Genomic DNA, 451,173 nt, shown 5'->3' with positions numbered 1-451,173 from the left:
GCCTGGAGAGCCGCGGACTGAAGACCTGGCACGACACATGACAGGACTGTCATCCTTGGTGACTCACGAAGGGACCGGCATGAACTGGAAAGACCTACCGCTGGACGCGGTTCCGAGAGGCGACGAGGTGGAGACGCTGCAGTTCGCGCTCGACCGGGTGCGGAAGCAGTTCGCGTGGAAGACAGGTGGGCTGACCGCCGAGCAGCTGCGGCAGACACATCCGCCGTCGACGATGACGCTGGCGGGTCTGGTCAAGCACATGTCGTTCGTCGAGGACGGGTTCACGGCGCGGGCCGCCGGCCGTCCGCTGGCCGCGCCGTGGGCCACCCGCAGCTGGGTCGAGAACGACCGCTGGGGTTGGGAGTCCGCCGTCGACGACGACCCGGAGGAGTTGTATCGCCTTTGGTATGCCGCTGCCGCGCGCTCGCGTGCAGTCTGGCAGGAGCTGAGCGCGGACGGAGGTTTGGATGCGGTCGTCGAGGATCCGGATCCGGCCTGGACAACGAACCGTCGGCGGGTCGCGTTCGACCTGCTGGAGGAGTACCTGAAGCACACCGGTCACGCCGACGTACTGCGCGAAGCCGTGGACGGGGTACGGGGGAACGACCCTGAATGAGCTGACAGAGGCGTTGCGGAAGTCGTACGGCGTGCACGCGGCCGAGCTGCACCGGATCCACGCAGGTACGAACACCGTCAACTATCGGGTCGTCGACGACACCGGCCGCTCCTGGTTCGCGAAGCTCTACAAGGGCAACCTCGACAGCGAGCGTGAAGCCATCGAGCTGACCGCGTACGCCGGCCGCGCGGTGCCGGTGCCCGCGGTACGGCGGACTCTGGACGGCGAGCTGATCGCCGTGCCGCTGCCGATGTCCTTGTGGGAGTTCGTCGAGGGCGAGACAGCCGAGGGTGGGATCACCGGCGCGCGCTGGCCCGCGGTCGGAACAGCCCTGGGCAGACTGCACCGCCACCTGTCCGAGCACCCGGCCGCCAAGCCGGCCCTCCGCCCGGCGGCCGAACTCCGCGATGTCGTGCGCGCCCGCCGGAACTTCGACGAACTCATCGCACGGTTCCAGGCGCGTGCCGAGCTCAGCCCGTTCGAGGCGTGGGCCTGCGAGGCGGCACGGGAACGCCGGGCGTTGCTGGAGCGGGCCGGCGCGATCCTTGCCGGCCTGCCCGCGCTGACCACGCAGGTCCTGCACGGTGACCTCGCCTCACCCAACCTGATGCTGCGGGGAGACGACGTCGCCGCGGTGATCGACTTCCAGCCGCCGCGACCGGGCTTCGTCGCCTGGGAGATCGCCCGGATCGGCTGCGACCCGCGGACGGTGATCCTCGGAGACCAGTGGATCGACGGACTCGCCGTCCTGCTGGACGCCTACCGCGCCGAGCACCCCGCCGCGCGCCCGGACGACCTCCTCTCCGCGGTCGCCGCCGGCTGCGCACACACCCTGGGCTCCACCTTCCCGCTGGCCGAACCCGCACCGATCCCCGCATCCCTCGAGCTGTACGCCCGCGCCCGCCACCAGGCCGCCCTCACGATGCTCGATCGCCTGCCCGAGGCGCGGGATCGACTCAGCGTCGGCGGATGAAAGCCATGTACTGGACATCCGTTCTGGTGATGTTGACGAGTTCCCAGCCGCGCTGCTCCTCGACCTCCACGATCGTCAGCAGCTCGTCGAGCGACTCGTCGCCAAGTCCGCGGCTGGCCACGACGACGTACCGGAGTGGGTGGTTGATCAGGCTGATCTCACCGGACAGGATCTTCGGCGCCTGAAATATCCGCGGCGCACGCATCTGTGACATGCCGTCACACTAGCGATCCGCGGTCCACCTCAGACCGGGATCGACACGTTGAACAGGCGCTCCGCGTTGTGCAGGGACTCCGTGACGATCTGCTGGCCGTTGGCAACCACCTCCTGCTGGTAGGCCGCGAGGTCCTCGCCCGACGTCAGCGCCTGTGTCAGGCGGGCCGCGTCCCACAGCGCGGTGTTCGCGCCGGCGCCTGCCGCCGGAGTCATCGGGTGCACGGCGTCGCCGAGCATCGTCACCCGCGACGACCTCCAGGTCGGCACCGTGACGCAGGTCCGGAGCGTGATCGGGAAGGCCGCCTCCGGCTCCCCCGCCGCGACCAGCGCGCGGACCGCCGGGTGCCAGTCGGCCACCGACCGCGTCACGATCGCCCAGAGGTCAGCGGGACGCATCCCGAACAGTTCCTCGTCCGACGCGCCGAGCACCGCGTTCGTCCCGGTCAGCACCGCCATCAAATAGTCGCCGTACTCCGCCGGCGGCTCCCGGAACATCACCGGCCCGAACGCCGTACCGAGCCCGGCCCCGTCGCTCGCGAAACAGAACCCGCGCAGGAACGCCGCCGGCGCCGCCTCCCGCACCGCCTCCGTCAACGGCACCTTGCCGTAGATGCACCGCACCCCGATGTCGGTCACGTCGAGCTCCGGCACGAGTTGCCTGCGGACGGCCGACCCCACGCCGTCCGCGCCTACGAGGACGTCGGCCGCCGTGGAGGTCCCGTCCGCGAAGGAGATCTCGACGCCGTCGGCGGTCTCGGCGTACGCCGTGAACTGCTTGCCGAACCGCAGTACGTCGTCGAGTCCGGTCATCAGCGCCCGGCGGAACGCGTACCGATCCACCGACGTGACGGCGTCCGGCCCGGAGACCGGGAACTCCTGGCGGAACTGCTCGTTCAGCTGGGCGTCGAATCCCGCCACCAGGTCGCCCGGACGGGTGGCGGTCGCGATCACGCGCCGCCGTACGGCGTCCGGCAGCATCGCGGCCAGCGCCTCCTCGCCCACCGGGCTGATGTGGATCCGGTACCCCTGCTTGCGGTACCGCGGCGACGGATCGCGTTCGCACACCGTGACCTCCACGCCCGCCTTCCGCAGTCCCTGCGCGAGTGCCAGTCCGCCGATCCCGGCACCCATGATCGCGACCTTCATCCCGACTCCAATCATCCGTCAATCAAACTCTGTCATCCGTCTGGTTGATTAAGTTAGCACGCCGGATGGCAGTCCGCTAGGATGACTTTCGTGCGCAGATCACCCGGACCCGAGGAGCGGCAGCGCGACCCCGAGCGCAGCAAGCAGCAGTTGCTGGACGCGGCCGTGGTCGAGTTCGGCGCGCACGGGTTCAGCGGCGCACGGGTCGGCGAGATCGCGGCCCGGGCCGGTGTGAACAAGCAGCTGATCTCGTACTACTTCGGCGGCAAGGAGGGCCTGTACCGCGCGGTCGCGGACCGCTGGCGCGCCTCCGAGCCGACCGTCGTCGAAGGTGCGGAATCGTTCGGCGAGGTGGTCGGCGCGTACGCCCGGACGTCGATCAAGAAGCCGGACCTGCTCCGGCTGCTGGTCCGTGAGGCCGTCGACCGCGACACCGGCGCGCTCGACCCGGAAGGGCAGCGTGCCCGGTTCCAGGCGATGATCGACGACTTCCGCCGGCGCCAGTCCGACGGTGAACTCGCCGCCGACCTGGACGCCTCCTACACCGGTCTGGCGTTGTTCGGCCTGGCCTGCGCGCCGGTCGTCTTCCCGCAGATCGCCCGTGCGCTCGGCCTCGACCCGGAGGCCGCCGACTTCACCGACCGCTACGCCGCCGAGGTCGCCCGGCTCGTCTCACACCTGAAAGACTAGATCGCGCGGTTGCGGAGTTCGGCGCGGTAGGCCTCGAGGGCGATGAGTTCGCCGAACATGCGGTTGTACTCGTCGGCGCGGTCGATCGGGTTGGTACGTTGGAGTTTCGACTTCAGGTCGGCGATGCGACGCGCGCAGGTCAGCTCCTGGAGCCGCGCGAGCAGCGCGTGCGCGTACTGCTCGTCGGGGTCCCGCCCGAGGCGCAGCGGGTCGACCGCCAGCGCGCCGACCACGGCGGCGGCCGGATCGTTGCCGATGGCATCGCGGACCGCCACCACCCAGGCCTCGCCGGGTGCGGCGACTGCCGGTCCGCCGACCTTCGCCATCGCGGCCCGGACCGCGGCCAGCCACGGATGCGTGAAGTCGTGGTCGTCGAGCTCGTCGAACGCGGACCCGACCAGCGCCGGGAACTGCATCGCGACCTTCAGTACGTCCCACTCGATCACGAACCGCTGGTCCCGCGGCGACGGGATGTCGGCCCGCTGCGCCGGCCGGGCCTCAGCGGCGGCGGCCGCCTGCTGCTGCTGATGATGCTGATGCTGTTGTTGCTGCTGCGGCGCCGCACCCCGCGACGCCGCACGGTAGACCTCGGACCGGACCTGGTCGACCTCCATGCCCAGCTGCCCGGCCAGCTCGCGGGTGAACGCGTCCACCTTCGACCGGTCGCGGATGCTGATCACCAGCTTGGCCGCCTCCCGGAGCGCGTCGATCCTGGTGTCCGCCCGGTCCAGGTCGTACTTCGTCAGCACGTTCCCCAGCACGAACCGGTACAGCGGGACGCGCCGCCCGATCAGCTCGCGGACCGCGGCGTCGCCCTTCTGCAGGCGCAGGTCGCACGGGTCCAGCCCGTCCGGCTCGACCGCGACGTACGTCTGCGCGGCGAACGCCTGGTCGCCCGCGAACGCCTTCAGCGCCGCCCGCTGACCCGCCTCGTCGCCGTCGAAGGTGAAGATCACCTCGCCGCGGAACTGGTCGTTGTCGAGCAGCAGCTGCCGCAGCACCCGCGCGTGGTCGTCGCCGAACGCCGTACCGCAGGTCGCGACCGCTGTCTGGACGCCGGCCAGGTGACACGCCATCACGTCGGTGTAGCCCTCGACCACGACGGCCTGCCGGCCCTTCGCGATCTCCCGCCGGGCGAGGTCCACGCCGTACAGCACCTTGGACTTCTTGTAGATCGGCGTCTCGGGCGTGTTCAGGTACTTCGCCTCGATCCGGTCGTCGTCGAACAACCGGCGGGCGCCGAACCCGATCACGTCCGACGAGGCATCCCGGATCGGCCACATCAGCCGGCCGCGGAATCGGTCGTACAGCCCGCGCTGCCCGTCGGCGGCCAGACCGGAGGCGACCAGCTCGGCATTCGTGAAGCCTCGACCGCGGAGGTGGCTCACCAGCGCCTCGCCGCCGCGCGGCGAGAACCCGACCCCGAACTGCACCGCGGCGTCCTTGTCGAAGCCGCGTTTGTCCAGGAACTGCCGCCCGAGCGACGCCTCGGCGGCCCCGAACAGCTGGTCGACGTAGAACTCGGCGGCCACCTTGTGCGCCTCGACGAGCCGCGGCCGCTGGTTGCCCGGGCCGCGCGGCACCGGCGCACCGGAGTCCTCGTACCGGAGCTGGATGCCGACCTTCGAGGCCAGCGTCTCGACCGCCTCCGAGAAGGTGATCTGGTCGACCTTCTGGATGAAGTCGATCACGTCGCCGCCCTCTTGGCAGCCGAAACAGTAGAAGAAGCCGCGGGCCGGGGTGACGTTGAACGACGGCGACTTCTCGTCGTGGAACGGGCAGAGCCCCTTCAGGTTGCCGCCGCCGGCGTTCTTCAAGGTCACGTACGAACCCACGACGTCGTCGATCCGGGCCCGCTCGCGCACGAGCGCGATGTCCTCTTCCTTGATCCGGCCTGCCACCCCGCGAGTCTACGATCATCGGCAACCGACGACGAACCTGGGGAAAGACTGTATGCGTCGCACACTCGGTCTGCTCGCGCTCGCCGCGGCAGCCATCGCCATGACCACGGCGGCTCTGACCGCCGGACCTGTCAGCGCCGACCAGCCGGCAGCACAGGCTGTCACCAGGCCGGCTCAGCCCGCACCGTTCGTCGAGCTGGTCGCCCCCGGAGGCGTCGGACGCTTGTATACGGCTGATCCGCGGGAGCTGGCGTCGGCCACGGCGGCTGGTTACCAGCGGCAGCCGGGTACGACGGGGTTCATCGGGCGGGAGGCCAAGGCCGGGTGGACGGCGTTGTACCGGCTCAAGCCCTCAGCGTCGGCCACGCGCTGGTTGTTCACGAGTAGTACGCAGGAGCGGGACGCGCTGGTGGCCCAGCACTGGGTGTTGGAAGGGACAGCCGGCTATGTGGCGAGTCAACCGGGCACGGGCTTGGTGGAGCTGCGGCGGTTCACCAACGGGAAGGAATGGCGGCTGGCGGTCGCGTCCAGGACGGACGAGCTGCTGAAGGCGGGATACACGCTCGACGGGCCGGTCGGGTACGTGTACCAGAACTGGGTACGCGCCGGGGCCGTGTACTTCGGCATGTTCAACACCAACGGCCACCAGACGATCATCTCCCGGACCAAGGAGATCTACGGGCGGGACAACGACTGGTGGGGCGGCGTCCGGGACTTCCACGACGGCACCCACTACGCGACCGACAACTGGCCCGGCGAGGACTGGTCGTACCTGAAGCCCTCGATCGGGTACTACGACGACTCGTTGCCGGAGACCCTCGAGAAGCACATCACCCAGGCGACCTCGGCCGGGCTGAGCTTCTTCAACTTCTACTGGTACTGGGACAACACGAAGCAGCAGCAGACCGTCACCGGCGCCGCGCTCGACGCGTTCCTGAAGGCGCGCAACAAGGACAGCATCGACTTCACCGTCGGCGTCTGCGCGCACCCGTACGCGCCGTTGAACATCCCGACCGCGCAGTACGACGCCGTTGCCGCGAACCTGATGCGCTACCTGCAGCAGGACAACACGCTGCGGACCAACGACGGCCGGAAGATCCTGAACGTCTGCGACGCCCGCGGACTCGGCGACGGCAGCAACGCGCAGGTGAAGCAGTTCGTCGACACGGTCCGGGCGAAGGCCCGCAGCCAGCTCGGCGAGGACATCTACGTGATGATCAACCAGGCTGGTTTCGACCCGAAGCAGGTCGGCAACGCCGGTGCGGACGCGCCGTACTGTACGACCGACGGGCCGGCGGTCGAGAGCCGTTCGTACACGACGTATCTGCAGGGCCAGCGCGCGTTCTACAACCAGGCTCCCGGCGCGTACGGGCGGTGCGTGCTGTCGGACTTCGACGAGCGGCCGCGGTACCCGATCGAGCAGACCGATGTGAAGGCGATCCGCTGGATGCCGGACCAGTCCCTGGACGGTTACCGTACGGCGGTCCGGAACGCCGTGGCCGACATGGCGACGTCGACCCGTCCTTCGACGGTCGACAACTATCTGTTCCTGTACGCGTGGAACGAGTGGCACGAGGGCGGCATCGTCGAGCCGAACCAGCGCGACGGCTGCGCGTACCTCGACATCTTGCATACCGAGCTGTCACTGCAAGGACCGGGCTGCGTCGCGAACCCGAGCTAGGGTCTGACGCATGCCCCGAACTCTGCGCCCAGGTCAGCGGTCCGAGCTGTACGTCGTCGACGTCGCCCGTAACGAGCACCGACTGGTGTTCAGTTCGGACGAGGTGCTGTTCGAGGCGCCGAACTGGCTCGCCGACGGCACCATGATTGTCAATGGCAACGGACTGCTGTACCGGGTGGGTGACGGGCTCGAGGAGATCGAGCTCGGCGGCGTGCCGGCGATCAACAACGACCACGTGGTCGGCCCGGACGGGCGGACGGTCTACGTATCGGCTGAGGACGGGCACATCTACGCCGTACCGATCGAGGGCGGCGCGGGCCGCCGGGTGACCAACGACCGCGGGGCAGGGTTCCACCACTACCTGCACGGCGTGTCCCCGGACGGTACGACGCTCGCGTACATCGGGCTGGAACAGGTCGGCGAGCGGCGGATCACCAACGTGTGGACGATCCCGGCCGCGGGCGGCGCCGACGTCCAGGTGACCGACGACGAGTTCGCCGACGACGGGTCGGAGTACGGGCCGGACGGCGAGTGGATCTACTTCAACTCCGAGCGGGCGGGGCAGGCGCAGCTGTTCCGGATCAAGGACGGCACGGCCGAGCAACTGACAGCCGACGAGCGGGTCAACTGGTTCCCGCACCCGGCGCCGGACGGATCGGCGATCGCCTACGTGAGCTTCCCGTCCGGGACCGAGGGGCATCCGGCCGACATCGACGACGTCCGGCTGCGGCTGCTCACCCGCGACGGCGAGATCCGCGAACTGACGAGCCTGTTCGGCGGCCAGGGCACGATGAACGTGCCGAGCTGGTCACCGGACAGCTCGTCGTTCGCCTACGTCACGTATCCGCTCTAGACGTCCGTCAGCTCGATCGAGGTGTCCGCGAGGCGGGCCTCGTCGACCTCCTTGCCGGAGCGGATCAGTGCGCTGACCGCGTCGATCGTGTCCCAGGTGTTGACGTGCATGCCGGCCAGCACGTGGTTGTCGTCGTCCAGCCAGAACGCCAGGTAGGCGCCCGACTTCGGGTCACCGCGCAGCACCACGTGGTACGACGTACCGCGCGGCAGCTCGCCCGCGTACTCCATGCCGAGGTCGAACTGGTCGGTGAAGAAGTACGGGATCGCGTCGTGCGACACGTCCTCGCCGAGCATCGACTTCGCGGCCGCGGCACCGGTGTCCTTCGCGTTCTGCCAGTGCTCGACACGGATCGAGCGGCCGAGCAGCGGATGGTCCCAGCGGACCACGTCACCGGCGGCGTACACGTCCGCGACCTTCGTCTGCAGGTCCGGGCCGGTGACGATGCCGGAGCCGTTCTCCGGCGTCGCGACCTCGATGCCGGCCGCCTCGGCGAGCTCGGTGTTCGGCCGGACGCCGACGCCGACGATGACCAGGTCCGCCGGGATCACCTCGCCGCCCTCCACCTTCACGCCGGTCACCTTGCCGGTGCCCTCGAACCCTTCGACGCCGGTCCCGAACCGGAACTGCACGCCGTGCGCGCGGTGCAGGTCGGCGAACAGGCCGCCGACCTCTTCCCCGAGGACGCCGGCGAGCGCGGTCGCCTGCGGCTCGACGACCGTCACCTCGCAGCCCCGCTCACGCGCTGCCGACGCCGCCTCGAGGCCGATCCACCCGGCGCCGACGACGACTACCCGCGGCTTCGCGGCGTACGCCTCGGTCAGCGCCTGCGACTCCTCAGCAGTCCGCAGGTAGTGGACCCCCGGCAGGTCGGCGCCCGGTACGTCGAGCTCGCGGACGCGGCTGCCGGTCGCGATCAGGAGCTTCGTGTACGGGACCTGCGAGCCGTCGTCGAGCGTCACCGTGTGCGCGGCCGGGTCGATCGCGGTCACCGTCGTACCGAGCCGGAGCTCGATCGTGTGGTCGTCGTACCACTGCTGGTCGTGCAACTGCGCGGCATCGGTGCCGGCCTTGCCGAGCAGGACGTCCTTGGACAACGGAGGTCGCTCGTACGGCAAGGACTTCTCGCTGCCGATCAGCACGATCCGCCCGCTCCAGCCGTCCTCCCGAAGGGTCTCGGCCGCGGTCGCACCCGCGAGACTCGCACCGACGATCACGATCTGCTCTGCGTCTGCCATGACCCGACTTTAGTGCGTGCCGAACCCTTGCCGCAGGCAGTCCCGATGACTACGTTGTCGCAGGACATAATACGTCCTATGTCCTCCTGAGGAGAGTCATGCGCGTACTCAGACCGGGCCGCCTCGCGGCCGCCGCCCTCCTGGTGTTCGTCACCCTCACCTCGCCGGCCCGCGCGTCCGGTCCGGCCGCGCCCGCCGCGCCGTTCGTGGACGACAGCGTGCTGTTCCAGCAGAAGACCGAGGGGTACGCCTGCTTCCGGATCCCGGCCGTCGTGCACGCCGCCAACGGCGACGTCCTCGCGTTCGCCGAGGGCCGGGTCGCAGACTGCGGCGACGACGGCGACATCGACATCGTGCTGCGCCGTTCCACCGACGGCGGCAAGACCTGGGGACCGCTACAGGTGGTCTCCGACGGCAACGGGAGTACCCACGGCAATCCCGTGCCGATTGTTGACAATCGGACAGGCCGGGTCGTCCTGGTGACGACCCACAACGGCCCGGAGCCCTGCACGAACGGCTGCGACCGCGACCCGTACGTACAGACCAGCGACGACAACGGCGCCACCTGGACCACGCCGCGCGAACTGACCGACGCGAAGCTGCCCAGCTGGAACTTCTGGTACGCGACCGGCCCGATGCACGGCATCCAGCTCCAGCACGGTCCGCACGCCGGCCGGCTGATCGTCGGCGCGAACTTCGAGTCGTACGACGGTGCCGGGCCGCACGTCTACGGCACGCATCTGCTGTACTCCGACGACTCGGGCGAGACGTGGCACATCGGCGCGACGACGTCCCGGGACGACGGGACGGTGATCGCCCAGGAGGTCACCGTGGTCGAACGGAACGACGGCCAGATCTACGCGCTCGCCCGGGAACGCGGGACGGATCCGGGCAACCGCGCGTACGCGACGAGCAGCGACGGCGGGGAGACGTTCGACAAGCCGTTCCGGACGATCCCGCAGTTGGTGATGCCGGACGTGCAGGGGTCGCTGCTGCGGTTCGACGCGCACCGGATCCTGTTCTCGGCGCCCGCGCATCCGGCCGCACGAGAGGTGATGACGGTGCGGTCCTCGTACGACGAGGCGCACTCGTTCGGGACCTGGGAGCAGGGCAAGGTGTTCTGGTGGGGACCGTCGGCGTACTCCGACATGGTCCGACTGGACGGGGACGAGGCGGGGCTGTTGTACGAGGCGGGTGTCGCGAACCCGTACGAGTCGATCCGCTGGGCACGGTTCAACGAGGCATACCTGTCGGTGCCGAACGGGACGCCGCCGGGTATTCCCGGACCGCCGGCGCCGGGGCCGCTGACGCCTGACGTCGGGCCGGCACACAACCCGGCGTACGTGCGCGGCGGCGCGACCCTAGCCGAGGGCAAGTTCGGCAGCGGGATCGCGCTGGACGGCGTGGACGACTACGTCGAGGTGCCATTCGACCGGTCGATCGACCTCGGGGCGGACGACTTCACGCTGATGACGTGGATCAAGTACGGCTCGACGACCGGGTCGCACGCGATCTTCTGGGCCTACCGGACGGGCTCCGGGAGTACGCCGCAGGTGTGGTTGCGGGCAGAGCCAGAGAGCAAACGGATCCGGGCACTGCTGTCGGTCGACCGGTTCAACGTGACGCTGCAGTCGGCATCGGCGTACAACGACAACCAATGGCACCACGTCGTACTCGAACGCGCCGCCGGGAAGCTCCGCCTGGTGGTGGACGGCGTCGAGGCCGGCTCCACGGCGGCACCGGCGGGCTCTGTCACGGCCGGGAAGGAGTTCGGCGTCCAGGGCATCCACGTCGGCCAACGGGTCGACGGCGCCAACCGCTTCCAAGGCTCACTCGACGAGGTCCGCGTCTACCGCCGGGCCCTCTCCGACGCGGAGCTCACCCAGATCCGCCTGTACAACAAGCCCAACTACAACCGCCTGGGCCTGGATCTCCCCTTCACCACCATCCACTGACCCCACGCCGGCCCCCAAACACGACCCGGCACCTCGCCGGGCACACGACGGAGCGGGGTCAGCGGACGAGTTGCTGGTGCCAGGCTTGGGCTGACGGATCCGTCAGGGAGGCGACCTGGTCGACGATGACGCGGAGGCGGCTGCTGTCGTCGGTCGCCTCCGCGAAGTCGGACCGGAACGGGATGTCCAGGTGCCGGGGGGCCGTTTTCCAGAGCGCTTCCACCAGTTCGGTGAGGAGTTCGCGTTGGGTGGCTCGGCGGGCCTGGCGTTCCGGGGACTTGAGGACGTGATACATGCCGACTCCCTTGAGCAGACCGATCTCGGTCCGGATCCCGGGTGGCACCACCAGGTCCGCCTCGTACCGGATCAACCGCGACCCGCCGAACACCGCATGCGTCGCCTGCTCGGCGGCCGTCGCGAACCGCCCGATCAGCTCGCTGGTCAGATCCTTCAGCCCGCCGAGCGCCCGCCGGCTGTCGTCGAACGTCGTGGCCGGCCAGTATCGCAGCGCCTTCAGCCGCGCCCACCCCTCGTCCAGCTCCGCGTCGCTTGCCTCCGGCAAGTACATCTGCCGGACCGTCTCCCAATACGGCTCCCGCACCGTGTCCACCGCGGCCAGGTCGATGCGATGGGCAACGATGCCGTCCTCGACGTCGTGCACCGAGTACGCCACGTCGTCGGCGAAGTCCATCACCTGCGCCTCGAGGCAGCGCCGCTCCCCCACCCCCGGCCGCAACCACGTGAACACGGCGAGATCGTCGTCGTACACCCCGAACTTCCGCTCCCCCGGCCGCCGCGGCCACGGGTACTTCGTCGCGGCGTCGAGGGTCGCGCGGCTCAGGTTCAGCCCGACGCTGCGGCCGTCCGAGTCGAACGTCTTGGACTCCAACCGGGTCAGCAGCCGCAGGGTCTGCGCGTTCCCCTCGAACCCCCCGATGTCCGCCGCGACCTGGTCCAGAGCCCGCTCCCCGTTGTGCCCGAACGGCGGATGCCCCAGATCATGCGCGAGGCACGCCGCGTCCACGATGTCCGGATCGCAACCGAGCGTCGCCGCCAACTCGCGCCCGATCTGCGCAACCTCGAGGCTGTGCGTCAACCGGTTCCGCACGAAGTCGTCGCTGCCGGCCAGCACGACCTGCGTCTTCGCCGCCAGCCGCCGCAACGCCGCACTGTGCAGCACCCGCGCCCGATCACGCGCGAACGCGGTCCGCCCCGGCCGCTTCACCGGCTCGGTAACCCACCGCTCCGCGTCGTGCTCGTCGTACCCCTCATGCTGCTTCCTCATCACCGCCAGACTAACGGCGGCCACCGACATTCCGGTGAACGGAGAGTGCCGTCGAGAACCACTCGAACACCGGCGCGAGCGTCGGCGGCGGCTCGGCCCCGCCGACCACCGCCAGCAGGTGCCAGTACCGCTCGAGCAGCGGATCGCCCGCGACCTCCAGCCGCCGGATCAGCCGCTGCCGGTACTCCGGCGTGTCGGCCTCGCCGAACGTCACGCAGTACTGTGCCACCAGCCCGTCCAGGATCGGCCGCGCGGCGGCTCCGGCCGGGTCGATGCCGTCGGCAAGCGCACGCCCGACCGTGTCCCGGACGTACACCGTCAGGTCGTGGTGCAGACCGGTCCGGTCACCCCGGGCGCGGTCCTCGGCCTGATGCTCGGCCGCCCGCCGAACCCCGGCCTTGAACGCCGGGTCGCCGACCAGCTCGGCGACCTCGATCCACGCTTCGAGCTGCTCGGCCACCGGCTCATTGGGCAGCTCCGGCACCGCCGACCGGAGCAGCTGGACGAGCTCGGGATTGGCATCCAGGTCGCCGAACGCCTCGTCGACGAACCCGTCGATCAGCCGCGCCCGCTCCTGGCCGGAGAGCCTCGCGAGCCGGTGCAGGAGCCGCATCTCCGCGGGCCGGGAACCACGACGCGCGGCCAGCCGCAGTACCGCGCGCTGCACGCCGAGCGCCCGGATCTGCACGTCCAGCGCCGCGGCGTGCGCGGCGGCGACCTCGGGAACGGTCCGCTCCTCGGCCAGTACCTGCCGGACGGTCGGCAGGTCGACGCCGAGCGCCCGGAGCGTCTGCAGCAGTTCGAGCCGCGCCACGGCGTCGGCGTCGTACTGGCGATGCCCCGCCGTACTCCGCTCCGTCGGCGGCAGCAGGCCGCGGTCGGAGTAGAAGCGGATCGTGCGGACCGGGAGTCCGCAACGGTCGGACAGTTGGCCGATCGAGAGGAGCGTCATGGCGAACACTCTGACGGCTCCATCAGGTGGAGACGCAATACCGGATCCAGATCACGCCGTCCCGGAAGACCTCGGTGCCGGCGTGCTGGAGGTGCAGGCGGTGGGGGTCGTACCAGGGTTCGCCGCCGATCCGGATCGGGTGGACGAGCAGGGCCAGCTCGTCCAGCAGCTCTTCGTCCAGACAGGCGCTGACCAGTGCCGGCGAATCCACGCGCACCGTCCGGACGCCCCGTCGGCCGAGGACTGTGAGGATTTCGAGGAGGTCGACCTCCTCGTAACCCGTCACGAGCTCGCGGGTGGTCGCATCCGGCGGGCGCGCGGGAGTGAGGTCGGCGTACAGGGCCAGTACGTCGGACCAGTAGCCGAGCTCGCGCAACGCGTCCCAGGTGTGGACGCGGGCGCGGTCGTCCACCACCGCCAGCACCGGCCCGTCCGCACGCGAACCACGGCGCGGGGCCGCCCGCACTTCGTTCTCCTGGGCAACGATCGTGTCCGCGTCGATCAGCGTCACGTCCTCCTGCCACAGCGTCGCCAGCGCATAGAACCGCGCGAGGTCGACGTCGAATCCCGACGTCACCCCGTCCAGCGAAATCGCCAGCTGAGCCACCACATGAGGCCGCATGTCGCCCAACCTAGGGACCGCCACCGACAAAATCGATTGCAGAGACTCCTTTGCAGAGACTACTCTGCAGCCATGCGACGCATCGACGCCCGGAGCCTGCGGGGACTCGCACATCCGCTCCGGATGCGGATCCTGGAGGCGATCGAGCTCGACGGGCCGGCCACCTCGAGCACGCTCGCGACCCGGCTCGGCGAGAACACCGGCACGATCAGCTGGCACCTTCGGCTGCTCGCCGAGCACGGGTACCTCGAGGAGGACACCGACCGCGGCACCAAACGCGAGCGCTGGTGGCGGCTCCCGCCCGGGCCGACCGTCCTCGACCCGTCCGAGTTCCTCGACGACCCGGAGACCCGGCGCGCCCTGGACGTGTACCTGCGAGACTTGGTCGAGCGGTACTACAACCGCGTGCGCACATACGTCGACGAGGACTGGCCCGCGGAGTGGCAGCACGCGGCCGGCCTCTCCGACTGGCGGCACCTGCGACTGACGCCGGAGCAACTGCACAACCTCAACGAGGAGATCGGCGCGGTCATCGACCGGTACGCCTCGAGCGACGCTCCCGACGCCGAGCGAGTCATCGTCCAGCTGCAGTCGTTCCCGCGGCGCACATGAGCCTGCTGCGCACGCACCGCGACTTCCGGCTGTTCTGGATCGGCGAGACCGTCAACCGGTTCGGCAGCGCGACGTCGTCGGTCGCGCTGCCGCTGGTCGCGATTTCGATGCTCGACGCAACGACCTTCGAGGTCGGCCTGTTGACCGCCGCGGCCTGGGCCCCGTGGCTGCTGATCGGGCTGCCGACCGGTGCCTGGATCGACCGGGTACGACGACGTCCGGCAATGCTCGCGTCCTCGGCCGCGTCGGCCGTCCTGTTCGCGGCGATCCCGGTCGCGGCGGCCGGCCGACTGCTGAGCGTCCAGCTGCTCGTCGCGGTCGCCCTCGTCGCGGGAGCATCCACGGTCGTCTTCCAGACCGCGTACACCGCCTATCTCCCGACGTTGCTCGACCCCGCGGATCACGCCGAGGGCAACGCGAAGCTCCACGGCAGTGCCTCCGCCGCACAGATCGCGGGCCTCGGCTGCGGCGGCTTGCTCGTCCAGTTCGTTGGCGCCGCCAACACTCTGCTGATCGATGCGGCGAGCTTCGTGGTCGCGCTGGCGTGTCTGACCGCGATCCGCTTCCGCGAACGCCGTACGACGGACCCTTCGCGGGCGGGCGCTGTCCGCGAGGGTGTCCGGCTGGTCGCGAACGACGTGTGGCTGCGGACGTTGACGGTCTTCGGCGCGGTCTCGAACCTCGCGCTGATGGGGTACCAGGCGATCGTCGTCATCTTCCTCGTCCGCGAGGCCGGGCTGCAGCCGGGGACTGTCGGCATCCTGGTCGCGGCCGCCTCCAGCGGCGGCATTCTCGGTGCGCTCGCCGGCCGGCGCCTGATGCGCTTCGGCACGGCGCGGGCGTTGCTGCTGTGCGAGCTCGGACTGCCGACGCTCGCGCTGCTGATCCCGTTGGGCCCGTGGTGCTACCTGATCGGCGCGTTCGGGGTGAGTCTCGGTGTCGTCGGCGGGAACGTCGTCAAGGCGACCTTCCTACAATCCTATTGTCCACAAAGCCTGTTCGGCCGGCTCACCGCAACGACGGCGTTCGTCAACTACGGCACGATCCCGCTCGGCGCGCTGCTCGGCGGGACACTCGGCCAGACGCTCGGCCTGACCCCGGCGCTCTGGATCACCACGGCCGGCGTCCCCTTGGCCGGCCTGGTGCTCCTCGCCTCCCCCATCCGCCGGACGCGCGACCTTCCGGCCCACAGCCTCACCTACCAGGGCACAGGCGTTCCGGGCACGACGGCTGCCGCGAGCCGGTCCTGCACCGAGCGGCGGGCGCGGTCGTAGCCGGTCTCGTCGTTGTGCAGGATCGACGCAAGGTTCGCAGCCTCGTAGTACGCGTTCAGGTCGAAGGCGAGCTGGGCCGGGTCCGCGGCGAGCTCCCCGCGGTCGACGGCCTCGGTGATCGCGGTCTCGATCAGGTCCATCCATTCGCGGTGCACCTCGGCGAGGTACTCGTGGACGGCGCCGTCGCGGGCGGAGAACTCGTGCGAGACCTTCTGGAAGAAGCAGCCGCCCGGGAACACCCGGCTCCGCGAGTAGTCCAGCCAGTGCTTGCTCAGCGCCCACACGCGACCGAGGCCGGGCGCGATCTCGTACGCCGGCACCACCACGTTGTCGGCGTAGATCCGGCGGGCGGCGCGGACTGTGGCGAGCTGTAGCTCCTCCTTGGACCCGAAGTGCGCGAACAGTCCGCTCTTGCTGATTCCGAGTTCGGTCGCGAGCCGCCCGATCGACAGCCCTTCGAGTCCGTCGACCGACGCGATGTCGACGGCACGCCGCAGGACGGCGCGGCGGGTCTGATCACCGCGCGCCAGCCGTCCGTCGACCTTCTCCACGAGCCCGATCCTAAGTCCATTGACTGCTACGCTCTGACGAACTAATAATACGACCGTTCGTATAGTTTAGTGGAGGGGACGTCATGCGGAAGCTGGTCAGTGTCGGATTGCAGACAATCGGATCGTTGTCACCGCGCCTCGGCGGCCGGATCGCCTTCAAGCTGTGGCGGCGTCCGCTCGCCCGCGGGCGGGTCCGTGTCGACGAGCAGATTGTCCACAATGCGGCGACCGTCGACATCCTCCACCTCGACGAGCCCGCCGCACCCGAAGCCGGGACGCAGGTCGGAGCCGGGGCGCGGGTCGGCGCGGGGGTTCGGACGTATGTGTGGGGCGACGGCGCGCGGCCGGTGCTGCTGGTGCACGGGTGGCGGTCGCGGGCGTCGCGGTACGTCGGGTTCGTGACGCGGCTGCTCGAGCTCGGGTACAGCCCGGTCTCGTACGACGCCCCGGCGCACGGCGACTCCGACGGCGAGGTGACGTCGATCCTCGGCCACCAGCGGATCATCCGCGCCCTGGAGGAACGGCACGGCCCGTTCGAGGGCGTGATCGCGCACTCCCTCGGCGTACCGTTCGCGCTGTACGCCGTCCGCGAGGGCGTCGCCGCGAAGCGGCTGGTGATGATCAGCGGCGTCGCGGACTTCGGCTACCTCGCCGACGCGTTCTGCGCGGAGCTCGGCCTCGGCCCGAAGGTCAACCGCGAACTGCGCCGCTCCATCGAACGCGGGTACTTCGACGGCGACAGCGACATCTGGACCCGCTTCTCGGTCACGAGCGGCAAGGCCGAGCTACTGGTCATCCACAACGACGAGGACGACGTCGTCGACCCGCGGCAGGCCCAGCTGCTACTGCGGAACTACGGCCCGCACGCACACTTCCTGCCGACGACCGGCCTCGGCCACCGCAAGATCCTCTCGGACCCCGCGGTGATCGCCGAAGCCGTCGCCTTCCTGCAGGACGCGGAACAGGACTCAGATGTCGCGGAAGGTCTCGATCTGAGCGCCTAGCGAGTTCAGCCGGGTCGCCAGGTCCTCGTACCCGCGGTTGATCACGTAGATGCTGCGCAACACCGACGTACCCTTCGCGGCCAGCATCGCGATCAGCGCGACCACGGCCGGGCGGAGCGCCGGCGGGCACATCATCTCCGCGCCGGAGAAGTGCGTCGGCCCCTCGACCATCACCCGGTGCGGGTCGAGCAGCTTGACCCGGCCGCCGAGCTTGTTCAGGTCGGCCAGGTAGATCGCCCGGTTCTCGTACACCCAGTCGTGGATCAGCGTCTGCCCGGTCGCGGTCGCCGCGATCACCGCGAAGAACGGCAGGTTGTCGATGTTCAGCCCCGGGAACGGCATCGGGTGGATCTTGTCGATCGGCGCGTGCAGCTTCGACGGCCGGGTGGTCAGGTCCACCAGCCGGGTCCGGCCGTTCTCGGCCAGGTACTCCGTACTGCGGTCGTAGTCGAGCCCCATCTCCTCGAGCAGCGCGAGCTCGATCTCGAGGAACTCGACCGGCGCCCGGCGGATGGTGATCTCGGACTTGGTGACGATCGCCGCGGTGAGCAGGCTCATCGCCTCGATCGGGTCCTCGGACGGCGCGTAGTCCACGTCGACGTCGATGTCCGCCTTGCCGTGCACGGTGAGCGTCGTGGTACCGATGCCGTCGATCTTCACGCCGAGCAGGTCGAGGTAGAAGCACAGGTCCTGGACCATGTAGTTCGGGCTGGCGTTCCGGATCACCGTGACGCCGTCGAACCGGGCGGCGGCCATGATCGCGTTCTCGGTCACGGTGTCGCCGCGCTCGGTCAGCACGATCGGCTTGCCCGGCGCGATCGCCCGGTTCACCAGCGCGTGGTACTGCCCGCCGGTCGCCTTCACCTCGAGGCCGAACGGGCGGAGCGCGGTCATGTGCGGCTCGACGGTCCGGGTCCCGAGGTCGCAGCCGCCGGCGTACGGCAGCTCGAACGCGTCCTCGCGGTGCAGCAGCGGCCCGAGGAACATGATGATCGACCGGGTACGGCGGGCCGCGTCGGCGTCCATCGACTGCAGGTCGAGGTGTGCCGGTGGCACGATCTCCAGGTCACCGGCGTCGTTCAGCCAGGTGGTCTTCACGCCGATCGAGTTCAGCACCTCGAGCAGCCGGTTCACCTCTTCGATGCGGGCGACCTTGCGGAGCGTCGTCCGGCCCTTGTTCAGCAGGCTGGCGCAGAGCAGCGCGACACCGGCGTTCTTGCTCGACTTGACGTCGATCGAGCCGGACAACCGGCGGCCGCCGACCACTCGGAGGTGGACCGGGCCGCCGCCGAGAGAGACAATTTCGGAGTCGAGCGCCTCGCCGATCCGGGCGAGCATCTCGAGGGTGAGGTTCTGATGACCCTTCTCGATCCTGTTCACGGCACTCTGGCTGGTGTTCAGCACTTCCGCGAGTTGCGTCTGCGTCCAGCCGCGGTGCTTGCGCGCGTCCCGGATGAGGTTTCCGATGCGGCTCAGGTAGTCGTCGGTCATACCCCGGACCATATCTCACATGTGAGATACGGCTTCTTCGACCCGCCGGTACGAGCGTAGCGAACGTCACGCCGCCGCCGTTCAGGACCCGTGTCACCTGGTGAAACGCCGGCAGCCTACAGTTACCCCCAACTCCCGCCGCACCCCGGAGAGGACCAGCAGATGCCCGACGACACCTCCGCCGCGGTGGTCAACGAGTTCGAGGCGGAGTCCTGGCCGCTGGAAGCAGCCGCGGACAGCCTGCACCAGGTGATCGAGGGGTTCCACAACGGCGACACCCGCCCGCTGGTGATCGGCGACGGCGACCAGCCGGTGCTCGTCGTGCTGGCGATCGCCGACCTGGCCGACTTCCGGGCCCGGATCGCGGAGCTGCTCGGCAACCCGGTCGACGCCGGCTGGCTGCGGTACTACCTGCGCTCGAACTTCGACATGAGCTCCGAGCGCCTCGTCGAGCTGCTCGGCGTGGACACCGACCACGGGCTGTCCTCGCTGGCCAGCCAGGTGAACGTCGAGCAGGCCGCGACGCTGATGCAGGACCACGTACGCCGCACCGAGGCCGGCGGGAACCCGTTGATGCTGATCGGCGACGGGACGATGGCGACCGCGGCGCTGCTGTCGTTCGAGGCGTTCCAGGTGCTGCTCGCGCTGGAGGGCGGCGGGAAGCACGACGACGACTCCTGTGCGCACGACGACGAGGAGAAGCCGACCACTCCGCTCGAAGTACTGGCGGAGCGGATCGGGCCGGTGTCCACGCAGATCGTCGCCCAGCTGAACGCGGGCCGCGAGCCCGGCCTGCCCCGGTACGAACTGCACTTCGAGGACGACCTCGTCGAGCACCTGCGCGACCTGGAGGCCCGGGCCCAGAAGGCCCCGGGCGGCGGCGCGTACGACGAGCTGAACGACCTGCTGCACCAGTTCGACCAGATGCGCAGCGGGCTGGTCCAGGCGGAGGCGGACGAGGAGCCGGACGAAGCGCCGTACCTCGAGGCGTCCGATCTGAAGGCGGCGCTGCCGGACATCCGGGACGCGTTCCGCGACGGCACCGACGACCCGTACCTGATCGGCCTGGACGGCCGGCCCCTCGCCGGGCTGATCTCGTTCGACCTGTACGAGGAGCTGCAGAAGGTCTCCGTCGAGCTGGAAGGCACCGACGAGGCGCCGGTCCTCCCCCTCCCCGAGCCCCGCTGGGAGAACGGCCCACGGCTGCTCCCGTTCGACATCGCGCTCGAGATGTGTGAGGCGGTCTGCGAGGACATCACCAACGGCGAGGGCTCGATGCTGTTCATCGCCGACGAGGACGACGAACCCGAACTCGTCCTCGCTCCCCTCGTCTGGCTCTGGGCGTACGTGGACCACCTGAACCTCGAAGGCGCCGACGCCTGAGGCTTCGAACCGTCTCGAAGCGACTCCACCGGGTGCCATCCTGGAGTGGTGAATCGGTCCATACCGCTCCTGATCGGCGCCTGCCTGCTGCTGGCCGGATGCTCGTCCGGTGGGTCCGGGCACGTTGCTGTCACGGTTGATCGGGCGGACGCGCTCGCCGATCAGGCGGTGCATCTCAAGGTGACCGGAGTGCCCGCCGGCAAGCCTGTCCAGATCGGGGCCGAAGCCGTGGATCGCAAGGGGAAGAAGTGGCACGGCGAGGCGACGTTCACCGCCGACGGCCGCGGGACGGTCGACCTCGACCACGCGAAGCCGTCGGGTGGGAGTTATCAGGCCGTCGACGGGATGGGGCTGTTCTGGTCGTTGGATCCGGAGGACGGGGATCCGGACGTGCAGGTGTTCGTGCCTCCGCTCGAGAACGGGCGGCCGGTCGAACATCTCGACGTCTTCGTCACCCGCAAGGGCAAGCGGGTCGCGGCGACGACGCTGACGCGGCGGTGGATGGCGGACGGGGTGACGACCAAGGCGCTCACGATGGCGCGGGACAAGCTCACCGGCTTGTACATCGCCCCGAAACCGGACGCCGGCAAGCATCCCGCCGTACTGCTGCTCGGTGGCTCCGAAGGCGGTGTGCCGGCGACGTTGAGCGCGGTCCAGCTGGCGTCGCACGGGTATCCCGTGCTGGCGTTGGCGTACTTCCATGCGCCGGGGGTGCCGGACGAGTTGCGCAACATCCCGATCGAGTACCTCGCCTCCGGGGCCCGGTGGCTCGCGCGGCAGCCCGGGGTCGATCCGGGGCGGGTCGTCGTGATCGGTACGTCGTACGGCACCGAGGCCGCGCTGCTCGTCGCGGACCACTTCCCGGAGCTGATCCACGGCACGGTACTTTTCGCGCCGGGCGCGACGGCCACGAGCTCGTATCCGCGGCCGGACGGGTACGCGTGGACGTACCAGGGCAAGCCGGTCGAGTTCGTCCCGATCCCGGTCGACGGGGTGAACGGTCCCGTGCTCGCGGTGGCCGGGTCCGACGACCTGCTGTGGGAGTCGCGACTGAGCGCGCAGCGGATCATGCGGGAGCTCGACGACGCGCACCTGCGGGACCCGCACGAGGCCGTGGTCGTCCAGGGCGCCGGGCACGTCGTCGGCGGCGCGCCGTACCTGCCGCTCGGCACCGCGGAGATCCACCCGCTCACCGGCGAACGCATGGAACTCGGCGGCACCCGCGCCGCCGACGAGTCCGCACTACTCCAGGGCTGGACGAAGACGCTCGCGCTGCTTGCGGGGCTTTAGCTGAACGGGAAGAGGGACTGCCATTCGGCGAGGGTGGCGAGCTCGTAGACGCCGGCCGGGGTGTACGGGTCCTTCGCGAGGATGTCGCGGAGCTCGGCCTCGTCGGCGACGTCGTACACGAGCAGCGCGCCGGTGCCGTCCGTGAACGGCCCGGCGGCGACCAGCTTGCCCGCTTCGCGGAGGGACGCGAGGTAGTCGCGGTGCGCCGGGCGGACCTCCAGCCGGCGGTCGGTCTCGGACACGTCGAAGCGCAGCTGCACGACAAATTGGGCCATGGTCAGAAGCCTACAACGCCCTTGTACGCAAGAAGATTTGGTGCGGGTAAGGGAGTCGCGAGCCGCCACAGCGGCCGGTTCAGGTCAGACCCGAAAGTCGACGAGCGAACTCCCTTCCCGCCCGGATATTCTGACCAGCCCGTGCACCGCTAGGCAAGGGGTTGGTGAGGACAAATTCCTACAATTAGTTGGTTCAGGTAACGCTTCGTGACCGAACCGCCGGCGGCGTCGATGAGGGCGCCGATGCAGTCGTACAGACCGTCACGCCGCTCGGTTGTCAAGGCCCGATGACCCGAGTACGACGACAGAAGTTCGAGATATCCGGCGGTCGTGTAGGTCGCGTCCCAGACGTAGCCGCGGGATTCCACAGACTCGAAGAGACCGCTGTCCGCCAGTCCCGCGGGATCTTCCGGTACGTCGTCCGCGGCGGTCAGCGGCTCGGCCGCCGGGTCGTCGGTGAACTCGGCGTAGCAGGTCTGCACGTCGGTGAAGAACTGCTCCGAACCGCCGGCGACGTGGTGGGTGGAGACGACCGCGAGCGCGCCGCCCGGCCGTAGCAGGCCGGCACATCGCGCGACCCGGGTGGCCGGGTCGAGCCAATGGAAGGCGGTGGCGGACAGGACGAGGTCGTACTCCCCCGTCGGCAACTCCCACGTGTCGAAGTCCGCGACGATCACCTCGATCGCCGGGTACTTCCGCCGCAGGACGTCCGCGAGCGCTGGACTGAGTTCGACGGCGGTGATGTTCCAGCCGCGGGCGACCATGGCGGCGGTCGCCTGGCCGGTACCGGGGCCGATCTCCAGGACACGCGGGTGCGGGCCGACCGCCCGCGCGAGGTCGTCGAAGAGCTCGCGCGGGTAGGCCGGACGGACGCGGTCGTACAGCTCCGCGTCCTCGCCGAAGGTCTGCCGGAGAGTCTGTCTGCTCACCCGTCCAATGCTGCCCGGCCGGCCTCCAACCGGGCCACCGGAATACGGAACGGCGAGCACGACACATAGTCGAGGCCCACCTCGTGGAAGAAGTGGATGCTGTCCGGGTCACCGCCGTGTTCGCCGCAGACGCCGACCTTGAGGTCCGGCTTGGTCGCCCGGCCACGCTCGACGCCGGTGCGGACCAGCGCGCCGACGCCTTCGCGGTCGATGGACTCGAACGGCGACACCGCGAAGATCCCCTTCTCCAGGTACCGCGAGAAGAACGCGCCCTCGACGTCGTCCCGGCTGAAGCCCCAGGTGGTCTGCGTCAGGTCGTTCGTACCGAACGAGAAGAAGTCCGCCGCCTCCGCGATCTGGTCCGCGATCACCGCGGCCCGCGGCAGCTCGATCATCGTCCCGATCGGCACCTGTACGCCGACCTCCGCCAGTACCCGCTCGACCTCGTCGCGCACCAGGTGCAGCTCCTGGACGGCGCCGACCAGCGGGATCATGATCTCCGGCCGCGGGTCCTTACCCTGCTTCCGGAGCTCGACCGCCGCCGAGGCGATCGCCCGTACCTGCATCGCGAACAGCCCCGGGATCACCAGCCCGAGCCGTACGCCGCGCAGCCCGAGCATCGGGTTCTGTTCGTGCAGCCGCTCGACCGCCGCGAGCAGCTTCTCGTCGTGGTCCGAGGCCGAACCCCGCTCGCGCGCGACCGCGACCTTCACCGCGAGCTCCTCCATCGACGGCAGGAACTCGTGCAGCGGCGGGTCGATCAGCCGGATCGTCACCGGCAGCCCGTCCATCGCGTCCAGCAGCTCCAGGAAGTCCCCACGCTGCAGCGGTTCCAGCTCCGCCAGCGCCGCCTCGCGATCCGCGTCGTTGTCCGCGAGGATCAGCCGCTCGACGGCTTCCCGCCGCTCGCCGAGGAACATGTGCTCGGTCCGGCAGAGCCCGATCCCCTCGGCGCCGAACCGCCGGGCGCGCGCCGCGTCCTCGGCGGTGTCGGCGTTCGTCCGGGTGCCGAGCCGCCGGACCTCGTCCGCGTGCGTGATCAGCCGGTGTACGGACGCGACCAGGTCGTCGCCCGCGTCCGGCGCCAGCGTGCCCTCGAAGTACCGCACGACCGGCGACGGTACGACCGGTACCTCGCCGCGGAACACCTCGCCCGTGGTGCCGTCGATCGAGATCAGCTCACCGGCCTCGATCACGGTGCCGTTCACCTTGATGGTGCCCTGGGCGACATTCACGTCGAGTTCCTCCGCACCGCAGACGCAGGTCTTCCCCATGCCGCGGGCGACCACGGCCGCGTGCGAGGTCTTGCCGCCGCGGCTGGTCAGGATGCCTTGCGCCGCGATCATCCCGTGCAGGTCGTCCGGGTTCGTCTCGCGGCGGACCAGGATCACCTTCTCGCCGCGGTCGGCCGCCTCGACCGCCGCGGCCGAGGTGAAGACGACCTTGCCGACCGCCGCACCGGGCGACGCCGCGATGCCGGTGCTGATCAGCTGCTTGTCCGCGTCCGCGTCGAACCGCGGGAACATCAACTGCGCGAGCTGCGCGCCCTTGACCCGCCGCAACGCCTCGTCGGTGTCGATCACGCCCTCGTCGACCAGGCTGGTCGCGATCCGGAACGCCGCCGCCGCGGTCCGCTTGCCGACCCGGGTCTGCAGCATCCACAGCTTTCCGCGCTCGACCGTGAACTCGATGTCACACAGGTCGCGGTAGTGCCCCTCGAGAGTGGCCATGATCTTCATCAGCGCGTCGTACGACGTCTTGTCGATCTGCTCGAGATCGGCGAGCGGGACCGTGTTGCGGATGCCCGCGACGACGTCCTCGCCCTGCGCGTTCTGCAGGTAGTCGCCGTACACGCCCTGCTGGCCGGTCGCGGGGTCGCGGGTGAACGCGACGCCGGTGCCGGAGTCCATGCCGAGGTTGCCGAAGACCATCGAGCAGATGTTGACGGCGGTCCCGAGGCTCCCGTCGATGCGCTCCTGACGGCGGTACAGAACCGCGCGCTCGGCGTTCCACGAACCGAACACGGCCTCGATCGCGAGGTCCATCTGGGTACGCGGGTCCTGCGGGAACTCCCGTCCGGTCTGCTCGTGGACGGCTCGCTTGAACGTCTCGACGAGTGCCTTCAGGTCGGCGGCGTCCAGGTCGAGGTCGGTGCGCGCGCCCTTCGCCTTCTTGGCCGCGTCGAGCGCGTCCTCGAAGACCTCACCGTCGATGTCGAGCACTGTCTTGCCGAACATCTGGATCAGCCGCCGGTACGCGTCCCAGGCGAACCGCGGGTTGCCGGACTGATGCGCCAGCCCGTTCACCGAGTCGTCGTTCAGGCCGACGTTCAGCACGGTTTCCATCATTCCGGGCATCGAGGCAGCCGCGCCCGAACGGACTGAGACCAGCAGCGGGTCGTCGGCCTGGCCGAGCTTCTTTCCCATCTTCCGCTCGAGCAGGTGCACGTGGTGGTCGATCTCGTCGGCGAGCTCGGCCGGCACCGCGCCGGTCTCCAGGTACGCGCGGCAGGCGTCGGTGGTGATGGTGAATCCGGGTGGTACCGGCAGGCCGAGATTGGTCATCTCGGCCAGGTTCGCCCCCTTGCCGCCGAGCAGCTCCTTCATGTCCTTGTTGCCTTCGGCGAAGTCGTAGACGAGTTTCGGCACGGTCACTCCCTGGGTTGCAGGTGGGTGTTTTCAGGCGCGGCTAAGTAGGCCGCTGGCCCGTCGGCAACGGCGGCGGGGGCGTGCTTTCAGAGTAAGCCCGAAAACCAGTCCAGTTGAAACACTGGTCTCACGATGCCGACGTGACCCTTCCCACAACATGCAGGCCGGAAAACCCTTACAGCGTTGACAACGCGAGACAATCGAACACCTCTCCAACGATTCCCAGCCAATCAGCATCCGGACGCCGACGGACCGGTCGAAAGGACCGCGTCATCGCGCCGAAGGTCCCTTCCGCGGCGCCCCGGACAGCAGAACGGGACCTCCGACATCTGACCGATGTCCGAGGTCCCGCTGGGTGCTGCGAGGTGCTGCGAGGTGCTACAGCTTGCGCCGGGTGCGGAGGTAGTCGCCGACCACCGCGGCGCCGAGGCCGTCGGCGTCCGGTGCGAGGACCCGGCCGCCGCTGCGGCGGGCGAGCAGGTCGACGAACGCGTTCAGCCGCGGGTCGTCGCCCAGGCGGAAGACGGTCAGCGAGGCGCCGAGCTTGGCGAGCCGGTCGACCTCGAAGATCGTCTTGCGGAGCGTGGCCGGCTCCGGCGGGTACGAGAACTCGGCCGTCCCGTCCGGTTCCAGGTGCGCGGTCGGCTCGCCGTCGGTGACCATCAGTACGACGGGTTGCGCGTCCGGGTGCCGGCGCAGATGCCGGCCGGCGAGCAGCAGCGCGTGGTGCGCGTTGGTGCCCTGCTCCCAGGTGCCTTCCATCCCGATCAGCTGCGGCAGTTCGACGACCCCGGCGTACCGCCCGAACGTGATCAGCTGCAGTGCGTCGTTGCGGTATCGCGTCGAGATCAGCTGATGCAGCGCGAGCGCCGTCCGCTTCATCGGCAGCCAGCGGCCCTCCTGCACCATCGACCAGGACGTGTCGACCAGCAACGCGACGGCGGCCCGCGCCCGGTGCTCGGTTTCGGCGATCTCCACGTCCGCGACGTCGAGCTTGACGGAGCCCGACCGTGACGAGGTCCGCAGTACCGCGTTCCGCACGGTCCGCGGCACGTCCCACGGCTGGGTGTCCCCGAACTGCCACGGCCGGGTCGATCCGCTCAGCTCACCAGCCGCACCGGCGTTGGCGGCGTCACGTTCACCCGATCCGCGCGCGGTCCGCAGTACGTCGGCCAACGCCGTCTGACCGAGCTGCCGGAGCGCCTTCGGCGACAACTGCAGCGAACCGTCGGGCGCCCGCTCGATCAGCCCCTGGTCGCGCAGTTGCCGCTCCAGCTCGGACAGCCGGCGGGCGTCGACCGTCGCCTCGTCACCCAGCTGCCGGGTCAGCGCCTCGAGGTCGATGTCCTCCAGCCGCGCCCCCGGGTACGACTGCGCGAGTTGCTCGGCCAGCGCGTCCAGCTCGGCCAGGTCGGACATCGCCTGCGCACCCTCGGCGAGGCCGAGCGGATCGTCACCGCTCATCCGCTCCGAGGAGTACCAGTCCTCCCCCGGCCGCAGCGCCTGCAACTGGGCGTCGAGCTGGGACAGCTGCTGGGACAGCTGCGCGTTGCCGAACGCCTGCTGCGACAGCTCCATCAACTCGGCGCGTTGCTCGGGCGTCATCGAGTTCAGCATCCGCTGCGCCGCGGCCGCCCGTTGCGCCAGCGCGTCGATCAGCTCCTCGACGTTCTGCGGGTTCTCGGGGAAGAACTCGCCGTGCTCGGCCATGAACTCGTCGAACATCTGCGGTACGTCGGGACGCCCCTGGGCGTGCGCGGCGAGCAGCGCGTTCAGGTCCGTGAGCATCTCGTTGATCCGCTCGACGTCCTCCGGCGTGGTCTGCTGCAGCGCCTCCTTCATGCCCTCGAACCGCGACCCGAGCAGCTCGCGCCCGAGCAGTTCGCGGATCTCCTCGTACTTCTGCCGGGCCTCCGGCGACTCCCACTGGTAGTTGGCCAGCTCCCGTACGGCGGCCGCCGTACCGGACGGCAGCGCGTCGAGCTCGGCCTCCTTGAAGCGGGCGTCGTCGGACGGGTTCGGGAACAGCTCGCGCCGCTCCGCCTCGAGGGCCTCGTTCAACAGCCGCTGGACGTCCTGCAAGGTGCCGTCGAGGTTGTGCCGCCGCTGGATCTCGCGACGGCGCTCCCACAACCGGCGGGTCAGGTCGTCCAGACCCTGGGTGTTCCGGGTGCCGCGCCGGAGCATCTCCTCCAGCGCGGACCGCGGCGACGACCCGTTCATCACGTCCCGGCCGATCTCGTCCAGCGCGTCCCGCAGATCCACCGGCGCCTGCAGCGGATCCGGCCCGTCGTGCCACGGCCCGTAGGACCAGCCTTCGGGTATCGAGCTCACGTCAGGCCCCGTAGACCGTCGTGTCGTCGTCGGCGTCCTTGGCGACCCGTTTGGACAGGTAGAGCATCTCCAGGGCGAGTTCGACGGCGGCCGCGATCCGGCCCGGCGAGTCGTCGGCGTGCACGCCCGCCCGGGCGGCGACGTCGTGCAGCACCGGCAGCTCGGGCAGCGCGGACAGCACCTCCCGGCCGGGCACCCGCTCACCCGTCGTCACAAGGTTGCCATCGGCAACCGCGTGCGCGAGCGGCGACAGGTCCAGCCCGGCGAACCGCTCCCGGGCGGTGTCGGCCACCGACCGGCGCAGCAGGTACTCCAGCAGCTCGATCTCACGCCCTTCCTCGCCGGGCTCGAACTCGAGCTTGCCCCGCAGTACGGCGGGCACCGCCTCCAGGTCGACCGGTCGCGCGACGGCCGGCTCCTCGCCGGTGATCGCGGACCGGCGCAGCGCCGCGGCGGCGATGGTCTCGGCCGCGGCGACCGCGAACCGCGCGGAAACCCCGGACCGCTGGTCGATCGACGTCGACTCGCGCAGGTGCCGGACGAACCGGGCCAGCACCTCCAGCAGCGGCTCGCCGACCTCCGCGGTGAACTCGGCCTCCTGCCGGATCACGTCCACCTCGGCGTCGATGTCGAGCGGGTAGTGGGTCCGGACCTCGGCGCCGAAGCGGTCCTTCAGCGGCGTGATGATCCGGCCGCGGTTGGTGTAGTCCTCGGGGTTGGCCGTTGCCACCAGCAACACGTCGAGCGGCAGCCGGAGCGTGTACCCGCGGACCTGGATGTCACGCTCCTCCATCACGTTCAGCAACGCGACCTGGATCCGCTCGGCGAGGTCCGGCAGCTCGTTGATCGCGACGATGCCGCGGTGCGAGCGCGGGACGAGCCCGAAGTGGATGGTCTCCGGGTCGCCGAGACTGCGGCCCTCGGCGACCTTCACCGGGTCCACGTCGCCGATCAGGTCGCCGACGCTCGTGTCGGGCGTCGCCAGCTTCTCGGCGTACCTCAGATCGCGGTGCAGCCACGCGACCGGCAGGTCGTCGCCGAGTTCGGCGGCGCGCCGCCGCGAGGCGGGGGTAATCGGGTCGAGCGGGTGCTCGGGGAGCTCCGCGCCCTCGATGACGGGGGTCCACTCGTCGAGCAGGCCGACGAGCGTGCGGAGCAGCCGGGTCTTGCCCTGGCCGCGCTCACCGAGCAGTACGACGTCGTGGCCGGCCAGCAGGGCGCGTTCGAGTTGCGGAATCACCGTCCGGGTGAATCCGACGATGCCGGGCCACGGATCACGTCCGGCCCGGAGCTCTTTCAGCAGGTTGTCACGGATCTCGGCCTTGATCGACCGGGGAAGATGTCCGGCGGCCCGGAGGTCACCGGCTTTACGAGGGAGTTCAGCAGGTGCACTAGTCACTTTGACGACGTTAGCTCGCCGATCCCAAATCGCGCGCGGATTATCTCGAACCCGCACAATCGGCCCACCAGAGGAGCAGTGCCCGTTCCGCCCGCTCCGAACGTCCTCTGCCGACCCGCCGGAGGACGCCGCGATCCGGGACGTTGATCCCTGCGACGGCCCTCGGCCGCGGAGCAGGATCGGTGGTAGAGGAGCCGGGGTACGACGGCTGCCGCCCGGCTCGGGAATCGGTACGGGGAGGTAGCGATGAACCAGCAAGACTTGCCGCAGGGTGTCCCGATCGACGCGGACACGGTCCCGGACGCGACGGCCTTCGACCTGGACGAGGACGGGGTGGTCGACGCAGTCGCCGTCGACACCGACGCGGACACGGTCCCGGACACGGCTCTGTTCGATCTGGACGAGGACGGCGTGGTCGACGCGGTCGCCGTCGACGCCGGACCGGATCCGAGCAGCGGTTTCGATCTGGACGAGGACGCCGGCACGGACATCGTCGTACCGGACGACAACCAGGACGCGCTCGAGGACGACTCGATGTTCACTCCGCCGGACGACGTCACCGAGGACGACGTGGACCAGGCTGCCGGCGATCTGGAGCACACCCAGCTGATGAACCAGTACATGAACTCGACGGGCGTGATCGACACCTACTGAGAGGGGGCACACGATGAACACCGAGACGGTTGCGGCCGGACGCGCACCGACGATGGGCGAGATCGCCCGCGCGGCGCAGGCGAAGGAGGCGGCCCGGCACACCATCTATCTCGTCGGCGATGAGCGGGTCGGGATACTGCCGCGCGACCAGGCCGAACTGATGGTCACGGTGGCCGAGCGCCTGGACGCACGCCGCGACCTCATGACTCAGCAGTCGGACAAGCTCGGCGCGCTGCTGAAATTCGCCGGACGGCTGCGGGACGCGATGGCGACCGCGGCGTCGTCGGCAGTCCGGCTCGACGTCGAGCCGGCCGAGCAGGCCATCGCGACGTTCCTGCTGACGCAGGCCCGGGTGCGAGCCGCGACCTCCGCGACCTCGCGGGTCCGGCACGTGTGCAAGACCTGCGGCAACGTGGTGCTGAGCAATCCGGAGTACGAGAAGAAGGTGCAGCACGAGCGCAGGCTGCGGGCGGGCGCGCAGAGCGTCGGTATGGCGTTGGGTACTGCCGGCATCTCGACGATCTTCATGGCGAACACGCTGCTCGCGTTCCGGAAGGGCCCGGGCTGGCACTGCCCGCGGTGCTCCGGGCTGGAGTCCGACGACGGGATCACGGTGTTCTGCCCGCGCTGCAAGGCACAGAACGACAGCGAGGTACTCAAGACCTGCCGCAAGTGCCACTACAGCTTCGTCGCCGGGGTCGACGTCAGCGACGTCTGGCGGCCGGCTGCTGAGGTGGAGGTGCCGCCGCCGGCCGGCGAACGGCTCGGTGTCGAACTGCACCTCGACGACGAACCGACGATGCTCGCGTTCCTACCCGGCGGCGGGCGGATGCTCACCGCGAGCCACGCACGGTCCGTGCAGCTGTGGCGGATCGCCGATGCGGGTGCGGAACCGGTGTGGAACGCCTCGGTCGGCGGTCTGGTGAAGGTGAGCAGGCCGATCGTCGCGCTCAGTCCCGATGGGCAGTGGGTGGCGATCGCCAAACCCCAGACCCCACGGGTCCGCCTGCTGCGCGCAACGGACGGTGTCCAGGTCGGCGAGATGGTGTGGGCGCTCGCCGATGGTTCCACCCCGACCGACCTGGTCTTCCGGCCGGACAGCAAGGCGCTGGTCATCGCCAACTCCTACGTCGAGGTCTGGGACCTGACCGGGCGTCGCTGGATGCGGATGAAGCTCGGCGGGATGGCCTCACCGTCACGGGTCGCCTACAGTCCGGACGGCACGTTCATCGCCGCCGCGGGCGGGACCTGGTCGAACAGCCGGCTGATGATCTGGAACGCCGCCACCGGAGCCCTGCTCGCCACGGTCCCGCTGCACGCGTCCATCGAGGATCTGGCCTGGACGCCGCGACCGGAAGCGCTGGCCGTGGCCGCCGGCAACACGGCACGGCTCGTCGGAATTCCGGCGGGCAACCAGTTCGGCGAGTTCGCTCTCGATGCGCAGGTCACCGGTGTGGCGGTCAGTCCTGACGGGCATTACCTCGCCGCGGCGTCCCGGGACCATTCGGCCCGGGTGTTCGACCTGCGATCGTGGTCCGAGGTCGCCCGGATCAGCAGGCCGTCCGAGGTGACCGCGGTGGCCTTCGCGCCCGACGGCCGGCTCGCTGTCGGCGACGACACGAACGTGGTCCAGTTCTGGTCCCCGCCGGCGGAGGTCGCCGCTATCGGATCCGAGGTGTCACACGGCCAGAGGTGAACACTGCGGTCGACGTGAAGGTCAGGGGGACCCACGAGTGTTCCGGGGAGTAGCGGGTCACGAAGTGGTTCCCGTCCGCGGGGGCGGTCGGGAGCAGGTCGTACTCGTGCTCGGTCTCCTCCGCGAACGCCAGTCGGTCCCCCGTCGCGCTCTCGATCAGTACCAGCCGGTCGTCCCGCCGTACGACGTCCAACCGGACGCTCGCGCGCTCGTAGCGCCCGACGTGCCGGTCGTCGACGGCTAGCTCGATGGGCTGCGGCGGCTCGGGGTGACCGACGCCGGCGTAGTGCCGGAAGACCTCGGTCGCGAGCGGTTCGAACAGCCGGGTGCCGTTGCCGGAGTTGGTCAGCAGGCACATGATCAGCCGCGCTTCCGGGTCGATCCGCAGGAACGCGAGCTGCGAGATCGTCGACCCGTCATGACCGAACAGCCGACGACCGTCCCAGTCGTAGATCCGCCAGGTCAGGCCGAGGTCGACGAATCCGCCGATGCCGGCCGCGAACGGTACCTGCGGCTCCTGCATCGCGGCGTACCGTTCGTCGCTCAAATGCATCCTGGCGAACTCCAACAGGTCGCTAGCGCTCGCGGTGATCGTCCCGGCGGGGCCGATGCTGCGCGGTAGCTGCCACGTCGTCACCCGCGCGCCCTCCGCGGCGGTGTGACCGACCGCGGCGCTGTGCAGGATCGCCTCTTCCGGGAGAGTGACGGTGTGGTGCAGGCCCAGCGGTTCGATCAGGCGAGCCTTGACCGACTCGTCCCAGGTGCGGTCGTCGAGTACTTCGATCAGGCGGCCGAGGAGGACGAAGCCCGCGTTGCAGTACGAGTACGCCGTACCGGGTTTGAAGAGCTGGTCGACGCCCGCGAGCAGTTCGACGTACCGCTGGAGGCAGTCGTCGCCGCGGCCGGTGTCGGTGAACAGGTCGCCGTCGATCCCGCTGGTGTGGGTGAGCAGCCGGCGGACCGTGATCCGCGCGTCGACCGGTGCCTCTGGCAACAGTTTGACGATCGGGTCGTCGAGGTCGAGACGGTGCTCGGCGGCCAGCTGGACGATCATCGACGCGGTCCATGCCTTGCTGATGGAGCCGATCTGGAACAGCGAGTCGGCGGTGGTGCGCACGCCGGTCGTGGCGTTCAGGACGCCGTACGGCGCGATCGTCGTCTCGCCGTCGTGCCAGATCCCGAGCACCGCCCCGGTGACGTCCGCCGCCACCGCCAACTCGTCCAACCGCCCAGCCCAGTCAGCCATGCGGACAAACCTACTTCTTGAAGCCCTCCAGCGCGGCACGGATATCGGCCCACGCGGCCTGCTCCGCCAGCCCCTGGTCGAGCAGGATCTTGGTGGCGATGCCCGCCTGGTCGCGGAAGAACGCGAGCAGGAGATGCTCGGTGCCGACGTAGTTGTGCCCGAGCGTCAGCGCCTCGCTGACCGCTCCCTGCAGGACGTGCGCGGCCCGTCGGGTGTACGGGGGGTTCTCGCGGTCGAGATCGGTCGCCTTCTCGGTCGGCTCGCCGGCCGGGCTCTCGGCGTCGACCGCCGCGCGGACGGAGTCCTCCGTGATGCCGTGCTTCACCAGCACCTTGGCGGCAATCGCACCGGGCTCCTTGTACATCCCGAGGAGCAGATGCTCGGTGCCGACGAAGGCGTTGTTCCGCTCGCGAGCGATGTCGGCCGCGGCCTGTACGACCGTTCGCGCACGCTGGGTGTAACGCTCGAACGCCGGGCGGGCGGTCCAGGAGTCGGCGAAGCGCTTGTGGACAGCCTGTTTGGTCACGCCCAGGACGGCGCTGATCTCCACCCAGGACTTGCCGGCGCCGCGGGCGCGGTCCACGAAGAAGCCGAGCGCCTGGTCGCCGGTGGTGGTCAGTTCGTTGATCGTCGCCGCCGCGGCGGCGAGCTGCTCGAGCTCGTCGTCGCTGCCGGCGTCGGCCTTGATCGTGTTGATGAGCTGCTGCAGATCAGGTCCGGGAGTCATAGCGTCAACCCTAGGTTGACAACTTCTCCGGGTCAACCCTGGGTTGACGATGGGTGGGACATCTCCTGTCGTTAGGTACCGTCTCCCCGTGCAAGGCATTCCGGATGTGATCGGGGACGGGTTGCGGGTGTTGTTCTGCGGGATCAACCCGGGGCTGATGTCGGCCGCGACCGGGCATCACTTCGCGCGCCCGGGCAACCGGTTCTGGCCGACGCTGCATCTGAGCGGGTTCACGCCACGGCAGCTGAAACCGGCCGAGCAGCACGAGTTGCTGAGCTATCGACTCGGCATCACGAACGTGGTCGACCGCCCGTCCGCCAAAGCCGCCGAGTTGTCCCGCGCGGAGTTCCTCGCCGGCGGGGAGAACCTGGTGAAGAAGGTGCTCGACGTACGGCCCGAGTGGCTGGCCGTGCTCGGTGTCACGGCGTACCGGGACGCCTTCGGCGACCGTACGGCGGCGGTGGGCAAGCAGGACCGGACCATCGGCGCGACCCGCGTCTGGGTGCTGCCGAATCCGAGCGGCCTGAATGCCCACTACACGCTGCCCAAGCTCACCGAGGCGTTCGCGGAGCTGGCGCAGGTCAGTTGAGCGCCTTGCGCAGCGTCGAGATCGCCAGCTCGATCGCGGCGTTCGCGGCGTAGGTGTCGCGGAGCGCGTCCAGCATCACGAAGTCGTGGATGATCGCCGCGAACCGCACGGCGGTCGTCGGTACGCCGGCCTCCAGCAGCTTGACGGCGTACGCCTCGCCCTCGTCCCGCAGTACGTCGGCCTGACCGGTGATGACCAGCGCCGGCGGAAGGCCGTGCAACTGCTCGGTTGTCGCGCGGAGCGGCGAGGCGGTGATCTGGTTCCGCTCGTCCTCGTCGGTGGTGTATTGGTCCCAGAACCACTTCATCCCGTCGAGCTGCAGGAAGTAGCCCTCCCCGAACTCCCGGTACGACGCGGTGTCGAACGACGCGTCCGTGACCGGGTAGAACAGCACCTGCTGGACGAACTTCACGTCGCCGCGCTCCTTCGCGAGCAGCGTGACCGCGGCCGTCATGTTCCCGCCGACCGAGTCGCCGGCGATCGCCAGCCGCTCCGCGTCCAGTCCGTGCTCCTTGCCTGAGGCAATGATCCAGCGGGCGACCGCGTAGCTCTGCTCGAGCGCGTGCGGATACCGCACCTCGGGCGACAGGTCGTACTCCGGGAACACCACCGCGGCACCGGCGCCGACGGCCAGCTCGCGGACCAGACGGTCGTGGGTGTGCGCGTTGCCGAACACCCACCCGGCGCCGTGGATGTAGAGGATCACCGGCAGGACGCCGGTCGCCCCCTGCGGCTTGACGATCCGCGCCTTCGTGCCGTCGGCCGCGGTCACCCACTCCTCGTCGACCGGAAGCTTCGGGTAGTCGGTGGTCTGCACCTCGTCGACGGCCTTGCGACCCTCCTCCGGGGACAGCTGGAACAGGAACGGCGGCTTCGCGGTGGCGTCGGCGAAAGCCTGGGCGGCGGGCTCGAGCACAGTCATTGTTCTTCCTCCCATAAGCGCTGAGAACGATCGTTCTCTGCTGGCGTTTGCTACTGTAGGAGAACGATGGTTCTCCGCGCAAGGTGGTGCGGGTCACCCGGGAGGTTGCACAGATGGTGCTGGACACGGCGACGGCGCAACGACAGGTGCTGGACGCGGCGGACGCGCTGTTCTACGAGCGCGGCGTACAGGCGGTCGGGATGGACGCGATCCGGTCCGCGTCAGGGGTGTCGCTGAAGCGGCTGTACCAGCTCTTCCCGTCCAAGGAGACGCTGATCGAGGCATATCTGGACCGCCGCGACGCGCTCTGGAAGTCGATGCTCGCCGAGCATGTCGAGGCGGCGACCGATCCGCGGTCGCGGCTGCTGGCGGTGTTCGACTTCCTGTACGAGTGGTTCCAGCAGCGGGACTACCGGGGCTGCGCGTTCATCAACTCGTTCGGCGAGCTCGGCACCGTCTCGCCGCGGGTCGCCGAGCTGGCGCTCGAGCACAAGGAAGGCTTCCGCCGCGCACTGGGCGACCTGGCCGCCGCGGCCGGCGCCCGCGATCCCGAGCAGCTCGCCGACCACCTCATCCTGCTCAGCGAGGGCGCCATCACCCGCTCCGCGATCTCCGGCACCGCCGATCCGGCCGTCCGCGCCCGGGAGGCCGCGACGATGATCCTGGACGCGTCGCTCGCGAGCTGACACCACTCGTTCGGCAGGATGGGTCCATGCGTCTGCCGGACTTGCTGCGATCGATCGACGGGCTCTCGTACGGCGGGCGCGTACGGTTTCTGGCGGACCACGCGCCGCAGCTGGCCGGGCTGCTGGGTGAGCTCGGTCGCGGGAGTTCGTTCGAGCGCGTCCTCGGGCTGCAGATCGCCGAGGTCACGCGCGACGCGGCGTACGTCTCCCGGATGCTGCGGGACCGCGAGCCGGCTGTCCAGGCGCGGGCGCTCGCCGCGGTGGGTCGCGGCGTACCGGTGACGGACGACGACCTGCGGATCCTGTACGACGACGCACCGGCGGCGCTCCGGTCCAAGCTGGTGGCGCTGGTACGGCGGCAGCGGCGGGAGCATCTCGCCGTACGGCTGATCGACGAGCACCGCGCGCGCTGGGGTGATGTCGCGGCAACCGGTCTGCTCGACGCCGTGGACGACGAGACCGTGGCGCGGCTGCTGCCGGAGCTGGCGTACTGCGTGACGCCGGGCAACTGGCGGCGGCTCGCGAAGCATCACCGGGAGCAGGTGCTCGCGTTCGCGCGGGCGACGCTGCCGGCCGGTGAGGACCGCGCCGAGTGGTGGCAGGGCGTGGGACACGCCGTCGCCGCGGCGCTCGACGTCGAGTTGCTGGAGGAAGCGCTGCCGGCCCACGACCTGCCGGCGGCGGTCATCGACGTGATCGGGCCGCTCGCCGATCGGGATCCGGCCGGTGTCCTGGCCTTGCTGCTCGCGCCCGACCGGCGGAGCGTCGTACACAAGGCGTTGACGCCGGCCCTCCGACGCCGGTTGTACCGGTACTCCGACGATGAGCTGGTCGAGCTCGGTCGCGTCCTCTGGCCGGAGCTGACCGACGTACTGCGGGAGCTGGCTCCGGGCCGGCGCGGGCGGGTGTTCGAGGCGGTGACGAAGGACGTCGACCTCGGTCAGGCTGAGCTGCCCTCGGAACTGCTGCGGGTGCTGCCGCATGCCGTGCGGGTGGAGCAGGCAAGGCGGATGCTGGCGCTGCCTGCGATCGCGGAGGACGGCGCACGACGGCGGCGGGTGACCGCTCACCTGCCGTACGACGACGCCCGGGCGTCGCTGTCGGACGAGCTCCGGGATCCCGACGCGGGAGTGCGTTCGTCGGTGTATCAGGCGGTTCTCCGGTCAGCGACGCGGCCGGAGCAGGTCGTGGCGGCGGTGACGTGGGCTGCGGATCGGGTACGGAACGACCAGGATCTGGTGCGGCTCGCCGTACTGCACACCGTCGCCGACGTCTCACCGACGTTGCTGACCGCGGCGTTGACCGTGCCGTTCGAGACCTTGCTCGAGGATGCGCTGAACGCGCGCGACACTTCGTGGGCGACCCGGCGCGCGCTCGGGCGGATCGCCGAGCGCGCCGTCGTACATGGTGCCCTGGGCAACGAGTCGGCCCTGCTGGACTGGGGCCTGCGGGCGCATGCGCGGTTGGCGGAGAACCTCGGTGAGATCGCACTCCATCGGATTGTTGACAATCTGCCGCGCGGGCGCGAGGCCGCGGTGTACGACGTACTGCGGCCGGCGATCGAGGCGTCCGCCCGGCGGCTGGAGTTCGGCCTGGCGTTCGCGGTGGCCGAGGCGTTCGGCCGGCGGGCGTGGCGGCTGGACCACCTGCAGGACGTACTCGAGCAGGCGGTGTGGTCGAACCAGGAGCACACGGTCGAGCGGGCGTGCCGGTACTGGCTGGATGCGCCGTCGACCCGGTCGGAGCGAGTCGAGCGGATCATCCGCCGGGACGTGCGGCTCGCGCGCTGGCATCCGGTGTGGTGGCTGGTGACCGAGGTACGGACCGATCTGCTCGACCCGGTGTTCGAGGCGGCGGACAGCATCCGGCGGTTCGATCGGAACAGCCTGTCGTGGGAGGTGCCGGACTACGCGCTGCGGCTGTGGCTACCGCGACAGCAGGCCCGGTACGCGTCGTTGCTGGCCGGCGTGGCGCGTGATCCCGGGATGCCCCAGTGGTACCGAGCCGCGGCCGTGAAGACACTCGGTCGGGTGCCCTCGGCCGGGCGGCCTGCCTTGGACGAGTTCCTGGCGAGTGAAGACGTGCTGTTGCAGGAGGCCGCGCTGGGCGCGTTGGCGTGGACCGGGCGCCCGGAGCTGGCGATGCCTTTGCTTCTGTCCCGGGCAGGGGACGATCGGGCGCGTGTCGCCATGTACGCGGCGAGTCGGGCGGCGCGCTACGTTCCGCCGAGTTTGTTGCCGGGGTTGTTGCAGCCGGTGCTGTCTCGCGAGGGCGTGAAGGTGACGGCGCGCAAGCAGGCGGTGCGGCTGCTGGGTGAGCTGCGCGCGCCGGGCGCGGGCGCGGTGCTGACGGAGACGTGGGCCGGGGCGCATCGGGACGTGCGCGCGGCGATCGCCCGGACTGTGTCGCAGTACTTGTTGTACGACCCCGCGGCGTGGGCCGTTCTCGAGCAGGCGGTGCATGATTCGCCGGCGACCGCGGTGGTGCTGGGCGCGCGTTCGGCCTACGACGTACCGCTCGCGTACCGGTCGCGGTACGCCGATCTGCTGATCGCGGTGACGACCCGTTCGGAACCGGAGGTGGTCGGTCCGACGCTGCTCGCGCTGCGTGGGTGGGCGCGCTACAGCCCTGCTGCCGCGGGGGTTTGTGCCGACTTCGTCACGGATCTGTCGCTGCGTAGTCGCGTGTGGTCGGACGCGATCACTGCGCTGGTGTCGATTGTGGCGTCCGATCCGTCCGACGGTGTGCCTGAGCTTGTCGAAACGGTCCGTTTGCTGGTTCGGCTCGAGGAGGATCCGGCGCTGCCGGACGCCGCCGCGGATCGGGACCACCCGGCTCGGCAGCGGTTGGCCCGGTTGGTGGGTCAGCTCACCGGGCAACTGGCGCATCGCTCGGCTGCCGCTCGCAGTCACCTCTCGCAGGTCGCTGCCGAGCTCACCGCGCCCGACTACCTCACGTCGCGCTTACAGTTGCTTCTCCTGGCCGCGCCCACACCGGCTGACGCCGTACGCACACTCCGCGAGGTTGTCGGGGCCGTCCCGGCTGCCACTGGGGACGACGTACTGGCGGCCGCTGCTGCGGCGGAGCTCCTCCGCGCCCGTCTGCGGGCAACCGAATCCAACTGGTCGCCGGCTGAGCTGCTCCCGCCGGCCGAATCGCTCAGCCAGGCAACCGATCCAGCGTCCGGCCTTCTGGCGCACGCCCTCCTGTCCACCGCCGGCCCACGAGCCGGCTGGCCGCCCGCCTGGCGCCGGCTACTGGTTGCCCTCCGCAACAACCCGTCAGCGTTCGTCCGCCGCGCCGCCCTCGAGCTGGTCACCGCGGCGGAGTAGCTCACTCCTTCTCGGCGGCCTCCCGGGCGCGTTTGCGGCGTTTGCCTTCGTGCATGGCCGCGACCCGGGCGACCGGGATCGCGCGGCCCTCGACCAGCACGTCCTCGGGAATCTCCTGCGGCGCCGGCAGGGCGTCGGCCCACGGATCGCGGTCCCCGAGCAGCTCGGGCGCCGTACGGACGGTGAAGTCCCGCGGCGACACGTTCTCCAGCTCGTCCCAGCTCACCGGGAACGACACCGTCGTCCCCGGCCGGACCCGCGGGCTGTACGCCGCCACGACCGTCGCGCCGCCCGAACGCGTGGAGTCGACGAACACCTTCCCGTGCCGGTCCTCCTTGATGTACGCCGTGGTCGCGACGTCCGGATCCAGCTTCTCCGCGCGCGCCGCGATCGCCCGGGTCGCGGCCGCCGCGTCCTCGATCGTCAGATTGTCGGCAATCGGAACGATGACATGGACGCCCTTCGCGCCGCTCGTCTTCACCGCGCCCGACAACCCGGAGTCGGTCAGCGCCTGCCGGACGAGCAGCGCCGCCTGGACCGCCATCGTGAACGTCTCGCCCTCCGGCGGGTCGAGGTCCAGCACCAGGTGCGTCACCCGGTCCCAGCGGCCGACGCGCATCAGCGTCGGGTGGTACTCGACCGCGCGCTGGTTGGCGAACCACAGCAACGTCCGCCGGTCGTCGCACAGCGCGTACGACACCTCCCGCTTGGACGCCTCCGCCCACACCTGGACGGTCTTGACCCAGTCAGGCGTGTACTTCGAAACGTTCTTCTGCATGAACTGCGGTTGCCCCGGGCGGATCCGCACCACCGAGAGCGGCCGCTCCCGTAGCTCGGGCAGGATCCGCCCGTGCACCGCGTCCAGGTAGTCGACCAGGTCCCGCTTGGTCGCCTCGGCCCCGTCGAACAGCGGCTGATCCAGATTGGTCAGCTCGACCCCGTCCCGCACCTCGTCCGGCTTACGCGCCATCCCCTGAGCTTAGAGGGAAACCAGGGGTCAGGAGCTTCAGCATGGCGTCGAGGACCAGTTTGTCCTCTCCGGGTCGGAGCGTCTGGGGGTTCAGTGCGATCGCGTCATCGGGCAGGCCGAACGTGCCGACCGAGATGCGTGGGTCGCCGTCGAACAGCTCCTGCACCACCTCGTCACGGTTCCTGGTCAATCGGAGTACGGCGCGACTGTGCGGCTGGCCGGCTTCGCTCGGATACCCACGCTCGACGACCACGCCCGGGATGTCCTGCAAGCCAACAATCCAGTTGTCGACAATCCGCTCGTAGCTCGCCAGCAGCGCCCCCTCGTCCTGCTGCAGCGTCCACTCGACCGCGGCGAGCAGGCCCATCAGCTCCTCCTTTCCCACCTTCATCCCGCGTCCGATCTCGTGCAGCGGTGAGCTGTGCCCGCGGAGCCGGTCGATCAGCCACCGCTTCCCGAGCACCAGCCCACTGGCCTGCGGTCCACGCAGTCCCTTGCCGCCGCTGACGATCACGGCATCCGCACCGGCGTCCCGCGTGAACCGCCACAGGCTCGCAACCGGTGGGATCTGCGCCGCCGCATCCACCAGCACAGGTACGCCGGCCGCACGAGCAACCCGGACAACATCCTCGATCGGCAGCGCACCCGCGGCGTAATGCGCACCGGCGAACCACAACACACAGGCGGGCTTCGACCCGGATTCGTACGCCGCCCCACCCGCCGCACCACCCGCCGTCCCACCCGCGACCCCACCCGCCGGACCGGCCCCAGGATCGCCCGGAGCGCCGAGCGCGGGTTCGCCGGAGAGCGCTGTGCGGAGTTCGTGCTCCGAGGGGCCGATCTCGACGATGCGGGTGCCGAGGAAGCGGGCCGAGTAGTCGTAGCCGTTGCGTTGGCCGGCGAACATGACCACCGTGGCATCAGCAGGGAAGGCCTGCGACTCGGTGGTGATGCAGGCGGCGACCGCCAGCGTGATTGCGGCGGCTGCCCCGGAGGTCACGTAGGCGGCCTCGTTGTGCGTCAGCTCGGCCAGCCGCTCCCCCACACGCCTGTTCAAGTCCGGCAGGTCGACGAACTGTGCCGCCGCCTCCACCATTGCCTGCACGACCGGTGGCGGCATCAGCGAACCGCCCAGCACGGTGACCGTCGCGTTGGCGTTGATGACCGGCCGCGCCCCGAGCGGATTCATACGACGAACTTCGACATCGCCGGGACCCCGGACCGCTGCGCCAACCACGCATCGAGGAAGTCGTTGTCCGTACCGTCGAGATGCGTGACCTTGTAGACCTCCGGATCCGGCAACGCGGTAAGCAACGAACGACACCAGTCCTCGTCCTCGACGGACACCAACGTACGCCCGCTCACGCCCGGAGCATGCCGCGCCGGATCGTAGTACGAGAGGGTTGTCGACAATCCGCTTGTCGACGCTCCACCGCGCACGTGATCGTTCAGTTCCTCCAACGGATACAGACACGACGTCAACCGCGCCTCCATCGCCCGGTAGAACAGCAGGTCCGTCACCCGCACCGAGCTGAACCCGGGCCGCCGTGCCGCCGTCAGCACAGCGAGGTCGTCCCCGCTCACCGCGACCCGGGCCGGATCCACCTCCGACAGCCCCATCAGGAACTCAGCCGCGCGGAGGCAGTCCGCCGCGATACCGCGGTAGACGTACGTCGACGGGTCGTCGATGCCCATGGTCAGCAGTCCTGGGTACGCCGCCGCGAAACCTTCGTCCGCCAGGCGCTGGCCGCGATGCATCAGGCTGAGGACGACGTACCGGCCACGGTCGTTCGGATGCGGGATGTTGTTGACGCTCCCGTACCGCGGGGTGATCAGCAGCCCCGGGAACGGCCCGTCGCCGGCCGGAATGCTCAGGTTGCCGTACACGCGGTACGGCCCGGTGCTGGTGATCCGCAGCGAGTAGAACGTCGCCTCGTCGGTCGTACGCGCCGGCACCACGTCCAGCACCGGTCGGCCTGGGATCGCCGCGAGCTCTTCGTCGACCTGGGCCCAGTAGGCGTCGAATGTCATCAGGTCACCGTCCCGGGGTGAGGTGTTCGGCAAGGAAGTCCTCCACGATCCGCATCACGTCCGGCAGGCCGGCGTGGTGCGCGCAGTGCGGGTACAGGTGCAAGGTCTTCTCGCACGTCAGCGCCCGATGCAGTGCGAACCCGGTCTCCGGCGGGCAGACGTCGTCCTCCATCCCGAGGTACAGCAACGTCGGCGCCTGCACCTTCGGGGCGAAGTTCAGGCCGTCGTAGTAGGCGACCGTCTCGCGGACGCGGTCCACGTCCTTCGGGTGGATGCGCAGGTACTCGTTGATCTCCTCGTAGGGGTAGGACCGGGTCAGCGTGGGCGCGGTCATGATCCCGCACAGGTACGGCGCCCCGGCCGCGACGCAGCTGATCACGTCGGGCATCAGCGCGGCCGTGGAGATCCCGAGCCCGCCGCCCTGGCTGGAACCCTGGAGACCGATCCGCTGATTGTCGACCTCAGGACGATCCAGCAGCACCTCTACCGCGCGGACCACATCCAGGTAGAAGCCGCGGTACCCGTAGGTGTTCGGGTCGACGATGTTGTGCGTCAGCAGGCCCGGGTAGCCGGGGTTGAACACCTCGTTCGAGCGGAGCTTGCCGCGCGGGGCGATCGCCAGCGTGGCGTAGCCGAGTTCGGCCCATTCCTTCGGGACGGTCGGCTCCGAGATGTACCCGGGGATCGTGACCAGCCCCGGCAGCGGGCCGGGCCGGTCGCGCGGTACGGCGTACCAGCCGGCGATCCGGAGTCCGCCGTAACTGGTGAAGCGCAGATCGTAGACAATCACACGATCTGTGCAGAGCGCCGGCATCTCGGTGAGTACCGGGTCGAGCGGGTACGACGCACAGTCCGCGAGGCCGGCGGCCCAGAAGGCGTCGAAGTCTTCCGGGAGGTCGACCTCGACGGTCGCGTTCTCGGGGTCTCTCAAGGGCGTTCCTTTCACTCGGGAGCGTGGAGGGCCGTGCCGTCGGCCGCGTCGAAGAGGTGCAGCCGGTCCGGGTTGAGGCCGACGTACACGGTGCTGTCGTGGCCGAGCCGGAACGGCGTGGGGACGCGGGCCTTCAGCAGCTCGCCCTGGATGTTGACGGTGACGAGAACGTCGGGACCGAGCGGTTCGGAGACGAAGACCTTCGCGGGGTGATGGCCCTCGACCCGCGTGGTCGACACGGTGAGGTCTTCCGGGCGGATACCCAGCACGACCGCTCGTTCGGCTGCCTCCAGGCGTTGGGTGAGCGGTTGGGTCAGGGCCGCCGAGCGGAAGGCGCGGGTGCCGTCCGCGTCGGACAGTTCGCCGGTGAGGAAGTTCATCGGCGGTGAACCCATGAACGACGCGACGAAGCGGTTCGCGGGGCGTTCGTAGATCTCTTCCGGAGTGGCGCACTGCTGGATGACGCCGTCCCGCATGACCGCGATCCGGTCCGACATCGTCATCGCCTCGACCTGGTCGTGGGTGACGTAGATGAAGGTCCGCGCGACGTCGACGTGCAGGCGCTTGATCTCGGCGCGCATCAGCACCCGGAGCTGGGCGTCCAGGTTCGACAGCGGCTCGTCCAGCAGGTACGCCCCGGCGTCGCGGACGATCGCCCGGCCGAGGGCGACCCGCTGGCGCTGGCCGCCGGACAGCTCACGGGGTTTGCGGTCGAGCAGGTCCTCGATGTCGAGCGTGCGCGCCGCCCGCTGCACCGCCTCGGTGATCTTTGCCTTGGGCACCCGCATCATCTTCAGCGCGAACCCGATGTTCTGCGCGACCGTCCGGTGCGGATAGAGCGCGTAGCTCTGGAACACCATCGACACGTCGCGCTTGTTCGCCGGCAGCCAGCTGACCGGCTTGCCGTCGAAGAAGATGTTGCCCTCGGTCGCCCGCTCCAGCCCGCAGATCATCCGCAGGGTTGTCGACTTTCCACAACCCGACGGCCCGACCAGCGTCAGGAACTCCTGGTCCTCGACGGTCAGGTTCAGATTGTCGACAACCAGTTTGTTGGCAAACCGCTTGCTGACACCGTCCAAACGTACTTCGGCCATCTCGCCTCAGCCCTTCACGGATCCGGCGGCCATGCCCTGCACCAGCTTGCGCTGGAAGAGCAGAGCCAGCACCAGGGGGGGAACGACCGCGAGCACTCCGGCCGCGGCCATCACGGTGAACTGGGTGTTGAAGTCGGTGGCGAAGTTCGCCGCCACCACAGGGATCGTCTTCGCCGCCTTCGTACTGGTCAGGAACAGCGCGAACATGAACTCGTTCCACGCGGTCATGAACGCGAACACCGCGGCGGCGACCAGCCCGGGCGCCGCCACCGGCAGGAACACCGTCCACATCGTCCGGAACCAGCCGCATCGGTCGACCCGGGCCGCCTCCTCGAGCTCACGCGGCACCGACCGGAAGAAATCCTTGAGGATCCAGATCGTGATCGGCAGCGCGAACGTCGTGTAGGACAGGATCAGCGCCAGGTACGTGTCGAGCAGCCCGAACGACCGCATCAGCAGATAGAACGGGATGATGATCGCGATCCCCGGCACCATCCGCGTGAGCAGATAGAGCACCAGCAGCACCTGACTCCCGCGGAACTTCAGCCGCGAGAACGAGTACGCCGCGAACGTCGCCAGCGCGAGGTTCAGTACGGCGGTGGAGGTCGCCACGACCAGGCTGTTCCGCAACGAGTACGGCGTTTCCGACACCGCCCGCCCACCGACCAGCTCCTGCGCCGCGTCCGGCCGGACGAAGCCCAGATAGTTCGCCAGCGTCGGATGCACCGGGATCCAGTGCGGTGGCACCGAGATCGCGTCCACCTCGTGCATGAAACTCATCGCCACGATCCAGTAGAACGGCAGCACGAGATACAACCCGAACCCGACCGCCAGGACGTAGAGCACGATCTTCTTCCACGGAATCCGGTACCGGACCGGGACCTTCACGACGGTCGTCATACGTCGAAGTTGCCTTTCCGGTAGAGGAGGCCGATGTAGGCGACGGAGATCAGCAGGGTGATCGCGGTGATCACCCAGGCGTAGGCGCTGCCGAGGCCGAAGTCGGTGAAGGTGAGGACGGTCTGGACGTCCAGCAGGGCGATCGTCGTGGTCGCGTCGCCGGGGCCGCCGCCGGTCAGGACGTAGATCGTGTCGAAGGCGCGGAACGCGTTCATCGTCTCGAGGATCAGCACGATCAGCAGCGGATGCAGGAGCCACGGCACGGTGACCTGCGTGAAGCGCCGCCAGGCGCCGGCGCGGTCGACCGTCGCCGCGTCGTACAGCTCTGAGGGGATTGTCGACAATCCGGCGAGCAGGATGATCACCGAGAACGGCAGCGTGTTCCAGACCTGGGCCAGCGCGGTGAACAGGAACGCGCCGGTCCCGGAGGTCAGCCAGGCGTGGTAGTCGTCGATCAGGCCGAGTTGCTGCAGCAGACCGTTCAGCGCGCCGGTCTTCGCGTCGAAGATCGTCCGCCACATCAGGCCGTTCACCACGCCGGGCATTGCCCAGGGCAACAATGCGAGACTGAGCAACAGCCCGCGGCCGTGGAACCGTTCGTTCAGCACCAGCGCCAGGATCAGCGCGAGTACGACGGTCAACCCGAGCACGACCACCACGAACAGCGCCGAGACCTTCAACGCGGACAGGAACGCGTGGTCGGAGAGCAGCGACCGGTAGTTGTCGAAACCGATGAATCGCTTGGCCCGTGGGCGTTTCAGGTTGTTCTTCTGCAGGCTGACGTAGAACGAGTACGCGATCGGGTACGCGACCAGTAGGGCGATCACCGCGATGGCCGGGGCGTTCAGGGCCCACGCCTTGGCGGTGTCGCCGAGCGGGCGGCGTTCGGCAAACGCGACCATGCTCAGGAGTACTTCTTCTTGAGCGTGCCGGCAGTCTGAGCGAGCGAGTCGACGGCCGCCGACGGCTGCGTCTGGTTGCTCAGGACGCCCTGGACGACCTTGTGCATCTCGGTCTCGAACTCCGTGTACCACGGCACGCCCAGCACGTTCCGCGGCTTCGCGATCTCGGCCAGGTGCGCGTAGATCTTCGGATCCGCGAACTTGCGCAACGCCGCGACGATCGTAGGATCGTCGACCATCTTCTTGTAGGCAAAGCCGAGCCCGCGCTGCAGGAACCAGAACTTCGCGGTGTACGGCTGCTTCTGGTCGTCGTACCCGCCGAGGTACGTGAGCAGCTTGAACGCGTTGTCCTTGACCTCGGTGTCCTTGGCCAGGCCGTACATCCGGGTGTTGCTGACCGTCGCGTGTTCCTTGCCGTCCAGGCTCGGCACGAGTGCCATCCGGATCTTCCCGGCGGCCTTGGACTTCGCCGGGTCGTTGTAGTCGCGGCTCGCGTACCGCGCGCCGATCGTGTACGCGTACCGGTTGGCCTTCATCGCGTTGTCGACGGGCACCGGCAGCAACTGCAGCGACGCCGGGTCGATCACCTTGGACTTGGTCGCGGCCTGCTGCAGCCAGCTGAACACATCCTTCGTGACTGTGTCGGAGGTGTTCATGATCGGATTCTGCTGATCGTCGAACATGTTCCCGCCGCTGCCGAAGACCAGCGCCCACACCCACGACCACCAGGTGTCGGACAACTGCGCCGGCAGCCCGATCGGGTACTGCAGCAGGCCGGCGTTCTTGATCTTCAGCGCCTGCGCCTCGAGTTCCTCGAGGCTCGCCGGCGGCTTCGAGATCCCCGCCTTGGCGAGGATCCCGGCGTTGTACGTCAGGCAGTTGGCGTCGGTGTAGTACGGGAGGCCGTACCGCTTCCCGTCGTACGTCATCGCCTGGGCGTTGCCGGGGTAGATGGCGTCGTAGATCTCGTCGACACCGGCCATGCCGTCGAGCGGCTGCAGGTAGTCGCCGTCGACCCAGGCCGCGAGCGAGTCGTCGTACACGTAGAGCGCGTCCGGACCGCCGCCGCCGGTGAACTCGGCGACGACCTTCTGGACGTACTGCGCGCTCGTGATCGGGGTGTAGTCGACCTTGATGTTGCTGGTCTTGGTGAACCGGTCGAGGTTCTGCTGGACGAGGGCGGCCTCGTAGTCCCAGCCCTCGAACTTCACGCTGCCGTCCCCGGAACCTCCTCCGGAGGACGACTTGCCGGAACAGGCGGACAGAACAGCGGGCGGGACCAGTCCGAGACCGGTCAGCTTGAGGATGTGGCGGCGGGTGAGCTCCATGGTTGTGCCTCCAACGCTCGGGCGATGCGCAGTCGGTACAGACGCGTCGGGCGTCCTTTGGGGTGGTGCTGGGCAGTGCCCTCGACGCTCACCAGGCCGCCTGCGTCGAGGGTCCGGATCAGGCGGCGCCCGCTCTGGTCCGTGATTCCGAGATGACCGGCAAGCTCTCCAGGCGAGAGCGTGCGGCCTTGCAGTTCCTGGTCCAGCGCGGCCAGCCGGGAGACGGTTGCCGCGCTCAGACCGACGTACTTCGCGAGCTGTTCGATGTCGTCGCCGTGCGAACGGTACGAGTACCGCAGCGCCTCGCCGGCCGGTCCCATCGGGCCGATCACGACACCGCTGTCCTCGAACAGGTACGCGCACGGCTCCGCGGCGAGCTCGGCACGGGCCGCCGCCTGCTCGGCGAGCAGCACGCAGTTCCGGGCCGAGACGCCGACCCCGAACCCGGCCGAGAGCCGCGCACCGAGCGCCGCGGCGGCCTCGGCGAGCGCCGGTACGGCGACCCAGTTGCGGGTGATCCGCTCGAACAACGCCTTGTGGGCGAAGACGACGACACCGCGGCGCCCGCGGTTCTCGATCCAGGCGCCGGCGAACTCGGGGGTGTTGTGCAGGTGGTTCATCAGCCCGATCCGGGCCCGTTCCTCGTCCGGCGCGTCCGAGATCAGGAACACCCCGGCGGCGAACCGTTGCGCACTGGCCCGCTCCGACTCGATCCGCAGCGCGAGCTCGTGCAGCTCGGTCCGGATCGTGGCCGGCACCGGCATCCCGCTCATGATCGAGATCTGCCCGGCCAGTTGCTCGCGGACGGCCGCGCGCACGCTGATCACGTAGCTGCGCTCCCCGAACCGCGCGAACGCGTCCCGGTGGAACGCCGCGATCTCGTCGACGGTCTGGGTCGGTGCGTAGGGCAAGCAGTCGATCTGGTCCTGGTCGAGGTCCAGCGCGGTGGCCACCGCTTCGACCGCGTCGGCCGGGAACGTGTCGATGCTGACCGGCGTACGGCCCCAGCCGCGTTCTTGCGCACGGTACAGCGCGAGCGTCAGGTCGAGCGCCGACGACCGGATCACGCCGACCGGAAGCCCCGGCGGGAGGAGCTCCTGACTCGCCGTGTACGGCACCGGGCCGGCCAGGAAGCCGTCGAGGTGCGTCGTCGTACTCAGGAACTCGGCGACCCGGTCGCGGATCTCGTCCTCGTGGTCGTAGCTGACCCATTTCAGGTCCACACCGCGCAGGGTGCGCGCGGCGTCGTGGAACAGCTCGTGATGCGTCACGTGGGTGACGACGCCGATCACGATGTCCACGGGGACTCCCCTTTACGAACCATGTTCGGAAGTGACTCGTAAATGCATTGCCGTCAAAGGTCCCCCGGAATCCCCTGGCAGGTCAAGGGATCAGCGGAAAGTAGAAGGTTCTTGACATCTCCCGCCGAACGCCGTTGAGTGCGAGCGTGTATCTCGAACGGGCGCCGATTCCGGGGCTGTCCGGAGCCGTCCGGACGGTCTGGATCCAGCGCACCGGCGCGACCGACCACGTGCACCGGCACCTGCCCAGTGGCGGCGTCGAGATCCACTTCCCGATCGGCGGACGGCCGCACCTGCTCGGCCCGTTGACCGGGCCGGCGATCGAGATCATCCCGGCGCGGACCACGTTGGTCGGCGTCCGCTTCCGTCCCGGGACCGCGCCGCCGCTGCCGGCCGTTCTCAACGACCTGGTGGACCAGCGGCTCGGGCTGGCCGATGTCTGGGGCCCGACGGTGGAACGGCTCGTGGACGCGATCGCCCGTGCGACGACCCCCGAGCGGGCGCTGATGTATCTGCAGGCGCACCTGCTGAACGAGTTCCGGATCGCGGGCCGGCCCGATCCGCTGGTGCGGAACGCCGTACAGGCACTGATGCCTTGGCAGCCGATCGCCATCGACTCACTCGCCACGCAGCTGTCGCTGTCCACCAGCCAGCTCCGCCGGCGGTGCCTGCACGCGGTGGGCACGACTCCCAAGGTCCTCCAGCGGACGCTGCGCTTCCAGGGGTTCCTCGCGCTCGCGCAGGCCGGTGCGGCACCCTCCGGCCGGCGCGGCACCGACGGTACGGCGGGACTCGCCATCGACGCCGGTTACGCCGACCAGGCGCACCTCAGCCGGGAATGCCTGCGGCTGACGGGGCTGACCCCGACCCAGCTGCTCGGCGAGAACCTCGACCGCTGCGCCTGCGAGCACGACCACTCGGGGTCGTACCTGCCGTTCCTCGCGACCCGGCTCCGGGCCTGAGCATGCACGTTTTGTTCAAGAACCGGAGGGTACGCCGCTCCTAGTCTCGACCACATGCCGAAGACGATCGAGCGAAAGCCCCGGGTGGTGCGCGGGACGACGGTGGCGGAGGTCGTCGCCGCCGTCGGACAGGCCCGCGCGACCGGCGAGCACCTCGTGCCACGGGGCGGCGGCCACTGCTTCGCCGGGCGGTCCTCGGCCGGCGAGGTCGTCCTGGACCTGACAGGCCTCGACGCTGTCTCCGTCGCCGCAGACGGGACAGCGACCGTCGGCGCCGGTGCCCGGCTCGCCCAGGTGTACGACCAACTGCACGCGAACGGCCGGGCGCTCCCGGCCGGTTGCGGCCCCACCGTAGGTATCGCCGGCCTGACCCTCGGCGGCGGTATCGGGCTGATCGGGCGCAAGTACGGTCTCACCTGCGACCGCCTGCTCGGCGCGCAACTCGTGCTCGCCGACGGCAGTGTCGTCGAGACCGACGAGAACCGCGAACCCGAGCTGTTCTGGGCGCTGCGCGGTGCCGGCGGCGGACAGTTCGGCGTGGTCACGGAGCTGCGGTTCGCCACCGTGCCGGCCCCGGTCGTGACCCGCGTCGCCGCGGACTGGGTCGTCCGCGCGCCGGAGGAGCTGGTCGCCGCCTGGCAGGCCTGGGCGCCCGGCACCCCCGACGACCTGACGGTCAACCTCGCGCTGATCTCCCAACCAGGCCAGGCGATCCGGGCCGTGCTGGCCGGGGCCGGCCTGCTCGCTGAGGACCCGACCCGGGAGTTGCTGCAGGAGCTCAGCGACCTGAGCGGTACGCCGGTGCCGTTCCAGCTCCGCGGCGGACTGTCGCTGCGGGACCTCAAGCGCAGCTTCGCCGATCCGCCGGACGCGCCGCATCACACGACGCTCCGGATCAGGTCGGAGTTCTTCGGACACGCACTGACCGACGGTGTCCTCGACGCGCTACTGACCCGGCTCCGCGCCGGCGGCGGACCGCGGCACCTGTCCTTCACCGCGATGGGCGGCGCGTACAACCGGATCGCCCCCGACGCCACGGCGTTTGCCCACCGCAACGAACGCTTCCTGCTCGAGCACGTCGCCCGGCGCGCGGATCCCTGGATCGACGCGTCCTGGACGACGGCGCACGCGGACGGCAGCGGCCACGTCTACCCGAACTTCCCGGACCCGGCGCTGGCCGACGGGCCCACGGCGTACCACGCAGAGAACCTGGCACGGCTGCGCACTGTCAAGAACACCTACGATCCCGGGCACTTCTTCCACTTCCCTCAAGGACTGTGACCTATGACGATTCTGATCACCGGCGGGCTGGGCATGATCGGCGCCCACACCGCCCGCGCGCTCACCGACCTCGGCCACCAGGTCGTCGTCACCTCGCACCGCACCGCCGACGTACCGTCGTTCCTGGAAGGACGGGTCACGGTGGAGTCCCTCGACGTCACCGACCGGGACGCATTCCTTGCCCTGGGCAAGCGCCACGCCGTCAGCGACATCGTGCACCTCGCCGGCACCATCCCCGGCGAGGACCCGGTCGGGTACTTCCGCACCGACACCACCGGCCTGCTGAACGCGCTCGACGCGGCCCGCGCCTGGGGTGTCCGCCGGTTCGCGGTCGCGAGCAGTATCGGCGTGTACATCGGCCGGACCGAGAACCCGTGGCACGAGGAGCTCGCGCTACCGGAAGCCGATCTCCCGCACCTGATCATCGCGTTCAAGAAGGCGGTCGAACCGCTCACCACCCACGCCCTGCGCGGTACCGGCGTACAGCCGGTCATCCTCCGGATCGGGTCGACGTGGGGACCGCTGATGGATCCGGAGTCGGTGTTCAACTTCATCCCGCCGTACGTCAGCGCCATCCAGCGCGGCGAACAGCCGGCCCCGTTGCCCGCCGACGAAGGCGGCGACTCGTGCTACGCACCGGACATGGGACGCGCGATCGCCCTGCTGACAACGGCGGAAACGCTGAATCACACCACCTACAACGTCTCCAGCGGCCGCCCCTCGATGTACCGCGACTTCGCCGAAGCCCTGAAGGTCGAGACCGTGCCCGGCGGGCAGGTGACCCCGCACCTCGACATCAGCCGGCTCACCGCGGAGACCGGATTCACCCCGGAGTACGACGCCGCCGAAGCCGTCGCCCACTACGTCGCCTGGCGTTCCAGCAACCCTCGTTGAACGGAGAAGATCATGCTCGAACCGCGAGTACGCAGTGTCCTCGACGCCGCGTCGTACGCCCATCTCGCGACCGTCCTGCCGGACGGCTCGCCGCACAGCACGCCGGTGTACGCCGGCACCCGCGGGGACCAGATCGTCTTCTTCACCGGACCTTCGATGCGCAAGGCACGGAACCTGCGGCGGGATCCCCGGCTGGCGTTGTCGATCGTCCCGGCCGACAATCCGTTCGAGCCCGTCGTCGTCCGCGGGCGGGTGGTCGAGTGGATCGAGGGTGACGAGGCGTGGGAGATCATCGACCGGCTGGTGGCGAAGTACATCGACATCAAGTACCCCCGTGATCACGAGCGCGTCGTCCTGGTCGTCGAGCCCGACCACCAGAAGGTCGGAATGAGCTGACCTTCCACAACTGGTTGGATGTGGGGGTGGCGGCCGGGTTGGTGGTGTTGTGCGGGACCTCGTTCTCGGGGAAGAGCACGGTGGCGCGCGAGTTGGCACGGCGGTTGCCGGCGCGGGTCGTGAGTCTGGACGAGATCAACGAGCGGCGCGGGTTGTGGGGCGGGGACGGCATCCCGGTCGAGGAGTGGGGCCGGACGCATCGGATCGCCCAGGCCGAGGTGCTGGAGTTGCTGGGCTCCGGTGTGGCGGTGGTCGTCGACGACACCAGCTCGCCGCGGTTCCTGCGGGACGGGTGGCGGGCGCTGGCGGCTGAGGCCGGGGTTGAGTTCAGGTTGGTGTACGTCGAGGCCGACGAGGCGACGGTCCGCGCCCGCCGGGAGTCGAACCGCCTCTCGCCGTCCCGACGAGATGTCACCGACGCCGTCCTCGACCAGCACCTGGCCGCCTTCGAACCACCTGACCCGGACGAGGGCGCACTGTCTGTCGACCAACTGTGGAATGTCCTGCGGTAGCCAAGTGCCGGAGGACACCACGCCCACGAGACCGGCAGCCGCCGCGTTCAGCCGCCGGAGACGCCGATTTCGGCGTCGGCCAGGTCGGCGGTCAGGCCGTCCGTGTCGTTGAGCCAGCCTTCGGGGAGGATGATGTGGTCGCGGGGGCTGCCCTGACGGCCTCGCGGGGCGCCCAGTTCGGCGACCGGGAACGGAACGCTCGGGTCCAGCTGTGACAGCAGGACGTCCAGGTTGGCGAGGGTGTCGACCATGCCGAGGGCGGCGCGAAGTTCGCCGCCGGCGGGGAAGCCCTTCAGGTACCACGAGACGTGTTTGCGGAAGTCGCGCAGCCCGCGCTGCTCCCCCATCAGCTCCGCGAGCAGCTCGCCGTGCCGCCGCATCACCGCCGCGACCTCACCGAGCGTCGGCAACTCGAGCACCTCGTCCCCGGCGAACGCCGCCGCCAGGTCGCGGAACAACCACGGCCGTCCCAGGCACCCGCGCCCGACGATCACCCCGGCGCATCCGGTCTCGGCGACCATCCGCAGCGCGTCGCCGGCTTCCCAGATGTCGCCGTTCCCGAGCACCGGGATCGACACGTGCGAGACCAGCGAAGCGATCGCCGACCAGTCCGCCTGGCCGGAGTACGCCTGCGCGGCGGTCCGCCCGTGCAGCCCGATCGCCGCGGCACCCGACTCCTCGGCGATCCGTCCCGCGTCCAGGTAGGTCTGGTGCGAAGCGTCGATCCCGATCCGGGTCTTCATCGTCACGGGTACGCCGTACGGCGTCGCCGCGTGGACCGCCGACCGCAGGATCGCGCCGAGCAGGTTCCGCTTCCACGGCAGAGCGGCACCGCCGCCCTTGCGGGTCACCTTCGGCACCGGGCACCCGAAGTTCAGGTCGACGTGCGCGACCCCGTACGAATCACAAAGGATCTGCACCGCGCGCCCGACATACACAGGATCCACGCCGTACAACTGCACCGACCGCACAGTCTCGCTCTCGGCGAAGGTCAGCATGTCGAGCGACTTCTGGTCCCCCTCGACGATGCCCCGCGAGGTGATCATCTCGCACACGTACAGCCCGGCGCCCTGCTCCGCGCACAGTTGCCGGTACGCCGCGTTCGTGATGCCGGCCATCGGCGCCAGCACCACCGGCGTCTCGATCGTCAGGTTGCCCAGCTTCAGCACTTCAAGCCTTCTTCACGACGACGTCGCCGTTGCCGGTGATCGACGCCTTGTACGGCAGGACCGCGTTCGCGGTGGTGGTCACGTCACACCCGATCGGCAGCCCGTCGTGGACGACGATGCCGATGTCCTCCATGGCGCAGGCCACCTTCGAGGCGCCGGGCGCGACCCGCAGGACCGCGTCGACCACCTTCGGGCGGACGATCGCGATCTCTTCGGAGGTGAACTTGTACGACGCGCTGTACTGCTTCGCGTCGACGGTGAGCTTGCCGGTGAACGGCTTGCCGGCGTAGGTGACCGTGCAGTCGAGGTTGTGCTGCCCGGCGGTCTCGACCTTGTCGATGCCGGGGCACTTCACGGTCGTCGTGGCGGCCCGGCCGGCCGCGATCTGCGTCTTCTTGGCGATCGCGAACGTGATCCGCTCGGCCAGCGGCGCGTCGTCGGCGGGCGCGCCGGTCACCTTCGGCGTCGGCCACGGCGTACTGGGCGTCGGCAACGGGGTGAGCACGGGCGTCGACGCGGTCGGGATCGGCGTACCGGACGACCGCCCCGTCGAAGGCCCGGTCGAAGGAGCCGTCGACGGGGAGTTGCCCGCGGTCGGCTTGCTGTCCGAGCAGGACGCCAGCACGAACACGGCCACCACTGCCAGGCCGAGCCCCCGGGTGACCTTCATGCTCAGCAGCCCACCAGGTGCTGGGCGAGGTACCCGGTGACCTCGGTGAGCGCGACCCGCTCCTGCTTCATCGAATCGCGTTCCCGGATCGTCACCGCCTGGTCCTCGAGGGTGTCGAAGTCGACGGTGATGCAGTACGGCGTACCGATCTCGTCCTGGCGGCGGTACCGGCGGCCGATCGCGCCGGCGTCGTCGAAGTCGACGTTCCAGTTCTTCCGCAGCTCGGCGGCCAGGTCGCGGGCCTTCGGGGACAGGTCGGCGTTCCGGGACAGCGGCAGTACGGCGGCCTTGACCGGCGCGAGCCGGGGGTCGAAGCGCAGCACGGTCCGCTTGTCGACGCCGCCCTTCGCGTTCGGCGCCTCGTCCTCGGTGTACGCGTCGAGCAGGAACGCGAGCACGTTGCGGGTCAGCCCGGCCGCGGGCTCGATCACGTACGGCGTCCAGCGCTCGCCCTTCTCCTGGTCGAAGTACGACAGGTCGGCGCCGGAGTGCTTGGAGTGCGTGGTCAGGTCGAAGTCGGTGCGGTTCGCGATGCCCTCGAGCTCGTCGAACTCCTTGCCGCCGAAGTTGAACCGGTACTCGATGTCGACCGTGCGCTTCGAGTAGTGGCTCAGCTTCTCCTTCGGGTGCTCGTAGAAGCGCATGTTGTCCGGGTTCAGCCCGAGCCCGGTGTACCAGTCCCAGCGGGCCTTCAGCCAGTACTCGTGCCAGTCCTCGTCGGAGCCGGGCTCGACGAAGAACTCCATCTCCATCTGCTCGAACTCGCGGGTCCGGAAGATGAAGTTGCCGGGGGTGATCTCGTTCCGGAAGCTCTTGCCGACCTGGGCGATGCCGAACGGCGGCTTCTTCCGGGCGGTGCCCATCACGTTCGCGAAGTTGACGAAGATGCCCTGCGCGGTCTCCGGGCGCAGGTAGTGCAGGCCCTCGGAGGACTCGACCGGGCCGAGGTACGTCTTCAGCAGGCCGTTGAACATCCGCGGCTCGGTGAAGGTGCCCTTGTTGCCGCAGTTCGGGCAGGCGATCTCGGCGAGCTGGACGGTGTCGGCGTCCTTGTTCTTCCGGCGCGCGTAGTCCTCGCGGAGGTGGTCGTCGCGGAACCGCTTGTGGCAGGACTGGCACTCGGTCAGCGGGTCGACGAACTCGGACAGGTGCCCGGACGCCTCCCAGACCTGGGTCGGCAGGATCACCGAGGAATCCAGCCCGACGATGTCGTCGCGGCCGGTGACCATCGTCCGCCACCACTGGCCGCGGACGTTGTTCTTCAGCTCGACGCCGAGCGGCCCGTAGTCCCAGGCCGACTTGGTACCGCCGTAGATCTCGCCGCAGGGGTACACGAAGCCTCTCCGCTTGCTGAGGCTGACGACGGCATCGACGGTTTCCACGGGCACTTTTGGACTCCAGAACGGGTACAGACAAATCTATGGAAGGCTCCAGGCTATCGGTCCCCGGCGCCCGCGATCGAATCCGCGCTAGATCGGCAGATCTTCGTACGCCGTCGGCTCGTCGATCGCCTGCGACAGCAGCGGTACGGCGGTGAGCTTCACGTCGTACGGCGACAACGCCCGGCGGTAGCTCCCGACGTTCTCGAACTCCAGGGTCAGCGCCAGCAGCTCCGGATCGTCCACGTTCCGCCCGGTCCGGGCCGCGACGAACCCCTTCTGCTGCGCGAGCACGTCGACGGCGGCCTGTAACCGCTCTCCGAACCCGGCCTGCTCGGACTCCCCCACCCGGAACCTGATCACCACGAACACCCAGGTCACCTTACGGTAAGCGACCAGGGCTTCCGCAGCGGCGGCGGCCGCCGCACAGTGACGGTATGCCCGAGCGTGTGGTCGGCCGGACCCGGGAGCTGAGCACCCTGACCGGCCTGCTGGACGAGGTCGAGCGCGGCCGCGGCCAGGGCGCGCTCCTGATCGGCGACGCCGGGATCGGGAAGTCGACCGTCGCCGCGGCACTCGCGGATGTCGCGCGCGATCGCGGGTACGCCGTCGCGTGGGGCCGCTGCCCGGAGACCGAGACGCTGCCGTACTGGCCGTGGCGGCAGGCGTTCCGGGCGCTGGGGCTGTCGGTCGAGCCGGCCGACGCCACCTTGGCCCGGACCAGCATGTACGCCGCGGTGGCGGACCGGCTCGGCGCGGTGACCGCCGGGCAACCGGCCGTGATCATCCTCGAGGACGTCCATCTCGCCGACGGGTCGACGCTCGCGCTCCTCCGCTTCGTGGTCGGCCTGCTCCCCGAGCTGCGGTGTCTCCTGCTCGTCACCAGCCGCGACAACGCGGTCGACGTACCGGAACAGGTCGCCGAGGCGCTCCGGGCGTTGCCGCCGTCCTTTGTACGGCTGCCGCTGACCGGGTTGGACCGCGACGCGACAGGTGAGCTCGTCGCACAGGTCGTGGGGAGTGCGGACGCCGCGTACGCCGACGCCGTGCACGCCAGGACCGGCGGCAACCCGTTCTTCGTCCAGGAGCTCGCCCGCTGGCAGGCGGCCCGCGGTACGACGTCCACCGAGACGCCCATCGGCGTACGCCAGGTGCTCGATCGGCGCCTCGCCCGTCTCGACCAGCACACGTACGACGTACTCGCCGCCGCGGCCGTACTGGGTGAGGACGTGGGGCTCGACCTGCTCGCCGCGGTCGTGGACACGGGCCGCGCGGACCTGCTTGCCGTACTGGCTGCCGCCGTTGCGGCGCGGTTGGCCGAGGTGGACGGGAGCCGCGTGCGGTTCGCGCATTCGCTGGTGCGTGAAGTGGTGTACGCGGGGCTCGGCGTGCATCAGCGGTCGGCGCTGCACTTGCGGGCGGCTGATTCGCTGGCTGATCAGAACGACGCGGGGCAGGTAGCGGCGCACTGCCGGGCGGCGGGTGCGGTCGAGCGGTCGCGAGAGTTCGCCTTGGTGGCGGCGCGGGCTGCGCAGCGGCAGTCCGGGTACGAGCAGGCGGTTCGGTTCTACCGGTGGGCGGACCTGGACGATCCTGTCGTCCGGCTGGAACTGGGTGCCGCGCAGGTGCTGGCGGGTGAGCTGGCAGCCGGGCGGGACACGCTGCGGGCGGTGGCGCGGACGACGGAAGATCCCGAGCTGGTCGCGCGAGCTGTGCTGGCGATGGGCGGCGGGGTGGGCGGGTTCGAGGTGGACCTCGGCGACGAGGAGCAGACCGCCTTGCTGGAACGGGTCGTACCGCTGCTGCCGGACGGCGCGTCGAAGGCCGCGGCCGTGGCGCGTCTCGCCCTTGCGCGGATCCCGACGGATCGCGGGGACGGCCCGCGGCAGCTCGCCGACGAGGCCGTACGACTGGCCCGGGCGGCTGGTGATGCCCGGGCGGAGGTCGCCGCGCTGGCGGTGTGGTGCGACGTGTTCTCCGGGCCGGACCATGTCGCGGAGCGGATCGCCGCGGCCGAACGGATGCTGGCGATCGCGACCGGTGACCTGGCATTGGTGCTGCTCGCCCGGAGGCTGCTGGTGGTTGCCCTGCTGGAACAGGGGCGGTTCGCGGAGGCCGACGTACAGATCGCGGCCTTCGCGCGCGCCGTACTGCCGTTGCGGCTTCCGCTGTACAGCTGGCTGGTGCCGATCTGGTACGGCATGCGGGCATTGATGTCCGGCCGGCTGGAGCTCGCCGCGAGTTGTATCGCCCAAGCCACGCAGCTCGCCGACGACGCGGACAGCCCGAACGCGCGGCTGATGGTGTTCGCGTTGCGCGCGGCACACGCCGACCTCACCGGCGTGGTCGAGGAACTGCGTGCGTACGTCGAAACGGTGATGGGTCCTTTTGTCGGCAATCCGCTGGTTGACGGTCCGTCGGCGTACTACTTCGCCCGGGCCGGGTCGACCGAGGTGGCCCGGAGCATCGTGCGGCGCCGGGCGCGCGACGGGCTGGACGCGATCCCGCGGGACGCCGAGTGGCTGGAGTCGCTGGCGTTCCTCGGGGAGGCGGCCCGGGTGCTGGGCGAGCCGGAGGCGGCGCGCCTCGTGTACGACGCGCTCACGCCGTACGCCGAGCTGTGGGTGATCGACGGGATCGGTGGCGCCTGCCTGGGCAGCGTGTCGTTGTTCCTCGGCCGACTGGCCGCGCACCTGGGCAGACCGGAGGCGCGGCGGCTGTTGGAGAACGCGCTGGAGGTGCATCGGACAGCCGGGGCGGAAACGCTCGCGGCCGAGACCGAGAAGGCGCTTGCCGAGCTCGGTGTGCCGACTGTTCGGGCGGTCGGTGACGCGGGTGAGCTGCGGTGCCTGGGGGCGAGTTGGGAGGCGACGTGGCGCGGTGTCACCGCACATGTGCCTGATTCCAAAGGGATTCGCGACCTGGCCGAACTGCTGGTTCGGCCGCGGACTCCGGTGAGTGTTCTCGACCTGTCCGGTCCTGGGCGGGTGCAAGGCGCCGATCTGGGTCCGGTGCTCGACCAGCAGGCGCGGACCGCGTACCGCCGACGGTTGCTCGAGTTGGAGGAGGAACTGACAGAAGTGACCGATCCGGCGCGGGCGGAGCGACTCCGGGACGAGCGGGAGTTCCTGGCGCACGAGCTTGCCAGTGCGCTCGGGCTCGGCGGGCGGGCGCGGTCCGCGGGCGATCCGGTCGAGCGCAGCAGGAAGGCCGTCTCGATGCGGATCGGCGTTGCCGTGAAGGCGATCGAGCGCGTGCATCCGGCGCTGGGCCGGCATCTGCGGGCGTCGATCCGGACCGGTCGCCAGTGCGTGTACGAGCCGGCCGACGACGTCACCTGGCATTGCCAGTCGGCAGCTGGCGCCTCAGGGGTGACAGCAACCTAGGGAGGGCGACATGACCACCACAACCGACCAGCGGGCCGCGGAAGCCGCCGAGGCCTTGATGGGACGCATCTTCGGCGCGGCACTCGGCGCCGCCGAACTGTTCACGATCTACCTCGGCGACGTCCACGGGATCTACCGGGCGATCGACGAGGGCGGACCTGCGACCGCGGCCGAGCTGGCCGAGCGGACCGGGCTCGACCACCGGTACCTGGTCGAATGGCTGCAGTCGCAGGCGATCAGCGGATTGTTGACAATCGACGGTACGGACGTGTGGACCGACCGGTTCAGCCTGGCCCCGGGAGTCCGCGAGGCGCTGCTCGAGCCGACGAACCCGGTGTACGCGGGCGGCCTGGCCGCGGTCGTGCCGGCCGTGGGCCGGGCGTTCCCGCAACTGGTCGAGGCCTTCCGGACCGGCGCCGGCGTGCCGTACGCGGCGTACGGCGACGAGGCCGTCCGGGCGCAGGAGATGCTGAACCGGCCCGCGTACGTGAACTCGCTCGCGGCCGAGTGGATCCCGAACGTCCCCGGGCTGCACGACCTGCTGACCAGGGGCGCGCGGGTCGCGGACCTGGGCACCGGGGCGGGCTGGTCGGCGATCGAGCTGGCGAAGGCGTACCCGGCGGTGCGGGTGGACGGGTACGACAACGACGAGGACTCGATCAGCCGGGCCCGGAGGAACGCTGCCGAACAAGGGGTTTCCGGCCGGGTCTCCTTCGAGGTCCGCGACATCGCCGACGTCGCCGCGAACGGCACGCCGTACGACCTGGTGACGTTCTTCGAGTGTGTGCACGACTTCGCGCATCCCGTCGAGGCGCTGACCGCCGCCCGCACCGCGCTGGCCCCGGGCGGTTCGGTCATCGTGATGGACGAGCATGCGGACGAGGTACTCGCCGCACCGGGTGACGAGGTGCAGCGGTTCCTGGCCGCGGCCAGCACGATCTGGTGTACGCCGCAGGGCCTCGTCGACGAGGACTCCGACGTCGTCGGCGCGATCATGCGCCCGGACCGGCTCCGGCACCTGGCGCAGCACGCCGGCTTCGGTCAGGTCGACGTACTGCCGATCGAGCACCCGTTCTGGCGGTTCTACCGGCTGACCCCCTGATCGGACCTGGAACAATAGGGACATGAGCACCCCGAGCAGCCCGTTGCGGCAGCGGATCACGAAGGCCAGTTATCCGTACGTCGCCAAGCTGCACGCCGCGCCCAAGCTGACCCTGCCCGGCATCACGCTGGTGCTGGCGCTGGCCGGGGTGTTCGCGCCGGTCGTCGTCGGGGTGCCGGCGCTCGTGCTGCTCGCGATGCTGCTCGGCTGGCTCGCGTTCCTGTCCTGGCCGGCCGTGACCGGTGGCGCGAAGTTCCTGCGGATCTTCTCGATCCTGATCATCCTGCTGTTCGCGGTGTCCCGGATCGCCAACGGTTAAGAGAGTTCCCAGACACCCTCTAAGGCCGTCCGAGGCTGTCGTAGGCAGCCTCGACGGCGGCCTCGCGCAACTCCGACACCGGCTCGTGGTCGAGCATCACCGCACAGTCGGACAGGCCGCCGAGCGCGACCATGCAACGGACCACGTCGGACAGCGACGGCTCGGTGCCGACCAGCAGTTCGGCGACCGTGCGGCGCCAGCCGATGAACCGGTCGGTGAGCTTCAGTTCGTGCAGGACGGACAGGTCCCGGATCGCGAGCTGGATCGTCTCGCGGTGCCGGTAGGACAGGTCGAAGTACGACCCGAGCAGCTCCCGCGGCGGCACCGGCGCGGCCGCCCGCTGTGCGGCGGCGTACGCCTCGAAGTCGGCGATCATCGGTTCGACCAGGCTGTTCAGCAGCTCCTCGCGGGACGCGAAGTGGTAGTAGAGCGCCGGTTTGGTGACGCCGAGCCGGTCGGCGATGTCGCGCAGGCTGGTCTGCTGCACCCCCTGTACGGCGAACAGCTCGAGCGCGGCCTGCTGGATCCGCGCCCGGGTGTCGCCGGTCCGTTGTCTCGGCATACCCGCAGATTAGCTGACCTTCCGTTAAGTTAGTCTATTTACCTTCCGATAAGTAAGGAGGGCCCGATGAAGATTCTGATCTCGGGGGCGAGCGTGGCCGGGCCCGTGCTCGCGTACTGGCTGCACCGCTACGGTTTCGAGCCGACCGTCGTCGAACGCACCCCGGCCGCCCGGCACGGGCTCGGCGGGCACGCCGTCGACCTGTACAGCGCGGCGGCAGAGGTCACCAGCCGGATGGGCTGCTGGGACACGATCGAGGCCGCCCGCAGCCGGCTCGACTCGATGACCGTCGAACGGTTCGGCAGGCGCCCGGTCGAGGTCGACCTGAGCCGGATGTACGCCGGGATCTCCAGCCGGCACGTGGAGATCCTGCGCGGCGAGCTTACCAAGATCCTGTACGACGCCAGTCGCGGCAGCGCGGAGTACCTGTTCGGCGACTCGATCGCGACCCTCGACGACGACGGCGAAGGCGTCGACGTCACGTTCGACTCCGGCCTCGAGCGCCGGTTCGACCTGGTGATCGGGGCGGACGGCCTGCACTCGAACGTGCGGCGGCTCGCGTTCGGTCCCGAGACCGAGGTGCTGCGCCCGCTCGGCGGCTACCTCGCGGTGTTCTCGATGCCGGACGTGTTCGGGCTAGGCAACCACATGCTCGCGCACTTCTCGGTCGGCAACCTCGTCGGCATGTACGGCGTACGCCAGACCGGCCAGGTCCGCGCGGCGTTCCTGTTCCGCGGCGAGCTGACGTACGACCACCGCGACAAAGAGCAGCAGAAAGCCCTGCTGGTGAAGCGGTTCGGCGACTACGGCTGGAAAGTGCCACAACTCCTGGAGCAGCTGCCCCAGGCACAGGACTTCTACTTCGACTCGATCGCTCAGGTCAGCTTGGACACCTGGCACCGCGGTCGGATCGGCCTGGTCGGCGACGCCGGGTACTCCCCTGGCCCTGCGGTCGGCGGCGGTACCAGCCTGGCCGTCGTGGCGGCGTACGTCCTGGCCGGTGAACTGGCCAAGGCCGGCGCCGCAGGGCTGCGCAACTACGAGGACGTGATCCGGCCACTGGTCGACAACAGCAGGAAGCTCAGCCCGAAGACCATGGGCACGATCATCCCCGGCAGCGCGCTAGCAGTGCGGCTGATGCCAGGAGCAGCAGCCACGCTGGCCAAGCTGCCGACGTCGCTGCAACGCCTCGTCTGGTCGCAGAACGAAGTAGGCAAGGTCTTCAGCTCGACAGCACTGCCCGACTACTCAGACCTCCTGAAGCCCGAGAGCGGTCAGCCGGTTCCGTAGCCACGAAAGTTCCTTGCCGAGCCGTTTCGCCAACGCCTGTTGGGTTCTGGGCTCCCGCGACCACACGTACACCTCTGATTCCAAGTGGTGGGTCAACGGATGCCCACCACCCACCAGACGCGCCAAGCAGTCGTCCAGTACGCCGGTAGTCGCGCTGAGCGGAGGTGGTGGCGCAGTATGAGCTGCCAGGTGCGCATGCATCCGCCAGGCCGCATGCCCAGACAGCTGCGACGCCTGCGCCACGTCGTCCACTCCTGGGCCACCCCACTCACGCACCTGCCGCAAGTACTTCGGTCTGCCGAGCTGGCCGAGCACGTACCGCCCGGACGCGTCAGACGGGTCAACCAGCGTGGGAGCGACCGACAGCTGTGCCTTCACCACGTCGACGCCCGCACGCCACAAGAGCTCGAAAGACTCGGCAGGGTCCTCGAACTGCACCGCCAGATGACACACGTCGAGTCCCAGCCCGATCCGCGACGTACCGCCGTACGGGCGCGAATAGCGGTCCAGCCACGCCGCAGTCTGCCCGATCATCTCCAGAACGCAGCCAGGCTCGGTCTCGACGGCAACACGGATCTGTCGACCGGTCCTGGCCTCCGTACGCGCCAGATGCTGCTCGACACGGTCGAACGCCTCCCGCGCGGCCCGATTACGCGCCCGCGACCACGGCGCCCGCCACGCGAGCGGCACGGTCGAGATCGAGCCGTACGACGCATCGTCAGGCAGCAGCTCCGCGAGTACGTCGACCAGGTCGAGCGTGTACCGGAGACGTTCGGACTCGGTCCAGTCCGGGCAGTACAGACCGGTGCCGGCGGACTTGTCTGTGTGCGGGATGCCGTTCACGGTCACGACTTCCAGGTGGTTGCGGTGCAGCGCGCGGCGGAGCTTGCTCAGCGACGCCGGCGAGTTCGCCAGCCGATCGGCCAGCCGGTGCGGGAACCACAGACCGACACCCAGCACCGGTACGTCGAGCGCGGACCGTACCAGCCCGGAGCACCCGTCCAGCCGCGCGACGAGCTCGTCCAGGTCGGCGGCCGGATGCACCGACGTGCAGTACCCCAGATGAACGGTCGAACCGTCCCGATGACGGAATCTCATCAGCACCCCCGTACAGCCACGGAAAGTAAGCACCTTCAGACATTCCGTGACCTACTAGCAGCGTACGAGCTGCCGCGCGACTAGGTCGCGGGATCCGGCGTGGCGACCAGGTCGCGGGAGCGGTCCGCGACTGCCATCGCGGCCAGGGCCGTGGTGAGCGGGACCGCCGCGATGATGCCGAGGCTGCCGACCAGGCCGCGGACGACCTCCATCGCGACCGCCTCGGTGGAGATCACCGACAGCATCGGCAGATCCTGGATCGCGAACACGAGCAGCACCGGCATCGCGGCACCGGCGTACGCGAGGACCAGAGTGTTGACCACCGAGGCCACGTGCGTCCGGCCGATCCGCAGGCCCGCGGACAACAGCTCCCGGCGGCTCGCCGCAGGGTTGGCGGCGGACAGCTCCCAGACCGCGGCCGCCTGGGTGACCGTGACGTCGTCGAGCACCCCGAGCGCACCGATCACCATCCCTGCCACCAGCAGCCCGGTGATGTCGAGGTCCGGCGCGAACGCCTTCGCCGACGACGCCCCCTCCGCGGCCAGACCGCTGAGCTGCGAGAACTTGGTGAAGAACCACCCGAGCAGCACGGTCAGGCCGAGCGCGGCGATCGTACCGGCCAGCGCGATCGCCGACTCGGCGTTGATCCCGTGCGTCAGGAACACCGCGATCGTCATGATCACCGCGCCGCCGACCACCGCGACCAGCAGCGGACTCGAGCCGCGCAGGATGGCCGGCAGGATGAACTTCGTCAGCATCACCGCCGTCACCGCGAGCGCGACCAGCGCCGCGAAGCCGCGCCACCGGGACAGCGCGACGACAGCGATCGCGAAGATCACCGCGAGGATCAGCAGCGGCTTGGTGCGGTCGTGGTCGACGTACTGGTACTTCTGGTCCAGCGGCGCGCCGTCCTGTACCCCGAGCATGATCACCTGGCCGGTCTCGACCGCGATCGCCGTACCGCCCGCGGTCGGCACCTGGACCGGGACGGCCTTGCCCTTGTCCGGGCCGTTGCTCAGCTCGACCGTCGCGAGGTTGCACTTGTCCTGCGGGTTCGGGCACGCCTTCAGCGCGGTCACCTCACCGCGCGCCGTGCTCGTCTGGTACCCCTGGACCTTCACGCCGCCACCCGGCCAGAGCACGATCAGCAGCACTATGGCGGCGACGATCAACGGGATCAGGACGGCCGCGACCACGATCCGCACCCGGCGGGCGACCACCGCGTCCGAGTTCACCACCCAGGTATCGAGGACGTGGTCCCCGTGGCCGTGTCCGTGCCCGTGAGAAAGGCGGCGGTTGCCCTTGCGGTCGGCACGCCGTCGCCCGACGTTGCGGCTGGCCATCGGCTACTCCCTGTTTTGACAATCAGTTCCAGCTACAATGAAAATGATTGTCATGAGATCTGGTCTTCGAGCAATTATCGCCGGTGCCGCGACGCTGGCCGTCCTCGCCCTCGCGGGGTGCGGCGCGCCCGCCGACGGTACTGCCGACGGCAAGCTCAGCGTGGTCACGTCGTTCTACCCGCTCGAGTTCATCGCCCGGACGATCGGCGGCGACGCGGTGCACGTGACCACTCTCACCGCCCCCGGCGTCGAGCCGCACGACCTCGAGCTGACACCGAAGCAGGTCGCCTCGATCGCCGAGGCCAAGCTCGTCGTCTACGAGAAGAACCTGCAGCCCGCCGTCGACGAAGCCGTCGACCAGAACGCCAAGGACGCCGGCTTCGACGTCGCCCCGGCCGCCCAGCTGGAGGACACCGGCGCGGACTTCGAGGAACACACCGACGCGGCGCCGGTCGCGCACAAGGACAACGCCCTCGACCCGCACTTCTGGCTCGACCCGGTGCGGTACGCGAACGTCGTGAAGGCGGTCGAGGAGAAGCTCGCGACCGTCGACAGCGCGAACGCCGCCGGGTACCACGAGCGGGCGAAGGCGCTGCTCGCGCAGGTCGGCGCGCTGGACACCGAGTACCGGACCGGACTGGCGCACTGCGAGCTGACGACGTTCGTGACCAGCCACGAGGCGTTCGCGTACCTCGCGAAGCGATACGGTCTGACGATGATCGGGATCGCCGGGTTCACGCCGGACGCGGAGCCGACGCCGAGCCGGATCAAGGAGGTCCAGGACATCGTGAAGGCCCAGCACGTGACCACGATCTTCTACGAGGAGCTCGTCAGCCCGAAGGTGGCCGAGACGATCGCGAACGACGTCGGCGTCAAGACCGCCGTACTGAGCCCGATCGAGGGCCTGTCCGACGCGAACTCCAAGGACACCTACCTGACCCTCATGCGGCGCAACCTGCAGGAGCTCGAGAAAGCGAACGGCTGCTCGTGACTGCTGACAACGCGGTGAGCGTCGACGATCTCTCGGTGGACCTCGGCGGCCGGCTGATCCTCCGGGGTATCGACCTGCGGATCAGGCAGGGTGAGGTGCTGGCCGTGCTCGGCACCAACGGCTCCGGGAAGTCCACACTGATCAAGACCGTCGTCGGCCTGTTGCCGGCGGCCCGCGGCGAGGTCCGGCTGTTCGGTACGCCGGTCCCCCGGTTCCGCGCCTGGCGCCGGGTCGGGTACGTGCCGCAGCGGATCACCGCGGCCGGTGGCGTCCCGGCGACGGTGCACGAGGTGGTGTCCTCCGGGCTGCTCTCGAAGCGCCGGATGTTCACACCGCTCGGTGCCGCCGGCAAGCAGGCGATCGAGGACGCGCTGCGGGTCGTCGACATGTGGGACCGGCGCAAGGACGCGGTCGCCGAGCTGTCCGGCGGCCAGCAGCAGCGGGTGCTGATCGCCCGGGCGCTGGTGTCCGATCCGGACCTGCTGGTCCTCGACGAGCCGACGGCCGGCGTGGACCTGGCCAGCCAGCAGATCTTCGCCGACGCGATCCGCGAGCGGGTCGAGCGCGGGACGACGGTGGTGATGGTCAGCCACGACCTCGGCCCGATGGACGCGCTGATCGACCGCTCGGTGGTGATGCGCCGCGGCCGGATCGTGTACGACGGCCCGCCGCACGCCTCCCAGACGCACGCCCACGTCCACCACTCGCACACCACCGACGACGAACCCGGATGGCTCCCGTCATGACGCTTTTCGAGCTCGAGTTCATGCAACGGGCGCTGATCGCGGGGCTGCTGACCGGGCTGTCCGCGCCGGCCATCGGAACGTATCTGGTGCAGCGGCGGCTGTCGCTGATGGGCGACGGGATCGGGCACATTGCGATCACCGGTGTGGCCCTCGGTCTGCTGACCGGGAGCGCGCCGGTGCTGACCGCGGTGATCGTGTCGATCGCCGGCGCGACCGCGATCGAACTGGTCCGCGCCCGCGGCAAGGCCACCGGCGACGTGGCACTGGCACTCCTGTTCTACGGCGGTATCGCGGGAGGCGTGCTGCTGATCGGCCTGGCCGGTCAGGGCGCCGCAACGCTGAACACGTACCTGTTCGGCTCACTCACCACGGTCTCCCAGAGCGACCTGTACGTCGTTGTCGGCCTGGCGATCGCCGTCCTGGTTGTAGCGATCGGCCTGGGCCCGCAGTTGTTCGCGGTGTGCCAGGACGAGGAGTTCGCCCGTACGACGGGACTCCGGGTGCAGGTGCTCAACCTGGTGATCGCCGTGATGGCCGCGGTCACCGTGACGGTGGCCATGCGCACCGTGGGGCTCCTGCTCGTCAGCGCGCTCATGGTGGTCCCCGTAGCGACAGCGCAGCAGATCACGCGCTCGTTCCGCAGTACGTTCGTGACCGCGTGCATCATCGGTGTGCTGGCGTGCCTGGCCGGCATCGTCACGTCGTACAACGCGAACGTCGCACCTGGCGCGACCATCGTCGTACTGGCGCTGGCCGGGTTCGTGGTGGCGGCCGTGGTCGGGACTTTGCTCCGGCGGCGGAGCGGCAGGGCCCGGCCGCTGGCGGACGAGGAGCCCGAGGTCGGCCTACCGTCTCCGGAGCCGCACGTGGTGAGCGCCGGACACCCGCACGCGCACAACCCGGAGTGCGGTCACAAGAAGGTCGAGCACGGGGACCACGTCGACTACGTCCACGACGGTCACCTGCACGCGGCACACGGCGATCACTGGGACGAACACTGATTTGCCGACTTCTGAGAGAATTGCCGAGGCAGTGTGATGACAGGAGGAACGGTGGCTATCGGAACACGCTCGACCCGTCAGCGCGCGGCGGTCGCGCACGCGCTCGACCAGATCGACGAATTCCGCACCGCCCAGGAGATCCATCTGGAGCTCCGGTCGGCCGGTGAGGCCGTCGGGCTGACCACCGTGTACCGCACCCTGCAGGCGCTCGCGGACTCCCGCGAGGTCGACGTCCTGCGCACCGCCGACGGCGAGACGGCGTACCGGCGCTGTTCGAAGGGCCATCACCACCACCTGGTCTGCCGCAGCTGCGGCCGCACCGTCGAGGTCGAGGGCCCGGCCGTCGAACGCTGGGCCGACAAGGTCGCCGCCGAACACGGCTACACCGACATCAGCCACACCCTGGAGATCTTCGGCACCTGCGCCGACTGCCAGAAGTAGAGTCCCGAGACCCCCTCTAGGTGACGCAGGTCACCTTTGCCTTTGAGCGCACTCAAAGGCGTAGCGTCTCTGCCATGACCACGATCGAGCTGCTCACCCCGCCGGTACGCCGGGCGGCCATCGCCGCGCACGCGCCCGAGCTGGATCCGATCGATCCGGACCTGCTGTGCCTGCTGGACCTTCCGGACGATCTGCCTGAGCAGCTGAGCATCGCCGAGGCGGCCGAGCTCACCGGTCTCACCGCGCACACCCTGCGGTACTACGAACGCATCGGCCTGCTCGAGGTAGGCCGGGACGCGGCCGGCTACCGCAGCTACGACCGCCGCGCGATGACCAGGATCGTGTTCATCAGCAGGCTGCGCGTGTCCGGGATGCCGATCGGCACGATCAGCCACTACCTCGACCTGGTCCTGCAGGGCGAGGAGACCGCACCTCAGCGGCTCGCCCTGATGCAGGAGCACCGGGCGCGGATCCACCAGCAGCTGCGGGACCTGCAGCTCGCACTCGCGGTGACCGACTACAAGATCGCCGTGTACGGCGGCACCGCCGAACCGTAACCAACCGATCAGCTCAGCCGACCGTCACGCACGCTCGGCCGGCGGAGCTATGTCTTCGATGAGGAGAATCTTCATGAAACTGGGCACTCAGGGCGCCGAGGTCAGCCGGCTCGGACTCGGCTGTATGGGAATGAGCTTCGCGTACGGCGCCGCCGACGACAACGAGTCGGTCGCCACCCTGCACCGCGCGCTCGACCTCGGCATCACGTTCCTCGACACCGCCGACATGTACGGCTTCGGCGCCAACGAGGAACTGGTCGGCCAGGCGATCGCGGACCGCCGCGACGAGGTGTTCCTGGCGACCAAGTTCGGCATCACCGGCGACGCCCGGAACCCGGCGGCGCGCGGCATCAACGGCTCGCCGGAGTACGTCCGGTCGGCCATCGACGCGTCCCTGCGGCGGCTCGGCGTCGACCACGTGGACCTGTACTACCAGCACCGGATGGACCCCGACGTACCGGTCGAGGAGACCGTCGGCGCGATGGCGGAGCTGGTCGCGGCCGGGAAGGTGCGGTACCTCGGGCTGTCCGAGGCGTCCGCGGAGACGATCCGCCGGGCGTACGCCGTGCACCCGATCACCGCGGTCCAGTCCGAATGGTCGCTGTTCAGCCGGGACATCGAGGACTCGGTGCTGCCGGTCTGCCGCGAGCTCGGCATCGGGATCGTGCCGTACTCGCCGCTCGGCCGCGGCATGCTCACCGGCGCGCTGCCCACGGAGCTCGCGGCCGACGACTTCCGCCGTACCCTGCCGCGGTTCTCCGGCGACAACCTGGACGCCAACCTGGCGCTGGTCGAGCAGATCCGGGCGGTCGCGGCCCGGCACGACGCGACGCCGGGCCAGATCGCGCTCGCCTGGGTGCTTGCGCAGGGCAACGACGTGGTGCCGATCCCGGGCACGAAACGGCGCAAGTACCTCGAGGAGAACTGGGCCGCCGTCGACGTCGAGCTGCCCGCGTCCGACGTCGAGGCGCTGTCGAAGCTGACCCCGGCCGGTACGCGATACGCCGACATGGCCTGGGTCGCCGGGCAGACCGCACCGCGGAGCTGATAAACTGTACGCAGTAAGCCTTCCTACCGGATTCTTCCGGCGGAAGGCTTTTCTGCGTTCTGGATCCCTTTTCGATTCCTTGTGAGGAGACCTGTGTCCGATCTGCTGATACGTCGTGTCGACGCGTCCGACCGTCCGTTGATGGAGCGGCTGTGGCTGGTGTTCCGCCACGACATGTCCGAGTTCCACGGACGGCTCCCGCGCCCGGACGGCACCTACCGCACCGAGTGGCTGGAGAACGTCCTCACCGGCCATCCCGAGTGGGCCGGGTACCTGATCTCGCTCGGCGATGCGCCGATCGGCTTCTGCTTCATGCGTGCGCTGCAGCAGCCGGTGCACGTCCTGAACGCGTTCTTCATGGTCCGTTCGGTCCGTCGGCACGGGTACGGGCTGCAGGCGGTGCAGCAAGTACTCGCCCGCCACCCGGGTCCGTGTGACGTCGCGTTCCAGGACAACAACGAGAAAGCTGTCCGGTTCTGGCAGCGGGTCGCGACCGAGATCTCGGGGGACGCGTGGACCCAGGAGGCGCGCCCGATCGCGAACAAGCCGGACGCCAAGCCTGATCAGTGGATCTCATTCAAGGTCTAGCGGCAGCCCGAAGTACTCGAAGAGCTCCTGGTCGAAGAAGACCACGTTGTGCGTGATGCCGGCCTTGGCGACGGTGAACACCTGCAGGCTGTGCGCGTGGAACCGCCCGTCGTCCCCGCGCACGTAAGCGCCGACGGCCGGTTGGTCGTTGGCGACCGTCGGCAGCATTCGCCAGGCCGGGCCGCGCATCGCGTACACGCGAGCCATGAACTCGCCGTACGCCTCGGGCCCGACGTACCACAGCGGGGCCGGCGGCATCTCGAGCACGACCCGGTCGGTGAGCAGCCGGGTCAGGCCGCTGACGTCGGCGGCCTCGAACGCTCGGACGTAGTCCTCGACGATCGCCCTGATCTCCTGGTCGTCGGGCTCGTCGACGTCGTCCTCGGTGATACCGATCTCGGCGAGCTTGGCCCGCGCCCGCTGCAGCGCGCTGTTCACGCTCGCGGACGTCGTCTCGAGGGCGTCGGCGATGTCCGCGACCGGCCAGTCGAGGACGTCACGCAGTACCAGGACCGCCCGTTGCCGGGCCGGGAGGTACTGCATGGCGGCGATCAGGGCGAGTCGCAGACTCCCCTGCGCGACCATCGCCGCGGCCGGATCGGTCGGGAACGGCTGCAACCACGCCACGTCCGTCGACAACTCGATCGGCGCGTGCGCGTCCTCGGTCACGCTCACCAGCCCCGACGGCAGCGCGCGCCGGCCCTTGCCCTTGAGAGCGGTCAGGCAGGCGTTCGTGGCGATCCGGTAGAGCCAGGTCCGCATCGACGCCCGCTGCTCGTCGTACGTGCCGGCGGCCCGCCATGCCCGGAGCAGGGTCTCCTGCACCAGGTCTTCCGCGTCATGGGTTGATCCGAGCATGCGGTAGCAGTGCAACAGCAGCTCGTGCCGGTGCGGCTCGGTCATCCGGTCGAAATCGTCACGGTCCATCGTCGTCAGCCTCCCACAGGTCGCTCGTACTTACCGCGCGACCTCGCGAAAATCATCGGTCCGCCACCGATGAATCCGGCGCGCCCGCCAGGTATATCCCCACGACCCGTGCAGACAAGGGAGAACCTGATGACCGCTGTAATCGACCGTCCCGCGGAAACCCGGCGTGGGCTGATGCTCGCCGTACTGCTGCTCGGCCAGTTCATGGCACTGCTCGACACGTCGATCGTGAACGTCGCGATGCCGGCCGTCGGCGCGGGCTTCCACGCCTCCGGCGCCTGGCTGCAACTGGTCGTCGGCGGCTACCTGGTGGCGTACGCGATGACGCTGATCACCGGCGCCCGGCTGGGGGACCTGTACGGCCGCCGCCGGATGTACCTGACCGGCGCGATCCTGTTCACGCTCGCCTCGCTCGGCTGCGGCCTGGCGCCGGCGATCCTCCCGCTGGTGCTGTTCCGGTTCGTCCAGGGGGTCGCCGCGGCGATCATGGTGCCGCAGATCATGAGCCTGATCCAGGCCCACTTCGCCGGACCGGCCCGCGCGAAGGCGTTGTCGGCGTACGGCGTGACGCTGTCCGCCGGCCAGGTCGCCGGGCTGATCGCCGGCGGTCTGCTGGTCGGTGCGAACCTCTTCGGCTCCGGGTGGCGACCGGTGTTCCTGGTCAACGTCCCGGTCGGCCTCTGCCTGGCGATCCTGGTTCCGCGCTCGATACCGGAGGACCGCCCGTCGTCCGCGCGGCGCCTCGATCTCACCGGGCTGGCCTTGTCCACGGGCGCCGTACTGCTGATGGTGCTGCCGGCGGTGGTCGGTCACGAGATCGGCTGGCCGCTGTGGACGCTCGGCTGCATCGCCGCCGGCGTCGTACTCGCGGTGGTCTTCGTCCGGTTCGAGCGCCGTACGGCGGACCCGTTGCTCAACCTCGAGGTGCTGCGAGCCCGTGGGTTGCCGGCCGGGCTGCTGACGATGGTGTGCGCGGTGCTGGCGCTCGGCGGGTTCCTGTTCGCGTTCACCCTGCATCTGCAGACCGAGCTCGGCGAATCGGCGATGCGGGCCGGTCTGACCTGGTTGCCGTTCGCGATCACCTTCGGGTTGGTCGGGTACTTCTGGCGGATCGTCCCTGCCCGGTTGCACCACCTCGTCGTACCGACCGGCCTGGTGCTGTGCGCTGTCGGGTACGCGGGGGTCGGGTCGTTCCGCTGGCCCGCGATGGTGCTGGCGGGAGCGGGGATGGGGTTGTCCGCGAGCCCGCTCGTCACCCAGTCGCTGGTGAACGTCCCGCTGCCCCGCGCCGCCGACGCGAGCGGCATCCTCACCACGACGATGCAGCTCGGCCAGGTCGCCGGCGTCACGATCTTCGGCACGGTGTACCTGTCGACCGAGTCGTTCCCGACGACGAGCCGGGCGGTCGCCCTGGCGGCGGCGATCGGCATCGTCGCCGCCGGGTTCCTCGCTAGAACAGTACGACCGACCGCAGTACGTCGCCGTGGTGCATCTTCGTGAACGCGTCCTCGACGTCCTCCAGCGCGATCGTCTCCGACACGAACCGGTCCAGCGGCAGCCGGCCCTGCAGGTGCAGGTCGACCAGCATCGGGAAGTCGCGGCTCGGCAGGCAGTCGCCGTACCAGCTCGACTTCAGCGAGCCGCCGCGGCCGAAGAAGTCCAGCAACGGCATCTCGAGGCGCATCTCGGGCGTTGGTACGCCGACCAGGACGACCGTGCCGGCCAGGTCGCGGGCGTAGAACGCCTGCTTCCAGGTCTCGGGGCGGCCGACCGCGTCGATCACCACGTCCGCGCCGAACCCGCCGGTCAGCTCCTGCACCGCCTCGACGACCCCGTCGTGGTCGAGGCCCTGGGAGTTGATCGTGTGGGTGGCGCCGAGCTCCTTCGCGGTGCCGAGCTTGCGTTCGTCGAGATCGAGCGCGATCACCTTCGCCGCCCCGGCGAGGCGCGCGCCGACCACGGCCGCCGTACCGACGCCGCCCGCACCGATCACCGCGACCGTGTCGCCGCGGCCCACGTTGCCGGTGTTGAGCGCGGCGCCGAGACCGGCCATCACGCCGCAGCCGAGCAGGCCCGCCACCTCGGGCTTGGCGGCCGGGTCCACCTTCGTGCACTGCCCGGCCGCGACCAGGGTCTTCTCCGCGAACGCCCCGATGCCGAGCGCCGGGCTCAGCTCGGTGCCGTCCTTGAGCGTCATCTTCTGCTGGGCGTTGTGCGTGTTGAAGCAGTACCAGGGCCGGCCGCGCAGGCAGGCGCGGCAGTTCCCGCAGACCGCCCGCCAGTTCAGCACGACGAAGTCGCCCGGCTGTACGTCGGTCACCCCGTCGCCGACCGCCTCCACGATCCCGGCCGCCTCGTGCCCCAGGAGAAAGGGAAAATCGTCGTTGATCCCGCCCTCCCGGTAGTGCAGGTCCGTGTGACAGACCCCGCAGGCCTGCACCTTCACGACCGCCTCACCGGGTCCCGGATCCGGGACCGTGATCTCCTCGATCGACACCGGCGCACCCTTACCCGCCGCCACCACACCACGCACCGTCTGAGCCATCCCCCGACGCTAACCGCCGTACCACCCCCGACGCCATCCCCTCCGCGTGTCCACCGGACGGGGGACACGGGGTACGTCGGGTGGTGCTCCCGGGGGACGGGTCCGCGGGGCGAGGGTTGGGGTATGGAGAACGACAACGCAGTGCGGGTGCGCGGCCTCGTGAAGAGGTATCCGGACAAGGTGGCGGTCGACGGTGTCGACCTGGACATCCACCGGGGCGAGGTGTTCGCGCTGCTCGGCCCGAACGGCGCCGGCAAGACGACGACCGTGGAGATTCTGGAGGGGTATCGCCACGCCGACGAGGGACAGGTCGACGTACTCGGATCGGACCCGGCGCACGCCGACCGGGTCTGGCGGTCCCGGATCGGGATCGTCGCGCAGACCACCCGGGACGAGGCGGTGCTGTCGGTCGCCGAGATGGTCACCCACTTCGCCGGCTACTACCCGAACCCGCGCGACCCCGAACAGGTGATCGCCGCGGTCGGCCTGCAGGAGAAGCGCAAGGCCCGGATCCGCAGCCTGTCCGGCGGCCAGCGCCGTCGGCTGGACGTCGCGCTCGGCGTGATCGGCAACCCCGAGCTGCTGTTCCTGGACGAGCCGACCACCGGGTTCGACCCGGAGGCGCGCCGGCAGTTCTGGACGCTGATCGAGGAGCTCCGCACCGAGGGCACCACGATCCTGCTCACCACCCACTACCTGGACGAGGCCGAACACCTGGCCGACCGGGTCGGCGTGATCGCCGACGGCCGGATGATCGAGGTCGCGACACCCGACACCCTCGGCGGCCGCGGCGCCCGTACCGCACGCGTCTCCTGGCTCTCCGCCGACGGCGTCCGCGAAGTACGGACCGACCAGCCGACCGCCGAGGTCGCCCGGCTGATGACCGAGTACGGCGGCGCCGAGGTGCCGGAGCTCGAGGTACGGCGTCCGAGCCTGGAAGACATCTACCTGGAACTGATCGGGTCGGTCGCCACCGCCCCGGCACTGGAAGGAGCTCTTCGGTGAGCACCGTACTGCCGTCCCCGCTGAAGGTCGGACTCTCGCGAACGGGAATCGAGGTCAAGGAGTTCTTCCGCGAACGCGAGCAGCTGATCTTCACGTTCTTCTTCCCGATCATCTTCCTGGGCATCTTCTCCGCGGTGTTCAGCGGCACCGACTTCTCCGGCGGTGTCACCGCGGCGACCTACTTCACCCCGGGGATGATTGCCTCCGGCATCTTCCTGACCAGCTTCCAGTCGCTGGCCATCGCGATCGCGATCGAACGCGACCAGGACGTCCTGAAGCGGCTCCGCGGTACGCCGATGTCGCCGCAGTCGTACTTCATCGGCAAGATCGGCATGGTCCTGGTCACCTCGGTCCTGCAGTTCGCGCTGCTGCTCGCGATCGCCGGACTGGCGCTCGGCGTCGACATCCCGACCGCGCCGGCCAAGTGGCTGGACTTCCTGTGGATCTTCGTCCTCGGTACGGCGTCCGGTTCGGTGCTCGGGATCGCGTTCTCGGTCGTACCGAAGTCCGGCCGGGCCGCGTCCGCGGTCGTGACCCCGGTGGTCCTGCTGCTGCAGTTCATCTCCGGCGTGTACTTCGTCTACAGCAGCCTCCCCGCCTGGATGCGGACGGTCGCGGAGTTCTTCCCGCTGAAGTGGCTGGCGCAGGGCATGCGGTCCGTGTTCCTGCCGGACGGCTTCGAGGTGAACGAGCCGGGCGGGTCCTGGCAGCTCGGCACCGGCGCGATCGTGCTCACCGTCTGGCTGGCCGTCGGCCTCTTCCTCGCCCAGCGGCTGTTCCGCTGGACCCGGCGGGACGCGGGCTGATGAACGGGCTCCCCGCGCGGCGTGCTGCCGAGGAGCCCGGGCGACTCGGACCTCGTCCGTGGATCCTCGTGTGGAGGAAGATGGGGTCCGTGCAGAACTCACGCGGCGCCGGGCAGCCGGTCTGGACCCGGGCGCTGACCGGCTGGCACATCGTGTTCTGGGTGCTGCTCGGGATGACGCTGGCGTTGTCGTTCCTCGGTCACCTCGGCACGGTGCGGCAGTCGGTGTACGTCGGTACGGTCGTCGTGCTCGCGGCGGCCTACCAGTTCGTCGGGCTGCCCGCGATCCGGTCCCGCCGGCCGGTTCCGTCGTACACCTATCGGCTGCTGCTGATCGCCTGCCTGGCGGTGCTGATCGGGATCTACCCCCAGTCGGTGTTCCTGATGTTCATCGCGTCCGCGCAGATCTGGCTGCTCTGCGAGGACCTGCGCGAGGGCATCGGGCTGAGCGTGCTGCTGGTGCTCGGCGTCGGTACGGCGCAACTGTGGAACACGGGGTGGGGCTGGAGCGCGTTCTGGCAGATCCTGCCGTGGATGCTGGTCAGCCTGGTGGTCAGCCTGCTGTTCGGGATCTGGATCGAGAAGGTGATCACGCAGAGTCAGCAGCGTGCGGAGCTGATCGAGCAGCTCGAGTCGGCGCGCGACGAGCTCGCCGAGGCGCACCACAGCGCGGGGGTGATGGCCGAGCGGGAGCGGATGGCGCGGGAGATCCACGACACGCTCGCGCAGGGCATGACGTCGATCGTGATGCTGACCCAGGCCGCTGCTGCCGAGCTTTCCCAGGGTGGTGGGGCCGGTGTGCCGGCTCGGCTCGCCGCGATCGAGGACACCGCGCGGGAGAACCTGGCCGAGGCGCGGGCGTTGGTTGCCGCGTTCACCCCGGTCGCGTTGTCGGAGGCAACCTTGACCGAGGTACTGCGTCGCCAGGCGGAGCGGTTCGCGGCCGAGACCGGGGTCGACGTACAGGTCGCGCTGGACCTGCCGGACGACGAGGTCGCGGCGCTGCCCCAGGCGCAGCAGGTGGTGTTGCTGCGGTCGGCGCAGGAGGCGCTGGCCAACGTGCGCAAGCATGCGGCCGCGACGCAGGTACTGATCACGCTCGGGTTGTCCGACGGCGGCGTCTGGATCGAGATCCGGGACGACGGTTCCGGGTTCTCCCCCGGTGGCGATTCGGCCGGCTTCGGCCTGAACGCGATGCGCGGCCGGGTCGAGGAGTCGGGCGGCACCGTCCAGATCGAAAGCGCGCCAGGCCACGGCACGCGCGTACAGGTTCTGATCCCTGCAGTACAGGAGGACGTGTGATTCGGGTTCTGGTGGTCGACGACCACCCCGTGGTGCGGTCCGGGCTGTCCGGCATGCTGTCGGTGACCGAGGACATCACGGTGGTCGGGGAGGCCGGCGACGGCTCCGAGGCGCTCGCCCTCGTCGAGTCGGCCAAGCCCGACGTCGTACTGATGGACCTGCGGATGCCCCGGATGGACGGGGTCGCCGCGACCGGGGCGATCGTGTCCAGCCATCCGTCCACGCGGGTGCTGGTGCTGACGACGTACGACACCGACACCGACATCCTGCACGCGGTCGAGGCCGGCGCCGCCGGGTACCTGCTCAAGGACACCCCGCACGCCGAGCTCCTGAACGGCATCCGCGCCGCGGCCCGCGGCGAAACCGTCCTCGCCCCGCCGGTCGCCGCCCGCCTGATGTCCCGCCTCCGGACGCCGGCCGCCCCCGCGGCGGCGCAACCTTCACCGCGCGAACTCGAAGTACTCGCCGCCGTCGCCCGCGGCCTCAGCAACGCCGAGATCGGCCGCGAGCTCTTCATCGGGGAAGCGACGGTGAAGACCCACCTGCAACGCCTCTTCGCCAAACTCGACGTCGACGACCGCACCCGTGCCGTCACGGTCGCGATCGAACGCGGTCTGCTCCCCTCTCCAGGCCGCTGAGCCCGGCTCCGGGACGCTGAGCCCCGCGCCGGGGCTGAGACTTAGCGGTCGCGACCGGTGTCCTGCGGCTGATGTGCCGACCGTGTGTGCAACAGGTCCTGGATGCCGTTTCCGGACTCCGCAGCTCCCGCGCGCTCACCGGTCTGTGCGCCCGCGGGCGTCGGATTCGTCCCGGCCCGGACCGCATCCGCCAGCTCGGCCTCCTGGTAGGCGTCCTTCTCCAGACCTTCGATGTCCCGGGTCTTGGAGACGATGCCTTCGCGCACAGGGGCCAGGTCGGCACGGGCCTGTTCCACGTCCGCGGTCACCGACGTACTGACCCTGGTGACGGTCGACGACAAGTTGTGACGATCGACGTCCGCGACCTCCCGCTCGACCCGGCCGAACGCTTGTGCCGCGGCCTGCGCGTCGGCGAGCTGGCCCTCGGCCGTCTGCAGTCCACGGCAGGCCGCCGCCGTATGGGTCCGCATCGCGGTCACCCTCGTGCGCAGGTGCTTCGCCTTGTCGCCGAACTCCGGGAACGACTCGAGCTTGTCCACGTCACGGAGCGCTTCGTCGAGTCCGGCCGCGCTTGTCTCCAGGTCGTCACGGATCGCCTCCAGCTGCGCCTGCGCGGCGCCGATCCGCCGCGCGACGTATTGCCCCTGCTCCTGCGCGCCGCGGAACTCACGCAGTACGTCGCGCCTGGCGTCCAGCAGGTCCTCGGCGTCGCGGGGATCGCCGGTACGTCCGGCGAACCGGCGCTGCGCCTCGGCGTCGAACTCGGCGTCCTCCAGGCGTTCGACGGCCGACATCGCGCGGACGTCCTCGATCCGGCTCTCGAGCGCCTGGCCGAAGTTCTCCTCGCTCAGCGCGTCGGCCGCGTAGGCGAGAGTCACCCGCGCCCTGGTCATCGTCTGCCGGACCCGGTCGGTCAGGAGCGCGATGTCGTTCTCGTTCGCCATCAGCGCTCGTCCTCCGTTCCGTCCTGCCGCTCCGCCGCCAGGCGGTCGTCCTCGGCCAGACCGGCGCGCAGCTCCGCGGCCACTCTCCGGACCTGCTCCTGTGCGGCCCGTAGCTCCCGCTCGACGATCTGCTGCGGGGTCTCGTCCGTCGGCTGGTCCTGCACGCTGCATCACCCGTTCATGTCGTTGACATCTGCAACGAGACTAGACGCTGCCGGGTCGAGTTCCGTTCCACGCGCGGGTCAGCTGAGCGGACCCTCAGGGTGTGCGGCCACCTCGTTCGGGATCGCGCCGCCGTACCGCCGATCCCGCTGCGCGTAGAGCTCGATCGCCCGCCACAGGTCCCGCCGGTCGAAGTCCGGCCAGAGCGTGTCCAGGAACACCATCTCGGCGTACGCCAGCTGCCACACCAGGAAGTTGCTGGTCCGCTGCTCCCCCGACGACCGGACGAACAGGTCGACCTCGGGGATGTCCGGCGCATACAGGTGCCGGGCGACCGTTTGCTCGCTGATCCGGTCCGGCTTGAGCTTGCCCTCGGCAACCTCCCGCGCGATCGACCGCATCGCGTCCGCGATCTCCGCCCGGCCGCCGTAGTTCACACAGAACTGCAGCGTGATCGTGTCGTTGTGCTTGGTCCGCTCCTGCGCGTACTCGAGCTCGTCGATCACGCTCTTCCACAACCGCGGCCGGCGCCCCGACCACACCACCCGCACCCCCATCGCGTCCAGCTCGTCCCGGCGCCGGTGGATGACCTCCCGGTTGAACCCCATCAGGAACCGGACCTCCTCCGGGGAGCGCGCCCAGTTCTCGGTGGAGAAGGCGTACGCCGAGATGTACTTCACCCCGATCTCGATCCCGCCCTTGATCACGTCCAGCAGACTCGCCTCGCCCGCCTTGTGCCCCTCGGTCCGCGGCAACCCCCGCTGCTTGGCCCACCGCCCGTTCCCGTCCATCACGATCGCCACATGCCGCGGCACCAGTTCCCTGGGCACGGCCGGCACCCGAGCCCCCGAGGGATGCGGCTCCGGCGCCACCACCACCTTCTCCCCCCGCCGCTCCGCACCGAACGACTCCGACCCCCGACCCCGACGACGACCAATAGGCGACATACCCCGCAGTCTCCCATCCCCCTCTGCAGCAACCTGCAACCTGTGGACAACCCCACCCCCCGAACACCCTCCGTATGCAACCCTTAACCCACCACAACCCCCGCACCCCGCCCCACCCCAGAACGGAGCCCCACCCCATGCCCCGCCGACCGCTCCTGACAGCCGCCGCCACGCTCAGCACCCTCACCCTGCTGACCGCCTGCACCGGCTCCCCCGAAGCCGGCCGGCCCAACCCCACCCCCACAGCCACCACCCCCACACCGACTCCAACCCCGGCATCCCCATCAGCACCGACCTGGACGCCCGAGGAACTGGCCGCCATCACCGCTGCCAAAGCCCGGTATGCCATTACGACCGCTGCCATTGACCGGACGTTCATGAATCCGTCAGCACTGGATCGACCGACGCTCGAGAAGGCGGGTCTGAGCGGCGAATGGATCATTACGATCGTCGATCAGGCACGAACGCTGGTAAGCAACGGGTTGTATATGACCGGGAAGGTACAGATCGCAAAGACGTCGGTGGTGTCGGTCAAGCTGAAGCAGGCTCAGCCGGAGGTCATTCTCTTGAACTGTCTCGACAGCTCGAAGCAGGTCATGCGATTCAAGAGCAACGGCAAGGAGGTACCGTCTGGCCCCGGTGCCGGGAAACGTCGGCAAGTCAGCTCCGAACTGCGTTTCGCTCCGGGCCAAGGCAACCAGAAGTTGTGGTTTCTCATCTCCGACAAGGACAAGGGACCATGCTGAGCAGAGCCAGATTCAGTTGGCTCGTCGTCGTAAGCTCGCTCGTCGGCGTGCTTCTTTGCACGGGCACTGCAGTTGGGTATCCACCAGACACCCCGCCACCGGGCCCGAACTACAAGTGGATATGCGTCGGCAACTTTTGCCAATGGAAGCTCGTAGGCGGGAAGACCACCACTGCCACCCCAACCGTACCTGGGACGCCCGGGACGCACGGCAAGACAACCAGCGTTGAATGCCGGTTCCGCGGAGCGTTGGTGCCTTGTGTTGACGCGGAGCTCGGGAGTTGGTCCAACGGCCACCAGTGCTATATGAAACGCGAAGAACCTCAGCCTCCACCTGGTGATTACCGATGGCAGGGTCACACGGACGGAACTGTGTGGGCGTGTACTCGCGAACAGGGCTATGACCTGGGTAGACATATCGTCACTGAATGGGTTTGGCTGCCAGGCAGGCCGGACACTGTCGTGGTAGACCCGGTCACCGTGGCCTACGAGGCGATTGCGCAGATGCAACTCGCCGCGCCGTTGATCAAAACGGCTCCCGCCACGGGTCAGATCGGCTTGGTGAACATGCCTGTCTGGATGTGGGTGACCAAGAGCGAAAACACCTGGGGACCGATCGTTCGCACTGCGAGTGTGCCGGGCCTTTCCGTTACTGCCACTGCGCAGGTCAAGGCGATCAACTGGTCGATGGGTGATGGCAACACCGTGCGGTGTCAGGGGCCGGGAACGCCGTACAGCAAGGCGATGGGCACGAAGGCTTCGCCGACCTGCGGTCACCGGTATGTGAAGACGTCTCACAAGCTTCCGCATTGCAAGTACCCGGTGACTGCGGTTGCGCAGTGGGACATCACCTGGCAGAGCACGCTCGGGGACAACGGCCACATCTCCATGACCCAGCAGGCCACCACCCAGTTGCGCATCGGTGAAGCTGTTCCGGTGATTGTGGATCCGCATGGTGGCGATGTCACGGTGCCGGGTGCGGCCGGCTGCTGAGCGGGACGATCCGGCTAGGAAGGAATAGGTTCGGGATATGACGACTTGGCCTTCGGTTGACCAGATGCGGGCGGAACTGGCGGAGGTACTCGGGCGGTTCCGGGGTGGTCGGACGTGGGCGTTCAGCTTCGGGGACGGTGTGCCGGAGGCTGTTGTGCTCACGTACGACGAGTTCGAAGACCTCGGCGGTGAAGGCAAGTTCGCGGTGCCGGACCAGGTCATCGGAGTCGCTGAGGTTGCCCGGCGTCTGCACGAGTTCGTCGAATCGGCGCGGAACGGGGGCGGTGGCCCACTGGTCTGGGGCGAGGACGGTGAGCCGGAGGCAGTCCTGTTGTCGACCGCGCAGTACCGCGATCTGCGCGGCGACGATCACCCGCCGGCTGGGGTTGTCGACGACCCCACCGTGCGCGTGTATGCCACGGAGCCGCTCCCGACCAGTCGGCCGTTGGACCTGGACGAGTGGGCGGCTCGTATGGGGCCCGAGACTCAGGAACTGCTGGAGGAGCTGCGCCGTGAGGACGAACAGGGCTCGTGAGGGCCGGGCTTCAGTACCAGTTGGTTGCAGGGCCCGACTTCGATCTCGACTATCTCCGGATCGACCGGGCGGCGAGCAGCAATCCTTCAGGTCCAGAGGCTGCGCTCCGTCGCGCGGTACTGCGGACGATGCTCGACCTCGCCAACGGCAGGTCCGACGGGCATCATGCGCTGAGCTGCGAGCCAGGTAAAGGCGATCTGCGCGACTGCGTGACGGCGTACATCCGATCCGATCCGCAGCGGCCTGCGGACTATCGATTGGTGATGCGCGAGATCGGACCGGATGCACCGGGACAGTTCGCCCGACGGGAGCTGCTCGCGATCAAACCTCGGCGTGGGCCGAACAACATTTACGCGCACGTGTGCGCCCGTCTGGATCGCCATCCGAACGACCGGCAGCCAGGCCTTGATCGGTTCGACCGATGGCAGGACGTCAGCGGCGGCGCCGCGACGCGAGGGGCGGAGCTGGACGCGAAGCGAGCGATCGCTCACGCCTGGGCGGGGCAGCAACCGCTGCGAACTTCGCGGCCCTTCGTCATCGGAGCCTCGGCCGGCCCTCGGAACGAGCCGTCGCGAACACAGCACGGCGTCACGCCTGGCGAGGACCGCGGTGGCGGCGCGGTTGCTCCAACTGGGCATCCAAACGCTGACACCGCAGCCCGGACATCCGGCAAGGCCTCGCGAGCGAGGTTGGGGCGTCCCGGACCGACCGGGTGGCCTGGGCGGGGTTAGGAGGTGAGGTCGAGGTGGGGGAGGGAGCGGAGTTGGTTTTCTTGGTGGTAGGTGAAGAAGGCGGCTATCAGGCCGGTGGATTCTCGGCGGGTTCGGGGGTCGGCTTGGAGGGCGGTGGGCCAGTCGCCGGTGAGGAGGGCGGTGAGGTGGGTGACGGTGGCTTGGGCGGGCATGGCTGAGGCTGGGGGGCGGCAGGTGGTGCAGACCATGCCGCCGGAGGCGGGGTTGAAGGCTCGGTGGGGGCCTGGTTCGCCGCAGCGGGCGCAGTCGTCGAAGGAAGGGGCGTAGCCGGAGATCGACAGGGATCTCAGCAGGAAGGAGTCGAGGACCAGGGCCGGTTCGCGTTCGCCGGTGGAGAGGACGCGGAGGGCGCCGGCCAGCAGGAGGTGTTGCTGGAGGGCGGGTTCTTTCTCTTCGACCACCAGGCGGTCGGCGGTCTCGAGGAGTACGGTGCCGGCGGTGTAGCGGGCGTAGTCGCTGACGATGCCTTCGCCGTACGCCGCGATCGACTCGGCCTGGGTGACGACGTCGAGGGTGCGGCCGGTGGCGAGTTGCAGGTCGACGTAGCTGAACGGCTCCAGCCGGGCGCCGAAGCGTGACGACGTGCGGCGGACTCCCTTGGCGACCGCGCGGACCTTGCCGTTGGCGCGGGTCAGCAGTGTGGCGATCCGGTCCGCCTCACCCAGCTTCTGGGTGCGCAGCACGATCGCCTGATCCCGGTAGAGCGGCACCCCACCAGTGTCTCACCCGCGTCCGACATACTCCGCGAGGCCGATCGGCTCGTGCCCGGTGAGGTCCTTGACGGCAGTCGAGACGTTGCTCAGCTCGCCGCTGGCGATGGCGGCGTACGACGTCACCCAGCCGGCCACCTCCCAGGGCTGCGCGCCGTACGACTCCCGCGACCGATACGCCTCGTCCAGCGTCTCCGGCTCGTACCGGACCGGACGGCCCGATGCCTCGGTCAGTACGGCGGCCGCCTCGGCCAGCGTGAACGCCGACGGCCCGGTCAGGTCGTACGTCGCCCCCGAGTGCTCCGAGGAGACGAGCACCGAGGCAGCCGCCGCGGCGACATCGTCCCGAGCAACGGCGGCGACCCGCCCGTCCCCCGCCGGGCCGCGGATCACCCCGTCCGCGCCGACGAACCCGGGTATCAGGTCGAGGTAGAGGCTGTCCCGCAGGAACGTGAAGTCCACACCGGTAGAACGGATGTGCTCCTCCGTGTGCCAGTGGTCGCGCGCGAACGTGAAGGTCGCCCCGGGCGCCGCCCCGACGAACGAGGTGTACACGATCCGCCGTACCCCGGCCGCCACCGCCGCGTCGACCGTTGCCTTGTGCAACTCGACGCGGTCCGCCGACTCCGTGGCACTGAGCAGCATCAGTACGTCGACGCCGTCCAGCGCGGACAGCAGTTCCGGGTGCTCGCCGTACGCCGCCTGCGCGACCGACACGTCCGGCAGTTCGGGCGCCCGCGCCGGGTCGCGGACGATCAGCCGCAGCGGTACGCCGGTCAGCCGGGCGACGATCCGCGACCCGAGCTGGCCGGTCGCGCCGGTGATGCCGATCACTTGCCCACCAGGTCCATCCCGCCCGCGGCGTACCGTTGCCCGGCCACCGCGTCCGCCGGGAACGTCGCATCCAGCGCGGCCAGCTCGTCGGTGCTCAGCGAGACGTCGAGCGCGCCGAGGTTCTCGGTCAGGTACGAGCGCCGCTTGGTGCCGGGGATCGACGCCACGTCGTTGCCCTGTGCAAGCAACCACGCGAGCGCGAGCTGACTCGGCGTCACGCCCTTCGACGCGGCCAACGCTTGCACCTGCGCGACCAGGTCGAGGTTGCGCTGGAAGTTCTCGCCCTGGAACCGCGGCAACCCCCGCCGCATGTCGTCTTCCGGGAAGTCGGACGGCGACTTGATCTGCCCGGTCAGGAAACCGCGCCCGAGCGGGCTGAACGGCACGAAACCGATGCCCAACTCCCGCAGCGTCGGCAGTACGACGGTCTCCGGGTCGCGCGTCCACAGCGACCACTCGCTCTGGACGGCGCTGATCGGGTGCACGGCGTGGGCCGCGCTCACCGTCTCGCCGTTCACCTCGGACAGCCCGAGGTACCGCACCTTGCCGGCCTGGACCGCGGCGGCCATCGCGCCGACGGTCTCCTCGATCGGGACCTGCGGGTCGCGGCGGTGCAGGTACCACAGGTCGATGTGGTCGACGCCCAGCCGGCGCAGCGACGCGTCCAGGGCCTGCGCGGCGTACGCCGGGGAGCCGTCGACGACCGTCGGTACGTCGGAGGCGACGGCCGGGCGCTTGAACCCGAACTTGGTGGCGAGGACGACCTCGTCGCGGCGGCCGGCCAGCGCGCGGCCGACGAGTTCCTCGTTCGCGCCGTCGCCGTACACGTCCGCTGTGTCGAGGAACGTGCAGCCCGCGTCGATGGCGGCATGCAGCGTCGCGATCGACTCGGCGTCGTCCTGGCGGACCCCGTACGACTGGGACATCCCCATGCAGCCGAGGCCGAGGCTGGAAACGGTCAGGTCACCGAGCTGGGAAGAACGCATGTGCCGAACCTACCGCCGCGGCCGCCCGGCGGGCCAAAGGGGCATCAGGATTCCTGTCTGGACAACATTAATGTGACATTTTGCCGCCACCCGGCACAGGCGCCGAAACATTCCGTACATTCGGCGGGCGATACGGACGCTGGGGGTGGCGATGTTTCTTCGACGGGCGCTGCGGTACCGCTGGGCACAGGCCCTGGTACTGACCGGCGTCAGCCTGCTGATCGGCACCTGCGCGGTGTTCGGGCCGTGGTTCGCGCGGGCCGTCGAGCAGACCGTGATGACCGAGACGCTGGACGGCCAGCGACTGCCGGCGTCCTGGCTGATCGCCACCCGCGGTCCGGTCGCTACGCCTGATTGGAAGACCACTACGAACAGTGATGTCCAGATCACGCCGGAACAGCTCGACAAGCTCGTGCCCGCCGACCTCCGCTCGCACTTCACACCGCCCGTGCACGGCTACTACACCGACATCTCCTGGCGTGCGACGCCCGCGGACGACCCGACCACCATGCGGCTGCGGTGGCGGGACGGGTACTGCGCCCAGCTCACCGTCGTCGAGGGTGCCTGTCCGAAGGCCGCGAACGAGGTGATCGCGTCGGTGGCCGACAAGTCGCTCTGGGGCATCGAGGTCGGGCAGACCCTGGCCGCGGCGACCAGCGGCAGCTATCCCGCGCAGCCAGTGAAGGTGGTCGGCTTCTACCGCCCGAACGAGGCGCGCGGCGACTACTGGTTCGGCGACTACCCGACCGGGCACTCGCGGAAGCCTGCCGGGGACGAGCCCGGCTGGTCGAACGAGATGTTCACCGAGCGTACGACACTCACCGGCAACGGCAACTTCGCCACGAAGGCCACGTCGGATGTTCGCCCGCTCCCGGGCGTGAACCGGCTCGACGACCTGGACCGGCTGCAGGACGCGACCCGGACGGTCAACGGGAACGCCCAGGAGCAGCTCGGCGGCGTGGCCGAGGTGACCTCGTCGCTCTCCTCGCTGATCGACCGGATCCAGGCGGAACGCAAGCAGGCGACCACGATCATCCCGCTGGTGATGGTGCAGGTCGCGCTGTTCGCGGTCGTCGTACTGGCGCTTGCGTTGGCGGCGGTGGTCGACCAGCGCCGGCCGGAGATCGCGCTGTCGCGGTTGCGTGGTTCGTCGGCGCGCCGTACGCACCGGGTGCTGGCGATCGAGCTCGGGCTGCCGGTGCTGGCCGGTACGTTGCTCGGCGGCCTGCTGGGCTTCGGGATCCTGACGGTCGTCCGGCACACGTGGCTGCGCGGTGGTGCGCCGGCGGAGCTGCCGTGGACGGTGCTGGCCGCGCTCGGGGCGGCAGTCGTTGTCGCGGCGGCTGTGGTGGTGCTCCAGGTGCGCGGCGTCGTACGGCGTCCCATCTCGAGCCTGCTGCGCCGGGTCGCGCGCCGGCACGGGCGGGCGATCGGGGTCGCCGATCTGTGCATCATCGTGTTCGCCGTGGCCGGTCTGGTCGGCGCACTCACTGGGAACGGGCGTGGTCCGCTGCCGGTACTGACGCCGGCGCTGCTGGCGCTCGCGGCGGGGCTGGCTTTCGCGCATCTGTTGCTGCCTGCGGCCGGTCTGGTCAGCCGCGGCGCGCTTCGCCGTGGACGGCTGGGCCTGGCACTCGGTGCGTTGCAGGTCTCTCGCCGTCCGGCCGTGACCCGGATCGTGGCCGCGGTCGCGGTGGCGGCCGCGCTGCTCACGTTCGCCGGTCAGGCCGCGTCGGTCGGTTCGCGCAACCGCGACGCCCGCTCCGGGTACGAGACCGGGGCCGAGGGCGTACTGCGGATGAACGCACTGTACTTCGCCGAATTCCTGGGCGCGGTCGACAAGATCGACCCGGACCGGCACTGGCTGACGCCGGTGGTGATCTCCCGCCCCGGCTCCCCCGACGCGCTGCAGACCGAGATGATCGAGCCGGACAGCTTCCGGCGGATCGCGTTCCAGGGCGAGCAGCTCACCGATGCCGACGGATGGCGGACGTTGAAGGCGCCGGACGTCGCGCCGATCCAGATCCGCGGGACCCAGCTGACGGTCACGGCGTCGACCGGGCCGATCACGGCACGGCCGACGAAGACCGCCGGAGGCAATCCGATCGGCAGCGGCAAGCCGAAGTCGGTCGTACTGCGGGCGAACGTGGTCAGCCACCGCGACGGCGGGCGGTACCTGGTCTCGTTCCCGCCGTTGCAGCTGCCCGCGACGAAGCCGGTCGTGCTGCGGGCACCGGTGGAGTGTCAGGCCGGTTGCGACCTGCTGCGGCTCGGCGTCGGGCGGGAGACGGCCGACCAGGTCGGGCTGGAAGGCGATCTCACGATCAGCAGATTGTCGACAGCTGACAATCCGGCCATCAAGCTCGGGACACCGCAGGACTGGTCGACGGTCGGCGCGGTCGACGACGACCAGGGCTCGGTCGTCGCCAAGCCCGGTGGATTGTTGACAATCGGAATGAAGAGTTTCGGCAACGACCAGTTCATGCAGTACCGGACGGTGCCGGCCGCGGTACCCGCGCTGGTCACGCCGGAGTACCGCTTCGACAGCACCACCACGAGCCCGGGGATCGACGGTTCGCCGATGAGGCTGGACCGCATCGACCGGCTCCGCGGTCCGGTGAACCGGTACGGCACGCACACCGCGGTCGTCGACCTGGAGTCGGTTCGCCGGCTCGGGGGTGCCGTCGACGAAGGCGGGACCGACTTCGAGGTCTGGCTGAACAAGGCCGGGATGGCGAACGTCGACACGATCGCCGAGCAGTTCACGAAGGCAGGGCTGAACGCCGAGCTCGTCGACCGGCGGGACGACCGGATCGCGTCGTACGGACGGTCCGCGAGTGCGCTCGCGCTACAGCTGACGCCCGTCGTCGGCGTCGCCGCGTGGGTGCTGGCGATCGTCGTCCTGTTGTTGACCATCGTCACGTCCTGGCGGTCGCGGGCGCAGGACTACGCGAGCCTGCAGCTCACCGGCGTACCGGCGAATGCGACGGGGCGCGCGGCGCGATGGGAACAGACCGGGCCGGTGGCGCTCGCCGTGCTGCTCGGGACCGTCTGCGGGTTGATCGGTGCACGGGTCGCGCTGCCGTTGATCCCGCTGTTCGCGACCAGCGACAGTCCGGTTCCGCCCGACCTGCACATCAACTGGCCGGTCGCGATCGCACTCTGGGCGGCCGGTACGGCGGTCCTCGCCGCCGTGACACTGGTGCTCGGCACCGGCGTGAACAGACGCTCCAGCTACAGCCGGATCCGGGAGGAGCTGACGTGAGCGGGCTCGCCATCAGTACGACGGGACTCGTGCACATCTACCGGGCGCACGGGCATGACGTCGCGGCGTTGTCCGGGATCGGGATCAGCGTGCGGCCCGGCGAACTGGTCGGGCTGCTCGGGCCGTCGGGCGCGGGGAAGTCGACGCTCCTGCAACTGTGCGGCGGCCTGCTGACGCCGAGTGCCGGCCGGCTGCAGATCGGTGAGCACAACGTCGCCACGATGACCGAGGCCGAGCTGGACCGGATGCGTTCCGGCGACGTCGGCATCGTCCTGCAGGGCGCCGGCCGGAACCTGATCCCGTATCTGACGCCCGCGGAGAACATCCACTACGCACAACAGGCCGCGCCACCGGGCCGCGAACTGCCCGCAGCGCAAGAGGTTCTCGAACTTGTTGGTCTGGGCAACCACGCGGAGGACGAGCTGAGCAGGTTGACGCCCGGACAGGTCCAGCTGTGCGCGGTCGCGGTCGGCATTGCCACGATGCCCGGTCTGCTGCTCGCCGACGAGCCGACCAGCCAGCTCGACCACCGCGCCCGCGACGAGGTGCTCGCCGCCCTGCGCACGATCAACCGCGAGACCGGGATGACCGTACTGCTGGTCACCCACGACCCCGAGGTGGCCGCGACGCTCCCCCGGACGATCACGATCCGGGACGGCCGGATCGCCTCCGAGGGCCGCTCCGGTGAGGAGTACGCCGTGGTCGCGGTCGACGGGTCGTTGCCACTGCCGCCGCACGTCGCGGAACTCCTACCGGCCGGCACCCTCGTCCAGGTCACCACCGAGAACGGCGAGATCCGGCTCACCCCGGTGCGCCAGGAAGAGGACGACCGATGATCGAGGTCAGCCAGGTGACGGTGCGGTACGGGGCGTTGACCGCGGTGTCGGACGTGTCGTTCACGGTTCCGCCTGGGTTCGTGCTCGCGGTCAGCGGGCCGTCCGGGGCCGGGAAGACGTCGTTGCTCTGGGCAATCGCCGGCGCGGTGCCGGTGGCCAAGGGGCAGGTCGAGATCGACGGGCTGGTGATCGCGAACCGGCCGGCCGCGGCGAAGCACGGCGTCGTACTGATCCCGCAGGGGAACGGCTTGGCGCGCGTCCTGACCGCGCGCGAGAACCTGTCGATCCCGTTGCTCGCCGAGAACAAGCCGGGCCCCGACGTCGACCGCCGGATCCAGCAGGCGCTCGAGGGCGTCGGGCTGGCAGACAGCGGCGACCACCTGGTCGAGGAGCTGTCCGGCGGCGAGCAGCAGCGGGTCGCCGTCGCTCGCGGGATCGCCCAGCAGGGCCGGGTGATCCTCGCCGACGAGTCGACCAGCGAGCTCGACAGCAGCAACCGCGAGCGAGTCCTCGACCTGTTGCACGAGGAGGCCCGCCGCGGTGCAGCCGTCGTGATCGCCACCCACGACCCGAACGTCGCCGAGCGCGCCGACGGGCACGCGCTGATGGACGAGGGCCACCTCAGCTGGCTACGACGCCTGTAGCAGAACCAAACAGGTCCTAGAGGCCCAGCTGCACCGGGGTGTTGGGCGGACCGGCGGTCAGCAGCCGTGCAACCAGCGCGGGAAGGTCGCGTGGCCCGAAGCGGCCGTCGTAGGCGGCCAGTTCGTCCTGGGTCCACCAGCGTACGGCGTGAACGTTCTCGGCGCGCATCTCCTCCGCGCTGAGCGAACCGGCAGGCGTGAAGTGGTCGGTGCGGATCAGGAAGGTGTCGTTGAGAAGGCCGTCGTACCCGGTCGCGTGGTCGGCAACGAACTCCTCGTGCCAGATGTGCACAGGGTCGGCGAAGTCCACGAGGCCGACCTCCTCGACCAGTTCGCGGCGCAGGCCTTCGAGCACGGTCTCACCGGCCTCCAGCCCACCGCCCGGTGTCGCCCACAGTGGTCCGTCGTCGAATTCGAACCGGACCAGGAGCACCCGGTCGTCGGGATCCATGATCAGAGCTCGAGCGGCCGGCCGGAGCCTGGGCAGGTGCAGCTCCAGCTCGCGGTTCTGCTCCACGGCGCGGAACCCGAAGCGTGCGTTGACCTTGCGCATCGGCGCGTTCGTCAGTGCCGTCCAGGTGTGCAGATACCGTTGCGACGTCCGGTGTTTCGCCAGCTGCGAGAGGTTCGCGAGCTTCAGGAACGTGCCGAGGTTGTGGCCGCGGTGCTCCCGCAGTACCAGCGTGTCCTCCTGCTGGGCGTTGTCGCCGTCCGCCCGGGGCAGGACCAGGTAGGTGTATCCAGCCGGCTCCCCGGCGGTCGTGTGCGCCATCGTCACCAGGGCCAGGTAGTTCCGGGCCAGCCGCGCCTCGCTCGTCTCGAGCTTCTCGACCGTCCACGGCAGCACCTCGCGGGTCATCCCGCCGGTCGGCACGTCCCGGTCCATCGCGGTCCGCAGGTCGGCGTACTCCTGCCGGTGCTCCGGCGGGCACACTCCCGCCCACGACGTCAGCCGGTACCCGTCCAGCCGGCCCGCCTCGGATCGCAGGTCCTCCAGCAGCAGGTCGTCGTACGGCAGCGGTACGACGAGATGCTCCTCGACGTGCTCGACCTCGAACCCCAGCCGCGCAGCGAACAACGCTCCGGGCCACGGATCCGCGGGTACGGCGAGCTCGGTCTGGACGATCGTCCGCCCGAGCTGCGCGGAACGCGTGACGGCCCACTGCCACAGCGCCGTGCCGATCCCCCGCCGCCGGTGCTGCGGCGGTACGTCGATCTCGACCTCGACCGCGTCCAGGTTGTCGGCCAGCCGGTACTGGAACAGCATCGCGCCGAGCACCCGGTCGTCCTCGAACGCGCCGACCGCGCGCCGGGTCTTCAACGGGCCGGGGTTGCGCAACGAGTACCCGAGCGCCTCCCGGCCCTCCACCAGCGCCGCCTCGCGCCCGGCGACCGCGCCGGCCCGGAAGGCGTCGTACCACTCGTCGAACAGGGCCAGGTCGGCCGGGTCGATCTCGCGTATCACGATCACCCGGCCGACCCAATCAAACAATCAGGTCAGAACGCCAATCCTCAGACCGGCGCGACCTTGCCCTGGTACATGTACATGATCACGAAGTTGTCCGCGTACGGCGCGTTCTTCAGGATCGGGTCGTCGTCCGCCGGGAACTTCGCCACCCGCTTGCCCTCGAGCGCCGGGTTGTTACCGTAGCGCTCCCAGAGCGGGATGATCGGCAGCAGTTCGTTGAAGGCCAGCGCCGCGGCGGTGACGTTCTTCTTCTGCTCGTCGAGGTTCAGGCCCTGCGCGGACTTGTCCACCACGGACTTCAGGTCGATCGGACCGGTCGAGGTGGTCTGCTTGAGCGGGAAGTTCATGCCCTTGCCACCCTGGTTCGCGGCGACCACGTAGTTGAAGGTGTACAGGTCCTGGACGTACGCGAAGTACGGGTGCGGGTGGTTCGACGCGCCCCAGCTCTGGATCGCGAAGTCGAACTTGCCGGCCAGTACGTCGGGGTTCAGCTGGGTGAAGGTGATACCCCGCTTGGTGATGTTGAAGCCGAACTTGTTCAGCTGGTCGGCCGCGTTGGTGGCGGCCGGGTTCCAGTCCGCGAACTCGGTCGGGAACTTGATGTCGTACGCCGCAGGTTTGCCGTTCGGCAGCATCCACTTGCCGCCGGACTTCTTCCAGCCGGCCGCCTGCAGCAGGGACGTGGCCTTGGCCTCGTCCTTGTCGTAGGCCTGGAGCTTCTTCTGGTCCGCGTCCGAGACCCAGTCCGGCACCAGGATGTCGGAGAAGCCGGCCATGAACTTGCACGGCTTGCCCGAGTCGCCGAGCGCGACCGTGCCGTTCTCGGCCCGGTCCAGGACGTAAGCGATCGCCTGCCGGACCCGCGGGTCGGCGAGCTCCGGGTGGGTCGTGTAGTTGAACACCAACGCCGGACCGGAGTACACCGGCGGCCGCAGGATCCGGAAGCCGCTGCCCAGCAGAGTCTTCTCGGTCGCCACCGCGAAACCGTGGGTCGCGTAGTCGACGTCCTTGTTCAGCACGACCGGGGTGACGTCGGAGGTCTCACCGTTGTACAGCACGACCTTGTCGAAGCCGATCTTGTCGGCGAACAGGCCCTTGGGGTTCTTGACCAACGTCATCTGCGAGTTGGTCATGCTCTTGACGTCGAAGTTGAACGGCCCGGAGACAACCGGGTTCTGCGGACGGAACTTCTGGAAGTCGCCGTTCAGCTGCTTGCCCTCGCCGCTGTCCAGGCTGCCCTTGGCCTTACGGACCGTCTCCGCCTTGGTCGCCCACTCGCCGTAGACCGAGTCCGGCAGGATCGGTGCCCGGAGGATGAAGCGCTCGAGCACCGTGGAGGGCGTGCCGATGGCGAACACCACGGTGGTGTCGTCCTTCGCCGTGACGTCGGACAGGAAGTCCCACGGTGGCTGCCGCATCAGCCACTGCAGGTTGAACGTCGAGACGACGTCCTTCGCCGTCACCGGCTTGCCGTCGCTCCAGGTAAGCCCGGAGCGCAGCTTCAGCGTGTAGGTCTTCGTCGCCTCGTCCAGCGTGCCGGACTCGGCCATCATCCATTCCCACTTCTTGTCGGCCCAGTAGTACAAGCCGGAGCTGGGATAGATCAGGTCGTTGTACGGGCTCGTCGCCATCTGGATGCCGTCGAGAACACCCGCGGCCAGGTTGAAGTGGCCCTTCGGCGGCAGCTGGTACGGGTACGCGCCGTGAAACTCCTTGCTGGCGTTGCTACCGCCACCACTGGAGTTCGGCTTGCTCGGGGAGCACGCTTCCAGGGACCCGATGCCGGCCGCGCCGACACCGGCGATGCCGAACAGCTGGAGCACGTTGCGGCGGGAGATGGCATTTGTCCGGGCGCTCGCGCCCGTCCCGTTGGAGCCGGAATCGTTGGTGCCGGTGGGACTCATTCCTTGGTCCTTTCTGGACTGACCACACGCCCATGTGGGTCAGGTACTACTCATTGGTGGGACTAACTACCGCCCTCGCGTTTCTCCCGCCGTCGGGTGATGACCACCCCGACGACGACCACCAGGCCCAGCAGCAGGCCCAAACACAAGGTGAACAGAGTGACGACGAACTCCGGGGTGCCCGGCGTCAGGGTGAGCAGCAGGACCCCGCTGGCCAGCACCAGGAACGCTGCCCAGCCGAGCGCCGCCCGGCCGATCTGGGGACCCATCAGCTGCCCGGTTTCTCCGGGCCCTCATCTCGGACACCGTCGCGCGCGACCACGTGGCACGCGGCCGACTGCCCGGAGCGGATCTCGACCAGCTGGGGTACCTTCCCGTCGCACAGCCCGTCCTCGAACTGTGGGCAACGCGGATGGAACGAGCACCCGGACGGCAGGTTCGCCAGGCTCGGGATCTCCAGGCTGCGCAGGGACTCCCGGCCCTTGGTCTTGGTCAGGTCCGGGTCCGGTTCCGGGATCGCGTCGATCAGCGCGCGGGTGTACGGGTGCGTCGGCGCGTTGATGATCTTCGGCGTCGGCCCGAACTCGACGATCCGGCCGAGGTACATCACCGCGGTCTTGCCGCGCCAGCCGAAGTACTTCGCGATCGCCAGGTCGTGGGTGATGAACAGGAAGCCGACGCCGAGGTCGTCGCGCAGCCGGCCGAGCATCGCCAGCACGCTGATCCTGATCGACACGTCCAGCATCGAGGTGGACTCGTCGGCGATGATGAGCTTCGGATCCAGGGTCAGCGCCCGGGCGACCGCGACCCGCTGCCGCTGCCCGCCGGACAGCTGGTGCGGGAACTTCGGCAGGTAGTTCTCGGGCGGCGTCAGGTCGACCTGGGTGAGCAGCTCGGCGGCCTTGTCGGCGGCTTCCTTCTTGTTCTTCACGATGCCGTGCTTGAGCAGCGGCGCGGTGAGGGTCTGCTGGATCGTCCGCGTCGGGTTCAGCGACGCGTACGGGTCCTGGTGCACGTACTGCACGCTGCGCCGGAAGGTGGTGAAGTCACCGCGCTTCAGCGACCAGATGTCGGTGCCCTCGAACGCGACCTGACCGCTGCTCGGCCGGGCCAGACCGGCCGCCATCCGGGCCGCCGTGGTCTTGCCGGAACCGCTCTCGCCGACCAGGCAGAGCACCTCGCCGGGGTTGATCGACAGGTCGATGTCGTCGACCGCGCGGATCGGGCCGGCCTTGGTGTCGAACACCTGGCTGACCCCGCCGAGGGTGATCAGCGGTGCTGCTTCCTGCGGGGACTTCTCCAGTGCGCTCATGATGCGGTCCCCAGGTTCTCGCTCGGCACCTCACGCTCGAGGTGCACGTCCTTGGCGTGGATACAGGCCGCCTCGTGCGCGTCACCCGGCTCGTCGGTGATCGGGATCAGCGGCGGGTCGGCCTCGTTGCACTCCTCGGTCGCGTACTTGCAGCGCGGCGCGAAGGTACAGCCGGCCGGCAGCGACGCCAGGCTCGGCGGGCCGCCCGGGATCGACTCCATGTCGGGCAGATCGCCGACGATCGGCGGGACCGCCTTGATCAGGCCGAGCGTGTACGGGTGCCGCGGGCGGTAGAACATGTCCCGGACGCCACCGGTCTCGATGATGCGTCCGGCGTACATGGTGGCCACCCGGTCGGCGAGCTCGGCGGCCAGCGACAGGTCGTGCGAGATGAAGATCATCGAGAACCCGAGCCGCTCCCGGACCTCGTGCAGGACGTCGACGACGGACCGCTGGGTGAGGATGTCGAGCGCCGTGGTCGGCTCGTCCAGGATCAGTACCTCGGGCTCCAGCAGCAGGCTCATCGCGATCAGGACGCGCTGCCGCATACCGCCGGAGAGCTCGTGCGGGTAGCTGTCCATCACCCGCGACGGCTCCAGCCGGACCAGCCGGAGCAGTTCGCCCGCGCGGTCCTCGATCTCCTGCTTGGAGGCCTTGGTGTGCGCGCGCATCGTGTCGTGCATGTGCGCGCGGATCTTGAGTACCGGGTTGAACGCGTTCATCGCGCCCTGGAACACCATCGCCGCGTCCCGCCAGCGGAACTCCCGCAGGTCCCGGCCGTCCAGTCCGAGAACGTCGATCTCGGTCCCGTCGCCGCGGTTGAACTGGACCTTGCCGCTGGCGTGACCGAGCCGCGGCAGCAGCCGCAGCAGGCCGAGGCCGAACGTCGTCTTGCCGCAGCCGCTCTCCCCCACCAGCGCCAGGCTCTCGCCCGGGAACAGGTCGAGGTCGACGCCGCGGACCGCCTGCACGGTCGCACCGGCACCGGTCCGGTACTCGACCTTGAAGTCGCGGACCGACAACAGCGGCTTGCCCTCACCGCCGCGCTTCGCACGCGTACTCGAAGTAGTCATCGTGATCACCGGTCCCGGAGCCGCGGGTTGAGGATCTCTTCGAGGGATCGCGTCATCATCACCAATCCGACCAGCAGCAGGACGATCGCGATGATCGGGCTCAGGATCCAGGCCAGGCTCGCGTCGTTGAAGATCGCGCCGGCAATCCAGGCGCGGTTGAGCATGATGCCCCAGTTGGAGCCGGTCAGCGGGGCGAGACCGAGCAGGTACAGGCCGACCAGCTGGTAGATCGCGTTGGTCACGCCGATCATGAAGTTCATCAGGATGAAGCTGGCCATGTTCGGCAGGATCTCGACGAACACCACCCGGGCGGTGCCGAGGTCGAGCAGCCGGGCCGCCTCGACGAACTCGCGCTCCTTCAGCGAGAAAACCTGCGCCCGGACGGCCCGGGTCAGCACCGGCCAGGACAGGCCGCCGACCAGCAGCGCGAGCAGCAGCGGCGAGTCGAGCTTGAAGAACGCGCCGAGGACCGCGAGCAGCACGATCTGCGGGACCGTCAGGAAGACGTCGGCGAGCGTGACCACGACGGAGTCGACCCAGCCGCCGAGGTACGCCGCGAGCGAGCCGAGCACGATCGCCAGCGCGGTCGAGATCGCGGCGGCGAAGAAGCCGACGAAGATCACCGTCCGGCCGCCGCCGATCATCTGGATCAGGACGTCCTTGCCCTCGTTGTCGGTACCGAGCAGGTGCCCGGGCGAACCGGCCGGAAGCAGGATCTCCTTGACGTTCGGCGCCACGTCCGGGAGGAAGAACGGCACGATCGCGGTGATCAGCACCATCAGTGCGACGATCACGAACCCGATGAACCCGGCCGGGCTGCGGCGCAGCGACCGGAGGATGCCGGCGAACCGGGAGACACCCGGCGTACCGATCGCGGCGACGGGAATGGAAGCCTCGGTCATCTCGTCACCCCTTGCCCTTGCCCTGGACCCGGATCCGCGGATCCAGCTGGCTGTACAGCAGATCGGCCAGCAGGTTCGCGACCACGACCGAGATCGTCACGACCAGGAAGATGCCCTGCAGTACGGCGTAGTCGCGGCCGTTGACCGCGTTGTACAGGCTGAACCCGATGCCCTGGTAGCCGAAGATCCGCTCGACGAAGATCGAGCCGCCGACCACGAAGCCGAGCGACACCGCGAGCTGGCTGAACAGCGGCAGTACGGCGTTCCGCCCGACGTACCCGGACCGGATCCGGGAGTCCGACAGGCCGCGCGCCCGGGCCACGGTCACGTAGTCCTCGCCGAGGGTCTCCACGGTCGACGACTTCATCACCAGCGCCCAGGAGCCGACCGTGGTCAGCGCGTAGGCCAGGATCGGCAGCATCGCGTGGTAGAAGATGTCGTTCAGGAAGCTCAGGCTGAACGAGGGCGTGACGCCCGGCGTGTACGAGCCGCGGGCCTGGGTCAGGTCGAAGATCTGCAGCTTCACGCCGAGGAAGACCACGATCAGGATCGCCAGGATGTAGTTCGGGATCGCGTGCAGCACCGAGCCGATCGAGGTCAGCAGGTGGTCGATCCAGGTCTCCCGCCGGTACGCCATGATCATCCCGGCCACGATGCCGATGACGAAGCTGAACACCGTCGCCACCCCGACCGAGAACAGCGTCCACGGCAGGTAGGTCTTGATCACCGAGGCGACCGTCGTACCCGGCGACAGCAGCGAGTTGCCGAAGTCGCCGTGCAGCATGTTGATCATGTAGTGGAAGTACTGCGCGATCAACGGCTCGTTCGGGTCCAGCGAGAACAGGTTCTTCGCCTGTGCGGCCGCGGCCGCGTACGAGATACCCGTCTGCGCGATCTGCGTCTGGATATAGGTGTCGACCGGGTTACCGGGCAACAATCGGACCAGGAAGAACGTCCCGGTCGTCACGATGAAGACTGTCAGGACCGCTTTGAACAGTCTTCGCACCAGCCAGGCGTTGAAGAACCGCCGTACGGCCGAAGGTCTCGGTTCGACGGCGGGACCTTCGATCAGTTCCGCCGCGGACGTATCGACCGCACCGCTCACTGCTCACCTCCACGCGACTACCAGGGAAAGTCGGTGTCGCAGACCCTCTCAGCTAAGACTTAGTAACACTGTCTTGCAAGGATCTGCGCATAGTGACGCTAGTGTGCGCAGCTCTGGTCCCCGAGTCAACGACTTGAGGCAACAGTGAGACAACGTTGCGGTCCGTGACGAAACGGTACCGGGGAGTACAGCAAGTGCCCGCCTCCGACACGGAGGCGGGCACTCGAGTAGCTGGATCAGCGCGTGGCGCGGTTGACAGCCGAGACGACGGCCTTCAGCGAAGCAGTGAGAATGTTGGCGTCCCGGCCGACACCCCAGAACACCTCGTCGCCGACCTCGCACTCGACGTACGCCGCGGCCAGCGCGTCACCGCCGGCCGAGAGCGCGTGCTCGTGGTAGTCCAGCACCCGGACGTCGTACTTCAGCGGCTGCAGCGCGTCGACGAAGGCCGACACCGGGCCGTTGCCCTCGCCAACCAACTCGTGGGGCACACCATTGGCATAGACCTGAACCCGGAGCTGGTCGCCGTGGCCTTCGCCGGACGTCGAGTTCACGCTCAGCAGCGAGAGCTTGCCGGGCGCCAGGTACTCGGCCGCGAAGATGTCCCACATCACCTGCGGGCCGACCTCGCCGCCCTCGTTGTCGGTGTGCTGCTGGATCACCCGGCTGAACTCGATCTGCAGCCGGCGCGGCAGGTCGAGCCGGTGCTCCGACTTCATGATGTACGCGACGCCGCCCTTGCCGGACTGCGAGTTGACCCGGATCACGGCCTCGTACGACCGGCCGACGTCCTTCGGGTCGATCGGCAGGTACGGCGCCTCCCAGGTGATCTCGCCGACCGGCTTGCCCTCGGCCGCGGCCTGCTTGTCGAGCGCCTCCAGGCCCTTCTTGATCGCGTCCTGGTGGGACCCGGAGAAGGCGGTGTAGACCAGGTCGCCGGCGTACGGCTGGCGCTCCGGGACCCGCATCTGCGTGCAGTACTCGACCGTCCGGCGGATCTCGTCGATGTCGGAGAAGTCGATCTGCGGGTCGATGCCCTGGCTGAACAGGTTCATCCCCAGCGTCACCAGGTCGACGTTGCCGGTGCGCTCGCCGTGGCCGAACAGGCAGCCCTCGACCCGGTCCGCGCCGGCCATCAGCGCCAGCTCGGTCGCGGCCACCGCCGTACCGCGGTCGTTGTGCGGGTGCAGGCTGATCGCGCTGTACTCGCGGCGGGTCAGGTTCCGCCCGAACCACTCGATCTGGTCGGCGTACACGTTCGGGGTGCACATCTCGACGGTGGCCGGCAGGTTCAGGATGATCTCCCGGCCCTCGGCGGGCTGCCAGACGTCGCTGACCGCCTCGCACACCTCGAGCGCGAACTCCAGCTCGGTGCCGGTGAAGATCTCCGGGCTGTACTGGTACCCGAACTCGCAGTCGCCGAGGATCTCGTCGGCGTACTTCATCACGGTCTCGGTCCCGCGGACGGCGATCGTGCGGCACTCGGCCTTGTCGACGTTGAACACCACCCGGCGGAACAGCGGCGCGGTCGCGTTGTACAGGTGGATGGTCGCCTTCGGCGAGCCCTGCAGCGACTGGACGGTGCGCTCGATCAGCTCCTCGCGGGCCTGCGTCAGCACCGAGATCGTCACGTCGTCCGGAATGACGTCCTCTTCGATCAGGCTCCGGACGAAGTCGAAGTCGTACTGGCTGGCGCTCGGGAAACCGACCTCGATCTCCTTGTAGCCCATCTTCACCAGCAGGTCGAACATCCGCCGCTTGCGGGCCGGCGACATCGGCTCGACCAGCGCCTGGTTGCCGTCGCGGAGGTCGGTGGACAGCCAGCGCGGGGTCCGGTCGACGGACTTGGCCGGCCAGGTGCGGTCCGGCAACTCGATCGGCGGGAACGGGCGGTAGCGGTGGATCGGCATACCGGACGACTGCTGAACAGGCTTGGGCTGGTTCTTCGGTGCCACGGGATTCTCCTCGGAAGTACGGGTGTCGTGAGGGACGACCGGCGTACGTCAGGACTCCGCGGCGAGGGAACCGGCCTTGTCAGGCCTCGCCGCGGCAGCGAAGGAGGAGAAGCTGGTGCCGCATGATGTCTGCGAGTGTATGCACAACTCCCCCGGCACGTCGAACCGGGGGTCTCGATCGGCGAGACACGGAGAGTGACGGGACGCTTGCTGAGGATGTGCTGAGGAATCCGTCCGGTGCGCGGTTCCCGGTGCGAGGATGGGCGGATGAGGCCGCGAGTACTGGTCGTCGAGGACGCGGCGCCGATCCGGACCCCGGTCGGGATCGCGCTGACCGAGGCCGGGTACGACGTGCGGACCCGGGCCGACGGTGACGGCTTCGAGCGGGAGCTGGCGGAGTTCCGGCCGGACCTCGTACTGCTCGACGTGATGCTGCCCGGGCGGGACGGGTTCGAGCTGCTGACGATCGCCCGCGAGACGTCGAACGCGGGCGTGATCCTGCTGACCGCCCGCGACGGCGTCGACGACCGGCTGCACGGACTCCGGAACGGCGCCGACGACTACGTGGTCAAACCGTTCGTCCTCGCGGAGCTGATCGCCCGGGTCGAGGCGGTACTGCGGCGGATGGGGCGGCTGCGGACCGTCCTCGCGGTCGGTGATCTGGAGGTGGACGTCGAGGCGCGCGCCGTTCGCCGGGGCGGAGCCGAGATCGACCTGACCGCTACCGAGTTCAAGCTGCTCGTCTTCCTGGCCGGGCGGGCCGAGAAGGTGGTCGGGAAGACCCAGCTGCTGACCGCGGTGTGGGGGTACGACGACTACGCGGACAACCTGGTCGAGGTGTACGTGAGCGGTCTGCGGCGGAAGCTCGAGGCGCACGGGCCGCGGCTGCTGCATACGGTGCGCGGATCCGGGTACGTGTTGCGGCCGTGAACCTGTCGCTGCGGGCTCGCGTGACGCTGACCGCGATCGCAGTACTGCTGGTGGTGCTGCCGGTGACCGGGTTGACGGTGAAGGCGGTGTTCGACGCCCAGGCCGAGCGGAGCCTGGACTCGTTGCTGACCGGGCGGGCGCAGCTGGCACAGCAGCTCGCCCGGCAGAACGTTGTCCCAGGCAACTTGGTACGGCGGGTGGAGGCGAACGGGGTCCGGGTCACGCTGACACTGCGGAACGGCCGGCAGTTCGGGGCGCCGCCGGCCGATCCCGGCGGAACGGTTCGTCAGGTGCGGGCGACGTTGCAGGCGGGGCAGCAGACGAAGGGCGCCGAGTTGCTGCTGACCGCGGACACGGCGTTGCTCGCCGATGCGAGTGCGCGGCTGCGGACTGTTCTGTTGCTGTCCGGGCTGGCGGCGATTCTGATCACCGCGCTCGCGCTGGCGATCGGGATGCGGTTCGCGCTGGCGCCGCTGGATGCGATGACCGGGCTGGCGCGCTCGATCGCGGCCGGGCGTCGCGGCGGCCGCCTGCAGCCGGAACGCGCGGACACCGAGCTGGGCCGCACCGCAGCGGCCTTCGACGAGATGCTCGACGCTCTGGAAGGCGCCGAAGGTACCGCGCGGCGGTCGGAGGACCGGATGCGGGAGTTCGTCGCGGATGCGGCGCACGAGCTGCGGACGCCGGTCGCCGGACTGCAGACGGCCGCCGAGACGCTGATCCAGCTCGGGCCGGACGCGACCACCGGGCAGCGCGAGGAGCTCGAACTGCTGCTGGTCCGCGAGTCCCGCCGTGCCGGCACCCTGGTCGCCGACCTCCTCGAGCTCAGCCGGATCGACGCCGGCCTGCAACTGCACCTGTCCCAGGTGGACCTCCGGCACCTGGCCGAGGCCCAGGCCGCCCGCCTCCGGGTGGTCGCACCGGAGTTCGCGGTCGAGATCCGCGGCACCGCGACCGTCACCGCCGATCCGGAACGGCTGACCCAGGTCCTGGCGAACCTGCTCGACAACGCCCGCCAGGCAGGCGCTCACCGGGTGCGCATCACCGTCAGCCCGGCCGGCCTACTCGTCGAGGACGACGGTCCCGGCGTACCTCCGCCGGCCCGCGAACGCATCTTCGACCGGCTCGTCCACGGACCGCACAGCAAGGGCGCCGGCCTCGGCCTCGCGATCGCCCGCGGAGTGGCCCGCGCCCACGGCGGCGACCTCACGGTCACGGACCGCCCCGACGGCCACCCCGGCGCCGCCTTCCACCTCGACCTCCCCACCACCGCCGGCCTGCGCAGACCCGAGTAGACACCGTCTATCGCGGTAGTAGACACTGTCTACGTGATCGCGCTCGCGTTGCTGACAGGCTCCGCCGCGTGTCACGCCGCGTGGAACCTGCTGCTGAAACGGGGCGGGCTCGGCGGTCCGGCGTTCGTCTGGTTGTGCGGTTTGCTGACGCTGCCGGTGTCAGTTGTCCTGCTTGTCCGGAGCTCGTTGTCGACGGTTTGGTGGGCGGCGTTGGTCAGCATGGCGCTGCACACGACGTACGCCGTCACGCTGCAGAAGGCGTATGCGATCGGCGACTTCACCGCTGTGTATCCGATCAGCCGTGGTGCAGCTCCCACACTGGTGTCGATCGCGACGCTGGCATGGGGCCCTGAACCCGCCGCCGACTGGCCGGCGTCGGGGCTGCGAGTGCTTGCGGGAGCGGGGCTGACGTTCGCCGGCGTGCTGATGATGGATCGTCCGCACTCGCGACGCCCCGCGCGCAGCGTGGTGCTCGGGTTGGCCGTCGCGATCTGCACTACGGCGTACACGCTGTGGGACGGGTACGCCGTCGCCACGCTCCGCGTCGACCTTCCGGCGTACCTGGCGGTGGCCAACCTCGCGCAGGTGGTGCTGCTGTCGGCGGTTGTCCGCGACCACAGGCAGGCGTTGACGCAGTGGCGGCAGGCGTTGCCGATCGCGGTGCTGATGCCGGCGAGTTACGGGCTGGTGCTGGTGGCTTTGTCGTTCGCGTCCGTCGGAACGGTGGCGGTCGGCCGGACGCTGAACGTCGTACTCGGCGCAGCGCTCGGCACGATCGTCCTGCGGGAACGTCCGCGCGTTGCGGGGCTGATCGTCGTCGTGGCCGGCGTCCTTCTGGTGACTGGCTGAGAGGAGCAATACGTGAGGGATCTGGTATGTCTGCATGCGACGACTTCCGCGACCAGTACGGCGGGAACTCGACGGGCTCGGCCGGGTGACGCTCGTCGGCAACTCACTGGGAGCGTTCGTGGCCGGTTCGATGCCCTTGGCAACGGTTAGTGCGATCGAGGTCGGCCACCGCATTCACACCCACGCGCCGCGCCGCTGGTGCGACGAGGTGACACCGTTTCTTGCCTTCAAGGAAGGTTGAACTCCTAGGCTGTCGGCATGACGGAAACTCTTCTCGACCGGATCGGGACCCATGGGCTCGGTGTGCTGGTGACGATCAAGCGGGACGGGCGGCCCCAGCTGTCGAACATCACCTATGTGTTCGACGGCCACCGCGTGCGGATCTCGCTCACCGACGGGCGCGCCAAGACCAAGAACCTGCGTCGCGACCCGCGGGCCAGTCTGTACGTGAACGGGCCGCGCGGTCGCTCGTACCTCGTACTCGAGGGCAAGGCGGAACTCAGCCCGGTAGCAGCCGACCCGTACGACGAGGTCGTGGAGGATCTGGTCGACTACTACCGGACAGCGTCCGGCGAGCATCCCGACTGGGACGAGTACCGCGCGGTGATGGTCCGGGACCGGCGCCTGATGTTCTCGATGACCGTGGACCACGCGTACGGGATGCCGACGCCGGCCTGAGGATCGCTCAGCGCAGGTCGAAGCGATCCAGTTCCATCACCTTGACCCACGCCGCGACGAAGTCCTTGACGAACTTCTCCTGGGCGTCCGCGCTCGCGTAGACCTCGGACAGGGACCGCAGCTGCGAGTTCGACCCGAAGATCAGGTCGGCAGCGGTTGCGGTCCACTTCAGCTCGCCGCTCGCGGCGTCCCGGATCTCGAAGAGGTTCTCGTCCGACTCCGACGCCCGCCACTCCGTTCCCGGCGCCAGCAGGTTGACGAAGAAGTCCGTCGACAGCGTGTCCGTACGGTCGGTGAGGACGCCGTGCCGCGCGCGACCGGTGTTCGCACCGAGCACCCGCAGACCGCCAACGAGCACGGTCATCTCGGGAGCCGTCAGGGTCAGCATGTACGCGCGATCCAGGAGCAACGTCTCCGCGGACAGCTTCTCGCCTGCTCGCAGGTAGTTGCGGAACCCGTCGGCCCGCGGCTCGAGGAGGGCGAACGAGTCGACGTCGGTCTGGTCCGGCGAGGCATCGGTCCGGCCGGGGTGGAAGGGCACCGTGACGTCCTGGCCGGCGTTCTTCGCCGCCTGCTCGATCGCCGCACTGCCGCCGAGCACGATCAGGTCGGCCAGCGAGACCCGCTTCCCGCCGGACTGCGAGGCGTTGAAGTCCTGCTGGACCTGTTCCAGCGTCTGCAGCACCTTCGCCAGCTCGGCAGGCTCGTTGACCTCCCAGCTGCGCTGCGGCTCGAGCCGGATCCGCGCACCGTTCGCACCGCCGCGCTTGTCCGTGCCGCGGAAACTGGCCGCCGCGGCCCAGGCCGTGGACACCAGTTGCTGCAGCGACAGGCCAGACCCGAGCAGCTTCGCCTTCAGTGCCGCGACGTCGGCGTCGTCGATCAGCTCGTGGTCGACGGCCGGTACCGGGTCCTGCCACAGCTGCGGCTCCGGCACCCACGGACCGAGGAACCGCGAGACCGGTCCCATGTCCCGATGCAGGAGCTTGTACCACGCCTTCGCGAAGGCGAGCGCGAACTCGTCGGGGTTCTCGTAGAAGCGCCGCGAGATCGGGCCGTAGACCGGGTCCAGGCGCAGGGCGAGGTCGGTCGTCAGCATCGTCGGCCGGTGCTTGCGGGACGGATCGTGCGCGTCCGGCACCGTCTCCTCGGCGTCCTTCGCGACCCACTGTTTGGCGCCGGCCGGGCTGTCCGTCAGCTCCCACTCGTGACTGAACAGGTTCTGGAAGAAGCCGTTTCCCCACGTGGTCGGTGTGTTCGTCCAGGTCACCTCGATCCCGCTGGTGATCGCGTCGCCGGCCTTGCCGCTTCCGTACGTGCTCTTCCAGCCGAGGCCCTGGGCCTCGAGCGGCGCCGCCTCGGGCTCCGGGCCGACGCTGTCCGCGGGTCCGGCGCCGTGGGTCTTGCCGAAGGTGTGCCCGCCGGCGATCAGCGCGACGGTCTCCTCGTCGTTCATCGCCATCCGGCGGAACGTCTCGCGGATGTCGCGGGCCGCGGCCAGCGGGTCCGGGTTGCCGTTCGGGCCCTCCGGGTTCACGTAGATCAGGCCCATCTGGACGGCACCGAGCGGCCCGCCGAGCTCCCGGTCGCCGCTGTACCGCTCGTCCCCGAGCCAGGTGTCCTCCGGGCCCCAGTAGATCTCCTCCGGCTCCCAGACGTCCTCGCGGCCGAAACCGAAGCCGAAGGTACGGAATCCCATGTCCTCCAGCGCGACGTTGCCGGCCAGCACGAGCAGGTCGGCCCACGAGATCTTCCGGCCGTACTTCTGCTTGACCGGCCAGAGCAGCCGGCGGGCCTTGTCCAGGTTGGCGTTGTCCGGCCAGCTGTTCAGCGGGGCGAACCGCTGCGCGCCGTCGCCCGCGCCGCCGCGGCCGTCCTCGATCCGGTAGGTGCCGGCCGCGTGCCAGCTCATCCGGATGAACAGCGGCCCGTAGTGCCCGAAGTCCGCCGGCCACCAGTCCTGGGACGTGCGCATCACCTCGACGAGGTCACGCTTGAGCTCGTCGACGTCGAGCTTGCCGAACTCCGCGGCGTAGTCGAAGTCCTCCTCCATCGGGTTCGACTTCGCGGCGTGCGGGTGCAGGATCGTCAGGTCCAGCTGGTTCGGCCACCAGTCCCGGTTCGTCCTCGGCCGGTCGACCTGCGGGGTCGGCGAATCGATCGCCGGGTTCTCGCTCTCGCTCCCGTGCTGAGTAACTCCGGACGTGTCAGACATGGTCAACCTCTCCTTGTGCGCTGGGTTCACGATGTACGGGCGGCACAGTCGGGGCAGCGGCCCCAGTAGACGACCTCCGCCTCGTCGATGGCGAAGTCGTGGTCGTCGGAGGCGGTCAGGCACGGCGCGTGGCCGACCACGCAGTCGACGTCGACGATCACGCCGCAGACCCGGCAGACCAGGTGGTGATGGTTGTCGCCGACCCGCGCCTCGTAGCGGGCCACCGATCCGGCCGGCTGGATCCGCCGGACCAGCCCGGCGTCGCCGAGGGCGCGCAGTACGTCGTACACCGCCTGGTGGGACACGTCGGGAAGCTCTTCCCGGGCGGCCCGGATGATGCGGTCGGTGTCGGCATGCGGGTGCTCGTGCACGGCTCGCAGGACCGCCATCCGGGGACGGGTGACCCGGAGCGCGGCCGTCCGTAGCACCCCTTCGAGTTCGGACTCGATGGCCACCTTCGCGAGTCTTCTCCGGTGTCTGGAATCAGTCAAGAGTGCCGCGCGAGCGGCAGGCGAACAAATGGGTCGCGTGAACCGGCGTACCGGTGGACGCTGTGGTCGTGGAGATCATCAAGCTGTCGCCCGACGACGAAGCCGGCTGTGTGGACGCCGTCGCCGTGGACTCGGCCGGCTGGAAGCTGGACTGCCCGGAGGTCGTCCAGTACACCCCGCGGAGTTTCGCGAACATGCTGCGCTACGGCTGGGACCTCGAGCCCCCGGACGCGTACCTGGCCCGCGACGACGACGGAACGGCGGTCGGCCTGCTCGTCCTCCAGGTCCCGGAGTACGAGAACACCGACAAGACCTGGCTGGACGTGAAGGTGCACCCGGACCACCGCGGTCGCGGGATCGGCTCGGCCCTGTTCGAGTACGGCGAACAGCTGACCCGTGAGCTCGGCCGGACCGGCACCGGCTTCGGCGCGATCGACCTGCCGAAGGCGGAGGCGTTCGCGGCCCGGCACGGGCTGGAGCAGAAGTCCGTCGAGGTGAACCGCCGTCAGGACCTGACCGGCCTCGACTGGAACCTCGTCCAGCGGATGTACGACGAGTCCGCCGCGGCCGCGTCGCCGTACGAGCTCGTGAAGCTCACCGGTGCGTTGCCGGACGACATGCTCGACGGCATGGTCGCGGTGGTCGAGTCGATCAACGACGCCCCGAAGGACGACCTCGACCTGGAGGACGACGTCTTCACCCCGGAGCGGTTGCGTGCGTACGAAGAGGCGCAGCTCAAGAGCGACCGGACCGTCTACCGGGTGATCGCCCGCGCGAAGGACACCGGTGAGCTGGCCGGCCATACGGTCGTCGCGGTCGAGCGGGAACGCCCGCACCTCGGCGAGCAGCACGACACCGCGGTCTCTCGCGACCACCGGGGTCACCGCCTGGGCGCCCTGCTCAAGTCCGCGATGCTGCTGTGGCTGCGCGAGGAGGAGCCGGCGCTGACCCAGATCGACACCTGGAACGCCGAGTCCAACGACCACATGATCAGCATCAACGAAGCCCTGAACTACCGCATCGTCGCGCGCTTCCTGGACTACCAGAAGAACCTCTGAAACAGACCGGGGGCGCCGCATCGAGCGGCGCCCCCGGTTCTGCACTACTGCGGGATCACTCCCCGACCAGCTGGTTCCAGTGGCCGGTGATCGAGAAGATGCCGGTGCCCGGGACGGTGGCGCCGGGGACCCGGCCGTAGGACGTGACCGCGGTCTTCGAGCCGTTGAACCTGCTCATCGCGTACTGGTAGACGGAGTCGGTGTCGTTGTCGAAACCGGTCACCAGCGTGCCGCCCTTGTCGCCGCACTCCATGGCGGCCAGCGACTCGTACGCCGCGAAGCCGGCGCTCCGGACCAGCTTCAGGATCGGCTTGGTCGAGGCCGCGGCCGGGATGCGGACCGTCCAGAGCGCGCCTGCCTTGGTGGTCATCAGCAGCGTGTCGTACGTCGGGGTCTCGGAGATCACGGTCATCGCCTTGAAACCCTTGAAGCCCGGGAAGTGGCCGAGCGCCCGGAAGGTGGCGCCCGACGCCGCGTAGCGGTACAGGCTGCCGTTGGTGCTCAGCCCGTACAGGTACGAGCGGTTCGGTGCCGTGATCGCGTAGTTCGACGTCACGAGCTGGGTGAAGCTGGTCCAGCCGGAGCCGATCCGCGCGTACGTCGGGCGGGCGTTCTCGGTGTCGAAGTAGGTGACACCGCGGTACAGCGTGCCGTTCTGCACGAACAGGCTGTGGTAGTAGAAGTGCGTGTCGGTCTTCACGCCGTACCACGTCGTGTTGAGCCGGGTGCCGACGAAGCGGAACTCCGGGTAGAACTCACCGCGCGGCGGCCTGCCCGGCGTGACCAGGACGTCGTTGATCCCCGGCGTCGGGGTGTTGAAACCCACGTCCTGCTGGCATCCCCCGGAGGCGAGCTTGGCGTTCGGCGTGGTCTTCAGGTTGCCCTTGGCCGGGTTGGCGATCCCGGGCGTCGGGTCGGTCCGGACGGCGGCCGTGGCCGGGCCGGCAGCGGCCGTGGCGGCGAGCATGCCGACCCCGGCCAGGGCGAGCGCGAGGCGCTGCAGTTTCATACTGGGAGTCCCCCTCAGGACATGAAGGACCTCGATGAGCCTCGAGACCGTGCGCGAGCATAACGCGCGCGGAGGACAGAAAGCGCCGGGATTGCACCTTGTTGCAACAGTCCCACGCTAGACCGCCGAGACGATCGTCACCTTCATCTCGTTGGAGAGCGTGAAGCCGAGGGACGTGTAGAGCCGGATGGCCGTGGTGTTCGTGCCGCCGGTGTGCAGGAACGGGTGCCGGCCGGTCGCCGTGACCTCCGCGGCGACCGCCCGGATCAGGCGGGTGGCGAGCCCCTGGCCGCGAGCGGACGGGTGCGTGCAGACCGCGCTGATCTCGGCGTACCCGGGCAGGCTGAACCGGGTGCCGGCCATCGCGATCAGCTCGCCGTCGCGGCGGATCCCGAGGTACGTCCCGAGCTCGATCGTCCGGCTCCGGAACGGGCCCGGGTCGGTCAGCGCGACCAGCGCCAGCATGTCCGGTACGTCGTCCGCGCCGAGCAGCACCGCTTCCGGGTCCGCGGCGGGCAGCTCGTCCGGCGCGGTGAACTGGACCAGGTCGAACACCTTGTCGATCTTGATCCGGTCCGGCACGGCGAACTCGGGCCGCATCAGCGCGGCCGGTCCGCCGGCGCGGAGCAGCTCGGCCGCGTCGGTCCAGTCGGCCTCGGTGAGTACGTCGGGCAGGCCGAGGAACGGCGCGACCGCGGTCGGGTAACGGCGGGCGTTGCCCGACACCTCGGCGAAGGACGCGTGCGGCCCGGTCAGGGCGGCGTACACAGGGTTCCGCAGGATCATCAGAATCCCAGTTTGCGGAGGTTCTTCGCGTCTGTCTGCCAGTTTTTGGCGATCTTGACGTGCAGGTCGAGGTACACCGGCGTACCGAGCAGGGCCTCGATCTGCTGGCGGGCGGCCGCGCCGACCTCGCGCAGCCGGGCGCCCTTGTGGCCGATCACGATGCCCTTCTGGCTCTCCCGCTCAAGGAAGATGTTCGCGTAGATGTCGAGCAGCGGCTTGTCCTCCGGCCGGTCCTCGCGCAGGTTCATCTCGTCGATGGTGACCGCGATCGAGTGCGGCAGCTCGTCCCGGACGCCCTCGAGCGCGGCCTCGCGGATCAGCTCCGCGACCAGCGTCTCCTCGGGCTCGTCGGTGATGTCACCGTCCGGGTACAGCGGGAAGCCTTCGGGCAGTAGCTTGACCAGCTCGTCCGCGACCAGGTCCACCTGGAACCCGGACGTCGCCGACACCGGGATCACCGACGCCCACTCGATCCCGGCCGACTCCCCCAGCGTCGCGATCTCGGCGAGGTGCTCGACCATCCGGTCCGGCGAGACCAGGTCGGCCTTGGTGGCGAGCGCGATCTTCGGGGTCTTCGCGACCTTGGCGGCCTCGCTGACCAGGAACCGGTCGCCGGGGCCGATCTTGTCGCTGGCCGGCAGGCAGACCGCGATCACGTCGACCTCGGCCCAGGTGGTCTTCACCAGGTCGTTGAGCCGCTCGCCGAGCAGCGTGCGGGGCTTGTGCAGACCGGGCGTGTCGACCAGCACCAGCTGGGCGTCGGGCCGGTGCACGATGCCGCGGACCGCGTGCCGGGTGGTCTGCGGCTTCGACGAGGTGATCACGATCTTCTGGCCGACCAGCGCGTTCGTCAGCGTGGACTTGCCCGCGTTCGGGCGGCCGACGAAACACGCGAAGCCGGACTTGAAGTGCTCAGGTGTGGACGACATCGCGGACCTCTCCGGTGCCCAGGGCAAGTACGACGGGAATGTTGGCGCCGGCGAAGTGCCGTACGACGTTGACGTCGGCGGCGTCGGCCTCGGTGACCACCGCGGCCGCCTCCAGACCTTTCACCCCGGACGCGAGCGCCATCGCGACCGCCAGCTGCAGCGCGGTCAGCTCGACGGTGTCGAGGGCCACGGTGCAGGCGGCGTACGTCCGCCCGTCGGAGTCACGGACCGCGGCTCCTTCAGCGGCGTGGGTCCGGGCCCGGGCAGCGCGGGCGAGGGTGACGAGCTTGGCGTCCTCCGCCGAGAGGTCTGACAACAAGAGCTCCAAAACGTAACCGGCGGTCCGGGGACCGGCGGGTGGGTGGGTCAGGCGTGCTGATGGTTCTGGTCGTGCGGTGCGGGAGTCGGCTCCTCGCGCCGTACCAGAACCGTACCTACCTGGTTCCGGCGGCCGGACGGGCGCTCCGCGGTCAGCGACAGGCCTTCGATCGCGACCTCGGCGCCGGGGATCGGCACCTTGCCGAGCAGCTTCGCCATCAGCCCGCCGACGGTGTCCACGTCGTCGTCGTCCAGCGGTACGCCGAACAGCTCGCCGAGCTCGTCGATCGGCAGCCGCGCCGAGACCCGGTACGCGCCGTCGGACAGCTGCTGCACCGAGTCCGGGTCCTCGTCGTACTCGTCGGTGATCTCGCCGACGATCTCCTCCAGGATGTCCTCGATCGCGACCAGGCCCGCCGTACCGCCGTACTCGTCGACGACGATCGCCAGGTGCATCCGGGCCGCCTGCATCTCGCGGAGCAGCTCGTCGACCGGCTTGGAGTCCGGGACGTACATGCACGGCCGCATCACCGACTCGACCCGCTCGGTCGACTCGGCCTGGGCGTTGTCGTACACCCGGCGCATCACGTCCTTGAGGTAGACGACACCGACGATGTCGTCCAGGGACTCGCCGATCACCGGGATCCGGGAGAAGCCCGAGCGCAGCGCCAGCGAGGTGAGCTGGCGGAGCTTCTTGTGCTTCTCGATGAACACCATGTCGGTCCGCGGCACCATCACCTCGCGGACGATGGTGTCGCCGAGCTCGAACACCGAGTGGATCATCTGCCGCTCGCCGGACTCGATCACCGCGGACTTCTCCGCGTAGTCGACCAGGGCCCGCAGCTCGGCCTCGGTCGCGAACGGGCCTTCCGCGAACCCCTTGCCCGGTGTGAGCGCGTTGCCGATCATGATCAGCAGCTTCGGCAGCGGGCCGAGGATCCGGGTCAGCGTCATCACCGGGCCGGCGGACAGCATCGCGAACCGGTCCGAGTGCTGCCGGCCGAGGGTCCGCGGCGCGACCCCGATGATCACGTACGAGACCAGCACCATCACCACGGCGGTGATCAGGATGTGTTCCCAGGTGACCGACAGGACCTCGGACAGCGCCTGGGTGACCAGCACGATCGCGGTGATCTCGCAGATCAGCCGGAGCAGGAGCAGCGAGTTCAGGTACCGCGGGGCGTCGGACAGCAGGACGCGCAGCCGGACCGCGCGCAGGTTGCCCTGCTCGACCTGCTCGTTCGCACGCACCGCCGAGTACGACGACAGCGCCGCCTCCGCGCCGGCGAACAACCCGGCCAGCAGAACGAGCACCGCAGCCACAACCAGCAGGACCAGGTCGTGGGATGTCATGGGAGTATCACGCCTCTAGACGATTTCCAGGTGCGCGCCATGCTTCCAGCAGGCGGCCCTGGACGTCCCACATCTCGGCTTTCTCGGCGGGTTCCGCGTGGTCGTAGCCGAGCAGGTGCAGGATGCCGTGCACGGTGAGCAGCTCCAGCTCGGCCCACGTGCCGTGGCCGGCCTTCGCGCCTTGAGCGGCCGCCACCGTCGGGCAGAGCGCGATGTCGCCGAGATGCCCGAGCGGCAGGTCCTCGTCCGCATCGGCGTCGGACCCCGGCCGCAGCTCGTCCATCGGCCACGACATCACGTCGGTCGGACCCGGCAGGTCCAGGAACTCGACGTGATACCGCGCCATGGTGTCCTCGTCGACCAGCTTGATCGACAGCTCACACTCCGGGTGCAGCCGCAGCGACGACATCACGAACCTGCTGAGCCGCATCAGTCCGTGCGCGTCGATCTCCACGCCGGACTCGTTGTTGACCTCGACGTTCATCGGTGGGAATCAGCACTGCCTTCGTAGTTTTCGTACGCCGACACGATCCGGCCGACCAGCTTGTGCCGGACCACGTCATGCGATGTCAACCGGCAGAATGCCAGATCCTGCACGCCCTCGAGAATTCCCTGCACGACACGCAGGCCGGAATTCGTGCCGTTCGGCAGGTCGACCTGGGTGACGTCACCGGTGACGACCATCTTCGAGCCGAAGCCGAGCCGGGTGAGGAACATCTTCATCTGCTCCGGCGAGGTGTTCTGCGCCTCGTCCAGGATGATGTACGCGTCGTTCAGGGTCCGGCCGCGCATGTAGGCCAGCGGCGCGATCTCGATCGTGCCGGCGGTCATCAGCCGCGGGATGGACTCCGGGTCGAGCATGTCGTGGAGTGCGTCGTACAGCGGCCGCAGGTACGGGTCGATCTTCTCCGACAGCGTGCCGGGCAGGAAGCCGAGCCGCTCCCCGGCCTCGACGGCCGGCCGGGTCAGGATGATCCGGGTGACCTCCTTGGCCTGCAGCGCCTGGACCGCCTTGGCGACCGCCAGGTAGGTCTTGCCGGTACCGGCCGGGCCGATGCCGAACACGATCGTGTTCTTGTCGATCGCGTCCACGTACCGCTTCTGGTTCAGCGTCTTCGGCCGGATCGTGCGGCCGCGGCTGGACAGGATGTTCTGGGTCAGCACCTCGCGCGGGGACTCCGCGGTGGCCTGCTTGATCATCGCGATGCTGCGCTCGACGGAGTCGGCGGTCAGCCCGTGCCCGGTGCGCACGACCGCGACCAGCTCGTCGAAGAGCCGCTCGGCCAGCGCCAGCTCGGCAGGCTCACCGGTCATCGAGATCTCGTTGCCGCGGACCATGATGTCGGCGGCGAACTCCTTCTCGACGATGCGGAGGAACTCGTCCCGGGCTCCGAGCAGGGCCACCATGTCGATGCTGTTCGGCACGACGATCTTGTGGGACGCCTGCGTGGCGGTTGCCGCACCGTTCGGGTGGGCTTCCGGTTCGATACTGCGTGGCCTGGACAGGCTCTTCCTCCTGAGTACTGGTGATGGGAGCTTCCATGCTAGCCGTCCCGACCGACACCCTCACGTGTAATTCCCCGGGACACCCCGCCCGGCGGCCGCCCCGCGGCAGGTGCCGCCGCTTCCGCGGCCGGCCCGGGGGCCGGGTTCGGTGTCAGGACACCGGCCAGCCGGGCGATCTCGTCGGCCTCCGGGCCGGGCCGGAGGACGCCGTGCTCGAGGGCCAGCCGGCGGTTGCGTTCGGCGGTCCATTCGCGGTCCGGGTGCAGGCTGACGGTGACCCCGGCCGCCGACGGCCGCAGCGTCGGCCCCAGGTCGGCGCGTCGCGCCCGGTCGGCAACGTCCGGCGGCGAGCTCCGGTTGAGCTCGTAGCCGCGCAGCATCCGGTACGTCGCCTCGACCGCGGCGCGGGTGGACCCGGAGTTCACCGGCGGCCTGTCGAACTCGTCGGAGTGCGTGTTCCGCCCGTCGTCCACGCCGACCGCGTGCACCGGCGTGAACACGTGCAGCGACCGTACCGGCGCGTTCACGTCGCCGTCGTACACCGAGTCCTCGCGCCAGGCGTGCGCACCGGAATAGCTGTCCTGCAAGGCGTGTGCGGCCGCGCCGAGGTGCGTGAACTCGTCGGCGGCCGACCCGTGCGCGGAGGCGAGCTGCTCGTGGATGTACTCGGTGTTGCTCCGCAGGTTGTCCCAGCCCTTGCGGTACGGGTCCGCCATGAAGTGCTCGCGCTGCGCGTCCGGGTTGGCGTACGCCGAGTGCGTCGTCGGGCCGGGGCCGACGTACGGGAACGAGCGTCCGGTGCCGTTGAAGTTCTTGATCACGCCTGCGCCGACAGCCCTGTCCTGGTGCGCCTGGGCCTTGTCGAGGAGCTCGGCGTACTGCTCACGAGGCACGCCGCGGATCGTGCCGTCGGGCGCGGCCAGGTGCTGGTAGAGCCGGGCGACGGCGGCGTGCGTGATCTCGTGATGACCTGACCACTCACTGTCGCCGTGCTGCTTCATCTCCTCAGGTTCCCATCAGAACGGGGCATGCTGTTGTCAACCTGGGACGGAGTCTTGGCGTCGTCTTTTCGTGGCACAACCTGCCGTGGTGTACGAAGAGTGCGTGACACCTGAGTCGTCGTGGAGCGCGGACGAGGCGCTGACGGCTGTCTACACCGCGCACTACACGTCGCTCGTCCGGCTCGGCGCGCTGCTGCTACGCGACACCGGCACGGCCGAAGAGATCGTGCAGGACGCGTTCGTCGCGATGCACGGCCGCTGGAACCGGCTGCGCGATCCCGACAAGGCGCTCGCGTACCTGCGGACCGCCGTGGTGAACCGCTGCCGGTCCCGCCAGCGCCACCTCGTCGTGGTGGACAAGCACACCCCGAAGTCGCTCCCCGACGAACCGAGCGCCGAGCAGGCGGTCCTGCGGACCGAGCAGACCGATCGGGTCATCGAGGCGATGCGGACCCTGCCGGAGAAGCAACGCACCGTGATGGTGCTGCGGTACTACGGTGACCTGTCGGAGGCGGAGATCGCCGACACGATGGGCATCAGCCGGGGCTCCGTGAAGAGCCATGCCGCGCGCGCGACCAAGTCGCTGCGCCAGGTCCTGGAGCAGAACGTATGAACGACAACTCCCACGACCAGTTCGACGAGTTGATGCGGCGGGCCCTCCGCGAGGAGGCGGACCGGATCGAGCCGGCCGACGCCCTGCTGGAGATCCGCAGCCGCGCGCACGCCCAGCGCCCGTCCACCCGCCACCCCTGGTTCCTGACCGCCGGCGTCGCGGCGATCGGCACCGCGGCCGCGATCGGCGCGTTCACCGTCTTCACCGGCACCGACACCACCGCCCACGACGGCGACGCCGTCGCCGGCCAGCGCACCAGCACCACGTCCGCCCTGCCGGAGTCCCAGGCCCCGACGGTCCGCACCGCGTCCCCGGTGCCCAGCCAGGCCACGAGGACACGCGGCGTACCGGAGGCGTCGGTGCACGACATGCTGGTCCCGGTCTACTGGCTCGGCACCCAGGTCGGCGCGCAGAAGAAGGCGTCCGCCCGGCTGTACCGCACCTGGTCGAAGGTCAGCGGTCGCCCGGCGGAGCAGGCGGTCCGGATCATGACCACGAAGAACCCCGACGACCCGGACTACTACTCGGTCTGGCGCGGTGCGGCGGTGAACAGGGTGACCCGCGACAACGACGAAGTCACGGTCGACTTCAAACAGTTGCCGAAGGCCACGCTGGACGAGGACGTCGCGCGGGTCGCGGCGCAGCAGCTCGTCTACACGGTCCAGGGCGCGCTCAAGGACGACCAGACCCCGATCCGCGTCACGCAGAACGGTGCGGCCGTGCAGCAGCTCTTCGGACAGATCGACGCCAGCGAGCCGCTGGACCGGGCGCTGGCCTCCGACGTGCAGGCGCTGGTCTGGATCGACTCACCCAAGCAGGACCAGGCGCTGACGCCCAAGGTCACCGTGCAGGGCGTGGCGGCGGCGTTCGAGGCGACGGTCAACTACCAGGCGACGAACCTGAAGACCCGTGAGGTGCGGAAGAGCCACACCAGCACCAAGCAGGGTCAGACGTTCTCGCCGTACTCGTTCCAGCTGACGCTCAGCCCGGGGCCGTGGCAGATCAGCGTGTACCTCGTGTCCGCCGCCGACGGCACGGTCACGGACACCGACAGCAAGGCGATCCTGGTGAAGTAGGGGTCAGTCGCCCTCGCGGCCGATCGTCGCGGCGAGGAGGCCGGGGAACGCCGCGTCGAACTCGGAGCGACGCAGGCGGTTCAGGCGGCGGGCGCCCTCGTCGCGCTGCTCGATCAGGCCGGCGGAGCGCAGTACGGCGAAGTGGTGGCTGGCGGTCGCTTTCTTGACCGGGAGGTCGAACGTGCCGCAGGCGCGCGTCCACTCCTCGTGGGCGGCGAGGTCGCGAAGGATCGACCGGCGGACCGGGTCGGCGAGGGCGTCGAGCGCGGACTGCAGGGTCACCTCGGCGGGGTCGACGTGCGTGAGCGTCCTCGCTCTGGCGGACTCGACGGTCATGATGTTCGATCCTCGTCGTACAGTTGTGTTCGGTTCCTGTCTAACAGCTTAGCGAGGTACTGGCGATGATCGAACTGGTGGACTACGGCTTCGGGCCTGGTGCGCGCTCCCGGACGGACGAGGCGCGGACGCCGGGGCGGGCCGGCGCACTGGCGGCGCTGGAGACGTTCTACTACGCGCTGAACTCCAAGGACCTGGAGACGCTGGCCGCCGGCTGGGTGGACGATCCGCTGGTGCAGCTGAACAATCCCGTCGGCGGGATCCTGCGGGGGCGGGACGCCGTACGTGAGCTGTACGAGCGGGTGTTCGCGGGAGTCCTGGACGTCCAGGTGACGTTCGGCGACGCCGCGACGTACTGGCTCGGCGACTCGGTGATCTTCGCCGGCCGCGAAACCGGCACCTACCTGGGCAACCGCCCGCTACACATCCGAACCACCAGGGTCTTCACGTACGACGGTGTCTGGCGCCAACTCCACCACCACGGCAGCATCGACGACCCGGACCTGCTGGCGGCGTACCAGCGAGCCGTCCGCGGCTGACCTCCCCGGATCAGCGCCAGCGGGAGCGGGACAGGAGGGCGGAGGCTGCGGCGACTCCGGCCGTGGAGGTTCGCAGGACGGTGTCGCCGAGGCGGATCGGCTCGACGGCGAAGGACGTGAGCTCCGCCGGGGCCAACCCGCCCTCGGGGCCGATCACGATGACGATGTCGCCGTCATCGGGCGGGTCGAGGGTGGCGAGCGGGACGGTGGCTTCCTCGTGCAGTACGACGGGGAGCGCGGCGGCGGCGAGGCGCTTCGCGACGTCGGCCGTGGTGGCGAGCGGCGTGACCTCGGCGAACCACGTCCGGCGGGACTGCTTGCTCGCCTCGAACGCCCAGGCCTGCCACTTCGCGAGCATCTTCTCGACCCGCTCCGGGTTCGCCCGGAACTGGCTGCGTTCCGCGTTCCACGGGACGATCACGTCGACGCCGACCTCGGTCAGCATCTCCACGGCCAACTCGGCCCGCTCCCCCTTCGGCACCGCCTGGACCACGACCAGCCGCGGGTCCGCCTGCGCGACGGTCCCCCGTTCGTCGACGGCAACCGTCACGCCGACCTTGGACGCGTCCACCACAGGCCCTTCTGCCCACGCACCGCGCCCGTCCGTCAGCCGGATCCGCTCCCCCGGCCCGATCCGCCGTACGACGGCCGCATGCCGCCCCTCAGGTCCGTCCAGCACGACCTCGTCCCCACCGAGCTCAGCCCGAAAGAACACCGCGACGCCCACCGACCCACACCTCCCGCATGACCGTCCACCACGAGCCGGCCCAGGATCTCACGCCAACCATCCGAGGGTTGCCCCCTCAAGTGGAGGGTTGTCCGGTGAGGGACAGGCCCGGCGTCGGTAGGCGGCCAGTGGGGTCAGTGGTTGTCAGTGGGCGCCGAAGGCGTCGCGGAGGCGGCCGAAGACGCTCTTGTGGGTGGCTTGGACCTGGCCCTGGGGGCGTTCCTCGTCGCGGGCCACGGCGAGCTGGCGGAGCAGGTCGGCCTGGGCGTCGTCGAGCTTGGTGGGGGTCTCGACGATCACCTGGACGATCAGGTCGCCGCGCCCCGCGTGCCGCAGCCGCGGTACGCCGCGAGCGGTCAGCGTCTGCTGGGTCCCCGACTGGGTCCCCGGGCGGATCTCCAGCGGCGTGGTCTCGCCCTCCAGCGTGGGCAGGTCGATCGTCGTCCCGAGCGCGGCCGCCGTCATCGGCAGCGTGACCGTGCAGTGCAGGTCGTCGCCGTTCCGGGTGAAGATGTCGTGCGGCTCGACCTCGATCTCGACGTACAGGTCACCGGCCGGGCCGCCGCCGGGGCCGACCTCGCCCTGACCGGACAGCTGCACGCGCGTCCCGCTGTCGACCCCGCCGGGGATCTTCACGGTGACGGTACGCCGGGAGCGCACCCGCCCGTCGCCGGAGCACTCGACGCACGGGTTCGGGATCGTGGTGCCGTAGCCGCGGCAGTTCGGGCACGGGCGCATCGTCCGCACCTCGCCGAGGAACGACCGCTGCGTGTGCGTCACCTCGCCGCGTCCGTGGCAGATCTCGCAGGTGACCGGCTCCGACCCGGCCGCCGCGCCGGACCCGCTACAGGTCGGGCACAGTACGGCGGTGTCGACCTTGAGCTCCCGCGTCGTACCGAAGGCCGCCTCGGCGAGGTCGATCCGCAGCGGGATCAGCGCGTCCTGGCCGCGCCGGGTGCGCGGCCGCGGCCCGCGGGTGGCGCCGCCGGTCTGGCCGAAGAACGCGTCCATGATGTCGGTGAACGTGAACGCCTGCCCGAAGCCCGCGGCACCGCCCGGCCCGCCGGCCGCGGACGCGAACGGGTCGCCGCCGAGGTCGTGCATCTGCCGCTTCTGCGGGTCGCTGAGCACCTGGAAGGCGCGCCCGATCTCCTGGAACTTCTGGTGCGCGTCCTCGGAGTCGTTCACGTCCGGGTGGTACTGACGTGCCAGCTTGCGGTACGCCTTCTTGATCTCGTCCGGTGACGCGTCACGGCTGACACCTAGGACGGCGTAGTAATCGGTGCTCATACTCCAGACCAGGGGTTGTCTTATTTAGGATTCGGCCAGTATCTGGCTGACGTAGCGCGCGACGGCCCGTACGGCGCCCATCGTGCTCGGGTAGTCCATGTGGGTGGGTCCGACGATGCCGAGGGTGGCGAGCACCTCCGACTTCGAGCCGTACCCGGTCGCGACCACCGAGGTCGTGGCGAGTTCCTCGTACGGGTTCTCGTGCCCGATCCGGACGGTCAGCGTCTGCGGGTTGGTCGCCTCGCCGAGCAGCTTGAGCAGGATGACGTGCTCCTCGAGCGCCTCCAGCACCGGCTTCACGTTCCGCTCGAAGTCGTCGCCGTACCGGGTCAGGTTGGCGGCGCCGCCGACCGCGATCCGCTGCTCCCCGACCTCGTCGGTGAACGCCTCGAACAGCGTGGTGACGATCGACGAGACCAGGGCGCGGTCCGCCGGTGCGAACAGTTCGGGCACGCTCGCGAGCGCCGTCGCCGCGTCGGTCAGTCGCTGACCGGCGAGCGCGGTGTTCAGCCGGGACCGCAGGTCCGCGGTCAGTTGCTCGTCGACGTCCTGCGGGTGCTCGACGATCCGCTGCTCGACCCGGCCGTTGCTGGTGATCAGCACCAGCAGCAGCCGGCGCGGGCTCATCGTGACGACCTCGATGTGCCGCACGCTCGACCGGTTCAGCGACGGGTACTGCACGATGGCGACCTGGCGGGTGATCTGGGCGAGCAGCCGGACGGTACGCCGGACCACGTCGTCCAGGTCGACCGCGCCGGCCAGGAACGACGTGATCGCCTTCTTCTCCGCCGTCGACAGCGTCTTGACCGTGCTCAGCTTGTCGACGAACAGCCGGTACCCCGCGTCGGTCGGGATCCGGCCGGCGCTGGTGTGCGGCTGGGTGATGTACCCCTCCTCCTCCAGCGCCGCCATGTCGTTACGCACGGTGGCCGGGGAGACACCGAGGTTGTGGCGGTCGACCAGTGCCTTCGACCCGATCGGCTCGTGGGTGGCGACGTAGTCCTCGACGATGGCGCGGAGCACATCCAGCTTGCGGTCGTCCAGCACGCGCACACCACCCTCTCCGACTCCTGGCACTCAGTCCTTCGGAGTGCCAGTCTAGGCGGTCTCGGGCGAGGCTCCCAACGGAACGGGCGCGGGACGCGTCACGGTACTGGCCACATCGAGCGGCTGATCCTGTACGGCGGAGTCCACGAACGACTCCAGTACGTCGAGCACGTGGTACGCCAGCTCGCCGGTCGCGCGGTGCGGCTCGCCGGTGCGCAAGGCCCGGGCCATGTCCGCGACACCGACGCCGCGCCCGGCTCCGGCGTACCCGCCGGCGACCGGCACCTCGGTCCACTCGCGCCGCTCCGGGGTGACGATCTCGACGGTCCCGTCGAAACCGTTCGGGTCCGGCACGGACAGGCTGCCGTCGGTCCCGTGGACCTCGATCCGGGGCAGCCGCCCGGCCCAGACGTCGAACGACATCAGCACGGTGGTCAGTGCGCCCGACTCGTGCTCCAGTACGCCGGTGACGTGCGTCGGCACCTCCACGTCGAACACGGTCCCGGCGCGGGGCCCGGTGTGGATCTCCCGCTGCTGCTTCGCCCGGCCCGCGCGGGCGGTGACCCGGACGACCGGCCCGAGCAGCGTGACCAGGCTGGTCACGTAGTACGGCCCCATGTCGAGGACGGGGCCGCCGCCCGGCTGGTAGTAGAACTCGGGCGCCGGGTGCCACAGCTCGTGGCCGGGGGTCACCATGAACGCGGTCGCCGCATGCGGGATGCCGATGTCGCCGCGGTCGATCACCGCGCGCGCCGTCTGGGTGCCGGTGCCGAGGACGGTGTCCGGCGCACAGCCGATCCGCAGGTCGTTGGCGGCGGCGTACTTCAGCAGCGGCTCCGCTTCGGCACGGTCCATCGCCAGCGGCTTCTCGCCGTACACGTGCTTGCCCGCGGCCAGCGCGGCCTGGTGCACCGCGGCGTGGGCTGCCGGGATCGTGAGGTTGAGGACGATGTCGACGTCGTCGGCCGCGTACAGCTCCTCGGGTGACACCGCACGGATGCCCGGGTTCTGGTCCGCGATCGCCTGCGCGCGCGAGACGTCCAGGTCCGCGACGGCGACCACGTCGACGCCGGGGAGCTCGGCCAGGTGGTCCAGGTACGTGCCGGAGATGACGCCCGTACCGACGATGCCGACTCCGGTCACTTGCTCGCCCACAGCAGCCCCCGCTCGATGATCGTCTTGACCTCGGGCGTCTCCAGATCGTCCAGCTTGTGGCCGACCGTGCAGACGAAGACCTTGCCCTCACCCCAGGTGCGGGTCCAGATCGCCGGCATCACGGCGCCCTCGATCCACGGGTAGTCCGGGTGCGACTCGAACGTCGTGGTGGCGAGCACGGTGTTCGTCGGGTCGTAGTGGATGTAGTACTGCTCGGTGTGCACGTCGAAGTGCTTGATGCCTTCGACGATCGGGTGATCGGCAACGATGTCGACCCGGTAGTCGGTGTACCCGTGCGGGTGCGAGATGAACTGCCCGCCGGTGATGAAGCTGTAGTCGACGTTCTTCCGGAACGAGTCCGCGATCCCGCCGTGCCAGCCGGCGAACCCGGTACCGCGCCGGATCGCCGCCTCCAGGCCCTTGAAGTGCTCGGGCTCGATCTCGCTCATCGTCACGCACTGCAGCACCAGGTCGACGCCGTCGAGGTCCAGGTACGCCGCGGTGGTGTCGGAGACCGTCACCTCGAACCCGTTCGCCTCGAGGTGCGGGATGAACAGATCGGTCGCCTCGACCGGGGAGTGCCCTTCCCAGCCACCCCGGACCACAACCGCACGTCGTGTCGTCACACCGGCCACCCTTCGAAAGTTTCGGAGTTCCGTTCGGAACACTTGCGACCTTAAGTCGCCAGGAGAGGGCTTGCCAACCGTTACTCTCACCACATGGGCTGGAAGTTCTGGAAGCGGTCGAATCCGATGGATCCGCAGGAGCTGCTGGCGCGCGGCCACGCGCAGCCGAACAGCTTCCCGGAGCGGCCGCAGGACAGCCTGCCGGTGGGGTCGTTCGGGCTGACGGTCGAGGACGTGTTCTCGATCACCGGGCGCGGGACCGTGGTCACCGGGCAGGTGCGGACCGGGACCGTGTCGGTCGGCGACCAGGTCATGCTCAGCCGCGCCGGGCAGCCGCTGCTGCAGGTCGAGGTGACCGGGGTCGAGATGTTCCGCAAGATCGTGCAGACCGCGAAGGCCGGCGACAACGTCGGGCTGCTGCTCCGCGGGATCAAGCGGGACCAGGTGGCCAGGGGCGACGTACTCAGCAAGTAACGCGGGCAAGTAGTGTCGAGCGCATGAGTTGGCAGGAGCTCGGCGACCGCACCTGGGTCCGCCGGTACGACGAATGGGACCTGAACGTCGGCCTGATCGCCGGCGCGGACGGTGCGGTGGTGATCGACACCCGCGCCACCGCCGAGGAGGCCGAGCAGCTCCGCGAGCACATCCGCGAACTCACCGACCTCCCGGTGAAGTGGGTCGTGAACACCCACGCCCACTTCGACCACGTGAACGGCAACGGCGTCTTCGAGGGCGCCGAGGTCTTCCTGCACGAGAACGCCGCCGCCGAGCAGAACCTCGCCGGTACGACGTTCGCCGCCGCGAAGGTGATCGACCTCGGCGACCGCCGCGTCGAACTGCTGTGGGTCGGCAACGGGCACACGTCCGGCGACACCGTGGTCGCCGTACCGGACGTCGAGGTGTTCTTCGTCGGCGACCTGCTCGAGGAGTCGGCGCCGCCGTCGTACGGCGAGGACTCGTTCCCGCTGGAGTGGCCGGACACGATCCAGGCCGTGGTCGGGATGATGCCGCCGAACGTGCGGATCGTCCCGGGGCACGGCGCGGTCGTCGACCTGGAGTTCGCGCACGACCAGGCGATCGAGCTGGGCAAGGTGGCGAACCTGATCTCGTCGCTGCACCACGCCGGCACCTCGCTGGAGGACGCCCTCAAGAGCACCGAGGACTGGCCCTGGCCGGTCGGCGAGCTCCAGGACGCGATCCGCCGCGGGTACGCCGTACTCGGCACCCCGCAACGCCCGAGCCTCCCGTTGCTCGGCCCCGGATAACCCCTTTCCGTTGACATCGGACGGCCGGTCGCGCAACTTGTTCGGAACGGACTTCGCCCGACCGGATGGGGTGGTACCGCATGGCGACTATCCAACAGACAGTGCACCCGGACGGACGGGTCGAACTGACCGATCCGGTGGCGCTGGCCGGCAGCCGGTACGCGAACGCGGAGCTGGCGCCGACGCGGTTGCCCGAGCGGACCTGGACGACGTACAACTACGCGGCGCTGTGGATGGGGATGGCGCACAACATCCCCAGCTACCTGCTCGCGTCCGGGCTGGTCGCGCTCGGGATGAACTGGCTGCAGGCGTTCCTCACGATCACCCTCGGGAACCTGATCGTCCTGGTCCCGCTGCTGCTGAACAGCCACGCCGGCACCAAGTACGGCATCCCGTTCCCGGTCTTCGCGCGGGCGTTCTACGGCGTCCGCGGCGCGAACTTCCCGGCGTTGCTGCGGGCCTTCATCGCCTGCGGCTGGTTCGGGATCCAGACCTGGATCGGCGGCCAGGCGATCTTCGTGATCGTCGGCGAGCTGTTCGGCAAGGGCTGGACCGGCGCGTCCGCGGTCGGCGGCCACCCGTGGACGATGTGGCTGAGCTTCCTGTTCTTCTGGGCCCTGCAGATGGTGCTGATCTTCCGCGGTATCGAGGGCCTGCGCCGGTTCGAGAACTGGGCGGCGCCGCTGGTCACGATCGCGTTCGTCGCGCTGATGGTGGCGATCCTGGTGAAGGCCGGCGGCCTCGGCCCGATCCTGTCGCAGCCGTCCAAGCTCGGCTGGGGAGCTGACTTCTGGACGATCTTCGCGCCGTCGCTGATGGGCATGATCGCCTTCTGGGCCACGCTGTCGCTGAACATGCCGGACTTCACCCGGTTCGGGAAGGGCCAGCGGGCGCAGGTGTGGGGCCAGGTGATCGGGCTGCCGACCACGATGTCGTTCATCGCGCTGGTCTCGATCATCACCACCTCCGGCACCGTGGTGCTGTACGGCTCCGCGATCTGGGACCCGGTCGAGCTCACCCGCCGGTTCGAGAACCCGGTGGTCGTCACGATCGGCCTGATCATGGCGATCCTCGCGACGATGTCCTGCAACGTCGCGGCGAACGTCGTGAGTCCGTCGTACGACTTCGCGAACGCGTTGCCCCGCTGGCTGAACTTCCGGTCCGCGGGCCTGGTCACCGGCGTGATCGGGATCGTCATCCAGCCGTGGCGGCTGATCTCGGACCCGTCGATCTACATCTTCGTGTGGCTGTCGTTCTACGGCGGGCTGCTCGCGTCGGTGGCCGGCGTACTGATCGCCGGGTACTGGCTGATCGACCGCACGCACCTGCAACTCGCGGACCTCTACACACCGAACGGCCGCTACTGGTACTCGGCCGGCTGGAACTGGCGCGGCGTGGTCGCGACCCTGTTCGGCTCCGTGCTCGCGGTCGGCGGCGCCTACTCGAACCCGGGCGCGGGCCCGTTCCCGCAACACGGCCTGATCCCGTTCCTCAAGCCGCTGTACGACTACTCGTGGGCGGTCGGCCTGGCCGCCGGATTCCTGGCGTACTTCGTCCTCACCCTGACCGCACCAACCCGCCAGTCGACAGCCACACATGCGGCTCCGACTTATTAGCATGTGCGAGTGGCTGACAGGTATGGGAACGACGTACTCGCGGGTGACTGGCGCAAGCCCAAGAACGGGCGGACCGTCGAGGTCGAGATCGAGAAGGGCATGGTCGTCGAGGAGCCCAGCTCCGGGTTCGTCGGGGCGATCGTGCGCTGGGAGCACGGCGTCGTCGATCTCGAGGACCGGCACGGGAAGATCCGCACCTACCCGCTCGGGCCGGGGTTCTGGCTGGACGGCAAGCCGGTCAGCCTGAAGCCGCCGAAGAAGGCGGGCCCGGCGAAGAAGACCAGGACCGCGTCCGGTTCGGTCGCGGTCGACAACGTCCGGGCCAAGGTCGCGCGGGCCAGCCGGATCTACGTCGAGGGCCGGCACGACGCCGAGCTGGTCGAGAAGGTCTGGGGCGACGACCTGCGGATCGAGGGCGTCGTGGTCGAGTACCTCGAGGGCGTCGACGACCTGGTCGAGATCGTCAACCGGTTCCAGCCCGGTCCCGGCCGGCGGCTCGGCGTCCTCGTCGACCACCTGGTCGAGGGCTCGAAGGAGTCGAAGATCGCGGCCCAGGTCAGCAACCGCTACGTACTCGTCGTCGGGCACCCGTTCATCGACATCTGGGAGGCGGTCAAGCCGTCGTCGGTCGGGATCAAGGCCTGGCCGCGGATCCCGCACGGGCAGGACTGGAAGAAGGGCGTGCTGCAGTCGTTCGGCTGGCCGGCCACCGACCAGGCCGACGTCGCCGCGGCCTGGAAACACATCCTGTCCAAGGTGAACAGCTTCGCCGACCTCGACCCGGCACTGCTCGGCCGGGTCGAAGAGCTCATCGACTTCGTGACTCTGGACTGATCTCCGGCATCCGTTCCTCCAGCCACGCGCGGATCCGGCGGCGGGTACGGCGGACGTACCAGGTGATCGCGCCGAGGACGGCGCTGAGGGCGAGGATCGCACCGGCCAGGACGGCGGCGATCAGCCGGACCGGGCCGACCACACCGGCCAGCACCAGCAGCCCGATCCCCACCGCGGCTGTTGCCAGCGGCAACCACGGCTCGAAGACCGGCGGCCGTTGCGCGGGCGTCAGCTTGGCGCCGCGCACGGTCCGCTCCCACACCGCCTGCCGGGCCGGCTCGGTGAACCAGCGCACGGTCCGCAGCAGCCACGAGCCGGGCTGGTTCTTCCGCCCGGCGGTCGCCTTCACCCAGTCGCCGACCCGCGGCCCGAGTCCGCCGGACACGTCGACCATCCGGTCCGCGAGGCCCTTCGTGATCGCGCGGCCCTCGGGCGACGCGTTCAGCTCGTCCCGCATCGTCAGCAACGCACTCATCCCGGCGTCGACCGGGAAGTCCCTGGCCAGCCGCTCGATCCGCTCGGCGACCTTGTCCAGCTGCCAGCCCTCGGCCTGCAGCACCTGGTGCTGCGTCTCGCGGATCCAGTCCGCGTCCGCGCCGAGCATCGCGCCGAGGTGCGCGACGCAGTGCAGCCGGCCCATCAGCCAGTCCCACCGCCGCCAGTCGGCGGCACCGAACGCACCGAAGTGCCCGACCTGGCTGCCGTACAGGATCCGGTCGTTCAGCTCGTTCGCGATCGCCCCCTCCTGCAGGTCGTCGAGCACCGCGAGCGGGATGTCCGGCCCGAGCCGGAGGAACTGGAACGGCGCACTGCGCTGCTCCGGAGTCCGCGCCGACGTACACCGGGACACGATCTCGACGTCGAGCGCGATGTCCACCAACTCCTGGCCGACGCTCTCGACCAGGGCAGCGAACGCGTCGCCGAGGGTGCGCTGGATCTGCAACTGCTCGAAGATGTCGTTCAGCCCGACCGCGACCGCCTCGGCACCGCCGGCCGGCCGCAGGTCGAGCTGCGCGGCCGCCAGCTGTACGTCGAGTGCGTCGCGGACGGCCTGCACCTTCAGCAGACAGTCGCTGGCCGCGGTCAGCCGCTTCTCCAGGCCGGTCCGTTCCGCCCGCTCCGACCCGCTGATCCGCGTCCGCAACGAACGCAGGATCAACCTGACGATGCGTTCGGCCGCACCGGTCCCCCACAGCCACGCCGGCTTCCCGTCCGCGTCCTGGTGCAGCGCGGTCGTCGAGCCGTCCGGCCCGGGCACCCACGGGTGTTCGGTGCGCAGTACCTCGTCGATCTCGGACTCCGACAGCGCGGTCGCGGCGTCCAGTACGGTCGACTGGTCGTGGCTCGCGATCGTGACGGCCTCCCACACCCCGCCGGCCGCGCGGCCCCGCGAGTACGCCGGTTGCAGGGCCGTGGCCGCCGCCCGCAGCCGGGCCCGTTCGTCCGGTTGCTCCAGGCAACGGTCGAAGAGCCGCTGGGTGTCGGACCAGGACGCGTCCGCGTCCAGCAGCAGGCGTTCGAGCTGCTCGACGTCCGACCGGAAGTCCACCTCGCGCGGGAACTGCACCGCGGACAGCGCCGACACCCGCCAGCTCGGCTCCTTCGCCGCCGGCAGCGCCGTCGCCGCGTGCCCGATCCCCGCGGACGGTACGACGTACAGCACGTACCGGGTCGCCTTGCCGGTGACCGGACGCCGGGCGACGACGTCGAGCAGCGGACCGAACGGCGCGTTGTCGAGGACGCCGCCGTCGATCAGCCAGGCACCCGCCTCGGCCGGGCCGGGCCGCATCCGCGGCGGCTGCGCACCCAGCTCGGGCGTCTCCAGCACCGGGCCGAACGCGGCCGGGAACGACGCGGACGCCCGCGCCGCACGGGCCAGCAGTTCGGTGTCCTTCAGGCCGTTCTCGTCCGCGGAGACGAACTTTCGCTTCGCCCCGTCGTACGTCGGCGCGTCCTCGCTGGTGAAGCAGTACAGGTACCGATGATCCGGTACGACGAACTCCTGGCCGGCCGCGTCCTTCGCCGCGAACTGCTGCACGCCCAGGCCGGACGCGGTCACGAACAACGTCACCGGCTCCTCGGCCGCGCGCTCGCCCGCGTCGGCGACGTCCTTGAGCAGCCCCTCGACCTGCCGGAGGAAGTACTTGCCGTCCAGCACCGACGGCGACTTCACCCCCGCGGACGGCACCAGCTTGCCGACGTCGAGCGACCCGAGCCCGACCCACTTCTGCCGCAACCACGGCCCGTTCTCGCTGTCCGGGTCGAGGGTCGACCCGTTCGCGATCGCGGTCGCCAGCAGGGATCCGTTCAGCCCGCCGGCGCTCGTCCCGGCGATCACGTCCACGACGATCCGCCGCTGCTCGTCCCCGCGCCGGCACAACTCCCGCCACCGGTCCGCGATCACCGCGTCGTACCGCTGCGGCCCGGGCACGGCCGACCCGCCGGACGCCCGGCGGATCAGGTCCAGCTCATGCGTCACGCCCCCCATCCAGACCGCCAGGCTGACGCCCCCGTTCAGTACCAGGGCAATCCGGATCTCGTGGTCAGTCATCCGCCGCGCACCCTCCGGTCCTCACGCTGCCGAAGGTCTACCGTACCGATTGACGCGGTCAGGTGTGGAGGTGGTCGACGAAGGTGCGGGTGATCCGGGCCGGGTGCGTGATCGCGGTGCCGACGACGACGGCGTACGCGCCGGCGGTCAGGCAGGCCTGGGCGTCCTGCGGGTTGCGGATCCGGCCCTCGGCGATCACCGGAACGTTGACCCGGCCAACGAATTCGGCGAGCAGCTCGAGGTCCGGGCCGCGGCTGACCGGGCGGGCGCCGGTGTAGCCGGCGAGTGTGGTGCCGACGCAGTCAGCGCCGGCGTCGATGCTGTACAACGCGTCGTCGAGGCTCCCGCAGTCCGCCATCACCAGAGCGCCGCGGTCGTGGACGGCGGCGATGCTCGCGGCCAGCGGTTGCCCGTCGGGGCGCTCGCGGGCGGTGCCGTCGAGCGCGACGACGTCCGCTCCGGCGGTCACGCAGTCGACCGCGTCCGCGACCGTCGGCGTGATGAAGACGCCGTCGGAGCCGCGCTTCACCAGACCGATGAGGCAGACGTCGACCAGCGGCCGGATCGCCTTCAGGTCCTCGATGCCCTGCGCCCGGACGCCGTACGCACCACCCTGCACGACCGCCTGCGCGACGGCCGCCATGATGACCGGCGACCGCATCGGCTCGCCCGGGTACGCCTGGCAGGACACCACCAGCCGCCCCTTGATCGAGGCGAGTGCCCCCGTACGCGCGCTCATGCCGCCGTCCTCCTCATCACGTAGTGGGCTGCTCCGCGCAGCGCCGTCTCCGCACCACCGGCCGACACCTCGAGCCGGGTCTCGGCGACCGCCGGGATCAGGCCGTCCCGGTACGCCGTCCGCAGTGCCGGCTCCCACACCTCGCCCGCGCGGGCGACACTGCCCGCGACGACGACGAGTTGCGGATCGATCGCGTTCACCAGACCGGCTGCCGCCGCACCCAGCGCCGTACCCCCGGTGTGCAGTGCCGCCCGGGCGAGTTCGTCCGTACGACGGGCCAGGTCGCGCGTGGTCGCCACCGCGGGATCGCCGCCGTGCGCGTGGTACCAGGCGAGGATCCCGTAACCGCTGGCCACCGCTTCGAGGTGGCCGATCCGCCCGCAGGGACAGGGCATTCCGGCGGCCTCGGCGGCGACCACGTGGCCGAAATGCCCACCGGCGTGATGCGCGCCGAGGACCGGCTCGCCGTTCAGGATCAGGCTTCCACCGATCCCGGTCCCGGCGACCAGCGCCAGCAGGTTCGGCACGCCGTACTCGATCGACAGCCCGACGCCGAACGCGTTCCCGTCACCGATCACCCACACCGGCAGCCCGAGCCGCTGGGACACGAGCGGGCCGAGCGGCGTACCACCCCACCTACCGATGCTGCTGGTCGCGGTCAGCACCTTCCCGGCGGCAACATCAACGACTCCCGCCGCCGAGATTCCCACCGCACGATCCCCCGGCTCGCGCAACTCCTCCAACAACCCCACAACCACATCCACCACCCGCCCCGCCCCCGCAGAAGGAGCGGACGGAGGCGGCGTCTCCGGTGCCCCTGCTCCTGTGGGAGTTGGTGACTGCAGGATCTTTGTGACGAGCGCGCCCGTGGTGTCGGTCCGGGCGGCGGCGATCTTCGTCCCGCCGATGTCGGCGACCAGGATCCCAGCTGTCACTGTGCCGCCCGGGAGATCACGAGGTCGTAGTCGTAGCGGTCGCCGCGATAGATCGTCTCCGCGATCTCCACCGGTACGCCGGCCTCGGTGTAGCTGACCCGAGTGACCTGGAGCGCGGCGGCGCCGACCGCCTGGTCGAGGTGGTACGCCTGGTCGCGGTCGAGGTTCACCGCGTGGATCGACTGCGCGGCCCGCTCCACGGTGATCCCCGCCGCGCTCATCTGCGCGTACAGCGAGGCAGTCGGGTCGAACGCGGACCAGTCCGTCCCCATCGCCGGCAGGTGCACCGACTCCAGCGCCATCGGCGTACCGTCGGCCAGCCGCAGCCGTTCCAGGACGAGTACGTCGGCACCGGGCTCGATCCGCAGCCGCCGGGCGACGTCCTCTGTCGCCGGCTGCACCGCCGTACGAAGAACCGTCGTCGACGGCGTGAGACCGCGCTGCTGCATGTCCTCGGTGAAGCTGGTCAACCGCAGCGTCTTGGTGACCACGTCCGGATCGGCGACGAACGTACCGGACCCGTGCACCTGGTAGACCAGCCCGCGCCGTACCAGCTGCTCGATCGCCCGCCGGACGGTCATCCGGCTGACATCCAGCTGCTGCATCAGGTCGCGCTCCGACGGGAGATGGTCGTGCGGCTGCAGCTCCCCCGCCCGCCGTGCGATCTCGTCCGCGACCTGCTCGTACTTCAGGCGCTCTTGTGCTGTCCCCTTTGTTGGCATGGTCACCCCTTCACCGCGCCGGCCGCGAGGCCGCTGACCAGGTACCGCTGGGCGAAGACGGCGAACAGCACCGGCGGCAGGGTTGAGAGGATAGCCGTCGCCGAGATGTCGCCCCAGCGGATGCCGGTGCTGGTCACGAAGTTCGCGGCACCGAGGGTGATCGGGGTCGCGTTCGACGAGGACAGCACCAGCGCGAACAGGTAGTCGTTCCAGGAGAAGATGAACACCAGCACCGCGACCGCGACCAGCGACGGCGCCAGGATCGGCATCAGCACCGAGTACAGGATCCGGTAGGTGTTCGCGCCGTCCACCTTGGCGGCCTCCTCGACCTCGACCGGTACGTCGCGGAAGCCCGCCGACAGCAGGATGATCGCCAGCGGCAGGTTCAGGAAGGTGTTCGCGAGGATCAGCCCGGGCACGGTGTCGAGCAGGCCGAGGTTCGACATCAGCAGGAAGTACGGAACCGCGAAGAAGATCGCCGGCAGCAGCCGCAGTCCGCTGGACGCGTTCATGATGAAGCGGCCGCCGAACCCGAGCCGGATCGCCGAGTACGTGCTCGGGATCGCGATCGCCAGCACCAGCACGACCGCGCCGAGCGCGATCAGCGCCGAGTTCAGGAAGAACCGCGGGAAGTCGTACCCGGCGGCGCCGAGCGCGTTCGCGTAGTGCGCGCCGGTCGGCGTACCGACCGCGGTGGCACCACGTGAGATGTCGCCGTCGGACCGGAAGCTGACGAACAGCGCGTTGAACCACGGCACGTTGACGACGATCGCGATCAGGCCGACGGCGATCGTCGTACCCCACAACCGCCGCTTCCGGCCGGTCATCGGGCGTCCCCGTTCGGGTTCGCGATCCGCTTCACGAACAGCGGGACGAACGGCAGCAGGACCACCATCACGATCGCCGACGCGGCCGCCGCCAGCCCGAACCGACCGGACTCGAACGCGGTCTTGTAGATGTAGATGCTCATCGTGGTGGTCTTCGTCCCCGGCCCCCCGGCGGTCAGTACGTAGATCACGTCGAAGGTCCGGAGCGCGTCGATCAGCCGCAGGAAGATCGCCGCGAAGATGATCGGCTTCATGATCGGCACCACGATCGACCGGATCGTCCGCAGCCGCCCGGCCCCGTCGACCTGGGCGGCCTCCAGCACGTCGGTCGGGAACGACTGCAGGCCGGCGTACATCACCAGGAACGCGAACGGCGTCCACTGCAGGATGTCGAGCAGTACGAGCAGCGGGACCACCGTGTTCGGCGCGAACAGCGAGACGTCCAGGCCGACACCGCGCAGGGCCGCCGGGACCAGCCCGATGTCGCCGTTCAGCAGCAGCCGGAACATCACGCCGAGCAGCGCCGGCGCGACCATGATCGGGACCAGCAGCATCGTGAAGAAGACCTTCTTGCCGGGGAACTCGCGGTTCACCAGCAGCGCCAGGCCGAAGCCGAGCACGGTCTCGATCGCGGTCACCGCCAGCGCGAACAGCGCGGTGAACCTCGCGGCCGACCAGAACCCGGGATCGGTCAGCACGGTGCGGAAGTTCTCCACACCGGTGAACGCGGTCTCCGGGTTCTGCAGCGAGAGGCCGTAGAAGCCGGTCTGGATGCCCTGGTAGACCGGGTACGCCACGAAGATCAGCGCGAACACGATCAGCGGCGAACCCAGCACCCACTTCGGGAGTCGTGACGTGGTCCGCATGCTCACCCGAGAAGCTTCTGCAGCGCGGTGTTCGCGGTCTGTACGGCGGTACCGGCGTCCTGCTGGCCGACCCACGCACCGCTCAGCGTCTCGGCGAGCTTGCTGTACGCCTCGAAGGTGTTCGGGAACACCGGCACCGAGTAGCCGTACTTGTCGATCGACTCCGCGATCTGCCCGAACGCCGGGTTGATCGCGGTGTTCGCCTTCAGCACCGCGGGCATCGCGGGGATGCCGCCGGCCTTCGCGTACGCCGTCATCGCGTCCGGCGTGGCGAGGTAGTCGAGGAACTTCTTCGCGGCGTCCTTGTTGCCGGAGTACTTGTTCAGCGCCACCGCGAGGGCGTGCACGTGGGTCTTCTGGCCCGGCACCGGGGCGATCGCGATCTTGCCCGCGACCAGCGGCGACTTGCTCTTGTCGTTGAGCTCGGCGAAGCCGGCCGACCACTGCAGCGCGAACGCCGTCGTACCGGCCTTCAACGCGGCCTGGGTCTCCGGGAACTCGGCCTGCGAGCTGTCCTTCGAGGTCCAGCCGTTCTTGTAGATCGTGCTGTAGACGCCGACCGCCTTCTTGGCCGCGTCGGTGTCGAGGTTGGCCTTACCGTCCTTGGTGGTCCAGGAGCCGCCCTCGCCCCAGAGCACGTCGTCCCAGATCATCGTGTTGTAGAGCAGGTTCTTGGCCTGCAGGATCGTGCCGTACTGCGTCGGCGACGCCGGGTTGGCGGTCTTGCTGAACCACGCCGACATCGCGACGTAGTCCTGCCAGTCCCACTCGGCGGCGGGCTTCGGGTCGCGCTTCTCCCCGATCGCCTTCGCGGCCACCGCCTGGTACGCCGGCCACTGGCTCTTCGTCGCCAGCAACGCGTCGACGAGGTCCTTGCGGTACAGCAGGAAGTGGTTCGAGACGTCCAGCGGCAGCGCGTACTGCTTGTCCTGGTACTTCAGCCCGTCGACCGCGACCGGGAAGTAGTTGCTCGCGTCCACCGACGTCAGCGGGTCGAGCGAGTTCGCGTACTGACCGACGTTGTAGCTCGCCACGAAGTAGATGTCCTGCTGGCTCGACTTCGCGGCCATCAGCGTGGCTTCCTTCGAGAAGGTGTCCTGGCGGGACAGCAGGGTCATCTCGACCTTGATCTTGTCCGTGGCGCCCTGCCCGGCGTTGTAGGCCTCGACGACCTTGCCCATGGCGTCGCCCTCGGGCCCGGGCCACAGCACCATCTTCACGGTCCCGCTGCCGCTGCCCGCGGCACCGGCACTGCCGCCGGTCTTGGACCCGGTACTCGGCGCACAACCCGCCAGCGCGATGCCGGTGGCGAGGGCGAGGGCCAGCCCGGCTGCCTTCACGTTCATCCTTGGACTCCCAACTGGTACGGACCAATGATGGGAGAATAGGCAAGGTATGCGCTCATGTCCAGCGAAAGCGTCAGCAAGTGGTCAGGTCCACTTGCCGGGGAAGGTCGATCAGGAGGCGGCGAGGACCAGAGTGGTCGTGGCCGCGGTGCCGTTCCGGGAGTAGCCGATCTCGATCTTGTCGCCGGCCTTGCGGGTCAGGGTGGCGACCACGAGCTGCTCGCTGTTGGTGGCGGGCCGGCCGTCGATCGTGGTGATCACGTCCCCGGCGCGCAGCCCCGCCGCGGCGCCCGGGCCTTCGGCCGCCAGGACGAACAATCCCTGCTGGTGCTGGGACTGCGGCAGCGTCTGGACCTGCAGCCCGGTCATCGGATGCCCCGGGCGCCCGGTGCTGATCAGCTGGCCGGCGACCTCTTTCGCGATGTCGATCGGGATCGCGAAACCCAGCCCGACGCTGCCGCCGCCGGACACCCCGCTCGCGTTCGGCACGGTGGCGATCGCCGCGTTCACCCCGACCAGGTGGCCGGCGCAGTCGACGAGCGCCCCGCCGCTGTTGCCCGGGTTGATCGACGCGTCGGTCTGGATCGCGCCGATCAGGTGATGGGTGACGCCTTCGCCCGGCACTGGTACGTACCTGTCGAGCGCACTGACGATGCCGGTGGTGACCGTGCTGCTCAGCCCCAGCGGGGCGCCGAGCGCGACCACCGGCTGTCCCACCTGCAGCGCCGCGGACGACCCGAGCGCGATCACCGGGAAGCCCTTCGCGCCGTCGGCGGCCTTCAGGACGGCGAGGTCCGTGCTCGGGTCCCGCCCGACGATCGTCGCCGCGGACGTGTGCCCGTCGCTGTACCGGATCGTCACCGCCCCGCCCGCACCGGCCGCGACCGAGATGACGTGGTCGTTGGTGAGGATGTAGCCGCCGTCCCGGAACACCTGCCCGGACCCGGTACCGCTCTGGTTGCCGCGTTGCGCGGCGATCGTCACGACGGACGGCAGTACGTCGTGCGCGATCGGGATCGCGGCGCACATCGCCGTACTACTGTCCGCGGCGGCAGCAGGTGTGGTCCGGTCGCCGCGCGTCGCGAGGAAGACGATCGCGGTGATCAGCGCGCCCACGACCAGCCCGACGGCCACCGCCACCAGCAGTGGCGGCGTCGGGCGCCAGGGCGACGAACCGCTGTCAGCCTGGACCAATTGGGCTCCCCTCCTCATGGTCCGCCTTTCGACGCTACCACCGGGGAGAGCAACGGTCACGCGCTGTCGCGGATCACCAGCTCGGTGCTGTAGATCTCCGGCTCGGTGTGCTCGGCGCCGGCGATCTTCGCGAGCAGGATCTCGGCCAGCCGGGCGCCGAGCTGCTCCACCGGCTGCCGGACCGTGGTGAGTTTGGGCGTGGTCGTGGTGGCCAGTACGGAGTCGTCGAAGCCGACCACGGCGACGTCGGCCGGGACCCGGCGGCCGCTCTGCGACAGCACCCGGAGCGCGGCGGTCGCCATCAGGTCGGAGGCCACGAACAGCCCGTCCAGGTCGGGGTGGTCGTCCAGCAGCCGCAGCGTCGCCTGTTCGCCGCCGTCCGCGGTGAAGTCGCCGTACCCGATCATCGCGGGCAGTCCGGCCTCCTTCATCACTTCCCGGTAACCGGTCAGCCGGTCGATGCCCGCGGTCATGTCGAGCGGCCCGGCGACCGTCGCGACCTTCCGGCGCCCGATCGACAGCAGATGCTGTACGCCGGTCCGTGCGCCCGCCACATTGTCCACGTCCACACTCGCGACCGGTACGTCGACGCCGAGCGGCCGCGCGCTGAACACGATCGGCAACGGCAGCTGGGCCAGTTCCTGCAGCACGTTGTCGCGGCCGTGGTGGCTGATGATGATCGCGCCGTCGACGTGCCCGCCGCGCAGGTACCGCAGCAGGCGCTGGTCATCGGCTCCGGTCGGTTCTGCAGCCGGCTCGATCAGCAGCACCAGCTGGGACGGCGTCGGCGCCAGCATCCGGCTGACCCCGCTCAGCATGCCGGCGAAGAACGGATCCGAGAACACCCGGCTGTCCGGCTCCGGCACGACGATCGCGATCGAGTCCGTACGCCGGGTCACCAGCGCGCGGGCCGCCCGGTTCGGGACGTAGCCGAGCTGGCGGATCGCCTGCTCGACCGCGGCCACCGTGTCCGGCAGCACCTTCGGCGACCCGTTCACGACCCGCGAGACGGTCGCCCGGGACACCCCGGCGAGCGCCGCGACCTCTTCCAGTGTCGGAGAACCGGACTCGTTCATGGCCCTCCTCGGTACGTGATCGGCCTGCGTTCACACCGTAGTACCTCGCCGGTCGATCACGCGTCGGCCGTTGGCCACCGGAGCGGGGTGTGTCGGCAGAAAACTTCAGTCGCCCTCTCGGCTGCCCGCTCAGCTGCCGACCCGGACGTTCGCCGCCCGGTCCGCCGCGGCCAGGGCCTGCCGCCAGGCGGCGTCCGGTGCCTGCTTGCCGGCGTCGACCCGGGCCAGTGCGGCGGTGAAGATCTGGTTGATCTCGCCGTCCCGCGGGCCCTTGTGCTGCTTGAGGAACACGCTGCGCGCGCGGTCGACGAAGATCTGTCCGACCGGCGCGTTGTTGAAGTACGCGTTCACCTGCGACTTCACCTGCGGGTCGTCGTACGCGTCGACCGTGGACGGGAACGAGCCGATCTTCTTGAACACCTGCACCTGCTGCTCCGGCGCGGTCAGCCAGGCGGCGAGCTTGGCGGCCTCCTCCGGATGCGGCGACTGCACCGGGACGGTCAGGTACGACCCGCCCCAGTTGCCGCCGCCGCCCGGGAACACGTCGGCGACGTCCCACTTGCCCTTGCCGAAGCTCCCCGCGTTGTCCTGGATCACACCGAGCAGCCAGCCCGGGCAGGCCATCGTCGCGAACTTGTCGGTGCGGAACGCCGAGTTCCACGCATCGCTCCAGGCCGGCAGCCCTGCCGACAGCCCGTCCTTGCTGCCCGCGACGACCTGGTCCCAGGTGCGTTTCAGCAGCGGGTTCTCGTCGCCGAGGAAGCGGTCCTGGTTCGAGTAGTACGCCTGGATCAGCTGGTTGCGCATCGCCTCCCAGGTCAGGACGGCCGAGTCGTACCAGGCCGACCCCGGCATGCGCTGCTTGAACGTCCGGCCGACCGCGAAGTACGACGGCCAGTCCTGGAACAGCTTGGCCACCTTGGCCCGGTCCGTCGGCAGCCCCGCCTTCGCGAACAGGTCGCGGCGGTAGCAGATCGCCTCCGGACCGATGTCCGTGCCGTACCCGATGATCTTCCCGTCGGTGGTGGTCGCACCGTCGAGTTTCCAGCCCAGCCAGCGGTCCTTCAGGTCGTCCGCGCCGTACTTGCGCAGGTCGATGAACTGGTCGGCCTTGGCCAGGTACTTGTAGATCCAGCTGACCTCCATCGCCTCGATGTCGGCCAGCCCGGCACCGCGGGCCAGGTTCGCGTCCAGGTTCTTGACGTGGTCGTCGACGGTCTTCGCGCGCTGCTCGACGATCGTGATGTTCGGGTGCTGGGCCTCGTACTCGGCGTACAGGTCGGCGTAGCCGAACTCGTTGAACGTCGCGACGGTGAGCTCGATCTTCGGGCCGTCGGCGGCGTCGGGCGCACCGGATCCGCCGGCACAGGCGGTGGCGAGCAGCAGGACGGCACCGGCGAGCAGGCCGGCCACGGGGCGACAGCGGGCACTCGGCCGCATGGGGTTTGCTCCCTGGAACTGGACGGGGTTTGAGAGCGCTCTCGGATCACGAAAGTGAGCTGAGTCTCAAACCTCGGCACCAGATATGTCAAGTGCCGTTTCGTCACCGTCCGTCAACACTGAGTGATCAGCGGGCGCGAGGCGGTGCCACTGAGTCACGGACCACGACCACGGTGCCGAGCGTGGTCGCCTGCTGCTGGTGCGCGAACGGGTCCGCGCTGGGCTGCTGGCCGGCGATGCCCGCGCGGACGGCGGCCCGGCCGAGCTCTTCGAGCGGGACCCGGACGGTGGTGAGCGCGGGTTGCAGCTCGACCGCGACCGGTACGTCGTCGTACCCGACCACCGAGATGTCTCCCGGGATGCTCAGCCCGCGTTCGCGGAGCGCGGCGTACACGCCGGCCGCGACGATGTCGTTGGCCGCGAAGACCGCGGTGAAGTCGAGACCGTCGTCGAGGGCGCGGAGCGTCTGGTCGTGGCCCCACTGGCGGCCGAACGCGCCGGTCCGGACCAGTGCGGGATCGTGCTCGAGCCTGCGGGCGGCGTACGCCTGCCGGAAACCGCGGACTCGGGCCGTCGTCGTGGACAGCGTCGTCGGTCCGCCGAGGTACAGGATCCTGGTGTGCCCGGCGCTCAGCAGGTGGTCGGTGATCGCGGCCGCGCCACCGGCGTTGTCGTAGTCCACGGCGTACGCCGGTACGCCGGCCTTCAGGCCGGGCCGCCCGCAGAGCACCAGGCTCGAACCGCTCTTCGCCAGCTGCTCCGCGCGCTGTCCGATGGTGGCGAAGTACTCCTGGTCCTCGACCGCGCCGCCGACCAGGATCACCGCGTCCGCGCGCTGCTCGAGCAGCAGGTCGACGAACCGGAGCTCGGCGGAGTCGCCGCCCTGGGTCGAGCAGACCAGGCAGAGCCGGCCGGACGACAGCGCCTCGGACTGCACGCCGCGGGCGATGTATGCGAAGAACGGGTCGACGATCTCGCTGACCACGATCCCGACCACCCGGGTGGTGGACCCGGCCAGTGCCCTGGCGTGCGCGTTCGCGACGTACCCGAGCTCGCGCATCGCCCGCTCCACCGCGGTCCGGGTCCCGGCCGCGACCGGATAGTTGCCGTTGACAACACGGGAGACGGTCGCGGTGGACACCCCGGCCCGGGCGGCCACGTCCCGGATGGTCCGGGCCGCCTCGGGATCACGCCGGCGCGCCCGCGCCCGCGGCGGTTCCGCCGCCATCGTCCACCTCCTCGCCCAGCTGTACGCCGGTCCGCGTACCGTCCGCGAACCGCACGGTCACCTGGGTCCCGTGCACCGTCACGCCGATGCTCTCACCCAGCTGCCGCGCCCACACCGTGTCGCCGGACAGTACCACCGCCGCGACCAGCACCCGGGGACCTTTCCCGTCGTACTCCGCCTCCAGGTACGGCGTCGCCGAGTGCGGCCCGAACGCGTTCGAATCCAGCCCCCGTCGTACGCCGGCTCGCTGGTAGCCGTGCAGTCCGACGATGGCCGAACTCAACCGGTCCACGCGGGTCGCCTGCGCCCAGAGCTCGCCGGTGCGCTCGTCGGGCCGCTCGACCCCGGCCACCGCATAACCCCCATGCCGTACGACCCCCGCGGGCCCGTCCACCAACGCACACCGCACCTCGATCCGCCCCTGCACAACGGACATCACCTCGATACGCGCCTCCCCCGCCTCCCACCACGACGCCGCACTACTGCCGTCGACAGCCCGCCGCCGGATGAGCGTTCGTGGACCTTGGGCGCCGACGACAATCTGATTGTCAACAATCTCCTCGGTCAGCTCCGGCGCGGTGCGGCTCGAATAGGCGAGCCGGTTGTAGTGCGGATCGCCCTCGCCGCCGTGGTCGCTGCCGTGGTTGAGGAGGCGGACGATCCCGTCGTGCTTGGTCGCCTGGATCAGGAAGCCGGGCGCCGGCATCGCCCGCACCTGGTCACGGACGTCGAGCGGGACCGCCTCCTCCCGCGCCGTCCACACCTCGTGCTCAGGCGGAAGCAGCAACCCGAGGAAACCCTTCGAGGCCCAGTACGGCGAGGCAGGTCCGGAGTACGGCTGCGTCACCGGAAGGAAATGGTGATGCCAGCCGAGCGTCAGCAGCCCCCGCTCGTCGGGTACGCCGTGATCGACGAAGTGCCGCAGCGTCCCCGAACACAGCCGCCTCGTCTGCCCTGGCGTCAGCGGTGTCGCGTCGAGCAGCGCCCCCATCCAGTACGGTGCCGCAGTACCCATCCGGTAGCAGAGCGACCGCCCGAAATGCACGGGCGCACCGTCCGACCCGGTCAGGTGTACGGCGTCCTCGATGAAGCGGTGCAGCCGCTCGCGATACACCGCGAGCCGGCCGTCCGCCGACGGACCGGCCATCCGCGTCCACAGGCCTGGGTAGAGATGCATCGCCCACCCGATGTAATGGTCGAAGTTCTGCCCGGGCCCGTCGGAGTACCAGCCGTCGCCGACGTACCAGTCCTCGATCCGCTCCAGGCCCGCGTCGATGTCGTCCTGCGCGTACGACGCGCCGACCGACGCGAGGAACTGCTCGCCGACGACCTGGAACAACCGCCAGTTGTTGTCCCACGTCCGCGACCCGACGAACCCGCTCAGCCAGTCGACGACAACCTGCTGCTCCCGCCCGTCCAGCCGGTCCCACAGCCAGGCCCGCGACTCGTGCAACCCGACCGCGATCGCCGCCGCCTCCACCATCTGCTGCGAACACGGCGTCAACCGCGGCCACTCCCCGGCCGCCCCCGCGACGAGCCCGCGCGCGTACCGCTCCACCAACCGCTCGTCGCCCGGCCCCGCCGCGATCCGGAACGCCGCCAGCAGGAACGACCGCGCGAACCCCTCCAACCCGTCGCAGTCCGCCCCCGACCAACTCCCCCGCCCCGGCAACCGAACCTGCGCCCCACTCGCCGAGAACCAAGGCACCAACGAATCCAGCAGATGATCCGCCACCGCCAGCCACGTCTCCCGCGTGTACCCCGTCCGCGAAGACAACACCCGATCCGGCGCCGGCAACGCCAACCCACGGCCACGCGTCACAGCGCCCACCCCGCCCGCGCGCGGCCGCTCCGCCTGCCCGGCTGCCGACACGGACGGACATCCCTCGGCGTGGACGGTTCTCCGCTGCTGTCAAGGGGGGAGAACCGGCATCGCGCACGGATATCCCCTCGGGTCGCCGGGCGCCGGGCGGGAGCCGGGGTGGTGGGGGCGGGGGTCATGCGATCCGGCTCAGGTCGTCGCGGGTGATGCCGTGGGCGAGTGGGTGGCCGGCCGCGAGGCGTTCGAGTTCGGCGACCGCGGCGTCACCCAGGCGCGTCGATTCGTTGCCCATGGCACCGGCCAGGTGCGGGGTGACGAAGACGTTCGGCAACCGCAGCATCGGTGAGTCCGGCGGCAGGGGTTCGGGGTCGGTCACGTCGAGGATCGCGTCCAGACGCCCGGCGACGCACTCGCGCTCCAGCGCCGCGTGATCCACCACCGGCCCCCGCGCCGTGTTGATCAGCACCCCGCCGTCCGGCATCGCCGCCAGCAGCTCCCCCGTCACCAGCCCGCGCGTCTCAGGCAGCAACGGCGCATGCACGGTGACGATGTCGCTCGCCGCGAACAGCTCCGGCAGCTCGCACCACCGCGCTCCGAGCGCCGCCGCCTCCGCCCGGCTCAGGTACGGATCACTCACCAGTACGTCGACATCGAGGTACCGGAGCCGCTCGATCACCTGCCGGCCGATCCGCGACGCGCCGAGCACGCCGACCGTCGTACCGAGGGTGCCGAGGATCGGTGCCCCGGGCAACGGCCGCTTGGTACCCGACGTCCGGAACCAGTCCCGTTGCCGGAACGCCCGCTTCGCGGCCAGCACGATCGCCGCCACCGTGAACTCCGCCACCGGGATCGCGTTCGCCGCGGCCGCCGACGAGACCTCGACCCCGCGCTCGAACACGACCGGATCCACGAACGTCTTGACCGTCCCGGCGGCGTGCACGACCGCCCGCAGCTTCGGCGCCGCGTCCAGCACCTCGGCCGTGATCCGCGGACAACCCCACCCGGTCAGCAGCACGTCCGCCTCCGCCAACTCACCCGCCACCGAAGCAAACGACCCCTGCAACCGCGGAACGCTCCCCAGCACCCCGCCCGACTGCGCGCCCCCCGACCGCACCCCGCCCGGCAGCACGCCGTTCGGTTGGGCGGCGGCTGGGTGCATGCCGAGCAGGTCTGCGACGGACTCCAGCCGGTGGCGAGCGGCTGGGGTGAACACCTCCGACCAGGTCTCGGCGGGCATCGCGACGAGCGTACGCAACCGCGGCCGGTGGACCGGGTCGGTTTCAGGTTTCGGCACGGATCACTCCTAGTAAACGGTTACTGGAAACCGTAAGCAGTGAACCGAAGCCCGTCAAGGGAACTTCCCACAAGTGCTTGACAGCAAGGCAGTACAGGTTTCATGGTTGCTGACACATCCGACAGCAAACGCTTACTATCGGGAGGAACATGCATCGCGTCAGCCGTTCGTCGCGCCGGCCCGCGGCGGTCCGGCAGCCCGGCCCCGGCCTGTGGGCACGGCTGCGCCGGGACCGGGTGATGCTGCTGCTGGTGCTGCCCGGATTCCTGTTCTTCGTGGTGTTCCACTACGTGCCGCTGCTGGGCAACGTGATCGTCTTCCAGGACTACCAGCCGTACCTCGGGTTCAAGGAGAGCCCGTGGGTCGGCTTCGGGAACTTCGCGGTGTTCGCCGAGCCGTCCTTCTACCGCGCGCTGCTGAACACGCTGAAGTTCGCCGTACTCCAGCTGGTCCTGTTCTTCCCGGCGCCGATCGGGCTGGCTCTGCTGCTGAACAGCATCGTCAGCCCGAAGATCAAGCGGTTCGTGCAGAGCGTCGTGTACCTGCCGCACTTCATCGGCTGGGTGATCCTCATCTCGATCAGCCAGCAGCTGATCGGCGGCACCGGCCTGCTTCCGCAGTTGCTCGGCGACCTCGGGCTGCCGCGTGTCGACCTGATGACCAGCCCCGGGTTCTTCCCGTGGCTGGTGACGCTGCAGCTGATCTGGAAGGACGCCGGCTGGGGCACGATCATCTACCTCGCCGCGCTGCTGAACATCGACACCGAGCACTACGAGGCGGCCGCCATCGACGGCGCCGACCGGTGGCGGCGGCTGTGGCACGTGACGTTGCCGGGCATCGTGCCGGTGACCTTGCTGCTGCTGATCCTCAACCTGGGCAGCATTCTCTCGGTCGGCTTCGAGCAGATCCTGCTGCAGCGCGACGCGGTCGGCGCGGACGCAGCCGAGGTGCTCGACACGTACGTCTACTTCCACGGCGTGCTCGACGGCCAGTGGGGCCCGGCCGCCGCGGTCGGCCTGGTCAAGGGCGTCATCGGCCTGGCCCTGATCCTCGGCGCGAACAAGATCGCCCACCGCTTCGGACACGAAGGGATCTACAGCCGATGAAGACCTCCCAGCGTCCACCGTGGATGGAGGCGCCGAGCAGGGCCGGGCTGGCGGTCAAGGCCGTGGTGATCGCCGTCGTCTGCCTGCTGGTGCTGTACCCGTTCGTCAACATCGTCGCGACCAGCCTGGCCGGTGAGTCCGAGATCACCCGTCGCGGCGGGATCATCCCGCTGTTCCCGAGCGAACCGACGCTGGCGGCGTACAGGACGATCTTCGCCGGTGGCGTGGTGAGTCACGCGCTGCTGGTCAGCGCGGCGATCACGGTGATCGGTACGGCGCTGAACATGGTCGTCACGATCGCCCTCGCGTACGGGCTCAGCCGGCCGATCGTCGGCGGGCGGTTCATCCTCACCGCGGTCCTGTTCACGATGCTGTTCGGCGCCGGCATCATCCCGAACTTCCTGCTCGTGAAGGCGCTCGGCATGTACGACTCGTACACGTCGCTGATCGTCCCGGGGCTGGTCAGCGCCTTCAACTTCCTGGTGCTGCGCAACTTCTTCCAGAACATCCCGGCCGAGCTGCTGGACAGCGCCCGGATCGACGGCGCCGGCGACCTCGCGATCCTGATCCGGATCGTGCTGCCGCTGTCGAAGGCGGTGCTCGCCGTCGTCGCGCTGTTCTACGCGGTCGGCCACTGGAACGCGTTCTTCAACGCACTGCTCTACCTCAGCGACACCGGTAAGTGGCCGCTGCCGCTCGTACTGCGCCTCTACGTCCTGCAGGGGCAACCGGTCGGCGGCGGCACCGAGTCCCCCGGCGAGGCGGTCGCCTCGATCCAGGCCGTGCAGATGGCCGTCGTCGTGGTCGCGCTCGTCCCCATCCTCTGCGTCTACCCGTTCCTGCAGCGCTACTTCACCAAGGGCGTACTCACCGGCGCCATCAAGGGTTAGGAGAAATGACCGTGACCACCCCCTCCCTCAACCGCCGCAACTTCTTGCGGAGCGCGGTCGGTGTCGCCGTGATGAGCGCCACCGGCGTCCCGACGCTGGTTGCCTGCAGCAACGGCAGTACGACGGCCGGCACCGCCCGCGCGTCCACGGTCACGCTGCCGTCGTACGTGCCGTTCGCCGGCCCGAAGCCGGATCTGGCCGGCACCGCGGACGGCGTACCGCCGGGTTACCGGACGTACCCGAAGGAACTCGTCACCACGGTCAAGTCGCCGCCGTTGAGCGGCGGCAAGGTCAGCGTGATGACCGACATCTTCGACCCGCTGCCGCCGTCGAAGGACAAGAACACGGCCTGGCAGGCGGTCGAGAAGCAGCTCGGCGGGACGCTGGACCTGACCATCGTCCCGGACAGCGACTGGGCGACCAAGTTCCAGACGGTGCTGGCCGCGAACCAGCTGCCGGACTTGTTCCTGCTGTCGGACTCGACGCTTGTCAACAATCTACCGGCGTTCCTGTCGGCGAAGTGCACCGACCTGACGCCGTACCTGAGCGGCGACAAGGTGAAGGACTACCCGAACCTGGCGAACATCCCGCAGGTGATCTGGCAGGCCTGCGTCGTCCAGGACAAGATCTACGGGCTGCCGATCCCGCGCAGCATCACCGGCGGCGCCGGCTTCTACAACAAGCGCCTGCTGGACGCCGCCGGCATCGAGTACCCGGCGAGCGCCGAGGACTTCCTGGCCGCCTGCAAGGAGCTGACCAAGCCGCAGCAGGGCCAGTGGGCGATCGTGAACTCCAAGGGCAACACGTTCTTCACGTTCGTCCAGCAGATGTTCGGCGTCCCGTACGGCTGGAAGGAGGACGGCGGCAAGCTCGTGAAGAGCTTCGAGACCCCGGAGTACAAGGCCGCGCTCGAGTTCGCCGTCCAACTCGTGAAGGCCGGCGTGGTCGTCCCGGGCTCCGACGGCGCCGACGGCACCGCCCGGAAGAACTCGTTCAAGTCCGGCAAGGGCACCTTCGTGTACGACGGGTTCCCGGCGTACACGGACTACAGCAAGGCGATGAAGCGGCTCGATCCGAAGAACGACCCGCGCGCGTTCGTGCCGATGGCGCCGAAGGGCGGCAAGGCGAACACCTGGGCGGACAACGTGCTGTTCGCGTACACGCTGATGAAGAAGTCCGACGAGGCCCGCGCCAAGGAGCTGCTCGCTGTCGCGAACTTCTTCGCCGCCCCGTTCGGCAGTACCGAGAACCTGCTGCTCACGTACGGCGTCGAGGGCGTCGACTTCACCCGGGACGCCAACGGCAACCCGAAGCAGACCAGCAAGGGCGAGGCCGAGCTGACCGTGCCGTGGAAGTACATCGCGGCGCCCCCGCAGGTGCTGTTCAACGCCACCGACCCGACGTACGTCGACAACGCGCACGCGGACCTGACCAAGCTGCTCGGGATGGTCGTGAAGGACCCGACCACGTCGATGATCTCGCCGACCAACGACAAGGCCGGGGGCGACATCGGGCAGGCGTTCTCCGACGTCCGCAACGACGTGATCGCCGGCCGGAAGCCGATCAGCGCGTTCGACGCGGCGCTGGCGAAGTGGAAGAAGGACGGCGGGGACAAGATCCGCGGCGAGTACGAGACGGCGCTGAGCGGCGGTGCGAGCCCTCGATGAGCTGGCTGACCGAGGCCCGGTTCGGGCTGTTCGTGCACTGGGGCATCTACGCGGCCGCGGCGCGGCACGAGTGGGTGAAGTCGTACGAACAGCTCACCGACGCCGAGTACCAGGCGTACTTCGACCACTTCGACCCGGACCTCTACGACCCGGTGCAGTGGGCCGAGGACGCCTGGAACGCCGGGATGCGGTACCTGGTGATCACCACCAAGCACCACGACGGGTTCTGCCTGTGGGACTCGAAGCTGACCGACTACTCGGCGCCGCACACGCCGTACGGCGAGGACCTGCTGGCGCCGATGGTGTCGGCGTTCCGGGACCGCGGTTTCAGGATCGGGCTGTACCACTCGCTGCTCGACTGGCACCACCCGGAGTTCCCGGTGGACCTGCACCACCCGCAGCGCAAGGACGTCGACTTCATCGACCGGACGGCGGATCGCGACGTGTCGAAGTACGCCGACTACCTGCACGGCCAGGTCCGCGAGCTGCTCACGTCGTACGGGAAGATCGACGTGATGTGGTTCGACTTCTCGTACGCGGATCGCGGGTTCAACGCCAAGGGACCGGACGAGTGGCGGTCGGAGGAGCTGCTCGCGATGGTGCGGGAGCTGCAGCCGGGGATCCTGGTGAACAATCGGCTGGGGCTCGGCTCGGGTGACTTCACCACGCCGGAGCAGGTGCAGCCGCCGGGTAACGAAGTTGCTGCCGGCAACGGTACGCAGGTGCCGTGGGAGGCCTGCCAGACGCTGAACGGCAGCTGGGGGTATCACCGCGACAACCACGACTGGAAGTCGCCGGCGTTGCTGATCCGGATGCTGGTCGACTCGGTCTCGAAGGGCGGCAACATGCTGCTCAACGTCGGTCCCAACGGACGCGGCGCCTGGGAACCCCGGGCCCTCGAGGCGCTCGCCGGAGTCGGCTCGTGGATGAAGCTGCACGAGCGGTCGATCCGCGGGTGCGGTCCCAGTGCGTATGTGCCGCCCGCCGATTGCCGCTACACGCAGAACGGGCGGCGGTTGTACCTGCACGTGTTCGCATGGCCGATGGGACATCTGCATCTGCCGGGGCTGGGCGATCGGGTGGAGTACGCACAGTTCCTGCACGATGCGTCGGAGGTGAAGCGGATGACCGTGGATCCTTCCGCACCGGCTCATACCTATCTGACCGGCCTGCCGGACAACACGCTGACCTTGAAGCTGCCGAACCGCGCGCCGGAGGTCGACAGCTGCGTGATCGAGCTCTTCCTCCGCGACTGAGCTCACCCAGTACGACGAAGGCACCCACCTCGACCCGGTGGGTGCCTTCGTCCTTTGGCTGTGGATTGTCTACTGTCGGATTGTCGACGGATCGGTGGCGGGCGGGGTGAGGTGCAGCGCGGCGAGCTGGGCGACAGCCTCCGCGTCGACCGGCACTCCCCACGCCCGGAAGAAGTCGCTCAGGTCGTGGCCGGCGGTCCGGCTGCACAGTACGACGAGGTTGCGGAGGCGGAGCGCCTCGTCGGTGTAGTCGCTCGCGTACGGTCGCTCGACCCGGACCAGCTTGTGCAGGTTCGGCCAGAAGGCGTCGCCGAAGGCAAGCCGCAGCTGCTCGAACATGACGAGCTTCTCGTACGGGTCGAACGTCTTCCCGTAGTCGACACCCGGCGACCGCAGCTTGCCGGGCGCGCTCTGCCACGGGGTGAGCCCGGTCTTCGCGTCCGGCGCGTGCAGCCGCGGCTGCTGGCCGTACTTCGTCGCGAAGACCGCGTTCACCGCGAGCGAGTAGATGTTGACCGTGACCTCGGTCAGCGAGCTCGGCTTGTAGGTGATCTGCTGATGCTGGTGCCCGAGCTCGTGGTAGATGCCCCAGCCGCGCGTCCGGAGCCCTTCGACGGTCAGCATCCGGTCCTGGATCGGCGGCGGGAACGACATGTGCCCGTGCGTCGCGTACGCACCGACGCCGGTGATCGCCGACGGGTACCCGACGAAGTGGTACCGGTGCGCCAGGCGGGCGTGCACCGGCGCGGAGCCGTCGTACCCGCTGGTCGCGTCCTCGATCCGGATGACGTCCTCGTACGTCGCGAGCAGGTCCGTGTGGTTCTCGGCGCGGTACGTCAGCGCCGACGCCCGCTCGACGGTGATCATCGCGTGCGGGCCGACGAACTCGACGTACGGCGTGGTCCGCTCGTCGAGCTGGCGCTGGAAGTCGTCCTCGCCGGTGCAGCCGAGCACGAAGTACGGCATCGGCTGTGCCTGTTCGCCGATCGTGACCTTCGCGCTCCCGGAGTCGCCGATCAGTTTCAGGTAGACGACACCACCGCCGGCGTCGGTGACGGTGTTCCGGCCGGCCTGCAGCGGGTACTCGCGGGGTGACTTGAAGGCGGCGCGGGCGTCGGCGTCCGGTGCGCCGATCACGAGCGTCGGGACGAGGCCGTCGTGCACGACGATGTTGAGGGCGGTGCCGGCGGGCAGGTAGAAGCCGGTCGTGCGGAGTTCGCTGGCGCTGAGCGAGTCCTGGGTACGGTCGAGCTCGGTCGTCCGCGCGGACGGGAGGGCCGGGATCGTGATCGTGTTCCCGCCTGCTGCCGGCACGGCGGCTGCTGCGGGTAGGGCAGGTACGGCGGTCAACGCCAGACCGGCTCCGGTGAATTGAAGAACACGTCGCCTGGTGAACTGCGTGGGGCGGGCGTGCGGCATCATCGAACAACCTCCTGGTTGAACTTGCCAGCACCCGGCGACCCGGCCGGCCCTGGTGGCCGGCCCCGGTTGCTTGCGGAAACTAGTTGAAGGACACGGTGTGGGTGGCGCCGCGGGTACCGCCGACGGCGACGTCGATCACCAGCTCCTTGCCGGTGGCAACCACCGTCACGGCCGGATCCTTGGCGATCACTGCCCCCACCCGCCGCCCGACCGTCACCCGGACCACCTGCGCGGTGCGGCTGGGATCGGACACCGCGACAGTGGTCGTGGTCCCCTCCCGCCCGATCACCACCGAGGCCGGCCCATCACTCGCCACGCTTCCCGCGCCGTCCCCGGAGACGGATCCCGCGGTCCAGAAGTTGGCCAGGACCAGGTTCTCGCGGTGGGAGACGATCGCCTGAACTGCCGGATTGTTGACCAGAACGGTCATCCCCGGATCGGCCGACCGTTCGGCGGTCTGACTGGCGGTTGCATTGGGCAACAGAACGTACGCGTACGACCCGGCGACCGTCCCGTGCTCCAGCACGAGCTTCGCGTAGCGACGGGTGTGCGGCGTGGTCGACCCGCCGGTGTCGTTCCCGATGTTGATCTCCGACCAGGACCCGGTCCGGTCCTCCCGCTCGACCCGCAGCTGCCCGCCTGCCGGGAACACGTACCCGCCGACACCCTCCAGGTACGCCCACTTCGGATCGCCGTACGTCTGGTCGATTCCCGACTGCCCGTCGACGACCAACGCCGCCGTCCCGTTCTCGTGGAGATTCCGATTGTCGACAATCGTCTCGACCGGATAGCCGTCCGTCCCGACGATCCCGGCCCCCAGCGCGACGACGCAGTCCCGCAGACAGAACCACGACTTCCGGGCCCGCAGGCTCTTGTCGTAGTTGATCAGGTGCATTCCGACCGCACCCGCGACATCCTGGTACGACGCCCCGCCGACCCAGTCCGCGAACGCCGCAACGGTCCCGGTACCGCTGCCCGTCCCACCAGGCTGACGCGGTTTCGTGCTGACCGTCGTACCGGGCATCCGCTGCGCGTCGACCGTCGGCCAGTAGGCGTCGTAGTACTGCGACTGGTCGGCGTTGTACAGGTACGTCATCCCGTCGCCGACGTACCATCCGCGGAGGTTCTCGCCGTTGCCCCACTCGTAGCGGGCCATCCGCTTCGACGACATCGCGATCGCGAACGTCCAGCCCGGCCGGCGGTGCACGACGCGGTCCTGGTTGTAGAACTGGAAGTGCCGCGGTACCGCCGGCGCCGGCATCACCTCGGTGTCCGCGAGCAGCGCCTTCGCGCGGGAGATCTCCGGGATCGACGCACCGGGCAGGTAGTCGGCGAGCCGGTCGCGGGTGATCCAGCTCTTGGCGAGTGCCTTGTAGCGCGAGGCGTACGGCTCGGCGACACCGCTCGCGAGCAGCAGCACCGTCGAGGTGGTGCCGTGGCCGTTGCGGTGGTCCCCGGCGGCTTCGCGGGAGATCGCGCGGCCGGAGACGCAGTCCATCATCAGACCGTCAGCCATGAACGGCGCGAAGCTCGCGTCGACCGCGTCCAGCAGTACGGCGCGGTTCGGGTCGGTGATCTCCCAGCTGGAACCGCCGAGCAGCGCGATCAGGTTCGCCACGCCGCCGAGCGCGACGTTGCCGTACGTGCCGACGTACGCGAGGTTGCCGTGCTGGATGAACGATCCGTCGCGGTAGAACCCGTCACCGCTGGTCACGTACGTGAAGACGGAGTTCTTCCCGGACTCGGCGACGTCGCTGAGGGCGTCGCGGGCTGTCGACAATCTGCTGGTCGACTTTCCGACGATGCCGCGGAGCGCGACGATCAGCGACTTGTCGACCCGGTTCGCGCCGGTCTCCCGCAGCGACGGCGAGTTGGTCCGGCGGTTCGGGTCGGGGACGAAGTGGTCGACGGCCGTCAGGTACGCCGTGAGCTGGCCGGCCGAGAGCGCGTCGTACGCCAGAACGCAGGTGTCGAGGAGCGCGCGCGGTGCGCCGATCTCCCAGAACCACCAGTTCCCGGTCTCCTTCAGCGTCTCGTTGAACGAGTGCACGTTGAGGAAGTCCAGCGCCCCGCTCACCAGCTCACCGGTCTCCGGGCCGACGCCCGTACCAGGCGTGGCGCGGGCCAGCGCGATCGTCTTCAGCCGGGTGTAACTGATCGAGAAGTTGCCGCTCGACGGGCTGAGCGGCAGATCCGGCCACAGCGCTGTTCGTTCGTTGTCGACAATCAGCGTGTCGACAAACTGCTGCGCCTGCTGACCGAGCTTGGCGAGTGCGCTCGCGTACGCCGGATCGCCGGCGTCGATCGCCCCGCCGGTGTTCAACTCGGCCCACCGGGCCCGGAGAACGTCGAACTCGTCCTCCGCGAACGCCCGGGTGGGCAGCCCGAGAGCGCTCAGTGCAGCGGCGGCGAGCCCGGTCTGCAACAACAGTCGACGGCGGACGAAGGGCGGCATCGCGACTCCTCGACGAAGGATAGTAAACGCTTACTCAACAGCCTGCCGTGTGTCCGTAACAGTCGTCAACAGCTCACTGTGATCACTTTTGATCACTTCGCCGTCCGGCAGCCGCGTCCGTTGCCGACGGGTGGCGGAGCGGTCAGGGCAGCAGGTCTCGCACCACCGCGTCCGCCAGCAACCGCCCGCGATCGGTCAGCACGAGCCGCCCGTCCGCCACGACCGCGAGACCGTCCGCGACCACCTGGTCCGCCGCCGCCCGCCCGGCCGCGTCGAGCACGTCGAGCGGCAGACCGGCCGACAACCGCACCTCGAGCAGCACCCGCTCGACCCGCCGGGTCTCCGCGTCCAGCGTCTCGCGCGCGTACGCCGGACTCTCGCCGGCCGCGATCCGCTCGGCGTACGCGGTCGGATGCTTCACGTTCCACCACCGCACCCCGCCGGCGTGGCTGTGCGCCCCCGGGCCGATCCCCCACCACGTGTCCCCACGCCAGTACAGCTCGTTGTGCCGGCAGCGCGCCGCCGTACTGCGAGCCCAGTTGGACACCTCGTACCATCCCAGACCCGCCGCGGACAGCAACGAGTCGGCGAGCACGTACTTGTCCGCGAGGTCGTCGTCGTCCGGCATCGGCAGTTCGCCCCGCCGGATCCGCCGGGCGAGTTGCGTACCGTCCTCGACGATCAACGCATAGGCGCTCACGTGGTCGGGCTCCGCTGACAACGCCGACTCCAGCGACACCCGCCAGTCGTCCAACGACTCACCCGGCGTGCCGTAGATCAGGTCGAGGTTCACATGCTCGAAGCCCGCGGAGGTTGCCTCCTTCGCGGCTTCGAGCGCACGCCCGGGACTGTGCTGCCGGTCGAGGATCTTCAAGACGTGCGAGGACGAGCTCTGCATGCCGAAGCTGACCCGGTTGAAGCCCGCCTCGAGCAGCGCCTCGAGGTACGCCGGGTCGACGGACTCCGGGTTCGCCTCGGTCGTCACCTCCGCGTCCGGCGCGAGCCCGAACTCGTCCCGGACGGCCGCCAGCATCTTGCCGAGATCGGCCGCGGGCAACAGGGTCGGCGTACCGCCCCCGAAGAACACGGTGTCCACCGGCCGGTCAAGGTCCCGCAGCACCTGGCGCGCCAGCCGGACCTCCGCGACCGCGTTGCCGGCGTACGACGCCTGCGATCCGCCACCGCCCAACTCGCGAGCGGTGTAGGTGTTGAAGTCGCAGTACCCGCACCGCGACGCACAGAACGGCACGTGCAGGTAGAATCCGAACGGCCGCCCGGCGGCCTCCCGGACAGCAGCTTCCGGCAGCGCCCCGTCCCGGGGCGCAACCTCCCCCTCGGGCAATGTCGACGGCACCCACCCATCGTACGGGCGCCCACCGCGCGCGACGTCGCCCTCACCCGCCCCACGCCCCACGGCCCACGCCCCACGGCCCACGCCCCCGCCACTTTGTGCACCAGATCCGTACTCCGACGCCGATCCGGTACGGATCCCGTGCACAAAGTGGCGCCCGGGCGGCCGGGGCTGGGTTTCTTGACCGGATCTCCGTCGTTTCGTGGTTACTGGGAGTGCGGGAATGGCTACATTCGGGTCATGGAGACCGAGGCTCAGCCTGTCGGACGTGCCACCCGGAACGCGGTCGTGGTGGCGATCATGCTCGGAATGCTGCTGGCGGCGCTCGACCAGACGATCGTGGCGACCGCGCTGCCGACGATCGTCAGCGACCTCGGCGGCGCCAACCACCTGTCCTGGGTGGTGACGTCGTACCTGCTCGCCGAGACCATCATGACCGCGCTGATCGGGAAGTTCGGCGACCTGTACGGGCGCAAGCCGATGTTCCTGCTGAGCGTCGTGCTGTTCCTGGCCGGGTCCGCGCTCTGCGGGATGTCGCACTCGATGCTCTGGCTGGTCGGGTCCCGGGCGATCCAGGGCCTCGGGGCCGGCGGCCTGATGGTGACCGCGATGGCCGTGATCGCGGACGTCGTACCGCTCAGCGAGCGCGGCCGGTACCAGGGCGTGATGGGATCGGTGTTCGGGGTGTCGACGGTCGCCGGGCCGCTGCTCGGCGGGCTGTTCGTCGACCACCTGAGCTGGCGGTGGGCGTTCTACGTCAACCTGCCGCTCGGCGTCATCGTGCTGATCGTTGCCTCGATCACCCTTCCGTCGGTGAAGGCCGCGGTCGGGCCGACGATCGACTACCTCGGGATCCTGTTCATCGGGATCGCCGCGACCGGGCTGACGCTGGTCACCACCTGGGGCGGGAACGAGTACGCCTGGACGTCGCCGGTGATCATCGCGATGGCAGTCGGGTCGGTGGTCGCGCTCGGCCTGTTCGTGGTCGCGGAACGGCGGGCGCCCGAACCGCTGCTGCCGTTGCGGTTGTTCCGCTCCCCGGTGTTCACGGTGTGCTCGATCATGAGCTTCATCATCGGGTTCGCGATGCTGGGCGGGGTCACGTACCTCCCGACGTACCTGCAGTTCGTGCACGGCGCCTCGGCGACCGAGTCGGGGCTGCAGATGCTGCCGCTGGTGTGCGGGCTGCTGGTCGCGTCGGTGGTGGTCGGCCAGATCATCAGCAAGACCGGGCGGTACCGGCTGTTCCCGATCTTCGGCACGATCCTGATCGGCGTCGGGCTCTTCCTGCTCTCACTCCTCGACAACACCACGTCGTACGTCGAGACCGCGGGGTTCATGGTGGTCCTGGGGCTCGGCGTCGGCGCGTGCATGCCGGTGCCGACCGTCGTCGTACAGAGCACCGTCGACTACTCCGACCTCGGCGTCGCGACCTCCGGGGTGAGCTTCCTGCGGACGATGGGCAGTTCGTTCGGGGTCGCGGTGTTCGGGTCTATCTACGCGCACCAACTGCCGGAGAAGCTCGGCGTGGCCGTCCAGACCGCGAGGGTCGACCCGCGGCTGGCGGCGACCGTGGAGGGTGTCCGGGGGCTGCCCGACGCGGCGCGCTCGGTGATCACCGAGGCGTACGCCGACTCGCTGCACGTGGTGTTCCTCTGGGCGGTGCCGGTGGCCGGGCTGGGGTTCCTCACCGCGTTGCTGCTCAAGGAGGTCCCGCTCCGTGACACCGCGCGGATGGCCGCGTCCGACGTCGGCGAGAACTTCGCGGCGCCGGCCTCGTTCGACTCCGAACGCGAACTCCAGAAGCTCGCCGCGCTCGTCGTCCAGCACCACAAACGCAACCCGGCGCCCGAGGTCCTCGCGCAGTCCGGACTGCCGCTGAGCGCCGCGCAGACCTGGCTGATCATGCGCGTCTTCCGCGGCGGCGCGGAGTCCGGGTCCGCCACCCTCGCCGAGATGACCGGCGACCTGCGGATGCCGCCCGGCGTGCTCGAACCGCTCGCAACCCAACTGGTTGCCGACGGCTACTTGTCGGAGACGCTCGGCCACTACCGCTTCACCACCCTCGGCCTGGAGATGTTCCAGCGCTTCGTCGGCGCGTTCCGGGTCTGGATGCTCGACCACCTCGCCGACTGGGACCCGGAGAACTCCGACGCCTTCTCACAGGCCGTCGACCGCCTCGCCGAGCAGATGATCGACCAGGGCCAGTCCCTCACCACCGGCAAACACGCCCTCGCCACGACCTAACCGATCCGCGCAGGATGCGCAGAACGAGCCCGCCGGTTGGCCACGTGGAGCCATCACGCGCAGATAGCGGACGCAAGTTGCGCGAGATGAGCAGAAATCGCCTGAACTGCTGCGCGGAACGCTAGACAGCGCGCGGTTCGCGCAGTAGCGTGCTCGGCACAGTCTTCAGCCCGTTGCAGGTGATGGGGGTACGGCAGTCAGTTGCCGACCGGGCGCCGGGGCCGGGTGAACCCCGCCGCCGCGTGCCCGCCTGCCTCAAGGAAATCCCAGCGCGAAGGAGTACCCACATGAGGACGATGCGGTTCGCCCGTGTTATCGCCTCGGTCGCGGTCATCGGCCTGGCCGCCGGCGCTTGCTCCGGCCAAAGTGACGACGGGGCGGGCGGCGGGTCCGGCACCGAGTTCAGTTACCGGCTGCCGGACCGGTTCAAGGCCTGGCTCGACGACCTGAACTGGCTGCCGGAGCTGGAGAAACAGTCCGGCGTGAACGTGCAGACCATCGACGGCGGTCCCGAGGACGGCTACTTCCAGCAGCTCGACCTGGCGCTCAGCTCGGGCAAGGTACAGGACGCCGTGATCGCGAACATCTCGCAGACCGAGGTGTACGGCGAACAGGGCGCGTTCCAGGACCTCGCGCCACTGATCGAGAAGGACGCGCCGAACCTGAAGAAGTACATCGACGCGAACCCGAAGTACAAGCAGCTGATCACCGCCAAGGACGGCAAGATCTACGGGCTGCCGACCGAGTCGCCGCGGATCTCGCCGGTCACCTTCTACCGCTCCGACATGCTGAAGGCGGCCGGCATCACGAAGCCGCCGACCACCGTCGCCGAGCTCACCGACGCGCTGCGGACGCTGAAGAAGCACTTCGCGAGCACCAAGAACTACTTCCCCCTCACCGGCCGGGACGCTTTCCTGCGGTGGGCCTACGTGTACGACGCGGCCTTCCGCGCGGACGCCGACGGAACCGTGCACGGCATCGCCGACGACAAGCTCGGCAACACCGACCTGCTGTCCCCCGGCTTCAAGGACATGATCACCTGGTACCACCAGCTGTACACCGAGGGCCTGGTGGACCCCGAGTGGATCGCCGGTGCGAACACCGAGGACAGCTGGCAGACCAAGATGCTGACCGGTCGCGGCAGCGTCTCCGACGACTTCTTCACCCGGCCGAGCTGGTTCCTGGAGAACGGCGGCCCGAAGAACGACCCGAAGTACGCGATCGACGTGATGCCGGCGTTCAAGACCACGACCGGTGCCCAGGGCAAGGTTCCGGCGAACCCACGGTGGAACCTGAACCGGGTGTTCGCGATCAGCTCGGCGGCGAAGAACGCCGACGCGATCATGAAGTTCGTCGACAACCTGTACTCCGAGAAGGGCGAGACGACCATGCACTACGGCGTCGAAGGGACGTCGTACAAGGTGGTCGGCGGCAAGCCGCAGTACACGCTGGACTTCGCGGTCGAGGGCAACAAGCCGGCCGGCACCAAGGCGTGGAACTTCCTCCAGGACCGGCTCACCTTCCCGGCGCCGGTGGACAACCAGGCGTACTACCAGTGGATGGACAAGAAGACCAAGTCCTTCGCCGGCCAGTACTTCAACGCCTACCTGACCGACACGCCGGTGATCAAGTACGACGCCGACCAGCTGAAGAAACGCACCGATCTGCTGGCCGCGGTGGAGCCGTTCGTGCTCGCGGAGCTGACCAAGTTCGTCAACGGCAAGCGGCCGATGACCGAATGGGACCAGTTCGTCGCGGACGCGAAGCAGAAGGGCTACCAGCAGCTGAACGACATCGAGAACGCCGCCTGGTCCGCGACGAGCAAGTGAGTCGATGATGGCGACCACTGAACTGACCCGTCCGTCCACCCGGCCGGCCGCTGCCAAGCGGCCGGCCGGTGGCCGCGCCCGGCTGGCCAAGCTCGGCCGGTCCCTGCGCCGTGACAAGTTGCTGTACCTGATCCTGGTGCCGGGCCTGATCCACCTGGTGCTGTTCAAGTTCGCACCGGTCGGTGCGCTGGTGATCGCGTTCCAGCAGTACAGCCCGTTCCAGGGCATCAGCGGGAGCAAATGGGTCGGCTTCGACCAGTTCCACCGGTTCCTCACCGATCCCGGCGTACTGCGGCTGGTGAAGAACACCGTACTGCTTGCCTTCGGCACCTTGTTGTTCGCGTTCCCGATCCCGATCGTGTTCGCGCTGTTCCTGAACGAGGTCCGCACCAAGTGGCTGAAGAAGTCCGTGCAGACGCTCAGCTTCGTGCCGTACTTCATCTCGTCCGCGGTACTGGTGAGCATCCTCTACACGCTGCTGTCGCCGCAGGGCGGCCTGGTGAACAAGGTGATCGAGGCGTTCGGCGGGCACCCGATCTTCTTCTTCGCCGAACCAGGCTGGTTCCGGCCGCTGTACATCGGGATGAACGTCTGGCAGACCTTCGGGTACGGCACGATCATCTACATCGCGGCGATGGCCGGCATCAGCCCGGCGCTCTACGAGGCCGCCGAGATCGACGGCGCCGGCCGCTGGAAGCAGATGTTGCACGTCACCCTGCCGTCGATCCGGCCGATGATGATCGTGATGCTGATCCTGGCGATCGGGCAGGTACTCACGGTCGACCTGGACAAGATCCTGCTGATGTACAACCCGAGCGTGTACGAGACCGCGGACGTGGTGCAGACCTACGTCTACCGGCAGGCGTTCGCGTCCCGCGGGTTCCCCAACTACAGCTACGGTGCGGCGGTCGGCCTGATCCAGGGCGTGATCGCACTGGTGATGGTCGTGACGGCCAACCGGGCCGCCAAAAAGGTCAACGATTCGGGGCTGTTCTAGATGGCTGCCACTACCGGGCGATCCCGGTTCAGCGCGTTCGGCGTGGTCAACACCACGATCCTGGTGATCATCGCGCTGCTCTGCATCTATCCGTTCGTCTACATCATCTCGGTGTCGCTGTCCGACGGCCGGTTCGTTGCCGCGGGCCACGTCTTCGGCTGGCCGAAGGGCCTGAACTTCGAGACCTACCGGTACGTGCTCGGCACGCCGCGGCTCGGGATCCTGCGCGGGGTGCTCAACTCCGCCTGGTACACCGCCGCCGGTACCGCGTTCTCGGTCGTGATCACGTTCCTCACCGGTTACGCGCTGTCGAAGAAGCGGCTGGTCGGCGCCGGCGTGATCATGATGGGCTTCATCGTCACCTGGATCTTCGACGCGGGCATCGTGCCGGCGTACATCGTGAACCAGAAGCTCGGCTTCGTCGACAACTGGCTGGTGATGGTGATCCCGTGGGGGTTCAGCACGTTCCTGCTGATCGTCACGATCTCGTTCCTGCGCACGATCCCGGACGAGCTGGAGGAGTCGGCGTTCGTTGACGGCGCCAACGACCTGCAGATCATGTGGCGGATCTACCTGCCGCTGTCCCGGCCGGTGATCGCCACGATCGCGATCTTCTACGCGGTGCAGATCTGGAACTCGTTCCTGATCCCGCTGATCTACTTCCGGGACCGGTCGCTGGCGCCGATCCAGCTGGTGCTGTACAACCTGCTGATCGCCGGGGACGCGGACGCGGCGTCGTTCCAGCAGATCCAGTCGCACGGGCACGAGATCTACCCGGTGAACATCCAGGCCGCCACGATGGTGTTCGCGATCGTGCCGATCCTGTGCTTCTACCCGTGGGCCCAGCGCTACTTCAGCAAGGGCATCCTGACCGGCGCGGTCAAGGGGTGAGCCGATGACCAGGGTGAACTCGGGCATCGCAGTGGCCTGCGACTGGGTCGCCCGGCTGGCGTGGCTCAACCTGCTCTGGCTCGGTACCACGCTCGCGGGGGGCGTCGTCCTCGGCGCGTTCCCAGCGACAGCCGCGATGTACGCCGTACTGCGCCGCTGGCAGACCGATCCGGACAGCCGCGAGCAACGCACAGCCCGCCTGTTCTGGACCGAGGTGCGGGCGGACCTGCTCCGCGCGAACCTCCTCGGGTACGCCGTGGTGCTGGTCGGGCTGCTCCTCGTCGCCGACGGGCTGATCGCCCGCGGCCAAGGCGGCCCGGTCGGGCAGGTGTTGTTCGCACTCGCGGTCGCGGCCGGCGCGATGGTCGTCGTCACCGTCGTCCACCTGCCCTACTTCTATGTGCGGGACCGTGCTCCCGCCCGGGACACCGTGCGGACGGCGTGGTGGTACGCGTTGTCGCATCCGCTCAGTACGTTCGCGATCGTCGCGGTCGCCGTGGTCCTGTCGTTCGTGATGGGCCGTTACCCCGCGCTGGCCGTATTCTTCGGTGTCAGCGTGGTGGGTGGAGTGACGGTGTTCCTCGACGAGCGGGGGTTCAGGTCCGCGTGAGCAGACTGCCTGGGGAGGAGCGGCGGGCGGACATCGTCCGGCGGGCGCGGAGCGTCGGCATCGGAACCGTCGCCGAGCTGGCCGCGGCCTACCGGGTCGCGACCTCGACGATCCGGCGCGACCTCGCGGAACTGACCCGGGCAGGTGAACTGGCCCGCACGTACGGCGGGGCGATCCCGGTGCTGACGTCGCACGAGGCCTCGATGAAACAGCGCCTCGGGGAGGCGTTCGAGGCCAAGCGCGCGATCGCCCGCCGGGCCGCGGCCGACATCACGCCCGGCGAGACCGTCCTGCTCGACGCCGGGTCCACGGTCGGCGCGCTGGCGCACGAGTTGCGCGACAGCGAAGGCGTCACCGTGGTGACCACGAGCCTCGACGCGATGATGGTCCTCGCGGACTCCCCGCAGGTGCACGTCGAGTGCCTGGGCGGGACGTTGCGGCACCTGAGCCACGGGCTGGTCGGGCCGCTGACCGAGATCGCGCTCGAGCGGATGACGTTCGACCGGGTATTCCTGGGCGGCGACGGCGTCTCGGCCGTCGACGGAATCTGCGAGGCCGATCTACGGCAGACCCGGATGAAGGAAGTCATGGCCGCCCAGTCGGCGAAGACGTACGTACTGGCGCATGCCGCGAAGCTCGGGTACCGCCCGTTCCACGCCTGGGCCCCACTGCCGAACGGGTGGACCCTGATCACCGACGACGCGGCCGACCCCGCGGCCGTCGCGGAGTTCCGCCGCCACGGGGTCGACGTACAGATTGCGTCTCCCCTGTCCTGAGGGTTATGTCGCCGGGGTGACGGCGCGGGACAGCTCGGCGGCCTGGCGGAGGGCTTCGATCATGCTGTCCACGCTGACGGTTCCGGTGCCGGCGATGTCGAACGCCGTGCCGTGGTCGACCGACGTCCGGATCACCGGGAGGCCGACGGTGATGTTGACGCCGGCCTCGATGCCGAGCACCTTGACCGGGCCGTGGCCCTGGTCGTGGTACATCGCGACGATCAGGTCGTAGTCGCCGCGGCCTGCGAGGAAGAACGCGGTGTCGGCCGGCAGCGGGCCGCGGGCGTCGATCCCGTCCGCGCGGACCGCCTCGATCGCGGGCTCGATCTTCTCCGCCTCCTCGCCGTACCCGAACAGGCCGTTCTCGCCGGCGTGCGGGTTGATGGCGCAGACGCCGATCTTCGGGGCCGTGACGCCGGAGCTCAGCATCGCGGTGTGCCCGCGCCGGATGGTCCGCTCGACCAGGCCCGGCTCGATCTTCGCGACCGCGTCGATCAGGCCGATGTGGGTGGTCACGTGGATCACCTTCACCTTCGGCGTCGACAGCATCATCGAGACCTCCGGCGTACCGGTGAGCTCAGCGAGGAGTTCGGTGTGGCCCGGGTACAGCCGGCCGCCGGCGTGCAGGGCTTCCTTGTTCAGGGGCGCCGTACAGATCGCCGACACCTGGCCGCTCTGGGCAAGCTCGGCCGCGACCCGGACATAGTGGTACGCCGCGTCGCCCGCGACCGCGCTGACCGCACCCCACGGCAGGTCCGCGGGCAGCAGCGCGAGATCGACGACGTTGATCCGGCCCGGCGTGAACACCGCGTCCGCGACGTGCTCGACCGGGACCACGTCGGCGTCGACGCCGAGAATCGCGGCCGCCTGGCGGAGCCGGCCCGCGTCGCCGATCACGATCGGTCGGCACAGCTCGGCGACGTCGGCTGCGAGCAGTGCGCCGACGCAGACTTCCGGACCGACACCCGCGCCGTCGCCCATGGTGACGGCGATCCGGGGCAGTTCCTGAGGGGCTGACGTAGTCACGATGTAGTGGCCTTCCGGACGGAATGGGGGCGGAGTACGGCGTGAACAGCTGTGTGGATCGCGGTGTGGATGTCGGCGAACGACGAACGCTCACCGAAACTCCCGGGACGAGTGACCACCGGCCGCCCGTCCCCGGTGCGGGACAGCACCGCGCCGTGATGGATCTCGTCGACGACCTCGAGCTGCCGGATCCCGAGCGCGTCCAGCACGGTCCGCGCGGTGTGCCCACCGGTCAGCACCAGCGCCGCACGCCCGTTGCCATCGGCAAGCACTTCCCGGGCGACGGCTGCCAGGGCGCGCGCCACCGCCGCCGGTTCGTGTGAGTCGACGGGCGCCTTCAGCACAACAGTCCCCCCATCGGCCAACACCCTCACGAGCGGGCCAACCTCCGCCTCCCCCAGGAGCGCACCTGGAGTGCTCGGGGCACCCGACCCACCAGAGGTCGGCGGGGTGAAACCCGCCGGCGTCCACGGTGGGGTGACGGTGACCATTTCCAGGTGCGTTTGTTCTTGCAGGGCGTCGAGTTGGTGTTGGGCGATCGGCTCGGCGGTGCCGACGACGTAGAGGATGCCGGTGGCTTCCAGTGTCGCGGGAGTCGTGGGATGAGTGGTGAGACGACGGGCGAGAGCTGCGGCCAGGCCGCCGGCGCCTGCGTAGCGGATGCCGGGGAGGTGCCAGGTAGCGTCGACCAGACGGTCGAGGTCCTCGTCGGTGGACGCGTCGGCGACGGTGATCCCCTGGCCGGCCGGCGCGCCTGCCGGGCGGACAGGGAGGTCGCCGAGGACGTCGTACAGGTTCACGGGCTCGCGGTCCGGTATCAGGAGCCGGCCGTCGACGACCCGGCGGGCGGCGGTCGGCAAGGCCGGGGTCAGCACGATCGGATGCTCGGCCGGGTCGAGCGCGCGCAGATGCGCCACGTAGTTTCCGCGCAGCATCGAGTCGAGCTTGGTGAACAACGGCGCGCCTGTCGTCTCCAGAGCGGCTCGGGCGCGGCGCTCGGCATCGGTCGCGGACAGGTTCCGGGTGTCGAGGTCGATCACGGTCAGTCCGGGAGTCCCGCCCTGCAACTCGCCCTGCAACTCGCCCTGCAATGCGCAATGCAACTGCAGTGCGGTCCGGAGCGGACTGATCCGACGGAACAGCGCAGCTGTCTCGGCGGCCCCGGTCAGGTCGTCGGCGTGAACGACCAACGCGGTCATCGGGAGGACTCGCGCGGCACGACCACCAACTCGCGTCCGGCCCGGCGGAACTCGGCGACCACCTCGGCGTCCGCGTCGGCGTCGGTCACGATCGTGAACGGCCCGTCCAGCCGCGCCCACGAACGGAACGGGCGGTGGTTCAGCTTGGCCGCGTGCACCAGCACGTACACGGTGCTCGCGCGCCGCGCCATCAGCTCCTTCAGCCGGGTCTGCTCGAGCTCCGCCTCGCACAGCCCGCCGTCGCTCGTCACCCCGTCGGCACCGAGAAAGGCGGCGTCGAAGCTCATCCGGTCCAGCGCGGCCTCGGTCAGCGGTCCGACGAACGCATCGCTCATCGCCCGCAACCGGCCGCCGAGGCAGTGCGTGGTGATGTCGTCCCGCCCCTGCACATGTCCCAGGACCGGGATGCTGGCGGTCGTGACCGTCAGGTTCGCGTCCGTCGGCAGCTCGCGCGCGACCAGCGCGACGGTCGTCCCCGCGTCCAGCAGCACCGAACTCCCCGGCTCGATCTGCGCGGCCGCCCATCGGGCGATCGCACGCTTCGCGCCGTGCGCCTCGGTGTCACGCTGCGAGAGCGACAGCTCGGTCCAGCTCGGCACCGCGATGGCACCGCCGTACGTCCGCGCCAGCCGGCCGCTCTCGCTGAGCCGGGCGAGGTCGCGCCGGATCGTCGAGGCGGTCACGCCGAACCACTCGGCCAGCTGCTCGACGCTGGCCAGCCCGCTCTCGGTCGCCAGCCGGAGGATCTCCTCCCGCCGGTCCCGCGAACGCAGCGGCCTGCCGTCGGTCCTCGCCTCGGCCACGGTGACTCCTCTCCTCCGGTCAGGTCTCAGCTTAGCAAAGACTTGCGCGAAAGACGCTGATAGAGTTGCGCGAAGAGCGCGACTTTCCGCCGATTCGAGGAGCTGACGTGACCACTCCGACTGTCCGGGCCGACGGTGCCGTCCGGCCGAACGCCGCCGATCCCGACCTGTCCGAGGCCCTGATCCCGACCCCGTGCACCGAGAATCACGCCTCGTTCCTGGCCTGGTTGCCCGATGGTTCGCTGGGTTGCGCGTGGTTCGGCGGCTCCACCGAGGGCCGACCGGACATCTACATCTACTTCTCCCGGCTCCCGGCCGGCGCCGACAACTGGACCCCGCCGGTGCGCGTTTCGCGCGATGACACCCGCTCCGAGCAGAACCCGGTGCTCGCCGCGCTCCCGAACGGCGAACTCTGGGCGCTGTACACCTCCCAGGAGTACGGATCGCAGGACACCGCGATCGTCGTGCAGCAGCGGTCGACCGATCTCGGGGCGACCTGGAGCGAGCCGGAGACCCTGTTCGACACCGTCGGCACGTTCATCCGGCAGGGTGTCGTGCAACTGGATGACAAGCACTGGCTGCTGCCGGTCTTCCACTGCCATCAACTGCCCGGACGGCAGTGGCACGGTGACGCCGACACCAGCGCGGTCGCGATCACCGAGAACGGCGGGGCGTCCTGGTCCGAGGTCGAGGTCCCGGACAGCACCGGCGCGGTCCACCTGTGCATCGTTGCCCTGGACAACGGTGAGCTGGCCGGGTTCTTCCGGAGCCGGTGGGCGGACGCCGTGTATCGATCGGCATCCTCCGACGAGGGCCGGACGTGGACGGTGCCCACGGCGCTCGACGTACCGAACAACAATTCGTCGATCCAGGTCACGAACGCGGGCGACGGCGTACTGCTGATGGTCGCGAACCCGGTGTCGGCGCCCGCGGAATCGGCGGTCGGCGACGCGTCGCTGGAGCGTTCTGACAAGGACAAGGTGGTCGCGCCGGGCGAAGCGGCGCCGCTGGAGCGGCATGCGGTCTGGGGTCAGCCCCGGCTGCCGCTGAGCCTGTTCAGCTCGCGGGACGCCGGCCTGACCTGGACGCGGGTGCTCGACCTGGAGAACGAGAGCACGCTCGGCCCGGAGCGGGACCTGCCGCGCAAGCGCAGCGGTGCCGAGATGTCGTACCCGACCGTCGTGGTCGACGAGACCGGCGACGCGCACATCTCGTATTCCTACTACCGGGACGCGATCAAGTACGTTCGCGTGCCGCGGGCGAAGTTCGCATGAGCGCCGTGCTGCCGCCGATCGTCCTCGGCACGATGACCTTCGGTGACACTGTCGACGCACGGGCCGCGGCCGAGATGCTGGACGCCGCGCTCGAGCTCGGCGTGACCGCGATCGACACCGCCAACGGGTACGCCGGCGGCGCGAGCGAGACACTGCTCGGCGAGCTACTGCGGGATCGACGCGACCAGGTGGTGCTCGCCACCAAGGCCGGCATCCCGCATCCGGACGCGGACGGAGCGGCCCCGTTGTCGCGGGACGGCGTACGGCGGTGTCTCGAAGCGAGCCTGCGCCGGCTGCGGACCCCGAACGTCGACCTGTTCTACCTGCATCAGCCGGACCGGTCGACGCCGTTGGACGAGACCGTCGGCGTGATCGGCGAACTGCTTGCCGAGGGCAAGATCTCCGCGTGGGGCGTGTCGAACTACGCGGCCTGGCAGATCGTGGAGCTGCGCCGGATCGCCGACAGCGCAGGCGTCGCGCGGCCGGTCGTCGCGCAGCAGCTGTACAACCTGCTCGCGCGGCGGATCGAGGAGGAGTACGTCGAGTCCGCGCTCGCCAACGACCTGGCGACGGTGGTCTACAACCCGCTCGGCGGCGGGCTGCTGACCGGGCGGCACACGTTCGGGGAGCGGCCGGAGCACGGGCGGTTCGGCGACTCGCGGGTGGCCGCGATGTACACCGACCGCTACTGGAACGCGGACCTCTTCAAGGCGGTCGAAGAGCTCGGCGAGCTCGCCGCGACCGAGGGGATCACGCTCGCCGAGCTGTCGATGCGCTGGGTCGCCGGCCGGCCCGGCGTCGACTCGGTGCTGATCGGCGGATCCCGGACCGAGCACCTGCGCAACAACATCGCGGCGCTCCGCGCGGGACCGCTGCCGGACGCCGTACTCGACGCCTGCGACGCCGTCGGCACCCGGCTGCGCGGGCCGATGCCGGCGTACAACCGATGACCTGTGCCAACCGATGACTTGTGCCAACCGCTGAAGGAGAACCTGTGAACGCGAAGAACTTCGCCGATCGGCTGCGCGCCCGTGAGCAGCTCGTCGGGTACTGGGTGGTGCTGGACGCACCGATCGCGACCGAACGCATCGCGCGGATCGGGTACGACTACGTCGCGCTCGACGGTCAGCATGGCCTGCTCGGGTACCAGGGCCTGCTCAGCGGGCTGATGGCGGTGGACGCCGGCGCGTCGCTGGGCACCGGCGCGGTCGGGATGGTCCGCGTCGAGGCCAACCACCCGACGCCGATCGGCCGCGCGCTGGACGCCGGTGCCGCCGGCGTGATCGTGCCGCTGGTGGACTCCGCGGAGGACGCGGCCCGTGCCGTCGCGGCCGCGCGATACCCGGCCGCGGGGATCCGTTCGTACGGCCCGATGCGATCCGGTCTGCGGATCGGCCCGGTGCCCGGCGAGGCGGATGCGGCCACCGTCGTACTGGCGATGATCGAGACGCCGCAGGGGCTCGCGAACGTCACGGAGATCTGCGCGACCCCGGGGCTGGACGGCATCTACGTCGGTCCGTCCGACCTCTGCCTGGCCGTCGGCGGCCGGTTCCCGAACGATCCCGGGGTCGCCGAGGAGTTCGAGGACGCGCTCGCGCTGATCGCGAAGACCGCCCTCGCGGCCGGGGTCGCGGCCGGCATCCACACCCCCGACGGCGCCACTGCCCACCGACGCCTGTCCGAGGGCTACACCTTCGCCACGGTCGCCTCCGACCTGACCCACCTCGAAGCGATCGCCACCACCCACCTCGAGGCCGCCCGCTCGTCGTGACAGCTGCCCTCGGGGCGCGCGTATGCTCACCGGCATGTTGAGCGATGGGGTGCGGACTGTTCCCGCGGGTGGGGTCGGGCATTGGGTGCGAGTGGCGGGGGCCGGGAACGGCGGTACGCCACTTGTGCTGTTGCACGGCGGGCCGGGTGAGAGTTCGTACGGCGTGGAGCGGTCGGTCGGGGACGCGTTGGCGCAGTTCGTGCCGGTGGTGTTCTACGACCAGCGCGGGTGCGGGCGTACGGAGCGTCCGGCCGACACCTCGACGTACACGATGCAACGTCTGGTCGCGGACCTCGACGACTTGCGTACGGCGCTGGGCGTCGAGCGGATCGTCCCGTGGGGCGTGTCGTTCGGAGCGCTGCTGGCCGCGGAGTACGCCGTTGCCCACAGCAATCATGTGGACCGGCTGGTGCTGCACGCCCCGCCGATCGTCGATCCGCTCCACCCGGGGCTGTGGACGATGCGGCCGGGCGCCGTCGACCCGCTGCTGACGCGCGCCGAGCAGACCGCGTTGCGCACCCGGCTCGACACTGTCACGGAGCCGCTGGAGCGTACGGTCGCCGCGCTCGGCGCGATCGCCCAGAGCGAGAACGCGGCCGCCTTCTTCTACCACGACCCGTCCAACATCCCCGCCGACGACGAGAACGCGCCGCCGCCCAACATGGACGTGGCGATGGCGCTGGTCGGCAACGAGCGTCCCGAGCTCGTCGACGACCTGGCCGCGCTGGATCTCCCGACGCTGATCCTCGCCGGGCTCTGGGACCGCCAGGTCGGCTTCGACGTCCCACGCGACCTCGCGGCCCGCCTCCCGCAGGCCACCCTCGAGATCTTCCAGCACTCGGCCCACTCGATCGACGAGGAAGAGCCGGCCCGGTACGTCGAGTCGATCCGCAAGTTCCTCGCCCGGTGAACGCCTGGACGTCCCCCGAGTACCCGGGCCGCGGACTCGCCGTCGGACGCGATGCCGACGGCGTCCCGTTCTTCGCGTACTGGCTGACGGGCCGCTCCCCCGCGTCGCAGTCCCGCGAGCTCGTCGTCCACGACCGCGAACTGATCGTCCGCGACACCTCCGGCGGCCCGGTCGACGACCTGCGCCACTACACCGCGGCGACCCGTGGGCACGACTGGTTCCTCGTCGGCAACGGCACCCAGGTCGGCGAGCTGGCCGCGGCCCGCGCAGAACAGCCCGACCTCCAACTCGCCCTCCGGCAGCTGACCTACGAACCCGACCCACCGATCCGCACCCCACGCATCGTCGCGAGCGCCGTTCTCGCGGACGGCGGGCTGACCGACGTCGTGGTCGGCTCGGCCCGTGCGTACGACGGTGCGCCGGAACTGACCGAGCACCCGTCCGTGTACCTGGCGCGGATCGCTCCCGGGACCGCGGTCACGACGACGACCTACAACGGGACCGCGGCCGCGATCACCACCAGCGGACGGCCCGCGACGGTCGCCGTCCCGATGTCGTGGGCGTCCGTCACCGACGCCGTGTGGACGGGTCTCACGCCGTCGTTGCGGGTCGCGATGGTGACGGTCCGGCTGGACCGGGACACCTTCACCGACGTCCGCGCCGCGGCCCGGTGACCCCTACTCGTACATCTTGTCGAGGACGTCGGCGTACTCGGTCTCGACGTGTTTGCGCTTGAGTTTGAGGCTCGGCGTCATCTCACCGGACTCGACCGTGAGGTCGCGGTCGAGGATGGTGAACTTCTTGACGGTCTCCCAGCGGTTCAGGCCGGCGTTGAGTTCGTCGACGTACCCCTGGACCATGGCCCGGGCGGCGTCGGACGTGACGATCTCGGCGTACGGCCTGCCGCCGAGGCCGTTCGACTCCGCCCAGCCGGTGATCGCGTCCGGGTCCAGCGTGACCAGCGCGGAGACGAAGTTGCGCAGGTTGCCGTGCACGATGAACTGGCTCGCGTACGGGCAGATGGTCTTGAAGCGGCCCTCGATCACCTGCGGTGCCACGTACTTGCCGCCGGAGGTCTTGAACAGGTCCTTCTTGCGGTCGGTGATGTAGAGGAACTCGTCCTCGAAGTGCCCGATGTCGCCGGTGTGGAACCAGCCGTCGGCGTCCAGCACCTCGGCGGTCTGCTCGGGCTGGTTGTGGTACCCGCTCATCACGCCGTCGCCCTTGATCAGGATCTCGCCGTCCTCGGCGATCTTGAACGACGTCCCGGGGAACGCCGGGCCGACGCTGCCGAGCCGGTACTGCGTGGGCCGGTTCAGCGTGGATCCGGCCGACGTCTCGGACAGCCCGTACCCCTCGAGGATCAGCAGCCCGGCGGCGTGGAACCACTCCGCCAGCGACTTGTCGAGCGCCGCGGACCCGGACACGAAGAACCGGATCCGGCCACCGAACCGCGCGCGGATCTTCGACAACACGAGCCGGTCCGCGGCCGCGAACTGCGCGCCGAGCAGACCTGAAGGCTCGCGCCCCGCCTGTCGCACCGCGGACACGCGCGCGCCGACGCCGAACGCCCAGTCGAACAACTTCGCGCGCGCACCGCCCTCGGACTGGATCATCGTCCTGATCCGGGCGTGCGCCTTCTCGAAGATCCGCGGCGCCGCCGCCATGAACGTCGGCTGGACGATCGCCGCATTGTCGACAATCTTGTCGATCCGGCCGTCCACCGCGGTGGCGAAGCCGATCTGGCACTGGACCGCCAGCAGTACCTGGCCGAACACGTGCGACAACGGCAGCCAGAGGAACTGCAGGTCGTCCGGCGACAGCACCCGCATGCCCTCGACCGCGGCGCCCTCGTACGTCCACGCCGAGTGCGGCAGCCGCACACCCTTCGGGCGTCCCGTCGTACCCGAGGTGTAGATCAGTGTGCACAGGGTGTCGGGCTCAATGCCGGCAATCCGATCGTCGACAATCGACGGATGCTCGGCCAGGTAGTCGTCGCCGAGCATGTCCAGCTGGCCGAGACCGATCACCCAGTCACCGTCGCGCTCCTCCGGCATCCCGTCCAGCAGCACGACCTTGCGCAGTGACGGTGTCTCGGACCGGTGCTCGCGGAGCTTGTCGACCTGCCCGGCGTCCTCGGCGAACACCACCCGCAGGTCGGCGTCGGCGACGATGAAGGCCACGTCCGCGGAGATCGTCGACGGGTAGATCGTCGTCGTCGCGGCCGCGGCCAGTACGGCGGCCAGGTAGCACTCGATCCACTCGATCCGGGTGCTCGCGGCGATCCCGACCCGCTGCTCGGGTTCGACCCCGAGGGCGATCAGTCCCGCGGCCCGGCGCCGGGTCAGCGCCTCGGTCTCCCGCCAGCTCACCGACTTCCACTGCTCGCCGCGCGGGAACCGGAACGCCTCCCGCTCGGGGGTCGCGGCCACCCGGTCCAGGAACATCTGGGCCATGGTGTCCTTGCGGTTGCTGAGCAGTGCGAGCTGGCCGGGATCGGCGACAGGCGTCATGACTGGCCTCCAATGGGGGTCAAGTACACCGGACAGTAATAGCAATCCCGGGTGCTGGCCATGCCACTCGCTTGCCCACCTGAACCTTCTCCATTACTTTTCCGCAACATACGCACACGGTCGGTGGTGACCGCCTCACTATCCGTCCTGCCCGCGCAGGGTTCTCAGACGCCCTCTCCGGTCGTGCTGCGGACGCACGCCGCGGTGAACGGCGTTTATACCAAGGACTTCTACCGCTGCTCACGTTTCCGGGCGACCACGCGCTGGATCGTCCGGCCCGAGCTCGCGCTGGTGACCTGCTCGTCGAGGAGCAGGTCACACGCGCCGAGCGCTTCCCTCACCACCTGCTCGTCGACGGCGGCGTACAGCCGGCCGGCGTCGTCGCGGCTGTCGGTCGGCGAGACGCGCCAGGTCAGGTACAGCACGCCGCCGGGTTTGACGATGTCCGCGAGCCGCCGGACGGCCGGACCGACCGCGGCCGGCTCGAGGTGCATGATCACGGTCTCGCACAGGACGTTCGTGAAACTGTCGGCGGCGACGCCCTTCAGTTCGGGCAGCGCGGCGTCGTGGAACTCGACACCCGGGTGCCGGCGGACCGCCTCGGCGCGCAGGCCGGCGGACGGCTCGAGCCCGACGGCGTCGAACCCGTTCGCCGCCAGCCAGGCGGTGTCGCGGCCGGAGCCGCAGCCGACGTCCGCGGTGCGGCCGAGCTTGAAGTATCTGCGGACCAGGTCCTGCAGGTCGGTGCCGGCGGGTTGGGTCTCCCAGTCGTCCGCGTACCCGGCGGCACCGGAGTCGTAGGCGTGCAGCGTCTCAGTGTCCACCCGACCATCGTGCGCCGCGATTTCTCTCGATGTCAACCTTCTTGATGTCGAGAGATCAGCGGGCGGCGAGCAACTCCGCGATCTGGACCGCGTTCAGGGCGGCGCCCTTGCGGAGGTTGTCGTTCGAGACGAACAGGACCAGGCCGCGGTTGTCCCGGACCGACTGGTCCTGGCGGATCCGGCCGACGTACGACGGGTCCTGGCCAGCCGCGAGCAACGGTGTCGGGAGGTCGGTGACGGCGACGCCCGGGGCCTTGCCGAGCAGCTCTGTTGCCTGCTCCGGCGTGATCGGCTCCGCGAACTCGGCGTGGATGCTGAGCGAGTGCCCGGTGAAGACCGGCACCCGGACGCATGTGCCCGCGACCGGCAGATCCGGGAGGTGCAGGATCTTCCGGCTCTCGTTGCGGAGCTTCTGCTCCTCGTCGGTCTCACCGGTGCCGTCGGCAACGATCGACCCGGCGAGCGGGAGCACGTTGAACGCGATCGGCCCGGCGTACACCTTGGGCTCCGGCAGCGTGACGCCGTCGGCGCCGCGGGCGAGCTTGCCGCCGGCCACGGCCAGGTCCCGCGCCTGGTCCTCGAGCTCGCTGACGCCGGCCCCGCCGGAGCCGGAGACGGCCTGGTACGTCGAGACCACCAGGCGGGTGAGGCCGGCCGCGCGGTGCAGCGGGGCGAGGACCGGCATCGCGGCCATCGTCGTGCAGTTCGGGTTCGCGACGATCCCCTTCGGGATCGTGTCCAGGTCCTCCGGGTTCACCTCGGAGACCACGAGCGGTACGTCGGGGTCCATCCGCCAGCCGGAGGAGTTGTCCACGACGACCGCACCGGCCGCGGCTACCCGCGGGGCGAGCTCCTTGGAGGCCGTCTTCCCGTTCGAGAACAGGGCCAGCTCGAGCCCGGAGAAGTCCGCCGTCGCGGAGTCCTCGACGACGATCTCCCGGTCACCGAACGGCAGCTTCGTACCGGCGGACCGCGCCGAGGCGAAGAACCGCACCTCGTCGACCGGGAACTTGCGCTCGAGCAGCAACTCGCGCATGACCCCGCCGACCTGACCTGTCGCACCGAACACACCTACTCGCATACGGCCGAGAGTAATAGGTGCCCGCGGCGCCCGCCCGGATGTTTCAGCGGGCGGACGCCAGGCCCATCACAATCGCTCGTCGCGGGGGTGATCAGGCGTCGGCGACGAGGGTGCCGCCGTTGGCGACGTCGGTCTTCTCGATCTCCTGGAAGACGATGCGGACCGATTCGCGCTTCGCGCCGAGGATGGCGATCGCGGAGTCGGTGACGGCGGCGACGAACTCGCGGCGCTGGTCGAGGGTACGGCCGGAGAGCAGTTCGACGGTGATGTTCGGCATCAGGCGGATCTCCTGTAGGTGGTTTTCGGACAGTGTTTCAGGACCGGGCCGCCGCGCGCGCGGTGACCTCGGAGTCGGTGTCGAGCGAGTCGACGAGTTCGTCGACCTCCGCCCGCTGCTCCGGTGCGAGCAGGCCGAGGCCCACGTACACCACCAGAGAGGTTGCCAGCGGCAACGCGACGACCAGCGTCTGGTCGGTGGACCCCACGCCGTACTTGACGATCGCCCAGGCGATCAGCCCGACCGCCCAGGACGCCAGCGCGGCTCGCGACCCGCTCCGCCGGAACCACGGCAGCAGCCCGAGCATCAACGGGATCGCGATCGGCCCCATCGTGGCCGCGACCAGGTCGACGACGATCTTCAGCACCACGCCTTCGCCGTTGGTGGCGATCGCGATCAGCATGCTCACGGTGACGAACGTGAACGTCACGATCCGCGCCATCTTCAGCGTCGCGCGGTCGGTCAACTGCCGGACCCGCGGTACCAGCACCGGCGCCAGATCGCGGGTGATCACCGACGAGATCGCGTTCGCGTCGGACGCCACCATCGCCATCGTGTGCGAGAAGAACCCGGCCAGCACCAGCCCGATCAGCCCGCTCGGCAGCAGCAGTTGGGACAGCGCGACGTACGACTGCTCCGGCTTGCCCGGGTGCACGAGCAGCGGTGCCGCACACATCGGGATGAACAGGATCAACGGCCAGACCAGCCACAACCCGGACGAGAGCAACGCCGACCGCTTCGCCGCGGAGCCGGACGGCGCGGCCATGTAGCGCTGCGCCAGGTTCCACATGCCGCCGTTGTACTCGAACGTCTTGATGAACAGGAACGCGATCAAGAAGATCGGCGTGTACGGCCCGTTCAGCGCGTGCCCGTGGCCGGCCGGCAACTCGTCCCACATCTTCCACAGCGTCGGTACGCCGTCCAGGCGGTGCAGCACCCCGATGAACATCGCGACACCGGCCCCGAACTGGATCACGAACTGCCCGAAGTCGGTGAGTACGTCGGCCCACAGCCCGCCGAGCGTCGCGTACAGCATCGTCACCACACCGGTGAGCAGGATGCCCCACCGGATCGGCACGCCGGTGAAACCGTTCAGCAGTACGGCGATCGCGACCCACTTGGACGCGATGTCGACGACCTTGAGTGCGGCACCGGAGTACGCGAGCGCCTGCTGGGTCGGCAGGTTGTACCGCCGGGCGAGGTACTCCAGCGGCGACACGACCCCGTGTTTCGCGCGCAGCCGGTTCCAGCGGGCGGCGAACAGGAACGCGCCGATCCCGACGCCGACGCCGATCGACATCGCCCACCAGACGTAGACGGTGATGCCGTACGAGTACGCGACGGCCGCGAACGCGACGAACATCACCGCGCTGTAGCCGGACATGTGGTGCGAGATGCCGGACAGCCACCACGGGATCCGGCCTCCGGTCGTGAAGTAGTCGACGACGGTCTTGATCTTGGTGCGCGACCAGACTCCGATCAGCACCATCAGCACGAAGTAGCCGACCAGGACCGTCCAGTCCAGTGCGGTCATGGGGATCCTCCCAGGGGCGTTGGGCGAGTCCTTGAGAGGTTCCATTGAACAGAACCAGGTGTCAAGACGCGGAACTTGGAACATTTCCCGAGCCTGTTCCAGCGTTGACAGGCTGTTCTGCTGAGTAGAACCTTGTTCCGTGACTTTGCAGATCAGGCACGCCACCCATCCCGAGCAGCTGCCCGGCTTCGACACGGCCGCACTGCGCCGCCACTACCTGGTGGACGATCTCTTCGTCCCCGGCGCCGTCACCGCGGTGCTCACCCACCACGACCGGATCGTCCTCGCCGGCGCCCGGCCGACGGACGGCCCGCTGACCCTCGGCACCTACCCCGAGCTGCGCAGCGAGTACTTCCTCGAGCGCCGCGAGGCCGGCATCGTCAACGTCGGCGGCGCCGGCACGGTCACCGCCGACGGCACGAAGTACGAGCTCGGCACCGGCGCCTGCCTGTACGTCGGACGCGGCGTCCGCGAGATCGTGTTCGAGGGACCCGACGCGGCGTACTACGTGTTCTCGGCGCCGGCACACACGACGTACCCGGTCGCGCAGATCAACCCGGGTGAGGGGAACCGGATCGAGGCCGGCGACCAGCAGACCGCGAACCGGCGGACGATCGACCAGTTCATCCACGCGGACGGCGTGCGGAGCTGCCAGATCGTGCTCGGCGTGACCACGCTGCACGCGGGCAGCACCTGGAACACGATGCCCGCGCACACCCACGACCGGCGGACCGAGTGCTACCTGTACTTCGGGCTGCCCGAGACCGAGCGGATCGTCCACCTGCTCGGCGAACCGGACGAGACCCGGCACCTGCTGGTCGCGGACCGGCAGGCGATCATCTCCCCGAGCTGGTCGATCCACTCCGGCTGCGGCACGTCGTCGTACAGCTTCGTCTGGGCGATGGCCGGCGAGAACCAGGCGTTCGGCGACATGGACGGTGTCGACGTACGGGATCTGCGGTGACGTCCTTCGGTCTCGAAGGACGGACCGCGCTGGTCACCGGGGCGCGGCGCGGGATCGGGGCCGCGATCGCCGCCGGGTACGCCGCGGCCGGCGCCGAGCTGATCCTGCTGGCCCGGGACGCGGCGCTCGACGACACCCTCGAGGCGATCAAGCGGAACGGCGGCGGCGACGCGACCGTGGTCACCGCGGACTTCGCCGACCCGGCCGCGGTCGAACGGGCTGCCCTGCAGATTGTCGACAACAGGAAGGTCGACATTCTGGTCAACAACGCCGGCACGATCCGGCGGGCGCCGGCGGCCGAGACGACGACCGCGGACTGGCAGCACGTGATCGACGTGAACCTGAACTCGACCTGGGCGGTGACCCGGCCGATCGGGGCCGCGATGGCCGAACGGCGGTCCGGGAAGATCGTCACGATCGCGTCGCTGCTCAGCTTCCAGGGCGGGATCCGGGTCCCTGCCTACACGGCCGGCAAGCACGCGGTCGCGGGGCTGACCCGGGCGCTGGCCAACGAATGGGGCCCGGCCGGGGTCCAGGTGAACGCGATTGCGCCCGGGTACATCAGTACCGACAACACCGCCGAACTGCGGGCGGACCCGGACCGTGAGGCCGCGATCCGGGAGCGCATCCCGGCGGGCCGCTGGGGACGGCCCGAGGACGTCGTCGGCGCGGCGGTGTTCCTCGCGTCCGCCGCGGCGGATTACGTCAACGGGCACGTCCTCGCCGTCGACGGCGGCTGGCTGGCGAGATAGGGGTGGCAGGATGTCCGACATGAGTTCGCCCTCGGCCATCGACAAGACGCTGATGGTGCTGGACGCCGTACTGGAGCATTCGCGGTTCACCGACGTGGTGAACGCGACCGGTCTGGCCAAGTCGACCGTGCACCGGATCATGGCCTCCCTGGTCGAGCACGAGTTCGTCGCGCAGGCCGACGACGGGTCGTACCACCCCGGCCCGAAGGCGCTCCGGCTCGCCGGGCACGCGCTGACGAACGTCGACCTGGCGACCGTGGCGCGCCCGGTGCTCGCGGACCTGGTCGCGCAGACCCGCTGTACGGTGCACGTCGGACTGCTGAACGGCGACGAGGCCATCTACGTCGCGCGGCTCGACGGCCCGAAGCCGTACCGGATGCCGTCCCGGGTCGGCAAGGCGATCTGGCTGCACTGCACCGGCATCGGCAAGGCGCTGCTCGCCGAGAAGGACGACGAGGCGCTCGAGGTCCACATCACCCGGACCGGCCTGCCCGCCCGGACGCCGCTCACCCACACGACCGCTGCCGCGCTGAAGGCCGACCTCGCGCAGACCCGGGCCCGCGGGTACGCGCTCGACGACGAGGAGAACGAGCCCGGCATCCGCTGCGTCGCCGCGGTCATCCACGACCACACCGGCGCGGCGATCGCCGCGGTCAGCATCTCGACGCTCTCACTCGAGCAGTCGATCGCCCAGGTCGCCCTGATGGCCCCCGCCGCACTCGAGGCGGCCCGCAAGATCTCCGCCGCGCTCGGCTATCGCGAACCGACCAGCTGACGCGCCGCCGCCCACCGCACCACCGGGACGAAGAGCAGCCCCACAACCGCGAACCAGACGCCCAGGATGATCCAGCCCGGCACGCCGAGGCCGAGCGGGAGGAAGGCGAGCACCGTTGGCGCGACCATCGTGCTGATCGACATGCTGGTGTTCCAGACGCCTTGGTACTGCCCCTGGGCGTGACCGGGCGCGAGGTCGAAGCTGAGCAGGAACGACCCGGAGGACTGCAGCAGTTCGGCGATCACCTGCACGAAGGCGCCGACCGCGAGCAGGGCGACCGCGATGACGGCGTTGCCCCAGGTGGCGCCGGCCATCAGCACCATCGCTGCCAGCAGCAACAGGCCCGCGGTGCGCGTGGCACGGGCCGCGGCCGCCGGGTCGGCGATCCCGCGCGACGACCGCACCTGGAACAGCGAGACCACCACGGTGTTGATGATCAGCAGCACGGCCACCGTCCAGCGCGGCGCGTCCGTGTGGTCGACCACCCACAACGGGATCGCGACGTCGAGGACCGCGAAGTGGATGCTCATCCCCGCGTTCAGCGCGGCCACCGCGAGGTACGCCCGGTCCCGCAGTGCGATCCACACCGGCCCGCCGTCGTCGTGCGGCTGCGGCGCCACCCGGGGAATCGCCAGTACGACGAACGCCGCGACACTGCTCAGTACGGCGTCCAGCACGAACATCAGGCGGTACGCCGTACCCGTGTCGAAGTGCAGCGCGAACGCGCCGACGCCCGCGCCGATCGTGATGCCGATGTTCGTGACGGCCCGTAGATACGCACGGGCCGCGACCCGTCCGGCGCCGGTGGTAACCGCGGCGATCAGGGCCGCTCGCACCGCGCCCGCACCGCGGTCGATCATCGTCAGCACGATGCTCACGGCCAGGAACTGCCAGAAGTTCTGCACGAACAGGTAGACCAGCGAGAACGCGCAGACCAGCAGGCTCAGCACGACGAACAGCCCGCGCGGGCCGCGCCGGTCGGCGAGATGCCCGAGCGGTACGGCGGACAGCAGGCCGAACAGGCCCGCGATCGTCAGCCCGAGGCCGACCTGCGCGATGCTCAGCCCGACGATCCGGTTGAAGTACAGGACGCTGACCGTCATCAGCAGGCCGTTCCCGACCCGGCTGAGCAGGGTGGCGAGGGCGAGCGGGCGCAACGGTCCGGGCGCCGGCAGCACGCCCCGGGCGACAGGCGGCTCGGCCACCGGCGGGGCGCTCATCCGCGCGCCACGACGCGCTGCGCGTTCGCGCGCATCTCCTCCATCAGATCGACACCGGAGTCGAGCATGCGTTGCATCTTGACGGGATCCTCCAGGGCGAACATGAGTGCGACCGTGACCTCGTGGTCCGGCTTGCTGAGGATCTCGATCCGGTCGCCGGCGCCGATCGAGCCGGTCCGGAGGACCTTCAGGTACGCACCGGGGCGGCCTGCCTGGTGGAAGCGCTTGACCCAGTGCGGGAGCTGCATCCGGTGCTGGAACGTGATGCACGGGATCCGCGGCGCGCGCACCATCACCTCGACCTCGGGCCCGATCCGCCAGACCTCGCCGAGCAGCGCGCCGTTCACGTCGAGCCCCTCGGTCCGGAGGTTCTCGCCGAAGAGCCCGGTCGGAATGTCCCGGCCGAGTTGGTCCGCCCACCAGTTCGCGTCCTCGTCGGCGTACGTGTAGAGAGCGAGGTCCGGGCCGCCGTGGTTCTTGGTGTCGCAGACCCGGTCGCCGGCCAGCCCGAGCTCGCCGACGTGGACGCGGCCCGGCTGCGGCCGTTTGTCGATCGCGGTGAAGCCGGTCTCCTTCGGGCCTGGGATCAGCTTCTCCACCACGTTGACCGTCAGCACCCGCATACCCGCATCCTCTCCCGGCGGTCACAGGTGTTTCCACCCGTTTTAGCGGGGTTTGAGCGGCAGTACGGCGATGATCAGCAGCGTGGCGGCGGTGGCGGCTGCGCCGATCCAGGCGGCGGCGCCGTACCCGGACTCGTGCGGGAAGACGTGGGTGGTGTGCGCGGCGAGGATCAGCCCGCCGAGCGCACTGCCGGTGGAGAAGCCGACGCTCCGGACGACGGCGTTCACGCTCATCGCGCTGGCGGTCTCGGCCGGCGGCGTCACCGCGAGGATGACCGTCGGCATGGCGGCCGAGAACGCACCGACACCGAAGCCGAGGATGCCGATGGCAACGATCGGTTGGACAAGGTGTGAGCGGGTGACCGCGAAGAGTGCGAACGCGACGAGGACACACGCAGTACTTGCCGCTAGCAACAGCCGGGCGCCGAGGCGGTCGCGCCACTGCGGAACCAGGCGGCCGGCGACGAAGCCGAGGACCGAGAACGGGACCAGGACGAGACCTGCCTGGAAGGTGTTCAGGCCGAAGCCGTAGCCGGCGGCCGCAGGGGTCTGGACGTAGCGGGTGATCAGGCTGAAGAGCAGGTACATGCCGACACCGCCGGTGAGCATCACGACGTTCGCGGCGGCGACCGCCGGGTGGCGCAGCAGTTTGATGTCGACGAGCGGATGCTCGGTGCGCAGTTCCAGGAAGGTCCAGCCGACGAGCAGCAGGATCGCTGCCAGCAGTACGCCGATCGCGAGGGCGGGGTTGCCGGTCCAGAGGGTGGTCTCGCCGATCACCAGGAGGAGGGCTGGGAGGGCGATCGCGAGCAGGACGGCGCCGCGGACGTCCAGGCGGGCCGGCGGGCGGTCGGGAGCTCCCGGCAGGACGACGAGCGCCGCGCCGAAGGCGGCCGTAGTGATCAGGAGACCCAGGCCGTACGCCGTCCGTACGCCGCCGAGGTCGGTGAGCAGACCGCACAACGGGTAGCCGATGCCGATGCCCGCGGTCGTGGTGACCGACAGGAGCGCGATCGTCCGCGTGGCCCGGTGCTCATCGAGGTGGTCGCGGGCCACGGCCATCATCAGCACGACGAGGCCGAGCCCGGAGCCTTGGAGGGCCCTTCCGATCAGCAGGAACGCGAACGGCAGCGGCAGAACCGTCAGCACACTGCCGGCCACCTCCGCCCCGAGCATCCACAGCACGACGCTCCGCCGCCGGGGCCCGGCCCCCAGTCGCCCGAAAACCGGGGTCGCCACCGCCCCCGCCAGCAATGCGATCGTCAGCGTCCACTGGGAAGCCGCCGGCGAAACCCCGTAGGCCTCGGCCACCGCCGTGATCAACGGAGCTCCCAGGCTGCCGATCACCGCACCGACCAACCCCACGGAAACCAGGAACCCCACCAGCACCCCGGGTCTGGTCATTGGTTCGTCTCGGTGGTGATGTGGGTGAAGAGGCCCGGTTTGATGCGGGTTCTGGCCTGATGGGACCAGGGTTCGTCCACCTGCGGGAGGTCCAGGGCGGCGTTGGTGTTGAGGAGCATGCCGAAGGCGAGGAAGGCCTTCACTGTGACCGGGTCGAGTTGTGCCGTCTCGGCGACGGACTGCCAGAGGCGGGCGAAGCTCGTCCGGACCGCGTCGCGGACCTCGCCGTCGCCGGCGGCCGCGGCGGCGGTGCCCTGGAGCTGGAGGAGCAGCGTCGTACGGTCGGCGAGCATGTCGTTGTACTCCTGTCCCATCGCCGTCAGCGCCTCGATCCCGTGCGTCCCGCCGGCCGCCGCGACCATCGCGAGCCGCATCCGCTCGAACGCCGCGTCCACGCACGCCAGGAACAGCAGCTTCTTCGTCCCGAACATCCGGAACACGTACGCCTGGGTGATCCCCGCCCGGCGCGCGATCGTCTCGGTCGAGGCGCCGTACAGCCCGGCCGCCGCGAACTCCTCCGCCGCGATCGCCAGGACCTGCTCGCGCCGTTCCCGGCCGCTCATCCGTGCTGCCGCCATGAAGCCAAAGTTAGTAGGTAGTAACTACTAATTACAACAACTTGGCTGACGCCTCGTGATCGACGTGTCGCAGAGCGAGATTCTTTCCGGTCTAGATGACAATTTAGGCAATTCGCGCAACCAAATCGCCTCCCCGAAGCATCTGTCAGGTGTACTTCGGGGGAGGTCGATGGAGGGGACATGGGTAAGGTGCGCACCTTGGGGGAACTCGAGATCGCGGTGATCGTGCCGTGCTACAACGAAGCAGCAGCGGTGCGGAAGGTCGTCACCGAGCTGCGCGACTCGTTGCCGACGGCGCGGATCTACGTGTACGACAACAACTCGACGGACGGCACCGGCGCGATCGCCGCGGAAGCCGGCGCGATCGTCCGGCGGGTCACCCGCAAGGGCAAGGGCAACGTGGTACGCCGCGCGTTCGCGGACGTCGAGGCCGACGTGTACCTGCTGATCGACGGCGACGACACGTACGACGCGTCCCGGGCTGCCGAACTGGTCGAGGTGCTGCTGACCGGACCTTACGACCACGTGGTCGGCGTACGGCGGCATTCGAACGAGGCGGCGTACCGGCCCGGGCACACGCTCGGTAACCGGATGCTGACCGGGGCTGTCGGCACGCTGTTCGGCCGCGACATCACCGACATGCTGAGTGGATACCGCGCGTTCTCCCGGCGGTACGTCAAGTCGTTCCCGGCGTTGTCGCAGGAGTTCGAGATCGAGACCGAGTTGACGATCCACTCGCTGCACCTGCGGGTGCCGGTCGCCGAGGTCGAGGTCGGGTACAAGGAGCGGCCGGAAGGCGGCGAGAGCAAGCTCCGGACCTACCGCGACGGCCTGCGGATCCTGCGCTGGATCCTGCTCCTGGCCCGGCTCGAGCGGCCGACGCTCTTCCACGGCGTACTCGCCGCGATCTGCGGGCTGCTCGCGCTGGTGCTCGGTGTCCCCGTGGTCCTCGAGTACCTCGACAGCGGGCTGGTGCCGCGCCTGCCGACCGCTGTCCTGGCGTCGTCGATCGGGCTGATCGCGATCCTGCTGGTCGTGGTCGGCTACCTGCTCGACGCGATCGGCCGGAGCCGGCAGGAGGCCGCGCGGCTGAGCTACCTCAGGCACCCGGCGCCGACGCAGCTCCTCGAGTCGGTGGAACCGGTGGCGGCCGGGGTCGACGACTTCCGGACGGTGGGATGAACCGGGGCTTCGCCGCCCGGATCCGACGCCAGTGGCCGGTGCTCGCCGCCGCCGTCGGGGCCGGGCTGACGTTCGTGATCAGCGGCATCATCCGCGGCACCTACCCGTTCGGTGACGGCCCGCGGAGCACCAACGACCTGGGGCAGCAGTTCGTCCCGATGTACGCGCACTACCGCGACATGCTCACCGGCCAGGGCGTCGGGGATCTGCTCTTCAACTGGTCGAGCGGCTTCGGCGTGCCGTTCCTCGGCGACTTCATGGCGTACGTCGGCTCGACGCTGTCGTGGATCGTGCTGCTGTTCCCGCGCGACCACATCGACCTCGCGCTGTTCCTGGTCGACGTGTTCGCGATCGGGCTCGCGGCCGGCGCGATGACGGCGTACCTGCGCCGGCTGCGCCCCGGCCCCGCGTGGATCGCGGTCGTCGCGGGGATCTCGTACGGCGCGTGCGGCTGGGCGATCGACGACGCGGCGTACATGAGCGTCTGGCTGAACGGGCTGGTCGCGTTCCCGGTCATCTGCCTGCTCTGCGAGTGGATCCTCAGCCGGCGCTCGACGCTCTCGCTACTGGTCTCCCCGTTCGTGATCGCGTTGCTCTGGACGTCGCACTTCTACACGGTCTACATGGCAACGCTCGGTGCCGCGATCGTCGTGGTAGCACGGATCCTGGCGTACGACGCGAGCGTGTCCTGGCGCACCCGATTGACCGGTGCGCTGCGCTGCATCGTGGCTGTCGGCCTCGGTATCGGACTGGCCGCGCCGCTGCTGCTGCCGACGTACCGGATCGTGCAGGCCGCGCGGCCGAGTCCGGACGCCGCGTTCAGGCCGATCAGCGCGATGGATTTCCTCGCCCGGCTGCTTCCGGGCAGCGAGGGTGTCGGGGCGACGCCCGGGCTGGCGGTCGGCACGGTGCTGTTGCTGCTCGCGGTCAGCTTCCCGTTCAACCGGGCGGTTCCCGGCCGGGAGCGGATCGTGTGGACGGCGGCGGTCGCGCTGACCGTGCTCAGCATGCAGGTTGATTTCACCCACGACGTGTGGCACGGGTTCGACACCCCGAACGGCAGCAACTACCGGCAGGCCTTCATCGTCGCCGGCCTGCTGGTGATCGTCGGCTGGCTGTCCGCGGCCTCCGGCCTCCGTACGGTGCTGGCCGTGGCGGCGCCGGTCGGCGTCGTACTCGTGCTGTATCTGGTGATGTGGAACGTCCGGACCACCACGACGACCACGCGGATCGTCGTGCCGCTGCTGATCGTGATCGCCGTCGGCGCCTGGCTGGCCGGCCGCCGGCCGGACCGGCTGGGACGGGTCGCGGTGGCGCTCCTGGTCGGTGCGGTGGTCGCCGAGGTGTCGGTCTCGTCGGCGGCGATCGACGCGCAGCGGAGCAAGATCCTCAGCGCGAAGCCGCCGTGGGGCGACCTGCACACGGCGATCCGTGGCCTGGTGGAGTCCTCGGACGACTGGCCGACGCATCGCGCGGCGCCGGGCGCGGACCAGACGGTCAACGACCCGATGCTGATCGGCGGCCAGGGACCGCAGTACTACTCGAGCACGATCCCGGACCGGGTCTCGCAGCAACTGCTGGACCTGGGGTTCGGGTACAGCTCGTACGGGCGGGCCACGATCGACCCGCAGAACCCGGTGGTCGACGCGGCGTTCGCGATCCGCAACCGGGTGGTCGTCGGCGACGACGACGTCCCGAAGCTGGAGACGTACGACGCCGCGCCGCTGGTCACCGTACGACGTGCGAAGCCGTTCACGTCCGGCGATCCCGGGCCGTTCGGGGCCCAGGAGACCGCCCTGGGCGCGGACGTCTACACGATCCCGAAGGTGCTGGGCGAGAAGGACCCGGATGCGACGGTCTCGGACCGGAGGGGCGGGCTGACGATCACGCCGGCGCGCGGTGCCACGCTGCCGGTCGAGACGACGTTGCATGCGACCTGTACGCCGGGGTCGGAGATCTGGTTCGCGGCGCCGACGTACGTGGGCGAGGTACTCGTCGACGGGCGCGACTGGGTGACGAACCTGGCGCCGACCGCGAAGAGCCCGGGCATCTACTCCGGTGCGCCGATGCTCCGGGTCGGGACGGCCGGCGCCGACGGCAAGGTCGAGGTGACGCTCCGGCTGGCGGCGCGGACCAAGCTCCCGTCGTCGCCGATCGGCTGCCTGCACCCGGACCGGCTCACCGCGGCCGTGGCGAACCTCAACGCCAGCAAGGCGGCCGCTGTGAGCGTCGGCGGCCACAGCATCCGCGTACGGCTGCAGCCCGGCGAGGCCGCGGCGGTGGTGATCGGAGTGGTGCGGATCGACGGCTGGAGCTGCTCGGTCGACGGCAAGGCGGGCCGGACCCCGGGCACCCGCGGCGGTCTGCTCGCGGTCGCGGCGCCGGCCGGTGCGTCCGAGGTGTCGTGCGCGTACCGGCCCGTCGGTGCCCGGATGGGCCTGGCCGTCGGGGCGCTCGCATTGCTGGGGTTACTGGCGGTGGCCGGTCTGCTGCTACTACTGCGGCGGCGTCCTAGGGCATGACTCCTGATCCCACGTCGTAGCGAGGAGGTGCTCGGTGCGGTAGCTCGGCGCGCCGAGTGCCCCGCAGTAGGCGTGGGATCAGGAGACATGCCCTAAGACTGAATCGCCTTGACGATCGCGATGTTGCGGGTCAGCCAGTCCTGCGGCAGCGACTCGTCCGTGCCGGTGGACTCCAGTGTCCACAGGACGTTCAGCATCTGCCGGACGATGACCCAGTCGCGGGCGCGATCCTCGTCGAAACCGGCCGCGTCGACCGCGGTCCAGAACCGCTGGCGTACGGCGAACCGCAGGTCGTGGGCGGTCGCGACCTCGTCCCAGCGGTTCCAGATCAGCGGCGCGACCTCGAAGTGCGGGTCGCCGGACAGCGGCTTCGGGTCGATCACCAGCCACGGCTCACGGTCGGCGGCGAGCATGTTCTCGTAGTGCAGGTCCGTGTGGATCAGCCGTCCGTCGGTGGCCGGGTCCGCGACGAAGTCGGATGCCAGCGAGATCGCCTGCTCGACGTAGCGGTGCGGCACCGGGGCGGAGGCCGGCAGCCTCCGGAACCCTTCGACCCAGCGGGTCAGCTCCCCCGACAGCGTCCGGTACTGCGGGCCGGCCGGGACGTGCAGCCGCTTGTAGGTCTGCCCAACGATCTCGCAGGCGTCCAGCGCGTCGATCGCGGTCAGGTCGCGCGGGTGCAGCCGTTCCAGCAGCAGCGCGAACCGGCGCGGGTCCGCGCGCAGCAGCCGCACGGCGCCGTTGCCGGCCCAGTCCCGCAACGCGAGATGCTCGGTCTCCGCCTCCCAGTGCGGGAACTGGACCTTCAGTACGGCGCTCTTGCCCTCGGCAAGCACCGGTACGACGAGCGCACAGTTGCCGTACGCCGCCGTACCGTCGACCTGCAGATCCCACTCGTCGAGCAGCTCCCTGGTCAGCCGTGGGAGCCGATCGAGCCAGTCCACCCAGTCCTGCCCTCGGGAAGCGACAACGAGCAGGCCATCCGGGATCTGCACCTACTTCTTGCCCGCCTTCTCGGGGGAGTCGGAGGTGCGGAGGGCGGCGATGAAGGCCTCTTGCGGGACCTCGACCCGGCCGACCATCTTCATCCGCTTCTTGCCCTCCTTCTGCTTCTCGAGCAGCTTGCGCTTCCGGGTGATGTCACCGCCGTAGCACTTGGCGAGGACGTCCTTGCGGATCGCGCGGATCGTCTCGCGGGCGATCACCCGGGACCCGATCGCGGCCTGGATCGGCACCTCGAACTGCTGCCGCGGGATCAGCTCCTTGAGCTTGCCGGCCAGCGCCACGCCGTACCCGTAGGCACTGTCGCGGTGCACGATCGCGGAGAACGCGTCCACCGTCTCGCCGTGCAGCAGGATGTCGACCTTCACCAACTGCGCTGCCTGCTCGCCGGTCGGCTCGTAGTCGAGCGACGCGTAGCCCTTGGTCTTCGACTTCAGCTGGTCGAAGAAGTCGAACACGATCTCGGCCAGCGGCAGCGTGTAGCGCAGCTCGACCCGGTCCTCGGACAAGTAGTCCATCCCGTTCAGCGCGCCGCGCTTCTGCTGGCAGAGCTCCATGATCGCGCCGATGTAGTCGCTCGGGCTCAGGATGGTCGCCTTCACGACCGGCTCGTACACCTCGTCGACCTTGCCCTCGGGGAACTCGCTCGGGTTCGTGACGACGTGCTCGGTCCCGTCCTCCATCAGCACCCGGTAGACCACGTTCGGCGCGGTCGAGATCAAGTCCAGGTTGAACTCACGCTCGAGCCTCTCGCGGACGATCTCCATGTGCAGCAACCCGAGGAACCCGCAGCGGAAACCGAACCCGAGCGCACCGGAGGTCTCAGGCTCGTACTGCAGGGCGGCGTCGTTCAGCTGGAGCTTGTCGAGCGCGTCGCGGAGCGTCGGGTAGTCGTCGCCGTCGATCGGATAGAGACCGGCGTACACCATCGGCTGCGGGTGCTTGTAACCGCCGAGCGCCTCGGTGGCGCCGTTGACGTTCGACGTGACGGTGTCACCGACGCGGGACTGCCGGACGTCCTTCACACCGGTGATCAGGTAACCGACCTCACCCACGCCGATACTCTGCGTCTTGATCGGCTCCGGGGAGATCACCCCGACCTCGAGCATCTCGTGCACCGCGCCGGTGGACATCATCTTGATCCGGTCCCGGTGCGTCAGCTCGCCGTCGACGACCCGGACGTAGGTGACCACGCCGCGGTACGTGTCGTACACCGAGTCGAAGATCAGCGCCCGCGGCGGCGCGTCCTTGACGCCCTTCGGCGGGTCGATCTGCGCGACGATCTCGCTGAGCAGGTCCTCGACGCCCTCACCGGTCTTCGCCGACACCCTGAGCACGTCGGACGGGCTGCAGCCGATGATGTTGGCGAGCTCCTCGGAGTACTTCTCCGGCTGCGCACTCGGCAGGTCGATCTTGTTCAGCACCGGGATGATGTGCAGGTCCGCGTTCAGCGCGAGGTACAGGTTCGCGAGCGTCTGCGCCTCGATCCCCTGCGCCGCGTCGACCAGCAGCACGGCGCCTTCGCACGCCTCGAGCGACCGGGACACCTCGTAGGTGAAGTCGACGTGGCCGGGCGTGTCGATCATGTTCAGGATGTACGTCGTACCGTCCGGGGCCAGCAGGCCGCCCGGGGTGTCCGGGCCGGGCGTGAACGGCAGCCGGACCGCCTGCGACTTGATCGTGATGCCGCGCTCGCGCTCGATGTCCATCCGGTCGAGGTACTGCGCCCGCATCGAGCGGTCGTCGACCACGCCGGTGATCTGCAGCATCCGGTCGGCCAGCGTCGACTTGCCGTGGTCGATGTGGGCGATGATGCAGAAGTTCCGGATCAGCGACGGGTCGGTACGACCCGGCTGCGGCACTTTCGTGGGGCCAACGGGCACGGAGGGGGTCCAGTTCTGGTCTCGGGTGGTATATCCGGTCAATCATCCCATGCGGGTCCAGCAGATTCGAAAATCGCTGGCGGCGGCCGATAGCGTGCTCTGGTATGGCGCACGCTGCTGGGGTCCGGTTGCCCTATTTCGACCTTCCGTCCGCCGTGCGGGCGTGGGTGGAGCGAGAACTCGGGTCGGTCGTGGTGTCGGCCACGACCCAGCAGGGCGGCTTCTCCCCCGGCACCGCCGCGCGCCTGGTGACCGCCTCCGGCCGGCGGGCCTTCCTGAAAGCCGTCGGTACGTCGCTGAACCCGAAGACGCCGTCGCTCTTCCGACAGGAGATCACCGCGATGCAGGCCATCGGCCGGCTCCCGATGGTTCCGGAGCTGTACGAGGTGTACGACGACGGCGACTGGGTCGGCATGCTCTTCGAGGACATCGAGGGGCGGCTCCCGGCGCATCCGTGGGAGCAGTACGACGCGGACCGGGCACTGGACGCGCTGGCGGAGCTGACCGACGTACTGGACCCGTCGCCGTGGCCGGGCGCTCCCGTGATCGCCGTACGCAGCCATGACTTCCTGAGCCGCTGGGAGAACGTCCTGGCCGACAACCTCGCCGTACCGTCCTGGGTTCAGCCTGAGGCGTTGGCGGAACTGGCCCGCACCGGGGTTCAGGCGCTGGCCGAGGGCCAGGCGCTGGCGCATTACGACCTACGGGCCGACAACATCATCCTGACCGAGGACCGGGTGGTGTTCATCGACTGGGCACACCCGGGGCTGGCGCCGCGCTGGACGGACACGGTGATCCTGCAGGCAGAGATGCGCGGCTCGGTGAGTCTCCCGGAGCTCCCGGACGACGAGGCGATCACGGGGTTCATCGCAGCCATCGCGGGCGGCCTGTGGTGGGGTTCTGCGCAGCCTGCGCCGCAGGGGATCCCTACGATGCGGACATGGCAGCGGGAGCACGCTCTGGTGCATCTGGACTGGGTACGCGAGCGGATGCAGCGTTTCTGACCCACGCGCGTCTGTAGCGGTGTGACGAATCCAATGGTGAGCATCAGCCGCCCGGCACCTGTGGACGCACAGGGAGCCGTTTCGGCGCTCTACCAGCAGCACTGGGTCGGGCTGCTCCGGCTTGCGGTGCTGATGGTGGACGACCGGCAGGCGGCAGAGGACGTCGTACAGGAGGCTTTTGCCGAGCTGTACCGGCACTGGCCGCTGAGGGGGTCCGATGCAGCCCTGGCCTACCTCCGTACGGCGGTGGTCAACCGCAGCCGGTCCGTCCTGCGACGACGCAAGGTGGCGCGGCTGTACATCCCGCCGCATCAAGCACCGAACGCCTCCGCCGAGAGCCACGCAGTGCTGGGCGAGGAACGCTCACAGGTACAGCAGGCGCTCCAGGCGCTGCCACGACGTACCCGCGAGGTGCTCGTGCTCCGGTACTACCTCGATCTGCCGTTCGCGGAGATCGGCCAGACTCTCGGGATCAGCGAATCCTCTGCCCGTGCCACCTCGTCGCGCGGCATCGCCGTCCTGACCGAACGCCTGAAGGAACTGCGATGACCGACACCGAGACGCGCCTCCGCGACTACCTCCACAGCCAGGCCGCCGCCGTTCCCGAGACCGCCCAGGGCCCGGGTTTCGAGCCACCGGCGCACCGCCGGCACTGGCCCGTACTGGCAGCCGCCGCGGCGATCGCCGTGATCGCCGTACTCGCCGCCTCGTTGCTGACCCGCTCCGGCAGCACCGTCGAACCGGCCCGGCCACCGGGGCCGCCGGTCTCGGGAGCGGCCCCGCAGGTGCCGTACACGGCCGGCAAGACTCTGCACGATGGCAAGCAGGCGGTACGGATCCCGGCAGGGCTCGGCCAGTACTTCTTCGGCCGGGTCGCCGGCGGCGGCTGGCTCGGCAGCCTGACGCCGGGCGTGGGCAAGTTCCAGGTCGGCGTCCTGTCGCCGAACGGAGCCCTCCGGCCGATCGGCCCGACCAGGTCGGGCAGTCAGGTGCTGTCCCCGGATCGCAAGCAGGTCGCGCTCTACCACTACCTGTCCAACACGCGAGGTCAGGTACTCGTCTTCGACCTCGCGTCCGGCAAGCAGGTCGCGCAGTTGCCGGCAGCGCCTGGCCAGCCGGACATGCTGGGCTGGAACCAGAACGGGCTGTGGATGAACAAGGGCAAGGCAGGGCTGGTCGTCTGGCAGCCTGCGACCGGCAAGCAGCGCACGGTGTCCGTCCCCGGCTTCAGCGGCACCGCGGCCATCCCGCCGGCGACCGGCACCGTCGTCCTGTCCGCCAAGGTCGACGGGAAGCGGTGCCTGCGGGCAGGTGTGCTGCGCGACGACGGGTTCAAGGTCCTGCGTGAGTACTGCGACAACGGCCCGGAGCTGCTCTACCCGCTGCTGTCGCCGGACGGCCGGACCATGGTCAACAGCGCGGTGTCGGAGGCCATCGACATCGGCACCGGGCGGGTCACCAAGCTGAAGCTGCCGAGCAGGATGTGGGACGTGTTGCCACTGCCGGTCTTCGAGAACGGCCAGGACCTCATCACGCTCACCGACGGCGGCGCCGGAGCCGGCGGCGTGGTCAAGCAGCAGCTGTTCCGCTGCGACGTCACTTCTGGGGAGTGCAAGCTCCTGATGAAGGACGCCAGCGACGTGACGATCCAGATGCCGTGAAAAAGGGCGGCCCGGCTGTGCGCTGGGCCGCCCTTGTGGTTCTTCAGCTGTCTACGCGGACCACGGTGTTGCCGGAGCCGTCTGCGCCGTCGGAGAAGTGCAGCTGCCCCAGGTAACGGGTGCCTGCGGTCAGGCCGGTCCAGTTGGCCGTGACACTCGCCTCGGCCGCTACCTGCACCTGCTGGGTGGCAGGTGTGACAGTCAGATTGCCTGCGCCCTTCTGCAGCTCCCAGTGGTTGAGCTTGACCTGCTGCTCGCTCGCCCCGGCGTACAGGTCGACGTACACGTCCACCGGACCGCCGGCGGGCTGCGCCAGGTTCACCTCTTCCTCTGCGGAGCCACCGGTGCTGCTGCCGAGCAGGGTCGTCGTACCCGCCTTGTAGACGAACACGTCCAGGTCGGTGCCGGCCGGGTAGTCCGCGTCGAACGTGGAGAACCTGGCGTACGTCGTACCCACCGGGACGTCCGCGGTGAACTTCGCGACGTGGTCGTTCACCTTGGGGGCGGTGGTCGGGAACGACACACCGCCCGGGTTCTTCAGCGTTGCCTCGGCGACCGTGGCCGGGTTCAGCCCCAGGGCCGTCGTGTTGAGCGTGCCGGTGTACCCAGCGGTGACCGGGACGCCGACGGAGCCCGCCGTACCGGTGCCCTTGACCTGGACGGGCGCCTTCACCGTGAGCGGCTTGATCGCGAGCGTGCTGGCGACGGAGTGCTTCGCCGACTTCCAGACCAGCTTGCCGAACGAGTACTGCTCGAGCGGGGCGCCGTTGTTCTCGATCGTGACCTTGTACGTCGTGCTGCGGCCCGGGAGCGTGACGAGCAGCTTCGGCGACACCGTCACCTTCAGGCCCTTCGCGCCCTCGACCTGCGGGAAGTACACCTCGGGGAGCCTGCCGACGTTCGTGACCGTCCGGGTCACGGTCTGCTTGCCGGCCAGGTCACCGATCGCGATCGTCGGGTAGTTGAGGTCGCTCAGGTCGATCTTGCCGTTCGCGCACAGCTCGTGTGTGCTCGGCACCTGACCGGACCCGCAGACGAACTTCGTCCAGTCCGTGTACGTCGAGTCGTAGACCAGGCCCGGGTCCATGCCGTACTTCGGCCGCACCTCGCCGGCGCCGTACCCGAACGGGTTGGCCACCGACCCGGAGTCGTTCTTGATCGGCTTGCCGCTCGCGTCCTTGTCGGTCGCGGTCGTCATCATCGCGGACTTGATCGCCATCGGGGACCAGGTCGGGTGCGCGCTCTTGATGACCGCGGCGATCCCGGCGATGTGCGGCGTGGCCATCGACGTACCGCTCATGAACGCGTACTCGCCGCCGGCGGCGCTGAACGCGGTCGTCGCGGCCAGCACATTCGTGCCCGGCGCCATGATGTCCGGCTTCAGCAGGTCGCCGTTGCCGGCCGGGGACGGGCCGCGGCTCGAGGAGCTAGCGACCAGCGGGGCGTTCACGCGGACCGGCGTACCGGCGCCGATCTTCGCGGTCGGGTTCGCCGTGCCGCCGACGTACGCCTTGACCTCGGCCGTCTTGGTGTCGTCCAGGTGCACGGTCGGGACCGAGTGCAGGTCCGCGTCCAGCGTGCCCGGGGTGATGTTCAGCAGGATCATGCCGATCCCGCCGGCGTTCTTCACCTGCAGGCTCTTGTCCGTCCGGGCGTTCACGCCGCGGTCACAGACGACGATCTTGCCCTTCACCTTGGCCGGGTCGAGCGTGCCAGCCTGGCAGAGCGTGAGGTTCGCCGGGTCGGCACCGGCCAGGCCGGCGTCCTTGGCCAGCACCACCGGAGCCTCCGGCGTACCGGAACCGATACCCGCGCCGGTGTAGGACTTGCCGTTCCCGAGCGTCACCGTGGTCTGGATGTCGCGGTCATGGGTGCCGTTGGCAACGGACGTGACCCAGGGGTACGTCTTGCCGACGGTCGCGTCGCCCGGACCGGTGTTGCCGGCGCTGCTCGCGACGAACACGCCCGCCCTGGCGGCCCGCAGGAACGCGAGCCCGGTGGCGTTCACGTACGTCGACCCGCTGCCCGAGATCGAGTAGTTGATGACGTCCACGCCGTCGGAGACCGCAGCGTCGATCGCGGCCACGATGTCGGCGTCCGTACCGCTGCCGCCGCCGGACGCGTCGACCGCCCAGAGCGCCTTGTAGATCGCCAGCCGGGCGTGCGGCGCCATACCGGAACCCTTGCCGTAGTCGCGACCCATGACCGTCATGTCGACGCCGTAGTCGCCGGCCGCCGTACTCGCGGTGTGGGTCCCGTGGCCGCCGTAGTCGCGCGGCGACTTGAACTCCGCCGGAATCGGGCGGTTGCCGATGCCCTTGTCGAAGTACCGCGCGCCGATCACCTTGTTGTTGCAGGTGACGGGCGCTTCCTCGCCGGCCTGGCAGGTGCCCTTCCACTTCTTCGCGACGATCGCGTCGGACTGCGCGGTGGTCTTCATCGGCGCGAAGCTCGGGCGCTCCGGGACGTACCCGGAGTCGATCATGCCGATGATCACGCCGTCGCCGGCCTTGTCGATCCCGCCGGCCTGCTGCCAGGCGCCGCCCTTCCCGGACAGGCCGAGGAACCGCGGCGTGTCGACGGTGTCGGCGTGCTCGATCTCGCTCGGCTCGACGCTCTTCACACCCGACGACTTCGCCAGCTTCACGGCGTCGTCGTACGACATCTCCGCGGAGAATCCGGCGTACGTGTAGTTGTAGTCGTAGAGCTTCTTGACGCTGGGGACGTCGGCGAGCACCGCGGTGCGCTCGTTGGCGAGGTGCTTGACGTAGTCGAGGACGGGCGCCGCGGTCTTCAGCAGCTTCGCGCCGGGCAGCACCTTGGTGGCAGCGAGGCCGGCGATGTCGCCGTCGTACTCCGCGACGGGTGCGTCGTCGAGCTGGACGATGTAGGAGCCGGTCTCGGAACGCTTCACGTCCGGATCGGACGCGGTCGAGGTCGGGGTCGGCTGGCTGGCGTTCGCGGCGTTCACCACCACCGGTACGCCGGCCGCGGCGGCGATCAGTGCGGTCGCGGCGATCATCGCCGGTCGCTTGCGGGTCACGGAGTTCCTCCAGGGCTTGGCGGAGCGATGGTGGAGCTTTGGGGCTCGCGGGGCCCTGAGTATGCCGGTGGGCGCCGACAGTGTCACGCTCAGCAGAGCACGAGACTGCCCAGAGCAAGGGAAAACCCGATGCCTGATCTGACCGAATCCATCGCAGTGCAGTCGTCCGCTGACACACTGTATCGATTGGTCACCGATCTACCGCGGATGGGTGAATGGAGCCCCGAATGCACGCGGGTGGTCTGGCGGGGTGCCGGGCCGTCGGTGGGCGCGCGGTTCGTCGGGTACAACCGGGCCGGGTTCGTCCGGTGGTTCACCTTCGGGAAGGTGGTGACCGCGGATTCGGCCCGGCGGTTCACCTTCGACATCAGCTTCGGGCCGATCCCGATCTCGCGCTGGGACTACGTGTTCTCCGGCACCGCCGACGGCTGCACGGTGACCGAGTCCTGGACCGACCAGCGCCCGGCGGTCCTGAAGACGCTGTTCCGGCCCGTCTTCGGCGACCGGACTCCGCGCAACGCCGAAGGTATCCACACCACGCTGCGCCGACTGAAGTCCGCGGCCGAGGTCGGGTGAGTTCTCCAGGTGAGTTCTCCGGGTGAGTTTGGAGGTGGGGGTCGCTTGTTGGTAATCTGGCTCTTCGCGCGCCCACGGGTGGTTGTTCAGTCGTGCGCCGCACCATATTCCGTAATGACCGCACACACCTGATCGAGGCTCTGCTCCGTGGCGAACATCAAGTCCCAGATCAAGCGCAACCGCCAGAACGAGGCTGCGCGACTTCGCAACAAGTCCGTGAAGTCGACCCTCAAGACGGCTGTCCGGCGCTTCCACGAGGCCGTCGAGGCCGGCGAGGCCGAGAAGGCCAACGACACCGCCCGCAAGGCCGGTCGGCTGCTCGACAAGGCCGTCAGCAAGGGCGTGATCCACGCCAACCAGGCCGCCAACCGCAAGTCGGCGATCTTCAAGAAGGCCGCGTCTCTCTGACGCCGCGGTCGCGTCCCTGACGCGATCCCGAACGATCGGCCCGTCCCCGCGACCGGCCGATCGTTTTTGCGTACCCAAAAGCCCTCCCCAACGCAGCCACCAGGCCTCCCCGCTGAGCCGCCGGGCTTTCGCGTTGAGGTACGGCTCGGGTGCTGAGGTTGGTTAGCGGCGGCCGTGGGCTCGGGTGATGGTGAGGACCATCCGCTCGAGGGCGTAGCCGGCATCGCCGGAGGCGCCCTTCACGTCGGCGTCGGCCTGGGCGACGGCCTTGATCGCGGCGGCCAGCCCACCGGCCGTCCACCCCCGCGCCTGCTGCTTGAGCTGCTTCAGCTTCCACGGCGGTACGCCGACCTCGCGCGCCAGATCCGCGTCCCGCATCCCGCCGGACGCGCTCGCGTACTTCGCCAGCCCGCGCAACCCGCCTGCCATCGCACTCGTCACCAGCACCGGGGCGACCCCACAGTCCAGCGCCCAGCGCAACTGCTCCAGCGCGGGCTCCGTCCGCCCGGCGATCGCCGCGTCCGCGACCGCGAAGCTGGTCACCTCCGCACGGCCGCCGAAGTACTGCCCGATCAGCTCGGCCGTCACGGCCTGCCCGCCCGAGTCCGACACCAGCTGCGAACACGCCCCCGCCAGCGCCCGCAGATCGTGTCCCACCGCGTCGACCAGCGCCGACGCCGCCCCCTCGTCGACCGACCCGCCCAGCAACCGGATCTCCCCTGCGACGAACTGCGGCAACTCCCACGCCTTCGGCGCCGTCGCGACGACCTCGTTGACCGATGCCTTCCGCAACTTGTCGAGGACGCCCTTGCCCTTCTGCCCGCCCGAGTGCACGAGCACGACGAGTACATCGTCCGACGGCGACCCGGCGTACTCGATCAGGTGCGCAGCCATCTCGCTCGGCAGGTTCTCGAGCGCCCGCAGTACGAGCACCCGCTCGCTCGCGAACAACGACGGCCCGGTCAGCTCCGCGAACACCCCGACGTCCAGCGTCGACGCGTCGAGGTCGGTCACCTCGACCTCGGAGCTGGTCTTGGACACGGCCGCGATCGCCGACCGCACCGCCCGATCCGCCAGGAACGACTCGGCGCCGGTCACCAGCAGGACATCACCGAGCTTCGGCGCAGAACCTTTACGAGCAGCCACGGGGCCAGCATCCCACGAGGCCCGGACAATCGGGGTGCGCACCCGTACCGGACCCGCCAGGATGAGCTCCATGACCTCCACGACGGACAAGCCGGCTCCCGACCTCTGCGATGGCCTGATCGTCGTGGACATGCAGACCGCCTTCGTCTCCGGCCCCGACGCGGTACCGGGCGCCGTCCAACTGCTGGACCGGGTCCGCGACCTCCTTGTCCGCGCCCGGGAGGCCGGCGCGGTCGTCGTACACCTCCAGAACGACGGCCCGCCCGGTGCCGACGACGAACCCGGCACCTCCGGCTGGGAGCTGTATCTGCCGGTCGAGGCCGGCCCGCGCGAACACGTCATCCGCAAGCCGCGCGACGACGGCTTCCACGCCACACCGCTGGGCGAGGTCCTGGTATCGGCCGGTGTACGCTCGCTCGCCATCTGCGGCGTCATGTCCGAAATGTGCGTCCGCGCCACCGCGGAAACCGCCCTCGACCGCGGGTACCAGGTCGTCCTCCCCCACGACGCGCACGGCACGTACGACGTCCCCGCTGTTCCCGGCGTCTCGGCTCTCGTCCCCGCCCACATCGCCTCCCGAGTGGCTGCCTGGTCCCTGGGCGACCAGATCATCAACACCATCCCCGCCTCATCAGTCACCTTCTGCACCTTCTGACGAACGGGTTGCCAGCGAGAGGTGGCTGTCGGAGTTGGTGACGACCAGCGAACCGCTCACGTTGGTGGTGGCTGTTCGGATCGTGGTGTGGGACAGGAGGTCCAGCGTCCTCGGCGCCGGGTGGCCGTAGTCGTTGTCGCGTCCCGCCGAGATGACCGCGAGCCGGGCGTCCACCGCGGCGATGAACGCCGGATCCTGCTGCGCCGAACCATGGTGCGGAACCTTCAGCACGTCCGCGTGCAGATCGGCCCCGCTCGCCAGCACGGCCCGTTGCGACTCCGGCTCCAGATCACCGGTCAGCAGGATCCGCAGACCGCCCACCTCAACCATCATCGCGATGCTCGCGTTGTTCTCCGGAGAGCCTTCGTCCGATGACGTCGCCGACGACGTACCCGCTGGTGGAAGCGCGGGCACCTTCGCCGGCCACAACGTCGTCCAGCTCACCTGACCGACGACCCGCTGCTCGTGAAACGCCACCGTACGAATCCCGACGCGGTGCTGCGTCGCGAGCTCCGTCACCCGGTCGTACTCCGCCCGCGGCGAGAAGTACGGCGTCACCTCGATCTCGCCCACCTGCCGTCCGTTCAGCACCCCGGCCAGCCCGCCGACATGATCGGCATGGAAGTGGCTGAGCACCAGCACCGGGACCCGCCGTACGCCGAGATCCTTCAGGCATCGGTCCATCGCCGCAGGATCCGGCCCGGTGTCGACCACCACCGCCGTACCGTCACCCGCCTTGAGCACCAGTCCGTCTCCCTGCCCGACGTCACAGACGACGAAGAGCCAGTCCCGTGGCGGCCAACCGAACGTGCCGATCGGCCGCAGGACGACGACCGCCAGCAGCACTGTCGCGAGCACCATCGCGATCGGCCGCGCCAGGATGCGGTGCAGGCCGAACACCAGCGCCAGGCAGAGCGCCGTCAGTACCACGACGCCGAACACCGTTGCAGGCCAGGCGCTTTCGGCCCCGGGCAGATCGGCACCCTCGCGCGCGACGAGGATGATCCACCGCGCGGGCCACCCGGCAGCCCATCCGACGAGCTGCGCCGGCCACGTACCCAGCAACGCGACCCCCGCCGCGACGAACCCGAGGATCGTTGCCGGGCCAACTGTTGGACCAGCCAACAGATTGGTCATGACCGCGACCAGCGAGACCTGTCCGGACAACCACGCGACGATCGGCGTACAGGCGAGCTGTGCCGCCAGCGGGCACGAGATCGCATCGGCCAACCACCCGGGAAGCCAGCACGCCAACGCATCCCGCCACCCGGGTCCGAGCAGCACGATCCCCGCGGTCGCGAGCACCGACAACGCGAACCCGGCCGACCGCGAGAGCGACGTGTCGAGCAGCAGAAGCACGATCACCGCCACCGAAAGACTGCGCACCGCCCGGCGCTGCCCTCCCCCGCCGGTCATCGCGGCCAACGCGATCAGTCCCATCGCGGCTGCCCGGAGCACACTGGGCTGCGGGCGGGCGAGTACGACGAACACGACAACTGTCAGTACGCCGACGACGGTCAGACCGCGGGCCCGTACGCCGATCAGTCGCGCGAGCGGGAGCAGGAACGCGAGCAGAAGGGTCAGGTTCGTCCCGGAAACAGCGGACAGGTGCGTGAGGCCGGTCGTTCGGAAGTCCGCGTTCAACTCGGGCGACACCCCGGAGACGTCGCCCATCACCAATGCTGGTACGAGTCCGCGCACGTCCTCCGGCTCGTGTGCCACGGCTTGCCGGAGGCCTGCTCGCACGCGCTCGGCCGCACGCAACCACCACGGCGGAGCGTCGACGACGCGAGGCGGTGACCGGGTCGAGAGCATCGCGGCGACCTCTCCACCGCTGTCGGCCCGCTCGAGCCGCCCACTCGCGTCGACGTGCTGCCCGTACCTGACGTCCTTCCACTTCGCGGTCCCGATCAGCAGCACCGGCGTACGAACACGAACTGAGGTCGCGCGTTGCCCCGTCCAACTGCGAACCTCCTCGACGGTCACCTTCACCACGACGTACGGCGGGCGCCTGGAACCGGTGCTCTGCTTGAGTGTCGGATCCCCGTCGATCCGCACCCGCACACCAGCCGTCGCAGAACGCCCCGCGAGCTCATACACCGGCCCGGCCCGCAACGTCGCGACCTGCAACGCAGCCGCAATCGCCAGTCCCCCAACAACAACCAACGTCCCCACCACGACCCACGCGACTCCCACCCACGCGGCTCCCACCCGCCGTCCCTGCACCAGCAGCAGGCCAACGACTGCCGCCGACACCAGCGCCACGCAGCCGACGACTGCGCCAACCAACGGACCCGGCCCCACCAGAACCGCCGCCGCCAACCACCCGACCCCCGCCGGCAGCAGCAACCGCATGTCCACCGGCTCGGCCGCGCCAGCTTCATCCACGTCGGCTGGAGCCGCCGGGTCAGATGCGGACATGGGACTTGAGGGAGTCGTACTTCTTGGGGCCTACGCCGGGGACCTCCTGGAGTTGGTCGATGGTGGTGAAGGGGCCGTTCTGGGTTCGGTAGTCGAGGATGCGTTGGGCCAGGACGGGGCCCACGCCGGGGAGAGTGTCGAGTTGGTCGACGGTGGCGGTGTTGAGGTCGACGGTGCTGCCGGGGGCTGATGTCGGGGCGTTGGTTGTGGAGGTTGCGGGTGGGCTGGGCGGTGGGGGTTGGGTTGGCAGGCCTACGTTGATCTGCTCGCCGTCGGTTACCGGGCGGGCGAGGTTGAGGGTGGTGAGGTCCACACCGCGGAGGGGCCCGCCGGCGAGGGTGAGTACGTCGGCTACGCGGGAGCCGGGTGGGGCGTGGACGAGGCCGGGGCGGCGTACCTTTCCGGCTACGTACACGACCAGCTGCGGTCCGGACGAGGTTGCGGCCCCAGGTGACTGAGCAGGGTCGGTTGGGGTTTGTGCAGCACCGGGTTGGGTGGATGCCGCTCCGGGCTGGGTCGACCCGGCGCCCGGTTGGGTCCATCCGGCACCAGGTTGGTTCGGTCCTGCGCCCGGTTGGTTCGGCCCACCACCAGGTTGCGTGGTACCGCCGCCGGGTTGCGTGGCACCGCCAGGTTGCGTGGCACCGCCGGGTTGCGTGGGGCCCGTGCCCCAGCCACCGTCAGGCTGGGTCGGGCCGGTGCCGGGTTGAGCGACGGGGGTGCCGGTGGTTGTGGTGCTGGGGTGGGTTTCGGGGATGGGGCTGGGGCGGGAGTGGACGAAGCTCCAGGTGGCCCAGGTGAGGCCCAGGACCAGGACGGCCACCAGGATCAGGATGTGGCGTGGGGTGAGGGTCCAGCGGGCATTGCGTAGGCGATCAGGTATTTGGTCCGGGATCCATCCACCGCGCACCTCATCACACTCCTCAGGGTCTTCGGGTGGGACTTCGGGGATGTGAGGGTCGGCATGCGTGGGCGGCCGCGTCGCCAGCCGGGAGAGGGCTCGAGCGCGGGCGTCCGGGGACGGGGGTGGGGGTGGGGTACGGCGGAAGACCTTCACGCCAGAGAACGTACGAGTCCGGCACCCCCTCCGAAGGCCCGACTTGAAACCTGTGGAGGACCGCCGCCCGCGCGCCGCGCGGATGGAGGCTGTCGTTCCGGCAAGCCTCCGAGACCCCCGCCCGCAAGTCAGGTCGCCTTTACGGAACTTTCCGGCCACCAGGCGCCGAATTTCTTCCGAGAAGCCGCCACCCCAGCAGGCCGCCACGCTCCGGAGGATCCAGACGCATGCTCCACGGAGTCCTTCGAGCATCTTTGAGAAGCCACCAACCGTTTCGGTGGCCTTGGAATGACCGGTGGCTTCTCAAAGATGCACCCACGCACAGGACACAAGAGCCGCTGTTGCCTGTTGTCAGTCACCATTGCTTGTCGCCGCGGCTCCACTCGGCGACCAGCTAGGCGGACGGGTCAGAGGGGGCTGACTACGACTGCCAGGAGGCCGGGGCCGACGTGGGCGCCTATCACGGCGCCTACTTCTCGGAGGACTACTTCCTCGGCCTGCGGGAGGCGACCGGCGAGGTTGTCGGCGAGGGTTTGGGCCTTTTCCAGGTTGGAGAGGTGGTGGACCGCCAACTGGACGGGAGTGTCGCCGGCGCGTTGGACGGCGATGTCGGCGAGCCGGGCGATGGCCCGGCTGGAGGTGCGGACCTTTTCCAGCGGGACGATGCGGCCGCCGTTGATGGTGAGGAGGGGCTTCACTGCCAGCGCCGTACCGAGGAGGGCCTGGGCGGCCCCGATCCGGCCGCCGCGGCGGAGGTACTCGAGGGTGTCGACGTAGAAGTACGTCGAGATGGTCTTCATCCGGGCCCGGGCCGCGGCTTCGACGGCGGCGGCGTCTTCTCCGGCGGCGGCTGCGGCGGCCGCGGCGAGGACCGGGAAGCCGAGGCCCATGCCGAGCGACCGCGAGTCGACGACGCGGACCGGGACCGGGGAGTCCTTGGCGCCGATCATCGCGGCCTCGAAGGTGCCGGACATGTCGCCGGAGAGGTGGATCGACACGACCGCCTCGGCGCCGTCGGCCGCGCACGCCGCGTACGTGTCGGCGAACGTCTGCGGCGCCGGCCGGCTGGTCGACACCGGCGTGAACGTCTTCAGCGCCTCGGCGACCGCGTCCGCGGAGGTGGCGCCGTCGTCGTACGACGTCCCACCGATCACGACCTGCAGCGGTACGACGGTCAGCGGGTGCCGGAGCAGCTCGTGCGTGGACAGACCGGCCGTGGAGTCGGTGACGACCTGCACGCGGGCTGCCATGCAGCGAGGTTACCGGACAGTTAATGTCGGGGCGCAGTGCCAAACTCCACAAGATGAGGGAGACGGCAGCAGAAGTCACGGAGCTGCAGGCGCTCATGGACGCGGTCTGCGGCTCCAGCCGAGCTGGATCGCTGCGTACGGCGACGAGAGCGAACTGCTGGCGGCTGAACCGGCAGCGAGGTGAAGGCCACCCCTCCCGGGGCCTTCACCTCGCTCGGGAACTTGGCCGGGCCGCTGGCGTCCCCTGTGCGTCAACAGCCCGGCACGTCCGGCTGCCTCCCCCTGGCTGTCAGCTGAAGTTGGCGGGTCCCCGGCGAGCTACTCCCCGTATCCGGTTCCGTACGAACCGGCCTGACCGCGAGCTCACCGAGGTCCCGGGAGGTCCCAGCAGCCGACACGCCGGCGGGAGACCTGGCCCGCCGGACACTCGCGTCAGCCGGGTCCCGACACTCGTCCCCTGTGTCGTGTGCCGGACCCGTTGCTGGGACCCCGCCCCGGAAGCAGTGCCCTGACGGTGCACCGCGCCCGGTACAGGCAGGACAGATCCGCATTCCACAGCACTCCGGAGCTCTCGGCCGCCGGCCGGCGCCCCCACCAACCAGCACCCGGAGGCCCTCCGCGTCGCCTTCGCCGGTCCGGTCAGTGCCGCGGTGTGCCATGGCCTCTTCATGGTGCACCGCCTTTCGCTGCCGTTTCCGGGGTCGGACTCTGCGTCCTGGAACCTGCCCTACGGCTGTAATTCTTCGTCCGGCAGCCATGTCAGGACGAGGCAGAACAACCGGCAGTTACCCGGCAGCTTCAGCCGATCGGCGTCACGAAAGAGCGGCGAGTACGTCGTTCGCCAGCCGCTGCACGGCGGCCGCCGGATCGGGCTGCGGCCACCCGTCAGCGACCGACGCGCTCTGGCACGACTCCTGCAGCACGGCCCAGGCCGTCGGCAGCATCGGCGGATCCATGGTCTGCTGCCACGCCAGCAGGTGACCGCATACCGCGTCGCCCGCCTCGGAGCGCCCGAGCGCGTGCAGCACGGCCACTGCTTCCGGCAGTACTTCGAGCAGGTACACGACCCGCCCTTCGAGCAGGAGCCGGTTCAGCGCGTCCAGCACCGCCTGCCGCGCCTGCTCGATCTCCCCGGCGGCCCGTGCCAGCCGGGAGCGGTACAGCATGACCAGGTAGTCGAAGTACCCGCGATGCCCCCGGATGTCCGCCTCGGCCTCGTCGAGCAGTGCGCGTGCCTCGTCGTACCGGCTGTCCTGGTACTCGACCATCGCGAGGCAGCTGGCCACCTTGGTGCGCTCCGGGTCGTCCGGCGCCTGGCAGTCGCGGGCAAGCTCAGCCCAGTGCCGTGCGCCGGCCAAGTTCCCCAGCTCCAGGTCGACCCGGCTGAGCGCTATGTAGCCGATCTCGTCGGGGTAGACACCCGGATTGACCAGCGCGGCCTCCCACGCGAGCAGGAGCTCCTTGGCCTCCACCAGCCGACCCCAACGCAGCAGTGCGAGCCCGCAGGTCGCCTGGACCGTTGTGGAGCGCTGGATGTCGCCGTGCTTCCGGGCGTCGTCCACCAGGGCCGGGATCTCCGCGAGGCTCTGTGTGTCGAGTAGGTGCGACCCGGAGGACACCCATCCGCCACGGGCGACCAGGCCCATCTCGGTCTCGCCCGGGATCAGCGTGCGCGCCGCCTCGTAGTGCCGCCGTGCCCCATGGATGTCACCGGTCAGGCTGGACAGTCGGCCCGCGATGGCGAGCAAGCGGCCGCTGGTCTCCTTGTCCGAGACGTTCGAAGCGCAGAGCGTTGCCCACCGGATCCCGCTCTCGGCAACGCTCGCCTGGTACTGCCAGGCGATCCGGAACCCGAGCACGATCCGCGCAGCCGTGTCCCAGTCCCCCAGCTCGGCGGCCCGCGTGAGCGCCACTTCGAACAGTGCCGAGTTCGCGTGCGCCGCCCGGTATCGCCGGTCGCGGTCCGGCGACGACCACGCGCCCTCGAGCCCCGCGACGTACGTCGTACACCACTCGACGGCCCGGTTCCGGAACTCGGTGAGGTCGTCCCCCTGCGACGACAGCCCGGCGTACGCGTGCTCGCGGATCGTCTCGAGCAGCTTGTACCGCGCGCCGTACAGCCGCTCGAACTCCGGCACCGGTTGCAGCAGCGACTTCTCCACCAGCTCGGCCAGCAGCATCGGTACGTCGATCTCGTGGATCGGAGCACCCGTACACACGCCGGCCACGGCCTCGAGCGTGAAGGGCGACCCGAGCAGCGACGTCCGGTACAGCATCTGCCGCGCCGGGTCCGACAGTCCGTCCACGCTCCACGCGATGGTGTCCGCCAGCGTCCGCTGATGCGGGGCACCGAACCGTCGCGGACCTGACAGCAGCCGGAACCGGTCGTCGAGCGCGGCCAGGATCGTGTCCACCGACAACGACCCGGCCCGCGCGGCAGCCAGCTCCAACGCCAGGGGCAGGCCGTCCAGCCGGCGGCACAGCCGCGCCACGGTCGGGGCGTTCTCGGGCGTCAGCGTGAAGTCCGGGCGCACGCGGGCGACCCGGCGGCAGAACATCTCCACCGCCGGCGAGGCGGCGATCTCCTCGAAGTGCTCGTCGTTCGCCGGTACGCCGAGCACCTGGACGCGACGGACCACCTCGTCCGGCAGTCCGAGCGGGATGCGGGACGTGACCAGGACGCCGACGCCCGGGAAGCTGCGGACCATCCGGTTCGCGACGGTCGCGACGCCGTCCAGCACATGTTCGGCGTTGTCCTCGACGATCACCAGGTCACCGGGACGGCGGCCGGACAGTACGTCGTCGAGGTCCGACGTACCGGGGGCGGTGCCGAAGGCATCGAGAATGGCCGACGTGACGGCGGCGTCGCGCTGGACGGTCGTCAGGTCGACGACCACGACGGTGGTGTCGGCGCCGGAGAACCGGTCCGCCGCCGCCAGCGCGAGCTCGGTCTTGCCGACGCCGCCGGGACCGACGAGCGTGACCAGCCGGTTCTGCCGGAGCAGGCCCTGGAGCTCGAGCAGTTCTTCCTCACGCCCGACCAGCCCGTCCGGGATCGGCCGGGTACCGCGCCAGCGCAGGCCGGTAGGCGCCGGGTCGGCGACCGACACGACCGGGGCGGGCGCGGGCGGGCGGATGACAGGCCGCCCGGAGCCGTGGCCCGCGGCCTGCAGGAACTCGGCCACGTCCTGGAGCCCCAGCGCGGACGCCAGCAGCCGCACGGAGTCCTTGCGCGGGCGGGCGACCCGGCCCGCTTCCATCTCTCGGATCGAGCGCACACTCAGCCCGGCCCGGTCCGCGAGTTCCTCCTGGGAAAGGCCTGCCTGGACCCTCAAGTCGAGCAGCAGTTCGGCGAAGCCTCGCCGATCACCTGCCCGGCCATCCATGTCCGACACAGCCCGTCACCCCTCTGGAGGCCTCACGTACCTGACACAACATAGCGTGACGGGCGTCCGGTTCGCCGGACTACCCGGCGCGCGAGATGGGGTGCGGGTCACACGAAACGGACCCGAATCAACTGATTGCGCGATCAGAAATGCGCGTTTCAAGCAGTCGCGCGAACTGAGTGTGTTTCATTCTCGGCGGCGTACAGAGAAAGCACGTCGGCCCAGTCGTCGAGCCGGGCACTGGTGTCGGCGCGGCCGGAATCTGCATTCAGCAGGCTGCCGTCGCAAATCCCGCGGGTAGCGCGAACCAGGAGCTCGACGGTGACGTCGCGCAGGGAGTCCAGGGCAGCCATGCGGCAATTCAAGCGGAGCCGTGTTTCGCAAACGTAACGCCGCCACCAACATCACAATAAGTCACCAAAATACGGCGACGGTTATTACCGGGTAGTCCGCTAACCGGCCAGGAACGACAACCGGACCTGCCGGTCGGGATTGTCCCGATTGGTGTCGACCAGGCAGACCGACTGCCAGGTCCCGAGCGTCAGCCGGCCGGCGAGCACCGGAACGGTCGCGTACGGCGGGATCAGCGCCGGCAGCACGTGGTCGCGCCCGTGGCCGGGCGAGCCGTGCCGGTGCCGCCAGCCGAAGTCCCGCGGCAGCAGGTCCTCGAGGACTGCCAGCAGGTCGTCGTCGCTGCCGGCACCGGTCTCGAGGATGGCGACGCCCGCGGTGGCGTGCGGTACGAACACATGCAGCAGCCCGTCGCCGCGCCCCGAAACGAACTGCTCACAGCGGCCCGTGAGGTCGAGAACGACCTCCCGGGAACCGGTGTGAACCTGAAGAACGACGGAATCCATTACGCCGGGACGATGTTGACCAGCTTCGGCGCCCGCACGATCACCTTGCGGGTGCCGCGGCCGTCCAGCGCCTTCTGGATCGCCTCGGACCCCAGCGCCAGCTGCTCCAGGTCGGCGTCGGTGATGTCCGGCGCGACCTCCAGCCGGTCCTTCACCTTGCCGGCCACCTGGACCACGCAGGTCACGGTGTCCTCGACCAGCAGCGCCGGGTCGACCTTCGGCCAGCCGGCCTTGGCGACCGTCGGCTCGTGGCCCAGCTCCTCCCACATCTCCTCGGCCGTGTACGGCGCGACCAGGCTCAGCAGGATCGCCACGGCCTCGACGGCCTCGCGGACCGCCGGGTCGGCCGCGCCCGGTCCGGCGTCGATCGCCTTCCGGGTCGCGTTCACCAGCTCCATGATCCGGGCGACCATCACGTTGAACCGGTGCGAGTCGATCAGCTCGGCCGCGTCGGCCACGGTCCGGTGCGTCAGCTTGCGCAGCGCGACGTCGCCGGTCGAGGGATCCGAGCCCAGCGGCGCCTCGACCGCGCCGGCCAGCCGCCAGGCCCGTTGCAGGAACTTCAGCGAACCGCCCGGCGACATGTCGGCCCAGTCGATGTCGTCGGCCGGCGGACCCGCGAACACCATCGTCAGCCGGACCGCGTCCACGCCGTACTCGTCGATCATGTCGCCCAGGTTCACGCCGTTGCCCAGGGACTTGCTCATCGCCTTGCCCTGGTTGATGACCTGGCCCTGGTTCAGCAGCCGGGTGAACGGCTCCACCACGCTCAGCATGCCCATGTCGTACAGCGCCTTCACGAAGAAGCGCGCGTACATGAGATGCAGTACGGCGTGCTCCTTGCCGCCGACGTACTGGTACACGGACATCCACCGCTCGGCCGTGGCCTGGTCGAACGGCCCGTCGGTGTACTCCGGCGACAGGTAGCGCAGGAAGTACCAGGACGAGTCGACGAACGTGTCCATCGTGTCGGTGTCGCGCTCGGCCTTGCCGCCGCACTTCGGGCAGTCGACCTCGACCCAGTCACGGGCGGCCGCCAGCGGCGAGACGCCCTTCGGCTGCAGGTCGGCGCCGCGCAGGTCGGGCAGCTCCATCGGCAACTGGTCGTCCGGGACCGGGACCTCGCCGCAGGACGGGCAGTGGATGATCGGGATCGGGCAGCCCCAGTACCGCTGGCGGCTCAGCAGCCAGTCGCGCAGCCGGTAGTTGATCGTGCGCTCGCCCAGATCCTTGCTCTCCAGCCAGTCGATGATCCGGGACTTGGCCTCGGCGACCTCCAGCCCGTCCAGGCTGATCTCGTCGTTCGCGCTGTTGATCGCCGGCCCGTCGCCGGTGAACGCCTTGCCGTCGAAGTCCGCCGGGGGCTGCACGGTGCGCACGATCGGCAGGCCGAACTTCTCCGCGAACTCGTAGTCGCGGGTGTCCTGGGCCGGAACCGCCATGATCGCGCCGGTGCCGTAGTCGGCCAGCACGTAGTCGGCGGCCCAGATCGGGATCCGCTGCCCCGTGACCGGGTTGATCGCGTACGAGCCCAGGAAGACGCCGGTCTTCTCGCGCTCGGTGCTCTGCCGCTCGATCTCGGTGGTGGCCTTGACCTTGGTCAGGTACTCGTCGAACGCGGCCTGCTGGTCCGGCGTGACCAGTTCGGCGGCCAGCTTGGCGTCCGGGGCGACGACCATGAAGGTGGCGCCGAACAGCGTGTCCGGGCGGGTGGTGAACACCTTGATCGGCTCGTCACGACCCTCCACCTGGAAGTCCGCGAACGCGCCCTCGGAGCGGCCGATCCAGTTCCGCTGCATCAGCAGGATCTCTTCCGGCCACTGCAGCAGCTCCATGTCGTCCAGCAGCCGCTGGGCGTACTCAGTGGTCTTGAAGTACCACTGGGTCAGCTCGCGCTTCGTGACCTCCCAGCCGCAGCGCTCACAGCGCCCCTGGACGACCTGCTCGTTGGCCAGCACGGTCTGGTCGTTCGGGCACCAGTTGACGTACGACGCCTTCCGGTACGCCAGGCCGCGCTCGTAGAAGCGCAGGAACAGCCACTGCGTCCACCGGTAGTACTCCGGGTCCGACGTGTGCAGCCGGCGCGACCAGTCGAAGCTCAGCGCGTACCGCCGGATCGACTCCGCCTGGGTCTCGATGTTGGCGTACGTGTACGTCGCCGGGTGCTCGTTGCGCTTGATCGCGGCGTTCTCGGCCGGCAGCCCGAACGAGTCCCAGCCGATCGGGTTCAGGACGTCGTACCCCTGCTGGAACCAGTAGCGCGCCAGCACGTCGTGCAGCGCGAACACCTCGCCGTGGCCCATGTGCAGGTCGCCGGACGGGTACGAGAACATCGTGAGCGCGTAGCGACGCTCCGCCGAGCCGTCGTCCTTCGCCTTGAACGGGTCCAGCTTCTCCCACACCGGGCGCCACTTGGCCTGCATGGCGTTGAAGTCGTAGCCACCCCGGTCGATCGGGCCATCGATCGAGTTGTTGGCGTCCACCTGCTCGCTCACGGTCCTACTCCTGCTTCGTGTCTGTGTTGAGCCTAAATCTGCCAGAAATGAAAAATCCCCTCACACAGGAGGGGGTGCCGTACTGACCTGGTGCCAGTACGGCTAAGTAAGGAGCAGGCTCACTCGCATACGCTCAGGGTAGCACTAGAGGAACTCGGTCCCTCCGGTCCGCCGATGCTCCCCAGGTGTGCGGCCGTACTTGCGTTTGAACGCGGTGGAGAACGGCCGTACGTCGGAGTACCCGCAGGCTCGTGCTACGTCCGTGACGGACAGGCTGTGGTCCAGCAGCAACTGGGCGGCCAGCTCGAGGCGCAGCCTCCACAGCGTGGACATGATGGAGTCACCGGTCTGCTGGGTGAAGAGACGCTCCGCGTGGCGCTCGGAGAGGTGTGCTGCCGCTGCGACGTCCCTCACGGAGATCGGACGGGACAGGTTGTCCCTGAGGTGGCGCTGCATGGCTTCTACCACCAGGGGGCCTCTGTCGCGGCGCACTGGTTCGACGGCCAGGTCCTCATCCAGTGCGAATGCCCGCGCCGTCTCCATCACGAGCGTGGAGCCCAGAGCTGTCAGAGCAGCTCCGTAGCCGGACACCGGGTCGGCAGCCTCCCCCGCCAGGGCTGTGATGAGGGCTGGCAGGGCGCCTGTTCTGGTCGACATGACAGGACCGTCAGTACGCGTCAGCCCGGACCACCAGCCGCGCTCGTCGGAGCCAGGGCGGAACGTGAAGCCCCAGAACGCGATCCCCAGCGGCTCAGCGTGCGACGACTCGATCTCGTGGACGTCACCCGGACGTGCGAGAAACACCGAGCCCGGCTGCACGTCGTACTGCACAGAGCCGTTGTTGAAGCGGCCCTCGCCCGAGTACGCCAGGCAGACCTCGTGGAACGAGTGGCTGTGCCAGTAGTTGCGCCAGTACTCCGGCTGGTAGTGCCCCCAGCTCAGGAAGTCCGCGCGGAAGCCGTCGACCTCGCAGGACTCCAGGAGCCCTGCGAGGTCGACGAACCGGTCAGCACTGCCTACATCGGCGAGCGTCAAACGGCACTCCTGCCAGTGGGGTCGACTCCACGCAGCATCATGCCCTGACCGAGCGACCAGTCGTGGGTCTTCACCGTCGGCGGGTCCGACGGGTCGCGGTACTGGACCAGCCACGTCGTACGGGCCTCGTCGCTGGTGTTCACGCCGGACCCGTGCACGGTCAGGTACGTGAAGAACAGCACGTCGCCCGCCTCGGCCGGCTGCGGCGTCGCCTCGTCGAAAGCAGGCTCGAGAAGGTGGTACGAGCCCTCCGCCTCGTGCTCCCGCGGCCCGGACTTGTGGCTGCCCGGGATGACCCGCACGCAGCCCTTCTCGACCGGGGCGTCGTCGAAGTGGAAGATCGCCGCCCCGACCCGGTGGTACGTGTGCGGGAAGAACGGGTGGTCCTGGTGCAGCGGGAACGGCGAGCCGTTCTCCGGCGGCTTCACGAACAGCTTGGTGTGGTGCAGCTGCACGTTGTCCACACCCATCACCGCAGCGGCCACGTCGGTGAACCGCGGGTCCACCAGCAGCTTCGCGAACTCGGCGTCGTAGAACTGCGCGTCGTGCAGGTGCTGCAGCTTCGTCGGCGCCTCGGACATGTCCTTCGCGGCTCCCCAGGTGGGGTCGTCGCCACGGTTCAGCTGCGCCAGCAGGTCGTGGCTGCGCTTCCGGTAGTACGCCGCTTCTTCCTTGCTGAGCAGGCCTTTCACCAGTACGAAGCCGTCGGCGGCGTACTGCTGCGCGAGCGACGACAGCTCGGGCCGCTCGGATGTGATCGTCATCTCGGAGTACCTCCTGATCGGGTACTCCGAGCCTACGAACCACGGCGTCCGGGCGGGAGGACCCGACCGGACGCCGATGTTCGTCAAACGGACATGCTCACTGGTCGTCCGGGCTCTCGTCGGCCACCGCGATCGGCCGCAGCCGGGCCCAGAGCACGAACAGCGCGGCGAACACCAGCATCCCGATGCCACCCCACAGGTTGATGTTGATCCCGGCCGCCTTGTCCGTCTCGGCCTGGCTGCCGGTGAGTCCGAGGACCGTCAGCACCACGCCGTAGATGCCGACCAGCAGCGCGATCACGACCCGGATGTCGAACGCTCCGGCCTTCTTCTTCTCCGCCATCTCACTGCTCCTTGTCAGCCGAAGATGATGTTCAGGGCGATGGTCATCGCGAGCGAGATGCCCGCCAGCAGCACCGGCTTGCGGTACCAGCCGCCGTCGCCGGCGACCGCCACCTCCGTGCGCTGTTCCTTCGGGGTCAGCGAATACACCAGCCCGACCAGCTCGGTGTCGCGCTTCGGCGTCGTGACCAGGCTGACCAGCACACTGACGACGATGTCGACCGCGAAGGCCGCACCGGCGCCGACGAAGCTCGCGCCCTGGCCGGGCAGGTTGATGACGCCGTTCTCGGACAGGATGAAGACCAGGATCGCGGTCGCCGTACCGGTGACCAGGCCGATCCAGCCGGCCGCCGAGGTCATCCGCTTCCAGAACATACCGAGGATGAACGTCGCGAACAGCGGCGCATTGAAGAACGAGAACAGCTGCTGCAGGTAGTCCATCAGGTTGCTGTAGCCGGAGGCGATCGCCGCGGTGCCGATCGCGATCAGCGTGCCGGCCACGGTCACCCAGCGTCCGGTCCGCAGGTAGAAGTCGTCCGGGCGGTCCTTGATCACGTACCGCTCGATGATGTCGTACGACATGACCGTGTTGAACGAGCTCAGGTTGGCCGCCATGCCGGCCATGAACGACGCCAGCAGACCGGTGATCGCGAGGCCGAGCATGCCGTTCGGCAGCAGGTCGCGCATCAGCAGCAGGATCGCGTCGTTGTAGTCGACGTCACCGCTGCCGTTCGCCTTGAACTGCGCCAGCTCCGGCACGGTCACCGCCGCGATGATGCCGGGGATGATCACGATGAACGGGACGAACATCTTCGGGAACGAGCCGATGATCGGGGTCCGCCGGGCCGCCGACATGTTCTTCGACGCCATCGCCCGCTGCACCTCGACGAAGTTCGTCGTCCAGTACCCGAACGAGAGCACGAAACCGAGGCCGAACACGATCCCGATCACCGACAGGAAGCTGTTGCCGAACCCGCTCAGCGCGTTGCCCGGCCAGGCGGACATCTGCGACCCGCCGCCCGGCGACGCCGTCACCTTGTCGACCAGACCCTGCCAGCCGCCGACCTTGTGCAGGCCGACCAGGGTCAGCGGCAGCAGCGCGGCGACGATCACGAAGAACTGCAGCACCTCGTTGTAGATGGCCGCGGACAGTCCGCCGAGCGTGATGTAGCTGAGCACGATCGCGGCGGCGACGATCACCGACACCCAGATCGGCCAGCCGAGCAGGACGTTCACGATGGTGGCCAGCAGGAACAGGTTCACGCCCGCGATCAGTACCTGCGCCAGGGCGAAGCTGATCGCGTTCACCAGGTGCGCGGGCTTCCCGAACCGGCGGAGCATGAACTCCGGCACGCTGCGGACCTTCGAACCGTAGTAGAACGGCATCATCACGACGCCGAGGAACAGCATCGCCGGGACCGCGCCGATCCAGAAGTAGTGCACGGTCGGCATGCCGTACTGCGCGCCGTTGGCGGACATCCCCATGATCTCGATCGCGCCGAGGTTGGCCGAGATGAACGCCAGACCGGTGACCCAGGCGGGCAGCGAGCGGCCGGAGAGGAAGAAGTCCAGGCTGCTCGACACCGCGCGTCTGGCCAGGTACCCGATGCCGAGCACGAAGACGAAGTACAGGGCGATGATGACGTAGTCGATCGCCGTGGCGTCCAGTCTGAGGATGGATTGTTGCGGAAGCATCGGCCCTCCGGATCGTCGGCTGTGACGGATCGTGTTGTTACCGACCAGGAACGTTACTCCTACTTTCAACCACGCGTTGGCCGACCCGGCGCCGGACCGGTCTCCACCCGGATCTCCACCCCTGGTCGGTCCTCACCGAGGGCAGGCCCGGCCTACCGTCCGTGACATGAGCCTCGGAACGTTGCCCAACGCACTCATCGTGATCGCCGTCGTGGTCGCCGTCCTCGCCCGGCGCCTGTCGTGGTCCGAGCTGGAGAACTCCGACACCGACGTCTGGCGCGGGCCGCTGGTCCTGATCGGCGTCGGGGTTTACCAGCTGTACAACAAGCACGTGCCGCTGGGCGTCACCGGTGTGACGCTGCTGGTGGTCGGTGCCGCGCTCGCACTCGTCGCCGGTGTCGCGACCGGGCGGGTCGCCCAAGTCGAACGACGCGCCGGGAAGGTGTTCTACCGGCTCGGTGTGCCCGGACTCGGCATCATGGTGGCCTATCTGGTCGTCCGGCTCGGCCTGGCGGGCGTAGGGCACCTGGCCGGCGTACCGTCGGCCGGCGGCGGTGCACTGATGCTCTCGATGGGCGCGAACCTGCTGACGCAGTCGATGATCATCCAGAGCAAGGCCGGCCACACTGCTGAGGAGTACAGCAACCAGTGAAGCTGAAGGCGCTGCTGCCGCCCCGTCCGCACGGTGAGGCCGGATGGATCGGCCGCGTGCTCACAGCCGGCGTAGCGATCGCCGTACTGGTGACAGCACGTCCCGCGGACGCCTGGGTCTGGGCTGTCCTCGGTGTGACGTTCTGTGTCTTCCTGGTCGGTTCGATGCTGATGGCGAGCCGGCCGTACGTCGCGTTCGGGCTGCTGGCCGCCGTCGCGGTCTGCAATGCGGTGATCGCGGGGTATCCACAGTCGAACGCGTTGGTCCTGGTACTGGTGGCGATCACCGACATCGCCGTGATCGACTTCAAACGGCACGGCAACCGCCCGATCATCGCCGCCGGCCTCGGCGTCGCGGCCGCGTACGCGGTGTCGGCGTGGCTGTTCGACCAGTCGGACAGCTGGTACTTCACGCAGCTCCTGTGGGCGGCGGTGCTGACCGCGTTCGGGCTGAACCGGCGGCAGTACGAGTCGCAGGCGCGGCAGACCGAGCAACTGCTGGAGCAGACCCAGCTGGCGCAGAGCGAGCATGCCCGCGCCGCGGCACTCGAGGAACGCGGGCGGATCGCCCGCGACCTGCACGACGTACTGGCGCATTCGCTGGGCGCACTGAGCGTCCAGTTGGAGGTGGCCGAGGCGTTGCTGGCGGAGCGGTCCGACACGGAGGGGGCGCTCGAACGGGTACGTCGTTCGCGCAAGCTCGCGGTCCAGGGGCTGACCGAGGCGCGGAGCGCGGTGGCCGCGCTGCGGGCGGATGAGGTGCCGGAGCTGCCGGCTGCGTTGGCTGCGCTCGCGGAGCAGCACGAGAAGGACCACGGCACTGCCGTGCGACTGACGGTCAGCGGTCACAAGAGGCTCGAGTCCGGCGTCACGGTCGCCTTGCTCGGCGCGGTCCGCGAGGCGCTGACGAACGCGGCCAAACATGCACCCGGTCGGATTGTTGACATTCGGCTTGTCTACGACGACGGCGTACGCGTGTCGGTGCGGAACAAAGGGGTCACCTCCGGCGAGGGTTTCGGGCTGGCCGGGATGCGGGAGCGACTCGCGCTGGTGGGTGGGACACTGACCGCCGGTGCGGACGGGGACGACTGGTTGGTGGTGGCGGAGGTTGAGTGACGTGATCCGGGTCGTGGTGGCGGACGACCAGCAGGTGGTCCGGGAAGGCCTGGTCGCACTGCTCGGGCTGATCGACGGCGTCCAGGTCGCGGGGGCCGCCGCGAACGGCGTCGAGGCCGTCGATCTGGTTGCCCGGGGCAACGTGGACGTCGTGCTGATGGACCTGCGGATGCCGGTGCTGGACGGGATCCAGGCGACCGCGCGGATCACCGCCGACCACCCGGGCGTCGCCGTACTGGTGCTGACGACGTACGCCGACGACGCCTCGATCGCGAACGCGCTCCGGGCCGGCGCCCGCGGCTACCTGACCAAGGACGCCGGCCGCGCCGAGATCGGCGCCGCGCTGCGGTCGACCGCGGCCGGTCAGTCGACGTTCGACCCCGAGGTCTCCAAGCGGCTGATCGCCGGGCTCACGCCGACGGGTGATGCCGGCAACGACGGCCTCACCGCACGCGAGACCGAAGTGCTGAAGCTGATCGCCCGCGGCCTCAGCAACCCGGAGATCGCCGGCGAACTGTTCATCAGCGAGGCCACCGTGAAGACCCACATCAACAACACCTTCGCCAAGATCGGCGCCCGGCACCGCGCCGAGGCCGTCCGTTACGCGTACCGGAAAGGCATCGTCTCAGAGGCGTAGCTCGGCGACGACCGGGCGGTGGTCGCTGCCGGTCGGGCTCATCACCCAGGCCTTGGTCGGGGTGATGCCGCGGACCAGGATGTGGTCGATCCGCGCCATCGGGAACGCCGACGGCCAGGTGAACCCGAACCCGGTCCCGGCCGCGCCCTGCGCCGACCGCAGCCCGACGGTCAGCGGGGCGAGGCTCCGGTCGTTGACCGTCCCGTTGAAGTCGCCCATCACGATCACCGCGGACGACTTGTCCGCCGCGATCTGCTGCCCGAGCTCCTTGATCGTCTCGTTGCGCTGGTCGGACGTGAACCCGCTGGTCCCGACCCGGACCGAGGCCAGGTGCGCGACGTACACCGCGACCGTCCCCTTCGTGGTCCGGACCTCGGCGCGCAAGGCACGCGTCCACGCGAACCCGACGTCGACCGACTTCGTCTCGACCACCGGGTACTTCGACCACAGGGCGACCGTGTCCCGGGTCACCTCGTACGGATACGTCTTCGCGAACGACGCCTTGTAGATCTTCAGGTCCGCCGGGGTGAGCTCCTCCAGCGCGACCACGTCCGCGTCCGCGCCGAGCAGGTCCTTCGCGGTCTGCTTCGGATCCGGGTTCGCCGCGTCCACGTTGTGCGTCAGCACCCGGAGGTCGTACGCGCCGCCGTTCACCTTCCCCGGCAGCAACAGGTGGCCGAACATCAGCCCCCAGATCACCGCCGGCAGCAACAGCGCGACGCCGGCGGTCGCGGACCGGCGGACCAGCGCCGCGACGCCCAGCACGGGTACGGCGACGCCGACCCAGGGCAGGAACGTGTCCAGCAGGCTGCCGAGGTTGCCGACCGAGTTCGGCACGCTGCGGTGGAAGATCAGGACCAGGCCGGCGAGAATCGCCAGCACGGCGATCACCCAGCCGCGGCGCCACGTGCCACCGGTCTTCTTCCGCCGGCGCGCTGCTGTGCGCGTCGGCGGTCGCGTACGGGTGGCGACGGCGGTCTGGCGGTCCGGCATGCCTGCGATTGTTGCGGACAGCCGGGCCGGACCAAAGCCCGTGCCCCGTCAGGTACGGCGATTTCATCCGTACGGACGATCACCCGGCCACCGGAATGATGAGGATTCCGTGAGGGGTCTGGTGCCTTCGGGTGAGCTCACCCACAATGCCGGTATGCCGATCAGCGAGCCGTTCGTGGTCAGACGCCACGGCCTGGGTACGACGAAGACCGCGCTCGCGCTCGGCACCGCGGTGTTCGGCGTGCTGGTCCTGCTGACGCTCGGGATCGTCGTGGTGCAGACGATCCGCGGGGCCTCGGTCCGCGGGCCGCTCGAGGCGTTCTGGCTCGGCTGGGGCGGTACGCCGCTGATCTTCGCGGTCGGCCTGCCCGTACTGCTGCTGGTCGGCGCGATCACCGCCCTCGAGGAACGCCGCGAGCAGGACGCCGACGACGTACTGCTGACGGTCGACGACGCCGGGATCCGGCTCGGCGGCGATCAGCCCCGGACGATCCCGTGGGGCGAGATCCGTGGCGTGTGCCGGGTGGAACGCCACGAGGTCGACGACGCCGGCGAGGAAATCTGGGAGCCACGGCTGGTCGTGATGCTGCTCGACGAGGACGCCCTCCCCCGCAGCACCAGGGCCTGGGGCCCGTCCTGCCCGTGGCCCGGCACCCACGAGATCCTCGGACGCACGCTCCCGTACGACGAACTCGCCACCGCGGTCGCCCGCTGTGCGCCGAACGTCCCGGTCACGAACCGCGGCCGGGTGGAGGACTGATCGATGAAACCCTTCGCGGTCCAGGCAGGCGAGGGCGCGAAGCATCCGACCCTGACCACCGGCTGGGCTCTCGTCAAGGCCGATACCGCCGCGACGAACGGCGCGCTGACCGTGATGGAGCTCCTCATCCCCCGTCCGAAGGCCGGCAAATTGTCCCGGCCGGTCGACCCGGAGGAACTCGCGGCCCTCGGGCACGCCTGCTGGATCGAGCTCGCCGGACCGCCGCTGGAGGTTTCCGACCCGCTGCCGCGTTAGCGTCGCGGGTATGGCAGCTCCTGACATCAACAGCCCGGCGGAACAGGCTCGGTACGAGCGCGGCCTGGAGGTCCTGAACGGCATCGACGGTGGCGGCGCCCCCGCGGTCATGGACAGCCTCCGCGACATCGCGCCGGCGCTCGCGCACCACATCGTCGCGTTCGGCTTCGGTGACCTCTACTCCCGGCCGGCGCTCGAACCCAGGCAGCGTCAGCTCGTCACGCTCGGCATCCTCGCGTCCCTGGGCGGCTGCGAACCCGAACTGGAGGTCCACGTGCGCACTTCTCTCAACGTTGGCCTCACCCCCGAACAGATCGTCGAGACCTTCATCCACACGGCCGGCTACGCCGGCTTCCCACGCGCGATCAACGCGATCACCGTGGCGAAGAAGGTCTTCGCCGAACGAGACCTACTGCCGTTGTCCTGAGCAGCCACGGTGGTACGACCGGCAGCCGGCTGGAGCAGCAGGACAGCCGTCACTTCTTCTTCACTTCCTCGGCGAGCATCACGATGATGCCGCTAGGACCGCGGACGTACGTCAGCTTGTAGACGTCCTCATAGGTCGCCACCCCACGAAGCGGACGGCAACCGTGCCTCGCCGCTGTCTCGAGCGCCTTGTCCAGGTCGTCGACCGAGAAGGCGACGCGGTGCATGCCGATCTCGTTGGGACGCGTGGGCTTCGACTCGATCGCCTCCGGGTGGATGTACTCGAAGAGTTCGAGGCGACCGTGACCGTCGGGCGTCTGGAGCATCGCGATGTTGGCGTGGTTGCCATCGAGCCCGACGGCGGTGTCGGTCCACTCACCACTGACCGTGTCACGGCCGACGACCGTCAGACCGAGGTCCGTGAAGAAGGCGATCGCTCCTTCGAGGTCGCGAACGGCGATGCCGACGTTCTCAAGTTTGATGGCCATGCGTCGCATGGTATCGAGGCGAGGATCAGCCCTTGGGGCCCAGGAGTTTTTCCAGGTCGGAGAGCACGTTCATGGCGCCGATCGGGCCGAGGCCGAGGAACCAGACCTCGTCGTCGACGCGCTGCGCCTTGCCCGCCTTGACGGCCGGCAGTGACTTCCAGAGGTTGCCGTTGACAACCTTCGACTCGTCGGTGGTGTCCGGCTTGCCGTAGCTGGAGTAGAAGATCCGGTCGCCGTCGGCCTTGCCGATGTTCTCCTGGGAGACCTCGACGGCCAGATCCTGGACGTCCTGGAGCTTCGGGCGCGGCAGGCCGACGTCCTTCAGGATCACGCCGATGAACGACAGGTTCCCGTACAGCCGGATCTCCCCAGGACGGAACCGGACCAGCGAGATCGTCGGCGTACCCTCGACCTTCTTCTTCACGTCGTTCGCGCGGGCCTGGTAGCCGTTCAGGATCGACGTCGCCTTGGTCTCCTCGCCGACCGCGTCAGCGACCAGCAGGAAGTTCTCCTTCCACGGGAACCCGGGGCGGATGCTGAACACGGTCGGCGCGATCGCGCTGAGCTTGTCGTACAGGTCCTTGGCCCGCAGCTTGCTGCCGAGGATCAGGTCCGGCTTCAGCGCCGCGATCGCCTCCAGGTTCAGCTCGCTGATCCCACCGACCGTCTTGATCCCCTGCGCCTTGTCGGCGAGGTACGACGGTACGCCGTTCTGCCCGGCCGTCGTGGCCATCCCGACCGGGGTGATACCGAGCGCGAGCACGTCGTCGAGTTCGCCGCTGTCGAGCACGACGATCCGCTCCGGCTTCTTCGCGAGCTGCACCGGGCCCAGCGCGTCCTTCACGGTCCGCGGGAACACACCCGGCGCGGCGTCCGAGCCGAGTTTCGCGGTCTCCGCGTCGGCGGTCTTGAACAGCCGCCCGCCGGTCGCCACTTCCTTGTCACCGACGCCGGTGTCCGCACTCTTGGTGTCCCCGCCGCCACATCCGGCCAGCGCCAGTACGGCGGACGCGGCGACAATCCCGATCAGTTTCTTCACAGAGGTTGACCCTACAACAAGACTAGTTAGGGTCACCTAACCAGGTCCACCAGCTGACCGGCTGTCAGCTCGACGGTCCGTTCTCCGTCCGGCAGCGCGATGCGATAGGTGCCGGACGACGTCGCCCGTACGACGGCCTCGGTCAGCTGGCCGTTGCGCCAGGAGACGTCGAACACCAGGCCGCCGCGTGCCCGCAGGCCGCGGAACGAGCCGTCGGGCCACTCGGCCGGCAGTGCGGGTAGTACCCGGATCACGTCGGTGTGGCTCTGCAGCAGCAGCTCCGGTATGCACCCCGTCATCCCGAAGTTCGCGTCGATCTGGAAGATGTCGCCGTCCCGCGACATCAGGTTCCCCGACACCAGCCGGGTCAGGTAGTCCTGGATGACGGCGACCGCCTTCGACGGCTCGTGCAGCCGCGCCCACAACGCCACCAACCAGGCGGCGGTCCACCCGCCGTTCACAGCACCGTCGGTACGCCGCTCGAGCGAAGCACGTGCCGCCGCGGCCCACTCCGGCGTACGTTCCAGGTCGATCTCGGCACCCGGGTAGAGGCCGTACAGGTGTGACTGGTGGCGGTGGTGGACCTCGGAAGGCGTCCAGTCGGTCGGCCACTCGTGGAGCCGGCCGTCCGGGGTGATCCGGATCTCCGGCAACCTGTCTCGCGCGGCGGCGGCCCGCTCGGCCAGGTCCGAGCCCAGCCCGAGCGCCTCCTCCGCCTCGGCCAGGTTCGCGAACAGTTCGCGGGTCAGCCAGATGTCGTACGTCGACGTCAGGTCGACCGACGCCTTCGCGCCGGACGGCAGCACGAAGTGATGCTCCGGCGCGGTCGACGGGACGAACTGCAATACGCCGTCCCGGTCCTCGACGAGCATCGCCAGGACGAACTCGGCCGCGCCCGCGAGCACCGGATACGCCCGCTCGCGCAGGAACTCCAGATCGCCGGTGAACCGGTAGTGTTCCAGGAGATGCGCGGTCAGCCACACGCCGCAGGTCGCGCACATCGCCCAGACGGGGTCGTCCCCGCCTTCGCCGACGGGCCAGGTCGCCCGCCAGATGTCCGCGTTGTGGTGCGCGACCCAGCCGGGAGCGCCGTACAGGATCCGGGCCGTCGCGGTGCCCGACTCCGCGAGGCCCTCGAGCAGGTCGGTGAGCGGTTCGAAGCACTCGCTCAGCCCGGTGAGGTCGGCGAGCCAGTAGTTCATCTGGGTGTTGATGTTGTTGGTCCAGTCCGCGGCCCACATCGGGCGCAGGTCCTGGTTCCAGACGCCCTGCAGGTTGGCGGCCTGCGTCCCGGGGCGGGATGACGCCATCAGCAGGTACCGCCCGAGGTTGAACGCCAGCGCGACCAGATCCGGATCGCTGCCGCCGGCCGCGATCGATTGCAGACGTTCGTCAGTCGGATTGTCGACAATCGGCCCCAGCTCCAAGGACGACCGGTCGTACAGCGACACATGGTCCTCGACGTGCCGCACCCGAAGCTTGTCGACGGCGACCGAATCCGGCCCGGCCACCGCAGAAACCGCATCCAGCGCGGCCGGCGCAACCGAGTCCAGCGTGGCAACCGCCTCATCGAACGCCGCACGGGGATCGCGCCCCGGCGGCACGGACCACCCGGCGAACGTACTCGCCGCCGCCAGCACCACCGTCACCCGCGACGCCCCACGAACCTCGACGCCCGAGGCAGACGTCGTCACCGCCCCGTCGGCGAAGACCCGCAACGCGACGCCGAACCCGATCCCCCGCCCGTCCTCGTACCGCACCGGCTCCGGGGACTGCCGGTACTCGATCGTCAGCTCGGACGGCGCCCGGCCGACCACCCCATAGGTGCCATCAGCAACCAACTGACGCACCGGATGCTGACTCTCCAACCCGACCAGAAGGTCGACAACAGGATTGTCGGCAATCATCGTCCAGACCAGCACCTGGTCCGGCGTCGACACGTACGTCTCGCGCCGGAACCGCACGCCGTCGACCGTGTAGTCGACGGCGGCGATCCCGGTCCGCAGATCCAAACTCCTCCTATAGTCCGCACCCTCGCCACCAGGTCCGGCAGAGATCACCAGATCCGCCAGCGGCTGGTACGACTCCACCAACGGCCCTTGCAGGTCCCGGGTCCGCTCGGTCGCCGCCAGCTGATCACCTTCGTCCAGCAGCAAGCGCCGTACGTCGGCCAGCACCGCCGGCCCGTCCGGGACGGCCAACGTCCGCGGCCCGTCTCCGGACCACACGTCGTCGAGGTTCAGGGCGATCCGCTCGTCAGGAACCCCGCCGTACACCTTCGCACCGAGGTGCCCGTTGCCCAGCGGCAACGCCTCGAACCAGTCCGGCGCCGGGCTGCGGAACCACAGGAGGTCGGACACTACTTCGAACCGCTCTTGTACTTGTCGTAAGCCTGCTGGTTGATCTGCAGGTACCGCGGCATGCCAGTGCTGTCGAGCCCCTTCACGTACGCGTCCCAGTCGGTGTCGATGTTCTTCGACCCGGTGATGAAGGCCAACTGGTTCTGGTTCACGTAGTTGTTCAGGTTGGTCTGCAGCGTGGCGATCTCACCGCTCAGGCTCGGATCCGGCCACATGAACGACTGCGGGAACCACTGCGACTTGTCGACATGTCCCTCGTACTGCTTGGTCGCCTCCCACAGCCGCCGCTCCAGTCCGGCACCGGTGTAGATGTCCTTCGGCACGACCTGCGCGTTCCGGTAAGCGAGCGTGTTGTTGTACTGACCGAGCGCACCCCAGCTGATGTTCTTCGGAGCGTCCTGCTTCGGCTTGTACAGCGGCGTGGTGCTGGCGTCGAGCGCGACGTCACCGGGAGCGGGCTTGGTCCAGCCGACGCCCTCCGGACCCATGTTGGTGATCTCCTGGCCCTCGTCGGTGTAGATCCAGTCGAGCATCTTGATCGCCGCGACCTGGGCCTCCTTGCTGGCCTTGTTGGTCAGCATGAACGTGTACCCGGTCGAGGTCGGGTGGTTGTACCCGGTGTAGCTCTTGCCCTCCGGACCGGTCAGCGGCGGTACGGCGTCGTACTGCTTGTCCCGCCCGTCCTTCGAGTCCAGCTGGACGAAGATGCCCGGCCAGAGCACCGGCACCGAGCCCAGTACGACGGCCTTCGGGTTGTTGCCCTGCGCCTGCAGCGCCTGCGCGTTCTGGGTGAACGCGGCCTGGTCGATCAGCCCGTCCTTGTACAGGCCGTGGATGTACTTCAGGCCTTCCTTCCACGCGTCCGAGGTAACCGGCGTGACGACCTTGTCGCCGTTCAGCGTGAGCAGCGATCGGACGCCGTTGTTCGCCCCGACCGGGTCGTACGCGAACGCGTTCATCAGATACGCGATCAGGCTGCTGTCCTGGACGTCGGTGGTCATCGGGATCTCGTCGGCCTTGCCGTTGCCGTTCGGGTCCTTGGTCTTGAACGCCTCGAGCACCTTGCGCAGGTCGTCGGTGGTCTTCGGCACCTGCAGGCCGAGCTTCTTCAGCCAGCTGCTGTTGATCCACAGCTTGTCCGGATACGTGCAGTGGAAGCAGTCCGCCCACTGCGGCAGCGCGTAGATGTGACCGTCGGGCGCGGTCGCCATCTCCTTGTACTCCTTGTTGGAGTCCAGCACCTTCTGGATGTTCGGCGCGTTCTGCTTGATCAGGTCCTCGAGCGGCACCGCGACGCCCTGCTGGCCGAGCTTCAGCACCTCCGCCTGGGTGAACGCGTCGATCCACGGAATGAGGAAGAACAGATCCGGGTAGTCGCCGCTGGCCAGCGCGATCTGCCGCTTCTCCTTGGCCGGCCCGGCGTCGTACGTCGTGGTCTGCCAGCGGAACTGGATCTTGAACTTGTCGCTGATGATCTTGGTGACCGCGTTGGTCTGCAGGTTGGTGCTCTGGTCCGCCGGGGTGAAGGTGTCGATGATCACCTTGCCGTCGGACGTCGTCTCGTTCGCCGCACCCTTGGACGACTTGTCCGAGCTGCAGGCGGCCAGGGCGAGCGCGCCGGCGGCTGCCAGCGCGACGACCTTGCTCACGGATGAGCGCATTGCGGTGTTTCCCTTCTGGAGTGGGCTGCTTCAGCCCTTGACCGCGCCGACCATCACGCCCTTGGTGAAGTGGCGGGCGACGAACGGGTAGATGACCAGTACGGGCAGGCTCGAGATGACGATGAGCGCGTACTTGAGGACGTTGGCCAGTTGTTGCTGTTCGAGCTGCTGGGCCAGACTCGTCGTGGTGGTGGACCCGGTGAGGGTGTTCAGGATCAGCACGTTCCGGAGCACGATCTGCAACGGGTACAGACTGGGGTCCTTGAGATAGATGAGAGCGTCGAAGTAGCTGTTCCACTGGAAGATCGCGTACATCAGCGCGATCACCGCGATCACCGGCTTGGACAGCGGCAGCACGATCGACCAGAGGAACCGCAGGTCGCTCGCGCCGTCGATGGTCGCGGCCTCGTAGAGCTCGTCCGGGATCGTCGAGCGGAAGAACGTGCGCGCGATGATCACCTGCCAGACGCCGATCGCGCTCGGGATCACCATCGCCCAGCGGGTGTTCAGCATCCCGAGGTCCTGGACCACGAGGTACGTCGGGATCAGGCCGCCGGAGAACAGCATCGTGAAGATCAGCACGCTCATGATCACGTTCCGGCCGAAGAACGTCCGGCGCGACAACGGGTACGCGATCGCGATCGTCAGCGTGACGCTGATCAGGGTGCCGCTGATCGCGTAGATGAACGAGTTCAGGTAGCCCTTCATGATCAGCGGATCACTGAAGGCTTCCTTGTACGCCTTCAACGACGGCTCGATCGGCCAGAGCAGGACTTTGCCGGCGCTCACCGCCGACGGGCTGCTGAACGAGTTCGCGACGATGTAGATCAGCGGCACCGCGACCATGATCAGCGCCAGCCAGAGCATGATCTTCACGCCGGTCAGGAAGATCTTGTCGGTGCGGGTTTCCTCGATCGTGCTCATGACCAGAGTCCGTTTCCGGTGATGCGCTTGGCGGCGAAGTTCACGCCGAGCAGCAGGAAGAGGTTGATCACCGAGTTGAACAGCCCGATCGCGGTCGCCATGCTGAAGTCGGCGTTCAGCAGGCCGGTCTTGTAGACGTAGGTGGCGATGATCTCGGACTGTGCGGTGTTCAGCGGGTTCTGCAGCAGGAACGCCTTCTCGAACCCGATCGACATGATGTTGCCGACCCCGAGCACCAGGATGATCACCGCGGTCGGCATGATGCCCGGCAGGTCGACGTGCCGGATCCGCTGCAGCCGGCTCGCCCCGTCGATCCGCGCCGACTCGTGCAACGCCGGGTCGATCCCGGACAACGCGGCCAGGTAGATCACCGCGGAGTACCCGGTCGTCTGCCAGACGTCCGACCAGACGTAGATGTGCCGGAAGTAGTCGGGGTTACCGAGGAAGTCGATCTGCGGTACGCCGAACAGCCCGATCGCGTCGTTCACGAACCCGAGCCGCGGCGACAGCACCAGGATCGTCATCGAGACCACGACCACGGTGGAGATGAAGTACGGCGCGTACGTGACCAGCTGCACGGTCTTCTTGAACCGTCCGTTGCGGATCTCGTTCAGCGCGATCGCCAGGATGATCGGGATCGGGAAGCTGGCCAGCACAGTGTAGACCGACAGCAGGAACGTGTTCTTCACCAGGGTCCAGAACACCGGGTTCTGGAAGAACAGCTCGAAGTTCCGGAACCCGACCCACGGGCTGCCCCACGGGCCCTTGACCGGGCTGTAGTCCTTGAACGCGATCACCGCGTTCGCGATCGGGATGTACTTGAAGATCACGAAGTACGCGAGCGGTACGACGACCAGCAGGTAGAGCTGCCAGTGCCGCCGCAGACTCCGCCCGGCCTGGGTCCGGCGGCTGGTTCGCGGTGGTTTCCGGGCGGCTGTCTCCGCCGCCCGCGGTGCCGAACCAGCCGGCGCCGGTTTCACCTCGAAGGTTGCGCTCACTCCGCTTCCTTTCCCTCACGCGCTGGAGTGGAACCGATATCCGATAGGATCTCGGGTTTCGCTATCCCGGAGGATGACACAGAACCACCGGGGAGCGGAAGAGTTCCGGCTGCTGTCGATACCGGACGGTGACCGATGCGCCCAGATCCTTTGCGGACAAGGGTTCTTCGAAGTTGCCAATAGCAACTACAAACCCTTGGACGCGCCAATGATCCGATGGCCAGCCATCGGATCCGGGCGCACCTCAGCAGAGCCCGGAGTCGCTCTGAGCCACCGACTCCGAACCGTTTCAGAATTTGTTTCTTTGGTTAACTATATGGCAGTCAACCTGCCCGTGACGGCGTATGTCAAGACCCGGCCGCGGACAGGTGCCGGGTGATCATCGCCTCGTCGAACCGGCCGCCGCGCTGCCCGTCCCAGAGACCGGCCATCACCATCAGCACCTGCAGCACAACCTGCAACGGAGCGATCGCAGCCAGCTCCCGGTCGCTCAGCGGGTGCTCCGTGGCACGCTGGTACCCGTCGACGAGCGCGGGCGCCAGATCCACCCGCGCGATCACGAACTCCCAGGCCCGGCTGTCCGGATGCGCCAGATCGAAGTCGATCACCCCGGAGAACTCGCCGTCGTCCCCGAAGTGCACGTTCCAGCTCGCGAAGTCGCCGTGCACGATCGTCCGCGGCAGGTCGAGGAGCGCATGCTCGACGACGAGGGCCTTGGCCCGCTCCATCACCCGCACCGCCCGGTCCGCGAGGTCGGGTCGCTGCCCGCGCAGCAGCTGCACGCCGCGGTCCCAGCCCTGGAACTCCCCCATCGCGTCCAGATCCGCCGCCTGGAAGAACCCGGGCCGAGGCCCCGCGCTCGCCTCGAAGCCGGCGAGCTCCGCATGCAACCGAGCCAGCAACTCCCCTCGCTCGAGCTGCTGCTGCGTTGTCTCCTCTGTATGCGGCCGACCTGGCACGAAGCGGGTGACCGCCCACAGCCGTCCCTCGTGCCACACGGGCCCCGCCACCCGGGCCGGCACCGTCCACCCGCGCGTCGTCAGGTGGTCGAGCAGCCGGGTTTCGAACACGAGATCGGCCTCGGTCCGGAGCACGTGGTACCGCCGCAGGATGTGGTGCTCACCGGCCGCCGTCCACAGGTGCCAGTTGCCGTTCCCGGCCGACTCGTCGTCGCCGGGCCGGGTGGCCTCCAGCCGATCGAGCTCGAGTCCGAAGGCGTCCATGGGAGGGGTGCTCAGCATCCCCGCATCGTGGCAGCTCCGGAGAGTGACCGCCACGGAAAAACCTGACCCGACCATCACGGGGGAACGGCCGGGCCAGGCACTTTCGATGATACCCCTGATCACCGAACGGGGTCGGACAATTCGGAGGCGGACGCGCCGTGTGATCGCTTACTCTCTCCGCCATGCGTACCCATTCCTGAAAGCGCACCCCGTCGTGCGCCACGCAAGCGTTTGACCGGCGCCGGTAACTCCCGGTCGCGCTCAGCCCTGCCCGCACGCGCTTTCAGGAGAACTTCTCGTGCCTTCCTACCGCTCTGCCGACCCCACGCGGACCTACTACGTCTACAACGCCGCCTGGGCCTTCTTCTTCGCACTCGCGTTCACGCTCAGCGCCGTCTACTACGTCCGCGACGCCGGACTGAATCCGCTCCAGATGGTCCTCGTCGGGACCACCCTCGAGCTCGCCTGCTTCCTGTTCGAGATCCCGACCGGCCTGGTCGCCGACCTGTACAGCCGGCGGCTCTCGATCGTGATCGGCTTCGTGCTGATCGGGGCGGGGCTCCTGCTCCAGGCCCTGGTCCCGTCGTTCCTCGCGATCCTCGGCGCACAGGTGCTGTGGGGCGTCGGCTACACGTTCACATCGGGCGCCGACCAGGCGTGGATCACCGACGAGATCGGTGCCGAGCGCGCCGCCGGGGTGTTCGTCCGCGCGCAGCAGTTCTACCTCGGCGGCACGATCGCCGGTACGGTCGCGGCCGGCGCGCTCGGCCTGGTCCGCCTGCCGTTGCCGATGGTGATCGCCGGCGCCGGGATGATCCTGCTCGGCCTCGTCCTCTCCGCGGTCATGCCGGAGGACAACTTCCACCCCACCCCGAAGGAGGACCGCGAGACCTTCCGGCAGCTGGCCGACACGTTCAGGAGCGGCGTCGACGCGGCCCGGCGGCGTCCCGTCGTACGGACGCTGGTCGTGATCAGCCTGATCGCGGGCCTGGCCAGCGAGGCGTTCGACCGGCTGTGGTCGGTGAAGCTGCTGACCTTCCACTTCCCGGCCGTCCTCGGTACGTCGGACCCCGCGCTCTGGTTCACCGCGCTGGCGCTCGCCGGGACCCTGCTCTCGCTGACCGCCTCGCTGCTCCTCAACCGGTTCTCCCCGGAACGCCTGCAGGCCTCACACCCCACCGGCATCCTTGCCACGCTCGCCGCGCTGGACGTGCTCGGCATGTTCCTGTTCGCGCTGGCCGGTCACCTCTGGCTGGCGATCGCGGCACTCTGGCTGCGGCAGATCGCCGACACCGTCACCAGCCCGATCCATTCCGCCTGGCTGAACCGGCACGTCGACTCCGGTTCCCGGGCCACCGCCCTCTCGATGGTGTCGCAGGCGAACGCCATCGGTCAGGTGGCCGGCGGCCCGCCGCTCGGCGCCCTCGGCCGTACGTCGCTGCGCGGCGCACTGCTCGCGTCGGGGCTGATCTGGCTCCCGATCCCGGCGTTGTACCTCCGGCTCAAGGAGGTACGCAGTACGACGGAGGTCAGTCCTCGACCTTGACCCGGACCGCCTCACGGCGGTTGTCACGGGACGTCTTGAGCAGGCTGACCACCGTGGTCACGAACAGTGCGCCGACGATGAAGCCGAGCGACGTGAGGATGCCGATATGCGGCAGGTGGATCGCGCCGATGTCGTCGATGTGCGAGCCGTGCAGCGCCTCGATGATCAGCTTCACGCCGATGAACGCGAGGATCACCGACAGGCCCACGTTCAGGTACACGATCCGCTCCAGCAGCCCGCCGATCAGGAAGTACAGCTGCCGCAGTCCCATCAGCGCGAACGCGTTGGCGGTCAGCACGATGTAGGCGTCCTGGGTGAGGCCGAAGATCGCCGGGATCGAGTCCAGCGCGAAGATCACGTTCGCCATCCCGATCGCGGCGATCACGATCACCAGCGGCGTCAGCTGCCGCTTGCCGCCGGCCCGGGTGACCAGGTTGGACCCGTCGTAGTCATGGCCCAGCGGGAGGACCCGGCGCAGGCCACGCAGTACCGCGTTCTCCTGGAAGTCCGACTCGTCGTTCTCGCCCTCGAGCACCAGGCGGACCGCGGTGTAGACCAGGAACGCGCCGAAGATGTAGAACACCCAGCTCGCGGCCGAGATCGCCGCCGCGCCGGCCAGGATGAAGATCGCCCGGAGCGCCATCGAGACCACGATGCCGATGTACAGCACCTTGTCCTGCGCCAGCGCCGGTACGGCGAACCGGGCCATGATGATCACGAACACGAACAGGTTGTCGACGCTGAGGCTGTACTCCGTGATGTACCCGGCGACGAACTCGCTGCCCGACTGCCCGGGACTGAACAGGAACAACCCGGCCGCGAACAACCCGGCGAGAGCGACGTAGAACAGCACCCAGCGAGTGGCGTCCTTGATCGTCACGGTGTGGTTCCGGCGGGCGATCACGATCAGGTCGAACGCGACGATCGCGAGCAGCCCGGCGATCGTCAGCACCCAGACCAGCGGGGACATGTCGGAAACCATGACGAACCTCCGGACGTCGGCAGACTGCAGCGTGGTCCGGAGGTCTCTCCCACCCGGATGACCCTGGAACTCGATCATTCGGGCCGGCAGCACCGGTTCGGCCGTCCAGGCCTCCCGTGATGACGACGCTGCCGCTGAGGGATACTCCCCTCCTCAAGCGCGCCCAGTGTAGTCGGTCCGGACGCGTTCTCCGCAAAATGTATACCGCATACTGGCTTCAGAGCGAGCTCCGATCCAGAATGAGACACCAATGTCTCATTTGAGCTATGATTGTCTCATGGCTGTTGATCGGGAACGAGTACTGCGCGCCGCCGCGACCCTGCTGATGCGGAAGTCCACCGCGACCATGGACGAGGTCGCCCGGGCCGCCGGGATCAGCCGCGCCACGCTGAACCGGCAGTTCGCCGGCCGGGACGCGCTGGTGCGGGCGCTCGAGGAGCTCGGCATCGCCGAGTGCGAGGCGGCCGCGGCCCGGGCGGCGGTCGACGAAGGCCCGGTCGTCGACGCCGTACGCCGCCTGGTCCGCGAGCTCGAGCCCGCCGCCGGACTGCTCGCGTTCCTGTACTCCGAGAACCAGCTCTTCGAGGGGGACGAGCAGAACGCGGGCTGGGCCCGGCTGGACGCGCGAATGGTGGACCTGTTCCGGCGCGGCCAGGAGACCGGCGAGTTCCGGATCGACCTCAGCCCGGTCTGGCTGACCGAGGCGCTGTACGGGCTGCTGGTCTCGGCGGCCTGGGCCATCTGCGAGGGGCGGGTGGCCCCGAAGGACTTCACCACGAACATCGCCGAGCTGCTGCTCGGCGGCGCGCTACGGAGAGAACAGAAATGAAGCAGCAAGCAGACACCCGCGCCCGCTCGGCACGCTGGTTCGCGCTGGCCGTGCTGGTGCTCGCGGTCCTGCTCGTCGCGGTCGACGCCACCGTGCTCGGCCTGGCCACGCCGTTCCTGTCCGAGGACCTGAAGCCGTCCGGCACGCAGCTGCTGTGGATCGGTGACGCCTACTCGTTCGTGCTCGCCGGCCTGCTGGTGTCGATGGGCAGCCTCGGCGACCGGATCGGCCGCAAGCGCATCCTGCTGATCGGCGCGACCGCGTTCGGCGCGCTGTCGGTGCTGAACGCCTACGCGAACTCGGCCGAGCTGATGATCGTCGCGCGGGCCCTGCTCGGGGTGGCCGGCGCGACGCTGATGCCGGCGACGCTGGCGCTGATCCGCAACCTGTTCCACGATCCGCGGGAGCGCAGTCTCGCGATCGGCATCTGGGGCGCGGCCGCGTCCGCCGGGATGGCGATCGGCCCGATCGTCGGCGGCGTACTGCTGGAGAACTTCTGGTGGGGCTCGGTCTTCCTGATCAACCTGCCGGTGATGGCGGTCCTCGTGATCGTCGGTGCCCGGCTGCTGCCGGAGTCGCGGAACCCGGAGGCAGGTCCGTGGGATCTCGTCAGCGTGCTGTTGTCGATGATCGGCATGATCGGGGTCGTCTACGCGATCAAGGAGTTCGCGGCGCACGGCTTCGGGTGGACTCCGGTCGTCGCGGGCGTTGTCGGGCTGCTCGCGCTCTACGGTTTCGTACGGCGTCAGCGGCGGCTGCCGATCCCGCTGCTGGACCTGAGCCTGTTCCGCAGCCGCGGTTTCAGTAGTGCCGTGCTCGCGGATCTGCTGACGATCCTCGGGTTGTCCGGGCTGATCTTCTTCCTGTCGCAGTACCTGCAGCTCGTGCAGGAGCGGCGGCCGATCGAGGCAGGGCTGGCGGAGTTGCCGGCGGCGATCGGCTCGATCGTCGCCGGGTTGCTCGCGGGTCAGGTCGCGCGGCGGTTCTCCGTTCGCGCGGTCGTGGCCGGTGGTCTGGCGGCGATCGGGTTGGCGCTGGCGGCGCTCACGACGATCAGCCAGGACACCGGATACCCGCTGCTCGGGGCGGCGTTGCTCGTCGTCGGCGCGGGCGCCGGGTTCTCGTTCACGGTGACGGCCGACGTGATCCTGTCCGCCGTACCGAAGGAGCAGGCCGGTGCGGCGAGCGCGGTGTCGGAGACGGCGTACGAGCTGGGTACGGCGCTCGGGATCGCGCTGCTCGGGTCGATCGTCACCGGGGTCTACCGGAACTTCGAGGGACCCATGGGTACGCCGTCGGCGGCGCACGAGTCGTTGGGCGGTGCCGTCGAGGCAGCCGCTCAGCTTCCGTCGGCGGCCGCGGCCGAGTTGCTGGATGCGGCCAGGGAGGCGTTCGCGCACGGCGTTTCGATCGCCGCGGGTGTCGGCGCCGCCGTACTGCTCGCGACCGCGGTGGCGGCCTGGTTCCTGCTTCGCGGCCAGCAGCTCAGCACGCACGAACATTAGGCAAAAAGTTTCCGTTTCTACGCCGACCTCTGGGAGATTTCGCCGGATCGGAGTACAAAGAGTTCCAGTAGGTCTTACCGCCCCTAGACCTGGAGGTCTGTCATGGCCGGAATCACTGCCGAAGCATCATGGTTCTGTTGCGGGAACGCGTGGGGACCCTGCGGAACCGCCGGGCACGGCGCCTGCGGCACCTGCAACTCGGGAAACATGCAACACGCGTGGCCGAACACCTCGGACGCCTGCTACGCGATCACCCATCCGGACACCTGCGGGGTCGGGTTGTCCCGGCGTACCTGCGGTTTCAAACACGCCACGACCAGTCTGTGCACCGGAAAGCGGATCGTCACGTCGATCGCCGACTGCGGCCCGCAGACCGACCTGTTCTGTGGAGAGCGCACCTGCTGCGGCGGGAACTGCGCCGCGAACCGGATCATCGACTTCACGCCGGCCGCGTTCACCGCGCTCACCGGCAGCCTGAACAGCGGCTTGACGCCCGTGACCATCGACGTGGCCTGAGAGGAGACCGAGATGCCGAACACCATGGACCGCCGTACGCTGCTCGGCCGGGCCGCGCTCGGTGCGACCGGACTGATCGCCGCCACCGCGATGGGCTCACTCGCTCCGGAGACCGCGTTCGCGGCCGCCACCCAGTTCCCCGACCCCGGGCAGCCGGACCCGAACTTCGCCGAGGGCCTGATCACCGGCCGGAACCGGGATCTCCTGCAGGTCAAGGGATCCGACGGCCGGCTGCACCGGATCCAGCTGACCTCCGGGACCAGTGTCTGGAAGCTCCGCCCGGCCACGATCGACCAGGCGAAGATCGGCGACGGCCTGTATGCCCGCGGCGTGCTGCTGCAGAACGGAGTCCTCGCCGCCGAGTCGGTCTGGGTGAACATCGTCAACCTGACCGTCGCGATCACGTCGATCAGTCGCAGCGGCGTGCAGTTCGACCATCACGGGCAGAAGGTCGTCGGGCACGTGCAACCCGGTACGACGGCTGCCGTGTACAACAGCACGCCCGCCGTGACGGACCTGTCGATGCTCAAGGTCGGCCGGCACGCCCAGGTGATCGGCGCCTGGCGACCCGGCACCAACGAGATCGACATCGCCACCATCTACACGTCGAACTGACATGGAACACGTCGCGGCTGCTCAGCCGCTCCTGATCGCCTTGATCCTGACGTGGTCCGCCTACGGCAAACTGACCTCACCCGACCAGGCCACCCGCACGGCCCTTCCCCGCCTACTCTCCTTCGTTACCGCAGACGGCGAGGCGCGCGCGATCACGGCGTACCGGACCGTTGCCGTCCTCGAGATCCTGATCGCCCTTCTGCTCTTGGCTTCCTGGGCGATCGGGGCTGTGGCCGCCGTCGCACTGTCCGTCGGCTTCGTCGGCTTTCTGATCTACTCGAAGGTCGTCGTACCGGAGGCGTCCTGCGGCTGCGCCGGGAAGTCCGCGAGACCCGTCGGCAACCGGGCCATCGCTCGGGCCTTGTTGCTACTGGCAACTTCCGCGCCGGCGACCTTCGCAACTGCCAACTGGTGGTCGGCGGGCACGGGCCTGCTGGTGCTGGTGGTCGAGGCAGCAGCGTTCGCGGTCTTGTCCGCCGAGCTCGACCGGTACTGGCTGCTGCCGATCCGGCGCCTGCGGATCGGGCTCAGCCACCCGTACGCGGGTACCGCCTCCGACCACACCCCACTCGTCGCAACCCAGCGGCGCGTGCTGCTCAGCCCGGCGTACCGCGCGGTCGACGGGTTGCTGCGCTCCGACATCCACGACTACTGGGACGACGACGGCTGGCGGTTCGTAAGCTATGCCGCCCGGTACGACGGACGCCGCGCGACCGCGGTGTTCGCCGTACCGCACGAGGACTCCACGCCGGAGTCCGTCCGGGTCGCCCTTGTCGACGACGACGGCCTGACCGTGTACCGCCCGACCGTCCTCGCGACCGCCTAGGCCGGACCGCGGTCCGTCCTGTCGCCAACGTTTCCTCAGGGCAGCAGCAGCGTCTTGCCGACCGTCCGGCGAGCCTCGATGGCGGCATGCGCTGCTGTTGCCTCTGACAACGGGAAGGTTTGCCCGACGGTGGGAGCGATCCGGTGCTGCGCCAGGTGGTCGAGCGCTCGCCGGGTCAGCTCCTGCCACTCGCCCGGATCCGGCTGGAAGATGCCGACCAGCGTCACGTCGTCGCGAGCCTCGGCCGGCGCGGTGAAGTCGCCGCTCGCCGCGCCGTACCCGAGGAACCGGCCGCCGGCTCTGGTGATCCCGTAGGCAGCCCGGCCGATCGCACCGCCGGTGCCGTCGAAGACCACGTCCACCTCCAGCCCGTCCGCCCAGTCCGTCTGGGAGTAGTCCACCACCTCATGGGCACCGAGTTCCTTGGCACGCTGCAGCTTGGCCTCACCACGCGCGGCGGCGACCACCGTGGTACCAGTTGCTGAGAGCCACGGGATCAGCCAGCTACCGAGGCTACCCGCGGCGGCCGTCACCAACGCCCGCTCCCCGGGCACGGCCCCGCCCCGCTCGAGCTGCGCGAGTGCCGTCGACCCGTCGTGCAACGCCGCCAGCGCCACACCGAGCTCCACACCGTCCGGCACCGCGAACACTTCAGTCGCCGGTACGGCGGCCTGCTCGGCGTACCCGCCGCCGTTGTACGTCCCCACTCCGCCGGTGCCCGCGATCACCCGCTTGCCGACCCAGTCCGCGTCGACACCGGCTCCCACCGAACGCACGACGCCGGCAACACCTGCGCCGGGCACGAACGGCGGCTCGAGCGCGAAGTACTCCCGCCCCCAGCCCGACCGCAGTTGCGTGTCCAGGAACAACACCTCAGCCGCCTCGACCCCAACCACCACCTCCCCCACCCCGGCCTCCGGACGCGCCACCTCCACGACCTCCAGCACCTCAGGCCCCCCGAACCCCCGCACGCGAACAGCACGCATACCCAAACCTCCACACCTCGACAGGCCCCACACGCTAAAACCTGAACCAAACTCGAGGTCAAGCCCCGCCGCCTCGAGGGCGGCCGAAGTCGGTGTAGGTGGGGAGGCCGGTGGTCAGGGAGTGTTGGGCGACGGTCAGGCGGCGGGTCATCGAGGGGCGGAGGTGGGGGGTGGCTTCTTCGAGGGTCAGGAAGTGGTGGGCGCGGGCTTCGGTGGGGTCGAGGGTGAGGGTGGGGGCGTCGAGGACGCCGCCGTCGAAGACGAAGGCGAGCGCGTCGGACCACGGGCCGTGGGCGGGGACCCAGTCGACGACCAGTAGCCGGCCGATCTCCAGGTCGAGGCCGATCTCCTCCTTCACCTCGCGGCAGCACGCCTCGTACGGCGACTCGTCGTACTCGACGACGCCGCCGGGAATGTCGAGCGTGGGCTTGTACGTCGGCTCCAGGAACAGGATGCGGCCGGCCCGGTCCCGGATCAGCGCGCCGCCGGCGGCGGTCTTCCGCGGCAGGCGCGCGGCGATCCCGGGGTTGAACTCCTTCTCCGGCTCGCCCTCGGCCGCACGATCACTTTGTCGGTCCACTCGCCTAGTCTCACCCCAGAGGGAGGTACTGCGATGCTTCGAGGACGATCCGCGAAGGGGCACTGGTTCGGGACGGTGATCGACGCGCCGGACCCGCAGGCACTCGGCATGTTCTACCACCAGGTGCTCGGTTGGGAGATCCACCTCAACAAACCGGACGAGTTCGTACTGGCCGTCCCCGGGAACTCCGAGACCTATGTGTCGTTCCAGCCGCAGACATCGGCGCCGTGGGCGCGCCCGGTCTGGCCGGCGGCCGAGGGACAGCAGCAGATGATGATGCATCTGGACATCGAGGTCGGTGAACTGGAGACGGCCGTCGAGCACGCGCTGGAGCTCGGCGCGACGCTCGCCGACTCCCAGCCACAGCCGAACGTCCGGGTGCTGTTCGACCCGGCCGGTCATCCGTTCTGTCTCTACACCTGATCTCTCTACAGATCTTTACAGCTGGTCCAGGCGCCGGGTCATCCAGATCGAGTTGCCGCGTTCGGCGTCCTCGGTCACCCGGCCGCTGTGCTTGAAGCCGAGTTTCTCGAGGACCCGGAACGACGGCGCGTTCCACTCCCGGACGGTCGCCCACAGGCGTTGGCGGCCGGTCCGGGCGGCGGCTTCCAGCACGGCCCGGGCCGCCTCGGTGGCGTACCCGTGGCCGTGGGCGCGCTGCGCCAGTTCGTATGCGATCTCGGGCTCGTCGTACGTCGCCTGGCCGACGGTGAGTCCGCAGTACCCGAGGAACTCGCCGGTACTGCGGAGTTCGATCGGGAGCAGGCCGAGCCCGGGTTCCGCGGCCAGCGGGTTGTCCGTCAGCCAGCCGCGGACCTCCTCGACCGTCGGGTTGCCGTCGGCATCGATCCGGCGCACGGCACGGTGGTCGCGTTCGGCCCACAGCGCGCGGTAGTCCTCGGCGTCGGCCGGGCGCCACCGGCGCAGGGAGAGGCGTTCGGTGGTGAGCTCCGCGGGGAAGTCGTCGTACACGCGGTCAATCTAGTTGGGTGCGGAGGTAGTGGAGCTTGTCGGGGTTCAGGATCGCGCGGATCGTGGTGATCGCGCCGTCGTGGATCTCCGGGATCAGTACCCCGGTGAGCCGGCCGGACTCGTGGACGACGACGGCCGGTGCATTGTTGACAATCCTCACCCCCAGCTCGGCGCTGAGCGCGCGCGGACCGGCGGCGAGGCCGGCCAGGTAGTGCGCGGCGTTCGAGCGGCCGAAGATCGGTTCGCGCGCGGCGATCGTCTTGCCGCCGCCGTCGGCCCAGATCGCGGCATCCGCCGACAGCATCGTCTCGAGGGCCTTGACGTCGCCGTCGACGGTCGCCGCGATGAAGCGTTCGACCAACCGGACCCCGTCCGCGGGCCGGGCCTCGAACCGGCGGCGGGCGTCCCCGACGCGGGCGAGCGCGCGACGGTACAACTGCCGCGCGTGCGCCTCGTCCACACCGAGCACCTCCGCGCTGTCCCGGTGCGGGTAGCCGAACGCCTCCCGTAGTACGAAGACAGCGCGTTCCGGCGGGGTCAGCTTCTCCAGCAGTACGAGGAACCCGAGCGACACGGTGTCCTTCAGCTCCACCGCCTCCGACGGGTCATTGCCCGTGGCAACCGGTTCGGGAAGCCACGGGCCGACGTACCGCTCCCGGCGGGCCCGTGCGGAGGTCAGCCGGTTGACGCACAGGTTGGTGACGACGGTGGTCAGCCAGGCGGCCGGTGTCCGCACCTCGGCCCGGCCGGACCAGCGTAGGTACGCGTCCTGCACCACGTCCTCGGCCTCACCCGCCTCACCGAGCATCCGGTACGCGATCCCGAACAGCCGGGGCCGCTGCTGCTCGAACTCCGCGACGTCGTCCACGACCTCGATTGTCATTCATCCTCCGGGAACGAGACGATCCGCTGCCGCTCCCCCGCACGCGCCGCGAGTTCCTGCCGCCACGTCGGATTGTCAACAAAATGATTGTCGAACCGGTCCGCGGTCGCGAGCACCTCGGCCGGCGACGCCTCGCCGCGCCGGATCCGGTCGCCGAGCCGGAAGTACTCGAAGCGGCTGTTCCCGGGCGCCTTCACGATCAGTACGTCGGCACCGGTCTCCGGCGGCGTACCCCAGGCGTGGTGCATCAGTGGCGGCACCAGCAGGTAGTCGCCCTTGGACACGGTCAGTACCTCGTCGCCGGCCAGGATCCGGAGCGCGCCGTCGAGTAGGTAGAACATCTCCGGCGACTCCTTGTGGAAGTGCGGCGGCGGACCGTCCACGCCGGCGCCGAGCGTGGTCCGGACGACGTTCATGATCCCGTCGGTGTGCTCCGCGTCGGCGATCAGCCAGGTATTGTTCGGCGCCGCACCGAGCCGCTCGGCGTCGGCGCCGCGGGTCAGCACTGCCTTCATGTCTGCCTCCTCGTTGTCCTGCCCCTCTGACCGGGCAGCCCCCGCGATTCGTGACGTGACCGCGGTCACGTTCCGATCGATCAGAATTCGAGAAGCGCCGGGGGTGTGGTGGCTCCTAGTGTTCTGAGCAACGACGAACCGAAAGGCACTCCGATGGCAACCACGAAGAAGAAGTCGTACAGCGGGTTCAGCAAGGCCGAGCAGGACGCGATGAAAGAGCACGCGAAGGACCTGAAGAGCACTCAGGACCCGGCCGTGGCGCAGGCCGAGAAGATCGCCGGGATGGCGGACGCGGACCGGGTGATCGCCGAGCGGCTGAACGAGCTGATCCTCGAGGCAGCCCCGGAGCTGAGCCCGAAGCTCTGGTACGGCATGCCCGGCTGGGCGCTGAACGGCAAGCTGATCTGCTTCTTCCAGGACGCCGCGAAGTTCAAGTACCGGTACGCGACGCTAGGCTTCAGCGACAAGGCGCAGCTGGACGACGGCGACATGTGGCCGACGTCGTACGCGCTGACACAGCTGACGCCGGCGCTCGAGAAGCAGATCGTTGCCCTGGTCAAGAAGGCGATCGGCTGATCGTGGTGGATCAGGCGGCGGAGGCGTTCGGCGTACTCGTCGGCGGCGGTGTCGCGCGGCGCGAGCTCGACCGCGGCGGCGGCCGCATGCTGCGCTGGGTCGAGGCCGGGAGCGGTACGCCGGTGCTGCTCGAGGCCGGGGCGACGTCGCCGGCGCTGTCGTTCGCCGCGGTGTTCCGGGAACTGGCGGCCGGCCATCGGGTGATCGCGTACGACCGGGCCGGGTACGGCGTGAGCGATCCCGCTCCGCTGAGCGTAGGGCTCCAGGTCGATGATCTCGTCGCACTGCTCGAGGAGGTAGGGCCGGCGGTGCTGGTCGGCCACAGCTGGGGCGGGCTGCTGGCACAGATGGCGACGTGGGAGCGGCCGGACCTGATCCGCGGCCTGGTCCTGCTGGACCCGTCGCACGAGTCCTACTGGGACGGCTTCGACCTGATCCCACGCGCCGACCGAACCAGGCCCCCGGCATCCGACCCGCGCTACCAAGAAACCGTCGACGGAGCCCGTGAACTCGCTCAGGACATCGCCCGAAGCGTGCCCGACGACCAGGTGGACCTGATAGCGGCCTGTCAGTCCTACCTGCAGAGCGACGAGCAGCTGTTCACGTGTCTCGACGAGTTCCCGATGATTCTCGACAGCGTCGGCGAGCTGCGGGAGCGGCGGGAGCGGGGCGTGTGGACGGGGCTTCCCGTCGTACTGCTGACGGCTACGAAGGGGCGGCCGCCCGAGTGGACGCCGCGCGTGATCGCGGCGCAGGAGCAGCTGGCCACCGAGTCCAACGGGCGGCACCAGGTGGTCCCGGAATCGGGCCACTACCTGCAGATCGACGTACCGGAACTGGTGATCGCCTGTATACGGGAGGTAGGCACCTGAGGCGTGGCAAAATCTGCCGGGTGTGGATCGGGATGCTGGGGCCGTTCGAGGTACGAGGCGACGACGAGAAGGCCGTCGACGTACCCGGGGCCCGCTTGCGGGGCCTGCTGATCGCGCTGGCCCTCGACGCCGGGCGGGTGGTTCCGAAGGCGACGCTGGTCGACTGGATCTGGGGTGAGCAGCCGCCCGCGGACGCGGCGAACGCCCTGCAGCGCCTCGTCTCCCGGCTGCGCAAGCTGCTCCCCGTCGAAGGTCACACGGACGGCTACCGGCTGCAGATCGATCCGGACAGCGTCGACGCCCTCCGGTTCGAGCGGCTGCTGACCCGGGCCCGGACCGACCAGGATCCGCAGGGCGTCCGGCTGCTCCGCGAGGCGCTCGGGTTGTGGCGCGGGCCGGCGATGCAGGACATCGGGTTGACCGAGAGCGGCGCGTTCGACGCCGCCGTCACCCGCCTCGACGGGCTGCGGCTCGCCGCGATGGAGGACCGGTACGACGCCGAGATCACGCTCGGCCACGGCGCCGAGCTCGTCACCGAGCTGACCGACCTGGTCGCCGCGCACCCGGTCCGCGAACGCCTGGTCGCCGCCCTGATGCGCGCGCTGGTCGCCTCCGGCCGCGACACCGAGGCGCTGCGCGTGTCCGAGCGCACCCGGGAGACCCTCGCCGACGAGCTCGGCGTCGACCCCTCGCCCGAGCTGTCCGCGCTGCACGTCGCGTTGCTCCGCGGCGAGCTGGTACGCCGGGACGAGAAGCGCAACACGAACCTGCGCGAAGAGCTCACGACGTACGTCGGCAAGGACGCGGACATCGCCGCCGTCCGCGACCTGGTCGCCGGGCACCGGCTGACCAGCCTGATCGGGCCGGGCGGCTCCGGCAAGACCCGGCTCGCGACCGAGACCGCGCGGACCATGCTGCGCGACCTGCCCGACGGGGCGTGGATGGTCGAACTCGCGGCGATCGGTGCCGACGGGGACGTGGCACAGGCGACGCTGGGCGCGCTCGCGCTGCGGGACGCGCTGCTCGGCGACGTACCTGAGGCGGACCCGACGGACCGGGTGATCGCCGCCGTCCGGGAGCGGTCGATGCTGCTGATCCTGGACAACTGCGAGCACGTGATCGAGTCGGCCGCGAAGTTCGCGCACCGGGTGCTCGGCGAGTGCCCGCGACTCCGGGTGCTGGCCACCAGCCGGGAGCCGCTCGGGATCACCGGCGAGGCGCTGTGGGCCGTCGTACCGTTGGCACTCCCCACGGAAATGGCGGATCCGGCCGAGATCGAGGCGTCCCCGGCGGTCCGGCTGCTGCAGGACCGGGCGAGCGCCGTCCGCGCGGATCTCGCCTCGGACCCGGCGACGATGGCCAGGATCTGCCGCGCGCTGGACGGGATGCCGCTGGCGATCGAGCTGGCCGCGGCACGGCTGCGGACGATGTCCCTCGAGCAGCTGGCGAACCGCCTCGACGACCGGTTCCGGTTGCTGACCGGCGGCAGCCGTACGGCGCTCCCCCGGCACCGCACGCTGCGCGCGGTGATCGACTGGAGCTGGGAGCTGCTGTCCGACGTGGAACGTTCGGTACTGCGGCGGCTGTCCGTCTTCGCGGGCGGTGCCGGCCTGGAGGCTGCCGAGCAGGTCTGCGCCGGTGGCGAGGTCGAGTCGTGGGAGGTGCTCGATCTGCTGACAGCGTTGACGGAGAAGTCGCTCGTCGTCACCAAGGGCGATCAGCGGTACCGGCTGCTCGGCACGATCAAGGAGTACGCCCAGCAACGTCTCGACGAGGCGGGCGAGACCGACGGGACCCGCCGTACCCATCTCGGGTACTTCACCGAGCTGGTCGAGACCGCGGACCCGCACCTGCGGCGTACCGAACAGCTGGAATGGCTGGCGATCCTGGAGCCTGACCACGACAACATCGCCGCCGCGATGCGGGGCGCGCTGGCCGCGGGTGAGGCCGCCGGCGCGATGCGGCTGGCCGCGGCGGCGGGCTGGTACTGGTGGTTCGCCGGGCACAAGGTCGAGGGCAACGAGTTCCTGCTCGCGGCGCCGGCGTTGCGGGGCGACGTACCGGACGACACCCGCGCGGTGGTGTACGCCTTCGTCACCGGGATCATGACGTCCGGCCGCGGCCGGGACGAGTACGACGCGGAGGACTGGATCCGCAAGGCGGCCGAGATCAGCCGGCGGATCGACAACCCGCATCCGGCGGTGACGATGTCGCAGGCGCTGGAACGGCTGCTGGACGGGCCGGACCAGTTCGTGACGGCGTTCGAGGACCTGCTGACCGACGACGATCCGTGGGTCCGGGCGTTGGCGCGGTTGCAGACCGGGAAGATGCGGATCATGCTCGGCGACGGCGACCGCGGCGCGGATCGCGCGCTGGCGACCGCGCTGGAGGAGTTCCGTGCGATCGGTGAGCGCTGGGGGATGTCGTTCGCGCTGACCGAGCTGGCGGACCGGGTCGCGGTCCGGGGCGAGTTCGCCGCCGCGTGCGAGTACTACGAGCAGGCGATCGCGGTCGCGACGGAGGTCGGTGCGACCGAGGACGTCGTACGGATGCGCTCGCGGCAGGCGCAGCTGTACTGGCTGGCCGGTGACGAGGAGGCGAGCGCGGCGGCGATGGCCGAGTCGCAGCGGACGGCGGAGCGGGTCGCCTGGCCGGAGGCCCTGGTCGAGCTCGCGCTGTACAAGGCGGAGCTCGCGTACTGGAAGGGCGACCTGGCGGAGGCGCGCCGGCAGCTGACCAGGGCGACGACGCTGCTCGGACGCGAGGCGGAACGGGCGAACCTGCGGGCCACGCTCGAGGACCGGCTCGGGTACCTGGCGACGGATCTCGGCGAGGTGCGGGAGCATCGCGCCGCGGCGTACCAGGCGGCGACGGAGGGCGGGCATCCCCCGGGGATCGCGCAGATGCTGGTCGGGACCGCGGACCTCGCGCTGCGGACCGGTCAGGACGAGCAGGCCGCGCGGTTGCTCGGCGCCAGCGTCGCGGCCCGTGGGCTGCCGGACCGGTCCAACCCGAACGTGGAGCGGATCGAGCAGGAAACGCGCCGGCGCCTCGGTGACGTGAAGTTCACCGAGGCGTCCGACGAGGGCAGGAAGGCGAGCTGGCGAGAGCTCGTCGAGGTCACGCTCGCTTCTTGAACGTCGAGGTCGCCCAGAGGTAGCCGACGACCGCGATCCCGAGGCACCACGCGAACGCGGCGATCAGGTCACCGGTGTGCGGTGCGCCGTTCAGCAGTCCGCGCAGCGACTCGATGATCGGCGTGAACGGCTGGTACTGCGCGAACTGCTTGACGCCCGGGCCCATCTTGTCGGCGGGCACGATCGCGCTACTGAAGAACGGCAGCATCACCAGCGGTACCGAGGCGAGGCCCGCGGTCTCCGGGCTCTTCGCGAACAACCCGAGCGCGACGGTCAGCCAGGCGGTCGCGACACCGAGCAGTACGACGAGACCGATCACGCCCAGCCACTGCGCGAAGCTCGCGGACGGGTTGAAGCCGAGTGCGAACGCGACCCCGATGATCGCGGCGATCGCGATCAGGTTGGTCAGCACGCTGGCGATCACGTGCCCGGTGAGGACCGCGCCGCGCGGCACGTCCATCACCTTGAAGCGGTTGATGATGCCCTTGGTCATGTCGGAGTTCACCGCGGTCGCGACGGCGCCGAGCCCGTAGCAGACCGCCAGCAGGAGCATGCCGGGCGTCGCGTAGTCGACGTACGGGACGCCGACGCTGAACGCGTCGCCGAGCATGTAGACGAACATCAGCATCACCACGACCGGCATCAGCACCGCGTTGAACACGGACGTCGGGTTCCGGGCGATGTGCTTGAGGTTGCGGCGCAGCATCACCATCGCGGGGTTCTTCATTTCGCTACTACCTCCGTGGTGTCGTGGCCGGTCAGGGCCAGGAAGACGTCGTCGAGATCAGGGGTGTTGACGGAGAACTCGTCCGCGTTCAGCGAGTACTCGTCGAGGCGGTCGAGCAGGGCGCGGACGGATCTGGTACCGCCGTCGCTGGGGACGCGCAGCGTGAGCGAGTCGTCGTCGCGGGTCGACTCCGGGAAGATCCGGGCAGCCATGTCCAGGTCCGCGACCGAGTCGAAGCGGAACCGGACGTGGGTGCCGGGCAGCTGCCGCTTGAGCTCGTCCGGGGTGCCCTGGGCAACCAGCCGTCCCTTGTCGAGCACCGCGATCCGGTCGGCCAGCTGATCGGCCTCGTCGAGGTACTGCGTGGTGAGGAAGATCGTCACACCGTCCGCCAGCAGTTCGCGGATGATCGTCCACATCGTGCGCCGGCTGCGCGGGTCCAGTCCCGTGGTCGGCTCGTCGAGGAAGATGATCCGCGGGTCGCCGACCAGCGTCATCGCCAGGTCGAGCTTGCGGCGCATGCCGCCGGAGTACGTCGCCGCGGTCTTGTCGGCGGCCTCGGCCAGCTCGAAACGCTCCAGCAGATTGTCGACAATCCGCTTGTCGGCCGTGCCCGGGCTGAGGTCCACCATCAGCTGGAGGTTCTCGCGCCCGGTGAGCAGCTCGTCGACGGCCGCGAACTGCCCGGTGACGCCGATCGCGGACCGGACCGCCTTGGCGCCGGCCGCGACGTCGTGCCCGGCGACCCGGACCGTACCGCCGTCCGCCTTGATCAGAGTGGTCAGAACATGCACCGTCGTGGTCTTGCCTGCCCCGTTCGGGCCCAACAGCGCGAAGACGGTACCCGCGGGGACATCGAAGTCGATGCCGTCGAGCACGGTCTTGTCACCGAATGCCTTGCGCAGTCCTGCGACCGCGATCGCCGAAGTTGTCATGGAACCACCATCGGCAGCCTCCCTGACACGCACCTGACACGCCGCCTACACGCATCAGCGTCATCCTGACGCCGGCGTCACCTCCGCGGCGAGGGAGGCGAGCAGGCGCAGTTTCTCGGCGGAGGGCGAGCCGGGCTCGGCGGTGTACAGCATCAGGATCAGGCCGGGGTCGGCGGTGACGGCGAGCTCTTCGTAGGCAAGGGTGAGGTCGCCGACCTCGGGGTGGTGGAAGCGTTTGGTGCCGGTGCCGTGGGTGCGGACGTCGTGGGAGCCCCACAGGCGGCGGAACGTCTCGCTCTGGGTCGACAGTTCGCCGACCAGGTCCTGCAGGGCGCGGTCGTGAGGGTCGCGGCCGGCTTCGGCGCGCATGATCGCCACGCACATGTGCGCGAACAGGTCCCAGTCCGGATAGAAGTCCCGCGACGCCGGGTCGAGGAACTGGAACCGGGCCAGGTTCGGCGTCCGGCCGCCCTCGCCGATCACCGGCGAGTAGAACACCCGGCCGAGCGCGTTCGTGGCGAGCAGGTCCTGGGCGGGGTTGCGGACGAACGCGACGCCGTCGGTGATCGCCTCCAGCGCCCAGTGCAGACTGGTCCGCGAGGATGTCTGGGCGGCGGTCGCGCGCCGCCGTGGCCGGCCGGAGGTCGGGATCCCGTCGGCGGCCCGGGCGAGGTCGAGCAGGTGGGCTCGCTCGGTGTCGTCCAGCCGGAGTGCCTGCGCGATCGCCTCGAGGACCGCGGACGACGCTCCGCCGATCGCTCCGCGTTCGAGCTTGGCGTAGTACTCGATACTGACGCCGGCGAGCATCGCGACCTCGCTGCGCCGCAGGCCCGGGACGCGCCGTTGCCCGACCACCGGCAACCCGACGTCGGAGGGCGTCAGCTTCGCCCGCCGTGAGGTCAGGAACTCCCGGACCTCCGCCTTGTTGTCCATGTCATCGACAGTACCGGCGTCGCGCCCGGCGAGGGATGTACTGCTGGTACACCCCACGAGCGGGCCTTCTTCGCGGCCGCCCCCGGCGCTTGCATGGAGCTGCAAGCGATACCGAGGGGAACCGATGAGCCTGACCGCCGAACGACCGCCGACCCAGAGCGGTGCCGCATTGACCGCGACCGTGCTGGGCGCCGTAGTACTGATCACCGCGATCGCCCCACTGGCCACGGATCTGTACGTCCCGGCGTTCCCTCTCGTCACCCGTGACCTCGGCGCGAGCGCGTCCGAAGTACAGCTGACGCTGACCACCTTCTTCGTCGGCATGGCGCTCGGTCAGCTGCTCGGCGGCCCGTTCTCGGACCGGTTCGGACGGCGACGTCCGCTGCTCGTCTCGCTCGTCGTGCTGACCGTCACCTCGGCGCTGTGCGCGTTCAGTCCGTCGATCGGGCTGATGATGCTCGCCCGGCTGGTCCAGGGGTTCAGCGGCGGCTGGGCGATGGTCATCGCGCGTTCGATCGTCGTGGACCTGACCTCCGGGGCCCGGCTGGTCCGGACGCTGAACCTGGTGTCCGGAATCGCCGGTGTCGCACCGATCGCCGGACCACTGATCGGCGCGGCCGTCCTACAGTTGTCGCACTGGCGCGGGTCGTTCTGGATCGTCGCCGCGCTGGCCGCGCTGATGGTCGTGACCGTCGCGATCGGCGTACCGGAAACACTCCGGCACGTCGGTACGCCGCCCCGCTGGTCCGGTGAGGTACTGCGCAACCGCGCGTTCGCCGGCTATCTCGTGGTGTTCGCCTTCTCGATGGGCACGATCTTCGCGTACGTCGCGACGTCGGCGTTCGTGCTGCAGTCGATGAACGGACTCTCCCCGGTCACGTACTCCGTCGACTTCGCCCTCAACGCGGTCGGCCTGACCGTCGCCACGCTGATCGCCGCGCGGCTGGCCGACCGCCTGCGCACGCGGACCGTCGTCGGCGCCGGGCTGATCGCGACCGCGGCAGCAGGCGCGGCGCTGCTGGTCGGTGCGATCTGGTTCGGTATGCCACTCCCGCTCGCACTGATCGGGTTCTTCGTCCTGATGACCGCTCAGGGCTTCATCGGCCCGAACGCCGGGGCGCTGGCCTCCGCGCAGGTCCCTGATCATCCCGGCACCGGCTCGGCGCTGCTCGGATTCCTGCAGTGGTGCGTGGCCGGCGTCATCGCCCCGGTCGCAGGCCTCGGCGGTGAGCGTACCGCCGTACCGATGGCAGGCATCGTGCTCGCCCTCACCAGCTTTTCCCTGCTAGCTCTCGTCACCTGTCAGAAAGGTTCACTCCCATGCGTGGAGTCATGATGTACGGCCCCGCCGACGTTCGCGTCGAGGACCGTCCCGATCCGGTCGTCGAACTGCCGACCGATGCAGTCATCCGGCTGAGCGCGACGTGTGTCTGCGGCTCCGACCTGTGGCCGTACCGCGGCCAGGACAAGCTGGACGGACCGACGCCGATGGGCCACGAGTACGTCGGTGTCGTCGAGCGGATCGGGTCCGCGGTGACCACCGTGAAGCCCGGTGACTTCGTGATCGGCTCGTTCTTCGCGTCCGACAACACGTGCGAGATCTGCCGCGCCGGGTACCAGTCCCGCTGCGTCCACGCCGTACCGATGGGTGCTGTCGGAACCCAGTCCGAACTGGCCCGGGTGCCATTCGCGGACGGCACGCTGGTCGCCGTCCCCGGCACACCTGACACCGAGCTGATCCCCTCCTTCCTCGCCGCGTCCGACGTCCTCGGAACCGGCTGGTTCGCCGCCGTCGCCGCCGAGGCCGGACCGGGCAAGACGGTCGCGGTCGTCGGTGACGGGGCCGTCGGCCTGCTCGGTGTACTGGCCGCCAAGCAACTCGGCGCCGAGCGGATCATCGCGATGAGCCGGCACCAACCGCGTCAGCAGCTGGCGCTGGAGTACGGCGCGACCGACATCGTCACCGAACGCGGCGACGAGGGCGTTGCCCGCATCAAGGGACTCACCGGCGGGTACGGCGCGCACAGTGTCATCGAGGCCGTCGGCACCCAGGAGTCGATGCTGCAGGCGATCCGTGCGACCCGCGCGGGCGGCCACGTCGGCTACGTCGGCGTGGCCCACGAGGTGAGCCTGCCCGGCGAGGAGCTGTTCTTCTCCGGCGTACACCTGCACGGCGGGCCGGCGCCCGTTCGCCAGTACCTGCCGACGCTCATCGACCTGATCTCCCGGCGCGCGATCGACCCCGGCAAGGTCTTCGACCTCACCCTTCCGCTGACGGACGCGGCCAAGGCGTACGACGCCATGGACCGCCGCCAGGCGATCAAGGCCCTGCTCCTGCCCTAGGCACAGGCTCCGGAGGAATCCGGGAGGTTTTTTGTCGGAGGGTTGACGGAAAAATTCTGGCTTCCTAGCGTTCACGATCGTGCAGACGCAGCCAGGAGTACAGGCACTCGTGCGGAGGACCCACGAAGAGCGGGTCCTGCTGGTGCTGCGGGAGCAGGGCGCGCTCAGCCGGAACCAGATCGCCCGGGCGATCGGCCTGTCCCGTACCACGTTGTCCGAGATCACCGGCAGCCTGCTGCAACGCGGGGCGATCGTGGTGATCGACACCGACGCGGCCGACCGGGAAGGCAGCGGGCGACCGGCCGAGCGGCTGGCGCTGGACCCGGCGTCCGGCCAGTTCATGGGGGTGGACTTCGGCCACCGCCGGGTGCATGTCGTGGTCGCCGACGCCTCCCACGAGATCGTTGCCTCCGGCTCCGACCGGTACGAGGACCGGATCGACTGGCCGACCCGGCTCGAGGTCGCCTTCGGCCTGCTGGAGCGGCTCAGCGCGCAGTTCGGCGTGCACTACGGCGCCCTGCAGGGCGTCGGCATCGGCATCCCTGGCCCGTACTCCGGCAAGCCCGGCGTGCGCGGCTTCCCCTCGCACCGAGCGGCCGCCGACGGGTTCCACGAGGCGTCCGTCGACGAGGCGTTTGGCGAACGGTTAGGCGCACCGGTGATCGTCGACAACAACACCCGGCTGGCGGCGCTCGCCGAGGCGACGTTCGGCGGCAAGGCGATCGAGGACCTGCTCTACGTCCGGCTCTCGGACGGCGTCGGCGGCGGACTCGTGGTCGGCGGCCGGCTCGTCTCGGGCTCGGCCGGCCTCGCGGGCGAACTCGGACACGTGACCGTCCGGCAGGACGGGTCGCCGTGCCGCTGCGGCAAGCACGGCTGCCTGGAAACGATCGCCTCGGCACCGGCGATCCTGGCAGCGTGCCGGGCCGCGGGTCTCGCGGTCGACACGCTCGACGACCTCGCGACCGCCGTCGCCCGTTCGCACCCGGTCGCCGACCGGGTGCTCCGCGACGCCTCCACCGCGCTCGGCCAGGTGCTGGCCGCGGTCGGGATGGCGCTCAACCCGGCCGAGATCGTGATCGGCGGCGAGATCACCCGGATCGCACCGGTGCTCGTACAGCAAGCCGCCGCCACCGTCAGGTACGGGCTCTTCCCGGGTGCCGCCTCGCCGGGGGTCCGGACGGCGTACCTCTCCGACGACGACGGCGCCCTCGGGGCGCTGGCCGCCGTCTTCCACAGTTCGCCGCTGCTGGCCGGCTATCCGGCCACGCCGGCGCCGGCCCGGCTACGGCCGACCGCAACCCAAGGAGTGGCCGATGGCCGTGCTCACTGACCAAACCGCCGGCAGGGCGACGACACGGGTCCGTACGCGGCCCCGGGCCGGTCTCCCGCTGCTGCTCAACGCGCTCTCGATCGGGCTCGGCATCGCGGTGTGGTGGATCCTCGCGCTCGCCGGGCTGAAGCTGCCCACGCCGCCGCAGGTGATCGCCCGGGCCGGCACCCTGATCGGCGACGGGACCCTCGGCAAGGACGTCCTCGCCAGCCTGGCCCGCGTCCTGGTCGGCTTCGTGCTCGGCACCGCGGTCGCGATCCCGGTCGGTTTCCTGATGGGCTGGTACGCCGTCCTGCGCGGACTCGTGGAGCCGTGGATCCAGTTCTTCCGCACCGTGCCGCCGCTGGCGATCATCCCGCTGGCCATCGTGTTGATGGGGATCGGCGAGGCGCCGAAGATCTTCGTGATCTTCCTGGCCGCGTTCCTGGCCTGTGTGATCTCGACGTTCCAGGGAGTCGTCAACGTCGACAAGACGCTGATCGACGCGGCCCGGGTGCTCGGCTCCAAGGACGCCGGCATCTTCGCCCGGGTGGTGGTCCCGGCGTCCACGCCGTTCATCCTGGTCGGCATGCGGGTCGGTCTCGGCTCCGCGTGGGCCACGCTGGTCGCCGCCGAGCTGATCGCGGCCCAGCAGGGCCTCGGCTTCCGGATGCAGAACGCCCAGCTGTACTACGACCTGCCGACGATCTTCGTCGGGCTGATCTCGATCGGCGTCCTCGGCCTGCTGATGGACCGCGTGCTGCTGACCGCCGAACGCAAACTGACCGGATGGCAGGAGCGCCGATGAAGATCTCCGTACAGTCCGTCACCAAGACGTTTGCCTTGGGCAAGGACACCTTCACGGCCCTCGACGGCGTCTCGCTCGACATCGCGGGGAACGAGTTCATCACCGTGGTCGGCCCGTCCGGGTGCGGCAAGAGCACGCTGCTGAACATCCTCGCCGGCCTCGAGCAGCCGACCTCGGGCCGGGCGCTCGTGGACGGCGTACCGGTGTCCGGTCCGGGCCCGGAGCGCGGCGTGATCTTCCAGCAGTACGCGCTGTTCCCGTGGCTGACCGTGCGCAAGAACGTCGAGTTCGGGCTGAAGACCGCCGGGGTCCGCAAGGCCGAGCGGCGGGAGCGAGCGCAGCACTTCATCGACCTGGTGGGCCTGGGCGACTTCGCCGACGCACTGCCGAAGATGCTGTCCGGCGGTATGCGGCAGCGCTGCGCGATCGCCCGTGCGTACGCCGTGAACCCGTCGATCCTGCTGATGGACGAACCGTTCGGTGCCCTGGACGCGCTGACCCGGGTCAAGCTGCAGGAGCAGTTGCTGGCCACCTGGAGCCAGGAGCAGCGCACGGTCATGTTCATCACGCACGACGTCGACGAGGCGGTGTTCCTGGCGAATCGCGTGGTCGTGATGGCCGCCCGGCCGGGGCGGATCTACGACGTGATCGACGTGGACCTGCCGTACCCGCGCACCGAGGAGTTCCGGCTCAGCCCGGAGTTCGCCGCGCTGCGCAATCGCGTCTGGCACTCCGTTTACCACCAGGACGGCCGCACGGCCGCCGGTTCCCCTGTCACCGCTCGATCCTAAGGACCCTCATGTCTGTCTCACGCAAACTGTCGGCGCTCGCCGCCGGGGCCGCCGCGCTCGCGCTCGCCCTCGCCGGGTGCAGCGGATCCGGCGACAACGCCGGCGGTTCCCTGCAACCGGTGAACTTCGGCTACATCGCCGACTACAACGGCACGAGCCTGCTGGCCATCGCGAAGGACCAGAAGCTCTGGCAGAAGCACGGCCTGAAGGCGAACACCAAGGTGTTCACGAACGGGCCGCTGCAGATCCAGGCGCTCGGCACCGGTGACCTGGACTTCGGCTACATCGGGCCGGGCGCGTTCTGGCTGCCGGCCTCGGGCCAGGCCAAGGTGATCGCGATCAACACGCTCGGCAACGCCGACCGGGTGATCGCCCGGTCCGGCACCACGTCGATCGACCAGCTCCGCGGCAAGACCGTCGGCGTACCGGAGGGCACGTCCGGCGACATGATCCTCACGCTCGCGCTGGAGAAGGCCGGAATGACCAAGAACGACGTGAAGGTGGTCAACATGGACGCCTCGACGATCGTGTCCGCGTTCGCGTCGAAGAAGATCGACGCGGCCGGGTTCTGGTACCCGGCGATCGCCACCATCAAGAAGCAGGTGCCCGACCTGACCGAGCTCGCGAAGAACTCCGACTTCGAGTCCCAGGTGTCGTTCCCGACCGCGTTCGTGGCCGGCAACGACGTCGTGTCCGGTCAGCAGGACAAGACCACGAAGACGATCGCCGTACTGCGGGACGCGATCGCGTACCGGTCCGCCAACCCGGACAAGTCGATCGAGCTGACGGCGAAGATGCTGAACATGCCGGTCGACCAGGTGAAGGCGGACGCCGGCAACGTCAAGGTACTGTCGCTGGACGAGCTCGACGCGAAGACCAAGGACGGGACCATCGACAAGTGGCTGAACGGGATGGCGGACTACTTCGTCGAGGCGGGCAAGCTGAAGAAGAAGACCGACGCGAAGACGTACTACACCGGCGACCTGTTCACCGGGGCGGCCGCCAAGTGACCGACCGGAAGAACATCCTGTTCCTGATGACCGACCAGCACCGGGTCGACACACTCGGCGCCTACGGCAACCGGTTCGGAACGACCCCGAACCTCGACGAGCTCGCCCGTACCGGCACCCGCTTCGACCGCTGGTACACCCCCACCGCGATCTGTACGCCGGCCCGCGCCAGCCTGCTCACCGGGCAGGCGCCGTTCCGGCACAAGCTGCTGGCGAACTACGAACGCAACGTCGGCTACCTCGAGGACCTCGGCGAGGGGACGTTCACGTTCTCGCGGGCGCTGCGCGACCGCGGCTACCAGTGCGGCCTGATCGGCAAGTGGCACGTCGGCACCAACAAGTCCGCAGGCGACTTCGGTTTCGACGGCCCCGACCTGCCGGGCTGGCACAACCCGGTCGACCACCCCGACTACCTGGCATACCTCGCGGAGCACGACTTCCCGCCGTACGAGATCTCCGACCGGATCCGCGGCACGCTGCCCAACGGCGGCCCCGGGAACCTGCTCGCGGCACGCCTGCACCAGCCGGTGGAGGCGACGTTCGAGCACTATCTCGCCACCCGGGCGATCGAACACCTCGAGTCGTACGCCGGACAGCCGTTCTTCCTCGCGCTGCACTTCTTCGGCCCCCACCTGCCCTACATCCTGCCCGACGAGTACTTCGACCTCGTCGACCCGGCCGACGTCGAACTGCCACGATCGATCGCCGAGACCTTCCACGGCAAACCGCCGGTCCAGAAGAACTACAGCGCGCACTGGACCTTCGACACCATGCCGATCGAGACCACCCGCAAGCTGATCGCGATCTACCAGGGCTACGTGGCCCTGATCGACTACGAGATCGGGCGGGTGATGGCCGCGATGGAGCGGCTCGGGCTGACCGACGACACCGCGGTGTTCTTCACCTGCGACCACGGGGAGTTCACCGGATCGCACCGGCTGCACGACAAGGGCCCGGCGATGTACGAGGACATCTACCGCACCCCCGGTCTGCTCCGGGTGCCCGGGCAGCCCGAAGGCGTCGTCCGCGAGGAGTTCGTCAGCCTGCTCGACTGTACGGCGACGATCCTCGAACTCGCCGGCGCCGACCCGGCACCGGCGGTCGACTCACGCAGCCTGCTGCCGCTCGTGACGGGCGAGCCCGTCGACTGGGCCGACGACATCGTCTGCGAGTTCCACGGCCACCACTTCCCCTACCCGCAACGGATGTTGCGCACCGACCGGTACAAGCTGGTCGTCAACCCGGACTCGGTCAACGAGCTGTACGACCTGCAGCTCGACCCCGACGAGCTGCTCAATGTGTACGACCACCCGGAACAGGCCGCCGTACGGTCACGGCTGATGCGCCGTCTCTACGCCGTACTGCGGGACCGCGGCGACAACTTCTACCACTGGATGACCTCGATGTACGACGTGGGAGACGTCAGCTACGACCCGAGCATGAGCGGGCTGGACGAGTCGACGTACGAATGAAGCCGGGGCCCCTCACGCGAGGGGCCCCAGCCTTTCCCCAACTTTCGCTGCAAGGCGCGGAAGTCGTCGAGCCAGGTGTAGCCCGGCGACGACATGCCGTCGCCGCGCGGTTGCACCGTCAGCGTGGCGAAGACGCTGTTCAGCAGCCACGGCACCTTCGTCGCGCTCCACCCCGAGGTCATCGACGGGATCTGCCGGAAGCCGTACGTCGCGACCGCGAGCCGCCCGGTGGCCCGGAACCGGTCCAGCTCGTCGCGCAGGAAGTGCTTCTTGCTCTCGAACCACGGGCTGCTCGACAAGAAGTCGTTCCATTTCCGCGAAGGGAACGGCTGTTTGATGGCATCGCCAATGACCTGCCACACCTGGGTCCGCGGCGGATAGCCGTAGCGTGCGGCGAAGGTCGCCGGGATCGCGTCGGTCAGGTGCTGCTGCCAGTACCAGACCAGGGAGAACTCGGTGACCAGGAAGGTCTGGTCCGGGCGAAGCCTCGGAAGGGTGTAGTCGAAGAAGTCCTGCACCGCGGCCTCGTCGGCGATGTGCGGATGCAGGTCGACCCCTTCCAGCTCTGGCGTGTCGTGGACGAATCGCAGGTACCGTTCGACGGCCGGTGTGCGGTTCTGCGGCAGGTCCAGCCGGTTCAGCGCGCCCATGTACAGGTGGGTCTTCGCTGCTGACAGCTTGGCGCGGACCTCGATCACATGCCGGGCGACGGTCTCGTAGAACTCGTTGAGCCGCTGGTCACGCTCGGCCGGCAGGCTCTCGATGAACGGCTCGTTGCCGATCGTGACGACGTCCACCGTCCCCAGCACCAAGGGCAGCACCCGGTCGAGCCGCGCGAGCTCGGCGGTCATCTCCGCGCTGCCCGGCCGCGGGAACGAGGTCGCGTTCTCGGGGAACTTCAGGCTGAGGACGGTCTTGTAACCGCGGTCATGAGCCTCCCGGATCACACGGAGCGTCTCACTCTGCTCCGGGGGCACCTTGTCTGCCTCTGGCAGCGGGTAGAACCCCCGCACCCAACTGGCCCGGGCGGTCCGGAGTTCACGGTAGTCGAGTTGGTCGAGGTTCTCGTTGTAGTTGGCGCCGAGAGCGCCCAGGGCCGGGAGGGCGTCGTTCGTAGGTGCCGGGGCGGGTGCTCCGGGGACCGCCAGGACCAGCACCCCGAGGAGCGCGGCGAGTCGCATGCTCGGTTCCTCTCAGTGGTTGCGGCGTTGGACGTACAGGCGGTTGCTCTGCGGGCCGGTCCACTCCAGCCGGACGACCCCGGGTACCGCCGTGTCGTCGACGCGCGACGGATCGGCCCAGTAGCCGAAGTTCGGGTTCCGGAAGAACGTCGCCCACAACTGCCCGGAGACGTCCTCGAAGACATTGTTGTGCCCGGCCCCGAACCCGGCCGTCCAGCGCTTCGAGTACGGTCCCTCGAAGTGGTCCGAGACCGCCATCACCATGTCGTAGCTGTACTGCGACCTGCCCGGCGCGGGCGTGTCGTACGCATACCGGGTGCTGCCGTCCGCGCCGGCCGACGTACGGTCCCAGGCCGCGTGCATGAGGTAGTACTTCCCGCCGTACCGGAAGACGTATGCGCCCTCGAGGTAGGGCTCGGGGCTGTACGGGCTCTGCTGGAACTCGGGCAGCCCGGTGTTCGGGACGATGTCTTCCATGTCGTCGCGGAACTTCGCGTACGGGTTGTTGTGCAGGACCAGCCAGGCGTCGTCGCCCTCGGAGTACATGCTGCCGTCGATGTGGTGGTAGGCGCCCGGCAGGATGAAGCCCGGGCCGCCGACGAACGAGTCCCCGAACGGCTTCTCGTAGTTGCCCTGGGCAACGCGATACGGACCCTCCACGCCGCCCTCGCTGATCAGCAGGAACGAGCCGACCAGCTTCGAGTGGTCGCCCATGCACGCGACGATGTACCAGGTGCCGCGGAAGTAGTGGATCTCGGGCGCCCAGACGTTGCCGCGCTTGCCGAACTGGTCGTCGTACCAGTACTCCTGCCACGGCGCGACGACGGTCCGGCCCGGCCGGTTCTCGCCGGCGAACTCGGGCGACCAGACCTTGCCGCGTTCCGCCTCCGGCCGGAAGCCGGTGGTGTCCGCGAGCCGCCACGGCCCGCGCAGCGAGCGGGCGGTCCAGACGAAGATGCCGTCGTTCCACGGGCCCGCGGCCGGGCGGCCCGGCACCCGCGTCGTGCCGGTGGCGACGTACAGCGGGCGGCCGTCGACGACGAAGCAGTTCACGTAGGTGTCGCGCATCCAGACCCGGCCGAGCTCCTCGTCACGGGCCCGGAGCTCGAGCGGGAGGACGAACGAGTTGTCGTCGCGCGGCCACAGGTCGAGCCGGGTGTCGGCCAGCCCGTAGGGCGTGAGCTCAGGCCAGGGCTGCGGGTAGCGGCGGCTCTCACCGGCTGCGGCGTACGAGGTCATGGGCAGCGCGGCCGCTCCCGCGACACCCGCCATACCGGTCAGGACCGACCTTCTCTTGATCGTCATGCGGACACGCTAATGAGCCTCATTTCATCAGTGAACACACGACAAAAAGGTGCTTTCAGCGGTCTCCCGACGGCAGCTGGGTGGCCGCCCACTCGGCCCACTCGCGGTGCATGGCGGCGAAGCGCAGGCCCCATTCGAGGACGAGCCGCCCGTTGACCGCGAGGTCGCCGTCGTTCCAGTCGGTGTCGCGCTCAACCGCACGCAGTCCTTCCTCGAGCGCGTCCATGCGCTGAACCCCGCGCTCCAGGAAGGCCCGCGCCTCGGCCGGCGAGACCGTACCGAGGAAGAACACCCTCAGCATCAGATCGTCGCGGCGTCTCCGCGGCCGCTCCTCGAGCAGCCAGTGCCGCAGCTCCTCGCGGCCGGCCTCGGTGATCGCATACTCCTTGCGCCCGCGCGGGCCCTCGGCGCTGACCGTCACGTGCCCGTCCGCGGACAGCTTGGCCAGCTCGCCGTACACCTGGCTCTGGGTCGCGGGCCAGACGTTCGCCAAGGACACCTCGAACCGGCGCAACAGGTCGTATCCACTGGCCGGCTCCTCGGCGAGCAGGCCGAGCATCGCGTGTCGAAGACTCATGTCCGCATCCTACATTCCACTGTTGACATGTCGAGAGCTGAGCGTCTAGTTTCGACCTGTCACTATTGGAATGTCAGGAGTACGGATCACATGAGCTACCTCCGCAGCTTCGCCCCGTGGATCATCTACGCGATCGCCACCACCAAGCTGGACTGGCGGCTCTGCGCGCTGATCGGCCTGGTCATCGCGCTCGGACTCGTCGGCTGGGAGCTGTCCACCGGCAAGAAGCTCGAATCGATGGTGATCGAGCTGAGCGCCGCCGTCTTCTTCGCGCTCGTCGCCGCGATCGCCTTCGCCGCCCCGGACGCACCGCTGCACGAGAACCTGCTGGCGATGTCGTCCGCCTGGCTCGCCCTCACCGCCTGGGGATCGCTGGCGATCCGCCGGCCGTTCACGCTCGGCATCGCCCGGACGATGGTCGAACGCGAGATCTGGGACAACCCGCTGTTCCGCCGTACGAACGTGATCATCACGATGGTGTGGGCGATCAGCTTCACCGTCGAGGGCATCGCGGCCGCCGTCATCACCGCGGTCGCGCCGCACATGGCCACGCCGGTCGTCGTGCTCCGGATCGCCTCCTTCACGGTCCCGGTCATCTTCACGATCCGGTACTCCGCCTACGTCCGCGCCCGCGCGGTACGGAGCGCCGCCTGACGCTGTCGGATCGGCATCCTCAACAACCCTTTACCCCACAAACGGCTGGGGCGGGTACTGGGGGAAGCAGGGGCCGGAGTTCCTGGCGCACCGGCTGGAGCAGTACAGCCAGGACCAGCGGATGGTGCTGGGCGGCGAGACGCACCGGTTGAACACGGTGCTGCTGGCCGGCGGCGGGGAGGCGCTCGACCCGTGGGTACGACGGATGCGCGAGCTGCCGACCACGGTCATCTCGTCCACGTAGCAGGACTCGCCGGGCGTGACCGTCGTCAGCGGTGACGCCGTGGAGGCGGTACGCCGGTTGAAGGAGGGGTCCGACGTACGGCTGCGGTCGCACGGCAGCCTGACACTGAACCGGGCACTCCTCGCAGCGGGCCTGGTGGACCGCATTCAGGTCACGGTTTTCCCTGTGATCACAGGGCAAACCGGCGTCCAGCCGATCTTCGAGGGCGTGCCCGACTTCGACCTGGAACTGCTCGAGTCACGCACCCTGGACGGCAACACCCAGGAACTCACGTACCACCCGACGCTGCACGCATGAGGCCCTTCCTCACTGCCAGTCTTTGACGGAGGCGCCGAGGTAGGCGAGATCGCGCAGGTAGCCGGCGCCGTGCCGCCACGGCTCCGGCTGCTCCCACTGCGCACGCCAGCCTGGTCGTTCCTGAGCAGCCCAGATCCGCATCGTGTCGTACGCGGCCCGGACCCGGGCCGGGATCGTCGCCAGGAGCAACTGCCACTGTTGTTGTGAGCAACCGTATGCGTCCCGGACCAACGCCAGTCGCTCACGTACACGGACCGGATCCGGCCATCCCATCGGTCCGCGATTCTCCGGCGCGGCCAGCGGTACGAACGTGTAGGCGACGTACGCCAGATCCCACATCCGCGGCCCGGGCGCCGCCGTGTCCCAGTCGACGAATCCCGTCGCGACACCGTCCTGGGCGATCAGGTTCCAGGGAGCGATGTCGTTGTGGCAGATCACCTCCGGCTCACCCACGGCTACGGGCGCCCTCTGCCACCTCCGGGTCGCCGGAGCCCACCCCTCGACGGCGTCGTGGTACCTGCGTACCAGTGCGGCCGTGCTTTCCAGGAGCCCGTCCTCGAACAGCATCGGCCCGGGAGGCCACGGCCGCTCGCCCTGGACCACCGAGAGGATCTCGCGTCCCTCGTCGTCCGTTCCGAGGAATCGAGGCGCGCCGGCGAACCCGTGGGACTCCAGCTCCGTCAGCAACTCGTGGACCGAATCGGACCACGGCCCGACCGGACGGCGGACCGTGTTCCCGATCCGCACGACCTCGTTGAGGCCGCCGTCGAGGCGTTCCTCTCCAGCCATACGCCATGCTCCCACGCTTGGAGGCGAACAAACCGGGTGACGGCCGGCGCCGAGGTCGGGAGAATGCTGGGCGTGGACGAGGTTCAGGTTGTCGTGGCGCACAGTGAACGTGCGACCCTGCGGGTCGGGGACATCTTTCTGAAGGTCGACGGCAATCAGCGAAACCTGGACGTCGAGGTTGCGGCACTGGAGTTGGCGCCGGTGCCTACGCCGGAGGTTTTGTGGCGGAAGCCCAACGTGCTCGCGCTGGCCGCTGTGCCCGGTACGGCGCTCGGGCGGCTCGGGGAGCCTTCGCCGGCGTCTCCGGAGGCGTGGGCCGCGGCGGGGGCCGCCGTACGGAAGTTGCATGAGGCACCGTTGCCGCCGTGGCCGGCACCGAGCGGTGGGGTGGTCACCGATTGGCTCGACCGTGAGTGCGAGTGGCTGATCGCGAACGAACTGCTGCCCGCCGAGGTGATCATCCACAACCGCGAGCTCGCCGAGTTGACGTTCCGGCCGTGGCAGCCGGTGTTCGCGCACGGCGATCTGCAGATCACCCACGTATTCACCGAGGACGACGAGGTCACCGGCATCATCGACTGGTCGGAGGCGAGCCAGGGCGACCCGTTGAACGACCTCGCCAGCCTGACACTCGGGCACGAGGAATGCCTCGACGACCTGCTCGCCGGGTACGGCACCGACGTGGACGTCGACGTCATCCGCGCCTGGTGGTCCCTGCGCAGCCTCCGGGCATCACGCTGGCTGATCGAACACGGCTGGGACCCGAACGGCCCGGGCGGCGAGTTCGACGTACTGCGGGCGGCCTACGAGCGGTCGTAGTGCGACGGCGGGAACGGATGCCGGTCGGTGAGCGGGTAGATCTCGCCCTCCGACTCCTCCCGGCGCAGCTCCGCCTCGGACTCCTGGTACTCCTCGGTGTCCCGCAGGTCCGTGGGTACCGGCTCGTCGGTCGCCGGCGGTACGTCGTCCGGGTCGTAGGCGTCGACGCCCGCCGCGACGCGTTCCTCCTCGGTACGCCGGGCCAGCGCGTCGTCGTCCGGGTTCTGCGGCGCGCCGCCGTGCTCGCGCCGGTCCCGGCGGGCGTTCTCGGTCGTCTCGAAGGGTTCGTCGGTCATGGCTCCTCCTTTCGGACCACGGTACGCCGGGTCAACCGCTGACGTGCGCGGTGTTGTCGAGCCAGTGCTGAGCGAGGCCGGCGTCACCTTCGACCGTGATGTCACCGTCGGTCAACGGCAGCCGCCGGGTCAACGTCAGCAGCAGCGATCCGGCCCGCCCGCTGATCGTCACATCGGCCTCCCGGCTCCCGGTCTCCCACGTCGCCCCGTCAGACTGCCGTACGACGAACCACGCGCCGCCATCCGTCGCCTGCCACTGCAGCACCTGGCCGTCGCCCCGGATCGCGTGCGCCGACTCGGCGCGCCGCAGCTCCCACGTGGGAGAGGTCAGCATCGCCAGGTGATTGCCGATCAACGCGCCCGCGATATCGGCGTCGACCTCGACGGTACGACCCGCCGCGGCGGCCGCGTCGAACCCGTGCACGACCGCCTCGTTGAGCTGGGTGGTCAGCCAGAACTGCACCCCGGTCCGCCCATCAGCCGCGGCGTTGAACACCGGCACGTCCTCGGCGCACGCGTCCGCGAGCCGCTGCGCGGACTCCGCCAGCCAGGCCGGCCACTCACCGGGATCCGCCGGCAGTACGGCGAGCTCCGTCGGCAGCTGGGTGGGGTCGGTGATGCGCTGTTCGATCATCTCGGCGACCCAGTTCTGGGTCTGGCCGACGTGCTCGACCAGTTGAGTGACGGTCCACTCCGGCGTGGTCGGTACGGCGGCGTCCGGTCCGGCCTCGGCTGCCGATTCCGCCAGCTGCCGCGTGTGGTCGACGATCGCCTGGCGCGCACGGTCGGCGTTCAGCATGCATTTGTCCTCTCCGATAGCAGTACGGTGTCCCCCATGGTCCCGCACCGGGTGGTGGTCGTCGGGTACGACAACGCGGAACTGGTGGACATCGCCTGTGTCACCACGGCCTTCGGGCTCGCGAACCGGCTCGGCGCCGATCCGACGTACCGGGTGGTGCTCGCGACCATCGGCGGTACGGCGGTCCGCTGTGAGACCGGGCTGACGTTGCAGGCCCAGGCGCGCCTCGAGACGATCCGGCGTGTCGACACGGTCATCGTGTCGGGAGGCGCCGGCCATCAGGCGGCGGCGCGGGACGCGAATCTCGTCCGGCACGTACGACGCCTTGCGACCGGCGCTCAGCGCGTCGCATCCGTCTGTACGGGCGCGACCGTCCTCGCCGCGGCCCATCTGCTCGACGGCAAACGAGCGACAACGCACTGGCTGTACGCCGCCGAACTGGAGCGGTCGTACCCGGACGTGCTGGTGGACCCGTCGCCGATCTTCGTCCGCGACGGGGCGGTCGCGACGTCCGGCGGTGTGACGGCGTCGCTCGACCTGACGCTGGCGTTCATCGAGGAGAACCACGGCGCCGAACTCGCGCGGTGGGTCGCGATGGGCATGGTCACGTACCTGCAGCGGCCCGGGAACCAGGCGCAGATGAGCATGTTCACCGCCGCACCGCGACCGGACCACGCCGGCGTACGAACGGTCACCGACTACGTGGTCGCGCACCCCGACGCGGACCTCAGCGTCACGGCGCTCGCCGCCCGCGCGGGCGTCAGCCCCCGGCAGCTCACCCGGTTGTTCCGCGAGCACACCGGCGAATCGCCTGCCAACGCCGTACGCCGGATGCGGCTGGAGATCGCGGCCCGGCTGGCGGCGACGACGGACCTGCAGTTGTCGCAGATCGCGCGCCGGTGCGGGTTCAGCTCGGCGGAGACGCTGCGGCAGGCGTTCGCGACGCGGTTCGGGGTGAGCCCTCGAACGTTCCGGGACACGCAAGTACGGACCTAGCCTTTCGTCTGACGCGACCAGGCGACGGCGAACGCGGCTGTGAAGGCGAGATGCACGACCACGAACACCCTCGCGAGATCGCGCGCGTCGCCGGTCACGACACCCACGACATCGTTGGCGGCGACGATCCCGAACCCGACCAGATTCGCCAGCAGCACCGGACTGCTCGCGGCCTTGCGCGTCAACCAGTTCAGCACCGCGATACCCAGAAGCGGTCCACCCAGCAACCGAAGCAACGCAAGCAACTCGGACGAAGGATCCGGCGGCACCGCGTCAACCCCGAACTGCGCCGGCACAATCACCAACGCAAGCCCGATCGCCCCAAGGTAAACGGCCGCAGCGGTAAGGAGGTACTTGACCATCTGCCCATGGTGCAGCCCTACAACGACACTTGGACGGCATGCGTCCGAAATCCTGGGAATCCTGTCCGTGTCGTACGGTCTCCCCATGACGTGGACGGCGAGCTCGTCGCGGCCCGGCGGGACGCGTTCGCGGCCGTACACGATGCCTTCTGGGCAGCACTACTTGCTGTCAGCAACCACCCGGCCTGCTCTAAAACCGTTTTTCATCAGGTCCTCGCGCTGCCAGACTCCAAAGGTGAGCGAACACACGGCCCGGGCGATCCGGCTGTTCGACGAGCTGGCAGCTGGATACGACGAGGTTCTGCCGTTCTTCCGTGGGTTCGCGAAGTTGCACGTCGACTGGCTCGATCCGCGGCCGGGCACCGCCGTACTCGACCTCGGTGCCGGCAGCGGCCCGCTCACCGGCGCCCTCCTCGACCGCGGCTGCACAGTCACTGCCGTCGACGCCGCCCCCGCGATGGTCGCCAAACTCGCGCGCCTGCACCCCGCCGCCCAGACCCATGTGATGGACGCCCACCATCTCGACTTCCCGGACACAACCTTCGACCTGGTGTGCGCCGGCTTCGTCATCCACCTCCTCGACGACCCCGCAGCCTCCGCCGCCGAGGTCCATCGAGTACTACGTCCCGGCGGTGTCTTCTCGTTCTCCACCCCCTGCGACGTCGACAACGCCCCGGAATGGGACTTCTACGGAGCCCTCTTCCGCGAATACCAGCCGTACATCCCACCAGGCAAAGGCCGCCTCGGCCGCCCCCTCGACGGCCTGGACCTACTGACCACCACAGACTTCGGCGAGCTGGCCGAAACCACGGTCACCCAACGCATCCCGATCCCCGACCCCGACACGTTCTGGAACTGGGCCCTCTCCCACGGTTCAAGAGCCTTCATCGACGCCCTACCCCCACAACAACGCACCGACTTCGAAACCCGAGTCCGCCACGAACTAGCCACCATCACCCCCACCACCCACCCCACCGCCGCCACCCTCACCCGCGGCCGCAAGCTCCCGCCCTACGCATCGAAGTCGTAGCGGAGGACGTAGGCCTCCGTCGGCATCCGCGATCGGAGATCTTCCCGGAAGTGATGCGGCCCGAGCCCGAGCTCGGCCAATCGCGCACACACCCCGCCTGACCCGGTGTCCTGCTCCGCGATCGCCGTCCCCCGGGCGATCCCCCCGCAGGATCGGCCGAAACTCCGCGCCGACGCGCGCTACGCCAACTGCGAAGAGCCAGATTGCGATCGAGCACGTTGATGCGACCGGGCCGGTTCTCGTCCGCTCGGAACTGCTGTCCTGCTGGCCCTACCGGCACGAGGAACTCGAAGTCGAGGTGCAGGTGGGGGAACGACGGCGGTGGTCAACGCTGTCGGCGCCTCCGCGCCCTGAGGGCCATCACGCCCGCCACGGCGAGGACGGCCACGATCAGCCACACCGCGGTTGGCATACCCGACAACAGGCCGCCGGCGGCCAGCAGGATTCCGATCAACATGAGTGGTGCTCCTTCGATGGTCACTATCGCGACGGCATAGCCGTTGATGACGACGCTACGAACACCGCACCGGGTGTGCCGTCGGTTCGTAGGAGGAACCGGGGTTGAGATTTCGCGGGGAGGATCAACCCGATCTCCACCTCCAGCACGAGGAGGACCCGCCCGGAAACCGGCTAGTGTCACCGCCGATCGCTTCAGTGACCGCACGGGATCAGGGAGGGTGTGATGGCGAGCATGCATGCTGCATCGGCGTCGGCACGGGCGAACCAGGCCGCGCCTGGTACGGACCCGGCAGTGCGCCAGGAGGGGGAGCGGTGACCGATGTGCTGATCGCTGGCGCCGGACCCACCGGGCTCACGCTGGCCATCGAGCTGGCCCGCCGGGGCGTCGACGTGCGCATCGTCGACCGGGCCGGCGAGCCCTTCCCCGGTTCGCGCGGCAAGGGGCTCACCGCCCGCACCCAGGAGGTGCTGGACGACCTCGGTGTCGCCGACGAGGTGCTGCACTACGGGTTCCGGCATCTGCCACACCGGCGGTACCTCGACGGCGACCTGGTTGCCGAAGCCGACCCGCACGCCCAGCGGTCAGCCACACCGGATCGGCCCTACGACGGCGGGCTGCTGATCCCGCAGTGGCGGATCGAGCGGATCCTGCGCGCGCGGCTCGCCGAGGACGGCGTGGGGGTGGAAATGGCCGCAGGCCTCGCCGAGTTCAGCCAGTCCGCGAACGGTGTGCACGCGGTGCTGGATACCGGCGAGCGGGTGGCTGCACGCTACCTGGTCGGCTGCGACGGGGGCCACAGCACCGTGCGCAAGGCACTCGGCGTGCGCTTCGAGGGCGACAACAAGAAGCAGGCCATGCTGGTCGGGGACGTCGAGCTCGACGGGCTCGAACCGGACGCCTGGTACCAGTGGACCGTCCGCGGGCGCGGATTCCTGGCCCTGTGCCCGTTCCGCCACGAGCGGTCCTGGCAACTGCAGGCCGTACCGTTCAGAGACTTCGGTGCAGGCGGCAGCCTCCCCGAACCTTCGCTGCCGTACTTCCAGCGGATCGTGGACGATCTCGCCGGCGGGCACGGCATCCGACTCTCGAAGGTGAGCTGGCTGTCCACGTACCGGGTGAACGTGCGGATGGCCGACCGGTTCAGGGTGGGCCGGGTGTTGCTGGCCGGCGACGCAACACACGTGCATCCGCCGACCGGCGGACTCGGCATGAACACCGGCATCCAGGACGCGTACAACCTCGGCTGGAAGCTCGCCATGGTGTGTTCTGGCGCACGGCAGTCGCTGCTGGACAGCTACGAGGAGGAGCGGCTCCCGATCGCCTCGTGGACGCTCGGCGTGAGTGCTGAGGGGCTGCGCAGGGTTGCGGGGCGGTTCGTCAACGGTGGCACTACAGACATCGCGGACGGCGCGCCCCCGGACGGCCAGCAGCTCGAGCTCGGCTACCCGGCCAGCTCACTGTCCGTCGACGGCGAGGCCGGGACTGGACCGCGCGCCGGTGATCGCGCGCCCGACGCGCCCTGCGTGGACAGCTCCGGCACGCCACGGCGGCTGTTCGACGCCTTCCGCGGCCCGCATTTCACCCTGCTCGGCTTCGGCGAGTCCTGCGCGGGTGCACTGCAGGACGCCGGCACCGCCCACCGTGGACTCATCAAGCCGGTCTCGGTCGGCGCGTCGGGCAGCGCCGACCTGGTGGACGTCGACGGGCACGCGCGGACCGCGTACGGCGTCACCGAGGACACACTCGTCCTGGTGCGGCCCGATGGCTACCTCGCGCTGCGCACATCCGGCACGAACAGAACTGCCGTCCGGGACTACCTGGACCGGATCGGCGTCAACCGGAGCACAGCGTGAGCGCCAGCACCAGGTCCGGCTTCCGCACGCCGACAACGGCTTCGTCGTTGCCTGCGGGTAGTAGATCAGCAGGACTGGTCAGTCGAACAGCTTCCAGTGACCCTCGGAGACGACAGTGACCTCGCCGTCGATGACGGTGATGGCGGTCTGGTCGTCGATGGCGTAGCCCGGCACGTCGAGCGCGGCGGCCCAGCGCTCCGCGTCGGCTAGGCCGAACGCCGGCATGTTCGGGTTGTCGAGGTGCGGAAAGATACCGAAGTCGACCAGCCCCAGTGCCTCGACGCTGCCCGTCGGCGACTGCCAGTCACTCAGGTCCTGGGCTAGGTGGGGCGCCGCCACGAGGCTGCCAGCGCTCACCCCGACCCACACCGTGTCCTGCAGCGAAGGCAGGACGTCAGCCGCGCCGGACTGCTGCAGCCAGTGCGCCAGGTACAGCGGATCGCCACCGCCCACCAAAAGAGCGTCAGTTTCCCTGACGATGGGGATCCACTGCGCCGCGTCGATGCTGGGGAGCGCCGTGAGCTCAAGCAGGCCGAGAGACTTCCAGCCGATCTCGCACAGCGGACTCATCGCGCGGCCGGAGACGATGCGCCACGCGGCAGCGGGACCCCCCGCGGGGTAAGCCGCCGTCGGGATCACCAGCGCGCTGGCCTCGGCGATGGGCTTGCCCAGCATCTCGACGAGCGCGTTGGCGATGCTGGTGTTCTTGATGCCCGCGGAGGTGAGAAGAAGCTTCATGTCTCCTACGATCTCGTCTGCCCGAATCCCGAGCACCGTAACCGATCTGCTCGAAGGTCCCGCGGTAGGGGTCGAGGCCTCCCGAAGATGGAAATTCTCGTGCTCACCATCTGGACCCCGACGTGTCAACTCGCAATGCCCGCACGGCGCCTGGCTGACGAGTTCACGTAGTCGAGGGCAAGTACTGCGTGAGAATGCGCCAGGACTTCTTGTTGTCCTGGGAATCCACGTGCGGGCGTCGGAACAGGTCGACGTACGACGCGATCTCGGCGAGCGACCACCAGAGGTCGAACAACTCGAGGGCCTCGGGGCGTGGGGTGATCGCGCCGACCTCTGCCTGGTACGAAGGCAGCACGTCGGTGGGCCCGCCGAGGATTGCGGCGAGGTCGCGTTCGCGGGGCGCGAGTTTGACCGTGTCCCAGTCGATCAGGTGCATCGGGCCGTCCCCGGTGCGTACGACGTTCGCGCTGTGCGGCTCGCCGTGGGTCACCACCCAGGGGTCGTCCGACGCCTCGATCGTTCGGACAAGCGCGTCGTACCGCGCGAGTCTCCCCCGAACGTATTCGACTGCGCCGGCCAACCGCAGCCGCGTCGGTTCGCCGTACGGCCCGGACGTCCACGGCTCATCGAGGTCGGTCAGCATCGTCTCCCGATCTGGTACGGCGAAATCCCAGCGCTGCAAGCACTTCGGCGGCGTCGCGGCATGCAGCCGGCCAAGGATCCCGGCGATCTGCTCGCGCTCCGCAGGATCGTCCCACCCGCCGTCCGCCGTACTCCACCCTTGTAAGTAAGGCAGAACCACCAACACCCACCCCGGCAACACCTCACGAACCAGCCGCCCACGACGATCGGTCAACGGCGCCACGACGAACTCGTACCCACAATGGGCCAAAGCCTCCGCCGTACGCGCGGCCGCCTCGATCGCGTCCTTCACCTGCTCCGTGTCACACCGATCCGCGGTAACGAACCACCGCGGCCCCTCACCGTCAGAGCCGATCCAGTCCTCTGCCGGTTCATCTCTCATGTATCCGACCCTAGAAGAGAGACCATGGATTCATGGCGGCCAGAGACTTGGCGTTCGGAGAAGGTGATCGGGTCCGGACCTGGGGTCGGTACGTGGCTCGGCCGGACGGTGAGTGGCTGGACCTGGCCCGGGTCCATGATCTGCTGATCAAACCGCCGGGCTGGAAGTCGGATCGGTCGATCCGACTGATCGGGGTGGACGCCGCCGCCGTACCGACCGATTGGACAGCGCACCAAGCGCCGGGCTCGATCTCTGTGGTCGGGAGGTGGGGCGACGAGAGCATCGAGGTCGACGGACAATCGCCGGAGACTCCTCGGTGGAGGCCGAGGACGGACCGATCGATCCCGCCGTGTCCGCCACCGCCGGATGGCTGGCGGCGCGACGCAGAGATCTGGGAGCTGGGTCCGGACGCCGACGACCTGGAGGCGTCGGGAACGATCGTCCACAAGGCGATCTTCCGGCCCTCCGAGAACCAGGAGGTCCTCGTAGTCGCCGCCACTGATGTCGACGCCGTGACACGGCAGTTGTCCCGGCACCTGCCAGATCAGCTCTGCGTGGTGCAGAGCCGGTTCACCCGGGCTCAGCTCGACGGGGTCCGCGACGTACTGCTGGCTCGCTGGCAGGAGTGGCGTCTGGAAACCATCGGCACTGGGCACTCGGACGCGCAAGGCCAGCCATTTGCCACGGCCGAACCGTTCCGCGTCCCCGCCGCGATGGCCGAATGGGCCGACACGCTCCCGGAAGGACTGCTCCAGGTGAGCCCCACGATCGTCCCGGCCTGATTCGCGTCAGCACCTACGACATCGACAAACCGGCGACGGCCTCGGCCGCGCGGAGCGTGTCTCTCGCGAGAGGCTGGAAGTCGATCTGCGTACAGAGAAGCCCGGTCGACACCCGCTCGATCACGCCCCACTCCCAGGTGGCGACGGGATCGAGACCGGTCCGCGCAGCCAGCCGGCGGGCCCGCTCCAACGGATCATCTGCGAGCAGCTCGACCGGGTCGCCGCGCATCAGCACACCGAGGTCGTACTCCGCTTCCGCCAGCAGACCGTCCGGATCGACCAGCTTGAAGCCGCCATCGCTCTCGAGCGCGTTCAGTTGATGTACGTCGCCGTGCACCAGCACCGCCTTCTCGTCGCGATGCGCCTCCTCGCGCCGGCGCGCCGAGACGAGCGCATGCTCAATCACCTTCTCGGAGCACGGGTGATCGAGTTCCTCCCACAATCTCGTGATGAAATCGGCCAGCCACCGCGCCTTCTCGGCGCCGGTCGGCAGCCCCGAGTCCGGCGCCGGCCGCCAGATGCGCACCGCGGTATCGCAGAGAATCTCGAGCCGACGCGTCAACGGCAGACCAAGGTCGAACATCGGGCGCCCCAGCCGTTCCATCAGCAGCGCGCCCCGGTCGGCGTCGTACTGATAAAGCTCCGGGCACCCCTCTCCGTCGACGATGCGGAGCACCGTCGCCTCGTTGAAGGCAGCGTTCCCCAACCCCGGGATCAACACCTTGAGAATCGACGAGGTCCCATCCGCCCGGGTCGCTTCAGCCACGTAGGCCTCGGAACCACCCGAGTACGGGCGCCCCACCGTGATCGACCAGTCGTCCTCGAGTCCCGAAAGAAGCCCAGGCAGTTGCTCGAGCCACTCCTCGGCCCCAGCTGCACGAACCTTGCTACGCACGGCCTCCGGTACGTCGATCACCCTCGCAGTCTCACACCAAAGCCCAGGCCCGGCACATGATTTAGGGCTCGCACGAAAACCATTGGTGCAGGTCCCAGGTGCCGCGTCACCCTGGATGGCATGCAGCTCACCTTCCAGCACGATCCGCGCGGCGAGAGCCTGACGTTGATCCGGCGAGCGGACGGTGCGGTCTTCACTCTTACGTCGTACAGCCGCAAGTGGCGCGTACCGCATGACCTCGCGCATGCGGTGACCGAACGGGAACTCGGCATCGCGGACGGGATCTTCGGCGTGATCGCGGCCGGCGCGGTCTTCGCCACCATGACTCAGCTCGAAGGCAAGACGCGGTACGACGCGAAGGTCCGCAGCGACCGCATCTTGAAGGCTGCCAAGGGTGTCGGTATCAGCGAGGCGATCGCGGCGGTGATCCACGAAGCGGTAGAGAAGCGCCGGCCGGCGCCGTACGCCGAGGTGCGCGAGAGCTGGGGCGTCATCTCGCAGGATCCCTGTCCGTATTCGGACGAGGAGATCGACCGCGCAACTACCGTGCTGCGCGAACTGGGCGAGCAGTGGAGCGCAAGGCCCGAACCGCTGGAGTTCCCGTGGCCGGCCAGGCTTGTGGCGAGCGATCCCAAGCGCACGCGAGTCCGGGCGCGTTAGTCGTACTGCCGTTAAACTCGCCGCGCATGGGCCTCCTTACCTTCAGCCTCAACGTCACCCTCGACGGTTGCGTCGACCACCAGGAAGGGATCGCCGACGACGAGACGCACGCCTACTTCACCCGTCTCATGGACGAGGGCGGCGCAATGCTGTGGGGTCGTGTCACCTACGAGCTGATGGAGAGCTATTGGGCGGCCGTCGCCCGCGGCGACGAGGAGGCACCGCCCGCCCTGCGCGAGTGGGCACTCAAGCTCGAGGCCAAACCCAAGTACGTCGTGTCGTCGACGCGCGACGACTTCCCGTGGACCAACAGCCACCACATCACCGGCGACCTGCGCGAGAGCATCCAGAAACTCAAGGATGCGACCCCGGCCGGTGTCCTCCTCGGAAGCGGAAAACTCGCCACCGAGCTCGACCGCCTGGACCTGATCGACGAGTACAAGCTGCTCGTCCATCCCCGAATCGCCGGCCACGGCCCGACCCTGTACCAGAGCGGCCTACCCGCCACACGCCGGCTCGAACTGCTCTCGGCGGAGCCGCTCCACAACGGCGCGGTCGCCATGCATTACCGCCGTACCGTCTGAAGCACAGGAATCCTCACACCCGTCCGTTCCCCGTAATGCACAGGCCGGACGGCTCGCGAGCGCGGCCAGGCGTGATACTGGCGGCGATTCCGGACGTAGTTCGTCCGATTTGCGTTCTACGCTGCGGGCATGGATACCAGCTCTGCTCCGAATTCACCGGTGACGAGTGCACCCGGGTTCACGCCCGGACGACCTCCGCAGTGGGACGCAGACATCTTCATGCACGGCGACGAGATCGAGACCGCCCTCATCACTCTGGAGCGCAATCGCCGTACGTTCGCCTGGAAGTGCTGGGAGGTCGACTCAGACGGCCTGGCATTGCGCCTGGGGCGGTCGGCGATCACTCTCGGCGGACTTCTCAAGCACCTGGCACTCTGCGAGGAGCTGAAGTTTCAGAGCGACCTCACCGGAGCGGCCGTGCTGCCCGAGTTCCGGGACGTCGACCACGACGCCACCTGGGAGACCTGGGCTTGGGAGTCGGCCAAGGACGACGACCCCGAGGTGCTCCGCGACCTCTGGGTGCGGGCGGTGCATCGCTCTCGCGCAACGGTCGCCAAGGCCCTCGCCGAGTCGGGTCTTGATTACGCCCCAGAAGGCGGGATGAGTCTGCGGCGGCTCATCAGCGACATCATCGAGGAGTACGCCCGCCATACCGGTCACGCCGACTTCCTGCGCGAAGCAGTCGACAGCGCCACCGGCGAGGGCCCACCAAACGAGTTCCCCGTTCCGTAGCCGCGGCTCTCCCCGGACGTCGCGAACAGAGCAGGACATGAACGAATGCCTCAGCCCAAGCCCGCCGATGCTCATCTCTACAAAGATGCCACCGGCAACTACGTAAGCGCCGGCTGCAGCAACTGCTCGTACAGCGGGCTCTTTTGGGGTTGGCTGACGTCGATACCGGCGGTGGGCGTCCCCAGCGCGCCCAGGAACTTGATGGGTGACAGTCGAAGGTATGAATCGCGGCAGTTGCGACTGTCTGGGTGAGCAGCTGAGACAGTGGCGGCCATGAGGTCGGGCAGGCGTTCCCACGTATGGACGAGCGTCGGCTGATGTTCCTGCTCGACAGCGTGGGCGAACGCGCAGGCTTGGAATGGTTCGGAATCGCCGATCGACGGCTTGAGGTCAGTTTGCGCCGCTACCAATCTGTGGAAGACCTGCTCCACGCGTTGGCGGAAGAGGGCTCGTTCTCCGCATCCGAGCTGGACGCCTTGCGGCAGGTTAGGGATGCATTCGCGGGTGCCTGGGTGGAGGTTCGTGTCTCCGGTCGCGGGAACTACCAGGCTGAGATGCGCGACCTTGTCGAGCGTCTCCTTGCCGAGGGTGGATACGCGATCGATGACTATTCCGGCGACACATGGTCACTCGAAGAGATCCGAAACGGCCACGCGGACGGTCAGACCTTCCCCGCCTGACGGTTCCGGTGCATCGGCCCTAGCGCGGATCGCAGCCTGAGAGTGCTTGCTCACGCCCCGGGCATCGTGTGCACGAACGGGCTCGGGTCGTAGTACTCACCAGCGTCCTCAGCCTGGAAACACGCACCCGCGATAACGCCTCGGACCAGACACGTCTAGCCTGTCGCGCATCAGGCGGCCGACTTGTGCCGCACCGGATCGCCTTGGCGGGCGGCCAAGCTGATGGAAGCCGAGCGGTTCTCCCCCAGACCCCTCAAACAAGAGCAGGTCAGGGGCGAGAACGCCTCCTGACCTGCGGTTACTGCTGGTGGAGCTTAGGGGATTCGAACCCCTGACCTCTTCCATGCCATGGATTTCCGCCAAGCTGCGGACAGGTCAGTTTCGCTTGTCTGTCAGTCCACTGACGTCCAGTGTCGTTCGTGCCGATGCAGGGTCGTAGCCTCCCGGTTAGCCTCCCAGTAGCCACGAGGACACGCCCTCCCACGGCGCGGTTCTGCAGGCACCTGGCCAGCCTGTACGCCGCACCGTGGGCGGCCCTTCATTGCTGCTCGAAGATCGAGAACAGTCCGGACCACTTGCCCATGTCTGGCGCCGGCATCGACCAGGCGTCATAGGGGCAATCGGCTGTCTCACAGGTCCCACCCCACATCGGCTGCACGCCTCCCGCGACGAGCTCGTCAGCCAATAGAGACGGAGGAAGCAGGGCTAGGCGTGGACCAGACAGCCTTGTCTTCTCCAAGACCTCCCGGTCGCGCGTAAGGAAGACGTGGGCGCTGATCGCCTGCGCCTCGAGCACCAAGTCCCGATCTGCACCGACGGACAACCCCTGCTCCTGGCCGATCGCCGGGCGAACGCCCTCGTAGGACGGTGAGGTGACCGTCCAGTCCCCGAACTGGAAGGCCAAGCTCTCAGCGATTGCCTGCACAGCTGGCAACCGACGCTCGAGAAAGCGAGGTGTCACCCCGCGCTTGGCGTCAGTGAGCGACCGTGGGGTGACAACGAACCGGATGTCTCGCAGCATCCATAGATTGATCAGGTCGGACAGCCCCGCCAGATCCCGGCCGTAGATCTCCTCGACTTCTGGGAGCTCGTCGTTCAGAAGCGCGCTCCCGTATAACTGCAAGTCAATCAAGACGTTGGAATCCAGTGCCACGACAAGAGGACCGTGGTAGCCCCAGGGCAGTATGCGCGGGAGGGCAGCGTGGCAGAAGCCCATGCCACCATCGGCCGTCACGTCATGTAGCACTCTCAGAGAGTGCCTTAATCCGGGCCCTGGCGCTAGTATCCCAGCGGGGCGACGACGATCCGCAGTGCTGTCGACGGACAGAGCCCCTGAATGCGACCTCCGGGTTATGAGTAGGCATGCGGGCGTCTCAAGCCATCTCGGCCGCCCCGCACAGATCGTTCTCCGTGCCTCAGCAAAGGTCCGATTCGTCTCATCCGTCTGTCTTCAGCGGCCCTGTCTCTACCGTCTGGGGTACGGTTTCGGGTACTTACTTCGACGGCCGCTGCCGCGTGAACCCTCAATCTCGCGCTCCCACAGCGCCCTCGGTGCCGACGAGTTCGCCCACCGTGTCTAGCAGGTGTCGCTCAAGGCAGCTGACTTGCCCGCCCCAGCCGTCGGCCCCGCGCCCTCATGTTCAGAGCAATCTCCGTCAGGGTCGGCTTAACGCCACCGCGCCAGAAGTAGCCGTCTCACGACTAGCCCATCACATGAAACTCAAGCACTCGCGACCTCAGGCAGGATCATCGCCGCCGGAAGTCTCTGCCCCATCGTCCCACTGGAATTCCTCTTGCGCATACTCAACCACTATCTCAATCAAGGAACGTACATCATCGTTACAATTCCTGAAGTCCAGCAGTTCGAGCGTCGCGGGATTCTCTCGGATTACCGCAGCAAGCAAAGCATGGATAAATGACTGAGTAGCGAAATCGACACCTTTGAAGTCGAGGATTACCGAGTTACCTTTCGCTAACGCAGGTCGAATCTTCTCCTCCCGTATCGACGCCGCAGCATCCTTATCGCCAGCAAACGAACCTGCATAGTCGTATACTCTGGTCAATTTGAAAACCTGGCCTTATAGCGAGCCTTCTTCGAAGCCCGAACATTCAAACCGTAAGCAGTTCTAATATCCGAGAGCAATTCTTCGAATCCGACACCCTTATCCACCGTCAAATCGATTCCCACCGCCGTACCGGGGAACTCGTGATCAAACTGAACCCACTTGACACGGTCCTGATCGAGCCGGGGATTGACTGTACGCGTCCTGCTCGTCAACAGCTTCATCAGCATATCGCCAGTAACCATCACCATGTGATGACGCGCGAGCACGGCCATCGACTTCATGAAGAAGAGTCCAGCGCCACCATTGGTTTCATTGCCACCGAAACGTCGCGTGGTGCCTGTCACTCCCGGTTGAAACGCTAGAGACACGGCCGACTTGTGAGTCGGAACCACATGCGAGAACTCCATCGCAGTTTTTACTCCTCGGCCAGCATCTGCTACGCCGAGCAAGAGCCGTCCGGTTCCAGACACCTGGGCGCAAACATAGGCGCCCCCGTCGGCACCCGAGTGCTCCAGCACATTCCGAATGAGCTCAAACAGGACATACTTGACCGACTTCGTTTCATCCGCCGACGCGTGCAGTAGAGGCCCAACGTCGAGGATGAATTCATTCAGTTCACTGTTGGTCCTCACTTGCTTCAACGGAACAAAGCGGCCCGCAGGCTCATGTGCGGTAACCGTGATCGACGTCGTCACACCTAACGCATCAAATAGCCCTATCCGTTGAAGGTATCGCGAACTTGAATTGACAATCTCGTTCTCGATCTTCACGACGCCACCATTACTTCTAGCATAGTCGCCCATTGCTGCGATCATACATATGATCACTGGATGCACAGAGAACAGGCCGTCACGGATTTCGAAAGTCAAATCCTTCGATCCATCATCTGTGACCAGGCGAAGAAATCTCTCGATATCAGCTAGATAAGCTCTGCCCGGTAACGTGACTCTCAAGTCGTACCCCACATTCGCTAGAACGCTCGATCGAGCGTTCCCCCAGAGGAGACTCTAGCGACAACGGGACATGTATGCATTAGACGCGCCACGCAGTGTCACCGCGTGGAGGTCAGCGCGAACCCTCCGAGGGCTAGAGGAGGTCGAGGACCCAGTCCCATCGAAAGTCGATGGCAACCTGGTCCCCAGTACCGGACCTGATCGGACTCACAGATCTCGTCGAGCCGTTGTGTGGATCAACGACTCTGATGCCGGCATACCGAAGCACAGCCAGCGAGGCTACCCACGCGGGATGACCAGCCAGATCGTGCTTTGCTAACGGTACCGCCACGGTTGGGGTTCGAGACCCGAGAGCTGCACTGAGCGTCGTCAGCGGGTAGGTAGTGGCATTGCCATTAGCCCACGCGTTGAGGGAGTTGAGGGTCAGCGGCACCACGGCCACCGCATTGGCCATCGGCGTTCGCTTCGACTCTCCGGGCTTCCTGTTGCCCGTGATGACCTGTGCGCCACTGAGGTCCTGGTCCTCGAGCCAGGGCAGCGCAGCATCGGTCGGGATCACGTACGGGTTCCAACCTCGACTGTGCGCCGCTCGTACGCCGTCGCCAACGCGAGCAGCGAGCGGGGCACCGCAGGTGACGATGTACAGGGTTCGGTGGGTCACGCGAGGACTCCTGCGCGGGTTGCGATGGCGGTCAGGGCTGGGGTGGGTTTGCGGGAGCGCTTGAGGAGCTCACGAACCAGTTCGCGGGCGATGGTGTGATAGCGGATCGACTCCGGGGCGACGCGTTCGGCCTGCTGTAGATGGAAGATCGCCTCCATGTCGTTCTTGGCTTGGGTTTGCGCCCAAGCGAGATCGAGATGCAGGCGGGAGCGTCGGCCTTGGAGACCGGCAGGCATGGCTTCGGTATCGACTTCGGTCGCCACCCGCAGAACGCCGCGGGCCGGTGCTGCGAACTGGAGCGAAGAAGATGGACGAGATCTTCCCGGATCTACAGCTCACGGAGACTTAGCCTCCCGTTTTGCCTCCCGGGTCATGCAAGAGGCCGGTCTCCCGAGTGGGAAACCGGCCTCTGACCTGCGGTGGAGCTTAGGGGATTCGAACCCCTGACCTCTTCCATGCCATGGAAGCGCGCTACCAACTGCGCCAAAGCCCCGCAGTGTCCTTGCGACTCCGAAAGCTTAGCGGATGAGTGGCCGCAAAGAAAAATCGGTTCGCTCGTGGGGCTGGTGTGGTCCAGGACACCTTGGTTCAGGTGTGTTGGAGGCCCGCCAGTTACCGTACGTCGTTTCCGGGACGCGTGTCGGCCGCGCCCTTAATCGGACGGTAGTGCGAGGCCCTTAGGCGCCTGCTCCGCAGGTCGTGTGGGGCGGTGTTGACGGCTGAGCTGGCTACTGTCGGCGGCTCGCATCTACAGCACGACAGGATGTGTACGCGTGTGCGAGGCGTCGCGCGCTGTGGACGAGCCGGACAGCCCATGCAGCCGGCGTATACGTCCTGTCGAGCTGCACTCCCAGGCCGTCCCCCGCAACGGATGCACTCGTGCGTTTTGCCGCACTTCGGGCCCGCGGTTGCTTCGACGGAACCTGCAGACCACGGATCAGCTCGCGCGCCGCCGAAGGCGGCCGACAAGCAGCCGCCGCGCAGCGGTGACCGTTTGCCGCCCCGCGCAGGAGCAACTCCTTTGCCAGGGTTCCCGCACCACGGGAAGCGCTCGTGCGCCGCCGGAGGCGGCTAATAGGCAGCCACCGCGAAGCGGTGACCTTTGACCAGCCCGCGTGGAACTGCATGCTCCGCCTGGACACGCGCCCCCGGAGGCGGCTAATAGGCAGCCGCCGCGAAGCGGTGTCCTTTGGGCGGGTTCTCTAGGTTATTTCTGGGGGTCGTCGCTCATGACTGGTTCGGGGAGGGAGCCGGCGTTCCACTCTTCTATGCGCCAGCCGTGGCGGCCGGGGAGGAGGGAGACCCAGTTGCAGTTGGAGAGGCCGCCGAAGGCGGGCCAGCTGGACTGGGGGATGCCGAGGAAGACGCAGATGCCGACGCGGGCGGCGAGGCCGTGGGTGGCGATCACGATGGTGTCTTCGGGGGTGCCTTCGGTGGAGATCCGGGTGAGGGCGGCGGCGAAGCGAGCGGCGACTTCTTCGATGGTTTCGCCGTTGGTGCCGCGGCGTTGGGTCTCGCCGCTTGCGACGCGGGCGGCGGCCTCCGGGTTGATGGCGGCGAGTTCGGCGGTGGTGAGGCCGGCCCAGTCGTCGACGTCGATCTCGCGCAGGGCCTCGTCGTACTCGATCTTGAGGTCGGTGAGTACGGCGAGTTCACCGGCAGTGGCGGCAGCCCGTTGCAGGTCGCTGGCGAACAGGCGGGTGGGGGCGAGCGCCGCGAGGCGGGCGGCGGCCGCGCGGGCCTGGGCGATGCCGACCTCGTCGAGAGGGATGTCGGCCTGGCCCTGGATCTTGTTCTGCAGGTTCCACTCGGTCCGGCCGTGGCGCCAGACGATCAGTCGTCCGGCGGTCATTCAGCGGCCGAGTCGGAAGTGCCGCTGACAGCACCGTCCGGTACGGCGGACGGCAGCGTGATCGTCGGGCAGTCCCGCCACAGGCGCTCCAGCGAGTAGAAGGCGCGCTCCTCGTCGTGCTGGACGTGGATGACGATCTCGAGGTAGTCGAGCAGCACCCAGCGGCCCTCGCGCGCGCCCTCACGGCGTACCGGCTTGGCGTCGAAGTCGACCCGGAGCTTCTCCTCGATCGCGTCCACGATCGCGCGGACCTGGCGGTCGTTGGAGGCGGACGCGACCAGGAACGCGTCGGTGATCGCGAGCTGCTCGGACACGTCGAAGGCGAGCACGTTCTCGGCCTTCTTGTCGTGGGCCGCTTCGGCGGCCGCGGTCAGCAGCTCGATGGCGCGTTCACTGGCAGGCATAGAGGTCCTAACGGTTGGTGTAGAGCTCGCGCTTGGCGATGTACTGGACGATGCCGTCGGGCACCAGGTACCAGGTCGGGTTGCCCTTGGCGACCCGGGCGCGGCACTCGGTGGACGAGATCGCCAGCGCCGGCACCTCGAGCAGGGTGATCCGGTCCATCGGCAGCTTGTCCAGCGGCAGCTCGAGCCCCTCGGTCCCCGGCCGGGTACAGCCGACGAACTGGGCGAGCTTGAACATCTCGTCGACGTCCCGCCAGGTGAGGATCTGGGCGAGCGCGTCGGCGCCGGTGATGAAGAACAGCTCAGCGTCCGGGTACAGCCTGGACAGGTCCCGCAGGGTGTCGATCGTGTACGTCGGCCCCGGCCGGTCGATGTCGACCCGGCTGACCGAGAACCGGGGGTTCGACGCGGTCGCGATGACCGTCATCAGGTACCGGTCCTCGGCCGGCGAGACCTTCCGGTCCGACTTCTGCCACGGCTGGCCGGTCGGAACGAAGATCACTTCGTCGAGATCGAAGTACGACTGCACCTCGCTGGCCGCGACCAGGTGCCCGTGATGGATCGGGTCGAACGTGCCACCCATCACGCCGATACGTCGTACCCGCTCCACCGCAGCCATGCCCATCGCGCCGGTCAGCTGTGCGGCCGGCCCTTGCCCATGATGACGGTGACGGCGATCAGCAGCAGGAACACGACCATCGCGAACCCGCCGAACCACCACTTCGAGATGTGCGAGGCGTCGACAGCGGCCTCTTGCGCGACCGCGATCAGCGGCACCAGGAGCGTTTGCATGGTGCAGAGCCTATCGCGTGCCGGTCTGGGTCAGCTCTTCCGGGCGGTACGAGTCAGCAGCCGGCGCCAGGTGGACGGTACGGCGTGCGCACGGCGCGCCTGCGCCGCGACGCGGTGCCGCTCGTCGATACGGGCACGGGCAACATCAGGGGTGATCATGGTTCCTTCACTGGGTTGATACGGCGGAGCCGGGCGGAGTGTCCCCGGTACCTCAAATTGTACGGTAAGTACTACGCTCTCACAAACGAATTAAAGGCACAGAGCATTCCCTGCCTTAGAATCTGCGGTGAACAGGAGTCGTCATGGACGCGATCGACCGGCAGCTGATCGAGGCGCTGCGGCTGAACGGCCGCTCGAGCTGGGCCGAGCTCGGCCGGGAAGTGGGTCTATCCGGCCCGAGCGTCCAGGAGCGGGTACGGCGACTCGAGGAGCGCGGCGTACTCCTCGGTTATCGCGCCGTCGTCGCCCCCGACCAGGTCGGTCTCGGGACGAGCGCCCTGATCGGCCTGTTCCAGCGCGACGACGTGGAGACCGACGACATCGTCGAGCAGGTCCGCGAGATCCCCGCCGTGGAGGACTGCTGGTTCGTCGCGGGCGACCAGGAGCTGGTCGTCAAGGTACGGGTCGCCGACGTCACCCAGTTGGAGGCGGTCGTCGGCTCGCTGCGTCGCGTGAACGGCGTGGTCAGGACACGGACGACGGTCGTACTGTCGACGCGCTGGGAAGGACGTCCGGCGCCGTTGCCCGAGTGAGCAGCAGTACGCCGGCAGCAGCCAGCGCGAGGGCTGCCGCGACCGGGTAGAGCAGCCGCGGCGCGTGCTGGTACGCCGTACCGCCGAGCGCAGGGGCGAGGAACATCCCGCTGATCGACGCCGCCGCGTACAGGCTGGAGTACCGCCCGACCATCCCTTCCGGCGCGGCGTCCGCGACATGGGCGGTGGCGGTCGGCTTGTAGAGCATCTCCCCCGCGGTCAGCACCACGATCGCCAGCGCCGCCCCGGCGAGCGCAGGCCAGACGCCGATGATCGCCTGACCGATGCCGATGCACGCGAAGCCTGCCGCGATCACCCGGGTCGCGCGATGACCACGAAGCCGGACGGCGATCGGAGCCTCGAACAGCACGATCACGACCGAGCTCGCGCCGAGCAGTACGCCGTACGCGACGGCCGGCGTGCCCCCGTCGCGCAGCAGCAGCGGCAGCGTGGCGAAGATCTGGCGGTAGACGGTGTCGACGACCACGATCGTCGCCAGCACCACGATGACCGCGCGGTCACGGAGGACTGCCTTCCAGAGCCCGGTCGGCGCGGCGGTCCGGGCACGCCGGGCCGACGGGACCCAGCGCCAGATGATCGCGGCCATCACGAGGCTGGTGGCGGCGTCGACGAAGAAGACCAGCGAGAAGTCGTACGTCGCGAGGAGACCGCCGAGCGGCGGGCCGATCGTGAAGCCCGCGTTGGTCGCGGTCCGGGACAGGGCGATCCCTTCGCGGCGGCGTTCCGCGGGCAGCGAGATCGCGACCAGGGCGCTGAGGTTCGGACGGCCCGCACCGCCGAACAGGCCGGCCAGCGCGGCGACCACCGCGATCGACGGGCCGGGCGTGAACGGCATCGCGACACAGCTGACCGCCCACAGCAACTGGCTCGCGAGCGCCGTCGTACGGAGACCGAAGCGGTCGCCGAACCAGCCGCCGCCGAGGTTCCCGCCGACCAGCCCGACGCCGTACGCCGCTGCCGCGAAGCCGGCCTGCTGCGCCGACATGCCGCGGTCCTCGACCAGGTACAGGGTCAGGTAGACCCAGGCGAGCGCGCCGGCGCCGTTGACCAGCTGGCCGGCCATCACCGCCTTCATCCAGGTGGGCAGCTCCGCGATCCGGCGCCAGTACACGTCCGCCCCCTTGAGCTAGAGTGAGTTCCTGTTGGGAACTTACTCGACGCCGACGACCGGCAGCAACTGGAATCGAAGGGGTACGGACCGTGCGGCGGAGCACCTTCTCACCCGAGCCGGACTGTGCGATCGCGCAGTCCCTGGGCGTCATCGGCGACGGCTGGGAGCTGCTGATCGTCCGCGACCTGGCCCGCGGGTTGTCCCGGTTCGACGAACTGGCCGGCTCGCTGCACATCTCCCGGAAGGTGCTGACCGAGCGGCTGAACGGCCTTGTCGACAGTCAGATTGTCAACAAGACGGCGTACCAGGACCGGCCGACCCGGTACGCGTACCAGCTGACGCCGCGCGGACGAGCTCTCCTCCCGGTGCTCGTCGCACTGCAGGACTGGGGCGACCGCTGGCTGCTCGGCGACGGCTCGCTCACCGGTACGAACGACGCCGACGCGCCGCCGGCCCAACGCCTGCACGAACTGGTCGGTCAGCACGTTCCGCAGATCATGTTGCCGTCGACCGCTGGTAGGACTGTCGACATTCTGGATGTCGACAGTCGCACGACCGTACTGTTCGGCTACCCGGCGACCGGCCGGCCGACGCCGCTGCCGGACGACTGGGAGGACATCGCGGGGACGACCGGCTGCACTCTCGAGAACCGGCTGTTCGCCGGCAGGTACGGCGACTTCATGGATCAGGGGATCGCCGTGCGCGGCGTGAGTACGCAGCGCCCGGACGAGCAGCAGGCGTTCGCGGAGGTGGAGGACATCCCGCACCTGCTGCTGTCGGATCTCGAGCTGGAACTGGCCGCGGCGCTGCGATTGCCGACCTTCCGGGCCGGCGGCTACGAACGATTGAAGCGGGTCGTGCTGATCGTCGGCGCGGACCGCGTCGTCCAGGCGGTGCGGTACCCGGTCACGGACATCGCGGAGGCGGTCGACTGGGCGTTCAGGACCGCGTCGTTCAGGACTGCTTGAAGAAGGCCTTCACGTCGGCGGCGATCCGCCGTACCACCTCCGGCTTGCCGGTCGGGTTGACGCCGCCGGGATCCGAGGCGGCGCCGTGGTCGTAGCCGTCGTACTCGATCCGGCGGACGTTCGGCAGCACCTTCTCCAGGGTGTCGCGCCCCGGACCGAGACCGCGGAGGCCTTTCGTTCCGCCCAGCAGCAGTACGTCGGCGTCGACCGTGCCGAACGCGTCGAAGGTGCCGGCGAGTTCGGCGACGATCGTGCCCTCGGCGTGGATCGTCGGCGCCAACTGACGCATCGTGATCGAGCCGCGGGCGGCCTGGCGCTCCTCTTTGGCCATCATCTTCTCGGTCGCCCGGCGGAGCAGGCCGCGAGGCATCACCTTGAGGAACGCGGGCGCCATCTCGAAGCCGAACATGCTCGTCACCATCGCGCCGGCGATGTCGCCGCGGGCGATCTCCTGATCGAAGCGCGCCAGCCACTCGCGGTGCGGCGCGCCGTCTGCGGCGATCGCCGGCTCGTAGAGCGCGATCTGCTTCAGGGACGACAGCGTGCGCGCAGCCTCGAGCACGACGGCTCCCCCGGCGCTGACGCCGAACGCGCGCTCGGCCCCGGCCGCGGTCAGTACGGCATCCAGATCCTCGACCTCCGTGCGTACGCCGTGGTCCGGCTTCTGCGGGCCGGAGAGCCCGCGGCCGCGGCGATCCGGGAGGTAGACGGTGAACTCGTCGGCCAACTCCTGGGCGAACAAGGTGTGACTGGTGGCCGATTCCATGCTGCCGTGCATGACGACGACGGCCGGCCCCTGGCCGGTCTTGTAGTAGCCGATCTCGGTGCCGTCGCGTGAGGTCACGGCGCCCTGCATCAGTTCTGCGCTCATGGATTGATAGTTACACGGCAGCTAGTTGCATTGCAACTAGTTTCTTTGACCCTTAGAGTGAGGGAGTGACCTTTCGACGTTCGACGCTGGCGATGGCGATCCTCGGATTGCTGGAGAACGGGCCGCTGCATCCGTACGGGATCCAGCGGCTGATCAAGCAATGGGGCAAGGACCAGGTGGTGAACGTCGGCCAGCGGACCAGCCTGTACCGGATGATCGTGCGGCTGGAAGAGGCCGGCCTGATCGCGGCCGGCGCGACCGAGCGCGACGAGCGGTACCCGGAGCGGACGGTCTACCACCTGACGGACGCGGGGCGGGAGGTGTGCCGGGAGTGGCTGGCGGAGATCCTCACGACGCCGCGGAACGAGTTCCCCGAGTTCCCGGCGGGGTTGTCGTTCGTGATGCTGCTGCCTCCGGACGTCGCCGGTGAACTGCTCGGGCGGCGGCGGGAGTTGCTGACGCAGCGGATCGCGGAGCTGCGGCGGGAACTGGAGCTGACGGTCGACGGTCAGCCGATCCCCCGGTTCGCGCTGCTGGAAACGGAATACCAGGTCGCGGTCACGGTCGCCGAGGCCGAGTGGATCGGCGGCGTGCTGGAGGAGCTCAGGTCGGGCGAGCTCACCTGGGCCCCGGGCCCGGTATGACGGTGGAGGTGTGGTGGGCGGAGGTCGGCGCCGCCCGGGACGAGTTTCTCGCGGACCTGGACCAGGTCGAGCTGGAACGCTTCGCTGCCTACAAGAGGATTGTCGACAATCGGCGATTCCTGCTCGGCGTGACGATCGTACGGCGGGTGCTCGCCGCTCGGTTCTCGTTGCCAGCGGCAAGCATCAGGCTCGACCGGACCTGCCCGGAGTGCGGGAAGCCGCATGGCAAGGTGCGGGCGGACGGGGTCGAGCTGTCCGTGACGCATTCCGGCGAGCTGGTCGGTGTCGCCTTCGCGGACCGGCCCGTGGGGCTCGACGTCGAGAAGGTCGATCCGGAGCTCGACGTCGATGCGGTGGCCCGGGTCGCGTTCGCGGCGGACGACGTACGTGCGCTGTCTCGACGTACCGGGATCGACAAGGTGCGGGCGTTCACGGAGCAGTGGACGCGGATGGAGGCCGCGCTGAAGGCGACCGGCGAAGGGCTACGCGGAGTGCGTCAACGGGCACCGGACGGGATCCAGGTGGTCCAGCTCGACGTGGGCGAGGACCATCGGGCGGCGCTCGCGGTGGTGTCCGCCGAGCCGCCCGTCGTCCACGTCCGGGACGCGAGCGGGTTGCTCAGCTCCGGATCTGACCCTCACCCGTGACGACGTACTTCGTCGACGTCATCTCCGGCAGCCCCATCGGTCCGCGGGCGTGCAGCTTCTGCGTGGAGATCCCGATCTCCGCGCCGAACCCGAACTCGCCGCCGTCGGTGAACCGGGTGCTCGCGTTCACCACGACCGCCGCCGAGTCGACCGCCTGCGTGAACCGCCGCGCCGCGGCCTGCGAACGGGTGATGATGGCGTCGGTGTGACCCGAGCTGTACCGGCGGATGTGCTGGACCGCGTCCTCGAGCGAGCCGACGACCGCGGCCGACAGGTCGAGCGAGTTGTACTCCGTGCCGAAGTCCTCCTCGGTCGCCGCGACGACATCCTTGCCAGCAGCAACTACCGCCGGGTCGCCGTGCACCGTGACACCGGCCGCGGCCAGCGCGGGCAGCGCGCGGCCGAGGAACTCGTCGGCCACCGACGCGTGGACCAGCAGCGACTCGGCGGCGTTGCAGACGCTCGGGCGCTGGGTCTTCGAGTTCAGCAGGATCTCCAGTCCGAGGTCCAGGTCCGCGTCCGCGTCGATGTACACGTGGCAGTTGCCGACGCCGGTCTCGATCACCGGCACCGAGGACTCGCTCACCACGGTCTGGATCAGGCCGGCGCCGCCGCGCGGGATCAGCACGTCGACCAGCCCGCGCGCCTGCATCAGCTCCTTCACCGCGGCCCGGTCGGTCGGCACGCCCTGGACGACATCGGCGGGCAGACCGGCCGACTCGGCGGCCTCCCGCAGTACCGCGATGATCGCGTCGTTGGAGGCGGCTGCCGACGACGAGCCGCGGAGCAGTACGGCGTTGCCGGACTTCAGGCAGATGCCGGCGGCGTCGGCGGTCACGTTCGGCCGGGCCTCGTAGATGATCCCGACCACACCGAACGGCACCCGGACCTGACGCAGCTCGAGCCCGTTCGGCAGCGTGTACCCGCGGACGACCTCGCCGACCGGATCCGCCAGACCGGCGAGCTGCTCCAGCCCGGCGGCCATCCCGTCGACCCGCGACGGATTCAGGGCGAGCCGGTCCACGGTCGATTCCGGCGTACCGGCCTCGCGAGCCGCCGCGACGTCCTTCGCGTTCGCCGCGACGATCGTGTCCGTGTTCGCCCGCAGCGCTCCCGCCATCGCACGCAGCGCCGCGTCCTTCGTCGCCCGGGAAGCCTCCGCCAACGCGTACGACGCCACCCGTGCCCGCCGCGCCAACTCGATGATCTCGCTCACGCCCTCATCGTAGTGCGCGCCCGCCGCGCCGTTCACCCCGCAGAACGACGGCTCCGACGTACCCCACGAAACTTCCGGCTGGTCCTCGGCGCCTCGGCACCGTCGGCCTGGGGAGAATCTTCTACCCGATCCGGGACGGAATCCTCCCCGACCTGCGTCCTTTGCGGGACACGGCGGCGGTCGCGGATCAGTTTGAACAGAGTGCGGAGGGTCAGGAGCGCGACGATGCCTACCAGTTGGCCGCCCAGGATGACCTTGGTGACGTCGACTGCCGGTGACCAGGTGACCCGGTCCTCGCCCATGACGTAGACGCCGACCGGTCTGGCGGACAGACCGAGGCCTCCGCCGGACCCGTCGGCCCCGCGCCCGTTGCTGCCATCACCACGGCCGCCGCCCCCACCGCCGCTGATGCGCGCGACCGGCAGCACGGTGAACCCGTTGTGACTGACCGGAGTACCGAAGACGCTTCCGGCCTTGACCCCGTCGACCACTCCACGGAGAACGTCCAGGACGTCCCCCTGGCTCGTGTCACGCTTTGCCATCCGTTCCACCTCGCTTCGTCCCGGACCAGCCTGACGAGTACGGCGTACGAACAGCAGGGCCCAGAGTCCCGGCAGGACAGGACCTTTGGGTCACGACAGCCACGTACCCGTCGGGCGAGGCTGGCTGTGAGGAGGTGCGAACATGCTCAAGCAGACACGACGCCGTCCCTCATCGGCCACACGGCGGACCGGCTATGCGTTCGCGATCCTGATCAACGTCGCGGTGCTGTACGCCATCCACTACTGGCCCGGCTGGCAGCGAGCTCCGTTCCTGACGTCCGCGACCACGCAGGTACTCGGCTGGGTCACCGCGGCGCTGATCGCGGGGCTCGCCGCGAACGCCGTCTACCTCGGGGCCGATCCGCCGTGGCTGAAGTCGCTCGGTGACCTGGTCATCACCGGCATCGGCTTCGTGGCGATCATCCGGGTCTGGCAGGTCTTCCCGTTCGACTTCGGGAACGCGTCAGCGGCCTGGGAGGTCATCCTGCGGGTCGCGCTGGCGATCGGGTTCTTCGGGTCGATCGCGGCCATGATCGTGCAGGTCGTCGTCCTGATGGCGGACGGAAGCCGCGTCCGGCGTTAGAGCAGCACCAGGTCGTCGCGGTGGACGACTTCGCGTTCGTACGCCGGGCCCAGTTCGCGGGCGAGGTCGCGGGTGGAGCGACCGAGCAGGCCGGGTAGCTCGGTGGAGTCGTAGTTGACCAGGCCGCGGGCGATGGTGACACCCGTCGGCGAGACCAGGTCGACCGGGTCGCCGGCGGAGAACGTGCCTTCCACAGCGGAGATTCCGGCAGGGAGCAGTGAGGCCCGGCGCTGCGTGAGCGCCCGTACGGCGCCGTCGTCCAAGCGCAGGATGCCCTGCCCGGACGTGGCGTGCGCGAGCCACAGCAACCGCGTCTTCCGCCGCCGTCCGGTGGGGTGGAACAGCGTGCCGACGGGCTCGCCGCGGAGGGCCTCGCCGACCCGGGCCGCCGACGTCAGGATCACCGGAATCCCTGCCTCGGTGGCGATTCCGGCCGCCTCGACCTTCGTCTGCATGCCGCCGGTGCCGACCCCGGACGCCCCGGTCTTCCCGATCGCGAGCGGTTCGAGATCGGCGGCGCCGCGGATCTCGGTCACCATCGACGTACCGGGTTTGCGCGGGTCCCCGTCGTACAGGCCGTCGACGTCGGACAGCAGCAGCAACAGGTCCGCGTGCACGAGATGACTGGTCAGCGCGGCCAGCCGGTCGTTGTCACCGAAGCGGATCTCGGTGGTCGCGACCGTGTCGTTCTCGTTCACGATCGGTACGACGCCGAGCTCGAGCAGCCGCGCGAACGTCCGGAACGCGTTGCGGTAGTGCGATCGGCGGGTGACGTCGTCGACCGTCAGCAGCACCTGCCCGACACGCAGACCGTGCGCGGCGAAGGCATCGCTGTAGCGAGCCATCAGCAGACCCTGCCCGACCGACGCGGCCGCCTGCTGCGTCGCCAGGTCCCGCGGGCGCGCCCGCAGCCCCATCGGTCCCAACCCGGCGGCGATCGCGCCGGAGGACACCAGGACGACCTCGGTGCCCTCGACCCGCCGCGCCGCGACGGCGTCGACGAGCAACCGGAGTCGTTCCAGGTCGATCTTGCCGCGCTGGGTCAGCGACGACGAGCCGACCTTGACGACGATTCGCGTGGCGTGCGACGCCTCCGCGCGATGCTTCATGAAATCAACCGTTCTGGTCGAGTTCCTCCGCCGCGGCCTGCTCGCGCGCCTCCTTGCGCGCCTGCTTCGCCGCGAGCTCTGCCGCTCGCTTCGCCTCGGCCGGGGACAGGTCGACCTCGTCGACCGCCCAGCCGTGACCGTACTCCGCCCACTCCTCGGACCGCTCGCCCTCACGGAACGCGTGGTACTCCGAGTCCTTCGCCCGCCGCCGCTGCTCCGCCGGGCGGACCTCCTCGAGCCGGTGGTCCTCGCCACGCCGGGCCAGGATCTCGGCGCCGGCCTGGACCTCCGGCGCGAAGTCGAAGACGATCGCGTTCGGGCCGTCGCCGATGACGACCGCGTCGCCCGGCTGGGCACCGAGCTTCAGCAGCTCCTCCTCGACGCCGAGCCGGTTCAGCCGGTCGGCGAGGTAGCCGGTCGCCTCCGCGTTCGCGAAGTCCGTCTGCTTCACCCAGCGCTCGGGCTTCTGGCCCTGCACCAGCCAGCCGCCCTCGTCCGGCAGCTGCTTCACCTTGAACTCGGGCCCGCCCTGCACCTGCGGCCGGATCACGATCCGCGTGTTGTCGGGCTTCTCCGCCTCCGCACGCCGCCGTACGACGATCTCCGCCATCGCGAACTTCAGCGCTTCGAGGCCCTCGTGCGAGGCGGTCGAGATCGGGAACACCCGGTACCCGCGCTCCACCAGCTCGGCCTCGACCATCTCGGCGATCTCGCGGGCGTCCGGTACGTCGATCTTGTTCAGGGCAACGAGTCTCGGCCGGTCCTCGAGCCCGCCGTGCGCCCGCAGCTCGGCCTCGATCGTGTCCAGGTCGCTCAGCGGGTCGCGGCCGGGCTCGTACGTCGCACAGTCGATGACGTGCACGAGCGCCGCGCAACGCTCCACGTGCCGGAGGAAGTCGTGGCCGAGGCCGCGGCCCTCGCTCGCGCCCTCGATCAGGCCCGGCACGTCGGCGACCGTGAACGTGGTGTCGCCGGCGACCACGACGCCGAGGTTCGGGATCAGGGTGGTGAACGGGTAGTCGGCGATCTTCGGCCGGGCGCGGCTGATCGCGGCGATCAGCGACGACTTGCCCGCGCTCGGGAACCCGACCAGGCCGATGTCCGCGACGACCTTCAGCTCCAGGACGAGCGTGCGCTCCTCGCCGTCCTCACCGAGCAGCGCGAACCCGGGCGCCCGGCGGGTGCTGCTCGCCAGCGCCGCGTTCCCGAGACCGCCCTTGCCGCCCTGCGCGGCGACGAACTCGGCGCCCGGGCCGACGAGGTCCGCGAGTACTTCGCCGTTCGCGGTGCTGATCACCGTGCCGTCCGGGACGCCGAGGACCACGTCACCGCCGTTGCTGCCGGCCTGATGGTCGCCCTTGCCCTGGGCACCGTTCGTCGCGGTGCGGTGGCTGGAACGGTGGTAGTCGACGAGCGTGGTCACGTCCGGGTCGACGCGCAGGATCACGCTGCCGCCGTCACCGCCGTTCCCGCCGTCGGGCCCGCCGAGCGGCTTGAACTTCTCCCGGTGCACCGAGGCGCAGCCGTTCCCGCCGCGTCCTGCGGCGACATGCACCGTGACACGGTCGACGAAACTAGGGATGGCCATCGGTGTTCTCTACTTCCTGAAGGTTCCAGCCGTCTCCCCCGCCTCGAGCGAAGCGAGAGAGTCTTTTCCTTAAGACAGCAAAAGGGCGGGTGCGCGATATTCCGCGACCCGCCCTTTGACAGAGCTTCGTGAACCGGGTGGCGGTATTACTCCGCCGGAGCCGGGACGATGTTGACGACGCGGCGACCGCGCCGGGTGCCGAACTCCACGTGGCCCTCGGCCAGCGCGAACAGCGTGTCGTCGCCGCCACGGCCGACCAGGTTGCCCGGGTGGAAGTGCGTGCCGCGCTGCCGGACGATGATCTCGCCGGCGTTCACCAGCTGACCGCCGTACCGCTTCACGCCGAGCCGCTGCGCGTTGGAGTCACGACCGTTGCGGGTCGAGGCCGCTCCCTTTTTGTGTGCCATCTCAGATCAGCTCACTTCTTCTTCGCGTCGATCGCGGTGACCTTGACCTGGGTGTAGTGCTGACGGTGCCCCTGGCGCTTGCGGTAACCGGTCTTGTTCTTGTACTTGAGGATGTTGATCTTCGGGCCCTTGGTGCGACCGAGGACCTCGGCCGACACAGCCACGTTGGCCAGCGCCGCAGCGTCGGCCGTCACGGTGTCGCCATCGACGACGAGGACCGCCGGCAGCGCGACGGTGTCGCCCACCTTCTCGGTCAGGCTGTCGATCTCGATGACATCGCCGACGGCGACCTTCTGCTGGGTGCCGCCACTGCGCACGATCGCGTACACCGTGGATCTCACTCTCTGCTGGATCGGAAAACTTACAGTCAGGCATGGGTTCGGTGCGCACTCGGCGCACCGAACCGCTAGTTTACAACCCCGGGTAGGTAAACCCGAAATCGGTTAGCTGCCGGTCGTTACGAGGTTGGACGGCTCGCTGGTTTCAGGCTCGGTAGCGGTCTTGCTCCGGCTTCGGCTGCTTCGCCGGCGCCGGGTGCTCTTCGGTGCCCCGTTCTGCGCCGCGTCCGCCTCGGCAGCAGCTCCCTCGGCCGGCGCCCCGTCGGCGCCCGCGGCCCCGGCGCCCGTGGGCTCCGTGGTGCCGGTGGGCTCCGTGGTGCCGGTGGGTTCCGGGGTGCCGGTGGTCGGGAAACCGGTGGCTTCGGGGCTGACGTGGTCCTCGGCGGCGGCGGAGATCGGGTAGCCGGTGGGCTCCGGCGTACCGCCGTCCTCGTCCTTCTTCACCGTCGCGGCGGCGATCTGGGCCAGCTTCTGCGCGGCGTCGCCGTTGTGCTGCGTCGCCTCCGGCTCGGCCTGCTCGTCGTCGCGGTTCTTGCCGCGGCGACGGCGCGAGCTCTTCCGGCCGCCCTCCTCCGCCTGCGGCGCCTTGCCCTGGTCGGACCCGTTCTGCTGACCGTTCTGGCCGTTGTTGCGGCCGTCGCGGCGGCGGGACTCCTTCGGCTCGTCGTGCAGGATCAGCCCGCGGCCACCGCAGTGGTCGCAGTTCTCGCTGAACGCCTCGAGCAGACCGGTACCGATCCGCTTCCGGGTCATCTGGACCAGCCCGAGCGAGGTCACCTCGGCGACCTGGTGCTTGGTCCGGTCGCGGCCCAGGCACTCGACGAGCCGGCGCAGTACGAGATCCCGGTTCGACTCCAGCACCATGTCGATGAAGTCGATCACGATGATGCCGCCGATGTCGCGGAGCCGGAGCTGCCGGACGATCTCCTCGGCCGCCTCCAGGTTGTTCTTGGTGACGGTCTCCTCGAGGTTGCCGCCGGAGCCGGTGAACTTACCGGTGTTCACGTCGACGACCGTCATCGCCTCGGTCCGGTCGATGATCAGCGAGCCGCCCGACGGCAGCCAGACCTTGCGGTCCAGCGCCTTCTTGATCTGCTCGTCGATCCGGTAGCTCGCGAAGACGTCGCCGTCACCGCTCCACTTCTCGACCCGGTCGGCCAGGTGCGGCGCGACGCCCTCGACGTACTCCCGGACCTGGTCGTACGCCCGGTCGCCGGAGATCACCAGCGTCGCGAAGTCCTCGGTGAAGAGGTCCCGTACGACGCGGATCAGCAGGTCGGGCTCGCCGTACAGCAGGTGCGGGGCCTGGCCGTTCTTGGACTTCTTGTCGATGTCCTCCCAGGCAGCCTGCAGGCGGCTGACGTCGGCGGTCAGCTCCTCCTCCGAGGCGCCTTCGGCGGCGGTCCGGACGATCACACCCGCCTCGTCGGGGACGATGTCCTTGAGGATCGTCTTCAGCCGGCTCCGCTCGGTGTCGGGGAGCTTGCGGCTGATACCGCCGTTGCCACCGCGCGGTACGTACACGACGTACCGGCCGGGCAGGCTGATCTGGTTCGTCAGGCGGGCGCCCTTGTGGCCGATCGGGTCCTTCGTCACCTGGACGAGGACGGACTGGCCGGACTTCAGGACCTGCTCGATCTTGCGCGGGCCGTTCGCGCCACCGAGGGTGGCCCAGTCGACCTCACCGGCGTACAGCACCGCGTTGCGGCCCTTGCCGATGTCGATGAACGCGGCCTCCATGCTGGGCAGCACGTTCTGCACGCGGCCGAGGTACACGTTGCCGATCAGCGAGCTCTGCTCCGCCGTGGTGACGTAGTGCTCGACCAGGACGTTGTCCTCGGAGACCGCGATCTGGGTCAGGTCCTCGCGGGACCGGATCACCATCGTCCGCTCCACCGACTCGCGGCGGGCCAGGAACTCGGCCTCGGTCACGATCGGCGCCCGGCGGCGACCGGCGGCGCGGCCCTCGCGGCGGCGCTGCTTCTTCGCCTCCAGGCGGGTCGAGCCCTCGACCGCGGTGATCTCGTTCGCGGTGTTCTTGCTGCGCGGTTCGCGGACCCGCACGACGGTCTCGTCCGGGTCGTCCGCGGACGCGCCGCTGTCCTCGCCCTTACGGCGGCGGCGACGGCGACGCCGGCGGGACGATCCGCCCGCGGCCTCCTCGTCGTCGGAGTCCGCCGTACCGTCGTGGTCGGCGTCGTCCGCGTGCGCTTCGGAGTCGTCGTCGTGCTCGTCGTCGCTCTGCTCGTCGGCGCTGTCCTCCGCACCGTCGGCGTCACCGGACTTGCGGCGACGGCGCCCGCCGCGACGACGGCGCCGGCGACGGGTTCCCTCGCCGCCTTCCTCGCCGTCCTCGTCGTGCGTGTCGGCGCCTTCGGCAACCTCCGTGTCAGCGACGGCCGGCTCGGTGGCGCTCGCGTCGGACGCGGCGCCGGTGCGGGCGTCGGTGCGGGCGTCGGTGCGGGCGTCGGTTCCGGTGTGGGCTGCCGCGTCGGCGGAGGCGTCGGCGGTCGCGTCGGCGGAGGCGTCGGCCTGGGCCGCCTGGGCCGCCTGCCGGTTGGCGGTCCGGTTCCCGGAGCGTGAACGGCGGCTGCGGGTGCCCGGCGTGGCGTCGGTGTCCGCGGTGCTCTCGGTCTCCTCAGCGGTGGCGGCAGCGTGCTGACCGTCGTCGGCGGCCTCGGCGTCGCGGGTACGGCGAGTGCGGCGGCGACGGGTGGGCTGCTCGTCGGTGCCGGGCTCCGGGACGGACGGGGACGCGGCCGGGGCGGCTTCGGCTTCATCGGCCGGTGCCTGAGCGTCCGGCACGTCGGTGGGTGCCTGGAAGAGCACGGCGGCCGGAGCAGGCCGCCGCCGACTCCGCCGGCCAGTGCTCGGGGCCTCCGCCTCGGAACCGGCGGGCGCGCCGTCGTTCGCCGCGGATGCGGCGGTGTTCGGCCGACCCGTCTCCGCGGATGCGGTCGTCTCGGCCGGAGCGGTGACGTCGGCGGCCGCCTCGGCGGTTTTCGCCGTACGGCGGCGGGACGTGCGCTTGCGGGCCGGCGCCTCGCCGTCCGTACGAGCGTCCGACTGGGTGTCCGACTGGGTGTCCGCAGCCCCCGCGTCGGCGACCGGGCCGTCGGTCACGGGCGAGTCGGCAGTCGTGAGGCCCGCGTCCGCGGTCTTCTTGGCGGTGCGCTTGCGGGTGGTCTTCTTCGCCGGCGGAGCGCTCTCGACGACCGGCCCCGCGTCGGCGAGCGACGTCGGGGTCTCGTCGGCGACCTGCGGGAACATGTCCTGGTCGGCCGGCTTCTTGGCGGCGCGCTTCGCTGTCTTCTTGGCCGGCGCCTTCGCGGCCGCCTTCTTGACCGTGGCCTTCTGGGCGGTCTTCTGAGCGGTCTTCTTGGCCGCAGCCTTCTTCGCCGGCGCCTCGGCCGGCACGGGGTCGGCCGTCCGGTCGTCCGACTGGGTCGGAACCGCGGTGGCATCCGTGGCGGCCTGCTTCGCGGTGCGCCGGCGCGGCGTGGCGGCCTTCTTGGCGGTGGTCTTCTTCGCAGCTGCGGTCTTCTTGGCAGTCCTGCGGGCGGGGGCAGCCTCGGTGGCTGCTTCGGTGGTCGGCTCGTTGTCGAGCATGTAGTGCGGTCTCCTCAAGCCTTGCGGCGCATCCCCGGACCCCTGTCACGGGTCCCGGGCGCCGGCCGTAAGGCGGTCACGGTTCGCCACACCTGGCACCAGTGCCAGCGGTATGGCGGAAGCCTGCTGGATCCGCTCCGCCCGCGCTCAGGGCACAGAGGGAGCGGCGGCGTCGCCCTCCGCGGTGTGCGTCTGGCGGGGACCTGCCTGGCCGGTCGCGGTCGCCTGGTTGGCGTCGCGGTCACGAGCGAGCGGGTCTTCCACCGTGCCGGTGTCCGTGGTGAGCGGGCCCTGGGCGAGCCTGGTCAAAAGAGCCGGGCCCGTCACCGTCAGCGTCGCTACCTCGAGCACACCGGCGAGAACGTCGTCGGGTCTCACGGCCGGGGTTCCGTGCCGTAACACCACTTGCAGTATCGCACACGTCTCAACCGACCCCGGTTCACTCGCGACGGTGAGTCGGAGAACGGCAGCCCGACAGTCGAACGAGCGAAGTCCCCGTTTGGTCATGCGCTCGACCAGAATTTCGTCCCGGGCGAGGAACGCCCCGACCGCCGCCGCGGCCGCCTCCGGATCCGCCCCTGGCAACGCGATCCGCCACTCGCTGGCCTCCAGCCGCTCGGCCAGCGCACCCGGGCCGGCGACAACCACCTCGAGTACGTCGAGACCGGGCGGCAGCGCCTCGTCCAGCGCGGCCCGGACCTGCTCGGCGTCCCGCTCCTGTGTGAGCGAGATCTCCAGGTACTCCGCCTCCGAGGCGGCCCCGGTCGGCGCGGCACCGGCGTACGAGATCTTCGGGTGCGGACTGAAGCCGTGCGAGAACGCCACCGGCAGCTCGGCCCGCCGGACGGCCCGCTCGAACGCCCGCTGGAAGTCGCGGTGTGAGGTGAATCGCAGCCGCCCCCGCTTGGCGAACCGGACCCGCAGTTTCTGGACGGCGGGCAGCTGCTGCGACGGCGGAGCTTGAACTGGTGGCACACCCGCATTGTGTCAGGCGTCGGCCTTGCCGCAGAGGAACAGGGCCCAGCCGAGGAGGCCGAACGACGCCAACGCGAGCAGCGTGCGGGCCAGGTTGAAGGCCTGCCACTTCGCCTCGTCGAACGCGGCCCGGGCAGCGGCGACGTCGATCGTGGCCGGGTCGCCGGCCGCCTTCAGCGCGTCGTTCAGCGGGACATTGACGGCGATCGTGACGATCATCGAGATCAGGTACAGCACGAACGCGACCGCGATCCACGGCAGCGCCTTCTCCTTCAGGCTGAGCATGCCCGCGAGCAGCGTGAGCAGCAGGGCTCCGACGAACCCGAGGCCGAGGAACAGCGGGTTCAGGATCGCCCGGTCGACGGCCTGGAAGGCGGCCACGAAGGTCCGGTCGTCGGTCTTCGCGAGGCCGGGCATGAACGCGTTCGCGTAGATCCCGTACACGCCGGCCACCAGGCCCGTGGTCATCGTGGCCGCCATCAGCGACGCCACCCGCAGTCCGTTCATCTCACTCCTCCAGTACGGCGGGACTTCCCGCACCGGAAAAGTTAGAAGTTCCGGAGTGCTGGGAACATGTCGCCGAGGCTCGCTTCCATGTCCGGGAAACTCAGGGCCGTTCCCGCGTGGCGAGCTGGCCCCGAACCGGGCCGTCGTGCGGCATCATGTGATTTCGGGGAACGTGAGGAGAGGACATCGATGACGGAACCGGCACAGTCGCCGCGGCGGGAGCCGGACCCTGCGGTCGTGGATGCCGGTGACGGCGACGGCAAGGGCATCTACTGGGTGCTGAAGAACGTGGTCGTCGGGCCGCCGGTGAAGCGGATCTTCCGGCCGCGGATCGTCGGCGCGGAGAACGTGCCGGACACCGGCGCCGCGATCATCGCCAGCAACCACCTCTCGTACTCCGACTGGATCTTCATGCCGCTGGTGCTGCGCCGGCGGGTGACGTTCGTGGCGAAGTCCGACTACTTCACCGGGGCCGGGATCAAGGGCCGGTTCCAGCGCGGGTTCTTCAAGGGCACCGGGCAGGTGCCGATCGACCGCTCCGGCGGGTCGGCGTCCGAGGGCGCGATGCGGGCCGGGATGAAGGTGCTGGAGCGCGGTGAGTTGTTCGGGATCTACCCGGAGGGCACGCGCTCGCACGACGGACGGCTGTACAAGGGCCGGACCGGGGTCGCCCGGCTCGCGCTGGAGGCGAAGGTCCCGGTGATCCCGTGCGGCGTGATCGGTACCGACGTGGTCGCTCCGCCGGGGAAGATCGTCGCGTCGTTCGCCTCGCCGACGGTGAAGTTCGGGGAGCCGCTGGACTTCTCCCGGTACGAGGGCATGGAGAGCGACCGGCTGATCCTGCGCGCGGTCACCGACGAGATCATGTACAAGATCATGGAGCTGTCCGGGCAGGAGTACATCGACATGTACGCCACCAAGGCCAAGGCCCTGGAGGGCCGCGCGGTCACCGGAGCGCCGGAGAAGGTCCGGAAGACGGACACCTGATCCGGTCCTTGAGATCTTCGAGGTCTACCCTGGGAGATCGTGGACGGACCGATCGCTTATCAGGGTGAGCCAGGCGCCAACTCGGCGATGGCGTGCACCGACATGTTCCCCGAGCGCGAGCAGTTGCCCTGTACGACGTTCGAGGACGCCCTCGACGCGGTCACCAGCGGGCGTGCCGGGCTGGCGATGATCCCGGTGGACAACTCGATCGCCGGCCGGGTCGCGGACATCCACCACCTGCTCCCGGAGTCCGGGCTGCACATCGTCGGCGAGTACTTCCTGCCGATCCACTTCCAGCTGCTCGGCGTTCCCGGTACGTCGCTCGACCGGATCCGGACCGTCCGCAGCCACGTGCACGCACTCGGGCAGTGCCGCAAGATCATCCGCGAGCACGGCTGGTCGACGGTCGTCGCCGACGACACCGCCGGCGCCGCACGGGAGGTGTCCGAGCTCGGCGATCCGACCGTCGCGTCACTGTCGCCGCGGGCCGCGGCCGGGCTGTACGGCCTGGAGACGCTGGCGTCCGACGTCGAGGACGAGCACCACAACACGACCCGGTTCCTCGTGCTGTCGCGGGAGCCCGACGTACCGCCGGTGGGTTCCGGGCCGGTCATCACGTCGTTCGTGTACCGGGTGCGGAACGTATCGGCAGCGCTGTACAAGGCGCTCGGCGGATTCGCCACGAACAGCGTGAACATGACCAAGCTGGAGTCGTACCAGCTCGGTGGGATGTTCTTCGCTACCCAGTTCTACGCGGACATCGAGGGGCACCCCGAGGAGCCGAACGTCGCGCTCGCGCTCGAGGAGTTGGCGTTCTTCTCGGTCGAGGTCCGCATCCTCGGCGTCTACCCGGCCAACGAGTTCCGCGCCCAGATCGCCGAACCAGCCGCGAACCGGGCGCTGCGCCCGCACCACTGAGCCTGTGCGGGTTCTGCTGATCGGCGGGACCTCGAACGTCGGAAAGTCCACGGCTGCTGAGGTTCTGGCGGCGCGGCTCGGGTTCACGTACGTGTCGACGGATCGCCTCGGGCGTCATCCCGGGCGGCCGTGGGGCGACGTACCGGCGCAGGTGGTCGAGCACTACCGGTCGCTCACCGCGGAGGCGTTGGTCGACGCGCTCCTGGCGCACTACGAACGGATGTGGCCGCGGATCGAGGAGCTGGTCACGGCACATGCAACCGACGGGCCGGGGTTGGTGCTGGAGGGGTCGGGCGTGTGGCCGGAGTACGTGCGGCGCTTGGGTACGCCGTACACGGCCGCTGTCTGGCTGACGGCGTCGGAGCAGTTGCTGACCGACCGCATCCACCGGGCGAGTGACTACGTCGCGCTGCCCGCCGACCGCCGGCGCCTGGTCGACAAGTTCCTGGCCCGGTCGACGCTCTACCAGTCCAGGATGGAGCTCGACGGCCTGGCGCACCTCAGCAGCCCCGCGTCCCCTCCCCAGATCCTCGACGCAGCTCGGGCTATCTCCTGAGCACCTCACCGACGAGCGTGCTCAGTCGCGCTCGATCCCCGGCTCGGAGGTCGAACCACTCGACACCGTCGGTGTCCGGCGACTGCACTGTCGCGGGCAGGTCGGCCGGGGCCGGCAGGTCCGCGAACACCCCGCGGTGGCGGAAGTCGATCGGTCGGCCGGTGGAGGTGCGTCGGACCTGGAGGCTGAACTCGGTGAACTCGCCCGCTACAGGCAGCCGTACGCCGAGTTCCTCGTGCAGCTCGCGTTCCAGGGTCTCGGCCCACGACTCGCCGGGTTCGGGTTGCCCGCCGGGGAGGTCGAGCAGCCCGGCGTACGGGCCCCGCGTCTTGCGTACCAGGAGGATGCGGCCGGCGTCGCGGATCCGCGCGTACACGCCGAAGTGGTGCTGCGCGACCATCCTCGGGATGTTACTTGGCACAGTGTCTGGGGTCGGGCGACAAGGTATCGCGGCTCTTGTGACTGTGTGCCTTGGCTGCAGTTGTCGTTCCAGCACCCCCCGAGTCGGTCGCCTTTGCGGAACTTTTCGGCCGCCAGGCGCCGAATTTCTTCCGAGAAGCCGCCCACCCCCGCCGGCCGCCACGCTCAGGGCTCATGCTGCACGGTCCTTCGGGCCATCTTTGAGAAGCCACCAACCGTTTCGGCGGCCTCGGAATGATCGGTGGCTTCTCAAAGATGCCGCTCAAGTCCCGGTCAAGTCGCAGTCGTGGGAAGGCTGGGGTGTGCAGCTCGACAGGACGTGTCGGACTGTCGAGCTGCACACCTGAGCGTGAACGTTCTCTGCGTGTACGGCGTCTCACCGCGCACTACCTGTCGAGCTGCAGCCCGACCCGCGCAACCGCCGCACCGCCCGCGCCCCGCACCACCCACGCCGCCACAGGTCCGCCCCACACCTGACCCCCTGCCCCGGCCAACAACCGGCTTGTCGTGGGAAACCGTTGGGTGTTGAGAGATGCGCCGACTAGGGTCCTGGGGTGCAGATTGTGGCGGTGGATGGGCGGGATGCCGACGTGTTTCGGCGGTTCTACGACGTGAAGTTCGGGGTTCGGCGGGAGGAGTTGGAGTTTCCGGCCGGGATGGGGGTTGAGGAAGCCCGGGTGGTGATGGCCGGGACGCATGCGGACGTGCGGGCCGAAGGCCTCGGCATCGTGGAGGACGGGGTCTGGCTGGGGGTTGCGTGGCTGGACTGGTGGTTGGTGGGGAACACCGACACCGTGGACGTCGAGCTCGCGGTGGTTCCGGAGTACCGGCGGCGGGGTGTGGCGACCAAGCTGCTGGAGGTGGCGGTCGGACGGGCCAAGGACGCGGGGCGGCGGATCGTGTCGGGGACGAACATGGCGGGTGATCCGGAGACCGGAGAGAGCCCGGGTACGGCGTTCGCGCGGGCGCGGGGGTTCGTACTGAAGCACGCCGAGCTGCACCAGGTCGTCGAGCTGCCGGTGGAGAACCTCGCCGCGCAGCCGGTCGACGGGTACGAGATCGTGCAGTGGCGGGAGCACACGCCCGACGAGTGGATGCCGCAGTTCGTCGAGCTGCTCAGCGGGATGAGCGAGGACGTCCCGACCGGCGACCGGACAGACGAGCCGGTGCGCTGGACGCCGGAGCTGGTCCGCGACGCCGAGGCCCGGCGGGTCGCGCAGGGGCGGTTCACGTACACGACGGCCGCCGTCCACACCGCCTCCGGCGAGCTAGCGGCGTACACCCAGATGGGCGGTACGCCGGAGACCCCGGAGCGGCTGAACCAGTACGACACTTACGTACGCCGTACGCACCGCGGCAAGCGGCTCGGGATCGCGGTCAAGCTGCCCAACCTGGCAGCCCTCCAGGCCGGCGTCGCCCGCCCCGCGGTGCTACACACCTGGAACGCCCCCGAGAACACCCCGATGATTGCCGTCAACAACAAGATCGGCTTCCGCCCCGTCGCCCAAAGAACCGCCTGGGAACGCGAACTCTAAAGGAACGTCCACTCCGGGTGCCGGGCCGCCAGCAAGTCCCGGTGCCCGGCCCACTCCCCCACCTCCAACGGTGCAACGTCCAACACAATCGGCCGCCCGGCACGCAACGCGTACCCCCACCTGAACCCGGCGACCGGCGAAACCCGCCGCGACCGGATCACGTCCGGTACCTCGACGAGGAACGTGTCGGCTTGCCACACCCCGTCCGCATGATCGGGGTTGGCGGGTGCGTCGAAGAACGCCGGCAGGTATCCGTAGGCATAGAACGGATCCGTCGCATCCAGGTTCGGCAACAGATCGACCGACACGTCGGACCCATTGGTGATCACCTGGATCCAGCCGAAGACCGCGTTGATCCCGGCCCCGTCGAACGCCAGCGTCGCAGTACACACCGGGAACCCACGGAACGCCTCGGCGTCCAGGTCAGGCACGACCAGGTCATGGCCCGACACCGCCGGGTCGTTCGGCTCGACCCTGACCGAGATCGTGCCCTCGTAGCCGCGGGTAGTGAACGGGATGCGCATGCCGCAGTTTACGGGCGGCGGGTCAGGTACCAGGTGCCGGCGGCTGCTATGGCGGCCAGGAAGAGGGCGGTCAGCTCGTCGCGGAGTTCTCGGCGTACGGCGGTGTTGTCGCCGGCGCAGTCGGCCAGGTGGTGGAGGACCTGGGCGCGGGTGGTGTGGGGTTGTTCGGCGGCGCAGACCACGACCTCGGTGGAGACGGTGTGGATCTGGCCGCGGTGCTCGATCGCGTCCGGGAAGGCCCAGGCGAGCAGTACGGCGAACGCGAGCACCGTCAGCACCAGCCAGGCGACGACTTTCCGGGAGCTGATCACGAGACCCGCTCCCGCCGGTGCTTGCGGATCCGCCAGACGACGATGACGACCACGACGATGCCGACGACGACCAGCGCGGCGGCCCGGCCGAACGTCTTCTCGACCTTCGCGTACGAGTTGCCGGCCAGGTAGCCGAGCAGCACCACCGCGGTCCCCCAGACGATCCCGCCGGCCGCGTTGAAGGCCAGGAACTTCAGGTACCGCATCCCCGACATCCCCGCCAGCGCGGGCATCGTGGCCCGGAAGAACGCCACGAACCGGCCCAGGAACACGGCCGTGCCGCCGCGCTCGGCGAGCTGCCGGCGGGCCGACTCGAGCCGGCCCGCGTGCCGCGACAGCGCTCGCAGCCGGAGCAGCCGCGGCCCGAAGTACCGACCGACCTCGTACCCGACGGTGTCGCCGAGGATCGCCGCCAGGACCACCACGACGAGCACCACCGGCAGCGACGCGTGCCCGAGCGCCGCGGTCACGCCACCGAGGACGGCGGCCGTCTCGCCGGGCAGCACGAAGCCGACGAACAGCGCGTCCTCGGCGAACACCAGCAGCCCGACCATCCCGTACACGGCGAACCCGTGCAGCCCGAGCAGCCAGTCGGTCAGTCCCTTCATGACAGCAGAACCACCCGCAGCCGTGTCTCCGCGACCGCGCGCACTCCCCAGCTCAACGCCCGCCGCACCAGCAACCAGGTGCCGACGGCAACAAGTGTCCCGAGCAACAGCCCGGCCAGCACGTCGCCCGGGTAGTGCGCGGCGATGTAGACCCGGGTGAGCGCCATCAGCACGGCGGCCGCGGCCGCGACGATCCCGAGCCGCCGGTTCACGATCCACAACCCGGCCGCGACCGCGCCGGCCATCGTCGCGTGGTCCGACGGGAAGGACGGGTCGGTACTGCGGTTCGCGAGCACCAGGATGCCCGGCAGCGTCGTGTACGGGCGGGCCTCGTGGACCGCGTGCACGATCGGTTGGTTGACTGCCACAGCCAACAGCGTCGCACCTGCCGCGCTGATCGCCGCGGCCGCCCCCACCACCTGGCCCGAGCGGCGCGCGATCCACCATCCGGCGACGAGCAGTACGCCGAACAGCACGACGCCGTAGTTCGCGTACCACTGCGCCGGGGTGTGCAGCCACGGCGTGTCCCGCGCGAACGCGTTGAACTGCTCGAACAGCCAGCGGTTCACGGTGATCCCCCTCTACTACAATCCAGGTAGTAGATTGATGCTACTACGTTCTTTGTAGTAGCCGTGAGGAGACCGCCGATGAGTCGTGCCCGGGGCGACCTGGAGCAGCAGGTGTTCGCCGCGCTCGTGGCCGGGGACGGCGCGATGACGACGTCCGACGTCCGCGACGCGCTCGAGGGCGAGCTGGCGTACACGACCGTGATGACGGTGCTCGGCCGGATGGCCGCGAAGGGCCTGGCCACGCGGAAGCGGGTCGGCCGGTCGTACGAGTACACTGCGGTCGTCGACTCGGCGGAGGTCGCCGCCCACCAGATCCACCGGCTACTGGACGCCCGCGGCGACCGTGCCGCCGTACTGACACGCTTCGCCCGCAGCCTGTCCGCCGAGGAGTCCCAGCTCCTCGTCGACCTCCTCCAGGACGAAGCATGACTGCACCTATGCCTCGACTCCGTCGCGGCGGTCTCCCTGCGCTCCTCAGCCCAGACCGGGAGGCGCTATGACCGTGGCAGCGATCCTGGGGCTGATCGTGATCGTCGGCTACTCGCTCCTCGCACCGACGGCGGCGCGACGGTTGGCGCCGTCCGCGGCGACGGTGCTGCTCGTTGCGGGCAACGTGTTGTCGGCGGCCAGCGGTGTCTTCATCCTGGCGGTGCTCGCGTTCACGTGGATCGGGCAGTTCCCGTTCGTCGCCGAAGAGGGCGCCTGGTCGCCCGCACTGCTGCGCAGCGACAGCCCGGTGCCCGCATGGCCCGCCGCGATCGCGGGCTGCCTCGTGCTGCTCGCCCTGGTCTCGGTCCTGGTCACCGGGCTCCGGCAGATGCGCGCGCTGGTGGAGGTACACCGGGCCTGCCGCGACCTGACCGCTGTCGGCGATCTCGTCGTACTCGACGACGAACGCCCCGACGCGTTCAGTACGCCGCAGCCCGCGGGCCGGGTGATCGTCACCAGCGGCCTGCTCCGCGCGCTCGATCCGCGCCAGCGCGCCGTACTGCTGGCGCACGAGAAGTCGCACCTCGTCCACCACCACGCCTGGTGGAACCTGGCCGCCGGCCTGGCCGCGGCCGTCAATCCGGTACTGCGTCCCGCCGCGCGGGCCACCGCGACCGCGGTCGAACGCTGGGCCGACGAGGACGCCGCACGCGCCGTCGGCGACCGCCGGCTGGTCGCGACGACCCTGGTCCGGGTCGCGCAGCTGCAGACGCGTTTCGCCCGTCCCGTCCCGCTGGTCGCCGCCACCGGTGGCGATCTGGAGGCCCGCGTCCGCGCCCTGCTCGCCCCGCCACCGCGGCGCCGGCCGCTCGTGATCGCGGCGACAGTCGCCGTCCTCGCCGTCGGGGCGCTACCTGCCGCTGCCGTCCAGCACACCGGCGAGGCGCTCTTCGAACACGCCGAGCGACCGGCCGCCACCCAGCACACCTAAGCCGCCACCCAGCACACCTAAACTGTGCGGCGTGTGGAGCCCGAATGCGCGTGACGTCGGCGGACTTCCGACCCGGTACGGCGTACCGACGCGCGCCGGGGCACTCGTGCGCACCGACGCCTTCGCGACTGTGCCGGACGAGCTGCGCACGCTCGACGCCGGCCTGGTGCTCGATCTGCGGTCCGACTGGGAGCTGGCCGAACGGCATCCGCTCGACGGCACCGCGTCGTACCGGCGGATCCCGTGGATCGACCCGGAGGCCGAGAAGCTGCGGGACCCGGACGCCGAGCCGCGGTTGCTCGACGTCTACCGCAACAGCCTGACGCGGAACGCGGACCACATCCGCCGGATCTTCGCGGCGATCGCGGACGCGCCCGCGGACCGGCCGGTCGTGGTGCACTGCAAGGCCGGCAAGGACCGGACCGGGCTCACGGTCGCCGTACTGCTCGAACTGGCCGGCGTACCGCGGGACCTGATCGCGGCGGACTACGCGATCAGCGAGGTCCACCTCGGGACCCGCGACGGGCCCGAGTTCGCGCGGACCCGTCCCGAGACGATCCTCGGGTCGCTCGAGCACCTGGACTCGCTCGGCGGCGTACCGGCGTACCTGTCCTGGCTCGGGCTCTCCGCGGCGCAGGTCCACCGGCTCGCGACCCGGCTGGTACCGGTCGACGTCGAGGCGATCGTGTTCGACTTCGACGGCCTGCTGATGGACACCGAGACCACGATGGTCGAGAGCTGGCGGGCCGAATGGGCGCATCACGGGCTCGAGCTCGACCTCACCGGTTTCTGGCCCGGGCACGGGGGCGACGTCAGCGAGCAGCGGTACGCCGTACTCGCCGCGGCCGTCGGCGCCGGCTTCGACCGCGACGCGAGCCACGCGCGGCGCCTCGCACACCGCGACCGGATGCACGCCGACCTCGACTTCCGCCCCGGTATCCGGGAGTGGATCCGCACCGCCCGGGAGATCGGGCTGACGGTCGGCATCGCGAGCAGCTCACCACGCGCCTGGGTACTCGGGCACCTGGAACGCGTCGGCGCGGCCGACCTCTTCGACCAGATCACCACCGGCGACGAGGTCGCGACCCACAAACCGGATCCCGCGATCTACCAGCTCGCACTGCAGCGCCTGGGCGAACCGTTCGCGATCGCCGTCGAGGACACCCCACACGGCGTCGCGGCGGCCCAGGCCGCCGGAATGTACGCGGTCGCCGTACCGAATCCGTACGTGTCCTCGACGGCCGTCGCCGAGGCCGACCTGGTTCTGGGCAGCGCTGACGAGCTTTTGCTCACCGAACTGCTTCTTTCAGCCCGCTCGAAAGGCTCGACCCTCGTAACTGAGTGACTTAACCTGCTGACCCTCAGTAAAATTCCAACTGGAGGGAAGGCTTATGCGGAAGCTTGCGGGAATGCTGGTGGCAACGGCGACCGCCGTCGCCGGACTGGCGGTGGGCACGCCGGCCGCGCACGCATCGACCGAGTCCTGCGACCTGACGACGGCGAAGTCGGTCGGGTACTCGGCGCTGATGCTGTACGTCGCCGTCGGCCTCGAAGGCTGCTCGAACAGCGTCACCGAGGTCCGGGTGGAACTGCAGAAGGGCCCGAGCGCGAGCGGGCCGTTCACCACGGTCGCGGAGACGTACGCGTACTCCGGCGGCGGCGCCTGGTTCGACGAAGGCACCGGCTGCGGGTACTACGTCGGCGTCGCGCACTGGCAGGACCAGACCGAGACGACGCCGACCCCGGCGTACTACTGCAACTAGACGACTGCCTAAACAACCGACAGGGGCAGGAGCTTCTTGCCGGTCGGGCCGATCTGGATCTCCGTGCCCATCTGAGGACACACCCCACAGTCGAAGCACGGGGTCCAGCGGCAGTCCTCGACCTCGATCGCGCCGTCTTCCTCGAGAGAGTCCTGCCAGTCCTCCCACAGCCAGTCGCGGTCCAGGCCCGAGTCCAGGTGGTCCCACGGCAGGACCTCGGCGTACTCGCGCTCCCGGGTGGTGTACCAGGCGAGGTCGACCGGTTCGTCGGCGAGGGCCTTCTCGGTGCACTCCACCCACCGGTCGTACGAGAAGTGCTCGCTCCACCCGTCGAACCGGCCGCCGTCGCGCCAGACCGCCTCGATCACGCGGCCGACGCGGCGGTCGCCGCGGGACAGCAGGCCCTCGATGATGCCGGGCTTGCCGTCGTGGTACCGGAAACCGATCGCCTTCGCGTAGCCCTTCTCCGAGCGGATCGCCGCGCCGAGCTTCGCCAGCCGGGCGTCGGTCTCCTCGGCGCCGAGCTGGGCGGCCCACTGGAACGGCGTGTGCGGCTTCGGCACGAACCCGCCGATCGACACCGTGCAGCGGATGTCGCGCCGGCCGGACACCTCCCGCCCGGTCGCGATCACCTTCTTCGCCAGGTCCGCGATGGCCAGCACGTCCTCGTCGGTCTCGGTCGGCAGACCGCACATGAAGTACAGCTTCACCTGCCGCCAGCCGTGGCTGTACGCCGCCGCGACCGTGCGGATCAGGTCCTCCTCGGTGACCATCTTGTTGATCACCTTGCGCATCCGGTCCGACCCGCCCTCCGGCGCGAACGTCAGGCCGCTGCGCCGGCCGTTGCGGGAGAACTCGTTGGCCAGCGTGATGTTGAACGCGTCGACCCTTGTCGAAGGCAACGACAACGAGACGTTGCTGCCTTCGTACCGGTCGCCCAGGCCCTTCGCGACGTCGGCGATCTCGCTGTGGTCGGCGCTCGACAGGCTGAGCAGGCCGACCTCCTCGAACCCGGACTGCTTGAGGCCGTTCTCGACCATGTTGCCGATCGTGGTGATGCTGCGCTCGCGGACCGGGCGGGTGATCATGCCCGCCTGGCAGAACCGGCAGCCGCGGGTACAACCGCGGAAGATCTCCACCGAGTACCGCTCGTGGACGGTCTCGGCCAGCGGCACCAGCGGCTTCTTCGGGTACGGCCACGCGTCGAGGTCCATGACCGTGTGCTTCGCGGTCCGGAACGGTACGCCGGGACGGTTCGGTGTGACCCGCTGGATCCGCCCGTCGTCGAGGTAGTCGACGGTGAAGAACCGCGGGATGTAGACGCCGCCGGACTTCGCCAGCCGCAGCAGCACCTCGTCACGCCCGCCCGGGCGTCCCTCGTCCTTCCACTCCCGGATCACCTCGGAGATCGCCAGCACGATCTCCTCGCCGTCCCCCATCACCGCCGCGTCGAGGAAGTCCGCGATCGGCTCCGGGTTGAACGCGGCATGCCCGCCGGCCAGCACGATCGGGTCCTCGTCGGTCCGGTCGGCGGCGTGCAGCGGGATCCCGGCCAGGTCCAGCGCGGTCAGCATGTTCGTGTACCCGAGCTCGGTCGAGAACGACAGCCCGAACACGTCGAACGCCCGCACCGGCCGGTGCGAGTCGAGCGTGAACTGCGGGATCCCGTTCTCCCGCATCACCTTCTCCATGTCCGGCCAGACGGAGTACGTCCGCTCGGCCAGGATGTGGTCGCGCTCATTGAGCACCTCGTACAGGATCTGCACGCCCTGGTTCGGCAGCGCGACCTCGTACGCGTCGGGGTACATCAGCGCCCACCGCACGCTGACCGCGTCCCACTCCTTGCTGACCGAGTTCAGTTCACCCCCGACGTACTGGATCGGCTTCTGCACGCTCGGCAGCAACGCCTCCAGGCGCGGGAACAGCGATTCGACAGTCATAAACACTTCCAGTCAGCGGTCCAGAGCGCCTACCAGCCTAACGCCGCCCGCCTGACAGACCGGAATCGTAGGTCGTGCGGATCCACTCCCGGTACTCGCCGAGGCACTCGATCAACGTGGCCTCCAACTGCTCGTCGGTGGTGATGCCACGCTCGTGCAAGGCCAACTCGTCCCGCATCCGGCGGCTCAACGCGACCGGCGCGTCGACGGCGCGCAGACGGTCCTCGAACGCCACCGCACGATCACGCGTCTGCGCCTGTCGCCGGGTGAGAGCCTTGCGATCGTCACGCCTCAGCAGCCGGGCGTCGACGGACTTCTTGATTCCGAGCGCAATACAGGCGGCGCTGATTCCGACGTATCCGGGCGAGAGGAAGCCGATCACGTTCAGGCCGGCGTCGAGCACGAACCCGAGCGGTCCGACGATCAGGACGACAGCAAGATCCGACGGCGACGAGACGCGATCGAGCAGCTTGGTCAGGTCGTCGATCACCAGAGGTCCCGCCGCGCCCGCAGGATGCTCCGGAGGTAGGTGACCTGTTCCGTGGTCGCGTGCTCGGCGACCTCGATGAAGTGCTCGAGCTCGAAGGTCAGCGGAAGAAAGCGACCGACTTCCCGGAGCCGTCGGAGCGGAGGATCGCGCCGCTCCCACCGGTCGAGGTCGACGAAGTCCCAAAGGCCGTCCTCGATCAGACGCAGCCCTTCGTAGTCCAGCCGGCCGGCCGCAGCCAGCAGTTCGTCGGCCGCGCGGACGAACTCGCCACGCGTCGGCGGGAACACCGGGCCGTCAAGCGCCGTCGCCCTCGGCGGGCGCCGCTGGTCCCGATCGTCGAGCGCTGTCAGGGCGACCCGGGCCGGACGCCGCAACCGGGTCACCAGCAGGGCCACCGCCAGCAGCATCGCGAACGCAACCACGATGATGCCGAACGCCAGGAAGAACGCCGCCACCGCATTGAACGCGCCGGGCAATGAATCGGCGAGGAAGAACGTGAACAGAGCGATCACCGTCGCCAGCCCGAAGAGGCTGCCGCGCCTGCGTCGGTCCGGATCGACCGGCTGCAGCACCGAATGGGTCATCCGTCCTCCCTTTGCGGCCATTCTCCCCGGTCAGCTCCGCCCTGCGCTACCCGAGATGTGCGAGCAGTAACGGGTTGATGGCGTGGGGGTGGGAGTAGGTGACGAGGTGGGCGGCGTTTTCGAGGATTTCGAGGTGGGCGCCGGGGATCTGGGTGGCCAGGGGGACGACGGTTTCCGGGGGGACCGAGGTGTCGCCGTCGGTGGTGACGAGGAGGACGGGGGCGGTGATGTCGGGGAGGGACGGGAGCAGGTTGGTGGTGCTGAGGGCCTCGCAGCAGGCCGCATAGCCCTCGGCGGGGCAGTCGAGGAGCATCTGGCGGATGGGGTCGATGTCCTTGAAGTCGGGGAGGAACCAGCGGCCGAGCGTCGCGTCGACGATCGACTGGGTGCCTTCGGCGCGGACCTGGGCGGCGCGGGCGGTCCACGTGTCCGGTGTGGCGGCGGGGTTCGACGGTGGGCAGATCGCGACCAGGCGGTGGATGCGGTCGGGCGCGTTCTGGGCGAGCCAGAGCCCGACGGCGCCGCCGAGCGAGATGCCGACGTACGACGCCTGCTCGACACCCAGCGTGTCGAGCAGTTCGACGACGTCGCCGCCGAGGTCCTCCATCGTGTACGGGCCGTCGGGTACTTCCGAGCCGCCGTGGCCGCGATGGTCGAAGGCGATCACCCGGAAGCGCTCCGCGAGTACGTCGACCTGCGGCGCCCACATCGCCTGGCTCGCCCCGAGCGACGAACCGAGCAGTACGACGGGCGCGTCGGCCGAACCTGTCTCCACGTAGTTGAGTCGCATGCCGACCACTCTACGTACGCCGCTACTTCGGCGCAGGCGCCCTCCAGATGCTCCGGCCGAACGTGGCGGCGTACACGGTGCTGCCGTCGCCGCTGACCTTGATGTCGAGGATCGACGTCTGCGGCAGGCCCCGGGCGATCCGCGTCCAGTTCTTCTGCCCGGCACGCATCGTGAACGCACCGAAGTCGGTGGCCGCGTACAGCCGGCCGCGGACCGGGTCGTAGCTGAGCATCTCGACCGGCGCGTTCGGAAGGTTGCCGCTGGCATCGACCCAGGTACGGCCGCCGTTCCGGGTCTCGAACACCGACGCCGCCGCGGACCCCTCGCGGAACCCGGACAGCGCCACCCACACGTGGTCCTTCTGCCGCGGATCGACCACCACGGCGTTCACCCAGCGCTCAGGCACCCCGGTCAGCTTGGTCCAGTGCGCGCCGAGGTCGTCGGTACGCCAGAGCAGCCCGTTGTCGGTGCCGACGTACAGCGTCTTCGAGTCGCCGGCCACGCCGATCGCGCTGATCGTGTGGTAGCTGTTCGCGTACACCGGGTCCGACTCCTCGCTCGGCGGGCCGCCGGCCAGGTCGGCGTCGCCGGCCGGGGAGATCGCGGTGAACGTCCGGGCGTGATCGGTCGAGCGGTCCAGGACGTTGCCGCCGAAGTAGACGATCGACGGGTCGTTCGGGTCGAAGGCCATCGGCGCGTCGGTGGTGATCCGCTCGCTGTGCCGGGTCCCGAAGTTCCAGCTGGTCTCCTTGCCGTCCACGTCCTGGTGCCCGTGGCAGGTCCCCTGCTGGAGGCATTCGTAGTACGTGTTGTGGTCCTTCGGATCGATCAGCACCCAGTGCCCGTCACCGCCGCCGAAGGCGTTGAACTGGGTCAGGTCACCCGGCGGAGTCGCGGCAGTCCAGGACCGGACGCTGCCGTTGTCCTGCAGCCCGGTGGCCAGCCGGTTCGGGTCGTCCTGCGCGACCGCGAGGTGGTACGACTGGTTGAACGGCTCCACCTCGGAGTGCACGAACGTCTTGGTCGCCCCGTTCTGGTCCGAGCGGTAGACGCCGCCGTCGTTCCCGACGTACAGCCGGCCGGCGACGTTCGGGTCGTACGCCAGCGCGTGCTGGTCCGCGTGCAGGCCGGACAGCGACGTCCACGTCTTCCCGCCGTCGGAGGAGGCGCGCATGTTCAGGTCCGCGTTGAACAGGTGGTCCGGGTTCGCCGGGTCGACCCAGATCTTCGCGAACCACCACTCGTACCCGCTCCGGCCGCCGGCCTTCCCGCCCGCGGTGAACGTCGTACCGAAGTCGTCGGAGACGTAGAAGCCCTTGTCCGCGCCGTACTGCGTACCCGTGATCACGTAGACCCGGTCCGGGTCGCTCGGGGCCACGCCGATCCCGATCCGGCCGAGGCTCGGGTCGCTGCTCAGGCCGCTCGCGTCGCCGTCGGAGAGCTGGGAGACGTTGTCCAGCCGCGTCCACGTCGTACCGCCGTCCTCGCTGCGGAACAGGCCCGAGCCGACGCCGCCGTAGGTCCGGACCGCCGCGGTGCGGTGGTGGTCCCAGAGCGCCGCGAGCATCCGCCGCGGGTTCTTCGGGTCGATGACGACGTCGACGGCGCCGGTGGTGTCGTTCGGCGGCGCGAGTACCTGCTGCCACGTATGGCCTCCGTCCTCGCTGCGGTAGAGACCGCGTTGCGACACGGGCTTGTACGGCGAACCCGAGGCCGCGGCGAAGATCCGCCGCGGGTTCGTCGGGTCGACCGCGATCCGGCCGATCGCCGCGCTGTCGCGCAGGCCGCGGTTGTGCCAGGTCTTCCCGCCGTCGGCGGACGTGTAGATGCCGTCGCCGAAGAACGTGAGACCACCGCCGGGCGGGTTCGCCTCACCGGTCCCCGCCCACAGCGTGCCGTCCGGCCCGCGTTCGAGCGCGCCCATGGTCTGGTTCTGGTCTGCCGGCCAGGCCGGGGTGAACGTCTTGGACGCGTCGGTACTGCGCCAGACGCCGCCGCCCGAGGCCGCGACGTACACGGTGTCCGGCCGGGTCGGGTCCACCACGAGGCCGACGATCCGGCCGCCGATGTTCGACGGGCCGACGTACGACCAGGCCGACTTGGCGGGGTCGTCCGGGATCTTCGCCGCCTGGGCCCGGGCCTGCTGGACCTGGTCGAGCCCGATGTCCTTGCCGGACGAGAACTTCGTGGTCAGGTAGTCCGCCGGTCCGGTCGCGCCGGAGCCGGCCCGCTCGGCGAGTTCGAAGTGCGCGGCGCAGATCGCCGGCATCCCCGCGGTCTCGGTCTCACCTTCCTCGTCCGAGAACTGCCGTTCGACGCGCTCCCAACCGGCCTGCGCCCGCTGCCCGAGGGACGGCGCCTGCGCCATCCCACAGGTGTCGCTCGTCCCCGCTGCCGCGGCCCCAACGCCTGCCAGCACCACGGCCAGCGCCGTTACGCCCGCGATCTTCCTCCGTCGGCCCATGGGTGGACACCTCCCGCTCGGTGAAATGAGCTGGGCAGGTCAGGTCCCCGCGCCTCACGCCCGGAAGTGTTTCTACCCTCGTGTAGTTGCGCGGAAACGGACAGTGTTCAAGGTAGTGGCATGACCGTCGTGCGGCGGTGGTGCTCGAAGACGACCGAGCTGCGGATGTCGGCGATCTCCTGGCGTTTGGCGAGCGCGAGGACCAGGTCGCGGAGCGCCTGGGTGTCCTTCACCGCGACGTGTGCGAGGAAGTCGGCGCCGCCGGACACCATGAACATGTCCAGCGTCTGCGGCAGGTCCATCACGTACGACTGGAACGCGGTCGCCACCGCCATCGCCTGCGGGCGGAGCTTGATCGAGATGATCGCCTGCGTGGAGCGGTCGATCGCCTGCAGGTCGACGGCCGCGTGGTACCCGCTGATCACACCGCGCTCGCGCAGCCCGCGGATCCGTTCCAGGCAGGTCGACGGTGCGATCTTGAGCTCCGCCGCCATCTCCCGGTTGGTCCGCCGGGCGTCGTTCTGCAGCATCCGCAGGAGCGCCGTATCAAGTTCGTCCATGGCTCCCAGTTTCCCCGATCCGCCGAACGATGTTCGGAGTACGCCGGGATCTGCCGTCCACCGGACTACCGTGACCGCCGTGCTGACGAACAAGATGGTCGTGATCATCGCGACCGACGCCCCGATCGGCGTCGCCCTGAACACCGCTGCCCTGCTCGGCGTCGGCCTCGGCCGGCACCACGACGGCACGGTCGGCCCGGACACCACGGACGCCGCCGGTACGCCGCACACCGGCATGTGCGCGTACCCGATCCCGATCCTCCGCGCCGACGACCTCCGCACGCTCCGGGCGCAGGCAGCCGCCCGGGCGGACGTCACGATCCACGACATGCACCAGGTCGCCCAGCAGGCCCGCACGTACGAGCAGATGGCCGGCACCCTGGCCGGGACGAAGCCCGAGGACATCCAGTACCTCGGCCTCGCGCTCTACGGCCCGCGCCAGTCCATCGACTCGCTGACCGGGGCGCTACCCCTGTACCGCTGAGAGTTTCGCGGGGTTCGCCTGCACCCGGATGCCCGTGATCGCCCGCGCGTCGGTCTCCAGCATCACGAGATGACGGTTGCCTCGGACAACTATCAGCAGGGCGGGTCCGGTGGTCAGGTCGACCGGCTCGAACGACAGGTCCGGGCGCGCGTAGATGCGGCTGAAGAAGTGCGCGACCTTCTCGCGGCCGACGACCGGCTTACGGGCCGCGCGGCGCGCACCGTTGGAGTCGGTCCAGGAGATGACGGACTCCTTGAGCATCGACTCCAGGCGCGGCAGGTCGCCGTCACGGGCCGCGGCCACGAAATCCAGCAGCAGTTGGCGTTGCTCGGCCGTCGACGGGCGGTAGCGCGCACGGTCGTCGTCCAGGGCGTGCTGGGCCCGGCGGAACAGTTGCCGGCAGTCCTCCGGCGTACGGTCCAGGATGTCCGCGATCTCGTCGTACGGCAGGGTGAACGCGGTCCGCAGTACGTAGACGGCGCGCTGCGGCGGGGTGAGGCGCTCCATCAGGTGCAGGAGCGCCATCGACACGTCGTCCAGGTCCACCGCGTCCGCCCGCACGGGTTCCGGCAGCCACTCGCCGATGTAGCTCTCGCGCCGCGCCTGCCGGGTCCGCAGTACGTCGACGGACAGCCGCGTCACCACCCGCGTCAGGTAGCGGCGCGGTTCGGCCACGCCGGCACGGTCGGCCGCCGACCAGCGGACGTACGCGTCCTGCAGTACGTCCTCCGCGTCGTGCCAACTGCCCAGCATCCGGTACGCGAGCCCGGCAAGCATGCCTCGGGCCGAAGCGAACTCCGTCAGGGTGCTGGTCAGCCCGCGACTTCCGGCTGCCTCCGGGTCGCGATCATCAAGCGGTTCCACAGGTTGATCATGCCAATCGCCAGCAGCACGTGCGCAGTGTCCTCCGCACCGAACTGTGCGACCGCGGCATCCCACACGTCGTCGGGTACGCCGCCGCGCCCGAGCAGCGTGACCGCGTCGGTCAGCGCCAGCGCGGCCCGTTCGCGTTCGTCGTAGAACGGCGACTCGCTCCATGCCGCCAGCCCGAACAGCCGCTGCGTGGTCTCACCGTCCTTGAGCGCGTCCGTGGTGTGCATGTCGACGCAGAACGAGCACTCGTTGACCATCGAGGCGCGCACCTTGATCAAATGCAGGAGGGTCGGGTCGACCTGCCCCTGGGCGAAGGTCTCCAGGCCATAGACGGCCCGGAACGCGGCCGGGGTGGTCTTGCTGAAATCGATTCGTTGTTCCATGCCCACACGACGGGCTGGAGCCTCGCCGGCGTGACAACCCCCTGTGTGACGCCGGTCACGCAGGCTTGAGGACCTGGCGGGCCTTCGTGACCGCTGCCTCGGTCGCGGGGTCCAGTTCGCCGCCCTGGCCGGCCAGTACGCCGACCGAGAGGATCACGTCGCCGACGCCCGTGACGACCGCGGCGTACTCGAGACCGCGCTTCGGCCCGCTGGTGCCGGTCAGCTGGAACGCGAAGGGCTTGGTGCCGTACGCCGGGGCTGTGATCGTCTCGACCTTCATCGAGGTGTTGCCGGAACCCGGGGTTTTCAGCGTCACCTTCGAGCAGGAGTCGACGGCCTTCGCGTACGACGCACGCAGGTCCTCGACCTCGCCGGCGGTGCCCATCGCATCGAGGCCGTAGTCGATGTACGGGCCCTCCTGGCCGCCGGTGAAGGTCCGCGACGCGGTGGCCTTCGAGCCCGGTGCCTTGCTCGCGTTCAGGTACTTCACCAGCGGCTTGCAGCGGCTGGTCGGCGCGGAGAACGGCTTCGTACCGTCGTCCTCGTCCTTGTCCAGCGAGAAGCCGCTGGGCAGATCGGCCAGCTGCAGCAGCGCCGCGGTCAGCTCCGCGGTCGTCCGCGGGACCGGACCGGCGGGCGTCGACGGCGCCACGCTCGGCGGCGCACTGGAGCTCGGGGCGGCGGGCGGCGCCGCGTCCTTCTTGTCGTTCCCGCCGCAGGCGGTCAAGGACAGCGCGAGGGCGGCTGCGAGCGCGAGGTACCTGTTCATGGGCCTTCCGGAGGCTCTGGGCGGGCCGAGCAGGCAGCAGCGTACCTGACCCGGCAGTCAGTACCGGTGCGACCTCAGGTGGATGTTCTGCAACAGGCCGACGGCCAGCAGGCAGGCGAACATCGACGACCCGCCGTACGACACGAACGGCAGCGGCAGGCCGGTCACCGGCATGATGCCGAGGGTCATCCCGATGTTCTCGAACGCCTGGAACGCGAACCAGCAGACGATCCCGGTCGCCACCAGCCGACCGAACGCGTCCCGCGCGTTCACCGCGATCCGCAGCCCGCGGAACAGGATGATCGCGAACAGCACGATGATCGCGCCGGCCCCGATCAGCCCGAGCTCCTCCCCCGCGACCGTGAACACGAAGTCGGTGTGCTGCTCGGGGACGAAGCCGTTCTGCGTCTGGCCGCCGTGGAACAGCCCCTGCCCGAAGATGCCGCCGTTCCCGATCGCGATCCGCGCCTGGTTCACGTTGTAGCCGATGCCCTGCGGGTCCGACGACGGATGCATGAACGCGGTGAACCGGTCGATCTGGTACCGCTTCAGGACATGTGTGCTGATCGCGATCGCCGCCACCACGACGCCCGCGCTGAGCAGCGCGAGCATCCAGCGTTTCGGCACCCCGGAGACCGCGATGATCCCGAACACGATCGACCCGAGCACCATCACCGTGCCGAGGTCCGGCTGCAGCATCACCAGCGCGACCGGGACCGCGGCGACCGCGACCGCCTGCGCCACGTCGAGCGTCCGCGCCTCCTCGTTGCGGTCGGTCTCGCTCTTCTCCGCGATCAGCAGCGCCATCCCGACGATCACCGCGAGCTTGGCGAACTCACTCGGCTGGACCGACATGAACGGCAGCAGGATCCAGGACCGGGAACCGTTGATCGTGGCACCGATCCCGGGCACCAGCACCAGGATCAGGCCGACGATCGAACCGGCGTACAGCACCGGGGCGAGGATCCGGACCCGGCGGTGGTCGGTGATCGCGGCACCGACCGCGAGCACCAGGCCGATCGCGAAGTTGATCGCGTGCCGGATCAGGTACGCGTCCGGGTTGCCGCCGGTCAGCGACGTCTTGTTGTGGGTCGCGGACCAGACCAGCAGCGCGCCCAGGAACGCCAGCGCGACCACGCCGAAGACCAGGACCCAGTCGATCTGCCACACGGTCGACCACCGGTCCATCCTGGGCCGGGTGCGGATCGGAGCGAGGAGCGCCATCAGTGCTTCGGTTCCTTACCGGGCGGGGGCGCGGGCGTGATGTTGTAGAGCGTCTCGTAGATCTTGCGGACCGCGTCACCGCCGGCACCCGAACCGGTACCGGCCTGGCTGATCATCATCACCACGGCGTACCGATCGGTGTACGACGCCAGCCAGGACGTGGTCTGCTTGCCGTAGACCTCGGCCGTGCCGGTCTTGGCGCGGACCGGGACCTTGTCCAGCGGGAAGCCCTGGAACTTCCAGGCCGCCGTACCGGAGATCGTGGTCTGCTTGAGCGCGTTGTCGATGTACTTCAGGTTGGCCGCCGACACCGGGAGCTTCGCCTTCACAGTCGGCTTGATCTCGTGCGCCTTGCCGTTGGCGCCGACCCAGGACTGCACGACGCGCGGCTCGTACAGGGTGCCGCCGTTCGACAGCGCGGCGTACACGGTCGCGAGCTGCAGCGGGGTGACCGTGGTGTCGCCCTGGCCGATCGCGAAGTTCACCGCGTCACCGGCGCGGTACTTGTACCCGTCGACGCAGAACTCGCGGGAGAACTGCTTGAGGAACGCCGACGTCCCCGCGGGCGGGTTCGCGGAGATCTTGCAGTAGTAGTTCTTCATCGAGTCGTAGTACGTCTTCTTCCACTTCCGGTCGGCGATCCGGCCGCTCACCTCGCCGGGCAGGTCGATGCCGGTCGGCGTACCGAGACCGAACTTCTGCGCCATCTCGACCAGCGGGTCGTGGGTGCTCACGTCGCTCGAGTTGCCGCCCTCCTTGAGCCAGAGCGCGTACGCGATCCGGTAGAAGAACGTGTCGCAGGACAGCGCCAGCGCCTGGTCGAAGCCGATCATCCCGTACGACGCGGACTCGTAGTTCTTGAACTTGCGGTTGCCGACCTCGAAGTACGACGAGCAGTCCAGACGGGTCTTCGGGCTGTAGCCGGCGCCGAGCGCGGCCGACGTGGTGATCGGCTTGAACGTCGACCCCGGCGCCAGCTGCGCCTGCAGCGCGCGGGAGACCAGCGGCGTCCCGGACTTCGCCGAGTACAACGCGTCCAGCTCCCGCTGGCTGATCCCGCCGACCCACACACCCGGGTCGTACGTCGGGTAGCTGGCCATCGCCACGACCCGGCCGGTCTTCGTGTCCAGGACGACCGCGGCGCCGGAGTCCGCGACGTACTTCTTGTGGGTGACCGGGTCGGTCTGCTTCCGGGCGGTCATGATCGCGCCCTTGAGCTGCGTCTCGACCGCTGCCTGGATCCGGGAGTCGATCGTGCTGACCAGCGTCGCGCCCGGGACCGGGGCGGTCTGCTTCTGGATGCCGGTCGTGTACCCGACGGCGTCGACGATCACGTCCTTCTCACCGGGCGTGCCGCGCAGGAGCTTGTCGTACGAACGCTCGATGCCGGCCCGGCCGACCAGGTCCGAGCGGTGCGGGACCGAGTCCTGCCCGGCCTTGTCCATCGCCTCGAGCTCTTCGGTGGTGATGGGCGACAGATACCCGAGGATGTGCGCGGCGTTCACCTTGAACGGCTCCGGGTACGCCCGCAGGGTCTGCGAGTCGGCCGCGATCCCGGGGAAGTCCTCGCGGCGCTCCATCACCTCGATCGCGACCTGCTCGCTGACGTCCTTCGCGACCGGGATCGGCTGGTACGGCGTACCGTTCCAGCAGGCGGGCGGTTTCGACGCGCCGGGCTCGCCGCACAGCATCGTGCGCGCCTTGAGGTCCTTCGGCTGCTGGCCGAGCACCTTCGCGAGGCGGGCGATGACGACGTTCTGCTGGGTCTCCGGGAGCTTCGCGAGCACCGAGCGGTCGACGGTGATCATCAGCGAGACCCGGTTGCCGACCAGCGTCCGGCCCTGCGAGTCGACGATCGTTCCGCGCGGGGCCGGGATCAGGACCTGGCGGATGTGCTGCTGGTTCGCGGCCTGCGAATAGTCGGCGTTCGACAGCACCTGCATGTACCAGAGCCGGCCGAACAGCGTGCACAGCAAGGAGAAGACCAGCACCCCGATCACGACCAGCCGCAGCCTGGCCTTGAGCGGAGCTTCGAAACCGTCCCAGCTCACGACAACAGACCTTTCGCCGGGACGAGGTGGTCAGCAGGGCCGGAGGTGAGGAGGAGAGCGGTGCTCATGAGACGACCCGGCGGCGTTCGCGGGCGGGCTTGACGCGGCCCATGATCCACATCACCAGCGGGATCACCACGATCGCGCCGACCACGTCGTACCCGGCGGCGATCCCGAGCCGGACGCCGAACTGGCCCCAGTCGACCGACGGGTCGTGCAGCAGCGAGCCGGTCGCGCTGTACAGGAAGAACGAGATCGCCGTCCCGAGCACCACCGTCACCGCCACGCCCAGCGGACCGACCGGCCCGGACGACGTGCGCTCGCGACGGATCAGGCCGGCCACGTACCCCGCGACCGCCATCGACAGCGCCCAGCGGCCCGCCGTGTGGTCGGCGGGCGGTACGACGTCCATCAGCAGACCGCCGACGAACCCGGCGATCGCACCCCACTCCGCACCGCGGGACAGCGCCAGCGCGATCACCACGATCAGCGTCAGGTCACAGGTCACGCCCGCGACCGCGATGTTCGGCAGCACGGACGTCTGCAGGGTCACGGCGATCATCAGGAACAGGGCCGCCAACCCGATGCGCAACGCGATCACGTCAGTTCCCCTTCCCCGTGAGTTGCTGGCGGGGCGGTCGGGCGGGTGGCCCGGTCACCACACCGACGGTGTCGATTCTGGTCGGATCGACGTACGGCTTGATGGTCGCGGTGGAGCCGAGGGCGCCCTCGTTCGGCGTCACCGAGGCGACGACGCCGATCGGGACCCCGGGCACGTACGGCGCGTCGTCGCTGGAACCCCAGGTGACGATCCGGTCGCCGACCTTCGGCCGGGCCTTCGGGTCGACGAGCTTGTAGTCGAGGGTGCCGGCCACGTCGCCGCGTCCGGAGACGAAGCCGAGCGCGAGCGTCGAGTTCAGCCGGCCGCCGACGGTCGAGTTCCGGTCGCCGATCAGCAACACGGTCGCGGTCCCCTGGGTGGTGCGGACCACCCGGCCGACCAGACCGGTGCCGTTCAGCACGGTCATGTCGGTCCGCACGCCGTCGGCCGTGCCGGCGTCGATCGTCAAGGTGTGGCTGAAGGTCTGCGCGCTGCCGATCCCGATCACCCGGGCGGGGGTCATCGTGTACTGCGGGGCGATCTTGAGCAGCTTGTCCAGCTCCTGCGCCCTGCTCCGGGCGTAGTCGGAGGTGTCCAGCTGCCGGGTGAGATCCTCGTTCTCCTGCTTCAGCTTCTCGTTCTCGGACTTCAGCCTGTCCATTTCCGCGAACCGGTCGCGGAGGTCGTCCACAGGCTGCCGGGCCGAGGTCGCGGTCGACTCCAGCGGCCCGAAGACGGCGGCCGCGGCCTCGCGCACCGGCTCGAGCGGCGAACCGGCCGAGCGCCGGGCGTCCAGCACGATCAGCGTGAAACAGGCCAGGACCACCAGCGCGAGCACGGACCGGCGCCGCCGCACCTCGCGCGGCGTACCCGCCGAGCGCAGCGGCGTCTCGCCCGCCGAGCGGAACGCGCTCCGGGTCGAGGTGCTGCTCCGGGCCGACGTACTGCGGGACGGGCTGCCGAGGTCTTTGAGCATTCCTTGGGTACCTCAGCGCCGGTTGTCGGTGACCAGGATGCGGTTGAGGGTCTCGATGTTGTCCACGCACTTGCCGGCGCCGAGCACGACGGCGTCCAGCGGGTTCTCCGCGACGTGGATCGGGATCCCGGTCTCGTGCCGGAGCCGCTCGTCCATGCCTTTCAGCAGCGCGCCGCCGCCGGTCAGCACGATGCCCCGGTCGACGATGTCGCCGGCCAGCTCCGGCGGCGTCTTGTCCAGCGTCGCCTTGACCGCGTCGACGATCGCGGTGATCGGCTCCTCGATCGCCTGCCGCATGTCCGCCGACGACACCTTCACCGTGCGCGGCAGGCCGGAGACCATGTCCCGGCCGCGGATCTCGCTGTCCGGGCCGTCGGTGGTCGGGAACGCCGACCCGATCGTCATCTTGATCTGCTCCGAGGTGGCCTCGCCGAGCAGCAGCGAGAACTCCTTCTTGCAGTAGTTCACGATCGCCTTGTCGATGGCGTCGCCGGCCACCCGGATCGACTGGCTGGTGACGATGCCGCCGAACGAGATGACCGCGACCTCGGTGGTCCCGCCGCCGATGTCGACGACCATGTTGCCGGTCGCGTCGCGGACCTCGAGGTTCGAGCCGAGCGCGGCGGCCATCGGCTCCTCGATGATGTACACCTTGCGGGCGCCGGCCATGTACCCGGCGTCGCGGACCGCGCGCTGCTCGACCGCGGTGATCCCGGACGGGACGCAGACCACGATCCGCGGCTTCGCGAAGTACCGCCGGCGGTGCACGCGCTGGATGAAGTACCTGAGCATCTGCTCGGCGGCGTCGAAGTCGGCGATCACGCCGTCCTTCAACGGCCGGATCGCCGTGATGTTGCCCGGCGTACGCCCGATCATCTTCTTCGCCTCGTGACCGAACGCGACCGCTTCCTGCGGCTCGTCCGTCCGGGTCGCGACCACGGACGGCTCGTTCAGCACGACGCCCCGGCCGCGCACGTACACCAGGGTGTTCGCCGTTCCGAGATCGACCGCCATGTCGCGGCCGAGCATGCTGTTGGCCACCGCGGCACCTCCCACTCGGTCCCCGACCAGGCTAAACGCTGAGCGACGCCGCCTGGGGACCGACACGACCCGTCCGCCCAGGCACGTATCGTATCTGCTCAAGCACCTGCAGTCCGCAACGGCCTGCGGCTACAGCGATTCCGCAGCCTGCTCCAGCTCGTCGACGGTGCCGGACATGATCGTGCGGACATGCGCGGTGACGAGGTCGAGCGGCCAGTCCCACCATGCGATCGCGAGCAACCGGTCGACATCGGCGTCGGAGTACCGGCGGCGGATGAGTTTCACCGGGTTGCCTCCGGCGATCCCGTAGTCGGGGATGTCGCTGGTGACGACCGACCCGGACGCCACGATCGCGCCGTGCCCGATCCGCACACCGGGCATCACGAGGGTCTGGTATCCGAGCCAGACGTCGTTCCCGACCACGGTGTCACCGCGGCCGGGAAGCCCGCCGATCAGGTCGAAGTGCTCCGACCACGAGCCGCCCATGATCGGGAACGGGAACGTCGACGGGCCGTCCATCCGGTGGTTGGCGCCGTTCATGACGAACCGGGCACCTTCACCGAGCGCGCAGTACTTCCCGATGACCAGCTTCTCCGGGCCGTAGTGGTACAGCACGTTGCGGGTCTCGAACGCGGTCGGGTCGTCCGGGTCGTCGTAGTACGTGAACTCGCCGACCTCGATCAGCGGCGAGGTGACCAGCGGCTTGAGGAGTACGACGCGCGGCTGCTCCGGCATCGGATGCAGCCGCGTCGGGTCGGGCAGGACCGGGCTCACGGCAGGTCGGGGAACCAGATCTTGATCTCGCGGGAGGCGGACTCCTCGGAGTCGGAGCCGTGCACGAGGTTCTCGCGGTTGGACAGTGAGAAGTCGCCGCGGATCGTGCCGGGGGCGGCCTTGCGGCCGTCGGTGGCGCCGTTCAGGGCCCGGACGACCTCGATCGCCTCGTCGCCCTCGAGCACCAGCGCCACCATCGGGCCGCTGGTGACGAAGTCCCGCAGCGGCGGGTAGAAGGCCTTGTCGACGTGCTCGGCGTAGTGCTGGTCGGCCATCTCACCGTCGATCGTGCGCAGGTCCATCGCGACGATCGTGAGGCCCTTGGCCTCGAACCGGCCCAGCACCTCGCCCACCAGTCCGCGGCGGACCGTGTCGGGCTTCAGCAGGACCAGGGTGCGCTGCGACATCTGTCAACTCTCTCTCGAAGTAGTCGGGGCGGCCGAGCTTAACTGCTCGTGAGCCTTTTTCGCGGCCTCGATCCGGCGGCCGAGGACGATCGCGGCCACCCAGAAGGCGGCGAAGGCGAGGCCGAGCAGGAACATCACCGGTACGACGAAGCCGAGGCCGACGGCGCCGACCTGGACCACCGAACCGAGGACGTACCCGGCCTGGAAGCGGAGCAGCCCGGCCGCGAGCAGCGCCAGTACGAACAGACCGAGGCAGGTCGGCACCGCCACCGCGGGCCGGACGTCCGCGATCGAGATCATCACCGGTGTGACCAGCGCGAGGACGACGGACTCGAACGCGAGCACGATCGAGGCGAGCGACCTCACTTCTCGTCCTTCTGCTTGCGGACCAGCAGCGATCGCGCCTCACCGGCGGTGATCACCGAGCCGGTGATCAGGACGCCGCCGCTACCGAGCGCGACCGCGTTCTCCTCGGCGAGCCGGATCGCGTCGTCGATCGCGTCGATCAGGTGCGGGCGGACCAGCACCCGCTCCTCGCCGAACACTTCCGCGGCCAGCTCCCCCAGTTCCTCGGCGGGCATCGAGCGCTCGACGAAGCTGTTCCGGGTGCAGACGACGGTTTCCATGATCGGCTCGTACGCCTCGAGGACGCCGTACACGTCCTTGTCCTTCATACAGCCCAGTACGCCGATCAGCGGCTGGAACTGGAAGGCCTCCGACACCGCGGCCGCGGTCGCCTCCGCGCCGTGCGGGTTGTGCGCGGCGTCCACCACGATGGTCGGACTCTGCCGGACGACCTCCAGCCGGCCGGGGCTCGTCACCTGCTCGAAGCCCGCCTGCAGCAGCTCGGCCGTCACGCGTCCCTCGGTCTCCGGGCTCGCGCCGAGCAGGGCCTCGACCGCGGCGACCGCGACGGCGGCGTTGTGCGCCTGGTACTCACCGTGCAGCGGAACGAACAGTTCGTCGTACTCCGCTCCGAGGCCCTTGATCGAGACCACCTGGCCGCCGACCGCGAGCGTCCGGCTGACGACGCCGAACTCGATGCCCTCGCGGGCGACCTGGGCGCCGACCTCGGCGGCCTTGCGGAGCAGTACCTCGAAGACGTCGAGGCTCTGCTGGGCCATCACGACCGTGCCGCCGGGCTTGATGATCCCGGACTTCTCGCCGGCGATCGTGACCGGATCCGCGCCCAGCAGGTGCGCGTGGTCGACCGCGACCGGGGTGATCACCGAGACCGTGCCGTCGGCGACGTTGGTGGCGTCCCAGGTGCCGCCGAGGCCGACCTCGATCACCGCGACGTCGACCGGGGCGTCGGCGAAGATCGCGAACGCCATCCCGACCATCGCCTCGAAGAACGTCAGCGGGTGCTCCTGCTCGGCGTCGACGACGTCGAGGTACGGCGCGATCTCCTCGTACGCCTCGACGAAGCGCTGCTCGCTGACCGGCTCGCCGTCCAGCGTGATCCGCTCGGTCACCGACTCCAGGTGCGGGCTGGTGAACCGGCCGGTGCGCAGGCCGGACTCGCGCAACAGCGTGTCGATCATCCGCGCCGTCGACGTCTTGCCGTTCGTCCCCGTCAGATGCACCACCGGGTAGGCCTTCTGGGGGTCGCCGAGCAGCTCGACGAGGCGCCGGACGCGGTCCAGGGTGGGCTCGATCTTGTGCTCCGGCCAGCGCTGCTGGAGCCGCGCCGACACTTCGGCGAAGGAGAGGTCACTCATCAGGATGCCCAGTCTAGGAGGGGGGTGTGGATAACCGGTCGGAGCACCCCTTGACAACCACTAACATTGTGCGCATGAGCCAGACGTCCCGCGTTCCAGACAAGCCCACCCTCGATGGCCTCGAGGAGAAGTGGGCTGCCGTATGGAAGGAGCAGCAGACCTACGCCTTCGACCGCACCGCCGAGCGTGCCGATGTGTATTCCATCGACACGCCGCCGCCGACGGTCTCCGGGTCGCTGCACGTCGGGCACATCTTCAGCTACACGCACACCGACCTGGTCGCGCGGTACCAGCGGATGCGCGGCAAGAAGGTCTTCTACCCGATCGGCTGGGACGACAACGGCCTGCCGACCGAGCGCCGGGTGCAGAACTACTACGGCGTCAAGTGCGACCCCTCGCTGCCGTACGACCCGGACTTCACGCCGCCGGCCAAGCCGGACCCGAAGAAGCAGCTCCCGATCTCCCGGCAGAACTTCGTCGACCTGTGCGGCGAGCTCACGCACATCGACGAGCAGGCGTTCGAGGCGATGTGGCGGCAGGTCGGCCTGAGCGTCGACTGGTCGTACCTCTACACCACGATCTCCGAGGACTCCCGGCGGACGTCGCAGCGCGCGTTCCTGCGCAACTTCGCCCGCGGCGAGGCGTATCTGGCCGAGGCGCCGACGGTCTGGGACGTCACGTTCCAGACGGCGGTCGCGCAGGCGGAGATGGAGGCCCGGCCGTATCCGGGCGCCTACCATCGGGTCGCCTTCCACAGTGCAGATGGTCACGGCGCCGACGGGCCGGTGTACATCGAGACCACCCGCCCGGAGCTGATCCCGGCCTGCGTCGCGCTGATCGCGCATCCCGACGACGACCGGTACAAGCACCTGTTCGGGACGACGGTGAAGTCGCCGCTGTTCGGCGTCGAGGTCCCGGTCCTCGCGCACCCGGCCGCCGAGATGGACAAGGGCGCCGGTATCGCGATGTGCTGCACGTTCGGCGACCAGACCGACATCCAGTGGTGGCGCGAGCTGCAGCTCCCGGTCCGTACGGTGATCGGCCGCGACGGCCGGCTGCTCCGCGAGACCCCGGCGTGGCTCGAGGGTTCCGAGCTGTACGGCGAGCTCGCCGGCAAGACCGTCTTCAGCGCGCGGGAGCTGGTCGTCCAGAAGCTCCGCGAGAGCGGCGAGCTGGACGGCGAACCGAAGAAGACCGAGCGGATGGCGAACTTCTACGAGAACGGCGACAAGCCGCTCGAGATCGTCTCCACCCGGCAGTGGTACATCACCAACGGCGGCCGGGACGCGGCGCTCAAGCAGGAGTTCCTGGAGCGCGGCAACGAGCTCGCCTGGGTCCCGGAGCACATGCGGCACCGCTACCTGAACTGGGTCGAGGGCCTGAACGGCGACTGGCTGATCTCCCGCCAGCGGTACTTCGGCGTCCCGTTCCCGGTCTGGTACCCGCTGGACCGGGACGGCGAGCCGGACTACGCGCACCCGTTGATGCCGTCCGAGGCCGAGCTGCCGATCGACCCGACCTCGCAGGCTCCGCGCGGGTACGACGAGTCCCAGCGCGGCAAGCCGGGCGGGTTCGAGGCCGACCCGGATGTGATGGACACCTGGGCGACCTCATCGCTGACGCCGCACATCGTCTGCGGGTGGGAGCGGGACGACGACCTGTTCCGCCGTACCTTCCCGATGGACCTGAACACGCACGCGCACGAGATCATCCGGACCTGGCTGTTCTCCCGCGTCGTCCGCGCGCACTTCGAGAACGGCACGCTGCCGTGGGCCCGGTCGATGATCTCCGGGTTCGTCGTCGACCCGGACCGCAAGAAGATGTCGAAGTCCAAGGGCAACGCGGTCATCCCGTCGGAGATCCTGGAGAAGTTCGGCTCCGACGCGGTCCGCTGGCGTGCGGCGATGGCGCGGCCGGGGCTGGACTCGCCGTTCGACGAGTCGCAGATGAAGGTCGGCCGGCGGCTCGCGATCAAGGTGCTGAACGCGTCCAAGTTCGTCCTCGGGTTCGGGGCGACGACGGTCGACGCTTCGGCGGTTACGGAGCCGATCGACCTGGCGATGCTGCAGCGGCTGCGTTCGGTCGTCACGGACGCGACAGCGGCCTTCGAGCGGTACGACTACACCGGCGCGCTGGAGATCGCGGAGCGGTTCTTCTGGACGTTCTGCGACGACTACGTCGAGCTGGTGAAGGAGCGTGCGTACGGCGGTCAGGGTGAGGCCGCGGCGGCGTCGGCGAAGGCCGCGCTCGCGGTCGCGCTGTCGGTCCAGCTGCGGCTGCTGGCGCCGTACCTGCCGTTCGCGACCGAGGAGGTCTGGTCGTGGTGGCAGGAGGGTTCGATCCACCTGTCGTCGTGGCCGACGCCGGAGGCCGACCTGGCGGTCGCGGACCAGGAGGCCGAGGTCCTGGACGCGGTGTCCGAGGTGCTGGCCGGGATCCGCGGCGCGAAGTCCGAGGCGCAGGTGTCGATGAAGACCGAGGTCTCGAAGGTCGAGGTCACCGGTCCGGCCGCCCGCCTGTCCCTCGCCGAGCGCGCCGAGCCCGACCTGCGGGCCGCCGGGCGCATCACCGGCGAGATCGTCTGGAATGCCAACGAGTCCGATGCGGTCAAGGTCGTCGCGACACTCTGAGCACCGGCCCTGGGTGCCCGCCTTCCGGTCCGGAAGGCGGGCACCTGTGCGTTCGGCTACCCTGCGGGGTCGGCTTGTCCCGATGTGGAACGATCGGGACGAACCTCCAGCCGCACCCCGTGACCCGCACGTCCGAGGAGCTACTCGATGACCGACCCCACCACCCCGGTGGACCCCAAGAACCAGGCTGACACCGCCGCCGACGACACCACCGAACTCGCCCCCGTCCCGGCCGCCGAGCCCGCTGCGAACACCGCCGCGGACGAGACACCCGCGGCCGGAAAGAGCACGAACGCAACCGACCCGACCGGCGAAAAGCCAGGCGGGGCGGACGGACCGGCGGGCGAGAAGCCAGGCGGGGCGAGTGCCGGAGCGACGGGCGACAACGCGGGCGGGGCGGACGCCGGACCGGCGGGTCGGGCGAGTGCCGGAGTGGCGGGTGAGAGGGGCGCGGGGCTAGGTGCGGACGCCGGGCCGGCGGGTGGTGGCGGGACAGGTGTGGGGGCGGCGAAGAAGAAAGGGGTGCGGCGGGTTCGGTTGAGTGGGGCCTGGTTGACGGTTGGTGGGGCTGTGGTGCTGCTCGTGGTGCTGGCGGTGCTCGGGTATGTGTGGGGGCTCGGACCGCTCAACCGGCTGAACACGAACCGTGGGATCAACCCACCCGCGAAGCTCGCCGGGCTCGATCGGATCACCGACAAGGGCATCCGCGACCAGCTGCAGCTCGACCAGACGCGGGCGGCGCTGAGCCGGATCAACAACGGCAAGCAGGCGACCGTCGAGGCGTACGGCTCGATCGACGGCAGCAAGATGTACGTGATCATCGCGCTCCGCGGCAAGGTCGACATCGACAAGACGGTCGCCGACTCCGGCGCCACCCCGGACAAGATCAAGCACGTCGGCAGCAGCACCTGCGTGGAGGCGAGCGGCAACCTCCCCACCCAGTGCTACCGAGGCTCCAACACCCTCACCGTCATCGCCCAGTCCGCCAACGAAGGCGTCCCCGTCGACCAGGTCGCCCCGGTAGCCGAACAAGCCTTCAAAGCCATGCGCTGAGTACCAGAAGACAACCAAGTTTGGTACGTTCATTTCTGGTTGTCTCACATACGGGCTATTCAGAGGCGGTAAGCATGGACGAGTTCTACGGCCGGACCCGTGAACTCGAGACACTCGACCGGCTGTTGACCCGGGTCGACGGGCGGGGACGATCCGGACGCCCCGGCAGAGCGGTACTGATCCGTGGCCGACGGCGAGTCGGGAAGTCGCGGCTGGTCGAGGAGTTCATCGAGCGTTCCGGGCTGCCGAGCCTCTTCTACACGGCGTCGGCGCAGTCGAACACCGCAACTGACCTGCGGCTCTTCGTCGAGGCTGCCACCAGTTCGACGCTGCCGCAGGCGAAGCTGTTCGCCGGACAGACGCCACAGGACTGGGATGCGGCGCTGCACCTGCTGGCGGCCGCCTTGCCGACAGACCGGCCGAGCATCGTCGTGTTCGACGAGATGCCGTATCTCATCGCGAACGACCCTGGCTTCGAAGGCACGCTGCAGAAACTGTACGATCGCGAGTTCTCTCGCAAGCCGGTCCTGTTGCTGTGCGTGGGATCGGACCTCGCGATGATGGAACGCCTGAACGAGTACGACCGACCGTTCCACCAGCGCGGTGCCGAGATGGTCGTCCCTCCCCTGAGCCCGGTCGATGTCGCCGAGATGCTGGATCTCGAGCCCGCCGAGGCGTTCGACGCATTCCTGGTCTCGGGTGGCCTTCCGTTGGTTCTCGAGGACTGGCCGACGGGGGCCGGCGTCTTCGACTACCTCGCGTCAACACTCACCGATCCGACCACAGCACTCATCGTCAGCGGCGAACGTTCCCTCGCTGCCGAGTTCCCGTCCGATGCCCAGGCCCGGCTTGTCCTCTCGGCGATCGGATCCGGCGAACGCACTCATACGCTGATCGGCCGCGCCGCAGGCGGTATGCCGGCCAGCAGCTTGAACCGGGCGCTCCACCTACTGACCGCGAAACGCGTGGTCGAAGCGGTGACGCCACTGTCCACTCGCCCATCAAAAGAGACTCGCTACTACATCGCCGACCCACACCTGCGCTTCTGGCTTGCCTTCCTCGGGCCGCACCTTGCCGAGGTCGAGCGCGGCCGCGGTGACCTCACACTGGCGCGGATCCGGGCGTCATGGTCGTCATGGCGCGGCCGGGCTGTCGAACCAGTGGTGCGTGAGTCGCTCTTTCGTCTGCGCGACGGTGGCGTACCGGATGGCACCGGTGTCATCGGCGGCTACTGGACCAGAACGAACGACCCGGAGATCGACGTGGTCGCCGCGGATCGTGGACCGGTGGCGAGGCAGATCACCGCGGTCGGGTCGATCAAGTGGCTGGAGCGCAAACCCTTCGACGCCCGCGATCTGAGCAGGCTGCACGTCCATCGGAGTCAGCTTCCGGGTGCGAGCGAGTCGACTCCGTTGCTTGCCGTCGCTCGTGCGGGGGTTGCGGTCGACGGCGTCCAAGCAGTAGGTCCGGCAGAGCTACTGGCTGCTTGGCGCTGAGTCAGGTGAGTAGGCCGGCTATGAGGATCATGGCGGGGATCGAGAGCAGGGTGCTGAGGAGTACTGCGCTGCGGGCGAGGGTGCGGCCGGCCCGGTAGTGGACGGCGTAGACGTACACGTTCTGGGCGGTGGGTAAGGCCGCCAGGAGGGTGGGGGCGAGCAGGGCGTGTCCGTGGAGGTCCAGGAGCCAGCGGGCGATCGTGTAGGCGACCAGAGGCTGGGCGACGGTCTTCAGGGAGACCGCGAGGACGACGTCGCGGCGGAGGGTGATCGAATCCTTGGTGCCGGCGCTGAGGCTCAGGCCGTAGGCGATCAGGGCGACGGGTACGGCGGCCGCCGCGAGCAACTCGATCGGGCGCAGCAGGGGATCCGGCAGCCGGACGCCGAGCAGGGACACCACGAGCCCGAGCAGGGACGCGACCGTGAGCGGGTTGCGCAGCGGGCGGGACAGGACCGTCTTCAGATCGACCCGCCGGCCGCTCCCCTGGCGGTCGCCGTCCAGTACGGCGAACGCGATCGGCGCCATCACCAGCACCTGGAACAGCACGATCGGCGCCACCAGCGCGCCGTCGCCGAGGACGTACGCCGCGACCGGTACGCCGAGGTTGCCCGCGTTCACGTACGACGAGGCGAGCACCCCGATCGTGGCCTGGGACCGCGTCCGCCGCCACAGCACCACCGCGATCAGCAGGAACACCGCCTGTACCACGAACAGGCTGACCAGGTTGGTGACCAGTACCGCCGAGAAGATCGACCGGATGTCGGCCCGCGCGACGGTGGTGAACAGCAGCGCGGGCGTTGCCACGAAGAACGCCAGCCGGGACAGCACCAACTCGTCCTGGGAGCGCAGTACGCCGAAGAGGCCGACGACGTACCCGAGCACGGCCACTGCGACCAGCGCCGCGAAGGCGCCGATGACGGCCGACATCTCAGGAACTCAGGCGGGTGGGCACGCCCTCGATCGTAGGGGCAACCGCTGTCCGCGGGCCCGCGCAGCTCATTCGCTGGACGGTGACGTGCGGCACCTCGTGATGATGCCCTCGACTGTGCTGCGGAACTGCTCGCGGTCGCCGGCCGGGATCGGCTCGGTCAGCCGACCGAGCGCCTCGCCCATGTCGGCGTGGAACGCGGACGCCGCCTGCCGCCCCGCCTCGGTGAGCGTCACCCGGACCGCCCGCCGGTCCCCCGGTACGGCCGAACGCACCGCGAGCCCGCGCTTCTCGGTCCGGTCCACCAACCCGGTCAGCGCCGCTTTCTCGACGCCGAACAGCTGTGCCAGCTCAGCCATCCCGCGCGGCCCACCGATCAGCACGCACAGCAGCTTGGCCTGCACCGGCGTCAGTTCGTGCCGTTCCGAGACCGTCGCGTAGATGCCCTGGACGAGCGTCATCAGCTGGATCAGCCCGGTGCCGGTGTCCAACTGTTCCGCCCACGTCTCGCTCACGGCTTTACGGTACATGGCGCGTATGGTTAATCACGCGTACAGTACGTGGCATTAACCATCTGGGAGGACCGATGTCATTCACCGACGAGGAGCTCGAGTACCTGCGGACCCAGCGGATCGCGCGGATCGCCACGGTCGGCCCGGACGGGCAGCCGGACGCCGTACCGGTCGGGTTCGAGTACGACGGCACGCACCTGTTCATCGGCGGCCTGGACCCGGCGAAGACGCGGAAGTACCGCAACGTGCAGGCCGGCAACACGAAGGTCGCGGTGGTCCTCGACGACGTACCTTCGACCGACCCGTGGGTCCCCCGGTACCTTCGGATCTACGGCGTGGCCGAGCCGGTGGAGCGCACCGGACAGTTCGGCCCCGGCAAGTACCTGCGGATCACGCCGACGATCTCGTGGAGCTTCAACCTCGAAGGCAAGCCCTTCGGCCACGGGGACAAGGTGAGCACCAACCGCACAGTGCACAACACAGTGGAGTCCGCATGAGCTTCGACACCCGGGCGGGCACGCACGGCGCCCGGCAACTCAAGGGGCAGCCGCTGCGGTGGATGAACAGCCTGGTCAGGCAGCTGATCCGGCGCACCGGCGGCAAGGTCGGCGGGTTCGACATGCTCGTACTGCGGACGATCGGCCGCAAGTCCGGTGCCGAGCGGCGGACGCCGCTCAGCTGGCTCCCGGCCGCCGACGGCAGCCGGCTGATCATCGCGTCCGCCTGGGGCGGCTCGGGGAATCCCGACTGGTACTACAACCTGGCTGCGAACCCCGACCGCGTCCGGATCGACATCGGCGGCGAAACCGTGGACGTCCGGGCCGAGCAACTGCACGGCGCGGCCCGCGACGAGGCGTGGCGGCACATCGTCGCGACCGCGCCGCGGTTCGCGGGCTACCAGCAGAAGACCGATCGCGAACTCCCGATCATCCGGTTGGCGCCACGCGACTGAGCACTACCGGAGTGCGCGAGTAGGTTGGGAGCATGCGACCGCTGCTGCTGGGCGCTGCTGTGCTGCTGGGGGTGGCCGCCTGTGGCGGTGGCGGTTCCGGGAAGGAGCCCGCCGTGACCGCACCCTCGAGTATTGCCGTGACCAGCCCGGCCTTCCGGGACGGCGGGACGATCCCGCGCAAGTACACCTGCGACGGCGAGAGCCTGCCGCCGCCGCTCGCCTGGTCGAACATCCCGGCGAACGCCAGAGCGCTGGCGCTGGTGGTCGACGACCCCGACGCCCCCAACGGCACCTTCACGCACTGGGTCGTGCTCGACGTCGAGCCGATCGCCGCAACGCTGGCGGAAGGAGGCGTGCTGCCGGGCGTGAAGCAGGCGAAGAACTCGGGCGGCAAGACCGGGTACTACCCGCCGTGCCCGCCCAGCGGCACGCATCACTACCGCTTCACCGTCTACGCCTTGTCGCAGCCGACCGGCCTACTGAACGGCGCCGGCCTGAGCGAGGCGCTGAAGGCGATCGACGCCAAGACCATCGCCCGCGGCCGTCTGACGGCGACGTACTCGCGCTGACGTGACCCAGGTCACATCGAACGAGCCATTGACGTTCTGACTACGTAGACAGAACCTGACTACGCAGTCAGACACCGGCGAGAGGGCTCACGACCATGGCATCCGAGGACGGTCAGCGCCGGCAGCCGCGCAGCACGGATGTCGCGCGGTTGGCGGGGGTGTCCCAGAAGACCGTGTCCCGGGTCTTGAACGGCGAGCCGTACGTCAAGGACGAGGTACGGCTCCGGGTGCAGGCGGCGATGCGTGAGCTCGGCTACCGCCGCAACGACGCCGCCCGCGCGCTCAACTCCGGCAAGACCCGCCGGATCGGCGTGGTCTGCCTCGGTACGGCGTTGTTCGGGCCGTCGACCCAACTCGTCGCGATCGAACGCACGCTGCGCCGTACCGGCTACTCGATGACCATCGTGAACACGCTCGAGGGCGACACCATCGCCAGCGCCGTCGAGCACCTCCTCGAGCAGGGGGTCGACGGCATCATCCTGTCCGAACCGATCGACGAGGGCGACCAGTCGATCGACGTCGATCTCCCCGTGCTCAGTTTCGGCCGGTTCCCGGGGTTGCGCGCGAAGCCGAGCCTGGACACCGGCGGCGACAACGTCAGCGCCGGCCGCAGCGCGACCGAGCACCTGCTGGGTCTGGGGCACCGGACCGTGTGGCACGTCGCCGGACCGCAACGCTGGTGGGCGGCGCGGGATCGGCTCGAGGGCTGGCGTCAGGCCCTGTTCGCTGCCGGCGCACCCGAACCGCCTGTCCTGCAAGGCGATTGGCTCCCCGCGTCGGGCTACGAAGCCGGCCGGGAGCTGGCCGCGAACGCCGACGCCACCGCGATCTTCGTCGCCAACGACGACATGGCGATCGGCGTCCTGCGCGCGCTGACCGAGGCCGGACGACGGGTCCCGGACGACGTGAGCATCGTCGGCTTCGACGACATCCCGGCCGCCGCGTTCCTCACCCCACCACTCACCACGATCCCGCAGGACTTCGACCTGCACGTCGAACGCGGGATCGCACGCCTCGTCAACGAGGTCGAGTCGCCAACCGGCGACCGGCCCCCCACGCCGGACACACCGTCGCTCCGGCTGGTTGTTCGTCACTCCACCGCTACACCTGCCTGAGCCTCAGCACCTCAGCACCCTCAGCACGCCCATCGGACACCCGGCCGCGCCGGGTGCCCAGCACCGCCGCGCCCGAACCCAAGGAGTTGTTCGCAGTGTTCATGAACCGTCTTCGCCGACGGACAGCCGTCGGCACCACTCTCGTCCTGGCCGCAGCCCTGGCACTCGCCGCCTGCGGCGGAGGCGGCGGGTCGTCCTCGAACGCCGCCAGTCCGGCGCAAACCATCAGTCAGGCAGACATCGACAAGGCGATGTCCACGCCGACCCAGCTGACCTTCTGGACCTGGGTGCCGAACATCCAGAAGGAAGTCGACCTGTTCGAGCAGAAGTACCCCGCGATCAAGGTGAAGGTGGTCAACGCCGGCCAGGGCACCCCGCAGTACACGAAGCTCCGGACCGCGCTGAAGGCCGGCACCGGGTTCCCGGACGCCGTCCAGATCGAGTTCCAGTACATCCCGACGTTCTCGCTGACCAAGAGCCTGATGGACCTGCGGCCGTACGGCGCCGCCGCACTGAAGGACAAGTTCGTGCCCTGGACCTGGCAGCAGGTGGTCGGTTCTGGCGGCCAGGTCTGGGCGATCCCGCAGGACAGCGGGCCGATGGGGATGCTCTACCGCAAGGACATCTTCGACAAGTACGGCATCGCCGTACCGAAGACGTGGGACCAGTTCGCGGCCGCGGCCCGCAAGCTGCATGCGGCCGCACCGAACATCTCGATGACAAACCTGGCGCAGAGCCAAGCCGGAGTCTGGTTCGGCCTGCTCTGGCAGGCGGGTGTGAAGCCGTTCGAGACGCCGAGCACCGACTCGGTCAAGATCGACCTGAACGGCGCGGACTCCAAGAAGATCGCCGACTACTGGGGTGGCCTGATCAAGGACGGCTCGGTGTCGACCGACGCCGACTTCAACGACCAGTGGTACCAGGCGCTGAACCGCGGCAAGTACGCCACCTGGCTGACCGCCGCGTGGGGCCCGGTCTTCCTCGAAGGCAGCGCGAAGGCGACCAGCGGCAAGTGGCGTGCGGCGCCGCTCCCCCAGTGGGACGCGAGCAAGAACGTGTCCGGTAACTGGGGTGGTTCGACGACCGCGGTCGTGCAAGGGACGAAGAACGCGATCGCCGCGGCGAAGCTGGCCGAGTTCATCAACACCGACCCCGCGTCGACCAAGATGTTCGCGACCCAGCAGTTCCTCTTCCCGGTCACGAAGGCACTGCTCGCGGACACGTCCTTCGTCGACAAGCCGCTGCCGTTCTACGGCGGCCAGCCGGTGAACAAGCTGTTCGCGGGCATCAGCGACACGGTCGACACGAAGTTCCAGTGGCCGCCGTTCCTGGACCAGGCCTACAGCGACTGGGGCGAGACCGTCGGGAAGTCGTTCGCGAACAAGGGCGACACCAGCGCGGCGCTCGACCAGTGGCAGAGCCGGGAGACGACGTACGCGAAGAACCAGGGCTTCAAGGTCGGGCAATGACCGTCAACGCCACCGAACGACGGCTCGGGGCCCAGACCCCGAGCCGCAGTGAGGCCCGCCGGCGGAGGCGTGGGGTGAGCCACGCCCCCACCGGCTACCTGTTCGTCGCGCCGTTCCTGCTGGTGTTCCTCGCCATGCTGGTCCTCCCGCTGGCCTACGCGGCGTACCTCAGCCTGTTCCAGGAGAGGCTGATCGGCGGCACGGTGTTCGCCGGGCTCGGCAACTACACCCGGGCGCTGACCGACCCGAGGCTGCTGTCAGGTGTCGGGCGGGTCGGCCTGTTCTTCCTCATCCAGGTGCCCGTGATGCTGCTGATCGCCCTCCTGGCCGCGCTGGCGATCGACAGCGGATTGTTGCGGTTGGCAAGGGTCTTCCGGCTGGGCGTCTTCCTGCCGTACGCCGTACCGAGTGTGGTCGCCGCCCTGATGTGGGGCTACCTGTACGGGCGGGACTTCGGGCCGTTCTCCCAGCTCGCGGGTGATCTCGGACTGCCGGCACCGGCGTTCCTCACCAGCCACTGGATGCTCGGGTCGCTGGCGAACGTCGTCACCTGGGAGTTCACCGGTTACAACATGATCATCCTGTACGCCGCTCTGCGCGCCGTACCGCACGATCTGTACGAGGCCGCGGCGGTGGACGGCGCCGGCGCGATCCGGACCGCGTGGAGCATCAAGATCCCGGCGCTACGGCCCGCACTGCTGGTGTGCCTGATCTTCTCGGTGATCGGCAGCTTCCAGCTGTTCAACGAGCCGCAACTGATGCAGCGGCTCGCGCCCAGCGTCATCGACAGCGCCTACACCCCGAACCTCTACGCCTACACGCTCGCCTTCACCGGGCAGGAGGTGAACTACGCGGCGGCGGTCTCGTTCCTGCTCGGCCTGGTCATCGTCATCGCGTCGTACGCCGTCCTGCTGGTCAGCACGCGAAGGAGCCGGTCGTCATGACACGTCGCAGCAATCTGCTCACGATCCTGATGGTCGTCCTGCTGCTCTACTTCCTGGTGCCGCTGTTCTGGCTGTTCGTGGCCTCGACCAAGACGGTCGGTGACCTGTTCTCGAGCTTCGGCCTGTGGTTCGCGCACGACTTCTCGCTCTGGTCCAACATCCACGACACCGTGACGAACGGCGGCTGGGTGTTCGCCCGCTGGATGGGGAACACGGTCTTCTACGCCGTGGTCAGCGCCGGCGGGGCGGCGTTCCTGTGCGCCCTCGGCGGCTACGGCTTCGCGAAGTACCGGTTCCGCGGCAACTCCTCGCTGTTCGGCCTGGTGCTCGGAGCGATCATGGTGCCGACCACGGCGCTCGCGATCCCGACGTACCTGCTGTTCAGCAAGGCCGGGCTGGTGAACACGCCGTGGGCGATCATCCTGCCGTCGCTGGTCAGCCCTTTCGGCCTGTACCTGATGCGGATCTACGCGCAGGACGCGGTCCCGGACGGGATCATCGAGGCCGCCCGGATCGACGGTGCCGGCGAGTTCCGGATCTTCTTCCAGGTCGCGCTCCGGATGCTTGCCCCGGGCATCGTCACCGTGGTCCTGTTCACCCTGGTCGCGACCTGGAACAACTACTTCCTGCCGCTGATCATGCTGAACAACCCCGACCTGTACCCGGTCACCCTGGGACTGGCGCAGTGGTCGTCGCAGGCGAGCGCCGGCGGCGGTACGACGGGCGCCGTCCTGTCCCTGGTGATCACCGGTTCTTTCCTGTCGGTCATCCCACTGATCGCGGCCTTCCTGTTGCTGCAGCGGTACTGGCAGTCGGGGCTGGCCGCCGGCGGCGTCAAGGCCTGATCCTCCCTCCCACATTGGAGAAACACAGTGCACGAGCGTGTGCTTTTCGGAGCTGCGTACTACAACGAATACCAACCCGACGACCGGCTCGAGCAGGATCTCGACCTGATGGCCGCGGCGAAGTTCTCGGTGATCCGGGTCGGCGAGTCGGTGTGGTCGACCTGGGAGCCGGAGAACGGCCGGTTCGACCTGGACTGGTTGCAGCCGGTCCTCGACGGTGCCCATGCCCGGGGCATCGCAGTACTGCTGGGCACGCCGACGTACGCCGTGCCGCCGTGGCTGGCCCGGCTCTACCCGGAGATCGCCGGTGAGCGGAAGACCGGGCAGCCAATCGGCTGGGGCGCGCGCCAGGAGGTCGACTTCACCCATCCCGGCTTCCGGTTCCACGCCGAGCGGGTGATCCGCAAGATCGTCGAGCGGTACGCCGGGCATCCCGCCGTGATCGGGTTCCAGGTCGACAACGAGCCGGGCAACGAACTGCTCCACAACCACGGGGTGTTCCAGCGGTTCGTCGACAGCCTGCGGCACAGGTACGGCGACGTACAGACGCTCAACGACGAGTGGGGCCTGGTGTACTGGTCGCACCGGCTGTCGGACTGGGCAGACTTGTGGACGCCGGACGGCAACGTGCAGCCGCAGTACGACGTGGCGTGGCGGCAGTTCCAGGCCGACCAGACCACGGAGTTCATCGGCTGGCAGGCAGACATCGTCCGCGAGTACAAGCGTCCCGACCAGTTCGTCACCACCTGCATCTCGTACGAGCGGCCCGCGATGGCCGACGACGAACTGATACGGCGCCTCGACGTGACGGCAGGCAACCCGTACTACGCGATGCAGGACGGCCTGCTTCATCCCCAGACAGAGCCGGCATCGCAGGGCTGGACCACGAACGGCACCTGGGCGCTGTACCTCAGCGCGGACCGCATGTACTCGTCACAGCAGCGGCCGTTCCTCGTCACCGAGACGAACGCGCAGTCCATCGGCTACCCGTGGGACAACCGTCCGGCGTACGACGGTCAGTGGCGCCAGGCCGCCTGGGCTCTGGTCTCACGCGGAGCGAGCATGATCGAGTACTGGCACTGGCACACCCTGCACTTCGGTGCGGAGACCTACTGGGGCGGAGTGCTGCCACACAACGGCCGGCCGGGTCGCACCTACCAGGAGATCGCCCGCATCGGTGCCGAGCTCGAGGCGGCCGGGTCCCTGATGACCGGTCTGACCCCGGACAGCGACGTCACGATGCTGTACTCGTTGCCGAGCAAGTGGCTCATGCAGAAGTACCCTCCGCTGTCCCACGAGGACGGCAGCCCGGACCGGCAGTCGTACCAGGGTCTCTTCGATCCCTTCTACCGTGGGGCTTTCGACGCCGGCCTACAGGTGCGCATTCTGCACGCGAGCCAGTTCACCGGATCGGTTCAGGACCACCCTGTGCTCGTCGTACCGGGCCTGTACCTCGCGGACGACGAACTGCTGGCACAGCTGGTAGCGTACGCCGAGGCAGGCGGCCACCTGGTCGTCGGACCGCGCACGGGGTACGCCGACCGGGAGGCGCGCGCCCGGACCGACGTACAGCCTGCTGGGCTCGCCGCGGCGGCCGGGGTGTCGTACGACGAGTACAGCAACCTCACAACGGACCTGCGCGTTCTGGGATTCGGAGACGGGGCGGTGGCCACGCGGTGGATCGACGGGCTGCAGGTCGACGACGCCGACGTGCTGGCGACGTACGACCACCCGCACTTCGGACGGTGGCCGGCCGTCACCACACGGGCCTGCGGTGACGGCCGGATCACCTACGTGGGCACGGTTCCGAGCCCGGCGCTGGCCGTCGCGCTGTTCCGGTGGATCCGGCCGAGCCCGGCAGGTGACCTGCCGGGCAGCGTGACCGTCACGTCCGCGACCACCGCCGACGGGCGGCGGCTGCGGTTCGTCCACAACTGGTCGTGGGACGAGGTCAGCCTTGACCTGGACGCCCAGGCTCGTGACGTACTCGGCGACGTCGTGGTCGACGGCAAGCTCGACCTCGGCCCGTGGGACGTCCGGGTGCTGCTGGATCAGTAACCGTTGCCGTAACCGCCGCCTGAGGACGACGAGGGCGCCGGGCTGGGCGCTACCGCGGCCGAGGTCGTCGCGGCGTGCCAGGTGAAGCTCATGCCGGAGAAGTTGTCGGACACGTTGTTGCCCTTGGCCTGGCCGTTGTTGTCGAGCTTGAAGCTGTACAGCGGCTTGCCCTGGAAGGTCAGCTGGTCCGCGCCCGTGTCGGAGCGTTTCATCGTGCCCAGCCCGCTGACCGACTTGGCGTCGGCGGCGGTCCCGGTCGCGGGCACCCAGATGTCGAGGCAGCCGCCGGTGCACTTGATCGTCCCGCCGGCCTCCTGCTGGGCGAAGTACAGCGTCTTCCCGGACGCGTCGACCAGCGCCTTGCCGACCCCGCTGACGTCCTTGACGGACACCGCCGCCGCTGCCCCGCCCCCGGCGGCCGGCGGCGAACTGCTGTTGCTGCCGCCGCACGCCGCCAGCGTGCCGACCGCGGCTATCGTTGCCCCTAGCAACAAGATCGTGGTTTTCATCAGGATCTCCTCTCACCCCGCAGATACGCGCGATCCCGGCGAGCGGTTCAGATTGAACCGTTTTCCGCTGTCCGACGTAGTTCGGGGTGTGGATGACGAGACGGTGATCCGCGCGCTGTACGACAGGTACCGGCGGCCGCTGTTCGGGTACGTACTGCGCTCGGTCGGGGATCGCCAGTACGCCGAGGACATCGTGCAGGAGACGATGACCCGCGCCTGGGCGCACGCTGCCGAGCTGGACCCGGACCGGGCCGGCCGGTGGCTGTTCACGGTCGCCCGGAACCTGGTGATCTCCGGCCGCCGCAAACAGGGCGCCAGGGTGACGGAGGTGCCGATCGACGGCCGCGAGTTCCCGGCGCTCGGCGACGACATCGACCGGGTGCTGCAGGTCTGGCAGGTGATCGACGTACTGCGCGGGCTCAGCAAGGACCATCGGCAGGTGATCGTCGAGCTGTTCTACCGGCGGCGCACCGTCAACGAGGCGGCTGCTGTCCTCGGCGTACCGCCGGGGACGGTGAAGTCGCGCAGCTACTACGCGCTGCACGCCCTCCGCGCGGCGCTGGAGGAACGAGGAGTGACCGGCTCTTGACGTCCTCCCCGCCATAGATGGTGGGGATTCCAACCCGACTACGCGGAGGTAGAGAGTTGAAGTTCACGCTTCTCAGCGACCGGTACCGCAGTCGCTCCACGTGCGTTCACGGCCCGTCCGGCCGCGATGTTGACAGCAGCGTTCACGTCGGCGTTCGCGCTGTAATTGCAGGTCCGGCAGCGGAAGACGGCTTGGCTCTCGCGCGCCTCCCGGTCCCTGGTCCCACACCGCGAACACGTCTGACTCGTGTAGGCCGCAGGAATCTTCTCGACCCGGCCGGCGGCCTTGTCCTCCAGCCGCTGGACCAGCTGCCCCCAGCCATTCGCCAGGATGCCGCGGTTCAGGCCGGCCTTCTGCCGAACCCGCCTGCCAGGATTGTCCACTGTCCCCTTGGCCGACCGCGTCATCTGGACGATACGCAGATCCTCGACCCGGATCACATCGAACGCACGGGCGAGCCGGGTGCTGGTCTGCTCGACCCAATCCTTGCGCCGGTCCCCTTCCCGGGCTTTCAGCTTGGCAATGGCCGACCTGGTCTTGGCACGGTGGTTGCTCCCTTTCTCCGAGCGGGCAAGCCGCTGCTGCAACTCCCGCAGCCGCCTCCTCTCGCCCGTGGTCAACGTCGGCACCCGCAGTTTCTCGCCCGTCGACAGAGCTGCCGACACGGTCACACCACGATCGACACCGACAACCCCACCGGTGCCCGGCCCGGGAATCGGGTCCGGGACCACCGCGAAGGCAATATGCCACCTTCCGCGGCGATCACGAGTGACGCGGTACGACTTCGCGTGAGGAACGGGCTTGGACAGCCGCAACTTCACCCAACCAACCTTGGGAACGAGCACCTGGGCCCACTTGCGGTTCAGCTTGTCCACTCGCTGGGCCCGCGGGCCCACGATCCGGAACCCTTCGTGGATACCGGCCTTGCGCCACGTCGGTCGCTGGTGAGTGCCGCCGAAGAGGTTCGTGACGGCCTGGGCAAAGTCACGCAACGCCTGCTGCTGTACGGTCTGCGACCCGGACCGCAACCAATCGTTGCCGGAGCGGGCCTCGGTCAACTGGCGCGCCTGCTCGACGTACCGCGGTGGATGACGCCTGCGTCCCGGCGACCACATCCCCCACTGCTCAAGCGCCAGGTTCCAGACGTATCTGGCGTGTGCACAGTGCCCGAGCAGCGCCGCTTCCTGCTCCGGAGTCGGGGCGAGCCGGAAGCGGGACATGCCATTCATTCAACCAGCCGGGACCGACAGTCCCTGACATGTGGAGGGAGGGAGTTGCGGTCCCTCTCCGCCCAGATGGACGGGGTTTCGCCGCAACCAGTGCGATGACGTGCCCCGAGACGACCTCGATCGGTGCCTACGTGCTCGGTGCGCTTGAGGCGTCGGAACGGCACGCGGTCGAGGAGCACCTGACGACTTGTACGTCGTGCCGCGAGACGTTGCTGCAGTTCGCGCATCTGCCGGGCCTGCTGCACGCAGTACGCGTCGAAGACATCGAGAGCGACCAGCCGGAGCCAGCACCGCTGCAGCTCACCAAGAGGAAGTGGCCGCGGCGTCGATGGGCGTTGGCCGTGGCGTCGACGGCGACAGTCACAGGCGTCGTCAGCTGGGGTCTGGCGACTGCACCGGCCTCGGCTACCTGGTCAGCTACCAACGGGGTCGGTGGGATCGACACCACGGCCAAGCTGATCAGCCGGGGCTGGGGCACGGACATCCAGCTCCGGCTGACCGATCTCAAGCCGTACGAGCACTGCATGCTGGTCGTCCACGGCCGCGACGGGAGCACCCAGGTGGCGGGCTGGTGGGCAGCCAACGGCAGCTACCAGGCCAAGGTCCCGGCCAGTACGTCGATCCCGCTGCAGAACATCGACCACCTCGACGTCGTCGACACCGGGGACACCGTACTGAGCACGGTGTCCCCGACGACGCACTGATTCACCAGCTGTTGTTGGAGATGCCCGTGCCCAGGATGACCTGGTCGTAGGTGTTGCCGTCGTTGTCGTCGGTGTAGGCGACGGCCACTTCGGCGTACGGCGAGACCGCGACCACCATCTGCTCCTGCCGGCCCGTGGTGACCGAGCTGAGCTTCTGCGAGGACAGACGGCCCGTGTCGGTGCCATCGGTGCCGAACCCGCGGACCCAGACATCCGGGTCGGCGCCCTGGGTGGTCCAGCCGACGACTGTCTGCGCTTGGTCGTCGATGCCGATCGACGGCACGGTACCGCCGGCTGCGACCTCGGTGTCGGCGTAGCGCGCTGTGCCGGTCGGTGTGAAGGAACGGGTCCAAACGCCCGCGGTACCTGTGTGGTCGGACTCCCAGGCGACGGCGAAGTCGCCGTTGAAGTCAGCCGCCACCGAGGCGTGCTGCTGCTGGCCACCACCGGAGGCGTTGGCTGAACGGCGCGAGAGCGTTGCTGTGCCGTTCGTACGAGCCAGCCGGATCAGGCCGATCTGGTAGTACCCGTTGCCGTCGGCGTCGTCGTCCCACACCACCACGGCGTCTCCCGACGCGGACACGGCTACGTCCGGGTTGTGGTGCTGGCCGGTCGTGGCCGAGGCCGATACCTCCCAGGCACGTGTAGAGGGCCCGGTGAAGCCAGCAGCTTTCACGGTGGCCTGGGCGCCGGTCTGGATGTCTTCCCACACCACCGTGAACGCAACCGCGGCACCAGAGGGTGCACCGTCAGGATCGACGGCGACCCGTGGGTTCAGCTGCTGACCAGTGGCGCTGCTGTTGGCGTTGCCGGACGCAGTGACAGTGCCCGCGGTGTTCACGACGCGGTACGGGATGTTGTAGTACCCGTTGCCGTCCGGGTCGTCCTGCCAAACCACTACAGCGTTGCCCTTGTCGTCCAGACCGACGTCCGGGTGCAGATGACGCCAGTTCGTCACACCCGAGTTCCCACCCGCGGACAGCTTCTTCTCGTACACAGCAGTGCCGTCGTGGAACAGCCGGAGGTAGATCTCGCTGTGCACGTTGTCCGTCGCGTTGTCGGTGTCGCGGTCGTCCTCCCAGACCACGGCGACGTACCCGTTGCGGTTGGTCGCTACGGACGCGTTGTCCTGGTCACCAGTGGACACGCTGTTGGCCGTCACCCAGGTGGGCGTGGCGACGAATGCTTGAGCGGTGGTCGCAGTGAGCACCAGCGCGGTGGCCGCAAGTGCGGCGACAGGAAGAATCTTCTTCATCGTCACACCGCCTGCAGGCCGGGACGGCCGTCTTCGATGACGAACGACTTCACGGTGGTCGCGGCGGCGCCGTGCTCGCTCACCTTCGCCACAGCCCTGAAGTCGGCGTGCAGCTGGGTCGGCGTGATCGTGGTCCGGACATAGCCGCGGCGGTTGTTGTAGAACTTCAGCCACGGGTTGGTCCCGACGTCGGGGATCGTCGTCGAGCCGTCCCCGTCGCCACCCGACGTCACCGAACTGCTGACCAGTTCGCTGCCGATGGTCGCCGAGCTCGCATTGCTGTAGTCCGCCTTCAGGTCGCTCGCCCACGCCCGGTGCACGTCACCGGTCAGTACGACGGGGTTCCGGACCGACCGGTCCACCCAGCCCTGCTGGATGCGTGCCCGCGAGGCGCGGTACCCGTCCCACGAGTCCATGCTCGCGCCGGTCGAGTTGAACCGGCGGGCGAAGAACACCTGCTGCCCGACGATGTCCCAGGTCGCCAGGTGCTGGTTGAAACCGTCCAGCAGCCAGGTCTCCTGGGTGTTGCCGGGCAGACTGCGGGACGCCAGATCCGCGTCCGAGCAGACCTTCCAGCCGTCGCCGCAGGCCTGGTCGTCGCGGTACTGCCGGGTGTCGAGCATGTGGAAGACCGCAAGGCTCCCCCACCGCAGCCGTCGGTAGAGCGGGATGCTGTTGCCGTTGTACGTCTGAGCGGGCCGAAGCGGCATGTTCTCGTAGTACGCCTGGTAAGCGGCGGTACGACGGGCGGTCCATTGCGCGGTGGTCAGACTGGGCGTGCTGTCGGCCCTGACCATGCCGGCGTAGTTGTTCTCCACCTCGTGGTCGTCCGGTACGACGATCCACGGTGCGACCGCGTGGGCGGCCTGCAGGTCCGGGTCACTCTTGTGCTGCGCGTAGCGTCGTCGGTAGTCCGCGAGTGTCACGCACTCGGTGGTCCCGGCGTACAAGCGCGGCCGGCCGCTGGTGCCGCCGTACTCGTAGATGTAGTCGCCGACGTGCAGGATCAGGCCCGGATTGTCCTCGGCCATCCGCCGGTAGACGGTGTAGTAGCCCTCCTCGTAGTGCGCGCACGACGTGAACGACATCAGCAGGTCGCGTCCGTTCGTGCCGATCGCCGGTGTGGTGCGGGTCCGGCCGACGGGCGAGACGTAGCCCTGGGCGCGGAAGCGGTAGAAGTAGTCGGAGTCGGGGTTCAGCCCACCTGCGACGACATGCACCGAGTGGGCGGCGGCGTACGACGCTGTGACCGTGCCGGACGCGACAAGAGTGCTGAAGGTGTCGGTGGTCGACACCTGCCAGTCGACGGGTACGTCGGTGGTCGCCATCCCGCCGTGCCCGTCGGCGTTGAGCGGGCTCGGGGCCAGGCGGGTCCACAGCACGACGCTGTTGGCGTCCGGCTCGCCGGAGGCGATGCCGAGCTGGAACGGGTACGGGACAGCGGCGGTGGCGGTGATCACGGAGGTCTGGGCGGCTGCCGGGAGGGCGCCGACCCCGGCCGTGGCGAGTCCGCCGAGAACAAGGGTCCTGCGACTGATTGGGCTCATGAGCCTCACCTTCACGGATACTCAGGGCGGTGGGCCCCCGGTCCGGTCGAACTGCCGGTGACCATTCGGGGACCTTGAGTGTGTGCGGTGCTCCGTGCCCATGATGGCGCAGAATTGGTAAACTTCCTACAGCAGGACGAGCAGCAACAGAACGGCCGTCGGCACGCCCTGAAGCAACGTGTTCAACCAGAGTCGCCGCTCCGTCGCGAGCAGCACGAGCGCCAGGAACACGTGCTGCCCGGCCGTGAACGCGACCAGCGCCTCACCCTGCGGGACGTGCCCCGATCGCGCGAGGACGACGCCGAGCGCGAGCGCGACCGCGGTGGTGAAGTTGTAGAAGCCGAGATTCACGATCCACAACCTGACCGCGTCGAAGTCCCGGCGCTCGAGCAGGAACAGCGGGTAGAGCCGCGGGTGGCGGTAGAGGAAGGACTCCATCATCCAGACTCCGGCGAGCAGTACCGCGAACACGATCGCCAGGATCTGCGCCGCTGTCCTCATCGGAGATCCACTCCGTGGCGCGCGGCGACCGCGCCCAGCGCCACGTAGTCGGTGGGATCGGCGTCCGCGAGATCCGCGAAGAACGCGCCCATCCGCCCGGTCTGGCTGATGACCAGGAACTTCGCCGTCGGCGTCAGCACCGAGAAGGTGTTCAACGTGCCGGCGGGGATGCTGATCGAGGCGCCCGGGCCGAGGTCGTAGCCCTGATCCTCTGCCTGTACGAGGATCCGGCCCTGCAGGACGTAGAACGCCTTGCTCCACGCCTCCCGGTGCGGTAGTGCCGCGTCGGCACGCGGCGCGTCGATCTCGAACACCTCGTATTGACCGGCGGTGTGTTCGGTGCCGATCTTCACGGTCACGGTCGCGTCCGGGGCGGCGTACTCGACGCCCGTCCCGGCGCTGCTCAGATGCACTGATTCGCTCATGACAGCGAAGGTAGGAAGGCGTCGGGCACACGGCCATCCCGTGCCGCTGGGCTCGACGAGCCGGCCGGAATCCCCACATTCCGGGGATGGCCGACCGTCCGGCGGGCGGGCCATACTGAGCCCATGTGGGAGGGCCGGGCGCGGGTCGCGCGCCGGGACATCGCGGCGCTGGCGACGGCGGGGATGGGCGTCGCCGAGCTGCACGCGGCCGCGATCGGGGTGGTCGAACAGGTCGTCGGCAGCGAGCTGACCTGCTGGGCCGGTATGGATCCCGGCACGCTGGTGATCAGCTCGATGACCAGCGGCGGGGCCCGCATCCCCGCGGAGTACGAGCCACGGCTGGCGGAGACGGAGTACGCCGGGACCGTGCCGAACTCGTTCGCCGAGCTGGCCCGGGCCTCGCGCCGGGTCGCGCGACTGTCGGACCTGCCGTACCGCGAGGTGCTCGGGCACCGGCGGCTGAACGAGGTATGGCGGCCGCTCGGGATCGAGCACGAGGTGCGGGCCACCTTTGTCGTCGACGGGGACTGCTGGGGCGCGGCCGGATTCGTCCGCAGCGGGCCGGACTTCAGCGATCGGGAGCTGGACTTCCTCGGGTCGGTGGCGCCGGTGATCGGCGCGGCGACGCGGGTCGCCGTCCGGACCGACGCCCACGGGTACCGCGGAGGGGCCGGCCCGTCGATCGTCGTCACCGGGCCGGCCGGAACACCGCGGGCGATCACCGCGGCGGCGCGGACCTGGCAGGACGAGCTCGGCCGGCGGTTCGGCGTACTGCTCAAGGCCGTCGTCACCGGGACCCGGGCCTCCGCGTCCGGTACCTTCCGGGCGCGGCTGCAGACCGAGTCCGGCGGCTGGATCCTGATGCAGGGCAGCCGATTGATCGGCGACGACGTCCCGGACGACGGCGAAGAGGTCGTGGTGACGATCGAGCCCGCGTCGGGGCAGCAGCTGCTCGGGATGCTGCTCGCGGCCTACGGGCTGACCACGCGGGAGCGGGAGATCTGCCTCGAGATCATCGCCGGGCACTCGACGACCGCGATCGCCGACCGGCTGTCCATTTCGCCGCACACCGTCCAGGACCACCTGAAGTCGGTGTTCGCCAAGGTCGGTGTCCGCAGCCGCGGGGAGTTGGTCGCGAGCCTCAGGCCGGAGTGAGCTGTTTGCGGTAGGTCCCCGGCGGTACGCCGAAGTCGCGCTTGAACGCCTTCGCGAACGCGAATTCCGAGGTGTACCCGATCTCCTTCGCGACGGTGGCGAGGGGGCGGTCGTGGTCGCGGAGCAGCCGCGCCGCGGTCGTCATCCGCCAGCGGGACAGGTACGTCAACGGGGGCTCCCCCACCGCCTCGGTGAACCGGCGCGCGAACGCGGCCCGCGACAACCCGACGTCCGACGCGAGCTCGGCGACCGTCCACGCGGCGCCGGGCCGCTCGTGGATCAGCTCCAGTGCCTGCACGACGGACGGATCCTGCAGCGCTCGCGCCCAGCCCTGCTCCGTCGGGCAGTCGCGGTCCTCCATCCAGGCCCGCAGGATCAGCACCAGCAACGCGTCCACCAGCGCCGGTACGACGGCGGCCGCACCGGGCCGCTGCGCGTCGAGCTCCTCCCCCAGGATGCTGATTGCCGTATGCAACGACCGGTGCCGGCCGGGATCCGCCGGTACGACGACCACGTCCGGGAGCCGGGCCAGCACCGGATGCGGGCGGTCGCGGTCCAGCCGATACGTCCCGCAGAGCAGCAACGCCCGCGCACCCTGCCCTTGCGGCGGCTCCTCGACCGACGGGTCGAACGGGACCACTGGCGAGTCGGGGTGGTCGACGAGCGCGTGCTCCAGGCCGCGCGGTAGCAGCACCGCGTCCCCGGGACCCAGTGGGATCGGCGACCCGTCCGGCGGCAGCAACCACGCCGTACCTTGCAGGACCAGGTGGAAGGTGGCGCCGAACGAGCGCACGAACCCGAGGCCCCACGGCCCGCGGACGTCCGTGCGCCCCGACGTGGCGGGACCGGTCCTCATCGCGGAGACGACATCGGCGAGTACATCCATAGCTGCATCATACGCGCCACGCTCAAGACGATCGGACATAAACCAGCGCCTGATGGACATAGATCCGCTCGCACCGCGCGCCTACTGTCGGTTGTAGACATCAACTGAGAGGGAATACGGATGAGCATCGTCGTCACCGCAGCAACCGGGCACCTGGGCACTCTCGTCATCGACGAACTGCTCCGGCGGGTGCCGGCCGACCAGGTCGTCGCGGTCGCGCGGAACGCGGAGAAGGCCGCACCGATCGCCGACCGCGGCGTCGAGGTGCGGATCGCCGACTACAACGACACGGACGCGCTGGCGAAGGCGTTCGGCGCCGGCGACACGGTCCTGCTGATCTCCGGCCTGGAGCCGAACCGCCGCGACCAGCATCGCGCGGTGATCGCGGCGGCGCGCGACGCCGGCGTCGCGCGGATCGCGTACACCAGTGTGCTCGGCGGGCCGGAGGCCGACTTCGAACTGGCCGCCGACCACCAGGCCACCGAGCAGGCGATCCTCGACTCGGGCCTGCCGTACACGTTCCTCCGCAACGGCTGGTACAACGAGGTCTACGTCGACCAGATCGCCGGACACCTCGCGCACGGCGTCCTCGGCAGCGCGGGCGACGGCCGGATCGCCTCGGCGGCCCGGCGCGACTACGCGGCCGCGGCCGCCGTCGTGCTGACCGGTGACGGGCACGAGAAGAAGGCGTACGAGCTGAACGGCGACACGTCCTGGACGATGACCGAGTACGCCGCCGAGGTCGCGAAGCAGTCCGGCAAGGACGTTGCCTACCGCAACGTGTCGGCGGACGAGCACGCCGAGGCGCTGACCGCGGCCGGCATCCCCGCGCCGTACGTCGGGGTACTCCTCGACATCGACGAGGCGGTCGGCCGCGGCCTGCTGGACTCCCGCGGCAGCGACCTCGCCGAGCTGATCGGCCGCCCGACCACACCGCTCGCCGAGTCGGTCGCCGCCGCGCTCAAGAACTAGCGACGAGCTTGTTGCGCTGCTCTCCCAGTCCGTCGGCCCAGGTCCGGAGCTCGTCGCCTGCCTTCAGGTAGCGCGGCGGCTTCTGGCCCGCGCCGACGCCGGCCGGCGTACCGGTGCTGATCACGTCACCCGGGTACAGGGTCATGAACTGGGAGACGTAGTGCACGAGGTACCCGACGCCGAAGATCATCTCCGCCGTCGAACTGTCCTGCAGCGGCTCGCCGTTCACCTCGAGCCCGAGCTTGATCGCCTGCGGATCGGGGACCTCGTCGGCGGTCAGGATCCACGGGCCGAGCGGGCAGAACGTCGGGCAGTTCTTGCCCTTGTCCCACTGCCCGCCGCGCTCGAGCTGGAAGTGCCGCTCGGACACGTCGTTCACCAGCACGTACCCGGCGACATGCTCGAGCGCCTCCGCCTCGGAGCCCAGGTACGCCGCGGTGCTGCCGATCACCACGCCGAGCTCGACCTCCCAGTCGGTCTTGTCGCCGCCGCGCGGGATCACGATGTCGTCGTACGGACCGACGACAGTGTCCGGCGCCTTCATGAACAGGATCGGCTCGGCGGGTGCCTGCTGGCCGCCCTCGGCCGCGTGGTCGGCGTAGTTGAGGCCGACACACACGATCTTTCCCGGGTCCAGCGGTGCCGCCAACCGCACGTCCGCGAGGTCGACGGCGGCACCGTCCGGTAGTTGCACCCTGCCGTCGTCGTTCAGGACTGCGTCGCGCAGGCCGTCCGGAGTATGGATCCGGAGCAGTCTCACTTGTTCCTCCATCCAGAGTTCTTCGCCCAGTTGAGGTACGCGATACCCAACGCGTGCGAGCCTTGCACGGGCTGGAGTTGCACCGCGTCGTACACGCGCAACGACTGCTGGTAGATCAGCAGGTCCTGCTCGGCGTACTCGCACCAGCGCGCACACTGCACGGCGTTCGCCGGTACCGCGTCCCCGGTCCCGTCGACACGGAACCAGACCTCGTTCGCGGACCGGATCAGCTTCTGCGTAAAGGTTTTCGCGAACGCCTGCACGTCGGTGGCCGGTCCGCCGTCGATCCCAGCGTCGTACGCCGCGTGCACGAACTCCGTGCTGATCGCCGCGTGGCTCAGGTCCTCGACCTGCGTGGACGCCGGGTACGACGGGGTGTACTCGGAGATGCCCGCGGTCTTCGGGTACCCGGCGTACAACTGGCTGTACGGCGGCCAGTACGTCCACACGTACGCACCGTCCACGGACCGCAGCGCGGGCTGGTACGACGCCAGCAACTGCTGGACCCGGGTCTTGTACTCGGGCTTCTTCGTCACGCGGTACAGCTCGATCATCACCTGGCCGAGCGCCTGGCTCTGGTTGTACGGCTGGATCGTGCCGTCGAACGGGATCGGCGCGCCCTTCGGCCACACGTAGTTCCCGTTCCCGTCCCACTCCGGGTCGTGGAACGCCACAGCTCGAGTTGCCGCGCCGAGGACGTCCAGCGCGAACGCGTGCCGTGACCTGAGCTTGTCCGACTGCAGCACCATCCGCGCATACCGTGCCAGCGGGAACGCGATCATCCCGGTGTGTACGGCGAACACGTAGAACTGCGGCTGGAACGCGATCGTGCCCGCTGCCGGCGCGGGAGCAGCGGCCGGGGCGTCGCGGAGATCCACCGCCGTCCAGCGCAGCCCGGCGTTGTACGCGTTGTTCACCGCGGTCACGACGTACGCCGGTGAGGTGGGATCGAGGTCCACGTTCCGGAGCGTGACAACTGTCGTCGTGCCGGGGTTGCGTAGGACGAGGTCGAAGGTGCTGCCGACGACGTTCGAGACCTCGGCGGTGGACTCGCCGGACCTGGTGCCCGCCCAGCGCAACTGGACCGCGGGCGCGCCGGTCCCGTCCGGCAGGATGCCGTGGCCTGCCGTGTAGTTGCCGGCCGTGCGCCACACCTTGCCGGACCGGCCGGCGTAGTCCGTGACGTGCCGGGCGTGGTCGGTGGTCGCCATCAGGTGCCGGGCACGGTCCTCGAACGTCCGGAGGTAGCGCTCGTCCTGGTAGGCCTCGTACATCCGGAGCAGGCTGAGTCCGAAGTAGGACTCGCCCCAGGCGTACACACCGGCTTCGTTGTTCTGCGGATTCGACGCGAGGTAGCCGGTCTGTGCGACGTCGAAGGCCTGCGGTGAGTCGTAGACGAGCGGGTCGGCGGATGCGAGTGACGGGACACCTGCCCAGGCGGCGATGCCGCCGGCAGCGGTTCCGAGGATGAGCGTGCGGCGGGAGGGTTGCATGAAGCCTCACAAGAGTTGGGGGCGGATCAGCCTTTGACGGCGCCGCCCATGCTGTTGAGGATGCGTTTCTGCAGCAGGAGGAAGACGGCGATGACGGGTACCAGCGAGATCACCGTGCCGGCCGCGAGCCCGCGGACATCGGTGCCGGCGACGCCGCTGAGGTAGGCGATCCCGAGGGCGATCGGGAACTTGGACTGGCTGGTCAGCACGACCAGCGGCCAGATGAAGCTGTTCCACACCGAGACGAATCCGAGGATCGCGAGCACGGCGAGGGTCGGGGCGACGATCGGTACGCAGATCCGGTAGAAGATCTGGAACTCGTTCGCGCCGTCCACCCGGGCCGCCTCGACCACCTCGTCCGGGATCTGCGCGAACGCCTGGCGGAGCAGGAAGATCCCGAGCGAGGACAGGATGGCCGGCAGGATCACCGACGCGAACGTGTCGGTCAGCCCGAGCTGGCTCATCACCAGGAACCGCGGGATCAGCATCAGCTCGCCGGGCAGGAACATGATCGACAGGAACAGCATGAAGAACACGCCGCGGCCCCGGAACGCGATCCGGGCCAGCGGGTACGCCGTCAGCGCCGACACCACGAGGTACACCGGGACCGTGATCCCGACGTAGACGACCGAGTTCAGCAGGAACCGTGCGTACGGGATCGTCGTCCAGGCCTCGCGGAACCAGTCTCCGACCGGCGGGCGCGGGATCAGGTCGGGCGGGAACCCGAACACGTCCTGACTGGCGGGTTTGGTCGCGGCACTGAGCAGGATCAGGAACGGCCCGACGAACACCAGGGCCACCGCGACAAGCAGGACGTACCACGCGATCCGACGGCTCATCAGACGTCCCTCCGCCGCGTCACCAGCAGGTTGAACCCGGCGAGAACGATCATGATCGCCCACAACAGCAGGCCGACCGCGCTCGCATAGCCCATGTCGTAGTCCTGGAAGGCCTTCGACCAGATGTAGTAGCCGAGCGTGAGGGTGGCGTCGAGCGGACCGCCGCGGGTCAGCACGTACACGGACTCGAAAGCCCGCATCGCCTCGAGCATGCTGAGCACGAGCGTCACCGCGAACGTCGGCCGCAACGCCGGTACGACGACGTACAGCAACCGCTGCCACGGGCCGGCGCCGTCGATCGTCGCGGCCTCGACCTGGTCGGACGGCACCGCCTGGAGCCCGGCGAGGTAGATCATCATGAACAGGCCGGCGTTCTTCCACGCCTCCAGCAGGACGACGGTCGGCAGCGCCCAGTGCCGGTCGAGCAGGAAGTCCGTCGGGCCGGCGCCGAACAGGCCGAGCAGCCAGTTCACGACGCCCTCGCGGTTGAAGACGTAGCGCCAGGCGACTGCCACCGCGACCATCGACGTGATCACCGGCAGGTAGTAGAGCATCCGGAACGCCTGGATCGCGCGCAGCTTCAGGTTCACCAGCATCGCCAGGAACAGTGGCGCGACCACCGTCAACGGCAGGAACATCAGCACGAACAGCAGCGAGTTCCGCAACGCGATCCAGACCCGCGGGTCGTGCGCGAGCCGGACGAAGTTGTCCAGGCCGGAGAAGCGCACCGGATGCACGATGTCGTAGTCCGAGAACGCCAACTGGATCGCGATCACCGCCGGCCAGGCGAACATCGCGGCGTAGAACAGCAGCCCGGGCAGCATGAACGCGTACGGCGTGTACCAGTGCTGGCCGACGACGCGGCCCTTCAGACCCGGCATACATGCTCCTTGTGTCTGAAACCCGGCTTTCAGACCGGAACCGTAGCGCACGATCACGGACAGCCGGAAGCGCTAACTCCAGAAAATTTCTGGCTTGTTCCGTTGACTCCCGCGAGCCGATGGCGAACACTCTGGTGTCTGTAAGTCAGGTTTAGGACATTCCGTTCTGAGGAGCCAATCATGGCCCGACTCCGACTCGCCCTCGTTGCCACCCTGGTACTGGCACTGGCCGGCTGTGTGTCCGGCAGTCCGGCCGGCGGCGGCGACCAGAAGCAGTCCGGCGACGCGTACTCCGGTGACGTCGAGTGGTGGACGATCAACCTGCAGAAGAACTACGGGCCGGACATCCAGAAGTGGATCGACGCGTACCAGAAGGACCACCCGAAGGTGCACATCAAGTGGGTGGACGTGCCGGGGCAGGACATCACCACGAAGCTGCTCGCCGCACTGGCCAGCGGCAAGGTCCCGGACGTCGTGAACTTCACCTCCGCCACCAGCGGGCTGTTCGCCTCCTCGATGGCCGACCTGAACTCGCTGTTCAGCAAGGAGGACGTGGCGGCGTACCTGCCGAACCTGGCGGACCCGTTGGTTGTCGACGGCAAGCGAATCGCGATCCCCTGGTACAACGGCGGTACGTCGCTGGCGTTCTACAACAAGGACCTGCTGGCCAAGGCCGGGTTCGATCCGGCGAAGCCACCGGCGACGTACGACGACGCGCTCGCGCTGGCCACGAAGTACCACGACGCGACCGGCAAGTCCGCGACGAACTTCATGGCGTACTCGACAGTGGTGCAGGCCGACGGCGTCAAGCTGCTCTCCGACGACGGCAAGAAGGCCGCGTTCAACACGCCGGAGACGCTGGCGTTGCTGGAGAAGTTCAAGAAGCTGTTCGACTCGGGTGCGATCGCCCCCGGCAGCCTCGGCGAGAACCAGCGGGACCTGCCGCAGTCGCTGGAGAACAAGCTGATCGCGTTCAACCCGGCGGCGGTGTCCAGCTCGCTGCTCAACGTGCAGAAGAACGCGCCCGCGGTGTACTCGTCGATCGTGGTCGGCCCGCCGGTGACCGGCGCCGACGGCAAGTTCTACATGCCCGGCCAGCAGGTGATGGGAATCCCGGCCAAGTCGGGCCACCAGGCGGCCGCGGCGGCGTGGCTCAAGTACGTCGCGGCGCCCGAGCAGCAGCTCGCGCTCTGCAAGCTGGTGCCGATCTACCCGTCCTCGGTGAAGGCTCTCGAGGATCCGTTCTTCACCGACATCACCGGGACGACGCCGGCCGACCAGGCCCGGAAGATCCTCCTCGACACCTTCAAGCAGAGCGTGGACGCGTCGATGGGCTCCGGGAACGACGAGCAGCTGCGGCAGCTGTTCGACGACCAGGTCCGGGCGTACATGTCCGGGACGAAGACCGCTCAGCAGGCGCTGGACGCCGCCGAGAAGGCCTGGAACGACACACTGGCGAAGGGCAAGTGACTTGATGGACACGCTACGGATCGGGATCGTCGGCGCCGGGATCATGGGGCGGGGCAACGCGTTGTCGTTGTCCGCCCGGCCGGACGCAGTCATCACCGCGGTCACCAGCCGATCGGCCGCGTCGGCCGAGCAGCTGGCCGACGAGATCGGCGGCCGCGGCGCCCGGCCGGAGGTGTATCCCGATCTCGCCGCGCTGCTGGCGAGTGGTTCGGTGGACGCGGTCGTGCTGACCACGCCGGACGACGTCCACGGCGAGATGATGGTGCAGGCGGCCGCGGCCGGGAAGCACATCCTGGTCGAGAAGCCGATGACCACGTCGGTCGCGGAGGCGGACGCCGCGGTGGCTGCGATCCGGGCGAACGACGTGGTCGCGATGTGCCTGTTCAACCACCGGTGGGTGCCGGCGTACGCGCAGGCCCACGAGCTGCTCGCGGATCTCGGCGAGGGTGCGGTCGCGTACGCGCGGAAGGACGACACGATCTTCGTGCCGACCGAGATGCTGTCCTGGGCGGACCGGACGACGTGCGCCTGGTTCCTGTCGAGCCACGACATCGACCTGGTGTCGTGGTTGCTCCGCGACCAGGTGCGACGGGTGTACGCGACGGCACGCTGGGGCAAGCTGCGGTCGCTCGGGATCGACACCCCGGACGCGATCCAGATCCAGGCGGAGTACTCGCGCGGCGCGGTGGCGACGTTCGAGTCGGCCTGGATCTACCCGAACACCTTCCCGACGACGGTGGACTCGTACGTCTCGGTGATCGCCGACAACGGCGTCGTACAGCTCGACCGGCAGCGGGAGAGCGTCGTACTGGCGCGGCCGGACGCCTACACGTATCCGCGGAACATGCTGCAGCGGGTGATGCACGGGATCCCGTCCGGTGCGTACGCCGACGCGATCGCGCACTGGGTCGACTGCTGCCGGACCGGACGCCAACCGCTGATCACGATCGAGAGCAGCCGGGACGTGACCGCCGTACTGGAGGCCGCGCACCGGTCGATCGAGACGCGGCAGCCGGTCGAGGTCTCGTGAGCCCGGGTCCCGAGAAGCCGCGGCACATCGACGGCCGGATCAACCGGATCTCGACCGCCGAGCTGCTGAAGGCCTTCGGCTCGCCGGCCGGCGATCTTGCCGGCCTTCGTGCGTTCGTGGCGGCTCAGATGCGCCCGCCTGCTTGGCCTCTCTCGTGTACTGATGACGCGTTGGCGGCTGCCGCTCCGCTGCTGCAGGGTGTCGACGTCACGGGGAGCGGTCTTGGGCGCTCACAGCTCTACGGCTTCCACTACCTCGGCTGGTTGCTGCCCGGTGTGCAGGCATGGAAGCTGACCGGTGATCTCCGCTATCTGCAGGCTTTTGAGCAGCACCTGGACGACTGGGTCTCCCAACGTGACTCGGTTGTCGGCGAATGGCCGGGACTGGACCCTATCTGGTACTCGCTGGGCACCTGGGCTCGTTGCCGGAGCCTCTTGCCGACTCTTGAGGTATTGACGTCGTCCCCGCTCTCGGACCGCGTCTGGGGCCGGCTGGTCGCGACACTCGTGGGAGGCGCACGGTGGGCGTACGACGAGCATGACGTGTTCCGGCACGGGAACTGGCAATTGGTGTGTGCTACCGAATTGCTGCATCTCAGTGCCGTGCTGCCGTCTCTGGTGGAGTCTGCGGCGTGGGCGTCGCGTGCCAGGGAGCGGATCGAGGAGCACCTGCTGCTGGACGTGTACCCGGACGGCGGGCACTACGAGAGGTCGCCCGGGTACCACCGGATGGTCCTGACCGCTCTGCAGACGGCCGCGCGCATCGATCCGGCGGTGGCGGCACATCCCCGGTTCGCCGCCATGCATACGTGGATGGGCGAGATTGTGTCGTCTGGCGGGTGGATGCCGCACCTGCAGGACAGTGGGATCGAGTGGCCGGCTGAGTCGTTGCAGCGCGGTAGCCGGCTGCTGAAGGCGCAGCCTGCCGCCGAGTTGGCCCCGTCGACAGTGCTGCCGGAGTCGGGATACACGATCCTGCGCGGTGCGGACGTGCGAGCGGTGATCAACCACGGGCCGCACATCGAGCATGAGCTGGAGTCGCACTCGCACCGGGCGGTGCTCGACCTGGTGGTGGACGGGTGGCAGCGGCCGTTGCTGTGGGAGGCAGGTGGTCCGCCGAGCTACGACGATCCGTCGTACCTGACCTGGTACCAGTCGGGAGTCGGGCACAACACGGTGGTGGTGGACGGCCGGGAGCTGTCGACCGAGCGGGGTCTGCAGGTCGACGCGCTGGTGGACACGGGTCCGGTCGCGGTCTTCTCCGGGCGGCACAGCGGGTACGGGTTGCCCCAGGCGCGGACGATTGTCATGGTGCGCGAGGAGCCGACGTACTTCGTGGTGTCCGACCAGGTCGACGCGAGGTCCAGTGCGTACTGGCATGCGCTGCAACCGTGGCGGGAGGTCGCGCCGGGTTCGTACGACGCCGCCGCGCCGGACGGCCCCGGCCTGCTGCTGATCGACGTGGCCGCCACCACGGCCGAGCTCACCGAGGGTGTTGCCCGCCGGCCGCTCCTTGATGAGCGCTCGGCTGAGTACGGTCCGCTGCATTCGCTCACGTTCACCCGAGCCGTTGGGGACTTCACCACGCTGCTGGTACCGCACGCGCGGAGCGAGGCGCCCCAGGTGTCGGTGGAGCGGGACGGGGGTGAACTGGTGATCACCTTCGGGGAAACCGTTGATCGCCTGAGTACGTCGAGGTGTACCCGCACCGTCGACGGGAGGTTGTCGTGGGCCTCCGGCTGGCGGGTACGGGACCTGCCCGGACTGCTCCGCTCCTCGAACGACGTCGACGTACTGGCGACGCTGACCGACGACCGCATCCGTTGCGAGGTCGACGTCTCTGCCCGCTGTGGGCTGTGGATCCGCTTGCGCGGGGGCATCCGGCTGAACGGTATCGCGGTCGACGCCGTCGTCGAGGACGACTGGGCACATCTCACCCTCCCGTACGCCGGCCGCTGGACCGTGGACGCGGGGTCGCGATGATCGAGGGGTGGTTCGATGCACGAGTGGTGACGGGCATGCATCCCCGGAGCCTGCTCCCGGCGACGGACCGGGCCGGGATCGCCGCTCACCTCGAGCGGTTCGCGTTGTCCGGCGCGCTGGTCAGCGCGATGGCCTCGTGGCTGCACGACCCGATCGGCGGGAACCGGGAAGCGTCCGCCGTCGCCCACGATCTGGCTGATCGTGGCGTACTCGCCTGCTGGACCGCGGTACCTGCAACGCCCGGCGAGCTGGACTCGCTGGGCGCGTTGGTCGGCCGTGCGCTCGACGACGGCGTGGCCGCGTTCCGGATCCATCCTGCGTCGCACGGCTACTCCCCCGAGTTGCTCCGCGAGTTGTACGAAGCACTCGAAGCGAACCACCTCCCGTTGTGTGTCGACGCGGCCGAGCTCTCCTGGGCGGACCTCGGCGCGATCGCGGACCGGTACCCCGGGCTCCCGATCGTCATCTCCGCCCTCGGCTACCGGAAGCTCCGCGAACTCTGGGCGGCACTCGATGGTCACCCCAACGTTCACGTCGACCTCGTCGACTTCGCCGCGCACCAGGGCGCCGAATGGCTCGCCGCGAACGGCCTCGCCGACCGCCTCCTGTTCGCGACCGGCTTCGGTGTCCGCGACCCCGGCGAGAGCGTGGTCCGGCTGGCCTGGTCGGGCCTCGACGATGCCACGGTCCACCAGGTCGGCGTCGGCAACGCCCGCCGTCTGTTCTTCGGGGACCGGCCGTGATCGGGCGTCGGCCGCAGTACCGCAGCGTCGACGTGCACGCGCACCTCGGCCCGTACTCGCTGTTCTTCATCCCCCAGCCGGACGTTGCGACGATGGTCGCGGTAATGGATGCCACCGGCACCGACGTCACCGTGCTCGCGGCCAACCGCGCGATCCAGCAGGACGCGCACCTCGGCAACTCCCAGTCCCTCGCCGCGGTCGACGCGTACCCGGACCGGATCGCGGCGTACGCGGTGGTCAACCCGTGGCAGGACCCGGAACGCGAGCTCGCCCGGCTCGCCGAGGACGAGCGCTTCGTCGGCATCAAGGTGCACCCGAGCCTGCACCACTACCCCGTCACCGGTGCCCGGTACGCCGCGGTCTGGAAGTTCGCCGCCGACACGGGCTGCCCGGTGCTCACCCACTCCGAGCACAGGTCGCCGTACGACTCTCCCGCCATGTTCGAGGAGGTCGCCGAACGCTACCCGGGTACGTCGGTGATTCTCGGACACGCGGGGATCACCCCGCCCGGCGTGGACGAGGCGATCGCGGCGGCGAGCCGGTACGAGTCGCTGCTGCTCGAGGTGTGCGGCTCGCACATGACCGGGCCGCTGATCCGCTCGATGGTCGACCGGGTCGGCAGCGACCGGGTGCTGTTCGGCTCGGACTTCCCGTTCATCGACCAGCGGATGTCGCTCGGCCGGGTGGTGTGCGCACCGCTGACGGAGGGGCAGCGTCAAGATGTTCTCAGCGGGAACGCCCGCAAGCTGTTCCGGTGGCGGCCGCTGCCGGGGGGCCGGGAGAACGAGGGACTGACGGATGACTGACGAGACGCTGCCGGCGGTGACGGTCGGCCTGTTCGGGCCGCGGCGGCTGGTGAAGACGATGGCGGAGGTGGGCCAGGAGGTCGCGGAACGGTCCGCCCACGGCATCCGGTTCCTCACCGGCGGGTACGACGACCAGTCCGAGGCGGAGGAGCGCTACCTGCGGCTGCGGGACCGGATCGACTCGGCGGTGTTCCCCGGCCCGTGGGCGTTCGACCTGGCGACGACCGGCCACTGGCTGACCGTCCCGTCCACCCACCTGCCGCTGACCGGCGCCGCGCTGTACGCGGCCCTGCTGCGGGCGTCGCTGACGATCGAGGACGTCGACCTCAGCCGGGTCAGCATCGACTCGCTCTCCCTCGCCGACGTCGCGGAGGCGTACGGCGAGATCGGCCTGGACACCGCCGAGGTGTACGACGTGCCGTACGAGGGGCCCGCCTCCGTCGACGGGTTCGCGGCGTTCCACCAGGAGAAGTACGAGCGGCAGCACACCACGGTCGCGCTGACCACGATCCTGTCGGTCGAACGGGACCTGCAGGCGGCCGGCGTACCCGTGCTGCGGATCGCGCCGACACGGTCGAGTGTGCGGGACGCGTTGGAGACCGCAGTACTACTGGGACAAGGCACGCGTATGGGGGCGCACCAGTTGGCGATGATCGCCGTACAGGTCATTCCGTCGCGTGCCGAGTCCGGGGACTACTGGCAGCAGGAACTGGCGCTGCTGACGCACCAGAAGCTGCTGTCCGAGGCACGGCAGGTGGGGGCGTCCGTCACGCGCCGCTCGGACACCCTGTTCCTGGTGACCACGACGTACGGCGCCTTGGTGCGGCTAACCGAGCAGTTCGCCTTCGCACCCTTCCTAGGTGCGTTGACGGCGCAGCTCGGCGTACCTGTCGCTGTAGGCGCTGGAACGGGCCAGACCGCTCGTGCTGCTGAGGCCAACGCGCTGATGGCTGTTGAGGAGTCCGTAGCAGCCGGTGGGAAGGTGGCCGTGTACCTGGACGGCAGCAGCGAACGGTTGGACCTGGAGCCAGGCCCTGCCACCACGGACGCCGCACCGGATGAGACGCCGATCGACCAACGGGCGCTAGAGATCGTCACGTCGATCGCCTCCGCCATGAGCCCCGCCCCCGGCCGGCAGGTCGTGGTGGACGTCGAGAGCGTCGCCGCGATCATGCAGGTCACCCAGCGCACCGGCCGCCGCATGTTGAAGGAACTGGTCGACGCAGGCCTCGCGTGGCCGTTGCCTCCGGCACGATCCACCGGCGGAGGCCGGCCACGCCAGCAGTTCCGGCTGTTGACCGAGAAGCTCGACTGACCGCCCTTGGAGGACGCTGTGCACACCCAAGCCGACCGTCTGTACGCCCGTGCCAAGCAGGTGATCGCGGGAGGAGTGTCCAGCGACGCCCGCCGCGCCGAGCACCCGCTTTTCGTGGACCACGCCAGCGGAGCCGAGCTGTGGGACGTGGACGGCAACCGGTACGTCGACTACGTGCTCGGCCAGGGCCCTAACCTGCTCGGCCACGCCTCCCCGCTGGTTGCCGACGCGGTGGCAGCACAGGTACGCCGTGGTGTCGCGTACGCCGCACAGCACGAATTGGAGGCAGAGGTCGCCGAACGCCTGTGCAGCATGATCCCGGCGGCCGAACTGGTCCGCTTCAACAGCGTTGGGTCGGAGGCGGTGCACGGCGCGCTCCGGCTGGCCCGTGGGCACACCGGGCGGCCGAAGATCGTGAAGTTCGAAGGCAACTACCACGGCTGGCTCGACCCGGTGCTGTACAGCGTGCACCCTGACCTCGCACTCGCCGGCGACGCCCGGCACCCGACCGCGGTCGGCGGTACGGCGGGTCAGCCGCGGCACGACGCGGACGACCTCATCGTGCTGCCGTACAACGACCTTCAGGCGGTCGAGGAGGTCATGGCCGACGACATCGCCGCCGTCATCCTCGAGCCGCTGCTCTGCAACACCGGCTGCATCACCCCACAACCCGGTTACCTCGAAGGATTGCGTGAACTGACCCGTCAGCACGGTTCTTTGCTCATCTTCGACGAGATCATCACCGGCTTCCGGGTCGCCCCGGGCGGCGCCGGTGAGCTGCTGAACGTCGTACCCGACCTGGCCGCCTTCGGGAAGGCGATGGCCGGCGGTATGCAGGTGTCGGCACTGGTCGGATCCCGCGAGGTGATGACGACGATCGCCGACGGGAAGGTCGCGCACGCCGGCACGTTCAACTCGCACCCGGTCGCGATGGCCGCGGCAGACGCGGTACTGCGTCATCTCGACGAGCACCGTGCCGCGGTCTACCCGCCGTTGAACGCGATGGGGCTCCGGTTGATGGACGGGCTGCGTTCCGCGGCGGCACGGCACGGCGTACCGCTGCTGGTCGACGGCCCCGGACCGGTGTTCCAGACGTACATCACGGACCAGGCCGAGGTCACCGACTACCGCTCGTTCGCCGCCTGCGACCGGGCCGCGATGGCTCGCTTCCACGCGGGGCTGTTCGCTGCCGGGATCAACATCGTCCCGCGTGGACTGTGGTTCCTGTCCACCGAGCACACCGCGGCCCAGGTCGACGAGACTATTGCGGCAGCAGACTCGGTGCTTGCTGCCCTGTAGGCACCGGGTCGAACGGCTTGCGGTCCTGGTTGCACGTCGTACCGTCCGCGGGTGCCTTCAGCTCGGTCAGGTACTGCGTGGTGAGCCGGTCGGCGCAGGCGCTCTTGCCGATCGTCGTGTGGCCCCAGCCCTCGACCGTCACCATGCGGGCGTCCGGGTAGAGGTCGGCGTACGGCCGGGTGGCCTGGTACGGCGTGGCCGGGTCGTGGCGGGTACCGAAGACCAGCACGGGCTGCTTGACCTTGTTCTGCCACGGGCCGAGGAACGCGTCCTGGTCGCGGATGCCGAGAAACTCGCACTGGATGCCGATCCAGGCCCGGTACGCCCCGAAGTGCGGCGCACGCTTGTCCGCCGCCGCGGCGTACGCGGGGTAGGCCAGCGGGCGGCCGGACTGCCTCGCCTCGACACAAGGCTGCAGGGCGGTGCCGATCGAGGCGTAGTCCTCCTGGCGCCGGTGCCAGTCGACGATCGCCTGCGGCGCCTTGACCGTGGCGAGACTCCGGTTCGTGCTCGCCAACTGCACCCACATGTCGGCGAGCGCCGGGTAACCGTTGGGGTCGTAGAGGCTGGAGAAGGTGACCGCCACCGCAAGGGCGTACGTCATCTTCACCGTGGATCCGTCCGGCAGCGGGAAGTCGACAGGGTGCGTCTTCAGCCGCTCCAGCGTGCCCTCGACGACCGTCTTCGGGTCACCGAGGCGGTTCAGCGAACAGTTCGCGCCGGCCTTCTTGCACTCGGCAAGGAACTGCTCGTAGGTGTCGTACGCGCCCTCGCCCTGGCGCATCCGGACGCCGACCGGCGACTTGTCACCGTCCGAGCCCGAGTACCACTCCGGGAGCAGCGTGCCGTCGAGGACCAGCGCCCGTACCTTGTGCGGGAACAGCTTGGCGTACGTCGCACCGAGGTACGTGCCGTACGAGTAGCCGACGTACGAGAGCTTGTCGTCGCCGACCGCCTGCCGGAGCAGGTCCATGTCCCGGGCGACGTTCGCGGTCGAGTAGTGCGCCAGCCGGTCCGGGGACGTCGTACGGCAGTTGATCGCGAGCTTCGCGCCGTCGACGATGAACTGGCGCTCCTCCTTCGCCCCCAGCGGGAACGGCGGGACATTCGCCAGCGCCTTGGTCTCGTCGGCCTTGGTCGGGTAGCAGGTCGCCGGGTCGGAGCCGCCGACCCCGCGCGGGTCGAAGCCGAGGATGTCGAACCTCGCCCGGACCTCCGGCGAGTAGATCTGCTGTCCGGCCTGGTGGACGAACTCGACACCTGACCCACCGGGACCGCCGGGGTTCGTGAACAGCGTGCCGATCCGGTGCGCCGGGTCGGTGGCCGGCAGCCGGGTCAGCGCGATCGTGGTGGTCGCACCGTGCGGGTTGTCGTAGTCGGTCGGGACCTCGACACTCGCGCACTGGAACGGCTTCAGCTTCGGGTCGGTCCCGCAGCTCCCCCACGCGATCTTCGGAACGACGGACTTCGCCTGCGCGACGGCAGTCGTCATCGGCGTGAGCAGCACCAGGGCCAGGCCGGCGACCGCCAGCCTTCGAACGATTCTTCTGGGCGTCATGTCACCGACCGTAGGCGCGCGGCTTCTCCGGTCGCGTCCACCACGAGAAGGAGGCCGGGAACCCACCTACTGGTGGACTCCCGGCCTCCTTTCCAAGCCTGAAGTGCTAGGCGCTCTTCTCGCGGCGGTCGCGCTTGGTGCGCTCGATCTGGTCGCGCGGGATCAACGTCGGGTTGACGTTCTCCAGCACCACCTCACCGGTGACGACGACCTTCGCGACGTCCTCGCGGCTCGGCACCTCGTACATCACGTTCAGCAGGACCTCTTCCATGATCGCCCGCAGACCGCGCGCGCCGGTGCCGCGGAGCAGCGCCTGGTCGGCGATCGCCTCGACCGCGTCGTCGCTGAACTCCAGCTCGACGTTGTCGATCTCGAACAGCCGCCGGTACTGCTTGACCAGCGCGTTCTTCGGCTCGGAGAGGATCTTGATCAGGGCCTCGCGGTCCAGCGGCGACACCGTGGTGATCACCGGGAGCCGGCCGATGAACTCCGGGATCAACCCGAACTTGAGCAGGTCCTCCGGCATCACGTCGGCGTACCCGCCGAGCTCCTTCGGCTTCTCCGGCTCACGCACGGCGTTGAAGCCGAGGGACTTCTTGCCGACCCGCTGCTCGACCATGTGGTCCAGGCCGGCGAACGCACCGCCGACGATGAACAACACGTTGGTCGTGTCGATCTGGATGAACTCCTGGTGCGGGTGCTTGCGGCCGCCCTGCGGAGGCACGCTCGCGGTCGTCCCTTCGAGGATCTTCAGCAGCGCCTGCTGCACGCCCTCGCCGGAGACGTCCCGGGTGATCGACGGGTTCTCGCTCTTACGGGCGATCTTGTCGACCTCGTCGATGTAGATGATCCCGGTCTCGGCCTTCTTGACGTCGTAGTCCGCGGCCTGGATCAGCTTCAGCAGGATGTTCTCGACGTCCTCGCCGACGTACCCGGCCTCGGTCAGCGCGGTCGCGTCCGCGATCGCGAACGGGACGTTCAGCATCCGGGCGAGAGTCTGCGCGAGGTACGTCTTGCCGCAGCCCGTCGGGCCGATCAGCAGGATGTTCGACTTGGCCAGCTCGACGGCCTCGTCCTTCGCGTGCCGGCCGGCGCTGGAGGCGCCCTGGCCGTCGCGGACCCGCTTGTAGTGGTTGTAGACCGCCACCGCGAGTGCCTTCTTGGCCACGTCCTGACCGACGACGTACGCATTGAGGAAGTCGTAGATCTCCCGCGGCTTCGGGAGCTCGGTGAGACCGACCTCGGAGCCCTCGTTCAGCTCCTCCTCGATGATCTCGTTGCAGAGATCGATGCATTCGTCGCAGATGTAGACGCCGGGACCGGCGATGAGCTTCTTGACCTGCTTCTGGCTCTTGCCGCAGAACGAGCACTTGAGCAGGTCACCGCCGTCACCAATGCGTGCCACCGGGACAGATCCCTTCTATGCGCAGTCGGACCGATTCGACGGTACCCCGTACGGGGCCCAAAAACCGCGCCCGCCACCGGGTTGTGACTACGCCGGTGGCGAACGCGTCAGGCTCTTGACAGCCGGTCAGACCGGCGGGACCTGATCTGAACCTGTTCAGACGCCGGCCGGGACCGGGGCCTTCAGAGACTCGAACACCTGGTCGATCAGGCCGTACTCGACGGCCTGCTCGGCGGTCAGGAACTTGTCCCGCTCGATGTCGCGGGACACCTCCTGGATGTCCTTGCCGCTCGCGTCGGCGATCATCTTCTCCAGCAGCGCGCGCAGCCGGAGGATCTCGTTGGCCTGGATCTCGATGTCGCTCGACTGGCCGTAGGTGCCCTCGGTGGCCGGCTGGTGGATGATGATCCGGCTGTTCGGCAGCGCGAACCGCTTGCCCGGCGTACCGGCGGCGAGCAGCACCGCGGCGGCCGAGGCGGCCTGGCCCAGGCACACCGTCGAGACGTCCGGCTTGATGTAGCGGATCGTGTCGTAGATCGCGGTCAGCGCGGTGAACGAGCCGCCCGGGGAGTTGATGTAGATGCTGATGTCGCGGTCGGAGTCCATCGACTGCAGGCAGAGCAGCTGCGCCATCACGGCGTTCGCGATCTCGTCGCTGATCGGCGTCCCGAGGAAGATGATCCGGTCCTCGAACAGCTTCGTGTACGGGTCGATCCGGCGCATGCCGTACGACGTGCGCTCCTCCCACTGCGGGATGAAGTAGTTCATGGTGCGTCCTTAACTGACGGAGTGGGAGATCAGGAGTTCGGGCTGCCCTGGCTGAGCTGGGCGGCGCTGCTGACCACGTGGTCGATGAAGCCGTACTCCTTCGCCTGGTCGGCGGTGAACCAACGGTCCCGGTCGGCGTCGCTCTCCACCTGCTCGAGCGGCTGGCTGGTGTGCTCGGAGATCAGCCTGAACAGCAGCGCCTTGAGGTGCAGCGACTGCTCCGCCTGGATCTTGATGTCCGAGGCCGTACCGCCCATGCCGCCGGACGGCTGGTGCATCATGACCCGCGTGTGCGGCAGCGCGAACCGCTTGTTCTTCGCGCCGGCGCAGAGCAGGAACTGGCCCATCGAGGCGGCCAGGCCCATGCCGACGGTGGCGACGTCGTTCGAGATCCACTGCATGGTGTCGTAGATCGCCATGCCGGAGTCCACCGAGCCACCCGGCGAGTTGATGTACAGCCAGATGTCCGCGTTGGGATCCTGAGCGTTCAGCAGCAGCATCTGCGCGATGATCGCGTTCGAGTTGTCGTCGCGAACCTCGGACCCCAGGAAGATGATCCGGTTTTTCCGCAACTCCCGGTAGATGTCGTTTTCGTCTCCGCCGGATCCGTTACCGCCCGCGGCGGTGGGGTTGGCTGCAAATGTCTCGTTCACGAACCCGACATTACTGGTCCGTGGCGACAGACCTAAGGCTGGGCCGGAGGTGTTCGCTCACGGCGCACCGCTCGGCTCCCCGTCGTCTGCTGTCAGCTGATCCGGGAACAAATCACCAGCCGCAGAGCACGACCGAGCCGGACTCCTCGACGGTTGTCTCGTCAGGTACTTCGCGGAGTTCCGGCCGGTCGGCGTCCCGCCGTACCTCGGGCTCCTCCAGCAGCGCGGCCACACCCGCCTCCTCCGCTCGGAAATCGTTTCACCGAGCACGCTAGGCGAGGAACTTAACAACCGGATCGCGAACGTACGACGGCATGCGAACGGCCCGGACCCACTACAGGGTCCGGGCCGCCGCGTCTCGTTCCGGAGGGTCAGGCCTTCGCGGGCTCCGGCTCCTCGGCGCTCTCCTCGGCAGCCTCGGCGGCCTCCGGGTCGGCGTACGTGCCGTCCGGCTGCAGGGTCTTCAGCTCGACCGTGTTGCCGGAGGCGTCGGTGACCTTGGCGTTCTCCACCAGGTACGCCAGCGCCTTGCCGCGGACGACCTCGGAGACCAGGCTCGGGACCAGGTTGTTCTCGACCGCGTGCTGCGCGAACTGGTCCGGGCTGACGCCGGAACGCTGCGCGTGCCGGACGATGTGCTCGGTCAGCTCCTGGTCGTTGACGCTCAGCTCCTGCTGCTCGGCCACCAGGTCCAGCACGAACTGCGCCTTGATCGCGTCCTCGGAGCGCTTCTTCAGGTCCTCGTCGAACTCTTCCTGGGTCTGCTCCTCACCCTCGAGGAACTGCTCCATGGTCATCCCGGAGTACCCGAGCTGCTGCTCCAGGTTCTCCTTGCGGGCGGCCAGCTCGTCGGTCAGCAGGCCCTCGGGGACCGGCACGTCGACCAGCGTCAGGATCTTCTCCAGGACCGCGTCCCGCGCCTCGCCGGCCTGCTCGAGCCGCTTGCCGCGCTCCAGCCGGGTCTGCACGTCGGCCTTCAGCTCGTCGGCGGTGTCGAACTCCGACGCGGTCTGCGCGAACTCGTCGTCGAACTCCGGGAGCTCCTGCTCCTTGACCGCGGTCACCGTCACCTCGACGTCGACGTCCTCGCCCTTCAGCGAGCCGCCCACGAGCTGGGTGACGAACGTCTTCTTCTCGCCCGCGCTCAGGCCGATGACCGCCTCGTCCAGGCCGTCCAGCAGCTGGCCGGAGCCGACCTGGTACGACAGGCCGGTGGCCTGCGCCTCCTCGACCTTCTCGCCGTCCTTGCTGGCGGAGAGGTCGATCGTGATGAAGTCCTTGTCCGCGGTCGCGCGCTCGACCGGGTTCAGCGAGCCGAACCGCTGGCGCAGCGACTCGATCTGCTCGTCGACCTCGTCGTCGGAGATCGCGAGGTCCTCGACCGACGCCTCCAGACCCTCCAGGTCCGGCAGCGTGATCTCCGGGCGAACCTCGACCTCGGCGGAGAACTGCAGGCTCTCCTTGTCGTTGAACTCGGTCACGTCGACCTCGGGCCGGCCGATCGCCTTGACCTGGTTGTCGCTGACCGCCTGCGAGTACAGCTTCGGAAGCGCGTCGTTGATCGCCTCCTCGAGCACCGGCCCGCGGCCGACCCGCTGGTCGATCACCTGCGGCGGGATCTTGCCCTTGCGGAAGCCCGGCACCACGATCTGCTGGCCGATGCTCTTGTACGCCGCGTCGAGGCTCGGCTTGAGCTCCTCGAACGGCACCTCGACGATGAGCTTGACCTTGGTCGGGCTCAAGGACTCGACGGTGCTCTTCACGGTGGCGGTTCTCCTTGATTCGGTGACATGTTGCGACGCCGGACAGCCGACGCCACAGCCGGTACTGCACGGGGTTTGTCGGGGCGACAGGACTCGAACCTGCGGTCTCCTGCTCCCAAAGCAGGCGCGCTAGCCACTACGCTACGCCCCGCAGTGACCGCACGAGTCTAGTCGACCCGCACCAGTGCTCGCGCCACCGGGGCCCTGGAATACCGTTTTGAGTCCACCCGTGTGGATGTGGAATCATGTGCGAGCACCATGCGGGTGTAGCTCAATGGTAGAGCCTCAGTCTTCCAAACTGATTACGCGAGTTCGATTCTCGTCACCCGCTCGGGCGAGTGGCGAGGCATGCCTGCGGAAAGCGCAGGTGGCCTCGCCCTCTTCTTTTGTGCGCCTTCGCTCCGCTCGGCGCGGGCGGGGGCTTCGCCACCCGCACCCCCTGGCGCCTTCGCTTCGCTCGGCGGCTTGGGTCGGGTTGCCTGGTGCCTTCGCTTCGCTTCGCTCAGCGGCTTGGCCGGGATTGCCTCGCGCCTCGCTTCGCTCGGGGCTTGGGCCGGGGTTGTCTGTGGGGGTGCCGGCCGTTCGTCGGGTGGGTGACGATGGAACTCGAGCGAGAGGGCTGACATGGAGTACCTGGCGATGATCGGTAGCAACGGGCCGCAGCCGGAGGAGAACCGGGCGCGGATGGCGCGGGAATTTCCGGCGTACCAGGCGGAGATGGGGCCTCGCGGGGTGAAGGTGGCCGGGCGGCCGCTGGACATCGACGAGCCGGTGGTGACGGTGCGGGTCCGCGGGGGCGAGACGTTGGTCGTGGACGGGCCGTTCGCGGAGACGAAGGAGTTCGTGGGCGGGCTGGACCTGCTCGACTGCGCCGACCTGGACGAGGCGATCGAGGTCGAGGGGAAGAACCCGGTAGCCCGGTTCCTCCCGCTCGAGATCCGCCCGTTCCGCGACGGGGTCCGGCAGGGCCGGCGTTTGCCGGCGTTCGCGGCGAACGACGACACGGCCGGGTCGCCGTACCTGTTGACCGCCTGGACCGACAGCGAACCCACCACGGTGCCGCCGGACTACACCGCCTGGCAGGAAGCCCTCGACGCCCGCGGCCAGTACGTACTGGGCGGCCTACTGACCGGCCCCGCCACCGCAACCACCCTGCGCTCCCACGACGGAACCATCCACCTCACCAACGCCCCCTTCGTGGACCTAGCCAGCTTCATCACCTGCGTCGACGTCATCACCTCCGCCGACCGCGACGAAGCCATCGCCCACGCCGCCGCCCACCCCCTGGCCCAGACGTGCGCGATCGAACTACGCCCCTTCCACAGCGAGACCCGCCGCGCCGAGAGGACCCTCAGACCCACTGCGTGAGACACCTCCAGGCGCCGAGTGGTCAGGGGGCGCGGAGGAACGCTACGGCGTCTATGGAGGCTGGGGCGGTGGTGGTGGAGATGATCTTGAGGGCCCCGGTGCGGAAGGCCGTTGTGGGGAGGTACGTGACTACGCGGCTGGTGGTGGTGGCTGCCAGGGAGACGGTGCCGATCTTGATGTTCGCGTGGTAGATGTCGACCTTGCCTTGGCCGGGGCCGTGGAGGGCTACCAGGGCTATGCGTAGGCCGGATTCGGTTGCCTTGGTCAGGTACGCCCCGTTGGCGCGCAGGATGGTGGTGGTGCCTTGGAAGGCCAGCGTGCTCGTGGTGCGGGTTACGGTGCCGGCCGACGTGAGGGCTCGGTCGTCTTCGGGGGCTACCGAGCAGATGGGCGCGGACCACGCGGACAGGTTTCCCAGGTAGTCGCGGGCCCGGACCATGAAGCACTCGTCCCAGCCGAGTCTCGGTGCCCAGGTGATCGAGGTGATACGCGTGTTCTGCCAGTTCGCCGGATACATCCACTTGCCGAACGCAGCACCCGTCGCGGTCTTGTAGACCACGTCGTACGACGCGATGTCCGTGTCGTCCTTGTACGTCCACCGCACCGTTGCCGTCCCGCTCAGCTGAACGCGGTCCCCGATCCGCCACGTGACCAGCGAAGGCGCCGTACCGTCGACCTCACTGCAGTACGACGTACTCCAAGCGCTCAGGTTGCCCGCGTAGTCGCGGGCTCGCACCTGCCAGCACGTATCCGTGCCAATGGGAGCCGTAAGGCTCGCAGCAGTCGTCTTCAGCCCCTGCCAGCCCGCGACCTCGTTCCACGCGCCGTACGGCGATGTCCGGTTCGGACGCTGCTGGATCCGTACGTCGTAGCTCAGCACCCCGCTGGCCGGGGAGTTCGGGTCCTGCGGATCCTGGTACGCCCAGTCGAACGACAGGCTCGTGTTGTCACGCACCCGGTCGCCTGCGGACGCGTACGTCAGTACTGGCGCCACCGTGTCCGGATGCTGCTGCGGGTCCGCGGTAAGCCAGCTCAGCGTCGCCACACGCGCGTTGTTCGACCCGTCGGCGTACACGAGCTTGGCCAGTCCAGAACCATCCACCCGGAAGCTAGGCCCAGTACCGCGGATCGGCCCGTAGCTGTGCTGCCCCAGCGCCGGGTCGTTGAGGTCCGTGACCAACAGATTCGACCCCGACGTCTGTACGGCGAACCCGTTGCCCAACTGGGAGTCCGCGGCAACGGTCAGGTTCCGCGGCGGCTGCGGCCCGTTGACGTCTACGACCTGGTTACAGCCGCTCAGCACCGCCCAGCGCCCGTTCACGGCACCAGGCCCGACACTGCACGCACTGGCAACAAGAACGGTCTTAACGTCACCAGTAGTCAGGTTCTTGCCGTCCAAGTGCCCAGGCGAGGTCACCTTCCACACGGTGTTGCCGGACAGCGCGAACGGCGGCTCCACGTCGGCCAACTTGGCCTTACTGGCAACGTCGTACACCTCTGCCGTCGTAGCACTCGCAGCACGGTGTGAAACGAGCACGCCGCCCTTCCCGAGCACTACGTCGTCCGCAGCGGGGAACGTGAGCCCGCCGACCTTCGCCGTACTGCCGTCGAACGTCAGTAGCGCCGCACCCTCCACCTGCAACGCCTTACCGGACGAGGTGCCGCCCGACGCCGTCCACGACGTCCCGTTGTTGCTGGTCTCGTACACCGCATGCGTGGAGGGATCCGACACGACCACGCGCGCACCCGACAGACCCACGTCGGCGGCGGCGTGCCCCGGGACCAGCACTCCGGCCTCGACAGGATCGGCAGCACTCGCCTGCACCGCGGTCAGCGGCAGCAGCACGACGGAACAGACGGCAACAGCTCTGGCACGAAACACGGGACCCCCCAGCCACTTCTCAGCCATCGCACCCTAGCCAGTAACCGCCGGTAACGGAAGCGACCCGCGAAAACCAGGTGACACCCCGTGACCTCCCGAGGATCCTGGAACGTTGGCCACCAACCGAAGGGACGGCATGCAGGCAGGAATCACGGTATCGGCAGCCGAACTGCCAGAAGTGCTACTGCACGTCGCAGTGGTCCGCCCGGTGTTTCTCTGGGGAGCACCCGGCATCGGTAAGAGCAGCCTGGTGCGGGCGTTCGCGGAATCGCTCGGCCTGGAGTGCGTGACGCTCCTGGGCACCCAGCTCGCCCCGGAGGACCTGATCGGCGTACCGCAGATCGTGGACGGCCGCAGCCGGTTCGCGCCGCCGGTGGCGATCGCCCGCGACGAGCCGTACTGCCTGTTCCTGGACGAGCTGAACGCGTCGTCCGCCGAGGTGCAGAAGGCGTTCTACTCGCTGATCCTGGACCGCCGCATCGGCGAGTACGAGCTGCCGGAGGGGTCGGTCGTGATCGGCGCCGGCAACCGCGCCACCGACAACGCCTTGGCGCGCCCGATGGCGAGCGCGCTGGTCAACCGGTTGGTCCACATCCACCTACGCGCCTCCGCGACCGACTGGCTGGAATGGGCCGGTACGGCGGGCATCCACCCGTGGGTGCTGGAGTACCTGCGGAACCGCCCCGACCACCTGTGGACCGCACCGCCGAAGACCGAGGAGCCGTTCTCCACGCCGCGCAGCTGGCACATGCTATCGGACGCCCTGCACTCGTACGGTGAGGACGTGTCCGACGAGACGCTCCGGGTGCTTGCCTTCGGCACCTTGTCCGGCGGGCACGCCTCCGCGTTCCGCGCGTACGTCAAGACGGTCCGGCACGCGTTCGGGCTGGACGCCGTACTCAAGGGCGAGGCCGGCTGGCCGTCGGCTCCGGAGGACCGTGACCTGCTGTACTTCCTGGCCGAGACGTTCCGGGCGCGGCTGGTGAAGGAGTTGGCCGCGGACAAGGCGTCCGCGAGCCCTGCGGCCCGGCAGCTCGCTCACCGCGGCAAGGCACTGCTGGTGGAGCTGGCCGCGATCTCGCTGGAGGTAGCGCAGCTGGTGATCGCGTCCGACGACGACGGGCGCCCGGTGCTGCCGACGTGGTTCCTGGTCGAGGTGAGCCGCGACCTGCCGCGTCTGGTGGCGGCCCGTGCCTAAGCGCAAGAAGCAGGACCCGGCACTGGAGGCGATTCAGGCCGGCTGGACGACCGTGGCCACGCACCCGCTGTTCGCGCCGATGATCGACCGGATGTATGCCCCGCAGCGCGACGACACCTGCCCGGACGACGGCTGGGCGGTCATCGACTCGAACGGGCAGATCCACACCCACCGCACGCGCCGGGCCACACCGCAGGAGTGGACGTGGGTCTTCGCGCACCTGCTGATCCACCTAGGACTCGGTCACACCACAGCGGATCAGGCAGCCGGCGCGGCCTGCGACGTGGCCGTCAATCGGTACCTCCAGTCGCTCAAGCTGGGCACACCGGTCGTAGAGCTGCCCTCTACCTTCCCGAGCCTCGAAGAGGACCGCCTGGCTCGGCTCTGGCGGCGCTCGGGAGTGCCACCCGAGTACGACGGCCTGGGCGTCGCCGGGCACGCGGCGGACGTCGTCGCGGCCCGCCAGAACGGCTGGGGCAAGCCACCGAACTGGGACGAGCTTTTCGCAGCAGGACTCTCCGCAGCCGCCGCGGCAGCCGTTGACGTCGCTGGTGGCGCCCGTTCGTCGCTGGGCACCAGAGGCCGTGACAAGTGGGACCTGGCGCTCGGCTGGTTCGTCTCGTCGTACCCGTTGCTGGGTGCGATCGCATCGAGTATGACGCTCGTCGCGGACGCGGAGCTCGCCCGCGGCTGGGACATCCACGTCGCCGCGGTGAACGCATCCGCCGGTGAGATCTACGTGAACCCGCTGACCAGTCTCACGCAGAACGAGTGGCGGTTCGTGATGGCGCACGAGATGCTGCACGCCGCCCTCCGGCACGGCGAGCGGGTCGGCGGCCGCGACCCGTACCTGTGGAACGTCGCCGCGGACCTGGTCATCAACGGCTGGCTCCTGGAGATGGGCGTCGGCACCATGCCCGACGGGGCACTGCACGACCCGGTCCTGAAGGGCATGTCCGCGGAAGAGGTCTACGACCGCGTCACCACCGATCTACGCCGCTACCGGAAGCTGGCGACACTGCGCGGCGTCGGACTGGGCGACGTACTCGGTCACCCGTTGCCGCACGCGGGAGAAGCAGCCAGAGCAGCCGGGCTGGACGACATCTATCGGCGCGCGCTGAACACGGGACTCGCCTACCACGACCCCAGCCGCGGCACGCTGCCGGCAGGCCTGGTGGAGGAGATCCGCGCGCTGGACCACCCGCCGCTCGCCTGGGACGCGCAGCTGGCCCGCTGGTTCGAGGAGCACGTTCCCGCCGTCGAGAAGCGCCGCACGTACGCACGGGCCTCCCGCCGCCAATCCGGTACGCCGGACATCCCGCGGCCCGGCTGGATCCGCCCGCTCGAACTGGAGCGCCTCCCGACGTACGGCGTCGTACTCGACACGTCCGGGTCCATGAACCGCGAACTGCTCGGCAAGGCGCTCGGGGCGATCGCCTCGTACTCACGGGCTCGCGACGTGCCGGCTGCACGAGTCGTGTACTGCGACGCGGCGGCGTACGACGCCGGCTACGTCCCCGTGGACGACATCGCCGGCCGGATGAAGGTGCACGGGCGCGGCGGGACCGTTCTGCAGCCGGGGGTGGACCTGCTGGAGCGTGCGGACGACTTCCCGGCGCAGGGTCCGATCCTGTTGATCACGGACGGGCAGTGCGACGTGGTCCGCGTACGGCGGGAGCACGCGTGGCTCATTCCCCGCAGTGCAACGCTGCCGTTCACCGCAAGAGGCCCGGTGTTTCGCGTGGAGTGAACTGGGTCTGCTCACGGCGAACAGGCGTAGTCGGCTGGCTCTGCTGCGTGACAGGTTCACCGGCATGGCATGGGTCGTCAGAGGTGAGTTCCGGAAGTTATGGCTCGGGCAACTGGTGTCCGCGTCGGGCAGTGCGGTCACGACGGTCGCCTTGCCGCTGGTAGCCGTCGTGACTCTGCATGCCTCGGCGGTGGAGATGGGCGCGTTGTCCGCGTTGTCCATCGCGCCGCACCTGGTGTTCGGGCTCCTGGCAGGCGTCTGGATCGACAGGTGGTCCCTGCGTCGCGTGATGATCTGGACAGACCTCGGTCGGCTTGTATTACTCGGCTCCGTGCCGGCAGCGGCGGCCCTGGGCTGGCTACGGATCGAGCAGTTGTACGTCGTCGCAGTACTGACCGGAGTCCTGACTCTGCTCTTCGACACCGCCTCGCAGACGATCATCCCTGCCCTGGTGCCACGCGAGGACCTCATGCGCGCCAACAGCGCGGCGCTGCTCAACCTGAACCTCGCCTCGACGCTAGGGCCGTCGGCTGCCGGCCTGCTCGTCCAAGTGCTCACCGCGCCGTTCGCGATCCTCGTCGACGCGGCGTCGTACGTCGTGTCCACGGTGACGGCGTACCTCCTCCGCGAGCCGGCGCGGCCACCCGCACAGCCACGGTCCGAAGTACGGCTGACAGCAGGGCTGCGGGTGCTGTTCGGCGACCGGATGCTCAGGCCGCTCGTCACGTCGGCGGCAATTGCGGCCATGGCCGGAGCGATGCAAGGACCGCTCGTCGTGCTGTTCCTGATCCGTGAGCTGCACAAGTCGCCCGCGTTCGTAGGGCTTAACCTCACCACGTTCGGAGCCGCCGCGGTGGTGGGAACGTTTGTCGCCGGCCCCTGGTGCGCACGGGTCGGTATCGGTCCCTGCTATCTGTCCGGGACATTCCTCGCGTCACTGAACGGTGTCGCTCTGTTCACCGGGCTGACACCGGCCATCCTTCTCGGGCAGGTCTTTGCGGGACTCGGTATGGCGCTGTTCGGCGTACCGCAGCGCACCCTGCGGCAGGCGATGGCACCACCGCACCTCGTGGGCCAGGTCAGCGCCTCCTGGCGCACCCTGGTGATCGGGGGCCAGACCGTCGGCGCGGCCGGCGCCGGCGTGCTGGCGACAGCGCTGGGTATCCGCCCCACGCTGCTGATCGTCACCGCGGGAATGCTCTCCGGTCTGCTGGTCGCGACGCTCTCACCGCTCCGCGGATTGCGCGTCCTGCCCGAGGTTGCGCGATCGATCGCGCAGGACTGATAGCGATCCGTGATAGGTCCGGAGGTCGCCGCCGCGTGGAACCGCAACGGCCTATTGCGATTCATTCACCGGGAATGGAATTGGCAGGACAAGCGCTTACCTAGTGGGCGATACTGGAAAGTGCGCCGTTTTCAGGTCGCCAAACCCAATTTCGCTTCGAAGTAGATGGGAAGTGCGCCCGTCCAGATGCCCTCCGAGCACCGTGCCCAAGCGCCGTCGATCGCTGCCCCTTCCACCCGTGCCCCCGAACGTAGCCGAAACCTCTGGCGGCTGCGTCCCTATTTGAAGCCACACCGCTGGCGTCTCTCGGTGATGTTCACCACCGCCATGCTCGGCGTCGGTGTCAGCCTCACCGTCCCGCTGGTCACCAGGGCCATCATCGACGGCCCGGTCACCCGCCGCGAGCTGAGCCTGCTGGTCCCGCTGGCCCTGCTGGCCCTCGGCCTCAGCATCTCCGAGGTCATCCTGGTCTGGATGCGCCGCTGGGCGCAGTCCCGGACCGTCAGTGACCTCGAGGCCACGCTGCGGCACGACCTGTACGTCCGGCTGCAGTCGCTGCCGATGGAGTTCCACACCCGCTGGCAGAGCGGTCAACTGCTCTCCCGGGTGACCACCGACCTGTCCACGATCCGCCGGTTCATGGGCTTCGGCCTGCTGTTCCTGGTGATGAACATCCTGCAGCTGATCGTGGTCACGATCCTGCTGCTCCAGCTCTACTGGCCCCTCGGCCTGGTCGTCCTGGTCGCCGCCGTACCGATCGTCCTGGTGTCACTGCGGTTCGAGAAGAAGTACCTGCGGATCTCCCGCAAGGTGCAGGACCAGCAGGGCGACCTGGCCACCCGGATCGAGGAGTCCGCGCTCGGCTTCCGGGTGATCAAGGCGTTCGGCCGCCGGCCGTACGTGCAGTCGCAGTTCGACGACGAGGCGACCACGCTGTACGACACCGAGGTCGCGAAGGTCCGGCTCGCGTCCCGGTTCTGGAGCTTCCTCGGCGTGATCCCGAACCTGACCCTGGTGATCGTGCTGCTGCTCGGCGCGCTCGCCGTCGGCCGGGAGGCGATCACGCTCGGCACCCTGGTCGCGTTCATCACGCTGATGCTGTCGCTGGTCTGGCCGGTCACCTCACTGGGAGCGATCCTCGCGATGGCGCAGGAGGCGATGACCGCGGCGGACCGGATCAGCGAGATCCTCGACACCTACTCGGTGATCAAGTCCGGTCCGGACGAGCTCACCGGCGCCCGCGGGCACCTGCGTTTCGAGAACGTCGGCTTCCGGTTCTCCGACGACTCGACCGAGGTGCTGCACGACATCAACCTGGACCTGGCTCCGGGTACGACGCTCGCCCTGGTCGGCGCCACCGGCTCCGGCAAGACCACCCTGACCGCGCTGGTCCCCCGGCTGTACGACGTGACGGCGGGCCGGATCACCATCGACGGCCACGACATCCGGGACCTGTCCCTGGTGTCGCTGCGGACGGCGGTCGCGTCCGCGTTCGACGACCCGACGCTGTTCTCCATGAGCGTCCGGGAAAACCTGACGCTCGGCAGGCCCGACGCCTCTGAAGCAGAGGTACAGCAGGCGCTGGAGGTCGCACAGGCGCAGTTCGCCAACGACCTCCCGTGGGGCCTGGAGACCCGCGTCGGCGAGCAGGGCATGTCCCTGTCCGGTGGCCAGCGGCAACGGCTCGCCCTGGCGCGCGCAGTACTCGCCAAGCCCGCCGTACTGGTGCTGGACGACACCCTGTCGGCTCTCGACGTACACACCGAGGCCCTGGTCGAGGAGGCGCTGCAGAACGTGCTCTCCGACACCACCGGCATCGTGGTCGCGCACCGTGCGTCCACCGTGATGCTGGCCGACAAGGTCGCGCTCCTGCAGAACGGCACTGTCACCCACGTAGGAACCCATCAGGAACTGCTGGCGACGGTACCGGCGTACCGCCACCTGCTGGCAGCGGAGGAAGAGGAGGTGCACGCATGACGACGACCCAGCAGACACCTCCTCAGGCGACGGATCCGAAGAACCAGCCCGAAGAGCAGAAGTGGCGGGGTCTGTTCGAGGAGGACCCGGACCGGGAGATCTCCCGCGCTACCAGCATCCGGCTGAAGGAGGACTCCCGGAAGCTGCTCGGTGAGCTGCTCCGGCCGTACCAGAAGCTGATCTGGCTGCTGGTGGTGATCGTGATCGTCGAGAACGGTGCCCGGCTCGCGGTGCCGTACCTGGTCCACCTGGGCATCGACAAGGGCATCCCGCCGATCCTGGCGGGCGAGGGCTCGAAGCAGCTGATCACGATCGTCATCGCCGTACTGGCGTCGGCGTTGCTGCAGGCGTGGGCGCGGCAGATCTTCCTGATGCGCTCCGGGCGGCTCGGCCAGACCATCCTGCTCGGGCTGCGGAAGCGGGTGTTCGACCACTTCCAGCGGTTGAGCCCGGCGTTCCACGACCGGTTCACGTCCGGTCGGGTGATCTCCCGGCTGACGTCCGACGTACAGGTCATCGACGAGATGCTGGCCAGCGGTTTCGACAGCCTGGTGACCGCGGTGCTGACCCTGGTCGGTACGTCGATCATCCTGCTCACGCTGGACGTCAAGCTCGGCCTGCTCGCGTTGCTGTCGTTCCCGGCGCTGCTGGTGCTGACGGCGTGGTTCCGGAAGCGGTCCGCGATCGTCTACCGGCAGACGCGTGAGGCCGTCGTACTGGTCATCGTGCACTTCGTCGAGTCGATGACCGGGATCCGCGCGGTGCAGGCGTTCCGCCGGGAGCCGCGGAACGAGGAGATCTTCCACGGGGTCAACGACCGCTACCGGCGGGCGAACCTGGAGTCGTTCCGGCTGAACGCGGTGTTCATGCCGGCCATCAAGGGCGTCGGCAACATCACGATCGTCGCGATCCTGGCGTACGGCGGTTACCAGGCGTACCACGGGCACGTGACGGTCGGCGTGCTGACCGCGTTCCTGCTGTACCTGCGCCAGTTCTTCGAGCCGCTGCAGGACATCACGCAGTTCTACAACACGTTCCTGTCCGCCTCGGCGGCGCTGGAGAAGCTGTCCGGCGTACTGAACGAGACCCCGGACGTGCCGGAGCCGATCCAGCCGGCCAAGCCCGGCAGGGCCCACGGTCACCTGGAGCTGCGGGACGTCCGGTTCGAGTACGTCGACGGCGTACCGGTGCTGCCCGGTCTGCAGCTCGACGTACCGGCGGGCCAGACGCTGGCCCTGGTCGGTACGACGGGTGCGGGCAAGACCACGATCGCCAAGCTCGTGTCGCGGTTCTACGACCCGACCGGCGGCCAGGTCCTGCTCGACGGCGTGGACCTGCGGGACCTGTCCGAGGACGACCTGCGCGAGCGGGTCGTGATGGTGACCCAGGAGAACTTCCTGTTCACCGGCTCGGTCGCCGACAACATCCGGTTCGGCAAGCCGGACGCGACGATGGAGGAGGTCGTCGAGGCCGCCAAGGTGATCGGCGCGCACGACTTCATCACGGCGCTGCCGAACGGCTACGACACTGCGGTCGAGAAGCGCGGGTCGCGGCTGTCGGCCGGTCAGCGGCAGCTGGTCGCGTTCGCCCGGGCGTTCCTGGCGAACCCGGCCGTGCTGATCCTCGACGAGGCGACGTCCAGCCTGGACATCCCGAGCGAGCGGCTGATCCAGCGGGCGCTGAAGACCATCCTGGCCGACCGGACCGCGATCGTGATCGCGCACCGGCTGTCCACGGTCGAGACCGCCGACCGGGTGCTCGTACTGGAGTACGGCCAGATCATCGAGGACGGTTCGCCGGACCACCTGATCACTGTCGACGGGCACTACGCCGGCCTGCACCAGGCCTGGGAAGAGTCCCTGGCCTGACAGCATCGTGAGGAGGGGGCGCAGCTACTGGCTGCGCCCCCTTCTCTCGTTATGAGCGGCGGGCGGCGCCTGCGTCGCGGACCACTGCCCAGGCGTCGGCGACCGGGCCCACGTGGTGGAGTTTGTCCGGGTTCACCACCGCGCGGATCGTCTGGATCCGCCCGTCGGCGATGTCCAGCGTCCAGGTGTTCACCACGCGCCCGTCGGCGTCGCGGAAGATCGCCCCCGGCTGCCCGTTCACCTCGTGCGGCTCGACCACCCCGCCGATCCGGGCGAACGGCTCGGCCAGTCCCGCCAGCATCCGCGCCACGTTCACCGCACCGGCGATCAGCCCACGACCCCACTGCGGCGCCTGCCCACCGGCATCGCCGACCAGCTGTACGTCGGCCGCGAGAAACTCCAGCAACTCCTCCACGTCCCCGTCCTTGAACGCATCGAAGAACCGGACCGCAAGCTCGTCCCGCTCCCGCCGATCCGCCGCGAACCGCGGCCGCCCCGCCTCCATGTGCCGCCGCGCCCGTACGACGAGCTGCCGGCACGCCGCCTCCGACCGCCCCACCGCTGCCGCCACCTCCGCGAACCCGAACCCGAACACCTCCCGCAGCACGAACGCCGCCCGCTCCAGCGGCGACAGCCGTTCCAGCAGGAGTAGCGCCGCCATCGACACGGAGTCCGCCAGCTCGGCCGCACGCTCCGGGTCTTCGTACGGGTCGGACAGCAACGGCTCGGGGAACCACGGCCCGACGTACTCCTCCCGCCGGCGACGGGCAGAGCGCAGTACGTCCACAGCGATGCGTGTGACGACCGCGGACAGGTAGGCCTTCGTGGAGACAGGTTCGACCGGTGTAGCGGCGTACCGGAGCCAGGTGTCCTGTACCGCGTCCTCCGCCTCGCTGACGCTGCCGAGGATGCGGTAGGCGATCGAGAACAGCAGCGGCCGCAGGTCTTCGAACTGCTCGTCCTTGGATGGCATCAGCTCAGCTCAGCCTTGAAGCCCTGGCGCCAGGACGGGTACTGCAGCTTCCAGCCGAGCTCCCGCTTCGCCTTGGCGTTGGAGAAGCCGCGGCCTTCGGTCATCATCACCACAGCCTGGTCCCCGGCCAGCGGACGCGCCAGCCAGACCGGGATGCGCAGGGGCGGCTTCGCACCCGCGCACTGCGCCAGGTACGGCAGCCAGTCGCTGGCCGGCGCAGGGTCGTCGTCCACGATGTTGAACACGCCCGTGGCCTTCTGCTCGACAGCCAGCACCGTAGCGCTCGCAGCGTCGTCCAGGTGCACCCAAGAACTGTAGCCAGTCCCCTTCCCCACCAACGGGTACTGGCGTTTGCGTACGAGCTCCACTTGGTCGTCGATCGCGCCTGGCCCGTAGAACGCGCCGTACCGCATGACCGCACCACCGATCTTCAGCACGAGGTCCTCGATCCGGCTGAGCGCCTTGAGGCCCACGTTGGCTGCTGTGCCTTCCAGGAGGTCCAGCGGGTCCTCTTCGGTCTTGACCCAACCGCCCTGGCGGATTCCGTTCCAGCTCGCGTAGCCCTGCGCAACGAAGTGCGGCACGCCCACGGCCTCAGCCGCGGCCAGCAGGTGGTCGGTGCCTTCCGTACGCAGCCGGTTGGTCTTGGCGAACCACTTGTCCGGATGCTTGATGTCCGGCTTACCCGCATGCGCCATCGAGATGGCCGTCATCTGATGGACGATCACATCCGGCTTGGCCAAGGCCACCGCCTCACCGACAGCAGCACCGTCCAGCCCGTCGAGCACCACGCCGTCAGCCCCAGCAGCCTTCAACAACCCGAGCTTGCCCGCACTCGTCGTAGTAGCAGTCACTTGATGCCCGCGCGCCACCAACTGAGGCACCAGCCGCCGCCCGAGCACACCGCTCCCCCCAGCCACAAACACCCGCATAATCCTCGCCCTTCTCGTCTTTGACCCCGAGACGAGACAGCCGCGATTCCTGTGACATCGCCCGCCCGGGCGATGGCACGAAGCGGTCATTGTGTCGGCGGGTGCCGATAGGTTGGCGGGATGCTCACCACCTTGGCAGTGGAGAACTACCGGTCGCTGCGGCGCGTCGTCATGCCCTTGGGCGGGTTGAACGTGGTGACCGGGGCGAACGGGACCGGGAAGTCGAGTCTGTACAAGGCGCTGCGGTTGCTGGCCGATGCGTCGCGGAACGGCGCCGTGGCTGCTCTCGCGCGGGAGGGCGGGCTGCAGTCGACGTTGTGGGCCGGGCCCGAGCACGTGCGGAAGGACCGGCCGACGCAGGGCACGCGGCGGACCGGGCCGGTGACGTTGCGGATGGGGTTCGCGGGTGACGACTACGGTTATCTGATGGATCTCGGGCTGCCGATCGCGCACGGGTCGCAGTTCGACCTGGATCCGGAGATCAAGCGGGAGGCCCTGTGGGCAGGGCCGTTCCTTCGACCGGCGGCACTGCTGGTGGAGCGCAGCAACAGCGAGGTGCGGATCCGGTCCGAGAGTGGCGAGTGGCAGCGGGCGGGGCACAAGCTGCAGACGTTCGACAGCATGCTCAGCGAGTTCGCGGATCCCGAGCGGGCGCCGGAGCTGATGCTGGTCCGGGAACGCCTGCGCGGCTGGAGGTTCTACGACCACTTCCGGACCGACGCGACCGCGCCCGCCCGGTTGGTGCAGGTCGGCACACGGACCGCCGTACTCGCGCCGGACGGAGCGGACGTGGCGGCCGCGCTGCAGACCGTCCGCGAACTGGGGCCGCGCGGCGCGCTGGACGAGGCGATCGAGCTGGCGTTCCCGGGCAGCCGGATCGAGATCGTCAACACCGCGGGCCGGTTCGAGATCGCGTTCCACCAGCACGGGCTGCTCCGGCCGCTGTCAGGCGCCGAGCTGTCCGACGGCACGCTGCGATACCTGCTGTGGGTCGCCGCGCTGCTCACCCCGCGACCGCCCGAGCTCCTGGTTCTCAACGAGCCTGAGACCAGCCTGCACCCGGATCTGCTGCCGGCCCTCGCCAACCTGGTCGTCACCGCGGCCAAGGAGACCCAGGTGATCGTGGTCTCGCACTCCCGCCCGTTCATCAGCGCGCTCGAAGCCCTCTCCCCCGACCTGCAGACCATCGAGCTGACGAAGGAGAAAGGCGCCACCACCATCACCGGCCAGGGCCCCCTCGACGAGCCCCCGTGGAAGTGGCCCAGTCGATAGCTAGGGCATGTCTCCTCATCCCGCGCCGTCGCGAGGAGGTGCTCGGTGCGGTAGCCGAGATGCCGTGCCGAGTGCCCCGCAGTAGGCGTGGGATGAGGAGACATGCCCTAGTGCTTGACGCTCTCGAAGCGGACCAGGATGACGGAACCTGTCGCCGAGAGCAGGAAGCCCAGGATGGCGGCCGGCCACCAGCCTGCGCGTACGGCGTCGTTCAGGACGAACACGCCGACGGCCGCCGGCGTAATTGTCTGCAGCGCGATCATCGGCGTGGTGGCCAGTGTGACCGAGCCGCGCTGCAACGCCAGCGAGTACAGAATGAACGCGAGCGCCCCGCTGATCGGCAGCGTGTACAGCGTCGGGCTGTGGAACAGCTCCGCCGGCGACCCGTCCTTGAGCAGGCGCGCGGAGATCGCGACCCCGGCGTACCCGAGACCGGCCAGCAGCCCGAGCAGCGCGGTCGACGCACCGTGTTGCGAGCGACTGGCGACAGCACCCAGTACGGCGATCGTGACGAGGCCGACGACGATGCCGATGGTGAGCGCGGAGTGCCGGGCGGCCGCGCCCGCGTCGCCCGCCGCCACCGCGAGCAGCCCGAGGCCGACGACGACCCCGATCACCGCCGACCACTCGAGCGCGCTCAGCCGGTCCGACATCAACCGGGTCGCGAGCAACGCGGTGACCACCAGGCTGACCGCGATCCCCGCCTGGGCGAGGTACAGCGGCAACAGCCTCAGCGCGACGAAGTGCAGCCCGAAACCCGCCAGGTTCAGCGCCAGCGCGCCGAGGAACGCCGGCTGCTTCAGCAGCTTGACCACGAATCCGCCGAGCCGCCGCGGATCCAGCTCCGACTCGGTCGGCACCTTCCGCGACCCGACCGCCTGCAGGATCGCCCCGACACCGAACAGCACCGCGGCGCCGAGCGCCGCGCCAAGACCGAGAACCACTACGCGACGACCCTACGGCGCCAGGTGAGGTACAGGCTGAGTGCCGCGTAGTAGACGAGGTAGGCCAGCGAGATCACGACGACCACCGAGTTCGGGTGCGGCATCTGCGCCAGGAGTACGGCGTACGACGCCAACCAGATCGCCGTGGTCAGCAGGTTCAGCGAGCGGAACGCCTTGGTGCGCGACGGGTACACGTACTTCACCGGGATGAAGACCAGCACCGAGAAGACCACCAGCAGTACGCCGGTGACGACCGGGCTGAGGCCGAGCACGATGATGTAGAACGCGACCACGTTCCAGTAGCTCGGGAAGCCGAGGAAGAAGTGGTCCTCGGTCTTCGCGTCCACCCGGCAGAACTGGTAGCTCGACGCCAGCAGCGGCAGCGCGCCGAGCACCGCACCCCAGGTGCCGGCCGGGAGGTACCCGCCGGTCCAGAGCAGCACGATCGGCGCGAACGCGTACGTGAGGTAGTCGACGATGTTGTCGAGCATCGCCCCGTCGAACCACGGGATGGTCTCCTTCACCCGCAGCCGGCGCGCGAGCATCCCGTCGGTACCGTCGATCACCAGGGCCGCCAGCCCGAGCCAGAGCGCCCGGACGGCGTCGCCGTCGATGGCGGCGATCACGATCAGCAGCGCGAGCACCGTTCCGCTCGCGGTATAGGCATGCAGTGCCAGTCCGGCCAGACGCAGCCGCGTCGACCCGACGAACGGTTCCCGCACCGCGTCGTGTGTGGTCAGGACAACTCCCAGAACTCAGCCGGCGCAGAGCGCCGGACCGGGTCAAGGTGAACCCGGCCGCCGCCAGCGTCTCACAAGCCTGGTCCCGCTCCGCTCACCGACCGTCAGGTGGAGCGAGATCTTTGCAATGACTTAGTCGACCGGTTCGAGAAGGAAGACGGGGATCTTGCGGGAGGTCTTGGTCTGGTACTCGGCGTACGGCGGGTAGGCCGCGACGCCGCGCACCCACCACTCGTCGTACTCCGCGCCGTCGATCTCGCGGGCGACGTACTCGCCGACCACGTCGCCGTCCTGCAGGGTGACCTTCGGGTCGGCCTTGAGGTTGTTGTACCAGACGGGGTTCTTCGGGGCGCCGCCGAGCGAGGCGAACGCGGCGTACACGCCGTCGTGCTCGACGCGCATCACCGGCACCTTGCGGATCTTCCCGGACTTGGCGCCGCGCATCGTCATCAGCACCACCTTCATGCCCTGGATGTCGACCGCGTCGGTGGTCCCGGCCTCGGCCACCTTGTCGACCTGGTCCCGGACCCAGCCCGCCGTACTCGGCACGTACTCGTCGTCATGCTTCGATGTCATGTCACCAATACTAATGGTGACGCATCACGCACGACAGCCGTCTCAGGAGGCGCAGGACTGCAGCTGGGTCGCGGTGGCGATCGTGGCCTCGATCCAGCGGCGGCGCAGGAAATGCGCCTTGAGCAGCCGGTGCATGCCGTCCAGCACGACCAGCCGGCCGCGGTACGCGACCAGGTTGATCGGGAAGTCCAGGTCCGCGTCCATCACCCGCTGGTAGTGCGCGCGGAAGTTCATCGGCGTCTCCGCGACCTGGTGCGGGGTGACCTTGAACCGCTCCCCCTCGAGCTGCCACAGCGGCAGGTCGAACATCCAGACCAGATCCGCGATCTCGACCGGCTCGACCTTCAGGTCCAGCTCCCACAGCTTCGCGAGCTGCCAGCGGTACGGCGGGAACACCTCGCGCAACGCGTCCGGCATCATCGCGACCAGCTCTTCGAACGAGACGTCCGGCGCGGCCCGATCCGCGCCGAAGGTGTCGCCCAGCCCATCGATCGTCACGACGGAGCAGGCTACGCCATCGGCAGGGCGACCACGACGACGTTGCTGAGGTACACCTGCCCGTTCCAGTCCTCGCACGTGACGAGCACCAGCCGGCCGCGGACACCCTGGTCGAACACCTGCGCCGCCCGCTTCGCCAGCGTTGCCTTCCGGTACGTCGTGACCGTGGCGACCCGGTACTGCAACCGGCCCCGGCTCGTCGAGACCTGCACCACCGATCCTGGCGCCAGCTTGCCGAGGTCATCGAAGGCACCACCGCCGGTGTGCACCGTGTGGCCGGTGATGACAGCCGATCCGCGTTTCGCGCCCGGCTGCGCGCCGCCCGACCACCAGCCGACCGTCGTCGGGTCGGACGGTGGGGTGAGCGCGGAGTGGACCGCCTTGATCGAGACCACGGGGGCGTTCACGTCGAGCTGCGGGATCGTGATCCCGGTCGGGCGGCCGGGGCGGGTCGTCACCGGCATCCGACTGCTCGGCCCCACCGGCTTCGGAATCGACCTGTTCATTGGTGTCCCCGACGACACCGACGGCGACGTCACACCTGCCGACGGGGACGGCGGCGTCGCCGCGCCCGCATGACCGTCACCGCCGAACTGCAGATACGCGCCGACGCCGAGCACAGCCGCACCCACGACCGCGACCACCCCGCTCCACCGAAGTGGAGCAGGGCGGCCGCGGCGACGGGCAGGACTCAACTCAGGCCTCTCAAGCGCTCTCAGACGCTGTGCTTTCCGCGTCGACGCAGCATGACGAACCCACCACCGCCGAGCATCAGCGCGCCTGCCGCGAGCAGCAGCCCGCCGGCCAGCCCGAACGGACCCTTGCCGCTGGCAACCGAGTTGGCAGCCGACGGCCCACCGAAGCCGGCGTCGACCTCGGTCGGTACGGCGGCCGTCGGCGTCTCACTGGTCTCGTTGGAGGCCGGCGCCGTCGCGGACGGGCTCCCGGTCGTTGCGGTGGCCGTCGAACCCGGGGTGCTCGCCGGAGGAGTCGCAGGCTGCGTCGAGGTCGGCGCCGTCGTCGGAGCCGTGGTGGTCGGCGCAGTCGTCGGAGCCGTCGTTGTCGGCGCAGTCGTGGTCGGCGCCGTCGTGGTCGGCGCCGTCGTGGTCGGCGCCGTCGTGGTCGGCGCCGTCGTCGGGGGCGAGGTCGGCGGGGTGGTCGGCGGCGTGGTCGGCGGGGTCGTGGGCGGGGTGGCTTCGCAGCCCTTGACCCAGAAGACCTTGTGCTTCTTGTCGGCGCCGATCGAACCCGGCGCGTTCACCGTGAGCTTCACGTGGTAGCCCTGCTTCGGCTGCGGCTGTCCGGTGAACTGCAGCGTGTACACCTCACGCGCGTCCAGATCCTTGGCACCACCGCCGGCCGGGTCCTTGCCGATGAACGGGTGCAGGTTGCCGGAGACGACCTGCAGCCCGGCGTGCTTCGTCGGCGCCTGGTCCGTGAACGTCACCGTGGCGTAGTAGTCACCCTGGTCGTAGTTGTAGAACTCGACGGTGAACTTGCAGCCCTGGTGCGGATTGTTGTCCGGCGGCAGGCTCCGGATGTCCACACCTTCGATCTTGACCGTGCCGTTGTTGCCGGGCGGGTTGTGGCCGGTCGGCTTGCCCGTGTCGCCAGGGGTCGGGGTCGGCTTGCCCTTGTCCGCGTTGGCGACGGTCGGCTTGACGTGGTCGCCAACGGCAACGGTGGCCTGGTCGGCGTTGGCGGACGGCGCGACGAGCAGGGCCGCGGCGCCGAGTAGCAGTGAAAGCGCTCCGGCGCCGGCGAAGATGCCAGCCCCCCGGGAGCGCATGCCCTTGTGGGTCATGTCCGTCCTCGAACGATGCAGGGAAAGTGATGGAAGTCCAGGAGAAGTATTTCGGTTCCGTTACAGCAGTCAAGGCGACTCGGTAACGATTGATCACTCAGCTCGCGGAGGTTATCCACAGGGAGTGGAGATGCTCACGCACCGGCAGGTTGTGGTCACTGTCAGTGCGTGAGCTGCTCGTCGGCACCGAGGGCGGTTCGGTCAGCGGGCGTGGCGGCCGTGGCGTCGCAGTGTGGCGATGGCGCCGCCGGCGAGGAGCATGCCGCCGAGGGTCATCAGGATGCCGCCGGCCGCGCTCTTCCCGGTGCCGGTGCCGGCGGCCACCGTCCGCGCCGACGGTCCGGCGAGGCCGGCCTCGACCGCCGTCGGCAGGCCGGTCGTCGAGGTCGTGTGGTGCGCGGTCACCGGAGTACTACGCGGCGAACCGGTCGGCGTGGTCACCGGAGTCGTCGGCGGAGCACTCACCGGCGTGGTCACGGGCGTAGTAGGAGGCATACTCGCCGGCGTCGTCGGCGGAGTAGTGGGGGGCGTGGTCGGCGGCATGGTCGGCGGCGTCGTGGGAGGCGTCGTCGGCGGAGTTGTAGGCGGGGTCGTCGGAGGGGTCGTCGGAGGGGTCGTCGGAGGGGTCGTCGGAGGGGTCGTCGGAGGCGTCGTCGGGGGTGTGTTGGGCGGGGTGGCGTTGCAGCCCTGGACCCAGAAGACCTTGTGTTTGGTGTCGTTGCCGATCGAGCCGTCGGCGTGGATGGTGAGCTTGACGTGGTACCCCTGCTGCGGCTGTGGTGGTCCGCTGAACTTCAGCGTGTACACCTCACGCGCGTCCAGGTCGGTCCCGCCACCGGCAGGATCCCCGCCGATGAACGGGTTGAGCTTGCCTGTCACCACCTGCAGCCCGGCGTTCCCGGTCGGCGGCTGGTCCGTGAACTCCACCTGCGCGTAGTACGGCCCCTGGTCGTAGCCGTAGAACTCGACCGTGAACGTGCACCCCTGGTGCGGTTCGTTGTTCGGCGGATGGTCGTCGAGCACGACACCGTCGATCTTGATCGTGCCGTTGTTCCCCGGCGGCGCGGCCAGCGCCGCGACCGCGGAGTCCGGTGCGGCTTGGCCGGAATGCACCAGCATCACGCCGGCGCCGATCAGTACCGTCAGTGCCCCCGCGGCCGCCGCGATTGCGGCAACCTGAGCACGAACCCCCTTGACGACCATCCCCGCTCCCCAGTCTCGCCATGGTCATAACTTGGGCGGACATCTCTTCTGCAGTATGACCCTCTCGTTGCCCAAGTCAACAAACTGAAGGGCTGACAACGACGGACTTGCTTGCCTCAGGCATGCGCCATGCGGTGGATGATCACGATCGCCGAGTCGTCCCCTGGCCCGCCGGCGGTCGCGACCAGTTCCTGCGCCGCCCCCAGGAACCCCTGCGCCACCAGCCGTTCCGCGTGCCCGGCGAGGCGGTCGGTGCCGCGGCCGATGTCCCGGCGGGGTGTCTCCACCATCCCGTCGCTGTACAGGAACAGCGCGTCGCCCAGCTTCAGCTGGCCGTGGTTCACGTCGAACTCCGGCGCTTCGACCAGCCCGAGCAACGGCCCGTCGGCGTCCCGCGTCTGCCACCGCCCGGACCAGGCGTCGAACTGGATCGCCGGCGGATGCCCGGCCGTGCGTACGTCGAACTCCCCGGTCGCGAGGTCGATCGCGACGTGCACCACGGTGGCGAAGTCGTCGTCCCAGTCCTGCCGCCGCAGGTACCGGTTCGCCGACGGCAGGAACTCCTCTTCCGGTACGACGCCCAGCAGGCCGCCGAACGCACCGGACAGGAGCAGTGCCCGGGTCCCGGCGTCGATGCCCTTGCCGGAGACATCGACCAGCGCGACCTCGAGCACGCGGTCGTGCACCGTCGACACCACGAAGTCGCCGGAGAACGTCGACCCGCCGGCGGACTGGATCGCGACCTCGACCCGCCAGCCCGGCGGCAGCTTCGGCATCTCCCCCTGCGCGGTCAGCGTGTCCCGCAACTCCATCAGCATCGACTCGCCGCGGGTGCCCGGCACTCCGAGCCGGCTGCGCACCTTGGCGCTGGTGATCATGATCCAGCCGACCACCAGCAGCACCAGGACGAAGCCGAACCGGGGCAGCGTCGGGCCGCGGGACAGCACGACGTACGAGCCGAAGACCGCGGTGATCGCGGACAGCGCGACCAGTTCGCGGAACTGCAGCAGCACGCCGCCGACCACCAGCGGGACGATCAGGAACGAGGCCGGCGTCAGGTCCGGCCAGGCGAGGCTCGCGATCGCGATGATCAGCTGCAGGAACATCAGCAGGACGAACGCGACCCGGTGCGAACGGCGGGCACGACGGCCCAGCGCCTCGACCCGGCGGCCGATGCGTCGTACCAGTGCAAGACCGCCGCTCTTCCTCATGGTGTGAAGAAGATAACGGTACCGATCGGTCCGTGCATCACTTCGAGACACAACCGATGACTGTCAGCTCTTGCGAGTGAGACCGGTTCGCTGGCATTTGGGACACCAGAACAAGTTACGGCCCGCGAGGATCTTCGTCCGAATCACCGACTGGCAGACGTGGCATCGTTGCCCCTGGCGCCGGTACACGTAAACCTCGCCGCCGTGGTCGTCCTGCCGCGGGTCGCGGCCCATCGCCTCCGGTGTGTGGTCGTCGGCGACGGTGTCGATCCGCCCGGTCTCGACGCCGTACTTCATCAGCTCGAGCAGGTCGTCCCACATCCCCTGCCACTCGCGCTTCTTCACCACGTTCCCGGGCGTCATCGGGTTGAGCTTGGCCCGGAACAGCACCTCGGCGCGGTACACGTTGCCGACCCCGCTGAGCACGTCCTGGTTCATCAGCAGCTGCCCGATCGGCAACTTGCTGCGGTGGATCCGCTTCCAGGCCGCCTCCGGGTCCGCGTCGTCGCGCAGCGGGTCCGGTCCGAGCCGGCTCAGCAGTTTGTCGCGTTCCTCGTCGGTGATCACCTCACACACGGTCGCGCCGCGAAGATCGGCGTACGACGTGGCGTTCTGCAGCCGGACCCGGACCGCGCCGACCGGCTCGGGCACCGGCGCCGGGCGGATGTCCATCGTGCCGATCAGCCCGAGGTGGATGTGCAGCCAGCCGGCGCCTTCGAAGTCGGCGAGGAAGTGCTTGCCGTGGGCCTCGGTCTGCCGCAGGACGTGCCCGTCGAGCAGCGCGGCGCCGTCGGCGAACCGGCCCTGCGGGCTGGACGCCCGGACAGCACGGCCGCCGAACGCGTCCCAGACGTCGTTCGCCAACCGATGCAGGGTGTGACCTTCAGGCATGATTCCTCATATGGGGACGACAGGTGGTTCCAAGGGCGGCAAGGCCTCGCCGGCCAGTCCGGCCGTGGTCGGGACCGGGCGGAGTATGCGGGCGAGGGATGTGTCCAAGCCCCGGCAGCCGGTGCACCGTCGCCCGGTGCTTCCGGAGACCGAACCGGGCGACGATCAGCAGGATCAGGGCAGCGGCGGGAGCTCGCCGGTCGACTCGTAGCCGTCCAGCATCTCGATCCGCCGGGTGTGCCGCTCCTCACCGGAGTAGTCTGTCGCCAGGAACGTGTCGACGAACCCGGTGGCCTCCTCCTCGCTGTGCATGCGGGCGCCGACGCTGATCACGTTGGCGTTGTTGTGCTCGCGGCCGAGCCGCGCGGTGTCGGTGCTCCAGGCCAGGATCGCCCGGACGCCCTTCACCTTGTTGGCGGCGATCTGCTCACCGTTGCCCGAGCCGCCGATCACGATGCCCAGGCTCCCCGGGTCGGCGACCACGGCCTGCCCGGTGCGCAGGCAGTACGGCGGGTAGTCGTCGACGGCGTCGTACGCCGCCGGACCGTGGTCCACGACGTCATGCCCGGCAGCGGTCAGGTGCTGCACGAGGTGGTTCTTCAGTTCGAATCCGGCGTGGTCACAGCCGATGTGCACTCGCATGGCCAGCAATCTACTTGTCAGCTCACCGGTGCGCGTACGCCGCCCGGCACAGTCAGGGCAGCGGTCAGCTGCGTCACGGCAGCAGAGGCCTGCTCGTACGGCGTTCCGCACGGGTGCAGGGTGTAGACGGCGACGATGGTGCGGTCGTCGGCGCCCACGGTGCCCGTCGTGTGTAGTGCTTCGCTGACGAGGTCAACCGCGGACTCAGGCTTCGCCTTGTCGGTCTTGTAGCCGCTGGAGCCGTGGAACCCGGACCAGCCCTGCTTGATGCTGAAGCCCGGCGCGAAGACCGACGGGATCCCGAAGTACTGGTCGAACCCGTCGGTGCCGTTCCGCGTCGCCTGGTGCAGCTGGCCCATCACGAACTCCCGGACCGGCGCCGGCGCCTCTTCCAGCAGGTACCGGTAGATGCGGACGGTGTCGGCGGCCGTGATGGCGACGTACCCCCAGAAACCCGGGTGGCTCGCCGGCGGCCCGGCGGTGTGCGTCAGCCCGAGCCGCCCGACCATGCGCTCCACCAGCGCGGCACCGTCGCGCTGGTCCCAGTAATAACTGGCCGCGTCGTCGTCGCTACTGCGGAGCATCACCTCGAGCCGCGCCCGGTCTTCGTCCGGTACCGCGTACTCCGGACCGCGGTCCCAGAAGAAGTCGAGCGCGATCAGCAGCTTCACCACGGACGCCGAGCGGAACTGCTGCTCGGCGTCCTGCTGCTGGACGAACTCCCCGGTCTGACGGTCGAACACCGCAATGCCCGCAGTCAACGTCATCTGAAACCTACTCACCGACTGGACGATTCCTGAGTGAGCAACTTTCACCGTAGTGACGGCTCCAGTTCAAGCCCTGAACCGTCAATCGAAGATCGGGCCGCGGTCCCGGGTGCGCTTGATCTCGAAGAATCCCTCGGTGCCGGCCACCAGCCGGACGCCGTCCCAGAGCTTGCCGGCCGCCTCGCCCTTGGGCGCGGGCGTCACCACCGGGCCGAAGAACGCGGTGCCCTCGACCGAGATCACCGGCGTACCGACCTCCATGCCGACCTGGTCCATGCCGGCGTGGTGCGACTTCTTCAGCGCGTCGTCGTACCGGTCGGTGCCGGCCGCCTCGGCGAGCGACTCCGGCAGCCCGACCTCGGCCAGCGCCTCCCGGATCAGCCCGTCGACGCCGTCCACGATGCCGCGGCCCTCAATGTGGATCCGCTTCCCGAGCGCGGTGTACAGCGGCAGCAGCACCTCGTTGCCGTGCGCCTGCTCGGCCGCGATCAGCACCCGCACCGGGCCCCAGGCGTTGGTCAGGAAGCTCTTGTACTCCTCGGGAAGCTCGTCCCGGCCGTCGTTCAGGACGGCGAGGCTCATCACGTGCCAGGTCGTCTTCACGTCCCGGACCTGCTCGACCTCGAGCATCCAGCGAGACGTCATCCAGGCCCAGGGGCAGGCCGGGTCGAACCAGAAATCAGCGTAGGCAGTCATATTCACCATCATACAAAATTGAAACAACCGAGATACCGTCTTGGTATCCAATACCCAATATCGCGGGGAAACCCTCGGCGAACCCGAGAACCAGGTGCATAGGATGCGGACATGCCTGGAACCAACCTGACGCGCGACGAGGCGCGTTCCCGTGCGGCTGTGGTCAGTGACGTGAGCTACGCGATCGAGCTCGACCTGGCCAACGCGCCGACCGGCGCACCGACGTTCCCGTCGGTGACCACCGTCACGTTCGCCGCCGAGACCGGCGCGAGCACGTTCGCCGACCTGATCGCGGACAAGGTCCGCGAGGTGACGCTGAACGGGACCGCCCTGGATCCGGACACGGTCTACGACGGCGCCCGCATCCAGCTGGACGGGCTGGCGGAGCGCAACGAGCTCCGGGTGGTGGCGGACTGCCTGTACTCCCGGACCGGTGAAGGGCTGCACCGCTCGGTCGACCCGGCCGACAAGGAGACCTACCTCTACACGCAGTTCGAGGTGCCGGACGCCCGCCGGGTGTTCGCGACCTTCGAGCAGCCCGATCTCAAGGCCCCGTTCACCTTCACCGTCTCCGCACCGGCCCGCTGGGTCGTGATCTCGAACGCCCCGACCCCGGAGCCGACGCCGTACCAGGGCGCGGACGGCGAGGAGCTGGCGCGCTGGGAGTTCCCGCCGACCGAGCGGATCTCGACGTACATCACCGCGGTCGTCGCGGGTCCGTACCACGTGGTCACGGACGTGTACGAAGGCCCGCACGGGACGTACCCGCTGTCGCTGCTGTGCCGTCCGTCGCTGCAGGGCGCGCTGGACACCGACGACCTGTTCGAGGTCACCAAGCAGGGCTTCGCGTTGTTCGAGGAGGCGTTCGGTACGCCGTACCCGTTCCACAAGTACGACCAGGCCTTCGTGCCGGAGTACAACATGGGCGCGATGGAGAACGCGGGCTGCGTGACCCTGCGGGACGAGTACCTGTTCCGCAGCCGGACGACGCACGCGGAGATGGAAGCCCGCGCGAACACCGTGCTGCACGAGCTGGCGCACATGTGGTTCGGCGATCTGGTGACGATGACCTGGTGGGACGACCTGTGGCTGAACGAGTCGTTCGCGGAGTGGGCCAGCCACTGGGCGCAGGTGGTCGCGACGACGAAGTACGCCGACGCCTGGACGACGTTCTGCAACGCCCGGAAGAACTGGGCGTACCGGCAGGACCAGCTGCCGTCGACGCACCCGATCGCCGCGGACATGATCGACTTCCACGCGGTCGAGGTGAACTTCGACGGCATCACCTACGCCAAGGGCGCGTCGACGCTGCGGCAACTGGTGGCGTTCGTCGGTGAGGAGACCTTCGTCACCGCGCTGAAGGAGTACTTCAAGGACCACGCGTTCGGGAACACCGAGCTGACCGACCTGCTGAAGCCGCTCGAGAAGGCGTCCGGCCGGGACCTCGACGACTGGACCGAGCGCTGGCTGCGGACCGCCGGCGTGAACACGCTGCGCGCCGACTTCGCGATCGACGAGCAAGGCGCGTTCACGTCGTTCGCGATCGAGCAGACCGCGACCGAGAAGTTCCCGGTACTGCGGCCGCACCGGCTCGCGGTCGGCCTGTACCGCCGTACCGACGAGGGCCTGGTCCGCACCGAGCGGTTCGAGGTGGACATCGACGGCGCCCGGACGGAGCTCCCGGAGCTGACCGGCGCGACCCAGCCGGACCTCGTGCTGCTGAACGACGACGACCTCACCTACGCGAAGATCCGGTTGGACGAGCGGTCCCGGGCGACCCTGGTGGAGTCGATCGACCAGCTGACCGAATCGTTGCCCAGGGCACTCGCCTGGGGTTCGACGTGGGACATGACCCGGGACGCGGAGATGCCGGCCAGCCAGTACGTCGGCATCGTGCTGCGCGGGATCCGGGCCGAGACCGACCTGACCGGTGTGCGCTCGCTGCTCAACCAGGCCGGCACCGCGATCAACCAGTACGCCGCCCCGCAGAACCGGCCGGCCCTGCGCGCGCAGTTCGAGCAGGCGCTGTCCGAGCTGGTGGCCGGCTCCGCGGCGGGCAGTGACCACCAGTTGGCGTTCGTCCGCGCGTACAGCGGCGCCGTCTTCTCCGAGGCCGGTGCCGAGCGGCTGGCGGGCTGGCTGGACGGCCGGGACCTGCCGGAAGGCCTGGTCGTCGACACCGACCTGCGCTGGACGCTGATCGTGGCGCTGGCGCGGCTCGGCCGGATCGGTGCCGCCGAGATCGACGACGAGCTGACCCGCGACACCACGATCACCGGTCAGGAGCGGGCCGCCCAGGCCCGGGCCGCCCGGCCGACCGCGGAGGCGAAGGCAGAGGCCTGGCGGATGGCGGTCGAGTCCTCGGACACGCCGAACGAGACGCAGTTCCGGACCATCCTCGGCTTCCAGCAGCCCGGCCAGGAGGACGTGCTGCGGCCGTACGTCGACAAGTACCTGAGCACGGCCAAGGACGTGTACACGCGGCTGGGCTCGTCGATGGGCGAGAACGTGCTGGTGGGCCTGTCTCCGCGGCTCCTGGCCGACCAGTCGGCGCTGGACGCGCTGACCGGCTGGCTGGCCGCGGAGTCGACGTCGGTGGACGCTCCGACGCTCCGGTACGTCACCGAGGCCCAGGCCGACCTCACACGCGCGATCGCCGCGCAGGCCATCGACACAGCCTCCTGAGGTCTCTGACAGGGCCGGTCTCACTGTGAGACCGGCCCTGTCGCTTTGAACCTCGCAGTGCGGTAAGACTGGAGCGGTGCCCGCCTCTGACCCCGCCTTGGCTGGTGCGGCAGCTGTTGCGCTGACCGGACTCGCAGAGGCGTACCGACCCCGCCCCGTCACTCCCCTGATGCCATGGCGCTATCCGAACCGCCTGGTGAAGCCGTACGTCGTCACCGCCCGCGGACGACAATGGGACGACGAGATGGTCGACATCGCCCGGGGTACGGCGACCCGGCAGCTCGAGTTCGACGACGCGATGGGCGCTGTCGGGCTGGGAGTCGTCGTACTGCATCTGGGCGCCGACGGTGTCTACCTGGTGGTGCAGAGCTGGGCACGGGACTTCCAGTCCCGGTTGAGCATCTTCAGCGGGATCGACGTCGACGACCTGCGCCCGGCGCCGATCGGTGCCGGGCCGTGCGTGTGGGAGCTGGAGGTGCTCAGCCACGAGCGCACGGCGTACGTGAACCACATCCTGTCCGCGGAGGTCGACGTGGACGGCTGGCTGGACGACGCCCTCGACACCCGCCCGACCGTCCGGTACGACGGGATCCCGTCGGGCACCTAGTTGTTGCCGGCAGCGTTCAGCAGTTGACGCTGGTCCGGGGTGAGCTCCAGGTCGGCTGCAGCGAGGCTCTCGTCGAGCTGGGCGACCGAAGACGCGCCTACCAGTGCCACAGTGGGGATCGCGCCACCTGTCAGCCAGGAGAGCACCACCTGGTTCGCCGTGGCGCCCGTCTGTTTCACGACCTCGTCCAGCGCGCTCTTACGCGCCCTCGTACCGGCGTGGTCGTAAGACTCGTCCAATGGCTTGTCGGCTCGTACGTATCCGCCGCTGAGCAGCGGTGAGTACGCCACCAGCGTGGGACCGGGCTCGGCGCGCAGGTAGCTGAGGAGGTTGCCCTCGGCGACGCCGATGCTCCCGTCCTTCGAACGGAGACCACCGAGGTCCGTCCGGGCCCGGAAGTACGTGTGGTGGTACTGCAGGACGTCGTACGACGGCAGACCGGCCTCGGCCGCCACCGCCCGGTACCGCTCGAGCCGCCAGGTCCAGTAGTTGCTCAGCCCGACCAGACCGACCAGTCCTTCCCGGACAAGCGATCCGAACGTCTCGACCTGCTGTTCGACCGGGACGGTGAGGTCGTCGATATGGGCGTAGTACACGCCGACGTGGTCGCGTCCGAGGTTGTCCAGGCTGCGGGCCAGCGACTCCTTGACCACCTGCGCCGAGAGCCCCTCCAGGTTCTCACTCAACTGCTTGGCCGGCTGCGGCGGCCGCCCTCCGACCTTGGTCGCGATCGTGAGCTCGTCCCCCACCCCGCGGCTCTTCAGCCAGCGTCCGAGCAACTGCTCACTCTCGCCGCCCTGGGTGCCGTTCACCCAGAACGCGTAATTGTTGGCCGTGTCGACGAACGTCCCGCCGGCCTCGACGTACCGGTCCAGGATCGCGAACGAGGTCGCCTCGTCGGTCACCGTTCCCATCAGCATCGCCCCGAGGGCGATCGTGCTGACCCGGCGCTGCCGCGCGGGGTCGCTTCCCATCATCAGCTCTCGCATGCGGCCAGCCAAACAACTAGAGCGCTGTCTAGGTCAAGCCCCTTCGCAGAGCGATCGGGTGGACGCTACCTGCGAAGGTCAAACGATTGTTGGTCTGCGAATCGTGAGGAGTTGTGCGCGGTGCGCGATCTCGCTTGTGGGAAAGAGATTCTTGCCACCTGAAAGCTGCTCACTTTCCCTGGAGATCGGTTTAAGCTGCACCGGAGTTCTTGGGGAGGGGCCCTGGTCGTGACACGTGTCGGGCATCGCAGGAAGAAGAAGCGGTCGCGGAGTGCGGTCAGCGCGGGCATCGTGGCCGGGCTGGCTCTGCTTGCCGTGTGCGCCGTCATCCTGACGCGCGGTACGACCGCCGCGCCGACGGCCGACGGGCGGCAGATGGGTTCGGGCACCGACGACGGGGCCGCGGCGCCGACCGCGAGCGCCGGGAGCGTCACCAAGGCGGACCGGAAGCCGCCGGTCTCGCAGACCCAGCCGTTACAGCCGACCGCCAAGGTGCAGACGACGTCCCCTCCGCCGGTGAACACCGGCCCGGACTCGCCGAAGTTCAAGCACGGCGAGTGGATCGCCGTACTGGACAAGTATCCGGCCGACGCGGGAGACACCGCGAAGGCGACCGCCACGAAGGTCACCCGGGCCGGGATCCCGGCGAAGGCGATGCTGGTGAACGGCCAGTACCCGGGGCTGAAGGACAGCTCGCTCGCGCCGGTCACCGGGACCTGGATGGTGTACCTCGGTCCGGGCACGTCGTCCGAGCAGATGGTGAACCTCTGCCAGGACCCGCGCACGCAGGCGGCGTACCCGAACCCGTGCCCGACCTACGAACCGGCCGGCTGAGAACTCTGCGGTACGGCGTCCGTCGCGAGCCGGGCGTGCAGGTGGGAGTCGTGCCGCTGTCCGGTCGGCTCGACGTAGTAGTCGCGCATCACGCCCTCGAGCCGGAACCCGGCCCGGAGCGCGACGTGGCAGGACCCCTCGTTGACGAGGGAGTGGTCCAGGGAGATGCGGTGCAGCCGGAGGCCGTCGGCGGCGAAGCCCCAGCGGGCCGCGGCGTCCAAGGCGCGGGCACCGAGTCCGCGGCCGCGGGCCAGCGGACTGACCCAGTACGCCGCGACCGCTTGATCGGGCACCCGGTGCACGTCGCGGAGTGCGACGTTGCCGATCACCTGGTCGGTGTCGCGGTCCGCGATCGCGAAGACCGCGTTGCCGCGCGCCCATCCGTCGATGCGGGGTTCCAGCCACCTGCGGGCGCGGAGGCCCGCAGGTGTGCTGATGACCGCTGTGCCGGCCGTCCAGCGCAGGATGCCGGGATCTTCCAGGGCTTTGGCCACAGCCGCCTCGTCGGACGCGACGAACGGGCGGAGGACCACATCGCCGAGCTCGATGCGATGCGGCTGCAGTGGGGCCATGTCCGCTGAGGTCCTAGAGCTTGTGGGGCTCGTTGTTGGCGTGCAGCAGCGGCGGCTGGTGCGCGTGCGCGCCGAGCTGCTGGACTCCGGTGACCAGGCCGCCGGCGAGGTCGCCGGTCGCGAACGACGTCTGCATGGTCAGCGCGGCCAGGCCGGCGGACGCGTCCGAGAGCTGGCGGCGGGCCCGCTCGCCGGTGACGATCTCCAGCCGGCGGCCGGCCGGGTCGACGTACACCAGGACGGTGTTGTCCGGGTCGTCCAGCTCGTTCAGCAGCTCGACCGCGAACGGACGGGTCTCCGAGTCGGCGCCGCCGACGTACACCGAGAAGTGCAGGCCGGACGTGTCCTCGGCGTTCCGGACCGCGCGCTCGATGTCGTGGAGCTGGTCAGGGGTGAAAGCGTCACCAGCTGGCACTTGCGCCTCCGATCGTGCGGGCGACGCCGGCGGCGGTCGCGGTGGCAGCCGGAGCGGGGTCCAGCTCGGGCAGGTTGGCGGGGTCGGGCTTGGTCGCCGTCGGACCGTTGATCCAGACCGGCGGTGCCCACCAGGACAGCCCCGGACGGTACCGCGGCCCGTTCGCGATCGAGGAGGCGAACGTCAGCAACGCCACCACCGCGATCACCAGCACCGGAATCCCGACGAACACCAGCAACGAGTGCCCGGACAATTCAGCAATCACACCCGCAGCCTAGTACGCCACGCCTGCCGGAGGGTCCACCGCCCCTCCAGCAACCACCAGACCCAACAGCCTCCCCACCACAACGCGAAGCGCGGCAGCTCCTGCACCCGCCAGCAGCCGCCGCACCTCACCACGACCCGCGCGGAGCGCGGTTGCTTGTTCGTTCTCGTCAGCAGCCGCCGCAGTTGTAGTAGGTGATGTCCCAGTGGCTGCCCTCGTCCGCGTAGATGTTGCCGGCGCCGGACTTCCACTGCGGGTAGCCGTCGCCGCGGTCGGCGATCCGGGTGAACGTGTTGTGGATGTAGTTCCCGACACAGGTGTACTTCGAGATGTCGACCTTGTAGCCGTTCCAGTGGCTGTAGGTCCCGCTCGCGTGACCGACCTCGGTCCCGCCGGTGATGTTGATCGCGCACCCGCTCGCGGTCTTCAACGTGCGAACGCCGTACACGGTGCTGTCGTTGATCTGTTCGAAGGACGTGCAGGTGGAGTTGTAGCGGTCGGAACACCCGCCGCTGGACGACCAGGTGATCCCGGCGGCGCGGAAGATCGACGTCGCCTGGGAGTGCGTCAGCTTGGTGAGCGCGGACGCCTGCTCGATCACCACCACACCGGGCAGCAGACCGACCGCGACAGCGACGAGCGGAACGAGAATCCGACGGAGCACAGCTTTCATGGGGACTCCTCGAAAACGGGGCGGTTTTTCAAGGAGTGAAATTCCCGTGAAAGATATTGGCGAAACGTCGGTCGCTAGATGTTCAGCGCGCCGATCAGCCGGCGTAGGCGCAGGTTGTTCGGCAGGTCCTCGACCAGCACCGGGTCGCCTTCCGGCCCGCCGAGCGGCACCCGCCAGTTCGGGTACTCGTCGGTGGTGCCTGGCTGGTTCTGCGTACGGCGCTCGCCCACCGCGTCGGTCAGCGCGACGCCGACCAGCTTCGCCGGCGTGTGCGCGACGTACCGGTGCAACGCTTCGACGATCCGCTCGACGTCCCCGTCGGTGTTGCTGAGCAGGTGACGCTCCCGTAGCGCGTTGAGCCACGCGTCGCGGTCCGCCTCGTCAAGAGCGAGCTCTTCGGCCACAGGACGCGTGAGCAGCCCCAGACGGTTCCGCAGCTCCACGTGGTCGCCGGCCAGGTACCCAGCCGTCGGCGGGAGGTCGTGCGTCGTCACTGTGGCCAGGCACAGCTCCCGCCACCGCTCCGGCGCCAGGGGCTTCCCGTTCGCGTCCCGCTCGAACCAGAGCACCGACGTACCGAGCACACCGCGTTCGGTGAGGTAGTCGCGCACCCACGGCTCCACAGTTCCCAGGTCCTCGCCGATGACGGTGACGCCGGCACGCTGGGCCTCCAGCACCAGGATGCCCACCAACGCCTCGTGGTCGTACCGCACGTAGGTGCCCTCGGTGGGCCGTTCCGGCGACGTGACCCACCACAGCCGGAACATGCCGAGGATGTGGTCGATCCGCAGCCCGCCGCCGTGCCGCATCACCGCACGCACCAGGTCCCGCCAGGCGGCGTACCCGGTCTCGGCCAGCGCGTTCGGGCGCCACGGAGGCTGCGACCAGTCCTGCCCTTGCTGGTTGAACGCGTCCGGCGGAGCACCCACGTGAATGTTCTGCGCGAGCACCTGCTGCAGGGCCCAGGCGTCCGCACCATCGGGGTGCACTCCGACAGCCAGGTCGTGGACGACGCCCAGCGCCATCCCGGCCGCCTTCGCCCGTGCCTGGGTCCGCCCGAGCTGCTCGTCCAGCTGCCACTGCAGCCAGCAGTGGAACTCGACCGCGTCCGGGTTCTCGTTGCGGAAGGCAACAACCGCGGGCGCGGTGGGCTCCTGCAACTCCTCCGGCCACTTGCTCCACTCCGGCCCGTGGACGTCGGCGATCGCGGCCCAGGTCGCGAAGTCGATCAGCCCTTGACTCTCGCGGTCGCAGTACGCGCCGTACTCCGCGATCCGTCCGACCGACGGCTGTACCCGGAACAGCACCTGGAGCGCCTCACGCTTCGTGGCCCACACGGTGTCCCGGTCCAGCATGGTCGAGTCCTCGCTCAACGCCCGCGCCTGCAGCGCCAACGCCCGTACCTGGTCCCGCTCCATCGGCGCGAGGTCGCCGTACTCGTCGATGTCCTCGATGCGCAGATAGACCGGGTTCCCGAACCGCCGTGACGCCGGGAGGTACGGCGAAGGCTCCATGCGCCCGGCCAGCTCAGCAGCGTGCAGGGGGTTCACCAGCACGAAGCCGGCACCCAGGTCGTGCGCCGACCACGCGGCGAGGTCGCCCAGGTCGTGGAGGTCGCCGATGCCCCAGGAGCGCCGCGAGCGCACGGAGTACAGCTGAAGGACCCAGCCCCAGGTGCGCGGCAGCTTCTCGGGCTCGAGCTTCCGCGGCGTGACGATCAGCGTGCTGACGGAGATCTCCGGGCTCGTGCCGACCCGCGCGCACAGCCGGTGATACCCGAGCGGCAGATCTCCCGGCAGCTGGAACGTCGCCTCACCGACCTGTACGCCGTCGATCCACTCCGGCTCGACCCAGTGGTCCTGCTGCGGGATGTCCCGCCGCTGACCGCCGTCCTCGAGGTCCACCCACACCTCGGCGGTAGAACCGTGCGGCAGGTGTACGGCGAACCAGGGCGTCCAGCCCTCGCGCATCACCACGGTGGCAGGCAGCGTACGGCGCCAGCGCGCCTGCTGGTGCTCTGCCAGCGCAAGGGCGGCCTTCTCCGGCGTGGAAGCGTCGACACCGAGTGCGGCCAGCACATCGGACACGACCTCGCTGGAGACGATCACATGCTCGCCTTGCCAGTTCCAGTACTCCGTGGCCACGCCATGGGCGACCGCGAGCTCGACAAGGGCCGGAGTGGGAGCTGTCACCCCAGCGAGTCTGCCGTATCAACCGCACGTACGGCCAAACGGCGCGCGTTGCGTTACCCCGCTACTCGTTGGAGCGCCGCCGGCTGAGCATGAGGACAGCCAGGAGCAGTACGCCGCTCGCGACGACCAGGCCGATCGCCACCCCGGCCAGGTTGTCCGTGAGCTGGTACAGAGAGATCGGCCAGATCACCAGGAGGATCGCGCAGCCCACCACGGCGTACGCCGAGCGCCGGGTCCGCCCGTACGCGACCAGCAGCGCGGCCGGGCCCGCCGTACCGACGGCGAGCGCCATGATCTCGCCGCGCTCCTGCACCAGCCAGCAGATCGACGAGCTGAACATCGCGGCTCCGGCGAGTGACCACGACGTCACCTGATCGCGCACCAGGCCGAGCATCGCGAACACGAACGCGACGATGATGAACCCGGTGCCGGCGATGCCCGCGCTGTTCGCGGCCGACCCGCTGTCCGGAGTCAGGACGTCCGACGTGATCACCAGCACACCGACGGCGAGGATCCCAAAAGTTGCCACCAGCAACGACGACTCCTTGAGCCACCACAGTCCGCCGGCCGCCAGCGCGAGCGCGAGCAGCACCCCGGTGACCCGCCCGGCCTCCCCCTCGACGGCCACGTACGTCGCGAACCCGGCCACGCAGCACCCGAGCGAGGCGAGCGCCGCACTCAGCTGTGCACGACGTCCCAGCACCGCCAGAACGACGGCGACCCCGAGCAGGACGACGGCAGCCGTGGTGCCGGTGCTGATCCGCGCGGCACGCCCCATCTCACCCCAGTTCGCCAAGGTCAGGAGCGCGACGGCGCCGAGCAGCAGCGCGCCGCCGACGTACCCGAGAACCTCGACCAGCGCGTTGGTATGGACCGCTACCGGCGGCGGCTTCCGCTTGACCGGCTCGGGCTCGGCCGGCGCCGCGGAAGGGTGCGGCCGGCCGGGGTCCGCGAGCGCCGCGTCGATCTCCGCATCGGCCGCGTCCCGGATCGAGTCGGCCTGGTACTGGCGCAGCACACCAGCACTCACGAGCCTCGACAGCTCGTCGTCCAGCCGGCTCGACATGCGATCGCTTCTCCTTGTCAGCCCTACTAACATCAGGCGGCGAGATGCCTATTCTGACCAGCTACCTTGTGTCCCTAGCCAGTCACCCCCTGTTTTCGCTGCCGGACTCGTTCCCGACCTTCTTCCGGACGGGCTCCGACGGCAAGCTGAAGATGACCGATCAGATCATCGTCGTACCGGCCCGGATCGCCGCTCTGATCATCGGTTTCTTCGTGCTCCGCTGGGTGTTGCACAAAATCATCCGCCGGTTCGCCCGGCGGACCGGCAACGGCGCCGTGGCCGGCGTACTCGCGAAGTCCAAGCGCGGCCAGGAGTTCGTCGAGAACACGCTCGCCAACGAACGCCGGGCGCAGCGCGCGGAGACGATCGCGTCGCTGCTGACCAGCGCGGTGACGATCGTGCTCACCGCCGTCCTGGTGGTGATGGTGCTCGCCGAGCTCGGGTTCAACATCCTGCCGGTGATCGCGTCCGCGAGCATCATCGGCGTCGCGCTCGGCTTCGGCGCGCAGACGCTGGTGAAGGACTTCCTGGCCGGCGTGTTCATGATCTTCGAGGACCAGTACGGCGTCGGCGACCTGATCGACATGGAGAAGGCGACCGGCGTCGTGGTCGCGGTCGGCCTGCGGATCACCACGCTGCGCGGCGAGGACGGCACGACCTGGTACGTCCGCAACGGCGAGGTGCTGCGGGTCGGCAACCTGACCACCCGCGACCCGAACAGCGCGGCCTCCTCCGGCGTCGGCTCCGGCACCGAGAAGGAAGAGTCCAAGGCCGACGAGGGACCGGCGCACGGCTCCCAGGACTGAGATACGGCAGCTGTTGACGCCCTGCGACCGGAGGGTCATGATCGAGCAGAATCATTAGGAAACCTTCCTATTGATTCGAGACTCTGACCGCCCCCCGATCCAAGGAGAGTCATGAAGATCCTCGTGAGCGCAGTGACCGCCGCGTGTCTGGCGACCGGCATCGCATCCGTCGCGCAGGCGAGCACCCACCCGGTGACCACCCCGCGTGTCCAGGCCGACGCCGCCGCGATGCCCGCGGCGCCGTACCTGTATCTCGGCTGGGGGAACCCGCAGAAGCCCGCCGACGTGATGAAGGCCGCGGGGAACAAGTGGTTCACGCTCGCGTTCGTACTGTCCGACGGCGGCTGCAACCCGAAGTGGGACGGCAGCCGGCCGTTGACCGGCGGTTCGGACCAGTCCGCGATCAACAGCATCCGGGCGGCCGGCGGGGACGTGATCCCGTCGTTCGGCGGCTGGTCCGGCAACAAGCTCGGCGAGAAGTGCAGCTCGGCGTCGGCACTGGCCGGCGCCTACCAGAAGGTGATCGACGCCTACCAGCTGAAGGCGATCGACATCGACATCGAGGACACCGAGTTCCACAGCTCGACCGCCCGGCAGCGGGTGGTCGGCGCGCTGAAGATCGTGAAGAGCAAGAACCCGGGCATCACGACGTACATCACGATGGGCACCGAGCAGGGCGGCCCGGACGCGTTGGGGGTGGACCTGATCAAGAAGGGGGCGGCCGCCGGGCTGCAGAACGACGGCTGGGTGCTGATGCCGTTCGACTTCGGCGGCGGCTCGACCAACATGGCAACGCTGACCAAGCAGGCCGAGGAAGGCCTCAAGAGCCGGCTGAAGAGCGCGTACGGCTACTCCGACGACGAGGCGTACCGGCACATGGGCATCTCGTCGATGAACGGCAAGACCGACGACTCAGGCGAGACCGTCCGGCTGTCCGACTTCAAGACGCTGCTCTCGTACGCCCAGCAGCACCACCTGGCCCGGTTCACGTTCTGGGCCGTCAACCGCGACCGGCAATGCTCGGGCGGCGGCGACGGCGACACCTGCAGCGGGATCTCCCAGCAGGAGTACGACTTCACCAAGGTGATCGCGCAGTACCGGCGCTGAAACACAAGAGTGCCCCGGCCGGTGCGGCCGGGGCACTCTTGTCGGACCGTCAGGCGGTGAAGGTGACGTCCAGCGTGATCGGGACGGCGGACAGCGCCTGCGAGACCGGGCAGTTCTTCTTCGCGCCCTCGGCGAACTCGGCGAACTCGTCGGCGGTCAGGCCGGGGACGTTGCCGTTCACGGACAGCTTGATGCCGGTGATGCCCTCACCCGGCTGGAAGGTCACGTCGGCCTGGGTGTCGATCGACGCCGGCGGCTTGCCCGCACCGGCGAGCGCGTGCGACAGCGCCATCGAGAAGCAGGTCGAGTGCGCGGCGGCGATCAGCTCTTCCGGGCTGGTCTTGCCGTTCGCGTCGTTCGCGCGCGAGGCCCAGGTGACGTCGTAGGTGCCGACACCGGAGGACTCCAGGGCGACCTGGCCGGCGCCCTCCATCAGCGAGCCTTCCCAGTGCGCCTTCGCCGTACGAGTGGTAGCCATGCTCGTGTTCTCTCCTTAGAGGGGGATTCAGCGGCCGGACACGTCGATCGCGCCGGGGTAATTGGGTTCGTCGGTGTTCACCATGCTGTGCGCGGCCATCACCATGTACGTCCAGATCTGCTCGTCCTGCTCGGGTGTCAGGGCGATCTCGTCCAGCGCGGCCCGCATGTGGCCGAGCCACCGGTCCCGTGCGCTCGGGGTGACGGCGAACGGGGCGTGCCGCATCCGCAGCCGGGGGTGCCCGCGCTGTTCGGAGTACGTCCGCGGACCGCCCCAGTACTGCTCCAGGAACATCCGGAACCGCACCTCGGCCGGGCCGAGATCCTCCTCCGGATACATCGCCCGCAGCTCCGGGTCGGCGGCAACGCCGCGGTAGAACGCGGCCACCAAACGGTGGAAGGTGTCCGCCCCACCGACGGCGTCGTAGAAGCTCTGCTGCTCAGTCATCTCGGATCTAGTCTCTCAAGTGTGACAACGTGCTTCAGCAGGGCTGCCTTTTCGGCGACTCCGAGGGGACGTTTCGCGTGCGTCGTGCCGTCGACGGCGACGATCACCGACTCCGCCTTCGCGTACACGTCCTCCGATTCGCCACTGCGGTCGACGATCCGGGAGCCGAGCGTGTACGACGACGTACCGACGGCGGCGATCCACACGTCCACGTCGTACGGCGGGTGCCGGAGCAGGATCGGGCGCAGGTAGTCCACCGTCTGACTGACCAGGACGCAGGGGTACTGCTCGAAGTAGTCGCCGGTCGCCGCCATCAGCTGGGTCAGGAACGCGATCCGCGCCTCCTGCAGGTAGTCGAAGTACCGCACGTTGTTGACATGGTCGTACGAGTCGATGTCCGACCACCGCACAAGCACGGGATAGGTGAAGGTCACGGGGCCTCCCGGTCTGGACTGAGGAGCGGAGGGAGCGAAGCGACCGGAGCGACGAGGGAAGACCGGGAGTCACAGCCCCGTGACCACGCCGGCGCCGAAGGCCCGGCCAAAAGCACAGCCATCAGGCGCCCACCAGCTTCTCGAGCGCGGTGCGCTCCTCCGGGGTGATCCGGCGCAGCCGGTTGGCCGTGAAGTCGAACGGCACCAGCCGGGTGCGGGCCTCGACATAGGTACGGCGTTCTGGCTCGGCGTCCAGGATCTCGTAGTCGACGGTGAACGAAGCGGCCCTGATCTCGCTGATCCAGAGCTCGATCCGGACCGGCTCCGCGCGGAAGTGCAGCGGCGCGCGGTACTGGACCTCGTGCCGGGCGACCAGCAGCCCGGTCTCCAGGGTGTCGGCGCCGAGCTCCTTCGCGGTCCGGAACAGGAAGTCGACGCGCGCGTCCTGCAAGTAGTCGACGTACCGCCCGTTGTTCACGTGCCCGAGCGCGTCCATGTCGCCCCACCGCAAAGGACAGTGGTAGACGTGGCGGTTCCTCATACTTTCCCCACCCCACCGCCCCGGTCTGTGATGATCCACACGACGATCATGTCATCCGGGGTACATCCGACGTGACAGCCCATGGGTAATGTCATCTTCGGCAAGACCAGTTGACCGATTGGAGCAGTGGATGAGCACGCAGCGGGTGGCGATCGTGACCGGGGCGGCCCGGGGAATCGGCGCGGCCGTCGCGCAGCGGCTCGCCGCGGACGGCAACGCGGTCGCGGTCGTCGACCTCGACGAGGCAGCCTGCGCGGCGACCGTCAAGGCGATCACCGAGGCCGGCGGCAAGGCGATCGCGGTCGGCGCCGACGTCAGCAGGTCCGACCAGGTCGCCGCCGCCGTCGAGCGGGTCGCCACCGAGCTCGGCGCGCCGACGATCCTGGTGAACAACGCCGGCGTACTGCGGGACAACCTGCTGTTCAAGATGTCCGAGGACGACTGGGACACGGTGATGTCCGTGCACCTCAAGGGCAGCTTCCTGATGTCGAAGGCCTGCCAGGCGCACATGGTCGAGGCGAAGTACGGCCGGATGGTCTTCCTGTCGTCGACGTCGGCGCTCGGCAACCGCGGCCAGGCGAACTACGCGTCCGCGAAGGCCGGCCTGCAGGGCCTGGCGAAGACGCTGGCGATCGAGCTGGGCAAGTTCGGCGTCACCGCGAACGCGATCGCCCCGGGCTTCATCGAGACCGACATGACGGCCGCCACCGCGGCCCGGGTCGGCGTCGACTTCGAGGAGTTCAAGAAGGCGACCGCCGCGACCATCCCGGTGCAGCGCACCGGCAAGCCGGAGGACATCGCCGCCGCCGCGTCGTTCTTCTGCAGCGAGGAGGCCGGTTTCGTCTCCGGGCAGGTCCTGTACGTCGCCGGCGGACCCCGCAACTGACACGGAACTGAGGAGCAGCCGACATGCCGCAGACCTTCAACGGCGTCGACGAGGTGGTGCACGCCGTCGGCACGACGCTCGGCGAGTCCGAGTGGCTGGAGATCACCCAGGAGCAGGTGAACCAGTTCGCCGACGCGACCGGTGACCACCAGTGGATCCACGTCGACGTCGAGCGGGCAGCGAAGGGCCCGTACGGCGGGACGATCGCGCACGGCTACCTGACGCTGAGCCTGATCGCCCGCTTCGGCGACGAGCTGTTCAAGGTCGAGGGCGTGACGGCGAAGCTCAACTACGGCGTGAACAAGGTCCGCTTCCCGGCGCCGGTCCCGGTCGGCAGCCGGGTCCGCGCCGGCGCCTCGATCTCGAACGCGGTCGAGACCCCGGCCGGTGTCCAGGTGTCCCTCAACTGGGTCATCGAACTCCAGAACTCCACCAAACCCGCCTGCGTCGCGGAGACCGTCGTACTGCTCGTGCCTTAGTGTCCTCAGGACACTAGAGCGGGCAGATCAGCACCGCGTGGGTCGCGATCCGGTGGTAGCCGAGCCACTCGTTGACGGCGAGCATCGGCGTGTTGCCGTCGTAGTTGGCCGTGTACGCGCCCCGCACGCCGGCGTCGGCGGCGCGCTGCAGGGCGGCCGCCTTCACCAGCTTGGCGAGGCCGCGGCCGCGGTACTCCGGCAGCGTCGACGTCATCTTCGACCAGATCATCGTGTGGTCGCCGAGGCTCAGCGTGAACGCCACGATCTCGTCGCGGTACGTCGCCGCCACGCTCAGGTCGAGCACCGTGTCCTCGGACCGCCACACCGCGGCGAGCCACTCGTCGTACGGCCGAGCGGAGATCTTCGCGTCCCCGGGCTTGGTGCGCTGGGCAACGACGTCGACGGCGTACAGCGCCTCTGGCCGTACCTCGGTGAGCGTGACGAGTTTTACGGCGGACGGCGGCTCGGGCTGGTCGTGCGCGTGCCGCGGATCGATGCCGGCGTACACCACCCGCCGCGTCTGCCGGTACCCGAACTGCGCGGCCCACTCGACCGACGACGGATCCGCGAACACCCGGGCAGTCGTCGCGCCCGCCGCCCGCAGGTTCGCGTGCGTTGCCGCCAGCAACTGCGTACCGATCCCCCGGCGGCGGTGCTCCGGCCGGACGAGCAGCCGTAGCTCGCCGGCCGACGGATCCGACCCGCCGATCAGGTCGGTCGTTGCCCACCCCACCAGTTCCCCGCCGTCGAAGGCCGCGAACGTCGCCCTTCCCGGCTCGGCAGGCCGCGCGAGCCGCCGGGTCAACATGCCCCGAGTGGTCACCAGGTAAGGCACCAGCGTGTCGTGCAGCGCCAGCCCCTGATCGACGTCTCCCGCGGCCGCCGCCCTGATCTCCATCCGAAACTCCTTGGGCACTCCAACAACCAAGTACCCGGAATCTAACGTCCTTTCAGGTGCAGACCGGAAGGAAACCGATTACAGCTCTGTCTCAGAGGGTTCGAGAAAGAGCCTCGCGCCGGTGACGTCGAACGTCGTCCGGAACCGATCGAGGTAGTCGGCCCCGACCAGCCCGTCGTGAATGATCTCCTGGAACTGCACCTTCGGCGCCTGCTGCACCGTCTCCGGAGCCGCCGCGAGATACACGCCGCCGGCAACCGTCGCCCAGTACCGCGTCCACTCGTACCCGGTCTCGTCGACCCCGGTCCGCGTCGTCACCTCCGAGCCGCTCAGATCAACCTCACAGTCCACGGCAAACCGCGTGTCCAGGATGAGGCTCCCCGATCCGGTGTCGACCTCGACGGTGATCTCCCGCCCGCTCGGCAGCACGAGTTGTACGAACGGGTCGACCGACACCGCCTCCCGTCGTACGTCGAGCGGAATCGCCACCCCGCCGCCCCGGAACTCCTCACGAGGCTGCACCGTCAGCGTCATCGCGGCCGGATCCGTGGTGACCGTGTGACCCTCGAAGTACGCCGGCCCGAGGATCCCCCCGAACAGGTCCACGTCGCCGAGGTCCGCGACTCCGGCCAGGTGCCCATCGACCACGTACCCACCGAACCCGATCCGCGGCACCCGCACCAGCGGCACTTCGACCGCCTGACCGGACATCCGCCGGCCGGTGTACGTCTCGCCGGTTGCGACAGCGCCCACCTGCTCGGCGACCACGGAGGACAGCACGGTGATCCCGATCCCGGTGTCGACCAGGAACCGGTGCGGTGTGTCGCCGACGGTCACCGGTGCTCGGACGAGGTGCTCCACCCGGTCGAACGCGACGGTCGTCATGGCTCAGCTCGCCAGCGACCGCAGCAGACCCAGCTCGGTTTGCACGCGGTGGTAGCCGAGCCAGTTGTTGACGGCAAGCATCGGAGCGTTGCTGTCGTCGTTCGACGTGTACGCCGACGTGATGCCGGCCGCGGCCGCCTTCCGCAGCGCGACCGACTTGACGAGCTTCGCGAGCCCCTTCCCGCGGTACGCCGGGACCGTGCCGGTCATGCCCGACCACATCCGGTCGACCGCGGTCTCGACGACCGTGAACGCCGCCACCTCGTCGCCGGCCATCGCAGCGACACTGAGCGACCTGTCCAGCGACGGGCTGTCCCAGATCTCCTCGACCCATCGGTCGTACTCGACCGCGTCCAGCGGTGAGTCGCTCGGCTCGTCCAGCGAGGCGATCGTGTCGGCCTCGTACACCGCGCGCGGGTCCACCGCGTCCAGCGACACCAGCTCGATCCCGTCCGGCGTCGGCGGCTGCTCCGGCAGCCCGGTCAGCTCCAGCCCGGCGTAGTGCATCTGCCGCGTCCCGTCGTACCCGAGGTTGCGCGCGAACTCGAGCCCCTCGGGCTGGACGAACGAGCGCACCCGGACCGCGCCGACCTCGGTCAGATGCTGATGCAGCCGCCCGGCGAGCTCGCTGCCGATGCCCTGCTTGCGATGCTCCGGGTGCACGTAGATGGCCAGCTCGGACTGCCCGGGCTCACTCGTCCACACGTTCAGGCCGGCCGACGCCCAGGCAACGATCTCGCCGTCGCGCTCGGCGACCAGCGGAAGGAACCGCTCGCCCGGTGACTGCACGGTCAGCATGTGCCGGACGGCCGCGGGCGACATCGCCTTGTACGGCGCCACCACCCGACGTACCGCCGCTACCGCCTCCGCGTCGTCTGCCACGGCCTGCCGTACCACCGCCCGAGTCCTCATGTTCCCGGACCCTAACCAGCGCGCCGTACGCACGCCACGCATTAAGAGACGTGATCGCGCGAGTCCCGTGATTCGGCTGTGGGGAGAACTCGTACTAAAGTGGCGCGGTGCTGTCGGACTGAATGCCCCGACCGCCGGAAGTGCCATCGTGGTTGCACGCGACGGGGTCACCGGCGGCGGGGCGTCCGCATCTCAGCCGTACGTCGCCACCGCGGCCCGTGCCAACTCCAGCATCCGGCCCCTCAGGTCCTCCGGCTCCAGCACCTCCAGATCACCCGCGAACCCGAGCAGTACGCCGCACGCCGCCTCCCGGACCCGGAAGTGCAACCGCAGATGCGGCCACTCGTCGTCGGACGGCACCTCGCGCGGCACCTCCCCCTTCGCCAGCATCGGCGCACTGATCCGCCGGATCAGCTCGACCCTGCCCGGCCGGACCCGGACCAGTACGTCGACGCCGACCGGCGCCTGTCGCTCCAGCCCGGACCGCAACCGCTCCCACTCCGCCCGCACGTCGAGCCCGTCGGGCCGCTCCGCTGCCTCGTCCAGAAGGCCGGCCTCCTCGACCCGCGACACCCTGTACATCCGGGCGGCCCCGCGGTGCGCGGCCACGAGGTACCAGCGTCCCGCCTGCTCCACCAGACCCCACGGGTCGACCGTTCGTTGCTGCACGCCCTCACTGGCCGACGCGTACCGCAATCGCACCCGGCGGCGCTTCACGACTGCTTGCCGTAGTACCGGCAGAGCGCCGGTGTCCTCGGCGTCCGCGAACCACCGGCGCCGGTCGACCACGATCGCCCCGGAGAGCGCGTCCGCGTCGTCCTGCAGCTCTACCGGCAGTGTCGCGGACAGCTTGCCCATCGCGGAGTGCAGCGCGTCCTGCAGTCCTAGTTCCTCCGACAGCGCAGCGCGGCCGGACCACGCGAACAACGCCTGCGCCTCCCGCGGAGTGAGCTCACTGACATCGGCCCGGTACCCCGGCAGCAACACACAGCCCCCGTTACGCCCCCGCTCGGAGTACACGGGCACACCGGCCGCGGACAACGCCTCCATGTCCCGCATCACCGTCCGCGAGGACACCTCCAGCCGCTCCGCCAGCTCGCGCGCGCTCAACCGCTCGTGCCGCTGTAACAAGAGGATGATCTGCAACAACCGGTCCGCCCGCATGTCCCAACAATATGGGACAGAGGATGTCGTATATACCCTGCGACGCTCTCTTCATGACCGTCATCGACAACGATCCCCGCCCGCTGTTCGTCCGCGCCCTCGACCAGACGCAGCAGCTCGTCACCACCACCGACCCCGAACACCTCGCGCTACCGACGCCCTGCGACGAGTACGACGTCCGTACCCTGCTCGGCCATCTGGTCTCGGTCGTCGCCCGGATCAACCTCGCGCTGAACGGCGGCGACCCGCTGACCATCCCCGTCATCGCCACGGACGTCGACGACGTACCGACGGCCTGGAAGGTACGCCGCGCCGCACTCGACGAGACGCTCGCCGACGACACAGTCCTCGGCCGGATCTGCAAGCTGCCGTGGGGGACCCTGCCGGGTGCTGCCGCGATCGCCGGCTACACAGGCGAACTCACGACGCACTCCTGGGACCTGGCCAAGGCCACTGGCCGGGTGAGCGAACTGGACGACGACCTGGCGACCCAGGTGCTGCCGATGGTCCGGCAGTTCATTCCGGCCGACCAGCGCGGCGGCCACGTCCCGTTCGGCGCGGTGGTGCCAGTGGCCGACGACGCGTCGCCGTACGACCAACTGGCCGCCTGGCAGGGTCGTCAGCCCTAGACGATCCCGCCGTTCAGCGTGAGGCCGCCGTCGATCGTGATCGTCTGGCCGGTGATCCAGGACGCCTCGTCGGACAGCAGGAACCACACCAACGACGCAACGTCCTCCGGCCGGCCCAGACGACCCAACGGGTACGCCGCCGCGACCTTGTCCTCACGCCCTTCGTAAAGCGCTCCGGCGAACTTGGTTTTGACGACCGCCGGAGCCACTGCGTTCACCCGGATCCCGGGAGCCAACTCCATCGCCAGCTCCTGCGTGACCCGGGACAGCATCGCCTTGGTCGCGCCGTACCACCCGATGCCGGGCGAAGGCGCCAGACCGGCCACCGAGGACAGGTTCACGACGGCGCCGCCGTGTGAACCCATCCAGGCGTCGCGGCACGCTTTGACCCAAGCGATCGCAGCCAGCACGTTGGTGTCGACCATCTTGGCCGCAACCGCCTGGTCCACGTCCAGGAGCTTCCCGTAGATCGGGTTGATGCCGGTGTTGTTCACCAGCAGATCCACCGAGCCGTACGTCGCCACCGCAGCAGCGACGACCGCCCCGCGATGCGAAGCGTCTGCAGCATTGCCCGCGATCGCAAGCGCGTGCTCACGACCGCCCAGGCTCTGCACAGCCTCGTCGAGCGTCTCCTGGGTCCGCCCGGTGATGACGACGCGCGCGCCGTCGGCCACCAGACGCTGAGCGACCGCCAGCCCGATCCCGCGCGAGGCTCCGGTGACGATCGCTGTCCGGCCCTGCATCAGCTGAGGCGCTCGAGCACGATCGCCATACCCTGCCCGCCGCCGACGCACATCGTCTCGAGGCCGAACTGCTTGTCCTCGAACTGCAGGCCGTTCACCAGCGTGGTCATGATCCGCGCACCGGTCGACCCGAACGGGTGGCCGAGCGCGATCGCGCCGCCGTGCACGTTCAGCTTGTCCTCGTCGATGCCGAGCTCGCGCGCCGATCCGATCACCTGGACCGCGAACGCCTCGTTGATCTCGACCAGGTCGATGTCGTTGATGCTCATCCCGGCCCGCGCCAGCGCCTGCTTCGACGCCTCCACCGGACCCAGGCCCATGATCTCCGGCGACAGACCGCTGACACCCGTCGACACGATCCGCGCCAGCGGCGTCAGCCCGAGCTCCCGCGCCTTGGTGTCGCTCATGATCACCACGGCCGCCGCGCCGTCGTTCAGCGGGCAGCAGTTGCCGGCGGTCACCGTGCCGTCGGGCCGGAACACCGGCTGCAGCTGGCTGACCTTCTCCAGCGTCGTACCGGCCCGCGGCCCGTCGTCCTTGCTCACCACTGTCCCGTCCGGCAGCGTCACCGGCGCGATCTCGCGCTCGAAGAACCCGTTGCCGATCGCCTTCTCGGCCAGGTTCTGCGAGCGGACGCCGAAGACGTCCTGGTCGGCACGGCTGATCCCGCGCAGCGTCGCGACGTTCTCCGCGGTCTGCCCCATCGCGATGTAGATGTCCGGGAGCTGCCCGTCCTGCCGCGGGTCGTGCCAGGTGTCGTTGGTCTCGGCGTACTTCTCGGTCCGTGCCACCGCGTCGGTGAACAGCGGGTTGAACGAGCTCGGGTCCCCGACCCCGGCCGACCCGAAGTTCTTGTACCGCGAGACGCACTCGACACCGGCGCTGACGAAGATGTCGCCCTCGCCGGCCTTGATCGCGTGGTACGCCATCCGCGCGGTCTGCGTCGAAGACGCACAGAACCGGTTCACCGTGGTGGCCGGCGTGTTGTCCCAGCCCAGCTGCACCGCGACCCGGCGGGCCATGTTGCCGCCGTGCTCGTCGTGCGGTTCCGCACACCCGAGCATCAGGTCCTCGACCTGGTCGCCGGTCAGGCCGATCTTCTCGGTCGCCGCCTTGATCATCTGCACGGCCAGGTCGTCCGGCCGGATCGTGGTCAGCGAACCCTTGTTCGCGCGGCCGATCGGCGAGCGTGCCGTCGAGACGATGACTGCTTCAGGCATTTCCCGGATCCCTTTCTACAGGCCCAGATCGCGGCCGATGAGTTCCTTCATGATCTCGTTCGAGCCGGCCCAGATCTTCGTCACCCGGGCGTCGCGCCAGGCGCGGGCCACCCGGTACTCGTTCATGTACCCGTACCCGCCGTGCAACTGCACGCACGCGTCCAGGATCTCGTTCTGCACGTGGGCGCTCCACCACTTCGTCTTCGCGGCGTCGACCGCGGACAGCCGGTCCTCGTCGTGCGCCACGATCGCGTTGTCGACGTACGCCTGGGTCACCTCGGCCTTGGTGACCAGCTCGGCGACCAGGAACTTGTTGTACTGGAACGAGCCGACCGGCTGGCCGAACGCCTTGCGCTGCTTGATGTAGTCGATCGTCTCGGCGAGGATCTGGGTGGCGTGCGCGATGTTCGACACCGCGGCGCCGATCCGCTCCTGCGCGAGCCGCTCCATCATATGGATGAAGCCGCGGTCCACCTCGCCGAGGACGTTGTCATCGGCAACGAAGACGTCCTCGAAGAAGAGCTCCGACGTACCGGACTCGGTCTGGCCGACCTTGTCCAGCTTGCGGCCGCGGGCGAACCCGGCCATCCCCTCCTCGACCACGAACAGCGTGATGCCCTTCGCACCCTTGGACGGGTCGGTGCGGGCGGCGACGATGACCAGGTCGGCCATGTCGCCGTTGGTGATGAAGGTCTTCGACCCGTTCAGCACCCAGCCGCCGTCGGCCTTCTTCGCGGACGTCTTCAGCGCGGCCAGGTCCGACCCGCCGGACGGCTCGGTCATCCCGATCGCGGCGACGTACTCGCCGGAGCAGAACTTGGGCAGCCAGCGCTGCTTCTGCTCCTCGGTGCCGAGGTCCACGAAGTACGGCGCGGCACAGTCGTAGTGGATGCCGAAACAGCTCGACAGCGACGCGGAGACCTTTGACACCTCCTCTGCGAACACCGCGTTGAACCGGTAGTCGCCGACGCTCGAACCGCCGTACTCCTCCGGCACGTCCAGGCCGAGGAAGCCCTGCTTGCCGGCCTCCAGCCAGACGGCGCGATCGATCGTCTTCTCTTCGAGGAACTGCTCCATCCGCGGCACCAGTGAGCGGTCGCAGTACTCCTTCGCACTGGCGCGGAATGCGTGGTGGTCCTCGTTGAAGATGACGCGCTCCATGTGGCCTCCCCAAGGCGTGAGACGAGTAGCTAAGCGCTTGCTTAGCTTCACGCGTTTGGTGCAAGGTGTCAACGTGTCCGCAGTCACCGACCCCCTGGTCTGGGAGCACGTCCAGCCCGCCGCAGCGCGGCGCCTGCTGACCGGCGCCGTCGATGCGTTCGCCGAGCGCGGCTTCGAGGCGACGACGACCCGCGACATCGCATCCCGCGCGGGCATGAGCCCCGCCGCCCTGTACGTCCACTACCCGTCCAAGGAACGCCTGCTCTTCGAGATCAGCTTGTACGGCCACAACGCGGCCCTGGAGGTCCTGCGCTCCGCCGACACCGGCGCGACCCCCGCCGACCGCCTCCGGTCGCTCGTCGCCGCATTCACGGCCTGGCACGCCCGGCACCACACCATCGCCCGCGTGGTGCAGTACGAGTTGGCCGCCCTCTCCCCCGAACACCTGGCCGAGGTCGCGACGATCCGCCGCGCCATCTCGAGCCAGATCGAGCAGGTGCTCGCCGACGGCGTCCAGGCGGGCGAGTTCGCCGTCAGCGACCTGCCGGGCACCACACTGGCCGTACTGTCGCTGTCGATCGACGTCGCCCGCTGGTACACCCCCCACCGCGGCGACCCGGCCGCGCTCGGCCAGCTGTACGCCGACCTCGCCCACCGGATGGTCCAGGCATGACAGAACCCCCGCACCACACGGCGCGGGGGTTCTGTGCGAGAGATCAGGCCTGCAGAGCAGCCTGGACGTCAAGGTGGATGTCCACCTTGTCGCCGATCAGCAGCTTGCCGCCCTCCAGCGGGACGTTGAAGTCGATGCCCCACTCCTTGCGGCTGATCGACGCGGAGGCCTCGAAACCGATGATGGTCTGGCCGTAGGCGTTCTGGTCGACACCGAGGAACTCGACCGCGAACTCGATCGGCTTGGTGACGTCCTTGATGGTCAGGTCGCCGGCGAGCACGTAGTCGTCGCCCTCGGCCTTGATGGCGGTGCTGACGAAAGTCATCTTCGGGCTCTTCTCGGCGTCGAAGAAGTCGCCGGAGCGCAGGTGCCCGTCGCGCTGCGCGTTGCGGGTGTGCACGGAGGCCAGCTCGACGGCGACGTTCGCCACGGAGTCCTCGATCGTGTCCTTGACGACGATCTCGCCGCTGAAGTCCTCGAACGTTCCGCGGACCTTGGTCATCAGGTGCCGGACGGTGAAGCCGATCTCGGTGTGCGCGGTGTCGATGGCGTAGGTACCCGCAGCCAGGCCGGGGATCGTGCTGGTCAGGGTGCCGGTGGTGGTGTCGCTCATGGGGTCCTCTCGGGGAATGTGGTGCCACTGGTCGGGGGCGACGCAGCCTGGTCCAATAGTTAAAACTTCAACCGATGACTACGACAGTAGGCAGTAACAGTTTAAATGTCAACCACATTCCCGGTACACTGTTCTCGTGACGATGGAGACTGAGATGGACCGGGGGACTCGGTGGCTCGACGCCGAGCAGCAGCTGGCGTGGCGTGCCTACCTGTTGGGGACCGCACGCCTGATGGCGAAGCTCGACGACGACCTTCGTCAGTTCGGACTGGGGATCAACGACTACGAGATCCTCGTCCGGCTCTCCGAGGCGCCCGACCGGCGGCTCCGGATGGCCGACCTGGCGGACCGGCTGCACCAGAGCCGGTCGCGCCTGACCCACACCGTCGGCCGCCTCGAGTCCGCCGAACTGGTCCGCCGCACGTCGTGCACGAGCGACAAGCGCGGTGTCTGGGCCGAGTTGACCGACGCCGGATTCGCCCTGCTCGAGCAGGCCGCGCCGTACCACGTGCAAGGCGTCCGGGAGAACCTGGTCGACCTCGCCAGCCCCGAGGACTTCGTCGCCGTCGGCCGGGTCTTCGACGCCGTCTCGGAGCACATCGGCCAGCGCTGACCGCTTGTCACCTGCCGGTCGGGGCCGGGCTGATCTCCAGCACCGCCTCGTCCCGGCCGGCACCGCGGTAGGTCAGCATCGAATCGCGCATCCGCCGCTTCAACGGCGGTACGTGATTCACCGTGCGCATCGCCGTACGCATGCCCGCCAGCGCCAGCCGGCCGATCACCGGCTTGTGCGCCGGGTCGTCCGCGGTCATCTGGGCGCGCGACTTGATCACGGCGTCGAACCCGTACTCGATCATCTTCGTCTCGTACTCCCGCACAGCCGCGAGCAGTTCGCGGCGGCCGTCGCGTACGTCGATCAGCGCGCGGCAGAGGTTCACGGCGTCGCGGAGCGCGGTGTTCGCGCCGACCCCGCGTCCGGGTGTCATCGTGTGAATCGCGTCACCGATCAGCGTGACGTTCGTACTCTCCCAGGGCTCCAGCGGGACCGACGTCCAGATGTTCACCGGGAAGCACGTGCCCCGATCGGTGAGCTCGAACAGCCGGCGCAGGTTCGGATGCCAGTCTGGCGTCAGGTCGAGCGCGACCTTGACCAGCTCCTCGCCGGTCAGCTCCATGATGTTGGCGGGCAGCTTGTCCCGGGTCGCCGACAGGCCCCAGTTGATGTAGTCGCGGGTGTTGTCGAACTGCAGGCCCGGCCAGCGCCGGATCAGCTCCTCGGTATTGCCGCCGATCCCGTGCTTCACACGACCGTCGCGGTCCCACTGGAACTCCATCACGTGGATGATGCAGAACAGCCCGCGCGGTGCGTTGATCATCGAGATGCCCTCGAACACCTTCGGCGACACCAACTTCGCGCTCTCGTCGGTGATCGGCAGCTTGCCGGCGATCGCCACGATTCCGGTCTCCTCGGTCCTCGCCTGCGGCAGGTACTGCCGACGCACCCGGGATCCTGATCCGTCCGCGGCGACCAGCAGGTCCCCGGTGGCCTCGGTCCCGTCGGCGAAGTACGCCGTCACGTGGTCGTCGTACTGCTCGAAGCGGGTGAACTCCTTGCCGAACTCGACCACGTCCTCGAGGCCCGTCAGCAGCACCTGGCGAAGCGTCATCCGGCTGATCGACTTCTCGCTCTCGACCGGGTCCGTCGACGGCGGAACCTCCATCGACAAGACCTCCTTGAAGTCCTCGGTCAGCATGTTGAAGTACCTCGGGTCGCGCGCCTTCGTGGCGACGAACGTGTCGTACAACTCCGGCGGCAGCAGCGAATGCAGCGCCCGGCTGCCGTCCGGGTCGATCCCGACCCGATAGCCGTGCAGGCCGTCGGTGCGCAGCGCGTCGCGCTCGAACACCGCCACCTCGATCCCGGCCCGCAACAGACCGTGCGCCAGCGCGAGCCCGCCGGTCCCGCCGCCGATTACCAGTACCTTCATGTTCTCTCGTCCCTTCGAGTATCTTGGTAACCCGAGTATCTTGGAGTCCCGAGAGAAATGCAAGCCCTATGCTGAGGCGGACCATGACCAGTTCCCGCGAAGAGCTCACCGGCGAGATCCAGCAGCGCATGATCCGGCTGATCGCCGAGGTCGTGCTGGTCAATCACGCGATCTCGGCGAAGGTCGGGCTCGGCGCGAGCGACTCCCAGTTCATGACCCTGCTGCAGACGTACGGGCCGTTGACGCCGCGGCAACTCACCGAGCACACCGGTCTGACGTCCGGCACCGTCACCGGCGTCATCGACCGGCTCGAGGCGCACGGCTTCGTCACCCGCCAACCCGATCCGGCGGACCGCCGCAAGGTCGTCGTCACGCCGTCGCTGGAGGCGATCAACGAGCGGCTCGCTCCGCTGTACGCCGACCAGGGCAACCGGCTGGCCGGCGTCCTGGCGACGCGCACCGTCGAGGAACTCGAGACCATCGCCGCGTTCCTGCACGACTCGGTCACTGAAGCCAGGAGCTAAAGCGATTGAGGGCGCCGCCCTCCTCCGGAACCCTGCTGGACGTGACCGAACTCCATCAGGACGGCCGCGCCGGTATCGACGCTGCGCTCGTCCGGCGACTGATCGCACAACAGTTCCCGCAGTGGGCCGACCTGCCCGTGACGCCGGTCGCGGTAGACGGCTGGGACAACCGGACGTACCGGCTAGGTCCGGAACTCACCGCCCGCCTCCCGACGGCCAAGTCGTATGTCGCCGCCGTCGACAAGGAACACACCTGGCTCCCCCGCCTCGCTCCGGAACTACCGGTCGAGATCCCGGAGGCCGTGGCCAAAGGCGAACCCGGCCTGGGTTATCCACATCCCTGGGCGGTCAGGCGCTGGATCTCGGGTGAAACCGCGTCGGCCCGCACCGTGCACGACCTCGACGAGTTCGCCCGCTCGGTCGCGGCCTTCGTCCTCGCGCTGCAGAGCGTCGACGCCACCGGCGGACCGCTCGCCGGCGCGCACAGCTTCTACCGGGGCGCGTCGCTGGAGCACTACCACGACGAGACGGTCGAGGCCCTGGCCGTGCTGAAGGGCCGGGTCGACACCGACCTCTGTCGCGAGGTGTGGGACGCCGCACTCTCCGCCTCCTGGGACGGGCCGCCGGTGTGGTTCCACGGCGACATCGCCGGCGGCAACCTCCTGGTCCGCGACGGCCGGCTGTCCGCGGTCATCGACTTCGGTACGTCGGGTGTCGGCGATCCCGCCTGCGACCTGGTGATCGCGTACACCTTTTTCACCGGCCGGTCCCGCGCGATCTTCCGCGACGCAGTAGCCCAGGACGACGCGACGTGGGCGCGCGCCCACGGGTGGGCACTCTGGAAAGCGCTCATCACCTACGACACGTCCGCTGCGAGTCGTCAGGTGCTCGACGAAGTCCTCACCGATCACCAAGCAGACGCATAACCCCGGGGGGACAGTTCTCAGGTATTCATCCGGCGGGTCAGATCAGCGACGCAACACCGTCGTACTCGCCGACCGGTGCGGCGCCGACGGCCTCGTACTCGAGCAGCAGCAGACCGCCCGGGGTCGCCTCGTGCTGCGTGAGCCGCAGCCCTGCGGTCTCCCCCGAGCCATCGAACAACCGCCGCCCGGCACCGACCACGGTCGGCGCCACCACCAGCCGCACCCCGTCGATCAACCCGGCCCCGAAGAGTGCCTGCCCAAGCCGGCCGCTCCCGTGCACCTGCAGCTCAGACCCCGGCCGCCCCTTCAGCTCCGCAACGGCCCCCAGGGACCTCAGAACGGTCACCGGCCCCCAACCGCCCTCACCTAGCGAGGTACTGACGACGTACTTGGGTAGTGAATTCATCAACTCGGTGAAGGGATCGTCCGGATCGGTGATCGCCGGCCAGTCCCGGGCGAACGCCTCATAGGTCCGCCGCCCCAGCACCAGGCCGTCCGCCGACCGCAGCCACTCGGCAGCCCGCCGTACGAACACCTCGTCCATGTACGGCACCAACCACCCGCCCCGCGTGAACCCGTCACTCGTGTCCTCGGTCGGCGAACCCGGCCCCTGATACACCCCGTCCAGCGTGACGAACTCCGTGAGTACCAGCTTCATGCCTCGACCACCGCCGCGAGCTGCTTGGTCACGGCGCCCCAGCCGTCAGCGAATCCGAGCTCCTCGTGCAACCCCCGCGCCGCCGCCGATCCGTGCCGCGCGATGATCCGGTACTGCGTTCCTTCCGCGTGATCGGCAAGGAGCACCTCGGCCGTCACCGCGATCGGCTGCGGATCCGCGGGACGCCAGGTGCTGTCGATGGCGTTCGTGAACACCAGCCGCTCGAGCTCTTCCACCACCAGGAAGCTCGCATCGAGATGCGGCTCGAACGCCCTACCGTCCTCGCTCAGTTCGGTCACCATCGCGCCGCCCGGGCGCAACTCGAGGCGCCGTACCCGGCAGATCGCGGGCGCCGGCACCCACCACTGCGCGAACCGCTCCGGATCGCTCCACGCTCTCCAGACCTTGGCCCGCGGCGCCCGAATGACTCGTTCCACGACCAGGTCCAACTCCGGATCGAACTCTGCCTTCACCCGTCCTCCTCGGTCTCTTCGGTCTCTTCCGTGACGAAGCGCGCCAGCCGATCGGTACGCTCCTCCCAGATCCGCCGCTGCTCGGCCAGCCAGTCGTCGACGACGGCCAGCCGTTCCCGGTTCAGCACACAGGTCCGCACCCGGCCGGTCTTGACCGTGCGGATCAGTCCGTTGGACTCCAGCGTCCGGACGTGCTTCATGAACGACGGCAGCGTGATCGGATACTCGGCGGCGAGCTCCCCCACACTGGTCGGGCCGCGCCCTAGCCGCCGGATCACGCTCCGCCGGGTCGGGTCGGCCAACGCGACAAACACCCCGTCGACCTCATACTGTGCCATGAGGCTAAGTATTGCGTTCGCTCAATACTTAGCGCAAGGGCTAAGTGTTCGGGGCTGAAAAGACCCCGCCTCCGGTTGCTGGAGACGGGGTCCTTTGTGGCGCGCGTCAGTCGCGGGTGAGCTTGCGGTGCGTCACCCGGTGCGGGCGGGCCGCCTCCGGGCCGAGGCGCTCGAGCTTGTTCGCCTCGTAGGACGCGAAGTTGCCCTCGAACCAGAACCAGTTCGCCTCGTCCTCGTCGGTCCCTTCCCAGGCCAGGATGTGGGTCGCCACGCGATCCAGGAACCACCGGTCGTGGGACACGACCACCGCACAGCCCGGGAACTCCAGCAGCGCGTCCTCGAGCGACTGCAGGGTCTCGACATCCAGGTCGTTGGTCGGCTCGTCGAGGAGCAGCAGGTTGCCGCCCATCTTCAGCGTCAGCGCCAGGTTCAGCCGGTTCCGCTCACCGCCGGACAGTACGCCGGTCGGCTTCTGCTGGTCCGGGCCCTTGAACCCGAACGAGGCGACGTACGCCCGGCTCGGCATCTCGAAGTTCGCGACCTTGATGTGATCGAGGCCGTCGGACACCTGCTCCCACACGGTCTTCTTCGGGTCCAGGCCGCCGCGCGACTGGTCGACGTACGAGATCTTCACCGTCTCGCCGAGCTTCAGCGTGCCCGCGTCCGGCTGCTCCTCGCCGACGATCATCCGGAACAGCGTCGACTTGCCGACACCGTTCGGGCCGACCACACCGACGATGCCGGCCCGCGGCAGGCTGAAGCTCAGCCCGTCGATCAACTTGCGGTCGCCGAATCCCTTGACCAGCTTGGACACCTCGAGCACGGTGCTACCCAGGCGCGGACCGGCCGGGATGTTGATCTCGTCGATGTCCAGCTTCCGGGCCCGCTCGGCCTCGGCCGCGAGCTCCTCGTAGCGCGCCAACCGGGCCTTGCTCTTGGTCTGCCGGGCCTTCGCGTTCGACCGGACCCACTCGAGCTCGCGCTCCAGGATCTTCTGCCGCTTGGCGTCCTTCTGCCCCTCGACCACCAGCCGCTGCTGTTTGGTCTCGAGGTACTTCGAGTAGTTTCCCTCGTAGCCGTACGTCCGGCCGCGGTCGAGCTCGAGGATCCACTCGGCGACGTTGTCCAGGAAGTACCGGTCGTGGGTGATCGCCATCACGGCACCGGGGTACTTCTGCAGGTGCTGCTCCAGCCAGAGCACAGACTCGGCGTCCAGGTGGTTGGTGGGCTCGTCGAGCAGCAGCAGGTCGGGCTGCTGCAGCAGCAGCTTGCAGAGCGCGACTCGGCGGCGCTCACCACCGGAGAGGTTGTCGACGATCGCGTCCGGCGGCGGGCAGCGCAACGCGTCCATCGCCTGCTCGAGCTGGGCGTCGATGTCCCAGGCGTTGCGGTGGTCGAGCTCGGTCTGCAGATCGCCCATCTCGGCCAGCAGTGTGTCGTAGTCCGCGTCCGGATCGGCCAGCTCGGCGGAGATCTCGTTGAAGCGGTCGAGCTTCTGCTTGGTGTCGCCGACGCCTTCCTCGACGTTCTCCAGCACGGTCTTGCCCTCGGTCAGCGGCGGCTCCTGCAGCAGGATCCCGACCGTCGAGTCGTCGGCCAGCCGCGCCTCGCCGTTGTTCGGGTGCTCGAGGCCGGCCATGATCTTGAACAGCGAGGACTTGCCGGTGCCGTTCGGGCCGACCACGCCGATCTTCGCGCCGGTCAGGAAGTTCAGCGTGACGTTGTCGAGAACGACCTTGTCGCCGTACGCCTTCCGGACGTTGCGAAGCGTGTAGATGAATTCCGCCATACCCAGAGCCTATGTGCTGCGCCTACCCGTTTCCCAACCGGTTGTCCACAGCCGCCGACTTCACCCGCCCGCAGCGCCCGCGATCGGTGCACCTTCTCCGTCGACAACCCCAACGGAAGGCACCCATCATGAGCGTCGGTGACACCTACATCACGGTCGTCGGCAGGATCGGCAGCGAACCAGACTTCAAGGAGCTTCGGCAGACGCCTCAGGTCAGTTTCCGGCTCGCCTCGACCCCACGACAGTTCGAGAAGGCCCTCAACACCTACGTGGACAAGCCGACCACCTGGTACACGGTGGAATGCTGGCGAAGTCTGGCCCGCAACGTGTTCGACTCGATCGGGGTCGGCCATCCGGTCATCGTGACCGGTCGCCTCCGGACCCACGAGTGGACGGACGACTCCGGCGAGCAACGCAGTCGCGTCATTCTCGAGGCCTTCTCTCTCGGCCACGACCTCAGTCGCGGTACTGCGAGCTTCACCAAGAACGCGCCGCGCTCCGAATCGTTCGAGTCCGCTCCGCAGGCATCCGAGGCGACCGCCGCACCGTACCCGCCCGACGAGTTCACCACGACTCCGCTCCCGCTGTCCGCGGAACGCCCGGCGGCGGAGGCGGCATGACTATCTCACCGTTGACTTATATAAGTCCTGACCGGCATTCTGGGTGCCTACCCAGCAGCCCACCAGGAGAGGGAACCACCCGTGATCGACATCCTCGAGCACATCAACGCGGTCCAGCGCGAGGTCAGCCGCACCGGCGATGCCGTGACGGTGCTGATGCGCCGCACCTACCGAGCGGAGCCGGCGGAGGTCTGGGACGCGCTCACCGACCCGGAGCGGATGCGCCGCTGGTTCATGCCGGTGAGCGGCGACCTGACGGTCGGCGGTTCGTTCCAGCTGCAGGGCAACGCCGGCGGCGAGATCCTCGAGTGCGATCCTCCGAAACGCTTCAAGGTGACGTTCGGCGGGCCGAACAGCCTGCTCGAGCTGCGGCTCACCGCCGCGGCGGACTCCTCGACCGATCTCGAGCTCGAACACTCGATGGACGCGGCCCCGGCGCCCGGCGGCGCCGGCGCGCTCTGGGTAGGGCCGGGGTGGGACGGCGGCCTGCTGGGCCTCGCGCTCTACGTCACCGGCGAGCTGCCGCCGGACACGGACCCGACCGCGATGGCCAACTCCGCCGAGGTGATCAAGTACAACGAGCAATGCGTCCGCGCCTGGATCGAGGTCGTCCGCGCCTCGGGCACCACCACCGAGGAGGACCTCCTCAGCGCAGCCAAGATCTCGATGTCGCAGTTCGCCCCCGACGCCGAGCTCTGACTCTCCGGAGCGCGCGCCGCCTCAACCCCGGCGCGCGCCGTCGGACCGGTGCGCTACCCGCGCGCGGTGGCCAGGCTGTCGCGGCACTTGGTGTACGCCGCGAGCTCGTCGCGGGCCGGTGCCACAACGTGGCTGTCGGCAACCTTCTCCAGCTCCTCACGCAGCGCCTTCGACACCTGCCGGGAGCGCCGCAGCGCCCCGTTGGTGGCGAAGACCCGGCAGAGGAAGGAGAGCGCCAGGCCGAGGACGGCACCACCGACCAGCATGATCCAGGCGTACGGGACGCCGTTCCACTCCGGCAGCGGCGGCTCGTTCAGATGCGCGATTCGCGTTACCAGCAAGGCGATCAGCCACGCGGCGCCGCCGAGTGTCACCAGGAACAGCAGCCACTGGACGATCCGGGCGAAGCTCCACCAGCCCGGAGTGCTGGACACTCCGAGGTCGGTCCGCGCGACCGCCTGGTCGAGCTCGTCGCCGAGCGACTCCTCACGGCGCCGGATCGCCGTCCGGACCGAGTCCGCCCACGGCCGCGACAGACCGTCGGCGGCCTTGTTCGTGATCGTGCGCACCGCGGCGTCCATCCGGGCCCGCTGCACCGGTGTTGCCGCAGGCAACGAAGACCGTGCGATGGCGACCTCGCTGGACGCCGACTTCCGCAACGCCTTGCCCTGCTCGCGAGACACCTGGTCGCCGTGCAACCGCCGCAACGGGTCCGGACGGAACCGTCCGAGCCACTTCGTCAACGGCCACCCCGTCGCCGCGCGGGCGCGCTGGAGGTAGGACCGCCGTACGGCATCCGACACCACCGTCAGCCCGCTCGCGTCCGACAACGACTCGACGAGCTCGGCGACGTCGGCCTCGGCGATCTCCGGAGTCTTCGCGTTGCCGCACTGACTCGCCATCCGGTCCGACACCCGGTCGACGTCGGCCGCGAGCCGCTCCCGCGCGGAGCGCTTGTTGCTGACCCGCTTGACCAGCAAGGAGCGAATCTCTTCCAGGCCGTCACCGCTGACCGCGGAGGTGGCCACGATCGTCGGCGACTTCAGCCCGTCCGACTTGATCAGCTTGTCGAGGTCTTCGAGGCAGCTCTTCCGCTGCTCCGGCGTCAGCTTGTCGATGTGGTTCAGGGCGAACACCATCACCCCGGAATGCGAGGCGAACGGTTTGATGTACCGGTTGTGCAGCGCCGCATCTGCGTACTTCTGCGGGTCCACCACCCAGATCAGCAGGTCGACCAGTTCGACGAGGCGGTCGACGATCAGCCGGTGCTCGACCTCGGTCGAGTCGTGGTCGGGAAGGTCCAGCAGGACCAGTCCGTCCAGGTCCTCGGACTGCGCCTCCTCGAGCGAGCTGCGGTGCTGCACCTGGTGCCGGCGCGGGATGCCCAGCCAGCTCAGGACCTCACCGGCCGGCTCGTCGCCCCAGACGCAGGCGAGCGGCATCGAGCTGGTCGGCCGGCGCGTTCCGATCGCGGCCAGGTCGAGCCCGGTCAGCGCGTTGAACAACGACGACTTCCCGGAGCCGGTCGCACCGGCGAGCGCGACCACCGTCAGGTCACCGGACATCCGCAGCCGTTGGCCGGCGCGGTCGACGATCTGTGCGGCCTCGGTGAGCACCACCGGGTCCAGCCGGCCGTCACCGGCCTTGGCGGCCGCCTCGAGCGCGTCGATCTTCTTCAGGACATCGGTCTCCGCCCGGGCGGGCGTCTCGACCGTATCCACTGTTTCCGTCACGTGCAGTCCTCCACCGCGCGCGCGGCCTCGGTCAGTTGCCTGGCCGTCTCGGCGTCGACCGGATGCTGGTCAAGGACAGCCAGATAGCGGGCGAATTCGGCATCCATCAGGGCATGAACCTTACCGTCAAGATCCTCGCGTGCCTTGTCCACCATGCCCTGAACTGCCTTGTCGCCGAAAACTGCCTCCAGCAACCGCTGCCCGACGACCGCGCTCCCGACACCGGCGCTGGTCTGAGCACCCTTCGGGATCCCTGCCGCGCTGGCGAACATGACCACCATCAGCGAAAGGCCGAGCCCGTTGACGCCGTACTCCAGGATCTTCGCCGTCGACTTCTTGTCCGCGCCCTCCTTGCGGACCAAGTCGAGTACGAACGCCTGCCACTCCCGCACCGCCCGGCTCGCCGCGGCCGGGAACTGTTCCGACAACATCCCGAGAGAGGGCACAACATCGTTGCCACTGGCACCAGCCTTGGCAGCGGACGCGCCGGCCTTCCCCTCAACGCCTGCGGATTGTCCATCGGCCGCCGGCCTGTCGGCCGCAGCATTGAGCAGCTGGCGCCCTGGCGCCGTGCCCTGCCAGGCCTTCTCGGCCCGCTCCGCCGCGGCCGTCGCGTGCTCACTCAGCAACGACTCCAGACCGGACTGGATGGCGTCGCTCACGTCTCGCGTCTCGGCCGGCTTGTTCCCTAGCGAGTTCTTCAGCCGGTCGCGCAACCGCCCACCGTTGGACTGCAGACCCTTCAGCAGTTCGCCGGTCCCGACGAACTGCTGCCACCGCGCGAGCACCTCGCCGCGCAGCAGCGTCCCGTCCTGGCTCGCCTTCGCGATGTCCTTGACGCCCTGGTCGTACGCCGACTCCACCGAGGACCGCAACTCGAGAGCGGTCTCGGCCTGCGCCTTCACCGCGGCCGCGAACGGCGGAGTCGTCTTCACCATCGCACTGACAGCTCCCTGCAGGGTCCGGCGTACGACGCCTGCGCGCGCCTCGGCGTCGGCTGCCAGATCGATCAGCCAGTCCTTGATCCCGGCAACGGCCTGCTGCGGCAGCATCCCGTTGCCATCGACAACCGTCTCCTGGATCGAGAACAACGGCGAGTCACCCAGCCCGCGTTCGAGCAGCATCTGCGCGAGGTGCCCGGTGATGTCGTCGATCGTCTCGCTCGGCGCCCGGTCCAGCACCACGGCAACCGCCGTACTGCGGTCCGAGGCGCTCTGCAGGAACTCCCACGGGACCGCGTCGGAGTACCGCGCCGCAGTCGTGACGAACAACCAGAGGTCGGCGGCCGCGAGCAGCTGCGTCGCGAGATCACGGTTCGCCTGGACAACGGAGTCGATGTCCGGCGCGTCCAGGATCGCCAGCCCGCGCGGCACACTGTCGGCCGCCACCAACCGCAACTGTCCCGCGTCCTCCATGCCGCCCGGCTCCTCGGACGCAGTCCGTGCCATCCCCGGCAACACCCGGTCCCCGACGAACCAGTCCGCATCCGCCGGGTGATGAATCAGCACCGGCGACCGCGTCGTCGGCCGCAACACACCCGGCTCGCTGACGACCTTGCCGATCACCGTGTTCACCAGCGTCGACTTACCGGCTCCCGTAGACCCACCGACCACCGCAAGAATCGGAGCTTCCAACTGCACCAGCCGAGGCAACAAGTAGTCGTCCAGCTGATCCAACATGGCCTTCTGCTGCTGGCGAGCCTCATCAGCCCCCACCACCTCCAGCGGCAACTGGCTCCCCGCCAACACCCCCCGCAACTTCATCAAGGCAGTAATCAAAGCCATGGCAGCCTGCTCAGCCGCCACCTTCCCCGCCAACTCCTCCGCAGTCAGCTCCGGCTCATCCCCACCGTCGGCCCCCTCCCCACGACCAGACGTCCCACCACCCTCAGACGCAGCCCCACCACCAGCCGCACCACCGTCCCCGGCGGCAGAACCGTTCCCCGAAGCAGCACCGTCCCCGGAAGCACCACCATCCTCAGCCGCAGCACCATCCTCAGCCGCAGCACCATCCCCAGCCGCACCACCGTCCCCGGCGGCAGAACCGTTCCCCGAAGCAGCACCGTCCCCGGAAGCACCACCATCCCCAGCCGCCGCACCATCGCCAGAGGCAGAAGCGTCCTCGGAAGCAGCCCCAGCCCCGGCCGCAGCACCGTCGCCAGGCGTAGAACCGTTCTCGGACGCTGCACCATCCTCGGCTGTGGGGCCGTCCTCGGCCACGGCACCGTCCTGAGACGCAGGGCCATCCTCGGAAGCAGCACCACCAGCGTCACCACCAGCGGCAGCCACCTCCGCCCCCGCAGCGCCCTCACCAGAGCTCTCCCCGCCACCCGCCGGGCTCTCACCCCGATCCGCAGCCACGGCCCCATCGACAGCCTTGGCCCGGTCCCCAACCTCAGACCCATCTACAGCCGCAACACCAACCGCAGCCTGACCACCGCCGACGTCCGCCCCAACTACAACCGCACCATCGCCAGCATCCCCAGCCCCAACTGCATCCCCGCCAGCATGCTCAGCCTCATCCCCGCCAGCGCGCCCAGCCTCATCTACGCCACCGTCGCCAGCCTCAGCCTCATCCCCGTCAGCGTCACCCGAGCCGACCTCATCCGGTTGAACGTCCCCAGGTCCGACCTGAACCCCGTCAACGTCCTCAGCCGCTCCGTCAGCACCATCCGCCAGGTCACCCCCAGCCGAACCGTCCGCCAGGTCACCCCCAGCCGAACCGCCCGTACCAGCCGCCGGGTCGCCGCCGATCGTGTCGTCTGCATCGTGTGTTCGGTCGATCCCAGCCGCGGGAGTCGCGCCGCCGGCCGGGTCAGCCGAGGCGGACTCGCCGTCTGCTCCATCCCCTGCGACAGTCAGGTCCTCGCCTGTACCAGCCTCGGCCGAGGTCTCGGCATCATCTTCGGAGTCGACGCCGCCTGCACCCGTTCCTGCGTCCGCCGAGTCAACTGAAGCAGTCGCGGCGTCCGCAGACGCAGTTGCCCGGTCGACGCCATCCGCAGGACCGGGATCCGCCGCGTCACGCGCGTCGTCCGCCGAGCCCGGCCCGGTTGCGCTGCCCCCGTCTGCAGAGTCAGACGCGGCCACGCTGCCGGCATCCGCCGAGTCGTCAGCGTCGGCTGCCCGTTCGGGGTCCACCGCGTCGCGCGCGTCGTCGCCCGGCCCAGTTGCGTTGCCAGCGTCCGCCCCGTCGTCAGCTTCCGCTGCCCGTTCGGGGTCCGCTCCGTCGCGCGCGTCGTCGCCCGGCCCAGATGCGCTGCCAGCATCCGCCGCCTTGCCGGCGTCCGCCGCGTTGCCCGCGTCCGCCTCGTCGTCAGCGTCCGCTGCCGGTGCGGGGTCCGCTGCGTCGTGCGCGTCGTCTGCCGAGTGCGGCCTAGATGCGCTCACGCCCCGGTCCGCCGAGTCAGACTCGGCCCCGTCGTCAGCGTCCGCCGGAGCGTGTCCGGTCGGGTCTGCGGCGCTGGATGAGGCTCTTTCCGGGACGGCTGGCTCGGTCGTGGGATCAGGCGGTGTCGAGGGCGTCTGCTTCGGGTCCTTCGGGAGGCCCACGATGATGTTGCCGAACTCGAGGGGGAAGCCGTCCGCGGAGTCGTCAGGCTCGTACACGACGCCTACTGATGGACGGGACGGAGTGTCGCGCGGCGTCGCGGGTACGGCGGTCTCGCCTGCGGTCGAGGTCCCAGCACCGCTGGTCGCCGAGGCGGCGGGTGAGCCGTCAGCGTCCGGCGAGGCCGTCGTACCACCACCGGTGGCCGCTGATGAACCGCCAGCGGGCTGAGCTGCTGCTGGTGTCGAGTCAGCCGCGTCTACCGGAGCGGAAGTTTCAGTCGCGTCGGCCGCCGCGGGAGAGTCAGTCGCGGCGGCCGTCGCGGAAGTGTCGGTCGCGCCGTCAGAGTCGGCGGTCTCCGCGGAGGTGGCTTGCGGGTGGTCGGCCGAGTCGGTGTCAGTTGTGGAGGTCGCCGTGGGGGAGGCCGTGGCGTTGGCAGCCTCGGTGGCGTCGGCTGCACCCCCGGTTGCGGCCTCAGCAGCCGACGAGCCGGCGGCTGCTGACGAGTCGTTGGCGGCATCTGAGTTGGCATCGCTGGATGCGTCCAGGCCCGCAGTCGGGTGGGCGCCACGACTCTCGTCCGGAGTGCGCGTGGCAGAGGCATCGCCCGAGGCGGCGGTCTCGCTGGGCGCGGGGCTGTCGGCCGGCGTGGGGGTGTCGGCCGGCGTAGGGGTGTCGGCTGGCGTGGGGGTATCGGCTGGCGTGGGGGTATCGGCTGGTGCGGTGGGGGTGTTGCTGGGTGGGGTGGGGTCTGTGGGGCGTTTGCGGCGGCGGCGCCAGAAGCCGCGGGGTTTGGGGGTTGACTGGGCGATCAGGTTCGCCAGCTCCTGGGCAGGCTGATCCTGGTTCGGAACCTGCGGTTCCGAACCTTCGCCTGCTGCTGACCTGGTGTCAGCCACGACGTCCGCCCACGAGCACAGAGTGCCCGGTCGGGCAGCGCAGAAGCAAAGTCATCGTCATCCCCGTTTGGCGGCGTGGACGGGTGGCAGTCACTGCGGTGGTGGATACGGACCGTATCCTCCCGGCGGTCCTTGTTGGCCGGGGGGTCCCGGCGGGTGCCCGGGCTGACCGGCTTCCTGACCGGATTGCCCGGCCGACGACCCCGAATGCTCGGGCGGAACTCCGTCCTGCGGACGCGTCCGCTCCCCCTCCGACGCGCCTGGCACCGACGCGCCTGGCACCGACGCGCCTGGCACCGAGGCACCCGGCTCCGGTGTGCCCGGTACTGCGTCATCCGGGGCAGGGGATGATTCTGTCGGCGAGCCCGGCGGCATCTGGTCGGCCGGTCCCCCGGGGGCACCCGGGCCCAGCGGGGTACCTGGGCCTATCGGGCCGACCGGCACGCCAGAGTCCATCGACCCGCCCGGACCTGTCGCTCCACCAGGGCTGATCGGGGCGCCCGGTCCCATCGGGCCTGGCCCCATCGGAGCGCCCGGACCCATCGGAGCGCCGGGGCCCATGGGGCCACTGTGTCCCATGGGGCCCGATCCCATGGGGGCGCCCGGTCCCATGGGGCCTGGCCCCATCGGGGCGCCCGGACCCATCGGAGTGCCCGGTCCCATCGGAGCGCCTGGGCCCATCGGGGCGGTGGCGTAGGCCGGGGCGGCTTGGGCGAAGGCGGGCATGGGCGGGAAGGGGACGCTCGGGCGGCGCTGGCGGAGTTCGTCGAGGAGGGACTTCTCGGTTTCGAGGGCGTCGGGGCCGATCACCTGGCGGACGATCTTGTCGCGCAGGTACGCCAGCTCGGTCGCGTTGTGCTGGAACGCCTTCGCGGCGGCCTCCGCCTGCGGGCCGTACCGGCGGGCGTTCTGCCGCAGCGCCTTGCGGCCGCGGAGGGTCGCTATCAGCGGTACGTCCTGAGGTACCAGCCACCCGAAGCGCACGTAGTCGTACAACCGGGACGCGATCATCTGCCCCTCCCGTGATCGCATCACCAGTGCGAACACCACCAGGCAGATGAACAGCGGCACCATCAGGCACAGGTACGCGAGGATGAAGCCGCCACCGCCTGCCCAGCTCGCGGACGCGTTCCACGAGGCGTGCGCCAGTACGGCGGCCAGATACCCGACGACCGGCGCCAGGAAACGGACGACGGTACTTCGGTGCCGGACCGCCACGCCGATGCCGATCGCGGTGAACGACGTGAAGAGCGGATGCGCGAACGGCGAGATCACGCCGCGGACGATGAACAGCGCGAACGCGCCCTTGAGGCCCGCGTCGCTGCCTGCCTCCTCGGAGAGCGTGTTGAAGACGCGGCCGTAGTACAGGATGTTCTCGGTGAAGGCGAAGCCGACACCGACCATCCCGGCGTACACCAGGCCGTCGATGATGCCGTCGAACTCCTTGCGGCGGAGCAGCGCCAGCAGCAGGATCACGGAGCCCTTCGCGAACTCCTCGACCGGCGGCGCGACGAAGACGGCGGACCGGTCGCCGCCGACGCCGGTCTCGGCCAGCCGGTGCGACACCTCGGTGTTGATGAAGATCGCGACCAGCGTCGCGATGAAGGCGCCCCAGCAGAGCGCGAAGACGATGTACCTCGTCGGCTCGGGCTCGTACCGGTCCAGCCAGAGGTACAGCGCGATCACCGGGATGACCGGGACGAACGCGAACACCAGGCCCCAGGTGAAGCCACCGGCTCCGGTCGACTTGGCCACCACGCCGAAGATCACCAGGCCGGCGATCGCGAACAGCACCGCGATCACGATGCCGATCAGCACCCCCCGGTTCCGCCGCTGGCCGGGGACCGGGTGGTTCCCGAGCGCGTTGGGCTGCGGATAGGGACCGCCGGGCGCGTACGCCGACCCAGCCGCGGGTTGCGGCGCGCCGGAGGGGCCTGGTGAGGGGTAACTCATGCACCGCAGCCTAGTTGGGGTCAAGATCCATCGGCAGGACCACCCACTCAGCGTTACCGGGATGGAACGACATCCCTGTACTTCGCTGCCACGCCGGAGCACCGCGATCGGGAACCCAGAGGCGGGATCGCCTAGGTATCTGAGAGACTCTTCCCAGCCACGCGCCCGTAGCTCAGCTGGATAGAGCGTCGGACTTCTAATCCGTTGGTCGCAGGTTCGAATCCTGCCGGGCGCGCCACACAAATCCCCAGGTCAGAGGCTGGCCGGGCTCATCCGCCGCCTCCCTCGGCTCAGCGCGGGGTTACGCATGGTGCGAACCACAGTCGACTCACTCGGATACGGACATACGAAAGGTCCAGGTCCTCATCGAAGGCCCGGACCCTCGTCACCCCCGGCCGATCGTCCGCTGGTCAGCCGACCATAACGATCTCCCGCGCCTGACGGCGCTCAACCGCTCTACGACGCCGTACAAGCCGTGGTCGGCGAGAACGCCTGGGATCTCCTCGCCCCCAAGATTCCTCGCGGGCGCCGGGTCCGCAGGAGCCACTGGCTTTGCCAGATCCTCGCAGGGGCGGCGGCCGGACTGGACGAACTCAGTGACGTCGGCGGCAGCGCTCGAGACGGGGTGCGCGACTGTTGCGTGGAAGCCGGTTGGGGGACGTCTGCGCAGCGAGGCGGCCGGCCTCATAGCCGGGCAACTGCTGCCCGTGACGCTCGGGCCAGCGCTAGCGCCACTCACCGTACTGTCGATGAAGGTGCGGCTGCTTGCAGTGATGTTCAGTTCCGATAGCTCCAAGCATCCGGCACTTGAGAATGCCTGCACGCGGCAACTGCTGGGGCCCTCGGCCTGCCAATGGGAGGGAGCGTCCCGCCACTCGCAGCCGGCGCCGCGTGACATGGCGCGTGACATGAATGCCGCCGGCTGCGCTTGGTGCAGGCGACTACTGGAGCCAGAATCGGAGCTGCTGACGTCTGTTGTCGACCCGTGCTGGGATCGCGTGGCTCTCATAATCCCTAGGCTGGAGGCTCGAGTCCGGCCCTCTGGACCTTGCTGTTCGTGTGACGCACGGCTGCCGAAAGAAGACATCCAGGTCTACGGGCCCGCGCATTCCCACGGTGGTCCGCCTCACTCTTCGACTACCGCGATTGAAGTACCACACTGACGGTCTCTCTTCGGCTCGGGATTTCGGAACCCCGAGTTGTTACTTTCGACGCATCACGAAGGGACCAATGTCCCTCGCTGCGAGCTCTTCCCCGTTGCACTGTGAAGTCGAAGGGGGAATGCGACATGCCTAGGAAAGACTCCCCAGAGACCCCGGTTGGTCTGGTTCGTCAAATCATTCATCTGCTCCGCGGCGAGCCCATCCTGCTCTACGGACTGGGCTCGGTGCTCGTCCTCGTGATTCTCGCAGGTGCGGCTGCCGGAGCAGCAGCGCCAACGCAAGTTGTCCAAGTCTTGATCCTGTCGGCTGTGGTCCTTCTCATCGGGGCGCTGATCGCACAGACAGTGGTCAAGCGCCGGCCATCCGAACCACCACGAGACACCGTTGTCGACGTGACTGTCGACAAGATCGACGCTAAGGGATCGACCATTGGGGCGATCAACGGGGGTGTCACGAACGCTAAGGCTACTGTGCATGCCGGCGAGATAAAGTCCTCGGGGTCTACGATCGGCGCTATCACGTCGTCGGGAACTAGTAAGCCCCAGGATCCGTCATGAACCCCGATACGACCTGCTTCGTCGGCCGCGGCGATGTGCTGGCACGCATCTTAAGAGCGATCGACCGACCGGAGGGGGGAAATCGAGAGCGCGCGATCGGCACCTGGGGTATCGGTAAGACAGCTCTTCGCCATCGCGTGGCTGGTCTCGTTGAGCACAGCCGCCACGCCCTAATCCTAGACTTGGACGTCCAAAGTTTTGCACCCTGGGCTCGGCCTCAGCCGGAAGCAGAATGCACAACTGACGCGCTCGACATGAACTTCCGAAGCTTCACCCAAATCCTGCTCGCGATGTCGAACTCCTGCCCGAGTCTTTCGGATAAAGTTCAATCTGAGGTTTCTGACGCAGTAGACGACCTCCACGCCCGCCTGGCGGCAATCCACAAGGCGGTTCAGATTGAAGCGACGGTCCAAGCCGGCGGCTCAATTGAGGTGTCGGAGAGCAACCTTGCATCGGTTACTCTTAATGAGGGACCAGAAGATACCCTTGTCCGAATCGCCATCCGAGACTCTGTCGCAGCTTTGACGAATTCGTTCGTCGCGCGCGTGAGCCACATGGCAAAGGGGCGACCCGTGGTCGTCATGATCGATTCCTATGGCTCACTTCGCGGTCATGTAGTTGCGGACTGGTTGGCGCAATTGGTTGCAGAGCTCCCAAACGCCACGACTCTGTTTCTGGCAACGGACGCGACCGAGGCACCAGAGCACAGTGAAACGTTGCGCCTGGAACCGTTCAGTCGAGCTGAAGTCGCCGAATACCTTCGAACCCGGTTTGGAGCGGCGGCTTCGGACGACCTGGTTGAGGAGGTCACATCGATCAGCGACGGCCTACCGTTCGTCGTCGCGCTCGCCGGCGATGTCCTCGAACAGCGGGGGATCCAGGGTCGTCCAATGACCCTTCGCGAAGAGAAGTTGACCGGCCTTGAAGACTTATACGACCTTGTTATTCGTGAGATGCCGGACCCGCTTGTCCGGTCGGTACTCGAGAAGGGCCGGATCGCACGGCAGCTTGACCGCGGCGTGGTCCAGTATCTTCTGTTCGGGACCGAAGGTCCGCAGCACTCTGACCATTGGGCCACGGCCGGCTCGGTCCTCACAAAATTGGTGCGCTACTCCTTCGTCGAACAAGTGGATCCGGAGCGTGGAACCTTTAGGTTTCATCAGTACCTGCGAGACTCGGCAGTCGGTCCCGGCGGGGGAACGGACCTCGATGCCGAGTCAGTTCACCGAGATCTCGCCAACCTGTGGAGTTCGCGGCGTGCCGATATCGAATCCCAGTTCGACGAAGGAGGCGGCGATTCGGCACGTTCGAACCGGCTCGGTTACTACGGCGCATGGTACGTATATGAAGAACCGGACTGGCAGCACGCGACACTCGAGTGGCTTCACCACGCCGGCCGACTGACCGAACGCGCAGACAGATTATCGGTCGCGCTCGAGTTCACGAATCTCTTTTTGCGCGCGTTCTGGTGGTTCGGCTGTTACACTGCGTTTCAGTTCTGCCCACTGCTCCTAGACACCTGGGAGGATAGCCAGCCTATCTCGGGACAATTGCTGGCCAGGCATCTGCGGACGCTGTTGACAGGTTACCCGTTGGGATGGCAGAAGCTCGACCGAGGCAATTGGACCGCGGTTCGCGGCGCCCTCAGGGGAATCCGGCATGACCTGAAGGGCGAGCTTCATGGCGACCACCCGCGCCTGCATTTGCCCGTCGCGGAAGACGGCGCGCACGCAATGGGACACGAAGGCGTGTGGGCATTGTTGTCGCTCTTTGAGGCGCACAGTTACCGCTATCAGACTGGCCACCAGGCGCATGCAATACCACTGTATGACGACGCGCTGAACTGGTTCCGTGCAACTGGCGATGCGACCTGCGGTGTTTGGACGGAGTTCGAGAAGGCCGACCTCATGCTCGAGCTAGGACGATACTCTGCGGCGGCAGACATCGCGCAGACAGCAGCTGCCTCGCTCGACGACGAGGGACCGTGCCCCGACCACGAACTTCTGGCGAATCTGCATCGCGTCATCAGCGCTGCTACGGTGGCCACCAACGCAAAAGGGAGTGCTCGGCACGCCGGCTACGCGATGCTTCACGCCTATGCATTCCTCGTCGAGCCGCATCCACCGGACGCCTATGTCCTCGATTTCTACAACGAGGTGCGCGACCGTACGACCAGCATCCTCTCTTCGCTCGCATCCAGAGGGGCACCAAACGCCAATGCCGAGATCCTTAACGAGTTCGTCGCCGTCACTGCGCCGCTGCGGTCTGGCGTCGTTGATGATCGAGGTGCTTTGGAAGCACTGAACGAAGGCGATTGCCCTCGTGCAGCAGTCCTTCTGACACCCCAGCCGCCTCCACCCGATAATGAGGATGCAATGTTCCAGGTTGAGGACACCGTCGCGCTAATACAGGATAACTGGGATCTCGGAAGCGAGTTCGCAACATAATGTCACGCCGCTGTCTCGGAGTAAGTTGTGAACCGGACCGATCCCATTGGATGCCCTAGCTCCTGAGACGGAATCCTCCCGCTCCGAGAGGACAGCTGCGATCGCGTCCGAGGGCGGTGGCTACTCCCGCGCCGGGCGCAGGACTTATAGGGCGCGGGGTTCGCGTTCGTGGGGTTCAGCTGGGCCGCACTGGCCGGCGACAACCTCTCGGACGCGGTCGCGAACGACGTCGTCCCCGCGGTGAACGCGGTGTGCCGGGCCGAGAAGAAGCCGATCGGTGTCTGGTTCGTGGCAGTGCCTGTCTGGATCGCGATCGTGGCCGGTTTCACGGTGTTCTGGCCGCACGTCGAGTGGTGGACGTTGTGGGGCGCACCCTCCGGATCCACCGCCGATCCCACGGGCGGGGGCGAACAAGTCGTCTTCGTTCTCTGCGCGCTGCTTGCTCCCACCGGAATCCTGCTGATGCCGCTCCTGTTGCCGCTGTTCGTCGCGATGCCTGGTCGTGTTGGCGCGTTCCTGGCGGTGGAACTGTGGGCGTGATCGGCTGGGTGGCGGGCGTTCGGCTCGTCGGCCTGGTGGCGACCTGGATCGCCGGAGGGAAGCTTCCTCTGGCGCTGTGATTGCGGTCACATCACGTTCCCCGCTCACCGTGGCGGACAGGACCTCGCTGCTAGGGTCAAGGTGTGGAGATCGAGGTCGACAGAATCTAGCCGCCGGACTGCCGGTGGCCTTGACCTCTCTCGTTGGTCCGCCCTTCGTGGCGTCTGCCCGGGCATGTCCGGATCGCGTCGATCCGTCTCCCGGGTCGCCTCTGCGCGACCCGATCTCCCGAAAGCAGATCCACACCTATGTCTTCCAAGTCCGCAATCACCCTTCGCGACCTCACGTTCGAATGGCCGGACGGCGCCGTCGCGCTGGCCGGTGTGAACGGCACCATCAGTGCCGGGCGTACCGGTCTGATCGGCCGCAACGGCGCCGGGAAATCGACGCTGCTCCGGCTGATCGCCGGCGTACTGCAGCCGACGGCCGGCCGCATCGAAACCGCAGGCGAGGTCGGGTACCTGCCGCAGACGCTGACGCTCCGCCAGGACGCCACGGTCGCCGAGTTGCTCGGGATCGACGCGATCGTCAAGGCGATCCGCGCGATCGAGGCGGGCGACGCCGACGAGCGGCACTTCGACACGATCGGCGACGACTGGGACATCGAGGCCCGGGCCGCCGAAGCGCTCGACCAGCTCGGGTTCTCGGCCGCAGACCTCGACCGCCGGGTCTCAGAGGTGTCCGGCGGTGAAGCAATGTTGATCGCGATCACCGGGCTGCGCGTCCGCCGTACGCCGATCACGTTGCTCGACGAGCCGACGAACAACCTCGACCGGCCGACGCGCGCCAAGCTGGCCGAGTTCGTGGATCAGTGGCCTGGGACGCTCGTCGTCGTCAGCCACGACCTCGAGCTGCTGGAGCACATGGAGAACACCACCGAGCTGTACGCCGGGACTCTCGACACGTACGGCGGTCCGTACAGCGCCTGGAAGGAGCACCGGGAGCAGGAGCAGGCCGCAGCAGTCCAGGCCGCCCGTAGCGCGCAGCAGACGCTCAAGGTCGAGAAGCGGCAGCGGGTGGAGGCAGAGACCAAGCTGGCGCGCCGCGAGCGCACTGCGAAGAAGACACAGCAGCAGGGCGGTATCCCGAAGATCCTGGCGGGCAACCGTGCCAGCAAGGCACAGGCCTCAGCAGGTGCGATGCGCTCCACGCTCGACGACAAGGTGCAGGCCGCACAGGCTGCCGTCGACGCGGCAGACGCCCGCGTACGACAGGACGAGCACATCCACCTCGTGCTCCCGGACCCCGACGTACCGCGAGGGCGGCGGATCGCCGAGCTGTACGACGAGGACCGCACCGTTGTGTTGCAAGGTCCTGAGCGAGTCGCACTCGTAGGGGCGAACGGCAGCGGCAAGTCGACGTTGATCGACCAGCTGGTCCGTGGAACCGCAGCAACGCCTGGCAGGCCGTACGGGCGGCTGTTGACCGATCTGGTCGGCTACCTCCCACAGCGGCTCGACGGGCTCGACGACGACGCCAGTGCGACGGCAAACGTGCAAGCGGTCGCTCCTGGCCTGTCGACAGGCACCATCCGCAACCAGCTGGCCCGGCTGCTCCTACGAGGCGACAGCCCGGACAGGCCGGTGCACACGCTGTCCGGCGGCGAGCGTTTCCGTGTCTCGCTGGCACGGCTGCTGCTGGCTGAGCCGCCTGCGCAGCTGCTGGTACTGGACGAGCCCACGAACAACCTGGACATCGCCAGCGTCGAGCAGCTCGCAGAAGCGCTCGACGCGTACCGCGGCGCGCTCCTGGTCGTCAGCCATGACTTCGCGTTCCTGCAACTCATCCGCGTGGACACGGTGCTGGAGCTCGACGAGAACGGGCGTCTGCTCTCAGGGAGTTTCTAGCGACTTCTCAGGCCGTTCTCGGGGCGGAACGGAGCCGTCGTTCGTCTTACCTGTACTTGTGGGAAGGACGGACACGTGCATTTACGAATCGTCGAAGGTGTACGGGAGCTTCGCTACGCAGTGGACGCGGTCGTAGTACTGGCCGGCATCCCCGGCGCCGGGAAGAGCACGTTCCTGCGCCGGGTGTTCACCGACAGCCCAGTACGCGTCCACGACTCAGCGCACGTCCGCGAACGCTGGATGCCCGTCCTCGGAGTACTCCCGTACGCGCTCTGGCGCCCCTTGGTGCACCTCGTGTACTACGTGACGCTGCTGAGCTCCATGCGCCGCGGCCAAGGTCCGATGGTGATCCACGACTGCGCAACCCGCCCCTGGGCGCGCCGCTTGATCGGGTGGCGCGCCCGGCGTGCGGGTCTGCCGCTGCACCTGATCCTCCTCGACGTACCGGGTGACGTGGCTCGCTCCGGTCAGTGGGCGCGCGGTCGGGTCGTACGCAAAGGGAGTATGGAGACCCATTGCCGGCGATGGCCGAGCCTGGTGGCGAAGGCCCGGAGCGACCCGGGCAGCGTCGTACCAGGGGCCGTGTCGGCGCTTGTGCTGACCCGGGGCGAAGCGAACCGGGTGCAGCAGGTCAGGTTCGCCTGAGGCCTGGTTGCGGCGGCCGTCGCGCGGGAACATGTCCTGGTGTCGAGGGACCCCGCCCAATCGGTCCCGTGATGCCCAGGAGGACAAGTGAGGATCGAACGTACGTCCCGCATGCGCCGTACCGCCCAACTGATGGCCGTCGTCGGAGCGGTCGCCGCTTCCCTGTGCGCCGTACCTGCGCAGGCCAACACGCCGTCGCCTGCGGCCCGGCTGTCCGCGGCACAAGCTGCCGTCGAACAGTCCGGGGTCCGCGGCGTCGCCTGGTACACCGACCAGTCCGCCGGCAAGGTCGTGGTCACGGCCGACAGCACCGTTTCCGCGAAGGATCTCGCGTCGCTGCAGCGCGACGGGGTCCAGGTACAGCGGAGCAACGGCGTCTTCAGGCCGCTCCTTGCCGCCGGCGACGCGATCTACGGCGGTCAGTACCGCTGCTCGCTCGGCTTCAACGTCCAGAAGGGCGGGAGCTACTACTTCCTGACTGCCGGCCACTGCGGCAAGGTCGCCAAGACCTGGTACACCAACTCCAACCACAGCACGCTGATCGGCCCGACCGTCGGCTACAGCTTCCCCGGCAACGACTACGCGCTGGTGCAGTACACCAACACCTCGCTCAGCCATCCCGGCGGCTTCACCGCGGCCAACGCCGTCGTCGGTGAAACCGTGACCCGCAAGGGCTCGACCACCGGCATCCACAGCGGCAAGGTCACGGCGCTCAACGTCACCGTCCGGTACTCCGGCGGAGGCAAGGTCGACGGGTTGATCCAGACCACGGTGTGCGCCGAGCCCGGCGACTCCGGAGGCCCGCTGTACGACGGTTCGAAGGCGCTCGGGCTGACGTCGGGCGGCAGTGGTGACTGCACCACGGGCGGTACGACGTTCTTCCAGCCGGTCACCGAAGCCGCCTCCGCGTACGGCGTGACTGTCTACTGATCGAAAACTGTCGGCGGCGCCTGATTGAGTGATTCCTCTCGATGGGGAGGAGTCAACGATGAAGGTTCGGGTCGGGCGTGAGGTGCTGGCCGAGGCGGTCGGCTGGGTGGCTCGTGGGCTGCCCAGCCGTCCGAGCGTGCCGATTCTCGCCGGCATGGTGGTCGACGCGGCGGACGGTCAGGTGACGTTGTCCGGGTTCGACTACGAGAGTTCGGCGCAGGTCAGCGTGCCGGCGGAGGTGGCCGACGAGGGGCGGGCGCTGGTGTCCGGGCGGTTGCTGTCGGACATCTGCCGGAGCATGCCGGGCGACACGGTGGAGTTGACCGCCGAGACGGCCCGGGTCCGGGTGAGCAGCGGGGCCGCCCGATTCGTCCTTCACACCCTGCCGCTCGACGAGTACCCGCCGCTCCCGGAGATCCCGGCGGCGAGCGGCGTGCTCGACGGCGACGTGTTCCAGCGCGCGGTGGCGCAGGTGATCAGCGCGGCGGGACGCGACGACACGCTGCCGGTGTTCACCGGCATCCGGCTGGAGATCCGCGGGTCGACGATTTCGCTGCTCGCCACCGACCGGTACCGGTTGGCCGTCCGGACGTTCGAGTGGCAGCCGGTCGACGCCGGCATCGAGACGAACGTGCTGGTCCCGGCCAAGCTGCTGCTGGACGTGGCCAAGGCGATGGCCGGTCACGAGGTGACGCTGGCGCTCGGTTCGACCCGCACAGGGGACGGGTTGATGGGGTTCGAGGGCGGCGGCCGGCATGCGACCAGCCGGCTGATCGACGGCGAGTTCCCGAAGGTCCGTGGGCTGATCCCCGCCCCGACCGCGATCACGTCGACCGTCACCGTGCAGACCGCCGCGCTCGTCGAGGCGGTCAAACGGGTCGCGCTGGTGGCGGAGCGGTCGGCGCCGGTGCGGCTCACGTTCGCGGACGGTACGGCGACGCTCGACGCCGGCAACGGCGAGGAGGCGCAGGCCTCCGAGGCGGTCGAGGTCACGCTCGCCGGAGACCCGGTGGTGACCGGCTTCAACGCCGGCTACCTGCTCGACGGACTGGCTTCCCTCGGCACGCCGATCGCGCACTTCGCCTTCACCCAGCCGATCAAGCCCGCCAACCTGACCGGCCTGCACTCCCCCGAGGACGCCCCGACCGCCGACTCCGCCTACATCCTGATGCCGATGCGCCTGCCGACCTGATGTCAAACTGCGTCCATCGGCTCCGACCAAGGGACATCCAGCCGAGGAGGAGCAGATGGAGTTCGAGCAGCACTGCGCACTGATCGTCGAGCAAGCCGAATTGCTGGGCGCACACCTGACCAGAGCCGAGGACCTCGGCCAGGCAGTCCCGTCCTGCCCCGGGTGGAACGTCGGCCAGCTGGTCCGTCACGTCGGCGGAGCGCATCGTGAGGCGACGGTGGTCGCGCGGACCGGTGCGGCACCGCCGGAGGACGAGTTCCGCGACCCGACGCACTGGTACGCCGCGCCGGCCGACCGCACCGCCGAGGCAGTCGACGAGCTCACCGGGTGGATCGTCGACGGCGCGCACGAGCTGGCCGATACGCTCCGGGCTGCCGGTCCCGACGTACCGATCGAGATGCCGGTCGACGATCCGACCACGCGGTTCACCGCGCGGCGGATGGCGCACGAGACCGTGATGCACCGGGCCGACGCCGCGCTCGCGCTCGGGATCCGGTACGAACTGGCGCCCGCGGTCGCGGCGGACGGGATCGACGAATGGATGGAGCTCGGCGCGCTGCCGTTCCACTTCGAGGTGCATCCGTGGATGCGCGAGCTGCTCGGCCCGGGTCGGACGCTGAAGTTCGCCGCGCCGGAACAGGCCTGGGTGGTCGACCTGACCGGCGACGCGATCCGCTGGCGGCACAGCGACGAGCCGACCGCGGTCACGGTCCGCGGCTCGGTCACCGACCTCCTGCTACGCCTGTACAAACGCAGTACCGGCAAGACCGTCGCGGAGGGTGACGCCGGCTTGCTCGACTACTACCTGGAGCGCGTCAGCTTTGGATGAGGAAGTGATCGCCCGCTACCTCGCGCGACGGGATCCGGTCGCGCGGCCGGATCTCGTGGTGCTGATGGGGTCGGCCGTCGTCGAGTCGGTCGAGGTCGCGGCCGACGCCTGCCGCAAGTACGACGTACCCGTGCTGGTCAGCGGAGGGATCGGGCACTCGACGCGGTACCTCGACGAGGCGGTACGGCGGCGCGGGCTCGACGTCGCGACGGGACGGCCCGAGGCGCACGTCTTCCGCGACCTGCTCATCAGGTCCGGTATCGAGCGGGTCACCATCGAGGACCGGTCCACCAACTGCGGCGAGAACGCGGACTTCACCCGCCGCCTGATCGACACACCGCGGACGCTGCTGCTGATCCAGGACCCGACGATGCAACGCCGTACGCATGCCTGCTTCGTCCGCTCGTTCGCCGATCTCCCCGGTACGACGTTGCTCAGCCACGCCCCGCTGATCCCGTGGATCGGCCCCGATCACGTCGGCGCCGGGCCGGACTCGCCCGCGATCTGGTCCCGCGACCGCTTCCGCTCGCTCGTGCTCGGCGAGGTCCACCGCCTGTCCCCGGACGTGTACGGACCGAACGGACGGAACTTCATCGACCACGTCGACCTCCCGCCCGAAGTACTTGCCGCGTACAACCGTCTCCTCGCCGGGAACGTCATCCGCAGGTAGCACGACGGGATCGGTCCCAGGGCTGACGATCGGCGCACAGCGCGTCGGCAGACTACGGCTGTGGATTCCAGAGCGGGTAGGCTTCACGAGGTCGATCTGTTGCGGATCTGCGCGGCGGTGTCGGTGATGGCGTACCACTACCTGTTCTCGGCGTACGCCGGTGGGCTGGGCGGTCTGCACTTCCCGCATGTCGATCTGGTGGCGCGGTACGGGTACCTCGGCGTCGACCTGTTCTTCACGATCAGCGGCTTCGTCGTGCTGCTCAGCGCGTGGAACCGGAGCCCGCGGTCGTTCGTGGTCTCGCGAGCGGTCCGCCTGTACCCGGCGTACTGGGTCGCGGTCACGCTCACCACCCTGGTGTCGGTCGGTTTCAGTCAGGGGCGGTTCCCGGTTTCGTTACCGCAGTACCTGGCGAACCTCACGATGTTCAACTCACTGCCGAACATCGAGAACGTCGACGTCGTCTACTGGACGTTGTGGGCCGAGCTCCGGTTCTACGCGATGATCCTGGTGCTGACCTGGATCGGGATCACCGCGCGCCGGGTGACGGTCTTCTGCTGGGCATGGCTGGCGGCGACGTTCGTGTTCCAGGCCGGACTGTTGCCGCACGCAACCGATCTGGTGCTGAACACGCAGTTCGCGCACTACTTCATCGCCGGGATGGCGCTCTGCCTGATCCACCGGTACGGGCCGACGCCGCAGACGCTCGCGCTCGTCGCGATCTCGCTCGGCAACGCCGTCTACCGCGGCACCGGATTCGCGGACCGGGTCGGGATCCGGTACCACACCGAGATCCACCGGCCGGTCGTGGTCGCGATCATCGTGGCGATCTTCGCGATCATGCTCGCGGTCGCGCTGAAACTCACGCACCGCCTGGGCCGGCCGTGGTTCGCGGTGCTCGGTGCGCTCACGTATCCGCTCTACCTGGTGCACGCACACATCGGCTTCATCATCTTCGAACGTCTCGGCGACCAGGTGAACCACGCCCTCCTGGTCGCCGCCACGATGCTGCTGATGGTCGGTGTCGCGGCCGTCCTGCATTACGGCGTCGAACGGCCGCTTGCACCGCGTCTGAAGCGCCTGCTGAGCAGACCTGTTCAGTTGGTCACGAAGTAGTCCCGCAGCACGGCTGCGAGCGTCTCAGGCGACAGCGTGTGGAACGTGCCGTCATGGCCCTCCACAGTGCCCTGAGGCAGCGCTGCAGCCGTCTCTCGTACGGAGCGCTGCAACCACTCCGGGCTGGCATTGCTGTAGAGCCCTAGCGTCGGAACCTCGATAGACGCGAGCAGGTCCAGCGGTACGGCGCTGTCCCGCATCTGCAGCGCGTCGTACACCAGTGTGGGCGCCATTGCCTCCAGCCCGGCCCACATAGGTGTCTGGCGGATCTGTTCGACCAGCTCGCGCGGCTGGCCGACCGCCTCCACCATGAACAGTTCAGCCGCACCACCCGGGTCCCCGGCCGCAACGTACTCCTGCAGCCGCTCCAGGTACCGCTCCGGCGCCGGCGGCGCGCCATCGACGCGGAACGGCGGCTCCACGACCGCCTGCTTCTCGAACGGCAGCCCAGCCTGCAACAGCACCATGCTCCCCGAAGAGAACGCACAGGCGTACTGCGCGCCTGAAGCCGACCGTACGGCGTCCAGGTCCTCCCACTCACACTCCACCGCGTACGGCGCGGTGTCACCGGAGTCACCGCGACCACGGCGGTCGTACGCGATGACCGTGAACGTCGACGACAGCGCTTGGGCGTACTCGGCGAAGTACGCGCGGCCCGTGAACGCGCCGGCGACCAGCACCAGTCCGGGTCCGCTACCGGTCACGTCGTACGCGATCTCGGTCCCGTCCTTCGAAACGACCTTCTCCATCAGATAGCTCCTCTCTCTGACAGAACGTCGAACGGGTGTCCGCCGACCAGACACGGTGTGATCCAGTTCACGCCATTGCCGGGATCAGCCCGGCTCACTACAGTTGGATTATGTATACGGGCGACTGCACACCGCATTCGGGGCGCTGATGTTGCTCCGCCAGCTGGAGTACCTCGTCGCCCTCGCGCGGGAGAAGCACTTCGCCCGGGCCGCGGACGCCTGCTACGTCTCGCAGCCGTCGCTGTCCGCCGCGATCCGCAAGCTCGAGCAGGAGCTGGACGTCCCGATCGTTCGGCGCGGGCGCCGGTTCGAGGGGCTGACACCGGAGGGTGAGCGGGTGCTGCTCTGGGCGCAACGGATCCTCGCCGAGCAGGACGCACTCCGGCAGGAGCTGTCGATGTTGCGCGGCGGCCTGACCGGCACCCTCCGGCTCGGCGCGATCCCGACCGCGATGCCGGTCGTCTCACTGCTCACCACGCCGTTCTGCGAGCGGCACCCGAACGCGCGGGTCACGCTGGAATCGCTGTCGTCGCGCGACATCACGCACAAGCTGGCCGAGTTCGACCTGGACGTCGCGATGACGTACCTCGACGACGACACGCTCGGCCAGGTCCGCAAGACCCCGCTGTACGAGGAGCGGTACCTGCTGCTGACGCCGAAACACACCGAGCTCGCCGAACTGCCGATCGCCACCTGGGCGCAGGTCGCGGAGCTACCGTTGTGCCTGCTCTCCCCCGACATGCGCAACCGCCGGATCATGAACGGGTACTTCACCGACGACGGCGCCACCGCGAACCCGTCGATCGAAAGCGACACCGTGTCCGGCCTCTACAGCCACCTCCACGGCAACCACTGGTCGACGGTGATCTCGCACGCGTGGCTACACATGTTCGGCGTGCCGGACGGGATGCGCGTCGTACCGCTCAAGCGGCCGGCGAACGGCCCGCGGGTCGGACTGGTCATCGCCGCGCGCAGCCCCGAGCCCGTGCAGGCGAGGGCGTTGCTCGACGTCGCGCGGCAGGCAGGGGTACAGAAAGCTCTCGACGATCTGCTCGACGTCCATCTGATGGGTTCTGGCGATCTCGCGATCCCGGCGGTGTAAGCGGGATCACGTGAGATCTGGACATAACCGGCGAGTACTGCTGGTTCAATGTATACAGAAGCCAGAATTCAATGAGAGGTGGACATGATTTTCACGCGTAGGTTCGGTGCTCTGGCGGCGCGGCCGCAGTTCCCGGATGCCCCGGAGCTGCAGGAGTTGAACAAGCCGGTGGACGTCGACGCGGAGCTCGCCGCGTTGACCGGCGACCCGGGGCGCGCCGCGCACGACGACGACCGCCGGAACGCCGGCGAGTCGGCCGCCTGATCCACGGGGTACCGGACGGCTGTCGACAGAGCTGTATGTCAGGTCATGGCACTTGGTAGACTGTCTACCAAGTGCCATCACTGAAGGACCGGAAAGGGACGTCATGACGACGATCAGCGCGGGGCCAGGGGCGGGCGCGGAACCGGCAGGCGCACGGCACGTCAAGCGGCCGCAGCCGCTGCGCGAGTCGGTGTACGAGGCCCTCACCGAGATGATCATCGACGGCACGCTGGAGCGCGGGCGGCACCTCGTCGAGGTCGAGCTCGCCGAACTGCTGGGCGTCTCCCGGCAGCCGGTGCGCGAGGCCCTGCAGCGGCTGAACAACGAGGGCTGGGTGGACCTGCGCCCCGGGTTCGGCGCGATGGTGCACGTGCCGGCCGACGACGAGGTCGACCAGTTGCTCGCGGCCCGCGCCGCGCTCGAGTCCGAGTCCGCGCGACTCGCCGCCCGGCACGCGTCCAAGGATGACGTCGCCAAGCTCCGCGAGTTGTGCAGGGTCGGTACGGCGTACCAGGAGGCCGGCGACATCGACGGCACCGTCCGGACCAACGGCGAGCTGCACAGCCTCATCACCGAGATGTCGGGCAACCGCTTCCTGGTCGACTTCGCGGCACAGGTCGACCGGCGCGTCCGCTGGTACTACACGCCCGTGGCACCCGTCCGCGGCGCGGCGTCCTGGCGCGAACACAACCGCCTCGTGAAGGCGATCAGCGAAGGCGACGAGGACAAGGCCGCCCAGATCATGCGCGAACACACCGAACACACCCGCAAGGCCTACCACGACCTCCAGGCCGCAGACCCGGCGCCCGAGCCGTCGGCTCCGGTCCAGAAGCGTCGCCGGCGGACTACCTGAGCTGTACTTCGTACCTGATCAGCCGCTCGGTGATCCGGAAGCCGTGCCGCAGGTAGAGGTCCTGCGCACGGGTCGGGCTCTCACCGTCGACGGTCAGGCGCAGGTGGAGTCCTCGGGAGCGGTACAGCACGGTGGCGAGCAACGCCGTACAGACACCTCGCCCGCGCCAGCTGGGGACGGTGCCGATCGGCCCTAGCTCGATGCTGCCGTCTGGCTGGTGGAAGCCGAGGACAAACCCGGCTACCTGGTTCACAGGGGTGACTGCCAGCGCGCCGTGGTCTGGTGGGCGGTCCCAGGAAGTGTGCGGTTCGACGAGCCGTTGGTCGCGGTACGCCTGTTCGTACGCGCGCTGGAATTCGTCCAGCGGTACGTCGGCCGGCCCGCAGTACCTGAGCCGCGCCGCCGGAACCGGCTCGTGCTCGGGCCAGCTGAGCCCGTCGTGGGCCATGGTCCAGACGGGGTAGGCACGCTGGAAACGCTCGTCGCGGACGGTCTCGTCGGCAGGCAGCCCGATCTGCAGGACTTCCACCCCGGGCGTCGATCTCGCCAGCCGCACCAACTGGGCGGCCGCTTCGTCCGTACTGCCCCGGACGAACCAAGCGCCGTACCCCCTCCGGTGTCCGTCCGCCGGCGGCAGGACCGCCACGGCGGCGTCGCCGGCCGCGCTGATGTCGACCCGCCAGCTCCGCAGAAACGCCCGTACCACGGTCACGTCGACCGCCGCGAGCGCCGCCAGCAACTCCGCGTCCGCAGCAGTCGCACGACGCCACCGGGTGGTCATCTCCGCACGATCCCACAACCCGCCCGCACCTGGGCGGTGCGGGCGGGGTTTCAGCTCTTCCGGCCGGTCGCGGCCTTGCGGGCTTGGAGGGTTGTGGACAGGTTGTGGTACTGAGTGACGGTGCGGTTGGCGTAGCGGTTGTGATCGAGGATCCGGGGCCACCAGAAGCGGGCTATCTGGTCGTGCATCCAGAGGAAGCCGATCGCGAACCCCATGCTGACCAACGCCCGGAACGCCAGGAACTTCCACGGGTCGACGGGCAGACCGGGCGTCCCGGTGACCAGCCAGACCGTGGTGATCCCGTGGACCAGGAGCGCCAGCGGGAACGCGATGGCCCAGTAGACCGCCGCCGGGGCGAACACCCCCGCGGGGACTTTGCCGAGGGCCACGAGTACGGCGTACCCGGAGCCGAACAGGATCAGCGGTACGCCGAGGCCGAGGCCGCTGAGGACCGACCAGCCGACGGGCCGGCCGGCGAACGCGGCCAGTCCGCCGGCGACCAGTCCCGCGGCGGCGCCGACCGAGGCGGCCGGGACGCAGTACTCCGCAAGCTCCTTCATGTCAGCCCACTGCCACGCCGAAGCGGAACAGGCAGTAGAACAACATGCCGAGGTAGAACACCGCTCCGAACCCGATGATCACGTTCCGCACCGGGCCGGGCCGGATCTTCTTCGGCAGCAGCCTGTTGTTGGTCAGCAGCAGCACGACGCAGTACGCGCCCATCGCGAACGTCGACAGGAACGCCAGCGTGTCCAGGATGCCCGCCGGACCGTCGGCCGGGCCGAACAGCAGGATCAGGATCCCGAACAGGATCACGCCCCACAGGAACCCGGCGTACAGCCGCGACATCGAGAACCGTTTCGCACCGGGCACGAAGTAGTACGTCATGTCCGCCTGCCCGCGGGAGAACGAGTCGAACAGCCCGAGGGTCGCGTTCAGCCCGATCAGCGCGATGAAGGCGAAGAACAACGTACCGAGGATCGGCGAGCCGGCCGACGCGAACGAGTCCGACATCGCCTTCAGCGCCGCCTCCCGGTCACCGCCCTCGATCAGCGTGCCGACGTTCGGGTTCTCCCGGGCCGCCGACATCGCCAGGACCGTGAACGAGATCGTGACCAGCATCGTGATCCCCCAGAACAGCAGGATCGCGTCGAACGTCACCCACTTGCGCCAGCCCTTCCACTTCGCCATCTCGGCCGGGTCCTCGGTGTCGAACATGAACCCGCGCGACGGCATCGACTCCGCCTCGCCCGAGGACCGCAGGCCGCGGATCTTCGGGATGTGCGCGCCCATGCCGGCGCCGCTGTCCCGCAACTGCAGCGTGTACCACATCTGCTGCATCCCGGACGGCCCGGCGAACGCGATCGAGCCGACCACCACCGGGAACCAGGCCTTGGTCATCACGTCGCTCGGGAAGTACCCGAAGGCGAACATCCCGCTCAGCGTCCGGCCGAGGTCGTCCCAGCTGCCGACGATCGCCGCGATCACCGACGTACCGACCACCAGCAGGCCGATCAGTACGCCGAGCAGCTTCTCCAGGAAGTTGTAAATCACCGACAACATGCTGAACAGCACACCCACGAACACCAGAGCCACGCACGCGGTGACCTGCCAGGGGATGCCGGTGACCTCCTCGAAGGCGGCCGCGCCGGCGGACAGATGGCCCGGCCACATGTAGATCAGGATCGCCGCCGCGTAGAAGAACCACATCAGCGGTTTGAAGATCCGGGCCGCGCCGAAGAAGATGCTCTCCCCGGTGGCCATCGCGTACCGCGCCATCTCCAGCAGCACGAACGCCTGCAGCGTGACGCCGACCATGAACAACCAGCGGATGTCCGGCCCGAACACCAGGACGAGCCGGGGCCACATGTACGACTCCCCCATACCCACGCCCAGCGCGACCAGGAACACGGTCGGGCCGAGGATGTGCATCGAGGGCGGTGCGTCCGGAAGTTTCCGGATCGGCATCGGTTCGAGCCTGCCCGCTTTCCAGACCTTCTCGGTCGCTGCCGTCGCAGCAGGCTCTTCGGGTACTTCTGAGGTCTTGCTCGTGACGTCCAAGGCGGACTCCTTAGTTCGACGCCAACTAGCGGTTGTTCCCCCGCGGACTGGTTCCTCCAATCAGCTGCGGCCGAGCGGACCGGCGTTGCGGGCCCAGCGGTACTTGGCACCGAGGACCTGGACCGGGGTCTCGGTGGTGTAGGGGTAGGCGACGACGCCGTGGTCGAACAGGTATCGCGCGGCCTCCTCGACCTCGACGTCGCCGGACAGCGAGGCGACCACCGGCTTGTCGATGCCCTTGGCCCGGAACTCCTCGACCACCTCGGCGACCAGCTTCGCGAACACCATCGGCGGCGTCACGATCGTGTGCCAGTAGCCCAGGATCAGCGCGTGGATGCGTTCGTCGGACAGCCCGAGCGCGATCGTGTTCCGGTACGTCGAGGGCGGTTCGCCGCCGGTGATGTCGACCGGGTTGCCGGCCGCGCCGAACGGCGGGATGAACTTCCGGAACGCCGCGTCCAGGTCGTCCGGGATGTCCATCAGGGTCAGGCCGGCGTCCACGCAGGCGTCCGACAGCAGTACGCCGGAACCGCCCGCGCCGGTGATGATCACGACGTTCTCGCCCTTCGGCGTCGGCAGCAGCGGGATCCCGCGGGCGTACTGGAGCATCTCGTTCAGCCCCGGCGCGCGGACCACCCCGCTCTGCTTCAGGATGTCGTCGTACACCTTGTCGTCGCCGGCCAGGGCGCCGGTGTGCGAGCTGGCGGCCCGCGCGCCCAGGGCGGTGCGGCCGGCCTTCAGTACGACGACCGGCTTCCGCCTCGACACCCGGGCCGCCGTCTCGGCGAAGGCCCGGCCGTCCTTCAGGTCCTCAAGGTGCATGGCGATCAGGTTGGTGTTGTCGTCGCTCTCGAAGAACGTCAGGAGGTCATCCTCGTCGATATCGGCCTTGTTGCCTACCCCAACGATCGCGGAAACTCCCATCCGGCTGGAGCGGCTGAAGCCGAGGATGGCCATCCCGATGCCGCCGCTCTGTGACGAGAGCGCGACGCTTCCCTGCACGTCGTACGGCGTGCAGAAGGTCGCGCAGAGCTTCTCCGGGAGGTAGTAGTAGCCGTAGATGTTCGGCCCGAGGATCCGCACGTTGTGCTTGCGGGCGATCGCGACGACCTCGTCCTGGAGCTCCTGCTCACCGGTCTCGGCGAACCCGGACGGGATCAGGATCGCGCCCGCGACGCCTTTCTCGCCGCACTGCTCGAGCGCCGCCCCGACGAACTTGGCCGGTACGGCGAACACCGCGACGTCGACGTCACCGGGCACGTCGAGGATGCTGGGGAACGCCTTCCGCCCGAGGACCTCGCCGCCCTTCGGGTTGACCGGGTAGATGTCGCCGGCGTACCCGCCGTTGACGAGGTTCTTCATCACCGAGTTGCCGATCTTGCCGTCCTCGTTGGACGCCCCGATCACCGCGACCGCGCTCGGCCGCATGATCCGGGTCATCGCGGTCAGGATCTGCTCGGAGCTGTAGCGCTCGACCGGCTTGCCGGCCTCGGCGTCGACGATGATCCGGAAGTCGACCGCGGTGGCGCCGTCCGGTCCCGCGAGCACCGGGTTCAGGTCCACCTCGGCGAACTGCGGGAAGTCTGTGACCAGGTCGGACAGCCGTTTGATCAGATTGCCGACAATCTCCTTGTCGACCGGCCGGGCGCCGCGGACGCCCTCGAGCATCTCGTGCGCCTCGATCCCGTCGACCATCGCCCGGGCCTCGCCGTCGGTCAGCGGCGCCAGCCGGAACGTGACGTCCTTCAGCACCTCGACCAGTACGCCGCCGAGCCCGAACGCGACCACCTTGCCGAACGTCGGATCGGTGACCGCGCCGACGATCACCTCCTGCACGTCACCGCCGGTGGCCAGCATCTGCTGCACCTGCACTCCGACGATGTCGGCATCCGGTTTGTAGGCTTTCGCATTGTCGACAATCTGCTGATAGGCCCGCCGTACGGCGTCCTCGGAGTCGACCCCGACCACCACCCCGCCGGCCTCGGTCTTGTGCAGGATGTCCGGCGAGACGATCTTCAGCACGACCGGGAAACCGATCCCGGCCGCGAGACCGGCGGCGCCGTCGGCGCTGGTGGCCAGTCCCTCGCCCGGCGTCGGGATGCCGTACGCGTCGGCGACCAGCTTGGCCTCGGGCGCGCTCAGCGACGTACGGCCGTCGGCCAGCGCGCGGTCGAGGACGGCCTGGACGGTTGCCTTGTCGTATGTCATCTGCTCTCCCACGTCAGATCACGCCCGCGCTCTTCAGGTCGTCGAGCTCGGCCTCGGAGATCCCGAGCGAGCCGTAGATGGCGGAGTTGTGTTCGCCGAGTCCGGGCGAGGTCTGCACCTCGACCGGCGAGTCGGACAGCTTGATCGGGCAGCCGACGGTCTTGAAGCTGCCGCGCTGCGGGTGCTCGACCTCGACCACCGCGCCGAGGTCGGCGAGCGTCTCGTCGGCGATCAGCTCGGCGGTCGACATGATCGGCCCGCACGGCACGTTCAGCGCGTTCAGCCTGTCCATCACCTCGAACTTGGTGTGCTGCTCGGTCCACTGCTCGATCAGCGCGAACATCTTGTCGAGCTTGTCGAGCCGCGCGGCCGGCGTCGCCCAGTCCGGGTCCTCGGCCAGTTCGGGCTTGCCGATCAGCTGCGCGATCGGCGCCCACCCGGGCGGCTGCACGATCACGTAGATGTAGTCGTTCGGCCCGCCGGGCGCGCAGCGCAGCGCCCAGCCGGGCTGCCCGCCGCCGGAGGCGTTCCCGGACCGCGGCACCGCCTCGCCGAAGTTGTCGTTCGGGTACTCGCGCAGCGGCCCGTGCGTGAGCCGCTGCTGGTCGCGGAGCTTCACCCGGGTGAGGTTCAGGACGGCTTCCTGCATCGCCACCGTGACCCGCTGGCCCTTGCCGGTGCCGGTCCGCTGGAACAGCGCGGCGAGGATGCCGGCCACCAGGTGGATCCCGGTCCCGGAGTCGCCGATCTGCGCGCCGGTCGCGGTCGGCGGGCCGTCCTCGAACCCCGTCGTACTCATCGCGCCGCCCATCGCCTGGGCGACCACCTCGTACGCCTTGAAGTTCTCGTACCGTCCGGGCCCGAACCCCTTGATCGAGGCGAAGATCAGCCCGGGGTTGATCTCCTGCAGCCGTTCCCAGGTGAAGCCCATCCGGTCGATCGCGCCCGGCGCGAAGTTCTCCACCAGGACGTCGGAGTTCTTGACCAGGTCGGTGAAGATCTCCTTGCCGCGGCCGGACTTCAGGTTCAGCGTGATGCTGCGCTTGTTGCAGTTCAGCATCGTGAAGTAGAGGCTGTCGACGTCCGGCAGGTCGCGCAGCTGCTGGCGGGTGATGTCGCCGGTCGGTGCCTCGAGCTTGATCACGTCGGCGCCGAGCCAGGCGAGAATCTGGGTGCAGGACGGGCCGGACTGCACATGGGTCATATCGAGGACACGGACACCTTCGAGGGCCTTACTCATACTGGGTCCCCTTTACTTGTACATGGTCTGGTTCATGGTTCCGGGGGCGTAGGCGTCCGGGTCGACCCAGACGTTGATCAGCGACGGCAGTCCGGACTCGCGGGCCCGCAGCAGCGCCGGCCCGATGTCCGCGGGGTCGCGGACCTCCTCGCCGTACCCGCCGAGCATCCGGGCGAACTCGTCGTACTTCACGTCGCCGAGGGTGTTGCCGACCCGGCCGCGGTCCTTGCCGTACTTCGCTTCCTGGCCGTAGCGGATCTGGTTCATCGACGAGTTGTTGCCGACCACACCGACGAACGGGAGGTTGTAGCGGACCAGCGTCTCGAAGTCCCAGCCGGTCAGCGAGAACGCCCCGTCGCCGAACAGCGCGACGACCTCCTTGTCGGGTCGCGCGTACTTCGCCGCGAGCACGAACGGGATCCCGACACCGAGCGTGCCGAGCGGGCCCGGGTCCATCCAGTGGCCGGGCGACTTCGGCTGCACGACGCCGCCGGAGAACGTGACGATGTCGCCGCCGTCGCCGATGTAGATCGAGTCCTCGGTGAGGAACTCGTTGATCTCGTGCGCGAGCCGCAGCGGGTGGATCGGGTTCGCGTCGGAGAGCTGCCGCGGCAGGCGCTTCTGGTACGCCGCGTCCTCCTCGGCGCGGAGCTCCGCGAACCAGGCCTTGCGGTCGGTCTTCCGGATCCGGCCCGACGCCGCCTGCGTGACGGCCGCCAGGATCGCTCCCGGGTCGCCGACCAGGCCGAGGTCGATGTCGCGGTTCTTCCCGACGGTGCGGTAGTCGAGGTCGATCTGTACGACGGTGGCGCTCTTCGGCAGCCGGCGCCCGTACCCCATCCGGAAGTCGAACGGCGTCCCGACGATCAGGATCAGGTCGGCGTTGTTGAACCCGTACCGCCGGGAGAGGTGGAAGTGGTGCGGGTCGCCGGGCGGCAGCGTGCCGCGGGCCGAACCGTTCATGAACGCCGGGATGTCGAGGGTCCGGACGAAGTCGATCGCAGCGTCGCTGCCGCGGGACGTCCACACCTGGGAGCCGAGCAGTACGACGGGCTTCTCCGCGCGGACCAGCAGATCCGCGAGTGCCTCGACGTTCGCCGGGTCGCCGATGCTCTTCGTCGACGCGCGATAGTGGCCGGCCTCCGGGACCGTCGCGGAGTCGACCGGGACCGAGTTGTCCAGGATGTCGCGCGGGATCTCCAGGAACGACGGGCCGGGCGCGCCGTTGTAGCACTCGCGGAACGCCATCGAGACCATGTCGGCCGCCCGCGCGGTGTGCGGCACCGTCGCCGCGAACTTCGTGATCGGCGTCATCATGTCGACGTGCGGCAGGTCCTGCAGGGACCCCATCTTGTGCTGGTTCAGCGCACCCTGGCCGCCGATCAGCAGCATCGGGCTCTCGGCGCGGAACGCGTTCGCGACGCCGGTGACCGCGTCCGTCGTACCGGGGCCGGCGGTGACGACCGCGCAGCCCGGCTTGCCGGTGACACGCGCGTACCCGTCGGCGGCGTGTGCCGCGACCTGCTCGTGCCGGACGTCCACCACCGCGATGCCCTCGTCCACGCAGCCGTCGTAGATGTCGATGATGTGACCGCCGCAGAGGGTGAAGATCACGTCGATCCCCTCGGCCTTCAGGGCCTTCGCGACGAGGTGACCGCCGGAGATCGTCTCCGGCTCGGTGCCTCGAGGGACGTCCGCGACTGGTTGGGTCTCCGACACTGTCTGCGCCATCTGCAGTCAACTCCTCGGAAAGGCCGTGATCCGGCTTGATGTAGATTGCATACCGTATGGTGTAGTCGTAGTCTTAACCCAGGCGACAGCAGTTGTCCAGAGCTCGGGGCCAGGAGGCTGTGATGACGATTTCCGGCGAACTCGACCGCACCCGCGCCGCGCTCCTCGCACTGGAGAAATCCCTGATGGCATTGAGGAATCGCGTCGGTCCGCACGTCGACGTACTGCGGCTTCTGGACGACCTCGAGCGCTGCACCGCGGACCTCCGGCGGCTGGAGGAGCAGGTCGGCGTCCGGTCGCGGCCGCACGAACTGGTGGCCATCCCGGACGACGACTACGCCCACGACTTCTGGGCCGAGGCGGAGCAGGAAGGCCTGGGGCGTACGGCGCCTTGAACCGCCAAGCACTGCTTGAGCAGCTGCCGCAACCGCCGGTCGCTGTCAGGTGCACGCGCGACGACCGCCGCCGCCTCCGCCACCTGCTCCGTGGCGACGAAGCTCCGGTAGAACCGCTCGCTCCACCCCACCCGTGACAACGCCGGCAACCACCATCGCGCCGCTCCCCCGGGGCCTTCTTCGTCGCCGAGCAGATACAACGCCGTCTGCCGGGCAGCCATCAACCTCCGCCGCTCGTCCCCGGACAACAGTTCTTCGGAGGGCTTGGTGGTTGCCAGGGCGGTGGAGACACAGAGGGCGACCAGGCGGGCGGAGGGCTCGAGTCCGGGGGTGTTGGTGTCGAGGAAGCGTGGGGCCAGCGGGAGGAGGAGGGGACGGGCGGAAGGAGTGGCGTGGTCGTGGGCGGCGCGGGCGGCGGCACCGAGGACGGGGTGGACGGTTGACGGGTGGTCGGTCCAGGGTTCTCGCGCCAGCCGGGAGACCAACTCCATCAAACAGGGATCAGGACGCGGGATCTTGGCGTAGCCGTTCACTCGCCGGTCACCGGAGTACCCAGCTGGGGGCGCGCAGGAAGCGCCGGCCGCCCGGGCTGTTTGAGAAGACGCACACTCAGTGCGGTCAGCACACCGAGGAGCCCAGCGCCGAGGAACAGCGGACGGTACCCCGCCACGCTCACCAAGGACGCAGCGACACCGATCCCCAGCAACCCGCCCACGGCCTTGGCGGAGTAGAGAATCGCCTGGTTCTGCAACAGGCTGTTCTCGCCGAAGAACTCCAGCACGAGGTTCGCCATGATCGCGTAGAACGCGCCTCCGCCCAGCCCGGCGAACATCGCGCACAGGACGAAGGCCCAGCCCGCGTTCGCCACCACCAGCCCGATATGTGCGAATCCTTCGATCATCAGCACTGCCGCCAGCACCCGCCGCCGACCGAAGCGGTCCGACAAACTGCCCGCCGCCGATCGCCCGAGCCCGTTGACCGCGGCAAGCATCCCGGCAGCAACCGCCGCCGTACCGAAAGCATGTCCGGACGCGACCGCGTAACTCACCACGAACGCGATCCCGAACAGTGACAGCGCGGCACTGATTGCCAACAGCAACCACATCAACGGCAGCGCGCCGGTCCGCAGGGCCTCACCGGGACGGTACTGGCGAACGGCCGGCGCGTTGTGCGGAATGCTGCGGTTCAGCTTCCGGTCGACAGCCCAGGCCTGAGCATCGAGCTCCGCCGGCCACCAATGCCGAGGCGGGTCCTTCAGCAACCCTCCGGCGGCCAGCACCGCCAGCAGCGCCACCGCGGCCGTCAGATCGTAGACAATCGGCTCGTCGACAATCGCCAGCAGCACGATGCTCGGTACGGCGCCCACCGCGAACCCGCCGGTGACGAAGCCGATCGTCGCGGTCCGCCGCTCCGGGAACCAGCGCGCCGACGTCGTGATGCAGGCCGCGTACACGATTCCAGCACCCGTGCCGCCGAGCAGCGAGTAGCCGACGAGTACGACGACGTAGGTGTGCACGTGGGCCAACGTCACGAGTCCGACCACGGCAAGCACCCCGCCTGCTATGACGAGCTGCGCCGGCGTCAGCCGACGTACCCGATGCGCCCAGGCGGCGGGCACCGCGACCAGCGCCTGGCAGGCGACGAAGAGCGCGAGCAACCAGAGCGTGCGCGCGGTACCCCACCCGCGATCGGACTCCAGTCCGAGTGCCGCCGTTCCGAAGGAGTACTGCAGTGGGCTGATCGCGACCATGCAGGCCCAGGCGGCCCACAGCTGCCAGCGGCGCGGATGTCCGGTCAGCTCGCGGGCATCCTCACCGATCCGGTACCGCCGGCCGTAGACGTCACGCACATCCCGGGGCGTGGAAATCATGTCGCCTCCTGACTACTGCATACCGTATTAGATCTACATGTGATCTGTGGTACCTCTCCGGCCGCGGCATGTCCAGACCTGGACGCCCTTGTGACAAGATTGCATACCGCATACAGTCGTCACCAGACACTCTCAGGAGGCTGATGTGGACCTGATGGAGTACCAGGCCAAGGAGCTGTTCGCCCGGCACGGCGTCCCAGTGACGCTCGGCCGGGTGATCGACGACCCGGCCGCCGCCCCGGACGCGGCCCGCGAACTCGGCGGGCGGGTCGTGGTGAAGGCCCAGGTGAAGGCGGGCGGCCGCGGCAAGGCCGGCGGCGTGAAACTCGCCGCCACCCCGGAGGAGGCGCACACGGTGGCGGCCGAGATCCTCGGGATGGATATCAAGGGGCACACCGTGCGGCGCGTGCTGCTCGCCCCGGCCGCTGACATCGCCGAGGAGTACTACCTCTCGTTCCTGGTCGACCGCGCGAACCGCGAGTACCTCTGCATCGCGAGCACCGAGGGCGGCGTCGAGATCGAGGAGGTCGCGCGCACCCACCCGGAAGCGATCGCGAAGGTCCGGATCGATCCGATCGCGGGCGTCGACGAGGCGAAGGCCGCGGAGATCGTCACGGCGGCGGGCTTCCCGGCCGGCGCCGCTGCGGTCGTACGGCGGTTGTGGGACGTCTTCGTCGCCGAGGACGCCTCGCTCGTCGAGGTGAATCCGCTGGTGAAGCTGGCCGACGGCTCACTGGAGGCCCTCGACGGCAAGGTCACGCTCGACGGCAACGCGGCGTACCGGCACCCGGAGCACACGGCGTACGACGACAAGGCGGCGGCCGACCCGCTGGAGGCCGCGGCGCACGCGAAGGGCCTGAACTACGTGAAGCTCGACGGTTCGGTCGGCATCATCGGCAACGGCGCGGGCCTGGTCATGTCGACCCTGGACGTCGTCGCGTACGCCGGTGAGCCGTACGGCGTGCGACCGGCGAACTTCCTCGACATCGGCGGCGGTGCTTCGGCCGAGGTGATGGCGAACGGGCTCGGCATCATCCTGTCCGACCCACAGGTACGCAGCGTGTTCGTGAACGTTTTCGGCGGCATCACCGCCTGCGACGCGGTCGCGAACGGCATCGTGCAGGCCCTCGCCGTGCTCGGCCGGCAGGCGGACAAGCCGCTCGTCGTCAGGCTGGACGGCAACAACGTCGACGAGGGCCGCAAGATCCTTGCCCAGGCCAACCATCCACTGGTGACCGTGGTCGCCACCATGGACGGCGCCGCGGAACTGGCTGCCCAGAAGGGAGCGGAGTGAGATGGCGATCTTCCTGACCGAGAAGAGCCGGGTCCTCGTCCAAGGGATGACCGGCGCCGAGGGCCAGAAGCACACCAGCCGGATGCTTGCCGCCGGCACCACCGTGGTCGGCGGCGTGACGCCGGGCAAGGGCGGGCAGTCGGTGGACTTCGCGAAATGCTCGGTCCCGGTGTACGGATCGTGCGCGCACGCGGTCCGGGCGACCGGCGCCGACGTGTCGGTCGTGTTCGTGCCACCGCGCTTCACCAAGGCCGCGGTGATCGAAGCCGTCGACGCCGCCATCCCACTGGTCGTGGTGATCACCGAGGGCGTCCCGGTGCACGACACCGCCGAGTTCTTCGCGTACGCACAGGCGAACGGGACCAGGGTGATCGGCCCGAACTGCCCAGGCATCATCAGCCCGGGCCGTTCGAACGCGGGCATCATCCCGGCGGACATCGCGGGACCCGGGCGCCTCGGTCTGGTCAGCAAGTCCGGCACGCTGACGTACCAGATGATGTACGAGCTGCAGGACTTCGGGTTCTCGACGGCGATCGGGATCGGTGGTGACCCGAT

Annotated in this window: 440 protein-coding genes, 4 tRNA genes and 1 pseudogene; 192 read left to right on the top strand and 253 right to left on the bottom strand. The window is 69.1% G+C overall.

The features are described from left to right. Positions 1–79 precede the first annotated feature (79 nt). A complete protein-coding gene (locus AB0M51_RS02225) occupies positions 80–616 on the top strand; it encodes a DUF664 domain-containing protein (protein ID WP_344189800.1) in 537 nt (178 codons plus the stop codon). A 13-nt stretch (positions 617–629) separates the two neighbouring features. Continuing rightward, positions 630–1,589 carry a phosphotransferase gene (locus AB0M51_RS02220; RefSeq protein ID WP_344189802.1) on the top strand — a complete coding sequence of 320 codons (960 nt, stop codon included), beginning with the start codon at positions 630–632 and terminating at the stop codon, positions 1,587–1,589. Here the strand turns inward: AB0M51_RS02220 and AB0M51_RS02215 are convergent. Together AB0M51_RS02215 and AB0M51_RS02210 are read right to left on the bottom strand one after the other, a co-directional pair. Then, entirely contained in the window at positions 1,573–1,803 is a 231-nt protein-coding gene (locus AB0M51_RS02215; protein ID WP_344189804.1) for a hypothetical protein, read from the bottom strand. The genes AB0M51_RS02220 and AB0M51_RS02215 overlap by 17 nt on opposite strands. A 29-nt stretch (positions 1,804–1,832) precedes the next feature. Next, positions 1,833–2,966 (bottom strand): NAD(P)/FAD-dependent oxidoreductase, encoded by a 1,134-nt coding sequence (locus tag AB0M51_RS02210; protein WP_344189806.1) that lies wholly within the window; start codon positions 2,964–2,966, stop codon positions 1,833–1,835. Between the two features lie 75 nt (positions 2,967–3,041). On the opposite strand from AB0M51_RS02210, the gene AB0M51_RS02205 reads away from it, so the two are divergent. Then, positions 3,042–3,641 (top strand): TetR family transcriptional regulator, encoded by a 600-nt coding sequence (locus AB0M51_RS02205; RefSeq protein ID WP_344189808.1) that lies wholly within the window; start codon positions 3,042–3,044, stop codon positions 3,639–3,641. Here the strand turns inward: AB0M51_RS02205 and dnaG are convergent. Continuing rightward, on the bottom strand, positions 3,638–5,542 hold the full coding sequence (dnaG, locus tag AB0M51_RS02200; RefSeq protein ID WP_344189810.1) for a DNA primase: 1,905 nt from the start codon (positions 5,540–5,542) through the stop codon (positions 3,638–3,640). The two genes, AB0M51_RS02205 and dnaG, sit on opposite strands and share 4 nt — an antisense overlap. Before the next feature lie 52 nt (positions 5,543–5,594). On the opposite strand from dnaG, the gene AB0M51_RS02195 reads away from it, so the two are divergent. Continuing rightward, on the top strand, positions 5,595–7,223 hold the full coding sequence (locus AB0M51_RS02195; protein ID WP_344189812.1) for a glycoside hydrolase family 99-like domain-containing protein: 1,629 nt from the start codon (positions 5,595–5,597) through the stop codon (positions 7,221–7,223). Positions 7,224–7,233: 10 nt separating this feature from the next. Next, positions 7,234–8,076, top strand: a complete 843-nt coding sequence (locus AB0M51_RS02190) for a biopolymer transporter Tol (protein ID WP_344189814.1) — start codon at positions 7,234–7,236, stop codon at positions 8,074–8,076. On the opposite strand, the gene AB0M51_RS02185 is transcribed toward AB0M51_RS02190, so the two are convergent. After that, on the bottom strand, positions 8,073–9,314 hold the full coding sequence (locus tag AB0M51_RS02185) for an FAD/NAD(P)-binding oxidoreductase (protein ID WP_344189816.1): 1,242 nt from the start codon (positions 9,312–9,314) through the stop codon (positions 8,073–8,075). The two genes, AB0M51_RS02190 and AB0M51_RS02185, sit on opposite strands and share 4 nt — an antisense overlap. A gap of 98 nt (positions 9,315–9,412) precedes the next feature. On the opposite strand from AB0M51_RS02185, the gene AB0M51_RS02180 reads away from it, so the two are divergent. Continuing rightward, the gene (locus AB0M51_RS02180; protein WP_344189818.1) at positions 9,413–11,269 is read left to right on the top strand and encodes a sialidase family protein; all 1,857 of its coding nucleotides are present in this window, start codon (positions 9,413–9,415) and stop codon (positions 11,267–11,269) included. Positions 11,270–11,327: 58 nt separating this feature from the next. Here the strand turns inward: AB0M51_RS02180 and AB0M51_RS02175 are convergent, their stop codons facing one another. The 3 genes from AB0M51_RS02175 to AB0M51_RS02165 are packed head-to-tail and all read right to left on the bottom strand — an operon-like array spanning position 11,328 to position 14,128. Beyond that, a complete protein-coding gene (locus tag AB0M51_RS02175) occupies positions 11,328–12,554 on the bottom strand; it encodes a deoxyguanosinetriphosphate triphosphohydrolase (protein ID WP_344189820.1) in 1,227 nt (408 codons plus the stop codon). A 10-nt stretch (positions 12,555–12,564) separates the two neighbouring features. Next, a complete protein-coding gene (locus AB0M51_RS02170) occupies positions 12,565–13,506 on the bottom strand; it encodes a MerR family transcriptional regulator (RefSeq protein WP_344189822.1) in 942 nt (313 codons plus the stop codon). A gap of 22 nt (positions 13,507–13,528) precedes the next feature. Continuing rightward, positions 13,529–14,128 (bottom strand): dihydrofolate reductase family protein, encoded by a 600-nt coding sequence (locus tag AB0M51_RS02165; protein WP_344189824.1) that lies wholly within the window; start codon positions 14,126–14,128, stop codon positions 13,529–13,531. A gap of 72 nt (positions 14,129–14,200) precedes the next feature. Between AB0M51_RS02165 and AB0M51_RS02160 the strand changes: the two genes are divergently transcribed. Together AB0M51_RS02160 and AB0M51_RS02155 are read left to right on the top strand one after the other, a co-directional pair. After that, complete coding sequence (locus tag AB0M51_RS02160) at positions 14,201–14,740, top strand: winged helix-turn-helix domain-containing protein (protein ID WP_344189826.1); 540 nt, start codon at positions 14,201–14,203, stop codon at positions 14,738–14,740. Continuing rightward, positions 14,737–16,014 carry an MFS transporter gene (locus AB0M51_RS02155; protein ID WP_344189828.1) on the top strand — a complete coding sequence of 426 codons (1,278 nt, stop codon included), beginning with the start codon at positions 14,737–14,739 and terminating at the stop codon, positions 16,012–16,014. Before AB0M51_RS02160 ends, AB0M51_RS02155 begins: the two co-directional genes overlap by 4 nt. Here the strand turns inward: AB0M51_RS02155 and AB0M51_RS02150 are convergent. Continuing rightward, entirely contained in the window at positions 15,939–16,565 is a 627-nt protein-coding gene (locus AB0M51_RS02150) for a TetR/AcrR family transcriptional regulator (RefSeq protein ID WP_344189830.1), read from the bottom strand. The two genes, AB0M51_RS02155 and AB0M51_RS02150, sit on opposite strands and share 76 nt — an antisense overlap. Before the next feature lie 83 nt (positions 16,566–16,648). Between AB0M51_RS02150 and AB0M51_RS02145 the strand changes: the two genes are divergently transcribed. Beyond that, complete coding sequence (locus tag AB0M51_RS02145) at positions 16,649–17,569, top strand: alpha/beta hydrolase (protein ID WP_344189832.1); 921 nt, start codon at positions 16,649–16,651, stop codon at positions 17,567–17,569. On the opposite strand, the gene AB0M51_RS02140 is transcribed toward AB0M51_RS02145, so the two are convergent. Further along, on the bottom strand, positions 17,534–19,060 hold the full coding sequence (locus AB0M51_RS02140) for a UDP-N-acetylglucosamine 1-carboxyvinyltransferase (RefSeq protein WP_344189834.1): 1,527 nt from the start codon (positions 19,058–19,060) through the stop codon (positions 17,534–17,536). The two genes, AB0M51_RS02145 and AB0M51_RS02140, sit on opposite strands and share 36 nt — an antisense overlap. A 162-nt stretch (positions 19,061–19,222) precedes the next feature. Here AB0M51_RS02140 and AB0M51_RS02135 point away from each other — a divergent pair, with 162 nt between their 5' ends. Together AB0M51_RS02135 and AB0M51_RS02130 are read left to right on the top strand one after the other, a co-directional pair. Continuing rightward, positions 19,223–20,443, top strand: a complete 1,221-nt coding sequence (locus tag AB0M51_RS02135) for a hypothetical protein (RefSeq protein WP_344189836.1) — start codon at positions 19,223–19,225, stop codon at positions 20,441–20,443. A gap of 48 nt (positions 20,444–20,491) precedes the next feature. Beyond that, complete coding sequence (locus tag AB0M51_RS02130) at positions 20,492–21,733, top strand: acyl-CoA thioesterase/bile acid-CoA:amino acid N-acyltransferase family protein (protein ID WP_344189838.1); 1,242 nt, start codon at positions 20,492–20,494, stop codon at positions 21,731–21,733. Here the strand turns inward: AB0M51_RS02130 and AB0M51_RS02125 are convergent. The 5 genes from AB0M51_RS02125 to AB0M51_RS02105 all read right to left on the bottom strand — a co-directional run bounded on the left by AB0M51_RS02125 (position 21,730) and on the right by AB0M51_RS02105 (position 29,318). Then, positions 21,730–22,008, bottom strand: coding sequence for a muconolactone Delta-isomerase family protein (locus tag AB0M51_RS02125; protein ID WP_344189840.1), 279 nt, complete (start codon positions 22,006–22,008; stop codon positions 21,730–21,732). The two genes, AB0M51_RS02130 and AB0M51_RS02125, sit on opposite strands and share 4 nt — an antisense overlap. Before the next feature lie 149 nt (positions 22,009–22,157). Next, positions 22,158–22,937 carry a class I SAM-dependent methyltransferase gene (locus tag AB0M51_RS02120; RefSeq protein WP_344189842.1) on the bottom strand — a complete coding sequence of 260 codons (780 nt, stop codon included), beginning with the start codon at positions 22,935–22,937 and terminating at the stop codon, positions 22,158–22,160. After that, on the bottom strand, positions 22,934–25,585 hold the full coding sequence (gene ppdK / locus AB0M51_RS02115; protein ID WP_344189844.1) for a pyruvate, phosphate dikinase: 2,652 nt from the start codon (positions 25,583–25,585) through the stop codon (positions 22,934–22,936). Before ppdK ends, AB0M51_RS02120 begins: the two co-directional genes overlap by 4 nt. A 378-nt stretch (positions 25,586–25,963) precedes the next feature. After that, on the bottom strand, positions 25,964–27,919 hold the full coding sequence (locus AB0M51_RS02110) for a VWA domain-containing protein (protein WP_344189846.1): 1,956 nt from the start codon (positions 27,917–27,919) through the stop codon (positions 25,964–25,966). A gap of 1 nt (position 27,920) precedes the next feature. Then, positions 27,921–29,318: a sigma 54-interacting transcriptional regulator gene (locus tag AB0M51_RS02105; protein WP_344189848.1), complete on the bottom strand. Its 1,398-nt coding sequence runs from the start codon at positions 29,316–29,318 to the stop codon at positions 27,921–27,923. Between the two features lie 246 nt (positions 29,319–29,564). Between AB0M51_RS02105 and AB0M51_RS02100 the strand changes: the two genes are divergently transcribed. Further along, on the top strand, positions 29,565–29,972 hold the full coding sequence (locus tag AB0M51_RS02100) for a hypothetical protein (protein WP_344189850.1): 408 nt from the start codon (positions 29,565–29,567) through the stop codon (positions 29,970–29,972). 13 nt (positions 29,973–29,985) lie between these two features. Then, positions 29,986–31,668 (top strand): hypothetical protein, encoded by a 1,683-nt coding sequence (locus AB0M51_RS02095; RefSeq protein ID WP_344189852.1) that lies wholly within the window; start codon positions 29,986–29,988, stop codon positions 31,666–31,668. Here the strand turns inward: AB0M51_RS02095 and AB0M51_RS02090 are convergent. Further along, positions 31,634–32,914 (bottom strand): serine hydrolase domain-containing protein, encoded by a 1,281-nt coding sequence (locus AB0M51_RS02090; RefSeq protein ID WP_344189854.1) that lies wholly within the window; start codon positions 32,912–32,914, stop codon positions 31,634–31,636. The genes AB0M51_RS02095 and AB0M51_RS02090 overlap by 35 nt on opposite strands. A 10-nt stretch (positions 32,915–32,924) precedes the next feature. Beyond that, positions 32,925–33,641 carry a Clp protease N-terminal domain-containing protein gene (locus AB0M51_RS02085; protein WP_363747732.1) on the bottom strand — a complete coding sequence of 239 codons (717 nt, stop codon included), beginning with the start codon at positions 33,639–33,641 and terminating at the stop codon, positions 32,925–32,927. 88 nt (positions 33,642–33,729) lie between these two features. Between AB0M51_RS02085 and mug the strand changes: the two genes are divergently transcribed. Next, on the top strand, positions 33,730–34,230 hold the full coding sequence (mug, locus tag AB0M51_RS02080; RefSeq protein ID WP_363747730.1) for a G/U mismatch-specific DNA glycosylase: 501 nt from the start codon (positions 33,730–33,732) through the stop codon (positions 34,228–34,230). On the opposite strand, the gene AB0M51_RS02075 is transcribed toward mug, so the two are convergent. Then, positions 34,223–35,152, bottom strand: coding sequence for an alpha/beta hydrolase (locus tag AB0M51_RS02075; protein ID WP_363747728.1), 930 nt, complete (start codon positions 35,150–35,152; stop codon positions 34,223–34,225). The two genes, mug and AB0M51_RS02075, sit on opposite strands and share 8 nt — an antisense overlap. Before the next feature lie 113 nt (positions 35,153–35,265). Between AB0M51_RS02075 and AB0M51_RS02070 the strand changes: the two genes are divergently transcribed. Both AB0M51_RS02070 and AB0M51_RS02065 read left to right on the top strand, forming a co-directional pair. Next, positions 35,266–35,838 carry a TetR/AcrR family transcriptional regulator gene (locus AB0M51_RS02070; protein ID WP_363747726.1) on the top strand — a complete coding sequence of 191 codons (573 nt, stop codon included), beginning with the start codon at positions 35,266–35,268 and terminating at the stop codon, positions 35,836–35,838. Positions 35,839–35,864: 26 nt separating this feature from the next. Continuing rightward, positions 35,865–39,170, top strand: coding sequence for a HEAT repeat domain-containing protein (locus AB0M51_RS02065; protein ID WP_363747724.1), 3,306 nt, complete (start codon positions 35,865–35,867; stop codon positions 39,168–39,170). A gap of 1 nt (position 39,171) precedes the next feature. Here the strand turns inward: AB0M51_RS02065 and ligD are convergent, their stop codons facing one another. From ligD to AB0M51_RS02020, 9 genes are read right to left on the bottom strand one after another with little or no spacing between them, the layout of a single operon-like run. Further along, positions 39,172–40,140 carry a non-homologous end-joining DNA ligase gene (ligD, locus tag AB0M51_RS02060; protein WP_344189866.1) on the bottom strand — a complete coding sequence of 323 codons (969 nt, stop codon included), beginning with the start codon at positions 40,138–40,140 and terminating at the stop codon, positions 39,172–39,174. After that, positions 40,130–41,329: a hypothetical protein gene (locus AB0M51_RS02055; RefSeq protein ID WP_344189868.1), complete on the bottom strand. Its 1,200-nt coding sequence runs from the start codon at positions 41,327–41,329 to the stop codon at positions 40,130–40,132. Before AB0M51_RS02055 ends, ligD begins: the two co-directional genes overlap by 11 nt. Further along, positions 41,326–42,171, bottom strand: coding sequence for an acetylxylan esterase (locus AB0M51_RS02050; RefSeq protein ID WP_344189870.1), 846 nt, complete (start codon positions 42,169–42,171; stop codon positions 41,326–41,328). The genes AB0M51_RS02055 and AB0M51_RS02050 overlap by 4 nt, the downstream gene beginning before the upstream one ends. 4 nt (positions 42,172–42,175) lie before the next feature. Next, positions 42,176–43,102 carry an acetylxylan esterase gene (locus tag AB0M51_RS02045; protein ID WP_363747721.1) on the bottom strand — a complete coding sequence of 309 codons (927 nt, stop codon included), beginning with the start codon at positions 43,100–43,102 and terminating at the stop codon, positions 42,176–42,178. A gap of 11 nt (positions 43,103–43,113) precedes the next feature. After that, positions 43,114–44,196, bottom strand: coding sequence for an ABC transporter ATP-binding protein (locus AB0M51_RS02040; protein WP_344189874.1), 1,083 nt, complete (start codon positions 44,194–44,196; stop codon positions 43,114–43,116). A gap of 6 nt (positions 44,197–44,202) precedes the next feature. Further along, on the bottom strand, positions 44,203–45,096 hold the full coding sequence (locus tag AB0M51_RS02035) for a carbohydrate ABC transporter permease (RefSeq protein WP_344189876.1): 894 nt from the start codon (positions 45,094–45,096) through the stop codon (positions 44,203–44,205). Then, a complete protein-coding gene (locus AB0M51_RS02030; RefSeq protein ID WP_344189878.1) occupies positions 45,093–45,998 on the bottom strand; it encodes a sugar ABC transporter permease in 906 nt (301 codons plus the stop codon). The genes AB0M51_RS02035 and AB0M51_RS02030 overlap by 4 nt, the downstream gene beginning before the upstream one ends. Before the next feature lie 2 nt (positions 45,999–46,000). Beyond that, positions 46,001–47,326: a sugar ABC transporter substrate-binding protein gene (locus AB0M51_RS02025; RefSeq protein ID WP_344189880.1), complete on the bottom strand. Its 1,326-nt coding sequence runs from the start codon at positions 47,324–47,326 to the stop codon at positions 46,001–46,003. After that, entirely contained in the window at positions 47,293–48,627 is a 1,335-nt protein-coding gene (locus AB0M51_RS02020; protein ID WP_344189882.1) for a hypothetical protein, read from the bottom strand. Before AB0M51_RS02020 ends, AB0M51_RS02025 begins: the two co-directional genes overlap by 34 nt. 146 nt (positions 48,628–48,773) lie before the next feature. On the opposite strand from AB0M51_RS02020, the gene AB0M51_RS02015 reads away from it, so the two are divergent. Genes AB0M51_RS02015 through AB0M51_RS01995 form a run of 5 tightly spaced genes read left to right on the top strand, consistent with a single transcriptional unit; the run spans position 48,774 to position 52,672 of the window. Next, complete coding sequence (locus AB0M51_RS02015; RefSeq protein WP_344189884.1) at positions 48,774–49,589, top strand: DUF6597 domain-containing transcriptional factor; 816 nt, start codon at positions 48,774–48,776, stop codon at positions 49,587–49,589. A gap of 54 nt (positions 49,590–49,643) precedes the next feature. Continuing rightward, the gene (locus AB0M51_RS02010) at positions 49,644–50,870 is read left to right on the top strand and encodes an FAD-binding oxidoreductase (protein ID WP_344189887.1); all 1,227 of its coding nucleotides are present in this window, start codon (positions 49,644–49,646) and stop codon (positions 50,868–50,870) included. Between the two features lie 3 nt (positions 50,871–50,873). Continuing rightward, positions 50,874–51,764 carry an NAD(P)-dependent oxidoreductase gene (locus AB0M51_RS02005; RefSeq protein ID WP_344189889.1) on the top strand — a complete coding sequence of 297 codons (891 nt, stop codon included), beginning with the start codon at positions 50,874–50,876 and terminating at the stop codon, positions 51,762–51,764. 12 nt (positions 51,765–51,776) lie between these two features. Beyond that, the gene (locus AB0M51_RS02000; RefSeq protein WP_344189891.1) at positions 51,777–52,160 is read left to right on the top strand and encodes a PPOX class F420-dependent oxidoreductase; all 384 of its coding nucleotides are present in this window, start codon (positions 51,777–51,779) and stop codon (positions 52,158–52,160) included. A 26-nt stretch (positions 52,161–52,186) separates the two neighbouring features. Then, positions 52,187–52,672 carry an ATP-binding protein gene (locus AB0M51_RS01995; RefSeq protein WP_344189893.1) on the top strand — a complete coding sequence of 162 codons (486 nt, stop codon included), beginning with the start codon at positions 52,187–52,189 and terminating at the stop codon, positions 52,670–52,672. Between the two features lie 47 nt (positions 52,673–52,719). Here the strand turns inward: AB0M51_RS01995 and dusB are convergent, their stop codons facing one another. From dusB to AB0M51_RS01975, 4 genes are all read right to left on the bottom strand, one after another. After that, positions 52,720–53,841: a tRNA dihydrouridine synthase DusB gene (gene dusB, locus AB0M51_RS01990; RefSeq protein WP_344189895.1), complete on the bottom strand. Its 1,122-nt coding sequence runs from the start codon at positions 53,839–53,841 to the stop codon at positions 52,720–52,722. A gap of 1 nt (position 53,842) precedes the next feature. Continuing rightward, positions 53,843–54,511 carry a hypothetical protein gene (locus AB0M51_RS01985; protein WP_344189897.1) on the bottom strand — a complete coding sequence of 223 codons (669 nt, stop codon included), beginning with the start codon at positions 54,509–54,511 and terminating at the stop codon, positions 53,843–53,845. 2 nt (positions 54,512–54,513) lie between these two features. Continuing rightward, entirely contained in the window at positions 54,514–55,899 is a 1,386-nt protein-coding gene (locus AB0M51_RS01980; protein ID WP_344189899.1) for a glycine--tRNA ligase, read from the bottom strand. Between the two features lie 81 nt (positions 55,900–55,980). After that, entirely contained in the window at positions 55,981–56,262 is a 282-nt protein-coding gene (locus tag AB0M51_RS01975) for an antibiotic biosynthesis monooxygenase (RefSeq protein WP_344189901.1), read from the bottom strand. A 65-nt stretch (positions 56,263–56,327) separates the two neighbouring features. On the opposite strand from AB0M51_RS01975, the gene AB0M51_RS01970 reads away from it, so the two are divergent. From AB0M51_RS01970 to AB0M51_RS01960, 3 genes are read left to right on the top strand one after another with little or no spacing between them, the layout of a single operon-like run. After that, on the top strand, positions 56,328–59,276 hold the full coding sequence (locus AB0M51_RS01970) for an AAA family ATPase (RefSeq protein ID WP_363747715.1): 2,949 nt from the start codon (positions 56,328–56,330) through the stop codon (positions 59,274–59,276). Between the two features lie 10 nt (positions 59,277–59,286). Continuing rightward, entirely contained in the window at positions 59,287–60,378 is a 1,092-nt protein-coding gene (locus AB0M51_RS01965; RefSeq protein ID WP_344189905.1) for a methyltransferase domain-containing protein, read from the top strand. A 22-nt stretch (positions 60,379–60,400) separates the two neighbouring features. Next, positions 60,401–60,697 (top strand): DUF6703 family protein, encoded by a 297-nt coding sequence (locus AB0M51_RS01960; protein ID WP_344189908.1) that lies wholly within the window; start codon positions 60,401–60,403, stop codon positions 60,695–60,697. A gap of 19 nt (positions 60,698–60,716) precedes the next feature. Here the strand turns inward: AB0M51_RS01960 and AB0M51_RS01955 are convergent, their stop codons facing one another. Beyond that, a complete protein-coding gene (locus AB0M51_RS01955; RefSeq protein ID WP_344189910.1) occupies positions 60,717–61,259 on the bottom strand; it encodes a TetR/AcrR family transcriptional regulator in 543 nt (180 codons plus the stop codon). A gap of 66 nt (positions 61,260–61,325) precedes the next feature. Between AB0M51_RS01955 and AB0M51_RS01950 the strand changes: the two genes are divergently transcribed. After that, positions 61,326–62,549, top strand: a complete 1,224-nt coding sequence (locus tag AB0M51_RS01950; RefSeq protein ID WP_363747712.1) for an FAD-dependent monooxygenase — start codon at positions 61,326–61,328, stop codon at positions 62,547–62,549. Here AB0M51_RS01950 and eboE read toward each other — a convergent pair. Then, positions 62,508–63,647, bottom strand: a complete 1,140-nt coding sequence (gene eboE / locus AB0M51_RS01945; RefSeq protein ID WP_363747710.1) for a metabolite traffic protein EboE — start codon at positions 63,645–63,647, stop codon at positions 62,508–62,510. The two genes, AB0M51_RS01950 and eboE, sit on opposite strands and share 42 nt — an antisense overlap. 80 nt (positions 63,648–63,727) lie before the next feature. Further along, positions 63,728–64,990 carry a YibE/F family protein gene (locus AB0M51_RS01940; protein ID WP_363747708.1) on the bottom strand — a complete coding sequence of 421 codons (1,263 nt, stop codon included), beginning with the start codon at positions 64,988–64,990 and terminating at the stop codon, positions 63,728–63,730. A gap of 52 nt (positions 64,991–65,042) precedes the next feature. On the opposite strand from AB0M51_RS01940, the gene AB0M51_RS01935 reads away from it, so the two are divergent. The 7 genes from AB0M51_RS01935 (at position 65,043) to AB0M51_RS01905 (ending at position 70,362) form a co-directional block, all read left to right on the top strand. Then, complete coding sequence (locus tag AB0M51_RS01935) at positions 65,043–65,981, top strand: metal ABC transporter substrate-binding protein (protein ID WP_344189918.1); 939 nt, start codon at positions 65,043–65,045, stop codon at positions 65,979–65,981. Continuing rightward, positions 65,978–66,727, top strand: coding sequence for a metal ABC transporter ATP-binding protein (locus AB0M51_RS01930; RefSeq protein ID WP_363747706.1), 750 nt, complete (start codon positions 65,978–65,980; stop codon positions 66,725–66,727). Before AB0M51_RS01935 ends, AB0M51_RS01930 begins: the two co-directional genes overlap by 4 nt. Then, on the top strand, positions 66,724–67,728 hold the full coding sequence (locus tag AB0M51_RS01925; RefSeq protein ID WP_363747704.1) for a metal ABC transporter permease: 1,005 nt from the start codon (positions 66,724–66,726) through the stop codon (positions 67,726–67,728). The genes AB0M51_RS01930 and AB0M51_RS01925 overlap by 4 nt, the downstream gene beginning before the upstream one ends. Before the next feature lie 51 nt (positions 67,729–67,779). Beyond that, positions 67,780–68,169, top strand: coding sequence for a Fur family transcriptional regulator (locus AB0M51_RS01920; RefSeq protein WP_344189924.1), 390 nt, complete (start codon positions 67,780–67,782; stop codon positions 68,167–68,169). A gap of 74 nt (positions 68,170–68,243) precedes the next feature. After that, positions 68,244–68,726 (top strand): MerR family transcriptional regulator, encoded by a 483-nt coding sequence (locus AB0M51_RS01915; protein ID WP_363747701.1) that lies wholly within the window; start codon positions 68,244–68,246, stop codon positions 68,724–68,726. A gap of 73 nt (positions 68,727–68,799) precedes the next feature. Continuing rightward, complete coding sequence (locus AB0M51_RS01910; RefSeq protein ID WP_344189926.1) at positions 68,800–69,774, top strand: aldo/keto reductase; 975 nt, start codon at positions 68,800–68,802, stop codon at positions 69,772–69,774. A gap of 93 nt (positions 69,775–69,867) precedes the next feature. Beyond that, positions 69,868–70,362 (top strand): GNAT family N-acetyltransferase, encoded by a 495-nt coding sequence (locus AB0M51_RS01905; protein ID WP_344189927.1) that lies wholly within the window; start codon positions 69,868–69,870, stop codon positions 70,360–70,362. On the opposite strand, the gene AB0M51_RS01900 is transcribed toward AB0M51_RS01905, so the two are convergent. After that, a complete protein-coding gene (locus tag AB0M51_RS01900; RefSeq protein ID WP_363747698.1) occupies positions 70,348–71,289 on the bottom strand; it encodes a sigma-70 family RNA polymerase sigma factor in 942 nt (313 codons plus the stop codon). The two genes, AB0M51_RS01905 and AB0M51_RS01900, sit on opposite strands and share 15 nt — an antisense overlap. Before the next feature lie 129 nt (positions 71,290–71,418). Here AB0M51_RS01900 and AB0M51_RS01895 point away from each other — a divergent pair, with 129 nt between their 5' ends. Further along, a complete protein-coding gene (locus tag AB0M51_RS01895; RefSeq protein ID WP_363747696.1) occupies positions 71,419–72,789 on the top strand; it encodes an MFS transporter in 1,371 nt (456 codons plus the stop codon). Here the strand turns inward: AB0M51_RS01895 and AB0M51_RS01890 are convergent. Beyond that, the gene (locus AB0M51_RS01890) at positions 72,740–73,834 is read right to left on the bottom strand and encodes an S-(hydroxymethyl)mycothiol dehydrogenase (RefSeq protein WP_363747694.1); all 1,095 of its coding nucleotides are present in this window, start codon (positions 73,832–73,834) and stop codon (positions 72,740–72,742) included. The two genes, AB0M51_RS01895 and AB0M51_RS01890, sit on opposite strands and share 50 nt — an antisense overlap. Positions 73,835–73,957: 123 nt before the next feature. On the opposite strand from AB0M51_RS01890, the gene AB0M51_RS01885 reads away from it, so the two are divergent. From AB0M51_RS01885 to AB0M51_RS01870, 4 genes are all read left to right on the top strand, one after another. Then, positions 73,958–74,839: an ABC transporter ATP-binding protein gene (locus AB0M51_RS01885; RefSeq protein ID WP_363747692.1), complete on the top strand. Its 882-nt coding sequence runs from the start codon at positions 73,958–73,960 to the stop codon at positions 74,837–74,839. Beyond that, entirely contained in the window at positions 74,836–75,645 is an 810-nt protein-coding gene (locus AB0M51_RS01880; RefSeq protein ID WP_344189934.1) for an ABC transporter permease, read from the top strand. Before AB0M51_RS01885 ends, AB0M51_RS01880 begins: the two co-directional genes overlap by 4 nt. 89 nt (positions 75,646–75,734) lie before the next feature. Continuing rightward, on the top strand, positions 75,735–76,946 hold the full coding sequence (locus tag AB0M51_RS01875; protein WP_344189935.1) for a sensor histidine kinase: 1,212 nt from the start codon (positions 75,735–75,737) through the stop codon (positions 76,944–76,946). Beyond that, positions 76,943–77,584: a response regulator transcription factor gene (locus AB0M51_RS01870; RefSeq protein WP_344189937.1), complete on the top strand. Its 642-nt coding sequence runs from the start codon at positions 76,943–76,945 to the stop codon at positions 77,582–77,584. The genes AB0M51_RS01875 and AB0M51_RS01870 overlap by 4 nt, the downstream gene beginning before the upstream one ends. A 41-nt stretch (positions 77,585–77,625) precedes the next feature. Here the strand turns inward: AB0M51_RS01870 and AB0M51_RS01865 are convergent, their stop codons facing one another. The 3 genes from AB0M51_RS01865 to AB0M51_RS01855 form a co-directional block, all read right to left on the bottom strand. Next, positions 77,626–78,528: a hypothetical protein gene (locus AB0M51_RS01865; protein ID WP_363747689.1), complete on the bottom strand. Its 903-nt coding sequence runs from the start codon at positions 78,526–78,528 to the stop codon at positions 77,626–77,628. Continuing rightward, complete coding sequence (locus tag AB0M51_RS01860) at positions 78,528–78,692, bottom strand: hypothetical protein (protein WP_363747688.1); 165 nt, start codon at positions 78,690–78,692, stop codon at positions 78,528–78,530. The genes AB0M51_RS01865 and AB0M51_RS01860 overlap by 1 nt, the downstream gene beginning before the upstream one ends. A gap of 78 nt (positions 78,693–78,770) precedes the next feature. Continuing rightward, complete coding sequence (locus AB0M51_RS01855) at positions 78,771–79,637, bottom strand: isoprenyl transferase (protein ID WP_363747686.1); 867 nt, start codon at positions 79,635–79,637, stop codon at positions 78,771–78,773. A 137-nt stretch (positions 79,638–79,774) separates the two neighbouring features. Here AB0M51_RS01855 and AB0M51_RS01850 point away from each other — a divergent pair, with 137 nt between their 5' ends. From AB0M51_RS01850 to AB0M51_RS01840, 3 genes are all read left to right on the top strand, one after another. Further along, positions 79,775–80,383, top strand: a complete 609-nt coding sequence (locus tag AB0M51_RS01850) for a hypothetical protein (protein ID WP_363747684.1) — start codon at positions 79,775–79,777, stop codon at positions 80,381–80,383. A gap of 479 nt (positions 80,384–80,862) precedes the next feature. After that, positions 80,863–81,375: a hypothetical protein gene (locus tag AB0M51_RS01845; protein ID WP_363747682.1), complete on the top strand. Its 513-nt coding sequence runs from the start codon at positions 80,863–80,865 to the stop codon at positions 81,373–81,375. A 37-nt stretch (positions 81,376–81,412) separates the two neighbouring features. Next, complete coding sequence (locus tag AB0M51_RS01840) at positions 81,413–81,910, top strand: hypothetical protein (RefSeq protein WP_363747680.1); 498 nt, start codon at positions 81,413–81,415, stop codon at positions 81,908–81,910. 727 nt (positions 81,911–82,637) lie between these two features. On the opposite strand, the gene recO is transcribed toward AB0M51_RS01840, so the two are convergent. The 3 genes from recO to AB0M51_RS01825 are packed head-to-tail and all read right to left on the bottom strand — an operon-like array spanning position 82,638 to position 85,192. Then, the gene (gene recO, locus AB0M51_RS01835; protein ID WP_363747678.1) at positions 82,638–83,372 is read right to left on the bottom strand and encodes a DNA repair protein RecO; all 735 of its coding nucleotides are present in this window, start codon (positions 83,370–83,372) and stop codon (positions 82,638–82,640) included. Between the two features lie 12 nt (positions 83,373–83,384). Further along, on the bottom strand, positions 83,385–84,206 hold the full coding sequence (locus AB0M51_RS01830; protein ID WP_344189952.1) for an SDR family oxidoreductase: 822 nt from the start codon (positions 84,204–84,206) through the stop codon (positions 83,385–83,387). Beyond that, positions 84,203–85,192: an aldo/keto reductase gene (locus tag AB0M51_RS01825; RefSeq protein ID WP_363747676.1), complete on the bottom strand. Its 990-nt coding sequence runs from the start codon at positions 85,190–85,192 to the stop codon at positions 84,203–84,205. The genes AB0M51_RS01830 and AB0M51_RS01825 overlap by 4 nt, the downstream gene beginning before the upstream one ends. A gap of 151 nt (positions 85,193–85,343) precedes the next feature. On the opposite strand from AB0M51_RS01825, the gene AB0M51_RS01820 reads away from it, so the two are divergent. The 3 genes from AB0M51_RS01820 to AB0M51_RS01810 are packed head-to-tail and all read left to right on the top strand — an operon-like array spanning position 85,344 to position 89,937. Then, a complete protein-coding gene (locus tag AB0M51_RS01820) occupies positions 85,344–88,457 on the top strand; it encodes an FtsX-like permease family protein (protein WP_363747674.1) in 3,114 nt (1,037 codons plus the stop codon). Next, positions 88,454–89,293 carry an ATP-binding cassette domain-containing protein gene (locus AB0M51_RS01815; protein WP_363747672.1) on the top strand — a complete coding sequence of 280 codons (840 nt, stop codon included), beginning with the start codon at positions 88,454–88,456 and terminating at the stop codon, positions 89,291–89,293. The genes AB0M51_RS01820 and AB0M51_RS01815 overlap by 4 nt, the downstream gene beginning before the upstream one ends. Then, positions 89,290–89,937, top strand: a complete 648-nt coding sequence (locus AB0M51_RS01810; protein WP_363747670.1) for an ATP-binding cassette domain-containing protein — start codon at positions 89,290–89,292, stop codon at positions 89,935–89,937. Before AB0M51_RS01815 ends, AB0M51_RS01810 begins: the two co-directional genes overlap by 4 nt. A gap of 16 nt (positions 89,938–89,953) precedes the next feature. On the opposite strand, the gene AB0M51_RS01805 is transcribed toward AB0M51_RS01810, so the two are convergent. From AB0M51_RS01805 to leuA, 8 genes are all read right to left on the bottom strand, one after another. Then, positions 89,954–91,408, bottom strand: coding sequence for a GNAT family N-acetyltransferase (locus AB0M51_RS01805; protein WP_363747668.1), 1,455 nt, complete (start codon positions 91,406–91,408; stop codon positions 89,954–89,956). A 41-nt stretch (positions 91,409–91,449) separates the two neighbouring features. Next, positions 91,450–93,309 (bottom strand): ABC transporter substrate-binding protein, encoded by a 1,860-nt coding sequence (locus tag AB0M51_RS01800; protein ID WP_344189959.1) that lies wholly within the window; start codon positions 93,307–93,309, stop codon positions 91,450–91,452. 62 nt (positions 93,310–93,371) lie between these two features. Next, the gene (locus AB0M51_RS01795; RefSeq protein WP_344189960.1) at positions 93,372–93,578 is read right to left on the bottom strand and encodes a hypothetical protein; all 207 of its coding nucleotides are present in this window, start codon (positions 93,576–93,578) and stop codon (positions 93,372–93,374) included. Beyond that, positions 93,578–94,621: an ABC transporter ATP-binding protein gene (locus tag AB0M51_RS01790; protein WP_344189962.1), complete on the bottom strand. Its 1,044-nt coding sequence runs from the start codon at positions 94,619–94,621 to the stop codon at positions 93,578–93,580. The genes AB0M51_RS01795 and AB0M51_RS01790 overlap by 1 nt, the downstream gene beginning before the upstream one ends. Further along, positions 94,618–95,694: an ABC transporter ATP-binding protein gene (locus AB0M51_RS01785; protein ID WP_344189963.1), complete on the bottom strand. Its 1,077-nt coding sequence runs from the start codon at positions 95,692–95,694 to the stop codon at positions 94,618–94,620. The genes AB0M51_RS01790 and AB0M51_RS01785 overlap by 4 nt, the downstream gene beginning before the upstream one ends. Before the next feature lie 5 nt (positions 95,695–95,699). Continuing rightward, positions 95,700–96,596, bottom strand: a complete 897-nt coding sequence (locus AB0M51_RS01780; protein ID WP_344189965.1) for an ABC transporter permease — start codon at positions 96,594–96,596, stop codon at positions 95,700–95,702. Between the two features lie 4 nt (positions 96,597–96,600). Beyond that, positions 96,601–97,701, bottom strand: coding sequence for an ABC transporter permease (locus AB0M51_RS01775; RefSeq protein WP_344189967.1), 1,101 nt, complete (start codon positions 97,699–97,701; stop codon positions 96,601–96,603). A 236-nt stretch (positions 97,702–97,937) separates the two neighbouring features. Then, positions 97,938–99,611, bottom strand: coding sequence for a 2-isopropylmalate synthase (gene leuA, locus AB0M51_RS01770; protein WP_344191200.1), 1,674 nt, complete (start codon positions 99,609–99,611; stop codon positions 97,938–97,940). A 312-nt stretch (positions 99,612–99,923) separates the two neighbouring features. On the opposite strand from leuA, the gene AB0M51_RS01765 reads away from it, so the two are divergent. From AB0M51_RS01765 to AB0M51_RS01745, 5 genes are read left to right on the top strand one after another with little or no spacing between them, the layout of a single operon-like run. Next, positions 99,924–100,586, top strand: a complete 663-nt coding sequence (locus AB0M51_RS01765) for a response regulator transcription factor (RefSeq protein WP_344189969.1) — start codon at positions 99,924–99,926, stop codon at positions 100,584–100,586. Continuing rightward, complete coding sequence (locus tag AB0M51_RS01760; protein ID WP_344189971.1) at positions 100,583–101,881, top strand: HAMP domain-containing sensor histidine kinase; 1,299 nt, start codon at positions 100,583–100,585, stop codon at positions 101,879–101,881. Before AB0M51_RS01765 ends, AB0M51_RS01760 begins: the two co-directional genes overlap by 4 nt. 33 nt (positions 101,882–101,914) lie before the next feature. Beyond that, on the top strand, positions 101,915–102,730 hold the full coding sequence (locus tag AB0M51_RS01755; RefSeq protein ID WP_344189972.1) for a hypothetical protein: 816 nt from the start codon (positions 101,915–101,917) through the stop codon (positions 102,728–102,730). 34 nt (positions 102,731–102,764) lie between these two features. Next, positions 102,765–102,971: a hypothetical protein gene (locus tag AB0M51_RS01750; protein ID WP_363747663.1), complete on the top strand. Its 207-nt coding sequence runs from the start codon at positions 102,765–102,767 to the stop codon at positions 102,969–102,971. Positions 102,972–102,988: 17 nt separating this feature from the next. Continuing rightward, positions 102,989–103,408 (top strand): PPOX class F420-dependent oxidoreductase, encoded by a 420-nt coding sequence (locus AB0M51_RS01745; RefSeq protein WP_363747661.1) that lies wholly within the window; start codon positions 102,989–102,991, stop codon positions 103,406–103,408. 7 nt (positions 103,409–103,415) lie between these two features. Here the strand turns inward: AB0M51_RS01745 and katG are convergent, their stop codons facing one another. Further along, complete coding sequence (katG, locus tag AB0M51_RS01740) at positions 103,416–105,623, bottom strand: catalase/peroxidase HPI (RefSeq protein WP_344189978.1); 2,208 nt, start codon at positions 105,621–105,623, stop codon at positions 103,416–103,418. Between the two features lie 26 nt (positions 105,624–105,649). Then, positions 105,650–106,078, bottom strand: coding sequence for a Fur family transcriptional regulator (locus AB0M51_RS01735; protein WP_344189980.1), 429 nt, complete (start codon positions 106,076–106,078; stop codon positions 105,650–105,652). 104 nt (positions 106,079–106,182) lie between these two features. On the opposite strand from AB0M51_RS01735, the gene AB0M51_RS01730 reads away from it, so the two are divergent. Continuing rightward, the gene (locus AB0M51_RS01730; RefSeq protein WP_344189982.1) at positions 106,183–107,172 is read left to right on the top strand and encodes a GNAT family N-acetyltransferase; all 990 of its coding nucleotides are present in this window, start codon (positions 106,183–106,185) and stop codon (positions 107,170–107,172) included. A 55-nt stretch (positions 107,173–107,227) separates the two neighbouring features. Here the strand turns inward: AB0M51_RS01730 and AB0M51_RS01725 are convergent, their stop codons facing one another. From AB0M51_RS01725 to AB0M51_RS01690, 8 genes are all read right to left on the bottom strand, one after another. Beyond that, entirely contained in the window at positions 107,228–108,181 is a 954-nt protein-coding gene (locus tag AB0M51_RS01725) for a hypothetical protein (protein ID WP_344189984.1), read from the bottom strand. Positions 108,182–108,298: 117 nt separating this feature from the next. Next, a complete protein-coding gene (locus AB0M51_RS01720; RefSeq protein ID WP_363747658.1) occupies positions 108,299–108,967 on the bottom strand; it encodes a GNAT family N-acetyltransferase in 669 nt (222 codons plus the stop codon). Next, positions 108,967–109,896: a GTPase Era gene (gene era, locus AB0M51_RS01715; protein ID WP_363747656.1), complete on the bottom strand. Its 930-nt coding sequence runs from the start codon at positions 109,894–109,896 to the stop codon at positions 108,967–108,969. Before era ends, AB0M51_RS01720 begins: the two co-directional genes overlap by 1 nt. Next, entirely contained in the window at positions 109,880–110,215 is a 336-nt protein-coding gene (locus tag AB0M51_RS01710) for a cytidine deaminase (protein ID WP_344189989.1), read from the bottom strand. The genes era and AB0M51_RS01710 overlap by 17 nt, the downstream gene beginning before the upstream one ends. Before the next feature lie 47 nt (positions 110,216–110,262). After that, the gene (locus AB0M51_RS01705; protein WP_344189991.1) at positions 110,263–111,567 is read right to left on the bottom strand and encodes a hemolysin family protein; all 1,305 of its coding nucleotides are present in this window, start codon (positions 111,565–111,567) and stop codon (positions 110,263–110,265) included. A gap of 7 nt (positions 111,568–111,574) precedes the next feature. Next, positions 111,575–112,051, bottom strand: coding sequence for an rRNA maturation RNase YbeY (ybeY, locus tag AB0M51_RS01700; RefSeq protein ID WP_344189993.1), 477 nt, complete (start codon positions 112,049–112,051; stop codon positions 111,575–111,577). Then, a complete protein-coding gene (locus tag AB0M51_RS01695) occupies positions 112,048–112,974 on the bottom strand; it encodes a PhoH family protein (RefSeq protein ID WP_344191202.1) in 927 nt (308 codons plus the stop codon). Before AB0M51_RS01695 ends, ybeY begins: the two co-directional genes overlap by 4 nt. A 137-nt stretch (positions 112,975–113,111) precedes the next feature. Further along, positions 113,112–114,074 (bottom strand): hypothetical protein, encoded by a 963-nt coding sequence (locus AB0M51_RS01690; RefSeq protein ID WP_344189995.1) that lies wholly within the window; start codon positions 114,072–114,074, stop codon positions 113,112–113,114. 103 nt (positions 114,075–114,177) lie between these two features. On the opposite strand from AB0M51_RS01690, the gene AB0M51_RS01685 reads away from it, so the two are divergent. Next, positions 114,178–114,687, top strand: coding sequence for a SigE family RNA polymerase sigma factor (locus AB0M51_RS01685; protein ID WP_344189997.1), 510 nt, complete (start codon positions 114,178–114,180; stop codon positions 114,685–114,687). After that, positions 114,684–115,763, top strand: a complete 1,080-nt coding sequence (locus tag AB0M51_RS01680) for a Gmad2 immunoglobulin-like domain-containing protein (RefSeq protein ID WP_344189999.1) — start codon at positions 114,684–114,686, stop codon at positions 115,761–115,763. Before AB0M51_RS01685 ends, AB0M51_RS01680 begins: the two co-directional genes overlap by 4 nt. A 3-nt stretch (positions 115,764–115,766) precedes the next feature. On the opposite strand, the gene AB0M51_RS01675 is transcribed toward AB0M51_RS01680, so the two are convergent. Continuing rightward, the gene (locus AB0M51_RS01675; protein WP_344190001.1) at positions 115,767–116,099 is read right to left on the bottom strand and encodes a helix-turn-helix domain-containing protein; all 333 of its coding nucleotides are present in this window, start codon (positions 116,097–116,099) and stop codon (positions 115,767–115,769) included. Positions 116,100–116,164: 65 nt separating this feature from the next. On the opposite strand from AB0M51_RS01675, the gene AB0M51_RS01670 reads away from it, so the two are divergent. After that, a complete protein-coding gene (locus tag AB0M51_RS01670; RefSeq protein WP_344190003.1) occupies positions 116,165–116,638 on the top strand; it encodes a nuclear transport factor 2 family protein in 474 nt (157 codons plus the stop codon). A gap of 10 nt (positions 116,639–116,648) precedes the next feature. Here AB0M51_RS01670 and AB0M51_RS01665 read toward each other — a convergent pair whose 3' ends face one another. From AB0M51_RS01665 to AB0M51_RS01645, 5 genes are all read right to left on the bottom strand, one after another. Further along, positions 116,649–117,365: a 16S rRNA (uracil(1498)-N(3))-methyltransferase gene (locus AB0M51_RS01665; protein ID WP_344190005.1), complete on the bottom strand. Its 717-nt coding sequence runs from the start codon at positions 117,363–117,365 to the stop codon at positions 116,649–116,651. Positions 117,366–117,509: 144 nt separating this feature from the next. Further along, entirely contained in the window at positions 117,510–118,655 is a 1,146-nt protein-coding gene (gene dnaJ, locus AB0M51_RS01660; RefSeq protein WP_344190007.1) for a molecular chaperone DnaJ, read from the bottom strand. A gap of 24 nt (positions 118,656–118,679) precedes the next feature. Continuing rightward, positions 118,680–119,702, bottom strand: a complete 1,023-nt coding sequence (gene hrcA / locus AB0M51_RS01655; RefSeq protein WP_344190009.1) for a heat-inducible transcriptional repressor HrcA — start codon at positions 119,700–119,702, stop codon at positions 118,680–118,682. Between the two features lie 51 nt (positions 119,703–119,753). Next, entirely contained in the window at positions 119,754–120,857 is a 1,104-nt protein-coding gene (locus AB0M51_RS01650) for a Gfo/Idh/MocA family oxidoreductase (protein ID WP_344190011.1), read from the bottom strand. After that, positions 120,842–121,483 carry a ThuA domain-containing protein gene (locus tag AB0M51_RS01645; protein ID WP_344190013.1) on the bottom strand — a complete coding sequence of 214 codons (642 nt, stop codon included), beginning with the start codon at positions 121,481–121,483 and terminating at the stop codon, positions 120,842–120,844. Before AB0M51_RS01645 ends, AB0M51_RS01650 begins: the two co-directional genes overlap by 16 nt. A 177-nt stretch (positions 121,484–121,660) precedes the next feature. On the opposite strand from AB0M51_RS01645, the pseudogene AB0M51_RS01640 reads away from it, so the two are divergent. From AB0M51_RS01640 to AB0M51_RS01625, 4 genes and pseudogenes are all read left to right on the top strand, one after another. Continuing rightward, positions 121,661–121,954, top strand: a pseudogene (locus AB0M51_RS01640) (EF-Tu/IF-2/RF-3 family GTPase); the annotation flags it as partial. A 26-nt stretch (positions 121,955–121,980) separates the two neighbouring features. Continuing rightward, complete coding sequence (locus tag AB0M51_RS01635; RefSeq protein WP_344190015.1) at positions 121,981–122,748, top strand: MBL fold metallo-hydrolase; 768 nt, start codon at positions 121,981–121,983, stop codon at positions 122,746–122,748. Positions 122,749–122,828: 80 nt separating this feature from the next. Next, complete coding sequence (locus AB0M51_RS01630) at positions 122,829–124,364, top strand: NCS1 family nucleobase:cation symporter-1 (protein WP_344190017.1); 1,536 nt, start codon at positions 122,829–122,831, stop codon at positions 124,362–124,364. Positions 124,365–124,373: 9 nt separating this feature from the next. Further along, positions 124,374–125,198, top strand: a complete 825-nt coding sequence (locus tag AB0M51_RS01625) for a DUF3097 domain-containing protein (RefSeq protein ID WP_344190019.1) — start codon at positions 124,374–124,376, stop codon at positions 125,196–125,198. Here the strand turns inward: AB0M51_RS01625 and AB0M51_RS01620 are convergent. From AB0M51_RS01620 to AB0M51_RS01560, 13 genes are all read right to left on the bottom strand, one after another. After that, a complete protein-coding gene (locus AB0M51_RS01620) occupies positions 125,173–127,749 on the bottom strand; it encodes a DUF3376 domain-containing protein (protein WP_344190021.1) in 2,577 nt (858 codons plus the stop codon). The two genes, AB0M51_RS01625 and AB0M51_RS01620, sit on opposite strands and share 26 nt — an antisense overlap. Before the next feature lie 58 nt (positions 127,750–127,807). Further along, a complete protein-coding gene (locus AB0M51_RS01615) occupies positions 127,808–128,488 on the bottom strand; it encodes an N-acetylmannosamine-6-phosphate 2-epimerase (protein ID WP_344190023.1) in 681 nt (226 codons plus the stop codon). Continuing rightward, positions 128,485–129,423, bottom strand: coding sequence for an ROK family protein (locus AB0M51_RS01610; RefSeq protein WP_344190025.1), 939 nt, complete (start codon positions 129,421–129,423; stop codon positions 128,485–128,487). Before AB0M51_RS01610 ends, AB0M51_RS01615 begins: the two co-directional genes overlap by 4 nt. Continuing rightward, complete coding sequence (locus AB0M51_RS01605) at positions 129,420–130,145, bottom strand: GntR family transcriptional regulator (RefSeq protein WP_344190027.1); 726 nt, start codon at positions 130,143–130,145, stop codon at positions 129,420–129,422. The genes AB0M51_RS01610 and AB0M51_RS01605 overlap by 4 nt, the downstream gene beginning before the upstream one ends. A gap of 2 nt (positions 130,146–130,147) precedes the next feature. After that, on the bottom strand, positions 130,148–130,972 hold the full coding sequence (locus AB0M51_RS01600) for a carbohydrate ABC transporter permease (RefSeq protein ID WP_344190029.1): 825 nt from the start codon (positions 130,970–130,972) through the stop codon (positions 130,148–130,150). Next, complete coding sequence (locus AB0M51_RS01595) at positions 130,969–131,838, bottom strand: sugar ABC transporter permease (RefSeq protein WP_344191204.1); 870 nt, start codon at positions 131,836–131,838, stop codon at positions 130,969–130,971. The genes AB0M51_RS01600 and AB0M51_RS01595 overlap by 4 nt, the downstream gene beginning before the upstream one ends. Before the next feature lie 2 nt (positions 131,839–131,840). Next, positions 131,841–133,184, bottom strand: a complete 1,344-nt coding sequence (locus AB0M51_RS01590; RefSeq protein WP_344190031.1) for an extracellular solute-binding protein — start codon at positions 133,182–133,184, stop codon at positions 131,841–131,843. Positions 133,185–133,295: 111 nt separating this feature from the next. After that, positions 133,296–134,378 carry a trypsin-like peptidase domain-containing protein gene (locus AB0M51_RS01585; protein ID WP_363747647.1) on the bottom strand — a complete coding sequence of 361 codons (1,083 nt, stop codon included), beginning with the start codon at positions 134,376–134,378 and terminating at the stop codon, positions 133,296–133,298. 56 nt (positions 134,379–134,434) lie between these two features. Further along, a complete protein-coding gene (locus AB0M51_RS01580; RefSeq protein WP_344190035.1) occupies positions 134,435–135,454 on the bottom strand; it encodes a LacI family DNA-binding transcriptional regulator in 1,020 nt (339 codons plus the stop codon). Positions 135,455–135,583: 129 nt separating this feature from the next. Further along, positions 135,584–136,894, bottom strand: a complete 1,311-nt coding sequence (locus AB0M51_RS01575) for an ABC transporter substrate-binding protein (RefSeq protein ID WP_344190037.1) — start codon at positions 136,892–136,894, stop codon at positions 135,584–135,586. 127 nt (positions 136,895–137,021) lie between these two features. Then, positions 137,022–138,122 carry a LacI family DNA-binding transcriptional regulator gene (locus AB0M51_RS01570; protein ID WP_344190039.1) on the bottom strand — a complete coding sequence of 367 codons (1,101 nt, stop codon included), beginning with the start codon at positions 138,120–138,122 and terminating at the stop codon, positions 137,022–137,024. Further along, positions 138,082–139,944: a DUF2264 domain-containing protein gene (locus AB0M51_RS01565; protein ID WP_363747643.1), complete on the bottom strand. Its 1,863-nt coding sequence runs from the start codon at positions 139,942–139,944 to the stop codon at positions 138,082–138,084. The genes AB0M51_RS01570 and AB0M51_RS01565 overlap by 41 nt, the downstream gene beginning before the upstream one ends. Positions 139,945–140,119: 175 nt before the next feature. Then, on the bottom strand, positions 140,120–141,238 hold the full coding sequence (locus AB0M51_RS01560) for a hydroxyacid dehydrogenase (protein ID WP_344190043.1): 1,119 nt from the start codon (positions 141,236–141,238) through the stop codon (positions 140,120–140,122). A gap of 149 nt (positions 141,239–141,387) precedes the next feature. Here AB0M51_RS01560 and AB0M51_RS01555 point away from each other — a divergent pair, with 149 nt between their 5' ends. The 4 genes from AB0M51_RS01555 to AB0M51_RS01540 are packed head-to-tail and all read left to right on the top strand — an operon-like array spanning position 141,388 to position 146,157. Then, positions 141,388–142,344, top strand: a complete 957-nt coding sequence (locus tag AB0M51_RS01555) for an ABC transporter permease subunit (RefSeq protein ID WP_344190045.1) — start codon at positions 141,388–141,390, stop codon at positions 142,342–142,344. Next, entirely contained in the window at positions 142,341–143,234 is an 894-nt protein-coding gene (locus tag AB0M51_RS01550; protein WP_344190047.1) for a carbohydrate ABC transporter permease, read from the top strand. Before AB0M51_RS01555 ends, AB0M51_RS01550 begins: the two co-directional genes overlap by 4 nt. A gap of 11 nt (positions 143,235–143,245) precedes the next feature. Beyond that, entirely contained in the window at positions 143,246–144,901 is a 1,656-nt protein-coding gene (locus tag AB0M51_RS01545) for a hypothetical protein (RefSeq protein ID WP_344190049.1), read from the top strand. Then, the gene (locus tag AB0M51_RS01540) at positions 144,898–146,157 is read left to right on the top strand and encodes an alpha-L-fucosidase (protein WP_344190051.1); all 1,260 of its coding nucleotides are present in this window, start codon (positions 144,898–144,900) and stop codon (positions 146,155–146,157) included. The genes AB0M51_RS01545 and AB0M51_RS01540 overlap by 4 nt, the downstream gene beginning before the upstream one ends. A 69-nt stretch (positions 146,158–146,226) precedes the next feature. On the opposite strand, the gene AB0M51_RS01535 is transcribed toward AB0M51_RS01540, so the two are convergent. From AB0M51_RS01535 to hemW, 3 genes are all read right to left on the bottom strand, one after another. Continuing rightward, positions 146,227–147,579, bottom strand: a complete 1,353-nt coding sequence (locus tag AB0M51_RS01535) for a M60 family metallopeptidase (RefSeq protein ID WP_344190053.1) — start codon at positions 147,577–147,579, stop codon at positions 146,227–146,229. Positions 147,580–147,658: 79 nt separating this feature from the next. Continuing rightward, the gene (locus AB0M51_RS01530; RefSeq protein WP_344190055.1) at positions 147,659–150,034 is read right to left on the bottom strand and encodes a polysaccharide lyase 8 family protein; all 2,376 of its coding nucleotides are present in this window, start codon (positions 150,032–150,034) and stop codon (positions 147,659–147,661) included. 142 nt (positions 150,035–150,176) lie between these two features. Beyond that, a complete protein-coding gene (hemW, locus tag AB0M51_RS01525; RefSeq protein ID WP_344190057.1) occupies positions 150,177–151,388 on the bottom strand; it encodes a radical SAM family heme chaperone HemW in 1,212 nt (403 codons plus the stop codon). Positions 151,389–151,625: 237 nt separating this feature from the next. Here hemW and AB0M51_RS01520 point away from each other — a divergent pair, with 237 nt between their 5' ends. The 6 genes from AB0M51_RS01520 to AB0M51_RS01495 all read left to right on the top strand — a co-directional run bounded on the left by AB0M51_RS01520 (position 151,626) and on the right by AB0M51_RS01495 (position 158,735). Beyond that, a complete protein-coding gene (locus AB0M51_RS01520) occupies positions 151,626–153,632 on the top strand; it encodes an MDR family MFS transporter (RefSeq protein ID WP_344190059.1) in 2,007 nt (668 codons plus the stop codon). 287 nt (positions 153,633–153,919) lie between these two features. Beyond that, positions 153,920–155,461, top strand: coding sequence for a hypothetical protein (locus tag AB0M51_RS01515; protein WP_344190061.1), 1,542 nt, complete (start codon positions 153,920–153,922; stop codon positions 155,459–155,461). 7 nt (positions 155,462–155,468) lie between these two features. Next, on the top strand, positions 155,469–156,458 hold the full coding sequence (locus AB0M51_RS01510) for an ABC transporter permease subunit (protein WP_344190063.1): 990 nt from the start codon (positions 155,469–155,471) through the stop codon (positions 156,456–156,458). Then, entirely contained in the window at positions 156,459–157,349 is an 891-nt protein-coding gene (locus AB0M51_RS01505) for a carbohydrate ABC transporter permease (RefSeq protein WP_344190065.1), read from the top strand. A gap of 4 nt (positions 157,350–157,353) precedes the next feature. Continuing rightward, the gene (locus AB0M51_RS01500; RefSeq protein WP_344190067.1) at positions 157,354–157,959 is read left to right on the top strand and encodes a DUF624 domain-containing protein; all 606 of its coding nucleotides are present in this window, start codon (positions 157,354–157,356) and stop codon (positions 157,957–157,959) included. Next, positions 157,956–158,735, top strand: coding sequence for a DeoR/GlpR family DNA-binding transcription regulator (locus tag AB0M51_RS01495; protein ID WP_344190069.1), 780 nt, complete (start codon positions 157,956–157,958; stop codon positions 158,733–158,735). Before AB0M51_RS01500 ends, AB0M51_RS01495 begins: the two co-directional genes overlap by 4 nt. 3 nt (positions 158,736–158,738) lie before the next feature. On the opposite strand, the gene pdxA is transcribed toward AB0M51_RS01495, so the two are convergent. Genes pdxA through AB0M51_RS01480 form a run of 3 tightly spaced genes read right to left on the bottom strand, consistent with a single transcriptional unit; the run spans position 158,739 to position 161,763 of the window. Further along, positions 158,739–159,761 carry a 4-hydroxythreonine-4-phosphate dehydrogenase PdxA gene (gene pdxA, locus AB0M51_RS01490; RefSeq protein WP_344190071.1) on the bottom strand — a complete coding sequence of 341 codons (1,023 nt, stop codon included), beginning with the start codon at positions 159,759–159,761 and terminating at the stop codon, positions 158,739–158,741. Then, on the bottom strand, positions 159,758–160,960 hold the full coding sequence (locus tag AB0M51_RS01485; protein ID WP_344190073.1) for a four-carbon acid sugar kinase family protein: 1,203 nt from the start codon (positions 160,958–160,960) through the stop codon (positions 159,758–159,760). Before AB0M51_RS01485 ends, pdxA begins: the two co-directional genes overlap by 4 nt. Beyond that, positions 160,957–161,763 carry a DeoR/GlpR family DNA-binding transcription regulator gene (locus AB0M51_RS01480; protein WP_344190075.1) on the bottom strand — a complete coding sequence of 269 codons (807 nt, stop codon included), beginning with the start codon at positions 161,761–161,763 and terminating at the stop codon, positions 160,957–160,959. Before AB0M51_RS01480 ends, AB0M51_RS01485 begins: the two co-directional genes overlap by 4 nt. Before the next feature lie 107 nt (positions 161,764–161,870). On the opposite strand from AB0M51_RS01480, the gene AB0M51_RS01475 reads away from it, so the two are divergent. From AB0M51_RS01475 to AB0M51_RS01455, 5 genes are read left to right on the top strand one after another with little or no spacing between them, the layout of a single operon-like run. Beyond that, positions 161,871–163,037 carry an exo-alpha-sialidase gene (locus tag AB0M51_RS01475; protein WP_344190077.1) on the top strand — a complete coding sequence of 389 codons (1,167 nt, stop codon included), beginning with the start codon at positions 161,871–161,873 and terminating at the stop codon, positions 163,035–163,037. Next, positions 163,034–163,987: an aldo/keto reductase gene (locus tag AB0M51_RS01470; protein WP_344190079.1), complete on the top strand. Its 954-nt coding sequence runs from the start codon at positions 163,034–163,036 to the stop codon at positions 163,985–163,987. The genes AB0M51_RS01475 and AB0M51_RS01470 overlap by 4 nt, the downstream gene beginning before the upstream one ends. Positions 163,988–164,031: 44 nt before the next feature. Beyond that, positions 164,032–164,808: an aldolase/citrate lyase family protein gene (locus tag AB0M51_RS01465; RefSeq protein WP_344190082.1), complete on the top strand. Its 777-nt coding sequence runs from the start codon at positions 164,032–164,034 to the stop codon at positions 164,806–164,808. 34 nt (positions 164,809–164,842) lie between these two features. Beyond that, positions 164,843–165,718 carry an alpha/beta hydrolase gene (locus AB0M51_RS01460; RefSeq protein WP_344190084.1) on the top strand — a complete coding sequence of 292 codons (876 nt, stop codon included), beginning with the start codon at positions 164,843–164,845 and terminating at the stop codon, positions 165,716–165,718. Further along, the gene (locus tag AB0M51_RS01455; protein WP_344190086.1) at positions 165,715–166,392 is read left to right on the top strand and encodes an IMP cyclohydrolase; all 678 of its coding nucleotides are present in this window, start codon (positions 165,715–165,717) and stop codon (positions 166,390–166,392) included. Before AB0M51_RS01460 ends, AB0M51_RS01455 begins: the two co-directional genes overlap by 4 nt. Before the next feature lie 3 nt (positions 166,393–166,395). Here the strand turns inward: AB0M51_RS01455 and AB0M51_RS01450 are convergent, their stop codons facing one another. From AB0M51_RS01450 to AB0M51_RS01430, 5 genes are all read right to left on the bottom strand, one after another. After that, positions 166,396–168,231 carry a long-chain fatty acid--CoA ligase gene (locus tag AB0M51_RS01450; protein ID WP_344190088.1) on the bottom strand — a complete coding sequence of 612 codons (1,836 nt, stop codon included), beginning with the start codon at positions 168,229–168,231 and terminating at the stop codon, positions 166,396–166,398. 230 nt (positions 168,232–168,461) lie between these two features. Then, positions 168,462–169,055, bottom strand: a complete 594-nt coding sequence (locus AB0M51_RS01445; protein WP_344190089.1) for a class I SAM-dependent methyltransferase — start codon at positions 169,053–169,055, stop codon at positions 168,462–168,464. A gap of 55 nt (positions 169,056–169,110) precedes the next feature. Continuing rightward, on the bottom strand, positions 169,111–170,136 hold the full coding sequence (locus tag AB0M51_RS01440; protein ID WP_344190090.1) for an aspartate-semialdehyde dehydrogenase: 1,026 nt from the start codon (positions 170,134–170,136) through the stop codon (positions 169,111–169,113). Positions 170,137–170,227: 91 nt separating this feature from the next. After that, the gene (locus AB0M51_RS01435; protein WP_344190092.1) at positions 170,228–170,413 is read right to left on the bottom strand and encodes a tautomerase family protein; all 186 of its coding nucleotides are present in this window, start codon (positions 170,411–170,413) and stop codon (positions 170,228–170,230) included. Between the two features lie 37 nt (positions 170,414–170,450). Further along, positions 170,451–171,947, bottom strand: coding sequence for a sodium:solute symporter family protein (locus tag AB0M51_RS01430; protein WP_344190094.1), 1,497 nt, complete (start codon positions 171,945–171,947; stop codon positions 170,451–170,453). A 139-nt stretch (positions 171,948–172,086) separates the two neighbouring features. Here AB0M51_RS01430 and kduI point away from each other — a divergent pair, with 139 nt between their 5' ends. Genes kduI through AB0M51_RS01415 form a run of 3 tightly spaced genes read left to right on the top strand, consistent with a single transcriptional unit; the run spans position 172,087 to position 174,438 of the window. Next, complete coding sequence (gene kduI, locus AB0M51_RS01425) at positions 172,087–172,911, top strand: 5-dehydro-4-deoxy-D-glucuronate isomerase (protein ID WP_344190096.1); 825 nt, start codon at positions 172,087–172,089, stop codon at positions 172,909–172,911. Beyond that, positions 172,908–173,663: an SDR family oxidoreductase gene (locus AB0M51_RS01420; RefSeq protein ID WP_344190098.1), complete on the top strand. Its 756-nt coding sequence runs from the start codon at positions 172,908–172,910 to the stop codon at positions 173,661–173,663. Before kduI ends, AB0M51_RS01420 begins: the two co-directional genes overlap by 4 nt. Positions 173,664–173,682: 19 nt before the next feature. Further along, entirely contained in the window at positions 173,683–174,438 is a 756-nt protein-coding gene (locus AB0M51_RS01415; protein ID WP_344190100.1) for an IclR family transcriptional regulator, read from the top strand. Here the strand turns inward: AB0M51_RS01415 and AB0M51_RS01410 are convergent. From AB0M51_RS01410 to AB0M51_RS01395, 4 genes are read right to left on the bottom strand one after another with little or no spacing between them, the layout of a single operon-like run. Then, positions 174,417–175,658: an MFS transporter gene (locus AB0M51_RS01410; RefSeq protein ID WP_344190102.1), complete on the bottom strand. Its 1,242-nt coding sequence runs from the start codon at positions 175,656–175,658 to the stop codon at positions 174,417–174,419. The two genes, AB0M51_RS01415 and AB0M51_RS01410, sit on opposite strands and share 22 nt — an antisense overlap. Next, positions 175,655–176,281, bottom strand: a complete 627-nt coding sequence (locus tag AB0M51_RS01405) for an MOSC domain-containing protein (RefSeq protein WP_344190104.1) — start codon at positions 176,279–176,281, stop codon at positions 175,655–175,657. Before AB0M51_RS01405 ends, AB0M51_RS01410 begins: the two co-directional genes overlap by 4 nt. A gap of 42 nt (positions 176,282–176,323) precedes the next feature. Next, entirely contained in the window at positions 176,324–177,685 is a 1,362-nt protein-coding gene (locus AB0M51_RS01400) for an MFS transporter (protein WP_344190106.1), read from the bottom strand. Next, on the bottom strand, positions 177,682–178,263 hold the full coding sequence (locus AB0M51_RS01395) for a TetR/AcrR family transcriptional regulator (protein WP_344190108.1): 582 nt from the start codon (positions 178,261–178,263) through the stop codon (positions 177,682–177,684). The genes AB0M51_RS01400 and AB0M51_RS01395 overlap by 4 nt, the downstream gene beginning before the upstream one ends. A gap of 180 nt (positions 178,264–178,443) precedes the next feature. Here AB0M51_RS01395 and AB0M51_RS01390 point away from each other — a divergent pair, with 180 nt between their 5' ends. Continuing rightward, complete coding sequence (locus AB0M51_RS01390; RefSeq protein WP_344190110.1) at positions 178,444–179,445, top strand: glycosyltransferase; 1,002 nt, start codon at positions 178,444–178,446, stop codon at positions 179,443–179,445. Further along, entirely contained in the window at positions 179,442–181,967 is a 2,526-nt protein-coding gene (locus AB0M51_RS01385) for a YfhO family protein (RefSeq protein ID WP_344190112.1), read from the top strand. The genes AB0M51_RS01390 and AB0M51_RS01385 overlap by 4 nt, the downstream gene beginning before the upstream one ends. 92 nt (positions 181,968–182,059) lie before the next feature. Here the strand turns inward: AB0M51_RS01385 and AB0M51_RS01380 are convergent, their stop codons facing one another. After that, complete coding sequence (locus AB0M51_RS01380) at positions 182,060–182,911, bottom strand: aminoglycoside phosphotransferase family protein (RefSeq protein ID WP_344190114.1); 852 nt, start codon at positions 182,909–182,911, stop codon at positions 182,060–182,062. A 51-nt stretch (positions 182,912–182,962) separates the two neighbouring features. Further along, complete coding sequence (lepA, locus tag AB0M51_RS01375; RefSeq protein ID WP_344190117.1) at positions 182,963–184,852, bottom strand: translation elongation factor 4; 1,890 nt, start codon at positions 184,850–184,852, stop codon at positions 182,963–182,965. Between the two features lie 104 nt (positions 184,853–184,956). On the opposite strand from lepA, the gene AB0M51_RS01370 reads away from it, so the two are divergent. Genes AB0M51_RS01370 through AB0M51_RS01360 form a run of 3 tightly spaced genes read left to right on the top strand, consistent with a single transcriptional unit; the run spans position 184,957 to position 187,517 of the window. Beyond that, on the top strand, positions 184,957–185,856 hold the full coding sequence (locus AB0M51_RS01370; RefSeq protein WP_344190119.1) for a hypothetical protein: 900 nt from the start codon (positions 184,957–184,959) through the stop codon (positions 185,854–185,856). A 33-nt stretch (positions 185,857–185,889) separates the two neighbouring features. Continuing rightward, positions 185,890–186,405 (top strand): SigE family RNA polymerase sigma factor, encoded by a 516-nt coding sequence (locus AB0M51_RS01365; protein WP_344191206.1) that lies wholly within the window; start codon positions 185,890–185,892, stop codon positions 186,403–186,405. Continuing rightward, a complete protein-coding gene (locus tag AB0M51_RS01360; protein WP_344190121.1) occupies positions 186,402–187,517 on the top strand; it encodes a hypothetical protein in 1,116 nt (371 codons plus the stop codon). Before AB0M51_RS01365 ends, AB0M51_RS01360 begins: the two co-directional genes overlap by 4 nt. Before the next feature lie 43 nt (positions 187,518–187,560). Here the strand turns inward: AB0M51_RS01360 and AB0M51_RS01355 are convergent, their stop codons facing one another. Then, on the bottom strand, positions 187,561–190,560 hold the full coding sequence (locus tag AB0M51_RS01355) for a S8 family serine peptidase (protein WP_344190123.1): 3,000 nt from the start codon (positions 190,558–190,560) through the stop codon (positions 187,561–187,563). 27 nt (positions 190,561–190,587) lie between these two features. On the opposite strand from AB0M51_RS01355, the gene AB0M51_RS01350 reads away from it, so the two are divergent. Next, entirely contained in the window at positions 190,588–191,136 is a 549-nt protein-coding gene (locus tag AB0M51_RS01350; RefSeq protein WP_363747628.1) for an SRPBCC family protein, read from the top strand. Positions 191,137–191,283: 147 nt separating this feature from the next. Continuing rightward, complete coding sequence (gene rpsT, locus AB0M51_RS01345; protein WP_131290686.1) at positions 191,284–191,544, top strand: 30S ribosomal protein S20; 261 nt, start codon at positions 191,284–191,286, stop codon at positions 191,542–191,544. 162 nt (positions 191,545–191,706) lie between these two features. Here rpsT and holA read toward each other — a convergent pair whose 3' ends face one another. Beyond that, positions 191,707–192,690: a DNA polymerase III subunit delta gene (gene holA, locus AB0M51_RS01340; RefSeq protein WP_344190130.1), complete on the bottom strand. Its 984-nt coding sequence runs from the start codon at positions 192,688–192,690 to the stop codon at positions 191,707–191,709. Between the two features lie 70 nt (positions 192,691–192,760). Here holA and AB0M51_RS01335 point away from each other — a divergent pair, with 70 nt between their 5' ends. Further along, entirely contained in the window at positions 192,761–193,345 is a 585-nt protein-coding gene (locus AB0M51_RS01335) for an isochorismatase family protein (RefSeq protein ID WP_344190132.1), read from the top strand. On the opposite strand, the gene AB0M51_RS01330 is transcribed toward AB0M51_RS01335, so the two are convergent. From AB0M51_RS01330 to AB0M51_RS01280, 11 genes are all read right to left on the bottom strand, one after another. After that, positions 193,322–195,733 (bottom strand): ComEC/Rec2 family competence protein, encoded by a 2,412-nt coding sequence (locus AB0M51_RS01330; protein ID WP_344190134.1) that lies wholly within the window; start codon positions 195,731–195,733, stop codon positions 193,322–193,324. The two genes, AB0M51_RS01335 and AB0M51_RS01330, sit on opposite strands and share 24 nt — an antisense overlap. A 19-nt stretch (positions 195,734–195,752) precedes the next feature. After that, positions 195,753–196,181 (bottom strand): ComEA family DNA-binding protein, encoded by a 429-nt coding sequence (locus AB0M51_RS01325; RefSeq protein ID WP_344190136.1) that lies wholly within the window; start codon positions 196,179–196,181, stop codon positions 195,753–195,755. Positions 196,182–197,230: 1,049 nt separating this feature from the next. Then, on the bottom strand, positions 197,231–198,073 hold the full coding sequence (locus AB0M51_RS01320) for a DegV family protein (RefSeq protein WP_344190138.1): 843 nt from the start codon (positions 198,071–198,073) through the stop codon (positions 197,231–197,233). Between the two features lie 812 nt (positions 198,074–198,885). Then, complete coding sequence (locus AB0M51_RS01315; protein ID WP_344191208.1) at positions 198,886–201,459, bottom strand: helix-turn-helix domain-containing protein; 2,574 nt, start codon at positions 201,457–201,459, stop codon at positions 198,886–198,888. A 158-nt stretch (positions 201,460–201,617) separates the two neighbouring features. Next, entirely contained in the window at positions 201,618–201,812 is a 195-nt protein-coding gene (locus AB0M51_RS01310; RefSeq protein WP_344190141.1) for a hypothetical protein, read from the bottom strand. A gap of 99 nt (positions 201,813–201,911) precedes the next feature. Continuing rightward, positions 201,912–202,316, bottom strand: coding sequence for a YjbQ family protein (locus AB0M51_RS01305; RefSeq protein ID WP_344190143.1), 405 nt, complete (start codon positions 202,314–202,316; stop codon positions 201,912–201,914). Next, positions 202,316–204,811 (bottom strand): leucine--tRNA ligase, encoded by a 2,496-nt coding sequence (leuS, locus tag AB0M51_RS01300; protein ID WP_344190145.1) that lies wholly within the window; start codon positions 204,809–204,811, stop codon positions 202,316–202,318. Before leuS ends, AB0M51_RS01305 begins: the two co-directional genes overlap by 1 nt. A gap of 144 nt (positions 204,812–204,955) precedes the next feature. Then, positions 204,956–205,846 (bottom strand): AraC family transcriptional regulator, encoded by an 891-nt coding sequence (locus AB0M51_RS01295; RefSeq protein ID WP_363747622.1) that lies wholly within the window; start codon positions 205,844–205,846, stop codon positions 204,956–204,958. Then, entirely contained in the window at positions 205,843–206,610 is a 768-nt protein-coding gene (locus AB0M51_RS01290) for a phytanoyl-CoA dioxygenase family protein (protein WP_344190149.1), read from the bottom strand. Before AB0M51_RS01290 ends, AB0M51_RS01295 begins: the two co-directional genes overlap by 4 nt. Before the next feature lie 97 nt (positions 206,611–206,707). Next, positions 206,708–206,953, bottom strand: coding sequence for a hypothetical protein (locus AB0M51_RS01285; protein WP_344190151.1), 246 nt, complete (start codon positions 206,951–206,953; stop codon positions 206,708–206,710). Between the two features lie 14 nt (positions 206,954–206,967). Next, positions 206,968–208,647, bottom strand: a complete 1,680-nt coding sequence (locus AB0M51_RS01280; protein ID WP_344190153.1) for a sodium:solute symporter family protein — start codon at positions 208,645–208,647, stop codon at positions 206,968–206,970. A 166-nt stretch (positions 208,648–208,813) separates the two neighbouring features. On the opposite strand from AB0M51_RS01280, the gene AB0M51_RS01275 reads away from it, so the two are divergent. Genes AB0M51_RS01275 through AB0M51_RS01265 form a run of 3 tightly spaced genes read left to right on the top strand, consistent with a single transcriptional unit; the run spans position 208,814 to position 211,051 of the window. Then, positions 208,814–209,299, top strand: coding sequence for a hypothetical protein (locus AB0M51_RS01275; RefSeq protein WP_344190155.1), 486 nt, complete (start codon positions 208,814–208,816; stop codon positions 209,297–209,299). Beyond that, positions 209,296–210,414: a histidine kinase gene (locus tag AB0M51_RS01270; RefSeq protein WP_344190157.1), complete on the top strand. Its 1,119-nt coding sequence runs from the start codon at positions 209,296–209,298 to the stop codon at positions 210,412–210,414. Before AB0M51_RS01275 ends, AB0M51_RS01270 begins: the two co-directional genes overlap by 4 nt. A gap of 1 nt (position 210,415) precedes the next feature. Continuing rightward, positions 210,416–211,051, top strand: coding sequence for a response regulator transcription factor (locus AB0M51_RS01265; RefSeq protein WP_344191210.1), 636 nt, complete (start codon positions 210,416–210,418; stop codon positions 211,049–211,051). Here the strand turns inward: AB0M51_RS01265 and AB0M51_RS01260 are convergent. Further along, entirely contained in the window at positions 211,040–212,044 is a 1,005-nt protein-coding gene (locus tag AB0M51_RS01260) for an endonuclease/exonuclease/phosphatase family protein (RefSeq protein WP_344190159.1), read from the bottom strand. The genes AB0M51_RS01265 and AB0M51_RS01260 overlap by 12 nt on opposite strands. Positions 212,045–212,198: 154 nt before the next feature. Between AB0M51_RS01260 and AB0M51_RS01255 the strand changes: the two genes are divergently transcribed. From AB0M51_RS01255 to AB0M51_RS01245, 3 genes are read left to right on the top strand one after another with little or no spacing between them, the layout of a single operon-like run. Further along, positions 212,199–212,804, top strand: coding sequence for a hypothetical protein (locus AB0M51_RS01255; protein WP_344190161.1), 606 nt, complete (start codon positions 212,199–212,201; stop codon positions 212,802–212,804). Between the two features lie 3 nt (positions 212,805–212,807). Continuing rightward, entirely contained in the window at positions 212,808–213,059 is a 252-nt protein-coding gene (locus AB0M51_RS01250) for a hypothetical protein (RefSeq protein ID WP_363747618.1), read from the top strand. A gap of 10 nt (positions 213,060–213,069) precedes the next feature. Continuing rightward, positions 213,070–213,486, top strand: a complete 417-nt coding sequence (locus AB0M51_RS01245) for a carboxymuconolactone decarboxylase family protein (protein WP_344190163.1) — start codon at positions 213,070–213,072, stop codon at positions 213,484–213,486. 49 nt (positions 213,487–213,535) lie between these two features. Here the strand turns inward: AB0M51_RS01245 and AB0M51_RS01240 are convergent, their stop codons facing one another. The 7 genes from AB0M51_RS01240 to AB0M51_RS01210 form a co-directional block, all read right to left on the bottom strand. Beyond that, complete coding sequence (locus AB0M51_RS01240; RefSeq protein WP_344190165.1) at positions 213,536–213,973, bottom strand: VOC family protein; 438 nt, start codon at positions 213,971–213,973, stop codon at positions 213,536–213,538. A 25-nt stretch (positions 213,974–213,998) separates the two neighbouring features. Continuing rightward, entirely contained in the window at positions 213,999–215,012 is a 1,014-nt protein-coding gene (locus AB0M51_RS01235; protein ID WP_344190167.1) for an iron-siderophore ABC transporter substrate-binding protein, read from the bottom strand. A gap of 32 nt (positions 215,013–215,044) precedes the next feature. Continuing rightward, positions 215,045–217,372 (bottom strand): glycoside hydrolase family 95 protein, encoded by a 2,328-nt coding sequence (locus AB0M51_RS01230; protein ID WP_344190169.1) that lies wholly within the window; start codon positions 217,370–217,372, stop codon positions 215,045–215,047. Then, entirely contained in the window at positions 217,372–219,033 is a 1,662-nt protein-coding gene (locus tag AB0M51_RS01225) for an ABC transporter substrate-binding protein (RefSeq protein ID WP_344190171.1), read from the bottom strand. The genes AB0M51_RS01230 and AB0M51_RS01225 overlap by 1 nt, the downstream gene beginning before the upstream one ends. 30 nt (positions 219,034–219,063) lie before the next feature. After that, positions 219,064–219,957, bottom strand: a complete 894-nt coding sequence (locus AB0M51_RS01220; protein ID WP_344190173.1) for a carbohydrate ABC transporter permease — start codon at positions 219,955–219,957, stop codon at positions 219,064–219,066. Further along, complete coding sequence (locus tag AB0M51_RS01215; RefSeq protein WP_344190175.1) at positions 219,954–220,955, bottom strand: ABC transporter permease subunit; 1,002 nt, start codon at positions 220,953–220,955, stop codon at positions 219,954–219,956. Before AB0M51_RS01215 ends, AB0M51_RS01220 begins: the two co-directional genes overlap by 4 nt. Positions 220,956–221,302: 347 nt before the next feature. Further along, on the bottom strand, positions 221,303–222,196 hold the full coding sequence (locus AB0M51_RS01210; RefSeq protein ID WP_344190177.1) for a phosphotransferase: 894 nt from the start codon (positions 222,194–222,196) through the stop codon (positions 221,303–221,305). Positions 222,197–222,476: 280 nt separating this feature from the next. Here AB0M51_RS01210 and AB0M51_RS01205 point away from each other — a divergent pair, with 280 nt between their 5' ends. Beyond that, positions 222,477–223,724 carry an MFS transporter gene (locus AB0M51_RS01205; RefSeq protein WP_363747614.1) on the top strand — a complete coding sequence of 416 codons (1,248 nt, stop codon included), beginning with the start codon at positions 222,477–222,479 and terminating at the stop codon, positions 223,722–223,724. On the opposite strand, the gene AB0M51_RS01200 is transcribed toward AB0M51_RS01205, so the two are convergent. Then, positions 223,708–224,694, bottom strand: a complete 987-nt coding sequence (locus AB0M51_RS01200; RefSeq protein ID WP_344190179.1) for a TerC/Alx family metal homeostasis membrane protein — start codon at positions 224,692–224,694, stop codon at positions 223,708–223,710. The genes AB0M51_RS01205 and AB0M51_RS01200 overlap by 17 nt on opposite strands. Before the next feature lie 289 nt (positions 224,695–224,983). On the opposite strand from AB0M51_RS01200, the gene AB0M51_RS01195 reads away from it, so the two are divergent. The 5 genes from AB0M51_RS01195 (at position 224,984) to AB0M51_RS01175 (ending at position 228,997) form a co-directional block, all read left to right on the top strand. Then, positions 224,984–225,535 (top strand): helix-turn-helix domain-containing protein, encoded by a 552-nt coding sequence (locus tag AB0M51_RS01195; RefSeq protein WP_344190181.1) that lies wholly within the window; start codon positions 224,984–224,986, stop codon positions 225,533–225,535. Then, positions 225,532–227,040 (top strand): MFS transporter, encoded by a 1,509-nt coding sequence (locus AB0M51_RS01190; protein WP_344190183.1) that lies wholly within the window; start codon positions 225,532–225,534, stop codon positions 227,038–227,040. The genes AB0M51_RS01195 and AB0M51_RS01190 overlap by 4 nt, the downstream gene beginning before the upstream one ends. Before the next feature lie 207 nt (positions 227,041–227,247). Then, complete coding sequence (locus AB0M51_RS01185) at positions 227,248–227,556, top strand: hypothetical protein (RefSeq protein ID WP_344190185.1); 309 nt, start codon at positions 227,248–227,250, stop codon at positions 227,554–227,556. Between the two features lie 12 nt (positions 227,557–227,568). After that, entirely contained in the window at positions 227,569–228,171 is a 603-nt protein-coding gene (locus AB0M51_RS01180; RefSeq protein WP_344190187.1) for a cell wall protein, read from the top strand. Between the two features lies 1 nt (position 228,172). Then, positions 228,173–228,997 carry a MauE/DoxX family redox-associated membrane protein gene (locus tag AB0M51_RS01175; RefSeq protein ID WP_344190189.1) on the top strand — a complete coding sequence of 275 codons (825 nt, stop codon included), beginning with the start codon at positions 228,173–228,175 and terminating at the stop codon, positions 228,995–228,997. Between the two features lie 35 nt (positions 228,998–229,032). Here the strand turns inward: AB0M51_RS01175 and AB0M51_RS01170 are convergent, their stop codons facing one another. Together AB0M51_RS01170 and AB0M51_RS01165 are read right to left on the bottom strand one after the other, a co-directional pair. Beyond that, on the bottom strand, positions 229,033–229,983 hold the full coding sequence (locus AB0M51_RS01170) for a zinc-binding dehydrogenase (protein ID WP_363747610.1): 951 nt from the start codon (positions 229,981–229,983) through the stop codon (positions 229,033–229,035). 58 nt (positions 229,984–230,041) lie between these two features. Beyond that, positions 230,042–230,563 (bottom strand): NUDIX hydrolase, encoded by a 522-nt coding sequence (locus AB0M51_RS01165; RefSeq protein ID WP_363747608.1) that lies wholly within the window; start codon positions 230,561–230,563, stop codon positions 230,042–230,044. Between the two features lie 33 nt (positions 230,564–230,596). Between AB0M51_RS01165 and AB0M51_RS01160 the strand changes: the two genes are divergently transcribed. Further along, positions 230,597–230,986, top strand: a complete 390-nt coding sequence (locus tag AB0M51_RS01160; protein WP_344190197.1) for a VOC family protein — start codon at positions 230,597–230,599, stop codon at positions 230,984–230,986. Between the two features lie 15 nt (positions 230,987–231,001). Here AB0M51_RS01160 and AB0M51_RS01155 read toward each other — a convergent pair whose 3' ends face one another. The 3 genes from AB0M51_RS01155 to AB0M51_RS01145 are packed head-to-tail and all read right to left on the bottom strand — an operon-like array spanning position 231,002 to position 232,933. After that, positions 231,002–231,535, bottom strand: coding sequence for a GNAT family N-acetyltransferase (locus tag AB0M51_RS01155; RefSeq protein WP_344190199.1), 534 nt, complete (start codon positions 231,533–231,535; stop codon positions 231,002–231,004). A gap of 4 nt (positions 231,536–231,539) precedes the next feature. Beyond that, positions 231,540–232,418 (bottom strand): RNA polymerase sigma factor SigJ, encoded by an 879-nt coding sequence (gene sigJ / locus AB0M51_RS01150; protein WP_344190201.1) that lies wholly within the window; start codon positions 232,416–232,418, stop codon positions 231,540–231,542. Beyond that, on the bottom strand, positions 232,415–232,933 hold the full coding sequence (locus AB0M51_RS01145) for a cupin domain-containing protein (protein WP_344190203.1): 519 nt from the start codon (positions 232,931–232,933) through the stop codon (positions 232,415–232,417). The genes sigJ and AB0M51_RS01145 overlap by 4 nt, the downstream gene beginning before the upstream one ends. Before the next feature lie 153 nt (positions 232,934–233,086). Between AB0M51_RS01145 and AB0M51_RS01140 the strand changes: the two genes are divergently transcribed. From AB0M51_RS01140 to AB0M51_RS01130, 3 genes are read left to right on the top strand one after another with little or no spacing between them, the layout of a single operon-like run. Continuing rightward, on the top strand, positions 233,087–233,509 hold the full coding sequence (locus AB0M51_RS01140) for a DUF1801 domain-containing protein (RefSeq protein WP_344190205.1): 423 nt from the start codon (positions 233,087–233,089) through the stop codon (positions 233,507–233,509). Between the two features lie 5 nt (positions 233,510–233,514). After that, positions 233,515–234,381 (top strand): alpha/beta hydrolase, encoded by an 867-nt coding sequence (locus tag AB0M51_RS01135; RefSeq protein ID WP_363747604.1) that lies wholly within the window; start codon positions 233,515–233,517, stop codon positions 234,379–234,381. A gap of 20 nt (positions 234,382–234,401) precedes the next feature. Beyond that, positions 234,402–237,518, top strand: coding sequence for a BTAD domain-containing putative transcriptional regulator (locus AB0M51_RS01130; protein WP_363747602.1), 3,117 nt, complete (start codon positions 234,402–234,404; stop codon positions 237,516–237,518). On the opposite strand, the gene AB0M51_RS01125 is transcribed toward AB0M51_RS01130, so the two are convergent. From AB0M51_RS01125 to AB0M51_RS01115, 3 genes are read right to left on the bottom strand one after another with little or no spacing between them, the layout of a single operon-like run. Next, positions 237,502–238,245, bottom strand: a complete 744-nt coding sequence (locus AB0M51_RS01125) for an ABC transporter permease (RefSeq protein ID WP_344190211.1) — start codon at positions 238,243–238,245, stop codon at positions 237,502–237,504. The genes AB0M51_RS01130 and AB0M51_RS01125 overlap by 17 nt on opposite strands. Continuing rightward, on the bottom strand, positions 238,242–239,180 hold the full coding sequence (locus tag AB0M51_RS01120) for an ATP-binding cassette domain-containing protein (RefSeq protein ID WP_363747600.1): 939 nt from the start codon (positions 239,178–239,180) through the stop codon (positions 238,242–238,244). Before AB0M51_RS01120 ends, AB0M51_RS01125 begins: the two co-directional genes overlap by 4 nt. A 60-nt stretch (positions 239,181–239,240) precedes the next feature. Continuing rightward, on the bottom strand, positions 239,241–240,113 hold the full coding sequence (locus tag AB0M51_RS01115; protein WP_363747598.1) for a helix-turn-helix transcriptional regulator: 873 nt from the start codon (positions 240,111–240,113) through the stop codon (positions 239,241–239,243). 124 nt (positions 240,114–240,237) lie between these two features. Here AB0M51_RS01115 and AB0M51_RS01110 point away from each other — a divergent pair, with 124 nt between their 5' ends. The 7 genes from AB0M51_RS01110 to AB0M51_RS01080 all read left to right on the top strand — a co-directional run bounded on the left by AB0M51_RS01110 (position 240,238) and on the right by AB0M51_RS01080 (position 247,849). Further along, on the top strand, positions 240,238–241,449 hold the full coding sequence (locus tag AB0M51_RS01110) for a multidrug effflux MFS transporter (RefSeq protein WP_363747596.1): 1,212 nt from the start codon (positions 240,238–240,240) through the stop codon (positions 241,447–241,449). Further along, on the top strand, positions 241,434–242,456 hold the full coding sequence (locus tag AB0M51_RS01105; RefSeq protein WP_363747594.1) for a zinc-dependent alcohol dehydrogenase family protein: 1,023 nt from the start codon (positions 241,434–241,436) through the stop codon (positions 242,454–242,456). Before AB0M51_RS01110 ends, AB0M51_RS01105 begins: the two co-directional genes overlap by 16 nt. Positions 242,457–242,535: 79 nt before the next feature. Continuing rightward, positions 242,536–243,789: an ROK family transcriptional regulator gene (locus tag AB0M51_RS01100; RefSeq protein ID WP_344190215.1), complete on the top strand. Its 1,254-nt coding sequence runs from the start codon at positions 242,536–242,538 to the stop codon at positions 243,787–243,789. Continuing rightward, positions 243,773–244,576: an ABC transporter permease gene (locus AB0M51_RS01095; RefSeq protein ID WP_344190217.1), complete on the top strand. Its 804-nt coding sequence runs from the start codon at positions 243,773–243,775 to the stop codon at positions 244,574–244,576. Before AB0M51_RS01100 ends, AB0M51_RS01095 begins: the two co-directional genes overlap by 17 nt. Continuing rightward, positions 244,573–245,367, top strand: a complete 795-nt coding sequence (locus tag AB0M51_RS01090) for an ABC transporter ATP-binding protein (protein WP_344190219.1) — start codon at positions 244,573–244,575, stop codon at positions 245,365–245,367. Before AB0M51_RS01095 ends, AB0M51_RS01090 begins: the two co-directional genes overlap by 4 nt. 8 nt (positions 245,368–245,375) lie before the next feature. Beyond that, positions 245,376–246,377, top strand: a complete 1,002-nt coding sequence (locus AB0M51_RS01085) for an aliphatic sulfonate ABC transporter substrate-binding protein (RefSeq protein ID WP_344190221.1) — start codon at positions 245,376–245,378, stop codon at positions 246,375–246,377. After that, entirely contained in the window at positions 246,374–247,849 is a 1,476-nt protein-coding gene (locus AB0M51_RS01080; RefSeq protein WP_344190223.1) for a sulfatase-like hydrolase/transferase, read from the top strand. The genes AB0M51_RS01085 and AB0M51_RS01080 overlap by 4 nt, the downstream gene beginning before the upstream one ends. Here AB0M51_RS01080 and AB0M51_RS01075 read toward each other — a convergent pair. The 3 genes from AB0M51_RS01075 to AB0M51_RS01065 are packed head-to-tail and all read right to left on the bottom strand — an operon-like array spanning position 247,804 to position 250,912. Beyond that, positions 247,804–249,030 carry a hypothetical protein gene (locus AB0M51_RS01075; protein WP_344190224.1) on the bottom strand — a complete coding sequence of 409 codons (1,227 nt, stop codon included), beginning with the start codon at positions 249,028–249,030 and terminating at the stop codon, positions 247,804–247,806. The genes AB0M51_RS01080 and AB0M51_RS01075 overlap by 46 nt on opposite strands. A 12-nt stretch (positions 249,031–249,042) precedes the next feature. Further along, positions 249,043–250,335 carry a family 43 glycosylhydrolase gene (locus AB0M51_RS01070; RefSeq protein ID WP_344190226.1) on the bottom strand — a complete coding sequence of 431 codons (1,293 nt, stop codon included), beginning with the start codon at positions 250,333–250,335 and terminating at the stop codon, positions 249,043–249,045. 55 nt (positions 250,336–250,390) lie between these two features. Next, a complete protein-coding gene (locus AB0M51_RS01065) occupies positions 250,391–250,912 on the bottom strand; it encodes a PadR family transcriptional regulator (protein WP_344190229.1) in 522 nt (173 codons plus the stop codon). Between the two features lie 90 nt (positions 250,913–251,002). Here AB0M51_RS01065 and AB0M51_RS01060 point away from each other — a divergent pair, with 90 nt between their 5' ends. The 3 genes from AB0M51_RS01060 to AB0M51_RS01050 all read left to right on the top strand — a co-directional run bounded on the left by AB0M51_RS01060 (position 251,003) and on the right by AB0M51_RS01050 (position 252,107). Then, complete coding sequence (locus tag AB0M51_RS01060) at positions 251,003–251,566, top strand: hypothetical protein (protein ID WP_344190231.1); 564 nt, start codon at positions 251,003–251,005, stop codon at positions 251,564–251,566. A 121-nt stretch (positions 251,567–251,687) separates the two neighbouring features. Further along, complete coding sequence (locus AB0M51_RS01055) at positions 251,688–251,810, top strand: hypothetical protein (RefSeq protein ID WP_344190233.1); 123 nt, start codon at positions 251,688–251,690, stop codon at positions 251,808–251,810. Positions 251,811–251,825: 15 nt separating this feature from the next. Continuing rightward, the gene (locus AB0M51_RS01050) at positions 251,826–252,107 is read left to right on the top strand and encodes a dihydrofolate reductase family protein (RefSeq protein WP_344190235.1); all 282 of its coding nucleotides are present in this window, start codon (positions 251,826–251,828) and stop codon (positions 252,105–252,107) included. Positions 252,108–252,116: 9 nt separating this feature from the next. On the opposite strand, the gene AB0M51_RS01045 is transcribed toward AB0M51_RS01050, so the two are convergent. Beyond that, complete coding sequence (locus AB0M51_RS01045) at positions 252,117–252,896, bottom strand: phosphotransferase (RefSeq protein ID WP_344190237.1); 780 nt, start codon at positions 252,894–252,896, stop codon at positions 252,117–252,119. A 72-nt stretch (positions 252,897–252,968) separates the two neighbouring features. Between AB0M51_RS01045 and AB0M51_RS01040 the strand changes: the two genes are divergently transcribed. Beyond that, the gene (locus AB0M51_RS01040; RefSeq protein ID WP_344190239.1) at positions 252,969–253,715 is read left to right on the top strand and encodes a phosphotransferase; all 747 of its coding nucleotides are present in this window, start codon (positions 252,969–252,971) and stop codon (positions 253,713–253,715) included. Here AB0M51_RS01040 and AB0M51_RS01035 read toward each other — a convergent pair. Together AB0M51_RS01035 and AB0M51_RS01030 are read right to left on the bottom strand one after the other, a co-directional pair. After that, positions 253,700–254,011, bottom strand: a complete 312-nt coding sequence (locus tag AB0M51_RS01035) for a hypothetical protein (RefSeq protein ID WP_344190241.1) — start codon at positions 254,009–254,011, stop codon at positions 253,700–253,702. The two genes, AB0M51_RS01040 and AB0M51_RS01035, sit on opposite strands and share 16 nt — an antisense overlap. A gap of 31 nt (positions 254,012–254,042) precedes the next feature. Beyond that, entirely contained in the window at positions 254,043–254,810 is a 768-nt protein-coding gene (locus AB0M51_RS01030; RefSeq protein ID WP_344190243.1) for a maleylpyruvate isomerase family mycothiol-dependent enzyme, read from the bottom strand. A 36-nt stretch (positions 254,811–254,846) separates the two neighbouring features. Between AB0M51_RS01030 and AB0M51_RS01025 the strand changes: the two genes are divergently transcribed. After that, positions 254,847–255,806, top strand: a complete 960-nt coding sequence (locus AB0M51_RS01025; RefSeq protein WP_344190246.1) for a helix-turn-helix domain-containing protein — start codon at positions 254,847–254,849, stop codon at positions 255,804–255,806. Here the strand turns inward: AB0M51_RS01025 and AB0M51_RS01020 are convergent. Continuing rightward, positions 255,803–256,168, bottom strand: a complete 366-nt coding sequence (locus tag AB0M51_RS01020; protein WP_344190248.1) for a hypothetical protein — start codon at positions 256,166–256,168, stop codon at positions 255,803–255,805. The two genes, AB0M51_RS01025 and AB0M51_RS01020, sit on opposite strands and share 4 nt — an antisense overlap. A 235-nt stretch (positions 256,169–256,403) precedes the next feature. Between AB0M51_RS01020 and AB0M51_RS01015 the strand changes: the two genes are divergently transcribed. After that, complete coding sequence (locus tag AB0M51_RS01015; RefSeq protein WP_363747586.1) at positions 256,404–257,198, top strand: methyltransferase domain-containing protein; 795 nt, start codon at positions 256,404–256,406, stop codon at positions 257,196–257,198. Positions 257,199–257,523: 325 nt separating this feature from the next. Here the strand turns inward: AB0M51_RS01015 and AB0M51_RS01010 are convergent, their stop codons facing one another. Next, a complete protein-coding gene (locus AB0M51_RS01010) occupies positions 257,524–257,655 on the bottom strand; it encodes a hypothetical protein (RefSeq protein ID WP_344190252.1) in 132 nt (43 codons plus the stop codon). A gap of 314 nt (positions 257,656–257,969) precedes the next feature. Here AB0M51_RS01010 and AB0M51_RS01005 point away from each other — a divergent pair, with 314 nt between their 5' ends. After that, a complete protein-coding gene (locus AB0M51_RS01005; protein ID WP_344190254.1) occupies positions 257,970–259,511 on the top strand; it encodes an FAD-dependent oxidoreductase in 1,542 nt (513 codons plus the stop codon). Positions 259,512–259,589: 78 nt separating this feature from the next. Here AB0M51_RS01005 and AB0M51_RS01000 read toward each other — a convergent pair whose 3' ends face one another. Together AB0M51_RS01000 and AB0M51_RS00995 are read right to left on the bottom strand one after the other, a co-directional pair. Beyond that, positions 259,590–260,249: a Type 1 glutamine amidotransferase-like domain-containing protein gene (locus AB0M51_RS01000; RefSeq protein ID WP_344190256.1), complete on the bottom strand. Its 660-nt coding sequence runs from the start codon at positions 260,247–260,249 to the stop codon at positions 259,590–259,592. 163 nt (positions 260,250–260,412) lie between these two features. Next, a complete protein-coding gene (locus AB0M51_RS00995; RefSeq protein WP_344190258.1) occupies positions 260,413–261,273 on the bottom strand; it encodes a phosphotransferase in 861 nt (286 codons plus the stop codon). Positions 261,274–261,305: 32 nt separating this feature from the next. Here AB0M51_RS00995 and AB0M51_RS00990 point away from each other — a divergent pair, with 32 nt between their 5' ends. Beyond that, positions 261,306–262,055 carry a hypothetical protein gene (locus AB0M51_RS00990; RefSeq protein WP_344190260.1) on the top strand — a complete coding sequence of 250 codons (750 nt, stop codon included), beginning with the start codon at positions 261,306–261,308 and terminating at the stop codon, positions 262,053–262,055. A 13-nt stretch (positions 262,056–262,068) separates the two neighbouring features. Here AB0M51_RS00990 and AB0M51_RS00985 read toward each other — a convergent pair whose 3' ends face one another. Next, positions 262,069–262,971 (bottom strand): aminoglycoside phosphotransferase family protein, encoded by a 903-nt coding sequence (locus AB0M51_RS00985; RefSeq protein ID WP_344190262.1) that lies wholly within the window; start codon positions 262,969–262,971, stop codon positions 262,069–262,071. A gap of 99 nt (positions 262,972–263,070) precedes the next feature. Between AB0M51_RS00985 and AB0M51_RS00980 the strand changes: the two genes are divergently transcribed. From AB0M51_RS00980 to AB0M51_RS00965, 4 genes are all read left to right on the top strand, one after another. Next, complete coding sequence (locus tag AB0M51_RS00980) at positions 263,071–263,610, top strand: hypothetical protein (RefSeq protein ID WP_344190264.1); 540 nt, start codon at positions 263,071–263,073, stop codon at positions 263,608–263,610. Positions 263,611–263,636: 26 nt separating this feature from the next. Continuing rightward, positions 263,637–264,194: a dihydrofolate reductase family protein gene (locus AB0M51_RS00975; RefSeq protein WP_344190266.1), complete on the top strand. Its 558-nt coding sequence runs from the start codon at positions 263,637–263,639 to the stop codon at positions 264,192–264,194. Between the two features lie 129 nt (positions 264,195–264,323). After that, positions 264,324–264,926, top strand: coding sequence for a DUF664 domain-containing protein (locus AB0M51_RS00970; protein ID WP_344190268.1), 603 nt, complete (start codon positions 264,324–264,326; stop codon positions 264,924–264,926). Between the two features lie 317 nt (positions 264,927–265,243). Beyond that, positions 265,244–265,606, top strand: a complete 363-nt coding sequence (locus AB0M51_RS00965; RefSeq protein ID WP_363747582.1) for a hypothetical protein — start codon at positions 265,244–265,246, stop codon at positions 265,604–265,606. A gap of 538 nt (positions 265,607–266,144) precedes the next feature. Here the strand turns inward: AB0M51_RS00965 and AB0M51_RS00960 are convergent. From AB0M51_RS00960 to AB0M51_RS00910, 11 genes are all read right to left on the bottom strand, one after another. Next, positions 266,145–266,759 (bottom strand): type II toxin-antitoxin system VapC family toxin, encoded by a 615-nt coding sequence (locus tag AB0M51_RS00960; RefSeq protein ID WP_363747580.1) that lies wholly within the window; start codon positions 266,757–266,759, stop codon positions 266,145–266,147. A 583-nt stretch (positions 266,760–267,342) separates the two neighbouring features. After that, positions 267,343–267,669, bottom strand: coding sequence for an STAS-like domain-containing protein (locus AB0M51_RS00955; protein WP_363747578.1), 327 nt, complete (start codon positions 267,667–267,669; stop codon positions 267,343–267,345). Next, entirely contained in the window at positions 267,666–268,442 is a 777-nt protein-coding gene (locus AB0M51_RS00950; protein ID WP_363747576.1) for an ATP-binding protein, read from the bottom strand. Before AB0M51_RS00950 ends, AB0M51_RS00955 begins: the two co-directional genes overlap by 4 nt. A gap of 316 nt (positions 268,443–268,758) precedes the next feature. After that, complete coding sequence (locus AB0M51_RS00945) at positions 268,759–269,286, bottom strand: flavoprotein (protein WP_363747574.1); 528 nt, start codon at positions 269,284–269,286, stop codon at positions 268,759–268,761. After that, positions 269,283–269,549, bottom strand: a complete 267-nt coding sequence (locus AB0M51_RS00940) for a hypothetical protein (RefSeq protein WP_363747572.1) — start codon at positions 269,547–269,549, stop codon at positions 269,283–269,285. Before AB0M51_RS00940 ends, AB0M51_RS00945 begins: the two co-directional genes overlap by 4 nt. Positions 269,550–269,706: 157 nt before the next feature. Beyond that, a tRNA-Ala gene (locus AB0M51_RS00935) sits at positions 269,707–269,779 on the bottom strand. A 714-nt stretch (positions 269,780–270,493) separates the two neighbouring features. After that, the gene (locus tag AB0M51_RS00930; RefSeq protein ID WP_363747570.1) at positions 270,494–271,138 is read right to left on the bottom strand and encodes a histidine phosphatase family protein; all 645 of its coding nucleotides are present in this window, start codon (positions 271,136–271,138) and stop codon (positions 270,494–270,496) included. Then, entirely contained in the window at positions 271,135–271,542 is a 408-nt protein-coding gene (gene rsfS, locus AB0M51_RS00925) for a ribosome silencing factor (RefSeq protein ID WP_344190284.1), read from the bottom strand. Before rsfS ends, AB0M51_RS00930 begins: the two co-directional genes overlap by 4 nt. Before the next feature lie 7 nt (positions 271,543–271,549). After that, entirely contained in the window at positions 271,550–272,161 is a 612-nt protein-coding gene (nadD, locus tag AB0M51_RS00920; RefSeq protein ID WP_344191214.1) for a nicotinate-nucleotide adenylyltransferase, read from the bottom strand. A 14-nt stretch (positions 272,162–272,175) separates the two neighbouring features. Then, positions 272,176–272,334: a hypothetical protein gene (locus AB0M51_RS00915; RefSeq protein WP_344190286.1), complete on the bottom strand. Its 159-nt coding sequence runs from the start codon at positions 272,332–272,334 to the stop codon at positions 272,176–272,178. A 30-nt stretch (positions 272,335–272,364) separates the two neighbouring features. Next, on the bottom strand, positions 272,365–272,493 hold the full coding sequence (locus AB0M51_RS00910) for a hypothetical protein (RefSeq protein ID WP_344190288.1): 129 nt from the start codon (positions 272,491–272,493) through the stop codon (positions 272,365–272,367). 143 nt (positions 272,494–272,636) lie between these two features. Between AB0M51_RS00910 and AB0M51_RS00905 the strand changes: the two genes are divergently transcribed. Beyond that, entirely contained in the window at positions 272,637–273,086 is a 450-nt protein-coding gene (locus tag AB0M51_RS00905; RefSeq protein WP_209698918.1) for an Lrp/AsnC family transcriptional regulator, read from the top strand. Here AB0M51_RS00905 and AB0M51_RS00900 read toward each other — a convergent pair. Continuing rightward, complete coding sequence (locus AB0M51_RS00900) at positions 273,019–274,218, bottom strand: MFS transporter (RefSeq protein WP_363747566.1); 1,200 nt, start codon at positions 274,216–274,218, stop codon at positions 273,019–273,021. The genes AB0M51_RS00905 and AB0M51_RS00900 overlap by 68 nt on opposite strands. A gap of 89 nt (positions 274,219–274,307) precedes the next feature. Here AB0M51_RS00900 and AB0M51_RS00895 point away from each other — a divergent pair, with 89 nt between their 5' ends. Then, the gene (locus tag AB0M51_RS00895) at positions 274,308–275,186 is read left to right on the top strand and encodes a winged helix-turn-helix transcriptional regulator (protein WP_363747564.1); all 879 of its coding nucleotides are present in this window, start codon (positions 274,308–274,310) and stop codon (positions 275,184–275,186) included. Here AB0M51_RS00895 and AB0M51_RS00890 read toward each other — a convergent pair. Then, a complete protein-coding gene (locus tag AB0M51_RS00890; protein ID WP_363747562.1) occupies positions 275,173–276,057 on the bottom strand; it encodes an alpha/beta hydrolase in 885 nt (294 codons plus the stop codon). The two genes, AB0M51_RS00895 and AB0M51_RS00890, sit on opposite strands and share 14 nt — an antisense overlap. Positions 276,058–276,122: 65 nt before the next feature. On the opposite strand from AB0M51_RS00890, the gene AB0M51_RS00885 reads away from it, so the two are divergent. Both AB0M51_RS00885 and AB0M51_RS00880 read left to right on the top strand, forming a co-directional pair. After that, entirely contained in the window at positions 276,123–276,701 is a 579-nt protein-coding gene (locus AB0M51_RS00885; RefSeq protein WP_344190297.1) for a PadR family transcriptional regulator, read from the top strand. Further along, the gene (locus AB0M51_RS00880) at positions 276,698–277,348 is read left to right on the top strand and encodes a 4'-phosphopantetheinyl transferase superfamily protein (RefSeq protein WP_344190299.1); all 651 of its coding nucleotides are present in this window, start codon (positions 276,698–276,700) and stop codon (positions 277,346–277,348) included. Before AB0M51_RS00885 ends, AB0M51_RS00880 begins: the two co-directional genes overlap by 4 nt. Here AB0M51_RS00880 and AB0M51_RS00875 read toward each other — a convergent pair. Both AB0M51_RS00875 and AB0M51_RS00870 read right to left on the bottom strand, forming a co-directional pair. Then, complete coding sequence (locus AB0M51_RS00875; protein WP_344190301.1) at positions 277,320–278,564, bottom strand: glutamate-5-semialdehyde dehydrogenase; 1,245 nt, start codon at positions 278,562–278,564, stop codon at positions 277,320–277,322. The genes AB0M51_RS00880 and AB0M51_RS00875 overlap by 29 nt on opposite strands. Positions 278,565–278,596: 32 nt before the next feature. Then, the gene (locus tag AB0M51_RS00870) at positions 278,597–279,106 is read right to left on the bottom strand and encodes a spore germination protein GerW family protein (RefSeq protein WP_344190303.1); all 510 of its coding nucleotides are present in this window, start codon (positions 279,104–279,106) and stop codon (positions 278,597–278,599) included. A 142-nt stretch (positions 279,107–279,248) separates the two neighbouring features. On the opposite strand from AB0M51_RS00870, the gene AB0M51_RS00865 reads away from it, so the two are divergent. After that, positions 279,249–279,689: a hypothetical protein gene (locus tag AB0M51_RS00865; protein ID WP_344190305.1), complete on the top strand. Its 441-nt coding sequence runs from the start codon at positions 279,249–279,251 to the stop codon at positions 279,687–279,689. Here the strand turns inward: AB0M51_RS00865 and proB are convergent. The 7 genes from proB to AB0M51_RS00830 all read right to left on the bottom strand — a co-directional run bounded on the left by proB (position 279,686) and on the right by AB0M51_RS00830 (position 288,222). Beyond that, positions 279,686–280,798 carry a glutamate 5-kinase gene (gene proB / locus AB0M51_RS00860; RefSeq protein WP_344190307.1) on the bottom strand — a complete coding sequence of 371 codons (1,113 nt, stop codon included), beginning with the start codon at positions 280,796–280,798 and terminating at the stop codon, positions 279,686–279,688. The two genes, AB0M51_RS00865 and proB, sit on opposite strands and share 4 nt — an antisense overlap. 4 nt (positions 280,799–280,802) lie before the next feature. Beyond that, complete coding sequence (obgE, locus tag AB0M51_RS00855) at positions 280,803–282,386, bottom strand: GTPase ObgE (protein WP_344190309.1); 1,584 nt, start codon at positions 282,384–282,386, stop codon at positions 280,803–280,805. Between the two features lie 146 nt (positions 282,387–282,532). After that, complete coding sequence (gene rpmA, locus AB0M51_RS00850) at positions 282,533–282,793, bottom strand: 50S ribosomal protein L27 (protein ID WP_130381076.1); 261 nt, start codon at positions 282,791–282,793, stop codon at positions 282,533–282,535. 11 nt (positions 282,794–282,804) lie between these two features. Next, positions 282,805–283,122, bottom strand: a complete 318-nt coding sequence (gene rplU / locus AB0M51_RS00845) for a 50S ribosomal protein L21 (protein ID WP_344191216.1) — start codon at positions 283,120–283,122, stop codon at positions 282,805–282,807. 114 nt (positions 283,123–283,236) lie between these two features. Next, complete coding sequence (locus AB0M51_RS00840) at positions 283,237–286,740, bottom strand: Rne/Rng family ribonuclease (RefSeq protein WP_344190311.1); 3,504 nt, start codon at positions 286,738–286,740, stop codon at positions 283,237–283,239. Positions 286,741–286,887: 147 nt separating this feature from the next. Then, entirely contained in the window at positions 286,888–287,715 is an 828-nt protein-coding gene (locus tag AB0M51_RS00835; RefSeq protein ID WP_344190313.1) for a TIGR03936 family radical SAM-associated protein, read from the bottom strand. Between the two features lie 12 nt (positions 287,716–287,727). Further along, positions 287,728–288,222 carry an anthrone oxygenase family protein gene (locus AB0M51_RS00830; RefSeq protein ID WP_344190314.1) on the bottom strand — a complete coding sequence of 165 codons (495 nt, stop codon included), beginning with the start codon at positions 288,220–288,222 and terminating at the stop codon, positions 287,728–287,730. A gap of 189 nt (positions 288,223–288,411) precedes the next feature. On the opposite strand from AB0M51_RS00830, the gene AB0M51_RS00825 reads away from it, so the two are divergent. Genes AB0M51_RS00825 through AB0M51_RS00815 form a run of 3 tightly spaced genes read left to right on the top strand, consistent with a single transcriptional unit; the run spans position 288,412 to position 290,683 of the window. Further along, on the top strand, positions 288,412–289,209 hold the full coding sequence (locus AB0M51_RS00825; RefSeq protein ID WP_344190316.1) for a lysophospholipid acyltransferase family protein: 798 nt from the start codon (positions 288,412–288,414) through the stop codon (positions 289,207–289,209). 39 nt (positions 289,210–289,248) lie between these two features. Then, complete coding sequence (locus AB0M51_RS00820) at positions 289,249–290,127, top strand: prephenate dehydratase (protein ID WP_344190318.1); 879 nt, start codon at positions 289,249–289,251, stop codon at positions 290,125–290,127. Between the two features lie 4 nt (positions 290,128–290,131). Beyond that, positions 290,132–290,683 carry an AAA family ATPase gene (locus tag AB0M51_RS00815; RefSeq protein ID WP_344190321.1) on the top strand — a complete coding sequence of 184 codons (552 nt, stop codon included), beginning with the start codon at positions 290,132–290,134 and terminating at the stop codon, positions 290,681–290,683. Here AB0M51_RS00815 and AB0M51_RS00810 read toward each other — a convergent pair. Then, the gene (locus AB0M51_RS00810) at positions 290,673–291,083 is read right to left on the bottom strand and encodes an NUDIX domain-containing protein (RefSeq protein ID WP_344190324.1); all 411 of its coding nucleotides are present in this window, start codon (positions 291,081–291,083) and stop codon (positions 290,673–290,675) included. The two genes, AB0M51_RS00815 and AB0M51_RS00810, sit on opposite strands and share 11 nt — an antisense overlap. Positions 291,084–291,657: 574 nt before the next feature. Between AB0M51_RS00810 and AB0M51_RS00805 the strand changes: the two genes are divergently transcribed. Next, positions 291,658–292,638, top strand: coding sequence for a GNAT family N-acetyltransferase (locus AB0M51_RS00805; RefSeq protein ID WP_344190326.1), 981 nt, complete (start codon positions 291,658–291,660; stop codon positions 292,636–292,638). Here AB0M51_RS00805 and AB0M51_RS00800 read toward each other — a convergent pair. Genes AB0M51_RS00800 through AB0M51_RS00785 form a run of 4 tightly spaced genes read right to left on the bottom strand, consistent with a single transcriptional unit; the run spans position 292,635 to position 294,650 of the window. Next, a complete protein-coding gene (locus tag AB0M51_RS00800) occupies positions 292,635–293,162 on the bottom strand; it encodes a hypothetical protein (protein WP_344190329.1) in 528 nt (175 codons plus the stop codon). The genes AB0M51_RS00805 and AB0M51_RS00800 overlap by 4 nt on opposite strands. Before the next feature lie 8 nt (positions 293,163–293,170). Continuing rightward, complete coding sequence (locus AB0M51_RS00795; protein WP_344190331.1) at positions 293,171–293,473, bottom strand: hypothetical protein; 303 nt, start codon at positions 293,471–293,473, stop codon at positions 293,171–293,173. Then, positions 293,470–294,081 (bottom strand): DedA family protein, encoded by a 612-nt coding sequence (locus AB0M51_RS00790; protein WP_344190333.1) that lies wholly within the window; start codon positions 294,079–294,081, stop codon positions 293,470–293,472. Before AB0M51_RS00790 ends, AB0M51_RS00795 begins: the two co-directional genes overlap by 4 nt. Next, the gene (locus AB0M51_RS00785) at positions 294,078–294,650 is read right to left on the bottom strand and encodes a phosphatase PAP2 family protein (RefSeq protein ID WP_344190335.1); all 573 of its coding nucleotides are present in this window, start codon (positions 294,648–294,650) and stop codon (positions 294,078–294,080) included. The genes AB0M51_RS00790 and AB0M51_RS00785 overlap by 4 nt, the downstream gene beginning before the upstream one ends. Positions 294,651–294,728: 78 nt before the next feature. On the opposite strand from AB0M51_RS00785, the gene AB0M51_RS00780 reads away from it, so the two are divergent. From AB0M51_RS00780 to AB0M51_RS00765, 4 genes are all read left to right on the top strand, one after another. Further along, positions 294,729–295,079 carry a BlaI/MecI/CopY family transcriptional regulator gene (locus tag AB0M51_RS00780; protein ID WP_344190338.1) on the top strand — a complete coding sequence of 117 codons (351 nt, stop codon included), beginning with the start codon at positions 294,729–294,731 and terminating at the stop codon, positions 295,077–295,079. Positions 295,080–295,146: 67 nt separating this feature from the next. After that, entirely contained in the window at positions 295,147–296,070 is a 924-nt protein-coding gene (locus tag AB0M51_RS00775; RefSeq protein ID WP_344190340.1) for a M56 family metallopeptidase, read from the top strand. A 31-nt stretch (positions 296,071–296,101) separates the two neighbouring features. Continuing rightward, positions 296,102–297,415: an HAD-IA family hydrolase gene (locus tag AB0M51_RS00770; RefSeq protein ID WP_344190342.1), complete on the top strand. Its 1,314-nt coding sequence runs from the start codon at positions 296,102–296,104 to the stop codon at positions 297,413–297,415. A 46-nt stretch (positions 297,416–297,461) separates the two neighbouring features. Further along, a complete protein-coding gene (locus AB0M51_RS00765) occupies positions 297,462–297,833 on the top strand; it encodes a hypothetical protein (protein WP_344190344.1) in 372 nt (123 codons plus the stop codon). 8 nt (positions 297,834–297,841) lie between these two features. Here AB0M51_RS00765 and AB0M51_RS00760 read toward each other — a convergent pair whose 3' ends face one another. The 6 genes from AB0M51_RS00760 to AB0M51_RS00735 all read right to left on the bottom strand — a co-directional run bounded on the left by AB0M51_RS00760 (position 297,842) and on the right by AB0M51_RS00735 (position 304,661). After that, positions 297,842–299,773 carry a TIGR03960 family B12-binding radical SAM protein gene (locus AB0M51_RS00760; RefSeq protein WP_344190346.1) on the bottom strand — a complete coding sequence of 644 codons (1,932 nt, stop codon included), beginning with the start codon at positions 299,771–299,773 and terminating at the stop codon, positions 297,842–297,844. Positions 299,774–299,810: 37 nt separating this feature from the next. Continuing rightward, positions 299,811–300,263, bottom strand: a complete 453-nt coding sequence (locus AB0M51_RS00755) for a hypothetical protein (RefSeq protein ID WP_325549347.1) — start codon at positions 300,261–300,263, stop codon at positions 299,811–299,813. Beyond that, positions 300,260–300,847 (bottom strand): hypothetical protein, encoded by a 588-nt coding sequence (locus AB0M51_RS00750; protein WP_325549346.1) that lies wholly within the window; start codon positions 300,845–300,847, stop codon positions 300,260–300,262. The genes AB0M51_RS00755 and AB0M51_RS00750 overlap by 4 nt, the downstream gene beginning before the upstream one ends. A 46-nt stretch (positions 300,848–300,893) precedes the next feature. Further along, positions 300,894–301,637, bottom strand: coding sequence for an alpha/beta fold hydrolase (locus tag AB0M51_RS00745; RefSeq protein WP_363747552.1), 744 nt, complete (start codon positions 301,635–301,637; stop codon positions 300,894–300,896). A gap of 22 nt (positions 301,638–301,659) precedes the next feature. Then, positions 301,660–304,101: a hypothetical protein gene (locus AB0M51_RS00740; RefSeq protein ID WP_344190350.1), complete on the bottom strand. Its 2,442-nt coding sequence runs from the start codon at positions 304,099–304,101 to the stop codon at positions 301,660–301,662. A gap of 107 nt (positions 304,102–304,208) precedes the next feature. Then, complete coding sequence (locus tag AB0M51_RS00735) at positions 304,209–304,661, bottom strand: Lrp/AsnC family transcriptional regulator (RefSeq protein WP_344190352.1); 453 nt, start codon at positions 304,659–304,661, stop codon at positions 304,209–304,211. A gap of 79 nt (positions 304,662–304,740) precedes the next feature. On the opposite strand from AB0M51_RS00735, the gene AB0M51_RS00730 reads away from it, so the two are divergent. Further along, a complete protein-coding gene (locus tag AB0M51_RS00730) occupies positions 304,741–305,145 on the top strand; it encodes a DUF2000 domain-containing protein (RefSeq protein WP_344190354.1) in 405 nt (134 codons plus the stop codon). Here AB0M51_RS00730 and AB0M51_RS00725 read toward each other — a convergent pair. The 12 genes from AB0M51_RS00725 to AB0M51_RS00670 all read right to left on the bottom strand — a co-directional run bounded on the left by AB0M51_RS00725 (position 305,128) and on the right by AB0M51_RS00670 (position 315,965). Next, on the bottom strand, positions 305,128–306,009 hold the full coding sequence (locus AB0M51_RS00725; RefSeq protein ID WP_344190356.1) for a sigma-70 family RNA polymerase sigma factor: 882 nt from the start codon (positions 306,007–306,009) through the stop codon (positions 305,128–305,130). The genes AB0M51_RS00730 and AB0M51_RS00725 overlap by 18 nt on opposite strands. Beyond that, the gene (locus tag AB0M51_RS00720; RefSeq protein WP_344190358.1) at positions 305,958–306,401 is read right to left on the bottom strand and encodes a carboxymuconolactone decarboxylase family protein; all 444 of its coding nucleotides are present in this window, start codon (positions 306,399–306,401) and stop codon (positions 305,958–305,960) included. Before AB0M51_RS00720 ends, AB0M51_RS00725 begins: the two co-directional genes overlap by 52 nt. Positions 306,402–306,456: 55 nt before the next feature. Further along, entirely contained in the window at positions 306,457–307,170 is a 714-nt protein-coding gene (locus tag AB0M51_RS00715) for a hypothetical protein (protein WP_344190360.1), read from the bottom strand. Between the two features lie 57 nt (positions 307,171–307,227). Further along, positions 307,228–308,394, bottom strand: a complete 1,167-nt coding sequence (gene rodA / locus AB0M51_RS00710) for a rod shape-determining protein RodA (protein ID WP_344190362.1) — start codon at positions 308,392–308,394, stop codon at positions 307,228–307,230. Next, positions 308,394–310,445, bottom strand: coding sequence for a penicillin-binding protein 2 (mrdA, locus tag AB0M51_RS00705; protein WP_344190364.1), 2,052 nt, complete (start codon positions 310,443–310,445; stop codon positions 308,394–308,396). The genes rodA and mrdA overlap by 1 nt, the downstream gene beginning before the upstream one ends. Before the next feature lie 64 nt (positions 310,446–310,509). Beyond that, positions 310,510–311,046, bottom strand: a complete 537-nt coding sequence (gene mreD, locus AB0M51_RS00700; protein WP_344190367.1) for a rod shape-determining protein MreD — start codon at positions 311,044–311,046, stop codon at positions 310,510–310,512. Position 311,047: 1 nt separating this feature from the next. Beyond that, positions 311,048–312,022, bottom strand: a complete 975-nt coding sequence (gene mreC, locus AB0M51_RS00695) for a rod shape-determining protein MreC (protein WP_344190369.1) — start codon at positions 312,020–312,022, stop codon at positions 311,048–311,050. 12 nt (positions 312,023–312,034) lie between these two features. Then, on the bottom strand, positions 312,035–313,051 hold the full coding sequence (locus AB0M51_RS00690) for a rod shape-determining protein (protein WP_167219028.1): 1,017 nt from the start codon (positions 313,049–313,051) through the stop codon (positions 312,035–312,037). Between the two features lie 141 nt (positions 313,052–313,192). Next, on the bottom strand, positions 313,193–313,837 hold the full coding sequence (locus AB0M51_RS00685; protein WP_344190371.1) for a CatB-related O-acetyltransferase: 645 nt from the start codon (positions 313,835–313,837) through the stop codon (positions 313,193–313,195). Beyond that, positions 313,834–314,244 carry a nucleoside-diphosphate kinase gene (gene ndk / locus AB0M51_RS00680; protein ID WP_344190373.1) on the bottom strand — a complete coding sequence of 137 codons (411 nt, stop codon included), beginning with the start codon at positions 314,242–314,244 and terminating at the stop codon, positions 313,834–313,836. Before ndk ends, AB0M51_RS00685 begins: the two co-directional genes overlap by 4 nt. A gap of 3 nt (positions 314,245–314,247) precedes the next feature. Further along, positions 314,248–314,610, bottom strand: coding sequence for a DUF4233 domain-containing protein (locus AB0M51_RS00675; protein WP_344190375.1), 363 nt, complete (start codon positions 314,608–314,610; stop codon positions 314,248–314,250). Next, positions 314,607–315,965: a folylpolyglutamate synthase/dihydrofolate synthase family protein gene (locus AB0M51_RS00670; protein ID WP_344190377.1), complete on the bottom strand. Its 1,359-nt coding sequence runs from the start codon at positions 315,963–315,965 to the stop codon at positions 314,607–314,609. The genes AB0M51_RS00675 and AB0M51_RS00670 overlap by 4 nt, the downstream gene beginning before the upstream one ends. Positions 315,966–316,039: 74 nt before the next feature. On the opposite strand from AB0M51_RS00670, the gene valS reads away from it, so the two are divergent. From valS to AB0M51_RS00655, 3 genes are all read left to right on the top strand, one after another. Continuing rightward, entirely contained in the window at positions 316,040–318,595 is a 2,556-nt protein-coding gene (gene valS, locus AB0M51_RS00665; protein WP_344190379.1) for a valine--tRNA ligase, read from the top strand. A 147-nt stretch (positions 318,596–318,742) separates the two neighbouring features. Continuing rightward, complete coding sequence (locus AB0M51_RS00660) at positions 318,743–319,648, top strand: hypothetical protein (protein WP_344190381.1); 906 nt, start codon at positions 318,743–318,745, stop codon at positions 319,646–319,648. Positions 319,649–319,722: 74 nt separating this feature from the next. Continuing rightward, positions 319,723–321,144, top strand: coding sequence for a DUF234 domain-containing protein (locus tag AB0M51_RS00655; RefSeq protein ID WP_344190383.1), 1,422 nt, complete (start codon positions 319,723–319,725; stop codon positions 321,142–321,144). A 1-nt stretch (position 321,145) separates the two neighbouring features. On the opposite strand, the gene AB0M51_RS00650 is transcribed toward AB0M51_RS00655, so the two are convergent. Together AB0M51_RS00650 and AB0M51_RS00645 are read right to left on the bottom strand one after the other, a co-directional pair. Further along, positions 321,146–322,072 carry an AEC family transporter gene (locus AB0M51_RS00650; RefSeq protein ID WP_344190385.1) on the bottom strand — a complete coding sequence of 309 codons (927 nt, stop codon included), beginning with the start codon at positions 322,070–322,072 and terminating at the stop codon, positions 321,146–321,148. Positions 322,073–322,141: 69 nt separating this feature from the next. Continuing rightward, positions 322,142–322,588 carry a MarR family transcriptional regulator gene (locus AB0M51_RS00645; RefSeq protein ID WP_363747544.1) on the bottom strand — a complete coding sequence of 149 codons (447 nt, stop codon included), beginning with the start codon at positions 322,586–322,588 and terminating at the stop codon, positions 322,142–322,144. A 71-nt stretch (positions 322,589–322,659) separates the two neighbouring features. On the opposite strand from AB0M51_RS00645, the gene AB0M51_RS00640 reads away from it, so the two are divergent. The 8 genes from AB0M51_RS00640 to AB0M51_RS00605 all read left to right on the top strand — a co-directional run bounded on the left by AB0M51_RS00640 (position 322,660) and on the right by AB0M51_RS00605 (position 330,537). Next, positions 322,660–323,082 carry a PPOX class F420-dependent oxidoreductase gene (locus tag AB0M51_RS00640; RefSeq protein ID WP_363747542.1) on the top strand — a complete coding sequence of 141 codons (423 nt, stop codon included), beginning with the start codon at positions 322,660–322,662 and terminating at the stop codon, positions 323,080–323,082. Then, positions 323,079–323,537 carry a nitroreductase family deazaflavin-dependent oxidoreductase gene (locus AB0M51_RS00635; RefSeq protein WP_344190389.1) on the top strand — a complete coding sequence of 153 codons (459 nt, stop codon included), beginning with the start codon at positions 323,079–323,081 and terminating at the stop codon, positions 323,535–323,537. Before AB0M51_RS00640 ends, AB0M51_RS00635 begins: the two co-directional genes overlap by 4 nt. A 32-nt stretch (positions 323,538–323,569) precedes the next feature. After that, positions 323,570–324,106 (top strand): YbhB/YbcL family Raf kinase inhibitor-like protein, encoded by a 537-nt coding sequence (locus tag AB0M51_RS00630; RefSeq protein ID WP_344190391.1) that lies wholly within the window; start codon positions 323,570–323,572, stop codon positions 324,104–324,106. Between the two features lie 95 nt (positions 324,107–324,201). Beyond that, on the top strand, positions 324,202–325,221 hold the full coding sequence (locus tag AB0M51_RS00625; RefSeq protein WP_344190393.1) for a LacI family DNA-binding transcriptional regulator: 1,020 nt from the start codon (positions 324,202–324,204) through the stop codon (positions 325,219–325,221). A 101-nt stretch (positions 325,222–325,322) separates the two neighbouring features. Then, positions 325,323–326,690, top strand: coding sequence for an extracellular solute-binding protein (locus tag AB0M51_RS00620; RefSeq protein ID WP_344190395.1), 1,368 nt, complete (start codon positions 325,323–325,325; stop codon positions 326,688–326,690). Next, positions 326,687–327,634, top strand: a complete 948-nt coding sequence (locus tag AB0M51_RS00615; RefSeq protein ID WP_344190398.1) for a sugar ABC transporter permease — start codon at positions 326,687–326,689, stop codon at positions 327,632–327,634. Before AB0M51_RS00620 ends, AB0M51_RS00615 begins: the two co-directional genes overlap by 4 nt. Continuing rightward, positions 327,631–328,479, top strand: a complete 849-nt coding sequence (locus AB0M51_RS00610) for a carbohydrate ABC transporter permease (RefSeq protein ID WP_344190400.1) — start codon at positions 327,631–327,633, stop codon at positions 328,477–328,479. Before AB0M51_RS00615 ends, AB0M51_RS00610 begins: the two co-directional genes overlap by 4 nt. 27 nt (positions 328,480–328,506) lie before the next feature. Beyond that, positions 328,507–330,537 carry a beta-galactosidase gene (locus AB0M51_RS00605; protein ID WP_363747538.1) on the top strand — a complete coding sequence of 677 codons (2,031 nt, stop codon included), beginning with the start codon at positions 328,507–328,509 and terminating at the stop codon, positions 330,535–330,537. Here AB0M51_RS00605 and AB0M51_RS00600 read toward each other — a convergent pair. Further along, the gene (locus AB0M51_RS00600) at positions 330,531–331,046 is read right to left on the bottom strand and encodes a hypothetical protein (protein ID WP_344190404.1); all 516 of its coding nucleotides are present in this window, start codon (positions 331,044–331,046) and stop codon (positions 330,531–330,533) included. The genes AB0M51_RS00605 and AB0M51_RS00600 overlap by 7 nt on opposite strands. Before the next feature lie 88 nt (positions 331,047–331,134). Between AB0M51_RS00600 and AB0M51_RS00595 the strand changes: the two genes are divergently transcribed. Further along, positions 331,135–331,635, top strand: coding sequence for a sigma-70 family RNA polymerase sigma factor (locus tag AB0M51_RS00595; RefSeq protein ID WP_363747536.1), 501 nt, complete (start codon positions 331,135–331,137; stop codon positions 331,633–331,635). A 38-nt stretch (positions 331,636–331,673) separates the two neighbouring features. Here AB0M51_RS00595 and AB0M51_RS00590 read toward each other — a convergent pair whose 3' ends face one another. After that, positions 331,674–332,855: a transposase gene (locus AB0M51_RS00590; RefSeq protein WP_344190406.1), complete on the bottom strand. Its 1,182-nt coding sequence runs from the start codon at positions 332,853–332,855 to the stop codon at positions 331,674–331,676. 104 nt (positions 332,856–332,959) lie between these two features. Here AB0M51_RS00590 and AB0M51_RS00585 point away from each other — a divergent pair, with 104 nt between their 5' ends. Further along, positions 332,960–333,568: a zf-HC2 domain-containing protein gene (locus AB0M51_RS00585; protein ID WP_344190408.1), complete on the top strand. Its 609-nt coding sequence runs from the start codon at positions 332,960–332,962 to the stop codon at positions 333,566–333,568. Between the two features lies 1 nt (position 333,569). On the opposite strand, the gene AB0M51_RS00580 is transcribed toward AB0M51_RS00585, so the two are convergent. From AB0M51_RS00580 to AB0M51_RS00565, 4 genes are all read right to left on the bottom strand, one after another. Then, complete coding sequence (locus AB0M51_RS00580) at positions 333,570–334,823, bottom strand: hypothetical protein (protein WP_344190410.1); 1,254 nt, start codon at positions 334,821–334,823, stop codon at positions 333,570–333,572. 2 nt (positions 334,824–334,825) lie between these two features. Continuing rightward, positions 334,826–336,370: an alkaline phosphatase D family protein gene (locus AB0M51_RS00575; protein ID WP_344190412.1), complete on the bottom strand. Its 1,545-nt coding sequence runs from the start codon at positions 336,368–336,370 to the stop codon at positions 334,826–334,828. Between the two features lie 126 nt (positions 336,371–336,496). Next, positions 336,497–336,871 (bottom strand): DUF1304 family protein, encoded by a 375-nt coding sequence (locus AB0M51_RS00570; RefSeq protein ID WP_344190414.1) that lies wholly within the window; start codon positions 336,869–336,871, stop codon positions 336,497–336,499. After that, complete coding sequence (locus AB0M51_RS00565; RefSeq protein ID WP_344190416.1) at positions 336,868–337,296, bottom strand: cupin domain-containing protein; 429 nt, start codon at positions 337,294–337,296, stop codon at positions 336,868–336,870. Before AB0M51_RS00565 ends, AB0M51_RS00570 begins: the two co-directional genes overlap by 4 nt. Positions 337,297–337,419: 123 nt before the next feature. Here AB0M51_RS00565 and AB0M51_RS00560 point away from each other — a divergent pair, with 123 nt between their 5' ends. Then, positions 337,420–338,451: a LuxR C-terminal-related transcriptional regulator gene (locus AB0M51_RS00560; RefSeq protein ID WP_344190418.1), complete on the top strand. Its 1,032-nt coding sequence runs from the start codon at positions 337,420–337,422 to the stop codon at positions 338,449–338,451. On the opposite strand, the gene AB0M51_RS00555 is transcribed toward AB0M51_RS00560, so the two are convergent. Further along, positions 338,438–339,337 carry an AraC family transcriptional regulator gene (locus tag AB0M51_RS00555; protein WP_344190420.1) on the bottom strand — a complete coding sequence of 300 codons (900 nt, stop codon included), beginning with the start codon at positions 339,335–339,337 and terminating at the stop codon, positions 338,438–338,440. The two genes, AB0M51_RS00560 and AB0M51_RS00555, sit on opposite strands and share 14 nt — an antisense overlap. Before the next feature lie 120 nt (positions 339,338–339,457). Here AB0M51_RS00555 and AB0M51_RS00550 point away from each other — a divergent pair, with 120 nt between their 5' ends. After that, positions 339,458–340,309: an SDR family oxidoreductase gene (locus AB0M51_RS00550; protein ID WP_344190422.1), complete on the top strand. Its 852-nt coding sequence runs from the start codon at positions 339,458–339,460 to the stop codon at positions 340,307–340,309. Here the strand turns inward: AB0M51_RS00550 and AB0M51_RS00545 are convergent. The 4 genes from AB0M51_RS00545 to AB0M51_RS00530 are packed head-to-tail and all read right to left on the bottom strand — an operon-like array spanning position 340,299 to position 344,282. Next, positions 340,299–341,069, bottom strand: a complete 771-nt coding sequence (locus AB0M51_RS00545) for a fumarylacetoacetate hydrolase family protein (RefSeq protein ID WP_344190424.1) — start codon at positions 341,067–341,069, stop codon at positions 340,299–340,301. The two genes, AB0M51_RS00550 and AB0M51_RS00545, sit on opposite strands and share 11 nt — an antisense overlap. Next, positions 341,066–342,562: a hypothetical protein gene (locus AB0M51_RS00540; RefSeq protein ID WP_344190426.1), complete on the bottom strand. Its 1,497-nt coding sequence runs from the start codon at positions 342,560–342,562 to the stop codon at positions 341,066–341,068. Before AB0M51_RS00540 ends, AB0M51_RS00545 begins: the two co-directional genes overlap by 4 nt. 26 nt (positions 342,563–342,588) lie before the next feature. Then, a complete protein-coding gene (locus AB0M51_RS00535; RefSeq protein WP_344190428.1) occupies positions 342,589–343,401 on the bottom strand; it encodes a carbohydrate ABC transporter permease in 813 nt (270 codons plus the stop codon). Then, positions 343,401–344,282, bottom strand: a complete 882-nt coding sequence (locus tag AB0M51_RS00530; protein WP_344190431.1) for a sugar ABC transporter permease — start codon at positions 344,280–344,282, stop codon at positions 343,401–343,403. Before AB0M51_RS00530 ends, AB0M51_RS00535 begins: the two co-directional genes overlap by 1 nt. A gap of 180 nt (positions 344,283–344,462) precedes the next feature. Between AB0M51_RS00530 and AB0M51_RS00525 the strand changes: the two genes are divergently transcribed. Genes AB0M51_RS00525 through AB0M51_RS00495 form a run of 7 tightly spaced genes read left to right on the top strand, consistent with a single transcriptional unit; the run spans position 344,463 to position 352,927 of the window. Further along, entirely contained in the window at positions 344,463–345,752 is a 1,290-nt protein-coding gene (locus AB0M51_RS00525; protein WP_344190433.1) for a sugar ABC transporter substrate-binding protein, read from the top strand. A 4-nt stretch (positions 345,753–345,756) separates the two neighbouring features. Further along, complete coding sequence (locus tag AB0M51_RS00520; protein ID WP_344190435.1) at positions 345,757–346,782, top strand: Gfo/Idh/MocA family oxidoreductase; 1,026 nt, start codon at positions 345,757–345,759, stop codon at positions 346,780–346,782. Continuing rightward, entirely contained in the window at positions 346,779–348,764 is a 1,986-nt protein-coding gene (locus AB0M51_RS00515; protein WP_344190437.1) for a heparinase II/III family protein, read from the top strand. Before AB0M51_RS00520 ends, AB0M51_RS00515 begins: the two co-directional genes overlap by 4 nt. Positions 348,765–348,799: 35 nt before the next feature. Next, entirely contained in the window at positions 348,800–349,507 is a 708-nt protein-coding gene (locus AB0M51_RS00510) for an amidohydrolase family protein (protein ID WP_344190439.1), read from the top strand. Further along, entirely contained in the window at positions 349,504–350,313 is an 810-nt protein-coding gene (locus AB0M51_RS00505) for an amidohydrolase family protein (RefSeq protein WP_344190441.1), read from the top strand. Before AB0M51_RS00510 ends, AB0M51_RS00505 begins: the two co-directional genes overlap by 4 nt. Beyond that, positions 350,306–351,628 (top strand): hypothetical protein, encoded by a 1,323-nt coding sequence (locus tag AB0M51_RS00500; RefSeq protein ID WP_344190443.1) that lies wholly within the window; start codon positions 350,306–350,308, stop codon positions 351,626–351,628. The genes AB0M51_RS00505 and AB0M51_RS00500 overlap by 8 nt, the downstream gene beginning before the upstream one ends. An 18-nt stretch (positions 351,629–351,646) precedes the next feature. Beyond that, the gene (locus tag AB0M51_RS00495; RefSeq protein ID WP_344190445.1) at positions 351,647–352,927 is read left to right on the top strand and encodes a glutamate-1-semialdehyde 2,1-aminomutase; all 1,281 of its coding nucleotides are present in this window, start codon (positions 351,647–351,649) and stop codon (positions 352,925–352,927) included. Here AB0M51_RS00495 and AB0M51_RS00490 read toward each other — a convergent pair. The 6 genes from AB0M51_RS00490 to AB0M51_RS00465 form a co-directional block, all read right to left on the bottom strand. Further along, positions 352,890–354,485: an alpha/beta hydrolase gene (locus AB0M51_RS00490; RefSeq protein WP_344190447.1), complete on the bottom strand. Its 1,596-nt coding sequence runs from the start codon at positions 354,483–354,485 to the stop codon at positions 352,890–352,892. The genes AB0M51_RS00495 and AB0M51_RS00490 overlap by 38 nt on opposite strands. Before the next feature lie 106 nt (positions 354,486–354,591). Then, a complete protein-coding gene (clpX, locus tag AB0M51_RS00485) occupies positions 354,592–355,890 on the bottom strand; it encodes an ATP-dependent Clp protease ATP-binding subunit ClpX (protein WP_344190449.1) in 1,299 nt (432 codons plus the stop codon). A 156-nt stretch (positions 355,891–356,046) separates the two neighbouring features. Beyond that, on the bottom strand, positions 356,047–356,658 hold the full coding sequence (locus AB0M51_RS00480) for an ATP-dependent Clp protease proteolytic subunit (protein WP_344190451.1): 612 nt from the start codon (positions 356,656–356,658) through the stop codon (positions 356,047–356,049). A 29-nt stretch (positions 356,659–356,687) separates the two neighbouring features. Beyond that, positions 356,688–357,311, bottom strand: coding sequence for an ATP-dependent Clp protease proteolytic subunit (locus AB0M51_RS00475; protein ID WP_344190453.1), 624 nt, complete (start codon positions 357,309–357,311; stop codon positions 356,688–356,690). Positions 357,312–357,682: 371 nt separating this feature from the next. Beyond that, a complete protein-coding gene (tig, locus tag AB0M51_RS00470; protein ID WP_344190455.1) occupies positions 357,683–359,074 on the bottom strand; it encodes a trigger factor in 1,392 nt (463 codons plus the stop codon). 78 nt (positions 359,075–359,152) lie between these two features. Then, positions 359,153–359,225: transfer RNA gene (locus AB0M51_RS00465), tRNA-Pro, on the bottom strand. A gap of 109 nt (positions 359,226–359,334) precedes the next feature. On the opposite strand from AB0M51_RS00465, the gene AB0M51_RS00460 reads away from it, so the two are divergent. Together AB0M51_RS00460 and AB0M51_RS00455 are read left to right on the top strand one after the other, a co-directional pair. Continuing rightward, a tRNA-Gly gene (locus AB0M51_RS00460) sits at positions 359,335–359,405 on the top strand. Between the two features lie 293 nt (positions 359,406–359,698). Beyond that, entirely contained in the window at positions 359,699–360,442 is a 744-nt protein-coding gene (locus tag AB0M51_RS00455; protein ID WP_344190457.1) for a YciI family protein, read from the top strand. 22 nt (positions 360,443–360,464) lie between these two features. On the opposite strand, the gene AB0M51_RS00450 is transcribed toward AB0M51_RS00455, so the two are convergent. After that, positions 360,465–362,351, bottom strand: coding sequence for a hypothetical protein (locus tag AB0M51_RS00450; protein WP_344190459.1), 1,887 nt, complete (start codon positions 362,349–362,351; stop codon positions 360,465–360,467). A gap of 181 nt (positions 362,352–362,532) precedes the next feature. On the opposite strand from AB0M51_RS00450, the gene AB0M51_RS00445 reads away from it, so the two are divergent. The 5 genes from AB0M51_RS00445 to AB0M51_RS00425 all read left to right on the top strand — a co-directional run bounded on the left by AB0M51_RS00445 (position 362,533) and on the right by AB0M51_RS00425 (position 370,402). Beyond that, on the top strand, positions 362,533–363,522 hold the full coding sequence (locus AB0M51_RS00445; protein WP_344190461.1) for a MoxR family ATPase: 990 nt from the start codon (positions 362,533–362,535) through the stop codon (positions 363,520–363,522). Beyond that, positions 363,515–365,272 carry a hypothetical protein gene (locus tag AB0M51_RS00440; RefSeq protein ID WP_344190463.1) on the top strand — a complete coding sequence of 586 codons (1,758 nt, stop codon included), beginning with the start codon at positions 363,515–363,517 and terminating at the stop codon, positions 365,270–365,272. The genes AB0M51_RS00445 and AB0M51_RS00440 overlap by 8 nt, the downstream gene beginning before the upstream one ends. Before the next feature lie 64 nt (positions 365,273–365,336). Further along, positions 365,337–366,557 (top strand): MFS transporter, encoded by a 1,221-nt coding sequence (locus AB0M51_RS00435; protein WP_344190465.1) that lies wholly within the window; start codon positions 365,337–365,339, stop codon positions 366,555–366,557. 312 nt (positions 366,558–366,869) lie between these two features. Further along, complete coding sequence (locus AB0M51_RS00430) at positions 366,870–368,534, top strand: ABC transporter ATP-binding protein (protein WP_344190467.1); 1,665 nt, start codon at positions 366,870–366,872, stop codon at positions 368,532–368,534. Next, entirely contained in the window at positions 368,531–370,402 is a 1,872-nt protein-coding gene (locus tag AB0M51_RS00425) for an ABC transporter ATP-binding protein (RefSeq protein ID WP_363747522.1), read from the top strand. Before AB0M51_RS00430 ends, AB0M51_RS00425 begins: the two co-directional genes overlap by 4 nt. A gap of 49 nt (positions 370,403–370,451) precedes the next feature. Here the strand turns inward: AB0M51_RS00425 and AB0M51_RS00420 are convergent, their stop codons facing one another. Beyond that, positions 370,452–371,375, bottom strand: coding sequence for an RNA polymerase sigma-70 factor (locus AB0M51_RS00420; protein ID WP_363747520.1), 924 nt, complete (start codon positions 371,373–371,375; stop codon positions 370,452–370,454). Next, positions 371,375–372,307, bottom strand: coding sequence for an NAD(P)-dependent oxidoreductase (locus AB0M51_RS00415; RefSeq protein ID WP_363747518.1), 933 nt, complete (start codon positions 372,305–372,307; stop codon positions 371,375–371,377). Before AB0M51_RS00415 ends, AB0M51_RS00420 begins: the two co-directional genes overlap by 1 nt. A gap of 120 nt (positions 372,308–372,427) precedes the next feature. Here AB0M51_RS00415 and AB0M51_RS00410 point away from each other — a divergent pair, with 120 nt between their 5' ends. Beyond that, a complete protein-coding gene (locus AB0M51_RS00410) occupies positions 372,428–373,579 on the top strand; it encodes an AAA family ATPase (RefSeq protein WP_363747516.1) in 1,152 nt (383 codons plus the stop codon). Between the two features lie 107 nt (positions 373,580–373,686). Here AB0M51_RS00410 and AB0M51_RS00405 read toward each other — a convergent pair whose 3' ends face one another. The 12 genes from AB0M51_RS00405 to AB0M51_RS00350 form a co-directional block, all read right to left on the bottom strand. After that, on the bottom strand, positions 373,687–374,523 hold the full coding sequence (locus AB0M51_RS00405) for a hypothetical protein (RefSeq protein WP_363747514.1): 837 nt from the start codon (positions 374,521–374,523) through the stop codon (positions 373,687–373,689). Then, the gene (locus AB0M51_RS00400; RefSeq protein ID WP_363747512.1) at positions 374,523–375,245 is read right to left on the bottom strand and encodes a CDP-alcohol phosphatidyltransferase family protein; all 723 of its coding nucleotides are present in this window, start codon (positions 375,243–375,245) and stop codon (positions 374,523–374,525) included. The genes AB0M51_RS00405 and AB0M51_RS00400 overlap by 1 nt, the downstream gene beginning before the upstream one ends. A gap of 150 nt (positions 375,246–375,395) precedes the next feature. Continuing rightward, positions 375,396–375,839: a nitroreductase family deazaflavin-dependent oxidoreductase gene (locus tag AB0M51_RS00395; protein WP_344190483.1), complete on the bottom strand. Its 444-nt coding sequence runs from the start codon at positions 375,837–375,839 to the stop codon at positions 375,396–375,398. A gap of 42 nt (positions 375,840–375,881) precedes the next feature. Beyond that, positions 375,882–376,337, bottom strand: a complete 456-nt coding sequence (locus tag AB0M51_RS00390) for a hypothetical protein (RefSeq protein WP_363747510.1) — start codon at positions 376,335–376,337, stop codon at positions 375,882–375,884. An 11-nt stretch (positions 376,338–376,348) separates the two neighbouring features. Next, positions 376,349–376,981 carry a class F sortase gene (locus AB0M51_RS00385; protein ID WP_363747508.1) on the bottom strand — a complete coding sequence of 211 codons (633 nt, stop codon included), beginning with the start codon at positions 376,979–376,981 and terminating at the stop codon, positions 376,349–376,351. A 71-nt stretch (positions 376,982–377,052) separates the two neighbouring features. After that, positions 377,053–378,141: a hypothetical protein gene (locus tag AB0M51_RS00380; protein WP_363747506.1), complete on the bottom strand. Its 1,089-nt coding sequence runs from the start codon at positions 378,139–378,141 to the stop codon at positions 377,053–377,055. 201 nt (positions 378,142–378,342) lie between these two features. Continuing rightward, positions 378,343–379,344: a hypothetical protein gene (locus AB0M51_RS00375; RefSeq protein WP_363747504.1), complete on the bottom strand. Its 1,002-nt coding sequence runs from the start codon at positions 379,342–379,344 to the stop codon at positions 378,343–378,345. Between the two features lie 116 nt (positions 379,345–379,460). Continuing rightward, the gene (locus AB0M51_RS00370) at positions 379,461–380,555 is read right to left on the bottom strand and encodes a PP2C family protein-serine/threonine phosphatase (RefSeq protein ID WP_344190492.1); all 1,095 of its coding nucleotides are present in this window, start codon (positions 380,553–380,555) and stop codon (positions 379,461–379,463) included. Between the two features lie 63 nt (positions 380,556–380,618). Next, positions 380,619–381,446, bottom strand: a complete 828-nt coding sequence (locus AB0M51_RS00365) for a DNA-formamidopyrimidine glycosylase family protein (RefSeq protein WP_344190494.1) — start codon at positions 381,444–381,446, stop codon at positions 380,619–380,621. Between the two features lie 174 nt (positions 381,447–381,620). Beyond that, the gene (locus AB0M51_RS00360) at positions 381,621–382,088 is read right to left on the bottom strand and encodes a ribose-5-phosphate isomerase (protein ID WP_344190496.1); all 468 of its coding nucleotides are present in this window, start codon (positions 382,086–382,088) and stop codon (positions 381,621–381,623) included. Positions 382,089–382,105: 17 nt separating this feature from the next. After that, positions 382,106–382,855, bottom strand: a complete 750-nt coding sequence (locus AB0M51_RS00355; protein ID WP_344190498.1) for a hypothetical protein — start codon at positions 382,853–382,855, stop codon at positions 382,106–382,108. Positions 382,856–382,936: 81 nt separating this feature from the next. After that, positions 382,937–383,551: a DsbA family protein gene (locus AB0M51_RS00350; protein ID WP_344190500.1), complete on the bottom strand. Its 615-nt coding sequence runs from the start codon at positions 383,549–383,551 to the stop codon at positions 382,937–382,939. 111 nt (positions 383,552–383,662) lie between these two features. Between AB0M51_RS00350 and pepN the strand changes: the two genes are divergently transcribed. Together pepN and AB0M51_RS00340 are read left to right on the top strand one after the other, a co-directional pair. Further along, positions 383,663–386,236: an aminopeptidase N gene (pepN, locus tag AB0M51_RS00345; RefSeq protein ID WP_344190502.1), complete on the top strand. Its 2,574-nt coding sequence runs from the start codon at positions 383,663–383,665 to the stop codon at positions 386,234–386,236. 169 nt (positions 386,237–386,405) lie between these two features. Continuing rightward, on the top strand, positions 386,406–386,843 hold the full coding sequence (locus AB0M51_RS00340) for a hypothetical protein (RefSeq protein WP_363747500.1): 438 nt from the start codon (positions 386,406–386,408) through the stop codon (positions 386,841–386,843). Here the strand turns inward: AB0M51_RS00340 and AB0M51_RS00335 are convergent. Then, entirely contained in the window at positions 386,840–387,832 is a 993-nt protein-coding gene (locus tag AB0M51_RS00335; RefSeq protein ID WP_363747498.1) for an aldo/keto reductase, read from the bottom strand. The two genes, AB0M51_RS00340 and AB0M51_RS00335, sit on opposite strands and share 4 nt — an antisense overlap. Positions 387,833–388,060: 228 nt before the next feature. Between AB0M51_RS00335 and AB0M51_RS00330 the strand changes: the two genes are divergently transcribed. Then, complete coding sequence (locus tag AB0M51_RS00330; protein WP_344190508.1) at positions 388,061–388,666, top strand: hypothetical protein; 606 nt, start codon at positions 388,061–388,063, stop codon at positions 388,664–388,666. Here the strand turns inward: AB0M51_RS00330 and AB0M51_RS00325 are convergent. The 6 genes from AB0M51_RS00325 to AB0M51_RS00300 form a co-directional block, all read right to left on the bottom strand. After that, positions 388,648–389,238: a GNAT family protein gene (locus tag AB0M51_RS00325; RefSeq protein ID WP_344190510.1), complete on the bottom strand. Its 591-nt coding sequence runs from the start codon at positions 389,236–389,238 to the stop codon at positions 388,648–388,650. The two genes, AB0M51_RS00330 and AB0M51_RS00325, sit on opposite strands and share 19 nt — an antisense overlap. A 13-nt stretch (positions 389,239–389,251) precedes the next feature. After that, positions 389,252–389,653, bottom strand: coding sequence for a DUF5130 family protein (locus tag AB0M51_RS00320; protein WP_344190512.1), 402 nt, complete (start codon positions 389,651–389,653; stop codon positions 389,252–389,254). Beyond that, complete coding sequence (locus AB0M51_RS00315; RefSeq protein ID WP_344190514.1) at positions 389,640–389,918, bottom strand: hypothetical protein; 279 nt, start codon at positions 389,916–389,918, stop codon at positions 389,640–389,642. The genes AB0M51_RS00320 and AB0M51_RS00315 overlap by 14 nt, the downstream gene beginning before the upstream one ends. Positions 389,919–390,087: 169 nt before the next feature. Beyond that, positions 390,088–390,591: a hypothetical protein gene (locus tag AB0M51_RS00310; RefSeq protein WP_344190516.1), complete on the bottom strand. Its 504-nt coding sequence runs from the start codon at positions 390,589–390,591 to the stop codon at positions 390,088–390,090. 74 nt (positions 390,592–390,665) lie between these two features. After that, positions 390,666–392,783 (bottom strand): 4-alpha-glucanotransferase, encoded by a 2,118-nt coding sequence (gene malQ, locus AB0M51_RS00305; RefSeq protein ID WP_363747495.1) that lies wholly within the window; start codon positions 392,781–392,783, stop codon positions 390,666–390,668. A 61-nt stretch (positions 392,784–392,844) separates the two neighbouring features. Continuing rightward, positions 392,845–393,849: a hypothetical protein gene (locus tag AB0M51_RS00300; RefSeq protein ID WP_363747493.1), complete on the bottom strand. Its 1,005-nt coding sequence runs from the start codon at positions 393,847–393,849 to the stop codon at positions 392,845–392,847. 152 nt (positions 393,850–394,001) lie between these two features. Here AB0M51_RS00300 and AB0M51_RS00295 point away from each other — a divergent pair, with 152 nt between their 5' ends. After that, positions 394,002–394,655: a mechanosensitive ion channel domain-containing protein gene (locus AB0M51_RS00295; RefSeq protein ID WP_363747491.1), complete on the top strand. Its 654-nt coding sequence runs from the start codon at positions 394,002–394,004 to the stop codon at positions 394,653–394,655. A 111-nt stretch (positions 394,656–394,766) separates the two neighbouring features. Continuing rightward, a complete protein-coding gene (locus AB0M51_RS00290; protein ID WP_363747488.1) occupies positions 394,767–395,762 on the top strand; it encodes a chitinase in 996 nt (331 codons plus the stop codon). Between the two features lie 49 nt (positions 395,763–395,811). Here AB0M51_RS00290 and AB0M51_RS00285 read toward each other — a convergent pair whose 3' ends face one another. The 4 genes from AB0M51_RS00285 to AB0M51_RS00270 form a co-directional block, all read right to left on the bottom strand. After that, entirely contained in the window at positions 395,812–396,240 is a 429-nt protein-coding gene (locus AB0M51_RS00285; RefSeq protein WP_209698828.1) for an OsmC family protein, read from the bottom strand. Between the two features lie 27 nt (positions 396,241–396,267). Then, positions 396,268–396,687: a globin gene (locus AB0M51_RS00280; RefSeq protein ID WP_344190541.1), complete on the bottom strand. Its 420-nt coding sequence runs from the start codon at positions 396,685–396,687 to the stop codon at positions 396,268–396,270. Next, positions 396,684–397,121, bottom strand: coding sequence for an acyl-CoA thioesterase (locus AB0M51_RS00275; protein ID WP_363747485.1), 438 nt, complete (start codon positions 397,119–397,121; stop codon positions 396,684–396,686). Before AB0M51_RS00275 ends, AB0M51_RS00280 begins: the two co-directional genes overlap by 4 nt. 121 nt (positions 397,122–397,242) lie before the next feature. Further along, positions 397,243–397,662, bottom strand: coding sequence for a thioesterase family protein (locus AB0M51_RS00270; protein WP_363747483.1), 420 nt, complete (start codon positions 397,660–397,662; stop codon positions 397,243–397,245). 130 nt (positions 397,663–397,792) lie between these two features. Between AB0M51_RS00270 and AB0M51_RS00265 the strand changes: the two genes are divergently transcribed. Both AB0M51_RS00265 and AB0M51_RS00260 read left to right on the top strand, forming a co-directional pair. Further along, a complete protein-coding gene (locus AB0M51_RS00265; protein WP_363747481.1) occupies positions 397,793–398,548 on the top strand; it encodes an SDR family oxidoreductase in 756 nt (251 codons plus the stop codon). A gap of 23 nt (positions 398,549–398,571) precedes the next feature. Further along, on the top strand, positions 398,572–399,027 hold the full coding sequence (locus AB0M51_RS00260; protein ID WP_363747479.1) for a MaoC family dehydratase: 456 nt from the start codon (positions 398,572–398,574) through the stop codon (positions 399,025–399,027). A 13-nt stretch (positions 399,028–399,040) separates the two neighbouring features. On the opposite strand, the gene AB0M51_RS00255 is transcribed toward AB0M51_RS00260, so the two are convergent. From AB0M51_RS00255 to AB0M51_RS00240, 4 genes are all read right to left on the bottom strand, one after another. Continuing rightward, positions 399,041–399,925: a GNAT family N-acetyltransferase gene (locus AB0M51_RS00255; protein ID WP_363747477.1), complete on the bottom strand. Its 885-nt coding sequence runs from the start codon at positions 399,923–399,925 to the stop codon at positions 399,041–399,043. A gap of 78 nt (positions 399,926–400,003) precedes the next feature. Next, a complete protein-coding gene (locus AB0M51_RS00250) occupies positions 400,004–400,810 on the bottom strand; it encodes a retropepsin-like aspartic protease (protein ID WP_363747475.1) in 807 nt (268 codons plus the stop codon). Between the two features lie 3 nt (positions 400,811–400,813). After that, positions 400,814–401,722: a GNAT family N-acetyltransferase gene (locus AB0M51_RS00245; RefSeq protein ID WP_363747473.1), complete on the bottom strand. Its 909-nt coding sequence runs from the start codon at positions 401,720–401,722 to the stop codon at positions 400,814–400,816. Between the two features lie 192 nt (positions 401,723–401,914). Further along, entirely contained in the window at positions 401,915–402,886 is a 972-nt protein-coding gene (locus AB0M51_RS00240; protein ID WP_363747471.1) for a WYL domain-containing protein, read from the bottom strand. Between the two features lie 53 nt (positions 402,887–402,939). On the opposite strand from AB0M51_RS00240, the gene AB0M51_RS00235 reads away from it, so the two are divergent. Continuing rightward, positions 402,940–403,515, top strand: coding sequence for a TIGR03086 family metal-binding protein (locus AB0M51_RS00235; protein ID WP_363747469.1), 576 nt, complete (start codon positions 402,940–402,942; stop codon positions 403,513–403,515). Here AB0M51_RS00235 and AB0M51_RS00230 read toward each other — a convergent pair. From AB0M51_RS00230 to AB0M51_RS00220, 3 genes are read right to left on the bottom strand one after another with little or no spacing between them, the layout of a single operon-like run. Then, complete coding sequence (locus AB0M51_RS00230; RefSeq protein ID WP_363747467.1) at positions 403,512–404,258, bottom strand: SDR family oxidoreductase; 747 nt, start codon at positions 404,256–404,258, stop codon at positions 403,512–403,514. The genes AB0M51_RS00235 and AB0M51_RS00230 overlap by 4 nt on opposite strands. Beyond that, the gene (locus AB0M51_RS00225; protein ID WP_344190566.1) at positions 404,258–405,478 is read right to left on the bottom strand and encodes an acetyl-CoA C-acetyltransferase; all 1,221 of its coding nucleotides are present in this window, start codon (positions 405,476–405,478) and stop codon (positions 404,258–404,260) included. Before AB0M51_RS00225 ends, AB0M51_RS00230 begins: the two co-directional genes overlap by 1 nt. A gap of 15 nt (positions 405,479–405,493) precedes the next feature. Further along, positions 405,494–406,639, bottom strand: coding sequence for an acyl-CoA dehydrogenase family protein (locus tag AB0M51_RS00220; RefSeq protein ID WP_344190568.1), 1,146 nt, complete (start codon positions 406,637–406,639; stop codon positions 405,494–405,496). A gap of 73 nt (positions 406,640–406,712) precedes the next feature. On the opposite strand from AB0M51_RS00220, the gene AB0M51_RS00215 reads away from it, so the two are divergent. Continuing rightward, a complete protein-coding gene (locus AB0M51_RS00215) occupies positions 406,713–407,312 on the top strand; it encodes a TetR/AcrR family transcriptional regulator (protein ID WP_363747464.1) in 600 nt (199 codons plus the stop codon). Positions 407,313–407,355: 43 nt separating this feature from the next. Here the strand turns inward: AB0M51_RS00215 and AB0M51_RS00210 are convergent, their stop codons facing one another. Then, a complete protein-coding gene (locus tag AB0M51_RS00210; protein ID WP_363747462.1) occupies positions 407,356–407,925 on the bottom strand; it encodes a YceI family protein in 570 nt (189 codons plus the stop codon). Between the two features lie 154 nt (positions 407,926–408,079). Between AB0M51_RS00210 and AB0M51_RS00205 the strand changes: the two genes are divergently transcribed. Then, a complete protein-coding gene (locus AB0M51_RS00205) occupies positions 408,080–408,538 on the top strand; it encodes a MarR family transcriptional regulator (protein ID WP_344191223.1) in 459 nt (152 codons plus the stop codon). A 7-nt stretch (positions 408,539–408,545) separates the two neighbouring features. Here AB0M51_RS00205 and AB0M51_RS00200 read toward each other — a convergent pair whose 3' ends face one another. Next, entirely contained in the window at positions 408,546–409,913 is a 1,368-nt protein-coding gene (locus AB0M51_RS00200) for an NAD(P)/FAD-dependent oxidoreductase (protein ID WP_363747460.1), read from the bottom strand. An 83-nt stretch (positions 409,914–409,996) separates the two neighbouring features. Between AB0M51_RS00200 and AB0M51_RS00195 the strand changes: the two genes are divergently transcribed. Together AB0M51_RS00195 and AB0M51_RS00190 are read left to right on the top strand one after the other, a co-directional pair. Further along, on the top strand, positions 409,997–410,437 hold the full coding sequence (locus AB0M51_RS00195; RefSeq protein WP_363747458.1) for a MarR family transcriptional regulator: 441 nt from the start codon (positions 409,997–409,999) through the stop codon (positions 410,435–410,437). 41 nt (positions 410,438–410,478) lie between these two features. Next, a complete protein-coding gene (locus AB0M51_RS00190; RefSeq protein ID WP_363747456.1) occupies positions 410,479–411,363 on the top strand; it encodes an aminoglycoside phosphotransferase family protein in 885 nt (294 codons plus the stop codon). A 37-nt stretch (positions 411,364–411,400) separates the two neighbouring features. Here AB0M51_RS00190 and AB0M51_RS00185 read toward each other — a convergent pair whose 3' ends face one another. The 4 genes from AB0M51_RS00185 to ettA all read right to left on the bottom strand — a co-directional run bounded on the left by AB0M51_RS00185 (position 411,401) and on the right by ettA (position 414,621). After that, positions 411,401–412,021 carry a dihydrofolate reductase family protein gene (locus AB0M51_RS00185; RefSeq protein ID WP_363747454.1) on the bottom strand — a complete coding sequence of 207 codons (621 nt, stop codon included), beginning with the start codon at positions 412,019–412,021 and terminating at the stop codon, positions 411,401–411,403. Beyond that, positions 412,018–412,494: an SRPBCC domain-containing protein gene (locus AB0M51_RS00180; protein WP_325036818.1), complete on the bottom strand. Its 477-nt coding sequence runs from the start codon at positions 412,492–412,494 to the stop codon at positions 412,018–412,020. Before AB0M51_RS00180 ends, AB0M51_RS00185 begins: the two co-directional genes overlap by 4 nt. Continuing rightward, positions 412,491–412,832 (bottom strand): metalloregulator ArsR/SmtB family transcription factor, encoded by a 342-nt coding sequence (locus AB0M51_RS00175; RefSeq protein ID WP_363747452.1) that lies wholly within the window; start codon positions 412,830–412,832, stop codon positions 412,491–412,493. The genes AB0M51_RS00180 and AB0M51_RS00175 overlap by 4 nt, the downstream gene beginning before the upstream one ends. Positions 412,833–412,938: 106 nt before the next feature. After that, on the bottom strand, positions 412,939–414,621 hold the full coding sequence (ettA, locus tag AB0M51_RS00170; RefSeq protein WP_344190587.1) for an energy-dependent translational throttle protein EttA: 1,683 nt from the start codon (positions 414,619–414,621) through the stop codon (positions 412,939–412,941). A gap of 128 nt (positions 414,622–414,749) precedes the next feature. On the opposite strand from ettA, the gene AB0M51_RS00165 reads away from it, so the two are divergent. Continuing rightward, on the top strand, positions 414,750–415,241 hold the full coding sequence (locus AB0M51_RS00165) for a single-stranded DNA-binding protein (protein ID WP_363747450.1): 492 nt from the start codon (positions 414,750–414,752) through the stop codon (positions 415,239–415,241). An 81-nt stretch (positions 415,242–415,322) separates the two neighbouring features. Then, positions 415,323–415,940, top strand: coding sequence for an SRPBCC family protein (locus AB0M51_RS00160; RefSeq protein ID WP_363747448.1), 618 nt, complete (start codon positions 415,323–415,325; stop codon positions 415,938–415,940). Positions 415,941–415,993: 53 nt separating this feature from the next. Here AB0M51_RS00160 and AB0M51_RS00155 read toward each other — a convergent pair whose 3' ends face one another. The 5 genes from AB0M51_RS00155 to AB0M51_RS00135 all read right to left on the bottom strand — a co-directional run bounded on the left by AB0M51_RS00155 (position 415,994) and on the right by AB0M51_RS00135 (position 424,074). Then, positions 415,994–417,673 carry a GTPase gene (locus AB0M51_RS00155; protein ID WP_344190594.1) on the bottom strand — a complete coding sequence of 560 codons (1,680 nt, stop codon included), beginning with the start codon at positions 417,671–417,673 and terminating at the stop codon, positions 415,994–415,996. Further along, positions 417,670–419,352 carry an ABC transporter gene (locus AB0M51_RS00150; protein ID WP_363747446.1) on the bottom strand — a complete coding sequence of 561 codons (1,683 nt, stop codon included), beginning with the start codon at positions 419,350–419,352 and terminating at the stop codon, positions 417,670–417,672. The genes AB0M51_RS00155 and AB0M51_RS00150 overlap by 4 nt, the downstream gene beginning before the upstream one ends. A 149-nt stretch (positions 419,353–419,501) precedes the next feature. Beyond that, complete coding sequence (locus AB0M51_RS00145) at positions 419,502–419,948, bottom strand: hypothetical protein (protein WP_363747444.1); 447 nt, start codon at positions 419,946–419,948, stop codon at positions 419,502–419,504. Between the two features lie 270 nt (positions 419,949–420,218). After that, positions 420,219–420,518, bottom strand: a complete 300-nt coding sequence (locus AB0M51_RS00140) for a hypothetical protein (protein WP_363747442.1) — start codon at positions 420,516–420,518, stop codon at positions 420,219–420,221. Positions 420,519–422,211: 1,693 nt separating this feature from the next. After that, on the bottom strand, positions 422,212–424,074 hold the full coding sequence (locus tag AB0M51_RS00135) for a PrsW family intramembrane metalloprotease (RefSeq protein WP_344190604.1): 1,863 nt from the start codon (positions 424,072–424,074) through the stop codon (positions 422,212–422,214). 161 nt (positions 424,075–424,235) lie between these two features. On the opposite strand from AB0M51_RS00135, the gene AB0M51_RS00130 reads away from it, so the two are divergent. The 11 genes from AB0M51_RS00130 (at position 424,236) to AB0M51_RS00080 (ending at position 436,070) form a co-directional block, all read left to right on the top strand. After that, positions 424,236–424,312, top strand: a tRNA-Arg gene (locus tag AB0M51_RS00130). A gap of 1,050 nt (positions 424,313–425,362) precedes the next feature. Next, positions 425,363–425,794 (top strand): hypothetical protein, encoded by a 432-nt coding sequence (locus AB0M51_RS00125; protein WP_363747440.1) that lies wholly within the window; start codon positions 425,363–425,365, stop codon positions 425,792–425,794. Next, entirely contained in the window at positions 425,791–428,241 is a 2,451-nt protein-coding gene (locus AB0M51_RS00120) for a hypothetical protein (protein WP_363747439.1), read from the top strand. Before AB0M51_RS00125 ends, AB0M51_RS00120 begins: the two co-directional genes overlap by 4 nt. A gap of 168 nt (positions 428,242–428,409) precedes the next feature. Then, a complete protein-coding gene (locus AB0M51_RS00115; RefSeq protein WP_363747437.1) occupies positions 428,410–428,781 on the top strand; it encodes a hypothetical protein in 372 nt (123 codons plus the stop codon). A 308-nt stretch (positions 428,782–429,089) separates the two neighbouring features. Further along, on the top strand, positions 429,090–430,688 hold the full coding sequence (locus tag AB0M51_RS00110; protein WP_363747435.1) for an ABC-F family ATP-binding cassette domain-containing protein: 1,599 nt from the start codon (positions 429,090–429,092) through the stop codon (positions 430,686–430,688). A 75-nt stretch (positions 430,689–430,763) separates the two neighbouring features. Further along, positions 430,764–431,333, top strand: a complete 570-nt coding sequence (locus AB0M51_RS00105) for an AAA family ATPase (RefSeq protein WP_363747433.1) — start codon at positions 430,764–430,766, stop codon at positions 431,331–431,333. Positions 431,334–431,420: 87 nt separating this feature from the next. Beyond that, positions 431,421–432,263: a S1 family peptidase gene (locus AB0M51_RS00100; protein ID WP_344190610.1), complete on the top strand. Its 843-nt coding sequence runs from the start codon at positions 431,421–431,423 to the stop codon at positions 432,261–432,263. A gap of 58 nt (positions 432,264–432,321) precedes the next feature. Then, entirely contained in the window at positions 432,322–433,455 is a 1,134-nt protein-coding gene (dnaN, locus tag AB0M51_RS00095) for a DNA polymerase III subunit beta (RefSeq protein ID WP_344190612.1), read from the top strand. Between the two features lie 55 nt (positions 433,456–433,510). Beyond that, positions 433,511–434,284 carry a maleylpyruvate isomerase family mycothiol-dependent enzyme gene (locus tag AB0M51_RS00090; protein ID WP_344190614.1) on the top strand — a complete coding sequence of 258 codons (774 nt, stop codon included), beginning with the start codon at positions 433,511–433,513 and terminating at the stop codon, positions 434,282–434,284. Continuing rightward, entirely contained in the window at positions 434,277–434,954 is a 678-nt protein-coding gene (locus AB0M51_RS00085; RefSeq protein WP_344190616.1) for a YdcF family protein, read from the top strand. Before AB0M51_RS00090 ends, AB0M51_RS00085 begins: the two co-directional genes overlap by 8 nt. A 60-nt stretch (positions 434,955–435,014) precedes the next feature. Next, on the top strand, positions 435,015–436,070 hold the full coding sequence (locus AB0M51_RS00080; RefSeq protein ID WP_363747430.1) for an acyltransferase: 1,056 nt from the start codon (positions 435,015–435,017) through the stop codon (positions 436,068–436,070). On the opposite strand, the gene AB0M51_RS00075 is transcribed toward AB0M51_RS00080, so the two are convergent. Continuing rightward, positions 436,052–436,819, bottom strand: a complete 768-nt coding sequence (locus tag AB0M51_RS00075) for an alpha/beta hydrolase (protein ID WP_363747428.1) — start codon at positions 436,817–436,819, stop codon at positions 436,052–436,054. The two genes, AB0M51_RS00080 and AB0M51_RS00075, sit on opposite strands and share 19 nt — an antisense overlap. A 148-nt stretch (positions 436,820–436,967) precedes the next feature. On the opposite strand from AB0M51_RS00075, the gene AB0M51_RS00070 reads away from it, so the two are divergent. The 3 genes from AB0M51_RS00070 (at position 436,968) to AB0M51_RS00060 (ending at position 439,038) form a co-directional block, all read left to right on the top strand. Beyond that, positions 436,968–437,921: a LysR family transcriptional regulator gene (locus AB0M51_RS00070; RefSeq protein ID WP_344190629.1), complete on the top strand. Its 954-nt coding sequence runs from the start codon at positions 436,968–436,970 to the stop codon at positions 437,919–437,921. A gap of 84 nt (positions 437,922–438,005) precedes the next feature. Next, positions 438,006–438,185 carry a hypothetical protein gene (locus AB0M51_RS00065; RefSeq protein WP_344190631.1) on the top strand — a complete coding sequence of 60 codons (180 nt, stop codon included), beginning with the start codon at positions 438,006–438,008 and terminating at the stop codon, positions 438,183–438,185. A gap of 103 nt (positions 438,186–438,288) precedes the next feature. Beyond that, complete coding sequence (locus AB0M51_RS00060) at positions 438,289–439,038, top strand: GntR family transcriptional regulator (protein ID WP_344190633.1); 750 nt, start codon at positions 438,289–438,291, stop codon at positions 439,036–439,038. On the opposite strand, the gene AB0M51_RS00055 is transcribed toward AB0M51_RS00060, so the two are convergent. Genes AB0M51_RS00055 through AB0M51_RS00030 form a run of 6 tightly spaced genes read right to left on the bottom strand, consistent with a single transcriptional unit; the run spans position 439,031 to position 447,059 of the window. After that, on the bottom strand, positions 439,031–439,819 hold the full coding sequence (locus AB0M51_RS00055) for a GNAT family N-acetyltransferase (RefSeq protein ID WP_344190635.1): 789 nt from the start codon (positions 439,817–439,819) through the stop codon (positions 439,031–439,033). The genes AB0M51_RS00060 and AB0M51_RS00055 overlap by 8 nt on opposite strands. Positions 439,820–439,869: 50 nt before the next feature. Next, on the bottom strand, positions 439,870–440,379 hold the full coding sequence (locus AB0M51_RS00050; protein ID WP_344190637.1) for a hypothetical protein: 510 nt from the start codon (positions 440,377–440,379) through the stop codon (positions 439,870–439,872). 1 nt (position 440,380) lies between these two features. Continuing rightward, the gene (locus AB0M51_RS00045) at positions 440,381–441,880 is read right to left on the bottom strand and encodes an Nramp family divalent metal transporter (RefSeq protein ID WP_344190639.1); all 1,500 of its coding nucleotides are present in this window, start codon (positions 441,878–441,880) and stop codon (positions 440,381–440,383) included. A 60-nt stretch (positions 441,881–441,940) separates the two neighbouring features. After that, positions 441,941–444,088, bottom strand: a complete 2,148-nt coding sequence (locus tag AB0M51_RS00040; protein ID WP_344190641.1) for an acetate--CoA ligase family protein — start codon at positions 444,086–444,088, stop codon at positions 441,941–441,943. 13 nt (positions 444,089–444,101) lie between these two features. After that, positions 444,102–445,328, bottom strand: a complete 1,227-nt coding sequence (gene frc, locus AB0M51_RS00035; RefSeq protein WP_344190643.1) for a formyl-CoA transferase — start codon at positions 445,326–445,328, stop codon at positions 444,102–444,104. 12 nt (positions 445,329–445,340) lie between these two features. Continuing rightward, entirely contained in the window at positions 445,341–447,059 is a 1,719-nt protein-coding gene (locus AB0M51_RS00030; RefSeq protein WP_344190645.1) for a thiamine pyrophosphate-binding protein, read from the bottom strand. 122 nt (positions 447,060–447,181) lie between these two features. Here AB0M51_RS00030 and AB0M51_RS00025 point away from each other — a divergent pair, with 122 nt between their 5' ends. Further along, positions 447,182–447,454 carry a hypothetical protein gene (locus tag AB0M51_RS00025; protein ID WP_344190647.1) on the top strand — a complete coding sequence of 91 codons (273 nt, stop codon included), beginning with the start codon at positions 447,182–447,184 and terminating at the stop codon, positions 447,452–447,454. Here AB0M51_RS00025 and AB0M51_RS00020 read toward each other — a convergent pair. Together AB0M51_RS00020 and AB0M51_RS00015 are read right to left on the bottom strand one after the other, a co-directional pair. Then, complete coding sequence (locus AB0M51_RS00020; RefSeq protein ID WP_344190649.1) at positions 447,394–447,945, bottom strand: hypothetical protein; 552 nt, start codon at positions 447,943–447,945, stop codon at positions 447,394–447,396. The two genes, AB0M51_RS00025 and AB0M51_RS00020, sit on opposite strands and share 61 nt — an antisense overlap. A 38-nt stretch (positions 447,946–447,983) precedes the next feature. After that, positions 447,984–449,324 (bottom strand): MFS transporter, encoded by a 1,341-nt coding sequence (locus tag AB0M51_RS00015; protein WP_344190651.1) that lies wholly within the window; start codon positions 449,322–449,324, stop codon positions 447,984–447,986. 145 nt (positions 449,325–449,469) lie between these two features. Here AB0M51_RS00015 and sucC point away from each other — a divergent pair, with 145 nt between their 5' ends. Both sucC and AB0M51_RS00005 read left to right on the top strand, forming a co-directional pair. Then, positions 449,470–450,618: an ADP-forming succinate--CoA ligase subunit beta gene (gene sucC / locus AB0M51_RS00010; protein WP_344190653.1), complete on the top strand. Its 1,149-nt coding sequence runs from the start codon at positions 449,470–449,472 to the stop codon at positions 450,616–450,618. A gap of 1 nt (position 450,619) precedes the next feature. Beyond that, positions 450,620–451,173: CoA-binding protein (locus tag AB0M51_RS00005; RefSeq protein ID WP_363747422.1), on the top strand; the 554-nt coding region annotated here is incomplete at its 3' end.

This window comes from Kribbella sp. NPDC051137, assembly GCF_040682535.1.
GTDB classification, from domain to species: Bacteria; Actinomycetota; Actinomycetes; order Propionibacteriales; family Kribbellaceae; genus Kribbella; species Kribbella karoonensis.
Note: the sequence above shows the minus strand (reverse complement) of the source record. Positions and strands in the feature narration are given on the sequence as shown.

Excerpts from the sequence above, each read along its gene's own strand:
- AB0M51_RS02225 (WP_344189800.1), top strand. The coding sequence starts at position 80 with ATGAACTGGAAAGACCTACCGCTGGACGCGGTTCCGAGAGGCGACGAG.
- AB0M51_RS02215 (WP_344189804.1), bottom strand. The coding sequence starts at position 1,803 with ATGTCACAGATGCGTGCGCCGCGGATATTTCAGGCGCCGAAGATCCTG.
- AB0M51_RS02210 (WP_344189806.1), bottom strand. The coding sequence starts at position 2,966 with ATGATTGGAGTCGGGATGAAGGTCGCGATCATGGGTGCCGGGATCGGC.
- AB0M51_RS02195 (WP_344189812.1), top strand. The coding sequence starts at position 5,595 with ATGCGTCGCACACTCGGTCTGCTCGCGCTCGCCGCGGCAGCCATCGCC.
- AB0M51_RS02190 (WP_344189814.1), top strand. The coding sequence starts at position 7,234 with ATGCCCCGAACTCTGCGCCCAGGTCAGCGGTCCGAGCTGTACGTCGTC.
- AB0M51_RS02185 (WP_344189816.1), bottom strand. The coding sequence starts at position 9,314 with ATGGCAGACGCAGAGCAGATCGTGATCGTCGGTGCGAGTCTCGCGGGT.
- AB0M51_RS02180 (WP_344189818.1), top strand. The coding sequence starts at position 9,413 with ATGCGCGTACTCAGACCGGGCCGCCTCGCGGCCGCCGCCCTCCTGGTG.
- AB0M51_RS02175 (WP_344189820.1), bottom strand. The coding sequence starts at position 12,554 with ATGAGGAAGCAGCATGAGGGGTACGACGAGCACGACGCGGAGCGGTGG.
- AB0M51_RS02170 (WP_344189822.1), bottom strand. The coding sequence starts at position 13,506 with ATGACGCTCCTCTCGATCGGCCAACTGTCCGACCGTTGCGGACTCCCG.
- AB0M51_RS02165 (WP_344189824.1), bottom strand. The coding sequence starts at position 14,128 with ATGCGGCCTCATGTGGTGGCTCAGCTGGCGATTTCGCTGGACGGGGTG.
- AB0M51_RS02160 (WP_344189826.1), top strand. The coding sequence starts at position 14,201 with ATGCGACGCATCGACGCCCGGAGCCTGCGGGGACTCGCACATCCGCTC.
- AB0M51_RS02155 (WP_344189828.1), top strand. The coding sequence starts at position 14,737 with ATGAGCCTGCTGCGCACGCACCGCGACTTCCGGCTGTTCTGGATCGGC.
- AB0M51_RS02145 (WP_344189832.1), top strand. The coding sequence starts at position 16,649 with ATGCGGAAGCTGGTCAGTGTCGGATTGCAGACAATCGGATCGTTGTCA.
- AB0M51_RS02140 (WP_344189834.1), bottom strand. The coding sequence starts at position 19,060 with ATGACCGACGACTACCTGAGCCGCATCGGAAACCTCATCCGGGACGCG.
- AB0M51_RS02135 (WP_344189836.1), top strand. The coding sequence starts at position 19,223 with ATGCCCGACGACACCTCCGCCGCGGTGGTCAACGAGTTCGAGGCGGAG.
- AB0M51_RS02125 (WP_344189840.1), bottom strand. The coding sequence starts at position 22,008 with ATGGCCCAATTTGTCGTGCAGCTGCGCTTCGACGTGTCCGAGACCGAC.
- AB0M51_RS02100 (WP_344189850.1), top strand. The coding sequence starts at position 29,565 with ATGAACCAGCAAGACTTGCCGCAGGGTGTCCCGATCGACGCGGACACG.
- AB0M51_RS02095 (WP_344189852.1), top strand. The coding sequence starts at position 29,986 with ATGAACACCGAGACGGTTGCGGCCGGACGCGCACCGACGATGGGCGAG.
- AB0M51_RS02090 (WP_344189854.1), bottom strand. The coding sequence starts at position 32,914 with ATGGCTGACTGGGCTGGGCGGTTGGACGAGTTGGCGGTGGCGGCGGAC.
- AB0M51_RS02085 (WP_363747732.1), bottom strand. The coding sequence starts at position 33,641 with ATGACTCCCGGACCTGATCTGCAGCAGCTCATCAACACGATCAAGGCC.
- AB0M51_RS02075 (WP_363747728.1), bottom strand. The coding sequence starts at position 35,152 with ATGACTGTGCTCGAGCCCGCCGCCCAGGCTTTCGCCGACGCCACCGCG.
- AB0M51_RS02070 (WP_363747726.1), top strand. The coding sequence starts at position 35,266 with ATGGTGCTGGACACGGCGACGGCGCAACGACAGGTGCTGGACGCGGCG.
- AB0M51_RS02065 (WP_363747724.1), top strand. The coding sequence starts at position 35,865 with ATGCGTCTGCCGGACTTGCTGCGATCGATCGACGGGCTCTCGTACGGC.
- ligD (WP_344189866.1), bottom strand. The coding sequence starts at position 40,140 with ATGGCGCGTAAGCCGGACGAGGTGCGGGACGGGGTCGAGCTGACCAAT.
- AB0M51_RS02055 (WP_344189868.1), bottom strand. The coding sequence starts at position 41,329 with ATGAATCCGCTCGGGGCGCGGCCGGTCATCAACGCCAACGCGACGGTC.
- AB0M51_RS02050 (WP_344189870.1), bottom strand. The coding sequence starts at position 42,171 with ATGACATTCGACGCCTACTGGGCCCAGGTCGACGAAGAGCTCGCGGCG.
- AB0M51_RS02040 (WP_344189874.1), bottom strand. The coding sequence starts at position 44,196 with ATGGCCGAAGTACGTTTGGACGGTGTCAGCAAGCGGTTTGCCAACAAA.
- AB0M51_RS02035 (WP_344189876.1), bottom strand. The coding sequence starts at position 45,096 with ATGACGACCGTCGTGAAGGTCCCGGTCCGGTACCGGATTCCGTGGAAG.
- AB0M51_RS02030 (WP_344189878.1), bottom strand. The coding sequence starts at position 45,998 with ATGGTCGCGTTTGCCGAACGCCGCCCGCTCGGCGACACCGCCAAGGCG.
- AB0M51_RS02025 (WP_344189880.1), bottom strand. The coding sequence starts at position 47,326 with ATGGAGCTCACCCGCCGCCACATCCTCAAGCTGACCGGTCTCGGACTG.
- AB0M51_RS02010 (WP_344189887.1), top strand. The coding sequence starts at position 49,644 with ATGCCGAAGACGATCGAGCGAAAGCCCCGGGTGGTGCGCGGGACGACG.
- AB0M51_RS02005 (WP_344189889.1), top strand. The coding sequence starts at position 50,874 with ATGACGATTCTGATCACCGGCGGGCTGGGCATGATCGGCGCCCACACC.
- AB0M51_RS02000 (WP_344189891.1), top strand. The coding sequence starts at position 51,777 with ATGCTCGAACCGCGAGTACGCAGTGTCCTCGACGCCGCGTCGTACGCC.
- AB0M51_RS01985 (WP_344189897.1), bottom strand. The coding sequence starts at position 54,511 with ATGAAGGTCACCCGGGGGCTCGGCCTGGCAGTGGTGGCCGTGTTCGTG.
- AB0M51_RS01970 (WP_363747715.1), top strand. The coding sequence starts at position 56,328 with ATGCCCGAGCGTGTGGTCGGCCGGACCCGGGAGCTGAGCACCCTGACC.
- AB0M51_RS01965 (WP_344189905.1), top strand. The coding sequence starts at position 59,287 with ATGACCACCACAACCGACCAGCGGGCCGCGGAAGCCGCCGAGGCCTTG.
- AB0M51_RS01960 (WP_344189908.1), top strand. The coding sequence starts at position 60,401 with ATGAGCACCCCGAGCAGCCCGTTGCGGCAGCGGATCACGAAGGCCAGT.
- AB0M51_RS01955 (WP_344189910.1), bottom strand. The coding sequence starts at position 61,259 with ATGCCGAGACAACGGACCGGCGACACCCGGGCGCGGATCCAGCAGGCC.
- AB0M51_RS01950 (WP_363747712.1), top strand. The coding sequence starts at position 61,326 with ATGAAGATTCTGATCTCGGGGGCGAGCGTGGCCGGGCCCGTGCTCGCG.
- eboE (WP_363747710.1), bottom strand. The coding sequence starts at position 63,647 with ATGAGATTCCGTCATCGGGACGGTTCGACCGTTCATCTGGGGTACTGC.
- AB0M51_RS01940 (WP_363747708.1), bottom strand. The coding sequence starts at position 64,990 with ATGGCCAGCCGCAACGTCGGGCGACGGCGTGCCGACCGCAAGGGCAAC.
- AB0M51_RS01935 (WP_344189918.1), top strand. The coding sequence starts at position 65,043 with ATGAGATCTGGTCTTCGAGCAATTATCGCCGGTGCCGCGACGCTGGCC.
- AB0M51_RS01925 (WP_363747704.1), top strand. The coding sequence starts at position 66,724 with ATGACGCTTTTCGAGCTCGAGTTCATGCAACGGGCGCTGATCGCGGGG.
- AB0M51_RS01915 (WP_363747701.1), top strand. The coding sequence starts at position 68,244 with ATGACCACGATCGAGCTGCTCACCCCGCCGGTACGCCGGGCGGCCATC.
- AB0M51_RS01910 (WP_344189926.1), top strand. The coding sequence starts at position 68,800 with ATGAAACTGGGCACTCAGGGCGCCGAGGTCAGCCGGCTCGGACTCGGC.
- AB0M51_RS01900 (WP_363747698.1), bottom strand. The coding sequence starts at position 71,289 with ATGGACCGTGACGATTTCGACCGGATGACCGAGCCGCACCGGCACGAG.
- AB0M51_RS01895 (WP_363747696.1), top strand. The coding sequence starts at position 71,419 with ATGACCGCTGTAATCGACCGTCCCGCGGAAACCCGGCGTGGGCTGATG.
- AB0M51_RS01890 (WP_363747694.1), bottom strand. The coding sequence starts at position 73,834 with ATGGCTCAGACGGTGCGTGGTGTGGTGGCGGCGGGTAAGGGTGCGCCG.
- AB0M51_RS01885 (WP_363747692.1), top strand. The coding sequence starts at position 73,958 with ATGGAGAACGACAACGCAGTGCGGGTGCGCGGCCTCGTGAAGAGGTAT.
- AB0M51_RS01865 (WP_363747689.1), bottom strand. The coding sequence starts at position 78,528 with ATGGCGAACGAGAACGACATCGCGCTCCTGACCGACCGGGTCCGGCAG.
- AB0M51_RS01855 (WP_363747686.1), bottom strand. The coding sequence starts at position 79,637 with ATGTCGCCTATTGGTCGTCGTCGGGGTCGGGGGTCGGAGTCGTTCGGT.
- AB0M51_RS01850 (WP_363747684.1), top strand. The coding sequence starts at position 79,775 with ATGCCCCGCCGACCGCTCCTGACAGCCGCCGCCACGCTCAGCACCCTC.
- AB0M51_RS01840 (WP_363747680.1), top strand. The coding sequence starts at position 81,413 with ATGACGACTTGGCCTTCGGTTGACCAGATGCGGGCGGAACTGGCGGAG.
- AB0M51_RS01825 (WP_363747676.1), bottom strand. The coding sequence starts at position 85,192 with ATGCGTTCTTCCCAGCTCGGTGACCTGACCGTTTCCAGCCTCGGCCTC.
- AB0M51_RS01820 (WP_363747674.1), top strand. The coding sequence starts at position 85,344 with ATGTTTCTTCGACGGGCGCTGCGGTACCGCTGGGCACAGGCCCTGGTA.
- AB0M51_RS01810 (WP_363747670.1), top strand. The coding sequence starts at position 89,290 with ATGATCGAGGTCAGCCAGGTGACGGTGCGGTACGGGGCGTTGACCGCG.
- AB0M51_RS01800 (WP_344189959.1), bottom strand. The coding sequence starts at position 93,309 with ATGAGTCCCACCGGCACCAACGATTCCGGCTCCAACGGGACGGGCGCG.
- AB0M51_RS01795 (WP_344189960.1), bottom strand. The coding sequence starts at position 93,578 with ATGGGTCCCCAGATCGGCCGGGCGGCGCTCGGCTGGGCAGCGTTCCTG.
- AB0M51_RS01790 (WP_344189962.1), bottom strand. The coding sequence starts at position 94,621 with ATGAGCGCACTGGAGAAGTCCCCGCAGGAAGCAGCACCGCTGATCACC.
- AB0M51_RS01785 (WP_344189963.1), bottom strand. The coding sequence starts at position 95,694 with ATGACTACTTCGAGTACGCGTGCGAAGCGCGGCGGTGAGGGCAAGCCG.
- AB0M51_RS01780 (WP_344189965.1), bottom strand. The coding sequence starts at position 96,596 with ATGACCGAGGCTTCCATTCCCGTCGCCGCGATCGGTACGCCGGGTGTC.
- leuA (WP_344191200.1), bottom strand. The coding sequence starts at position 99,611 with ATGCCGATCCACCGCTACCGCCCGTTCCCGCCGATCGAGTTGCCGGAC.
- AB0M51_RS01765 (WP_344189969.1), top strand. The coding sequence starts at position 99,924 with ATGAGGCCGCGAGTACTGGTCGTCGAGGACGCGGCGCCGATCCGGACC.
- AB0M51_RS01750 (WP_363747663.1), top strand. The coding sequence starts at position 102,765 with ATGCGACGACTTCCGCGACCAGTACGGCGGGAACTCGACGGGCTCGGC.
- AB0M51_RS01745 (WP_363747661.1), top strand. The coding sequence starts at position 102,989 with ATGACGGAAACTCTTCTCGACCGGATCGGGACCCATGGGCTCGGTGTG.
- katG (WP_344189978.1), bottom strand. The coding sequence starts at position 105,623 with ATGTCTGACACGTCCGGAGTTACTCAGCACGGGAGCGAGAGCGAGAAC.
- AB0M51_RS01725 (WP_344189984.1), bottom strand. The coding sequence starts at position 108,181 with ATGAAACTGCAGCGCCTCGCGCTCGCCCTGGCCGGGGTCGGCATGCTC.
- AB0M51_RS01720 (WP_363747658.1), bottom strand. The coding sequence starts at position 108,967 with ATGATCCTGCGGAACCCTGTGTACGCCGCCCTGACCGGGCCGCACGCG.
- era (WP_363747656.1), bottom strand. The coding sequence starts at position 109,896 with ATGTCGTCCACACCTGAGCACTTCAAGTCCGGCTTCGCGTGTTTCGTC.
- AB0M51_RS01705 (WP_344189991.1), bottom strand. The coding sequence starts at position 111,567 with ATGACATCCCACGACCTGGTCCTGCTGGTTGTGGCTGCGGTGCTCGTT.
- ybeY (WP_344189993.1), bottom strand. The coding sequence starts at position 112,051 with ATGAACGTCGAGGTCAACAACGAGTCCGGCGTGGAGATCGACGCGCAC.
- AB0M51_RS01695 (WP_344191202.1), bottom strand. The coding sequence starts at position 112,974 with ATGGTGGCCCTGCTCGGAGCCCGGGACGAGTTCCTCCGCATCGTCGAG.
- AB0M51_RS01690 (WP_344189995.1), bottom strand. The coding sequence starts at position 114,074 with ATGAAGCAGCACGGCGACAGTGAGTGGTCAGGTCATCACGAGATCACG.
- AB0M51_RS01680 (WP_344189999.1), top strand. The coding sequence starts at position 114,684 with ATGAACGACAACTCCCACGACCAGTTCGACGAGTTGATGCGGCGGGCC.
- AB0M51_RS01675 (WP_344190001.1), bottom strand. The coding sequence starts at position 116,099 with ATGACCGTCGAGTCCGCCAGAGCGAGGACGCTCACGCACGTCGACCCC.
- AB0M51_RS01670 (WP_344190003.1), top strand. The coding sequence starts at position 116,165 with ATGATCGAACTGGTGGACTACGGCTTCGGGCCTGGTGCGCGCTCCCGG.
- dnaJ (WP_344190007.1), bottom strand. The coding sequence starts at position 118,655 with ATGAGCACCGATTACTACGCCGTCCTAGGTGTCAGCCGTGACGCGTCA.
- AB0M51_RS01635 (WP_344190015.1), top strand. The coding sequence starts at position 121,981 with ATGAGTTGGCAGGAGCTCGGCGACCGCACCTGGGTCCGCCGGTACGAC.
- AB0M51_RS01630 (WP_344190017.1), top strand. The coding sequence starts at position 122,829 with ATGGCGACTATCCAACAGACAGTGCACCCGGACGGACGGGTCGAACTG.
- AB0M51_RS01620 (WP_344190021.1), bottom strand. The coding sequence starts at position 127,749 with ATGACTGACCACGAGATCCGGATTGCCCTGGTACTGAACGGGGGCGTC.
- AB0M51_RS01615 (WP_344190023.1), bottom strand. The coding sequence starts at position 128,488 with ATGAGCGCGCGTACGGGGGCACTCGCCTCGATCAAGGGGCGGCTGGTG.
- AB0M51_RS01605 (WP_344190027.1), bottom strand. The coding sequence starts at position 130,145 with ATGCCAACAAAGGGGACAGCACAAGAGCGCCTGAAGTACGAGCAGGTC.
- AB0M51_RS01600 (WP_344190029.1), bottom strand. The coding sequence starts at position 130,972 with ATGACCGGCCGGAAGCGGCGGTTGTGGGGTACGACGATCGCCGTCGGC.
- AB0M51_RS01595 (WP_344191204.1), bottom strand. The coding sequence starts at position 131,838 with ATGCGGACCACGTCACGACTCCCGAAGTGGGTGCTGGGTTCGCCGCTG.
- AB0M51_RS01590 (WP_344190031.1), bottom strand. The coding sequence starts at position 133,184 with ATGAACGTGAAGGCAGCCGGGCTGGCCCTCGCCCTCGCCACCGGCATC.
- AB0M51_RS01580 (WP_344190035.1), bottom strand. The coding sequence starts at position 135,454 with ATGAACGAGTCCGGTTCTCCGACACTGGAAGAGGTCGCGGCGCTCGCC.
- AB0M51_RS01575 (WP_344190037.1), bottom strand. The coding sequence starts at position 136,894 with ATGCGGCCGAGTGCCCGCTGTCGCCCCGTGGCCGGCCTGCTCGCCGGT.
- AB0M51_RS01570 (WP_344190039.1), bottom strand. The coding sequence starts at position 138,122 with ATGGCGGCGGAACCGCCGCGGGCGCGGGCGCGCCGGCGTGATCCCGAG.
- AB0M51_RS01555 (WP_344190045.1), top strand. The coding sequence starts at position 141,388 with ATGCATCGCGTCAGCCGTTCGTCGCGCCGGCCCGCGGCGGTCCGGCAG.
- AB0M51_RS01550 (WP_344190047.1), top strand. The coding sequence starts at position 142,341 with ATGAAGACCTCCCAGCGTCCACCGTGGATGGAGGCGCCGAGCAGGGCC.
- AB0M51_RS01540 (WP_344190051.1), top strand. The coding sequence starts at position 144,898 with ATGAGCTGGCTGACCGAGGCCCGGTTCGGGCTGTTCGTGCACTGGGGC.
- AB0M51_RS01535 (WP_344190053.1), bottom strand. The coding sequence starts at position 147,579 with ATGATGCCGCACGCCCGCCCCACGCAGTTCACCAGGCGACGTGTTCTT.
- AB0M51_RS01530 (WP_344190055.1), bottom strand. The coding sequence starts at position 150,034 with ATGCCGCCCTTCGTCCGCCGTCGACTGTTGTTGCAGACCGGGCTCGCC.
- AB0M51_RS01520 (WP_344190059.1), top strand. The coding sequence starts at position 151,626 with ATGGAGACCGAGGCTCAGCCTGTCGGACGTGCCACCCGGAACGCGGTC.
- AB0M51_RS01515 (WP_344190061.1), top strand. The coding sequence starts at position 153,920 with ATGAGGACGATGCGGTTCGCCCGTGTTATCGCCTCGGTCGCGGTCATC.
- AB0M51_RS01510 (WP_344190063.1), top strand. The coding sequence starts at position 155,469 with ATGGCGACCACTGAACTGACCCGTCCGTCCACCCGGCCGGCCGCTGCC.
- AB0M51_RS01505 (WP_344190065.1), top strand. The coding sequence starts at position 156,459 with ATGGCTGCCACTACCGGGCGATCCCGGTTCAGCGCGTTCGGCGTGGTC.
- AB0M51_RS01500 (WP_344190067.1), top strand. The coding sequence starts at position 157,354 with ATGACCAGGGTGAACTCGGGCATCGCAGTGGCCTGCGACTGGGTCGCC.
- AB0M51_RS01485 (WP_344190073.1), bottom strand. The coding sequence starts at position 160,960 with ATGACCGCGTTGGTCGTTCACGCCGACGACCTGACCGGGGCCGCCGAG.
- AB0M51_RS01470 (WP_344190079.1), top strand. The coding sequence starts at position 163,034 with ATGAGCGCCGTGCTGCCGCCGATCGTCCTCGGCACGATGACCTTCGGT.
- AB0M51_RS01460 (WP_344190084.1), top strand. The coding sequence starts at position 164,843 with ATGTTGAGCGATGGGGTGCGGACTGTTCCCGCGGGTGGGGTCGGGCAT.
- AB0M51_RS01450 (WP_344190088.1), bottom strand. The coding sequence starts at position 168,231 with ATGACGCCTGTCGCCGATCCCGGCCAGCTCGCACTGCTCAGCAACCGC.
- AB0M51_RS01440 (WP_344190090.1), bottom strand. The coding sequence starts at position 170,136 with ATGCGAGTAGGTGTGTTCGGTGCGACAGGTCAGGTCGGCGGGGTCATG.
- AB0M51_RS01435 (WP_344190092.1), bottom strand. The coding sequence starts at position 170,413 with ATGCCGAACATCACCGTCGAACTGCTCTCCGGCCGTACCCTCGACCAG.
- AB0M51_RS01430 (WP_344190094.1), bottom strand. The coding sequence starts at position 171,947 with ATGACCGCACTGGACTGGACGGTCCTGGTCGGCTACTTCGTGCTGATG.
- AB0M51_RS01415 (WP_344190100.1), top strand. The coding sequence starts at position 173,683 with ATGAGTTCGCCCTCGGCCATCGACAAGACGCTGATGGTGCTGGACGCC.
- AB0M51_RS01410 (WP_344190102.1), bottom strand. The coding sequence starts at position 175,658 with ATGAGCGCCCCGCCGGTGGCCGAGCCGCCTGTCGCCCGGGGCGTGCTG.
- AB0M51_RS01405 (WP_344190104.1), bottom strand. The coding sequence starts at position 176,281 with ATGCGGGTGCTGACGGTCAACGTGGTGGAGAAGCTGATCCCAGGCCCG.
- AB0M51_RS01400 (WP_344190106.1), bottom strand. The coding sequence starts at position 177,685 with ATGACCAGACCCGGGGTGCTGGTGGGGTTCCTGGTTTCCGTGGGGTTG.
- AB0M51_RS01395 (WP_344190108.1), bottom strand. The coding sequence starts at position 178,263 with ATGGCGGCAGCACGGATGAGCGGCCGGGAACGGCGCGAGCAGGTCCTG.
- AB0M51_RS01390 (WP_344190110.1), top strand. The coding sequence starts at position 178,444 with ATGGGTAAGGTGCGCACCTTGGGGGAACTCGAGATCGCGGTGATCGTG.
- AB0M51_RS01385 (WP_344190112.1), top strand. The coding sequence starts at position 179,442 with ATGAACCGGGGCTTCGCCGCCCGGATCCGACGCCAGTGGCCGGTGCTC.
- AB0M51_RS01370 (WP_344190119.1), top strand. The coding sequence starts at position 184,957 with ATGGCGCACGCTGCTGGGGTCCGGTTGCCCTATTTCGACCTTCCGTCC.
- AB0M51_RS01365 (WP_344191206.1), top strand. The coding sequence starts at position 185,890 with ATGGTGAGCATCAGCCGCCCGGCACCTGTGGACGCACAGGGAGCCGTT.
- AB0M51_RS01360 (WP_344190121.1), top strand. The coding sequence starts at position 186,402 with ATGACCGACACCGAGACGCGCCTCCGCGACTACCTCCACAGCCAGGCC.
- AB0M51_RS01350 (WP_363747628.1), top strand. The coding sequence starts at position 190,588 with ATGGTGGAGCTTTGGGGCTCGCGGGGCCCTGAGTATGCCGGTGGGCGC.
- AB0M51_RS01335 (WP_344190132.1), top strand. The coding sequence starts at position 192,761 with ATGACCTCCACGACGGACAAGCCGGCTCCCGACCTCTGCGATGGCCTG.
- AB0M51_RS01320 (WP_344190138.1), bottom strand. The coding sequence starts at position 198,073 with ATGGCAGCCCGCGTGCAGGTCGTCACCGACTCCACGGCCGGTCTGTCC.
- AB0M51_RS01315 (WP_344191208.1), bottom strand. The coding sequence starts at position 201,459 with ATGGATGGCCGGGCAGGTGATCGGCGAGGCTTCGCCGAACTGCTGCTC.
- AB0M51_RS01310 (WP_344190141.1), bottom strand. The coding sequence starts at position 201,812 with ATGGCTGCCCTGGACTCCCTGCGCGACGTCACCGTCGAGCTCCTGGTT.
- AB0M51_RS01305 (WP_344190143.1), bottom strand. The coding sequence starts at position 202,316 with ATGGATTCCGTCGTTCTTCAGGTTCACACCGGTTCCCGGGAGGTCGTT.
- AB0M51_RS01290 (WP_344190149.1), bottom strand. The coding sequence starts at position 206,610 with ATGACGATCACATCCGAGCGGCCCGAGCTGTCGTCGCTCGCGCAGCAG.
- AB0M51_RS01285 (WP_344190151.1), bottom strand. The coding sequence starts at position 206,953 with ATGGCGGAGAAGAAGAAGGCCGGAGCGTTCGACATCCGGGTCGTGATC.
- AB0M51_RS01280 (WP_344190153.1), bottom strand. The coding sequence starts at position 208,647 with ATGCTTCCGCAACAATCCATCCTCAGACTGGACGCCACGGCGATCGAC.
- AB0M51_RS01275 (WP_344190155.1), top strand. The coding sequence starts at position 208,814 with ATGAGCCTCGGAACGTTGCCCAACGCACTCATCGTGATCGCCGTCGTG.
- AB0M51_RS01260 (WP_344190159.1), bottom strand. The coding sequence starts at position 212,044 with ATGCCGGACCGCCAGACCGCCGTCGCCACCCGTACGCGACCGCCGACG.
- AB0M51_RS01255 (WP_344190161.1), top strand. The coding sequence starts at position 212,199 with ATGCCGATCAGCGAGCCGTTCGTGGTCAGACGCCACGGCCTGGGTACG.
- AB0M51_RS01250 (WP_363747618.1), top strand. The coding sequence starts at position 212,808 with ATGAAACCCTTCGCGGTCCAGGCAGGCGAGGGCGCGAAGCATCCGACC.
- AB0M51_RS01245 (WP_344190163.1), top strand. The coding sequence starts at position 213,070 with ATGGCAGCTCCTGACATCAACAGCCCGGCGGAACAGGCTCGGTACGAG.
- AB0M51_RS01240 (WP_344190165.1), bottom strand. The coding sequence starts at position 213,973 with ATGGCCATCAAACTTGAGAACGTCGGCATCGCCGTTCGCGACCTCGAA.
- AB0M51_RS01225 (WP_344190171.1), bottom strand. The coding sequence starts at position 219,033 with ATGCGCTCATCCGTGAGCAAGGTCGTCGCGCTGGCAGCCGCCGGCGCG.
- AB0M51_RS01220 (WP_344190173.1), bottom strand. The coding sequence starts at position 219,957 with ATGAGCACGATCGAGGAAACCCGCACCGACAAGATCTTCCTGACCGGC.
- AB0M51_RS01210 (WP_344190177.1), bottom strand. The coding sequence starts at position 222,196 with ATGCTGAGCACCCCTCCCATGGACGCCTTCGGACTCGAGCTCGATCGG.
- AB0M51_RS01200 (WP_344190179.1), bottom strand. The coding sequence starts at position 224,694 with ATGTCCCCGCTGGTCTGGGTGCTGACGATCGCCGGGCTGCTCGCGATC.
- AB0M51_RS01195 (WP_344190181.1), top strand. The coding sequence starts at position 224,984 with ATGGCTGTTGATCGGGAACGAGTACTGCGCGCCGCCGCGACCCTGCTG.
- AB0M51_RS01190 (WP_344190183.1), top strand. The coding sequence starts at position 225,532 with ATGAAGCAGCAAGCAGACACCCGCGCCCGCTCGGCACGCTGGTTCGCG.
- AB0M51_RS01185 (WP_344190185.1), top strand. The coding sequence starts at position 227,248 with ATGCAACACGCGTGGCCGAACACCTCGGACGCCTGCTACGCGATCACC.
- AB0M51_RS01180 (WP_344190187.1), top strand. The coding sequence starts at position 227,569 with ATGCCGAACACCATGGACCGCCGTACGCTGCTCGGCCGGGCCGCGCTC.
- AB0M51_RS01175 (WP_344190189.1), top strand. The coding sequence starts at position 228,173 with ATGGAACACGTCGCGGCTGCTCAGCCGCTCCTGATCGCCTTGATCCTG.
- AB0M51_RS01170 (WP_363747610.1), bottom strand. The coding sequence starts at position 229,983 with ATGCGTGCTGTTCGCGTGCGGGGGTTCGGGGGGCCTGAGGTGCTGGAG.
- AB0M51_RS01160 (WP_344190197.1), top strand. The coding sequence starts at position 230,597 with ATGCTTCGAGGACGATCCGCGAAGGGGCACTGGTTCGGGACGGTGATC.
- sigJ (WP_344190201.1), bottom strand. The coding sequence starts at position 232,418 with ATGACAATCGAGGTCGTGGACGACGTCGCGGAGTTCGAGCAGCAGCGG.
- AB0M51_RS01145 (WP_344190203.1), bottom strand. The coding sequence starts at position 232,933 with ATGAAGGCAGTGCTGACCCGCGGCGCCGACGCCGAGCGGCTCGGTGCG.
- AB0M51_RS01140 (WP_344190205.1), top strand. The coding sequence starts at position 233,087 with ATGGCAACCACGAAGAAGAAGTCGTACAGCGGGTTCAGCAAGGCCGAG.
- AB0M51_RS01125 (WP_344190211.1), bottom strand. The coding sequence starts at position 238,245 with ATGAAGAACCCCGCGATGGTGATGCTGCGCCGCAACCTCAAGCACATC.
- AB0M51_RS01120 (WP_363747600.1), bottom strand. The coding sequence starts at position 239,180 with ATGACAACTTCGGCGATCGCGGTCGCAGGACTGCGCAAGGCATTCGGT.
- AB0M51_RS01115 (WP_363747598.1), bottom strand. The coding sequence starts at position 240,113 with ATGGACAACAAGGCGGAGGTCCGGGAGTTCCTGACCTCACGGCGGGCG.
- AB0M51_RS01110 (WP_363747596.1), top strand. The coding sequence starts at position 240,238 with ATGAGCCTGACCGCCGAACGACCGCCGACCCAGAGCGGTGCCGCATTG.
- AB0M51_RS01105 (WP_363747594.1), top strand. The coding sequence starts at position 241,434 with ATGCGTGGAGTCATGATGTACGGCCCCGCCGACGTTCGCGTCGAGGAC.
- AB0M51_RS01095 (WP_344190217.1), top strand. The coding sequence starts at position 243,773 with ATGGCCGTGCTCACTGACCAAACCGCCGGCAGGGCGACGACACGGGTC.
- AB0M51_RS01090 (WP_344190219.1), top strand. The coding sequence starts at position 244,573 with ATGAAGATCTCCGTACAGTCCGTCACCAAGACGTTTGCCTTGGGCAAG.
- AB0M51_RS01085 (WP_344190221.1), top strand. The coding sequence starts at position 245,376 with ATGTCTGTCTCACGCAAACTGTCGGCGCTCGCCGCCGGGGCCGCCGCG.
- AB0M51_RS01075 (WP_344190224.1), bottom strand. The coding sequence starts at position 249,030 with ATGCGACTCGCCGCGCTCCTCGGGGTGCTGGTCCTGGCGGTCCCCGGA.
- AB0M51_RS01070 (WP_344190226.1), bottom strand. The coding sequence starts at position 250,335 with ATGACGATCAAGAGAAGGTCGGTCCTGACCGGTATGGCGGGTGTCGCG.
- AB0M51_RS01065 (WP_344190229.1), bottom strand. The coding sequence starts at position 250,912 with ATGAGTCTTCGACACGCGATGCTCGGCCTGCTCGCCGAGGAGCCGGCC.
- AB0M51_RS01060 (WP_344190231.1), top strand. The coding sequence starts at position 251,003 with ATGAGCTACCTCCGCAGCTTCGCCCCGTGGATCATCTACGCGATCGCC.
- AB0M51_RS01055 (WP_344190233.1), top strand. The coding sequence starts at position 251,688 with ATGGTGCTGGGCGGCGAGACGCACCGGTTGAACACGGTGCTGCTGGCC.
- AB0M51_RS01045 (WP_344190237.1), bottom strand. The coding sequence starts at position 252,896 with ATGGCTGGAGAGGAACGCCTCGACGGCGGCCTCAACGAGGTCGTGCGG.
- AB0M51_RS01035 (WP_344190241.1), bottom strand. The coding sequence starts at position 254,011 with ATGACCGACGAACCCTTCGAGACGACCGAGAACGCCCGCCGGGACCGG.
- AB0M51_RS01030 (WP_344190243.1), bottom strand. The coding sequence starts at position 254,810 with ATGCTGAACGCCGACCGTGCGCGCCAGGCGATCGTCGACCACACGCGG.
- AB0M51_RS01025 (WP_344190246.1), top strand. The coding sequence starts at position 254,847 with ATGGTCCCGCACCGGGTGGTGGTCGTCGGGTACGACAACGCGGAACTG.
- AB0M51_RS01020 (WP_344190248.1), bottom strand. The coding sequence starts at position 256,168 with ATGGTCAAGTACCTCCTTACCGCTGCGGCCGTTTACCTTGGGGCGATC.
- AB0M51_RS01010 (WP_344190252.1), bottom strand. The coding sequence starts at position 257,655 with ATGTTGATCGGAATCCTGCTGGCCGCCGGCGGCCTGTTGTCGGGTATG.
- AB0M51_RS01000 (WP_344190256.1), bottom strand. The coding sequence starts at position 260,249 with ATGAAGCTTCTTCTCACCTCCGCGGGCATCAAGAACACCAGCATCGCC.
- AB0M51_RS00995 (WP_344190258.1), bottom strand. The coding sequence starts at position 261,273 with ATGAGAGATGAACCGGCAGAGGACTGGATCGGCTCTGACGGTGAGGGG.
- AB0M51_RS00990 (WP_344190260.1), top strand. The coding sequence starts at position 261,306 with ATGGCGGCCAGAGACTTGGCGTTCGGAGAAGGTGATCGGGTCCGGACC.
- AB0M51_RS00980 (WP_344190264.1), top strand. The coding sequence starts at position 263,071 with ATGCAGCTCACCTTCCAGCACGATCCGCGCGGCGAGAGCCTGACGTTG.
- AB0M51_RS00975 (WP_344190266.1), top strand. The coding sequence starts at position 263,637 with ATGGGCCTCCTTACCTTCAGCCTCAACGTCACCCTCGACGGTTGCGTC.
- AB0M51_RS00970 (WP_344190268.1), top strand. The coding sequence starts at position 264,324 with ATGGATACCAGCTCTGCTCCGAATTCACCGGTGACGAGTGCACCCGGG.
- AB0M51_RS00965 (WP_363747582.1), top strand. The coding sequence starts at position 265,244 with ATGTTCCTGCTCGACAGCGTGGGCGAACGCGCAGGCTTGGAATGGTTC.
- AB0M51_RS00930 (WP_363747570.1), bottom strand. The coding sequence starts at position 271,138 with ATGACCGCCGGACGACTGATCGTCTGGCGCCACGGCCGGACCGAGTGG.
- rsfS (WP_344190284.1), bottom strand. The coding sequence starts at position 271,542 with ATGCCTGCCAGTGAACGCGCCATCGAGCTGCTGACCGCGGCCGCCGAA.
- nadD (WP_344191214.1), bottom strand. The coding sequence starts at position 272,161 with ATGGCTGCGGTGGAGCGGGTACGACGTATCGGCGTGATGGGTGGCACG.
- AB0M51_RS00915 (WP_344190286.1), bottom strand. The coding sequence starts at position 272,334 with ATGCAAACGCTCCTGGTGCCGCTGATCGCGGTCGCGCAAGAGGCCGCT.
- AB0M51_RS00910 (WP_344190288.1), bottom strand. The coding sequence starts at position 272,493 with ATGATCACCCCTGATGTTGCCCGTGCCCGTATCGACGAGCGGCACCGC.
- AB0M51_RS00905 (WP_209698918.1), top strand. The coding sequence starts at position 272,637 with ATGGACGCGATCGACCGGCAGCTGATCGAGGCGCTGCGGCTGAACGGC.
- AB0M51_RS00890 (WP_363747562.1), bottom strand. The coding sequence starts at position 276,057 with ATGAGCGCAGAACTGATGCAGGGCGCCGTGACCTCACGCGACGGCACC.
- AB0M51_RS00880 (WP_344190299.1), top strand. The coding sequence starts at position 276,698 with ATGACGGTGGAGGTGTGGTGGGCGGAGGTCGGCGCCGCCCGGGACGAG.
- AB0M51_RS00870 (WP_344190303.1), bottom strand. The coding sequence starts at position 279,106 with ATGGCAAAGCGTGACACGAGCCAGGGGGACGTCCTGGACGTTCTCCGT.
- AB0M51_RS00865 (WP_344190305.1), top strand. The coding sequence starts at position 279,249 with ATGCTCAAGCAGACACGACGCCGTCCCTCATCGGCCACACGGCGGACC.
- proB (WP_344190307.1), bottom strand. The coding sequence starts at position 280,798 with ATGAAGCATCGCGCGGAGGCGTCGCACGCCACGCGAATCGTCGTCAAG.
- obgE (WP_344190309.1), bottom strand. The coding sequence starts at position 282,386 with ATGGCCATCCCTAGTTTCGTCGACCGTGTCACGGTGCATGTCGCCGCA.
- rpmA (WP_130381076.1), bottom strand. The coding sequence starts at position 282,793 with ATGGCACACAAAAAGGGAGCGGCCTCGACCCGCAACGGTCGTGACTCC.
- AB0M51_RS00840 (WP_344190311.1), bottom strand. The coding sequence starts at position 286,740 with ATGCTCGACAACGAGCCGACCACCGAAGCAGCCACCGAGGCTGCCCCC.
- AB0M51_RS00830 (WP_344190314.1), bottom strand. The coding sequence starts at position 288,222 with ATGAACGGACTGCGGGTGGCGTCGCTGATGGCGGCCACGATGACCACG.
- AB0M51_RS00825 (WP_344190316.1), top strand. The coding sequence starts at position 288,412 with ATGACGGAACCGGCACAGTCGCCGCGGCGGGAGCCGGACCCTGCGGTC.
- AB0M51_RS00810 (WP_344190324.1), bottom strand. The coding sequence starts at position 291,083 with ATGGTCGCGCAGCACCACTTCGGCGTGTACGCGCGGATCCGCGACGCC.
- AB0M51_RS00800 (WP_344190329.1), bottom strand. The coding sequence starts at position 293,162 with ATGCGCATCCCGTTCACTACCCGCGGCTACGAGGGCACGATCTCGGTC.
- AB0M51_RS00790 (WP_344190333.1), bottom strand. The coding sequence starts at position 294,081 with ATGAAGGGACTGACCGACTGGCTGCTCGGGCTGCACGGGTTCGCCGTG.
- AB0M51_RS00780 (WP_344190338.1), top strand. The coding sequence starts at position 294,729 with ATGAGTCGTGCCCGGGGCGACCTGGAGCAGCAGGTGTTCGCCGCGCTC.
- AB0M51_RS00775 (WP_344190340.1), top strand. The coding sequence starts at position 295,147 with ATGACCGTGGCAGCGATCCTGGGGCTGATCGTGATCGTCGGCTACTCG.
- AB0M51_RS00765 (WP_344190344.1), top strand. The coding sequence starts at position 297,462 with ATGCGGAAGCTTGCGGGAATGCTGGTGGCAACGGCGACCGCCGTCGCC.
- AB0M51_RS00760 (WP_344190346.1), bottom strand. The coding sequence starts at position 299,773 with ATGACTGTCGAATCGCTGTTCCCGCGCCTGGAGGCGTTGCTGCCGAGC.
- AB0M51_RS00750 (WP_325549346.1), bottom strand. The coding sequence starts at position 300,847 with ATGACCCATTCGGTGCTGCAGCCGGTCGATCCGGACCGACGCAGGCGC.
- AB0M51_RS00745 (WP_363747552.1), bottom strand. The coding sequence starts at position 301,637 with ATGCGACTCAACTACGTGGAGACAGGTTCGGCCGACGCGCCCGTCGTA.
- AB0M51_RS00740 (WP_344190350.1), bottom strand. The coding sequence starts at position 304,101 with ATGGGCCGACGGAGGAAGATCGCGGGCGTAACGGCGCTGGCCGTGGTG.
- AB0M51_RS00735 (WP_344190352.1), bottom strand. The coding sequence starts at position 304,661 with ATGGACGAACTTGATACGGCGCTCCTGCGGATGCTGCAGAACGACGCC.
- AB0M51_RS00720 (WP_344190358.1), bottom strand. The coding sequence starts at position 306,401 with ATGGAACAACGAATCGATTTCAGCAAGACCACCCCGGCCGCGTTCCGG.
- AB0M51_RS00715 (WP_344190360.1), bottom strand. The coding sequence starts at position 307,170 with ATGAACAGGTACCTCGCGCTCGCAGCCGCCCTCGCGCTGTCCTTGACC.
- rodA (WP_344190362.1), bottom strand. The coding sequence starts at position 308,394 with ATGGCGCTCCTCGCTCCGATCCGCACCCGGCCCAGGATGGACCGGTGG.
- mreC (WP_344190369.1), bottom strand. The coding sequence starts at position 312,022 with ATGCTCAAAGACCTCGGCAGCCCGTCCCGCAGTACGTCGGCCCGGAGC.
- AB0M51_RS00690 (WP_167219028.1), bottom strand. The coding sequence starts at position 313,051 with ATGCTCGGCCGCGACATGGCGGTCGATCTCGGAACGGCGAACACCCTG.
- ndk (WP_344190373.1), bottom strand. The coding sequence starts at position 314,244 with ATGTCGCAGCGCACCCTGGTCCTGCTGAAGCCCGACACGGTCCGCCGC.
- AB0M51_RS00670 (WP_344190377.1), bottom strand. The coding sequence starts at position 315,965 with ATGAGTGACCTCTCCTTCGCCGAAGTGTCGGCGCGGCTCCAGCAGCGC.
- valS (WP_344190379.1), top strand. The coding sequence starts at position 316,040 with ATGAGCCAGACGTCCCGCGTTCCAGACAAGCCCACCCTCGATGGCCTC.
- AB0M51_RS00660 (WP_344190381.1), top strand. The coding sequence starts at position 318,743 with ATGACCGACCCCACCACCCCGGTGGACCCCAAGAACCAGGCTGACACC.
- AB0M51_RS00655 (WP_344190383.1), top strand. The coding sequence starts at position 319,723 with ATGGACGAGTTCTACGGCCGGACCCGTGAACTCGAGACACTCGACCGG.
- AB0M51_RS00650 (WP_344190385.1), bottom strand. The coding sequence starts at position 322,072 with ATGTCGGCCGTCATCGGCGCCTTCGCGGCGCTGGTCGCAGTGGCCGTG.
- AB0M51_RS00640 (WP_363747542.1), top strand. The coding sequence starts at position 322,660 with ATGTCATTCACCGACGAGGAGCTCGAGTACCTGCGGACCCAGCGGATC.
- AB0M51_RS00635 (WP_344190389.1), top strand. The coding sequence starts at position 323,079 with ATGAGCTTCGACACCCGGGCGGGCACGCACGGCGCCCGGCAACTCAAG.
- AB0M51_RS00630 (WP_344190391.1), top strand. The coding sequence starts at position 323,570 with ATGCGACCGCTGCTGCTGGGCGCTGCTGTGCTGCTGGGGGTGGCCGCC.
- AB0M51_RS00625 (WP_344190393.1), top strand. The coding sequence starts at position 324,202 with ATGGCATCCGAGGACGGTCAGCGCCGGCAGCCGCGCAGCACGGATGTC.
- AB0M51_RS00620 (WP_344190395.1), top strand. The coding sequence starts at position 325,323 with ATGAACCGTCTTCGCCGACGGACAGCCGTCGGCACCACTCTCGTCCTG.
- AB0M51_RS00615 (WP_344190398.1), top strand. The coding sequence starts at position 326,687 with ATGACCGTCAACGCCACCGAACGACGGCTCGGGGCCCAGACCCCGAGC.
- AB0M51_RS00610 (WP_344190400.1), top strand. The coding sequence starts at position 327,631 with ATGACACGTCGCAGCAATCTGCTCACGATCCTGATGGTCGTCCTGCTG.
- AB0M51_RS00600 (WP_344190404.1), bottom strand. The coding sequence starts at position 331,046 with ATGAAAACCACGATCTTGTTGCTAGGGGCAACGATAGCCGCGGTCGGC.
- AB0M51_RS00590 (WP_344190406.1), bottom strand. The coding sequence starts at position 332,855 with ATGTCCCGCTTCCGGCTCGCCCCGACTCCGGAGCAGGAAGCGGCGCTG.
- AB0M51_RS00585 (WP_344190408.1), top strand. The coding sequence starts at position 332,960 with ATGACGTGCCCCGAGACGACCTCGATCGGTGCCTACGTGCTCGGTGCG.
- AB0M51_RS00580 (WP_344190410.1), bottom strand. The coding sequence starts at position 334,823 with ATGAAGAAGATTCTTCCTGTCGCCGCACTTGCGGCCACCGCGCTGGTG.
- AB0M51_RS00575 (WP_344190412.1), bottom strand. The coding sequence starts at position 336,370 with ATGAGCCCAATCAGTCGCAGGACCCTTGTTCTCGGCGGACTCGCCACG.
- AB0M51_RS00570 (WP_344190414.1), bottom strand. The coding sequence starts at position 336,871 with ATGAGGACAGCGGCGCAGATCCTGGCGATCGTGTTCGCGGTACTGCTC.
- AB0M51_RS00565 (WP_344190416.1), bottom strand. The coding sequence starts at position 337,296 with ATGAGCGAATCAGTGCATCTGAGCAGCGCCGGGACGGGCGTCGAGTAC.
- AB0M51_RS00560 (WP_344190418.1), top strand. The coding sequence starts at position 337,420 with ATGTGGGAGGGCCGGGCGCGGGTCGCGCGCCGGGACATCGCGGCGCTG.
- AB0M51_RS00555 (WP_344190420.1), bottom strand. The coding sequence starts at position 339,337 with ATGGATGTACTCGCCGATGTCGTCTCCGCGATGAGGACCGGTCCCGCC.
- AB0M51_RS00550 (WP_344190422.1), top strand. The coding sequence starts at position 339,458 with ATGAGCATCGTCGTCACCGCAGCAACCGGGCACCTGGGCACTCTCGTC.
- AB0M51_RS00540 (WP_344190426.1), bottom strand. The coding sequence starts at position 342,562 with ATGCAACCCTCCCGCCGCACGCTCATCCTCGGAACCGCTGCCGGCGGC.
- AB0M51_RS00535 (WP_344190428.1), bottom strand. The coding sequence starts at position 343,401 with ATGAGCCGTCGGATCGCGTGGTACGTCCTGCTTGTCGCGGTGGCCCTG.
- AB0M51_RS00530 (WP_344190431.1), bottom strand. The coding sequence starts at position 344,282 with ATGCCGGGTCTGAAGGGCCGCGTCGTCGGCCAGCACTGGTACACGCCG.
- AB0M51_RS00525 (WP_344190433.1), top strand. The coding sequence starts at position 344,463 with ATGGCCCGACTCCGACTCGCCCTCGTTGCCACCCTGGTACTGGCACTG.
- AB0M51_RS00520 (WP_344190435.1), top strand. The coding sequence starts at position 345,757 with ATGGACACGCTACGGATCGGGATCGTCGGCGCCGGGATCATGGGGCGG.
- AB0M51_RS00510 (WP_344190439.1), top strand. The coding sequence starts at position 348,800 with ATGCATCCCCGGAGCCTGCTCCCGGCGACGGACCGGGCCGGGATCGCC.
- AB0M51_RS00500 (WP_344190443.1), top strand. The coding sequence starts at position 350,306 with ATGACTGACGAGACGCTGCCGGCGGTGACGGTCGGCCTGTTCGGGCCG.
- AB0M51_RS00490 (WP_344190447.1), bottom strand. The coding sequence starts at position 354,485 with ATGACGCCCAGAAGAATCGTTCGAAGGCTGGCGGTCGCCGGCCTGGCC.
- AB0M51_RS00480 (WP_344190451.1), bottom strand. The coding sequence starts at position 356,658 with ATGAACTACTTCATCCCGCAGTGGGAGGAGCGCACGTCGTACGGCATG.
- AB0M51_RS00455 (WP_344190457.1), top strand. The coding sequence starts at position 359,699 with ATGGAGTACCTGGCGATGATCGGTAGCAACGGGCCGCAGCCGGAGGAG.
- AB0M51_RS00450 (WP_344190459.1), bottom strand. The coding sequence starts at position 362,351 with ATGGCTGAGAAGTGGCTGGGGGGTCCCGTGTTTCGTGCCAGAGCTGTT.
- AB0M51_RS00435 (WP_344190465.1), top strand. The coding sequence starts at position 365,337 with ATGGCATGGGTCGTCAGAGGTGAGTTCCGGAAGTTATGGCTCGGGCAA.
- AB0M51_RS00430 (WP_344190467.1), top strand. The coding sequence starts at position 366,870 with ATGTTCACCACCGCCATGCTCGGCGTCGGTGTCAGCCTCACCGTCCCG.
- AB0M51_RS00425 (WP_363747522.1), top strand. The coding sequence starts at position 368,531 with ATGACGACGACCCAGCAGACACCTCCTCAGGCGACGGATCCGAAGAAC.
- AB0M51_RS00420 (WP_363747520.1), bottom strand. The coding sequence starts at position 371,375 with ATGCCATCCAAGGACGAGCAGTTCGAAGACCTGCGGCCGCTGCTGTTC.
- AB0M51_RS00415 (WP_363747518.1), bottom strand. The coding sequence starts at position 372,307 with ATGCGGGTGTTTGTGGCTGGGGGGAGCGGTGTGCTCGGGCGGCGGCTG.
- AB0M51_RS00410 (WP_363747516.1), top strand. The coding sequence starts at position 372,428 with ATGCTCACCACCTTGGCAGTGGAGAACTACCGGTCGCTGCGGCGCGTC.
- AB0M51_RS00395 (WP_344190483.1), bottom strand. The coding sequence starts at position 375,839 with ATGACATCGAAGCATGACGACGAGTACGTGCCGAGTACGGCGGGCTGG.
- AB0M51_RS00380 (WP_363747506.1), bottom strand. The coding sequence starts at position 378,141 with ATGACCCACAAGGGCATGCGCTCCCGGGGGGCTGGCATCTTCGCCGGC.
- AB0M51_RS00375 (WP_363747504.1), bottom strand. The coding sequence starts at position 379,344 with ATGGTCGTCAAGGGGGTTCGTGCTCAGGTTGCCGCAATCGCGGCGGCC.
- AB0M51_RS00370 (WP_344190492.1), bottom strand. The coding sequence starts at position 380,555 with ATGAGGAAGAGCGGCGGTCTTGCACTGGTACGACGCATCGGCCGCCGG.
- AB0M51_RS00365 (WP_344190494.1), bottom strand. The coding sequence starts at position 381,446 with ATGCCTGAAGGTCACACCCTGCATCGGTTGGCGAACGACGTCTGGGAC.
- AB0M51_RS00360 (WP_344190496.1), bottom strand. The coding sequence starts at position 382,088 with ATGCGAGTGCACATCGGCTGTGACCACGCCGGATTCGAACTGAAGAAC.
- AB0M51_RS00355 (WP_344190498.1), bottom strand. The coding sequence starts at position 382,855 with ATGACGTTGACTGCGGGCATTGCGGTGTTCGACCGTCAGACCGGGGAG.
- AB0M51_RS00350 (WP_344190500.1), bottom strand. The coding sequence starts at position 383,551 with ATGACTGCCTACGCTGATTTCTGGTTCGACCCGGCCTGCCCCTGGGCC.
- pepN (WP_344190502.1), top strand. The coding sequence starts at position 383,663 with ATGCCTGGAACCAACCTGACGCGCGACGAGGCGCGTTCCCGTGCGGCT.
- AB0M51_RS00340 (WP_363747500.1), top strand. The coding sequence starts at position 386,406 with ATGCCATGGCGCTATCCGAACCGCCTGGTGAAGCCGTACGTCGTCACC.
- AB0M51_RS00335 (WP_363747498.1), bottom strand. The coding sequence starts at position 387,832 with ATGCGAGAGCTGATGATGGGAAGCGACCCCGCGCGGCAGCGCCGGGTC.
- AB0M51_RS00325 (WP_344190510.1), bottom strand. The coding sequence starts at position 389,238 with ATGGCCCCACTGCAGCCGCATCGCATCGAGCTCGGCGATGTGGTCCTC.
- AB0M51_RS00310 (WP_344190516.1), bottom strand. The coding sequence starts at position 390,591 with ATGAAAGCTGTGCTCCGTCGGATTCTCGTTCCGCTCGTCGCTGTCGCG.
- AB0M51_RS00300 (WP_363747493.1), bottom strand. The coding sequence starts at position 393,849 with ATGTCGAGCCGGCTGGACGACGAGCTGTCGAGGCTCGTGAGTGCTGGT.
- AB0M51_RS00295 (WP_363747491.1), top strand. The coding sequence starts at position 394,002 with ATGACCGATCAGATCATCGTCGTACCGGCCCGGATCGCCGCTCTGATC.
- AB0M51_RS00290 (WP_363747488.1), top strand. The coding sequence starts at position 394,767 with ATGAAGATCCTCGTGAGCGCAGTGACCGCCGCGTGTCTGGCGACCGGC.
- AB0M51_RS00285 (WP_209698828.1), bottom strand. The coding sequence starts at position 396,240 with ATGGCTACCACTCGTACGGCGAAGGCGCACTGGGAAGGCTCGCTGATG.
- AB0M51_RS00280 (WP_344190541.1), bottom strand. The coding sequence starts at position 396,687 with ATGACTGAGCAGCAGAGCTTCTACGACGCCGTCGGTGGGGCGGACACC.
- AB0M51_RS00270 (WP_363747483.1), bottom strand. The coding sequence starts at position 397,662 with ATGAGGAACCGCCACGTCTACCACTGTCCTTTGCGGTGGGGCGACATG.
- AB0M51_RS00265 (WP_363747481.1), top strand. The coding sequence starts at position 397,793 with ATGAGCACGCAGCGGGTGGCGATCGTGACCGGGGCGGCCCGGGGAATC.
- AB0M51_RS00260 (WP_363747479.1), top strand. The coding sequence starts at position 398,572 with ATGCCGCAGACCTTCAACGGCGTCGACGAGGTGGTGCACGCCGTCGGC.
- AB0M51_RS00255 (WP_363747477.1), bottom strand. The coding sequence starts at position 399,925 with ATGGAGATCAGGGCGGCGGCCGCGGGAGACGTCGATCAGGGGCTGGCG.
- AB0M51_RS00250 (WP_363747475.1), bottom strand. The coding sequence starts at position 400,810 with ATGACGACCGTCGCGTTCGACCGGGTGGAGCACCTCGTCCGAGCACCG.
- AB0M51_RS00245 (WP_363747473.1), bottom strand. The coding sequence starts at position 401,722 with ATGAGGACTCGGGCGGTGGTACGGCAGGCCGTGGCAGACGACGCGGAG.
- AB0M51_RS00240 (WP_363747471.1), bottom strand. The coding sequence starts at position 402,886 with ATGCGGGCGGACCGGTTGTTGCAGATCATCCTCTTGTTACAGCGGCAC.
- AB0M51_RS00235 (WP_363747469.1), top strand. The coding sequence starts at position 402,940 with ATGACCGTCATCGACAACGATCCCCGCCCGCTGTTCGTCCGCGCCCTC.
- AB0M51_RS00230 (WP_363747467.1), bottom strand. The coding sequence starts at position 404,258 with ATGCAGGGCCGGACAGCGATCGTCACCGGAGCCTCGCGCGGGATCGGG.
- AB0M51_RS00225 (WP_344190566.1), bottom strand. The coding sequence starts at position 405,478 with ATGCCTGAAGCAGTCATCGTCTCGACGGCACGCTCGCCGATCGGCCGC.
- AB0M51_RS00220 (WP_344190568.1), bottom strand. The coding sequence starts at position 406,639 with ATGGAGCGCGTCATCTTCAACGAGGACCACCACGCATTCCGCGCCAGT.
- AB0M51_RS00210 (WP_363747462.1), bottom strand. The coding sequence starts at position 407,925 with ATGAGCGACACCACCACCGGCACCCTGACCAGCACGATCCCCGGCCTG.
- AB0M51_RS00205 (WP_344191223.1), top strand. The coding sequence starts at position 408,080 with ATGGACCGGGGGACTCGGTGGCTCGACGCCGAGCAGCAGCTGGCGTGG.
- AB0M51_RS00200 (WP_363747460.1), bottom strand. The coding sequence starts at position 409,913 with ATGAAGGTACTGGTAATCGGCGGCGGGACCGGCGGGCTCGCGCTGGCG.
- AB0M51_RS00195 (WP_363747458.1), top strand. The coding sequence starts at position 409,997 with ATGACCAGTTCCCGCGAAGAGCTCACCGGCGAGATCCAGCAGCGCATG.
- AB0M51_RS00185 (WP_363747454.1), bottom strand. The coding sequence starts at position 412,021 with ATGAAGCTGGTACTCACGGAGTTCGTCACGCTGGACGGGGTGTATCAG.
- AB0M51_RS00175 (WP_363747452.1), bottom strand. The coding sequence starts at position 412,832 with ATGGCACAGTATGAGGTCGACGGGGTGTTTGTCGCGTTGGCCGACCCG.
- ettA (WP_344190587.1), bottom strand. The coding sequence starts at position 414,621 with ATGGCGGAATTCATCTACACGCTTCGCAACGTCCGGAAGGCGTACGGC.
- AB0M51_RS00165 (WP_363747450.1), top strand. The coding sequence starts at position 414,750 with ATGAGCGTCGGTGACACCTACATCACGGTCGTCGGCAGGATCGGCAGC.
- AB0M51_RS00150 (WP_363747446.1), bottom strand. The coding sequence starts at position 419,352 with ATGTTGGATCAGCTGGACGACTACTTGTTGCCTCGGCTGGTGCAGTTG.
- AB0M51_RS00140 (WP_363747442.1), bottom strand. The coding sequence starts at position 420,518 with ATGGAGCAGACGGCGAGTCCGCCTCGGCTGACCCGGCCGGCGGCGCGA.
- AB0M51_RS00135 (WP_344190604.1), bottom strand. The coding sequence starts at position 424,074 with ATGAGTTACCCCTCACCAGGCCCCTCCGGCGCGCCGCAACCCGCGGCT.
- AB0M51_RS00125 (WP_363747440.1), top strand. The coding sequence starts at position 425,363 with ATGCCTAGGAAAGACTCCCCAGAGACCCCGGTTGGTCTGGTTCGTCAA.
- AB0M51_RS00120 (WP_363747439.1), top strand. The coding sequence starts at position 425,791 with ATGAACCCCGATACGACCTGCTTCGTCGGCCGCGGCGATGTGCTGGCA.
- AB0M51_RS00110 (WP_363747435.1), top strand. The coding sequence starts at position 429,090 with ATGTCTTCCAAGTCCGCAATCACCCTTCGCGACCTCACGTTCGAATGG.
- dnaN (WP_344190612.1), top strand. The coding sequence starts at position 432,322 with ATGAAGGTTCGGGTCGGGCGTGAGGTGCTGGCCGAGGCGGTCGGCTGG.
- AB0M51_RS00090 (WP_344190614.1), top strand. The coding sequence starts at position 433,511 with ATGGAGTTCGAGCAGCACTGCGCACTGATCGTCGAGCAAGCCGAATTG.
- AB0M51_RS00075 (WP_363747428.1), bottom strand. The coding sequence starts at position 436,819 with ATGGAGAAGGTCGTTTCGAAGGACGGGACCGAGATCGCGTACGACGTG.
- AB0M51_RS00070 (WP_344190629.1), top strand. The coding sequence starts at position 436,968 with ATGTTGCTCCGCCAGCTGGAGTACCTCGTCGCCCTCGCGCGGGAGAAG.
- AB0M51_RS00065 (WP_344190631.1), top strand. The coding sequence starts at position 438,006 with ATGATTTTCACGCGTAGGTTCGGTGCTCTGGCGGCGCGGCCGCAGTTC.
- AB0M51_RS00060 (WP_344190633.1), top strand. The coding sequence starts at position 438,289 with ATGACGACGATCAGCGCGGGGCCAGGGGCGGGCGCGGAACCGGCAGGC.
- AB0M51_RS00055 (WP_344190635.1), bottom strand. The coding sequence starts at position 439,819 with ATGACCACCCGGTGGCGTCGTGCGACTGCTGCGGACGCGGAGTTGCTG.
- AB0M51_RS00050 (WP_344190637.1), bottom strand. The coding sequence starts at position 440,379 with ATGAAGGAGCTTGCGGAGTACTGCGTCCCGGCCGCCTCGGTCGGCGCC.
- AB0M51_RS00040 (WP_344190641.1), bottom strand. The coding sequence starts at position 444,088 with ATGACATACGACAAGGCAACCGTCCAGGCCGTCCTCGACCGCGCGCTG.
- frc (WP_344190643.1), bottom strand. The coding sequence starts at position 445,328 with ATGAGTAAGGCCCTCGAAGGTGTCCGTGTCCTCGATATGACCCATGTG.
- AB0M51_RS00030 (WP_344190645.1), bottom strand. The coding sequence starts at position 447,059 with ATGGCGCAGACAGTGTCGGAGACCCAACCAGTCGCGGACGTCCCTCGA.
- AB0M51_RS00025 (WP_344190647.1), top strand. The coding sequence starts at position 447,182 with ATGACGATTTCCGGCGAACTCGACCGCACCCGCGCCGCGCTCCTCGCA.
- AB0M51_RS00020 (WP_344190649.1), bottom strand. The coding sequence starts at position 447,945 with ATGGAGTTGGTCTCCCGGCTGGCGCGAGAACCCTGGACCGACCACCCG.
- AB0M51_RS00015 (WP_344190651.1), bottom strand. The coding sequence starts at position 449,324 with ATGATTTCCACGCCCCGGGATGTGCGTGACGTCTACGGCCGGCGGTAC.